Raw genomic sequence first — 461,373 nt, 5'->3', positions numbered from 1 at the left:
GTTTTGGCCGGCATGCTGGGCATTAACGTTCCCGAGCACTGGACAGAGTACCCCGAAATGGTACTCGTGGCATATGATAAATTACGGAATAACCCATCCATGCTTGGATGGTTCTTTTACCTGGTAATACATGAAGAAGACCAGTGCCTGATCGGTGCTGGTGGCTTTAAAGGCAAACCTGATGCAAATGGTATGGTAGAAATCGGCTACGAAATAGCCCCCGACTACCGCGACCAGGGCTATGGCAGCGAGCTTGCCCTGGGGCTGATCGGGTTCGCTTTCGGACACTCCTACATTCAGCGGGTAATTGCCCACACAGAAGAAGACTATAATGCTTCCGTGAAAATATTGCAAAAAGCAGGTATGCACTTCGTAGGAGCCGTAAAAGACCAGGAAGACGACCGCCTCTGGCAATGGGAAATCACCAGGGAACACTTCGAAACTATCAATAAAGAAAAATAACAGCACCACCGCTGTCAGATAACAAACTTACCGGTTGATTTTAACATCATCCGGCAGGTTCGTTTGTAACAATTCCCCCCGTTCATCCATCTTTTGGCTTTTTCAATACCTCCTTTCCCTTATTTTTGACGCCTTATAAATCTAAACCTCTTATAAAGCTTATCATGAAGAATTGGATCGTGTGTGCGGCCCTGCTTTGCAGTACGGCAGCACTGGCGCAAAATGCCACCAACAAAGAAGGTAGTCGTTATCAGTTTACTACTTTAAAAAACCTGGATGCTGCAGATGTACAAAACCAGGGACGTACCGGTACCTGCTGGTCTTTTTCCGGCCTCTCCTTTTTTGAATCTGAACTGCTCCGTAATGGCAAATACAAAGATTTGAACCTGAGCGAAATGTTTGTAGTACGCAAAATGTACCCTTTAAAAGCTACCAACTACGTTCGTATGCATGGCAAAGCCAACTTCGGTGAAGGTGGCGGATTCCCCGACGACCTGTTATGCCTCCGCGAATATGGACTCGTACCGCAAAGCGTATATGATGGCAATAAAGGTGCTTCCTACAACCACGCTGAAATGGTAAGCCTGCTGGAAGGGATCGTTAAAACCGTAGGTGCTAACGAAAAAACCATCAACCCTAACTGGACCAAAGCGGTAGACGGCGTATTGAATGCCTACATGGGTGATGCACCTGAAAAGTTTGAGTATAACGGTAAAACATACACGTCTCAGTCATTTGCCAAAGAACTTGGCCTTAATGCAGATGATTATGTAATCCTGACTTCTTTTACCCACCACCCATACTATAAACCATTTGTACTGGAAGTACCCGACAACTGGAACTGGGAAACTGCCTACAATGTACCGCTGGCCGACTTCAGCAATATCGCTGAAAATGCAGTCATGAATGGCTACACCATTGCATGGGCAGCCGATGTGAGTGAAAAAGGTTTCAATTTCAACAGCGGCCTGGCTATCGTTCCTGAAAAAGAAATGGAAGACATGACACCGGAAGAAAGGAAAAACCTGTTCATGGAGCCTATCAAAGAAAAAACTATCACGCCGGAATTACGCCAGCTGGCTTTCGACAATTTCGAAACACAGGACGACCACGGTATGCACATCGTAGGACTGGTTAAAGACCAGAACGGTAACAAATACTTCCGGGTGAAAAACTCCTGGGGGACCAACAACCCCGGTAATGGCTACTTCTATGCTTCTGCTCCCTACTTTGCTTATAAAACCACCAGCATCATGGTGAATAAAAAAGCAATCCCTTCAAATATTGCGAAGAAACTGGGGATAAAATAATCAGCTTTTAGCTGTTGGCTATTAGCTTTTAGCCTCCTGCTTTTTACTGAAGCCCTTGTCTTCAAAAGCAAAAGGTTAAAAGCTAATAGCTTATTAATAGTATTTCCCATTTACCGAAGTGCTTGTTTAAAAAAAGCTAAAGGCTAATAGCTCCTCCTCAGCGCATACTGCACCATCGTTACATTATCTACCGGCTCATGTCCTCCCGGAAGGTACAGGATATCTTCCAGTCCTATACGCGCCTGATACCCTTTACTACCCGCCAGCTCCAGCAATGGCCAGCAAGTATAGCCTGTTCCGTGCAACAGCAATGATTGCCGGCTGGTCAGGTGGGCTGATAATAAAGCCTCTATCGCTATCACCGTTTGTATGGCTTTCCCCAGCTCTTCTTCCTCCGGTTCCAGTAATATGCGAAAGCATTGGGGCAATAATCCCGACCTGATAAGATTATGGGCGGCAGACAAATGATTAACTCCTGCTTCAATGCCTATTTCTTTAGCCAATACTGCCTGGGCAATTTCCAGGTGATCCGGCTCCCCAAAGTTCACCGATACAAAATCCGGTATCACTTCCCAGCGCTCAATATGCTGTAACCGCTCTCCGGGGGTTATCCACTCACCGGTACTGATACCCAGCGGGATACCCGGCACTGCTTCCCGGATAGCCAACAACTGTGCGGCCACATCTGCTGCCCGTAATGACTCATTACCGGCTTTATCCCGTACATGGAAATGCACAGAGGTAACTCCTGCCTGTACACATAACTGAATGTCCTGCACAATGGCAGGGGTAGTGAGCGGTACAAACCGGCTCTCTGTCCTGCTCCTTCTTCCATTAAGTGCTACCTGTAACATAAAAAAAGAGGTTATGATCGTCCCTAAAATGGCATTGTTTAAATGTTGACAATGTCAAATATATTAGTTGCCTTTGTCAACATAATAACATAAAACACAATACTGTCAATACTTGCAATACAAACCGGCTATTCGTTATACCTACCTGATCATCTTTTAATGTTTGCCTTCCAGCTTTTGGGTGTAAGGGTAACTCCCCAGCCTTAGTTTAACGGGAAGTCCTGTACGTTTCTGCCAATTCCATTCCTGCTTGCAAAAAAATCCGAAGTGCTGGCTATAATAACCGGCCGGGTTAAGCGGTAAGGTATGCGCAAAAATTGGAGGGGGCGGCGGATTATCCGCAGCTGGTTTCCAGATATCTGCAGGTGGTGCACTTAATAAACCAGGGGCAGTCCCCGCATTCATATAAGTATGTGGCACAAGAGGAGTAGGGGTGAGGGTTATTGTTTGGGCAGCTGCACCTCCTGCGGTCATACAGGCTGCTATGATCCATGCAGTGTGCTTTTTCCATTTCATATCAGTGATATTAAGCGGTTAAAGTATTGCATCCCAGCTACCGGCACCTTCCCTGATCAACTCAGGTACTGGACCGGTACAATCTACTACGGTAGAAAAAGCCATCCCACCGGGACCACCATCTACCACTATATCTACGATCTTACCAAATTTCTCATAAATAATCTCCGGGTCGGTATATTCTTCCACATAATCCTCAATGGGCAGCGTGGTGCTCATCAGCGGATTACCCAGCTCGCTTACAATCGTGCGGCAAATCAGGTTGTCCGGCACACGGATACCTACCGTATCCTTTTTTGTTTTCAGCAATTTGGGTACCATTTTACTGGCCGGCAAAATAAAAGTATAAGGCCCCGGCAAGGCCTTCTTCAGCATACGAAAAACAGGCGTATCCACACTTTTAGCGTAGTCCGACAAATGGCTCAGATCATTGCAGATGAATGAAAAATTTGCCTTTTTAGGATCTATCTGCTTGATGCGTGCAATACGCTCTACTGCTTTATGCTGTGTGATATCACATCCCATACCATATACAGTATCGGTAGGATATATAATGACCCCGCCATCTTTTAAGCATTCAACAATTGTTTTAAGATGACGTGGATTTGGATTGAGTGGATGTACCTGCAGCAGCATAAACAAATTTACGGATTTTCAATCAGGAATGCTGATTACATCTCCCGGCAGCAATATACCACTGCATTGAAATATATATCCCATTTGTAAAAGAAAATAATAGTTATATCTTTAAAACCACGTTGTAAATGAGTGGTAATGCACATATACCACTGGAAAAATCAGGCTGGTAAGTCCTGGGCCAGCTTTCAGTATTTGCCGGATATGCTACCATACCTTTACCGGCACTGACACATCTGATAAACTTAAATAAACAGCAGCAATGGATATACGTAAAAGAAAGTCTTGTTTTTTAGCATGCCTGGTAATGGCAACCTCCCTTGTTTCGGCACGCCCTGCATCTGCAGCAGGCGACCCACCGGCAAAAAATTATGATATCTGTGTATATGGCGGCACCGCAGCGGGTGTAATAGCAGCCTATACCGCCAAAAAGATGGGCAAAACCGTACTGCTCGTAGAACCTGGCAAACACCTGGGCGGCATGACCTCCGGTGGCCTTGGAATGACCGATATCGGCAATAAATTTGCCGTAACCGGCCTGTCCAGAGACTTCTACCGCCGCGTTGGCCAGCACTATGGCAGGTTTGAACAATGGACATTTGAACCACACGTGGCAGAAAATATCCTCCGGGAATATATCGCCAAAGCAAATGTTCCCGTACTCTATGGATACCGTATCATTAAAGCCAATAACAAACAAGGTACCATCCGCTCCATCACCCTGGAAAAGTCAACGGATATCCCCTCCTCCGCTACCAATACCATCACTGCCAAAATGTTTATTGACTGCAGCTATGAGGGTGACCTCATGGCCAAAGCAGGCGTAAGCTATACCGTGGGCAGGGAGGCCAACAGCCAGTATAATGAAACGTACAACGGCGTACAACTGATGGACAAACACCAGTTTCCCGACGGGATCGACCCTTACAAAACTCCCGGCAATCCTGCTTCAGGTTTGCTCTGGGGTATCAGCGGGGAAAAACTGGATGCCAACGGTACCGGCGATAAAAAACTGCAGGCGTATAACTTCAGGATGTGCCTGACCAGCGATCCGGCAAACAGGATTACGATTGCCAAACCGGCAAACTATGATCCTGAAAAATATGAGCTGATTGCCCGTGTACAGGCTGTAAAACCATGGCAACAACTGGAAGAAGGGCTGAACTTTAATCACATGCCCAACCACAAAACAGATATCAACAACAACGGCTATTTCTCTTCCGATATGATAGGTATGAACTACGACTACCCGGAAGCCAGTTATAAAAAACGTAAGGAGATCATAAAAGCGCACGAAGACTATACGAAAGGATTACTGTATTACATCGGTAATGATCCTAAAGTACCTCAGCATATCCGTACAGAAATGCAGCGCTGGGGATATCCTAAGGATGAATACACAGATAATGGCAACTGGTCATTCCAGCTGTATATCCGGGAAGCCCGCAGAATGGTGGGTGCTTATGTGATGACACAAGCCAATTGCGAAGGGGGAGAAGTAGTAAAAGATGGTATCGGTATGGCTGCTTATACGATGGACTCTCATAACTGCCAGCGTGTGGTGGTAAACGGTATGGTGAAGAATGAAGGTGATGTACAGATAGGTGGTTTTGGCCCATATCCCATTGCTTACCGCAGCCTGATCCCTAAAGCCAGCGACTGTAAAAACCTGCTGGTACCCGTGTGCCTTTCTGCTACTCATATTGCCTATGGCTCTATCCGTATGGAACCCGTGTTTATGGTACTCGGACAATCTGCTGCGGTGGCGGCTGCAATGGCGATCACCGATAAAAAAGCCATCCAGGATATTAACGTTACCGCTTTACAGCAAAAGTTAAAGGAAGATCCTTTGATGAATGGTGCTACTGCAGAAGTACTGGTGGATGATGCAGATAAAACAGGGATCACCACTACCGGCCACTGGGAAACAGCAAAAAAACGGGGCTACGGTTCTTCTATTACTTACAGTGATGGCAGTGCAGGCAGTCACATACAATTAACACCACAGATCAAACATAATGGACGGTATACTGTTTACTATCATAATACCGGCTGGAAGGATAAAGCACAGGAAGTAGTATTCACCATTCCGTATGCTGGGGGACAAAAAACCCTGCCACAATCTTTAACGGAACATGAGGGTGAATGGATCTCATTGGGCACCTACGATTTTAAAAGTGGTGCTGCCTACCCATTAACGATCAGCCTACCCAATGGCGCAAGTGGCGTTATAGTGGCAGATGCGCTGTTATGGGTACCGGAAATATCCAACTGATGAAAACCAAATAATCTTCCTAACTTCCGGCCCGATTTTTCTAAACCTACGTGGATGAAGTTAAAAGGCATTGTTCCCAGAACGTGGCGAAGATTAAAACGTATTTTATTAGTTTTATTTGTTGCACAATTTGTATATATCATCATACTCAGGTGGGTAAATCCGCCGATTACACTCACCATGATATCCAGCTGGTTTAGTCTGATAGGTACAGATAAAACATTTCACAAAAGCTGGGTAAATTATGATGAGATTTCACAACATACCAAGCTGGCGGTAATCGCCAGCGAAGATCAGTTGTTCCTGGACCATGACGGATTTGATTTCAAGTCTATCGAAATGGCCATGAAACACAATCAGAAAAGCAAAAAGATCCGGGGAGCCAGCACGATCAGCCAGCAGGTAGCAAAAAATGTATTCCTCTGGCAGGGACGTAGCTGGCTCCGCAAAGGACTGGAAGTGTATTTTACTTTTATGATTGAAAAGCTATGGGGCAAACAACGTATCCTCGAAATGTATCTCAACGTAGCGCAAACAGGAGAGGGCGTTTTTGGGGTAGAAGCAGCCGCACAAACAAATTATAATAAAAACGCTGCCAGTCTTAACAGGGAAGAGTCTGCGATGATAGCTGCCTGCCTGCCCAACCCCGTAAAATATACGGTTAATCCTCCTGCCCGTATCACGGCCTGGCGCCAACGCAGAATCCTGGTACAAATGCGCAACCTGGCCAATGATCCCGAGATTAAAGCACTGGTAACTGCTCCATAAGACAACAGTGTATCACATTATCTTTCGCCCTGCTCAAGGGCATCTATAGCAGCAATACCCAGCTGTTCCCGTTCCTGGTAACTGCCACGGATATCTGCCCAGGGGGTACCCGACTGCATCACAATATCCCGGTAAATATGATAGAAATAATTACGCATGGTGGGGTCTGGATACTCGCGCTGTGGGTCGTCCTGCCAGGGTATATCTATATAGGTTAGCAGATAAAGATCACAGGGCTGTGCGGCAATCTGCTGTAATATCTGTGGGTCGCAATCGCCATATTTATGCTCACTCCATACTTTCAGCACATACAGGTCCGTATCACATATCAGCAGGCGATTGGCCTGCGCTTTCATCCTGTTTTCCAGCTGCTGTTGTCCCTGCGCAATATGTAGCAGGTCCTCCTTTTCATAAGGCCTGGGCAACTCTTCCAGGTACTGGCGGGCATACTCCGGTACCCACACCGTTTGGTAATGTGCTGCCAGCTTTTCGCTGAGTGTACTTTTTCCTGTTGACTCAGGCCCTATTACTACAATTCTTTTCATCTCCTGTTTTACGATACACTAAATGTTGTCCGAAGCATCACGCAGCGGCACCGTTGATCCGGCGCTGTTCCTGCGCCCGGAATACTTTTTTCCAGTTAAAATAGCCGAAGATAGCAATGATAAACAATACTATGGTAAGACATCCGGTAAGATACAGGTGCTTATAGAATAACAATGGTACCGCTACAAAGTTGGATATATTCAGTAAGATCCAGTTTTCAATTTTACGTTTAGCCAGTAGCCACATCCCGCTACAGGCAGTGGCAGATACAAATGCATCCAGCACAGGTACATTGGAATCGGAAAAATGCCGGAGCACCGTATAGATAATAGTCCAGCCGATGAGTGCAATCAACCCTGCAATAAGCAGTTCCTGCCGGTTGGTATGCGAAACGGGCGTTTCATGCTGCTGCTTGTCTTTCCGGGTCCAGTAATACCAGCCATACACACTCATGATAAAGTAATAGGCATTCAGCCCGGACTCTGCATAGAGTTTAAAGTTTTCCTGCGACAGCATATAAGTATAAATACCAGTACTGATAATGCCGGTAGGGTATAACCATACACTGTTCTGCTTGGAAAAGATAACGCTCAGCAAACCAAACAATACCGCAATAGCTTCCAGCCAGGTCATGTGGTGAATCCCCTGCTGAAGCCCCTGGTACAATTCTTCAAAATTCATGCTGCAAAAGTAAGTGCTTGTTCCGTGAAACCGTTAAAGTTTTGATGTCGTTTCTTTTATCCGGCTCATAGGCATTTCCTGGCCGTTCTGAAACAAGGTTATCTTTTGTACAATCCCGTCCTTGTCTTTGTCAAATTTCAGACGGGCGGCTACCACCGTATAAAAGAACGTATCTGCCGAGGAAGCATATACTTCATACTCACTCTGGCCGGTAAGTTGTGCAAATACACGGCTATCACGGGTGGTAATCGTCATCTTCACCGCAGGGGCCTGATCCATTGCATATACGCCGTCAAATCCCTGCACCTGGGCAGTAGTAACCGGCACACTCCTGGGCATCTTTTTTGCTGCCGGAATAGTATAGGGATGACCGAAAAGAATATCTTCTATAATACCGGTCAGCTCATTCACATTTTGCTTTTCATAGAAATTTGTCAGCAGGATAACCGTTTTATGCTTGTCTAAATACCGGGTGATGACAGACTGATAACCAGGATACCCTCCGGTATGGTATACGCTGGCCCCTATAGCACTATCGTTAAGAGGCAGCGCAATCCAGCCAAAGCCATAGCCCATAATTCCCTTCAATGCACTGCCATCATCCTTTTTTCCTGGCGTAAATGCTTCCTGTAAGGTAGCTGCACTCACCAGTTTATTGGTGTACAACACCTGATCCCATTTTAACAGGTCTTCAACATTACTGCTGATGCCATATGGTCCGGCTACCCCATCCAGGTAAAATGCACGGGCATTGGTAATACTGCTGTCTGGTGCTATGAATTTGTTAAGACGTGCATCCCAGATATAACTCAATGCATAATTATCCATTGGCTCCTTGTCTGCCCGCCGGGCATATACCTTTGTACGTAACATACCTGCCGGATTAAACACATACTGCGTCATATACCTGGCAAATGGCAGCCCGGATACTTTTTCTACAATCAGCGCCAGCAACAAATAGTTTGTATTACAATATGCGAAGCTTGTTCCTGGTTTAAATAGCGTTGTATCCCCTGCTTTAGACAGGACTGCTAAAATGTCTTTATTGTAATTGATACGATTAATATCTACTTCAGCTTTCCCAAATGCCAGGAATTCAGGAAGCCCCGAAGTATGTATTAACAAATGCCGCAACGTAATGCCTTTATAAGGTAATGCCGGAAAATATTTCTTCAGAGAATCATCATACGTCAGCTTCCCTTTTTCCTTAAGCTGCATAATAGCGAGGGCTGTAAACTGTTTTGAAACAGAAGCCAGTTCAAAGTCCGTCCGGATATTCAGTAACTGCTTTTTATCCTGGTTCGCATAACCTATTGCCCGCGAGAATATAGGTTTACCTTCCTCTGCTACCAGTACACAACCATTAAACCCTCCCCGGGCTTCCAGGGAATCAAATAAATGAGCGAGGTTTTTTGCCGTTTGCTGAGCGCTTGCCAGAGGTGCTGTTAAAAGGCATAACAAACAAAGTACATAGATCCGAATGGCCGGCATAGTCATAAATAGTGTTTATTTACCCAATATATAAAAAAGCGGTTAGCTTTTAGCGGTTAGCTATTAGCTGAATACAGCGAAGAGGAATTTTTAACTTAAATACAGCGAAGAAGCAGCGAAGAGCGATGGGCCGCTGGCAAAAACGCAGCGGATGACCTCGTTTTGCTTAAAATCCGGATAAAATGCTGAAATGCCCCTTACGCGCCTACCTTGACCTATGGTTGAAGCATAGTTAAAGCATAGTTAAAGCATAGTTAAAGCATAGATAGAGTATGAATAGAGCATAAAAGGCTATGAAATGGGTTTAACAAAAACATCCTGCGAGGCAAAATTACCACACAGGCAACAGATCATTAGCATATAACTATCATTGAACCTTCCGCTGCATTAAGCTAAAAGCTAAAGGCTAACAGCTAATAGCTCTCCTAATAGCTCTCCCCCACCAGACATCCGGATACATTCCAGGAGCTGAAGCTACCGCCTTCCGGTTTGCCCAGCGGAATAGCTACCTTAAAAGTGTGCTTCCCCGGAGCCAGATTAGGCAGCGGTATCGTAACCGGAGGGGTAAGCGTACCGGGACACCAGTTGGAGCGGCTCAGGTCTGAAGAGGAGAGCCCGTTGCCAAAGTTGCCGGACGAAGGGTTCAATAAGCGGTAGGTACCACAATCCGGGCGCCAGGGAATAAAATGATACACCCTTTGGCCATCAACAAATACTTCATTCAACTTGGGATTAAATTCATCACCACCGCCCCAGCCACCGTGGCCGGTAGTGGTGTAGCGCAGCTGCAGGTTTTTTATCCCTTCCGGAATATTTACGGTTACTGTAAGGGAATCCTTTTCGAAGACGGTCCCATATTCCTGTCCGGCCATTTCCATCAGGTTGAGTGTATTGAAAATAGGCTGTACCCAGTTGTCAGAGCCAGACGTTTCTTCGCCCTCATAACCGGGATAATATTTCAGGTTTAAGCTGGCTTTGTGTCCGCCCTTGTCATAATTACCGATAAATATCCCCAGCCATACTTCGCCCTGCAAACGGGGGAGTAGCTCAGAAATATCCTGACGGTATATAACAGAATCGGCCCAGTTATATCCCTTTATTTTCATCTGTTCATTAAAATACCTTACGCCAAAGGGGGTAAAGAAGCGCATCAGTTCGATAGCAGGCAGATAGGTATCTGTGGCAACGATACCCTGATATTTTTTACCATTACGGCCTTCATATACAGGTAGCACACCTACGCCTTGTCGCAGGGCATTCAGTAGGGAAGTGGCCTTGTCTGTTGGAATCATAAATACGGACCCTGTTCTGTCGTAAGCGTCCCCATTGGAGTACTGGGTAAGTTCGGCAAACAGTGTCTGGCCGGGTTTTACGACAGGCAGTTTTACCTTTTTCACAATAACAGTTCCGCCGGCATAATGATAGGTAGTGTTCAGCTGCTCACCCGTTGGGTTTTGCAGCTTATCGGTGAAGTTGATTTGTTCCCTGTCAAAAACCGGGACGTTCACATAGCGGCTCTCTATGATCTGTTGCATATAAGCCGCATCATCTGCCAGCTGGCCTGTGTTTTCCGGCCAGGCCAGTTCTTCCGCTGTTATGGTACGGTAGGTTATCTTTTTTGCGATCGTTTCATAGCTGCCATTACGTACTATCTTCAGCACCAGGCCAAGGCCGGGTGCAGTGGTAAGACTGGGAGTGCCTTTTAGTGCCAATGCATCCGTATACCACACCTCTATGGTATTGGAGCGGATGAAAAGCCGGGCTTTTTTACAAACAATGCCTAGTATGGTGGCCGTATCCGGAAGAAGCTCCGGGGTGGCATATTCAGAGAATGCCTTTTTCAGCGTGTATTTTTCGCCATTATCGAGGGTGAGCACCTGAAGGGTTTGTTTGTCTGCCAGTTGCAGGTATTGCTGCTCCTTTTGAGGTTTGTTACTATGCGGTAGCACATGTGCCTGGTTATTCCTGATAAACAGTTGCAAGCCGGGACCTGGCATTTCTTTGCCATTGTTGCGGAATCCATAAGTCACGACCGCCTCTGCACGGCTTACCTGCTTTTTCTTCTTTTGTGCGTTGGCTGGCTGCATCGTCATCATCCATCCTGCCAGTGCCAGTAAAAATACTCTCATTGTTCAGCTTGTTGGTTAGTTCATCAGGGTAATATATATAAAAAAAGCACAGCCACTAAGACTGTGCTCATTTTTAACACTATCATTCACTCAACTATGGCTTATTCTGCTTCTGCCACCACTTCATTCACTTCCGGAATCATACGCTTCATCATTCCTTCAATACCGGACTTCAGCGTGATCATAGAGGATGGGCAGCCGGAACAGGATCCCTGCAGCATTAAGGTAACCACACCTTCATGGTAATCCTTGAACTGGATAGCACCGCCATCCATTTCAACCGCAGGTTTCACATAATTTTCCAGTAATTCCTTAATACGTTTAACGACATCTGTATCGTCAGCACTTACCACATTGCTGGAAGGCTGTACCACTACTTCTTCTTCGTTAATCACAATACGGTTATCCTCCAGGTATTCTTTCAGGAAAGCTTTTACTGCAGGGATTATGTCGTTCCAGTCAGTTTCACTGGTTTTTGTAAGCGTAATGAAATTAGCCATAATGAAAACTCCCTTGATAAAAGGAAAGCTAAATAATTCCATGGCTAATGGGGACGGTTTCGCACTGGCTTCATCCGGAAAATCAATGCTTTTACCTGGATACAACAGCTTGTTTACCACAAACTTCATTGTTTCCGGGTTGGGCGTCATCTCAGTATAGATACTTATAATCGGATTTCCTGTTTTAATCATTTTATCCTAATTTACTAATGCAAAGGTAGCAACTTTCGGGCACAATCTGGCCGTGATATGCCGATATTCTGATCGAATTTTACAATGTCGTTATAGGTAAATACAATAAGTGACGTAAAGCCTGCTACACCACCGTAACATTAAAAATATTCCCCATGTTGTTAAAAAGTCTATCACCTAAAATTGAAAAAGCACTAAATGGCCAGGTAGAAATGGAAGCCGCCTCCTCACAATATTATCTGGCAATGGCATCCTGGTCTGAAGTACAGGGGTATAACGGAATTGCACAATTCCTTTACAGACATTCTGATGAAGAACGGATACACATGCTCAAACTGCTCAAATTCATCAACGAAAGGGGTGGGCATGGCATTGTACCGGCGCTGAAACAGCCCACCGTTAAGTTTAAAAACATCAATGCCATCTTCGAACACGTACTCAGCCATGAAATACTGGTATCCAGTGAAATCAACAAGCTGGTAGATATGTGCCTGAATGAAAAGGATTATACCACCCACAACTTTATCCAATGGTATGTTACAGAACAGATTGAAGAAGAACGACTGGCAAGACATATCCTGGATAAACTGAAGATGATCGGCGAGGATAAAGCAGGGCTTTATATTTTTGACCGTGACCTGTCTACCCTGCAATCTGAAGATGAGGGCAGCAGAAGAAGATAACCACCGCAACGCACCACAAATATCCCGCTCTCCGTATCTGAAGTAAACATAACTGCCAACAGATTTGTTTTTCAGGATATCACAGAAAGCGGGATATCTTTTTTAAAGTATACCTATTGAATCATAGCTATTTATTTATTAAATATTAACATATTACTTTTGCATCATTAAAATAATATATGCAAACAGTCAAAACCTTACACGCCCGCAAACGGATTGCATTGATCGCTCATGACCACAAAAAAGCAGAGTTGATTGAATGGGCTACCTATAACAAAAACGTCTTAAACCGCCATGAACTGTATGGTACCGGCACCACCGGCAAGCTCATTGAGGCTGCATTGGATGTATCCGTACGTAAGTTACTCAGTGGGCCATTGGGGGGCGACCAACAGATAGGGGCACTTATTGCGGAAGGAGCACTGGATGTGATCATCTTTTTCTGGGACCCTATGGAAGCACTCCCGCATGATCCCGATATCAAAGCACTCCTGAGATTGAGCGTAGTGTGGAATATTCCTGTTGCCTGTAACCGTGCTTCTGCCGATTTTTTAATGACCTCCCCCCTGATGCACCAGGAGTATGAGGTAATATTGCCAGACTATTCCCAATACCTGGGCAGGAAAGTATAAAACGCAGCCGCCGGCTGTCAGGCAGTATCCTAAAATAGCAATAGCATGAAACAATGGTGGATAATCCCTGTGCTGGTCTGGTCACTCACCTGTGCCGCCCAGTCATCAGACAGCCTGCAACAAAAAGCCCAACAGGCGGCCATAACAGATTCGCAACTGGTATATACCACCCGGCTGCTAAGGAGCAACGACTCGATTACTAAGGCAGACGCTGCGGAAAAACAACAACTGCTGGAACAGATTGAAACACTGAAAAACAACGACCAGCAAAAACAAACCCTGCTAAAAAGGCTTGCCGACGTGGAAAGCAAAGACTCTCTTCGTAAAGCCCGCCAACAGGGAAGAATAGCCCTTCTCCGCTCCAGACAGAAAGGGATCCCCGTTACGCCATTCCTGGATACCCTGTTTTATGTATACGGTAAAATAGGGCCCTTTGGTCCGAGCGACAGGGCACATAATACCAGCAATAAAATCCGTAAACTGGCTGATGATCCGCTCTTTGCTGCCGACTCCGTAAAAGTGTCGCCCAATGAGGACATCATTGATGTGACCTACAACGACCTGATCCTCCTTTCCATCACAGACGATGATGCCTTATGGCTTAACGAAGACAAAAACAGCGTTGCCGAAGGTTATGCTGCAATGATCCGCAAAAGTGTGCTGGACTATAAAGAAGCTAACAGCCTTAAAAGCATGCTGATCCGCGTTGCGTGGCTATTGCTGATTCTCCTTATTTTCAGCGGGATCATTTACCTGGTAAACCGCTTCTTTTCCCGGCTACGAAGGAAAATAGTGCAGGAAAAAGATAAATTCTTTAAAGGTATTAAAGTAAAGGATTACCCGCTGCTCAACCCACAAAAGCAACTGGGGATGGCATACAGCGTACTAAAGGTGGTGCGCATTATTATAATCCTGCTGATCGTATATATCACCCTGCCTTTTGTATTTAGCATATTCCCCTGGACCAAAGGCATTGCAGACTCCCTGATCTCCTGGACGCTTGCACCCATAAAAGCAATGATGGCAGCCATCCTGGGATACCTTCCCAAACTGCTGACCATCCTGGTAATATACCTGGTTACCCGCTACCTGGTAAAGTTTATCAATTACCTGGCTGCGGAAGTGGCAAAAGGAGCCCTCCATATCAAAGGCTTTTATCCAGACTGGGCATGGCCTACTGCCAGTGTAGTCAAATTTTTACTCTATGCCTTTATGTTTGTGATCATCTTTCCATACCTGCCAGGCTCCGATTCAAAAATATTTCAGGGGGTTTCTGTTTTCCTCGGCATCCTTTTTTCATTAGGTTCCTCTTCTGCTATTGCCAATATAATAGCAGGGTTTGTAATCACCTACATGCGACCTTTCAAAATAGGAGACCGTATAAAAATAGGAGAGCTGACCGGCGATGTGATTGAAAAGAATATGCTGGTAACGCGGTTAAGGACTATCAAAAACGAAGAGATCACCGTACCTAATGCCAGTATCCTCAGCGGACACACAATTAACTATACCACCTCTTCCAAAGAATTGGGCCTGATACTACATACCACAGCTACTATCGGTTATGATGTTCCCTGGCGGAAAGTGCATGAGCTGCTAATCTCCGCAGCACTGGCTACAGAAGGTATTGTAAAAGACCGTAAACCTTTTGTGCTGCAAACCGGCCTGGATGATTTTTATGTGTCTTATGAACTGAATGCCTATACGGATCATCCGGAGGAGATGGCAGTTATCTATTCCGGATTACGGCAAAACATACAGGATTTTATGAATGAAGCGGGTGTGGAAATTATGTCGCCTCATTATTACATCCGGCGGGAAGATAGTTCCACAACTACCATACCGGCGGAGTACCTGTCAAAGAAACTGGCTCCGCCAGGTGATGCTGCTCCTAAAGGATAATGCGGATGAGGGCAGCTTTAATATCCCCTAAGGTATTACTGCTGTTTACCTCTCCGGCTGTACATGCGCGGTTTCATAGTGCCTTTGCAGTACATCGTCTCCAAAATCGTTTTTAAGGTCACGCAAAACAGTATGTACATGGTTCGCATTGTTTTGTGTGTTATCATACTCAATTAAAACGGTAGGCCCCTGGATCCGGTAATAATGTCCCTTCCCCCAAGCAGTGGCACCAGCCCAGGCAAAGTGCAGCTTGTCCCAGCCTTCGGTGGTAATTTCCTTCAGCAAGATGTCTGCCATCAGCTTTGTATAGTTATCAATATACACGGCTACCAGCTGGCGCATCAATCGTTGCTGTGCCGGCGTCATTTCCTGATAGGAGAGCCCCGGAGGATCCAGCAGCATCGCTTTGCGCTTGTTGCCTGAAATAATATCCGCAGGCGCGGTAGTGGATATAATTACCTGTTGGCGTTGGGTTTCATTCATCATACGCAACAGCTCAAATCCCATGGCAGCTTCCTGCTTCAGTACTTCTTTTCCCTTGGATGGTCCTTCGCCCACAATTGCAGGATTAGATCCCAGGAAGGCCGGTGTACCTGATACCAGCTTATTATCTGCCGCCGAAAAGTTAAGGGAAATATGATGCCCTTCCAGCCGCCAACCCCAGTGCTGATCTTTAACCGGATCTCCAAACAGGCTGAAAGTATACTTTTCAGGATCCCGGTAATGATCATCATCCGGGCGGTTTTCCAATGCTTTTAACACTAATTCCAGACTGATAATTTCCGTGGCTTTCTGATACCCCTGCTTGCTCATACAGGCCTGCAACAGCTTAAATGCTGCCGCCCGCTGACGGGGATTCATGGCGTTTAATGGCAACCCTTTACGTTCCATAGGCACAAAATGCCAATTGGTACGCTCTGCGTCTGTAAACGCAAAACAGGCCCGCTGGCGGGTAGCATCATCCAAAACAGCTACAAACTGACGGGCAGCCTGTGCTACTGCATCTTTATGCTTTTGCGCCTGTACGGGAACTGACATACAGAAAATATACGCCAGTAGCAGGGTAATGCCTGGAATACTTTTCCTGACAGCCTGATCCTGTTTTTTGCCAGATTGCCATAAACCTGATACAACTGGCGGGATAATTGTCTTTATAACCGTTGCAAAGGCGGGAGTACCTTTCTTTATCATCGTGGAATATTTATATAGATAAATCGTTGTTAGATACAAAATACAAATTTGTCATTGGGTATCGCAGAATTTTTACATTATTGGTTAAAACATATGTCAGAAAGAGATATTTGTAAGGAGCAGGCTTTGTTTTTTATATTTTCGCAGTCTTAAAGGCTTAAAGCAAGGGTAGATGTTGAAGCAATTATTACTAGGCATTCTGTTGTGTGCAGGCATCACACAACAGGCAGGTGCACAAATGCCTCCCAAACGGGAGTTACGGGCAGTATGGATCGCTACAGTAGAAAATATCGACTGGCCATCACGGCGCGGACTTAGCACAGAACAGCAGAAGCAGGAGTTTATAGCGCTGCTCAACCGGCATCAGCGCAATGGCATGAATGCGGTAGTAGTACAGGTAAGGCCGGCTACAGATGCCTTTTACGCTTCTGCTTACGAACCCTGGTCCGAATACCTCACCGGTGTACAGGGGCAGGCTCCCAACCCTTATTATGACCCCTTACAGTTCATGATCGAGGAAACCCATAAGCGGGGAATGGAGTTTCATGCCTGGTTCAACCCCTATCGTGCTGTATTTAACGTAAAACGCTCTACACTGGCGGCCAACCATATTACCCGCCTACGCCCCCAATGGTTCGTTACCTACGGGGATCAGAAGTTTTTTGATCCGGGAATACCGGAAGCCCGGGAATACGTGACCATGGTGATCCGGGATGTGGTAAAACGTTATGACGTGGATGCCGTTCATTTCGACGATTACTTTTACCCATACCGCATACCAGGCAAAGAATTTCCGGACAACAACTCCTACCGGCAGTATGGCAGGAATATGATGAAAGATGACTGGCGCCGGTGGAATGTAGACGAAATTATCCAGCTGCTGAGCAAAGGTATTAAAGCAGAAAAGCCCTGGGTAAAATTCGGGATCAGCCCGTTTGGGGTATGGCGTAACCGGGATAAAGATCCGGAAGGTTCCTACACCCGGGGTGGCATGAGCAACTATGATGATCTTTATGCAGATGTACTGAAGTGGTTGAAAAATGGCTGGATTGATTATGTAGCGCCACAATTGTATTGGGAAAAAGGCCATCGCCTGGTAAGCTATGATATCCTGCTCAACTGGTGGAGCCAGCACGGATATGGCCGCCATGTGTATATTGGCCATGGTGTGTACCGCCTGGGCAGTAATGCGAGCTGGAAAAATCCGGCTGAGATTCCTACCCAGATCATGGATGCAAGAACACTCCATACCATTCAGGGCGATATCTTCTATAGCTCCAAATCATTTGATGGCAACCCATATGGTATAGAAGATTCCCTGCGCAACCACCTTTACCGCTATCCTGCCCTGCGCCCGGTGATGCCATGGCTGGGCACCAAAGCGCCGGAAGCGCCTTACTTCATAGATGCTTTTGAACGTCCGGCTGGCCTGGAATTGCACTGGGCTGATAATGATACCAGCCATCAAACTCAACAATATGTTTTGTACCGGTTTGATCAACACGAAGCTATTAACCTGGAAGATCCTACCAAAATACTGGCTATCCTGCCACAACATACAGACCCGCAGTATATTGATGCCGGTTATGTAAGAGGTAAGATGTATGTATATATCGTTACTGCGCTGAACCGCCTTCAAAATGAAAGCCAGCAGAGTGATCCGCTGCATATGAAACTGCACAACGGAAAGCCTGTTTTTATATTTGATCCGGAATAACATCGCTGGTACCTGCCGGTACCCGAATAAAAAGAGGGTGTATCAAACATTTGACACACCCTCTTTTTGTTTCGTTGCTGAATAGCAGATACCGCCAGACCAGCTCCTTCCAGCTGATCTGTATTATCCTTTTAATATCGCTGTGGCTGTGGCTACAGCACTTTTATTGGCAGCAGGTATAATCCGCCAGGGCTGCAAGGTCCATTGCTTTTCCCAGCTAAAATAATCCGGCGCTTCCACGGCTTCACCAGCCAGTTTTTTGTGGGCATACTCGAAGAACATTTTCCACCGGGGTATATAATAAGACTGCATCATGCCACTCCATTCCTTACACGCATATTCATGTAATTCGGTGGCAGGATCATCCGGCCCCCAGTAGGTAACCTGTATACGGGCGTTTTTGATCAGGTAGGCCTTGTCGGCCATGTTATTCCCCATGTTATAGGCTGCATTTAACCAGGTATTCAGCGTGAAATGAGGATTACAGGAGAGTAGTTTTTCCTGCTGCTCCATCATCTGCATAAATTGCCTGGCATACTGATCAAAGGCCGTTGCATTTTTTTCATTAAAGGCAATGGTCATCTGGTCATACACCTGCTCTCCACGGTTGGCCAATACCTGACGGGTAAAGTCTACCAGGTCTGCTTCATAGGTTTTGCTGCCTTTTAATGCAGCGGCTGCGCCTGCAAATACCTTTACTGCAGCTTCAAACTCCGCCATATCATAAGGGCGCTCACGCACGCCCCAGGTAGATACCGTTTTCAATCCCATGGCGGGGCGTGCACAGAATACAGATTCACTGGGTCCGAGATCCTTTGTAACGGCTACAGTAGTGTAGATAGTTTTAAAAAATACCTGCCAGGCAGCTTGAATCTCCGGTATATCCTTTCCATAACGATACCGGGTATATGATTTAATCCATTCACTTACATTGATCTTCTCCGGATGCCAGGAAAGCTCCAGCATCAGGTCGTATACCAGTGGGTTGTTATTAATCCCTTCCGGCAAAATACCGGTGCCCTTCAGGAACTTATGCTGCGGGCTGTTACGGGCACGGTCAAACTCCTCTGCAAAACGAGCTATCCGTCCAAAAACACCATTCTTTTCACCGGCATTATTTACCGTACACCATAACCAGGGAGTGCCATAATAAGCATCAGTCTTTTCCCACTCACTTGTTTTTTCTCCAAACAATTCCAGTACCAGCACCTGTGCCTTGTTCAGGCCATCCAGCAATGCTTTCTTAGGGTTGCTCTGCCAGCCCTGCAATACCCAGGTAGAACCCGGAAAATATTGCTGCATTTGTTGTTGTACCTGTTTGGCTACAGCAGTTACATCCACCCCTTCTGTAGTACCCCCTTCATGAAAAAGATCTCCTCCAAAATAATGGATGTCATCTCCATACAGTTTTTTCATTTCCCGGTAGTAGATGCCAGCCATTTGGGTAAACAGGCTATCTGTAGCCAGCAATACATCCGGACGCGTAAATCCACCTGCCCATTTACCTTGCACACTAATCGCTGCTCCAGGCATTTTGTGTTTAAGACTGGTAGGTACCATGCCGTAAAAACCCTGTAATACCGGTGATATGCCCAGGGTCTTCATACGTTGCAGGATATTTTGCTGCAAGGCTACCTGCTGGTCTATCAACGTTTGCGACATCGCCCCCGGCCATCCTTCCAGGTTGCCCATCAGCCACCAGGCTGTAAATGCCGGACCGGCAATAAATGCCCGGCTTTCTGCATCGCTATATCCCATTTGCTGTAAGGTACGCTGCCAGATCGCTTCCGTACCTGTTACTGCCAGCATCAGGTTTACACCGTTAAGTGCCATCCAGTCCAGCTCCCGTTCCCAGTCTTTCCAGGTATAGAAGCTCATGGAATAATTATGTGTACAGTAATTCAGTCCGTAGCGCAGAGGATAAGCGGTTTGTTGTGTCACCTTATTGGCCACTACCGGTATTGGCAAAACGCTGGACAGATTATCTCCCAGGTGAGACATAGAACGGTGACAGTAATATTTCAGATACCAGTTTAATCCGGTAGCAGCAGTGTTTACATCTGTGGCCCGGATCACAATTTTTCCTTTTACGGTTTCCAGCTCAAAGCCTGTTTGCCCTTCCGGCAACGCAAGCGTTTCATATTTTACATGTGGTAATAACCAGGGAACTACTCTTTGTGTAAGCGCATACACGCCTTTAAAATCCGGCTGGGATTTCCCCCATAAAACCGCAGGCAACAACAACAGGAGTAATACTCCCCAACAACCTTTTCCTTTATGCATAGTCTGATTTATTTATAAGCCATGGTAACCGTATCCGGTGTATACTACCGTTCCGTTTTTCTGATCTCTGCAAACAGTTTCTTAAAGGTATTCACCGTGTTTATCGTCAGTTTTGATCCCGCCTTGCCATAATACACTTCGATAAACTCTTTAGGCGCCATCCAGCTGGTTTCAAACACCCCTTTCATTCTTCCGGAAATAGTGCCGGAAAAATCCGTTCTGGCACCATTATTACGCACCATATATACCTGTTTCAACTGTGCCAGTGCAGCATCTGCGTTATAACAGGGAGATGCAAGCACATCAAATCCTTTTATCGCAAAATAAGCCGCAGTAGGTGCTGCATCTTCGTATTTCCAGTCACAGATCATGATATCTTTCGGTATCAGATCTATTGCCCGGTGTGTATTATTCATACTGGCCTGCCAGGCCAGCAACCCGGTTGTTTTTCCATCAATGAGCCGGTCGCTCCACATCCACATCTGGCAATTCTTTGCCTTCAGGTGATCATATAACTTGGTAACATATGCTGCGAATAATTCTGCCTTATCACGGCCTCCGCAGCGGGGACATTTTTCATATCCGATGATCCACACCTCATCCAGGCCCACATGCAATGCATCTGCTTCACACACTTCTACCAGCTCATCCATAATAGGGAACAGGATTTTCAACAAATCAGGATGCTGTGTACAAACACTCTTGTTGTAAAAATCAAACATTCCGCCGTCTTTCCACGGCTTAGGCGGATTATAATCCGGTGATTCATCCAGCTCAGGATAATGTTTTAACAACGGCAGCATTTCCGTTTGTTCTGATTGATGTGCCAGCAGATTAAGCGTAGGGATCAGTCTGATATTGGCGGCCTTACAGGCGGCTACAATCTGCTTCACCTCTTCTTTTGACAACGCATGTTCACCTGCCAGTTCCGGATGTGATTTATATTGATATTCGTATTCAAAACGTATAGCCAATGTATTTACACCTTCCTTAGGCAGAGCTTCCCGGATAAAGCGGCAAAGCAAAGGCACATCATTGCTGCGTGGTGCACTCAGCAATAATCCTTTTACCGGCAGCTTATTCCAGTTCTCCTGGGCTACACTACGTATACAAAAGCTAAGCAAAATTAGGCCGCACCATAAAATTTTCTGGCTCTTTTTTATCATATTCATCTGTTTTTTGAAACACTTATACAACTAACTGCCTCCGGCAATTACCCGAATAAAAAGAGGGTGTCTCCTGCTTTTGGGACACCCTCTCTTTTATAAGACCATCAGTAGCATGCCACTATTCAGCAGTTACCATTCTTACGCGGTTATTTTTTCTGTCTACTACATACACGATACCGTCTTTACTTACGGTTACGCCGGTAGGGGCGTTAAACAGTGCGGCAGAACCGGTACCATCTGCAAAACCGGCAGTACTGCCACCGGTATAGGTGCTTACCTGCCAGGTACCTGCTGTAATGAAGCGTATACATTGATTGCTATTGGTAGAAGCGCCATCCCAGGTACCATTACCAGCCACATACAGGTTATCCTTGCTGTCTGCTGCTATTCCCCAGGGAGTATCGAATTTTGCAGCTGCAGCTTCCCCATTCACAAGTCCGGCAATACCTGGCTGCCCGATAATAATGCCTGGTGCCCAGGTATTGTATTTGAATTCCTGTATCACAGAGCTGCCGTTCAGTACCACAAACAGGTTGCCTTTACTGTCTACTGTCACATCTGAAGGATAGCTGAGTCCGGTAATGATCTGTTCCGTGCTGCCATCTGGTTTTACCTTGAAAACACTGCCACTGCTTTTGGCATCTGTGTAATACAATGTGCCATCGCGCTTGTCTATACCCAGGCCCCAGGCTTCCATCCAGCCAATCAGGGAAGTAGTGCCATCAGGTGTGATCTTCCGGATAGTCCAGGCAGAAGGGTCGGAGGTAAAAACATTACCATCCTTATCTACTACCACATCCATGGGCAAAAAGAATGACGCGGCTGTACCTTTTCCTTCTGCATATTCATTTCTTCCGCTGCCAGCCAGTGTAGTAACAGTACCATCAGGCGCTATTTTACGGATGCGGCGGTTTTCAGCTTCTGCTACATACAGATTGCCTTCTTCATCTATATCCAGCCCACAGCGGTTACCAAAATTAAATGCTGCAGCGGAGCCTTTACCATCTGCATATCCCGGCGTACCATTCCCTGCCAGCGTGGTAACCACATAGGAGGGGGTGTACTGAAAGTCATCTTTACTGCTGGTACTTTGCCCATCGATAGTCACCGTTATTTTACCAACACCGGCTTTCCGTGGAATAGCAATCAGCAAACGGTCCTGTACCACGCCTTCAACAAATGCTTTTACACCATTAACGGTGACAGATACACGACTGGTGTCAGTCACAAAGTTGCTGCCATAGATCAGTACTTCCGTTCCCGCACCACCCGTAGCAGGCGTAAATTTTTCAATGATGATAGGAGCGGAGGCATCATGTTCAAATGCTTTGTCCTTTTTACAGCTGGAGGCTGCAGTAATAGTCAGCAACGCCAGCACGTAGTATAGTATGTTTTTCATTGTTTGCTGTTTAATGGATAAAAGGATTACCAACCGGGGTTTTGTTTAAAATCCGGATTCCTGCCACTCACCTTGTCTATTTCTGCCTGTGGTACGGGCAGCCAGTAGTTGCGTTTCGCATCGAAAACACGTTTCTCTATTACCGGGTAGGTATAAGTAACGTTACCATTACCTGTAACGGTTACACCATGTATCTCCCGGTTGTCTACGGTCTCTGCTATCTTCCAGCGGCGCACATCCCAGAAGCGGTGATCTTCCAGGGCCAGCTCAATCCTCCTTTCATGCCGTATCTTTTCCCGCAGGGTTTCTTTGGTACCTCCACTATAGGCCGGCATACTTACTCGTCCGCGCACGGCATTGAGTGCATTATATATTTCACCCGAAGGGCCGGTGGCTTCATTTTGCGCTTCTGCATAGTTCAGGTATAGCTCCGCTGTTCTGAACAGTACCCACTTACGGTCGCTGGCGCCGGTGCCGGAAAACAGGTTCACGCCTTCCAGCAGGTATTTCCGTGGCCAGTAATTGGTAACTACCTGGCCGGAGCGGGGGGCATCTTCTCCATTAGGGTTCAGCGGACGTCCTTTCCACATACAGCCAGGATACAGAATGGTAGCATAAAAGCGCGGATCCCGGCCTTCATACGGACGTTGCGGGTCAAAGCCTGAGTTGGGATCTGTAATAGGCAGGCCGGTGGCTTGCATCTCATAATCATTTACCAGCTCCTGTATCGGGTTCACATTGCCATAGCCATTTGCGCCACGGGGATTCATCTCACGGTCTATCCCGCCATCTCCAAAGGCACCAGGTGCCGGACGGCTCCAGATCACTTCTTTATTAAAATACTGGGTAAAAATTTCTCCGTAATTGCCATTCAGCCCATAACCATTTGTCAGTGCGGTATCCAGGGCCGCTTTGCAAGCCTCAGCAGCCCGCGCCCACCTGCCTGGGTCATTATCTTTATTGTATAAGGGGCTGGCATAATATAATAATACCCGCCCGCGCAATGCCAGCGCAATCATCCTGGAAGCACGCCCCCAGTTATTAGGCCGTTCTGCATAGGTTGCAGGAAGCAGATTCTTTGCTTCTTCCAGATCTTTTAATATGCTTTCTATTCCTTCGCTAATTGTATTACGCTTGTAATAAATACCGTCCGGATTATCAAACGGATTCTCTACCTGCGATATAATAGGAATTTCTCCCCAACGGCTTATCAGCTGAAAATTGTAGTAGGCACGCAATACCAGCGCTTCTCCTTTCAGTCTGTTACGACGATCCGGATAAGTAGGATCATTGGGTACTTTATCAAAATTGTTGAGGAACATATTGCAGGAGCGGATTTTCCCATAAAATTCATCCCACTGCCACTGCATGGGAAAATTTGAAGGGCTCATGGAACCGGTGTTAAAGTTCCCTGCATCTGCCGCAGAAGCCGAGTTGTCAATCGCCTGATTGGTTTCATCGGTAGCACTGCTCAATGGCCATGCCGAACCGGGTTTAAACAAATTAGGTAAGCTCTGGTAAATTGTATTTACAAACTTTTCTGCATTCTCAATATTCCTGAACACTTCTCCTTCTGTAATAAGGTCGCTCGGCTTTCTGTCCAGGTAATTCTTTTTGCAGGCGTAAGTCCCCAGTATCAGCACTGCAAGCATGCCCGTTTTTATATTCAATACTAGTTTCATGATTGTCTTCGTTTAAAGGTTGATGGTAATACCGGCGTTATACACACGCATGATAGGATAAGGTTGCCATCCCCAACGGTCTCTTGTATTGGCTTCTGGATCTACCCCCAGGTCCTTCACATTATCCCAGCTGATCAGGTTCATACCATTCACATAAATACGGGCACTCTTGATCTTTATCCTGCTCACCCATTCTCTCGGCAGGCGGTAACCTATTTCCACATTCTTCAGTTTCAGATAATCTGTTTTTCTGATCCAGTAGGTAGAATTCACAAAGTTGTTGGCCATATTACTTTCAGAGAGGTGCAATGCGGGGAAAGTTGCGGTAGCAGCTGTTTCCGGAGTCCAGCGTCCTTCATGGAAAGGGCGGTAGCTTTCGCGGTAGTTAAACATCAGCTGGGCAGAATACATCTGCCGTCCGCCGGTAGCTCCCTGGAACAATACACTTACATCAAGCCCTTTATAGTCCAAACCGAAAGTGGCGCCAAAGTAGCCGGTGGGTACATTCAGCATCGGTACCATTGTACGGTCTGCTTCATCTATCACACCATTACCATCAATATCTTTATACTTGATATCACCAGGTATCAGGGGTGCAAAAGTTTGTTTAGGGCTTTTATTGATTTCATCCTGGCTTTGGAAGAGGCCTTCTGCAATATATCCCAGTTCATAGCCTATGGGATTGCCCGCCTGGCTTTGGTATGGATAGGCCAGCTTGGGCTCATCCATGTCCAGTATCCTGTTTTTTACATACTGATAGTTTACTTTGGCAAATAACCCTACCTGGTTGATGGCAGTATTTATATTCAGTTCTGCTTCAATACCCTTGTTGAGGATCCGGCCCTTGTTCCTGTTTATGGCAGCTGTAATCCCCAGATAACCAGGGATAGTGCCTGCTGGTGTAAGGATATTGGTTCTCAGCTCTCTGAAAACATCTACATTGAACTTCACCTTATCTTTAAAAAATCCTGTTTCCATGCCCAGGTTTGTTTTGGCGGCCTTTTCCCAGGTAATGGCTGTATTCCCGATCCTGTTTTCCCTATAACCGCCTACGCCGGAGGCTACACTACCAAAAGTAAATCCATCTGTTCTGGCAAAATCCGAGATATACAACCAGCGCCCGTTGCTTACCTGGTCATTACCTACATAACCATGCGAGAACCGCAGCTTCAGGAAGCTGAGCGCAGTTTGTGTGGGCATAAAGTTTTCATTGCTGATCATCCAGGCAGCAGAGATGGCAGGAAAAAAGCCATAGCGCTTGCCAACCGGAAAGTTTTCAGAGCCGTTATACCCGGCGTTAAATTCCAGGTAGTATTTTTTATCATAGTTATACATGGCCCGGCCCACATAGCCTTCATATACACGGGGAAGATCGCCCGACTGGGAGCGGTAGTTACGGTTAAACAGCAGCATACCTCCCAGTGTATGTTTTCCGAAATCACGGTCGTACATCAGTTTCAGATCATAGTAGAGGTACCGTTCTCCGCTATTATAGCCAGAACGCTGTAAGCTGGTAGCAGCTCTATGTTGCGTATATGTTCCATCGTTAGTACCTGGAATGGATTTATACCGGTAGGAATCATATTCCTGGTCAAATGCCACATTGATAGATCCGTAGTTTTCAAAGGTGAAAAGCCCTTTTACTTTCAGCCCGGGAGTAATAAAGTCCAGTTTACGGGTAAGTGCCACACTACCATTGGTACTGTGCCAATAAGCGTCCAGGTAGCCGTTGCGGGTAAGCAGGGCATAAGGATTATGAAAGTCTTCGCGCATATTACCGGAAGCAATACTGCCATCAGGATTCTTTACCGGTGTCAGGTTATTTGTCATCTGCGAAAGCACCACCCACAGGAATTCATTGTCGGCCCTGTCGGAAGATGGGCCTGTACGGTTCTCCAGCCTGGAAGCCAGGTCTACTTGCAACTCGGTGTTTTTATCTAATGTGATGTCTACATTGGAGCGGAAGTTAAAACGGTCATATTTATACTTGATGTCATAGATATTCTGATCTCCGTTTTTGTACAATGGCTCCTGCCTCAGATAAGACCCTGAAACGAAGTAACGCACATACTTGGATCCTCCGCTGATATTTACGTTTACTGTTTTTTGCGGAGAAAGTTCGCGCACCATTTGCTGATACCAGTCAGTATTAGGATAATCATACGGCTTTAATCCGGTGCGATAGTATTCCAACTCCTGATCCGACCAGATAGGCTGCATGCCATCATTCTTTGCAGCTTCATTCTGCAACAGGCCGGCGCGATAAGAATCCAGAAAACGGGGAAATGCCGTTGGGGTCTGCATCGCAAACTGTGTGTTCAGCTGTATATTAGGGGGGCCATCTTTTCCACGTTTGGTAGTAATGAGTACAATACCGTTAGCACCTTGTATACCGTAAAGGGCAGTAGAGGAGGCGTCTTTCAGAATAGAAACGGATTCGATTTCATTGGCGTCCAGTTGTCCCAGATCTGCATTACCACGGGGCAAACCATCTATTACAATCAACGGGCTGCTGGCACCGGTAGTATTAATACCACGGATATACAACTGGGAATAATCAGAGCCGGGCCGGCCGGAGCGCTGGGCAGTAATAAGACCTGGCAATCTTCCCGCCAGCGCATTGGTCAGATTGGCCACCGGGCTTTGTTTCAGTTCTTTGGTCTGTATGCTGCTGACTGCACCGGTAATACTCTGCTTTACCTGCTTTTGTCCATAACCCAGTACCACTACTTCGTCCAATCCGGCATCAGACGTTTTCAGCGTAATGGCCGGCAGCTGTGTTCTGCCATTTACAGGTACTTCCTGCGAAGTATAGCCAATGTAAGAAATAATCAATACGCCATTTTCCGGAGCAGCGATAGAGAAATTACCATGCTCATCAGTGGCTGTACCACGACTGGTACCTTTCAGTTGAATACTCACACCTATCAGCTCATTACCATTATCTCCCAGGATCTTCCCCTTTACGGTAATATCCTGTCTTTTCTCAGAAGGAGATATTACCACCAGGTTATCTTCCATGATCTGGTAGGTGAATGCGGGATTCAGCACGCCATTCAGTATTACCTGCAGGGTGGCATTGTTAAAATTGGCATCCACCTTTTCGTTGGCCGGAAAGGTTTTATAGTTGTACAGAAAACGGTAGTTACTTTTAGCTTCTATCAATTCCAGTAACCGGTGCATTTCCATCTGTTTGCCACTGATGGTAAACCGGTTTTGCGAATATCCTGCTGCTCTCAACTGCAAAATAGAAGCAGTCATCAATATCAGGCAAAGCTTCATACACAGTAATGTTTTTCTCACTAAATGCTTGGGAATGGCTGGTTGTAGACACAGCTTTTTTTTCATACTTTTGGCTTGAGCGTTAGACTAATTGAAACAAATGACTTCCCGCACGGAAAAAATTGTTTCGTTCCATGTTTGACGACAAAGGGGGAGTGTGACCGCACTTCCCTTTTTTATTTTTCTGTAATAGGCTTTCTTAGCCCGGCATTAGCAAAGTCGTGGTACTTGCATAATTACTTCCTTCTGGTTGATCAGTTATGAATAAAAACAGTATCTCTCTTTATCTCGTATTTAAAATCTGCTGTTATCTGCAAGGCTTTCAGTGCCTGTGTAATATCTTCTCTGCGGAAGGTACCTTTAAAACGATTATTGTTCAGTGAGGTATCCTGCACTATAATAGTTTTGCCAAACCAACGCTCCATGATCCTGGCCAGTTCATTAAATGGCTTGTCCCTGAATTCCAGGCGGTTTTGCCGCCATGTTGTTTCCTCTACTGCCTGCTGCTGCATAGATGCCACCTCTGCTACAAAAGCGCCCCAGTCCTGCTGTCCGGCAGCAACTCCTGCTTCAGTGGTTTTACGGGTAAGCGTCAGTTTTTCTTCCGGTGCCAGGAGTACACGTTTTGCGGGACTGCTGTTAAGGCTTACTGCCACTTTCCCTTTCAGCAAGGTAGTTTCCAGTGTTTGATCATCAGCATAAGCTTTCAGATTAAAACTGGTACCCAATACCTCCACACTTATATCTGAAGTATGTATAATAAACGGATGCTGTTCATTCTTTACCACATCAAAGTAGCCTTCCCCCTGCAGGTACACCTCACGATGACCGGTTTTCATATCCGCAGGGTATTGCAGCCGGCTGCTTACATTCAGCCATACCTGTGTGCCATCCGGTAGCGTTACTTTAGTATGTGCTGCCACCGGCGTACGTACTTCCAGCAGCTTTGCCGGGCGCTGCAACAGAAACCCCAGCGTACCGGCTACTGCCAGTACCAGCACCGCTGCCGCGGCACGCCACCATATACGGCGTACTCCCCGCTGCTGTACAACCGGCGCTTCCTGCCATACCTGTTCTTCTTTTAGCTGTTGTACAATACCGCCATAAAGCCTTGCCATTTCCGGCAATACTGGCTGCTCCGCGCCCGGCAGGCACGATTCAAAGGAATTATACCATTGCTCCAGTGCATGCTGCTCCGCTTCCGTACATGCTCCCTGCAGGTATTTTTCCAGCAGTATTTGCAGTTGTTGATCGCTTAATTCAGGTTCCATGTCTATATAAGACACACAACTTCCAAACTACCCTACCCCCTTTTTTTGTGAAAATTGCCCTTATTTTTATACCCGCACTGTCAACATCAGCGTTATTTTTTTTACCTTTTACGCCGTAATGATTATTTATACTGCCTTATCTGATGATGAACTGGTAGGCCTGATGGCCAGAGATGATAACAAAGCGTTCGAAGCATTGTACGAACGTCATGCCCAGGTGCTTTATCTCACTGCTTTCAAAAAGCTGCCAGTGCCACATTTACTGGAAGATCTGCTCCAGGAGGTATTTATTAATCTATATAAAAAACGGGCTTCCATGGGAGAGGTGGGCAACCTGCGTGCTTACCTCCACAGTGCATTGCGCAACCGCATCCTCAACGAATTACGTAATTCCCTGCTGCATGAGCAGCACCACCAGCAAATGCAGCTCTCCCAAACAACGGAAGCTGTTAATAATTATGACCTGCAATTACTGGAGAAACGCTTTGGTGAGGCCCTGGAAAGACTGAGCACCCGAAGCAGGGAAATATTCCTGCTTAGCAGGAGGGAACACCTTTCTTACAAAGAGATTGCCGAACGCCTCGGTATTTCTGTAAAGGCTGTGGAAAAACACATGAGCCGGTCTTTACAGGTAATGCGGCATGAATTCAGGGATTACGGGCTGGCTGGCTTACTTTATTTTGCCATCATCTGTCATCATTTCTGATAATAAACCCGGCGCTTACTGGTTTACCGGGATGCATGGACTGCCATGCCTTTATCTGCTGCCATTGTATATAATACGAGCTTGTTTTTATAAACCCCCACCAGCTGATTATTATAGATGCCAAACTGCATTACCCTTCCGCCATCCACATTGGGTATGTAAAAACTCCCCTTATATGCTCCCGTTTTCAGTTCATACATGTCCACTACCGCATTGGCGGAAAAATCCGCAACCTGTTCATTATCAGCCTTCAATAATGAAAGATTATACAATATCCCTTTATCAACCGTATTATATAAGTTAATCAGCCTCGTTTTATCTGTTACCAGGTACAGGTTGTCTTTTTCCTGAGCAGACTGCACTGCACCACTGTTATTAGCGGTAGAATCTATGGTCCGGTAATGCCGCACACTGGAGAAAGTAGTATCAAACATAACAATCTCATTGCTGTAGAAACTAACATAACACAACAGGGCTTGGGCTTTATCATAGTGCAACATCCCATCATTACTGAAGCCGGCATCCCCATACTTTGGCAAAATGCTGTCTCCCATAAGACGGCTGCTATCAGCGATCCCTATTTTATAAAATACCTGGTCTACCTGTTTGGTAAGCTGGAACCCTCGCAGTAAAACTGATGCGGGAGATAAAACCACCGCCCTTGAAAAGTTCTTATCAAACCAGGTATGGGTCTGTACTTTATTATCATTAATATTACCTGCCGCTATTGCATGATCGTTCCCAAAGAACAGGTATACCCGCGGAGAATCAATACTGGTAATGCAATATTTATTTTTCGGCACAAAATCTAACTGCAGGTGCTGGCTCCTTTTGTTGCCCAACTTTTTATCCGTAATAATAATGTTACCAGCTTGGGGTCCTGAAAAATACCATCCCGTATTGGATGCACCACATACAGAAAAAATACTGTCCACATTATCAGTCATCACTTCCTTTTTCAGTAACTGCTCCTTCCACACCCTGTCAAATCCATTGTTTTCCTGGTTAATACCGGGTGCGCGTATATATAATAATATTACCAGGGATGCCGAAACGAGTATCGTCAGGGCTATTTGCCATCCTGCTTTATAAAGGGCTTTCATTTTAGTGTAGCATTTGTAGTACCTGCGCTTCCATTAGCGAAACCTGAGCTAGCTGAATAAGGCTGCCTCGGTTTTTAACAGCAGCCAGCCCCTTATCAGAGCCGGCTGCGCTACTTCTTTTTTGTTCTGAATATCAACTAACACAAGGCCTTTTCTTACTGAAAACCACCATACGCAAGTATTGGTCCGCCTCCCTGCGTAGTCATTGTCCGGTATCCACTACCGTGATCTGTAATTACTGCAGCACAAACTAAATGCGTAAGTACCGAACATACGCCTGCACTTTGAGGAGAATAATTATACCATGGTGATACGGTTGACAACGGCGTGGCATAAAAATTACTTTCAACTACTGAGGAAGGAGAGGTGTTGGGTCTTGCTTTGTACCAATAGGTGGTTTCGGTAAGCCTTTTTGCTTTCCAGGCCAATGATTTGGTGGAAAAAAGAACAGATACGACTCCCAGCAATAATGCCATCATTGTGATGCTAATCCTTTTCATAAGTGTGCATTAGTAAATAATGAATAATTGTACCTACTCTTTTCTACAGGTTTTCGGCGTCCCCTGGGTAAAGTGATGGCAGTCTTTAAACTGCTGACTTCTCAGTAACTGGCAGGGAACAAAGCAGAATACCCACCATACTGATCAGTACAAAAAAAAGGTTGACAAACAGGTGCTGTGACCAGCTCAATGCGGCTAATATTCCTCCGCAGCTACAGGGAATCACCCGGCTATAGCTCAGCAGTATTATTATATAAGTAGTAAACATGGTCATTAGCGCAAGGGCGGAAAAGAGCCCCAGCAGCCGTGTTTTCTTCATCAGTAAAAGGCTCACTACCACTATTTCTGTCAAAGGCAACCCCCAGCTAATCAGCCAGGCAAAGGCTTTTAATAGGGGAGATTGCATCAACTGCATCCTAAACACCTCATAATCAATCAATTTAGAGAGCGCAGTGTATACAAACAGTAAAATCAGCAAGGCTGCAATCACTTCTGTGATGAATGCTTTTGTCTTCATAGCGTGGCAATCAACCTGGCGGTTTATTAAGCTTTTATAATAGGATTTCTGTTTATATAAGACACGGTATTTACTACCGACCCTACCTCTTATGGGCGGGTATTTTTCCATGGAGGGTTTCTGTCGCCTACCTGCCGGGAGTCCCCGGAGGGCTCCAACCAGGCACTGCAATTTTTTATCTATCTAACGCAATAGGGCATAATTTTATAATTTTCTAAATTTTACGGGTTTAACCATACTTTATATAAAAAATACCGCATTCCTTTAGTATCTTTAAACCGTTCCCGTTTAACAAATTGTGTACATCGCCCTGCTGCAGGTCATCTGCAGAACGCGTTGTGACAGAGATAAAATCTAAACCAAATGGATGAAGTGAGACAATTGCAAGGTCTATATCGCCCGGAATTTGAACATGATGCCTGCGGAACAGGTTTCACCGCCCATATTAAAGGGCGGAAATCGCACCATATCATCCGGGATGCATTGACTATGCTCGAAAATATGGAGCACCGCGGAGCCTGTGGCTGCGAGCGTACTACCGGAGATGGTGCTGGTATTCTTTTTCAAATGCCCCATGAGTTTTTATACGATGAGTGCTTGAAAATAGGAATCCGCCTGCCAGAATTTGGTAAATACGGCGTAGGTATGGTGTTTTTTCCGAAAGAACCCCGCTGGCGCGAGGAGTGCAGGGAGGTTTTACAGCGTAGTGCTGAAAAACTGGGCCTGGAAATATTAGGTTACCGTAAGGTGCCGGTACGTCCCGATGGCATCGGTGAAACCGCCCTGTCTGTAGAACCGGAAATTGAGCAGGTATTTATTGCCTGCCCTCATCATATCAGCGATCCGGAAACCTTTGAAAGGAAACTGTTTATATTGCGTAACTATACCTCCAAAACCGTTCGCAATACCATTCCAAAAGAAAAAGCATTATTCTACATAGCATCCCTGTCGTATAAGACCATTGTTTACAAAGGTCAGCTTACCACTTATCAGGTAAGACATTATTATACGGATCTCAGTGATGAAAAAATGGTATCCGCCTTTGCGCTGATCCATTCCCGTTTTGCAACCAATACATTTCCAAGCTGGCGCCTGGCCCACCCGTATCGCTATATCGCGCATAATGGGGAAATCAATACGCTAAAAGGAAACCTGAACTGGCTCCGCGCCGGAGAAAGGGACTTTGTCAGCAAGTATTTCTCGCCGGAGGAAATGGAAATGCTCCTTCCCATCGTGGAAGAAGGGCAGTCTGACTCCGCCAGCCTGGACAATGTAATAGAACTGCTTACCCTCACCGGCCGCTCTTTACCACATGTAATGATGATGCTCATCCCCGAAGCATGGGATGGCAATGAAGATATGGACCCGGCCAAAAAAGCCTTCTATGAATTCCATGCCTCTATGATGGAACCATGGGATGGTCCTGCTTCTATTTCTTTTACGGATGGTAAGATCATCGGGGCTACCCTGGATCGTAACGGTCTGAGGCCCAGCCGCTTTGTTGTAACCAAAGACGATCGTGTAATCATGGCTTCCGAAGCGGGTGTATTACCCATCGATCCTAAAAACGTTAAAGAAAAAGGACGCCTGCAACCCGGCAAAATGTTTATCGTAGACATGGAGCAGGGACGCATCATTGCAGACGAAGAACTGAAACAAGGGATCTGCAACCAGCAACCTTATGGTGAATGGTTAAATAAATATAAGATCCGCCTGGAAGAACTGCCTGAACCAAGGGTTACTTTTACCCACCTGGAGCATGAGCAGATCTTTAAATACCAGCGGGCTTTTGGCTACAGCACGGAAGACCTGGATACCATCATCGCCCCAATGGCGCTGGATGGTAAAGAACCCATCGGTTCCATGGGTACAGATGTGCCCCTGGCAATACTGAGCGACCAGCCGCAACACCTGAGCAGCTACTTCAAACAGTTGTTTGCCCAGGTAACCAACCCTCCCATCGATCCTATCCGCGAAAGACTGGTGATGTCACTGGCCACTTTCGTTGGTAATAATGGTAACCTGCTGGAAGAATATCCCCTGCACTGCCATGGTTTGGCCCTGCGTCATCCCATCCTCAATAATTATGAGCTGGAAAAAATACGCAGTATAGATACCGGCATCTTCCAGGCCAAAACATTACACACCTATTTCAAGGCAGACGGTAAACCCGGCTCTCTCGAAAAAGGCCTCGCTCGCTTATGCCGCTATGCTATTGATGCCGTGGAAGACGGATTTGAAGTGATCATCCTCTCCGACAGGGCGATTGATTCTGAACACGCGGCTATTCCTTCTCTGCTGGCTGCTTCCGCTGTACACCACCACCTGATCCGTAAAGGATACCGTGGCCAGGTAGGACTGATCGTTGAAGCTGGCGACGTATGGGAAGTACATCACTTTGCCTGTCTCCTGGGATTTGGTGCTACTGCCATCAACCCTTATCTGGCACTGAGCACTATCCGCGACATGAAGCTGAATGGCAAACTGGATACGGATTATGATGTAGATAAATTAAAGAAGAACTACATCAAAGCTATCTGCGAAGGCTTGCTGAAAGTGTTCTCTAAAATGGGTATCTCCACCCTGCAATCTTATCAGGGTGCACAAATATTTGAAATACTGGGTATCAACAACCAGGTGGTAGACAAATACTTTGCCGGTGCGGTTTCCCGCCTGCAAGGTCTTGGCCTGGATGAAATTGCCCGCGAAACATTGGCTAAACACTGGATGGGGTACGGCCGCAAGGAAACGCCCGTTCAACGTTTAACTGAAGGTGGGGTGTACCAATGGAAAAGGAAAGGAGAGTTTCACCTCTTTAATCCGCAAACCATTCACCTGCTGCAATATGCTACCCGTATGGGCGATTACAGCACCTTCAAGAAATATTCTAAAGCTGTAAATGATCAAAGCGAAAGAGCTTGTACGCTCCGCAGCCTGTTTTCCTTCAAACGTAAGCATGCCGCTATTCCGCTGGATCAGGTAGAATCCGCTACCAGCATCTTCAAACGCTTTGCTACCGGTGCGATGAGCTTTGGCTCCATTTCACACGAGGCGCACTCCACTCTGGCTATTGCCATGAACCGCATAGGTGCTAAAAGTAATACCGGTGAGGGTGGGGAAGATGAACTGCGTTATGAGCAACTGCCCAACGGCGACTCTATGCGCTCTGCTATCAAGCAGGTAGCCAGTGCCCGCTTTGGGGTTACCAGCTACTATCTTACCAACGCGGATGAACTGCAGATCAAAATGGCGCAAGGTGCCAAGCCCGGTGAAGGTGGACAGCTGCCTGGTCATAAAGTGGACGACTGGATTGCTAAAGTAAGGCACTCTACTCCTGGGGTGGGGTTGATTTCTCCGCCACCTCACCACGATATTTACTCTATTGAAGATCTGGCTCAGTTAATATTTGACCTTAAAAACGCTAACCGCGCTGCCCGTATCAGTGTAAAACTGGTATCTAAAGCCGGGGTGGGTACCATCGCTGCGGGTGTGGCTAAAGCACATGCCGACGTGGTATTGATTTCTGGTCATGATGGTGGTACCGGTGCTTCTCCGGTAAGTTCTATCAAACATGCCGGCCTCCCCTGGGAGCTGGGCCTGGCAGAAACCCATCAGACACTGGTAAAGAACAAACTGCGCAGCAGGGTAGTGGTACAAACAGATGGCCAGCTGAAAACAGGCCGTGACATCGCTATTGCTACTTTGCTGGGGGCTGAGGAATGGGGCGTGGCTACCGCTGCGCTCATCGTGGAAGGCTGTATCATGATGCGGAAATGTCATGTGAATACCTGCCCTGTAGGGGTGGCTACACAAGATCCGGATCTGCGCAAACGCTTTACCGGCGATCCGCAACACGTAGTAAACCTGTTTACCTATCTGGTAGAAGAACTCCGTGAAATCATGGCAGAACTGGGCTTCCGTACTATCAACGAAATGGTAGGACAGGTAGACTGCCTGCAATTGCGCGAAGGGGTTACGCACTGGAAAACCAAACACCTGGATCTGTCCCCCATCCTTTTCCGCGAACCGGCTGCTGAAGATACCGGCTTGTACAAACAGGAAGAACAGGACCACGGTATCAGTGAAGTGCTCGACTGGCAACTGCTGAAAGCGGCACAGCCTGCACTGGAAAAGAAAGCAAGGGTATACAAACAATTCCCGGTAAGAAATATTGATCGTACTATCGGTACCATCCTCTCCAACGAAATATCCAAACGTTATAAGAGCGAAGGCTTACCGGAAGATACCATCCACTATAAATTCATCGGATCTGCCGGACAGAGCTTCGGGGCATTTAATACCAAAGGTATTACCCTGGAACTGGAAGGAGAAGCAAATGACTACTTCGGTAAAGGTTTGTCTGGTGCTAAGTTAATGCTGTATCCTTCACTGGAAGCAGGTTTTAAAGCAGAAGAAAACATCATTGCCGGCAACGTATGCTTCTACGGTGCTACTTCCGGGGAAGCATATATAAGAGGTAAAGCTGGCGAACGCTTCTGCGTACGTAACTCCGGTGCTACCGTAGTAGTAGAAGGAGTAGGCGATCACGGATGCGAATATATGACCGGCGGTAAAGTAGTGATCCTGGGTGAAACCGGTCGCAACTTCGGCGCAGGTATGAGCGGCGGTATTGCTTATGTATATGATGTAAATGGTGTATTTGCAGGCTTGTGCAATAAAGACATGATTGACCTGGATCCTTTGGCTCCGGAAGATATCACCGGCCTGCATGACCTGATTACCAAACACCACGCTTACACCAATAGTCCTGTAGCGAAATTCATATTGAAAGACTGGGAAAATCAGTTACGCCATTTTGTGAAAGTATTCCCTAAAGAATACAAGGCTGTACTGAAGAGAGCGCTTACGCCTACACTCTCTAAAGGGGAAGGTGCTTAATAAGCAAAGGCAAACGTGTACTGACCTGTGGGTCAGGTGTAAACAATTAAGTATTAAATTTTAAAGTTCCCCCTCTGTACGAGGGGCTAGGGGAGGCAAATATGGGCAAACCAACAGGATTCCTGGAATTTACAAGAGAACTACCCGGCAAGGCAGACCCCCGGGAGAGAACCAGGCATTATAACGAATTCGTAGCACGCTTTGAAGAACCAAAGCTGAACCAGCAGGCGGCCCGCTGCATGAACTGTGGTGTACCTTTCTGTCATAGCGGATGCCCGCTGGGCAATGTTATACCGGAGTTTAATGATGCCGTTTACCGCAAAGACTGGCAGGAAGCATATGATATCCTGACAGCTACCAATAACTTTCCGGAATTTACCGGCCGTATATGCCCTGCTCCCTGCGAAAGTGCCTGTGTACTTGGTATCAATCAACCGCCGGTAGCTATTGAAGAAATAGAACGTCATATCATAGAAATCGCCTTTGATAAAGGCCTGGTACAAGCCAAAGCACCACGCATGCGCACCGGTAAAAAGGTAGCCGTGATTGGTTCCGGCCCCGCCGGACTGGCAGCGGCTGCTCAGCTCAACTATGCTGGTCACCAGGTTACCGTGTTTGAAAGGGATGATGCGCCCGGTGGATTACTCCGCTATGGTATCCCCGACTTTAAACTGGAAAAATGGGTGATAGACCGCCGGATCAAATTGCTGGAAGAAGAAGGAATTGTATTCCAATGCAACGCCAATGTAGGGGTGAACATCCTGGTAAATGACCTCCTCCGCGAATACAATGCTATTGTATTGGCTGGTGGTGCTACCATTCCCCGCGATCTGACCATCCCCGGCAGGGAACTGAAAGGGGTACATTATGCTATGGATTTCCTGAAACAGCAAAACAAACGGGTGGCCAGCAGAAATGTAGACGGGGAAGATATTATGGCAACCGGTAAAAATGTAATTGTAATTGGTGGTGGTGATACCGGATCAGATTGTGTAGGTACTTCAAACAGGCATGGTGCGCAAAGCATTACGCAACTGGAGTTATTACCCAAACCTCCGGGAGAACGTACTCCTTATATGCCATGGCCTACTTACCCGATGGTATTGAAAACATCCTCTTCTCATGAAGAAGGTGCAGCCCGTCAGTGGGCTATTGCCACCAAAGAGTTTATCGGTGATGGCAAGGGCAACTTAAAAGCATTACGCCTGGTAGACCTGCAATGGTCTTTAGGTGCAGATGGCAAACCCGCCCGCTTTACTGAGGTGGCCGGATCAGAAAGAGACGTTCCTTGCGAACTGGTATTGCTTGCTATGGGTTTTGTACACCCGCAACATGCCGGTATGCTGGAAGAACTGGATGTGGAAAGAGATGAGCGTGGAAATGTAAAAGCCAGTGAAAAAGCCTATCAAACCTCTATTCCAAAGGTATTTGCTGCGGGCGATATGCGTCGTGGCCAATCCCTCGTGGTTTGGGCTATCAGCGAAGGCCGTGAATGTGCCCGCAAAGTGGATGAATTCCTGATGGGAACTTCCCAACTGGAAAGTAAAGACCACTCCCTGCAGGCAATGGCTCTGTAAAAAGAGCGGTTAGCTTTTAGCCATTAGCTGATAGCTGATCAAAGCGAAGATTAAAACATAATACGTTATTACTAATAGCTAAAAGCCAAACAGCTGATAGCTTTAGTTCATCTCTCTCATAAGCAGGTTTAGATTTTGTTGTAACCTTCAGCCGGGCCGGGTTTTTACCCGGCCTTTTGTTTTTATCAGATCTCCTTACAGATGCACCCATATATGTTATGCATATTCTCTTCTTATCATAAGCCGGCCGTTATTCCGCCCTTATAGGTTTGAGATGGGGATTGGTGCATCTCGTTTATCCATCCTCTGGTTTACATAGCATGCGTTGTCAGGCATTTTAATTATTAAGCGATACAAATGCTGTATCAGTAGAATTAAATACCCCATTCAGCTATTACCTCTGTACCGGTAAGCCCCGGCCCCTATTTTTGTCTGGTTATGCGGTTAAAACTACTCCTTCCGTTTCTTTATTTAATAACGCTGCTGCAAATGGCCAATGGGCAAGACACCATTGCCCTGCGGCCCACGCAGCAGCTTACACCCAATGTCCGGGAGTATAAAAAAGGCATTTACCGCTCCTTCCGGGAATTTCAAACCAACAGCCCGTCAGAGTACGGGGAACTGGTGACTAAAACCCGGAGCACCCTTGCACAGCTATCTCTGCAGGCTAAACGCTCCACCCTTAAAGTAATAAATGCTACCGGTCAGGAACAAAAGCCAAAATCGTACTGGGGGTTCTCTGACGGAAAGGATATTTATGTAAAAGACAATGGCCTTAACAAACTGCTGATCACCGGATATTACTGCCTGTATGAAATTCCGGTACTGGCACCGGCACGTAGTGCCATTGACCCTGCCACTATGACCATCAATAATACCACAACGGCCAGCAATCAAAAAAAAGTGATCAACATTGTTTCAGGAGAGGTATATGAACTCACCCCCTACAACCTGAAGAAATACATTCTGCCACAAGACCCCGAATTACTGGCGGAGTTTAATGCTGATAAAGCCAGGAAAGACCAATTAGAGTATTATATCCGCCGGTTTAATCTGCAAAACCAGGCCGGACGATAAAAGAGCTGCGAGCCACGAGCAGAATGCAGCGAAGGAGGGTTAAGTCTACCTTGAAGTATGGTTAAAGCATGGCTAAGCTATAGTAAAGGCATAGTTAAAGCGTTCCAAACCTATTTTAGGACGAGTCACCCTATGCTTGAAGCATGGTTAAAGCATGGTTAAAGCATAGTTAAAGCATAGATAGAGTATGAATAGTGCATAAAAGGCTATGAAATGGGTTTAACAAAAACATCCTGCGGGGCAAAATTACCACACAGGCAACAGATCATTAGCATATAACTATCATTGAACCTTCCGCTGCATTGAGCTAAAAGCTAACTGCTAATAGCTAACAGCTTTCTTCCGCTGCATTAAACTAAAAGCTAACTGCTCATTAGTTCAACATTTACTACTTTTGCTGCGTTTACCCATTTCAGGAAACAGTAGTAGGTGTTGTGCCGGAAATCAGTACGTGGATTATTTTTCACACCCTGACGCCTGTCTTCACGTACGTATAACCATGCAGGGATGCTTGTTACCCCCATTCCCCACGGGTATGGATTTTGTAACATGCTAAACATTAATACCCAGTCGTTTAAACTATAAACGTCGTAATACGTTTATTCAGTAAATTACTATTTGTAAATTATCATAGTGACAGAACCAGCAGAAACCGGAGAGAAACATGGCCGCCCCTGGTGGCGTTGGCTTTTATGGATTATTGTAGCGGTGCTGCTATTGCCCGTTATGGTAGTGCTTTTATTGCAATTAACCTCGGTACAGGACTATCTGCGCCGGCAGGGAGAATCATATTTGCAAAAGAAACTACATACTAAAGTCCGTATTGGCTATCTGCATGCCAGAGGCTGGCAATATTTAGAACTGCGTAACGTATTTGTTGCAGATACTACTAATCAGGCCCTGTTCTATACCGGTTCCCTGAAAGTGCGGTATAATCTGCTTTCCTTCTTAAATAATGAACTGAACATCAATAAACTGGAATGGGATACCCTGTTGGTTAATATATACCGCCATCAGGGGGATAGTGCCTTTAACTACCAGTTTATAGCAGATGCTTTTGGTAGTACAGAGGCTCCTCCTGATACACTTGTACCGGCTACCGGCACCACCTTACAGTTTAAAATAAAAGACATTTCTCTGCGCCAGGTAAAAGTGAGCTATATTGATGCCCCCGGAGGAATGACCGCCGTTTTAACCTGGCATCAGCTGCATGTAGACCCGGATGATCTGCTGATTAACGATGGGGTATATTCCTTCAGGGGAATAAAATTGGATGGGCTAAAGGGATTGTTTAAACAACAGTATATCCCTAAAACATTAACTGCAGCCGCTCCGCCTCCACCGCCAGCAGATACTTCCGGCAGTACACTTCACCTGCTCCTGAAAAAACTACAGATCACCAATAGCAGTTTTGTTTATGCGGATGAAGGCAGTGGACTCAGTACTGCCTGGAAAATAGGGGAATTGATGCTGCGCAACAGTAATCTCGACCAGGATTCTACCCGCATTCAGATAGGCGACCTCAGTATCAAAAACACCGGTGGGCTGCTCACCATGCTGCCGGCAAAGGATACGACCACACCTCCGCCAGATTCCACTCCTAATACCTGGCAGGTATTTGCTACCCAGGTAACTATGGACAGACTGGCAATGCGGTATGATAATGGCGCCCCGCCGCCTAAAGCTGCAGGGCCAGATCCGGATTATAACCACCTTTTCCTGACAGACTTTTCTACCCGTGTTGGCAATATACGCTACAAACCGGATAGCATTTCGGCGGTAATGCACAGCCTTAAAGTAAAAGACAAGTCAGGGTTTGCCATCCGGAAGGCCAACATGAAGTTCCTGTTCACGCCGCAAAGCCTGGCACTGCAAAACTTTCTGATACAAACCAATCAAAGCCTTTTACGCCGGCATATAGCCGTTAGCGTTCCTTCCTGGTCCACTTTATCTCAAAACATGGACCTGTTGCAGATAACTGCCAACCTGGATTCTTCCCATATTGCACTGGGAGAGTGGCTGCCTTTTGTACCGGATGCCCGTAAAAACAAATCATTTGCTCCCCTTTGGCATAAACAACTTACCCTCGCTGCTATCATAAAAGGTAGCCTGGGACAATTAAAAATAGAACAACTGCATGTAACGGATAATGATGGCAATATCCTGCAAACACAGGGAGAAATAGCCCACGCTACAGATGTAGACCGCCTGCAGGCTAATCTGCCTTCGATCTTGCTGCAATCCGGCAACAAGCCACTGCGCTCCTGGTTGCCGGCAGGTATCTTACCAGATACACCGCGCCTACCGGAACACCTGCTGCTCACCGGCTCATTTAAAGGGGGGATGCAGGATATGCAAACACAACTTCAGCTGAAAAGCGAATCCGCCAATGCAAACCTGTCTGCCCACCTCATCAACATTACAGATAGCCTGCGTAGCAGGTATGAGGTAAATCTGTCCGACTTCCGGGTACATCCAGGCGTATTACTGTATGATACTACCTTCGGATGGATCTCCGGACACATGGTAGCACAAGGCCAGGGATACAGTCTTCCGGACATGCTGGCTAAAGCCGCCATACAGTTGGACCATGCCACCTATAATGGCTACACGTATCAGGATGTAAACATCAAAGGTCATATTAACAAAGGTCTGTTTGAAGCTACTGGCGAAAGTGCGGATACCAGCATCACCGCAAACTTCAACGTTAGCGGACAGCTGGCAGACACTACTGTAAGAAATCTGAAAGCAGTAATGAACCTGGCCAAAGCAGACCTCTATGCCACCAACTGGTATGATAAACCCATGATCTTAAAAGGTAACCTCCTGGCCGACTTTTCCAGCCTGGAACCCCGTCGCCTGGAAGGGGGTGCCTGGCTTACCGACTGGCAAATAGCTGCAGAAGGACAGGTACTTCCGGTAGATTCTGTACTGCTGATAGCACACTGGCAGGATCAGCAATACCTTTCCCTCCTGGGACCATTTGGCTTTATCAAAGCACAGGGTAATGTGGATTATACCAAAGTAGGAGGGGCGATGGGCCAACTGATTAATAAACCACTACAACCTATCGATTCTTCCAGGATTGTACAACTTCCGCCAGACCAGCAACTACAGTGGACAGCTGCTTTATCATGGCCTACCAGCCTCCAGCCGCTTTTACCAGGCTTGCGCATGGAAAAGCCGCTGATCATTGATGGCCGGATGAACAGTGATAGCAGCCTCCTGGTCTTAAATGCTGCACTACCTAAACTGAATTACGATTCCCTTCAGCTGGATAGTATGCTGGTAAAGGCACACATCCAGGATACCACACTGAAAGCGGTCATTTCCCTGGCAGCTATTAAGCACAAAGTTGTACCCCTGTACCACACGCAATTACAGACTACTGCGCACGCCGGCCTGGTGGATTGGGACCTTGACCTGGAAGATGTAAAACATTTACCCAAATATAAAGTGGGCGGCTTACTCCGGTTCCTGCCAGCCAACGTAATGGAGCTGTCTTTAAAACCAGATCTGCTGCTCAATAAAGCAAAATGGACCGTAGCAGAAAATAACCTCATACGTATCAAAGATGGCGGACCAGATACCGCCAATCTGAAACTTTCCTACGGCCAGCAATCCATACAATTATCTACCCAGCAGGATTCCAGTGGTAGCAAACCTGCTTTCCTCGCCAGTATAAAAGACTTCCAGCTATCTACTATCACCGGTATGCTGGCGGCAGATACCCTGCTGGCTAATGGCGTGCTCAATGCAGATGCACAGGTGCGCAACTGGGACACTTCTCCGCTCATCAACAGTACGCTTAAAGTAGACAGTCTTATTGTACAGGGAGCTGCGATGGGCACGCTGAACGCACAAGTGGAAACACCGGTACCTGCTCAATATAAACTGGATGCCAGTCTTACCGGCAATGATAATGATGTAAAAGTGGCTGGTACCTATGACAGTACTATTAATGCAGCGGTGAATATCGCAAAACTCAATATGGCTTCTTTCGAACCATTTACATTTGGGAATATCTCCCGTATGCATGGTACCGCTGATGGCCAGTTTACCATAAAAGGTACTACTGACAAGCCTAATGTAAACGGTAACCTGCATTTTAATAACGCAGGAGGTACTATCACCTACCTGGGCAGTGATCTTACCCTGCCTGATGAAACCATTATTATCGATGACAAAGGTATCCAGCTGAATAAACTGGTTATTATAGATAGTCTGAAAAATGAACTGGTGGTGGATGGCCGCATTAATACCAAAGACTTTACAAACTATAGCTTCCGGCTGGATGTAAATGCAGATAATTTCATGGCACTGGGTAAGCAGCAAAGCCAGGACCAATGGATCTATGGACCGGCATTCATTGACAGTAAAGTAAAAATCCGGGGTAATCTTGATTTACCCCGTGTAGATGCTACCGTTAAACTGAGGGATAAGTCCAACATCACCGTAATGCTGCCGGATGATGCACCGGGGCTGTCCGACAGGGAAGGGGTCATCGAATTTGTAGACAAATCCAATCCGGTAGATTCCAGTATGCTGGCCAAAGTGGATAGTTCCAAATTTGAAAACCCACGCCTGAAAGGCATCATATTTTCCGGCATTGCGGAAATAACGCCGGCATCTACCATCAAAATAATCATTGACAAACAAAACGGTGATTATGTAGAAGCAAAAGGTACCGCCAATATTAATGCAACATTGGACCCCAGCAGTAAAATGAGCCTCACCGGCAGATATGAGATAGATGGGGGTAAATATGAAATGTCATTAAACCAGCTGATCAAACGGTCATTTACTATTCAGAAAGGTAGCTTCATCTCTTTCAATGGAGAAGCCACCAGTGCGGATCTTGATATTACTGCCAAATACACGGTAGAAACTTCTGCTGCAGATCTGGTAGCTGATCAGATCAGTGGTAAATCAGAGTCAGAAAGAACCCGCTTTAAACAGCGCTTACCTTTTGATGTGTACCTGATGATCAAAGGCAACCTCATGAAGCCTGATATCACCTTTATGCTGGATATGCCGGAGCGGGAACGTAATGCACTGGATGGTGCGGTTTATAATCGTATCAAACAAATCAACCAGGTAGAGTCTGAGCTGAATAAACAGGTGATGGGCCTGCTTGTTTTGAACAGCTTTATTCCTGAAGATCCTATGGCTACCCTGAATAGTGCCGGTGGCGGTGGTATTGGTAATGCGGCTAAACAAAGTGTAAGTAAAATATTATCACAGCAGCTCAATAATCTGGCCGGCAACCTTATTAAAGGAATAGATCTCAATTTTGACTTGCAAAACAAAGAAGACTACTCCAGCGGCGCTGCACAGGAAACGACTACGCTTAACGTGGGTGCTTCCAAAAAGCTCTTTAACGACCGCTTGACTGTTTCAGTTGGCTCCAATATAATGCTACAGGGGCAACAGCAGTCTAATGCCAGCTCCCTGGTAGGGGATATCTCTGTAGAATATCAGCTTACCCGTGATGGCCGCTATCTGGTACGGGTATACCAGCGCAATAAGAATGAAACTGTAGTAGAAGGACAGATAATAGAAACCGGTGTGGCTTTTGCGCTGGTAATGGACTACGATAACTTTAAAGAGATTTTGCAGCGGGCCAGAAAAACAGATAAAAAAGAAAAACTCCGCAACAAGGAGCAAAAAAAATAAACGCCTACATAACAGGAATGCGGAAAGGAAACAGCAATATCGTTCAATTAATAACACTCTGGCTCCTGGGCCTGGGTATCAGCTCCTGCAGTACCACACGTACTGTACCGGAAGGTGACCGCCTGTATACAGGTGCAACTATCAAATGGGAAGATAAAAACAAGCCTAAAGATTACGGCACCCTGAAAGAAGGTATGGAAAAAAGGGTACGCCCGGTGCCTAACAGCAAGTTCCTGGGAATGCCTATAAAACTCTGGCTCTACAACCTTGGTAATGAACCTAAGGGAAAAGGGCTGAATTATTTACTCCGTAAAAAATGGGGACAGGCACCTATCCTGCTAAGTCAGGCCAAACCAAACTATACCGCTGAGGTGCTGCAGGAATACCTGGTAGATCATGGTTATTTCCAGGCAGCTACAACATCAGAAATTAAAAATGAAGGGAAGAAAAAAGCGGATATCATTTACCGTTCTACCGCTAATCACCGCTATACCATCAAAAGTGTAACCTTTGAAACAGACAGCAGTGCACTGGGAAGGACAGTATATGCTACTGCCGGCAACAGCTCCCTTATTGTAGGAAAGCCATATAGCCTGGATAGCGTCAAGGCAGAACGGGAACGCATACATGCCATATTGAAAGAACAAGGGTATTATTACTTTACGCCTGATTACCTGCTGGTACAGGTGGATAGCACTAATGCGGGTACGGTAGATTTATTCCTGAAAGTAAAAGAAACCACCCCCAAGGTGGCTCGCCGCCCATATAAGATGCATGATATTACCCTATATCCTGATTACACACTGGAAGGTGATTCTGCAACTATAAGAGGAGAAGTGATCCATTATCAGCACCTGGATATTATTGATCCGCAGGAACGCTTTAAGCCCATCGTTTTTGAACGCTCCGTTTTCCTGCGGCCGGATAGTTTATACCGGCTCAGCTCACATAATATTACTTTACAAAGACTGGTAAACCTGGGTACGTTCAAATTTGTGAAAGGAACGTTCTCTCCTATACGGGATAACAGCGCTTCCAGGAATCACATGCTGCTGGACAGCGCCAGGGCAAGAAGGGGGCGGTTTCCGGAGGACAGTTTATCCAGAAGACAGCAACGGTTGTTGTGGGACAGCACCAAAATAAAAGAGGTACTTCCCGCAGATAGTGTACAACGTAAGGCCTTTGCAGTAAAAGACAGCACGCTGGCACAGGATAGCAGTAAGCCTAAAAGTGGCAGGCTATTAGGTGAAACCGCCATGTTACGGGATAGCCAGGTGGTAAGCGACAGTGGGCTTTTAAGTGCAAAATTCTATCTTACGCCTTATCCCCGCCGCTCTTTGCAGGCAGAATTAAGAGGCACCTCCAAATCAAATGGTTTTGTTGGTTCTGAGGTAAGAATCACAGCCCGCAACCGTAACTGGTTGCATGCTGCCAATCTGCTGGAATTATCCCTGGCAGGAGGGATGGAGTGGCAAACCGGAGGCAGGGGAAAGGCAGCGGGATCTAATTCTTATAGCCTGAAGGGAGAAGCGTCTGTAACAGTACCACGCTTCCTCACACCTATCAGAGGGATTAACATACGTACACCTTATGTGCCCAGAACACGCATCAGCCTGGCATATGAATTATATAGCCGGCGGGACCTGTATAATCTGAATGCTTATTCCGCGCAGCTGCAATACCTCTGGCGCAAATCAGCATATCTTGATCATGCCCTGGCACCGATTTCCATTTCATATGTATTGCCTACCAATACTACTGCGGCATATGATAGTATCCTGAAAGTGGATCCCAGTCAGCGTAACGCTATTTCCAAACAGTTCATCCTGGGAAGTAACTATACTATCACCTTTAATAATCAGTCTGATAACCGTATACATGGTTTCTATATCAGCGGGAACATTGATGTTTCAGGTAATCTGATGGGACTTCTCATTAAAAAAGGAGCAGACAGCACCCGTAAAATTTTTAATAATCCTTTTGCCCAATATGGCCGGGTAAGTTTAGATGCCCGTCATTACTGGAAGCTCAGCAAGGGTATGACCTGGATAAACCGGTTGTACGGAGGATACGGTCTGCCTTATGGTAATTCATCCACACTTCCTTTTGTAAAACAATACTTTACAGGAGGAAGCAGCAGTATCAGGGCATTCCGGGTAAGGACCCTGGGGCCCGGTTCCTACATCCGGCCAGACACTTTATCAAATCTGCTGGCCAATGAAGCAGGGGATATTAAACTGGAGTTTAATTCTGAACTGCGTATGCATTTGTTTAGCGTGGTAAATGCTGCCCTTTTTGTAGATGCAGGTAATATCTGGCTACAGAAGGATATCGCTGAAAAACCTGGCAGCCAGTTTAAATTCAATCGTTTCTATAAAGAAATAGCAGTAGGTTCCGGCGCAGGCTTACGTATAGATGCCTCTATTGTGGTAGTACGCTTTGATCTGGCCTTCCCGTTACGTAAACCCTGGCTCCCTGAAAAGGAACGCTGGGTAATTAATAAGGTACGTTTTGGAGATCCTGACTGGAGAAAAGAAAACCTGGTTCTGAATATCGCTATCGGATATCCGTTCTAATCATAATTACAGCACATCTTTCAGATGTTTATAATTGGACTTTATCGAATCAAATACTTCCTCATACCGCCCGCTTAAAATCAGTTTCCCCATCCAGAGTGCAAAGCCTTTCATTTGTCCAAATTCGACCTTTGGTGGCATCGCAAGTGAGTTGGGATTGGTAAAAATATTCACAAGCACGGGCCCTGATTCGTTGCAGGCTTGTTCGAGTACTGTGGCCGTTTCTTCCGGCGTTTTAATTGTAAAGGCTTTAAATCCCATTACTGCAGCTATCGCAGCAAAATCAGGATTCACCATATCTGTTTGCCAGTCCGGCAATCCGGCAACTTCCATTTCCAGCTTTACCATTCCCAGAGAACGGTTATTGAAAACGATCACTTTCACGGGAAGTTTATATTGAATGATCGTCATGAGATCACCCAGCAGCATAGTTAGGCCCCCGTCACCACATAACGCATATACCTGTCTTCCCGGTGTCGCCAGTGCAGCCCCAATGGCCTGTGGCATAGCATTAGCCATGGACCCGTGATTAAAAGATCCCAGGAGTACCCGTTTGCCTGTAGCTTCCAGATAGCGGGCCGTCCATACATTAGTCATACCTGTATCTACTGTAAATATTGCGTCCTGTGCCGCCAGTTTGCTGATAGTAGCTGCCACAAATTCCGGGCTGATGGCTTCCGCTTTACCCTGGTCGTCCACATATGTTTCCAGGCGCTTTTTTACCTGCTTATAAAATTCTACCATTTCATCCAGGAACTGGGTATCCTGTTTCTCCTTTAATAGTGGTTGTAATGCCTGCAGGGTGTCTTTGATATTACCGCATAACCCCATCTCCAATGGCGCACGTCTGCCCAGCCGTTCCGGCTTCAGGTCTATTTGTACTATTTTATTATCCGCCGGTATAAAAGGAGTATAGGGAAAATCTGTACCCAGCAGTAACAATACATCTGCTTCATGCATACTTTTATAAGCAGATGCCAGCCCCAGTAAACCAGTCATACCAACAGCATAGGGATTATCATATTCCAGGCCCATTTTCCCACGGAAGGTATACCCCACTGGTGCTTTTAATAATGCTGCCAGCTGCACTACTTCATCATGCGCATCTGCCGCCCCGATGCCACAGTAAATCGCTACTTTACCGGCATCCAGTAATAATTGCGCCAGTTGCCGGAGTGCTTCATCAGCAGGCCGGATAACTGATGCTGACCGGTATAGTTGTACAGAGGAGGTAATATCTGTGGCATCTGCAGCAGCCACATCTCCGGGGAGGCCCAGCACGGCTACGCCATTTTTGTGTACTGCATGCTGCAATGCAGCCTGCAGCATACGCGGTACCTGCGCAGGCGTTGTGGCAACCTGGTTATAATAGCTGCAATCATCAAATAGTTTGGTAGTATTTGTTTCCTGGAAATAATCGGTACCAAATTCATTGGTAGCAATTGTTGAAGCAATCGCTAATACCGGAGCACCGGACCGGTGTGCATCGTACAAACCATTGATCAGGTGTACATGGCCTGGGCCACTACTACCCGCACAGCAAGCCAGGCCTGTCAGCTGGGCTTCTGCGCCCGCAGCATATGCACCTACTTCCTCATGACGGACATGAATCCATTGTATTCTGCCATTTCTCCGGATAGCATCGTTTAAGTGGTTCAAACTGTCGCCAGTTACTGCATAAATACGTTTAACACCAGCTGTGGCCAGCATATCCACAATCTGTTCTGCTACTGATTTAGCCATATATCAGGTTTTACATTTTAATACAAACACAATAACTATACCTGTGCCCGTGGGTTTATAAAACATATTACCAGGCATATTGTTCTGCTTTCCCACCAACCCTCTCTATTGCAGCTTGTATAATAATCCCTAAAAAAAGTTAATGAAACTGTATATTCAGCGGTATAATTTCCCTACCTCATGAAACCTTTATTTGTACTAGCACTGGCAATACTTTGCCACACTGTCCTGCAAGCCCAGCACTTAGGGCGTACTGCCAGCAGGAATAATTTTACCATTACTGCAGATGTTGCCGATGCCCCGCAGGTAAAATGGCAATTCAACACACAAAGACCTATTGTGGCCTCTCCCGTAATTAATGGCAATTCCCTGTTTGCCGGAGGAGGAGATTCTACGCTGTATGCACTGGATAAAAGAACCGGCAAAGAATTATGGAAATACCGCACTGGTGGTGCTGTAAATGCGTCTGTGGTTTGTGATGGGAATGCTGTTTTTTTTCTTAGCGCTGATGGTATCTTTTATGCGCTCGATATACATCGGGGCCAATTATTGTGGCAGTTTAAAACAGAGGGGGAGGGCAGAACCGATACCTGGGATTATTTCCTTTCTTCCGCAGCCATATATGATGGGGTAATTTATTTTGGCAGCGGAGACTGCCATATTTATGCCTTAGACGCCCGTAATGGCCAGCTCCGGTGGAAATTTAAAACGGGAGGTCCGGTGCATGCCTCTCCCACAATTTCTGACAATGCAATATTAATTGGCAGCTATGATGGCTTTTTCTATGCCCTGGAAACCAATGGTCAATTACGGTGGAAATTTGACACCATCGGAGAGCGGTACTTCCCTGCAGGAGAAATTCAGTTTCATGCAGTAGCCGCTGATAGCAGTGTGTATTTCTGTTCCAGGGACTACAATGTATATGCTCTCCATGCCCGCACCGGTAAAGGATTATGGGTATACCGGGAACCTGGCAGCTGGACCAGCGTTCCAAGCCTGGCAGGCAACCGGCTACTGGTAACCACTTCGGATACCCGGCGGGTATTATCCTTCCATACAGGCTTTGGTGATTTACAATGGAAGGCTGATGCCACTATTAACATCTTTAGCAGTATCACTACTACTCCTAAATTTGGTTATGTGGGTGCTTTAAATGGTAAACTTTATAAGATAAATTTAAGTACAGGGCATATCAGGGATATCTTCCAGACGGTAGCCAGCAAAATAGCCTATAACAAGTTCTATGATCCTGCTACCCAACAGTTAAGAACCAACTTAATGGAAACGTATCAGCAGGATTACATAAAGATGTATGAAGCGTATTCAGAAATGGGAAGTATTCTTTCTACCCCCTGGATAGAAAATGGTGTATTATATTTTGGGAGTACAGATGGCACCATCTACGCACTTCAGTAACCGTTATTAGGGTTATTATGATCACCCGATACAATAATTGTTGTTAAGCGCTGTTTTTCAGATAGTGGTATCTTGCAGTATTAAAGCAAAACAGATGTTAAGCATGGCTATACGATATATTACAGGCATCATATTGCTGGTTGCATGTTTCTCCTCCTGCAGCCCCAAGGTAACGCAAAGTGGAAAGGCCTCTTTTTATGCGGACTATTTCAAAGGCAGGAAGACTGCCAATGGTGAAATCTTCAGACAGCGCAAACTCACGGCTGCCCATCGGACACTCCCTTTCGGCACTAAAGTAAAAGTAGTGAACCTGGCTAACGGACGTACAGTAAAAGTACGGATAAACGACCGTGGTCCTTTTGTAGATGGACGTATCATTGACCTTTCTAAGAAAGCCGCCCGCAAATTAGATATGATTAACGCTGGAGTAGCTTCTGTAGAAATAAAGTATAAAAAGATAAAGAAATAAGAATGGGGAAGGCTGACTAAAAGGATATTCTCTTTTTAGTCAGCCCCGGATATTACTTCATTTTCTGGCTTTGAAAAGCTTGTTCACGAGGCGCTTCCTCCTGATGTTTTCCTTCTGCAATTTCTTCCAGCATCTTCTTACAAAAGGCAGGTAAATCTCCAGGATTCCGACTGGTAACCAGGCCGTTATCTACAACCACCTCTTCATCTACCCAATTAGCCCCGGCATTGATAAGATCCGTTTTAAGAGATTTATAGGAAGTTACTTTTCTTCCTTTCAGCTCACCTGTTTCAATTAATGTCCAGGGGCCATGACATATTGCAGCAATGGGCTTACTATCATCAAAAAAGCCGGATACAAAATTAACAGCATCTTGGTTTACCCGTAGCAAGTCGGGATTAATCACACCTCCTGGCAGTACCAATGCATCATAATCCTGCGCGTTTACTGTATCCACAGTTTTATCTACGTCATACGCTTTCCCCCAATTTTTTTCTGCCCAGGCTTTTACTTTACCTGGCTGCAAGGAAATTACCTCTGCCTGGGCTCCGGCATCCTGCAGCGCTGCCAATGGTTGAGTAAATTCTGATTCCTCGAACCCATTTGCCACCAGTATAGCTACTTTCTTATCTTTTAATTGCTTTTCCATAATAATCAGTTTTATGTATGATAATGGTTAAATGTCATTACTATGTCCAGGTCCTTCTTTCTATTATCTATCGCCTTATATTATTGCCACAAAAACGATTCCTCCGCAAAGCATCTCCCACAAATCCACAATAGTGAAGGTTTAGGCTAAAATCACCCGGTTATTTCCTGTGCAGTTTTGTACTCATATCGGGGATAATACAGGTGATACACCTCCCATTTACTGTCTTTTATTACCGCAAATTGCCTGACCAGCTATTACCGCAATTAATTATTCTCATACCAGCGTCAATTTTATCGGCCAATAGTTGCATATGGCACCTGCATCTGCTTTATTTGTAGTACATCATCCCAAACTTCGCAATGATCCGATATCAACTGAAAGCACTGGCAGCAATTTGCTGTATGATTATTAGCCACACTACGCTGGCGCAATCCACGCAAATAACTATTCCCGGATTTACAGCCTATGCAGCGCCCCAGGAAGAAGGGGTAAATATTAATGAAAGGAGAGGAGTAGCGGGGTGGACAGATGCTGCAAACACGGTTAACTTCTATTTTTATGTAAGTAATCCCGGTAATCTAAAGGTTATATTACAGGCAAAGGCAGATGGTATCAGTAAGGTAAAAGCCACCCTTAATGGTGTAGATAAAACCATCTCAGTCCCTGCAGTAGCTGATTTCGTTACAATACCCGTATTGGAAACGAAAATAAAGAAGACCGGATTTTACTCCCTTTCACTAAAAGGGCTGGAAAGATCAGGTAAGGTGTATGCTGATATACAGGGCGTTTCATTAACAGGAACTGCTACAAAAGATATACAGTTCAATGCTAAATCCTGGCGCCGTTCTGCTTCGGTGCATCTGAACTACCCGGTGCCGGACAACAAAAATGTAGAATGGTTTTATGGTGAAATTAAGGTGCCGGAAGGTGAGGATAAACTGGGTACTTATTTTATGTCCTGTGGTTTTCATCGTGGATACTTTGGGATGCAGGTAAACGGGCCTTCGGAAAGAAGGATTATTTTCTCTGTGTGGGACGCCGGTGGAGAACCAGAATCCCGGGACAAAGTAAAATATGAAGATCAGGTTACCTTGCTGGCCAAAGGAGACAGTGTACATGCCAGCGGATTTGGCGGTGAAGGTACAGGTGGCCATAGCCATTGGGTGTATAATTGGAAAGCTGGTCAAACTTACCGGTTTCTGATGCACAGCGTTCCACAGGGCACTACCACTACTTACTCTGCCTATTTTTACGTTCCTGAACATAATGAGTGGAAGCTAATTGCCAGCTTCCGGGCACCCAAAGATGGGAAGTACATGGGGCATTTATATTCCTTCCTGGAAAACTTTTACTTTGAAAACGGGCAGCTTTACCGCAAGGGCTATTTTGGTAACCATTGGATAAAAACCAATGCAGGAGAGTGGATAGAACTGACTAAAGCGAAGTTCAGCAATGACGCAACTGCTAAAGCCAAAGACCGTCTTGACTTTGGCGGAGGATCAGAAAATGGGTGGTTCTATTTATGGAATGGCGGGTTTATCCCAGCCAATGCTAAGTATGGGGATGTTTTTGAAAGACCAGCTACGGGGAAGCATCCTGAAATTGATTTGCCAAAATTCTAGGCTCAGCTACAGACAGCAGCTACAAAGTTATCTATATAGCGTACCTCTAAAGAGGTACGTTATTTTTTTGGACTCACCGGATTCTTTACCATAATGGGGTACGTTTTCCGCCAGCTTGGCTTACCTGCCAGTATATGCATCAGATGGTTGGTCCCTGGGCTTTTTTCCTTTAAATTTACTTTGTGTATTACCCTACTGTCTAATATTACATATGCCCAGAAAAAAAATAATACCCATTCCTGATGTGCTGGATGTATTGAACCCTTTCAAGGTGAAAAAGCAGCGCATTATGAACTTCAATCCCGCAAACGGAGTAGCTACCAGGCCTCAGGCAGAGCATGTAAAGATTTCCGTTTTTGATTTTACGCCAGGGAATTGTGATGAAGTAATTATAGACGATAATAATATAGCAGCAGCTTTTAAATATCTGGATACACCAGCAGTCAGCTGGCTAAACATTGATGGTATCAATAAGGAACAGGTACATGCACTTTGTGAACATTACCAGATTCATTTTCTGGTAGAAGAAGATATTCTTAGTGTGGGGCAGCGGGCCAAAATGGATGAGATAGGAGATACGCTTTTTTGCCTGTTGCCTATGATCTATTTCAATACAGAAACCTCCACTGTAGAGCAGGAGCAGGTGAGCATCGTATTAGGTAAAAACTTTGTTATCTCTTTCCAGGATGATCCATTGAGAGATGTATTTGAGCCTATCCGGGACAGGCTCCGCATTCCGGGTACCCGTATTCGTACCGCCGGTGCCGACTATCTTTGTTATGCCCTTCTGGATATGATTATTGACAACTATTTTATTGTGCTGGATAAACTCGGCGAACGTATAGAACTGATGGAAGAAGCTGTACAGCATCAGCCCACTACCAGGGCTTTGGCACGTATAAATTTCCTTCGTAAAGAGTTATTATTATTCAGAAGAGCTATTGCTCCGGTCAGGGAATTGGTGAATGGCTTTTTAAAAAGTGAAAGTAATTTGCTGGAAGATCGTATTACCAAATACTATAAAGATGTATACGACCATATTCTTCAATGCAATGATCTCACGGAGAATTACAGAGATATGGTGCTCAATCTGCAGGAATTATATCATACCCAGCTAAATGTGAAAATGAATGAAGTGATGAAGGTGCTTGCAGTCGTAACTACTCTTATGGCACCTCTTACTGTTATTGCCGGTATCTACGGTATGAACTTTAAGCATATGCCGGAGTTGGAATCCCCCCATGGCTATTTTATTACCCTGGGAGCAATGGGACTTATCTTTGTGCTGATGATCATTATTTTCAAGAAGAGAGGCTGGTTTTAGTTTGGCTATTGCCAGCTTTCAAGTATATGATGAGGTACACTATATTTCCATAAAACAGGTACCAGCACATTATTTTCATCATACATGGCACCTCCAATCAAAACGGTCTGATTATCCACCCAGATTGCTTCTTTTATCAGGGTAGACGGCCCTGTAAAAAGGATTCTTTCCCTTTTTTTGGTTTGTACATTTATAATGGCCACTTCTGTGTCCGGTTCTCCGCTTTCCAGCACTATCTGACCTTTTTTGTTTTTGCGTAGGAAATTTCCATAACTCAGCAAGTCTATTACCTGGCTACTATCAGGGCTATATATGAAGTATGGATTAAAATCATTGAACTGTTTTGCCGGCATTATACTGCTGATCTCTGCAGGCAGGGTATCTGCGTCTGCTATTTCAAGACTATCGAATGTAAATTTCTGGTGCATGCTGCTGTCCAGCCAGCCCGTCCATTGGATCATCCGTTGTTCTGTCCATAGCTTTACGGTATCCCTGTATTTATTTGTATTTACAGCTACCGTATCTTCTTTATTATCCTGTTTATTAGTATTACATCCATTGCAGGCAGATAATCCATAAATACCAGCTAATGCAATAAGAAAAAGGAACGAAAACTGTTTTTTTAGTCCCATAGTACCTGCTTTTGTAATTCCTTTTGTGGAGTTTTAGCAAAATGCCTGCCGGGAAGCCAGACAACTATCTTTTTTTATAAATAGGTACAGTGGAACATGGTTCTCCGTACATAATGCTTTTCACTACAGGTACCAACAGCCTGGTAATTTCAGCATAGGCAAGTTCTCCTACACTTTTATCCCCGCATCCTTTTATAACCACCCGCTTGTCTGCATAGGCAGCAACATCTATCTGGGATAAACTTTTCAGGAACAATGTATTATGCATAAATGCAGCATCTCCAAAGGCGGCATATGCTGCCATAGGAGACAGGTAAGTCATTACCAGCATGTAAGCCCATAATGGGATCACGGCATCAGCAGTGCAGGTGATAGCCACATTCTTATCCCGGTACTGTTCCCAATCCAGGTTTTGCATAGCTGTGCGGAAGTCCTTTTCTTTTAGAATGAGCTCCATGAACAAATGCGCTTTCATGTCAAACACTACAATTTCTCCTTTGGGATAATAATCTTCCAGATCCAGAGTGATCAGGGAAGTATTCTGCGCCACTTTATTGATGATTTCATCCATGATTTGCTTTATTAGAATAATACAAATTTACGAAATCCCCGGCTCACATAAGATGATTAGCCTTAAGCTCACTGTTGACGGGCTTATGAAATAAAAATGCCGCGCAAATTGCGCGGCATTCCCCTTAAAATAGTTATAATATATTGATTAGAAGAACTTAAAGCGGTTATCTTCCACTTTACTCTTCTTTTTCAGTACTTCAAATAACTGATTATCCAGCATGGATTTGATGCCTTGTTCATAAGCAGCCTGCATAGTAGCCAGGTCTTGCGCAGGTTGAGCAGCTGGCTGGTAAGCATCCACTTTTATTACGAATACACCACCATTACCTTCAATAGGTGCAGAAACTTTAGCTGTACCCCATGCTTTATTAAATGCCGCACCAGCTACTCTTGGTTCAAAGCCCATAGAAGCAATAAATGGTGTTGCAAAAGTTACGCCTTCAGCATGCAATACTGGTTGACTGGTTGTTTTCGCAGCAGCATCCAGTGAAGCAGGTGTTTGCAGTTTGGCTATAATCTGTGCAGCTTTTTTATTTTTCTTTACTTCAGCAGTTACCTGTGGTTTAACATCTTCCAGCGGAGCCAGGCCTTCTTTACGAATGCTGGTTAAAACAGCTACTACATATTTATTTTCAAAGGAAAATACGGTACTAACATCCCCTTTCTTTGCTTCATAAGCCCAGCGTACCAGTTCACGAGCCTGGCCAATACCTGGAATTACAAAATCCATTGGGCGGATATTATCTGCAATCCTTTTATTCAAACCATCTTTTTGAATGGTTTTATCGAAAGCTACCTGAGAGTTATTCTTACCGGCAAATTCATTTGCTTCAGCATATGCTTTACCGTCTGTTTCTTTACTTGCATCTACTGTTTTTGCCAGGTAGGCAACTTTTACAGCAGGACCGAAGTTCTTCTGTTCCATTACCTGTACCAGGAAATAACCATAAGGTGTTTTCATTACTTTAGACTGTCCTTTACTACCATCAAAAGCAAAGTCCTTTACTTCTTTTACCGGGAAGTTAGTAGTAGGAGTCAGTTCATACTCACCCCCATTAGCCTTACTGCTTTCATCATCAGAGTACATGGCTACCATCGTAGCGAAATCAGCACCACCTTTAACAGCAGTTTCTACGCTATCAATACGTCTTTTAGCGATAGAATCAGCCAGGCCCTGTTGTGTGCTAACCAGTACAAAACGGATTTTAGCGGTATCCGGCATCGTTTTACGATCCAGCATTTTTGCAAATGCTACTGTATTACCATCATAATATGGTCCGAAAATAGCACCGATTGGTAAATCCACTACTGAATCCTTATGAGGTACCATGCTGCTGCTCTTTGGCACATATCCATCAAAAAACTTCATTTCAGAATTACGGTTAATAAAACCGGCGATATCTTTAGTGGTATCCATTTCTGCTTTCAGTTCTACCATTAATTTCATGGCAGCAGCGGTATCAGCAGCAGAAGGTAATGCGTCAAAAGACAGATATTCTACTTTACGGGACTCTTCTACTTTAAACAGTTCCTTGTGATCCTGGATAAATTTATTGAGTTCGGCATCTGTTACCTGTATGGTAGAATCTGCAATAGAAGCATAAGGTACATTTACATATGATACAGTAGCTGTCTGAGCATTATCCTTTTGTTGCTGGTCTGCTAACCACTTAGGATAATATACTCCCTGCTTGATCAGGTTCTGATATTTTTGTTGCTGTTGCGTTTTGGCCACTGCATCTTCCAGCTGACGAACCATTTCACGCATTCTGCCTGTTTTATCCTGACTTACATTACTATATGCCTGTTTTACGAGAGCAGGGTCAAACTGGCCGGTTTGCGGATTGGTAAAATATTGCACCACTATTGGATTAGGGTGTTTACCAAAAAACTGGTCTACCTTTTCTGCTTCTGTCACTTCCACTCCCAATTTTTCAAATTGTGCAGTCATGATCTGTTCATTCAAAAAACGGTTCCAGGCTAGCTCCTGGGCATACTGGCGGGTTTGGTCGTTCAAACCACCGGGACTTTGCTGACGAAGATTCTCTTCTTCATTCTTTATCCGTTGATCATACTCTGACCGATCCAATTCTTGTCCATTAACTTTTCCCACGGTATTGGAGCCCTGGGATAAAGAACCTCTACCAAAGAAGGCGTCTTGCAGAAGGAAACTCACAATAGCCAGACAGATCACTACAACGATCGTTATGGCATACTTGTCCCTGATTTTTTGAATAACTGACATATATTATATAGTCTACATTTTAAGGAAAGCAAAAATAGAATAAATAAACTGTAACTGCAAAACAGTATTTCACCTATTCAAAATCAATACAGCAGGGCTTTTTAGCCCATTACGACACCTTTATCCATTTTTTTGAATTAACACGTTATTCACATTACGACGCTTTTTAAGGCCTTTTACGGTGCATTGTGGAATACTATTTGAATGGCATATACAGCATATCTTCGAGGTGTTGATAACCCAATATTTGCCGGCGCCGAATATTCACATTTTGGAAAGCTCTTTTTAGGAATTAACAGAAAATTGTGAATAATAGAAGTTGGAGGAAGCAATGGCTCGAAATTTTTCAATTGATGCTTCAGGGAAGAATTTTTCCACATCAGCTGTTAGGAACCCATGCGTAAATCGCAAAAACTATGGGAAAACCACCCCTTAGGTACAGGTAAAACTAATTTTGTAAATCTCAGCAAAGTTGGTTTCCCGGATCTTAATTCAAATTTGGGGAAACTGAGAGGATGCTGTTAACACGTTTTTAATACGCTTTCTGAAAAAAAGATTTTCACTAAATGGGATATCCACGTATGTGGATGAAATTATAAAAAATGAGTAATGACGGGGATTTTCTATGTTAATTTCCTGTGGATAGCATTCAAAAAAATAATAACAACTACATTTGTATATGGTTGGAAAAAATTAGTTTCCACATATTCACGTCCCTAGTAGTAATGGGTTTTTCTTTTTAATTAAATAAAGAGATATATAGTTATGATTACGGAAATCGCTAACGCGAAAAAAAATTTGCAACGCAACGGATTTTTAGATATACCCGTGGATGTTCGTTTAGACTTATTTGCGGAAATCGAAAGATTAAAAAAGGAAAAAAATGCGATAGTGCTGGCACACTATTATCAGGAACCAGATATCCAGGATGTAGCAGATTACATTGGGGACAGTTTGGGACTTAGTCAGCAGGCCGCAAAAACGGATGCAGATATTATTGTTTTTGCTGGTGTTCATTTCATGGCAGAAACAGCGAAAATTCTGAGCCCTCAGAAAAAGGTGCTATTGCCGGATCTGAAAGCTGGTTGTTCCCTGGCAGACAGTGCACCTCCTGAGCTGTTTAAGAAGTTCAGAGATAAATATCCTGATCATCTGGTGATCTCCTACATAAATTGTTCAGCAGGTATCAAGGCGCTTAGCGATATCATTTGTACGTCTTCCAATGCCGAAAAAATCATCGAAAGCGTGCCCGCCGGTAAGGGGATTATCTTTGCACCTGACAGAAACCTTGGGGCTTATTTAAGCAAAAAAACGGGTAGAGATATGATTTTGTGGAACGGGGCATGTATGGTACATGAAATTTTCTCCCTGGAAAAGATTACCAAGTTGAAGGTTAGACACCCCAAGGCTAAGGTGATCGCACATCCGGAGTGCGAAGCTGCCGTTTTGGCGATTGCGGATTTTATCGGTAGTACAACTGGTTTGCTGAAATTTACACAACGGGATGATGCAAAAGAATATATCGTAGTAACTGAAACGGGGATTTTACACCAGATGCAAAAGGAAAATCCTGGTAAAACTTTTATTCCGGCTCCTCCGAATAATGCATGTGCTTGTAACGACTGCCCACACATGAAACTCAATACACTTGAAAAGCTCTACTTATGCATGGAGTATGAAGAACCGGAAATCACTATGGAGGAAAATCTCCGTATCGCGGCTAAAAAGCCCATTGAAAGAATGTTGGAGATTAGTGCAGTAGCCGGGTTATGATTATAAGTATTTGATATTCAGTTAGTTATAGTATATTTCTTCTTTAGTTAACAGCTGTAATTTTTAAGAGCTTTGATACGAAGGCCCTGAGAATGTGATACTTCGTACGTATATGGGGATTCATGCAATTCTCAGCCCATTACTATGGCTTTGAGAATGTGATATTTCAATTTTTTGTTTAGGAGTCTGTAGAAGCAGGAATTATAAAGTGATTTATCCCCTTTTGTAGAAAATGTTTGTTGGCCAGGATAAGCCTTATTATTTGATTTACGTATAAAAATAAAGACAATTCGATATTTGAAAGCCCTGAGAATCGCATATTTTTTTTGCTCCTGTGCCTACCCTTTGTACCTATAATTTTATACAATTGTCAACGCACATGTAATAAGCTGACAGTGCAGTATTTAATTCTTTTTGTGATCCTCCCCTCAATTTTTCAATAATGCCGCTTATCTCCGGGCCTGATGAAGGCGTTGAGAATCGCATATTTTTATGTGCATTGTAATAACGGTAAATCGCAGATTTTCGTGCGATTCTGGGGCTACTTATAGAGCGCTGAGAATCGTTTATTTTTTTTAGAAGCTAATAACTTACTGAAAATATGATTTGTATGAGATTCTCATGAGATAAAGAAGGCCGTGAGAACTGCATATTTTTTTCTTTTTAGAGATTCTGTCAGGGAGGAAATCAGAGTAGATTCTCAGGACATTATGAAAGCGCTGAGAATCGCATATCGGAGATAAGTATTTGGAGTGATCAATAATTTAAAATTCCAGCGGATCCTCGACAGGTTATGAAGGGCCTGAGAATGTGATAACAGTTTATTTTATCGGGATTAGCAAGGCTACACCTATTTATGCTACGGAGAACGTGACAGGAGGCTGTGGAGAATAGAAAATTTACAATTTTATCGGTATTACCCTTGATTTTGGTGCGAAAATGAATTGTGGGAGGCTTTATAGGTGCTTGAGAATCAAATTTTTTAATTTTTTTCTATACATGTCTTTTTAAAACTTTTAACGGATTATCAGCCCATTTATAATGCTTTATCAGTAGAAAATCTAATAATTTCCTTGAGTTCCCCTTGATTTACGGGCTCTGGTTAATTCTCAGCGCTCTCTAAGGCGCCTGAGCTGATGAAATTTTTCAGACTTTCCTTTTCAATGGCTTTAAAAACAATTTCATGCGATTCTCCTGCGATTTACAAGGCGTTGAGAATAAAATATTTGAATTTTATCGTTAAGGAATTGGTTTTGACTGATTTTATTCAATTTCTGGAGCTTTAGGAAGGCTGTTAGCGTTGAAAATTATCATTTTTCATGGGGGTACCCTTTATTTTTCTCTTTTTATGCTACTAAGCGCACTTTTTAGTTGCCGAGAGGCGTGTTTTCCTTATTTTCCCGGCAATCCCCTTGATCTGGGAAGCTGGTTTCATTCTCCGCATGCTTATAAGAATGGAATATTTACTACCTGTTAAAAATGATTAAATGAGGGGGACGCTTAGGAATAAATGGAGCGCCTGAGGATTCGAAAACAAATATTTTCATGTGGTTACGCTGCATTTTGAGAAAATATTTAAACGTCAGGGCACTTTCAGCGGTTATTAGCAGACAGTGATCATAAATTATCTGGGGGATCCCTTGAATTTTCGGTTTAATAAGAAGGAGGGCCTCCTGGAGCGAGCTGAGGTTAGCATAGATTATTTTTCCATGTTATAGACTGGGATTTTAGTTTTGATGAAATTATAGAGGACTGATAAATGAGAATGAATCAATTAGAATATCATTTGCTGGGGTAGTGGCGAAATATTCTATTTGGTGGAAATCTCGTGGAGTTCTTTAGCACCGTACAGAGAAAATTTTTTCCTTTTACGGGAATACCCCGTGTTTTTCATGTGGAGGTTAATCTCAGCTACTCAAAATCTTTTAAAGAGAGAAATTTTAGGTTTTTCTACCAGGAATGATAGGGTTTAGTTTTTTATCAGGCATCAGGCTGTTTTATCATGCGCCAGCGTTCATTTTTGAGTATAATTTATGGTAATAAACATTTAACCTAGGCCAAAAATGAAGAAAAAGGACTGTATGAGGAGTTTTTTTACAAAAAATTTTCTTTTTTTATTAGAACTGCACTCTTTTATGGTGGCATAGCTTTTTAAAGAAAAATAGGTTTAAAATTGAGGGAGGGGAGATATTCTGGAGTATTTATAAGAGATAATGACTGAGAAGATCGAGAGGAGAAAGGAAAGAAAATGGGTGGATTAAATTTCCTCCACCCAGATATGATCAGCTTCTGTTTTCCTTAAAGAAAGATTATATCCAGCTACCATAATTGATATAGGATCTCCCAGCGGTGCAATTTTTTCTATTTTAACTGTTTCACCCGGCACACAACCCATTTCCATGAGTTTTATATGAAGATCATCTTTTTCGAATTCTACTATTACTGCACTTCTCCCGGTAGCCAGAGAAGATAACTTAACCATTGCTTTTTTCATTTCTTAAGATTAATCGTTTTTAAAACTAAACCTGGCAATATTTGAAAAGTGCTTTTGAGTGCCATGCAAAGGTACCGCTGTAAGAGGAATATGCAAAAAAAGAGGGAACCTGAATCCGAAATTTCACCATACTTTTACATGCAGTTAATAAGTAAAGGAATATGGCCGTACATTTTGTAGTACATGAAGTAAAAGTGAAGCTGGAGCATAAGACCAGATTAAAAGCTTTCTTAAAAGAATTATTTGAAAGGGAGGGACAGGGCTTAAAGCATCTGCAATACGTTTTTTGCTCTGATGCTTATTTATTAGAGATTAATAAACAGTTTTTGCAACACGATACTTACACAGATATTGTCACCTTCGAATTATCTGAGGATCCGGATGAAACTGCAGGAGAGATTTATATAAGTATTGACAGGGTGGTGGATAATGCGAAGAAATTTGAAGTACCTGTTTCACAGGAATTACACCGGGTGGTTTTCCATGGAGCTTTACATTTATGTGGTTTTAGGGATAAGACCAGAAAGGAGGCAGCGGTAATGCGGGAGAAAGAAGATGAGTATCTGAATCTGTATTTTAAGGACTAATACAATGAGTTTTTTGTTGAAGGTTCCACGTGGAACATACTTTATTTTAGAAAGGAATTACGGCCCTATAATTCCTTTTTTATGCTATAAAGATGAGGAGCCTTATTAAAGTACTTGCTATATTGTGAGCAGACTAATGTTGAAGATGAGGAACATATTAATAATTAAGCGAAAATATTATTATACCAATAGGGCATCTCTTGTCTGATATCCGGCTGATTGACGGGACTGATATCAGTTACTGGAATAAGTTTAAACCAGTCTTGAAATAAATATTAGCAGCAGTAGAAGCGTATGATTAAATGTGGAATTGGATACCTTGGATATGGTCGAGGAATAATCTTATAGATGATAGGAATAGTTTTATATTAAGAGATGCTTATAAGATTACGGCGCGGTTTATAGAAATACTTTTACGATAAAGATATAGATCTGTTACAGGCAATGTAAATGTCATAATTGGTATTGATGGTTCAGAAGTAATATCCAGGATAAGATGGATGGCAACTAATTCTTGCCCGTACCTGGTATATTGAGATGTTAGGTTTCTCGTATAAGAAGAATTTATCAGTTTCAACTAGGGTGGTATTATCCTCCAGCAAAGAAGGATTTAAACAAAACGCTTCATGCCGAAACCTGGTTGTTAGAGATAGCTCCTTATAAGAATAATAAAATAGGAATAATAAAATCCAGGGGAGTAGCTTCAGACCACTTTTTAATTGTACCAAAGAGGAATATAAACTTCTAATAACTACAACTCTCCATTTCTTTTATTGGTTTTAATGAACCACCTAGCAACATCTTTCGGACATCGTCCTAATTATATTACTGCTGAACTCCTGTAACATCACCCAATCCTCATTAAAAAGAATACGTCACCTCGCATGGCTATATAAAATTTGAACAGGTACATTTACCAATTAGCATTACCCTGTTTGGCGCCTCACGATTTTGACATACTTAAAATGTTCCACGTGGAACATTCCACATATCTTTAGTACTTCTCCCTTCTTCTACGTAATTTTGCATTTTCTTAAATACATTATGTTTCCATCTTACGATATTATAGTAGTAGGCGCAGGGCACGCCGGTTGTGAAGCAGCAGCGGCTGCAGCTAACATGGGTTCCAAAGTACTCCTGGTTACCATGAACATGCAAACCATTGCTCAAATGAGTTGCAATCCTGCTATGGGAGGAATAGCCAAAGGGCAGATTGTTCGGGAAATAGATGCCTTGGGTGGATACTCCGGAATTGTAACCGACCAGTCTATGATCCAGTTTCGTATGCTGAACCGTTCCAAAGGACCAGCTATGTGGAGCCCCCGTACGCAAAACGACCGCATGCTGTTTGCTGCAAAATGGAGGGAAGCCCTGGAAAAAACACCCAACGTGGATTTCTACCAGGATATGGTAAAAGGACTATTAGTAAAAGATGGCAGATGCTATGGGGTAGTAACTGGCCTGGGACATGAAATAATTGCCAAATCAGTAGTACTTACAAACGGTACTTTTCTGAATGGCGTGATTCATATTGGCGATAAACAATTTGGCGGAGGACGTGTAGCAGAAAAAGCAGCTACCGGTATTACAGAACAATTGGTTTCCCTGGGCTTTGAAAGCGACCGTTTAAAAACCGGTACGCCACCACGCATTGATGGCCGCAGCCTCGATTATTCTAAAATGGAAGAGCAAAAAGGAGATGATGAAATTGTAGGATTCTCCTATTTAGATGTTCCCCGTATTACACCAGCTCAACAACGTAGTTGCTGGATTACCTATACCAGCGATGAGGTACATAATATGTTACGTACGGGCTTTGATCGTTCTCCTATGTTCCAGGGGAGAATACAGGGCACAGGACCCCGGTACTGCCCAAGTATTGAAGATAAGATCAACCGCTTTGCAGAAAGAGACCGGCACCAGTTGTTTGTAGAACCAGAAGGATGGGATACCGTAGAGATATATGTGAATGGATTCTCTACCTCCTTGCCCGAAGAGGTACAAATGAAAGCACTGCGCCTGGTGCCTGGCTTTGAAAACTGCAGGATGTTCCGTCCTGGTTATGCAATAGAATATGATTTCTTTCCACCTACCCAATTGCAGTTTTCATTAGAAACCAAACATGTTCAGAACCTGTTTTTTGCCGGACAGATTAATGGTACTACCGGTTATGAAGAGGCAGCTTGCCAGGGTATTATGGCTGGGATTAATGCTCACCTCAAAGCAAATGAGCTGGATCCTTTTGTATTAAAACGCAGTGAAGCATATATTGGTGTACTTATTGACGACCTGATCAATAAAGGTACCGAAGAACCTTACCGGATGTTTACCTCCCGGGCAGAGTTCAGGACCTTACTTCGCCAGGATAATGCAGACCTTAGGTTAACAGAAAGAAGTTATAAACTGGGATTAGCCTCTGAAGAAAGGATGCAAAAGGTACAGGCAAAGAAAGATGGTGTGGCAAAAATCAAGACTATTCTGAAAGAATTATCACTTGATCCGGAAGAAATGAATGAGTTTCTGGTCTCAAAATCGTCTTCTCCACTTACACAAAAACAACGGGCACACCAGGTATTATTGCGCCCCGGACTGGATATTTTTGCCATGAAAGACCAGATTCCTAAAATAAGTGCTGTCTTAAATGAGTTTGATAAGGATACTTTGGAACAGGCCGAAATACAAATCAAGTATGAAGTATACATTGAAAAGGAAAATGAACTGGTTACCAAAATGGGGCAACTGGAAAACCTGATCATTCCGGATGCTTTTGATTACACTAAATTGGTTTCCCTTTCGGCAGAAGCTAAACAGAAATTCAATAAAATCCGTCCCCGTACATTAGGACAAGCTAGCAGAATTAGTGGGGTAAACCCAAGTGATGTACAGATCCTGATGGTATATATGGGGAGGTAGTACTTCATAACAGAACCTGAAATTAAGTGGGATTGACCAGAAAAGTTGATCCCAAAAAACATAGAAGATGGTCCATCCAAGGGGCCATCTTTTTTATTTTATCTGTTAGCAATAGTATATTTCTGGTTTTAAAGGACTTTCATCTCGCCCTATAGAACGCTTTTACTATGCCTTTACTATACCTCAACCATGCTTTAACTATACTTCAAGGTCAGCGCATCTATATCTCTTGAACGCTTTTACTATACCTCAACCATACTTTAACTATACTTCAAGGTTAGCGCATCTATATCTCTTGAACGCTTTTACTATGCTTCAACTATACTTCAAGGTCGGAGCATCTATATAATGAAGTAAATGAATGACTATATTTTCCCTTCAGGAAAAACGCATGACCCGTTTCAACGATTTACTGACGTACATCCAAAAGTTGCTTTTTCTAAAAAAATGTAAAAAGTGGCTAAAAAACGGCTTCATTATCTCCTTGTAATTAGACGATCTTTGACTAGTTAAGGTTATTGTATCAAAAGTGGGCTTGTTTCGTAAATGAGGCTAAAAAGTGGCTTTTTGAAGAAGCAGACTTTTTTTGAGAGAAAAAGGACGGCAAGGCAACCAACTTCTATTTTAAAGCGTATTTATAGTACCATGTAATTATTGACCAAACCAGTAAGCGATGCAGTTCTTTTATTTTGAGGTATTCCGTAAAAAAATACTTTAGAGCAAAAGGGCGATCACAAATATTTGTGCAAAATCTGATTCATATTATTGAGGGCTGCCGCGAATGGAAGCGCGGTAGCCAGGAGGCATTGTACCGGGAATTTTTCGGATATGCAATGAGTATCTGTTTGCGTTATGCGCAAAACAGGGCAGAGGCAATAGAGATTTTAAATGATGGATTTCTTAAAGTATTTCAGCACATTGCTTCATTCGATACCAATCGTTCATTTAAAAGCTGGCTGGCAAAAATTATAGTAAACACCGCAATTGATTTTCTGAGGAGTAAATCTAAAATCGCTTTTACCGACAACATTGAACATATCTATGATCTGGGAATGGAAGATAAAACCCTCGACAAAATCTCTTATGAAGAATTACTGAAGCATATACAAACATTACCTCCTGCATACCGTACTGTCTTTAATTTATATGTGATGGAAGGATATCATCATCAGGAAATTGCTGCAATGCTGGCTATTTCTGAAGGAACTTCCAAATCGAATTTATTCAAAGCCAAAAAGATTTTAAGAGAGAAAATTCTAAAAATTACGGAAGGCATTCATCCGTTGGATGATACCTCCAAAAATTTGTCATTAACAAAAAATGAGTGATGCTTTTGAAAATAGGATCAGGGAAAAGCTGAATGAAGCTGATATTCCATTTGACCAGGATGCCTGGAACAAAATGGATCAGCAATTGGATGTATCTCTCCGTCAGCCCCGCAGAAAAGGTGGTGGATGGTGGTGGCCCTTGTTGCTATTGCTGTTAGGCGGTGGTGCAGTATGGTACTGGAATCAGTATATACCTTCCCGTGCCAATACAACTAGTGGCATAACGGAAACGGATACACTTAAACTTAATCAGGCTATTAATACTCCAGCAATATCCAATACAGTGGCCGATTCACCTGTTACTACTGCTGCAAAAAAAAGTACCGCACCGGTAGATAACGTTACCGTTCCTGCTATTCAGATTGTAAAAAATAACGACAATAATAATAAACGGAATAATAGTATAAAACCAGCAGCAGCAACCGGAAAAAAAGAATATATACCGGTATCTCCGGTATCAGCCCATAAGACTGATAACTATACAGAAAACAGTGGATACCCAGTTTCTTCTCAGGAAGGTATTGCAGCAATAAATACCAATAAAGCGCAGGACCCGCAGATTACTACAGCATTAACAGCTACTCCTGAAATACCTTTACTAGCTACCGCTGAGGTAGTATCACCAACAACCCCGCAGCAAGCTGCACACCGGGGAATTTCTTTTGGCTTAACCTTAGGGCCTGATTTTAATGTAGCTCCTTCTCTTAAATATGGTAGGATAGGTTTTAATGCAGGTGCCTTAGTCCACTATCAGGCAAACCGTCATTGGTCTTTTACTACGGGTGCGGTGTACAGTAAGAAAATATATGGTGCTACTCCCAATGATTATGCAGTACTAAAGAAATTGCCTCCACCATCTAATCCTGGTTATACAGTCACTAAAATAGATGCGGTGTGTAGTGTGCTGGATGTACCGGTGAACGTAAATTATACCTTCCTGCGCAAGCAACAAAATACGCTGAGTGCTACATTGGGCGCATCCAATTATTTTATGCTGAAAGAAAACTATGATTATTACTATGCCAATAATTATCCGGGTAAGGAGATGGAATTCAATAATCAAAATCAGCATTATATAGCCATTCTCAACGTAGCACTTACCTGGCAACATCCGGTGGGGAAACATATTTCCCTGGGAGTACAACCCTATGCAAAAATACCATTCAAAGGTGTGGGCTATGGAGAAGTAAAACTTTATTCTGCAGGGGTAGCCCTTCAAGTAAATTTCTCCGGTGTGAAATTTTAAGCATTATGTATTCAGTACTTTGTTGTGTAAATTGTAACTGCTTACAATGCCATCAACTTACTTAATTCATGCATTATGCGCACGCTCATTTTACTTTGCAATATGTTATTACTTCCATTCCTTTTGCCGGCCCAATCTGCTTTTTATATAATAGTAGGTACCTATACCCAAAAAGAAAGCAAGGGTATTTATGTATATAAATTTGATGCTACTACAGGAACATTAACATATGTAAGTACTGCAGAAGGAGTGGAAAATCCATCTTATCTGACAGTGGCACCGGGCAATAAACAGGTGTATGCGGTAAGTGAATGGGGTAAGGGTGGGGGACAGGTAGCCGCTTTTTCATTTGATGCAGCGAAAGGGCAATTACAACAGTTAAATAAACAGTCGTCCGGAGGTGATGGTCCCTGTTATATTAATACAGATGCTGCCGGAAAAAATGTGGTAGTAGGTAATTACAGTGGCGGTAGTCTGGCAGTATTAAAAATATTACCTGATGGAAATGTAAGTGCTCCTGTACAGACCATTCAGCATAGTGGTACCAGTGTAAACAAAAAGCGCCAGGAAAAAGCACATGTACATTGTGTGGAGTTCAGTCCGGACCAGCAATACCTCTATGTACCGGATCTGGGAATAGACCAGGTAAAAATATATAAATACAATGCGGATGCCGCTACACCATTAACACCCGCCAATCCTTCATTTGCACCGTTATTTCCTGGTGCAGGACCCCGGCATATTGTTTTTCATACCAATCGCAAATGGGCTTACGTGATCCGGGAGCTGGACGGAAAAGTAACGGCTTTCCGTTATTCCAAAGGAAAACTGACGGAGTTTCAAAGCATCACCATGCTGCCAGAGGATTTTAAAGGCGTAATTTCAGGAGCAGATATTCACCTCTCGCCAGATGGGAAATTTCTCTATGCTTCCAACAGGGGAGACCTCAACAATATTGTGATCTATACTGTGAATGCAAAAAGTGGCCAGCTGCAATATGTAGGACAACATACAGCAGCTGGAAAATCGCCCCGGAATTTTGTAATAGATCCCACCGGAAATTATTTGCTCGTAGCCAACCAGGACACCGATAATATTGTTGTTTTAAAGAGAGATGCTACCACCGGGTTATTAACTCCTACCGGACAGGAAGTTAAAGTATCGATGCCGGTATGTTTAAAAATGATACCGATGTAATACCTATCCTCCAGGTAAAACGGTGATCGAGCTAATTAACTGGCATAGCATTTTCTGTATAAAACATAAACATTACTGCTATGAAAGCGAAAAATCCAAAACAGCAAGGGCAGTCTTCTGCAGGGAAAGCAGCATCCAAACCGGTAAAAGGGGAAGCAGCAGATAAAACGAATGATGAATCATTTCCAGGATATCCTGCTTATCCGGCAGAAGAAGATATCATGAATGCGGATAATGAGCATAATAAAGTGGACCTTGATGTGGAGAATGTTGCCCGGTCGGCCCGGATCAACAATGAATTATCTCCCCAAAGAAAAGCGGAGCGAAAAAAGGAAGGAAAGGGAGATACCTGGGAGCCAGATGAAAGCGGAGATGACCTCGATGTGCCAGGAGCAGAGCTGGATGACGAATCGGAGGCAGCAGGCAATGAGGATGAAGAGAACAATTTCTACAGTCTTGGAGGTGACAGACATGAGGATCTGGAGGAGGATCAGTCCTGAATGACGATAAAAAAGCTACAATAAAGGGGTTAATAGCCGGCACACGGCATCTGCAAATCTTTTTATGACAGTTCGCTTGTTCCACCGGGTTTCCTGCACCGGAACGGCATGCTTCAGATCTTCTTCAAACGCTTTATTTAAAGCGGCAGCTACTGCTTTATCATATACAATAGCAGAGATTTCACAGTTGAGGAAAAAGCTGCGATTATCCAGGTTTACACTACCTACCCAGGCAAGATTATCATCTACCACCATTGTTTTGGCATGTACAAAACCACGTTGATAAAAGTATACTTTAACGCCTGCTTCCAGGAGTGGCTTGATATAAGAATAAGCAGCATGTTGCACAATATAGGAGTCTCCTTTACCGGGCAGGATTAATTCTACATTTTTACCTGCCAGTGCTGCCAGCTGGAGCGCGGTCAGAATTTCTTCCGTAGGAATAAAGTAAGGATTAGTGATACGGATCCGGTGTTTGGCCACATTAATAGCCATCAGGATACACTCCATCGACATAGGCCATTCTGAATCTGGTCCGCTGGCCACTATATCTACGTAGCAGGTATCCGGTATTGTTGTTCTACAGAAATAAGGCACTGCAAAAGGAAAGGATTTTTTACTGCAATACCGGAAGCTCATCAGAAACTGTAATTGCAGTATGTTGACGGCATCTCCTTCCAGTTTCAGGTGGGTATCCCGCCAGAATAATTTGTGTTTCCCATTATTCAGATAACGGTCGTCCAGATTGATGCCGCCTACAAAACCTATTTTACAATCTACTACGATGATTTTCCGGTGATTGCGATAATTCGCATTTACATAGAGGTTAAGGAGTACCGGCGCAAAAGTGTATACTTCCGCTCCATGCTCCCTTAATACGTCGGGAATAACGCCTATATGATTGCTGCCCAGGTCGTCATATACTACTCTCACTTCTACCCCCTCTTTTAATTTTTCCAGCAGGATACGTACTACTTCATTACCAATCTCATCGTCCGTAAAAATGTAATATTCAATATGAATATGATGTTTTGCTGTCTGCAACGCCTTTAATACTTCGGGAAATTTTTCTTCACCATTCAGTAAAAGCTGTACCCGGTTATGTCTGGTAAGAATGGATTGCCTGGTATTCATGAGCATGCCGGATAGTTCCTGTTTGGTACCCACCAGATGCCGCAGTGCCAGCTGCATATCCTGTATTTCCTTCTTTTGGGATTCCCGGTATCTTAAAAATAGTCCTTCATCCTTACTGCCTTTTAGTGTAAAGCGCTTTTTTTTCCGCAGATCCCTGCCCAGGTAATAGTAAACAATAAGACCGGCGATGGGTACAAAGATGAGTAACAAGATATAGGCAATTGCTTTTACTGGGTTACGGTTTTCCAGCAGAATAGTACCTGCCACACCTACAAATGTGAGCACTACCAGCACATAGCCTGATATTTTTACAAAGAGGTGCCAGTTGGTATCCGACAAAAAATTGATAAGCGAATGCAAGCCTGATGATGTATTAAGTAGTAATAAAGATAGTGCATTGTATTATGCAAAAAACAAGCCGTTCAGGGCTGTTTTATAACATTCCGTGTACTGTATGTAGCCGTAACTGTTAAAAGCAGTAATTTAGCACCACTTCGTTATAATATAATCAATACAAATGCAGGAATCAACCCTATCCAAACTGGAAGCTTCCCGTAAGGAATTACTTGATCTAGGCCTTCGAAACCCGTTATTGAATTATAAGCTGCCGGCAAGCCGGGGCTTGCAGATAGTGCAGGAAAGGTCCGCAGATATTTATGATATCCTTGTGAAGCAGGGTAAGGCGATGACTTTTCTGGGAAAGGCGGTAAAGCCGGGGCAGGAAGAAGTAACAGATTTACCTGAGCTTACACTGGCAGCGCAGGAAGAAGCCTTTACAGACACCAAACTGCAAACCAATGAAACGGAAGTAATGTTGCAAACCAGGTTGCTGAATACCTACTATGCAGCCAGAACGAGCCTGGAAGAACAGGGGATCAATATCCTGTATATTTCTCTGGGTATGCTGCATTGGTATGAAGCACCGGGCAGTGAAGAAACAAGACAGGCCCCCCTGATATTAATACCGGTATCACTGGAACGGTCCAGCGCCAGCGAACGTTTCCGGTTGCGTTATACAGGAGGCGAAGTAGAGATGAACCTGTCATTACAGGCCAAACTGAAAAACGAATTTGGCGTAGCGTTGCCTGATATACCGGAGCCGGATGATTTTGTAACGAATAATTATATCGGAGATATCGCCGCAGCCATCAAAGGACTCACCAATTGGAAAGTAGAGAAAGATACCATTGCCCTGGGCTTTTTCTCTTTTGGAAAATTCATGATCTATCATGATCTGGATAGCAATAAATGGCCGGCAGATAATAACCCTTGCGAACATCCTATTTTACATGCATTATTTAATGAGGGTTTCAGGGATCTGCCACCCACGTCGTCAGAAGATGCTTTTATAGATGAAGATACCAAAGCGGATGAACTGTATCAGGTAGTAGATGCAGACAGTTCACAACTGCTTGCTATGCTGGCAGTGCAGGAAGGCCGTAACCTGGTGATACAGGGCCCTCCCGGTACGGGTAAATCGCAAACGATTACTAACCTGATTGCCAATGCTATTGGAGAAGGAAAGAAGGTGTTGTTTGTGGCCGAAAAAATGGCAGCACTGGAAGTGGTAAAACGCCGGTTGGATAATATTAATCTGGGTGAAGCCTGCCTGGAATTGCACAGTCATAAGGCTAATAAAAAAGAGCTGCACCAGGAGCTAAGGAGAGTATTGGAACTGGGAAAACCAGCATTGGCACAGTTGCAGGAAGAAGTGAGCTTGTTTGATGGTTATCGCAAAGAATTAAATAGTTATTGCAAAGCAGTAAATGAGGAAATAGAAAAAAGCGGGCTGAGCACACAAAAAATAATTGGTTATCTGCTGCAATTAAAAACTACGTTGGGAGAAGTGGTTTTGCCCAGAATACCCTTGCCAGGTATTGAAAACTGGAACGCTTTAAAGATGAAGCGGGCAGAGGCATTGGCAGAAAGGATACAGTCGCGGCTGAAAGAAATAGGGGTACCTGCTGGGTTGCTTTTCTGGGGAAGCCAGTTAAAAGTAATGTTGCCAAACGAGCAGGACATAGTGCTACCCATTTTGCAGCAGGCGTTACATGCTATACAGGCGTTGCAGGAGGAATCGGCGGTAATTGCCGGTCATCTTGGATTACCGGTAGCTGCTACCCGCGGGGAAAGCAGCCGGCTCGCATTGGTGGCAGAACTGGCAGCACAGCAACCAGGATTAAAAGATAGCAACATTTATCACAATAGCTGGCTTGCGCAGCAGGAAGAGATTAAAAGCTTGCTGGCTACCGGAGAACGGTTATCGCAATTACGCAAAAGTTATGAAACGATCTTCCTGGATATTGCCTGGGAGCAGCCTGTACTGGAAATCCGGACGCATCTCTTAGCTTCCGGCGATAAGTGGTACAAGTTTTTGATCGGTACATATAACAGGAGCAAGCAACAATTAGCTGCACTTTGTAAAACACCACTTCCCGAAGGAAACAGTGAAAGGCTGCAATATATAGATGCAATCCTGGAAGCACAGCAGCTTGAAAAAGTAATCAGAGAACAGGAGCCGCTGGCTAAGGAATTGTTTGGCAGCCAATGGAAGAAAGGAAATACAGACTGGCCAGTCATAGCAGCCATCGCTACTTATCTGGCGATGGTGCATGAATATATTCAGACAGATAAATGCCCGAAAGAGCTATTGACTTATCTGCAAAAAAATGAGCCTGCTACGGTAGCAAAAGGATACCATACTACTTTGCAAAGTAAGTTGCTGGAACATGCCTCCGCAACAGGAACAGTTCTGACCAAACTTAATTTTGATGAGAGCGTTCGTTTCACGGATGGTATACAGCTACGGGAACGATTATATGAAGAACAGAAAACGCTGTTAAATGACTGGATACAGCGGTTCCCGGAAATACAACAGGTAACCGGCTGGAATAATTTAGCAGCAACAGCAGAAGCAGAGCAGTTGCTGGTATTGATTGATACCGTTATACATTGGCCCGAAGCAAAAGAACTGCTGAAACCGGCCTTACAAAAAACATGGTATGAATATCTCCTGGAACGGTCTGTAAACAAACAGGATGCACTTCGTCAGTTTGAAAGGAGTACACATGAGGAAGCTATTCAGCAGTTTAAGAAACTGGACATTGTAAATCTGCAATACAATCGTGCGCGTACTGCATTAAAACATTGGGATGGCGTACCTAAAATAGAAGCCGGCGGACAGGTAAATGTATTGCGGACAGAGTTCAATAAAAAGGCACGTCATATGCCTATCCGCAAATTAATGCAGGAAGCCGGACTGGCAATACAGGCTATTAAGCCGGTGTTTATGATGAGCCCGTTATCAATTGCTAATTTTTTACCGCCGGGTGCTATGGAGTTTGACCTGGTTATATTTGATGAAGCCAGCCAGGTAAGACCGGTAGATGCATTAGGTGCTTTGCTGAGAGGTAAACAATTGGTAGTAGTAGGAGACAGCAAACAATTGCCGCCTACCAGTTTCTTTGATTCACTGATTAAAGATGTGGATGATGAAGAGAATGTAACGGCCGATATCCAAAGCATATTGGGCATGTGTGACGCACAGGGTGCACCACAGCGCATGTTACGCTGGCATTACCGGAGTAAACATGAATCACTGATCAGTTTATCCAATCATGAATTTTATGAAAACAAGCTGGTTATCTTTCCAAGCCCCGGTTCACGAGAAAGGCTTGGATTAGTGTTCCACCACCTGGCTGGTACTGCATATGACAGAGGTAGAACGAGGACCAATCCAAAAGAAGCGATTGCAGTAGCCAATGCAGTAGTGGAGCATGCCCGGAAAAATCCAAAACTCAGTCTTGGCGTAGTAGCATTCAGTACGGCCCAGATGCAGGCCATACAGGATGTGCTGGAAAGAGAACGCAGAAAATCGCCCGAAATAGAAGCGTTCTTTAAGCAACATACACAGGAGCCGTTTTTTGTAAAGAACCTGGAAAATGTACAGGGAGATGAACGGGATGTTATTTTCATCAGTGTAGGGTATGGGCGCACTGAAGAAGGATATGTGAGCATGTCATTTGGTCCTATTAATAATGACGGTGGAGAACGGCGGTTAAACGTATTGATTACCCGCGCAAAATTGCGGTGCGAAATCTTTACCAATCTTACCGCTGATGATATAGATAGTAACCGCACCAAAAGCCATGGGGTAAAAGCGTTAAAGAGCTTCTTATACTTTGCACAACACGGGCGGCTTGGAGTGCCGCAAGAGAGCGGTAAACCCGCAGACAGCCCCTTTGAGGAAAATGTGGCAGCCCACTTAACCCGCTTGGGATATACAGTAAGAAAGCAGGTAGGTTCCTATGGATTTTACCTGGATCTGGCTATTGTGGACCCTGCTAATCCCGGCAGGTATATATTAGGCATTGAGTGCGATGGTGCGAGTTATCATGCTGCCCGTTCTACCCGCGACAGGGACCGGTTACGGCAACAGATGCTGGAAAACATTGGCTGGAAGATTTGCAGGATATGGAGTACAGATTGGTTCAGGAATCCGGAGCGGGAGTTATCACGTTTGGTAAGTGTTATTGAAAAGGCAATGGAAATTACAGCCCTCGATGATGCAGAACCCGCAGATGAATTACCTGCAGATACCGGCATTATCAGAGAAGAAAAAGAAGTAACAGCACCTGATATTCCTTTATATGAAGTGGCTACCTTGCCCGCAGACATTGCGCAGCAGGAATTCCATCTGCATTCTGTAGGAAGGTTGTCCTATTGGCTGGAATCCGTTGTAAAAGTGGAAAGCCCCGTGCATTTTGATGAAGCTGCCCGCAGAATGGTAGAAGCCGCTGGCGTGGCCAGGGTAGGTACCCGCATAAAGGAAAGTATTAAAATGGCGGTAGACTTTGCAGCAGCTAACGGAAATATTGCGGTGAAAGGAGATTTCCTGTGGGATGGCAACATGGTAACACCTGTATTACGCAACCGGTTACATCTTCCGGCACCTTCCAGAAAACTGTCTTATATAGCACCGGAAGAAGTGTTCCTGGCACTGGAGAAAATAGTGCGGGAATCTATTGCTATACAACCGGAAGCCGCCATTCCATTTGTAGTAAAGCTATTTGGATTTTCCCGCGTAACGGAAGAAATGCGTACCAGCATGATGGAATTAATAAAAGCGGGGATAGATCAAAAGATCATCTACCAGGATGGAGAATGGCTGAAGCACAGTATTAATTAATTTTTTTCAGCAGTCGTTTTTCATTGGTGTCTGCCGCACAAAAGAAATATTTACTTCCATGCATTAACAATTCAATAACAAACTTGAAAACCATCAGGTAATAATATACGGAAACGCTTATTGATAAAGGGATAGGGGAACGCACAAGACAGGATCGGGCATTACAGGAGATGTATGAAAAGAAAATGAATATGGTGTGAAGCTGATATTATTTTTCTACTACTATTATTTGTCCGTAATCCAATGCCGTTGAGGAAAAAAAGTTTATCCAATCAGGTTGTTCTATACGTTTAAGCTGATTGGTACGTATTAAAAATTGCGGAGTTCTCCAAATTGTAACAGCGCTTACATAAAAAAAGAAATAAAATTGTATTAAATTCGCCCTTTATGTACAGAAGCCAATACCATTGAAATATCTACTGTTAGCTAACTATGCAGCAACACAACGGGATATAAAAAAGTATCAGCGCACTTACAGGAACAAAATTTAGCCAATTGCTTATGCAGCTTTAGTGATGCAACCAGCCAGGTAAAAACCTGAATTTACGGAAACGGAACTATTAACGTCCTTCATCTGAATGGGGGAGATGTGAATGCTTATGCTTATGATACAGGGGTTACACGCAATATTCAACAACTGCTGTGCGCGCCATAAAACGGAAGTATGGAACGTATAACCGCGTGTTTCAAATAATTACCGCGGTACTGTACTAGTCCTGGAGGGACTACCAGCTTAATTAACAGCTACATTTTTTAGGAGAAAAGGAAAGGGAACCATGATGCGCACGTTTGGCGTTATAGTATTCTTGTTGGGTATAGGAAACGTATATGCACAAAAAGCAGACTTACGTATTGCCGACAAGTATTCAAATGAGAACTTGGGGAAGTATGTTCAAAATACACAGATCTCCCCCAACTGGATAGATAACAGTGGATTGTTTCACTATACAGTAACCACCAGAGAGGGAACCAATTATTATCTGGTAAACCCGACGAGGAAGGAGAAAGTAATAATGTTTAACAGCAGGGAGATGGCCGGTAAGCTGACCGCCCTCACCAGCCAGCTCTATGAAGCTAATAACCTGAAGATGTATAGCATTACATTTTCTGCTAAAGAGCCGGATCATTTTACTTTTGAAAGCAGCCGTAAACGGTTTTCCTATAACATACGTACCAAAGTACTGAAGGAAATACCTAAAGAAGAGCCTGTCAAGACGCAAACCAGGCCTTCTTTTCAGCCTTCCTGGAAAAAGTTTTCACCTGATAGCGCCTGGTTTGTATACGCATACAAGCATGACTTATACTTACAGAAAAGTGATGAAGACACCAGTACCCGCCTTACTTTTGATGGTGCACCTTACTATTCTTTCATCGGCGCCAACAGTGCAACAACAGATGAAAAAAAGTACAGCGCCAGCGTATATTGGTTAAAGAACTCCAGGCAACTGGTGGCAGTGCGGGAAGACAAACGTGCTGTAGGCGAGATGTCTATTATCAACAGTTTATCTTTACCCAGGCCTACTGTATCTACTTATAAATTTCCCATTCCAGGCGATGCTGATGTGGTGCAATATGAGTTATTTACATTTGATGTATCCCAAAGAAAAGCCAGGAAGATAAATATTGCCAAATACCCTGATCAGCGGATCATACTGCAATCCACGCTCAACAATGGTAAAACGGTGTTGTATGCCCCGCAAATTATAAACAGTGACCGGTATGTATACTTTTTAAGAAGGAACAGGACCAACGATCAGATGGACCTGTGCAGGCTGGATGCCAATACAGGTGAAGTATTTGAAGTAATTACAGAGACCTGTGCCCCGCATTTTAATGATCAACTGTTTACCTGCAACATATTGAATGATGGCAAAGATATTTTGTGGTGGTCAGAAAGGACAGGGTATGGACAATATTACCGGTACGACAATCAGGGCAACTTTAAAAATGCAATTACTACCGGATTGTTTGTAGCCGGGGATATCCATACCATTGATACAGCAGGGCATGCTTTGATCATAGAAGGATATGGCCGCGAAAAAGGAATAGATCCTTATTACAGGATGTATTACAAGGTAAAATTTGATGGCACCGGCTTTACGTTACTGACACCGGGAAATGGTTATCATGATATTTCCTTGTCGAAGGATAAGCGGTATTTGCTGGATACCTATTCCCGTATGGATATGGCGCCCGTGAATATTGTAAGGAATATGGCCGGCCGCCAGCTGCTGGAGCTGGAGCAGACTGATCTGACCGCATTATCCCAAACAGGATGGAAGAAACCGCAACTGCTGAAAATAAAGGCCGCAGATGGTGTTACGGATTTGTATGGTGTGATGTATCTGCCATTTAATCTGGACAGCACTAAAAAGTATCCTATTATTTCCAATGTATATCCTGGTCCTCAGGAAGATTTCATTCCGCGGAAATTTACTATTGACGATAATTATAATCAGTCACTGGCACAACTGGGCTTTGTAGTGATTAATGTAGCCTATAGAGGAAGCAGCCCTATCCGTGGGAAAGCATTCCATTGTTTTGGTTACGGCAATTTACGGGACTATGCTTTGGCAGATGATAAGTTTGTGATAGAACAACTAGCCGACCGGTATGCATTCATTGACCTTAACCGAGTAGGTATTTATGGACATTCGGGTGGAGGTATGATGAGTACGGCAGCCATGCTAACCTACCCTGATTTTTATAAAGTGGCTGTTTCTGCTTCAGGGAATCATGACAACAATATCTATACCCAGTGGTGGGGTGAAACCTACCATGGAATCACGATGAAAACGCAGCAGCGAGGAGATTCCAGTATCTATAAATTTGAAACTAAAATACCCACCAATACAGAACTGGCTGCCAACCTGAAAGGCAAGTTGTTTTTGATCACCGGGGATGTGGACAAAAATGTACATCCTGCCAGTACACTACGTTTGGTAGATGCCTTAATAAAAGCCAACAAACGTTTTGATATGATGATTCTACCAGGAAAAGATCATGGCCTGGGAGACAAGTACTATACCAATCTGATCCGGTATTACTTCGTTGAAAACTTATTGGGCCAGCCTCAGCAGGATAGAGATATTATAAAACACGAGTGATTGTAGTACATCAACATTAACATGGAAAAAAACGGAAGGATGATAAACCTATATCTAAAATCAACCACGATTACAAAACTGGCTTTTTGTGGTCTGTTAATGTGCGGGGCAGGTCACCAGGCCTTTGCATTTCAGCAGCCGGTGAGTAGCCAATCGCCTGCAACACAGCCGGTAAAAGTGACTGGCGTTGTAATGGATGAAAAGGGTAATAAGATTCCCGGCGTCACTATTTTTATTCAGGGTACTACCCGGGTAAGTGGTACAGATGATAATGGGAAGTTTTCCCTGGAAGTGCAACCGGGAGCAGTGCTGCAATTTTCCTATGTAGGCATGAAAGCCCAGCAGAAGAAAATTGAAGGGGCACAGATTTTAAATGTGATTCTTAAAACAGATGAGGCGCAACTGGGCGAAGTGGTAGTAACCGGCTATAACCAAACCACTACGAAAAGAACTACCGGTTCTGTAGCCGTATTGAAGGCAGATGACCTTAAAGGGAGCCCGCTTAAAAACATTGACCAGCTGTTACAGGGAAAAGTAGCAGGGGTGAATGTAATGGCTGTTTCGGGCAGACCAGGAGAATCTGCAAAAGTGCGTATCCGCGGTACCAATACCATTAGCGGAAATGCAGAACCATTGTGGGTGGTAGATGGGGTACCCTTACAAAAGGATATTCCTAAAATATCTTCCAGCCAGGTAAAAACAGGTGATTTTAATACCCTGTTTACAGACGGTATCTCTGGGATCAATCCCAACGATATTGAAAGCGTAACGATACTGAAGGATGCCTCTGCTGCTGCCATCTATGGCTCACGGGCAGCAGGCGGTGTGATCGTAGTTACTACCAAGCGAGGGGTAGCAGGTAAAATGAAAGTAAATTATTCTACTAACTTTTCCGTAGTAATGCGGCCTCAGCGGGATGGTAACCTCATGAATTCCAGAGAGAAGCTGGCCTGGGAACAGGAGTTGTGGGATGAGTTTTCTGCTAAAGGATTTGGTAGCGGAGGATATTATCCAACAGTAGGTGTAGTAGGGATGATCCGTTCCGGTAAAGAAGACTTTGCTAATATGAGCAAAGCAGAACAGGATGCCTATATAAACGAGTTGGGTAAAACATCTACAGACTGGTTTGGAGAACTGTTTCAAAATTCCTTATCACAAAACCACTACCTGTCACTCTCCGGTGGAAAAGAAAGCCATACGTACTATTTGTCTTTCGGTTACTCCAATAATAACGGATTAGTAAAGAACACGGACTTTAACCGGTATAATGTTAGTTCAAAATTTAACATCAAAGCAAACGAGCGTTTATCCATTGGGTTTATTTCGGACCTGTCTTTTCAGACCTCTAACGGGCCGTCTATGAATACGGATCCTTTCAAGTATGCTTACTTTGCTAATCCTTATGAAAAGCCATACAATACAGATGGCTCTTATACCAAGGATCAGACCTATTTTAATCTGAAAAAGATCAATGGCGGGTATGATGTGTCTTTGCCTCCGAGCGGATTCAATATCATGCGGGAAATGAATGAAACATCCAGCCAGGCGAAGAATTTTTCCGGTACTGCCACGATGGATTTAACCTATCGTATTTCCAACAATTTCCGGTTTAGCGGTTTGGCATCTTATTCCTACACACATAATCAAACGGATAATATTAATGGAAAGAGTTCATATGCTGCTTTCCAGGACCGGTTATTTTTTGACCAGTTCCCATCTACCCGTACTTATGGATCCATTACACAAACATCTGCCAATAACTCTAGCTATACCATGCGGGGGCAGTTGATGTATGACAAGGATATTAACAGCCTGCATCATATCAGTGCATTAGCCGGTAGTGAAATACGGGGACAATATGCGAAGAGCGTTTTTGCCAAACGGTATGGCTATGACCCGCTTTCCGGCAATTCGTCCATTCCTGTACCACCGCAGCCGGATGGAGATGGCAAGCTGAATTATGATCAGTTCATTGCTTTTGCCAATGCAGTAGACGGTATGGCCGGGCAGAGTATTGTAGAAGATGCCTTTGCTTCCTTTTACGGATCTGTGGATTATAGCTACAACCGTAAATACATTGCGAGTTTTACCACCCGTACTGATGGCTCCAACAACTTTGGTAATGACCAGCAATTTAATCCGGCATGGTCGGTAGGGTTGTCCTGGAATGTAGATCAGGAGCCATTTATGATGCCGTTGCAACGTGTATTGAGCAGTTTGATCGTAAGAGTGGCCACCGGTTATACCGGCAACATTAATAAAAGCGTATATCCACAGCTGGTCATGAATTATGAGCAGGGATTCCGTAAAACATACGAAGACTTTTATCGTATGGGCCGCATCCAGAATGCACCCAACCGGGATCTGCGCTGGGAGAAAACCAGGGACTTAAAAGCAGCCGTTGATTTCGGATTGTTTAAAGATCGCATAAAAGGATTGGTAGAGGTGTATACCCGTACCAGCAAAGACCTGGTAACCGGCGTAAGAGTTCCTTCTACCACCGGGTTTACAGAGCAGAAGTATAATACTTCTGAAGTAACAAATAATGGAATGGAAGTAACCCTTTCTTCCCTGAATATTAAAACGCGGGATTTTTCCTGGAGAACATCTGTAAACGCGGCTTATAACCAGAATAAACTCACCAAATATGTGTCGCCTACCGGAATGATCTATGGTAGTAATTATGTAAACTATCCTTTGAATGCGGTATTTAGCGGCAAACTAATTGGCATTGATCCTGAAACAGGGATATACCGCTATCAGTTACGTGCAGACTCTGATATAAAAGACGAGAAAGATTTACGTCAGGCGGATAACTACCTGTTCTACCTGGGTACCAATAATGCACCTGTTACCGGTGGATTTTCTACCGGGGTTACCTATAAAACATGGTCATTAAGCATAGGAGGTTCTTATTCACTGGGCGGTAAGATCGTCAATAAACTGTTATCTCCTGCAGGTTACGGTGTTCTTGAAAACAGTGGGGGAGAACCTATTCCTACTACCTATAACGACCTGTACACCAACCATCTGAATGTAAACCGGGACCGTGTGAACCGCTGGACCGCCAACAATCCGAGAACAGATGCTTATCCCAGGATTATTGATGCATATGGAGAGCGTTTGTATCTGGACAGGACCAATCCTACTACCAGCTCTATTACTGATGTAGCATTGCTGGAAAAGGTATCCTACTTAAGGATTAATTCTGTGGCATTGTCCTATTCCCTGGATCCACAGCTGGTAAAGAGAATGAAACTTGAATCTGTTGGTTTTTCGTGCTCAGTGAACAACCTGTTTACGTTTACTAACTACTCCGGTATTGATCCTGAAACACCAGGTGCAGTATATCCTATCAGCCGTTCTGTTTCTTTTGGATTGAGTGTTGGATTTTAAAACCTAAGTATATGAAAAGAAATCTCATCATAGCATTGGTATTGGTAACCACGGTGTTATCTGCCTGCAAAAAATACCTGGATATTAAGCCATATGGTAAAACGATTCCTAAAACGGCGGAAGAGTTTGTGGCCTTACTCCATAGCATGTTAAACAACATTGATTATGGCGGAGATAATCTGATACTTGGCAGCGCCAACTCATTGTTGAACCTGGAGTGTTATGCAGATAATCTGGATGCCAGTATTACCAACTATCCGGCCGGCAACTCACTGCCTATTTACGTGGGAGCAAATATCAACAATAAACAGAAGGACTACGAAGACTTATACCAGCGTATCCGGGACTGCAATATTGTGATCAATAACCTGAAAACGGATAATACGGAGCTGGATAAAAATGTATTAGGTACCGCTTATGCCATACGTGCCGTGTGTTATTTTCAATTGATGCGTCAGTTTTGCGAGCCTTACAATGCACAAAAAGGAGAGCAGTTAGGCCTACCTATTGTAACTGATTTTGATATGGAGGCCCGTCCATTACGCAGTACCCTTAAACAAACGATGAACTTCATCGAGCGTGACTTTAAAAAGGCAGTTGATTTTAAGGTAAAAGAGGAGGTCTATCGTTTTACAGAGGATGTAACACAGGCACATCTGGCCCGCTTTTATTTCTGGGCAAAAGAATGGGATAAAGCTACCCCTATCGCTGAAGCGTTATTAGGCAAATATCCTATGCAGGAAGGAACAGCCTATACAGAGATGCTGCAGGCGAGGAATGCTAAAAAAGGAAATGTGTTGATGCGGTCCTTTTTGTTCTCCGGCACTACGGATATTTCCTACAACTCTGCTATGTCCATCATTAAAGCCCGTCCTGTGAGCAAAGGATTCATTGACTTGTTTGTGGAAAAAGAAAGAGATGTAAGGTTTAACCTGATGATGGACAAAAAACGTCAGCATACCAAGAACCTGATGGCTAACATCCGTACAGATGAAATGTGTTTGATGCTGGCAGAATCCTATGCACATCAGGGCAATTCCGGTAAAGCACTGGATTATCTGAACCTGTTAAGAGCCAAAAGAATTACGGGATATACTCCACTCACCGCTACTACTTTACCTGCTGTAGATAACAGTGCCCTTGTACAAGAGGATGCTATGGGTAAACCTTTAACCCCTCTGATGCAGGCCATATTGAATGAGCGGAGGAAAGAGTTTTACGGAGAAGGAGACCGCTGGTTTGAATTAAAAAGAAATGGCAGCCCTACTTTTTGGGTAGCTAAGGACGGGTTGAAATACATTACCGAACCTTACCTGTACACTTTCCCTATTCCACGTACAGACGTAGAATTGATTGATGGTCTGGTACAGAATCCCGGTTACACTTTTTAAAACTATTAAGCTAAACGATCATGAAACCAATAATCAGCATATTACTCACCTCCTTTTTAGTTCTGGCAGCAGGCTGCCAGAAAGAAGAAGAACTGGTGCCTAAGACCAAGGGTTATGAAAAGGAATACGTTTTACCACAGGCCAGGTCACTCACTACCGAAGAGAGAGCGTTGGTAAAGGAAAGGAGAGATGAATACAATGAAAGCATTAAATAACAATTAATAAACAGTACGAAAATGAAAGGAGTGTTATCAAAATCAACTTTCCTGCATGTCAGGAATCTGGTAGTAGCTTTTTTACTGACGGCATTTGTATTGCCAGCTTGTAAAAAGGACAGCACCACACCAGCATCTATTTCTCTGGAGAAGAGTGTATTTGCGTTACCCGCATCCGGTTCTGTAACCGTTAAGTTAGTGGCTACCGTTAATGCCGGTTCAGAAGATCTGACTGTTCCGTTTACCCTGGCAGGAAATGCTGTAAAAGGTACAGAATATGAGGTGTCTGCAGAAGCATTTGTAATTAAAAAAGGTACTAACAGTGCAGAAATTGTAATTACTGCTAAAGACAATTACGTAGCTAGCAAATCCATCCAGATCACTTTAGGTAAGCTGCCAGAAGGCTATGCACCGGGTAAAGACCTGTCTGCTACCATTACAGTAGCAAATAAGGATGAAATCATTTACTCTTTTGAACAGGAGAAAAGCGAGCTGGGACTTGCAACAGAAGTTACCCTGGTACTTAAAACAGCCAAAGGTGCTTTTGTAGCTGAAAAGGAAATGAAGATTCCTATCCTGGTAGATGCCGCCTCTACTGCTGTAGAAGGAACGCATTATGCATTTGAAGGTACTAAAGAAGTGATCATCCCTGTTGGTAAATCCAAAGGAGTAGTAAGCTTAAAGTCCATCAAAAAAGAAACAGGAAAGGATGTCATTAAACTGAAAGTGGGGGAAGTAGTAGGTTTTGTTCCTGGTGAATATGAAGCTGCCAGCATTACCATCATCAGTCCGTTGGAGCAAATAGTTGGTAAATGGAAGTATGCTGCTTTCTCTAACCAGGAGTGGTTAGCTCTTAACACGATGGATGACGGTAATTTGTTGCCTTCAAAAAATACGGATAAGGATATCCTGGAAATTACCAAAGATGAGTTAAAAGTAACGATGACGGGTGATGTAAAGAACTATTTCCGTAATGGCGCTTTAACCTTTATTAAGGAAGAAAAAGAATATTTACAGGAAGATGGTGGATTGCCTCCTCCAAGAGTTACTTTACAAGTGATGAAAATGAGTAAGGCAAATGTAGCATTTTCTGCAACCACTAAGAATGAGCGTGAGACTGAAATTGGATTCAGAGCGTTCCGGGAAAATGGAAAAGATATCCTGGAAGTAACCGTACGGGATTATGAACCCGTTGACTTTTTACAGGAAACTTTTAAAACCTTTAAGGAATTCGGAGAAGTTCCTATTCTGAAATCAATGCCTATCCGCTATCATTTTGAAAGAATCAACTAAGATAACTTAGTAAGGATAAAGCTGTTAGCGGGTGTATCATTTTTGATACACCCGCTTTTTGTTTAACCCTCTGAGAGTGGGTGCCATGTATTGCTCATAGATTTAATGTACCGCTATTTTGATACGATAGAAAAAATATTAACTTACAAGGGACCAAATGCTGCATAAAGATGGATACAAGCACCTTGTTTGACTTTATTAATAAGCATGATTTAGCCGTTATATCTACGGTGTCATTGAAGCAGGTACCAGAATCGGCGGTAATAGGCGTTGCGGTGAATGAACAATTGGAAATCATTTTTGACACTACTACTACCAGCCGCAAGCACCGCAACCTTCAGTTTAACCCCAATGTGGCGCTGGTAATTGGATGGGATAATGAAATAACTGTTCAGTATGAAGGGCGGGCGCAACAATTAACAGGTGAGGAACTGGAGCAAGCAAAGGCTGTTTATTTCACAAAGTTTCCAGATGGTACTATCCGGGAGCAATGGCCGGATATAGCTTATTATATTATCAGGCCCTCCTGGGTAAGATATAGTGATTTTAATACAGATCCCCCATTGATAGAAGAGACCGTTTTTTAAATTGGTATCAGATCTTAGATTTAAGCCGGCTTAGGGTTTCCTGTGAAATGTTGAGATAAGACGCTACCATCTTATTGGGCAGGCGCTGTACTATGATAGGATTTTCCTGCAGCAGTAATTTATACCGTTCTGCTGCATTCATTGTAATAAAGGTCATCAAACGATCGGTGTTATTGATGTAGGCATATTCCAGGTAACTTCTGTAAAACTTTTCCCATCCCGGAATTGCCTCCAACAGGTAATAGAAGTCATTGTGTGAGATGTATAACAATGTTGTTGGCTCCACCGCTTGTATATATTCCTTAGAAGGAGTTTGCTTAATAAAGCTCATTAATGCAGTGGCCCAAGCATTTTCAAAGGCCAGGTGCCGGGTAGCTTCCAATCCATCTTCCTGGATAAAATAAACTCTAAGACATCCTTTTCCTACAAAGAACATCCGTTTGGAGATATCCCCTTCGGTTAAGAGGATTTCATTTTTTTGAGAGGTAAGTACTTTAAAGTAGGAAAGGATGGTTTCCAGCTGGCGATCGTTGACCGCCACTTTACTTAGAATATATTTTGCTAATTGTTCGTGCATACCGGATGTGCAATTAAAGTTACAAATTATTCTCTCCATTTGATTTTATCGGCCAGCTGTTTAGCTCTGGGGATAATCAGGAAAGCAGCCAGGTAAGCTACGGGGAGCATTACTGACCATGCATTGAGAAATTTGATGAACCAGTTATGGCCCAATCCGTAGTTACGCATCAGCCCTACAAAGGCCATGATTAATGTCATCGGAATTACAATGAAGAGGGTGTAGATGTACTTGTAGTTGTTCTTTTTCATGTTTATTTTTTTTGATGATGCAAAGGTGCAGCACTCAAAAAGTATAAACATTGATGTATGTCAATAAATGGAGGGTGGGTTTAAATTCCGGCTAAGGGGATTTGCTGCAGGTAAGTCTGAACATATTGCTGTTCCAGCTGCTGTTGTTCAATTCTGCCAGCCAGTGCGGGCAGCGGGCTTTGCGCTGTGAGCAACTGATAAGCAACAGTTTCAGTGGTGTTTAATTCATCCAGTACAGGTCTGTTATGGCTTTTTACGATATTGATTTTATGCTGATGGAATACAACCGTTGCTTCATCCATGAGTACACTTTGTGTATGAGGATATTGTTTTTTTAGCAGGTGTAGGATATAGAAACCTTCCGTATCCAGATCTCCCCAATAGAACAATCTTTTATGCCGGTATGCGGTAGGAATAAAGTCTGGTTCCAGCACCCCTCTGCCTTCCCCGAAAATGGCTAATGCATTTTTCCTATCCGGTAATAAATGCAGATTGTCTTTATTCTCTACCAGCCATAATTCTGATACCTCCCAGTCTATCGTACTTAAGGTTTCCCTGGTAAGGCCCAGGATCTTTATTTTCTCTGTATACTGGTCTGCCAAAGAGCTGTCCAGCCAGCGTACAGGGCGCAGATAAGGTGCTTTTTTTACGCCGAGTGCTTCTTCAATATCATTTATTTCTTTAGGAAACCGAAGTGGATCCAGGTGTTTTAGTAAGGATAATATAGGAGAACTGTAAGTTTTAATAAACTTGGTATGCACCGGCACATTTAGGGTAGTGAGATAATAGCTGCTCAGGTCCTTTTCAGCAAGTATATAGTCTATTACCGGGCGAATCTCTTTCCATACTGGTTTTAAACCTAGTACCCGTTCGGGTTTTGCGGCTAGCCAGGTAGCGATATCGTTTTTCCAGTTCAGCAGTTCCTGCAATTGTTGTTTAAAGCTGGTAACTTCCTTTTCTTTTTTTAGCAAATAGAGATAGTCAGCTTCAGTAGTAACAGTAAACTTAACCGGCCATTTCTGGCGGGGGAATATCTTAGGCTTATGAGGCTTTATTTTCCAATCTATTGTCCATCCAGGCTGCCTTTCCTTTTTTTCATGTTTTAAACAGGCGGGCATAAAGATATCCATGGCTGCTGCAGTAGTATCAGGCAATATAATTTTCCTGGCGTACACAATAGGCACAAAGGGTTCACCTGATATTACCCCCTTTAAATAGGAGGTATACCTTCTTTGTAACTGCTCCATGAATAATTGTTCAACCATGCCTGTGAACAGATTTATTATTTACTGTAATGGTACCAGCTGTTCCTCCTTTTTTTCCTGAAACTCTTTAACGGTCATATTATACAGCACGCTATGCCGGTTATTTACTCTTTGTACCAGGTGTACGTGTGCAATAAAGCCTTGTACGATCTGGATTTTATCACTTGGTGTTACCACCAGCAATTGCAGGTGCAGTTGGCGGCAAAGCTCCATGAGGTAGGTGGCTTTTTCTTCATCCTGGTTACTGAAGCTTTCATCCACTGCAATAAAGCGCAGGCTTTTGGAGTTTTGTCCTTCGCGGGTAATACCAAACTGGTAGGCGATAGCAGAGCAAAGGATGGTGTAGGTGAGTTGTGCTTTTTCTCCACCGGAGAGCTGTCCCATTTGCCGGTATGTTTTCTTTAATTCCTGGGTAGTACGGTATTTTTCATCTGCCCAGAATTCGAACCAGTTACGAACGTCCAGTACCCTGCTGCGATAGCTTTCGCTTTCGTCCAGGCTGTTGATCAGCGGCTGTACCTGTTGGAGGAAATGGAGGGCTTTATCTTCAAAACTGTTTTGCTGCCAGTCTGCCGCCTGTGGCAGTGCTTTTAGCAGGTTGGCCCGGAATTCTTTGATGGTAGTATCAGCCACCGCGCGTATACCCAGTTGGATAAAAGTATCCGGGAGCCGGTTAAAATTAATTCCACCCAGAGATTGGTTTAAGGTAACGACGCTGTGTTTTATTTTACGTTCCCAACTTTCCAGTTCTTCATTCAGCTCGCCCATTTTGTATACCATGGTTTCATGGAGGTAGCGTTCAAAATCTTTTCTGTATTTGGGAAGATTTTCTGTTTGCAGTTTTTCCAGCCATTCAATATACTCCTGTACAAATTCCCGGTCGGCAGGAAGGGCGTGTACATCTCCGGCCCAGTCGGTAAACCGTTGTAGGGTTTCGAGTGGAGGGTTTTTAACACGGTTAATACCGCGGTCCAGTTCGCGTCCTTCTTTATTGAGGGACTCTTCCAGTTGTTTTACCTGTTGAGCAATGGTGGATTTGATCTGCTGATAGATCCCATCGATATTATTGAGTGCGATATTCAGGAGTTCTGCATCATGGCGGCGCTGGAATTCGAGTAACAGGAGGGTATCATTTTCTGTGACCTGCTGTACCAGTGGCTGTAATTGTTGTTGTTGCTGCTCCACGTACATGAGGTTGTTTTCACTGATCCCGGTTTTACTTAAAAGGGAATCCCTTTCCGTTTCCTGTATCGCTATTTGTTCCTGTATACCGGTGAGCTGTTCGGTGAGTGCTTTTAACTGGTTGCTGCTTTGTTTGAGCGCATTGATCTGTTCCTCAATTTTATGGATCTCCCGTTGAATGGCCAGGGTATTCAGTGTTTTGAAGCCATTATGATCCAGGATATGCTGAACAGCCACCAGCTGTTTGCCTAAACGTTTTTTCTTATTTTCCGCCCTTTCCAGCGCCTCTTGTCCATTTTCTGCATCTGTTATCAGGCGCAACCGTTTTGCGGTCAGCGCGTCCTTCTTTTTCTCATTATTCCAGCCTAATACATAACGGCTGGGATCGTTACGATCCGGGCGATCATCTTTTTCGTGACGGTCTTTATTTTTGATCAGCCCATGAATGGTGATAGCATTGTCATAGCGTGCCAGTTCCCGTTCGCTTTCCACGCAACTATGATCAAACATGCGGATTACCTGATGGCTTACCCAGTTGCTCAGTTTATGTTCAGGATGAAACTCCAGTTTATGCCATACGGTATCCTCTTCGGCATATTGGTGCATGGCAATTTCACCTACGTGGTAGTATACCAGCCGTGCTCTCAGGTTGGTGGTGTTTACATACCGGGTTACTTTTTTATAGTGTTTTTCCGGCACCAGCAGGCGTAATGCGAAACCGTGCAACAGTTTTTCCATGGAAGGCTGCCAATCCAGTTCTTCTGTTTTCACTTGCATCAGTTCACCCGCAAAAGGAAGTTCGGAAGTATCCAGTTTCAGTACATTACAGAGCTCTTTTCTGAGGTGTACCAGGGGCCCGGGAATATTGTTTCTGCTTTGCAGGAGCATATTCAGTTCCAGTTCTACCAATGCCGTCTCGTCTTTGGTTTTGTTCAGCAGGGATTTCGCATCATACCAGTCTTCCTCGTTATTGCGGGTTTCCATGGCCAGTCTTTTATTGGCCTTATCAGCTTCTTTTTTGATGCGGTTGTAGGCGCTTTCATCCGTAGCCAGTGTTTCTTCCAGGTGTATAGTGGTGCACCATTCGGTAAACTGTGTGAGTGCAGCTTCAGCTGTGTGGAGCTGCTGCTGTGCATCTTCCAGGTCTTTCGTCAGTTGTTGTAAACGTTGCCCGGCCTTATTTTGTTCTATCTGGTTTTTTGTTTGCCTTTCTTCCTCCTGTAACTGGCTGAGTTTTTCGCGCACCTGTTGCAGGCGGGCCCGTAATTCTTCCAGCGCTTTGGTACCATTGGTCAGCGCTTCTCCCAGCATCTGGTATTTGGTATAGCTGTTCCAGATAGCAGCCACTTCCAGTTCCTGCTGTGCCACTTTCAGTTCAGTACCATGTTGCTGGTAAGTGATATAATGCTGCTCCAGTGGTTGGAGCAATGCAATCTGGGCTTCGGCTTTTTCGATATTGCGTTGTGCATCCAGGAGGGTAGCCAGGTGTTTTTTCAGTTCCTGGAATTGTTCCTCCATATTGCGGGGTTCGAGCATATGCATCCGGATAAATTCATCCAGATTGCCCAACACCTTGATACCTACTGTTTGGTTGAAAAGGCTGAGCGCCTGCATACTTTGCATACCCAGCACTTCTACCATACGCTGTGCATAGCGGGAGGCCCCGTCAAACCATTCTACCTGCCGGCGGCTGCCTTTGTTGTATTGCTGATCGATACGGCGTCTCCAGTTACCACTCAGGTCAAAAGGAGTAAAGTCGTTTTCAATATGCAGGGATTTATGCGCCACCGCATATACTCTTTTCATGTCACTGCCGCTGAAATAGCGTACCTGGAAGAGGGTAATTTCCTGTCCGGCTTCATTTGCAAAACAAGCCAGCAGGATGCTATAGGTTTCTTCCCGGTTTTCTCTGAGATAGAGGCTTTTGGTAGCATTACTGTTTTCGGTCTGGATGTTACCATAGCCACCCAGTACATAGCTTTCTTCGGTGCGGTCGCCTTTCTTTTCGCTACCGGATGACTGGTTATAGAACCGGTATTTTCTTTCCGGCACCATCAGGGTAAGGAGGGCATCCACGTAGGTCGTTTTTCCACTACCATTGGCACCTGTAAGTAAAGATGTTTCGCCTTCCGGTTTTATCTGCCATACATGATCGTCAAAGGTCCCCCAGTTGTACACTTCCATGTATTGTAAACGAAAGCCTGATTTATCACTATCCGTGCTGAATACGCTGAGCTGCATGTTCGGTAAGTTGCTGTTTAAAATCTTCCAATACTTCGTTATCTACTTTGGCTTTAAGGAGTTTTTTAATGCGGAATTTCTGTTCATCCAGCATTTCATGGTGTTCTACCTTATCAATAAAACCAAGTTCTTCCACTTTATCTATGAGACGGTCCAGTTCTTTTATGAATTTCACGCGACTGGCATTTTCGCGAAAGAAAAGTTCTGCATATTCTTTGATTTCGCGTCTTTTCTTTATCAGTTCCCTGCTGGTTACTTCTCCCACTTCAAATTCGGCCATCATATCCCGGAGTAGTACCAGTAGTACGCTTTCATCATATCCCAGTGCGGAGCGGCGTATCCATCCGGCTACACTTTCCTCTTCTTCTGTCTTTGCTGTTTCGAGATAGGCAAAACCGTCTTCTTTATCCAATACGAGGATAAGGCCCAGCTGCTGGAGAAAAACGGTAAGTTCTCCCTGGTATTGCAGTAATTGTTCCCAGGATGATTTTTCCAGGTATTCCACCGGGCCTTTCAGCAGTTTAATGAATACAGGTGTATAAGGCAGTATATTCACGATGGGTTATTTTGAAAAAGAGATTAATAAATAATATTTAAGCCTGTTTGCTGAACAGTAAATAAGGGACTTCAACAAAGCGGGTTTGTGTTTCGTTCAGGGGAATAAGTTCGGTAATTTTTTCGATTGCCTGTACCCGTCCTCCTTTTTCCTTCAGGAAGCTGAAATAGGCGACTACTTCTGCTAATCCGTTGTTTAAGCCTACTACTTCTATTACTTCGCGCAGGGTAGCGGTTTGTTTTTGTTGCAAAACATCTTCCACCTGCTGCCACAATTTCTTTTTATCAATATGGGCGGTATTCATCATCCGTCCGAAGCGTTCCATATCGGCAATCTGTTCCTGTGCGTTGGCCGGCTGCTTCAGGTTGGTTACCACTTTTTTGGGATGAAGGTTGAGTTTCCGCTCCATGCTCATACGGATAGGAGAGGGCTCGTGTACTGCTATTCCACAGGGTACGTTTTCTTCTTCCATCAGCTGAAACACCATTTCCTTAATGCTGCCTATTTGCTGGCGCATACGGCGGTGGCGGGCAATTTCCTTTTCGGTGATGATGCGGCTTAATTTTTCCGCCATTTTATCATTTGCATCGTATACGTTTCTGCCATGCTGGAGCAGGAGCGACTTAGTATTTTGCAGGAATCCTTTTTCCACCGGGATATTACGATCTTCCAGCAGCTGCAGGAGATTTTCCGTTAGTTGCCGCCAGTCTTCCTGTCCAGCCCTGGATACGAGAAAATCCCAGAATGCGTAGAAACTTTTACCCTGGTCGCTGTTGCGGAGGGAATTATATGCTTCAAATGCGTAGCCTACGATGGCCCCTTTATTCACTTCCGCTTTGGTATGTTGTTCTACTATGTCGCGGTGTATCTGTTTGAAATTGTCTTCTACTTCGCGGAAATCGCTCAGCAGCTCGTAGCACAAACGGGTAAACCATTCCAGGCGTTCCTGCACCTGTGCATTGGTGTATACTGTTACCTGGCCACCCAGTTCCAGTTTTTTGATTTCTTTATCAATTTCGGCTCTTTTGTTTTTTAGTTCTTCCAGCCGGCTTTTACGGTCATCCTGTGCATATTCCGTCATTTCCCGGAGGGTTTGAAACAAGAACCTGAAGCGGCTTTCTGTACCCACAAACTGTCGTTTTTCCAGGCTTTGGAGCCATTGCAATACTTTTTCGGTATGTGCACTTAGTTTGTATTGGGTAATAGCGTCATTATCAGGAAAGTCCTGTAATAACCGTTTCTGGACCCAGTTGAGGAGGTATTTTCTGGCCCGGCTTTCTTCGTCTTCTCCTGACTCGATCCGGGCTTCTTCCAGGTCTTCCGTACCCTCAGCATGCTGACGTAATTCTTCCGCCAGCCGGGAAATTAGTTCCGGTTCAGCAATATAAAAGATATTGTTCTCCGCTTTGAAGGCACTGTATAAAAACGGCAGTACCCAGTGGGCATTGCGCATACGGATGATCTGTACCGCTGGAGAGGATGCAAATAATTCAGTAATGGCTGCTTCCGGCATAAAATCGTTTACAGGTGCGATATTACGGATACAAATTTAAATATCCGTTAGAAAGATATCGGGTAAGGATGGAGGTACTATTCCGGGGTAAACCTTTATATTCAGGCCATCAGTGGTTTAAACAAGCGCATATAGAGCAGTACCAGGTAAATTACGAGGATAAGGGTATTCAATACAAAGAGCCAGTTATATTCCGGCCATTTGAATTTTTGTTTAAGGCAGGTGATCATTAAAATAAGAAATCCTACAAATAATAGTCCTGGAAAGACGAAGCTCCATTTATTAGGGATTACGAGGTGGGATTGTTCCATTTTGGTTTCCCATGCCTGGTTGCCGGAGATGAATGGCAGTACTCCAAATACCAGTACGATAATAAAAACCTTGATTGCTGTTTTGGCTGCCAGTCGGCTTATTTTTTGATTCCTGTTTTCCGGTTGCATATGGTCTGTACATTAAGCAGGAACAAAAATATCACTAAAATTCTTAACGGGGCCAGCGTATGTTCATCGCCTTTTATGCACTCTTCATACTCTATCTATGCTTTAACCATGCTTTAACCATGCTTCAAGCATAGGGCGACTCGTCTTCCTGTTAATGATATGCATAAAAAAAGAGACTACTATGCAGTAGTCTCTTTTCTGGTGGTGTGGGCCGGGATCGAACCGGCGACACAAGGATTTTCAGTCCTTTGCTCTACCGACTGAGCTACCGCACCATTTTCTTTTTTATTTCAGCGCTTCGGAAGGCGCGCCCTTTTGTGAAGGGATTGCAAAAGTAAGATAAAGTTTGAAATTACAAAATTTTATTGTCGCCTTTTTTAAAATTATACATTTTCTGAGGTCATACTGTTTGGGCGTCTTTAGCCAGGAAGGATCAATAAGTGCTTAGACACGTCCTTAAAAAGGGCTGATTAAAAAGTGTAAAAGGTAATGCTTATGGGTTACCTTTTCCTCCGGAAGGAGGCTTTTTAATCAGCCCTGTGAGCTGTTTTTTAGTTACCATACTCCACCAGGAACTTGATACGCATCAATTTCAACTGGTCGAGGGTATAGTCGCCATCCGCCAGTTCTTCCTTGGCAAGCGCCAGGCTGGAGGTTTCACAACCCTTAAAGTATTCTATAATTTCATCCTGTGCATAATCATCCAGTTCTTCATCAATACAATAGTCCAGATTTAATTTGGTACCACTGGCCACGATGGTTTCCATTTCATCCAGCAGCTTTTGGATGGTGAGTTCTTTGTTTTTAGCGATGGTTTCCAGCGGCATTTTTTTATCGATGTTCTGGATAATAAAGACTTTCAGGCCGCTTTTATTCACCACACTCTTCATGACAAAGTCGTCTGGCTTTACGATGTCGTTTTCTTCCACGTATTTGGCAATCACCGCCAGGAATTGTTTACCATAGCGGATGGCTTTGCCTTTGCTCACTCCCTGTATTTTTTCCAGTTCCTGTACCGTAGTAGGGTATTGGGTAGCCATATCCTCAATGGAGTTTTCGAGGAAGATGACAAATGGAGGGAGGTTCTTTTCCTTGGCCACCTTTTTGCGTAGTTCCATCAGCATTTCAAACAATGCCGGGTCGGCAGAAATCTGTGCTTCAGCAGCTATTTCTTCTTCATCATCTGCAGCACCGTCTTTTTCAAACTGGTGGTTGAGAGATACAAAGACAGCGTAAGGTTTTTTGAGGAATTTGGCACCTTTATCAGTGATTTTCAGCAAGCCATATTCTTCAATATCTTTTTCTATCAGTCCTTCCAGCATCATTTGCCGGATCAGGGAGTTCCAGAAATGGGCATCAAATTCTTTACCCTGGCCAAAAATGTCCAGTTGGTCGTGCCGGAAGGTAGCTATCTGAGGGTTTGTTTTCCCGGTGATAACGTTGATCAGGTATTCTGCACCAAACCGTTCTTCCAGGGCTTTAATGCCTTTTAGTACGATCGCTACCCGGTTCTTAACCTCTATTTTTTCTTTAGGATTGCGGCAGTTATCGCATTGTCCACAGTTTTCGGTTTCGAATTTTTCCCCGAAGTAGTGCAGGATAACTTTGCGGCGGCATACGGAGCTTTCGGCATACGCCACGGTTTCATTGATCAGCTGGGCCCCCATTTCGCGTTCACTGAGTGGTTTGTCGCGCATGAGGTGTTCCAGTTTTTGTACATCCTTATAGGAATAGAAGCAGATACAGTTGCCTTCCAGACCATCCCGGCCTGCGCGGCCAGTTTCCTGATAGTAGTTTTCCAGGCTTTTAGGGATGTTGTAATGGATAACAAAGCGTACATCCGGTTTGTCAATACCCATCCCGAAAGCGATGGTAGCCACAATTACTTCCACGTCTTCCAGGAGGAACATATCCTGGCGTTGGGCGCGGGTAGCGGGGTCCAGTCCGGCGTGGTAAGCCACTGCTTTAATATTGTTGGCCATCAGCATATCCGCCAGTTCTTCGGTGGTTTTACGGTTCAGCGTGTAAATAATACCGCTTTTCCCTTTATGCTGGTGGATGAACTTTACGATTTCCTTGATGATCTGGTCTTTTTTACGCTTGGGCCTTATTTCATAATACAGGTTGGGGCGGTTAAAAGACGAAATAAAGATCTCCGCATTCCTGAGGCCCAGGTTTTTGACGATATCGCTCTGTACTTTGGGCGTAGCAGTAGCCGTGAGGGCAATAATAGGCAGGTTATCGGCGATCTGCTCTATCATTTCCTTTAAACGGCGGTATTCCGGCCGGAAATCATGTCCCCATTCGGAAATACAGTGTGCTTCATCCACCGCGATGAATGAGATTTGCAGGTCCCGGAAAAAGTCCAGATTTTCCTGCTTGGTCAGTGTTTCCGGAGCTACGTAGAGTAGCTTGGTTTTACCGGCAAGCAGATCCGCACGCACTTTTTTAGTTTGCGCCTTTGTGAGGGTAGAATTCAAAAAGTGGGCTACATTATCCTTACTGCTGTAGGAACGGATCAGGTCTACCTGATTTTTCATTAAGGCAATAAGGGGTGAAACGATGAGCGCACAACCTGGGCTCATCAGCGCGGGTAACTGGTAGCAGAGGGATTTACCTCCACCAGTTGGCATTATAACAAAAGTATCTTTACCCGCGAGGATGCTTTTTATTATGATTTCCTGATTTCCTTTAAAGGAATCAAATCCAAAGTGTTCGTGTAATGCATCCAACAAACTTACCTTTACAACAGCCATTGCATCAAAATTTAAAACAAATAAACTCTAAAGAACTAACAGATGACAATTAACATTTATATGTTTTTTAGGGGAACACGAAGTTACTTAAAAAAGTGCTTGCTATCAACATAATTTACACGATCGCCGGGGCTCATTAAAAAATAATAAATTTGTGGCTGCTCATGAAGAAGAATACAACAATTCAAATATCAGAAGTAGCGAAGCGCACTATAGCGATGGAGGCCGCCGCAGTAGATAATTTGCAGCAGTACATCAACAGTGACTTTGAGGCAGTTGTGGAATTAATTGCACAATGTGCAGGCAGGGTGGTCATCACCGGGATTGGCAAAAGCGCCATTATCGGGCAGAAAATAGTAGCCACCCTCAATTCTACCGGTACTCCGGCGGTGTTTATGCATGCTGCGGACGCTATACATGGGGATCTGGGGATGATCCGGGAAGAAGATGTGGTGCTGTGCATCTCTAAGAGCGGCACTTCTGCAGAGATAAAGGTATTGGTACCTCTGGTTAAGAATTTTGGCAACAAACTGGTAGCTATGGTAGGGAATGCCGGTTCTTTTCTGGCGCAGGAAGCAGATTATGTGTTGGATACAACCGTAGCGCAGGAGGCTTGTCCCAATAACCTGGCACCTACTACCAGCACTACCGCCCAGCTGGCCATGGGAGATGCCCTGGCGGTGTGTTTGATAGAATGGCATGGGTTTACAGCCGGAGACTTCGCCAAATTTCATCCTGGCGGCGCATTAGGTAAAAGATTGTATCTGAAAGTGGGTGATTTAAGCCGGCAGCATCCGGTGCCCAGGGTACAGCCTGAAAGCTCTCTGCGGGAGGTAATTGTGGAGATTTCTTCCAAAATGCTGGGAGTAACCGCAGTGGTAGGAGAAGATGGGGCCCTGGAAGGGGTTATTACAGATGGGGATCTGCGCAGAATGCTGGAAAAGAACATTGCTACAGCTACTGTAGTAGCAAAAGATATTATGTCGCGTCATCCGAAAACGATTCAGCAGGATGAGTTAGCCATCAATGCGCTGGAGAAAATGCGCCAATATGATATAACTCAGTTAGTGGTTTTGGAGGATAAGCACTATCTTGGCATCATTCATTTACATGATTTAATCAGAGAGGGAATTATTTGAGCGATGACACAAATGAACAGGCATTTTTACGTGGCCATTATGGCCGGCGGTATTGGAAGCCGTTTCTGGCCAGCTAGCCGCACAGACTATCCTAAGCAGTTCCTGGATATTTTGAATACAGGGAAAACGCTGTTGCAATGGACTTACGAGCGGTTTGCACAGTTTATTCCTAAAGAAAACATATTTGTAGTTACGCATCAGCATTATGGCTCCAAAGTGGAAGAGCAGCTGCCGGAACTACCCCTGGATAATATAGTATGCGAGCCTTCCCGTAAAAATACGGCACCCTGTATCGCTTATATTTCCTTTAAAATACAGAAACAAGACCCTAAGGCGAACATTATCTGTGCGCCGGCAGATCATTTGATTATGGATGGTCCTGCCTTTACCAGCGCTTGTTTGAATGCACTGCTGTTTGTACAGAAGCATAGCGCCCTGGTAACCCTGGGAATAAAACCTACCCGGCCAGACACGGGGTATGGTTATATACAGTTTGAAACACAGCAGGCGGCTGATAATGTATATAAGGTGAAAACCTTTACAGAAAAGCCTAACCTGGAACTGGCCCGCACCTTCCTGAAAAGCGGAGACTTTTTATGGAATGCCGGCATTTTTGTGTGGAATGTAAAAACAATTGTGGCAGCTATTAAGCAATACCTGCCTGAAATTGATGAGGTTTTTGAACAGGGATATCCCGCTTTGAATACCCCCGGCGAAAAAGAGGCAATCGAAACCATCTACTCCCAGTGCACAAATATTTCCATCGACTATGGTATTATGGAAAAAGCGGATAATGTGTACGTTATTCCTTCCAATTTTGGGTGGAGCGACCTGGGCACCTGGGCTTCTGCCTATGAAAACCTGGAAAAGGATTACCTGGGTAATGCCGTGCAGGGAAAGAATGTGATGATTGTAGATGCCACCAAGTGTATGGTAAAAGTGCCGAATGATAAGCTGGTACTATTGCAGGGGCTGGATGAATTTATTGTGATCGATACACAGGATGTACTCCTGATCTGTAAAAAGGAGAATGAACAACAGATCAAGGAATATGTAGCGGAAGTGAAACGCAATAAAGGGGAGAAATACCTGTAACAGGATAATAAGTTATATGTCCAAACTACCCAATACAGGCACTACCATATTTACAGTCATGTCCGCCCTGGCAACAGCGCACAAGGCGATTAACCTATCACAGGGATTTCCCGATTTTGATTGCAGCGATGAGCTGAAAGCACTGGTGAACGACGCCATGCAGCAGGGGCATAATCAATATGCGCCTATGCCAGGTATTATGCCACTCAGAGAAGCCATCTCTGAAAAGATAGGGAAGCTTTACGGGCAGCATGTGGATCCGGATACTGAAATTACCATCACTCCGGGAGGTACATATGCGATCTTTACCGCTATTGCCACTTGCATACAGCCGGGAGATGAGGTTATTATTTTTGAGCCTGCGTATGACAGCTATATTCCAAATGTGCTGGTAAACGGAGGTACACCTGTACTCATTCCGCTTTCTTTTCCGGATTATCATATTAACTGGGCCCTGGTGCGGAGTAAGATTACTTCCCACACCAAAATGATTATGCTGAACACTCCGCATAATCCTACCGGCACTATTTTGCGGGCAGCAGATTTGCAGGAACTGGAAAAACTGGTCGCCGAATTTAACCTGCTGGTATTATCAGACGAGGTATATGAGCACCTGATATATGATGGGGAAACCCACCAGAGCATATTGCGTTATCCTGCATTGTTCAGGAATAGTTTTGTTACGTTTTCCTTTGGGAAGGTATTTCATAATACCGGCTGGAAAATGGGGTATTGCGTAGCACCTGCCCATTTAACACAGGAGTACCGTAAAGTACATCAATACCTGTGTTTCTCTGTGAACACGCCGATGCAATATGGGCTGGCAGCATTTTTAAAAAAACCGGAGCATTATTTGTCTTTACCCGCATTTTACCAGGAAAAAAGGGATTATTTTTTAAAGCTGATGGCGCAAACGCGTTTTACACCGCTGAAGGGGCAGGGCAGTTATTTTCAGCTGATGCAGTATGAACGTATTTCCCAGGAAGGGGATAAGGAATTTGCTACCCGGATGACACAGGAGTTTGGTGTAGCAGGGATTCCTATATCTGCGTTTTATCAAAACGGGAAAGATGATCATGTGATCCGCTTTTGTTTTGCTAAAAAGAAAGCTACGTTGGAGCAGGCAGTGGAACGGCTGATAAAAATGTAGGTAAAGACCCTCTCCCGGATTGGGAAAAGGTCTCTTACCATAACATTTGCAAAAACGCAGCCTGCGGGACTGCAAAGCACTACCTCTCTCTGGTAGTCCGTTTCTTTTTATACCGCTACCATTTCATAATGAGGAGTAGTATTGCCTGTAAGTAAAGTGTGGTCCAGGAAGTTGACCAGTCCGGTTTCCACATCATATACTGCTCCGATAATGCCTACTTCTCCTTTCTGGATCATTTCACGCAGGATATTACTTTGTTCCATGATAGCCTGTACAGAACGTTCTGTATGAATATGGGTAACAGCATCCAGGAATGCAGGGTTGTGGGAGGTTCTGTTTTCCTTTACTGTTTTTTCCCCATGTACTGATGGGGTGATTTTATTCAGCAGCGCGGTGAGATTGCCCATTTCAACCGCATCGCAGGCGCCTTTGATGGCACCGCATTTCGTATGACCGAGTACTACGATAAACTTAGAGTTGGCCACTTTACAGGCATACTCCAGGCTACCCAGTACATTGTCGGTAATAACAGCACCCGCCAGGCGGATGCTGAAAATATCTCCCAGGCCCTGATCAAAGATCAGTTCTGCTGAGGTGCGTGAATCCATACAGCTTACAATAGCAGCAAAGGGCCATTGACCATCAGAAGTGTCATTTACCTGTTGCAGCAGGTTACGGTTAATCCGCAGGTTGTCTACAAACCGGGCATTACCCTCTTTTAAAAATTTTAATGCGATCTCCGGGGTAATGTTATTCTGTGATATTTTATCGTGCGTTTTCATGATGTAATATTTTTAGTGAAATGAATAATTGGCTATGCTGCCGTATTAATTCAGCTGTAATTCTTTTAGTAATTGTTTGTGTGTACCTGTGGAAATAGTATGTACCTGTCCCATGGTAAAGGCAGACTGCTGAGACACTGACACATCGCCGGTATTGGGGATATTATATACATCCTTAAACCCGGTGAGGATTACTGCAATGTTCTTTTGTGCTGCTTTAATGTCTTTAAACTCACGGATTACTTCCAGTACATCATAATCTATGTAGGAAGTTTTACTGGCATCGATTACTACGGTGGTATTTTCCGGCATATGATCCAGGGTGAGCAAAATGCTGGCTTTATTCAGGAAAGATACTTCCTGAGCAAGTTCCAGGCGGATACTATCACCAGTATGGTATTTCTCTTTCCGGAAGAAATAAGTGCTTTTCATATTTCCCCTCAGGATGGCAATTACGCTCACCACCATACCCAGTGCGATACCCACCAGCAAGTCGGTAAATACTATCGCAACAACGGTAACCAGGAAGGGTACCCATTGGTATTTACCATTTTTAAACATGTCTTTGAAAATGGAAATCTTACATAATTTATAGCCGGTTACCAGCAGCACTGCTGCCAGGGTAGCCAATGGAATTTTATTCAGCAATACAGGAATCAGTGCCGCACATACCAACAGTAAAATACCATGTGTAATGGTAGCTACTTTAGTACGCCCACCGGAGTTGATATTGGCACTGGAGCGAACAATAACAGAGGTAATTGGTAAACCACCGATTAAACCACTCACCATATTACCAATCCCTTGCGCTTTCAGTTCGCGGTTAGGAGAAGTATAGCGTTTCAGCGGATCCAGCTTGTCTGTCGCTTCCACGTTCAACAGTGTTTCAACAGAAGCTACGATTGCAATAGTAGCTGCTGTAACCCACACTTCTTTATTACCAATAGCGCCCAGGTTGGGGAGGGTAAACTGGCCTACAAAGTCGTTAAAGCTATCCGGTACAGGTAAGCTCACCAGGTGATTAGCACCCAGTGCCAGCAATTCATTTCCGGAAAAGGCCATGTTCAGGAACACACCTGCTATTACCGCAACGAGTGGTGCGGGGATCATATTCAGCTTCGGAATTTTAGCCCAGAAGAGAATGATGAGAATAGAAAGAATTGTAATGATAGTGGCACCCAGGTTGATGTGATTGATGGCCGATAGCAGCGCCGTAAAAGTATTATCACCATCTGTTTGCACGAAAGCAAAATCGCCTTCTGCATTGGCATCGTAGCCAAAGGCATGTGGAATTTGCTTTAAGATGATAATAATACCAATAGCGGTAAGCATACCGGTAATCACATTAGACGGGAAATAATTGGCAATAGTACCAGCTTTTACCAGCCCGAATACCAGCTGCATAGCACCACCTATTACCACGGCTAGCAGGAAGATATCAAAAGCTCCCAGTTTGGTGATAGCAGTAAGCACTACCGCTGTAAGACCGGCAGCAGGTCCGCTCACGCTTAATTGCGAGCCACTAAAAAAACCTACAACGATACCACCGATAATACCGGCAATCATACCGGAAAAGAGGGGAGCTCCGGAAGCCAAGGCTATACCCAGACATAATGGAACTGCGATTAAGAATACGACCAGGCCCGCCGACAGGTCGCCTTTTATATTTGAGAAAAGAGAGGATTGCTTGTTCATAATTGCAAATGTTTGTTGCTTTTCCGCAAAGGGATCAGCATCTTTTCCCGTATAGATACACGTATCACACGTATCACACGAACACACGTATACAGACAGGTATCTACGGGTAATTAATTAAATTGATAATAAATGATAAGGAATCCGCCTGCAGATCAGCAGGAGGAAAAAGTTACGCCAGAACCCGGTTAGGAGGCGGGGTATGTATTTCCTTTGCGGGACCATTGGGAATATCCGCAAAACCATCATAGAGTAATGCCCCTAATAACAACTGAGGATCTAATCCATGTGTTACATTGAGCGGTTTGAAGAACTTAATTTCCTTGAACAGCTTTTTGGCGTGGTCATAGGAGCCTTCAACAGGGTGTTCTTCTACTATCTGGTTATTAAACAGCAGTTTTCCTACCTCCTTTATTGGAAGCAGCTGGGTCATCATAAGGCCCAACAGGAATATGCCGATAAACTTTTTCATATACTGAAAATATGCAGTAACTAAATAGTAAAATAAAATAGTAATAAGATATCCATCTGCGTCATGCAGCGGAAAGAACAGAATTATCCTTCGCAGGGGTTGGGAGGCGGTGTATGTATTTCCACAGCAGGGCTGCTGGGGATTTCCGCAAAGAGGTTATATTGTAAAATACTCAGGAATAACTGAGGATCAAACTTCAGCGCATCATTCATCTGTTTACAGAATTTTAATTCTTTAACAGATTTACTGAAATCACCGGCATCAACCGGATGTTCTTCTACGATCTGATTATTAAACAGCAGTTTCCCTACCTCCTTTATTGGAAGCAGTTGGATCATCATGAGTCCAAGCAGAAATATGCCGATTAGTTTCTTCATTGCGTAATTGAACTGACACAAAAATAGGACATGAAGCCGATATTTTTCACATACTACCTTTAAAAAAATGTTAAAGGCCTTGGTTAACAATACTTATGGGTCATTTTAGGGTTTATCCCGTCATTTTACCGTTCATCAAATTAAAAGGAAAGCCGGGAGGGGCTTAAAATATTAGCAGACCAGCCACCGTATTGGATCTATCTGTTTTTACCGGTAATGTTTAACGCAAGTTATTTTGCTTTGTATGGTATTATGTATTGCAAAGTACTGTATTTTTTCTATCTTTGTATTGTGAAGATGGAAAAGTAGGGTTGGATCAAGACCCGGCAACCACCATTAATAGTTATATTATTTAAAGCTCACTTGCCATGAACATAGATAACACACAGTCACAAATGCGGAAGGGGGTGCTTGAGTTTTGCATTCTTTCTGTCATTAAGCAAGGGGAAGCTTATCCTTCGGACATTATAGAGAAAATGAAAGAGGCGAAGCTGGACATCCTGGAAGGGACCTTATACCCTTTATTAACACGTCTGAAAAATGCGGAGCTACTTACTTACCGTTGGGTAGAGAGTAGTTCAGGGCCTCCACGTAAATATTTTTCCATGACCGATAAAGGCGAGATTTTTTACCGGGAACTGGAAAGTACCTGGAATGAGTTGGCCAATGCCGTTCACCAGCTAACACAAATTAACACCATCCAATAAAGATCCGCTAACCTAAAAAACACACTTGAAGATGAAAAAGATTATTAACATAAACCTGGCTAGCCGGCTTATACCTATCGAGGATAGTGCGTATGAGATATTAAGGCAGTATCTGGATAGCCTTAAACGCTATTTTGCGAAAGAAGAAGGAGGGGACGAGATCGTCAGTGACATAGAAAGCCGTATTGCAGAAGTTTTTCAGGATAAGCTGAAAAAGGGTGCTCATTGTATTACTGATGAAGATGTGGTAGCAATAAAAGCTTCCATGGGAACACCAGAGCAGTTTGATGATGAGCCTCAGGCAAAATCACAGGCCGGCAGTGAGCCAGGCAGTGCGGAACCTCTTTTACAGCCACGTAAAAGGTTGTACCGTGATGGCGATAATAAGGTATTAGGTGGTGTGTGTAGTGGTTTGGGGGCTTATTTCAATATAGACCCGGTGATCTTCCGGATTGTTTTTGCCTTGTTGGCTATTGGCGGTTTTGGTACGGGAATTCTGGTATATTTTATCCTTTGGGTAGCAACTCCGGAAGCCAATACGGTTGCTGAAAAGCTGGAAATGCGCGGAGAAAGAGTGGATCTCAATAATATCAAGGCTTCTATACAGGATGAGCTCAATCATATGAAAACTCACTTTAACAAAGTGGGGGAGGACGTAAGAAATTTTTCTCAGGGCCGCGGAAGGCAGGTTGGTAATGATATCGAGCGCTTTTTTCATGGTTTGATCAATGCGCTGGGTAAGATATTAGTATTTCTTACCAAAGGATTCTTTTACTTCCTGGCTGTAGTAATATTATTTAGCCTGATCGTGGCTGGTATTGCTATCGCAGCTTCTTCCGCGGCCCTGTTTCCGCTTAAAAGTGTAATGTTGTCTACTGGTTTACAGGAAGCCCTTTTCTGGCCAGCCCTTGTACTGGTACTGGGAATTCCGGTAGTGGCACTCGTGATCTTCTTTGTACGCAAGTTGACAGGTGTAAAACAAACCAGCCGTTATGTTGGATATACGCTTACATTCTTGTGGTTCATAGGGCTGATTTCCGGTATAATCCTGATCAGTTCAGTGGTAAAGGATTTCCGTACCAGCTTCCGGGAAAAGACTGCGTTTGCCATCACACAGCCCACTAATGGCAAACTGGTGGTGAAGAAAGCGGATAATATGGTAGATGTAGATGAAATGGATTTCTTTGAAGGAGGATTACGGGTAGCAGAAGATACTGTCATTATTGACAATGTGCGGGTGAAACTTGAAAAAAGCAATACAGACAGTTTTGAAGTAGAGTTGCTGAAAGGAGCCAGAGGCCGTACGGTAGCACAAGCTAAAAAATACACGCGTGCCATTCAGTTTCAAATGAACCAGCAGGATTCCATACTTTATCTGCCTGCCGGGATATCTATTCCCCGCGATTCCAAGTTCCGTAATCAGAAAGTAACTATCGTCATCAAAGTACCCGTAGGTAAAACGATTGCCGTAGATGAAGCGGTTAAGGACCATTATCATTTTATCCGTAATAATTGGGATGATGATTTCTGGGGAGATGACTGGGATCACAGAGGGCCGGTAGAATTAAAAATGACGATAGACGGATTAAATGATATCCGTATTGAGAAAAGAAGCCGGCGGGATCAGCAGGATGACAATGGGGCTTCTCAAGATGGCTACCGGTATAAAGGGCGTGAGCAACAGAGCGAGGAGCAGCAGCATAATACCCCTGCACCGGACAGTGGAAAGACCACTGGTGCAATCATTGGAAAAGATGCGGCCCTGGTATTACCGATCGCAGGTATTTTCTACAGCATGTATAACATGATCAAATCCTGAAGCAATTAGCGCTACATCACAATAAGTTCAATAATAATAGATTATCTGAAGAGCCATGGTATCCACTATGGCTTTTTTATTGGATTACCGCCCGCAACATTTTCCCGATCCGATCATTCCCCCACCTGATTAATTCATAGATTTGCATATTTATTACTTGAGTTTTTAACATTTCAGGAGGCTTAGAAAGGAATGCAGGCACCAATTAATATTGCGCTGGTAGGAAATCCGAATAGTGGCAAAAGTTCACTTTTTAATGCTTTAACGGGCTTAAATCAGAAGGTGAGTAATTTTCCGGGGGTTACGGTTGACAAAAAGACCGGTATTGCCCATATTTCCCCGTCACTAAAAGCGAACGTGATCGATTTGCCGGGCACTTACAGCCTGTATCCCAAAAGTGCAGATGAGTATGTAACCTATGAAGTGCTCATCAATCCTGCCAATGCCGATAAGCCGGATATTATATTAATCATTGCCGACGCTTCAAATCTGAAGCGGAATCTCCTCTTTTGCTCACAGATTATAGATTTGAAGGTGCCGGTCATTATTGCACTTACAATGATGGATCTGGCGCGTAAGAAAGGGGTAGAAATTGATCTTGCCGGACTGGAAAGAGAACTGGGAGTGCCGGTAGTGGCAATTAATCCCCGTCGGAATAAGGGCATGGCAGAACTGAAAAAGAACATAGAGCTGGTAGTAAAGGAAAAACATGCTCCTGCCCGTGATTTCATAGACAGCAATGTACTGGCTCCGGATGCCATCAGAGAGATTAAAACCTATTTTCCTTCCAGAAGTGATTATGCAGCCCTGCATGTGGCCGTGAATAGCGAAGAACTGCCTTTTTTAAATGATGGACAGAAGCAGGGTATCAAACAAGCTTTGCAGGAACACCATTTCAATAAAACCAAGGTACAGGCAGAAGAGATCATGCAACGATATGCCCGTATAAAGCATATCATGAAGGCTTCTGTAGTAGAAACGGATCCCCTGCAAAAACAATTGCGGTCGGAAAAGATTGACGACCTGTTATTGCACCGGTTCTGGGGGTATGCCATTTTACTGGTGGTTATGTTTCTGTTGTTCCAGAGTATCTTCTGGCTGGCCTCCTATCCGATGGATTGGATTGAAGGTGGTTTTGGCGCATTAAGCGGGTGGTTATCCCAGGTGCTGCCGGATAATAAAATCAGCGATCTGTTTATCAATGGTATTATAGCCGGTTTAGGCGGGATCGCTGTGTTTGTGCCCCAGATCATGATTTTGTTTGGATTGATTACTGTACTGGAAGATACCGGGTATATGTCGCGGATCAGTTTTTTAACAGACCGGTTGATGCGCCAGGTGGGACTGAATGGTAAATCGGTGATGCCGTTGATTAGTGGCGTAGCCTGTGCGGTCCCTGCAATTATGGCAACGCGTACTATAGAAAATAGGAAAGAACGGTTAATTACTATTATGGTTACCCCATTAATGAGCTGTTCTGCCCGTTTACCTATTTATACGGTGATGATAGCCCTGGTTATTCCGGATAACAGGGTGTTGGGAATATTGAGTTTACAAGGACTGGTGATGATGGGGTTGTACCTGTTGGGTTTCTTCATGGCTATCTTCATTGCAGCCATTATGAAGATGCTGGTGAAAATGAAGGAAAAGAGCTATTTTATTATGGAATTACCCGTATACCGTGCACCACGCTGGAAAAACGTAGGTACCACCATGGTAGAAAAAGCGAAGATATTTATTACTGATGCCGGGAAGGTGATTATGGTCATTTCTGTGATACTCTGGTTTCTGGCGTCCTATGGACCCAGCAGTAAAATGGACCCTGTACATGAGAAATATGAAAAACTGATTGTGGAGCATCCTGATCAGTCAGAAGAGTTAAATAAAGCGTTCCAATCAGAAAAGCTGGCCAATTCATATGCAGGTATTTTAGGTCATGCCATTGAACCCGCCATCCGCCCTTTAGGGTTTGACTGGAAAATAGGTATTGCACTGATCACTTCTTTCGCCGCCCGTGAAGTATTTGTGGGTACAATGGCTACTTTGTACAGTGTAGGAGAAACACCGGAAGATAATGATGCCACGCTGCGCCAGAAAATGTCGGCAGCCACCTGGCCTGATGGCCGGCCGGTGTATGACCTGGCTACGGGATTATCCCTCATGTTATTCTATGCTTTTGCCATGCAGTGTATGAGTACCCTGGCCATTGTAAAACGTGAAACAAAGTCGTGGAAGCTACCTGCTGTACAATTTGTGTATATGACTGCATTGGCTTATATCTGCAGTTTTATTGCCTATATCCTGTTTAAGTAAGTTACGGCTACGGAAGGTCAACTCCTTTAAAAATCCTGTAAATTGCACTATAACATCCTAAACAGGTTACAGTGCTATGAAAATATTATGTTACAGTGCTTTCCTGCTATTGAGTGTGCCTGTATTGGCGCAATCTGCCATTGACTCTTCCCTGTTGATGGAAACAATACGCACATTGTCTGATAATAAGTTTGAAGGCCGCAAAACCGGTACCCGGGGTAACCGAATGGCACAGTTCTATATCCGCGATGCTTTTAAAAAAGTGGGGGTAGTGCCTTATAATGGTACCTATGAATACCCATTTTATTTTGAAGCGGGGGGTAAGCGTATTATGGGGACTAACCTGTATGGTTATATTCAGGGCAAATCTGACCAGGCTATTGTTATCACTGCACACTATGATCATCTGGGAGTAGGCAAACCACCGGCCCCGGCAACAGATAGTATTTACAATGGCGCCGATGATAATGCATCAGGCGTAAGTGCAATGCTGGCCATTGCGCAATATTTTCATCAGCATCCCCCACAACATACCCTGATCTTTGCGGCACTGGACGCAGAAGAAATGGGGCTGGAAGGAGCTAAGGCATTTTTGCAGCACCCCCCTGTTCCGGTAGCGCAAATGAAGCTTAACATTAACATGGATATGGTGAGTCGTAATGATAACCAGGAATTATATGTTTGCGGTACGCATCAGTTTCCGGAGCTTAAAGAAGTGATTACAGCAGTAGCCCCGCAAAGCAAAATAAAACTTGTTACAGGCCATGATAAAAAAGAAGATGGCGCTAATGACTGGACCAGCCAGAGCGATCATTTTGAATTTTTTAAGCTGCATATTCCCTTCCTTTATTTTGGAGTAGAAGATCATCCTGATTATCATAAAGTGTCGGATGAATTCAGCCGTATTCATCCGGCGTTCTTCTACCAGGCAACCACTACTATCAGGATGGTCATATCTGCTGCTGATAAGGCCATGATGGCAGGCAAATTCCGGTCCCTGAAAGTGATGGAAGGCAATAAATAAGAAAAGCGTTACCGCAATCTTCTTCTGGTTTCCAACATTCCGTTAAAGCCGTTACCCGGTAAAGCATTGCTACGCATGGACCGGCGTTGTTCCAGTGCTGCATTCAGTGAGGTGCGGCCCAGTGCTCCGGAAGGTACTCCTAATAGTATCAGTGCATTGCGCAGGTATTTCTCACTTGTATTTCCCCAATCAATAGACATGTCTTCATAATCTTTTACATCAGGAGGAAAGCCATCAAAGTAATCACCTTCCCCGAGAGAGTTTTTGCTTTGGAAGCTGATCGCGTACATATCATATTGCCCTACCGGGATGCCTAAAAATCCCACTGGTTTGCCATAGGTAGTATCTCCCACCCACTTGGCGTTGATATGTGGTTTCAGGCTGTTATAAAGCAATTCACTGGCAGAAGCGGTAGAGCGGGTACCAATAAACACTACATTCTGGAGGTTAAGACTACCCGCTTTGGCGAAATAGCGGGTAGCATCGCTGGTGAGGTCATTAAAAACATCCGCCCAGGTAAACCGTTGATCCGGAGGAGGAAGGGGTCTATTGCGTACATACGGACTGAAGAGGCCATTAGTGAGGTTATTGTTAAAGGTTTCCTTGTACATCACTGTCTGCTTGTTGGTACCTACGGACAGCGGGGCAATAAGATTGGCCAGATATTCCTGCGTAACAACTACCCCGCCGCGGTTGTAGCGAAGATCTACTATCAGGTCGGTAATACCTGCGGATGTAAAACTGTTGAATGCATTATTGATCTGGGGGGCTATTTTACTGGTATCCACAAACTGGTTAAAAACGAAGTAGCCTATCTTATGGCCACTGAAATTGTACACTTTACTGAACAGTACCGGATTGATATTATAGTTGCTCCGGGAAACGGTGATGTTTTGGGTGCTGCCATCAGGCTTTTTGAAGGTAAAGGAAGTACTGTTACTCGAATACATTGCCTTGGATACCCTGGTGAGGTTTTTTCCGCTGCCATCCCCATGGGCACCTTCGTCGTAGCTGATGGCGGGGTCTCCATTGATGGCAGTAATCTGCCAGGTACGACGGATACCCTGCTGGTAAGCCTGAGAGCCATCATAGCAATATATTACCCTTAATTCATCGGGGGTATTATAGCCGATATCAAAACCGAAGTCGCCGGAGATACCTCCTTGTAACTGGCCAGCAACAGCGCCATTATCAAGAAAGCTGTACCGGTCAAGCGATTTATAAGATACCAGTGCGTTAAACAAATCCTGAAGGTTGTTAAAACGTCTGGGGTTAAAGGTCATGTAATCAGGAACGGCATCAGTCCAAAGGTATTCGTCTTTGAAGGTATAGTACATAGTATCCTTTGACAATTCAGCAGCATTGCCGGAAGGGTTGGCAGTATCCCGTTTTTTGCAGGCATTAAGTGCCAGTGCGATGGTCAGTGACCAGGCTGTCCATCTGCCTATTTGTTTTAGTAGCATATGTACCTGATTTAAATTTTGGTTATCTCCGTTTATTAGAACGTAAAAAGGGAGAAAGAGTTGTTTTAAAATGCCTGAAAATAGTCGTCATAACCTAGTTCTTCGGGAAATGTACCATGATTCTTCAAAGCTGCCCTGACCTTATCCTGCCATTGCAGCTGTGCCGCTTTATCCAGGCCGTGATTGGTTTCCTGGTCAAAAGCATATTGCAGGCGGTTCATTTCCCGGAAGGACTGCAAATACTGGTATTGGATAATACTATCATAATCGTCTCTGTTGAGTGCGGTTTGCCGTAGTTTTTGTTTAAAGCGTTCTGCAACCAGCAGGGTAATATCAAAATGGAGTTGTTCATGCGCCAGCGTATAGTCGTCTCTTGCATCTGTTCTTACCCAGGAAGCGCTTTTTACAAAAAACACCTGTAGTCTCAGGAAAATGAATAAAGTATCCTTTTTTATGAGGCTGGAGCCGTCATAGGCAAAGCTGGTATAAGCTACTGCAGCACTGGGTCCTCTAAAGGAGGGAGTACCCATAAAATCTTCCAGGCGTAATTTTCTTTCATTGGCATAGAATAATGTATCAGCGGAAGGGTCTTCCTGTTGTCTGGCATATTCAAATACGAGCTTAATTACGGGCTGTCCTACCGCCAGCGTATTAGCTATGCAGGGAAGCTGCCAGGAAAGCAAGAGCAAAGAAATCAGTATTCCTGCCGGTGTTAGAAACATGCCTGTAATGCGGTTAAGACTACTTTTAAAGGTACCGATAAAAATGGTTCCGGGGAGGGAATCATTTTCTGGCTGATACGGCCAAAATTCATTAATTTACAGATTGACCAAAACAATCACGCTATGTACGGCGGCGGATATATATTTGATGAACCCAACGGTAAACAGTTGCGGGAAGAGCAGCAGCACGATGATCCTGAAAAGCTGGCTGTATTTGAAGAACGTATTGCCAGAGGCGAGAAAATAGAGCCTGGCGACTGGATGCCGACAGAATACCGGCGACAGCTGATACGGCTTATTGAACAGCATGCCCATTCCGAAATTATAGGCGCATTACCAGAAGGCACCTGGATAACCCGGGCACCGGGTTTTAAGCGTAAACTGGCACTTATAGCCAAAGTTCAGGACGAAATCGGTCATGGGCAATTGCTGTATAATGCAGCTGAAACCCTGGGCAAATCCAGAGAAGCCATGATCAATGATCTGCTGAGCGGCAAGTCTAAATATTCCAATGTATTTAATTATCCGGCAGAAAGCTGGGCAGATGTAACCGTAATAGGCTTTTTGATAGATGCAGCGGCTATAGTAAACCAGGTAGCCAATGCAAAAGGATCATATGGGCCATATTGCCGGGCATTGGAAAGGATTTGCTATGAGGAGAGCTTTCATCTGAAACAAGGGCATGATGCTTTAATCACCTTAGCTACCGGTACTCCAGCACAAAGGGAGATGTTACAGGATGCATTGAACAGGTGGTGGCAGCCCATTATGCATTTCTTTGGCCCGCCGGACAAGTCCTCCCAGCATAGTGAAAAACTGATGCAGTGGAAAGTAAAAATGGCCAGCAATGATGATATGCGGAATCAGTTTCTGGACGCCTATGTACCTAAATTATGGGAATTGGGCCTTACCCTGCCTGATCCTAATCTAAAAAAGAATGCAGCTACCGGTCGTTGGGAATATACAGACCCTGACTGGAATGAGTTTTTTAAAGTAATTGGTGGAGATGGCCCTTGCAATAAAGAGCGGCTTAATGTAAGGAAATGGGCGGAAGAGCATGGCCGGTGGGTGCGTAAGGCGTTGATGAATCCAAAAGAAGAGCGGGCATTGCCTGTAGCTTAATATACTGTTAATTCATATCCAGTAACACAATGATAAATGCATCTTTAGATCCGCGTGTAAACAGATTAAAACTGGGTAATACCGGAGAGATTATAAAAGTAACGGAAGGTGAAAACTGGAATGTTTATGAAGTGTTTCACCAGGAAAAAAGGGGAGCGCACCATGAGCATGTAGGTTGTGTACACGCACCAGATCCTCAGTTGGCACTGGTTTTTGCCAAAGAACAGTTTGGCCGCCGTAAAAAGTGTGTAAACCTTTGGGTGGTACGGAGTGCCGATATTCTGGCATTTGATGTGGAAGACGAGGATATGTTTGCCAACAACCTGGAAAAAACATACCGGGATGCCAGCGGGTTTAAAGTGATGGACAAAATTAATAAATTCAAAAACGCCAATAAGCAGGTACCTGGCTCCCAGGAGGTATGATAAAATCTGTTTAGTACAAAGAAAACTGCAACGCTGCAACATGGAAACAACAATAAGGCAGGGAATAGCCCAACTGATTATAAAAATGGCGGATGATGCACTGATACTGGGGCATCGTAATTCTGAATGGACCGGATTGGGTCCTATTATGGAAGAAGATATTGCATTTTCTTCCATGGCGCAGGATAAAATAGGACATGCCTGGGCATTGTATCGTATACTACAGGAAGAATTGGGAGGAGAGGATCCGGACAAGTTTGCTTTTTTGCGTGATGAAAAGGCATTTAAATGCTGTCATCTGGTAGAGATGCCTAATAGTGAGTATGATTTTAGCCTGATGCGTCATTTCTTATTTGATCATGCCGAAACGGTCAGATATGAAAGCCTGTTACAAAGTAGCTTTGAACCATTTCAGCAGCTAAGTAAAAAGCTGAAAGGGGAATTAAAATATCATACCCTGCATGCCAATGCCTGGATCATACAGCTCAGTAATGCAAATGAAGAAAGCTATAACAGGATGCAGACGGCACTGAATACCTGCATTTCACTGGCGGCTGGTATTTTTGAGCCATCGCAGGAAGACGAAGAGGCATTAATAGCAGCGCATATTTATCCCGGTGAAAAGGTATTGTATGAGCGATGGCTGGAAAGAATATATCCGGTATTAGTAAGAGCTTCCCTTAATCTGCCGGACATGGATACTATTATGCCTGCCTATGGTGGCCGGTATGGGTTTCACACGGAGCATTTACACCCGCTGTTGCTGGAAATGGCAGAAGTATTTAAAATGGATGCGGAAGCCAGCTGGTAAAAATTGAATCATGTCAGCCACAATTACCATACTTGATATTTATAACTCCCTGGAACAGGTAATGGATCCGGAAATCCCGGTATTGAGTGTCATAGATCTGGGGATGATCACCAGTGTAGAATTGGATGAAACCGGAGCACTTATTAAAATGATCCCCACTTTTGCCGCTTGTCCTGCGGTCAGTTATATACAGCAGCAAATTAGTACGATTGTAGGCAATGACCTGGGAATAAAAGTAGTTGTAGAGATAGATAAGACTGTGCATTGGGAAAGCAACCGGATGTCTGACGCTGCTAAGGAGAAGCTGAAAAATTTTGGGATTGCCCCACCTCAGGTGCATAACGGGAATGTGTCTGCGGAAATTATGTTGCATACCGCATGCCCGCACTGCAACAGTGCAAACACCTATTTGCGTTCCCCCTTTGGCTCTACCCTTTGTCGTGCCATCCATTATTGTAAACAATGCGGCCATGTATTTGAACAGTTTAAGCCGGTGGAATAGCAGCTTGTAAAAGCCTGGCTGTTTATATATTCATCTGCCATATTGTTTGATTGCGGCAGATTACCCTCCATCCGGAGCCACTTAAAGCGATTAATGTGGAAGTTAACGGTGAATAAGCAAAAGCTGACAGCTAAAGTATTATTTCCTACTTTTACACCATTAATTGCTGAGGCCATTGGCTAACTATACAATGAAACATGAAGATAGGCTTATATTTCGGGTCATTTAATCCTATACATATCGGTCACCTGATTATTGCTAATTATGTAGCTTATCATACAGACCTTGATAAAGTTTGGTTGGTAGTATCACCACAAAATCCATTGAAACCGTCCTCTACTTTGTTGAACGAACATCACCGTTTTCATCTGGTGGAGCTGGCTGTAAAAGATGAGCCACGGTTACGTGCCAGTAATATAGAATTTTCATTGCCACGTCCTTCTTTTACGGTTGATACACTAGCCTATCTTTCTGAAAAATTTCCAACACAACAGTTTACAATAATTATGGGAAGTGACAGTTTCCAGAATATTTCGCGTTGGAAAAATTATCAGCATCTGGTAAAACACTATCCTTTTTATGTATACCGCAGGCCCGGACATGAAATAAAGGAAACATACGGCGCACGGGTAGAGGTGCTGGATGCCCCCTTACTGGATATTTCTTCTACCAGTATTCGGCAGTGGATCAAGGAAGATAAGTCTATACGCTTCCTTGTGCCTGATGAAGTAGTGGCATATATTGCAGCAAACAATTACTATAAATAGAGGAGTTTACCTGAATACTTTTACCTCCCGCTTTTTTACCAGGTATTCATTGGAATATATTTCCAGCAGGAGTATAAACATGGATATCAGTAATGGCCCGAAAATAAGGCCAATAAATCCAAATAAACTAACGCCGGCGAGTACACCAAAAATGGTAATCAGTGGATGTACATCTGCTATTTTCTTAGCCAGCATAAAACGAAAGATATTATCTGAAGTCCCTACTACCCCAAAGCCATATACCAGTACAGCTACCCCTTGCCAGGTATCCCCCGCAGCTATCATAAAAACGCCCATTGGGACATATACTGCAGCAGCCCCCACAACCGGTAGCATGGCCGTAAAGCAGGTAACAACAAACCAGAAAACCGGTTGCGGAACACCAAAAATGAAATAGCCGATCAGCGAAACAATTCCTTGTACAACAGCAATCAACGGAATTACAACTGCGTTGGCAAATACCAGGCTTTTGAATTCGGTGCCCAGTCTCATGACATTTTCGTCTTTCAGCGGAATATATTCGTATAGGGTAGCTTCCATCTTCCGGCCATTTACCAGCATGAAGTACAGGATAAAGTACATGATGGCAATTGCTGTAAGTGTGTTAAAGGTAGCTCCCAGGAACCCTGGTAATACACCGGTAATACCTTCCTGCAGCTTTCGCAAATGATTCTCAGAAAACAGGTTAATGCCGGTGCCTTCCTCTAATTTACCAGCTACTGTTTTGATACCTTTTATGAGTTCCGAAGAATGTTCTGCCGCATAGCTGGCCTTGGTCATCAGCATATTTACCAGCATGCCGATAGGCATTAAAATGATCAAGAAGGAAAGAATCATGAGCAGGGCAGCGGCCAGGTTACTTTTCCATTTCCGGTCTTCTACCAGGCGGAACATCCATTTCCGGCACAGAATATACAAAGTAATGGCTCCCAGGAAACCGGGGAAAAAAGTATACAGTTCAAGGAAAAGTAATATCCCCAGTAAAACAATGATCAGTAAAAAAGCAATCTGCTTTAGGCGGTCATTATCAATTAAGCTCATAAATAGGAAGCATCTAGGTGTATATCAAACCTACATGATTTTAAGTGAATGACAAAAACAGGGCCAATGGCAGTATGACAATATGTTGCTGAACAAACGGATAACTTACTTGTTCTATGAGCATATGGCAGAGAAAGGTTAAATTTGTGACAATTGGTAATTGTTGGAATAATGTTTGTGTCCCTATTGATACCGTTTAAGGAAACCCTTATTCTTCATCTTTAAAAAATAATATTATGAGCAACAGTTCAAAAGCAGTAGTTTCATTTATTGTAGGCGCCGCTGTAGGCGTAGCCGTTGGTTATTTCCTGAATTCTGACAAGAAGGATGAGCTGGTAGACCGCTTAAAATATCAGGCCGACAAATTAAAAGAGAAGTTCAATAAGAAAAAAGAACAATTTGAAGCTGAGCTGGACAATGAGCTGGCATAATCCCCCTATTGCACTAAATTCATTTGCATGGAAGATAATTTCGGCAATTATTTTAATCAAACCGGTAAAATAGCCCGGGAGTACCTGGAAACCCGTTTGGACCTTATCAAGCTTCAGGCAGCAGGAAAGCTATCAAAAGCCTTGGGGCTTTTCTTTTCATTAATGATGGCTTTCCTGTTGTTCTTCTTTGTCATTGTATTTTTAGGTATGGTGGTAGGATTCTGGATAGGGGAACAAACAGGAAGCTTTACGATAGGGTTTTCCTGTGCTGCTGGACTTTTTGTGCTGTTATTCCTGTCCATTCTTATTTTTCGTAAGGCACTTATACAAAGGCCATTGGCAAAGCTATTAATATCTGAGCTAGTAGAAGAAATAGAAGAGAACGACACCCATCAGCATACCGGACAATTTGAGCAGGAACCCATTTCTAAAGAAAATTAATAAATGATAAATCTATACTCATGCGAAAGGTGAAAGTCACCAATTTTGAAACACTGGAACTGGAAATTGCCAGGTTAAAAAATCGTACCCGTGAGTTAGAAAATGAACTGGGCGACCGGGTTGATTTTTTTAAGGACAATTATAAAAAGATGGCCCTGAATGCGGTTATACCTGGCAGTGCCAAACATAGCAGTGTACTGAATATAGCTGGGAGGGTAGCGAAGATGGCCTGGGAAAGTGGTAAACTGAAGAGCTTTGGTACCACCGCATTAATGACTGCCCTTGAATTTGTGGGAGTGCAATTGGGGATCAACCTGTTCAATAAATTTACGGGCCGGAAGAAAAAGAAAAAAGAACCACAGGCATCCTGAGGAGCGAATACCTGTGGTATTTTAAGTTATTAGTAAGTTAATTAGCCAATTACCTTTATAACTCCCCATTGCGTTTTTATACCCAGCTCCTGACATTAAAGCCTTGCCCAGCTAGCCCCAAACTTTGGTTCCCTCACTGCAATTAGCACAGATATCAATATTCTTACGCGTTTCCAGGATTTGGGAGCGGAAATGGATGTATTCCTTATTATGCCACAATTTTTTGAATGATTCCTTTTTGAGGTCGCCCAGCCGGTGTTGTGCATCCTTATCAAAACAGCAGGGAACCACGAGCCCGTCCCATGTAATAACAGGAGAGTGCCAGAGCCTCCAGCAATGATTGCCCAACTTGTTTTTAATGGCATAGGTACCATCATCATTACGATGATAGCGGGAGTATTTATCAATAGTAGGAATCAGCTTATTCCCTTCTTCATAATCATATACCTGGGCAGTTTTAAAACGTACCTGGTCTACTCCAATTTCCGCTGCCAGTTTCTTAATATCTTCAATCTGATGTTCATTGGGTTTTACCACCAGGAACTGGAAAAACACGAAAGGCTTGGTAGAATTCAATTCTTTTTTCCATTTCACAATATTTTTAGCGCCTTGTATTACTTTATCCAGATGCCCACCTACGCGATACTGGGTATACACATCCTGGGTAGTCCCGTCTATAGATATAATAAGCCTGTCCAGGCCACTTTCCACTGTTTTACGGGCATTGGCGTCGGTAAGATAGTGGGCATTGGTAGACGTTGCGGTATAAATGCCCTTATCAGCAGCATACTTTACCATATCAAGAAACCCGGTATTGAGATAAGGTTCTCCCTGAAAGTAAAAGATGAGGTATAAAAGTTCTTTGGAAATTTCATCAATTGTTTTGCGGAAAAAATCCTGCTCCAGCATGCCTGTAGGCCGTGTAAAAGCCCTTAATCCACTGGGGCATTCCGGGCAACGAAGATTACAGGAAGTAGTTGGCTCAAATGAAATGGAGATAGGGTATCCCCATTGAACTGGTTTTCCGGTTAATTTACTGGCATAATAGCTGGCCAGCACTTTTCCGGCATTCCATCCCCGGCGGAAAGTGAATTTAGAAAAGAAATTCAGTGAGTCATTTAAGTTAAAATCCGGCATATTAAAAATCACTAGTCATTGTAAAAGTAATATAACTATGTATGTTATGCGCATCCGATTTGAGAAATCAGGATTTCCGCTGCTTATTATGGGAAGAGTATCGTTTTCAGGAAGTAGTATCCTTACAGTGCCTCAAATTGACAATATTGCCCTATAATTGCCAATAAAATGATCTGATAATCTGATGTTTATATCTTTGTGGCAGTGAGTCGCCTGCTTGTGAAAGGAGCTGGGGCTGTTAAATGGTCAGTTGTTAACTGAAAACTACGTATAGTGATAATAAGAATTAAAAAAGCCTGGCGTAATTCACTGATTTTAGTTTTATTGATGGGATGTACCATTGGGGCATATATATGGTGGAGTCACCGGCAGGAAGAGCTTAGGTTTATGCGGTATGAAGAGTTTGGTATTGATATGCCGGTTAATTACCAGGTGCATGGTATTGATGTTTCAAAATTTCAGAAGGATATCAACTGGCATGCAGTAAAACAGATGCAGGTGGAGAATATCAGGATTTCTTTTGCCTTTATTAAGGCTACAGAAGGGATTACCCGCCAGGACGATGCTTTTAAGCGAAATTGGGAAAAAGCAAAGCAAGCGGGGGTAACCAGAGGGGCCTACCATTTTTTTTATTCTACCCGTGATCCTATCAAACAGGCTATCAACTTTAGAAATGTAGTGCAGTTAGAGACTGGCGACCTTCCTCCTGTACTGGATATCGAAGTGCATAATAACCAGCCAGCCGCAGTGATCCGGAGTACCGCTAAAATATGGCTGGAAGAGATGGAAAAAGTCTATGGGGTTAAGCCTATCATTTATACTAACCTAAAGTTTTACCTGACTTACCTGGGAGATGAATTTGATGATTATCCATTATGGATTGCGCATTATTATCAGAAAGAGCGGCCTAGGTTGGACCGGAAGTGGGTTTTCTGGCAACATAGTGATATTGGGCGGGTGAATGGCATTAAAACAACAGTAGATTTTAATGTATTTAAAGGAGATAGTACGGATCTGTTGAGGCTTTGTTTACCTTAGTAGTGGTATTTACCGGCAGGAATTTAATAGAGATTAAACGGAGCGGAATAATTGAAACAATATATACCTAAACTTTAGTGTATGGCAGAGGAAGAGAAAAAAATAGGGCAAGAACAGGAAGAGCAGCCATCTGAGGAATATAAACTCAATATGCAGCTGGTATCTTTTTTTGTAAAGATTATGCGTACGATTTTCCTCGGCTTCTTTTTAATGATGGCAGATGTATTCATTGGCTTGTTTCTGGGATTTGCGGTACCAGAAGAATCTACTACAGGCCGGATGATCTTTTTTTATAGCTGGTTTATCATTACTTTGACAGCATACATCTATTTTATATGGCGGATGTGGCGGAAAAAGATGCCTGTACCTTAAAGCTAAAAAGAGTATCGGGTGCTATTTGTCAGCAACCCTGCTTCCGAGATCCATTGTCCAGTATACCCCTTCCTGTCCGATACCTATCTCATAGTAATCAGCCTTCATCATATTTTTACAATGTTCAGGGCTGGATAGCCATCCCAATATCACCGCCTGTTCGTCCATATTACCTTTAGCAATATTTTCCCCATAGGTATACCAGTTATAGCCTACAGCAGTAATACGTGTGCCGGGAGTAGTACCATTCTGGGAATTATGTTGAAAGAAGTTATTGACTTTCATATCCTTACTATGCAGCCATGCTGCCTTTTCCAGGGAGCCGCTCCACTTCAGCGCATGCACTGGCGGCATTTTAGTACTACCACAGTCGCATCCCCGGCTGCGTAGCCCATTTACCAGTGTTAACAGCTCATTCCGGTCTACTTTGTTTTCTGTAACAGTAACAGAATCCCCCGGAACGATAACATCAGGCTTAACAGGGATGAGCGGGTCTTTTTTAGTGCAACCCGTGAGTGCATAACAGATAAGTATACCAACAGTAAAAAGCAATTTAACTTTCCCGGTCATAACAGTTAATAGTTATAAATGAATAGATACCGGGTTTTAAACAGGACTGGGTAAAAATTAAATAGCGTTTATCACAGGGAAGGGTTAAAAGAATTGAGGATACAAATATAGGCGGTGTGCGGGAAAATCAAAGCGTGTTTTTGTGAATCGGATGTTAATGCCTACTGCGGTAATAGTGCATTGAAATTAATATGTTCATTACCAGTCATTTCCAGGAAATCAAAACCAGATAGCCGGCAGGTCATGACAGGATTTATGGTGTAGCATCTGATGCACAGGAATGGGAGTGAGACAACCGGCATGGGGAATTAATACCTCATAATCATCCTTCCTGGCCGCTGTGGGAGGGGATATTGGTGTTGGAATAGACTTTGATGACTTTACACAGGGAGTAGCGATTCATTATTATTTAAAATGATTATCATGAAAAATAATAAGCAACAACCAGCTAAAGCTGATATTGGGAAGCAGGGAGAGAAAACAGACAAGCACAGTACCGCATATAAGCAAGTAAAGCAGCATCCCGTAGAGATATTATCAACAGACAAAGCTGCAAATGGACGTAACCCTATGCATGGTGATTTATCTGAAAAGCCGGAAAAGGAAAATAAAACCGTGCGGGATGCAGCAAAAAATAAATAAAAGGCATTTAACTGTATCCTGTTGACGAAACATAAGTAATTCAAAAGAAGCAAAAGTCATAGTTTCTTCTTTAATGTTGTGGTGTATAACAAGCCGTCTCATTCCTGGGACGGTTTTTTTATGCTCCTTTAACTGCTGTGATCAGCCACAATTTTCCATTCTCCATTTATTTTCCTGATAAGCAGGCTAAAATGCCCTTGCAGGTCGCCGGCGGTACGTTGCAGGTGCCATTTACCCACCACAAAATATAATACTGGAGTTAAGGGTTTGAATTCCAGTAAGTTAAAATTAAGCTTCCCCATTGCCGCTGTATCCGGGTAAGACTTTTTATAATTATCCAGGGTGGCTTGCCAGCTATAGGTGACACCACTTTTGCCAATGAACATAAGAGAGTCTGATTGCCAATAGGTTTGCATAAAACCATTAAGATCACCCTCGTTCCAGGCAGCAGTTTGTTGTTGCATCAGGGCCCGGATTTGTTGTTCTTCAGGATGCTGAGCGTAGGTATTTATGGAGAGTACCCCTGAGAATATACTTAGTATGAACAAAAACAATATAAAACGCATGGCAAATTTTTAGCAAAAGATAAACAGTTTTTAGGATGTATGGGAACATTGATTATAGTACCTTTGCCCCACCATAAAATAGAACCTTTATTATATTTTAAAATCAACTGTTTATGCCCGGATATGAACTATTTGGAGCCGAAGAGCGGAAAGAAGTAAATGATGTACTGGAAACCGGCATTATGATGCGCTACGGATTTGATGGTCCGCGCAAAGGCATCTGGAAAGCAAAAGAGCTGGAACAGGCTATTTGCGATAAGCTGGACGTGAAGTATACACAGCTCACTTCCAGTGGTACTACTGCACTTAGCACCGCCATGGCTGCGTTGGGTATTGGTGCAGGTGATGAGATCATTATGCCCACTTTTACATTTGTGGCCAGTTTTGAATCTGTGTTTTCCGTAGGCGCCACCCCGGTGCTGGTAGATGTGGATGATACCCTGACACTGGATCCTAAAGCGGTAGAGGCGGCAATTACCCCTCAGACCAAAGCGGTAATGCCGGTGCATATGTGTGGTTCAATGGCCGACCTGGATGCATTAAAGGCTATTTGTGATAAGCACCAGCTGATTTTACTGGAAGATGCCTGCCAGTCTTTTGGAGGTAGTTATAAAGGTAAAGCCCTGGGTACTATCGGACATGCGGGTACTTTTTCTTTTGATTTTGTAAAAACAATTACCTGCGCAGAAGGTGGTGCTATTGTTACCAATGATCAGGATGTATATGTTAAAAGCGATGCGTACGCAGACCATGGACATGATCATCTGGGAGTAGACCGTGGTGCAGATCAGCATCCATTTATGGGCTATAACTACCGTATATCTGAGCTGCATGCAGCGGTAGGGTTGGCTCAAATACGCAAGCTGGACAACATTTTATCTATCCTGCGTAACAACAAAAAGATCATGAAGGATGCCCTAGCTACTGTGTCGGAGGTAACTTTCCGCCGTTTGCCGGATGAGGCGGGCGACAGTGCGACGCACCTGTCATTTTTCCTGCCGGATGAAAACACTGCCCGTGCTGCTGCTGCCGCTATGAAGGCAGCCGGATTAGCAGCCTTCTTCTGGTTTGATAATAACTGGCATTATATCCGCCAATGGGATCATTTCAAACAAAATGCTTCCCTGCATGCTTTCCCTCCAGGTCTTAAACAAGCCATGGAGCAATATAAAACCAAACAATTCCCCGCTTCAGACGCTATTATAGGCCGTTGCATTTCCACACCTGTTAATCTCGGCTGGAACCAGGATGAGGTGAAAGAGAAAGCAGAAAAGCTGGTAAAAGCTGTCAAAAGTGTATTATAAATAAATAGCACCGGACCGGAAGCGGTTTCCTGGTAAGTAAGATTGTCAATGAAAAAGCTGCTTCCGGTATTAAATATATGCGCATGAAAAAAATAGCTTTGATTCCTGCCCGGTATGGCGCCACGAGGTTCCCCGGTAAGCTCATGGCAAAACTGGGAGGAAAAACAGTTATTCTCCGTACCTACGAATCAGCAGTGAACACAGGTGTTTTTGATGAGGTGATGGTAGTATGCGACAGTGAAGTGATCTATGATGAAATTGTGCAGCATGGAGGAAAAGCTGTAATGAGCAAAAAGGAGCACGAGTGTGGAACAGACCGTATTGCGGAAGCTGTGGTGGATATGGACGTGGATATTGTGGTAAACGTGCAGGGCGATGAACCTTTTACGCAAAAAGAACCACTGGAAAAGTTGCTAAGTGTATTTGAAGGAGAAGCAGGCAAACAGGTAAGAGTAGCTTCCCTGATGCAGGAACTGAAAGACTGGAAGCTGATAGAAGACCCTAATTATGTAAAGGTGGCGGTTGATAAGCAGTTCAATGCATTGTTCTTTTCCCGGTCTGTTATTCCATATCCCCGTAATAAAGATTTTCCATCTGTTTACTATGAACATATCGGTATCTATGCATTCCGGAAGCAAACCTTGCTGGACTTTACACAAATGCCGGTGACTCCGTTGGAGGCTGCGGAAAAAATAGAATGCCTGCGTTATCTGGAAAATGGCATCCCCATGAAAATGGTGGTTACAGAATATATGGGTGTGGAAATAGATACCCCGGAAGATCTGGATAAAGCAGCAAAATTATTGTAGTAAGGATCCCCTTACGGAGGATGACAGGAACGATTATTTTAAACAAACGAAATTGTATATATGAAATTCCGGAATTTTAAAATGGTAGGCTATGTAATATATGGCCTTGGATCATTTGATCAACTGGATGAAATACTGGCACCTCAACGTAAGGGAGATGCACCGATGATCTTCTTTGTTGATGAATATTTCAAGGATAAACCTGCCTTTTTATCACGTATTCCTTTACAGGGAAAAGATAAGATTGTAATCATTGACGTTACGCACGAGCCTAAAACCACCCAGGTAGATAAGCTGCGGGATGACCTGAAAGCTGCGTTCGGGGAAGTGTCGGGGATTATTGGTATAGGCGGAGGATCTGTGATGGATCTGGCCAAAGCGGTTGGGTTGATGATGACTAACCCCGGCTCTTCAGCAGATTATCAGGGATGGGACCTGGTAAAGGTGCGTGGCGTTTATAAGATGGGTATTCCTACTATTTCAGGTACAGGAGCAGAAGTGAGCCGTACCTGTGTACTTACCGGGCCTACCCGTAAACTGGGTATGAATTCAGACTTTACCACTTTTGATCAGATTATGCTGGACCCTTCTTTAACCAGCAGCGTACCTGCTAATCAGCGTTTTTATACTGCGATGGATTGCTTTATCCATTGTGTGGAATCGCTTCAGGGTACTTATCTGAATGCATTCAGTAAATCTTACGGTGAGAAGGCACAGGAGCTGTGTGAGGAAATATTCCTGGAAAAGAAACAATGGGATGATGATGCAGATGAAAAACTGATGATGGCATCTTATGCCGGAGGGATGAGTATTGCTTATTCCCAGGTAGGGGTGGCACATGCGGTAAGTTACGGATTAGCTTATCTGCTGGGTACCAAACATGGTATTGGAAACTGTATCGTGTTTGACAAACTGGAAGAATTCTATCCGGATGGGGTAAAGAAATTTAAGGCCATGGTGAAGAAACACAACATTGAAATTCCCCAGCATATTACAAAAGGCCTTACGGATGAGCAGTTTGATACGATGATCAATGTATCTCTGGGAATGGCACCACTGTGGGAAAATGCGCTGGGCAAAGACTGGCAGCAGATCATGACCAGAGAGCGGCTGCGCAAACTGTACGAACAACTATAATTTACTTTTCTGAAGCGATAAAATAACGTAGAAGAGGTGTCTCAGCTTTTGAGGCACCTTTTTTTATCCGGATACCTGATGGGGTTGAGGTGATGTTTAAGTAATGCTCAGGGGTACTTTCATTTATTTATGGCACCTCCACTTCCTGTGTTACCTGTACAGCTGTGCAAATATATTGCGCAGTAAAACGTTACTATTGCAGGTGCAAAAACTAACTGAAAGGCATGCCCGGATCTTAACAAGCATAAATGTTAAAGGAAAAGCTACCATATTAAGGCTGGCGCTATAACTCAATGAAAGGCCCTCCTCATTTCTAAACAACTAATTATGAACTACACTGTATTGCTTACTATCACTGGTGCCCTCGCAGTTGTACTGGGGTGGTTGTATTTTTCTGTCAGGCAGAAATGGGAACAACAACAACAGGAGCAGGTACTTTTAAAAGAACGGAATAACCACCTGGAAGCGCAATATACCTATACACAGCACATGCTGGAAGATAAACGGATAGAATTGCAGGAAAAGCAACAGCGGCTGGATCACGTGTATACAGAGTTTCAGCAGCTGATGGGAGATAGCAGCAGGATAGAAGAGCAGAACCGGTTCCTGCACCAGCAGCTCAATGAAGAAAAGCAGCGTTTGCAGGAAATACAGCAGGAGTTTAAAGTACAGTTTGAGAATACCGCGCAGCAATTGTTGCAGCGTATATCCGGGACTTTTATGGAACAGAACCAGCATAAAATGGATGATATCCTGAAACCGCTGGCGGAGAAGATTGAGAGTTTCCGGAGTAGTGTACAGCAGTCGCTGGTAGCAGAGACCACCCAGCGTACAGAATTAAAAACGGAACTGCAAAAACTCCTCCTCCTCAATCAAACACTTACCCAGGAGGCTAACAACCTGACCAATGCCTTAAAGGCGGATACCAAAAAGCAGGGAAACTGGGGAGAGATGATACTGGAGCGCGTACTGGAAGCATCAGGGCTGGAAAAGGGCATTCATTACTTTACACAGGATGCGCAACGGGATAGTGAGGGCATGCTTAAAAGGCCCGACCTGTTGTTATTATTGCCGGAGAACCGGCAATTGGTTATTGACTCTAAGGTATCGCTGAAAGCCTATGAACAGTATTGCAGCGCTACAGATGAAGTGGAAAAACAACAGGCACTAAAGCTGCATCTGCAGTCAGTGAAGAACCATGTGGATGAGCTGAGCCGTAAAAGTTATCATTCCCTGTATAAAAATACAACGGACTTTGTATTGCTGTTTGTACCTGTTGAGCCGGCATATGCACTTGCTATTTTGCAGCAGGATGATCTCTATGACTATGCTTTCCGGAAAAAGATCATTGTAGTGAGTGTACCTTCTCTGCTGGCTACCTTGCGGATTATTGATGCAATGTGGCGGCTGGAAAACCAGAACAGGAATGCTGAAGAAATCGTGAAACAGGGAAGTGCGCTTTATGAAAAGTTTGTAGGTTTTGCAGAAGATATGCGGACGGTGGGAATACATCTGGGCCGTAGCCAGGAGGTATACGACAGTGCCATGAATAAATTAAGTACGGGCCGGGGTAACCTGGTGACTAGGGCAGAAGGTATGCGTCGGCTGGGGCTGGAAACTAAAAAAGAGCTTCCCCGTGAGCTGGTGGATAAAAGCGAGCCTGTGGCCGGTGATGAGCTGCTGCTGGAATAATATTATCGCCATTTCTTAATATGAACAAACCGCCACATTACTTTAAGGCGTTGGTTATCATAAACAAACAGCAGGTAAAAGGTAGCCAGGAGGGTAATGACGGTGGTTACGTAAAAGGTAAGTGGGAAGAAACCGGCGTTGTTATTATAGATAAAAGCAGAAAAGTAGGCGCCCAATCCAATGCCAGCCTCCAGTGCAATATACATGCTGGCCAGTGCCCGGCCGCGATGTTCCGGAAGCCCCAGATCGATGGTCCAGGCGGTGACTGCCGGAGAATTAATCCCCAGTGCTACTCCATAAAGCACCGCTGCCGCCAGTAATAGCTGAGGGGTATGAGCAATGGCCATCAGGAAGGTGGCTGCAGCCAGCATGGTAGCAGAGATCTTCAGTACAGGCACCCGTCCATAACGGTCAGATGCTTTGCCTGCGAGCAAACGGATACCTATAGAACTGATTGTAAAGAACGTAAAGAAAAGCCCTTTATTATGGATCCCCAGGTGGGTACTGAAATCCGGTATGATAGTGAGTAAAACCCCATAGCTGAAGTAAGTAAGAAACGTAACTACCATGGGGGCCAATACCAGCGGCTCAAAAATTTCATTGGCAGATACCTTCAGGAGGGTGGGTTTGAAGCGCTGCTTGTTTTGGAGGGTTTCTTTCATCCCTACCAGTATCACCACAGACAGCAGTGCCATCACTGCTGAAAGCTGGAACATGATCTGGATATTAAAGTGCAGGGCCACGTAACCCCCAATGGCAGGCCCCATGGCCATACCTATCGTACTGAAAAGTCCTACCATTCCCATCGCTTCGGCCCGCCGGGTGTGAGGTACCAGGTCCGACACATAGGCGGCAGTACCGGTAGGTTTAAAACCGGTAGAAAAACCATGAAAGAACCGGAGTAATAAAAATGCCCCTACTGAACTAACCAGGGGATAGAGCAGGCTGCACACCACACAGATAACAGAACCAAATATCATGACCGGTATACGGCCAATGGTATCCGTCAGCTTTCCGCTGAAGGGGCGGGAAAGTGCTGCTGTTACAGTGAAAAGACCAATAATATATCCTTTATATCCTTCGCCGCCCATACTACTGAGGTAGGCAGGCAATTCAGGGATCAACATGTTGAAACTGGCAGAAAAAAGGGCATTACTGAGGCAGAGTAATATAAATTGAAGGGTGTAAATTCTCCCCGGCACCTGGTTCATACCGCAAAATTAGGAAGTATACTGCAATTATGAATAAAGAATTGGCACGGAACATGTTGGGATATTGGTCCACAACCCCTCCCACATGAACAAAATCAGGGTGCAGGCTGTTTAATTAAACAATCGTTAATTAATGATATCCATCATATTATAAACATGGGTATTCCCGTAAATTTATATATCGGTAAACTAAAAAAATAACAGATATGAAAGCAAACATTGGCGTTTCTGATGGAAATTTAAAACAGATAGCTTTAGAGCTTAATAAAGTACTGGCCGACGAAGTAGTGTTATACACTAAAACAAGAAACTATCATTGGAATATAGAGAGTCCCAGTTTCATGGAAATGCATAAGTTTTTTGAAGCACAATATGAAGAGCTTGCAGACTTTGGGGATGATGTGGCAGAAAAGATACGTACCCTGGGCCACTATGCAGAAGGCCGTATGGCCGACTTTCTCAAGTTGACGAATCTTCTGGAAGGAGATTATACCAATGATCAGAAAAAACAACTGAAAAACCTGCTGGACGATCATGAAACCGTGATCCGTAACCTGCGCCGGCTGATTGATGAATTTGATGAAAAGTATAAAGACAAAGGCTCCAGTGATTTTGTAACCGGTCTTATGCAAAAGCATGAAAAAATGGCCTGGATGATCCGTGCTTACCTGGTTAAATAATATTGCTATGATTATATAAGGGTAAGCGTGTACCTTTTCAGGAGCACTGAAGGCATTACCCTGGTACTGCGGTACCTGCATAAAACGGCGGTTGTCTCAATTGTTTGAGCCAGCCGCTGTTTTGCTTATACGCTTGAATACCCATAAAATATGAATGAGATGGACAGTAATACAAAAGATCTCCGGCTTGCCGTATTGATTGATGCAGATAATATTCCTTATTCTAATATAAAAGCCATGCTGGAAGAGGTAGCCAAGTATGGTATTCCTACATTTAAGAGAATCTATGGCGACTGGACCAAACCTACTGTGTCTGGCTGGAAAGGGGTATTACTGGATAATGCTATTACACCTATTCAGCAGTACAGTTATACTACCGGCAAAAACGCGACAGACTCGGCGATGATCATTGATGCGATGGACATTTTATATACCGGCCGGGTAGATGGGTTTTGCCTGGTATCCAGCGACAGTGATTTTACGCGGCTGGCTACCCGGCTCCGGGAGGCGGGCATGAAGGTGTTTGGCATGGGAGAGAAGAAAACACCCAGTGCCTTCCGCGCGGCATGTGATAAGTTTATTTATATTGAAATACTTGCCATAAAAGAAAAGAAAAGCGACACGAGCAAATCCCGTAGTGCCAAAGAAAAACAGAAAGCCATCAGTAAGGCGGATATGGATATGGTGGACTTGCTGGCCTCCAGCATCAATGATATTGCAGATGAGGATGGCTGGGCCTATCTTGGAGAACTGGGCAACCTGCTGATAAAAAAGCAGCCTGATTTTGATTCCCGGAATTATGGATTTAATAAACTGGTGCAGCTGATCAAGAGTGTACCCGATTTTGAAATAGATGTAAGAGATAGTGGTAAGCGGTCGGGGAAATTGGTATATGTGAGGGTAAAATAACAGGAAACAGGTACTTTCATAAAATTAGGGCTGACCAATAATATTTTTTGGTCAGCCCTTTATATTAAGAAGTTGAAAGCTAAATAAGATTAACGTTTTGCGTATTTGATGGTAGCATACAGAAACATCGCAGCAAACAGCAAAATGAAAAAGGTAGCCAGGAAGAAGCCCGCTTTAGTTCCTGCATTATAGAGCGCAGAGTGATTCACAGCATTTAATATTGTCATCAACATAGTATATACTTTTAAAATCCAGCTGCAAGTTAGGGCATTCGGTGCAAATAGACAATGTCTGCATGGGATCAGTAGGCAGCTAATTCCCGTATGCACTGATCCAGCCGGGATTTGGCCAGGAAATTTTTTTCCAGTTCCATTGCAAATGGGATGGGAGTATCCAAACTACCACAGCGCATTACGGGGGCGTCCAGCAAATGGAAACAATGTTCGGCAATCCAGGCACTGATTTCTCCCCCAAACCCTCCGGTAAGCGTGGCTTCATGTAAAACCAATACCTTCCCTGTTTGGGCCACTACCGCTTTAATAGCCTCATAATCAAGAGGTAGTAACGTCCGGAGGTCTAGTATGGAGAGTGACAGCTGCGGATGTTGCTGTGCATATTCCAGTGCCCAGTGTACGCCTGCCCCATACGTGATGATGCTTAGGTCGCTGCCTTCCTGTACCAGTTTGGCTTTTCCGATGGGGGTGAGGTAATAATCGTCGGGAACCAGTCCGCTGATACTCCTGTAAAGGGCTTTATGCTCAAAGTATAATACGGGGTTGGGGTCGGTAATAGCCGCCGCCAGCAGCCCTTTGGCATCATCCGGAGAGGAGGGGTATACTACTTTTAGCCCTGGTGTATGGGTAAACCAGGCTTCATTGGTTTGAGAATGAAAGGGGCCTGCACCTACGCCGCCACCAGCAGGCATCCGTATCACCACGTCGGCCGCCTGCCCCCAGCGGTAGTGTATTTTAGCCAGGTTATTAATGATCTGGTTAAAGCCGCAGGAAACAAAGTCGGCGAACTGCATTTCCACCATACTTTTGAAGCCGGATAAACTCAGCCCCAGGGCCGTACCTATAATGGCGCTTTCGCAGAGTGGGGTATTCCGCACCCGCTGTTTCCCAAACTGCGCTACAAAACCGTCCGTAATTTTAAATGCACCACCGTATTCAGCGATATCCTGTCCCATAAGGATAAGATTAGGATGTATCTCCATTGATTGACGTAAGCCGTCTGCGATGGCGTCAATCAGGCGTTTTTCAGTAGCTGGGCCACCTGGGTTATTATCCGGCGTACAGGCGCTGTTAGTTCTGGCTATGTTTGCAATGGCATTGTCTGCATTCGCTATGCTGCTATTGGGGGAATTGGTGCCTTTGTTTAGAGTGGAGCTATCTTCCGCATAAACATCTGCCAGTTCTGCTGCGGTGTTGCCTAGTATTGGGCCGTCTGACAATCCCGCAGCGATATTAGTTTCTATCTGTGATTTGATTTCCTGTTTGATATGGGTAAGATCCTCTCCGGAAAGTAATCCCAGGTGCATCAGAAAATCTTCATAGTTGGAAACCGGATCTTTCTTTGCCCATTCTTCCAGAAGCGCCGGAGGCACATATTTTGTACCACTGGCTTCCTCATGGCCCCGCATCCGGAAGGTCATCGCTTCAATCAGCACGGGTTTGTTTTCCTGTCGCGCGTAGGTAGCTGCTTCTTTTACGGCATGGTATACTTCCAGTAAGTTATTGCCATCTATGTGCATGCCTTTCATACCATAGCCGATTGCACGGTCTACCAACCGATTGCAACGGTATTGTTCACTCACGGGTGTACTGAGTCCGTAGCCATTATTTTCTATGAGGAAGATAACCGGGAGATCCCATACAGCAGCTACATTCAGGGCTTCGTGAAACTCCCCTTCGCTGGTACCTCCTTCGCCGGTAAAAGCGAGGGTTACTTTCTTTTCCTGTTTAAGCTGATGGGCCAGTGCGATCCCGTCCGCTATTGCCAGTTGGGGGCCTAGATGGGAAATCATACCGCAAATGTGGTGTGCCCGGCTACCGAAATGAAAAGAACGTTCCCTGCCTTTGCTAAACCCTTGCTGGCTACCCTGCCATTGCCGGAACAGTTGTGTAAGCGGCATCTGCCGGGCTGTAAAAACCCCGAGATTACGATGCAGGGGAAGGATCCATTCATCTGCTTCCAGTGCCAGCGTAGCCCCTATGGCAATAGCTTCCTGGCCAATACCGGAAAACCATTTGCTTACCTTGCCCTGCCGCAGCAGCAACAACATTTTTTCCTCTACCAGTCTTGGGTATACGAGCACTTTGTAAAAAGCAATCAGTTGTTCATCACTGATTTGATCGCGGTTAAAATACATGCATACACATTTTAAGGAAAGGGAGTATTCTGCAAAGGGCGATTATTATATTAATTATCGTTTCCACCACCTGCCAGACTGTGCATCAGTCCTGCAATGACAGACATGACAATACTAAAAAGCAGCGCCCACCAAAAATTATCTACTGTAAATCCAGATACCAGTTTGGTGGCCAGCAGGATAATAATAGCATTGATCACCAGCAGGAATAACCCCAGGGTGAAGATAGTAACCGGTAAGGTGAGTATGATCAGAATAGGTTTTACCAGGATATTTAGAATAGCCAATACCAATGCCAGTATCAGGGCGGTTACAAAACTTTTCAGGTGTACCCCCGGCAGCAGGTAAGCGGTGAGCATGGCCGCCAAGGCACTTACTAATAAACGAATAAGAAAACCCATAATAAGCAATTTATATAGTTAAGTTAGGAAAATAGCGGCATAAAACAGCCGGATAAAAAAACAAAACGGGGCCGACCATTACTTTTGGTCCGCCCCGTTTTATTCGGGTATTTAATGAAGCGCTGTTGTGAGCTAAGCAATGCTGCAACTCTTCATTTGACTTTTTAGTCTGCCCTTCTGTTATCAGTTAATTGATTACAGGAAATTATCGCTATCGCGATAAGCCTTAATCAATGCCATTTCGCCTTCTTTACCTGGTTTGGCATTTCCATGTTCCATACCAAGTACACCTTTAAATCCTTTTTTGTGTAAATGTTTAAAGATGTTTTTATAATTGATTTCTCCGGTAGTTGGTTCGTTACGACCCGGATTATCACCTATCTGGATATACGCAATTTCATCCCAGCACATGTCCATTACAGGAATAAGGTTACCGGTATTACGTTGCATGTGGTAGATATCATATAATATTTTGCAGGCAGGGCTGTTGACTGCTTTACAGATTTCATAACTCTGTTCAGAAGTACGCAGGAAAAGGTCTGGTGTATCACTTAAAGGTTCCAGTACCATTACCAGTTTATGTGGTTCAAATATTTCAGCACCTCTGCGGAGGCCATCAATCACATGCGCGGTTTGAATACCAATGGGCAGGCTGCGGTCAAAGAAACCAGGTACTACAGTGGCCCAGGTGGCATTGCAACGTTTGGCTACTTCAACAGATTTTTTGCAGGTATCCACAAAGTTATCCTTAAACTCCTGTTTGCCGGAAGCGAGGGATGTTTTCCAGTTGTTACCGGTATCCACCACAAATACGCCCATTTGCATACCGAGTTTACTTAAAAGGTTGCCTATCTTTTCCTGCTGGGCAACATCGCGGCCCAGCATGCCATTATCTTCAATAGCGCGGAATCCCTGGTCATGCATGAATTTGATCTGGTCCAGGAAGTCGTTTCCCCCGTTGTTTCTGAACATGCCATCGTGCGGAGCATAGTTCAGGTTAAATGTTTTCTGACCAGCAGCAGGAGCGGGAGCAGCGGAAGCATTGCTTCCGGTAAGGCCACCCAGCGCAAGTGCGGATATACCGGCAAAGGTACCTTGTTGCAGGAATTTTCTTCTTTCCATAATGGTTATTAATTATTGTACGTAAGACATGAAGCTAAATTTAATAGGTTTTCCATCGAAATGCTAATAAAACGCATAAATTTTCATTTCATCATTAAAATATTACAATTCGTAAAAAAAATATTGCATTCCATCAGCGGATTTAATAAATTCACCCACTTATCTTTCTTTAAAATGGTGATGAACAAAACGTATGTGACTTTATTGCTTGGAGGAATGCTCACCGGCAATGTGTATGCCCAGCAGGATAAATCCTTTAGCGCGTATGAACAAAAGATTCCCGGATCGGCGGTAACGTTTAAAATGGTGCCTATTCCAGGCGGCAGTTTTCTGTTTGGCAGCCCTGCCAGCGAGAAGGGCCGGAATGCGAATGAAGGTCCTCAGAAAAAGGTGGAGATGGCTCCTTTCTGGATGGGTGCTTGTGAGGTAACTTATGATGAATATGATGTATATGCGGATGAGGAAAAGGATAAAACACCTTTGCCGGATGGTATGACCAGGCCCAGCCCGCCTTATATTGACCTGACCCTGGGGATGGGTAAAACAGGCGGCTTCCCGGCCAACAGTATGAGTCAGTATGGTGCATTGATGTATTGCCGCTGGCTGTATAATAAGACCGGCGATTTTTACCGCTTGCCTACAGAAGCAGAATGGGAGTATGCCAACAGGGCGGGTGCCACGACAGCTTATCCATTTGGTAATGACGCATCACAATTAAAGGAATATGCCTGGTATGCTGATGGCGGCGAAGGAAAATATCATAAAGTAGGGTTATTGAAACCGAATGCATGGGGACTGTATGACATGCAGGGAAATGTGGCAGAATGGACATTGGATCAATATGATGACAACTTTTTAAAAGCAGCCGACGCAAAAGATCCCTGGAATAAACCTACCGCCAAGAACCCCCGTACCATTAAAGGAGGTAACTACCAGGATGCAGCTCCGGCACTGCGCAGTGCAGCCCGTTTGAAATCTGATCTGAACTGGAACAGGCGTGATCCGCAGATACCAAAAAGTAAATGGTGGAATGCAGACGCACCGTTTATCGGATTCAGAATTGTAAAGCCCGTAAAACAACCTACCAAAGAAGAAGCAGAAAAGTTTTTTGCAGAGGTATTGGATAAATACGTGGGTGCACGGTAAACCACCGCATTTTATCAACTGAAATAACAGCACGTTAAGAAAACGATATTTTTCCTACAATTAAAAATGACCAAATGGAAAACGAACAATCAAAAACATCTCATAATCAAAGTCGCAGAGACTTTATGAAACAGTCATCCTTGCTGGCAGGTGGGTTGCTGGCCATGCCGGTATTATCTCACGCCAATTTCTTTTCCGGATCCAAAGGGGTGATCAAAATAGCACTTATTGGTTGTGGTGGCCGTGGTACCGGTGCTGCAACACAAGCGCTGAGCACTAAAGAAAATGTACAGCTGGTAGCTATGGCAGATGCATTTGGAGACAAGATCGGAGAAAGCTACAATAACATTAAAGATGCACTGGGCGATAAAGCAGCCAGCCGTCTGAATGTAAAGGAATCTAATAAGTTCGTAGGTTTTGATGCCTATCAGAAAGCCATTGCGCAGGCAGATGTGGTAATACTGGCAACTCCTCCGGGTTTCCGCCCTATCCATTTTGCTGAAGCGATTAAGCAGGGTAAACACGTGTTTATGGAAAAACCAGTAGCTACTGATCCTGCAGGGATTAAGAAAGTACTGGAAGCTGCTGAAATAGCGAAAGCCAAGAAACTGAACGTAGTAGTAGGATTACAGCGCCGTTATCAGAACTCTTACAGAGAACTGTACAAACGTGCGCAGGATGGTATGATCGGTGAAATGCTGAATGCACAGGTATGGTGGAATCAGGGCGCTTTGTGGATCAGACCACGCAAACCTGAATATACTGAAATGGAATACCAGATGCACAACTGGTACTACTTTAACTGGCTTTGCGGCGACCATATCGTAGAACAGCACATTCACAATATTGATGTAGGCAACTGGTTTATGGGCGAAACACCTGTAACTGCTTTAGGTATGGGTGGCCGTGCGGTACGTACCGGTAAAGATACCGGGGAGATCTTCGATCACCACTCCGTAGAATACCGTTATAAAAACGGCGTAGCAATGAACAGCCAGTGCCGTCACTGGAAATCAGCGCCTAGTAAAGTAGATGAGGAAATTATCGGAACAAAAGGTCGTATCTATTGCGATAAGGCACTGATCACGGATCATAAGGGTAATGTATTGTATCAGTTCGATAAAAAGAACGAAAACAACCCTTACCAGACAGAACATGATGAACTGTTTGCAGCTATTGCAAAAGGTGAATATAAATTTGAAGATGCAAAGAGAGGAGCAGAAGCTACCTTGTCTGCCATCATCGGCCGTTTGTCTACTTACTCCGGCCAGGTGATTGAGTGGGATAAAGCGCTTAACTCCGGATTGGATCTGCAGCCTAAGAAATATGCATTTGATGCGCCGCCACCGGTAATGCCGGATGGTGATGGTAACTATGCATATGCCAAACCAGGTATCACACAATATTTTACCTGATTGTAAATCATATAGTTATTGGAGAGGGTGTTTCATACTTTGAGACACCCTCTTTTATTAACGGCTACCGGGAGCCATTAAGTGATACCAGGTGGTTCATTTACTACGCTTTTATACAAAACACTTTATATTGGCAGGATGAAAGGCCGTCTTTTTTTTACGCTACTACTTTTTACCGGCATCAGCCAACAGGGTTGGAGTCAATCTGCTGCACTCCGTAAATGGGTTACTGCAGAGCTATTACAAAAAGCACCCTTACAGCAGGCGCATACGGGGATTTGTATTTTTGAACCGGCTACAGGGAAATATATATTTCAGTACCAGGACGATAAGTTTTTTACTCCTGCTTCCAACACCAAGATATTTTCATTGTATGCAGGGCTGCAACTGCTGGGCGATTCATTACCGGCATTGCGTTATTATGAAACAGATACTGCCCTGTTTGTAAAAGGTATGGGGGACCCTGCTTTTTTACATCCGGACTTTATAGATCAAAGAGCATTCCGCATGCTAACGGAAACGTGCAAACGGATTTACCTGATACCTGCTGTGAATCTTAATCAGCGGTATGGACCTGGATGGGCCTGGAGTGATTATGCTGATTATTATCAGCCGGAACTGAATGAATGGCCCATGTATGGGAATGTAGTGCGTATATATCATCAGGGAGATAGTAACCATATTACACCTGCTTTTTTTAAGCGCCTCGGTGTCTTTAATGTGGGAGTGAATGATGCTTTGTCCAGTCCGTTAACAACGCGGGAAGAGCGGCAGAATATTTTCAGTTTGCAATACGCTACCAAAGACAAAAGCAGTACTTCAAGAGAGGTGCCTTTTATTACCGGTACACTGGAAAACGTAAGGCAGTTGCTGGAAGATACCCTGCATAAACAGGTGTTTATTGCAGCTGCTAATACAGCCATTCCGGATCAGCCGTTTAATACTCTGCACAGTATCCCGGCAGATTCTTTGTTTATACCGATGATGCACCGCAGTGATAACTTTTTTGCGGAGCAGATCCTGATGATGTGTGCGGCCCGTAAATGGGATACTATCAGCACCAACAAAACGATTGAGTATGTATTGCAGGATTTGTTACCAGACCTGCCCCATCCGCCGCAATGGGCAGATGGTTCGGGCTTATCGCGGTATAACCTGTTTACCCCCCGTGATTTTGTAAAAGTACTTACCAACATGCAGGCAGCATTTCCTCAGGAACGGTTGTGGGCCATCTTTCCTACGGGTGGTAAAGGTACTTTGCAGGGATATTATCCGGAACAATTTATACATGCTAAAACAGGCACTCTTAATGGTTGTGTAGCCCTGAGCGGTTATCTGACCACAAAAAAAGGAAAGTCGCTTGTATTTAGTGTATTGGTGAACCAGCATTATGACACTTCCTCCAGTGTGAGGCGGGCGATAGAAAAGTTACTGACCAGGGTATGGGAAACCAATTAGCTGTTGCCGTTATAACTAATGAAAACATGGATGAACATAGGAAGATGAAATTCCGTTGCCGGTATTCGTATAAACAATTCCGTAATGCAGTAGGTTTGTCTGTGACTACCTGATGGTATAGCTTTTAAGGCGGGTGGTATCTGTTTCGCGATCTACCTGTATCAGGCCGGCCCCTTTAGCATAATAATTAGTACTGATAGTACCCACCGGAACAGGTGTGCCCGCCAGGAGCACCAGGGCATCCAGTTTTACGCCAATAACGGGTTTGAATTCCTGTCCGTAAACATTTTTGACAGCATCTTTTTCTGTAATGGTGTATCGTAATACAGCTGATTGGGTAACGGAGCTGATGGTAATGGAAATAGTGTCTGCCCGGGAAGTACCTACTGCCACATTATCTTTCAGAAAAGTAGTTTTGATATCACCAGCGTTATAGCCTTCAAAGGAGATATTGCTGGCCAACAGGTAGCTGTATCGCATAACTTTTTTTATAGCAATTGATAGGCAGGGCAGGCCTTGTAAAAATACATAAAGCAACTGTAAAAAAGCAAAGCGAAAGCCGGATGAAGAGATACCGGCGCTACCGGTAATGCTCTTGCTGATCCTGCTCACTTAACCTTAAAAACCTGGCAGCATTATTATAGAGGATATCTCTTTTTTGTGCGGCAGACAGGAAGCTAGCCTGCTGGATAGTAGCAATTCCGGCAGCGATAGTTTGTGGCCAGATCATCTGGTCGGTACCAAAGCAGATCCGTTTTCCAAAGCCTGCATCCACCAGCCTTTGTAAATATCCGTAGAATTCCTTTTTGGGAAACCCGTAGCAGATAATGCCCAGGTCAACATACACCTGGGGATGTGTATACAGGACTGCCAGCATATCATCTATCATGGGCCATCCGGCATGCGCTACAATTACCCGGAGTTTGGGATGTCGTATCAGCGCCTCCTCGATGACCAGGGCACTATGAAGTCTGGCCCTGTATCCCGGGCTATTGGCATAGGCTATCCCGGGCGGACCGGGACCCACATGCACACTCACAGGTATATCCAGTTCTTCGGCCATAGCAAGATAAGGTTCCATAATGCTATCTGAAAGTGTGATGCCTTCATATTGTGTACTAATTTCTCCGAATACTTTTATTTTTCCGGAAGAGAACCATTTGCGCAAAGTATCTACGGGCAATTTCATACCGGTAGCAAATGCCATTCCGGGAATAATGCGGGAACTGTCGTAGTTGTACCACTTTTGAACGATATCATAAGTAAACCCGCTGGTAACCCCGTAAACATTGTATTGCCGCATCACTTTAAGTGTTTCGGTCATTACCGAATCATCTGTAGAGGGAGACATAAAACCGGTGCCGTTGCAATACAGGTTTTTAGTAAGGGTATTGATAACGTAGTTCATCCCGCTTTCCCTGGGATCGTGTACGCTCCAATGTTCAAAAGGAGCGCACATCCCCACCGGCGGCGGGCCTTCCCAGTTAGCAGGAAGGGCATGTAAATGCATATCAATAACAGGTAATGCCTTTTTGGATTGGCCCCATAATGACAGGGACACGAGCAGGAGCAGCCCGGTGAATAATCTCATAGTATTTTTTTGGAGGTTATGGATGAGTACTTCAACTACTATGTCTAATATACGGTTTTTAGCAGACAAACTGCCGGTTGAGCAGCGTTTCTTTAGCGCTAAAAGCCCAAACAATAAGGGCCGGCCATACTAGATGGCCAGCCCTGTTTTATTGACAAGCTGTTATTAAATTTATACGCCTAATTTCCAGCCCTGGCGGTATTCGCGTTTTACGAACTGGTTAGCATCATCAAAGTTGGTGACCCTCATGTTAGGACCATCCCACAGCAGTTTAATGTAACGGCCAGGGTAGTCGAAACCTTTGTTATCCGCTTTTGGTTTACGGATATCAAAGCTGCGGATAGACAGGTTAGCCATCAGCAGGCTTTCTGTAAGCGGGCCGGCAATTTCGAACGGAGAACTGAGGTTCTTCGCCTTGTCGCTGCCATAACCTGCAATCGCGGCATTTACCCATTGTACATAGTGTCCTTCCGGTACACGTGCAATGGTTTCTTTCACCTTGATCTGTTGTGTACGGGAGGTAGGCAATAAGGTGGGGTTCATACCATAGGTACCACACATCATTTTACCTTTAGTACCGATAAACAGGGCACCATTACCACCATCACCAAAAGTTTCGGTGGGCCCGAGTTCTTCCGGACGTTGTGGCTGAATACCGCCATCCATCCAGTGTACGGTTACATTTTTACCATTTTTACCGGGGAAGGTCAGGATTACGTGGGAAGACGGAGGGCAGCTGTCCGGGAAATACCCGCGCTTGAACTCATCTACATATACGCTACCCACGCTGCATTCTACAGAAGAGGGGTATTTAAGACCCAGTACACGGAAAGGAGGCTCAATGATATGGCAACCCATATCACCTAAAGCACCGGTACCGTAGTCCCACCAGCCGCGCCAGTTGAAGGGCACCAGTTTATCTACATAATCCTTGTAAGGAGCGGTACCTAACCAGAGATCCCAATCCAGTTCCTTTGGTATTTCTGCTTTATTGGCAGACCAGGGAATACCTTGTGGCCATACGGGACGGTCTGTCCAGCAATATACGGTGTGTACATCACCGATCAGGCCGGCATTATACCATTCCATCAGCTTACGCACCCCATCACCGGAAGAGCCCTGGTTACCCATTTGGCCTACTACTTTATAGCGTTTAGACGCTTCAGTGAGCATACGGGCCTCATAGATATCATGCGTTAAGGGTTTTTGCACGTATACGTGTTTGCCCAGTTGCATGGCAGCCATCGCCTGGATAGCGTGGTTATGATCTGGTGTAGATACGGTTACCGCATCCAGATTTTTATGTTCTTTTTCCAGCATTTCCCGGAAATCCTTATAGAATTTGGCGTTAGGGAAACGTTTTCTGGAAGCAACCGCGCGACGTTCATCTACGTCGCACAGGAAAGGTACGTCTACCGGACCTTTTGCAATTTCACTAAGATCGCTTTCACCTTTACCGCCTACACCGATACCGGCTACTCTGAGGCGATCGCTGGGGGCAGTAAAACCTTTACCACCTAATACGTGACGGGGAACGATCATAAAGCCGGCAGCAGTGACTGCCCCGCTTTTAATAAATGACCGTCTTGAAACGTGGTTGTCATTATTGTTTTTTTCCTGGACCATGAGTAACAAAAATTTGAGATCAATATAAAAGAAAAATATTTTAAAATAGCAATTAGATGTATGAATGGCCTGAAAGCAGCCCCTGGAGCTAATTGTTTAGCAAAAGCAAGATAAGAGGTAAGCCGGTGGCTTGTTTTCAATAAACTTTCCTATTTTTAGCGTTTTACCAAAACAATCGTCATGCCTGCTATGCGCAAACATCCAACGGCTTTGCCGTTTCTTTTTTTCTCTGAAATGTGGGAGAGATTTGGCTTTTATCTCATCCTGGGCATCTTCCAGTTATACCTTACAGATACAGCCAAAGGCGGATGGGGCATGGATCGGCGAACAGCAGCTGACATTTTTGGTACTTTCATTGCTTTCGTTTATCTGACTCCTTTTTTGGGAGGACTGATCGCCGACCGTAAACTGGGGTATACCCGTTCTGTTATTATCGGAGGGATATTAATGGGCATAGGATACCTGGGACTGGCTGTGCACAACCTTACCGTTTTTTATATTTCCCTGGGGTTGATCTGCATCGGAAACGGCTTTTTTAAGCCCAATATTTCCACCTTACTGGGTAATGTATATAACGATGAGCCTTACAGGAAAAACAAAGATACCGGGTATAATATCTTTTATATGGGTATTAACGTGGGAGCATTGATCTGCAATTTCTTTGCGGCCTTTTTGAGAAATACCATTGGCTGGGGAGCTGCCTTTACAGCGGCTGGCGTGGGGATGTTCCTGGGCGTGATCATTTTTATTATCGGGATGAAACATTATAAACATGCCGATGTGCGCAAGCCACAGGAAGCCGGAGATATGCCGCTGAACCGTATTTTCTCTGTGGTATTTATGCCTGCGCTGGCAGTAGGTATTGCCGCCTGGTTTATTCCGGGCAATATCTTCGGATCAGATTCTACAGATGCCTTCATCTTTGCCTGCATCCCCATCCTGATTTTCTTCGGTTCTCTGTTTGTCAAAGCTTCTGCCAATGATAAGAAGCCGGTAGCCGCCTTGTTGGCTATTTTTGCGGTATCTATTGTATTCTGGGCCGTGTTTAAACAAAATGGTACCGCCCTGACTACCTGGGCGCATTATTATACTGACCGGGAAGTGCCTGTAGCGATAGAAAAGCCGGCCGAGCAACTTTATCTCGTAGAAAAGGTGCATAATCAGCCCGACTCTGTAGTAGCTTATGATCATGAGTTTAAGATCATCAAAGATGAAGCCGGTAAGCCGGTGAAAACATGGGGGCTGGATCCTTATTTCAAGAATGTGGCACCGGAAAAAATGCCTCCTGCCGGAGAAAGTATCAACCTGGCCAATACAGAATTGTTCCAGTCGGTCAACCCGTTTTTTGTCATTACCTTGACGCCTTTGGTCGTTCTCTTTTTTGGGTGGCTGCGGAAACGGAACCAGGAGCCTACTACTCCCGGAAAGATTGCCTGGGGCCTGGCCATTTCAGCCTTGTCTACCCTCATGATGGTGGGGGCGGTATATTATTGCAGTAACGGGCAGATCAAAGCATCCCCCTGGTGGCTGATTGGTTGTTACGGCCTGGTGACCCTGGGTGAGCTATGCCTGAGCCCAATGGGTTTGTCCCTGGTGTCTAAGCTCAGCCCGCCCCGCATTACCTCCCTCATGATGGGAGGGTGGTTCCTGGCTACTTCCATTGGTAATAAATTATCGGGTATACTGGCCACCATGTGGGATAACTATGAAGATAAAGCCAACTACTTCCTGATCAACTTTGTATTGCTGGGCGCAGCTGCGGTAGTAATATTCCTGATGCTGCGCTGGCTGAATGGTATTTTCCGGGCATATGTTAAGTAAGCATTTAGCTCAATGTAGCGGAGGAGAGCTACGGGCTTCGGGCTATGAACTACGAGCAAAAATGCAGCGGGTATTTTTGAAGGGTGAGTGTGCAAATGGCATTATCTCACCCCTTGAGTAGCAGTTTTGCCATAATAAGGGGTTTCGGGCAGATTCTCTCTTATGCACTCTTCATACTCTATCTATGCTCTATCTATGCTCTATCTATGCTTTAACTATGCTTCAACCATGCTTCAACCATAGCTCAACCATATCTATAGAACGCTTTAACTATGCTTTAACTATGCTTCAACTATAGCTCAACTATGCTTTAAGGTAGAGGTTTATCCGGATTTTTAGCGCTTTCGGCAAATACCTGATGACGGAGAGAAATTGGTTACCGCTGTAAGTACATGGGCCTTCCCCATATTCAGTTAATAGTTTAAAAACATCCGCTGCATTTTTGCTCGTAGTTCATAGCCCGAAGCTCGTAGCTTTTTTCAGCTACATCGAGCTAACAGCTTCTAAACAACAAGGGCTGCCTGAAATACTTCAGCCAGCCCTTGTTGCATTTTGGTGATCCCTGAACGGTTTAATCCCAGGTCATGATTTTATTACGGTCCTCAATTTTGAGGCATTGCGCCAGTGTTTTTTCATCATATGCCAGGTTGTACTGTTTCAGTACATCAGCAGGCACCCCATCCCATTCATTAGGGGTGTTGCCTACATAACCGAGGTCTTTGATTCCTATTTTGCTGGTAAAGAATCCGGTAGCGGTGAGGTTGCGCATCATATTGAAAAAGGTGACGCCCTGGCTCATGTCAGGCGCCGCTTTTTCCGGATAGGCGATCATGTCTACCAGTTCCAGCTGTTGAGGTTTAGCGCAATCGGTAAACACCTTGTTGTGGCGTTTCAGGCATTGCATATCCAGCCAGCGGAGGCCACCCCGCATCGGGTGTTGATACTGCGGCTGATCTTTTACGGTAAATTCGATGAAGTCGGCCACTTTAGCATCAGAAGCACTGCCGGAGTGATCATCTGCCGGAATGATAATATCTGCCAATACGGTAATGGTCTTCATTTCCTGGTCGGTGAAGAATTTTTCCGCATTGAGTTTAGCATCTCTTTCTTTTTCTTCCGGTGTGCGGCCATATACACCACCACCTGCGGTGGCAGCACCTTTTTTATCACCGGTAGCTGTTTTATCATCACAGCCGGCAGCACCGAGGAGGGTGCCTACAGATAAAGTTCCCAGTGCAAGTGCTTTCAGGGATTCTCTTCTATCCATATTATTAGTGTTTGAATGTTATGGTAAATACGGTCCTTTGCAGGAGCCTGCATTAAATATTTTGTTTCTTCAATTCGTCCACGATGTATTCCGATGTACGGAGTGACAGTGCCAGGATGGTCCAGGTAGGGTTTTTATCTGCCTGGGACACAAAAGAACCGCCATCTACCACAAAAAGGTTTTTTACATCATGTGCCTGGCCGTATTTATTGAGCACAGAGCGCTGGCGGTCATCGCCCATACGGGTAGTACCTACCTCGTGGATGATTCTGCCCGGATTTTCAAGACCATATTTGGATTCAGGACCAGGCTTGCTACCGTTAGGTACTGCGCCTACCTGGTGAAGCAGTTCTTCAAAAGTATCCTGCATGTGTTTGGCCTGCTTGATTTCATGATCGCTCCAGGTGTAGTTAAAGCGAAGCACGGGAATACCGAACTTGTCTACTACGTTAGGATCTATTTCGCAATAGTTGTCCTCGCGGGCAATACATTCACCACGACCGGCAAAACCGATACCAGCACCGTAAAAGCGGCGGTAATCATCTTTCAGGGAAGCACCGTATCCACCAGCTGGTTTGGTACTGCCATCGCGGGTAGGGTATTTACCGTTCTGGTTTTCCATCCCAAAGCCAAAGCCATAGGAAGGCATACCCATACCCCCCCAGAATTCGATATGATAACCACGGGCAAAGTCCAGTTTTTTGTTATCGCCCCACCACGGAATATAGAGGTGCATACCACCGGTACCATCTTCATTATACCGTTTGCGGTCCATCAGCTGTGGCATAAAACCACCCCGGGAAGCACCGGTAGAATCGTGCAGGTATTTACCTACCACCCCGGAAGAGTTGGCCAGTCCGTTAGGATGGTTGGGAGATTTAGAGTTGAGCAGCAGGCGGGCCGATTCGCAGGCGCTGGCGGCCAGTACGATTACTTTGGCATTTACCACATATTCCTGCATATCGGACTTATCTACATAAGATACGCCCGTAGCCTTGCCGGTGTTGTCTGTCAGCACCTCGCGTGCCATTGCATTCACGTACAGGTCTACATGGCCTGTTTTCATCGCGGGTTTCACCAGTACAGAAGACGAGGAGAAGTCGCCATACACGGTACAGCCCCGATTACATTGGCTGCAATAGAAACATGGGCTGCGGTCTTTATTTACCGGGCGGGTAAGGATAGACAACCGGGCGGGCACCACGGGAATACCTATTTTGCCAGCGGCTTTTTTGATCATCAGCTCATGGAGGCGTGGTTTGGGAGGAGGGAGGAAATAACCATCCGGTTCATTGGGCATCCCTTCTACTGTACCATATACCCCGATCATTTTATCCACCCTGTCGTAGAATGGTTTTACATCATCATAGCTGATAGGCCAGTCATCGCCCAGGCCATCATAGCTTTTGTGTTTGAAGTCGCGCGGACCAAAGCGGAGTGAAATACGTCCCCAGTGGTTGGTACGTCCACCCAGCATACGGGAGCGGAACCAGTCGAACTGTGTACCGTTTTTGCGGGTGTAGGGCTCCCCATCGATCTGCCAACCGCCGTAGGCAGCGTCAAAGTCGCCGAAAGCGCGTACCGTACCTGCACCTCTGCGGGGCGATTCATAGGGCCATTTTAATTGGGTAGCTTGTTCAGGATCGGCAGGATCATATTTAGGACCCGCCTCCAGCAGCGCTACTTTTAAGCCTGCTTCCGAAAGTGTTTTGGCTGCCATACCGCCTCCAGCGCCGGAGCCTACGATACAGACATCGTAAAATTTACCTTGTTTCTTAATTTCAAATGCCATTGCGTGGATATTATTATTATAAGGACCTTATAGCAGTTTTAAATCTATGAATTATTATACGGAAAATGAAAGGTGTTTTTTATTTTGGAGGACATTCCGGGATATGAACGAACGCAGCAGGTATATTATTGGAGTAGATATTGGAACAGGCAGTACTAAAACCATTGCAGCAGATGCAGCAGGGAAGGTATATGCCAGCTATCAGCAAGGATATGATACCTTCCAGCCCCGGCAATTATACAGTGAGCAGGACCCGGAAAAATTGTTACAAGCGGTAAAGGCAGGTATTGCCAGCGTGGTACAGCAGCTGGGGTATCCACCCGCCGCCATCACTTTCAGTGCTGCTATGCATGGACTGATAGCCATGGATGCCGGAGGAACAGCACTCACCCCTTTGATCACCTGGGCAGACAACCGCAGTTACGAGGTGGCTGCCGCCCTGAAGGATACAGACACCGGCCATGCATTGTATCATCAGACAGGTACACCGGTGCACGCCATGTCCCCCCTTTGCAAGATCATGTGGCTGCGGGAGCAGCAACCAGCTATATTTGCGCGTACGGCCATGTTTGCCGGTATCAAATCCTATCTTTTCCATCATTTATTACAGCGGTATGTAACGGATCACGCGATGGCATCTGCCACCGGTATGCTGGACATACATACCCTGGAGTGGAGCAAGCTGGCATTGGATACTGCCGGTATCAGCAAGGCACAGTTGCCGGAGCTGGTACGCACACGGCAGGTACTTACCGGACTGGCACCCGCCATAGCAGCGGAGTTAGGGATCCCTGCCTCCACCCCGCTGATAGCAGGCGGGAGTGACGGGTGTCTGGCACAATTGGGCAGTGCGGCGATGGATGCCGGGCATGCCACCCTTACCATCGGTACCAGCGGAGCGGTGAGAATGGCGGTAGGACAGCCGGTAACCGATATCCACCGGCGATTGTTTACCTACGTGCTTACAGAAAATCAGTTTATTACCGGTGGGGCTACCAACAATGGCGGTGCCGTGGTACAGTGGTTTGTGGTACATTTTTTACAGCAACCGGCTACTGCAGTAGGTGCTTGTGTGGAGCAGGCATTGGCATTACCACCCGGCGGAAACGGGTTGTTATGTTTACCTTACCTATTTGGAGAGCGGGCACCCGTGTGGGATAGCAGTGCACAGGGAATGTTCACCGGTGTTCAGTCTACCCATACCGCGATGCATTTTCTGCGGGCCATCCTGGAAGGGATTTGTTTTAACCTGTTGAGTATAGCGGCAGCATTGGAAGAAACGGTGCAACCCATACAACAGGTAGCCGTAAGCGGAGGGTTTACCGCATCACGGGGATGGATGCAGTTGCTTGCAGATGTGTTCCGGAAACCGGTATCCCTGCAGCAGCAAAGTGATGCATCGGCCATGGGAGCAATAATACTGGCCTTACAGGCATTGGGCCTGCCTGATCAGGATTTTGAACAAACGGCGCCTGAAGAAGTGTTTGCACCAGATGAGGCCGCCGCCGCTATTTACCAGAAAAACTATGTGCAGTTTAAAACACTTTATGCCCCGCAGGTTAAAAAGGAGGAAACCAGGGGGTGAGGAACAGCAGATGTATTGCTGGCCAAATAAAACATTAACTTTCCACGTATATGAAAAATGTATGGATCACCGCTGTTATGATCATAGCAGCATTTAGCTCAGGATGTATGAAAAAAGCACCTACACAGTATCAGCACATGGTATGCTTTAAGTTTAAAGCTACCGCCACTGCAGCAGACAAGGAAAAGCACATGGCTTATTTTGCTTCGTTAAAGGATTCTGTACCCGGCATTACCGGTTATAGCGCAGGCACTACCTTTCCGGTACAGTATGAGAAAACGGCCGACTACGACTGTTTCCATATTGTAACCTTTGCCAATGAAGCGGATATAGAAACGTATTTCCATCATCCTGCCCATCAGCGTTTTATTGAAGCCAATAAGGACAGCTGGGAAGGCGCCTTTGTGGTAAACGGAAAGGAAGACTAGGAACTGGGTTGGCTATTGTACAAGCCCGTGATCCAGGAGTTTTTTACTGGCCTCTTTCAAACATGCGGGCCAGGTCTGTCAGTTTAAAAGAAATAAAGGTGAATTTACCGCCTGGCGACACATTGGGCATGCTGCAGGCAAAGAGTTCGTCGATGATGTTCTGCATTTCGCGGGGGGCCAGTACTTTGCCCGCAGCAATGGCATTATTGCGTGCCATGGAGCGTACCAGTTGTTCCCGTTTATTTATTTTCAGTTCATTGCTGAAGTGCTTGAACTGTTCCAGTAATCCTTCAATACTAGCCTGTTCATTATTATGCTGCAGGTCGGCAGGCGTACCCCTTACGATGAAAGTATGGTTGCCAAAAGGTTCCAGGTCGTAGCCCAGCAGCTGGAGGTCGGGCAGCATTTCGCTGATCACGGCAGCATCCACGGGTTGCAGGTGCAGGGTTTGTGGAAACAGGCTTTGCTGGGTAGGCATGGGGCTTTCCTGTAAAGCGCGTTGGTAGCGTTCATAAAGAATCCTTTCATGCGCCGCCTGCTGATCGATCAGGATAAAGCCTGATTTGATCTGGGACAGGATATATTGTTGATGCACCTGTACCGGCACTTTCTGATCTACCGCGGTATCCTGCCAGCGTTCGTCTATTACAGAAGCAGTAGACTGTGGTTGGCTGTCGTATGCCGGTGCGGGTTTGCTCACGGTATCCGGATGTTCCAGGTGTGGCTGTTCCTGCGTATAGCGGTCGCTGTTGCCTCCTTCATACAGGTCTTTCCAATGGCGGAGATTGCTGCTGTTGGTGCTTTTGTCGATCATGTGGGCCTGGTTGGCCTGGGAAAAGGTTTTATATAACGAGGTGTGGGTAGACAGGTTTTGCTGTGCTTCCGTAAAAGGTTTGTTTACCGCATCCAGTTGCTGGATACCGGGGTCCAGGTCAAAATCCAGTGTAGGCGTTACATTGAATTGTGCCAGGGCATGCTTAACTGCAGACTGTACGAACGCGTACATCACCTTTTCGTCGTCAAACTTGATTTCCTGTTTGGTAGGATGTACGTTAATATCCACGTGTGCAGGGTCCAGGTCTATGAACAATACATATAACGGGAAGCTATCAACAGGGATGAGGTCCTTAAAAGCGTTCATGACAGCATGATGCAGGTAAGGGCTTTTGATAAAGCGGTTATTTACGAAAAAGAACTGATCGCCGCGGGTTTTTTTAGCTGTTTCAGGTTTGCCTACAAACCCATATACATCCATGTAGTCGGTAGTTTCCTTTACGGTAACCAGGCGGGCATTATAGTGGGGGCCCAGGATAGCAATGATACGTTGCTTCAGGGAGCCTTTTTCAAAGTGAAACAGTTGCTGGTTGTTGCTGGTAAGTACAAACTGCAATTGTGGATATGCGAGGGCAATGCGGATAAATTCGTCAACGATATGGCGCATTTCTGCGGCATTGCTTTTGAGGAAGTTCCGGCGGGCGGGCACATTAAAGAACAGGTTCTTCATGGCAATACTGGTACCTTCGGCTGTTTGGCAAGGTTCCTGTATTTTTACCGCACTGTTATCTATTTCGATGTAAGTGCCCAGTTCGGTACCTGTTTTCCGGGTTTTCATTTCCACCTGGGCAACCGCCGCAATAGAAGCGAGGGCTTCGCCGCGGAAACCCATGGTCCGGATTTGGAAAAGGTCTTCGATGGACTGTATTTTGGAGGTAGCATGCCTTTCAAAGCACATGCGGGCATCTGTTTCGCTCATACCGCCGCCGTTGTCAATTACCTGCACCAGCTCTTTGCCCGCGTCTTTTATAATCAGTTGAATTTCAGTTGCACCAGCATCAATAGCATTTTCCAGGAGCTCTTTCACCGCCGAAGATGGCCGCTGTATCACTTCCCCTGCTGCTATCTGGTTTGCTATATTGTCTGGTAATAAATTGATGATATCCGCCACTTATTAGCCTTTTGGCGTAAAGTTAGCAATTTAAATGCAGTTGCTAATAGCGTGATAAACAGCTTGTTTGAAAGAAAAACGGAAGAAGATGTGCGAAATGGGCCTACTTATCATGCCAGATAACAATCCATTCAGGCGCGGGATTCGTATTTTTATAGTGGGGAATATAAGGTTATGGAATGACAATATTGTTAATGAGAGGTTAACGACAAATATTTTTTGATATGAGGGTGCGGAATCTGATAATTTTGAGTTTTATCGTTTTGAGCAGTAATTGTTCATATTCTCAGAACGGCGTTAAAAATAAGCCAATGGAAGAAGAAAAAAAGCAGCGTGAAGGTTACTCCCGAACGGACACGGGGAAGGTAAACTTATCGGAGGAAGAGTGGAAGCGTATTTTACCTAAGGAGGTATACAACATAGCCCGTGAAAAAGGAACGGAATGGGCTTTTACCGGGAAATACTGGAATAGTAAAGAGAAAGGCACTTATTATTGTGCGGCTTGCGGTAATCCTTTGTTTGTTTCGGATGCCAAGTTTGAAAGCAGCTGTGGCTGGCCCAGTTTTTTTCAGCCTATTACCAAAACCAGTGTGATCTATGCACCGGACAATGCACATGGCATGCACCGTACAGAAGTGATGTGTGGCCGTTGCAAAGCACACCTGGGACATGTATTTGATGACGGACCCCCACCTACAGGGTTACGTTACTGCATTAATTCTGTGATCCTGGATTTTGACAAGGCACAGGATGCTGAAAAAAACTATAAAGACAAGGAGAAACAATAGGTCGGTTTACGGCTTTCAATGGTAACCCGGATAACCTGCGCCGAAGCAGGTTGTGAAATCGTACTGTATAGCATCAACCAATTTCTGAGTCATTATGCCAATGTACCTGCACGGATTTTAGGAATAAGCACAATGTCATAAGGGGGAAATACTGGAAATAGTTTAAATTTAGTATGAACAAACCCCAAGAATGGTATGAAAATGCTGAAAATACTGGCCTGGATCATAGGTATACTTCTGGTATTATTTGTGGTCCTGATATTGGTAGCACCAGTAACGATGCATGTAGAGCGTACTGTAGCCATTAAAGCTCCGGCCCCCGTTGTATGGGAGCATATTGTAAAATTCGAGAAATTTAATGAGTGGAATACCTGGCGAAAGGCTGATCCTGCTGCGCAATATACGACCAGCGGGGAGGATGGCACTGTTGGGGCGGTTAATTCCTGGAAGGGAGAGAAGATAGGAGAAGGAAAGCTCGAACACCTGGCATTGGAGCCGTATACCAGTATACGGCAACGGCTTACCTTTGTAAAGCCCTGGCAATCAGAAGCCGCTGTGTTTTTTAAACTGGAAGAAGCAGGTGGCAATACGCATGTTACCTGGGGGTTTGACGCTGCCTATTCCCGCCCGATGAATGTGATGGGGTTATTTATGGAAGGTGCCCTGGAGAAAGATTTTGATGAAGGACTGCGTAATCTTAAAAGGATCGCGGAGGCGGATACTACCCAACCGGAGTAATAAGCAGGATATATAAATCATATAACCTTGTCAGTTACCACTGCAGGTAAGATATGCGAATAAGGAAGACTGATAGAAAAGAACACCGGCAGGATCAGGAAAAGTAGTGTTCCAGCTCATGTACATAGGAGGTAGGCTCAAATTCAATGATCTCAAAGAGGGTGAGATGGTATTTATCCAGCGGATCTTCTGCCATGATTTCCTCAACTTCTTTTCTGCTGGAAGCCTTACAAAGGATGAGTGAACCGGATTTGGGTTTTCTGCGTCCGGAAAAGATGAACTTACCACATTTATAATATTTTTCGAGGAAAGCACGGTGCTCCTCCATATAGTGCTCTATAGCCGCAACAGGGCGAATGTATTGTAAGAGAATCAGGAACATAATGGTTTTTCAGTAGTTAAAAATGTGTTGCTCATAGGTAGTGTTGACAGAAATAGTATAATACAAAGGTATAAAACTATATCAGCATAAGATTTATTGTATACCGCAGTAATTAAAAGGTATAGGTACAGTTTGATAACATGCTTATATAGCTTACAAAAGTATAAGTAATTTCTTTTATAAAGAATACCACGATGGTAGTAAAGTGCTGGTAAATAACAATATATAATATCATTGGTTTTGCGGTATGATATAAAGGAAGGATGCTGCGGTATGGTTGCAGCTGGTTCCGGTTATAAGACCGTATATGTTAAATAACTGCCGGTGAGCCATTAGTTTAATGTATTACAAAAAAAGATGGTATTTTCGCAACTGATTTCAAATTCTAATTTTTGATCGATTTATGAAAAGAACAATTTCCAAAGTTTTGTTAACCGCTGTAACGGCAGCGGTGATGCTGACTGCCTGTTCGAAACAACCCGAACAAACAAAGCATATTCCTAAAACCGCAGGAGTAGTGGTTGGCCTGAATGCCAAACAACTAAGCCAGAAGCTGATTACCAATGGTATTACCATGGATAAGCTGTTTACTACTTTGCAATCTCCGGCTGATACTGCCAATGCAGCGATGAAAGCCTGGAAGGATGCGGAGAATTCTGGTGTGGACCTGACCAATAACTTCTTTGCTGCTTTTGTATTTAACAGCAACAGCGCAAAAGAAACTGCTGGTAATGGTGCCAAATCTTATGTAAGTATTACCGGTAGTTTAAAAGATGAGTCTAAATTTGAGGCTTATCTGAAACAGAACGTACCTAATTTTTCCCTGAAAACACAGGGCGATTTTAAGTATATCTGGGAAGCTAAAGAAGGAGCTATCGTTGGTTGGAATAAAGGAACTGTGATTTACCTGCGTCCTTTTGATGCCAACAACGTGAGCAGGCATAATCCTCTGGGCGTACCGGATTCAGATGATTATAATGAGGAGGAAGCCCCCCCCGCAGAAGAAGAACCTGCAGTGGATAGTGCTGTTGCAGCACCTGCTGCCGTAGTAGCTGTAGCAGATGATGCTACTGAAAAAACCTGGGCAGCTGAACTGGATTATCTGTTTCACCTGAAAAAAGAAGAAAGTGCAGGGTCACTGGATGCTTTTACAGATGTGATGAAAAAGGGTACAGACATGACCATGTTTGTTAATCCGGAAGCTATCTACAGTGGCCAGCTGACCGCTATGGTGCCTGCCAATGTAAAGAAACTGATGGAAGGTTGTTATTATGCCGGTACCCTGAACTTCGAAAACGGTAAAGTACAGATGAACGGCTTGTCTTATGTAGGCAAACAAATGGCTGATATCTATAAAAAGTACGATAAGGCAGAACTGGACCTCAGCATGCTGACCAAATACCCTTCAGAAAACGTGACCGGCTTTCTGGCTTATGGTTTTGATTTCCGTATGATCGGGGATATTGTGAAAGCTACCGGTATGGATGGCCTGGCTAATATGGCGATGGCTAAATCCGGTCTGACCCTGGATGACGTACTGAACGCATTTAAAGGAGAACTGGTATATGTAGCTTCTGATTTTGCCATCAGCAAGGTACCGAATGAATATTTCCCGGAAGATTCTGTTACCAAACCTACTTCTAAATGGGTATTCAGCCTGAAAGTAGGCGACAAGGCAGCATTTGAAAAAGTGATCACTTCTCCTATGCTGAAAGAGATGTTTGTAAAAGAAGGTAACGAATACAAAATGGCCCAGCAGTTTCCTGGTATGCCGGCACTGTCTATCACCGACAAGTTTGTAACAGCAGCTTCTGACACTGCTTTACTGGTGCAATATATGGCAGGTACCGGCAAAATCAAGCTGGAAAACGGCATAGAAAGCAAGATCAAAGGCAATGCACTGGGTGCATATGTGAACTTTGAAAAACTGGCTACCAGCATTCCTGAAAATGAAGTGCCTGAAGATGGTAAACCATTAATGCTGAAAGCTAAAAGCCTGTTGAAAGACCTGACAGCTGTAGCCCATACCTTTAATGGTAAAACACAGGAATCAGAGGTGGTGATCAACTTTAAGAACCAAACTGAAAACAGTCTGGTACAGTTGATCAACCTGGGTACTGAAGCGGCTAAATACTTTAAGGAAAAAGAAGCGAAGGAAGCAGGGGAAGCTACAGTAGTTGATTCTGCTGCAGCTACTACAGTAGATGCGCACTAAGCTAATTGCATAATAACGTTAAGGAAGCTGTTCCGGTACCTGCCGGAACAGCTTTTTTATTTATATTTAACCCTTTCATGAAAATGCCAGTATATGCAAATTGAGCTACAACAACTGGTACCTGTTCCTTTACGCGATAAGCTATTGCAACGGGATTCCGGCATTTGGAATAAGCATGTAACATTTACGCCGGGCAGTTTTATAAAGATCAAGGCACCTTCCGGTACCGGCAAAACCACGCTGGTGCATTACCTCTATCATATACGCTATGATTATACAGGATCTGTACTGATAGACGGTAAGCCATGGACGGATTATAATAAGAACAGCATTGCACAGATCCGCCAGCAGCAGGTAAGTGTGATTTTCCAGGACCTGCGCCTGTTTGAACAGCTCACCGCACTGGAAAATATTGAACTGAAAAGGGTCATGAACAGCACTCCTTTTTGCAGTGCTGAAAAGGTGCAGAAGATGGCTGCTCAGCTGAATGTAACCCATATCCTGCAGCAAAGCGGTAAAACCCTTTCGTATGGAGAACGGCAGCGTATTGCTATCATCCGTGCACTGGTACAGCCTTTTGAATGGTTGTTCATGGATGAGCCTTTCAGCCATCTGGATGAGGATAATACGCAACGGGCAGCAGCACTCATAGCAGCTGAATGCAAGGCGAGGAATGCCGGCTTTATTTTAACAGACCTGGATAATGACCATCATTTTGATTATGATGCGCATTATCAACTTTAACGTGTTACCCATGAAACCTTTTTTTCAGCTACTTAAAAAGATTATACAAACAGGTGTGGGCAAAAGCCGGTTCCTGATGGCATCCGTAGGCCTGGGCATTGCGATGCTCCTCATCCTGATTGCGATACAAACCCATACCAATTTTGACCAGCTGTTACATAGCCAGCAAAATCAGAATGAAAGTGCGGACTTCCTGGTGCTCAATAAAAAGATTACCAATGCGATGATGGGGCAAACGGATAAAAGCATGTTTACTCCGGAAGAGATCGCGGCCATTAAACAGCAGGACTTTGTACAGGCATTTGGATTTATTACCTCCAACCAGTTTAAAGTAACCGCTGCTGCTCCCGGTGATCTGCATTTCTATACCGATATGTTTTTTGAGTCTGTATCCAATGAGTTCATTGATATAAAAAATGACGACTGGAAGTGGAGTGTTGGAGATGGTATTATTCCTATTATCCTGCCTAACGACTTCTTAAACCTGTATAATTTTGGTTTTGCATTGAGTCAGGACTTACCACAGCTATCGCAGGAAACGGTAAAGGCATTGCCGATGAAGATCACTATCTCAAAGGGGTTGATGACACAGGAATTTACCGGCAGGATCGTAGGTTTTTCGGATCGTATTTCCTCCTTCCTTGTTCCGGAAACGTTTATGCAATGGGCCAATGAAAAGTTTGGCAGTGGCGTAGCGGCCTCTCCTTCCCGGGTGATCATTAAAACCAAGGACCCCGCCAACCCCGCCCTGGTAAAGTTCCTGGATGATCATGGATATACCACCAATCAGGATAAGATCAAATACAGCAAAACAAAACTGATTGTACAAACGATCGTTTCTGTAGTAGGATTTTTCGGGTTGATACTGTTGTTGTTTGCCCTGTTGGTATTCAGTATGTTTATACAGTTGGTGATAGCTTCCTGCAAGCGGGAAATACAGCTACTCGTTACCTTAGGCACCGCGCCGGACCAGCTAAAGCGGTATTTATTAAGACAATTTATTCCCTTATATATTGTAATAGGGATTATCTCCCTGGTGTTGGTAACGGTATTGCAATGGTGGGCTGCCACTGCGTTAGCTGCACACCAGATGCAGGTATCCTTCCTGCCGGGAATAGGTACATTTGCCGGTGCCCTGCTTATTTTATTACTGGTATATGTGGTCAATGTTTATAACGTCCGGAAGTATGTGATGCAACAGGGCTAAATTTCACTTTTCACGGCTAAACTATTAACTTACCATTCGCAAAATAAAAGTATATGTACCAGGCCACTGACAAAAAATTTGTACACGTCGTTAATTTTTACCTGAAGCCCGGCTTGTCTGCCGAAGATATCAAACTATTTGAGGATGGTGTAAACTCACTGGGCACTATAGAGAGCCTGATTGTATTTAATCTGGGCAAACCGGCAGATACAGATCGTCCGGTAATTGACAGAAGCTACAGTTATTGTGAGCTCACTGTATTTAAAGACAAAGCAGGACATGATATTTACCAGGAACATCCTGTGCATAAAGCATTTGTTAAGAACTGCCAGCATCTGTGGGAGAAGGTAGTTATATTCGATTCTGAAACTATTTGATCTGCTTTGGGGCTGACTAAAAAGGGTACCTCCTCTCGGGTAGGTGATGGAGACAAAAGCGCGTTTATGCAATTCTCAGCGCCTTCGCGAACCTTTTTGGTCAGCCCCTACCTTACCTTTTATCAACCTGACTCATTCCTTTGTTATGTATAATTACGCCCGATTAACCCTTGCGTTGCTGTTGCCCGCTATGATAGCCGGGGCGCAGGAAAAGCAAACTGCAGCAACGATTATTATCAACCCACAACATCCTTTACGGGTTACGGAAAAAGCCCAACGTGCCAGTATCCTGAAATGGAGTGAGCGCTGGCAGCAAGCAGGTGACTGTAAAATGATCACCGCGCATCCTTCGGCCGACTTTTTTCCGGGCAATGTAAAACCGGACGCCAGGTATATCCGCAAAGCAGTGCATATCCAGCATCAGCAGATCCGGGAAGCCCTGGTGCCAATAGTATCCCGGCTAGGGTATTCCGGTTCCTGGTCAGATAATGTTTATAGTACCGGTTTGTATGCTCCCCCGGGCAAATGCATTGAGATCACTATTCCGGCAGCATTAGCCGACAAGAAAATTAATGTACAGATAGGGGCTCATTCGGATAATCTGGGTGTGTGGATGGCAGCCCAAGAAGATTGGCGGCGTATGCCACTGATCGTAAAGGAGAGCAGGTTAAGGCAAACAACCACTAAGGTAGCTTCTCCATTTGGCGGATTGATTTACATTACTGCTTCGCCTAAATCTGCTTCCTGGGATGGTGAAATTATAATAGATGGCGGAGTGCCGTCTTTATACTATGAAGCAGGGAAAACCACAGATGAGGAATGGGCTGCGCAATTGAAAGATAATAAGGCCCCCTGGGGAGAGCTGGTAACAGACAACGTTATACTCACCCTGCCCGATAGCATATTACAGCAGCTTAAACAACCAGCCAGGGTAATGAAGATGTGGCATACGATCATTGGAGGAGAGATGGAGCTGGCGCAAATACCACAACCCTTTTACCGTCCGCAGCGGATGGTGATTGATGAGCATATCGGCGGCGGATTTATGCACAGTGGTTATCCGGTGATGATCCACCATTCTCCTTCTGTTGGGATGGTTTCGGCTGATGTGATTGCTAATCCGGAAAAGCTGCTTGTGCCGAGTAAAGGTGGTGCCAATTGGGGTTTCTTCCATGAAATAGGTCACAACATGCAGAACCTGGATTGGGTTTTTGGAGGCACCACAGAAGTAAGCTGTAATTTCTTTTCCCTGTATATGTTTGACAGGTTGCTGGGTGGACGAGATAATGCGCATACCGGAATCTCCAATGAAGTTACGCAGCAGAAAATGCAAAACTATTTTTCTGCCGGCGCCAATTATGATACTTGGAAAGAAGATCCCTTTTTGGGATTGATTATGTTCCGCCAGTTGCAGGAAGCATTTGGATGGGAATCCTTTAAAACATTTTTCCGGGAATACCAGCAGCTGGCAGCACAGTTTCCTGATGGACGTTATGCCAGCACAGACGAGAAAAAACGTGATCTGTGGGCGCAGCAGTTTTCCAGGATTACCGGCAGAAACCTGGTACCTTTCTTTGAGAAATGGGGCATCCCCATCAGTAAAGAAGCTGCCTCCGCAGTAGCTACTCTGCCAGGATGGATGCCATATAATTTTCCACCCGTAAATAATTAATATAGCTGTTTATGCTCCTCTTCCTGCTGAGAGTGATGCGGAATCGTGAACGTAGACTTAGCCCGGTCTGATTTTAACAGATAAGGTACCCACACCAGCATATATACCAGCTGTCGTATAATAAAGTAGGGCAGGTTTGGACTAAGTGGCGTTTTGAACAGATGAGCTGTGAGGTGTACATCTGCTACGTTGATCACCAGCACAGCAAAACAAAAAGTTGCCAGACTAAAGGGGAAGATATCCCTCCGGTTGTAAAAGAGCACGACCAGTAGTATGGAATATACGATCAAAAAGGTGTTGGCTATTATTTCCGCAACAAGAAAAAGCTGGAGCACAGAGATGTTGCCCAGGTCTTTGCGGTTAGCCAGCTGTTCCCAGAGGCTGTTGGAAAACGTTTCCGTGTCCAGCAAGTCTTTCATCATCGTAAAAGGGGTAAAGGTTACCCCGATAGCAAGGAGGATGAGCCAACCACCAATTGGGATACTATTTACCGGATATTTTACCGGGAGCACGGAACGTTGGTAATATTTCCAAGCCAGGTAAGTAAAGAAGGCCGTAAATAGCAAAGCCATGGCTACCACGAGCCAGTTAATACCTTTATTGCTCGCTACAGGAGTACTTGTGCCTTCCTGTGTCCAGCTAAATTGCTGGGCAGTTAGCTGGTCAATAGCCGTTACATCTTTTACATATTGCGGGATAAAATCTACCGGTATATGATCGTTGAATGTTTTGTACTGATAGTGCATGAATAAACTACGTCCTGCCACCCGTTGGGTATAGTCAAACTGGTAGTATTCATTTTTAATGTGGAGTGCATCTGATGAGTTGGCCCAGTCGGATGGCAGTATAACCTCAATGGTATAATCCAGGTCTTCCGGGTATTTGAGCAATATGGGTGATTTTCGCTTAGTATCTGTGATAAAAGCAATTTCACTTACCAGTGCCTGGGCAACAGCTTTAGCTGTAAAGGTGCCTTTGTTGATACTATCTCTTTTCCAGGGATTACTGATCTCGTAGTTTTCCAGCACCACTATTTTATTGCTATTGGTAGAATCCTGTAAGGTAATAGCATCGGTAGTGGTTACTTCTCCATAAATACTTTTATAGTACTTCTGAAAAGCCGCTTCTTTGTCTTTTCCGCTGGAAGTAGCAAAGTCATAACGGGTATTGTCTGCAAATTTCCCGGTATAGGTGCTAGTTACAGCCAGGGTAGCGGGATAATCGAACCTGCGTGGAAAGTCTAATCTTTCCAGTATTTTGATACTGCCGGTGGATACAGGATTGGCCGGGGTAAGGGTAGTAGTGGTATCGGTAATGACGAGTGCCAGCTGGTAGGCCGGCTGGCTGAAATTTTTCAGGCCTCCCCGTTGATACGACACCGTAGGATCTATCCAGTAATGCTTACCATTTAAGGTAACATATACGATAGCATGGTTAAAAGCATAAGGACTGGGCAGTTTTTCGGCCACCTTTCTTTTGCTGTAAGTATTGACGTAAGCCATGCTGGCATTGATGCTATCGGCCTGGAGCAGGGTACATAACAGGAGTGATTTATCCTTACAGTCACCAAAGCGCTGGCTTAGTATTTTCTCCGGACTATTAGGACGATGGGAATTTTCTCCCATTTCGATACCCATATAGCGGATATCATCCTGCACAAACCGCACCGCATTTTGCAGGTATATTTCCTTATCGTTGCCCGCTTCTTTTTTCAGTGCTGCTACTTTCGTTTTAATACCATTGCCGGGAGGTGTATGTTTGTTTATTTGCCTTGCCCAGTCGGCGATCTCTTTCCATCCGGTATATTCACTGGCCTGTACATAGGGATAGTTATTGTACCAGGAAGGGGTTTGCGAGTCTTCCTCTTCCATTTCTTCCAGGTCTTTAATATTCCATTCATATAGGTTTAATCCGTTCAGGGCTTTTTGTTCGGGCATCCGGGCACCATTAAATGTTTTGAAATGAATGTTACGGTGCGGGCCGGCAATCAGGTTTTTATAATAATTAACAATAGGCTGGTAAGTAACGAAATAGAAATTATTGAAGTATTTATCTTCAAAGATGGGATTGCGGCCGGTAAGTGAAAATGCATATTCGATCTGATCGTCTTTTCTCACATCTTCCAGGATCAGATAGGCAGTAAAGGTACCACTATAGATAAACCGGGAAAGGTCTTGCTCCTGTTGTAAAAACTCAAACCTTGCAGGATTTAGTTTATTAATGATTTTACCATTTCGGCGAACGATTACCTGGTGGAAAACGAGTTGCTGGTAGGAAGGATCATAGTCCACAGAGATCTCTGAGCCATTTTGGATTCCCGCTTCTGATACTATTTGCCGGATGGTATGGTGATAGCTGCTTTTCAGTTCAGCCTGCTGTTGTTCTTCATATAGCAGTAGGAAATAACCATCACTGATATCTTTATCATTTGGTTTTTTATTGAGGTCGGGAGTATATGGAGCCAGCCAGGCAGGAGCAGGTCCGGTTTTAAAGTTCTTTCCCTGCGCATTGCCTCGTAATGGCAGCAGGGCGAGCAGCAATAATAGCTGGCAGCATATATAGGTAAGGGAGTATGGGCGCATGTAGCGGTCAAAATTATAGGTTCAAACAAATTTAGGTATAAGCGTATGCTATTGCAATCTCTTTTTAGGATCGGTAGCTATTTCATTTCTGTGGTCAGTGCATATACTGCAAAAGAGGCCAGCCAGTGTTCACCCGCATAGTCACCACTAGCCACATGGGGCAGCGCCGCTTCCAGGTGTTGGTTAGCCAGTTGGCGTATAGCTACCTGGTTTTTGCCGGCGTGCCGGGCTATACCATAGAGGCACCAGGCACGGCTTAGGTTAAGTCCATCCAGATGTACCAGCTTGCCATCTGTGCGGTCTTTTACCTGCGCAATCGAAAAGCCGGTAATATGAGCAGTAAACAATCCGGGTAAAAACTGTTGGATCCAGGACTGGTATTGGGCTGGAGGCATTACCCGCCACATCAGGTCGGCTTCTTCCAGGCAAGGAGAGAGAAAATCGTAGCCACCAGGTTCCCAGGCAACAGGACAATTTTTGTCTCCCGCATAAAAACGCATGGCAGCCTCCCGGATGGCGTTTTGCAGAGGGATATCTCTGGCTGTAATGGCGTAGTCCCATGCCAGCGATAATCCAAATGCCAGGTTGGTATGTTCGCCTACCCGGATCGGATATACGAGCTTGCCCAGAAAACTAATATAGGCAGCAGAGAACCTGCTGGCCAGTGGTTGAACGTGCTCGCTCAGCGTAGTGCCAAGCGGGTCTTTCCAGGTAAGTAGCTCCCGTTGTAATTGCAGCAACCAGCTCCAGCCATAAATACGCTCAAAGCCTTTATTCTCTTTATTAAGATAAATCCTTTCCTCCACCCGGATATTGTCGGCCGTGAGGTTTTCGCTGAGTTTGGTGCGAATGAGTGCCGCTTGTGGTATACCGGGGAATGACTTAAGCAGGCGAACCAGCATCCAGTGCCCATGTACGCTGCTATGCCAGTCATAACAACCATAAAATGCAGGGTGGTATTCCCTTGGATTTTTGACGAGGGAGCTATCCGAAAAAGTAATCCCTGTTTTATAGGGAAACTCTTGCTGCATACATTTGAGTGGTAGCTCTGCCAAATGGGCTGCGCCCGGAAGGGTAAGTTCCAATTGCCCGGCAGTATTGTTTTTATAGTGTGCTTCTTGTGCCTTACCAGTCATAGTGATGACGATCAGTACGCATGAAAAGAAAATAGCAGTATACCGTTTCAATGGCTGTTAGTTTTTGATGTATGTATCGTGCTATGGGTGCTATAGAAAGCAAGCGTAAATTAATACTATCTGTTAAATAATAGTTTGAGATAAAACGTAGGCTGTCCTAGTTTTTTACGGAGATCTACTTCATGAAACATGCATGACATGAGGTCCTGCAGCTGCTTATTGCGGCTACCCATTTTCATAAGCATGTTAAACAACCAGGGGTATTTAATCAGCTTCTGTAGCTTGGTACTTACCTGGAGCTCTGGCCCAAGTACCCGGTATATATTCACGTCATACGCAGCTAATGCAGTTTCAGAAAAGTCGTTGGCAGCAATAGATAATGCTGCTTGTTGTGCAGCCATACGGCCGGAGTACAGCGCATTACCAATACCTTCACCCGTAAAAGGATCAATCAGGTAGGCAGCATCGCCCACTAGCATATACCGGGGGCCGTGGAGCTTTCTTTTCTTGCTACCCAGGGGAAGACCATATCCGTCTATTGTGCCATTGAGGGTGGCGTCTTTAAACCTTTCTTTCATGATAGGATCACTTTGCAGTGTTTCCAGCATCATTTTTTTAAGGTTTACCTTTTTATCGCGGGCGGATTCGCTGAGCATGCCCACTCCTACATTGGCTTCTCCACCAGGCAGGGGGAAGATCCAAATGTAGCCCGGCAACATATTTTTCAGAAAATGCAGCTCTATAAAATTATCCGGATGCAGGTCTTTTACATTTTTGTAGTAGGCTCTGATACCCGCCACAAAATGCTCCGGTTCCATATGTATTTTGGCCACCTCTTTGGTAAAACCGGAATGTGCCCCATTGGCCGCAATGACCAGCTGAGTTTTTATTTTAAATTCTCCGGTGTTATCTGAAAGGAGGTAGCCGTCTTCCTGTAGCTCATAATTGTTGATGCCTACCCCTTCAAATAGTTGAATCTGCGGGCAGCGCTTCAGTTCTTCTACGAGGAAGTTATCAAAATCAATACGTTTGCATACAAACCCACGGGGATCGTCTTTGTTTTTCTCATAATCGGGTTTATACGGAACATTTAGTCCCATCCGGTTGGGAGCTATAAAAGAAACTCCCCAGCTATCCGCTTTAAAAGTAGCTTTTTGTAATCTCTCTGCAATCCCTTTATCAATACGTTCAAGTACGGTAAGGACTTTGCCGCTCAGGCCATCTCCGCATACTTTATCCCGCGGAAAAACAGCTTTATCTACGATTACACAGGGAATGCCCATATAGGCCAGTTGGAGTGCAGCAGTGGCACCACCTGGGCCGGCACCGATTATACAAACTTTAGTTTCAATCATCCCGTCATATAAATTATAGGCAGTCAAGATACGGAATTGTTAGGTTTGTCTGTCAGGTATTGTAGGGGATAGGGGTAGGATAACAGACAGTTTAGCATAAACCTATATCTTTGCCGCCTAAAAAACACACTATTATGTTTGGGAATATATTTGGCAAGTTGCAGGAAGCGCAACAGAAAATGAAGGAAGGTAAAGTCCGGTTGTCACAAATTACTATCGACGGAGAAGCGGGAGAAGGTCGCGTAAAAGTGACGGTTACCGGCAACCGGGAGGTGAAAAGTGTGGACATTGCACCTGAATTGTGTACTCCGGAACATAAAGAAGAAATGGAAGATCTGTTGATTACGGCATTGAACCGCGCTTTGAAAGGAGCTGAAAGCGCCTGGGAAGCAGAGATGAAAAATGCAGCCGGTGGTATGCTGGGAGGGTTAATGTAGTATTTAATATACCACAAAGAGGATTGGTTGATTCTGTTTTTAAGTATTTATATAACTATCAGGGAAAAGTTTTTCCGCTTTGCGTAAGAACTTTTCCCTTTTTCGTAAATGAAATGGGAGAAAAAAGAGGTCCTTTGCGTTCCGCAAAAGGGAGCGATAAACAGTACTTATGAAAGTTTTTTTTAGGCGTATTCACCTGTATTTGAGTTTAGTATCAGGGTTAGTGTTAATGATTACCTGTTTTACAGGTGCCGTATTGGTATTTGAAAAGGAGATGCAGGAGATGTTTAACCACGACCGGTACTATGTTACACCGGTGGGTACAGCCATGCCGCTGGATAAAGTAGTGGCTTCCTTAAAGGAGCAGGTACCAGGGGCAAAGGTTTCCCGTATTCAGGTATTTGCAGATCCTTCCCGTTCCCTGTTGGTAACGATGGAAGAAGGGAAGAAAGGTGGTAAAGGCGCTTCCGGAGAGGCAAAAGGCAAAGATAACGCCCCTGCAACCGAAGCGAAGAAAGATAACAAGGCAATACAGGGAGAAACAGTAGATAAGGACAAGGCGAAAGCAGGCGGAGCACAGGCAGCTGCTCCGGAAAAAGGGGGAGAAAAGGGTGGCGCAGGAAAGAAGGAGAGCCGCGGAGGCGGAAAACAGGCCTATGTAAATCCTTATACGGGTAAAATCATTGAATTTTACAGCTATCAGAAAACATGGTACTTTACCATGTTCTCACTGCATCGCTGGTTATTGGGCGGAGATATAGGCAAGATGGTAGTTGGGGTTTGCACCTTGATATTCCTGTTTATTATTCTTACCGGCATTATCCTGTGGTGGCCCAAAACCCGTAATATATTAATGCAGCGGTTGAAACTGAAATGGGATGGAGGCTGGAAACGGCTGAACCATGACCTGCATATTGTACTTGGATTTTACGCCGCTATTTTCCTCTTTATATTTTCGTTTACAGGATTGGCCTGGTCATTTGAGTGGTTCAACAAGGGGATTTACACTGTTACCAACTCACCTATGCAGGCGCCTAAGCCACCGGAGTCTGTAGTGGAAGCAGGAAAGCAGGCCATTACTTATGATGCAGCCCTGCAGCAGGTACAAAGTAAGGCACCAGGTGCCGTTTATTATGCGCTGATGGCCCCAAAAGATACCGCGGCCGCATTCATGGTAACCTTGCTCCCCGCCGATGCAGGTCATGAAGCCGCTACAACCAGTTATTACCTGGATCAGTATAGCGGAGCAGTACTCAGGTCCCAGACTTTTGGGGAAAGGAACCTGGGGCAACGGGTAAGATCTTCTTTCAAGCCTATACATACCGGTTCGGTTTTTGGGATGCCTTCCAAAATAATTGCTTTCATTACGTGTTTGTTAGGCGTTACTTTTCCGGTAACGGGGGTTATTATGTGGCTTAACAGGATCCGCAAGAAGAAAAAGGGAGGTAGTGTAAATACAAAACATACCGCTGAAGCAGCTGCAGCTTAAGGGCTTATCAACTTCTGAAATGTTTCTGCATTTAACCATAATAGTATAGACCGGGGCATAAAAGCCCGGCTCATCCATTGGCTTCTTTACCCCTGGATCGTATCGTCTTTTTAGCTCCATCCGGATGTGCCTGTATATAATGCTCCTGGTTTTTCCGGCATAACACTTTTAATAACAGGTATTTAATATTGTCACCATTTTATCTTGCGTACAGGTGGAATGCCTTATTTTCAAAACCTTATCCATTGAAATTCCGTACGTATTAATTGATTATATTTATCATTATCTTCAGCTTAGACGATTCATTCCCCAGGCTTACCTATTGAATATTTAACATATGATGATCCCTGGGAATAATTATCTCTGTTGATAATAATGTATAATTTGTGTGCCAACGATGATAGCATTTAAACGAGTTGTGATGAACCCCGTTTACTGGATAAATGCAGTAATAAAATTGGGAACTGAAGGGCTGGCAGAAGATGACCGGAGACGTGTAAATATATTGAATGCCTTAAGCCTTGCTACAGCTGTACTTTCAACTACTGTGGGTTGTTTGTTTTTCCTTTTCTCCGGCGCTATATCAGTATTGATACCTGCTGTGCTGGAGGGGCTTTATTTTTCCGGCATTATCTATTTAAACTATCGTAAAAAGCATCTGTTAGCTGCTATAGGATTTTTATTGGCACACCATGTTGCGGTGGTTTACTTCGGAATTACCCTGGGAATGATGGGAGAACAGGAGTTAGTGATTTTGTTTCTGGTGAGTGCTTCCATGCTGATTTTTAAATCCTGGTTATTACGGATGATCAGTATCATCATTAGCTCTGTTTCGCTTATTGTGCTGGAGGCGAATGCATATTACGGTATTGTGAAGCCTATTGCAGTGAATCCGGACTCCCAGTTTTTATTCCATTGCCTTGCTATTGGAGGGGTTCTATGCCTGAATATTATGGTCATTACCTATTATGTAAAATATAGTGACAGGTATCGCAAAAGGCTACAAAACGCTAATTTATCCAAAAGCATTTTTATCCGGGAAAGCAGCCATGAAATACGCAATCCGCTGAACAGCATCTTTGGAATCAGCCAGTTATTAATGGAAGCCCGGCCAGAGGATCCAATTGTTAATTACAAACGCATCATTGAGCATCAGTTTGCGGCATGTGATCAGGTAGTGCAGGTGATTAACAATATTATGGAGTTGTCGAAGATAGAGGCCGGAAAGCTGGACGAGGTGGAAATGTCTACCTTACAGATACGGAACTGGATCAGCAATATTGTAGGGATTCACCAATACCTGGCCAATGTAAAGGACGCAAAAATTGTGCTGCAGATTGATAATAGCATGTTGCCAGAGGTGATAACGGACAAAACAAAGCTGACGCAGATTGTCAATAACCTGGTGATGAATGCCATTAAATTTACAGCCCCTCATACCAGCATTATTTTACAGCTATCTGCAGATGATACTTCCTGGAAATTGCAGGTGAGCGATCAGGGAGAAGGTATTCCGGCTGAAAAGAGGCCCCTGATTTTTGAACCCTTTGTATCAGAAAATAACCCACTTTTCAGAGGTACAGGGTTGGGGCTGCCTATTACCAAGCGGTTGACGTATTTATTAGGGGGAAATATTGCCCTTATCAGTGAGGAAGGTAAGGGGAGCACTTTTGAGGTAGTATTTCCATTAGTAAAAAGAGATGCTGAAGGGCCATCAGGACATAAAGAGCAGGCCGTATTAAATGATTGCAGTCATCTTAAAGTGCTGATTGTAGAAGATGATAAGCAAAATCAGCTTATGTTGACGACCTTTTTGGCAGGCATTGGCATTAAGCAACCATTGTTGGCAGAAAACGGGGAAGACGGGTTGAAGCTGGTTCATGCAGCCATGCCGGATGCAGTAATACTGGACAATGGTTTACCTGGTAATATGAGTGGTAAAGCATTATTAGAAGAGATAAAAAAGGATCCCCGTCTCAAGCATATACCAGTGATTATAGCTTCCGGAGATCCTTTTAATGAAGCACGGGATGAAATGTTGACAGCCGGTGCACATACCTATCTTGTAAAGCCGGTCCGTTTAAAACTGTTGCACGAAGCTTTGAGCCGCAGTATAGACGAACAGCGGGCTTTATAAACAAAAATTATCTGAACCGGTCTGCCTCCGGATGTCCTCCCTTACCATACCTGCGGGTATCTATCTCATACCAGCTTTTATGCCCCTGGATCATTAGTCCATTATAGTAAATGAATTGTTGTACCTGTTCATTATAATTGCCAAAATCGGGTAAAGCAGCTGTAAGCTGAAGATAAGCTTCCAGATCCTGTTCATGAATATGTACGGCAGCCGCATAGGCCTCTTCCAGGCTCAGGTTGTATTCATGCTGTGCTACCAGAATAATATTCATAATGTCTCTGCCTTGTTCCTTTTGGACAGAAAAGTAATCATTACACCAGGCAATCATTCTGCAGGTAAGCGCAGCTATTTTTTGCATGATGGGGTGATGTACGACCTCATCCGGCAATGCATGCGTAGTAACCAGTTCTACAAAGTCTATCAGCGGGTATACATCTACTGATTTTTCACGGATAGCCATATATTCCTGCAGCGAAGGAAATTGCAATGTTGCCTTATAAGGTGCTTCGAGCTCCATTCCTTCGATGTATTTATCCATGCTGATAGTAAACCTGGCCATCCAGTTGGGAGGCATCAGTTTGCTGAGTTCATCCCGCATGGTAGCCAGCTGGGGGAACAGGTCGTTTTCTGACGGCAGAGGGGCAGCTCCCTGCAGAATAGCCATGACCCGTTTGCGCAGTAGCCGTATCTGCTGGCTGTTCTGGTGTTCATAATAATCGTCAAATGTAAGGCCCCATAAAGAAAACCTTGCAAGAGGAATTAGTTGCTCAAAGGTAGCCAGGGGATAAAACCGCGCCATGAGGTAGCCTGCATTGGTGTGGTCATACTTTTGTTTGATCTCCTCCGGCAGAAAGGCATAGTCATTGTAAATCCATTTTTTAGTTTCAGCTTCCAGCTGTGCTGCATAGGGACTGATAAGATCCTCGAACGGATAGTACAACCTCGGTAAGGTTTGTGTGTTTAATGACATGATACATAGGTTTTAATAGTGCTGATAAAACTTAACACTTATGAAAGATAACAGGGAGGTTTTTGAAACTCGAAACAATCACGCTGCTATTCAATGACAATGAGGTACCTGGTTTTATTTTAAAGCCTTTTGCTAGTTGAAAAAGTGTTTCGAATGCAATTCTTGTTTCCATTTTACTTAAGCCTGCTCCGAGGCAATAATGGATGCCATATCCGAATGACAGGATTTGCGTAAGGTTGTTGCGCCGGAAATCAAAGACGTCCGGATCCTGAAAAACGGCAGGGTCTCTGTTGGCAGATGCAATCCAGGCATTTACAAGATCTCCTTTTTTTATTTGCTGTCCACCCAGCTCTATATCACAGGTAGCTATACGGTACATACTCAGCAGGCTGGGACGATAGCGTAGCACCTCATTAATCACCAGAGGAATATCTGCTGTATGCTTTGCCAAATGTATTTGTAACTGAGGTTGTTCCGCTGCCAAGATGTACATCGTATTGGTCAGCAGGGCCACCGTGGTTTCGTATCCTGCCAGAAGGATAGTTTTACAGGTAGCTATCACATCTTTGGTGCTCAGTCTTTCTCCATCTACTTCTGCATGTAGCAGGTGGGTCATTAAATCCTGTTGGGGCTGTTTTTTTCTCTCTTCCAGCATGGCACCAAAGAAGGTGACCATTTCCTGTTGCACCCGACGGTAATCTGCCATTCCACCGGTTTCTGCCGGATTGCTAACGATTATTTTGGCCCATTCATCTACCAATGTATGATCCGGTTCAGGCACCCCTAATAGCCTGGCAATGACACGAACAGATAAGGGCATGGCAAAATGATGAACAAAATCTATCCCGCCGTTATTGAGCCAGGGCTCCAGCAGTGTTTTACACTGATGATGCATCCAGGTTTCCAGACCGGAAAGAATACTGGGAGCAAATGCTTTGGAAACGAGTGCTCTTAGTTGCCGGTGGAGTGGTGGATCTATACGGTTCAGGCTACTGCCTACGTTGCTGTTAGGGTCTTCAGGTTTGTAGTTGTTTGAGAAACAGGTAAAATCCTGCAATACTCTTTGGACATCCGCATAGCGGAATACCTGCCAGGCTCCTGCTGCGCCAAAAATAAGCTGATAGCGATCATCAAAATATACGGGCTTTTCCGCTTGCATCTGATGATACCAGGCTGAAGGCTGAAGCAGCGAAGTAGATATCATAAAAGGATTTTAGTGACAAGTGGAAGTATGAATTTAATACATTTTACTGCAAATGCAGAGCAGTTTTTTATATGTGGTTTTTGTCCCTGCTCCATTTCTGTAATCACCATGCAAAAACGGAAGGGTACAGGAAGTGGGGCAAACAGTAGCGCATATATGTCTTTATTACTTAAAGGCTTTGTGGTATTGTGTTGCATGGATTTGAAGGCTTTGGAATCCGGAGATGGAACAGGATTTGGCATACCAGGTGAAACCAGATGACTATGCAAAAAGAGCAAAACACAAATGCCTCCCGAAGTAAGGGAATGTATTATGCATTAGTGACGGTAGTTAGTATCGCCTTAGTTATACAACTGCTGATAAAATATCTGCAACATAATTAAATAGCATGAACATGATCAATCAATATGAAGTACCTGCATTTATAGAAGATACGATACCTGAACTCAGGAGAGCTTTACATCAATTTCCGGCAGTGTTTCATATTTATGAAACAGTGACCTGTTTTACAGATTATACAAGCTGCCAGTTGCGCGATAATAATTATAGTGCGGTTGGTAAATGCCTGGAGCTGGCAGGTAAATTATACGAAAGAGGGAATAGCATTGTAAAAGGGGCCATTACCCGTATTTTCCTTCCAGCACTTTCAGCATTCCCTATTAAAAACCGGGTAACCCGCATTACAATATATTCGCTGATACCTGCATCTCTTTACAATCTGTATATACAGCATCAACTGAATGTTGGTGGCCCGTTAAATGAATATGAATGGAATCGCCAGATATAGTCGTCCGCATCGCCACTGCGGAGGATGCCGAGTTTGCATTACCTATTGTAGCAGAAATGGAGGCTTCCGCCAAAGCAAGGGGCACGGGGATTTCAAAGCGGAGCCCAGGCGCAATCCGTGAAAAAATATTGCAGGGTAAAGCCGTCATTGCATTTACCCAACAAGGGATATGGGCAGGATTTTCTTACATAGAAGCCTGGGGGCAGGGCAAGTTTGTATCAAATAGTGGATTGATAGTAGCACCCTCCTTCCGGGGATTGGGCATAGCTGCTATTATCAAACAAAAAATATTTGAGCTGAGCCGCTTGTTGTATCCTGCAGCAAAAATATTTGGCATTACTACCGGCCTGGCCGTTATGAAGTTAAATTCCCGGTTGGGTTTTGAACCGGTTACTTATGGGGAGATTACACAGGATGCCCGTTTCTGGGAGGGCTGTAAAAGCTGCATAAACTATCCTATACTAACGGCAAAAGGGCATAAAAACTGTTTATGTACTGCCATGCTTTTTGATCCGGGGAAGGATGCTTAATTGCGCAAATTTCCCTGTATCCCGCGATCTGCATAAATTTTCTTAATTTGATAAGGTTATTAAGTACGCTATAGGGTGCTTAAACCGGTATTCAATAAACAGGAAGATAAAAGCAGCAGGTTATCGGGGTATTGATCACAATCAGCAGCTTAAATAATACGTTACATGAAAAGGAAACTGCTTTCGCTTATACTGGGGATATTTATTTTGTCGGGCTGCAAGTTTAATACAGGCGTAAAAAAAGATCCGCGCACCAATTTAAGTATTGCCAACACCGGGTTAAGTTATAATACCTATGTATTATCTGTGAATAATGAACCCCTGCAAAAAGCCATTATAAAACAGGGTGAGAAAATAAGTCTGCAGTTTTTTGATGTTAAAGGATTTAAAGAAGAAAGCGGGAGGGTATATCCTGGCATAAGCCTGGTAGTAACCAATGAGCAAGGGGAAGAAGTATCTGCAAATACAGACCTGTTAGCCCATACTTCTAAAGAGGGGGTATCTCCAATAGATGCGCAAACCTTGAGTGCTTCTTTTGTTCCGGGCACACCGCAGATTGTAGCAGGAGGGAAGTATAGCATACATATACGTATCTGGGATAAGAAACAGGATGGGGAGATCACGGCTGACATGCCATTTGAAGTAGCAAAAAATGTAACACCGGGTATGAAGATTATTGCTGCCGGACTTACAGCAGATGCTGCCTTTATTACTTCTGCGGCAGGCCGTGTGCAAAACAATGAGGTGAAATTGGGCGGGCAGATAGGAATTGATTTCGTAGGCTTAAAAGGATTTACCGTGAAGGATGGAAAAGTATTCCCCGGGGCACGTATCAGTATCTACGGAAAAGATGGTAAGTTAAAACACAAAACAAAAAATCTTTTTGCCAGGATGAAAGAGGGCATTACTCCAGCAGATGCACAGAGCAGATTAAGCATGTCAATAAACCTGGAGAACGAACGATTGAAAGGAGATGAAAGTGAATGGCATTTTAAGGTATGGGATACAAAAACCGATGCTGAAATTGAAGCGGTAGTAGTATTGAAATTGAAGTAGCTGAGTAGTGGGAAGTGATGGGATGATTCCTTCTCGGCATAATGCTCAAAGTTTGACACCGGTTATTATTTTAGAAAACTATCATTCATCAGTTCAACGAGTACCAGCAAATGAAAGGCCGTTCTTTTCGCCTCCTGCTTTTTCTGTATTTATTTTTATTGCCTGGTATTACAATGAGTCAGGGAAAGCGTCTGACAGCATCCACTAAGCTGGCCTCTCTCTGCCAGGTATGGGGCTTTTTGAAATACTATCATCCAGCTATTTCAACTTCCCGCCTTGACTGGGACAGCGTATTAATTCACAAGTTAATTACTATAAACAGGATAAACAATCTCCTGGAGTTACATGAGTTTTATGAAAACTGGTTAAAGGAATTAAGCCCGGTGGAAAAATGTGATACCTGTATTTCAGCAACTGCGTTGCCAGACAGTGCCCGGCTTAACCTGGATTTTAAGTGGATGCAGGCGCCCTGTTTTACGAAGCAACTTATTACCAGACTTAATTTTATAAAGGCCAACCGGAACCAGCACCGGAATCCTTATGTTTATTATAACGATGCTACTGCATTGCTCTATACCATCCATGAAGCGCCATATGGCGATACTTTACCGGATACCAATCACCGCTTGCTGGCATTATTCCGCTATTGGAATATTTATAATTATTTCAGCCCTTATAAGCATTTGCAGGATAAAGATTGGAATGACGCATTGATTACAGCTATTCCGATGTTTTTGGCAGCGAAGCATCCATTGGAATATGAAATGGCATTCATGCAATGTAATGCACGTGTTCAGGATACGCATGCCCAGGTAATGTTAAATACACCTGTGTTTATCAGTAAATTTCTTGGTACCTACCGGCTTCCCATTGTGGTAGGAAGTGTAGGAGAGGAATTTGTAATAAAGAAGGTATTTGCAGACAGCAGCCACCCTCCAATAAAATTATATCCGGGAGATGTAATACTGAAAATTGGCCAGGAGCCGGTTGTACAAAAAAAGCAATTGTTTGCCAGGTACTATGCTTATTCTAACGAGGCATCGCTGAATAGAATGGTGGCTGAAAGACTCTCCTGTTATACAGATAGTGTTGTAACAGTAACAATCAGACGTGGTATCCATGTCTTGACGGAACAGATGAAATGTATAAGCGACGAGCAGTGGTGGACATTTTATCCGGACTATTGGATGAGTAATGTGACGAAGGCAACACAACAGGTACAACGTGCAGATACTAATATTGGTTATATCAATGTTGGTACATTGGAACAAGGACAGGTGGATAGCGTCATGCAACAGCAATGGCATAAAGCAGCCATTATATTTGATTGCCGTGCTTATCCTCAACAAACTGCAGGACTGCTGGCTAATAAGCTATTCTCCGGAGCAGTTACAGCCTATCTGGCTGCTATCCCTGACCTGACATTTCCAGGAACGTTTAAGTATCTGCCAATTCAGATAGGAGATACAGAAAACCGTGATCATTACAAGGGGAAAATAGTGATATTATGTAATGAAGAAACCCAAAGCCAGGCAGAATCGATGTGTTTAATGTTTCAGCAGTATCCAGGAGTAGTAACTATCGGCAGCCAGACTGCAGGTGCAAATGGAAATGCTATTTCATTTGAAATGCCTGGTGGAATAAGCGGGGTATTAATTTCCAGTATTGGTATATTGGAGGCAAGCGGCCGCCAGCACCAGCGAAAAGGCGTAGGAGTGGATATGTATGTCAAACCAACCCTGGAAGGCATAAAGCAGGAAAGGGATGAGGTGCTGGAAAAGGCGATAACATATCTATTGAACAGTAAGTAGCCGCCGTATTGAATTATTACTTCTGGGTGGTAGCCAGACTATCCTGTATAGTAGTGTCTATTTCAGTAGGATGAACTGCTATTATACTATCTTCTGATGCTGAAAATTGCATAGTATCCACCTGCATAATTGCTTTTTGTTTATGCGTGGGTTGTTCCCGACATGCAAACAGCATCAGCAACAGCGCTGTGCAGCAAAACATTACTTTCATAGTTTGAGGGTTGTATTAGGGATAAAAAATTCAGCGATCAGTGTTACAATAAAGCTATTGCAATAACTATTCTGCTGTGCTTATTACTCTATTGTTGTTGTTGTTTAGTGCTTCCCAAAGCATGTCTTTTAATTCTACCAGCCCCTGCTGTATCACAGATGAAATGAATACAACCGGTACATTGTCAGGCAGTTCCTTTGCAATAGCCGTTTTCAGTTCATCATCCAGCATATCACTCTTACTGATGGCCAGCAGGAATTGTTTGTCTAATAGTTCAGGATTATACTGCTCCAGTTCATTTATCAGGATCTCGAATTCTTTTCGGTGATCAGGGCTATCAGCAGGAATTAAGAATAATAATACGGCATTTCTTTCAATGTGCCGCAAAAACCGGTGGCCAAGACCTTTCCCTTCATGAGCCCCTTCGATAATACCTGGTAAGTCGGCAATACAAAAAGATTTATCTCCCCTGTACTCTACGATACCCAGGTTGGGGGTAAGTGTGGTAAAGGCATAGTCCGCTATTTTGGGTTTGGCAGCCGTGAGGGTAGAAAGTAGCGTCGATTTTCCGGCGTTGGGGAATCCTACGAGGCCTACATCAGCCAATACTTTAAGTTCCAGTATTCGCCAGCCTTCTATACCTGGCATGCCTGGCTGGGCATATTCCGGGGTTTGGTTGGTAGGGGATCTGAAATAGCTGTTTCCGCGGCCTCCCTGTCCACCGGGCAGCCAGATGAGTTCCTGCCCATCATGTAATATTTCTGCTTCTACTTCCCCGGTTTCTTCATTTCTGGCAATGGTGCCCAGTGGCACTTCAATGATCACATCCTCACCAAAAGCACCGGTGCAATGGCTTCCGCTACCATTTTGTCCGTCTTTGGCATGTACATTTTTGTACCAGCGCAGGTGCAGCAGGGTCCATAACTGAGCGTTGCCCCTCAGAATGATATGTCCTCCACGGCCACCGTCTCCACCGTCAGGCCCGGCCTGTGCGTTGAATTTGGTACGCATAAAGTGCATACTACCAGCTCCGCCTTTACCGGATCTGCAAAAAATTCGGATATAATCAACAAAATTGCCTCTTTCCACCAGGTTTAAATTTATGCTTTAGAATAAAGCCACACGTTTTGCCCGTTGCCGGGATTTAAAACAAAACGCAAAGATCGTGAAGTTTGGCGAATTAGTACAAAGCAGTGGTACTAATCTCCTACTTACAATCTTTGCGTTATATGTAATGTTGTTAAATGAAGTATTATACGCGCTCGCTCACCAGCTCATCAATCTCTTTACTCAGCAATTCAAACGTACTTTCTACAGTACCATCACCTTTGATCTTCTTGAATTTGCCAAACTTGGCGTAATGATCTGCTACAGGAGCTGTTTTATTATGGTACTCCACAATACGTGCTTTTACCAGTTCTTCACTGGCATCGTCACTACGGCCGGAGGTAAGACCACGGTTTAACAGACGTTTGATCAATTCATCTTCCGGTACTTCCAGTGATAAAACCTGTGAAATAGAAGTTTTCTTTAAAGCCAGCAATTTATCCAGCGCTTCTGCCTGCGCAGTAGTACGGGGGAATCCATCAAAAATAAATCCTCTCGCATCCTGATTTTCATCCAGCTTTGAGCTGATCATTCCTATCACAACTTCATCCGGCACTAACTGTCCCTGGTCCATGAATTTTTTAGCTTCCAGACCCAGTGGTTTCCGGGCTTCAATTTCGTTACGCAGCAAATCGCCGGTAGACAAATGAAGCAACCCGTACTTTTCAATAATGTTAGCGCTTTGTGTACCCTTGCCACTACCGGGAGGGCCAAATAAAATGAGATTGACCATGTTTAATTAAAATCTACTTTACTCGCAAGTTTGCAAATATAACAAACAATTGAATGTATTGGTAAGTGAAATTACTATTGATTAAATAATCTAAAAGATTTCGCCAAAATAGTAAATATATTTTAAGTATTTCGCCAAAAATATCAAATTTTATTAAAACGGCCCATGAATTTTGCCAGGAAGTTTTGAGGATATCAAAATTATATTATTAATATTAGTAATTAGTTGATTGTCAAAGGTGCTTATGTGTGCCAGACTGGTGCTTTAATGCGCAAAACTTTGTAAGTTTATGGAATGATGAAGCAACTACTGGCATTAGGGCTAACGGGTTTGTTAATCACAGGCACTGCCTTCCGGCTCCCGCCTACCGTTAACAACAAGAAAAAAGGGCAAAAGGTTAAAACACTGATAGCAACTCCCCAGCAAGGAGCTGCCGACCGGTGGGCCGACAGTGTTTTTCAATCACTTACGCCAGATGAACGTATTGCGCAACTGATCATGATACGGGCGCATTCCAACCTGGGCAGAGACCATATTAATGCTGTAATAAAAGATATTAATGATAATAAGGTAGGAGGGGTGATCTTCTTCCAGGGAGGACCGGTACGTCAGGCTAATCTTACCAATTATTACCAGTCCATCTCAAAGGTGCCACTATTGGTGGGAATTGATGGCGAATGGGGGCTGGGCATGCGATTGGATAGTGTGATCAGCTTGCCACGCAACCTGTTAATAGGAGCTATCCAGGATAGTACACTGGCTTATGAAGCAGGCCGGGTGATGGCAGAACAATGCAAACGTATCGGGATACAGATTGATTTTGCACCGGATATGGACGTGAATAATAATCCGGATAATCCGGTGATTAATGACCGTTCCTTTGGAGAAAACAAGTACCAGGTGGCTCGAATGGGGGTGGCTACTATTAAAGGTATGCAGGAAGCCGGCGTGATGGCCTGTGCCAAACACTTTCCCGGACATGGGGATACCGATGTGGATTCGCATTTTGACCTGCCCTCTATCCGTAAAACCCGTGCCCAGCTGGAGGCGCTGGAGTTATATCCTTTCCGCCAGGCTATTGAAGCCGGCGTAGGCTCCATAATGGTGGCTCATTTATTCATCCCTGCTATTGATAATAAACCTAATACACCTACTTCTATTTCCCGTAAAGCAGTAACCAAATTGCTCAAGGAAGAAATGGGCTTTAAGGGCCTGGTGATTACAGATGCGTTGGAAATGAAAGGGATTGCCAAATATTATACAAAAGGGGAGGAATCCCTGCAATCCCTGCTGGCAGGTAATGACCTGATGATCCTGCCATCTACTTCTGCTGGTAGTGTTGCTGCTATCAAAAGGGGTATTAAAAAAGGATTGATCAGCCAGGAAGAGGTAGATGAAAGAGTGAAAAAAGTATTGCGGGCAAAGTACAATCTGGGCCTTGGGCAATTACAGCCTATAGACACCCGTAATCTGGAAAAGGACCTGAATGCGCAGACAGACTCCCTGCGCAGGAAACTGGCAGAAGCTGCAATAACCCTGGTAAAGAATGATAATAAGATCGTGCCTTTCTCGCCAGCTATGGTGCAGCAAAAGGTGGCTGTTATAGCAGTAGGGGCAGATGCAGGTAATGCTTTTCTGAGTGAAGTGAAAAAGATAAAACCCGGTACAGATACCTACGTTTTTTCTTCCGGTCAGCCAGTGAGCCAGGTAGCTCCGATGGTATCCCGCTTACATCGGGATTATAAAGCCGTGATCATCAGTCTTCATAATTACAGCCGCCGCCCAGCCAATGGGTTTGGTATTTCAATGGCACAAAAGCTGCTGATCCGTCAACTACAACAGGAAATACCTTCGGCTACTGTTGTTTTTGGAAATCCTTACGCAATTAAATACTTCTGTGAAGGGCCTGCTATCATCGCTGCATATGAAGATGATAGTACTACCCAGAAAGTAGCGGCGGAGATCCTGTTTGGTAAAATAGCACCCCAGGGGAAATTGCCGGTTACGGTATGTGAAGGGTTGCCTTCCGGAACAGGGATCACCTATGAGCTGCCGGAAAGTGCCACCTTGCCACAGGTAGTACCGGAAGATGCGGGTGTAAATAGCGCGATGCTGGATAAGATTGACCCCATTGCGGAAATCATGATATCCAAAGGCGCCGCTCCGGGTTGTGAAGTGCTGGCCATGAAAGATGGGAAAGTGATTTACAACAAATGTTTTGGGTATTATGATTATGATAAAAAGGTGCCGGTAACACCGCAAACGGTGTATGATCTCGCTTCAGTAACCAAGATATGTGCTACTACTTTATCCATCATGCGCTTGTATGATGAAGGAAGAATTAAGCTGGATGCTACCCTGGGTGATTATTTACCTTTTGTAAAAGGGTCTAACAAAGCGGGGTTAACTATCCGTAATGTTTTATTACACCAGGCCGGATTAGTAGCCTGGATACCTTTTTATAAGGAAACCATCAATGCCGCAGGTTATCCGGACTCTGCCTGGTATCGTCCGGAAATGGATGAACAGCATGAATTACGGGTAGCAGATCATTTATATATCAGTAACGGATATCCGGACACGATATGGAAAAGGGTGCTGGATAGTAAGCTGAATACCCGTCAGGGATATGTATACAGTGACCTGGATTTTATGTTTCTGGGAAAAATAGTGGAAGCGCTTTCTGGCAAAAAGCTGGAAGAATATGTAAGAGATACCTTTTATGAACCATTAGGGCTTACTACCACCATGTTTCGGCCAAGGGAACATATCCCGTTACAACTGCTGGCCCCCACGGAGTATGAACGTATTTTCCGTATGCAATGGATCCATGGCGATGTACATGACCCCGGTGCGGCCATGTTTGGTGGTGTAGCCGGCCATGCCGGACTTTTTTCCAATGCACATGACCTGGCTATCATTATGCAAATGTTATTGAACAAGGGCAGCTATGATGGCGTACAATATATCAAGCCGGAAACGGTTAAGCTGTTTACCGCCTACAATAGCAAAATCAGCCGCCGAGGGTTAGGATTTGATAAACCTGAAAAGGGCGTTCAGAACCGGCTCGATGCATATCCCTGCAAGAGTGCCTCTGCTGATACATTTGGGCATACCGGATTTACAGGTACCTGTGTATGGGCAGACCCTCAGTCTAATCTGGTGTTTATATTTCTGAGCAACCGGGTAAGCCCTAACGGAGGAGCTAACACGAAACTGTCTACCCTGAATATACGTGGCAGGATGATGGAAGCAGTCTATGATGCGATTGTAAAAAAATAAAGTCAGAAGAGAGAGCTCCCCTGACTTAACAGTTAACTTGAATATTAAAAAACGAAAGACGTTAATCTAAAGAAACGCTGCGGTTTACCTGGGTTTCTGTTTTGATATCCACCGCTTTTTCTGCTACTTTATTTTTCCCGTTTCTGATCTCAAAAGTGTAAGCACCATCTTCCAGTGACTGGAGATTGTAGCGTGCTTCATATCTTGAAGTAGTGGGCAGCGTTTCACGCAGCAGTACATTGCTGTTGTTATCTTTTATATACAGCATCAGCTTTTCGCCGGCTGGATTTTCTATCAGTAATCTGAAAAGCAGGGAATCCTTTTCCAAATGCATTAACTGCATTTTTAATGTTGCCGCAGCGGTCTTAGGGTCTTCTTTTGATATCCTGGGTGTGCTGGAGGCAAATACGTTTTCCTGAGCATGTACTTGAAAAGTATTTATCAGGATAGTAACTATTAAAACCATTACTGCTTTGGGTGCTAAAACAATACGCATGTGTTTCATGACATTATTTTTAATGTTGATCTTTTAAACTTGTAGGGCAGTATTAGCTAATACAATGGTGCCGTTTAATTTTCAAGGCAAAGGTCCATCCTCAGGGTTAAGAGAATATTACCTCCGTGTTAATTGCGAATTATCAATTTTTCTGTCCTAAGTTTGCAACGTTTATGGAAGCAGTTACAGTAAAAAATAACCGCGCCGTAGCCATCTGGTTATATATTGGCGTGGGCATGATAGTGATACAGGTATTATTAGGTGGTCTTACCCGCTTAACTGGCAGTGGATTATCTATTACTGAATGGAAACCAATATTGGGCGCTTTCCCACCCATGAATGAGCAGGCCTGGCAGGCCGCTTTCGACAAATACAAGGAAATAGCCCAGTTCCAGTATGTTAACAGTCATTTTACGCTATCGGATTTCAAATTCATCTATTTCTGGGAGTGGTTGCATCGTGATTGGGCCCGTTTGATGGGGATTGTTTTCATTGTACCGTTCATTTACTTTATCATTAAGAAGAAAATAGACCGTACCATGGTAAACCCTATGGTGATTCTATTTGTGTTGGGTGGATTACAGGGAGCAATAGGCTGGATCATGGTAAAAAGCGGGCTGAATGAAGAGAATTTGTATGTAAGTCATATCCGGCTGGCCATTCATTTTATCGCCGCTCTGGCATTATTATGTTATGTGCTGTGGTTTGCTTTAAAGTTATCAGTGCCTGTCAAGGAGATTCTGCCGGTGGAAACGCTGAAAAAATTAAATACCTGGCTGTTAGCCCTGCTGACCATACAGCTGGTCTACGGTGCTTTTATGGCAGGATTGCATGCAGCACTGGCTGCTAGCACCTGGCCGGATATTAATGGTATGTGGTGGCCCACAGGGATGTTTGCCCAGGGCGGCTTGCTGGCCGATATAACACATAATCAGATCACTATTCAGTTTCTCCATCGCGGACTTGCCTACCTGATCACTATACTTGTAGCTATCTGGTGGTGGAAAGCCGGACAAACGCCTTCCTATAGCTTATTACACAAAATGCGTTATTTACCCTTACTGCTGGTATTACTTCAGGTGCTTTTAGGGGTATTGACTATTTTAGGCAGCCAGGTAAAAATCCCAATCAGCTATGCCATCCTGCACCAGTTTGTAGGAATGCTTTTATTATTGGCTTTGGTATGGACACAATTCCTGAGCAGAGGTACTTCTATTAAAGCAGTTTAATACAATATATAAAGTTTGCAGTAAGGAAGTTCCCGGTGAAGTTGAGGCTTCATCGCAAAATTTTGCGTAAGTTTATCGGAATTAGCTTACGAAAAAGGTGAAATTACTACTAGTAAAAATTTACTATTCTTTCCCTATACAACTCCTGCTGTTGCATTTTCGCAAATACCAGGTTTTGTTGATCTTCTGGGCAATATTGTTCGGGACGATCAACGGGGGATTTGCAAAAGTATTTGGGGGGGATGCCTTGTTTCTTGCACCGGAATATCTGGGACAGGTTAATTTCTATAGTACTACTATATTAGGCCTGGCTACTGGTGTTTTTATCATGAGCTGGCATATTACCACTTTCATTCTGCATACCGGCAGGTTTAAGTTTCTGGCTACTACTTCCCAGCCCTTTTTCAAGTATTGTTTAAATAATTCAATTATTCCGCTGGCCTTTATCATCTGTTTGATCTTTCGCGGATGGGAGTACCAACGGTATGAACAATTGAGTACTCTGCCGGAAATACTGCTGCTGGCAGAAGGGTATATTTGCGGGGTTTTATTCATCATTTTCTTCTCCTTCTTTTACTTTTTTAATGCAGATAAAAATATTGGCCGCCGGCTGGAGAAAAAGTTTGGCAATCCCCGTAATTTTTTAAAACTGGTACTGAAGCCCAGCCAGGAACCCGACGAAAATGCACTCCCGGTACATAACTATTTTAACACGCCCTGGAAGATCCGCCGGGCCAGAAACGTAGACCATTATAACAAACACTACCTGGACAGCATCTTAAAACAACATCACTTCGCAGCAATCATTACAATCGGATGTGCACTTGTTTTTCTGGTAATACTGGCCTATCTCATGGACTATAATGTGTTCAGGATACCGGCAGGTGCGAGTGTGCTGGTGTTTTTTGCCTTTCTGATAGGTGTAGCAGGTGCTTATGCTTATGTATTGCAAACCTGGGCCATACCCACCTTATTGGTGATGCTGTTTGGGCTAAACTGGATGGTAGAGCATGATTGGGTGGACAACCGGAATAAAGCTTACGGGCTTAATTACCGGGATAAGAAAGAACGCCCGGAATATAGTGCGGATGCCTTACAGCGTTTTTTTACAGATGAAAAGTATGAGGCAGATAAGCAACATACTTTGAAGGTGCTGGAAAAATGGAGAGCCAAATTTCCTGCAGGTGAAAAACCCTATTTTGTTGTGATGAATTTCAGTGGCGGTGGCAGCCGGTCGGCTACCTGGAGCGTAAATGTGCTGCAAAGGCTGAACAGTATGCTGAAAGATACCTTGATGCGACAAACAGTACTGATGACCGGGGCCTCCGGAGGAATGATGGGGGCCAGTTATTTTCGGGAGTTGTATTATGAACAGTTGCAGGGAAAGGCGGTTCAGCTGACAGACAGTATTTATGCAGAAAGGATTTCCAGGGATCTGTTGAATTCTGTTTTTTCTGCTATGGCAGTTAATGATTTTATTACTCCTTTCCGCAGTTTTCATATTGGGGATAATCACTATGCCAAAGACAGGGGATATGCCTTTGAAATGCAGCTGAACAACAATACAGCTTTTGTGCTGGATAAAACCCTCAAAGATTATAAGGAGCCGGAAGAAACAGCAGCTATACCGATGCTGATATGGAATGCCACTATCAATGCCGACGGGCGAATGTTGGTGATGTCTCCCCAACCCGTAAGTTATTTGTGTAGTCCGCAGTACCAGTATCCCACCCGTCAGGGCAGAGATATTGACGGGGTGGACTTTGCCCAGTATTTTGCAGCCCAGGGGGCCATGGACCTGAGGATTACCAGCGCTATCCGCATGTGCGCTACCTTTCCTTATGTATTACCCAATGCATTTTTGCCCAGTAACCCTATCATAGACGTAATGGATGCGGGCATCCGGGATAATTTTGGACAACAAACGACGCTCCGGTTTTTGTACACGTTCCGGGATTGGATCAATGAAAATACCAAAGGAGTGCTGTACCTGCAGGTACGGGATACCCGGAAAAATGAAATGCAGCCGATTAAAAAAACAAAAAACCTCAGTGACCTGATTTTTGAGCCGCTGTTCACCATGCAGCAGCACTGGAGCGCCATGCAGGATTTTGACCAGGATGGGCTGGTGAATTACATGGAAGGGCATTTCCCCAATAAATTCCACCGGGTTATTTTTCAATATGTACCCCAACAGCAGGATAAAGCCGCTGCTTTAAGCTGGCATCTTACCTCCCGCGAAAAGCTGGATATTGCCAATGCGCTGAATAACCCTGCCAACCAAAGTGCTTTTAATTACATTCTGCAACTGATGAAGCAGAAATAGCAGTTATTGCCAGCTTTTAGCCTAATGCAGCGAATGCTTTAAAATAGGCTTATTGATACTCTTAGAACGCTTTTACTATGCCTTTACTATAGCTCAACCATGCTTCGGCCATAGTGTAATTATGCCTTTGGAACGCTTTTACTATGCCTTTACTATAGCTCAACCATGCTTCGGCCATAGCGTAACCATATCAATAGCATACTATCTGATCCGGCGCTTTCCTTTTTAAATCGAATCCTAATGCATTCAGAATGAGTAGCTTTTGCGAAAGTAGGATTACCTTTGTTTTAGCTGGATAAAGGATTAAAGCTGTGAAAAGTACCACCGTTTTCAGGGATTATTACCAGAAGGGAATGCCTTAATAACTGATTGATGATCATTTGAAAAAAGAAATATAAGCCGGAATTATTATTCAACATATTGATTTTCAGCACGTCATACACCAATTTTATCATCTGACCAAATGATTACATTTATTTAAAGTCAGGGCCCTTCAGTCTCGTCTGTTTTTCGTACCTTTGCGCCTCGTTTTTGTAGCTGCTTTTCACTTAAACATAACCATCTGGCAGCTAAATAATAAAATATATGAATATTCGTAATATCGCAATTATTGCACACGTAGACCATGGTAAGACTACTTTGGTGGATAAGATTTTGCATCAAGGCAACATTTTCCGGGCTAACCAGGAGACTCAGGACCTGATCATGGATAGTAATGATCTGGAAAGAGAACGTGGGATCACTATATTTAGTAAAAACGCGTCTGTTGAATATAAAGGTACCAAGATCAATGTGATTGATACCCCAGGTCACGCCGACTTTGGTGGTGAAGTGGAAAGAGTATTGAAAATGGCTGATGGGGTTATTTTGCTGGTAGATGCTTTTGAAGGGCCTATGCCACAAACCCGTTTTGTACTGCAAAAAGCATTGCAACTGAACCTGAAACCAATTGTGGTTATCAATAAGGTGGATAAGCCTAACTGCCGTCCGGACGAAGTACATGATGCAGTATTTGAACTGTTCTTTAACTTGGATGCCACCGAAGAACAATTAAACTTCCCTACTTTTTACGGTTCTGGTAAAAATGGCTGGTTTAATAGTTCATTGACCCAAACAGAAGATATCAGCCCATTAATGGATGGTATTCTGGAATATGTACCTGAGCCTAAAATTGCGGAAGGTACTTTGCAAATGCAAATCACTTCTCTGGATTATTCTTCTTTCCTGGGTCGTATCGCAGTAGGTAAAATCACCCGTGGTAGTATTAAAGAAAACCAGCCCATTGCATTGATGCAGGCAGACGGGGTTGTTAAAAGACAACGTGTTAAGGAATTATACATATTTGAAGCCTTAGGGAAAAGAAGAGTAACTGAAGTATTAGCTGGTGATATTTGTGCAGTAGTAGGTCTGGAAGATTTTAACATTGGTGATACTATTTCTGATGCAGAAAATCCGGAAGCATTACCAGTGATCAGCGTGGATGAGCCTACTATGAACATGCAGTTCAGTATTAATAACTCTCCATTTTATGGTAAGGATGGTAAGTTTGTAACTTCCCGTCACCTGCGTGATCGTTTAATGAAGGAAACTGAGAAGAACCTGGCACTGCGTGTACTGGATTCTGATAACGCAGATAGCTTCATGGTATATGGCCGTGGTATCCTGCACTTAGGTGTATTGATTGAAACCATGCGTCGTGAAGGATACGAATTAACCGTAGGGCAACCACAGGTAATTACCAAGCTGGTAGATGGTAAAAAATGCGAACCATATGAAACACTGGTAGTAGATGTTCCACAGGAATTTGCCAGTAAAGTAATTGATCTGGTTACCCGCCGTAAAGGTGAGATGCTGATCATGGAAACGAAAGGTGAAATGCAGCACCTGGAATTCGAAATACCTTCCCGTGGTTTGATCGGTTTGCGTACACAAATGCTGACGGCTACTGCTGGTGAAGCGGTAATGGCCCACCGGTTTAACGATTACAAAGCCTGGAAAGGAGCGATCCCTGGGCGTAACAATGGTGTATTGATTGCTAAAGAAGCAGGTAGTACTACCGGTTATTCTCTGGATAAATTACAAGACAGAGGCTCTTTCTTTGTTGATCCGGGAGAAGATGTATACAGAGGTATGATCATTGGTGAAAATAATAAACCGGGAGATCTGGTGGTAAATGCCAATGAAGGTAAGAAGCTGACTAACATGCGTGCCAGCGGAAGTGATGCTGCTACCAGCATTGCTCCTAAAATACTGATGACACTGGAAGAATGTATGGAATACATCCAACATGATGAGTGTATTGAAGTAACGCCAAATCACATACGTATGCGTAAAACCATATTGGATGAGGATGAGCGTAGAAAAATGTCTAAGTCAATGAAAGTAGAAGCATAGTAGTAAGATAACAGCACTATATAAAGCGCCGTTTCACATGAGTGAAACGGCGCTTTTGTTAAGTATACTTTTAGCTGGGTAGCCGGGCATTATTTAGCTACGGCGATTCTATATTTTTTACCCTTCATTTTTTGTTCTCTTACGTTCGCCAGTAATTCCCGTACTTTCTTTTTCTTTACTGCTGCAAAAGAAACAAAGTCTTTTACTTCTATCATGCCGAGATCTCCTTTCTCCAGTTTGCCTATTTTGGAGAAGAACCCTACGATATCTACTTTATTGATCTTATCTTTTTTGCCTCCGCTGATGTAAAGTGTTGTCCATACAGTAGCAGGTGGCAGGGAGCTTTTAGCAGGTAATTCCAGTAAAGCCGGTGTCTCACTTAGATACTCAGGCAAAGGCTCCTCCTTATGCAGAATGAGGTAAGCAGTACCAGTAGCAAGCATACGGGCAGTACGACCATTCCTGTGGGTAAACTCTTCCAGGGAAGGCGACATATGATAGTGTATTACGTGCTTCATTTCAGGAATATCCAATCCGCGTGCTGCCAGGTCAGTCGCAACCAGGAAAGTGACGCTACCGTTTCTGAAGCGTGTAAGTGTGAGCTCGCGGTCCATTTGCTCCATTCCCCCATGAAAAAAAGCACTGTCTATTCCCTTTTCCTGTAGCAACTGGCTGGTACGTTCCACAGCTTCGCGATGATTGCAGAATATAATTGCAGCTTCTCCACCCAGGGAGCAAAGCAGTTGAAACAGCGTGTCTATTTTATCCTTTTCCTCGGAGATGACCAGTTTTAACTGTAGGGCATTAGTTGTCTGCTGTTCGCTGATGAAATCAAGCACCTTAGGGGCTGTTATACCGGTAAATGCCGGGATTTCAATGGCAGCTGTAGCAGAAACCAGTATCCGTTTGCTGACCTGCTTTAAAGCATCTGTAATGTAAGACATCTCTTCTTCAAAGCCCAGCGCCAGTGATTTGTCAAACTCATCCAGTACCAGGGTATGTATGTCTGCTGTGGAGAAAGTATTGCGGCTGATGTGATCTGCGATTCTGCCGGGAGTTCCAATAAGCAGGGCAGGAGGGGTACTCAGGCTTTGAATTTCTGTAGGCATGGAATGACCCCCATAAAAGCTGCTTACCTTAAAGCCGGTGCTCATTTTTTTCCAGACCTGTTCTATCTGAAGGGCCAGTTCTCTTGAGGGTACCAGTATCAGGCATTGTACCTGGGAGTTATTGGGTTGCAGGTTGTTGAGTACCGGGACCAGGAATCCCAGTGTTTTACCCGAGCCTGTTGGGGCTAAAAGCACAACATCCTTATGGGAGGGGATAGTGGCATGTGCTAATTCCTGCATGTTATTCCATGCGGAGATTCCTAAATTGGATAAAAGTTTCTTGTTACGTTCTACCGTTTGCATGGGCAAAGGTACTCAAAAAAAATCCCCGCCCAGAAATGAGCAGGGATGTAACTAACTAACCCAATGCTTACTAAAACTAAAACTAACTTATAGTAAGAATATTATTGATTTGCCTCTTGTTGTTCGGCAATTTTTGCTTTTATCTTTCCTTCTATTTCGGCAGCTAATTCCGGGTTATCGTTGAGCAGTTGTTTTACTGCATCCCGGCCCTGGCCCAGCTTGTTGGTATCATAGCTGAACCAGCTACCGCTTTTCTGAACAATTCCATATTCTACACCCATATCGATGATTTCCCCTGTTTTGGAAACCCCTTGGCCGTAAACGATATCAAATTCAGCCTGGCGGAAGGGAGGCGCTACTTTATTTTTAACTACTTTTATTTTTACGCGGTTACCAATTGCTTCGTCACCATCCTTGATCTGTGCCATACGGCGTATATCCAGACGTACAGAAGCGTAGAATTTCAGGGCATTACCACCGGTAGTAGTTTCGGGATTGCCGAACATTACACCTATCTTTTCACGCAGCTGGTTAATAAATATGCAGCAGCAGTTGGTTTTGGAAATAGTGGCAGTCAGCTTACGGAGTGCCTGGGACATCAGGCGGGCCTGTAATCCCATTTTACTTTCTCCCATTTCACCTTCCAGCTCTGCTTTAGGTACCAGGGCAGCTACGGAATCCACCACTACTACGTCTACAGCGCCGGAAAGGATCAGGCGGTCGGCAATTTCCAATGCCTGCTCGCCATGGTCTGGCTGTGAAATCAGCAGAGAGTCAACATCCACGCCTAATCTTTTAGCGTAACTGCTGTCAAAAGCGTGCTCCGCATCTATAATGGCGCAGATACCGCCTTTTTTCTGTGCTTCTGCGATTGTATGAATAGCAATAGTAGTTTTACCGGAAGATTCAGGCCCATATATTTCTATTACCCTGCCTTTAGGCAGACCACCTATGCCCAGTGCAATATCCAGGCCCAGGGAACCGGTAGAAATGACCTCCATTGGGGCCTCTGCTTTTTCACCCATCATCATTACAGAACCTTTTCCAAAGTCCTTATCAATCTTATCTATGGTAAGGCGCAGGGCCTTCAGTTTTTCTGCATTGGCTGTAGACATATAGTAAGTGTTTTTTACAAATTTAATGGTGTGCTAAGTTAATATCTAATTTTGTATTTTCCTAAAAAAATTAGCATTTTATTATTTTTACTAAAATTTCTAGTAAAAAACCATCTCCCGTCTGTTTTTCCTTTTAGTAAGTAATTATCTGTATCTGCGATGGTTTTACAAAGATGGGGTACTGTTACGCAGTAGATATGCGTAACGAGCTCCTCTTTTAAAAAAGGGGCAATTTTTTATAAAAAAAAGATAAAAGGGCCATGGTAGCCTCTTGAGAATGTCGGGATACAAGAGGGAGGGCTTTCAGAAAGGGGGGCGTATTAATACTCCATTTTGAAAAAGCGTATAAATACGCTTGAGTATCACCTGGAAATATAACATTTTTGCATTGTCAAATTTTGTTGTTGTAGTTGTTAACCCGCTTCATTGATTTGTTATCCCGGTTGTTTGTTAGTCATTGTTTGTTAGCCTGCCCTACGGCCTTGCATCCTGTTGTTACCTGAAGAAAATGAGTGGTGTGGTTGGCGGAACAGGTTTAAACCCCAAATTTTACAAGCAGCCATGGCTGGATGACAATTAATCATAAATGAGGAAGCCGGACAAGAGGGTTCCTCATTTTGTTTTAGGTAATCGCCGGTATTAACCAATCATCGCATAAGCGGCCAGCTGGGCAAGAATGCCCACTATAAAACCCAGGTAAACCTCTGCAGGGGTATGAGCAGCTAATACGAGCCGGGCAACAGCTACCAGGCCTGCGGCAAAAAAGGTGATAACTAAAGGAAAGGTAACATTGATGTCCATACCCCACATGAGCGCCAGTAAAAGTCCGATAACACCTCCCCAACCTACGGTATGCATGCTGATCTTCACAAAATTATTACTTACAAATGCAATAATAATGGCGATGAATATCCCCAGGAAGAAGGCATTAAAGAAAGGAGGCGCTACACCTTCCCGCAGAAAAGTGTAAAAGGCCCAGAAATAAAATATAATGATGGCCACATATGGAATGATGCGGTCCCGTTGGGTTTTAAGATAAATGGAGGATACGAATCCAAGTGCCTTGGATAATAATACAGTTAACAGTGGAAAGAAGATACTGATGCTGATTACCCGGAAGTAAAGCATATCGTAGGGAAACTTTTTACTAAACTGTTTAAATGTTACAAAGTATTCCGGTAATGCATATACCAGGAGTATTGTAATAACAGTAGGGATGAACAAAGGATGCATCACATAGGAGATCACCTGTGCTATCGCACGCATACCTGGTGAAAACCGGGGTTCCATTTCCAGCGCACCATCTTTATTTAAAACAGCTTGTTCTTGCATAATAGTAATCCCGTATTGTATGGGGCTTATAATTCTTTACGTAAACGGGCCACAGGTATATTCAGCTGCTCCCGGTATTTGGCAACGGTACGGCGTGCAATATTATACCCTTTATCCTGCAACATTTTAGTCAGGTTCTCATCACTCAGTGGTTTTCGTTTATTTTCCCCTTCGATCAGATCGGATAATATTTTCTTCACTTCCCTGGTAGACACTTCTTCCCCGCTATCTGTAGATAAGGATTCTGAGAAGAAAAACTTCAGTTTAAATGTACCAAACTCCGTTTGCACATATTTACTGTTGGCTACACGGCTTACCGTAGAAATATCCAGTTGGGTGATATCAGCAATATCTTTCAGGATCATGGGCTTCATGGTAGTTTCATCGCCCGTCAGGAAAAACTCTTTCTGATAATTCATGATAGATTCCATGGTAGACAGCAGGGTATGCTGGCGCTGTTTAATAGCATCAATAAACCATTTGGCGGCATCTATCTTTTGTTTGATAAACAGCACGGCTTCTTTCTGGCGTTTATCTTTTTTATCCCCTCTGTCATATTCCCGCAGCATGTCCTTATATCCTCCGGAAATACGGAGATCAGGTGCATTTTTGGAGTTGAGTGTTAATTCCAGTTTACCATTATTATTAAAAACAAAGAAATCCGGTAGTACATAGCTCTCGGCTTTGTTTAGCGTAGCGTAATTACCACCTGGCTTGGGATTTAATTTAATGATCTGGTTAATGCACTCCTTCAGGCCTTCGTCTGAGAGATTGAGGGCCTTTTGAATTTTCTCGTAATGTTTCTTGGTAAACTCCTCAAAGTAGTTTTCAAGGATATTGTATGCATTTTGCACGCTTACATCATCCTGTGTTTTACGCTTTAATTGCAGCAGCAGGCATTCTTTGAGATCTGCGCAACAAACGCCGGGCGGGTCAAATTCCTGAATCTTTTTGATCAGCCCTTTTATTTCCTCTTCACTGGTATTGATATTTTGTGAAAAAGAGAGGTCATCTACGATAGCGCTGATTTCCCTGCGCAGGTATCCATCGTCATCAATACTCCCGATAATCTGTTCCGCCACACTTTGCTGATGATCATCCAGTGCCAGCATGCCCAGCTGACTGAGCAGGTGTTCATGAAAGGAGGTTTCTACCCGGATTGGAATGGTTTTATTGCTCTCATCCGGATCAGGATAGTTATCATCCCGTAGCTTATAATCGGCTATGTCATCATCCCCTTCACTTACATATTCAGATATATCGATATTATCATATTCGTTTTCACTCCCGTCTGGTTCAAACTCGTCTTCTCCAGAATTTTCAAATTCCTCTGTAGTATCTTTGGTCAGGTCTTCCTCATGTGCCTCTTCTCCATATTCCAGGGCAGGGTTTTCCTCCAGCTCTTCTTTGATTCTTTCTTCCAGATTAGCTGTAGGTACCTGCAGCAGTTTCATCAGTTGAATCTGCTGAGGTGACAGTTTTTGTAATAGCTTTTGCTGTTGTGTCTGCTTTAACATAGTCTACTCCCTATCTTGGGCAAAAATAATAACAATAGTTATAAGTATTACTTTAATCCGTAACATAGCCACTATGGCTGTTTACAGTAAAGAATTGTGGTAATTTGCGGTGCTGGGGTGCTGTGGGTACTACAGTTCCAGTTCCAATTGGTCATCCGGTAATAACCGGAAGGATTTCCTGTGGTAGGGGGTATCACCAAACTCCCGTATGGCATCCCGATGTTGCTGAGTTGGGTAACCTTTATTCACACTCCAGCCAAAATGGGGGTATTGTGCATGCAATTGCTGCATATACTCATCCCGGTATGTTTTAGCAAGAATGGATGCCGCTGCAATAGATGCATACTTACCATCCCCTTTAACGATACAGGCATGCGGAATATTACCATAGGCATAAAAACGATTACCGTCTACCAGTATAAATTCCGGTTGCTGCTGCAATTTTTCCAGGGCAAGGTGCATGGCTTTGAACGAAGCCTTTAAAATATTTATCTTGTCAATTTCGTCATTATCAACGCTGGCCACTGCAAAATACAAGGCTTCTTTTTCCACAATATAACGCAATTCGTCCCTTTGGGAGGCTTTGAGCTGTTTGGAATCATTCAGCAAAGGATGATGAAAATCCCGGGGTAATATCACTGCAGCCGCAAACACCGGACCGGCCAGACACCCCCTTCCGGCTTCATCGCAGCCAGCTTCTATGAATGTATGTTGATAGTAAGAAAGTAACAAAAACAATATTTTAAACGCGGTAAAATTACAAAAATCAGTATAGGAAAGTATCAGATATTAAAAACCTGCCGGCATATGATGGCTAAATGTAAACATTTGCCTCCGCCGGCAGGGTAACAAAATGATTTTTTATTTTACTCAAACAGCTTCTTAAAGTTTTGTTTGAGCTCAGTCCATTCCTTATCAGACTTGTCCAGCAGCGTATCCACACCCTTTTTGGTATCATTCCATGCAGATTCACTACTGTTCTTCACGTCGTCCAGCTTTTTGTTCATTTCGACCTTTAGCTCTTCCAGTTTTTTACGGGCCTTTTTCCCTTTTTCAGAGCCATCCTTTTTCAGGTCCTCTATTTTCTGGTCAATTTTCGTGATACGGTCAGACAGATCCTCTTCCGCTTTTTTCTTTTGTTCTGCAAGGTAGTCACCGGCGCTATTGGCAGTTTCTTTTACATTTTCGCCAATTTTTTCTACCCCTTCCTTCACTTCTTCTTTCTTCTCTTTCTGCGCCGTGTTTTCGTTGCAGGCAAATAAAAGGGAAGCAGCAGCCATCAGTAAGAACATTTTTTTCATGGTGTTTTTTTTAATAGTCAGTAATAGGTGTTTTTCCCGCGTAGTTGTCTTCTGTTAAGCAAATCACATTCCATTTTTTGCTGGGAATAATAATTGACTTAGATAATTGACCTTATGTATTTTATATTTAATTAATACGGGGAGGCCGCTCAAGTATTTTCCCCGTATTTACGTAAGTGGTTATCAAAAAAAAAGGTAGGTTTGGGCCCAATACGCAAAATCTGAACATTATGAAGAAAAATGTATTCATTTTGCTCTTACTGCTTACCGTAAAAATGGCCAAAGCAGATGAGGGCATGTGGCTGCCTTATTTATTAGGACAGCAAGTGTACAATGACATGGTGAAGAAAGGTCTCAAACTTTCCAAAGAACAATTGTACAGTATTAACAAAGCTTCCCTGAAAGATGCGATCATTATTTTCGGTGGTGGATGTACCGGTGAGATAGTGAGCAATGAAGGGTTGATATTTACCAACCATCACTGTGGTTATGGTGCTATTGCTTCTGCCAGTACGGTAGAACACAACTATCTTAAGAACGGTTTTTATGCTTTAAATAAGCAACAGGAGATACCAGCACCGGAACTTTCTGTACAATTCCTGGTAAAGGTGGAAGATGTGACCAAACAGGTGGAAGAAGTATTGAAGGGTACATCAGGTATGGACCGGCTGCAGAAACAGCAGCAAATAACCGGCGAAATTGCTGCGAAAGCGATGGAAGGTACAGGCTATGAGGCGAAAGTAATGCCGATGTTCAAAGGCAACCAATACCTGCTGTTTGTTTACGAACGCTATAAAGATATCCGTTTGGTAGGTACGCCTCCTGAAAGCATCGGAAAATTTGGAGGAGATACCGATAACTGGGAATGGCCCCGTCATACCGGTGATTTTTCCATTTTCAGGGTGTATACGGATAAAAATGGCAAACCAGCTGCTTATGCTGCCGATAATGTGCCCTTAAAACCTAAGCACTTCCTGCCTATTTCCATAAAAGGTGTAAAGGAGAACGATTATGCCATGATCTATGGTTATCCCGGTGGAACCAACCGTTATGAGAGCTCTTTCGGTGTTAAGTTGAAAACTGAAGTGGAAAACCCTTCTATTGTAAACCTGCGTGATGTGAGGTTGAAAGCCATGTTTGAGCAAATGAAAAAAGATCCGGCTGTGAAATTGAGCCTGGCTTCTTCCTATGCAGGGATTGCCAACTATTGGAAATTCTTTGACGGAGAAACCAAGCAATTACTGAAACATCATGTGCTGGAGCAGAAAAAACAGGAAGAAGCTGCTTTCGAAAAATGGGCACAAGGTAAACCGGAATATGAAAATATCTTTAAAGACTACGAGCAGATTTATAAAGAATGGAGCCCTTATGCCAAACATCGCCAGTACATCAATGAAGGCATCTTCGGCTCTCCGTTAGCTGCTTTTGCTGCCAGTCTTCAAGGGGTAGAAAAAGCGCTGGTACAGCCGGGTGGCTCTAAAGATGCCATAACCCAGGCGGTAATGGCGGCTGATAAGGCACGTACCAGCTTCATGGAAGGGGAGAACAAGCCCAGTGATCAGAAAATACTGGCGGCGACCTGCAGAATGTTTTATACCGATATTCCCAAGGACCAGCAGCCTATTGGTTTTTATGATGCATTTAAAAACAAGTTTGGCAGCCTGGATGAAGAAAATACTTATCGCCTGTGGGCCGCTGGTGTAATGGCAAATACCATTATCCTGAATGACGCTAAGTGGAAGGCTTTTGTGGAAAATCCGGATGCGGTAACCCTGCAGAATGACCCTGCCTTTGCTTATGCCAGCGCTTTCGTGAAAAATTATGTAAGTAAATACATGCCGCTCTACAACCAGTTTACTATCAAAAATGGTGACCTGGGAAGAATCTATCAGAAAGGATTATTGGAAATGGAACCCAACAAAAAATGGTATCCTGATGCCAACTTCAGCATGCGCCTCTCTTATGGACAGGTAAAACCATATTCACCACGTGATGGTATATACGCTGATTACGTATGTACGATGAAAGGGGTAATGGAAAAATATGTGCCTGGCGACTATGAGTTTGACCTGCCTGAAAATTATGCAGCCCTGTATGAGAAAAAGGACTTTGGGCCGTATAAAGATGCCAGGAAGAATGATGTGGTAGTATGTTTTATCACTACCAATGATATTACCGGCGGAAATTCAGGTTCACCTGTACTGAATGCAAATGGTGAGCTGATAGGTCTTGCGTTTGATGGCAACTATGAAGCCTTAAGCCACAAGATCCAGTTTGATAAAGACTATAACCGTACTATCTGTGTGGATGTACGCTATGTACTATGGTGCATAGATAAATTGGGGGGTGCTAAAAACATCATTAATGAATTGAAAATTGTAAAATAATCTCGTTTATATTATGATTTTAAAGCCCTGGCAGTATTTCTGCCAGGGCTTTTTGTTATTACTCCGGTTTTCCGCAACCTTTTTAAGGGCCTGTTTGTTAAAACACAAATGCCTTCCTGCTTACAGCAGTTACTTCGCAGAAAGCGCAGTCGGTAAAACCAAAAAATAACCTTGCATGCATATCTATACGCTGTTACTATCCGGAGTGATTGGGATTTCGTGCAGCCTGCAGGCAATAGCCCAGGAAAAAAATATTCAGGAACTATTTACGAAGGATACCACCAAACCCTCTTTCTTTAAAAAAGTAACGCTTACCGGTGTGTTCCAGGCACGATATACCATTTCTTTTACACAAGATGTAGATGTAACGGGTACTTATCATCCCAATGCTGCAGATGAGGTAGTACGTAATAGCTTTAGTATCAGACGGGCCCGTTTGCAGGTAAAAGCGCAGATCAGCGACCGGTTTTCGGCATCTACACTTATTAACCTGGCCGAATTTAATGGTGACCCTAAAGGCAAAGTGCTGGAGAACGCATTTATTTCTTACCGGTGGAATGATAAACTGAACTTTACAATTGGCCAGTTTCGCCCTTCTTTTGGGCTGGAGGATCTTTATCCTGTAGACATTATTAAATCCCTGGATTTTTCCAACCAATATTATTCTTTTGGCAGCAATGGCTGGCAAAGCTTTCAGATCGGAGCTTCCATGTTTGGAACATTTAAAAATGGTAAGCTGCCGGTTAGCTATGCTATTTCAGTAGTGAATGGAAACAACCGCAATCAGGTAACGGATGATGATAATGGTAAACTGGCTACAGCAAGGCTGGAACTGGGACCTAAAGAAACTTTTGCCGTGGGACTGAACGGCGGCTTTGGAAGTGTGAAAAAAAGAGGGGTGTATGCAGCGGGGCTAGATGTAGCTGGTACAATTAAATTGTTTGATAAGTGGGATATACAAATACAAACAGAATATAAAAGAGGGACTAACCACCGCTTTTTTTATGGCCTTCCGGATAGTTTGCGGACAGATCCTATCCGTAGATACCAAATGGGAGGCATCTATTTTTTGCCTAATATCCGCTACAATATCAATTATCATAAGCTTACGTCTATTGAGTTTTCTGTACGGTACGAATATTTTAATGAAGATTTAGATCATAACGGTAATGTGCGTCAAACCTGGATGCCCATGATCAGTCTGGCTTTTCTGAAGGACTATGGCGGACGTATACAATTAGGTATGCAACTGGATAATTATGACCGCAGTGTAGCCGGCACTAAAACCAAGAGCAGCAATCTTTTTGTGGCACAGGTACAATGCCGGCTGTAGCATAAATAACCGAACAACAAACGTTCCTGCACCCTAAATGATACGATAATATGAAGGAAATCAAGTACGCCCCATTACTCATTACGCTGGCAATAGGCCTGATCATCTGGTTTATTCCAGAGCCGGAAGGGGTAAAGCCGGAAGCCTGGCATTTACTCGCCATCTTTTTAGCTACTATCGTAGGGATTATCCTGAAGGCAGCACCTATGGGTACCATGTCTATGATAGCTATTGCGCTGGTAGCCCTTACCGGTGTACTGGCACCCGGAAATCCAGGTAAGTCGATTACACTGGCCCTGAGCAGTTTTGGAGATAAAGTAATATGGCTGATAGGGATTTCCTTTTTTATTGCCCGTGGCTTTATTAAAACCGGGCTGGGCAAAAGAATTGCTTATTTGTTTATCAGAATTTTCGGGCGTAGTTCTCTGGGGCTCGCATATGGATTAGGATTGGCCGACCTGGTACTGGCACCGGCAGTGCCCAGCAATACGGCCCGTGGTGGTGGGATCATTTATCCTATTATGAAATCCATGGCGATAAATTTCGGATCAGAGCCCGAAAAACCGGCAACACACCGTAAGCTGGGGGCCTATCTTTCGCTGAGCAGTTATAATATGAACCTGGTCACCTCTTCGATGTTCCTGACAGGGACAGCCAGTAATCCGATGTGCCAGAAGTTTGCCAAAAACCTGGGTATTGACATTACGTGGACTTCCTGGTTAATGGCGGCACTCGTGCCTGCTGTTATCTCACTGTTGGCGGTGCCTTATATACTTTATAAAATTTATCCGCCTGAGTTAAAGTCTACCGGCGATGCTCCGCAGATAGCTGCTGAAAAGCTGAAGGAAATGGGCCCGGTACACCGGGATGAATGGTTGATGTTGATTGCTTTTGTAGTGTTGCTGGTACTATGGATCACGGGCGACATTTTTAAGATTGATGCTACTACTACAGCTTTTATTGGATTGGTATTTCTGCTCCTGTCGCAGGTGCTTACCTGGGATGATGTAAAAGGAGAGAAAGGCGCCTGGGATACGATTGTATGGTTTTCTGCATTGGTGATGATGGCCAGTTTTTTAAATGAGCTGGGATTTATTCCCTGGTTCAGTGAACTGATGAAAGGGTATGTTGGACACATGAAATGGACGCTGGCCTTCCCGGTAATTGTGCTGGTATATTTCTACAGCCACTACATCTTTGCCAGCGCTACGGCACATGTGGCTGCCATGTATGCTGCTTTTCTCAGTGTAGGAATCTCCGTAGGTATCCCTGGTACATTACTGGCCTTGTCGCTGGGATTCTGTGGCGGCATCTTTGGTACACTTACGCATTATGGCCACGGACCCGCTCCTGTTTTCTTTGGTAGTACCTATGTAGATCTGAAAGACTGGTGGACACGGGGATTTGTGCTCAGTGTTGCCTTTCTGATCATATGGATGGGATTAGGAGGTGTATGGTGGAAGGTATTAGGTATCTGGTAGATAGCACTTTTAAATAACTACTCATGAACTGGATGGAGAGAACGTTATCAAGAAAGAATTTAATGGCATTAACAGGACTTTTCCTGTGCTTTTTCCTGGTAATACACCTGTTGGGTAATCTGCAGCTGCTGTTGCCCGCCGGTGAGGCACAATTGCAGTTTAATGCCTATTCGAAGTTATTATCCGGCAATATTTTTATTAAGATTATTTCTTTTGTATTGTATGCCAGTATTATTGCACATGCAGTATATGCATTGGTAATAACTTTAAAGAATAAACGTGCCGGCGGCACCCCTTATCACTATGATCAAAGAGGGGCAGCGAGCAAATGGTACAGCCGTAATATGGGCATATTGGGTACCATTATTCTTATTTTCCTGATCATCCATTTTAAAGACTTCTGGTACCAGTACAAATTTGGGCAAATGCCGGTAGACGCGCATGGCCAAAAAGATCTGTATACACTGGTAGTAACAGTATACCAGGAAGGGTGGTATGTAGCCGTATATGTATTGTGTATGGTGGCACTCTGCTACCATTTATTGCATGGCTTTTTCAGTGCTGCGCGCACGTTAGGCGTATATCATCCCAGGTATGCCAGGGGGATCAGGATTTTTGGCTGGATTTTCAGTATTGCTATCTGTGCCGGATTTGCTTTGATACCTGTATATGTTCATTTCTTAAAATAGTTGGTTATGCTGGAATCTAAAATACCTGAAGGGCCACTGGAACAAAAGTGGAGTCATTATAAGTCCACTGCTAAGCTGGTAAATCCGGCCAACCGTAAGCATCTGGACATTATAGTGGTAGGCACCGGCCTGGCAGGAAGTGCTGTAGCGGCATCCTTGGGAGAAATGGGCTACCGGGTAAAGAGTTTCTGCTTTCAGGATTCTCCCCGGCGTGCACATTCTGTGGCAGCACAGGGTGGTGTGAATGCCTGTAAAAACTATAAGAACGATGGCGACAGTGTATACCGGATGTTTTATGATACACTGAAAGGCGGTGACTTCCGTTCACGGGAAGGAAATGTATACCGGCTGGCAGAGTGCAGTGCCGCGTTGATAGATCAGGCAGTAGCGCAGGGGGTACCATTTGGCAGAGAATATGGAGGTTATCTGAACAACCGCTCATTTGGGGGCGTACAGGTGTCTCGTACGTTTTATGCCAGGGGGCAAACGGGTCAGCAATTATTGTTGGGGGCATACCAGGCATTGATGCGACAGGTAGCCGCAGGGACGGTAAAATTATTTTCCCGGCATGAAATGCAGGAGCTGGTTGTAATAGATGGGAAAGCAAGGGGTATTATTGTACGTAATATGGATACCGGAGCATTGGAACGGCATGGTGCACATGCCGTAGTATTGGCTACCGGAGGCTTTGGTAAAATCTATTACCTCTCCACACTGGCGATGGGCTGTAACGGATCTGCTATCTGGCGTGCGCATAAAAAAGGGGCATTAATGGCCAGCCCCAGCTGGACACAGATTCATCCTACCAGCCTGCCGCAATCAGGGGAATATCAGTCGAAACTAACCCTGATGTCGGAATCCTTACGTAACGACGGCCGTATATGGGTACCTAAAAATAGGGATGATCAGCGGGAGCCTAATCAGATCCCGGAAGAGGAGCGGGATTATTATCTTGAACGCCGGTACCCCGCATTTGGTAACCTTTCTCCCCGCGATATTTCTTCCCGTGCAGCAAAAGAGCGTATTGATGCAGGCTATGGTATTGGGCCGCTAAAAAATGCAGTTTACCTGGATTTTTCCAAAGCAATCCGGGAACAGGGGGAAGGTAAGATCCGGGAGAAGTATGGCAACTTGTTCCGCATGTACGAAAAAATTACTGCTGTAAATGCCTATAAGGAACCTATGCGGATATCCCCTGCTGCCCACTTTTCAATGGGCGGACTATGGGTAGATTATGAATTGATGACTACCATACCCGGCCTGTACGCTTTAGGGGAAGCCAATTTTGCAGACCATGGAGCCAATCGCCTGGGGGCAAACTCTTTATTACAGGCTTGTGTGGATGGGTATTTTATAGCGCCCTACACCATGGCTAATTACCTGGCCAATGAAATTAAAAGCGGTCCGATAGATGTGCAGCATCCCGCATTTGCTGAGGCAGAGCAAGCCGTTCAGGAGCAGTTAAAATTATTGTTAGCGATTCAGGGTACTTTATCTGCAGATCATTTTCATAAAACACTCGGAAAAATACTTTATGACCGATGTGGACTATCCCGTTCCAGGCAAGGGTTAGAGTCTGCTATTACAGATATCAGGTCACTGAGAGAACAGTTTCATCAGGAGTTGCGTGTGCCAGGAGGAAACGGGTTAAATAGTGAGCTGGAAAAAGCGGGCCGTGTAGCAGATTATCTTGAATTGGGAGAGCTGATGTGTTATGATGCACTTACCAGGGAAGAGTCCTGCGGCGCGCATTTCCGGGAGGAATACCAGACGGCGGAAGGGGAAGCAGTGCGGAATGATGCGGACTTTTCATTTATATCGGCCTGGGAGTGGGGCGGTGCAGAGGGGCAGCCTATATTACATAAGGAACCACTACATTTTGAGTTTGTAACACCTACGGTAAGAAGCTATAAATAATGCTTAAAACTACTGTATATGAATATACGATTAAATATATGGAGGCAGGAAAACCGGGAGGCAGCCGGGAGCATGGTGGCATATACACTAAAAGATATTAATCCGGATATGTCCTTTCTGGAAATGATGGATACGCTGAATGAACAGTTATTGCGGGAGGGACAGCGTCCGGTAGAGTTTGATCATGATTGCCGGGAAGGCATTTGTGGCCAGTGTGGTATTATGATTAATGGACGGGCGCATGGACCTGTTTCCCATATTACTACCTGTCAGCTGCATATGCGCTCGTTTAAGGATGGGGATACTATTTACATAGAACCATTCCGTGCTGCTGCTTTTCCGGTAAAGTGCGATTTAAAGGTAGACAGGAGTGCGTTTGACCGTATCATTCAGGCGGGTGGGTATATTGCTGCTAATACCGGGCAGGCCCCCGAGGCTAATGCTATACCTATAGGACATGATACTACTGAAGCTGCTTTTGACGCAGCGGCTTGTATAGGATGCGGTGCCTGTGTGGCTACCTGTAAAAACTCCAGTGCAGCACTGTTTACCGGAGCGAAAATCACCCACCTGGCGCTATTGCCGCAAGGAAGGGTAGAGGCTGCAAAAAGGGTGCTGCGTATGGTACAACAGATGGATAAGGAGGCATTTGGGCATTGTAGTAATACAGAAGCTTGTGAGGTAGAATGTCCTCAGCAAATCTCTGTATTGCATATCGCGAGGATGAACTGGGAGTATAATAAAGCGGAGGTCTTAAAAAAGTGAGCAACCCCTTCAGCAGGTGAGGAGGCACGTATCAGCGGTCAGTTCTCATCGATGCGTATAAATACGCATTTTAAAACTTGCGTACCAATACGCGTGTCTGTCTCAAAAGAAGGCACTAGCTTTGCACCTTCTTAAAAGGAAAATATTCAGTTGCTGAAAAGAGTTGCATCCCGCAATGCGTATGATCCCCAATATTTGTTAATCAGGATGTTGTTCCCCAAAAAAAGTGAAATGACGTATTTAAAAATGTTTGTAATGCCCGTAGCCTTGTTTGTAATCGGTGCTACCGGTTGTACCTCAAAAAGTAATGTACAGGTTGGCTTGAATGAAACTATTGTAAATGAAACAATAGCCGCCGGCATCAGTGGAAAAGCAGGTAATATCATTGCCATTAAAGGTGAAGGATTTGGTAATAACCTGGCTGATATTAAAGTGAGTTTTGGTGGTGTGGAAGCACAGGTGTTAAGTGTTGGGAAAAATAGCCTGATGGTAAAGGTTCCCCCGCATAAACCTGGAAAAGTAGCCGTAGTGGTAGCTGTAAATGACAGCGTATCCAATATGATGCATTTTGAATATAAAGTAGTTGGCGTATTAGCCGACAGGGGCCAGCAAACAACCAGGCCTGCTTATGAATAATATTTAAAAGGTATATGGTTTAGTAACCATTGCGTTTTCCCCGTCCGTAGGGGTGTCTCATACTTTTGAGACACCCTTTTTTATGCTGGCATGGTATGGAATTATTAATGTGGTGTTCAGGGGTATCACCGGCGCGCTAGTTTTTGAATGATGCTAAGATAGTAAGCTGTTTTGTCTTTTGCTTTGATGCTTACCACTTCTACATTATTGGCAGTCAACATATCCAATTTGAATTTAGCCATTGACGTTAGCTCTTCGGGAATATAATAATAGATATGGTTTTGTACGGGCACCGTATTGCGCTGGAACTTCTGTCTGGCGCGGTAGGTGAGTAACCACCACAAGTCAGTTTCTACAAAATCCAGGGAGAGGCCAAAGATGTGGATGTCTTTCGTAAAAAACAGGTCGAGCCAGGAATGGTGATGTACCTGGTTGGCTTTAATCCTTCTTAGCAAAGAGGCTTTAGGCACTTTGGAATTGCTATAAAAAGTACCGCTTACCACATAGTTCCGCATTTGCTGTAATTGCCCGCCATAGTGTTCAAACCCCAGGTTGATACTCATGGGATTTAAACAATCACCGTGTACATGCCAATAGTTGGTACCATTGACCTGATACTTGCGAAAAATGCTGTAAAACCGTTCATTAATAAGACTGCTGTTTACTGCAGGGATATCACCTTCCAGTGTGAATTCATAGTTGGTAGTGAGGATATCTGAAGCCTGCAATGCACGAATCGCTGTATGCACCGGATTGGGGGCAATAGCCAGCGTTTTTTCCGCAATAAATGCCTTCAGCGTACTTTCCTTGATATGTGTTTTTTGAATGGCTGTCAGAAAGATCTCTTCATACAATAAAGGAAAAGGCTTTTTGTTATCCAGTGCTACTGCATCACATACCTGGCAGAAATCTATTATTTCCTGCAACAGATCCTGCCAGCTTTGTCCCTTGGAAATGTTGTTGATATCGTTACCGATCATTAAAACCAGGTCGTTCATAGTAATTGGATTTTCAGGTGTTAATGTATAGTAAAAATGGCGGATAGTGGTACCTGTTTTTACAATACAAAGAACGGCAATACCTACGCATTGTAAGTGCATAGCCCGACAAGGCTTTCCGTGTGATGTTCAAGGCAGTTACCAGTGTAAAATAGATAGCACTGCAGCTTTATCCCGTACGGTTTCGGGTAAGCCTGTTAAAAAGGATGACTGGGTGATGAATAGCTATGCGGTTGTGTGCAAACAACCTGCAATGCCAAAGATACTGCCCACGCAGGAAAGTAGTTGAATATCAGGATTAATAGCTGAATGGCTGCGCGTAAATGACCTGCAACAGGGTTTGTCCTACTGCATGCAGGGTTTTTTTATCAATGACGCTCATGTTATCGTTTTGTGTATGCCAGTGAGGAACAAAATTACCATTGGCCTGTAATGCAATCACATCAAACGTAGGGATATTGGCGATTGTATTGATGTATACATGATCATCTGTAATACCCGCCCCATTATTTTCATACCGGAAATAATCAGAAAAGCCCAGTTTGTTGCCTGCATCCCAAAACATTTTCATAGGACCATAAGCATATTGTTTGGAGATGCTTTCCATATAAAACTGGGAGCCCCGGCCACCCACCATATCCAGCAGAATACCGTAATTGGCTTTGTAACCTTTTATGTGTGGGTTTTTAGCCCAGTATTGTGTGCCCAGGCAGAAGCTGTTTTCTTCTTCAGTGATTCCATAGTCTTCTACATCAGTGAGCAAAATATCTATACCTGTACCGGGTTTTTGCAAATGAAATTGCCGGGCAGCTTCCAGCAATACCCCCACGCCGCTGGCGCCGTCATCAGCACCATCCAGCTTTCCTTTTTTATCAAAAGCATCCTGGTCAGCATGAGGGCGGGTGTCCCAATGTGCCAGCAGTAAAATGCGTTGTTTGGCAGCAGGGTTAAAGCTGGCGATGATATTGATGCAGGGTAAAGCCTGTTTATGCGGTCCCTGAACTGTAACCCGCTGTACAAATACAGTATCTGCAAAACCCCGGAGTGTTTGGATCAGCCAGTTACTGCATTGCTGCTGGGCTGGTGTATTGGCAATACGGGGGCCAAAAGCCACCTGCTTTTCTGTATAGGCAAATGCAGAATCAGCCTGAAAAACAGGCACACTTACCTGACTCACCTGTTGATCTTTTGTAGCATCTTCTGATTGTTCCGTTGATTTTCCTTTTTCCTGGCAGGCACTGAACAGAAAAGCAACACCCGCAATAATTCCCCAAACTTTATGCATGCTCTTTTTGATGATTTATACTTCACCGTAAAGGTAAATGTTATGAATACAGCTCCCTGGCCTGGTGATTGACTACCCTGTTATAAACGGCCGTTATTGAACGCTGTAAGTAACAGAGCCATCCTTTTCGTCCTTCAGCTGAATACCTATGCTGAGCAGCTGATTACGGATCTTGTCGGAAGTGGCATAATCTTTCCGGCCTTTGGCTTCCTTACGCATGTCTATCAACAATTGCAGCACCCCATCCAGTTTGTTGTCATCGCCCGCCAGTAATTCCTGCTGTATGCCTAAGATATCTACCAGGTAGGTTTTCCAGGTTTGCTGTAACAGTTGGAACGTAGCCTCACTGATTTCATGCATTTTTACCTGACCACCTTTCAAAGAATTGATTACAGGCGCCAATTCAAATAGGTTAGCCATTACTTTGGCGGTATTGAAGTCATCGCTGATAAACTCGTCACACTCGTTGCACCATTGGCGTACCTGGGTATCCAGTTCTTCATTAACAGTTTGTCCATTGGCAGCGGTATAAGTGAGTTTCTGCAATACTTCATACGCTGCCCAGAGGCGTTGCAATCCTTTTTCCGCTGCCTGTAAGGCTTCATTAGAAAAATCCAATGTACCCCTGTACTGCGTTTGCAGCACAAAAAACCGGATGGTCATAGGACTGTATGGCTTTTCCAGTAAAGGATGTGAGCCGGTAAACAGCTCGGTAAGCTTAATCGTGTTATTGTAAGCTTTACCCATTTTACGGCCGTTAATGGTGATCATGTTATTATGCATCCAGTAGCGGGCCATCATTTCACCGTGGGCAACTTCACTTTGTGCTATTTCGCATTCGTGATGGGGGAACTGAAGGTCCATGCCACCGCCGTGAATATCAAACTGGTGTCCCAGATATTTGCTGCTCATGGCAGAACATTCGATATGCCATCCGGGAAACCCTTCCCCCCAGGGGCTGGGCCACCGCATCAGGTGTTCCGGCGGGGCTTTTTTCCATAGAGCAAAGTCTACTTTGTTACGCTTCTCTCCCTGATTTTCCAGTTCCCGGGTAGTTTCCAGCATATCTTCCAGAATACGGCCGCTTAAAATGCCGTATTCATAATTCTCTGCATACTTTTTCACATCAAAATATACGCTGCCGTTTACTTCGTAAGCATACCCCTTATCGATGATCTTTTTGATCATTTCTATCTGCTCTACAATGTGGCCGGTAGCAGTAGGTTCTATACTTGGTTCCAGGCAGTTGAACTGCAACATCGCCCAATGGTACAGGTTGGTATATTTTTGTACGAGTTCCATGGGTTCCAGCTTTTCCAGCAGGGCGCCTTTGGCAATTTTATCTTCTGCTGCACGGCCTTCTTCTTCAAAGTGGCCGGCATCGGTGATATTACGGACATAGCGCACTTTGTAGCCGAGATGCAGCAGATAGCGATACACCACATCAAAAGTGATATATGGACGGGCATGGCCCAGATGTGACTCACCAGATACAGTAGGTCCGCACACATACATGCCTACATGGCCCGGGAACAGGGGCGTAAATACTTCTTTTTGCCGGTGTAGAGAGTTGTATATCTTTAATTCTGACATATGCTATGATTTCGAAAATCCGTATCGGCAGGGCCGCTGCCGAAATTCGATTTTTTTAGTTGGATTGCAAAGATAATTATAAAATGTGCGCCAGCATATCAGTTGTCATTTGCTTACCTCTACCTGTGCTTTAGCACTTCCACTGGTACTTAGATTAACCATTACAGGGTAATGGTCCGACAGATCAGAGTTGATCTTACGGAAACTGTTGACCCGGAAGCCCGGATCTACAAAAATGTAGTCAATCCGCAGGGTAGGGGCCAGCCCGCCAAAAGTACGGCCTATGCCACTGCCTTTCTTCAAAAAAGCATCCTGCAGCTGCCCCTTGATCGTAAAGTAGGTATAAGAGGCAGGGGTATCATTAAAATCGCCGCAAACGATCACAGGATAGGGGCTTTGTTTAATAAAATCACCTACAATGTCTGCCTGCTGACTACGCCGGATATAAGCATCCCGCATTTTTTGTACGATGCCTTTTGTGGCTACCAGGCCGGTATCTTCCTGCTTTTTGATCTTTTCGATGGAATAATAGTCTTTTTGATTAAAGCGGTAAGATTCCAGGTGCATGTTAATGATACGGATGGTATCCCCATTCCTTACAATGTCTGCATAAATCAGGCTTTCACTTTTAGGGCCAGCCGACATTTTGACCTTGTCGGCGGCAATAATAGGATACCGGGAGAAAATAATGGATCCCCAGTGTTGCATACCATCCCGGTTAAAATCGCTGGAGAAGTACCGGTAGGGCAGCTGCATTTCCCGGGAGATGTCTTCCCGGTTATTAAAATCATTCTTTTTCTCAGAAGTATAGAAGTCCTGGAAGCAGGCGATATCCAGTTGTTGTTTTTTTATCAGTGCAAACATGGCCTGCCGGGTATATTTGCTGTCTTTTTCCCGGTAAAGCCCGAACTGGCTTACATTGTAGCTCATCACATTCAGGTTGTCCGGGTTGTTGACTACCTGCTTGTCGGTAGCAGGCATGTTGAAGGCAATAAAGGAACTGATGGATTTCCAGCCCAGCAGCAAGGCGATGAGCGGCAGCAGGGCATACCGGTAATCAAAAACGAGCCAGCAGATGAAAAACAATACCAGCAGCAGCAGCAGAAAGGGAAAACCCAGTGTGATGAAGCTGATAGGCCAGAAGTAAGATGGTGATAAATAGGGAGCCAGGCAGGCTACCAGGAAAAGTAGAACTACCCCAAAGTTTACAGTCAAGAAAAACCCTTTTGTAAATAGCCGCAAAAATTTCACTGGTACGCCCTTTTTGAATAGCTAAAGTTAATGGTTAAGAATGAAAGATGCGAGTGGGTATCACCTGGTCGTTATTTAAGTGACAAGTTGGCCATAATCGGGAAATGCTCAAAGAAGGGTTGTTTATAAATCTGAAAGCCGTTGATGTTAAAATTATCCTGTGTTAAAATGTAGTCAATCCGCAGGGTAGGAGAAAGAAATGACAAGGTTCGGCCCAGTCCCCAGCTGGTTTCCAGGAAGGTATCTTTTAAATTACGGCTCAGGGTATTGTAGGTATAAGAAACCGGAGTATCATTAAAGTCGCCGCAGATAACAGTAGCATAGGGGCTTTCGCTTGCCAGGCGGGAAAGTGCTTCTGCCTGGGTGGCCCTGCTGCTGAAGGTGCGCCGCATTTTCTTTATTACCTGACCCAACCCCGAAAGGCTGAAGCTGGCCTTGTTTTTTAAATTACCCAGATGATTATAATCATTTCCATTAAACATATAAGATTGTAGCTGCGCCGTAATAATGCGTACGGTATCTTTCCCGATCAACACGTCTGCCTGCAGAAAACTGCTGCCGCTTCCTGCCGGGCTGTAGCCGCAGGGGATCTTATGGGCATCCACTACCGGGTACCTGGAAAACAGGGCAATACCAAAATGCCAGGTATTCCATTGTGTTTTATCACAGGTGAAATAGAAGTGGGGGTAGTTGAGATTTTGGCGGATGTGGTTCAGGTTATCTACCAGTTTGGGATTGTCATTCGTATAAAACTCCTGCAGACACAGGATATCCGGACTGGCTACTTTGAGTACGCTGTCTATTTCCTTACTAAGGGTTTGATCTGCGCTGTAAGACTTTAACCCCATACTGCTGGTATTAAAGCTCATGAGGGTAAAATGGGAAGCCGCTTTTTTACTGGCAGCAGGTGAACGGAAGTTAGTGCCAAAGGAATGCCTGATGGCGTTGATGCATAATAATATACCTGCTATAGAAAACCAGTAATAAGGCTTTTTATAAAAGAGCCATATAGGAATGTAAATCAGGCAAAGACTGCAGAAGATGGGAAAAAACAGGCCTGCAAAACCGCTGAGCCAAAGACTTTGGGGAGAGAGTTTTGGAAGCCAGGTGGATAATAAAAGGGCAATGACCAGGATGATATTGCTCCACAATAACAAACGTCGGATGATTACTTTTAATACTGTCATGGAATCAGGGGTAAATAGGTAAAAAAGGCCCCTAATATAGCATAAAAGTGCATTATCCTCAACGGATTTATATAAATGGAAGGTACAATTACTGTACTTCTTTACTGGCTTTCAGCAGGATATCTCTTTCTTCAGGCGTAAGTGATTTGATGCCTTTTTCATTGATCTTGTCCAGGATCTCATTGATCACCTGTTCAGGGATGTCTGCGATCTTCTTATGTTCAGTAGCCGTGAGTACAGGTTGGAAGATCGTTTGTAGCTGGTCCGGATCCATTTGCTGATCGGCGGGGTGAAAAAGATGGGTAGCTTTAAAAGTGAGTTTGTTTAATCCTTTGCCCCAGTCGCGGCCCCGTTTCCATTGCTGTATAAACAACAGGCCAAACAAGCCTCCACCCAGCAGCAGGGGATAAAAGGTATTATTGTGCAGGGAAAATATATGTGAATAAATATGCAGTCCTGTAAAGATCACAGTAATCACCCAGAGCGGTATCCCCCCACTCAGTAATGGAAAGAGCCGGTATTTGGGAGCCAGGGCGGTAGCCGCAATAGCCAGTGCCATTACACTGGCAGAAGCTCCCATAGCAGCAGCATTAGGTATTAATTGATGGAAGGATGGAATGGCCTGCATGCCCAGTACATAAAAAACAGCACCGCTGATACCTCCAAAAAGATATACCGGTAATATGCGCTGATGGCCAGCCAGGTTTTGAAGAATACTGCCAAAGCACCACAGCCAGACCATATTGCTGAATATCTGCCAGAAATAAAAGTGAGTGAACATAGACGTAATCAATGTCCACGGACGGGTAAGCAGTTTGGCGGGACCGGCTGGCAGCATAATCCAGCTCATAATGTCTTTTTCAAACTGGGGTGTTTTAAGACCCTCCATATTGTAAAGCACCCAGGTAAACAATAGCAGCACATAAATCGTCAGATTTACCACAAGAATCTGGGTAACCATGTTTCTTTCTTCCCCCAGCGATAAACGGGGTATGCGCTCTCTTTCAACTGCATGCATAAAACCTGACTTTTACTACTACAAAGATAAGCCAATAATGACTCATGATAAATGCTCCAACCGGCATTTTAATAAAAATGCGACCTGTTTCGTTTGTTCCATACTTTCAGCAGCAGGTAGCTGAACAACACACCGCCCAGGTGCGCAAAATGCGCTACATTATCGCCTGCTGAATTTTGAAAACCAGAGACTAACTCCATAACGATCAGGAAGCCCACCACATATTTTGCCTTGATGGGAAACAGAAAATAGATGTACAGGAGCGTATTGGGGAACAAATAACCAAACCCAAATAATATGCCATATACCGCTCCGGATGCGCCTAAGGTGGCGGTATCACGGTACTTGCCCAGGAATTCCTGTAAAAATATTTTAGCGGTCTGTACTACCTGTTCATTGTCCGGATATTGACGGAGGGCATTGAGCAACCCATCTACATTATATACGCCTGAGTTAAGGTCATACTTGCGGTCAATCAGTGCAAAATTGCCATAAGTTGGATCGGCCAGGAAGGTATGGATGTCTTTGGCGATATTGATATTCTCGTATGTAAGTACAGACATATGGCAGAGTGCTGCCCCTAATCCGCAGATCATATAAAAGATGAGGAACCTTTTGGGGCCCCACACATTTTCGAGGGTAGCACCAAACATCCAGAGCGTAAACATGTTCATGAACAGGTGGCCAAAAGAGCCATGCATAAACAGGTGCGTAATAAACTGATGCGGCCTGAACAGATCTGATCCCCAGTAATGGAGCGCAAAGAGGTCTGTTATCTTATTACCCATGGTAGCTTCCAGCGTGTTTTGCGCCAGAAATACCAAGCCATTGATGATAAGCAGGTTCTTGATCACCAGGGGGAGTATCTCAAATCTTCCGGGCCTGAATTCGTTCATTTTATAGTAGTTTAAATAAGCTGTTAGCTTTTAGCTCTTAGCCTTTAGCTTCCTGTATTATATTGTAGACCATGATTTACAAAAGCTAACAGCTAATGGCTAACAGCTAAAAGCTTTTTTTTAAGCAACACCACATTTTCAATATGATGCGTATGCGGAAACATATCTACCGGCTGTACTTTTTCCACTGTATAAAGTGCATCCAGCAAGGCCAGGTCCCTGGCTTGTGTAGCAGGGTTACAGCTAACATACACAATTTTTGGTGCCGCAATCTGTAAAAGTTTGCTGACCAGCTTTTCGTGCATACCTGCCCGTGGAGGATCAGTAATCACCACATCCGGTTGTCCATGCTGTTCAAAAAATGCATCATCACAAATATCGATTACATCACCTGCAAAAAAATGTGCATTCTGTACATTATTGCGGGCAGCATTTTCCTTAGCATCATCAATGGCTTCCCGGATCAGTTCAATACCCACTATTTTCTTCGCCTGAGGCGATACAAAGATGCCAATGCTTCCGGTACCACAGTACAGGTCATATACAATTTCCGTTCCTGTTAGTCCGGCAAACTCCCGGGTTACCTGGTATAGTACCTCTCCCTGGTAAGTATTGGTTTGGAAGAAGGATTTGGGGCCTATCTTAAAAACAAAATCCTCCAGTTTCTCTTCCACATAGCCTTTGCCATAGTACACTTTAGGTTCCAGGTCAAAGATAGTATCATTCTTCTTAGGATTGATCGTATATACAAGGGTGGTAATAGCAGGTACTGTTTTCAGCAGATGCTGCAGGAGCGCTTCCCGGTTCTTTTTGTTTTCATGATGGATGACCAGGTTTACCATGATCTCTCCGGTAGTACAGATCCTGACCACCATATTCCGCAGCCAGCCTTCCTGTGCGCGGATATCGTAAAACGATAGCCCATGTGCCAACGCATACTCCCGTACGGTGTTTTTGATCAGGTTAACCGGTTCTTCCTGCAGGTAGCAGGTATTAATATCAAGCACCTTATCAAATAGTTTGGGTACATGAAAGCCCAGGGCATTCCTTTCCAGTACTACTCCTTCATTGTCTTTGATTTCTTCTGCAGTAAGGTAGGCCCTGTTGCTGAAAGTGAATTCCAGCTTATTCCGGTAATGTATCGTATGCCGGGAGCCTTTTATAGGGTCCATAGCAGGCAAAGCCAGTTTGCCTATTCTTTGCAGGTGATCGGCCACCTGTTGCTGTTTGTATTCCAGTTGCAGGGAGTAGGGTAGCATCTGCCATTTACAACCGCCACAGGTGCCAAAATGTTCACAAAATGGTTCCGCACGCTTATCCGAATAAGTGTGAATATGGATAGCCCTGCCTTCAGCCCAGTCTTTCTTATTTTTACTCAGGCGAATGTCTACCACATCACCGGGCACTACACCCCCTTCAATAAATATTACTTTACCGTCGTGCCGCGCCAGGGCTTTACCTTCAGCTGCATAGCCACTCACGGGTATTTTTTCTAAAACAACGTTTTTTTTCCTCACGGCTGCAAAGGTAATGATTAGCTTTGAGGTGTTACCTTATACATAAGATTTTACATTTTACGTTTTGTATTATACTTTTACATACTATTTAAAAGCCTATGCAGAAACTATTATTGCTTATTGCAGGTATTTGTTGTCAGTTGCACCTGCAGGCACAGGGTTATCAGATCACCGTTCATTTGAAAGATTATACTGCCGGTAAGTTATTCCTGGCGCATTATATGGGGAAAGGCACCTACCTGGCCGATTCTGCAGAACTGAACAATGCAGGCGTGGCAGTGATGAAAGGGAAGGAACCTTTACCGGGAGGTATTTATATGATTGTACTGCCCGGAAAACAAAAATACTTTGAGCTGTTAATGGATAAACAACAGGTATTTACCGTAAAGGCAGATAGCAGTGACCTGATGGGCAAAACGGTATATACCAATTCTCCGGATAACGACCTTTTTCTCACTTACAATCGTTTCCTGGCACAACAGGACCCGCTGAGCCGTAAAATTCATGCACAGCTGGCAATAGCCAAAACAGCAGAAGATAGCGCCAAGGTGAGGCCGCTGCAGCAGGAGATCAGTAAAAAGATACAGGACTTCCGGACAGACTTTATTGCCAAACATCCCAGGAATATTTTAACCAGCATATTTCAGGCAATGAAAGAACCGGTAGTGCCTGCCCGGCCGGCGGGGGCACCGGACGATTTTGCTTATCGTTACTTCAAATCCCACTATTGGGATGAGGTAAATCTTTCGGATGGCAGACTGGTACGTACGCCTATTCTGGAAGCCAAACTGCAGAAGTATTTCACCCAGCTGGTACCCATGCATCCGGATTCCATTAAAATAGAATGTGACCAGCTGATTGCTAAAACCCGCCAGGATAAGGAAATGTTCAAGTTTGTGCTCTGGTGGCTTACCTATAACTATGAAAGTTCCCAGTATATGGGGATGGATGCCGTCTTTGTTCACCTGGTAGAAAAATACTACGTTCCGGGTGAGGCTTTCTGGCTGAATGACGACCAGTTAAATAAAATCGTTACCAGGGCTTATGCCATTGCTCCCAATCTGATAGGGCAGCAGGCCGCTCCGCTGGAACTGGTAGATACTTTGTCCAAACCTGTTTCGCTGTATAAAATAAAAGGGAAATATACCGTATTGGTATTCTGGGATCCCAGTTGCGGGCATTGTAAGGAAGAAATTCCACGGTTAGACTCTGCCTATAATGCCAGTTGGAAAAATAAAGGGGTGGTGATGCTGGGTATTAAAACAGAAGGTACACAGGAAGAGTGGTTAAGATTTATCAGAGAACATAAAATAACCGGATGGGTGCACGCTTCAGACCCGGAGTCGCGTAGTAATTACCGTCGCCTGTATGATGTCTACAGCACGCCGGTAGTATATCTGCTGGATGAACAAAAGAAGATTGTTGCGAAGCGTTTGGGGGTGTTGCAATTGCAGGAATTTTTGGATAGAATGACCACAACGGGAAACACTGCACATAATAAATAATGCAGGGTTTAGTGCTTTGTAACTTATTTGTAATCAATAAGATGAATGGAATGAACAGGCTTTTGGCATAGTCTTTGAAATTGTAGGGTCGTAACAAAACTATAGGTTATGACTAAAACACTCATCCTTTCATTTGCCGCATTAAGCATTTCATTTGCTGCAATGTCGCAGGCCAGGGTAGGTATTAAAGGCGGGTTAAACCTTTCTAATATTTCTACCGATAATTCTGGCGGCACAATGAACAAGAAAACCCTGCCCGGATATCATATTGGTGTGATCGCAGACTTTCCTTTGTTACCTCAGATCCTGTCTTTCCAACCTGGTGTGTATTATAGCACCAAGGGTACGAAAGATCTGGAAATAGGAGATAAAAACAATCCAACGCTCACCGATCCATACTCTAAAATCACCACTAACCCATCATATATAGATATTCCCCTGAACTTCGTATTTGGAATACCCATTGGAACAGATTCCCGGCTTTTTGCAGGTGTAGGTCCTTATTTTGCTTTTGGGGTAGCTGGTAAGAATAAAACAGAATTTAAAACCAGCCCAAATACGACCATCACTACTTCTACCAGCCTGAAATGGGATGATGATACCCCTTTCAATAATGGGGATGCTAACCAGGGCCGTGATAAGTACAAACGTTTCGACTGGGGTGGTAACCTGATGGTAGGTGCGGAAATACACAATTTCCTGATATCAGCACAATATGGATTGGGTATGGCCAAAGTTTACTCCGGACAAACCAACAGTACCGATGAAAAAGGTAAAAACCGTGTATTCAGCGTATCTGTAGGTTACTTGTTTGGCGGAAAATAGCAGGCTATAGATAAAACAATTACACTTCCATTTTGTAGTATATAAGATTTATCTGTGCACAAATTCAACAGGCAACATTTATAAGGCAAGCAAAAAGTTTCAATATGGCGTCATCGCCTGTATGACGCCATATTATTTAAAAACAAATCCACATACAAACATTAAAAGATGAAAAAGGTATTATTATCTGCTGCTGCGCTGCTTATAGCCAGCCTTTCCTTCGGTCAGGCAAAATGGGGTATAGTAGCCGGCCCGAATTTTTCAAGTATTACCGCCAAGAATTTTACGACGAACGGAAAAGAAACCAGTAAACTGATCACCGGAGTAAGAGCCGGGGTGACAGTAGACATCCCCCTGGCAGAAGAATTTTTTATCGGTACCGGACTACTGTATGCTGGTAAGGGGGGAAAAGATAAAGATAACACCGACTTCAAAACCACTTTGTCTTACTTACAATTGCCGGTAAACTTCATGTTTAAACCTGAAGTAGGTTCTGGTAATATGGTACTGGCAGTAGGGCCTTATTTCGCCTATGGTGTAGGGGGTAAATACAAAGGCAAAATTGGTAGTGTAAACTTCGATACCAACGTTTTTGATGACGGGGTGATGAAGCTGAAACGCTTTGATGCCGGTGCAGGAATCCAGATCGGTTATGAAATGCTGACCGGCCTGTATTTTGGCCTGAACGCAGACCTCGGACTGGTCAATAACCTGGATGATACCAAGAGCAATAATGGTGACCGCAGCTTTAAAAACACTTCTTTTGGTGTTTCCCTGGGTTACAAATTTGGTGGTAAATAAACTAAAGTGTAAAATTTAACCGAATAATAACCGGAAAAAGGTTGTCCGATCAATGGACAACCTTTTTTTATTTTTCAAAACCTTTTATCTTGCTCATACGTTAATACACCTTGCCAGGCAGGCAAATCAATGCCCCTTTATATATAGACCATACCTTTAATCTTGCCACACATATGAGCAATTTTACACGATTGTTTTTTATTTTAATGTTATGTTATGCTACCGCCAATGCCCAGGTAAGTATGGGTATAAGAGGTGGATACACTATTGCCAATCTTCTTTTTGAAGAAAAAAGCCAGCCACTTACAACCAGTACGCCCGGTCAGCTGAACTCCGCTCATGCCGATCTGTTATTAAACATTCCACTGAGAGGCGGATTTTATTTGCAGCCGGTAATCCGGTATGTTACCAAAGGGGCTAATTTTCAGAATAATAATAGTGTTAAGCCAGTGAATGTTTACCTGTCGGCCACCGACAGGATAAAAGTGCATTACCTGGAACTACCGCTTAACCTGGTTTATAAAATCCCTGTAGGCTTTGGAAAGATAACAGTAGGGGCCGGGCCGTATGTAGCTTATGGCATGACAGGCAGATATAATACCGCTATTGAATACAATGGACAAACCATTCAAAAGTCATATCAGAATATTGAATTCAGAGATGGAGATCAGGCGGCAGCTACCAATATGCGGTTACGCAGATGGGAGGGTGGTGCCAATTTTATGATGGGACTGGAGTTCAATAACATGCTGATGCTGGGGGTTAATTACAGTTATGGAATGTCAGATCTGGACAGGACACACGCTACTACTGTCAAAAATCGCTACCTGGGTATTAGCATGGGCTTTTTGCTGAACCGGGAAGATTGGTAACAGCAATTATCTAGCATACAGGGTTCCCTGAAATAATAAACTGCTTCTTCAACAGAGCAGTTTTTTTATGCCCGTTTGATAACGGCACTTGCGAAATATAAATAAATAAAAGTTGATTTTACATATTTTAATTTATGTTTAAGTATATACCTTTGGTAAAATTTTAAAATTCATTACCACATGAAAAAGAATGTATTGTTGGTTATTGCCCTCTTGGGCACCCTATCTACCTATGCCCAAGTGTCTTTTGGTGTTAAAGCTGGTTTCAGCAGTGCTAAAGTAAAATTTGATGTAGATAATGCACCTGCCGGTTTTGACCCAAATGAAGGAATGTCACGTTTACCAGCCTGGCATGCAGGCTTAATTGCGGATATACAGCTGGCGGACAATTTTTACCTGCAACCTGGATTGATGGCAAGTGCTAAGGGGGTAAAATCTAAGTTTGAAGAAACAATAGAAGGTACCAAGGTGTCAATGGAGTCTAAAATTTCTCTGATGTACCTGGAAGTACCGGTTAACTTTTTATACAAACATGAACTGGGAAGCGGCAAAATTTTTGGCGGTTTTGGCCCCTACGTGGCTTATGGTATAGGTGGAAAAGTAAAAACCAAAGCAACTGGTGGTGGAAATAGTGCCAGTGAAGATTACAAAGTGAAATTTGATGGCAAGAAAGATGCTGATCTGCCAGCCAATGACGAAGACCTGCACCTGAAAGGTCTGGATGCCGGTGGTAACTTCATCGTAGGTTACGAACTGAAAAGCGGTCTGTTGCTGAGCGTAAATTATAGCCTGGGTCTGGTAAACACCGATCCTAATGACAATTCCAGCAGCAAGAACAACTACTTCGGTATTAGCTTGGGCTACTTATTAAAAAAGAAATAAAACCAAACCATAACTGAAATATAGTACTGCTCCCGGGCTGGCTCAAAAGGCCGGCCCGTTTTTTTTTAGCTGTTAGTTTTTAGCAGTTAGCTGTTAGCTTAAATGCAGCGGAGAGGAAGTTATACATGTAAAGCCCTAACTGTAGATCAAGCTTAACATGTAAAGCTTTTTCAGGAGAAGACCTCGCTACCTTTCCCTATGCTTGAAGCATGGTTAAAGCATAGTTAAAGCATAGTTAAAGCATAGATAGAGTATGAATAGAGCATAAAAGGCTATGAAATGGGTTTAACAAAACCATCCTGTGGGGCAAAATTACCACACAGGCAACAGATCATTAGCATATAACTATCATTGAACCTTCCGCTGCATTTAAGCTAACAGCTAACTGCTAATAGCTAACAGCTTTCTTCCGCTGCATTGAGCTAAAGGCTAATTGCTAATAGCTAAAAGCTATTTTTTTTCCGCGCGTAGGGGTAAGTTAAATGGCGCCCGTCTTATTAGCATAGTTACAGTTACCTGGCATAGGGAAGGTGCTGTACTACATAGGAAAAGTAATTAAAATGTGTGACAGTTATAGGGATAATGCCACTACGTATCTACGCAATGGCATTTTTTTTTGCCCGTACCTCATCCGAAGATAACTGCTATAAAAAAACGGTGACCCTCATTTAAAGGACCACCGTTTGATATAACCTGATGCGGTGCATTTACACCAGCGATTCTACTACTGTTCTGATCACCTTGGGTTTGCCCAGGGTATAATAGTGCAGCACAGGCACTCCAAATTGTTTAAGTTCTTTAGACTGCTGTATCAGCCATTGTGTACCTACTTCCTCTACTTCTTTATCTGTTTTGCATTTCAGTATTTCATTAGAAAACTCCGTAGGAATATCCACATGGAAAGTACGCGGCAATACAGAAAGCTGTTTTTTGCTGGTAATGGGCTTCAATCCTGGTATGATAGGTACAGTAATACCCATTTCCCGGCATTTGGCTACAAAGTCATAGAATTTCTGGTTGTCAAAAAACATTTGGGTCACGATATAATCTGCTCCGTTTTCCACTTTATGTTTCAGGTGTTCCAGGTCATTTTGCATGTTAGGTGCTTCAAAATGTTTTTCCGGGTATCCGGCCACGCCGATACAAAACCGGGTTTTTAAACCACCTACCAGGTCTTCTTCCAGGTAGATACCATTATTCATATGAGATACCTGTCCTAACAGGTCAATGGCATAGCGGTGACCATTAGGCTCCGGTTCAAAGGAAGACTCGTTTTTAGGAGCGTCCCCCCGCAATACCAGTACATTATCTACTCCCAGAAAGTTCAGGTCAATCAGTGCATTCTCGGTTTCTTCCCGGCTAAAACCACCACAAATGAGGTGAGGAACGGCATCTACATTATAATGGTTCATGATAGCTGCACAAATACCCACCGTGCCGGGGCGTTTGCGAATTTCTACCTTTTCAAAGGCGCCATCTGCCTTTTTCTTGAACATATGCTCACTGCGGTGATAAGTAACGTTGATAAAAGCAGGCTTGAATTCCATCAGCGGATCCAGGTGATCATAGATCGACTCAATACTTTTGCCTTTTAATGGGGGTAATATCTCAAAGGAGATCAGGGTGTCTTTTGCCTGGGCAATATGTTCCGTTACTTTCATGTTAAATAAGTATAAAAGCGGGGCTTGCCTAAAGCCCCTTTTTTGGTTAATGCTGGGCAAAAATAACATATCTGAACATCAATTAATAAATACCTTTAAAATCTTCAGAGAACTATTAACTAGGCTAACTGAATGAATTGCTTATTTTTGCTAAGTTTCAATATATGCAATTAAGAATACATACAGATCAGCTGGTAAAGCGTTATGGCAACAGGACCGTGGTGAACCATGTGTCTGTAGAAGTATCGCAGGGAGAAATTGTAGGGTTGCTGGGGCCTAATGGTGCCGGAAAAACCACTACCTTTTATATGGTGGTAGGCCTCATTAAACCCGATGAGGGTCAGGTATACCTGGGTGATGTGAATATTTCCAAGCTGCCTATGTATAAGCGGGCACAGATGGGTATTGGCTACCTGCCCCAGGAAGCTTCTGTATTCCGGAAGCTGAGCGTGGAAGACAATATTGCGGCTGTGCTGGAGATGACCAAACTGAAAAAAGCAGCCCAAAAGGAGAAACTGGAGTCTTTACTCCATGAGTTCCGGCTGGTGCATGTACGTAAAAGTCCGGGGGATGTACTCAGCGGGGGAGAACGCCGCCGTACAGAGATCGCCCGCGCACTGGCAGTAGACCCCAAGTTTATTTTGCTGGATGAGCCTTTTGCGGGTATTGACCCCATCGCAGTGGAGGATATTCAGGCCATCGTGGCCAAACTCAAGTACAAGAACATCGGTATCCTGATTACGGACCATAACGTACAGGAAACATTATCTATCACGGACAGAGCTTATTTATTGTTTGAAGGTAAGATCCTGAAGTCAGGTTCTGCAGAAGAGCTGGCGGAAGATGAACAAGTGAGAAAAGTGTATCTTGGCCAGAATTTCATTTTGCGCCGTAAAGAGTTTGTGGACGAATCCGCTACTAAACAATAATATTCTACAGCATCCTATATGAGAATTTTAAGTCCTGCAATATCACAATTGGCCAGATTACGGATGGGGCGCATAGCTTATTTTATGCAGTATCCCGTTCAGGTGCAGCAGCAGGTATTTCAAAACCTTATCAGCGGCGGACAGTATACAGAATTTGGTAAACAGCATGGCTTTTCCAAAATTTATAAGATAGACGAATATAAACAGCGGGTACCGGTACACACTTACGAAACCATCCGTCCTTATATCCAAAGGATCATGGAAGGACAACAGAATGTTTTGTGGAATACTCCCATAAAATGGTTTGCTAAATCCAGTGGTACCACCGCCGATAAAAGCAAGTTCATCCCCGTGTCTGTAGAAAGTCTGGATGAATGTCATTACCGCTCCGGCAGGGATGTGCTTTCGCTGTACTACAATAATTTCCCCGATTCTGACCTGCTTACCGGCAAATCGCTGGTAATCGGTGGCAGCCACCAGGTAAATAAGTTGTCGGAAGACAGTGATTCCTACTATGGCGACCTCAGCGCTATCATGCTGCAGAATATGCCCTTCTATGGCAATATGATCCGTACGCCCGACCTTTCTATTGCCCTGATGGACGAATGGGAAGAGAAGATTGAACGGATGGCCAATGCCGTGATCCATGAAAATGTAACTTCTATTGCAGGGGTACCTACCTGGACCATCGTGCTGATCAAACGCATCTTTGAACTTACCGGCACAGATAACCTGGCAGACGTATGGCCCGACCTGGAACTGTATATGCACGGAGGGGTGAGTTTTACACCCTACCGGGAGCAGTTTAAAAAACTGATCCGCAAGCCTATCATGTTTTACCAGGAAACCTACAACGCTTCCGAAGGCTTTTTTGCAGCACAGGATGTGATAGGTGAAGAAGGATTGTTGTTATTCCTCAACCATGGCATCTTCTATGAATTTATGCCTATGGAAGAGCTGGGGAAAGAAAATCCACATACCCTGCAGCTGCAGGAAGTGGAACTGGGTAAGAACTATGCATTGGTGATCAGCACTAATGGTGGATTATGGCGTTATATGGTAGGGGATACCATACAATTTGTATCCCTCTCCCCCTTCCGTATCAAAGTAAGCGGCCGTACCAAATCATTTATCAATGCTTTTGGAGAAGAGGTGATTGTAGAAAATTCTGATCAGGCTATTGCAAAGGCATGTGAAGCTACCGGAGCTGTGGTGAATGATTATACCGCCGCACCGGTATATTTCAGTGATGCCGGTAATGGCAGTCATGAATGGTTGGTAGAATTTGAAGTAGCACCGGATGATCTTAATAAATTCATTACCGTACTTGACCAGACCTTGAAAGTAATCAACTCGGATTACGAGGCCAAGCGGCATAAAGATATAGCCCTGCGTATGCCAACAGTACATGTACTGGCCAGCGGTACTTTTTGTGAATGGCTGAAAAGCAAAGGCAAGCTGGGGGGGCAGCATAAAGTGCCGCGCCTGAATAATGACCGGCAATATGTGGAGGAGATCCTTAAATTTATTGCGTCAACGAAATAATCTATCTATTACCTACAAATAACTATTGATCAAAACATGAAATTACTGGATAACAAAGTAGCGATTGTAACAGGGGCCAGCCGTGGAATTGGAGAGGCCATTGCTTTAAAGTTTGCTGAACAGGGTGCACATGTAGCTTTTACGTATGTTAGTTCTGATGAAAAGGCAAAAGTGCTGGAAGAAAAATTAAAAGCACTGGGCGTTAAGGCCAAAGCCTATAAATCCAATGCAGGCATCTATGAAGATTGCGAAACTTTGGTAGCCGAGGTTTTAAAAGAGTTTGGTGCAGTAGATATTTGTGTAAACAATGCCGGTATCTCTAAAGATAACCTGCTGTTACGCATGAGCCCGGACCAGTGGGATGATGTAATGGACATTAACCTGAAGAGTGTGTACAACATGACCAAACAGGTGATCCGTCCTATGATGAAAGCCAAGAATGGTACCATCATTAATATGAGTTCTATTATCGGAATGAAAGGCAATGCCGGCCAGAGCAGCTACGCTGCTTCTAAAGCAGGGATTATCGGATTTACAAAATCCATTGCCCAGGAGCTGGGTAGCCGTAATATCCGTTGCAATGCAGTAGCTCCCGGATTTGTGGAAACAGATATGACGCATTACCTGAAAGACGGAGAAGGCGCCAAGGCCTATATCGATAAAATTCCTTTGGCCCGTTTTGGCTCACCGGAAGATATCGCAAATGTATGTTTGTTCCTGGCGTCTGATATGAGCGCATATGTAACCGGTCAGGTAATCAGCGCCTGCGGTGGATTAAACACATAAGCAGCAAAAATATTCCTGATACAAAAGGTTGTCTCTTTCACGGGGCAACCTTTTTTTTGCGGGTACCCGGAGTAAGATGACGCCTCCTGCTGCGGATGATACCAGGCGAGAAGACAATGTGCCAGCCGATGGATTCACAGCAAGATATCTATGGCGTTATTTTTTACTATTAATGAAAAGGAAGAAGTGTATAAATATTTGTTCATTGCATTGACGCCAAATGTAATATATTGGGCGACTAACTTTTTAGGGTATATCGTACTTGGAGCAGTTTGTTAATATTAAGGAGCAGAAATTACAGGCTTTTGAAGTGTTGTTCAAAAAGCACTATGCCGCCCTCTGCACTCATGCCCACAGCTTTTTAAACAGGCATGAACTGGCGGAAGAGGTGGTGCAGGATACCTTTTTGAAGATATGGGAAAAGTTTGATGAGCTGCATATTATGGTATCTGAAAAAGCATACCTGTACCGGGCGGTGCAAAATAATTGCCTGAATTATTTAAAACAGGCCAAAGTAAAACTGCAGTACGGAGAAGAGCTGCTGCAACAGCTGGAATCCCGCATTACTTTGATGGAACTTCCGTCTGCACATTCACCGGTAGATAAATTATTGCACCACGAATTGGAACAGCTTACGGAACAAGCGATTGGCAAACTGCCGGCACAATGCCAGGCCGTGTTCCGGTTAAGCCGCTTTGAAGAAATGAGTTACCCCCAAATTGCCAGCCAGCTGGACATTTCCATCAATACAGTAAAGACCCAGATGGCCCGTGCGCTCCATAAACTCCGGGAGGAATTACTGCCTTTGTTAAAATAATTTTAATTTTTTTTTACGGTTTGTCACCCTGTTGCCTTTAGTCTGTTGTCTTAGTAAAAGAGCTTATCTTTTTTATGGAACATAGTCATTCCCAGGAGTACATAGATGATCTGATCATCCGTTTTTTATCCGGCCAGGTAAGCCGGAAGGAACAGGATGAACTGGAGGCGTGGGTAGCTGCCGATGTAGCTAATCACCAGTACTTTGTGGGATTGAGAGATGCCTGGCAGGTAGCGGTAGCGCCGGCCGATGCAGCTGCACAATACCCGGCAGGGGATGCATGGAATAAATTATCTGCCGGTCTGCAAAGTGATGTGGAAGAGGATGCACTGGTAATAGCACACCAGTCCAGTCGCTGGAAAACTTTTCTGCGGATGGCCGCCATGTTTATATTGCCTTTGGTAATAGGCGGCGGAATTGTGTATGCCTGGATGTTCGCCAAAAAAGGAGGCAGTAATCAGCAAATGGTTACGATCACCAGCCCCAAAGGAGCTACTACACAAATAGAACTGTCTGATGGTACGCAGGTATGGCTCAATGCCGGCAGTAAGCTGCAATACAGCCAGGCCTACAATACCACCACACGGGAAGTGAAACTGGAAGGAGAGGCCTTTTTTGATGTAAAAACCAATGCTGCCAAACCCTTTACCGTTAATGCCGCCGACCTGGAAATCCAGGCGCTGGGCACTTCCTTTAATGTAAAAGCATATCCTGAAGATAAAACCGTTGTAACCACACTGGTAGAAGGGGTGGTGAAAATTAATGGCTCGCAGGAGGCTAAGGCGTTTAGCCTGCTGCTCAAGCCCAACCAAAATGTGACCTACCACAAAACGATTCCGGTAAAAGCGAAAGTCCAGCCGCTGGCTGGAGAAGAAGAAGCTCCGGTAGAAAGCAGGGAAGTGAAGAACACCGCCGTTTATACTGCCTGGAAAGATGGTAACTGGATCGTCAATGCCCAGTCCATGGAAGAGCTGGCGATAACAATGGAACGCCGGTTTAATGTAAGCGTGGTGTTTAAAGATGAGCTGCTGAAACGCTACAAGTTCAGTGGCACCTTTACCCAGGAAACACTGGAACAGGTGTTAAATATATTGAAACTGACAGCGCCGTTGCGCTATACTATAGATCATGGTACCGTAACGCTGGAACTGGATAAAGAACTAAAAGAAAAGTATGCAAATGCTTTACCCTCCGGTAACCAATAATCACTTGTTATTTTAACTTTTTTGAATCACTTGTAAGGAGAGGGAAATCGCTTGTTACTTAACTTTTTAGCAGCACTTGTTAAAACAGGAATCACTTGTAATGACCAGACTAATCGCTATGTAATGAATTACTAATCAGCAAAACCAAATCTATGCACGTTGTTAAATGATAAAAAAATTGGGGCAATGCGACTCGCCCCAATTAACGAACACTCATGTATGTGGTAACCTGCGACCAGTTGCCACAATAAATATCCGTTTCACTAAAATCTTTACAAGTTTATGAAAATCACTTCAAACTTGGTGGTATTTCTTTGCCTCAAGCGAAAACTTTTGCTTACCATGAAATTAACCAGTGTATTAATCCTGATAGGCGTTATGCAGGTATCGGCCGGTGCCTTTGCCCAGCATAATATCAGTGAGCTGCGTGCGGAGAATAAGAGCGTAAGAGAAATCTTTAAGTTGATAGAAACTAAAAGCAATTTCCGCTTTTTTTATAATGAAGACTTTGCCGACCTGAATAAGGTGCTGAGTATCAATGTGAAAAATAAACAGCTCGAAGAAATTTTAGGGATGGTGTTCTCTAAATCCAATGTTACTTATCGGGTACTGGAAAATAACCTGGTAGTGATTACGCCGGATGGTACCCTGCGTAACAAAATAAGCGGCAGGATCATTGACGCTGCTACCGGCGACCCCTTACCCGGTGTGAGCGTTACCGTTGAAGGTACCAGCAAGGGTACTGTTACAGACGCACAGGGCAGATATACCATTGATGCTGCGGATGACAATGTCCTGGTATTCTCCTTTATGGGCTACCTCGCCCAAAAAGTAACACCTGGTGGCAGAGCCGTAATAGATATAAAACTGGAACAGGACACCAAAAAACTGGACGAGATCATTGTAGTGGGATATGGTACCACTAAAAAGAGTGATCTCACCGGATCTGTTGTATCGCTGAAAGCAGAAGACCTGGAAAAAACCGTGGTAACAAACCCAACGCAAATGCTGGCAGGCCGTGCTTCCGGTGTGCAGGTGATGCAAACCAGTGCAGCACCCGGTGGCCGTGTTTCTATCCAGGTAAGGGGTGGCAACTCTATTTCCAGTTCCAACGAACCTTTGTATGTGGTAGACGGTTTCCCCATGGCTTCCCTGGATGCTAACCAGCTGAACCCCGGAGATATCGCGTCTATGGAAGTGCTGAAAGATGCCTCCGCTACTGCTATCTATGGTGCCCGCGGTGCTAATGGAGTAGTGATCATTTCTACTAAAAAAGGCAGCCAGGGTACACGTATTACCTATGATGCCTACTATGGTATCAATAAGCTGAGTAAGAAAATACCCTTAATAGGTGCACAGGACTTTATGGGGCTGATGAATGCCAAAGCCGCTGCCAACGGACAACCGGCAGTATTCTCTCCCGACCAGATGAAAAAGGTGCTGGAAGAAGTAGGTCCACAAGGTACCGACTGGCAGCAGGAAATTTTACGTACCGGCCAAACCCAGAGCCATCAGATCTCCATCGCTACCGGTAGTGAAAATACCAAGGTATACCTGTCGGGTAACTACTTTAATCAAAAGGGGATTATCTCCAACACCGATTTTAAAAGATATACCGGTAATCTGAGCGTAGAACAGAAAGTAGGCGAGCGTTTCAAGTCAGGCGTGAATGTAAGGGGATACCGTACAGACGCTAAAAAAAGAGGCTTTGATGGCAGCATTGTAGAGTCAAACATTATGTACAATATCCTGCGGTATGATCCTACCGTGCCTATCCGTAATGCGGATGGCAGCTATGGCAGGTCCAGATTGCCCAAGTACGGCAATAACCCGCTGGTATATGTGAATGAGCCAACAGATGATGAATCTAACATCGGTTTTCATGCGGACGCTAATGCTTCATATGAAATTATCAAAGGCCTGAGCGCTAAAATAAACGCAGGATATGATTATAACTCCTACACAGAAGGTAAGTACACCCCTAAAACAGTACCGGGCAGTATAGGTAGTGCAGATAAAAGAAACAATGGTAATACCCGCGGACTGGTAGAAGCATTTTTAAACTACGACCGCTCTTTTGGTCAGCAGCATCGCCTGGGTGTACTGGCAGGGTATTCTTACCAGAAAGATCAGTTTGATGAATTGTATGGTGCCAGCTCTGATTTTGCAACAGATTATTATCTCTACAATAACCTGAATGCAGGTAACACCAAAACAGACCTGCAGTCATTAAGAACCGAGTCTGTACTGAACTCTTACTTCGGCAGGGTCAACTATGCCTATAAAGACCGCTATCTGTTTACAAGTACCCTCCGTGCGGATGGCTCTTCCCGTTTTGGTAAGAATAATAAGTTCGGTTATTTTCCCTCTGCTTCATTGGCCTGGAGAATGTCTGAAGAAGACTTTATCAAGAGCCTGGGCGTATTCTCTAACCTGAAAGTACGTACCAGCTATGGTTTAACCGGCAACGACCGTATTAACAATTACAGCTCTCTGGCTCGTATGGATATTTACCCGGTATCTACAGACGGCATAACAGCTTCTAAAGGATTGGCACCTGCCAACCTGCTGAACCCCGATCTGAAATGGGAAAGTACTTCCCAGTTTGATGTGGGATTGGATATGGGCTTCTTTGATAACCGCCTGAATGTTACCGCAGATTATTATTACAAGAAAACAAATGACCTGTTACAGAATGTACCTACTTCCAGGGTAACAGGTTTTAACTCCGTATTGCTGAATTCCGGTACACTGGAAAACAAAGGAGTAGAGTTAAGCATTGAAAGTGTAAATACTACCGGTGCGCTGAAATGGAATACCGCCTTTAATATCTCTTACAATAAAAACAAAGTAATATCCTTAGGCGACAGGGATAAGATTATCCAGGGTGGTAACAAACCTGATGGCTCCGCAGCCTACATGGATTTTAGTATCCTGCGTCCGGGACTGGCACTGAGCTCTATCTATGGTTATATCTGGGAGGGCATTATCCAGGCGGGTGAAAAATATGCACCACAGCCTAATTCAGTACCCGGTGATCCTAAGTTCAGAGATGTGGATGGTAATGGCATCATTGATGCGAATGACCGTACTGTAATTGGTAATGGTAATCCTGATTTCTTCTTTGGATTAACCAATGATTTCAAATATAAAAACTGGGACCTGACGGTATTTTTCCAGGGTTCTGTAGGTAATGATCTTTATAATGTAAACCGCCTGGTGCTGGAAGAAAACCGTTCTTATGATGCATTGAACTTCTGGCGTGCAGATAAGCCAAGTACTGAAGTGCCCCGCAACGGTTATTACAGTCTTACTTATGGTGGTTATGTAAACTCACATTTTGTTGAAAATGCTTCTTACTTAAGATGTAAGAACATTGTACTGGGGTATACTTTCCCGGTAAAGAACTGGGGTAAATCCATTCACAGTTTACGGGTATATGTAAATGCGCAGAACCTGTTTACCGTTACTAATTATACCGGTTTTGATCCGGAAGTAGGAACAGATACTACACCTACTGTAACGAATGGCGCTACCAGTTATCAGACAGGCAATCTGGGGCGTGGTAAAGACTTTAATGCTTACCCTGCAAGCCGCATATTTATGGCAGGCGTGCGCCTTGGGTTTTGATAGTATAACTATCAGGTGCAAACGAAATGTATCATTAACAGATCAAACTTTTTTACTGATATGAAGTATTTAAAATTTGTATTGATAGCAGGGTTGGCTTTAGCAACCATTTCCTGTGAAAAGTCGCTGGATGAAAAGCCATATAGTGTTATTTCCGGCGAGAATGCTTACAAAACAGCCTCCGATGCGGAAGCAGCCGTAATTGGTATGTATGCCGGATTATATCCCAACTACTGGATGTATTATGGCGGATACCACATGGTGGTAACGGATATGACTACCCCAATGGGATATGCTACTCCGGGAGGTGACTTAAACCAGATGGTGGATTTTAAATGGGCCGCTGCCAACCAGTATCTCCAGTATGAATGGCGTCATATGTTTTCCATGATTTTCCGCGCCAACCTGGTAATGGAAAAAATACCGCAGATGAAGAGTGTGCTGGATGAAACTACCGTTAAAGAATATGTGGCCAGCGCCCGTTTTTTACGCGCCCTCGGATATTATGACCTTTCCAGCCTCTGGGGAGCTGTACCTGTAGTATTGCGCAGTAACCTGGGCTTGAATGCCAAACCATTCCGTACCAAACAGGCCTTGGTAGAACAGCAGATTATTACTGACCTGGAAGCTGCATCCGTTGATCTGCCACTTAAACAACCAGCTGAAAGAGAAGCATGGGCTACCAAAGGTGCTGCTTATGGCCTGCTTTGTAAAATCTACCTGCGTCAGAAAAACTATGCGAAAGTAGAAGAGTACGCCCGCAAAATAATTGCGTTGGGACAGTATGATCTGTACCAGCCTCAAACAGAAGGCCCCAACAAACAGTATGGGGATCTGTTTCTGGAAAGCAACAAGCATGATAATGAATTTATCTTCAAGATCATGTATACCAGCAGCCCGGATGCATTGAATGGTATGGGCGTACACAACCGGCCTACTGACCTGGACAATTATGAAGGATATGCTTACTATGGCGTTTCCCTGGAATACTGGTGGACATTTGATGAAACAGACCCACGTGGAAAATGTTTCCTGTATGAATACACCAACAATACCGGTACTAAATACCAGGCGCCTAAAAAGGGACAAACCCTGCCTCCTGGTACTGAAGCGATGCCGCACGTTTATTCTAAAAAGTTCTTTGTTGAAAAAGGTAAGAACCCCGAATTTGATGGCCACAATATGCCGGTAATCCGTTATGCAGATATCCTGCTTTGCCTGGCAGAAGCCGTGAATGAGCAGAAAGGCCCCGTAGCAGAAGCGATCAATCTGGTGAATGATGTGAAAGGAAGAGCGGGAGCCAAGTTGCTCAATACCACCGGCTATTCGAAAGAAACCCTGCGGGAGAAAATTTTTGAAGAAAGAGGATGGGAGCTGGTATTTGAAATGAAACACCGGGAAGACCTGATGCGTAAAGGCACCTATGTAGAAGAATGCAATAAATATATTGATGAGAGAATTGCACGTACCGGGGTAAGCTTAAAGCACGTTGATGCCAAAAGTCTTTATTTCCCAGTTCCGCAAGAAGAACAGGATGCCAATAAAAATATCCTGGCTGAGCCAATTGATAAAATAGAGTTTCCTGCGCAGTAATATTTTGATGGGGCTGACTATGATGTCAGCCCCTTTTTATATACGTTGAAGTATATACAGTGAACACAAAACAATAAAGTTACCCGCTTATGAGTAATTACAGACCTACCATGCTGTCATTTACCAAAGGATTGGTGATGGCAGCATGGTTATTGGGGATACCGGTATTCAGTGCAGCCCAGGAAGTGAAGTATACGGTAGGCAAACCCACCTGGATGGCAGATTCATTAGGCAATCACCGTGCAGCAGTTGCTTTTAATGGCAACGGCAATATAGCCCGTGTATTGATCCCCTGGCGCCGGCGTGATGAAAGCCCTGAAAAGAAAAGGATCATTGTACAGGATGCCAAAACCGGGCAGAAGATCACTAATGTTGCTGTGATAAGTATCAACCGGGAACAGGGAGATATTTGTTTTGAACCGGTATCCGGCAAAGGCCATTATTATATTTATTACCTGCCTTATAAAAATGAAGGCAGCTCTAACTACCCGAAAGGAATTTATCAGGCACCAGAAAATACCGCAGACCAAAAGTGGCTGTCCGCTATTCCTACAGGCAGGCCTAAGTATAATGTTACCGTTAAAGAACTGCAAGCCATAGATACCTTTAACAGTTTTTATCCAATGGAGGTGATTGCTACTGCAGCAGAAACCAAACAATTGCAGCAACAGCATAAGGACGTGGCTTACCTGGTATTCCCGGAAGATAGGTTATTACCCATTAAAATGACGGACGATCTGCCGGCAAAGTGGATCCGGAAAGGGCCACAGCAAAGCTTTTCCGGAAAAGCGGATAAGGGAGAATACTATGCTTTTCAACTGGGTATTTATGCCCTCAAAGCAGTACCGGAAATAACCCTTTCGTTCAGTGATCTTAAAAGCGCTGATGGTAAGGTAATCCCGGCAAAGGCCCTGGATTGCATTAACACTTCGGGTGTAAAATATGATGCTACCCCATTTGCAAATAAAGTAACCGTACCCGCTGGGAAAATACAGGCTTTATGGTGTGGCGTAAATGTACCTGATAATGCAGCTGCCGGTATATATAAAGGTACTGTGATGATTAAACCGACAGGGATGCCTGCGGTGCCTGTAGAGTTAAGTATAACTGTAACGGATAAACAGGCGGTAAATGGTGGGGTAAATGAACCCTGGAAACAAACCAGACTTAAGTGGCTGAACTCTACGCTTGCACAGCAAAACGAGGTAATAGCCCCTTATCTGCCATTGGAGCTAAAAGATCATGTGATCAGCCTGCTGGGACGTAAAGTGTTTTTAAACCCGGATGGTTTTCCTGCGCAGATACAGACTTTCTTTACGCCAGAAATGACTTCCCTCTCCACACAGGCCAAAGACCTGTTGGCCGCACCGATGCATTTTCACTTTGTATCTGCCACCGGAAAGGACGTTACCTGGCGCAATACTGGTCTTAACATAACAACGCAGGATTCCGGTAAGATCAGCTGGCAGTCTGCCAGTACTTCCCCCGAACTGCAAATGGAGGTCCGCGCTTCCCTGGAATTTGATGGCTTTATGGATTATACCGTAAAGGTGACGGCGCTTCAGGAGGTGCACCTAAAGGATATCAGCATGCATATTCCTTTACAACAGGCAGCATCAAAATATATGATGGGGCTGAACCAAAAGGGAGGGTACCGCCCGGAACAGCTTAGCTGGAAATGGGATGTGGCCAACAAGAACCAGGATGGCGCCTGGATAGGAGATGTAAACGGAGGACTACAGTTTTCTCTGCGGGATGAGCAATATGTACGCCCGCTGAATACCAACTTTTATTTACAAAAGCCTTTATTACTCCCTGCTTCATGGGGCAATAATAACAAAGGAGGAATCACAATAGGAGCAGGAGAATCGGCAATACTGGTCAATAGCTATAGTGGAGAAAAGACATTGCAGCAGGGGGATACACTTTATTTTAATTTTCACCTCATCATCACTCCTTTTCATCCGGTAAATACAGATTTTCAATGGGCTAACCGTTTTTATCACCGGTACAACTCCCTGGATAGTATTAAAGCTACCGGTGCTACCGTGGTAAATATCCACCATGCCAATGCCATTAATCCCTGGATCAATTATCCTTTCATTGAGCACGCCCGGATGAAAAGTTATATTGATGAAGCACATCAGAAAGGGCTAAAGGTGAAGATCTACAATACCGTGCGCGAGGTGTCCAATCATGCCTATGAAACATTTGCACTGCGCAGCCTGGGGAGTGAGATATATACACCAGGTAAAGGAGGTGGTTATTCCTGGTTGCAGGAGCACATTGGTAAAAATTATCTGGCGGCCTGGTTTGTGCCGGATATAAAAGATGCAGCCATCATTAACAGTGGTATGAGCCGGTGGCATAACTATTACGTAGAAGGCATGAACTGGCTGGTGCAAAATGTAGGCATAGATGGTATTTACCTGGATGACGTAGCATTTGACCGGGTTACGATGAAGCGGATCAAAAGGGTATTGACAAAAGACGGGCATCCCGGCATTATTGATCTGCACTCTGCCAACCAGTATAATAACAGGGATGGATATATCAATAGTGCCATGCTGTATATGGAGCATTTTCCTTACCTGAACCGCTTGTGGTTTGGGGAATATTTTGATTATGAAAAGAATGATCCGGCCTTTTACTTAACGGAAGTAAGTGGTATTCCTTTTGGGTTGATGGGTGAAATGCTGCAGGATGGTGGTAACCCCTGGAGAGGGATGGTATATGGGATGACCAACCGTTTGCCCTGGAGTGATGATGCTGATCCCCGTCCAATCTGGAAGGTGTGGGATGAGTTTGGCATGCAGGGTACCCAGATGGTGGGGTATTGGGTAGCAGATAATCCCGTTAAAACAGATCATCCGCAGGTACTGGCCACTATTTACAAAAAGCCGGGCGCTGTGCTGGTATCCATTGCGAGCTGGGCCGCAACAGATACCCATGTAAAACTGCAAATAGACTGGAAAGCTTTAGGCATTAATCCGGCTACCGCCACTATCACTGCCCCGGAAGTAGATCGTTTTCAAACAGGAGCGGTTTATGAAAAGGGAGGTGCTATCCCGGTAGAGAAAAACAAAGGAAAACTACTCCTCATTAAATAGCCAGCTAAGAGCCGGAATAAAAAACAAGGCTGCCCCATCAATTTGGCGGCAGCCTTTTTCGTTCACTGTTACAGTTGAGGTACTTGTTTGTTGACCAGATAAATTTTACGGGTATATGGGATTCATAGGATAGTATCCTATTTAACGTAAAACTATATACGTCAACGGGTAAAACAAATACCTGATTGTAGGTATTTTTTTAATATCTCTTTCCTGGTATTTCTACCCTAAAGGTTTCTACACATTTTCTGTCCTGCAGGGTTACATACACGGTTTTACCATCTTTGCCACCAAAGGTAAGATTGCTGCACTGTTTGCCTTTAAGTGGTATTTCCCTGATCAGTTTGCCTGCAGGGGATAGTACTACCACTGTCCCTTTTCCCCAGCGCGTAACATAAAGGTTGCCTGCCTTGTCGCATTTCATGCCATCAAAACCATGATCGGGGAATTCTCCGAACAGTTGTTTGTTGGAGATGTTGCCGGCTTTATCCACATCATACTTCCATATTTTACGTTGCACACTTTCATTAACGTACAGCGTTTTTTCATCCGGGCTGAGTTCGATGCCATTGGCCGTACCCATATTGGCTTCAAGCAGTACGGGTTTTCCACCTTTGTCAATACGCCAGATCTGTCCTGTTTGTGCTTTCCAGTTGGGATCAGAAGCAAATAGCTGGTCTTTACGGTTTATACAGAGGTCATTAGGTTGATTGAATTTATCGGAGTGAGCATATACGCTTACTTTTTTGGTACGCATATCTACCATCAGCACGTTATGGCCGATAAAATCCGGCATGAGCATATTGCCTTTGCTGTTGAACTGGATGCTGTTAACAATACTGCTATCCGGCATGGTTACAAATATTTCGCCGCTGCCGTCGCGGGTATTGATCTTACCAATGGTACCATCCCGCTGGAAGTTGACCACATAAAGGTTGCCGGCTTTGTCAAAGTTGGGGCCTTCAATATTCTGGGAAAACATATTTTCCGCAGTAAGATCCCGGGCCTGGTATAATGGAGGTTGGGAAGGTTTACTGAATTGTGCGGTGGCGGTAAAGCTGCCAGCCATGATTATTGCCAGCAGGGATATATGTTGTTTCCTGATCATGTTAATGGTGTTTGGAGGTTCATTTAAAGGGTTAAAGTACTAAAGAAAGTTTGTAAGTCCATACGTAATACAAGGGTGGTGGTGCTTTGTGTAAGCGGCACGCAATACATGGATATTCCGGTTTAACAGACTATGAAGTAATTTATTATTTTTGCGCCCATGATCCATGTATCGGAGTTCAAAGATCTAGCGCAGCTGACTATACATAAGGTAGGTAATATGTCGCAGGAAGAGCCATTGATTTGCTCTCAGGCGCCTTTGCAACTGGAAGACGAAATGATTGGTCAGTTGTTGCTGACTTATTTTATACAACCGTTTACCAATAGTGCAGAATATTTCCGTTTTTTTCATGAAGCGGACATACAGTTAAATGAGGTATTTCAGTACTGCCGGCGGATCTTCGAGGACAAGGAAAACTTCCAGGAGCAATCTGTAAATATTGCCAAACATCTATATAAACACTCCACCCATCCTAAAATAAAAGGCGGAGAGCTTTACATTGCTTATTTTAGCAGGTGTCAGGTAGATGGAGAAGACGTAGAAGCGATTGGGATATTTAAATCTGAGAATCGGGATACTTATCTGAAAGTATTTTTATCAGATGATAATTACCAGGTGAATTATGAAGATGGAATTAATATCAGTAAATTAGACAAGGGGTGTCTGGTTTTTAATGTAGAGGAGGAAAATGGATATCAGGTTAGTATTGTAGATAGTATTAGCAAGCAAAACGAGGCCATATACTGGAAAGATGCCTTTTTACAGGTACAACGCCGGGAAGACAGTTACCATCAAACAGAAACGGCCGTAAATATGTGCAAGCAGTTTATTAATACAAAACTGCCCACTGAGTATGAAATGAATCGCGTTGATCAGGTAGATCTGCTGAATAAATCCGCCGCCTATTTTAAGGAAAAGGAGCAATTTCAATTAGATGATTTTGCGAATGAAGTACTGGGTAACCCGGATGCTATTGCTTCTTTTAAGGAGTATAAGGAAAGCTATCAGCAGGAATTTCAGCAACAATTACCGGATACATTTGATATTTCAGCATCTGCGGTTAAAAAGCAGCAGAAGGTATTTAAGAGTGTATTAAAGCTAGACCGGAACTTTCATGTTTATATTCATGGTGACAGGGAACTGGTAGAGCGGGGTTATGATGAGGCCACCAATATGAATTACTATAAGTTACTGTTTGAGAATGAGAGTTAAAGCAGGAGCATATTAAAACAATTATCAAGAATTTCTCATAAGCAAAAACCAACCAACAAAGGCTGCCTATTTGGGCGGCCTTTTCTTATAGAGGGCATAAAAAAGGACAGCCTGTTGAAGCTGCCCTTTTAGCGAATTATGCTGGTGGATTGCTGTTATTGTTGTTATTATTGTTGTTCCGGGGTTTATTCCTGGGAGGACGTCTTTGCTGGTCCTGCCGGGGTTTATTACCTGGAGCCTGCCCGTGTTGCTGGCCTTGTTGTTTTTGAGGTAGCCTGTTTTCCTGGCGGGGCTTTTGTTCGGGTCTGGGTCCTTTTTGCTCCGGCCTTGGGCCCTTTTGTTCGGGTCTGGCACCTTTTTGCTCCGGACGGCCACCTTTTTGAGGTGCTTTGTCGGGTCTGCCTTCCCCTTTATTTGCGGACCGTTGTTCTTGCTTAGATGCAGACTTTTGTTCTCCACCTTGTTTTTGACGGTCGCGGTCCTTTTGTTTTCTTTTCTGCGAAGTTTTCTCCAGTGATTTTAAGCTGATTTGTCCTACTACATCCGCAAAGCCGAGGTCTGTTTCCTTCACTTTGCTCGAAGTAGTAACTATTTCAACTGCTTTCAGGTCGTCTGGTTTGATGCCTTGTTTATTCAGCTGGCTGATTTCTTTGGCACGGCTGATGGTTAGTGGGTATTGTTTATTACTACCGGAGTAGGAATACCACATGAGGCATTTGAAGATATCTCTTTTCTGGAGAGTAGCAACACCGTTGGCAGTTTCAATGCTATCTGCATCATCAGGAAAGCCTTTGAGAGCATCCAGGTAGGTATCCAGTTCGTAGTTAAGGCAGCATTTCAGGCGGCCGCATTGGCCGGAAAGTTTAGCCTGGTTGATGGAGAGGTTCTGGTAACGGGCAGCGGTGGTATTAACACTTTTGAAGTCAGATAGCCAGGTAGAGCAACAAAGCTCTCTGCCGCAGCTACCTATACCGCCTACTTTACCCGCTTCCTGGCGGGCGCCTATCTGGCGCATTTCTACCTTTGCACGGAATTCACCAGCATATACTTTAATGAGTTCACGGAAGTCTACCCGGTCATCGGCAGTATAAAAGAAAGTGGCTTTACGGCCATCTGCCTGGATTTCTACCTCGGCCAGTTTCATTTCCAGGCCCAGATTACGTGCAATAGCCCTTGATCTGATCAGGGCGTCCTTTTCACGGGATTTATTGTCGTTCATCCGTTGCAAATCGTCGGTAGTGGCCCTGCGTAGTACTTTTTTTACTTCGGGAGTATCCTCTACCCGCCGTTTTTTCATTTGTAGTTTTACCAATTCTCCGGTAAGACTAACCGTACCTACGTCAAAACCGCTAACGCCTTCCACAGCAATCATTTCTCCTTTTTCAAAGAGTTGCCTGGTTACATTGCGGAAAAAATCTTTACGACTACCATTATTAAAGGTTACTTCTATAATGTCAAATGGTGCTAAACTATCACTCAGGGGAATATTGGCCAGCCAGTCAAATACATTTAATCTATTACATCCACCACTGCTGCAACCTCCATTGTCTTTACATCCCGCCGGCTTCCCTTCTGCACCCGTACCACATCCGGCACAAGCCATATATTTATCAGTTTAAAGTTTTATTAAATAACAATTCCAGTCATAACCCGGTCCTTTAAAGTACATATTTCCTTTTAGAAAACAAAAAGGCCGGAAGAAGCAAAGGTAACGGAAAATGTGTTGAAGTGTTGATTTCTGATGACAGATGTGCAAATGAGCTAATTGTGGCACAAGAAATGTGCGACTTACACATGCGATAAAATAATGTTGAGTGTGAAAATCATCAACAGTTTGCTGCCGGATACAGGTCAGACTACTGGCAATTCTTTTTTCCTGAAAATATATTGCAGCTTGATGGACAAGGCGTGAAACAGTAATTTGGCATTGGCGTTACGCTCTATATAATAACAGGCATTATCCAGTGTTTTGATGATCTGGTCCAGTTGGTCCATATTGGCGAGCTTATGGATTTTAGCCGCGAAATCCATTTCTTCGTCCGAAAAGGCCAGTTGACTTTTATCCATGTATTGCAGGCGAACGGTGTGTTCAAGCAGGTTGATAAAGTACCGGAGAAACTGCTTTTGATTTTCGCGGCCTGTTTTGGCACTTGAAATCCGCTCTATCCATTCCTGCAAAGCCTGACGGTTGCCCGTGAAAATACCGTTCAGCCAGTTCCGCAGTAGTTCATGGTAATCATCCTCCGAATGTTGGAGGAGGTATAAGGCTTCCCGGTAATTACCAGCAGAGATGGTAGCTACCTGTTGGGCTTTGGCAGGAGAGGCCTGGGCCCGGCTGGTGAGCGCCTGTACCATCGCGTCTTTAGAGATAGGGTTAATTTTTATCAGATGAGTCCGTGAAAGGATAGTGGCCAGTATCTGCTCCTGATTTTCTGCTACCAGGATGAAAATGGTGTTAGCAGGCGGTTCTTCAATCAGTTTAAGCAGGCGGTTACCTTCATTGCCCAGGTATTCAGGCATCCAGATCAATAATATTTTATAGCCACTTTCAAAGCTTTTGAGGTTGAGCTTATGGATAATATCTGCGCACTCATTAGCAGTAATATTGCCCTGCTTATTTTCGGCACCAATAAATTGCAGCCAGTCGTATGCATTGCCATATGGATGGGCTGTAATAAATTCCCGCCATTCATTTACATAATCGGTACTGATCGGTTTATCGCCGGCCTTCCGTGGTATTACGGGGTAGGTAAAATGTATATCAGGGTGGATATACTGCGCTGCCTTAATACAGGCAGTGCATTTACCACACGCGTCATTTTCCTGTTTGTTATCACAAACAAGATATTGGGTAAAGGCTAAGCCAAGCGGTAAGCCTCCGGCTCCTTCCGGTGCCAGCAAAATCATAGCATGGCTAAGCCGGTTATGTTGCACGGCTTGAATAAGCTGTTGTTGTACAGACTCCTGTCCTATAATGGCTGAAAAAAGCATGGCTGCAAGATACTTAAAATGTTGTGAGCATCCGATGAAGTGTTGTAGCCGGAAAGGAGCCGCTAAAAATTAGTACATCCTGTTTATTTCAGTGAAAGGTAGCAGGCATCATTAAATGTGCCCGTACTTGTAATCGCATCTTTTGTCCTAAAATAAAAGGTACCGGATACTACCTGCCGTTTTATATTGATCCTGGAAAGAATAATGCTGGCAGTGTCAATATTTAAAAACTGATATCCGTTCTGGCTTTTTATCCCCACTGCGATAGAGCCGGTATTCGTAGGTCTGTTGGTACTATAGCTGTAATCGCCCAGGGGGATGCTGTCACTGGCAAGTTGTTCGGAGGTGTAGGGGCCATGGTGTATATTCAGCACTATTTTGAAGGAGTCTGAAATGCTTTCCATGCCTAAATATTTGTAGTTGCCGGAATCTGTTTCCAGGCGAAAGAGATTGCTGTAAACAAGTTTAAGCGGAATGGTTTTTTCGTTGAAGATAAAATGCTCGGATACGCTTTCGCAGTTAAAAGGGGGCATTTCGTAATCATTCTGACAAGCTGAAAATGCAATGCAACACATGCATGCCAGCAAGAAAGTAGATATGGCTTTGCTCATAAGTATATAGTCATTGAATAATGCAAAAGGATCATTCACTTGGATAGGGGTATGCATTGTTTGCTTGTTTAACAGCAACACTTGACAATCCTCATCCAGGGATTCACAGGATAATAACTATAGTTGGCAAAGAGATTATGAATGCTGGTGTTATCAGAAAAGGTATGCCGGAATCGGCCGGCACATCTTATTATTTATGATTTGGTGTTATTTTTCAATAGCAGCAATAATTTCAGCTGACATTGGCTGAGTTTTGGGCGAAAATACTGCTTCCAGGTTACCCTTTTCATCTATCAGGTATTTCTGAAAGTTCCAGGTTACCTCCGTTGGTTGCATATTCTTAGCCTTGCTTTCTTCCAGCAACCATTTATACAGTGGGTGCATATCTGCGCCTTTTACAGAGATTTTAGCAGCCATGGGGAAAGTTACCGCATACTGCTTGGTACAGAATGCTTTGATTTCTTCATTGGAGCCGGGTTCCTGAGCGCCAAAGTTGTTGGCAGGGAAACCTACGATCACCAGTTTATTATGGTATTTTTTATAAAGTTTTTCCAACCCTTCGTACTGAGGCGTATTACCACACATGGAGGCTGTGTTTACAATCAGGATCTTTTTCCCTTTATACTTAGCGAAATCAATCTTTCCGCCATCCAGGGATTCTACTTTGAAGTCGTACACATTGCCTGCAGCAGCAATAAACATAAACATTGATATTATAGCGAGTTTAAGCATAAAGCAATTTTTAGTACAATGAATACATAGCTTGCAAAAAACAGACCATGTATTGTAAAGTTAATTATCTTGATTTAAAAATTTGCATAATTAATGCAGGATTGACAAAAGGGTAACAGGGCTACAATACGTGAGTATTTTTTCAATATATTAATAACTTAATTATAAGCAAATGCGAGACAGCCAATACTAACGGTGGCATTTGCAGTAAGCAGGATATTACTACATGCCTCGGTAGTGGCCCCTGTGGTTATAACATCATCTATAAGCAGCACATGTTGCCCGCTAACGGATTGGATGTTTGCCGGTGCAAATACAGCGGCTACATTTTGCCACCTGTCGGCCCGGTTTTTATGTGTTTGGGTACTGGTATGTTTATGTCTGTAAAGTGCGTTGGTGATCACTGGTTTTTGTACAACGGTAGCTATCCCATGAGCCAGTAAGGCAGACTGATTATAACCTCTTTGTTTTTCTTTGGCGCTGTTCAGTGGTACCGGAACGATACAGCTGATTTCGTGTAACCATTTACTTTTGTTAAGCATAAAGCCCATTTGTCTGCCCAGGTAAAGTGCAACATCTTTACGTCCCTGGTATTTAAACAGGTGGATGAGTTGCCGGAGATGGGAAGACTGTGTGTAATAATAACCTGCCATGGCATGTTGTACAGCGGTTCGGCCCCGGTAGATTTTTTCCACAGGGTTATCATCATATTGTTGAAAGTTAGTAACCGGCAGCTTGTGCTGGCATTGGAAACAAAGTACTTCCTCCTTTCCGCTAAGGTCTGTGCCGCAAACATCACAATTATGCGGATAAAATAAATGAAGCAGGGAGGCATATAGCCGGGTAAACATGTAGCTGGGGTTTTAAAACAATCGCTGATATACTTCTTCTACTCTTCCTACTGCTATTACTTCAATATTAAATTTACTGAAATCGGTACCTTTTTTATTATATCTGGAGATGAATATTTTATCGAAGCCCAGCTTTTCTGCTTCCGCAATTCGTTGTTCGATACGGTTTACTGCACGAATTTCACCACTCAGGCCTACTTCCCCCGCAAAACAAACTTTGTTGGGGATAGCCGTATCTTCATAGGAAGAGAGGAGCGCACATAATACCGCCAGATCAATGGAGGGGTCTTCTATTTTGATGCCGCCAACGATATTTAAGAATACATCTTTCACACCAAAGTGGAAGCCGCCACGTTTTTCCAGTACGGCCAGCAACAGCTGGAGCCTGCGCGAGTCAAAACCGGTAGCGGTACGTTGCGGGGTACCATAGACCGACTGTGTTACCAGTGCCTGTACTTCAATAAGCATAGGCCGCATACCTTCCATGGTAGCAGCAATAGTAATGCCGCTCAATGCATCTTCCCTTTGTGAGATCAGTATTTCTGAAGGATTGGTCACCTGCCGTAATCCCTGGCCGGTCATTTCGTAGATGCCCAGTTCGGCGGTAGAACCAAACCTGTTTTTAATGGTGCGTAAAATGCGGTAAGCATAATGTTGATCCCCTTCAAACTGGAGTACGGTATCTACCATATGTTCCAGTATTTTTGGGCCGGCAATGGTACCATCTTTGGTGATATGGCCTATAAGGAACACAGGAGTATTACTTTCCTTTGCAAATCGTTGCATTTCTGCAGTTGTTTCCCGGATCTGTGATACACTGCCGGGAGCAGATTCAATAAAAGGAGATTGTAACGTTTGAATAGAGTCAACAATGACCAGTTGTGGTTGTAATTTCTTTATTTCCTGGAAAATAGTTTGTGTAGAAGTTTCGGTAAGCAGGTAGAACTGATCGTTCTTTATCCCGATACGGTCTGCCCTCATTTTAATCTGCTGTTCACTTTCTTCCCCACTGATATAAAGTGTTTTAATCTGCTTTAGTTGTAATGCATTCTGTAGGAACAGGGTAGATTTACCAATACCAGGTTCTCCACCTACCAGTACCAGGGATCCTGGTACGATACCACCACCTAAAACCCTGTTCAGTTCTGCATCCGGCGTCAGCCATCTTTCTTCTTCCGTGCTGGTTACTTCCGCAAGATTTACAATTTTATGTACACGTGCATGATCTGATTTCCATTCCTGCTGGCGCAGTGGAATATCTTTCTGTATTTTTTCTTCTACAAAGGTATTCCATTGATCACAACTGGGGCATTTACCACTCCATTTCGCAGACTCATATCCACAATTCTGACAGAAGAAAGCTGTTTTAATTTTAGCCATATCTTAATTAACGAATGCACACAAATTACATGAATTATTAGCGGGCAGAAAAATGATTATTTGAAAAAAATGATTGTGTATAAGAGATGAAAGACATCATTTTATTCCGGAAGGCAAGTGTTAAAATGAGAAAAGAGCCAACAGAAGATTCTGCTGACTCTTTCTACTTACTAACCCATTAAATTCAGGTCTAAATTACAAAATGGCTTCAGAATAAAAAAGTTTATTTAATAGATGTTAATAACTTTAAAGGTGTTGGGCTAATGTGACAGAACGGCCGCCATCGCTTGTTTCAGGGGGTGATTTAGGTCAATATTACTTTCATTGTCCACTCATAAAATGTTGATAAATAGCATTGATGTTGATCTGTTTTGCATATAAAAAAGGACTAATAAGACGAGTGCGTCTGGCTGACACATAGTCTTGTTTTAGTAGCTAAAAAACTTATTTAAAAGACATTGTGGCAGTGTTAAATTTTATTAACCTGGCAAAACAGACAGGATATCATTACCTGTTTACCCCCAGGTAGGAAAAACTTGAATTGGAAGGAAATTTGATCAGAGGGTTGTAGTAACTTTATATATCACTTTAAATATAATAATAACATGACACCAGGAATGATGATATTGTCTTTGATATTTGTGGGGATCAGCATGCTGGTTAGCTTCCGTTTAAAAAACAAATTTAAGGAATACAGCCAGGTACCGCTGGCTTCTGGGCTTACAGGGCGTCAGATCGCGGAGAAAATGCTGCTGGACAATAATATACGTGATGTGCAGGTGATTTCAGTAGAAGGCTTTCTGTCGGATCACTACAACCCGGCTAATAAGACGGTGAATTTAAGCCCGGATGTATATAATGGAGCCACAGTGGCTGCTGCTGCGGTAGCCGCCCATGAGTGCGGCCATGCTGTACAGCATGCTACTTCCTATCAATGGCTGCAATTACGCTCTAAACTGGTACCAGTGGTGCAGATTAGTTCCAGCCTGGTACAATGGGTACTACTGGGAGGGATCCTGCTGATAAGTGTTTTCCCGCAGCTGCTACTGGCAGGTATTATCCTGTTTGCCATTACCACGCTTTTTGCCGTGATTACCCTGCCGGTGGAATTTGATGCCTCCAAAAGGGCACTGGCCTGGCTGGACCGCAGCCGGATTACAGGAGGACAGGAACATGATAAAGCTAAAGACGCCTTATGGTGGGCAGCTATGACTTATGTAGTAGCGGCAGTAGCTTCTATTGCTACCCTCTTTTACTATATTATGATCTATATGGGAGGAAGTCGTCGTAATTAATTGATTATTATAGGATTGTAAATAAAAACCCGGTGCATGCCGGGCTTTTTTATGTCCATAAACGTGTGATATACTATGATAACCAGTTTATTAGCCTTAAATTCACGCAACCCTGCCTGTGAAGTGTGTTTTCAATGATATGTTGGCAGACCAGGATCTTTTTTTATAAATTTGTTCGCACATTTAGTTAATTAATATTCAGTGACATATGCGACTATGCTACTCGTTGCTTATGAGCATATTCCTGCTCCTATGCCATTTTACCTATGCCCAGGAATTGACACTTGCCGGACGCGTAACAGATGAAGACGGTTCTACACCGTTGCCGGATGTGATTGTAAAAGTAAAAGGAGCCAGCGGAGGGGCGCTTACTGCCGGAGATGGCAGTTTTAAATTGGTGATCCCATCCGGTGCACAAATCCTGACCTTTTCCCACCAACGTTTTGTTTACAAGGAGGTTAACATAGCCGGTCAGCAACATATACTAGTTAAATTAAGCGCTAATAAAGATTTATCTGAAGTAGTAGTGGTAGGGTATGGTACCCAGGCCAGGCGTTATTTTACCGGGGCGGCTTCCAGGATTGATGGCCGGGATATAGAAAATATACCGGTAGCCAGCTTTGAATCTGCCCTGCAGGGTAAAGCGGCGGGTGTAGTAGTGGAATCAGGTAGTGGCAAGGTGGGACAGGCCATCCGGATGCGTATCCGTGGTACAGCTTCTGTTACTGCCGGTAGCCAGCCTTTATATGTGATAGATGGGCTACCTATGATCACGGATAATATGACCGACCGTTTTAATGACCCTACCAGTGCATTATCAGACATTAATCCGAATGATATTGCTGCGGTAGAGATATTGAAAGATGCTGCTGCGGCGGCTATTTATGGGGCCAGGGCTGCAAATGGTGTAGTGCTGATCACTACCCGAAAAGGTAAAGCAAGCGAAAAGACACAGGTATCCCTGAACATTAGTCATAGTTTCAGTAAGCCTACCAAAAAAAGAGGCTTCCTAACCGGAAAGGAATATGCCGATCTGTTGATGGAAAGGGCTACCAATGACGGAAAATGGGCTTATAAGTACAAAAATCCTGACCTATATCCGGACTTTGCTACTGAACAGGAAGGTATTGACTTCATGAAAGGGAGTGCAAAGGGAGTGCTGGATTACTTTACCCTGGGAGCCGACTGGCAGCAAACCCCACCGAATACTAATTGGGAAGATCTGATGTACCGGGACGTGGCGCATTCCAGTCAGGTAGATCTGGCCGTTTCCGGAGGCTCTGAAAAGACAAAATTTTATATTTCCGGATTCTATAACGACCAGGAAGCTACTATAAAAACAAACCGTTTCAGAAGATATGGGGCAAGGATCAACCTGGATCATAAAGCCAGTGAAAAGTTGTCGTTGGGGATTAACCTGGCAGTAAACAGAGCGCAACTAGACCGGGTAGCAGCAGATAATTCCTATTCTTCAGGAGGGCAGCTGGTAGCCCAAATGCCTGTTTCTCCGTTGTATGATCCGGTTACCAAATGGTATAATACCACTACCCTCTACGCTAACGGGATGATTGATGCTGCACTGAATTCCAATACACAGATTACCTTCCGCACCCTTGGAAATGTATATGGAAGCTATCAGCTCCTGCCTTCACTGAGTTTTCGCTCTGAATTGGGCGCAGATATCTATTCTATTACAGAGGATTTGTATAAAGGCCAGCGTGCTGCTGATGGGGCTGGTATTGGCCGAGGATACTCCGGCTACCTCCAGCATGCTACGATTAATACCAATAACTATTTTACCTATAACCCCATTTTGGGCGGAGCACATAGTTTGCAGGCCACACTGGGGATGAGCTATCTTCAGAATGATCTGAGAAGTAATGCTATTTCAGGAGAGCGATTCCCTTCTGATGCCATCAAAACATTATCTGCTGCTGCAGTCATTACACGAGGCACTTCAGACAAGCAGCAATATAGTTTCCTGTCTTACTTTCTGCGTGCTAACTATGCGTATCAGGGTAAATACCTGGCCACTTTCAGTGTTCGTGCAGATGGCTCTTCCCGTTTCGGGCCGGATAACCGGTATGGCGTATTTCCTGCAGGATCCTTGGGGTGGCTGATTTCTGAAGAAGATTTTCTGAAAGACCAGGATGTATTAAGCTTCCTGAAACTGAAGGGTAGTTACGGTTTGACAGGTAATGCAGAAATTGGAAATGACAGGTATCTTACGCTGATGGAGATCACCGGATACCCTAATATGTCAGGATACCGGCCTATCCAGTTGGGAAATCCAGACCTACACTGGGAAAAAACAGCGCAATCTGACATAGGTCTGGAGTTCGGATTTTTAAATAACCGTATCACTGGGGAGGTGGATTTTTATAATAAGCAAACTTCAGGGTTGTTGTTGATGACCAATGTTCCTGCTGTCAGTGGGTACAGTTATATGTACAGCAATGTTGGTAATCTTGAAAACAGGGGTGTGGAGATATTGCTCAATTCCCGTAATATAGAAAGAAACGGTTTCAGCTGGACCACCAGCCTGAACCTGGCATACAATAAGAACAAGATAAAAAATCTGGGGGGCCAGGTAATAGAAAGTGAGTACAAAGAACAACGGGCAGTAGAAGGCCAACCTTTAGGCGTGTTTTTTATGCCGGAGTTTGCCGGTGTGGACAAACAAACCGGTGATGCACTTTATTATGATAAAGATGGAAAAACGACAGCCAATTATTTCCAGGCTGAAAACAGGGTAGTGGGCAAATCCAATCCTGACTGGACGGGAGGATTGACGAATACGCTTTCTTATAAAGGATTTGACCTGAATGTGCTGTTTACTTTTGTACAGGGAAATAAGATCTATAACCGTGCGGGCAAGTATCAGACTAACTTCACTGGTTTTGATAACCAGACCCGGGATATATTGCGGAGGTGGCAAGGGCCTGACGATGAAACAGATATTCCCAGACTGACCAGTATATTTAATAATGGGGATGCATTATCCTCCCGCTGGCTATATGATGGTTCCTATGTCCGCTTAAAATCACTTTCTCTTGGATATACTCTTCCTGCCCGTGCACTGGCTGCACTGCATATTGCAAATGCCCGCGTATATGCGTCAGGGTATAACTTATGGACTGGCAGCAAATACATCAGTGATCCTGAAGTAAATACAGGCGTGGGGGTTACCAATAACATCGGCGGGGGAATAGATCTTTATTCCATTCCACAGGCCCGCACGATTACGCTGGGATTAAATGTCACGTTTTAAAAGACTTGTTGTAAAACAGTATCAGTTATCAAAAATGAAAGCAATGAAGTTATGTGTAAGATATATAGGAGGTGTGCTGATAGGGATGTTGTTGATAGCAGGGTTACCGGCCTGTAACAATAGACTGGATGTAAAGCCCGGAACAGGGATTGGACCAGGGCAGATCCTTACGGCAGGAGATGTGGAAGCCACATTAATCGGGGCTTATACCAATCTGCAGCAGTTTGAAGCCTTTGGAGAACAGTATTTTCTGATCTCTGACCTGCTGGCCAATGATAAGGAGATCTTGCTGGTGGGAAATGCAGTGCCTTACCTGGAAGTAGCCAGCCGGCAACAGCAGAAAAACTCTGTTATTGCGGAACAGATATGGGCTGGCGGATTCAGGACCATTAATGCCGTAAACCTGGTATTAAGTAAGCAACATTTGTTGGCGGCCGCCAATAAGGACCAGATTGTAGCAGAAGCTAAATTTATCAGGGGGATTACCTATTATATGTTAAGCGGATTATATGGGAAACCTTATTCCGCTGGTAATCAGACCGTAAATCTGACAGTGCCCTTAATACTGGAGCCGGTAATATCGGTACAGGACATAGAAAAGGTGAAGCTGCCCAGGGCTACAGTAGCGGTTATGTATGCCCAGATTGAAGAAGATCTGAAAGCAGGCGCAACATATATGCAGCCGGATAATGGCACGAGAGCCAATAGATTTGCTGCCTTTGCTTTTCTGTCGAGGTTATACCTGGCAGAGGGGAAATACAAGGAAGCCGCTGCTATGGCAGATTCGGTAATCACGAAAGGAGGGTTTGTATTGAGTCCGACCTTTGAAAAGGCATTTAATAATACCGCCAACAGCACGGAGGATATTTTTGCGATACAGCAAACAGCACAGAGTAGCGGTGGCTCCAGTAATAATGGCCTGATCACTTTTTACACCTCTGCGCGTGCCGGCAGGGGGGATGCGCAGGTAGATGTGCGTCAGTTGAGCCTGTATGAGGATGGCGACAGCCGTAAGGACTTTATTTATGATGGCTATAGCAGCTCCGGGTCTACGGGCAAGTATACCGGCAAGTGGAAGCAGCAGTATACCAATATACCGGTAATCCGTTTGGCAGAGATGTACCTGACCCGTGCGGAGGCTAATTTACGGGCAGGCACTGTGGTAGGGGATACCCCATTGAATGATGTAAATGCGGTGAGGGGGCGGTCTAACGCTGGCCAATTGGGCAGTGTTACGGCAGATGAGGTGGTCGCAGAGCGTTTCCGGGAGCTGGTATATGAGGGAGATAAGCTGTGGACGGTAAAACGGTTGAAGCTGGATGTGGGCAGCAGGGCCTATGATCATCCCAAGCTGATATTGCCGGTACCACAGCGGGAGATTGCTTCCAATCCGAAGTTGGAGCAGAACAAGGATTATTAGTAAGCTATATAGTATTACCATTTTAAAAGGCTGTTCCGGAATCCTCCGGAGCAGCCTTTGTGCTTAAAATGCCGGGAAAGTTGGTGGTATGAAGCGCATATTCAGGGCATTTGAGTAGCTGTTAATAACTTTTAATCAAAAATTTTATTGAAAATCAATTCGTTGCAAAGGGGCGATGTAAAAAAGTGTTCAAAATGTATGGTTATTATAATATTGGTACTTAACTTTGCACTCCCGATTTTAGGGAATTTTTTACAAGAGTAAAATTTTATCGCATACAATAATGAATACTTTAAGTTTCAAAACCAAATCCGCCAATGACGCTTACGTAAAGCGCGACTGGCACATTGTGGATGCTACCAACATGACACTTGGCAGAATGTGTGCTAAGATGGCGGCCATTTTAAGAGGCAAAAACAAGCCTTACTACACACCTCATACAGACTGTGGTGATTATATTATTGTAATCAATGCAGAGAAGGTGATTTTGACCGGCAATAAACTAAACGATAAGGAATACATCCACTACACCGGTTTTCCTGGTGGTCAGAGAGTAGAACTGGCAAAGGACCTGATCCGTCGCCGTCCTGAGGTAATGATCGAAAAGGCAATCAAGGGTATGTTACCTAAGAACCGCCTGGGTCGTGCCATGTACAAAAAACTGTTTGTATATGCCGGCGCTGAGCATCCGCATACTGCGCAGAAACCTCAACCTTTAACATTCTAATTTTTTTCTGATACATGGAAAAGCAAAAAAATACAATAGGTCGTCGTAAGGAAGCTGTTGCCCGCGTATATCTCAGCAAGGGTACCGGTAACGTTATCATCAACGACAAAGATTATAAAAATTATTTTTCCCTGATCTACCTGCAAAACCAGGTGGAGCTGCCTTTTAAAACCATTGACGCGCTGGATAAGTTTGACGTGAAGGTGAATGCGCAAGGTGGTGGAATCAAGGGTCAGGCAGAAGCGATAAAATTAGGAATTGCCCGTGCATTGTGCGAAGTGAATCCTGAGTTCCGTCCTGCACTGAAAGCTGCCGGTTTGCTGAAACGCGATCCGAGAGCAGTTGAACGTAAGAAACCAGGTAAAGCTAAAGCTAGAAGAAGCTTCCAGTTCTCTAAACGTTAATATTCGGCGCTTTTGGTTATTAGCGTGGTGCTAAAGCCGACAGCTAAACATTATTTGATCCTTTTAATTGAGCAATACAAACATGGAAAATAATACCTCATTGCAGCAGCAATTACTGGAGGCAGGTGTTCACTTCGGTCACCTGAAGAAAAAATGGAACCCCAAAATGCTGCCTTATATTTTCGCAGAAAAGAAAGGTATTCATATCATTGATCTGAACAAAACCGTGGAAGGTTTACAGGATGCAGCAGCAGCCCTGAAATCTATCGCAAAAAGCGGTAAGAAGATCATGTTCGTTGCTACCAAGAAGCAAGCGAAAGAAATCGTAGCAGAAGCTGCTAAACGCGTAAACATGCCTTACGTTACTGAAAGGTGGTTAGGTGGTATGTTGACCAACTTCTCTACTATCCGTAAGAGTGTAAAGAAAATGCAGAGCATTGAAAAGATGCTGACTGACGGTACTTTCGATAATATTACCAAGAAAGAGCGTCTTACTTTAAGCCGTGATAAAGAGAAAATGGAGAAAGTGCTGGGTGGTATTGCCCAACTGGCACGTGTACCAGCAGCATTGTTTATGGTAGATATCAGCCATGAGCACATTGCATTGGCAGAAGCTAAACGCCTGGGTATTTCTACCTTCGGTATGGTGGATACCAACTCTGATCCTACTAAAGTAGACTTTGCTATTCCTTCCAATGATGATGCAACTAAATCAATCGCGATCATTACCAACTACATAGCAGCAGCTATCGCAGAAGGTTTATCTGAAAGAGCGAACGAAAAAACTGAAGAAGCAGAGGAAGAAGAAGATACAGACGCAAACCTGCGCAGATTTGAAATGGAAGGTGAAAACGACCGTGAAAGAGGCAGAAGATCTGCAGGTGGACCCGGTGGTGCAGCCAGAGGTGCAGGTGGCCCTGGAAGAGGCCCTGGTGGTGGAGCTAACAGAGGTGGCGGAGCCAACAGAGGCGGTGGTGCTAACCGTGGTGGTGGTGCCGGCGGCGGACAACGCCGTTCTCCTAACAGCGGCGGCGGTGCCGGCGGTGGAAGAAGACCAGGTGGCCCAAGATAAGTAATTAGGTGCTAATGGTTAACTGTTAAGTTACGTACCGTTACTAAAGAACGGTCTGTAATTTAGTAGTTAACCATTAGCTAATATAACCCCACTATATTCGCAAATATTATTTCAACTTTTAAACTAATTATAGACCATGGCAACAATTACAGCAGCTGATGTAAATAAACTGCGTCAGCAAACTGGTGCTGGTATGATGGACTGCAGAAAGGCACTGGTGGAAAGTGATGGTGATTTTGAAAAAGCAGTAGACTATCTGCGTAAGAAAGGACAAAAAGTAGCCGCTTTGCGTTCTGACCGCGAAACTAAAGAAGGTGTAATCATTGCTAAAACCGGCGCTGACAACAAAACCGGCGTTATTGTAGCTTTAGGTTGCGAAACTGACTTCGTAGCAAAGAATGAAGATTTTGTAAAGTTTGCACAATCTATTGTAGACCTGGCATTGGCAAATGGTGTTAAAACCGTTGAAGAACTGGGCGCTGCAAAACTGGATGATGCTACTGTTGCTGATAAAGTAAACGACCAGGTAGCGAAGATTGGTGAAAAAATCAACCTGAGCAAATTCGAAATGATCGAAGCTGCTGCAGTAACTGCTTACATTCATGGTAACTACCGTATGGGTGTATTGGTTGGTTTCTCTAAACCTGTTTCTGACGAAGTAGGTAAAGACATTGCTATGCAGATTGCTGCAATGAACCCAATCGCTGTAGATGCTGACGGTGTTCCTGCTGACCTGATTGCCCGTGAAAGAGAAATCGCGGTAGATCAGATTAAGGCAGAAGGTAAACCTGCTGAAATGGCGGAGAAAATTGCTCAGGGCAAAATCGCTAAGTTCTTTAAAGAAAGCACCCTGCTGCAACAGGCGTTTGTAAAGGATGGTAACAAATCCGTAGCAGACTATCTGAAATCTATAGATGCTGATCTGAAAGTAACTTCCTTCAAACGAATTGCTTTAGGTTAATCAAAACATATTAAAAAAAAGGAGAGAACGAAAATTCTCTCCTTTTTTTTGCGCAACATAATAAAAGCTGGGAACGGGGGTATCAGAGATACTTCCAGCGAACCGGCTCCGGACTGAAAGGGGAATAGCGCAAATAAAGCAGGAAAGAGGCGTTGTAAGGGGTATCAGGAGAGAAGCCCGTACTTTTTACTTCCAGGAATTTTTCCGCTTTAAATTGTATATTAGAAGACCGTAACTACATTAGCAAATCACAACTTACAATATTTTATAAAGTCATGTTGCCAAAGTATAAACGTATTTTGCTCAAATTGAGCGGTGAGGCCCTGATGGGGGATGCAAATTATGGAATTGATCCTAAGGTAATTGCCCAGTATGCTCACGACATAAAAGCCGTTACAGACCTGGGGGTACAGGTGGCTATTGTAATTGGTGGCGGGAATATTTACCGGGGAATGAATGAAGCGGAAACTGGTATTGAAAGAGCCCAGGGTGACTATATGGGCATGCTGGCCACCGTTATAAACGGAATGGCTATGCAAAGCGGACTGGAAAGAGCCGGCCTCTATACCCGTTTGCAATCTGCTATTAAAATGGAACAGATTGCAGAGCCGTATATTCGCCGTCGTGCTATTCGTCACCTTGAAAAAGGCCGTATTGTAATCTTTGGTGCCGGTACCGGTAATCCTTATTTTACAACTGATACGGCTGCTTCCCTGAGAGCCATTGAAATTAAAGCGGATGTTATCCTGAAAGGGACCCGCGTAGATGGTATTTATACAGCAGATCCTGAGAAAGACAGTACTGCTACCCGCTTTGAAACCATCACTTTTGCGGAAGTATATCAGAAATCACTGAATGTGATGGATATGACCGCATTTACTTTATGCCAGGAAAACAAACTCCCGATTATCGTTTTTGATATGAACAAAACCGGTAACCTGCTACAGGTAATCATGGGTAAAAATATAGGCACCCTCGTAAAAGGGTAATGTAAACAGCGCATGATCAATGAAAGATATGACAGGCAGTAATAAGTGCCTGCCCGTTATCTGCCATTGATCATGCGTTTTTATTTATAAGGCGCCTTTAACAGCTGCTTAACCCGTTTGAAAGGCAAAAACAACGTTACCTGCCCCAATGCATAAGGCCCAATTTCATAGGGAGTATAACTGAAAGCTACCCCGGTATTAGTGATAAAAAAATTGTTATTAGGTGGGATACTGCTTACCAGCAACTGCCCGTCGAGCGATTCATGTTTGGTGATCCCGAATTTTTCCCGGAAAGCATCATCCAGTAATGGGCTCAGGGCTGTTTGATAACCAGGCTTGAACACATCATCCGGTGTAAGCACTTTTTGCCGTGCCAGATCCAGTACCTTAAAAAAGGAGCCCCCATTGCCATGTGCTCCCCCTGTAAAATCATAGCTGCTTTTTTCAAGTACCAGCAGCGGGTATTCATTCCATACAATTTTCATATCGCCGTCGGCACTCCAGTTGTAGGAGGCTGTTTGGTCATTGTCGAGATCTTCTTTGGCAATTTCCCTTGCTGTAGTGCGGTATATTGCCATAAAGGAATCGATGCTGACCCTTACATATTGCGCCGGTTCATGTATGGCCTGGCTACCGGTAATGGCATTTTTAATAAAAGCAGCTGTTTTAGGAGCAATACCCGTCACAGGCCATATAATGCTGTTGGTGGCATTGCCTATCGGTGATTTAGGATGTTCCGGGAATAGTACCATAGAATCCGTAGCATAGTATACATCAAAACGGATGGCATTGGTGAGATCGGTGGAAAGGGTAAAAGGATATGCCGTTGTATTGCCATGCCATACGCCTTTAAAGGTACCATCATCTGCCAGCAGCCCATTGAAGAAATTTTCCCCGCCTTGCTGGCTGCGGATATCCTCATATAAGGAAACCCGTGAGCCATCCAGGCTGCCCCAGATACCAATTGGAACGCCGGTTTCATCATAACAGTAATAGCCCCTGTAGATTTCAGGCCCTGTTTTTAATAATTGCATGGTAATAGGTTCATCGTTCAATGTACCTTTGAGCTGGGTGTAAAAGAACGGGGAGGAAGCCATAGGAACCGCAATGGTATCGCGTTTTCCATTAGCAGCAGCAACCTTATTTTTAGGGCCGCTTTTTTGCTGGCATGATAGCAGGGAAGCCGTGGCTATCACAAACAGCAAGGACAATCTTTTCATAAAATGATTTATATCAGGAATCAAAATTACTACTATCCCGCAACATTTAATTTGCCAGGTGCTTAATACCTTTGTAAATAGAAAATAAGTGATTACCCAGAAAAACAGGAGTGTATGTTAAATCAAAAGATAGCAGCCCTGCGTAAGGATTACCAGCTGGCATCCCTGGACGAACAGGAGGTAGCATCAGATCCTTTCCGGCAATTTGAGAAGTGGTGGCAGGAGGCCAATAATGGTGAACTGGATGAACCTAATGCCATGACGCTGGCTACAAGTACAGCCGGGGGGCATCCATCTGCACGTATCGTATTGCTGAAAAGCTTTGATGAGGAAGGCTTTGTTTTTTTTACCAATTATGAGAGCCGCAAGGCCCAGGAAATGGCGGAGAATCCGCATGTATCATTGTTGTTTTTCTGGCGGGAATTGCAAAGGCAGGTGCGTATAGATGGCACCGTTAGCAAGGCATCGCCGGAAATAAGTACGGAGTATTATAACAGCCGGCCATTGGGAAGCAGGATAGGAGCCATTGCATCCCCTCAGAGTAAGGTGATTGCAGACCGTTCCTTTCTGGAAGAACAGGTAAAAATAGTAACGGAAAAGTATGTACTGGAGGCGCCACCACGTCCAGAGTATTGGGGAGGGTATGTAGTAAAGCCCAGTGCGGTAGAGTTCTGGCAGGGCCGTAGCAGCCGCTTGCATGACAGGATACTGTATTCACTTACGGCAGCAGGAGATTGGAGTACTGCGCGATTGGCACCGTAACCGGATTATGATTACTCATTGTCAATTACGAATTACTTATGGCGGATAAACCAACAAGTGTAGCTTCCATTCGTAATTCGTAATTGCCGATTTCGTAATTACTATGCTTTCTTTTCTGCAGTTTTAGCGGCAGTAGCTTTCTTAGTTTTTGCAGGTCTAACTTTACCGAATGATTTGTTAGAAATCTTGCCTCTTTTGGTTTTGACATCACCTCTACCCATAAAATAATTTTTTGTTTTTTTATTGATTATTGTTTGTTGTTAGGCTGGCTGAGCGGTTGCTCTTACCTGCTTAACAGGTGCAAATTAGTGTAATTCGCGTAATTCGTATAATAGCAGACAAAAAAAAGCAAGAAACAAAAATGTTCCTTGCTTGAATAAGTTGTGCTAACTGATTAAAGCTTGTCAGATAAAGCTTTACCAGCTTTGAACTTAGCAACTTTCTTAGCTTTGATCTTGATGATCTGGCCAGTCTGTGGGTTTCTACCGTTACGTGCAGCACGTTTAGAAACAGAGAAAGTACCGAAACCAACCAAAGTTACTTTTCCACCTTTTTTCAAGGTATCAGCAACAGCTTTGGTGAAAGAATCCAAAGCTTCGTTAGCCTGGGTTTTAGTGATGCCAGAGTCTTTGGCTAATTTGTCGATTAATTCGGCTTTGTTCATAGTTAGTAAGATTTAACTAGTGAAAAAATGTTTGATGTGAGCAAATATAGCGCGTTTTATCAGACTACCAAATTTTTTACATCTTTTTTCTGCAAAATTTTATCGGCTGAAAAAGGCTACAGGTAACGCTTACAGCAGATTAGTGTATAGCCTGGCTACACAGGGGATCCGGTGTGGTTATAGCCAAATCCTTTGCAGTAGCCCATTTACATGGTTTTTTACTATAAACGCTGATCTTTTCCAACTATTGTACCAAACTCCCAATGCCTTGAAAATAGTGGATTTCCTGTGGATAAATATAAGGTCTAGACTACTTGCATTACTGTCCGAAATGCCACAAAACGGTCACCAAACTGCCCAAAAGCCTTTTGATTAAAGCTTGCAGCATGTTCCTGGATGTAGGTTTGATAGTTTTCCAGCGTGTCTGAAAAGTACTGAATGGTGTAGGTGGGGCCATCCTGGTCATCCTGCTCCAGGAGCCGGCAGATGCGGTAATCATGGAAAAGCCCGGTAGCCATTATCTCCGGGATATGTACTTCTTTCATCCATTCCAGCCAGTATTGCTGTATTTCGGGAGATATTTTGATGGTAATGTTAAAGATAATCATATGTAAAAGCGCCAGGGGACTGCTTCTCAAAGCTTTCTTTACCTGCAGGAAGAAGGGTTTGATGAGCTGCCCCATTTATTTAAAGCGTATTGAAAAAGCAGGTCATTTATAATGCCAGTTCCAGGTATACGGGGCAGTGATCCGAATGTTTCACTTCCGGTAATATCCGGGCGCCTTTCAGCTTGTTTTGCAGGGGGGTACTTACATTGATATAGTCAATACGCCAGCCCTTGTTATTGGCCCTTGCATTGGCCCGGAATGTCCACCAGCTGTAATGATGCGGATCCTTGTTGAAATGCCTGAAAGTATCCACAAAACCACTTTCAAAGAATTTGTCCATCCAGGCACGTTCTTCCGGCAAAAAGCCGGTAGATTTTTTATTGCCGACCGGGTCATGGATATCGATCGCCTTATGGCATATATTATAGTCACCGCAAACGATGAGGTTGGGCCGGGTTTTCCTTAGTTCTTCCAGATAGCCGAAAAATTCGTCCAGCCATTGGTATTTATAGGCCTGTCTTTCCTCTCCACTGGTACCGGAAGGGAAATATGTATTGATCAGTGTAATATCGCCAAAATCAAGCCTTATAAAGCGTCCTTCGGTATCACTTTGCATGAACCCATTGCCATATTGTACAAAATCAGGCTTTATGCTGGTTAATACTGCTACACCACTGTATCCTTTTTTTTGTGCCGGGTACCAGTAATGCTCAAAGCCTAATTTTTCAAACTGTTCAAAATCCACGTTTTCCTGATGGGCTTTTATTTCCTGTAGGCATACAATATCCGCGGGATTGCTTTTCAACCAGTCAGTGAACCCTTTGGTCATAGCAGAGCGCAGACCATTTACGTTATAAGATATGATTCTCATTAAATTAGCTTTTAGCTATTAGCCTTTAGCAATTAGCTTATTATGTTTTGTTGTATTAACTAGTTTCGGGTTATTGGCGTTAGTTGATGAACCTGAATTGACAGGTTAAAAGCTAATAGCTAAGGGCTAACAGCTTCTTACATATCATACTCCAGATTGGGCCTCAGCCATTTTTCGGCTTCTTCCACGGTCCAGTTTTTACGTTTAGCGTAATCTTCTACCTGGTCTTTTTCGATCTTACCTACACCGAAATACTTCGCCTCAGGGTTAGCAAAATACCATCCACTTACGCTGGCAGCAGGGTACATGGCCAGGGATTCGGTGAGGGTGATACCCGTATTTTCAGTAGCATTTAGCAGGTCAAACAGTTTGTATTTTTCGGTATGTTCCGGGCAGGCAGGATAACCTGGTGCCGGGCGGATACCTGCATATTCTTCTTTGATCAGGTCGTCATTGGTGAGTGTTTCATTGCTGGCATACCCCCAGAATTCCTTACGTACCCGAAGGTGCAGGAGTTCTGTAAAGGCCTCTGCCAGCCTGTCAGCAAGGGCTTTCAGCATAATGCTGCTATAATCGTCATGGTCAGCTTTGAATTTATCCAGCCATTTTTCGATTCCTATTCCGGCAGTTACTGCAAAGCCGCCGATATAGTCCTGTTTGCCGGTACTTTCGGGTGCAATAAAATCAGCCAGTGACATATTGGGTTGTCCAGCCGCTTTTTTGATCTGCTGACGGATAAACTCCAGTTTAACCGGTGCAATTTCCGGTTGTTCCGGGGTTACCTGTAAGGTATCCGCACCAACAGCATTGGCAGGATAGATCCCAATTACAGCTTTGGCTCCCAGCCATTTTTCGTCAATGATTTTCTTCAGCAGGGCACGTGCGTCGTTATAGAGTTTGGTAGCTTCCACGCCTACCACCTCATCTGTGAGGATCTGGGGGAATTTGCCATGCAGTTCCCAGGCAATAAAAAAGGGCTGCCAGTCGATAAATTCTGCTATTTCTGCCAGGTCATAGTCTTCAAAAACCTTAACACCTGTCATTTTCGGTTTTACCGGTTGGAAGGTATCCCAGTTGATCGGAGCTTTATTGGCCTGTGCTTCTTCGATTTTCAGGTATTGTTTTACTGTTTTTTTACTGCGGAAAGCCTCATTCAGCTTGTCATATTCTGTCCTCACATTTTCCAGGAAATTACTTTTCAGCGCCTTGTTCAGGAGGCTGCCGGTAACTGTTACGCTGCGGCTGGCATCCAGCACGTGTACTACCCCATGCACATATTCGGTAGCAATTTTCACGGCAGTGTGCGTACGGGAAGTAGTAGCACCACCAATCATCAGCGGAATATCAAAGTTCTGGCGTTTTAATTCACGGGCCACATGCACCATTTCATCCAGGCTGGGGGTAATCAGGCCACTCAGCCCGATAATATCTACTTTTTCCTCCCTGGCGGTTTGTAATATTTTTTCTGTAGGCACCATTACCCCAAGGTCGATGATCTCATAGCCATTACAGCCAAGCACTACACCTACAATGTTTTTACCGATATCATGCACATCCCCCTTTACGGTAGCCAGCAGGATTTTACCTACCGCTTTCACCACACCGCCATTCAATTCTACCAGGCGTTTCTTTTCCTCTTCAATGAAGGGAGTTAATACGGCCACGGATTTCTTCATGACACGGGCACTTTTTACCACCTGTGGTAAAAACATTTTACCAGTACCAAAGAGGTTACCTACGATGTCCATACCAGCCATCAAGGGGCCTTCAATTACATCCAACGGTTTAGGGTATTTTAACCGGGCCTCTTCCGTATCTTCATCAATATAATCTGTAATACCATTTACCAGTGCATGGCTGAGGCGCTCTTCCACGGTGCCTTTCCGCCAGGATTCATCTTTTACGATCACCTTGCCTTTGGACTTGATCGTGTCTGCAAAATTGATCAGGCGCTCCGTAGCATCATCGCGGCGGTTGAGGATGGCATCTTCGCAGAGTTCTCTTAGCTGAGGTTCTATTTCGTCATAGATCTGGATCATCCCCGCGTTCACAATACCCATGTCCATGCCGGCATTAATAGCATAATACAGGAATACGGCGTGCATGGCCTCGCGCACTACATCATTGCCCCGGAAGGAGAAGGATACGTTACTAACACCTCCGCTTACCTTGGTGAGCGGCATCAGGGCCTTGATCTGGCGGGTAGCTTCAATGAATTCTACTGCGTAGTTATTATGTTCTTCAATACCGGTAGCGATAGCAAAGATGTTAGGATCAAAAATGATATCCTGTGGATCATAGCCTACTACTTCGGTCAATATTTTATAAGCCCGATAGCTGAAACTTACTTTTTTCTCCAGGGTATCTGCCTGGCCCTGTTCATCAAAGGCCATTACCACTACGGCAGCGCCAAAGCTTTTACAGATAAATGCCTGTTCGATAAACTTTTCTTCCCCTTCTTTCAGGCTGATGGAGTTTACAATACATTTACCCTGAATACATTTCAGCCCTGCTTCAATTACACTGAACTTACTGGAATCGATCATGATGGGAATCTTACAGATATCCGGTTCAGCAGCGATCAGGTTCAGGAAGGTGGCCATTGCTTTTTCCCCATCCAGCAGGGCGTCATCCATATTAACATCCAGTATCTGTGCACCGTTTTCTACCTGTTGACGGGCCACGGAGAGAGCTTCTTCGAATAACCCTTCCCTAACCAGGCGGGCAAACTTTTTAGAGCCGGTTACGTTGGTACGTTCACCCACGTTCAGGAAGTTGGTGCCAGGTCTTACCACTAAAGGTTCCAGTCCACTTAAGCGCATATAAGGCTTAATGACCAGTCTTCCTTCATTTTCATTGTTGATAGCGTCGGTAGCGGGATCAGAGATACTGTTTAATATAGTGTCGCTCATTTTGCGTAGTTGGATTTTAGTAAGTTATTAAGGTTGTTTTAGTATGGTTTTTATACCAGTTCCTTTACAACGATGGGTAACTTACGGGGTTTTATATTTTTCACATGTTCGGCAATATGCTTGATGTGGTCCGGAGTGGTACCGCAGCATCCGCCTACTATATTTACAAAGCCTTCTTTGGCAAAATCTTCGATAATATGTGCCGTTTGATGCGGCTGCTCGTCATACTCGCCAAAGGCGTTGGGCAGGCCGGCATTAGGGTAGCAGCTCACATAGCAGTTGGCAATCTGTGACAGTTCTGCGATATGCGGGCGCATTTCTTCGCCGCCCAATGCACAGTTAAGGCCTACGGAAAAAGGGCGTGCATGCATGATGGAGATATAGAAAGCTTCCAGTGTTTGCCCGGTAAGGGTTCTGCCGGATGCATCTGTAATCGTTCCTGAGATCATGATAGGAAGCTCCGGGATATTGTTTTGCCGGAAGTAATTTTTGATAGCATAGATGGCTGCTTTTGAGTTGAGCGTATCAAAAATAGTTTCTATCAGCAGAATATCCACACCACCATCTACCAGTCCTCTTACCTGTTCTGTATAGGTAGCAGCTACTTCATCAAAGTATACAGAGCGGAATCCGGGGTTATTTACATCCGGAGAGATAGATAATGTTTTGTTCAGCGGGCCGATAGCACCAGCCACAAACCTGGGTTTATCAGGATTTTTGGCCGTATACTCTGCAGCTACTTTTTTGGCGATCCGTGCTGATGTTACATTCAGTTCATAGGCCAGGTCCTGCATATCGTAATCAGCCATCGCAATAGCAGTACTGCTGAAAGTATTGGTTTCAATAATGTCAGCACCTGCTTCGAGGTATTCCCGGTGTACGGCCTCTACTATTTGCGGTTGCGTAATACTCAGCAGGTCATTATTGCCCTGAACATCCGTGTGGTAGTCTTTGAAACGGGTTCCCCTGTAGTCTGCTTCCTGGAGTTTGTAACGTTGAATCATGGTGCCCATTGCACCGTCAATGATTAAAATGCGCTCATTGGCGCAGTCAGCTAAAGATTTCATGTTGGTTGCGTGTTTATTAGTTACGGTTAAAGAAAGATGAATGATGCCGGAGGTCGAACAATAAACAAATCCACCCTACGGGTATTTGCAAAGATAAGTAAACTCTAAATGATTATATAATATGATCGGGCGTGCCTTTTTATAATAGGGATATAAATTTTGTCTATATATCGAAAAAAGTTTTTGGTTAGTCTATAAAGTCTACTATATTTGTGGAGTAATAAGGAGCAATTCTTATTCGATTTATACAGAAGAGGAGAGAGAACAGGCTCTATGACCCTCTGGCAACCATCTTATCCGGGATAGGAAAGGTGCCAATTCCTGATCCATTACGGAATATATAAATCGTTCATTATCATGCTAATTAAGATGTATTACTCAAATTGCCAGCACCTCCGGGATTATCTGCCTGAAACAGTTGAACAACCCGCCATCCGCACCAAGATGGAAGCAGGGATATGTTGTTGTTGATAACGTACCGTTTCAATACCATCTATTCATTACCTGCTAAGTTTACCAACCATGACCATTTCAAAGCATATACACCTATTACGGCAACACCTTGCCCAATTAGGCCTGGAAGCTGTACCTGCTGTGCATTCTGGGGATCAGTCTGAGATATTTAAAGTTTGCTTTTTAAATAAATATGAAATGCAGCAATGGAAAAAGCTGCGTAAACAACCGGCTTCGGAACAATCAAAAACCAACCAACCTGATTTAAAGCATACCCGTAGCGGGCGCTAACTCTTTTTCATAACGTGGAATTACAGGTTAAACGAAGACGGGTGCTGTTAAGCACCCGTATTTTTTTTATGCGCTTTTAAACGCAGGGGATCAAAATAGCGGTTAGCTATTGGCTGTTAGCTTTTAGTTGTATGCGGCGGATGCGCTGTGTGGTAATATTGCCTCACATGCTGTTTTTATAACATGCTGTTCATAGCCTTTTATGCACTATTCATACTCTATCTATGCTTTAACTATGCTTTAACTATGCTTTAACCATGCTTCAAGGTAGGCTTATTCATACCTTTAGAACGCTTTTACTATGCTTTTGCTATGCTTCAACTATAGCTCAACCATACCTTTAGAACGCTTTTATTATGCCTTTGCCATGCTTTAACCATGCTATAAGGCAGGACTTACACTATTTAGCTATATTTTGCCGGCAGCTCTTCCCTGCTGGATTTCAGCTAACAGTTGTTTTTTATCGTTGAACGTAGCTTTCCAGCGGCAAGCGGTTGGAGATGGAGCGTGCCAGGGTCATTTCATCCGCGTATTCCAGTTCACCGCCAAACGCAATGCCCCTGGCAATGGTGGTAATCTTAACGGGGTAGTCCTTGAGTTTTTTGGAAAGGTAGTAGATGGTCGTATCCCCTTCGATAGTAGGACTTAATGCCATAATTATTTCTTCTATGGCTTGTTGTTGTACCCTTTCTACCAGGGAATGGATGTTTAACTGGTCCGGGCCAATACCATCAATGGGGGAGATGATCCCCCCGAGTACATGGTATACCCCGTTAAACTGCTGGGTATTTTCTATAGCCATTACATCACGGATGCTTTCCACCACACAGACGATGTTTTTATGACGTGTAACACTGCCGCAAATGCTGCAGATATCTTCATCAGACACGTTATGGCAAAGCTTGCAGAACTTGATATGCTGGCGCATACGGGCCATCACTTCGCTAAACTGCTGTACCTGGTTCACATCTTGCTTTAGCAGGTGTAAAACGAGGCGCAGCGCGGTTTTTTTGCCTATGCCGGGCAATTTTGCAAATTCATTTACCGCGTTTTCAATCAATGCAGAGGAAAAAACCATAGTGTAAAGGTACTTACGAAAGATCAATTTCAGATAATGGCAGGCACAGGTTTGCCATTGGGCTGAGGTGGCAGCTATAATTCAAGATTAATGGGCACCAGCCAGTTGGCCTTTACATTTTCCTTTTTAGGGAAGCTGACCACCCTTTCCGGCTGCCTTTTAGGAGAACCATAATATACCCCACGATCCCATACGCCATTTCCGTTCTGGTCCAGCAGCACCCTGATCTCGTATTCACTGGGCTGCATCAGCTCCTGGTACCAGCTGCCGTTTACTATCCTGCCGCTGTATTTGATGGTTTTATCCTTTACCAGCTGGACAATGAAATGGATGCTGGTATCCTCCTGCAAGGCCGCTTTGGTGCTGTCGCTGAGTGTCAGTTTTACCCGCACTTTACCATAATCATTAACACTTTTGGATTTAAAGCTCACCGTATCCGCTTTTGTTAATTGCTGGCCCAGCGTATCCGTGGTGGCAGTTTTAGCCATGATTAGCTGATAGGGCATTCCTTCTTTCCAGTCGTAATGCAGTAATATCCTGGAATGGGTAGAGTCCAGGCTGGTGGTAAAGGTTATTGGTGTACGCAGGGTATCTTCTGTAAGGGATATCTGGGTAGAGTCAAATGCTTTAAGCGGGATATTAAACGACAGCGATAAGGGTTGTTTAAGTTCCTGCAAGCCTTGTTCCAGGATCGCCGTCATATGCAGCTTAGGTTGTTTCTTCTTCTTTTCTTCCTTTTCCTCCGGTGCAGCTTCTTCTTCCTCTGCTATCAGGCTGGAATCTACAGGTGCTTTGATCGTACTGTCTTTTTCCATGAAAAGCAGGAGGGTGATATCTTTCACATTGGTTTCATGCAGGTGCAGTAAACTATCCGCAAAAGCAATCTGTTCTGTGGGCTGATTGTATTGCAGGTCGCGGTCTTCCTCCTTCAGGGCAAATAACTTGTATTGGCCCGGTGCCAGGTTTTTAAAACGGAAGCTGCCATCCCCCTTGGTTTTGGCATAATACACCGGTTTTTCTTTGGCTACTACAGAATCGTCGATATTCCGGTAAAGCATTACAGCCACGTTACTATCTACCAGGCCTGTTTCTGCTGCGATCAGCCTGCCTGTTACCTGTAAGGAATCGAGATAGTCCCCTGTGGATACAACATACTGAAAGTCTTCGATAAAGTTCCGTTCATTTACATCCCTTACCGCATCTGCAAAGTTGAAGGTGTAGGTAGTATTAGGCTGAAGGGTATCTTTTATTTCCATCGTTAGTGTCCGTAGTTTGGGCGTAACGGTGGGGGTACGTTTCAATGTAGGTGATACGATCAGTTTCTCAATCACATTATCCAGTTCAATATATTCATCAAAGTAAAAAGTAACCTTTTTGCTTTTGAAGTGAAGGGAAGAATCCGGAGGGTTTACGCCCAGTAACGAAGGCGGAATAGTGTCCCTGGGGCCACCACCGGGCGGCACAATATTGGCACAGCCGGAAGAGAAAATGAATGCTATTAATATCAGCCAGACAGCCCAGCCCCTGAAGTATTGATTCATGTTACCTGGATCCTATTGAATTATACAATTATTACAAATTGACTGCAAACTTACGTAAAAGAGTTTGCAGTGTATGGAATTGCCGGAGGGGCAGTTCCAGCAGGTTATATTTCCTCTTCTTCCTCCATGTGTTCGTGTAATGCAACGTATAACTTATTGTCTTTCACAAAATTACACCATATGCAATCCTCCTTGCCGCAGCCGGTATAAAATTCCTTGTTTTGTATTTTAGTCCAGGTATCGGTGATCTGCTGGCTCACAGTAGTCATATCTTCTTTGGTAATGAACACCTTCTCTTTATGATACTGTTTTTGTTTGTTAGGCTCAATGAAGTCAAATTCGGTGCTCACCACTGTCCAGTTCTTTACCCGGTAGTTGTCCAGCAGTAGTTTATAAAATACAGCCTGCCGCCAGTAATCGCCCCCGTTGGGGTTGCGTTCATTGGGTTTTTCAAATTTCTTATAGTCTTTGATGGCCTTTTCGTAGTCGCCGGTTTTGTAATCCACCACATTAATATCGCTGCCATCAAATTCCAGTTTATCCACCTTACCTTTAATCGGCACTCCATTAATGACTACGTTTCGGATATTGCGTTCTACGCTCACAATTGTATTCCATTTACCGATATAGGTATCGTAATAAGCCGTCAGGATATCTTTTCCATATTCCATCCGGCGGTCAAAAGCCTCTTTGGTAAAACATTCCCGGTTGCGCATCATGCTCCAGCGGAAGTCGCGCAGGAACTCTTCCTTGGTGGGGAATGCATTATTGTTTTCCTGCATTTTCTGGAACAGCTTTTCCAGTGCAAAGTGTACCGCAGAACCAAACTCTGTGTTTTCGGAGCGGCCGGTAGGTACCCTGACCAGGTTTTTATAAAAGAACCCTAACGGGCAATCCAGGTAGTTGTTCAGGGCGGTTACATTCATAACAAAGTTACTCAGCATCGCATCCACAAAAAGCTGGTCTACCCGTGCAATTTCAGGGGCCTGGTCTTTAGCATAGTGTAACGATTCAAAATCGAACATCACTTCATCAGCGAGTTCTATCCGCTCATTGGGCAGCTGGTGGTATTCCAGTATCTCTGCAATAAACATACTGGGTTCCAGCGGTTTCCCGTCCTGCCGGAATTCGGGGTAACTGATATACAGGTGTTTTTCTGCCCGGGTAAGCGCTACATAAAACAGGCGCCGGAGTTCCTGTTCGTCTGTAGAAGTAGCTTCTGTAGTAAATACTGTGTCGGGGAAAGAAAAACCGGTACTGTTTTTCCTTTTCTTTTCCCACAAGTGGGAGTTGGTGCCCGCCATGAATACATATTCAAATTCCAGTCCTTTGGAGCCGTGCCCGGTAATCAGGTTAATCCCTTTTTCATTACCGGAAACCTGTACCTGTTCAATGGGAATATTATTGCTTTCCATGAGCTTCACTATCTGCATGAGGGAGATGATATTGAGGTCCGGATTGCGGCGTGTTTCTTCTTTGATAAAGTCAAACAGTGATTGCAATACCTTCATCAGCCATATCTTTTCCGGCGATTGCATAATATGGCTGAGTATCCCTCCTTCATTCACCATATTGGCAAAAAGTTGTTGCAGGGTAACGTTATGTGCTTCTTTGATCCATTTTTCCAGTGTACGGCTCAGGCGTATCAGTTCATCGTCCGGCGCTTCTGTAAATAATGACAGGTTACGGGTTTTTTGCCAGTCATGCAGGAACTGCCGGATGGATGTTTTTTCCTGGAACCCTTTTTCAGCTACTTTGATGCTTATTTTGGCCGCGTCTACCGGATGGATTTTATAGAAGTCATAGTGCATGATTTCAAACAGGAGGTCATCGCCGCTATTGGGCGTTTCCAGTTCACTGGCTAAATAACGCAAGAGGTTAAGTATTTTCCTGGCAAACGGGACATTAAAAAGGTTGATGTTCCGTTTGGAATAAAAGGGTAATCCTTTCAGCCGGAAATATTCTGCCAGCTCTTCCCCGTATTTGTTTTCCCGGTAAATAACGGCGATTTTCCCCGGAGCTACCCCATCCTGGATAAGTCCGGTAATAGCCAGGGTGATGCCTGCCATTTCATCTTTGGGAGTATTATACCGTCTGATAACGGGAGGGATATTTAAGGGTACCAGTTTATCATTGCTGGCCAGCAGTTGTTTGCTGAGTCCGGGTAATTGATTCACCAGCCTGGAGTTGCCATTGTTGTCTATCAAAGACATGGAAGCATCCAGGATGTTTTGTACCGAACGGTAGTTTTGTGTAAGCACGATGGTATGCAGTGTTTGCACAAAACTGGTCGCAAACTGGGCCATGTTTTCTACGTTGGCTCCCTGAAAACGGTAAATAGACTGGTCATCATCACCCACTACAAACACATTGGGGGTTTCATCCCCGCTGATCAGTAATTCGATAAGTTTGTTCTGGGTACCGCTGGTATCCTGGTATTCGTCTACCAGTATATATTGATAACGTTCTTTATAATCTGCCAGGAGGTGGGGATTTTCTTCAAAGGCCCGGATCACCCAGTTGATCATATCATCAAAATCATAACGGTTGGCCGCATGCATTAAGCCCTGAAATACGGTAAACTGCTCTACTGCCGCCTGTAGCCGAGCCATTTTTTCCGCTTCTATTTCAATTTTATCGGTACGTATATCACCTTTCTTAAAGTTTTTGGTAGCCCGTTTGCAGATAAATTCTTCCCGTTCAGGCAGGCTATCCAGGTAGGCTTTTATACGATCTTTGATGAAGGCCACGGTCCATCCTTCCCGTTTCATATTTGAAAAGAGGGAAGCCAGGTTTTTCATATCAAAATAGACATCTCCCCGGTAGCGTTTCAGAGGATTTTTCTTATCAAATCCGTCAATCAGTTTTTTCAGCAGCTGGATCTTTTCCAGATCAGAAACGGGGTCCAGGGAAGTTTTATCAAACATGCCGAGGTTGTCCTGGATCACTTCATTGCAAAAGGAGTGAAAGGTATGTATGTTTACCCGGTAGGCATCAGGTCCTATAAAGTCTACCAGGCGTTTACGCATAGCTACAGTACCTGCATCCGTATAGGTAAGGCAGAGAATATTTTGTGGCAGAAAGTCGGTATCCCTCAGGATTTTGCCGATACGGGAAGCCAGGATTTGTGTTTTCCCGGTACCTGGTCCGGCAATAACCATGACGGGTCCTTCAGTATTATCTACTGCTTCCCGCTGCCGTTCATTCAGCCGCTGATATACATCCTGGAAGCGCTGGTGGTATTGTTGTGTTTCGCGGGAAATCATAGTTGAATATATAGTATTAAGTGCATTCTGCTGCTGTAAAATGGCAAATTTACATCAACAGCGTGGAACTGATATAGGTATAGGGAGATTAGCACAGTGCATATTTGCGATGAGCACCGGAATGTATACAATAAAGCAGGGGCAGGAAATGACTGTCAGCATGGGACAGCAGCAGCAGATAAACAGGTTGCCGGAGCCTGCAATAACTGCCTGTCTGGGAGTTGGCAGCAGATGTGTGGGTTATTGGAACAGATAGCCCCTGGCTATTAAAAACTGCCAGGGGCTATCTGCTTTGAATATAAGCTATTGCGGAGGAGTAACGGCTTTAGACAGCTGGTCGCCGGTATAGAGTTTCACTGTTTTTAGTCCTGTTTTAGGCAAAAGCCCCAGCCATACAGGGGTGATGGTAGAAGATTGTTTTTCTGCCCCTACCGCCACGAAATGCATTTCTGCATTGTTGTCATTATCATTGGTGGCCGACAGTAATTGTATCTGCGTATTATAGGCAGTAGCAGGCATGGTAGCCGCAATGACCACGTGTGTACCAAAATCAGGGGTCACTATTTCATTGGTCATTGTTTTGGCCACTCCAAAAAGGCTGTCAAAAGAAGTCTGGTTATCGATTACCCAAAAAGTGAGACTATCGCTTATTTTAATATTGTTTTTAACAAAGTAATTGGACAGGGGTTGTACGTCCAGGGCTGAATTGGCAGCTGGCTGCGCCGCCAGGGAAGTATCTGCGGTAGTATCCGTTGCATTGTTATTATTGTTGGAAGTGGTGGTGTTATTACAGGCCACGGCTATCAGGGTGCTGAATGCAAGGAGTATGTATTTAGTCATGAACAAAGGGTTTTTAGTAATTAAATATAACACTTAATAGGAATGCAATGTTCAGGCCATTTTGGTAGCATGCGTATTAATAGCCTCCGCCGGAATACCTGTTCCTGGGTTTGCTGGCTGGCTGGTATTGGCTGTTATTAGATGAGTGAAAATATTCATATGGAGGAGGTAGTAGGTACTATATTATAAAATAAATATTAAAGTGCTTCTTTATTAGAAAAAAATATTCTTATTTAGGCCTCAATAATTTAATTTATATAGTAAGTGTGGAGATGCATATAGGTACTTTATAGTAGATGATCCCGTTATGGACGAGTATCGACGCGTTGTCACAACCAAATACCCGCACCAAAATCAGCCTACAGCAGTTAAAGGACTATCATCCCGGTAAAGTAATATGCCTGGAAACCATAGCCAGCTAATCAGCAGGTAGTGGGAGCTGTTGTTTTTATAAAACAGGCATATCAACGAACTGGCAATAGTTAAAGCAGTAAAATGATCACTAAAACGAATATATGAAAAATGAGTTGAAGCAGGTGTTGCAACTTCCGGTAATTGTAGCTGCACTTGGATATTTTGTAGATATCTATGATTTGCTGTTATTCAGTATTGTGCGGGTACAGAGCTTGCAGGATCTGGGGGTATCACCGGATCACCTGTTGGAGAAGGGGGTATTTCTGATTAACATGCAGATGATAGGGATGCTGATAGGGGGTGTTTTATGGGGTATTATGGGAGATAAGAAAGGGCGGTTGTCTGTATTATTTGGTTCTATCCTGATGTATTCCCTGGCCAATATTGCCAATGGTTTTGTACAAACAGAGCTGCAGTATGCGATCCTGCGGTTAATAGCTGGTATTGGTTTAGCAGGGGAGCTGGGAGCTGGTATTACCCTGGTAGCAGAAATACTGCCCAAGGAAGTGCGTGGGTATGGTACTTCGCTGGTAGCCGGTGTAGGGCTTTTGGGAGCGGTACTGGCAAACATTGTTTCGGAAATGTTTGATTGGCGGATGGCCTATATGATAGGAGGCGGACTGGGGTTATTGTTGTTGATCATGCGGGTAAGCATTAGTGAATCCGGCATTTATAGTGCGGTAAAAAAGCAAAAGGAGGTAAACAAGGGGAATTTCTTTGCACTGTTTGCCAATAAGCAGCGGTTGATGCGTTATGTACGTTGTATATTGATCGGGTTACCTATCTGGTTTGTGATTGGCGTATTGATGACATTCAGTCCGGAGTTTGGCGTAGCCTTTGGCATTACCACAGCAGTATCTGCTGGAAAAGCGGTGATGTATGGTTATATAGGACTTTCCATGGGAGATCTGATAAGTGGCGTGCTGAGTCAGCAGTTGAAAAGCAGGAAAAAGGTGGTAGGGCTGTTTATCGCCTTTACTACGATGGCCATGCTGGTGTATCTGTATTATCCATGGAGTACTGATGGGGGATTGTATTTCTGTTGCTGGCTGGCCGGAATGTCTATTGGTTATTGGGCGTTGTTTGTAACAATTGCTGCCGAGCAGTTTGGTACCAATCTGCGTGCCACGGTAGCTACCACCGTACCTAATTTTATCAGGGGAGCGGTAGTGCCTATTACCTTCCTGTTTATGCAGGCAAGAACGGTTTGGGGAATTATCACTGCTGCCCTGGTAGTAGGGTTATTTACTGTAGCCATTGCAGTATGGGCATTGTACAAGCTGGAGGAAACCTACCACCGGCAGTTGGATTTTACGGAAGCAGATGATGATCAGCTGGTACCGGTAAGAGATTAGCAGCAACCAAGGTATAATAAAGCCCGCACGGTAAACAAAATTGTTTAAGCCGTGCGGGCTGCTTATTTATAACCATATATTTTCAGGTAGCCGCTTAAGTTAGTAGGCCTTGAAAATATGGTAAGCATCTTTTTCCAGTTGTTCGCGGTGATCCGGATGAGCAATCGCAATAAGTGCCCTGGCTCTTTCCTTGAGATTCTTTCCCTGCAGGTAGGCCACCCCGTATTCCGTTACCACATAATGTACATGAGCCCTGGTAGTTACTACGCTGGCCCCTGGCTTTAGCTGGGATACAATACGGGAGATACCTTTATGTGTAGCAGACGGAATGGCGATAATAGGCTTTCCTCCGGTGGATAAAGCTGCCCCCCGCATGAAGTCCATTTGCCCGCCTACACCACTGTACTGTTTAAGCCCTATTGAGTCGGCACAAACCTGTCCGAAGATATCTATTTCAATAGCGCTGTTAATAGCAGTTACTTTAGGGTTTTTACGTATAGTGGTAGGATTGTTGACGTATTCCACATCCAGCATACGTACAATCAGGTTATTATCCATAAAGTCGTACAGGCGTCTGGATCCGATAGCAAAGCTGGAAACGAGGATACCTGGATGTATGGTTTTATGTTTGCCGGTGATCACCCCTTTTTCTACCAGGGAAATAATACCATCGGAGAACATTTCGGTATGAATACCCAGGTCTTTATGTGTAGTAAGGCATTGCAGTACCGCATTGGGGATACCTCCAATACCCATCTGAAGGGTAGCACCATCATCAATCAGGGAGGCTACATGATGTCCTATCTGCAGTTCTGTATCAGAAGGCGGTGTTATCTGTTGTTCGTAAATGGGGTAGTTAACAGTTACCAGGGCATCTATATCATTAATATGGATCACACCATCACCCAATACGCGGGGCATATTGGGATTTACTTCCGCGATAATGATCCGGGCCATGTCAATGGCTGATTTAGATACATCACAGGATACGCCCAGTGTGCAGTATCCGTTTTTGTCCGGGGGCGAAACACTGATCATGGCTACATCTATCGGCTGTAATCCGCTGCGGAAATACTTGGGTATTTCGCTCAAAAACATAGGTACATAGTTGGCCCTGCCCTCATTTACCGCCTGGCGTATGTTGCTGCCCACGAAAAAAGCATTTACATCAAAAGCCTGCACATGTTCCGGGCGGGTGTAGGCAGCTTCCCATTCGGTATGGATACTCAGTATCTTTACATTGCGGAGCTCATGGCTACGGTTTGTCATAGCCTGTACCAGTTCTTTGGGAGTGGCGGCGGCAGAATGGATGAAAACGGCATGGCCGGATTGAATCAGTTGTACTGCGTTTGCTGCAGTGGTATATTGTGTTCCCATATTGTTTTGCAAAGCTATCTGGTAATTGTAAAATTAAATATGAGTTAAATCATGTGAAAAGGAAAATAACTTATAATTTTAACCTGCAATTTTATGCTATATGTAATCAACAATAATGTACAGGAATTGTTAATGAGAATGTAGGGATGGTGCTAACTGTGGTGTATGTACTTTTTTGTTTTACCGGCATAATGACCTAATACCTGGAAATATGATCCCTTTAAATGACCGGTCGGGTACACCGAGAGGTACTGTAGTTATTCCACCACCATATTTAAGGCATATCAGGAGGTAAGGCCAGCAGCAAGCTGTCAGGAAAACCGGGTTTATACCTGTTGGTCAGGGATGGCTACTACCCGTTGGAAGCAGGGGGCATGCGTGTGATGGGTAGTGCAAGTCGTTGAAAACGCATCAATTCCGGTAAAAAACGATGCTGGCAGGGTGTGGTCGTGAAATAATGCAGGGTATACAGCGTTTAAATAGTACACCAGGATGGGTGTTTAGCCCCGAACCTGCCCTATAGGAGGGTAAAATATGGGTTATATCAGCGGGTATTGCAGGCTGGATGCTGAAAATGCAGGAATTAATTATTATTTAATATACATTATAATTCGTTATAATTTCATACTTTTAAAGTATCAACCAAAGGCACCTACTATTGCAGCAAACGGTGGTACACATAAAAGAACAAATTTTACTGGAACAACTGATGGCGGGAGAGCCGGTGGCCAGAGAATTGTTCTATGACAAGTATGCTGGTGTCCTGTACGGAGTGATATTACAGATTATTCCGGTAAAAGAAGTGGCAGATGAGGTGCTGGTGAAAACCTTTATGCACGTTTATCAGTATATACATGAGTATAGGGATAACGCAAATACAAATCTGTTTGCCTGGTTAATGCGTAAAACAAGAGAAATTGCTATCCGGGAGATCCTGCCATTAGGCCATGGTTCAACAGGTAACGATCTCATGATAAGAAATAACAGTCATTTACAACAGTTTGTTGCCGGGCTACCCGATGACCAGCGACAGGTGTTCCGGCTCTGTTATTTCAAAGGATTATCCCAAATGGTGGTAGCCACCATCCTGGGAGTGGAGGAAGAAACGGTAAAAATGATCCTGCGGGCAACAATGATTGAACTTAGAAAATTTTTAAAAGATACTTGGAGCTAAACAGTTACATAGAAAGTGGAGCTATTGAAGCGTATGCTTTAGGGCTGGCATCTGAAGAAGAGGTGGCAGAGCTGGAGCATATGAGGAAATTGTATCCGGAACTTAACCAGGAAGTGAAGCTCATACAGAGCAAGCTGGAGAAAATAGCTATGGAAGAGGCTGTCACCCCTCCAGGAGCAGTAAGGCAACGTATTCTGCAAAGGATTGATTGGGAAAATGAGAACAAGTCAACGGAAAAAACCAACTATACTTACATCAATATCCAGCCGAAAGAGGGAGACCATATTACTGTACATAAATGGTGGAAATTCTTTTTTATAGTGGTATTCCTGCTTTCTAAGATATTCCTGTTTTTTGCGATATTCTTTTATTTAAAATACCGGCAAATGCAGGAACAACAGGAACTTAAACAACAGCAGCATATTGTACAACCTGTAAAGGCACCGTAATGTTATTTACCTGGCTGGCAAAAATATCCTTTGCAAAACATTTAAATCCCCTTCAGCCTTGAACTATTGAGTATTCTTTTTTGTAATATGCGTTGTCTCAAATCTTTTTTACTTTACCTGCATTGACGGTAGTATTTGTACAGGTGTACAAAAGCTGCTGATTGCAGGGGTGATTAATACCAGATTTTGGCATTAAAGGAATACATAGAAAGCGGCATCATCGAAAGTTATGTGCTTGGCCTGGCCAGTCCGGAAGAGGCTGCCGAACTATTGCACCTGAGAAAACTTTACCCTGAGCTTGATAAGGAGATCATGATGGTGGAAGGCAGGGTGGAGCAAGCGTTGTTTGCCGATGCTGTATTGCCACCAGCCGGATTAAAGACCCGTATATTAAGACCTGCCGGATGGGACCATTATAATGTGCCGCCTAAAGGTCCCGATAGTACCGCTTCTCACACCTATATTAATATTCAGCCCCAGCCCAATAATTTTATGCAGGTAAGTATCTGGTGGCGGTGTGCCTTCATTGCCCTGTGTATGCTGGTAATGGGGCTCGTAGCCAGTAACCTCTATTTCTACGCTAAGTACAAGCAGATGGAAGAACTGGTATTGCATCCCAAAAACACTCGTTCGGAACAAGCCGGGGAATTACCCGGTAAATAACCCCCGGGAATGCTTCATTACGTGCTGTATGTCCCTTCCCGGCTATAAAATTTGTATTTGGTACGTTTATTGCTTTTTCTGAAATTGCCGCCAGATTCTTTCCGTCTAATAATCATGGGAAGTGTAAACCATCCGGCATTACGGGTTGTTACTTATAAACGGCAATTAAACACACAAATATTTATTCGCATGAAAAATTTCTCACTTGCAGCATTGTTCCTGGTAGCAACCTCTCTGTTTATGGTATCATGTGCTACCCAACAGGGTACGACCACCGATATTACCAAAAGCTCAGTGCAGGGTAACTGGATCGTTACTGATGTGCAATTTGAAGGTATCCCCGCAGGCTCCAAAGTAACTGTATTTGATGAGGCTTCTTATAAGTGTTTTAAAGGTAGCCAATGGGTATTGCCTTCCAATGCTTACGGGTCTTATACCTTATCTTCTACAGAGGATGGCTGTAGCACTGCTACCCAGCCTATTGTTTGGTCTTTATTTAAACAAGGCGGTGTAACCATGTTCCAGTTCAAAAAAACAGCTACTGGTATTAAAGCTAAAACCATCACTGATGGGTACCGTGTAGAAGTAACTTCTGCAGGTAGCTTTATGACCTGGAGAGCAGCAGTGAACTTTGAAGGTCAAAACGGTGCTATCATTTACTCTTTGCAGCGCAGATAGTTTCCCGTTTTTAATATAATATATCACAAGCAGCGTACTTCTTCCGGAGGTACGCTGCTTTTTTATTGGCGGGGTTTTTCCGTGGCAGACTGAACTTAGATAATGAAGAAGTACGTATATTTAAATAACAGCCATTATGGTGAATTTGTATGTGACATCAATGAATGCCCGGCAGCTACGCCGAAAGGGCAGGCATGTACCCGACAGTCAGGCATACACGTTTTAACAATGATGTACTAAAGCATTGTGCTATGAGTAATAAAACAAAGATCCAGTTCCTGGCACATGCCAGCTTTCAGATCACTACTCCGGAAAACAACATTGTGCTGGTAGATCCCTGGATAACCAACAACTCCTTTTTGCCAGCAGGCACGGGCTGGCCTGAACGGATAGATCTTATCCTGTTTACCCATGGGCATGAAGATCATATGGACAGTAAAATAGTGGATATTATCCGGCAGAAAACGCCTAAGGTAATCGCCAATCCTATGGTACGCTGGTATCTGATCGAACAGGGAATACCTGCTCATGTATTTGAAGGGATGAACATAGGTGGTACCCTACCTATTATGGATATGCGGGTTACTATGACCAATGCCTTTCACATTGCCCATATTATGGACCCTGGAGGAAAAGCCGTATTCCCGCATGCTACCGTGGGGTTTGTGCTTCAGCTGAGTGATGGATTGTCTGTCTATTTTTCCGGAGATACTGGCGTATTCGGAGATATGCAGCTGATAGGGAAAATTTATAAACCAGATATAGCAGTGCTGCCGATTGGCAACCGGTTTACGATGGGGCCTATAGAAGCCGCCTATGCTATCCGGTTATTACAGGTAAAACATGTAATACCTTTCCATTATGGTACGATGGCGATGCTTACCGGTACACCCGAAAGATTGAAAGCCCTGACCGGAGACCTGGAAAGTTTGAAGATACATGCACTAAAAGCAGGCGAAACGCTGGATACCGGTACACTGGGATAGCCGGCTTTTAATTAATCAAACCATTAGGATATGTTATCCCTGAAGACAGCCCGACTCCTTGTACGGCCATGCAGGCTGCCCGTGCTTACTGAAATTTATCTGCGTGGCGCACAGGTGGGAAAAATGTTAAACGCTGTTGTTCCGTTAAGTTGGCCACAGCCTGATCTGCAAGAGGTTTTACCTTATTATATTGAGACGTTGCAGGCTGATCCCGAAGCATATCTTTGGTTTTTTTGGGTGATCATTGACCGGAAACAAAAAATACTGCTGGGCGATACCGGATTTAAAGGCATGCCTGACAAGGCAGGTGTGGTAGAAATAGGATATCGTATTTTGCCGGAATACCGCAATCAGGATATAGCAACGGAAGCGGTAAAGGCATTGATTGAATGGGCATTTCAACAGGCAGGTGTGAACAGGGTGGTAGCAGAATGTGAAGCAACTAACAATGCTTCTATCCGTGTGCTGGAGAAAAGTGGCATGCAGCAGGCCATGCCGGATAATGAAATGCTGAAATGGTATGTAGACCGCAAGGTATAATTGTTGTGATAAATCTATAACAAAAAAGCTATGCTAACTACCAGTGAAATTATTATCAGACTTGCTACTGCTGCCGTACTAGGTAGCGCTATCGGATTGGAACGCCAGCGCCTGGAATGGGCAGCGGGATTACGTACCCATATGCTGGTGTGTGTAGGCGCTACCCTGGTTATGCTGGTATCTGCGTTTGGATTTAATGATGCGTTGGGCCGGCCATCAGTGGTATTAGACCCTTCAAGGGTGGCGGCTCAGGTAGTGAGCGGAATAGGTTTCATCGGGGCAGGAACGATACTGTTTCTCCGTTCGAGGGTAATACGCGGACTTACCACAGCGGCTGGACTATGGACAGTAGCCGCAATAGGACTGGCAGTAGGCGGAGGGCTTTACATTGCTGCCATTGCTGCTACAGCTATTACACTCATTATCCTGGCAGGCATTAAACCATTGGAACGAAAATTCTTCGGTGGTAAAAATATGCGCAGTATCAGGATTGTATTTGCACATCATGAAGTAACCTTAACAGCTGTGGCTGGGCTACTCCGGCAATCAAATGCCACGTTTGAAGAGATTACCTTATATCCGCTGGAAGATGAAGAAACAGACCAGTTGAAAGTAATATTGAATAAAGCTACCACCAATGACAATATACTGGCAGCGATGGAACAGATCCGGCGATTGCCTGGTATCCGCGAAATTGAACTGATCAGTACCAAGCAATAGTACTGATATCCATTCCCGTTATCTTATGTAAGAGAAGGTGCTGCATTTTGTTTGGCAAAGCGCATAAATAACTGCGCCAGTTTGTCCTGCTGGCCTTGCAGGTAGATGAAATGCAGTTTGCGTACCAGGCGGAAATTCTTTACCGGCAGGATGATAAACTCCCCAGCTTCGAGTTCACGCTGTACTGCTTGTAATGAAATGAATGCTGCGCAGGGAGCATGGTGCAGATAGGATTTTATACTTTCGGTACTGCCCATATACATGGCAATATTCAGGTCTGTCAGTTTTAACTTTAAGCGTTTCAGCTCATCAATAAGTACTTCCAGGGTTCCGGAGCCATGTTCCCGCATCAGCAGGGGGATGGTTTTTAGGTCGGCAGGTGTAAGGGCACCGTCCTTGGCCAGTTGACTACCAGCATTTCCTACCAGCACTATTTCATCCTTGGCAAACTCTACATATTTCAGGACCGGATTTTTGGATTTCCCTTCTATAATACCCAGTTGGATATTTTTTTCTATCAGTGATTGTTCTATCTGTTCTGTATTTCCATTGCTGAGAGAGGTTCTTACATCAGGATACCGTAGGTTGAACTTTGCCAGCAACGGGGGGATTAAATACTGGGCTATCGTACTGCTGGCACCTATCGGCAATAAGCCTCCCTGTATGTGTTTGAGCTGGTTAATGTCATATTCCAGGTTGCGATAGTCAGTGAAAATAGTTTCTGCATGCTGCACTACCAGCTGGCCTGCGCGGGTGAGTTTTATTTTATTGCCAATCCGCTCGAAAAGGGCCATGCCTAATTGCTGTTCCAGTTCGTGAATATGTTTGGTAACGGCAGGTTGGGAAATATATAATTCTTCCGCCGCCTTGGTAAAACTCAGCCTTTTGGCAACTGTATAAAAAACTTTTAGCCTGAAATCGAACATGCCTTAAAATTACAAATTATCAATGATCAATTGCGAAAATACCGGATGTATTCCTGAGGGAATAGTTTTACGGATCATCCGCAATTGATCATTCATGTAGCTTTATTAGCCGTTGTTGGGAGGAAGGAATCCAAAATGCCGGTAAATGGATTGTCCTTGTGGGCCTGTCAGGAATTCCATAAATGCTTTGGCAGCTTCCGGATGAGGGGCATTTCTCAGCACACCAGCCATATAAGTAGCATGGATATTTTCTTTTTCAGGAATGGCAACGGTAGCAACAGGATGTCCTTTTAACTGTTGGTAATAGGCCTCTGTGTACCATACCGGACCTGCATCAGACGCTTTATACAAGATACGCATAGGCGTTTGCCGGTGATGGATCTGGGTTAAAAAGGTAGTACCCTTTTTTACCTTTCCTTCCATAATGGTTTGTTTTAAGGCTGCGCCACCGGCTTTTATATAGGCTTCTTCAATGCGTTTGCCAATGCCTTCCCAGGCAGGGTTCGGCATACTTACCGTTATATCATTCCGGCCGAGGTCACGCAATCCTTTTACCTTTTTAGGATTACCAGCCTGTACCATAATAGCCAGTGTATTACCGGCATAAGCCTTTACTTCGGAAAAGCGGTCACGCATCAGGTCTATACGGCTTTTGCCGGCAGTATAGATATCTGGTTGGATGTCTATACGCATATTTCCCAGCACGAGGGAGCCTGTCTCTATCTGCTGCGCCAGGATACCTGGTGGTAAGGTTTCTGCAAATATGCGCTGGTATTGCGGGTAGGCTTTTTTGAAGTCAGCGATAAGGGAATCGATCACCATAAACTGATTACCCGCAAAGAAAATAACCAGTTGTGGGTTATTGATATCGCCGTACAGATCAGGTACGTTATCTACCCGTGGTACAGTAAAATGAACACCCCCTTCAACTGGCGTATTCCATGGTGGATCAAAACGGTAGTCTTGAGCAAACAGCTTACCAGCTGCCATGAACAGGCAGGTGGCCAATAACAAATGTTTCATAATTTATAATTGCTGATGAGCAAATAAAGTGAAGTACAGATGGGTGTGTAAATGTCTGCAGGTGTGCATGATGACGGGCATACCCATATATGCACGCCTGCAGCATTTAGTAACTTAAGGATGTATATAGGACCAGCCTTCCTGTTGTTTGATGATCAACTCCCCATTGCCACTTGGCGTGTAGGAAATGAAGGGAAAGAGTTCTTCTTTTTTGATATTTTTTTCCCGCAGGGTGTTTTCACACTCTACCAGTATAACCCCTTTTTCCTGTAGGGCTTTCAGTAGTTCTTCGTAAGGCTGATCTTTTCTATAAACAGTTACACCACCACTGTGCGCCACCAGTTCAATAACGATCTTGTTTTGCAGACGTGGGTCTTCCAGTGCATTCTTAATATTGCGTAAGGTGCCACGTATTACTTTGTCATCATCGCTGTTTAACTGGTAAATAGCTTTGAACTTTTTCTTTTGCTGCCCTATGGCTGCATGGCCACCCAGCAGGCATAAGAAGCATAAATAAACCACAAGCTTTTTCATGTATTGATTTTAATTGGTTATGATTCGGATTGCTAAAGTAGGATATCGCACGTTAATTTCTGGCATCTTTAATAGGTTGATACGGACCATATTTATGTTCGCTTTCTGTAAAGGCGTCGGCAAACGGGCCATAAGGAAAGTCGATAGGCTTTTGTTTCATATCGTGCCAGTCGGCAGTCTGATCTTTATGTGGGCGGGGCTGTGAGTTTATAAATGCCGCCACATCCCAGCATTCTTCATCTGTGAGCTGCTGATTATCATGTGTAGCACCAAAAGGCATATTATCTTTCACATAGCCGGCAAAGTTAGACAGCCGGAATAGCCCTGCCGCATCATTATAACTGTGTGGGCCCCACAAAGGCGGATAAACATAGGTGAGAGCATCTGTATTCAAAACACCTTCTCCTCCGGCTCCATGACAAACCTGGCATTTTTGAGTGTATACCGCTTTACCTTTTTCCGGTGCCGCTGCACGATCCAGGTAAGCCAGCTTGGTAAGACCGCTGCCTGGAGGTTTGGTTCCTTTGTTTACATTACTTCCCAGCCATTCCATATAGGCTTTCATGGCCAGCATTTCTTTGGTGGTAGTATCCGGTGCTTTTCCATTCAGGCTACGTTCAAAACAATCGCTGATCCGTTTGTAAATAGATTCATTACTGTTGGAGCGTGCCCGGAATCTGGGATAGGTAGCAGCTACGGCGCTGTAGTTATTGCCAAATGGTTTGGTACCTGCTTCGAGGTGACAGTTCTGGCAATTCATTCCATTACTGATTTGCATAACAGTGCCCTTGGGCCCCAGGTATTTTGCAGTATGTGCAATAAGTTCCCTGCCATATTTGATGGTTTCACCGGCCGCTCCGGCAGGAATGGTACTTTCGTCAGGTGCTTTCCATAGCTTGGGTTGGTCCGCTGCAGGTGCGGCAGGCCTGGTGGTAGCAACTACTTCATCACCGGCACTGGCAGTATGGTAAAAGGTACGGTAACAGAGAAAGCATGTTTCAAATAGTATTATCAGTATCAAGATCAATACACAGGCCAGTAGCCCAAAAATAGTACGTTTGTAACGTTTGGTCTTAACGTCTTCGTTGGTATCCATGTGGAATTACAGGTTGGTTTCTGCCCAAAAGTAACGGTCCTGCTTACTTCAGACAAATAGTTAATCATTATAGTCCATAACTAAATGTTATGGGCTGGGTATTATTTAATAATGGGGTTAAAAGTACATTTTTTAAACTAAAAGAGGTTGCCCCTTATTAAGGAGACAACCTCTTTTGCCTATTTTGCTTGCCTAGGATTTTTTCTTTGCCGCAGCTTTTTTATTGGCTTTGTAGCGCATATCTGCAGTACCATCTTTCTTTTTAGGTCCGGCAGTAGCTTTGTTTTCTTTGAAGCGTTTATCGGGTGTACCGTCCTTTTTTAATGGACCAGCTGCTGGCGCTGGTTTAGCTGCCTGCGGTGTTGTTTTTGCAGTAACTGCTTTAGTTTCTTTTTTAGCAGTAGCAGTTGCAGGAGCCTGTGCCATGCACAGGGAAGCGCTTAAAAATAAGGCAAGTACCCCGCTCAGGAATTTCTTCATAAAAAATCGGTTTTATGAAAAATTACTGCTTTTTTTTACTGTTTACCCCCGGAGCAAAAAAATTAAGCAGATTTTAAGGTGTGGTATTCCCTGCTGTCAGCTGTTTTGGAGGCATCAGGCTTCTTTCTCTACCCACATGCCATTTTCCTTAATCAGGTTAATGAGTTCATCCACAGCCCCTTCGCTGTTTAAAGCGCGTTTTACCACTTCTTTACCCTTATAGAGTGTAATTTTTCCTACACCACTGCCTACATATCCGAAGTCGGCATCTGCCATTTCCCCGGGACCATTTACAATACATCCCATGATGGCGATTTTTACACCTTTCAGGTGATGGGTAACTGCCCGTATTTTGGCAGTTGTTTCCTGCAGGTCAAATAAGGTGCGGCCACAGGAAGGGCAGGAAATATATTCTGTTTTGGAGATGCGGGTACGGGTAGCCTGCAAAATGCCGAAAGCGATGTTGTTGACTACGGTATTATTGACCACAGTAGCTGCACTTTCCAATGGGCCTTTGCCATCTGGTGTAGCTGTGAGCCATATGCCATCACCCAGGCCGTCCAGCAGGAGGGCGCCGGTTTCAATGGCGTGGTGGATAAGCTGATCATCTGCATTGGCCTCACTGGCATTACAATAGAGGATACACGGATTTTGCACCTTGCTTTCCATTAATGTAATGCATGCACGTCTTATCTCCGGCATAGCCGCTGTATTGTGTCCGTATAATGCTAATACTGCTGTTTTATCTGCCGCTATCCGGGTGGTTATTTCACCGGCTTGTACTGCCGCAGCCGGTAGTGCGATGATATTCATCACGGCTGACTTTTGTGTAGCGGAGGTATAAGATTCCCAGGAGAACAGGGGCACATATTTTTCCTTGTCAGCAGCCTGTTGCCATACCGCTGCGGGTACAATTACCTTCAGGGTACCTGGTAAGGCAAAGGATAAAACGTGGTGGGTGAAAATATAATCGGCAGCAGCGTCTGCGATATTCCATTTGTCGGTATCGGCATCGTAGGTGTAGCCAATGGCTTTTAAATCCGCAGGAGTAATGTTTTCCTGGGTAAGGGAGGCCACTACAACAGGCACCTGTTTGTCGCCGGTATTATTGACAGCGATGGTTTCCCGGCGTTTGTACTCAAAAGGAGAGTAGGGGATATTTTCTACCGGTGCCATTGACGTGGTATCATTACGGTTAGTATATCTTTTTACGATATCGCGGCATACCGGCAATTCAAATTCAGGATCTTCCGTCAATGATACCCGGATGGTATCACCTACCCCATCTTCCAGCAGCGTACCAATACCGATAGCTGATTTGATACGACCGTCTTCTCCATCGCCCGCCTCTGTTACGCCCAGGTGGAGGGGGTAGCAATGGCCCAGTTCCTGTTGCATGGTTTGTACCAGCAGGCGGTAAGCCTGTACCATTACCTGGGGGTTACTGCTTTTCATGCTCAGCACAATATTGCGGTATTGCAATGCTTCCGCGATACGCAGAAACTCCATAGCGCTTTCCACCATACCCATGGGGGTATCCCCGTAGCGGCTCATGATACGGTCGCTCAGGGAGCCGTGATTGGTACCGATACGCATGGCGGTGCCATATTCCTTGCAGATATTTACCAGTGGGGTAAACCGTTCGCGGATACGGTCTATTTCTTCCAGGTATTCTGCATCGGTATATTCGAGGGTTTCGAATTTCTTTTTATCAACGTAATTACCGGGGTTTACCCTCACTTTTTCTACGATGCGGGCAGCGATTTCAGCTGCATTAGGCGTAAAGTGGATATCAGCCACCAGCGGGGTGGTATATCCTCTTTTCCGGAGCTCATTTTTGATGGGCAGCAGGTTTTCTGCTTCTTTTTTGCTGGGGGCAGTGATGCGCACCAGTTCGGCGCCGGCTTCAATACAGCGGATGGCCTGTGCTACGGTACCCATGGTGTCCATGGTATCCGTAGTGGTCATTGTTTGAATGCGGATAGGGTTAAAATTGCCTATTAGCAGATCGCCTACTTTTACTTCCAGTGTTGCCAGGCGTTTATATTCAGTTAATGAGTTACAATATAGTTGCATATAATCGTTTCTAATTGGCGGGCAGCTGGCGGAATACGTAGCCCTTGCCGCCGGAATACTCCGCAAAGGTAACAAACCTGGGGAGCAAAATATGCACCTTTACAGAATGTCATATTTACATAATTTAAAGCCTGATTTCATACATTTTTTACATAAACGGTACATTTTCAACGCTGTAATTCGATAGTTTTGTAGCTACTGGCGTAGCCATAAACCCGGCAATACATGTTTTACAATAAAGGCATCGACATTCCGTATCAAGAGCTGCCTTTAACCGGGCAGTTCAACGTTTTGCCGCTGGATGGCTTCCAGAGCGAGCTGGCGCGCCTTCCTCACCGCCACAATCATTACCAGATCATCTGGTTTATGAAAGCGGCAGGAAAGCATATCGTAGACTTTGTGTCTTACGAGCTGGAAGATAATGTGATATTCCTGTTGCAGCCTGGTCAGGTACATCAGTTGCTGGATTGCAATAAACAAGGCCATTTCATCACCTTTACAGAGAAATTTTACTTTTCCAATAAGCACGACAAGGAAACCCTGTATGACTTTACCTGCTTGTTTGACAGCTGGCAGGGGTATAGTCCTATCCGTATCAGCGATCATGCCGTTAAATCATTCCAGTCGCTCATAGAGTTGATGAGCCGGGAAATGTCTTGCAGTGGTTGTAGCAGGGGAGTAGTAAAACATTACCTCAACGCTTTTCTGTTATTGCTGGAGCGGGAAAAGAAGCGTAACGCCACCCAGATCATGATGCCGTTAAGCAGGGATAGCCGTGTGGTACAGTTGCGCCGGTTGCTGGAAGTAAACTATAACAAGGAGCACCAGGTAGCTTTTTATGCCAATGCTTTTGCGCTTACCCCAAAGCGCCTCAATGAAATCACCAAAGAAAAAACCGGCAGAACTGTCACAGAATTGTTGCACGACCGGTTGGTGCTGGAGGCTAAAAGAAACCTCGCTTTTAGTCATAAAAGTGTCAAAGAGATCTGCTATGAGCTTGGGTTTGAGGACCCTGCCTACTTTAGCCGTTTTTTTAAAAACCACACGGGTATTTCTCCCCAGGATTACCGCGAAATGATGTTCAAATAGTACAAGTCAATAGCCGGTTTTGTCCAACAAGGTGATGCCGTGCCAGATTACCTTTGCTTAGATTTTTAACCGCACTAAAGCAATTAAGGATCTGTAACTACAGATTTTACAGGAATGCCAGCATCAGTTAAGAAAGACAAATAGTGTAGCAGAGAAAAACAGAAAAATTCAGTTCCCCCTGTAAATCATTGTTGCAGACCCATCATTGATAAACTTGTATGAACATTCGTAAATCGCTTGGCCTGTTAGTGATACTGACAGGAGGTGGCATAGCTGTTGCGGTGGCTCAAACGTCACCACTTACTTTACAAAATGCCCTGCAAACAGGACTCAATAATTATCAGTCAGTAAAGGCAAAGGAAAATTATGCCAAGGCGGCAGCAGCCAATGTAACAGCTACCCGGCAGGAGTTTTTACCAGATCTGAACCTGGCTGCACAGAACAGTTATGGTACTGTAAACGGGCAAAACGGTCCGTTGTTTGGTTACAAAGGATGGAGCACGGCTTCTTCCGGAGCAGCGTTGTCTTCACAAAACTGGAATGCTGCTTTTGGCGGAATTTACCTGGCTAATGTTACCTGGGATCTCGTCACTTTTGGACGGCTCCATGCCAAGGTAGATATGGCAAAGCAACAACTCAATACCAGCAATGCAGACCTAGAGCAGGAGAAATTTGAACAGCAGGTAAAAATTGCCGGTGCTTATCTTAATCTGCTGGCCGCACAGCGCTTGCGCAAGTCTATGGAAGCCAATCTGCACCGTGCACAGGATCTGCAGCAGATCATTGTAAACCGCGCCCTCAACGGATTGAACGCAGGTGTAGACAGTTCCATTGCCAACGCCGAAGTATCCAAAGCTAAACTATCCCTGATAGATGCACAGAACTACGAAGATGCACAGGGTAATAAGCTGGCTGAAATGATGGATGTACCGCCACAAAACTTTGTGCTGGACACTTCCTTCGTTATAAAAGTACCTGCCCCATTGCTGGAACAGCAGCCGGCAGTTACGGATATCAAACAGCAACCACTATTGCGGTTATACGATAGCCGTATTCAGTTAAGTGATGCCAATAAACATTTCCTGGCAAAAAATGTAATGCCCAGGCTTACGTTGGTAGGAGTGTTTCAATCGCGTGCATCCGGATTTGAATATGATTATGGCGCTGCTCACCCCGATCATTTTAACCAGGGATATTGGAATGGCGTACATCCTACGGTATCCAACTATTTGCTGGGCCTGAATTTATCATGGACAGTGACCGATCTGGTACGCACGCATACGCAGGTGGCGAGGCAGCAGTATAATACCGAAGGGCTGAAGCATGAATACAATCTGGTATACAGCAGGTTGCAGCATCAGCTGGAATTGTCTGAACAGCAGCTGGCGAATGCAGTACGCAAGTACCGGGAAGTACCCGCAGGACTTAAAGCGGCTAGTGATGCTTATCTGCAAAAGAGTACGCTGTATGAAAACGGGTTATCAAATATAGCAGATCTGTCGCAGGCACTGTATAATATCAACAGGGCAGAAACAGACCGTGATATTGCTTACAATGGTATCTGGCAGGCATTGTTGTATAAAGCCGCTACTGCGGGAGATATGCAGCTTTTTTTAAATCAATTGTGAGCTGGTAGATCAGCGGCAACGCTTTTTTACACTTTCACTTTTAGCAAGTAGAATATATGAATCTGATTAAAACCGCTTTACAAAAACCTATAGCCGTAATAGTGGTAGTGGTGGGCCTGTTGTTTTTTGGCATATCCTCCCTGCGGGATATCAAGATCGATATTTTTCCCGACCTGAACCTGCCGGCCATATATGTGTCGCAGCCATATGGTGGGATGTCGCCTCAGCAAATGGAAGGTTTTATTGCTACCAACTATCAGAACCTGTTCTTATATGTGGGTGGTATTAAGGATATAGAAACGAAGAATATACAAGGGTTAACCATGCTTAAACTTACCTTCTATGAAGGTACAAACATGGCTCAGGCAGCGGCAGAAGTAACAGCAATGGGAAACAGGGCATTTGCGTCCATGCCCAATGGAACGCAACCGCCTTTTATTATCCGTTTTGATGCTTCTACCCTGCCTATCGGCCAGTTGGCATTAAGCAGTGCTACCCGTACCAATAATGAATTGCAGGATCTGGCAATGACGATTGTACGGCCTTCCTTTTCCCGTATTGCAGGATTGTCGTCACCGGCACCTTTTGGTGGTAACTCCCGTACCGTGGTGATCAATGTAGATCCTGCGCTGATGCGGAGCCATCACCTTTCACCTGATCAGATAGTAGCAGCTGTAAAAGACAACAACCAGATATCTCCTGCCGGTAACGTGCGGATAGGGGATCTTACTTATCTCACTCCCAGCAATACCGTGATGCGGAGTATTAAAGATTTTGAGAACATTCCACTGATCATGGGAGATGGTCCTACCGTATTCCTGCGCGATGTGGCCCGTGTAGAAGATGCTGCGGACGTAACTACCAGCTATGCTATCATCAATGGCAAACGCTCTGTATATCTGCCGGCGATTAAAACAGCAGATGCTTCTACCTGGACGGTGGTAAAGAACCTGAAAGCAGCATTGCCCAATATTCAGAAGCTGCTGCCTGAAGATGTGAAAGTGACTTTTGAATTTGACCAGAGTACTTATGTAATCAATGCGGTAAAAAGCCTGGTGAGTGAAGGAGCGATTGGTGCGGTACTGACCGGATTGATGGTACTGCTTTTCCTGGGCGACCGGCGCAGTGCTTTTATTGTGATCCTGACTATTCCGGTGTCTATTCTGATAGGGGTGATGTGTTTGAAAATGGCAGGACAAACCATCAATATTATGACGCTGAGCGGACTGGCGCTGGCCATTGGTATCCTGGTAGATATGGCTACAGTAACGATAGAAAACATCCACCAGCACCTGGAGATGGGAAAGCCGAAGGCCAAAGCAATATTGGATGCCTGCCGCGAGATCGCTTTCCCGGAACTGCTCATCCTCTTTTGTATCCTGGCGGTATTTGCGCCATCCTTTACCATGAAAGGGGTGCCAAAGGCGATGTTCCTGCCTTTATCACTGGCTATTGGTTTTTCCATGATTGCAGCTTACCTGCTGGCACAAACGTTGGTGCCTATACTGGCCAACTGGATACTGAAGGCAGATCACTTTACCGGACATAGTATACATCATCCTACATTGGCGCTTAACACTGCGGAGAGCAGACAGGTAGAAAAAGACTTAAAGAAAGAAACCCGGCATCCGGAAAAACTGACCCGCTTTGAAAAATTCAAACTGCGGTTTATGGGATGGCTGCAAAGCCTGATGGCCGTGCGTAAGATAGTTATAGGCAGTTACCTGGTGGGGATAGTAGTAGTGATAGGTATCTGTATCAGTATGATAGGGCGTGATATTTTGCCCAAGCTGAACAATGGGCAGTTCCAGCTGCGGCTGAAAGCGCCCGAAGGTACCCGTATTGAACGTTCGGAAGTAATGCTCCTGCAGGCAGTAGACATCCTGAAAAAGATGGTAGGAGAAAAGAATATTGATATCACCTCATCCTTTGTTGGTACGCACCCGTCTTCTTACTCAACAAACCCTATTTACCTGTTCATGGCCGGACCCAATGAGGCGGTCATGCAGGTAAATCTGAAAGAAGACTATAAAGTAAACATGGATGATTTTAAGGAAAGGTACCGGAAGCTTATCCATCAGCAATTGCCGGAGGTGAAGATGTCATTTGAACCTATTGACCTTACCGATAAAGTGATGAGTCAGGGAGCTGCTACTCCGGTAGAAGTGGCCATTATGGGTAAGAACCTGGCAGAAAGCAGGCCTTATGCCCAAAAGGTATTAGCAGAAATGAAGAAGATTCCTTACCTGCGGGATATACAGATTAATCAGCCGCTCAATTCTCCGGCTATCCGCGTGAATATAGACCGGGAGCGGGCCGGGCAGTTGGGCGTAAGTATAACGGATGTGGCTAAGTCGCTTACTGCAGCCACTTCCTCCAGCCGTTTTACGGAGAAGAATGTATGGCTGGATGAAAAAAATGCCACATCTTATTTTGTGCAGGTGGCTATTCCGGAAAATGAAATGGGTAGTGTGAATGACATGGCCGCTATTCCGCTTTCCAAGAACCAGTCCAGGCCATTACTGGGTGATGTGGCTACATTACAGCCGGATACTGTGATCGGGGAGTATGATCGTGTGGGAGCGGTGCGTATTATTTCTATTGGAGCCAATGTGCACCGGAAAGACCTGGGGCGTGCTGCTGCTGAAGTGGAGAAGGCCATTAAACGTGCAGGAGAACCACCCCGCGGTATCAGTGTAGAGAAGCGCGGATTGATGAATCTGCTGGAAGAAACACTGGATAGTTTACAATCCGGATTGATGGTAGCAGTGGTCGTGATCCTCTTATTGCTGGCAGCTAATTTCCAATCGTTCAAAGTAGCTTTTGTAATAGTTTCAACCATTCCGGCAGTACTGGCAGGTTCCCTGATCATGTTGCTGCTTACCGGCTCTACATTAAACCTGCAATCTTACATGGGTATCATTATGTCTGTAGGCGTATCAGTGGCAAATGCCATCCTGTTGGTTACCAATGCAGAAAAACTGCGGCTCGAAAATCACGATGCCCGCAAGTCTGCCCTGGAAAGTGCTGCTGTTCGCTTACGGCCTATTTTGATGACCAGTATTGCGATGGTTATGGGGATGGTGCCTATGGCTTCCGGTTTGGGAGAAGCAGGAGATCAGACGGCACCTTTAGGACGCGCGGTAATAGGCGGATTGATAGCTTCCACCTTTGCCTCCCTGCTGATATTGCCATTGATATTTTCATGGGTACAACAAAAAGCAGGCGTGAAGTCAGCGTCGCTGGATCCGGAAGACGAGCATAGTGAATATTACATACCTACAACGGTACCTAAACATTAATTGATTTTTAAAGATGCCTTATATGACCAGAAAATATATCATTGCCAGTGCTGCTATGCTGTTGTTGGGTTTGGGGTTTACCTCGTGCCACAATTCCAATGCGGAAAGTGAAACACCGATGGAGAGCCAGGGGGTGCAGGTAAAAACGTTTGCACTGAAGAAAAGCACATTGGATGGCATGCTGAAACTGCCGGGAGAAATAAAACCTTATCAGTTTGCCGACCTGTATGCCAAAGTAACCAGCTATGTACAGCGGGTAAATGTAGATATGGGCAGCCAGGTAAGCGAGGGGCAGGTATTGGCTACGCTGGAAGCGCCGGAAATGAACGCGCAGCTGCTGGAAGCACAATCCCGTCTGCATACCAAGGAAGCAGTGTTCCGCTCCAGCAGGGCTACTTATAACCGCCTGCTCAAAACCAGCAAAGTACCCGGTACGATCTCTCCGAATGATCTTGATCTGGCTTTTGAAAAAATGAGTGGTGATAGTGCTGAACTGTTATCCGCTAAATCCGCTTATCATGAAGTACAGCAAATGCTGGGATACCTGACGATACGGGCACCTTTTAGTGGTGTTATCAGCCAGCGTAACGTACATCCCGGTACGTATGTAGGACCATCAGGCAAAGGATCTGATAAGCCACTATTCCGTTTGGAACAGCAACAAAAACTACGTTTGTCCGTAGCCGTTCCTGAAGTAAATACAGGCGGACTAAAGGAGAACGGGCAGGTGCATTTTACGGTGAAGTCATTGCCCGGAGATACTTTCACTGCCCGGATTACCCGTGTAGCTGGAAGTCTGGATACCCGACTACGTACAGAACAACTGGAAATGGATATTGCTAACCCTGATAAAAAACTATTGCCTGGCATGTATGCAGAAGTAAAATTGCCGTTGCCCGGCAAAACAGAAGTATACATTGTGCCCAAGAACGCTATTGTCAGTAATTCTGAACAGGTATTTGTGATTAAGGTAGTCGGAAACAAAGCAGTATGGGTACCGGTGAAAAGAGGTAATGAGGCCAATGGGCAGGTAGAAATATTCGGAGATCTTGCGGATAATGATGTGCTGGTACAAAATGCCAGTGATGAAATAAAAGCCGGTACACCGCTGGTGACCGTGCAAAAATAGTGTGTTTACAGTTTGGGGGGGTGTTTGCGGAAAATGATCCGGAGTGATGAATGGACATCAATAGCCTGGTAAATTGTACGATCAATAGTAGACCAACAGCTATGCAAACACCTGCCTCAAGCTCTAAACAAGCGTATTAAAAGAATTATAAAGAGAATTGTTACACCATGTAACAGTTGTAGGTTTAGGTAACGGCCGGAATATTCTTATTCCGGTTTTTTTATTACCTCACCTGCTCCGCTGGATTACCATCGGATACCGGGCGGTTGTCTTTCCTTTTGAGATGGCCTGTAGTTTATTTTTAAGTAATGCTTTACGTAGCGGAGAAAGATAGTCGAGGTACAGTTTTCCCTGTACGTGGTCATATTCATGTTGTATCATACGGGCTGTACTGCCTGTAAATGTCCGGGTGTGCGTTACAAAAGATGCATCCTGGTATTGCAGGGTAATCCACTCCGCGCGGGATACCTCTTCCCATATCCCGGGAATGCTCAGGCAGCCTTCTGTATCTGTACATTGTTCTATGCTGTATTCCAATACAGTAGCATTGATAAACACCTGCCTGATACCTGATAGGTCATCCGGTGTAGTGGTTTTAAGGCTATCTACGATAAATAGCTGGTAGGAGTGATTTACCTGTGGGGCTGCGAGCCCAACACCATTGGCATTGTCCAGTGTGTGCCACATATTAGTGATGAGTTGTTGTAATCCCGGTGTGTCTGGCGTTACCGGCAGGCAGGGGGTACGTAATATGACTGCGCCATAGGCTACAACAGGGAGTATCATGTGATATGTTTTTTGCAAAGAAAATACCTGTTGTTGCTTTGGAATAGTAGATTTTGGACATTTCTTCCCGGTGTGTTTGCTGGTAATTCTTCGTAATTTTATCGCGTTATGCCAGTAGCTATTTTAGCACACCTGTTTCGTAAAAGTGCACCATGCACAATTGAGGCTGCTTTGCCATCCGCCTTGCTGGCAAGTGTGGTGGAGCGGTATATCTGGTATACACATGAAGGAGATGCAGCAAAGATATGGGCAACTGCCGATGGACAGCCGGCATTATTATTTGTATTGGATGCACCATATCATATCAGCTTTACAGGAAGGTATCAGCTGAATTTTAGTTATGCCTTTTGCTGCACGGGTACCCTGCAAAATACCTATATCAGTAACCTGCCAGCAGGTACCCGATTGCTGGTAGTAAAATTTACTACTGATGGTTTGGCGCTATTGCTCCGGCAACGATTGGCAGCGATCGCTCCAACTCCGTTAATTCCGATTACCGGCATTTGGAAACACGAGGGATTGCCATTGGCGATGGCTATTTGTAAGGCGGGTACACCTGCTATACAGGTAAGGCTACTGGAAGATTTTTTGCAGCAATTGTTGCCGGTGCACAGCAGTGCCAACTATTTGCTGGAACGTGCTATTACGCTGATTAAAACCTGCAAAGGGCAAACCAATGTGCAGGCGCTTTGTGCGACTTTGAAAGTGAACTATAAATGGCTGGAACGGCATTTTAAGCATGCGTTGGGTATCCCTCCTAAAACTTACATCAGCAACCTCCGTTTTTTACATGCCTATTTTGACGTGCAGGAGAATACAGCCGCACTTACCCATATCGCCCTGGAAAACGGGTATTATGATCAGAACCATTTTATTAAAGCATTCAGGCAACATACCGGGCAGGTACCATCGGATAAAATAAATAAGTATGCATAGCGATCTTCTGGCAGTCAGGGAATTAGTTTACGATAAGCATGGCTATGATTGTACGGCCCCTGAAATGGAAGCTGAAGGAGCAGAATATGGAGCTTATACCTTTAAGTTAAACAGGTGGCTGATCAGGTTCCGGGTGGCTAAAATTACGCCTACAAAGGTGGGACAGTTTGTTACTTTATGGAAGAGAAGTGAGCGGGGACCGATAGCGCCATATGACCTGTCTGATCCAACGGATTTATATGTTATCAGCACACGTAAAGGACATCATTTTGGTCAGTTTGTTTTTCCCAAAGCTGTTTTATGTGAGCGTGGTATTCTTTCTAATAATAATAAGGGAGGTAAAAGAGCCATACGGGTATATCCCCCCTGGGATGAGCCAACGAGCGGGCAGGCAGAGAAAACACAACGATGGCAGCTGGATTATTTTTTAGAAATATCTAGCGATGGTGTAATGGATACTGTATGGTTGAAAAAGTTGTATGATGCAGCAGGAGTACCCTCTATGGGCATTACTTCAGGTGCTGGAACCATAAAAAAAGTATAGGCAAATCTACTAACAGATTTGCCTATACTTTTTATTTCAGGAAGTAAAGTAAGTCTACCAATCTTTCTCTACTGGTACAGGATTGCCTTTAGTTTTCTTTACTTTATCCTGTAGTTTCTTTTCTTCCTGTGATAATGCCTGTAACAACCGTTCTGCTTCCTGCTTGTTTAGCTTGCTGGGCATGGGTTTAGGCTTTTGATCTTCCTGATCTTTCTGGTCCTGGTCCTTATCTTTATCCTGATCCTGTTTGTCTTTATTATCCTGGTCTTTTTTGTCCTGATCCTGCTTGTCCTTATCCTTGTTTTTATCTTTGTCTTTGTCCTGGTCTTTTTTATCCTGATCCTTGTTCTTGTCTTTGTTTTTGTCTTTATTCTTATCCTTGTTGTCCTTATTGTCTTTGTTATCCTGGTTTTGCTTTTTGAGCATTTCCTGTGCATAGGCCAGGTTATAGCGGGCATCTTCGTCGGCAGGATTTATTTTCAGTGCCTGTTTATATGATTTAATGCTCTCTTCCCATTTCTTTCCTTCCATGAAGGTGTTGCCAATATTGTAGTCGGCATCACTTTTGGTTTCGTTCTTTTTAGCCAGTTTCAGGCTGTTGGCATACTGGGTACGGGCATCGTCGTACCGCTTTTGCTGATAGAGGGAGTTGCCCAGGTTGTAGCTACCTTCTGCAGAGGTGCTGTTTTGCTCCAGTGCTTTTTTATAGAAGGCTTCCGCATCGGTGAACTGTTGTTTTTTATACAGGTCATTTCCTTTACGGATGTACTTATTACTACCATTTTGCGCAAAAGCACCTGTACCAAGCAGGATACCTGCCACCACCAAACAATATTTTATACGAAATACTTTCATGCGTAACTAAGATTTATGCCTCTGGCGCCACCACGTGACGTGGCCGGCGCACTTCCGGAATAAAAAACTCTATTAAAACCAAGGCCAGGCATATTGCCAGGAAATACTGGAAATAGCTGTTATAGTCAGTAAATACGTTTTCTCCAAACTCCTTTTGCTCCATGCTGTCTATTTTGGTCACCAGTGTATTGACCACGTCGTCTGTATTGTTATCCAGGTGTTCATACAGCCCTTTACCGGCAGATGCAATGGATTTTAATTCCTGTTCATTGAGTTTGGAAATCACGGTATTGCCGCTGCGGTCCTTTTTATAGCCGCCGGTTTCAGGATCAGGAAGGGGAGAACCGGTAGGAGAACCGATACCGATTGTATTTACCACCACCCCATTATCAAAAGCAGCTTTGGTTCTTTGCAAAGCGGTTTCGTCATGATCTTCCCCATCGGAAATGATGATCAGCGATTTATGTTTGCGTTCCTTTTTGTTAAACGCATCATCACTGGTTTGAATAGCCTGTCCTATAGCGGTACCCTGTGTAGGGATCATATCCGGAGAAACGGTGCTGAGATACATCTTTGCTGCTGAATAGTCTACCGTCAGCGGCATCTGGAGGTAGGCGTTGCCTGCAAATACCACGAGGCCTACCCGGTCATTATCCAGCTTATCTATCAGCTTGCTGATCAATTGTTTAGCGCGCGTAAGACGATCCGGTTGCACATCCGAAGCCAGCATACTTTTACTTACGTCCAACGCAATCATTACATCTACCCCTTTGCGGGTAATCTTTTCCATGCGGCTGCCCTTTTGCAGATTGGCAAGACCTATCACCCCAAAAAAGAAAGCGATGAAAATGAGCAGGAACTTTAATACAAATAAGCGACGGGAGTAGCCGGAAAACAATTTTTCTACCAGTGCAGGATCCCCCAGTTTACGAATAGAACGGCGTTTCCACCAGGAAACCCCTATAAATGCCAGCTGTAATACCAGCAGTAGGGTTAGGGCCCATAAATATTCACTATGCTGAAATCTTAACATGCTAAATTCCTAAAATCCTGAATCAAAGCGCACAATATACTAATCAATGACGTATAGGTGCCAATATCAAAAATAATTTTTTTGTCAGGCATTACAAGCCCGGCAGCAGGATTTTAACAAAGCTGTAAAAATAGCAGTTAGCTATTAGCCATTAGCTTTTAGCTTAATGCAGTGGATGATTGGCTTTTGAATAATGATTGTCCATGTGAGGTAATTTTGCCTCACAGGCACTTTTGCCTTACCCTGTTTATAGCCTTTTATGCTCTATTCATACTCTATCTATGCTTTAACTATGCTTTAACCATGCTTTAAGGTAGGGAGGAAAGTGCCTTGAAAGTATGTTTTGAGGTATAGTACTTGTTTGATTGTTTGTAATGTGGTGTATATTTTGTACTGTATAACGCAATGAAAAAGCCTGGAAGATGATTCCAGGCTTTTATTATAAAGTAGTTATAATATATTGTTTGTGCTTTTACTTTCTGCCTTCAAAGTATCCGGCCTCTTTCAGAATGTCTTTCAGCATATCTATACGGGCTTTCGTCATATCGAGGGTTTTATCTTCCGTTTCTATATTCAGCACAAAGAAAGTAGGGTGTCTGTTTTCTTCAATCCAACCCACTATCCAGCCAATCCGTTTGGCACCGGCAATACCCAGTCCTGTTTTATAGTGCAGTTCGTATTGGGGTGTTTTTTCCATCAGCATCACATCACGCACTCTTTTCATAGTAGATTTATGAAAAGGGAGCTGGTCGAAATACAGTTTTTTAACGAATCCCAGTTCTTCATCAGGGGATATTTGCAGGGTATTATCGAGCCAGAAGGTATCTATTTTGCTGATTTTAGCATTGCCATATTTTACGGAATCCAACCAGATTTGCATGGTAGGTTTGCCAATACGGCGGGCCACTTCCTGGTAATAGGGTACGGATGATACTTTGAAAGCCTGTTGCATGCTCAGGTCCTGGTTCCAGGCTGGGATTTCGCGGGTTACGCCATCCCAGGGAATAACCATGCCTGTATCTTTAATGATACCTGTTTCCAGTCCTACCAGGGAATTGAATATTTTAAAGGTAGAAGCAGGTAAAAAACGTTCTTTGGCCCGGTCAATATTATACACTTTGAATTCGCCTTGTCCGTTATTATACAGCATAAAGCATCCTTCCACCTTGTATTGGGTAAAGTATTTTTCCCAGGATTTTTCCACCTTTACGTTATTGGGCGCACAGGCTACCAGGAATAAGCCTATTGCCAAAGACATCCAGCCAAGTCGTTTCATCGCATTTCATTTTGTGGATGCAAAAGTAATACAATTACGATGGAACCGCTACTTTATCACGCCCAGTTCCTTACCTACTTTGGTAAAAGCGGTAATGGCCTTGTCCAGGTGTGCTTGTTCATGAGCAGCACTGAGCTGTACCCTGATACGTGCTTGTCCTTTCGGTACTACCGGGAAAAAGAACCCGATCACATAGATACCTTCCAGCAGCAGTTTGTCGGCAAATTGCTGGCTGAGGGCGGCATCATACAGCATTACCGGAACGATGGGATGATCTCCGGGTTTAATATCAAAGCCTGCTTCCGTCATTTTAGTACGGAAGTACCTGGTATTGTACTCCAGTTTGTCGCGCAGCTGGGTAGTTTCGCTCAGCATATCCAGTACGGCAATAGAAGCACCTACAATGCTGGGGGCTACGGAGTTGGAGAACAGGTAAGGCCGGCTGCGCTGGCGTAAGATATCGATTACGGCTTTAGGCCCGCTGGTAAAACCACCGGAGGCGCCACCCAGCGCTTTGCCCAGGGTGCCGGTAATGATATCCACGCGGCCCATCACGTTTCTGTATTCATGGGTACCCCGGCCTGTTTTGCCCAAAAAGCCGGAAGAGTGGCTTTCATCAGACATTACGATCGCATTGTATTTATCTGCCAGATCACAGATTTTGTCCAGCTGTGCAATGGTACCATCCATGCTAAAAGAGCCGTCTGTAACGATAATCCGGCTACGGGCGCCCTGTGATTCCTGCAGTTTGGCTTCCAGGTCGGCCATATTATTATGTTCATAGCGGTAGCGTTGCGCCTTGCACAGGCGTACCCCATCTATGATAGAAGCATGATTCAGGGCATCAGATATAATCGCGTCCTGCTCGCCGAATAGTGGTTCAAATACTCCTCCATTGGCGTCAAAGGCAGCTACATATAAAATCGTGTCCTCCATCCCCAGGAATTGGGCGATTTTTTGTTCCAGTTCCCGGTGAATATCCTGGGTGCCACAAATGAAACGCACACTGCTCATTCCGTATCCATGCGTATCTATGGCCTCTTTGGCCGCTGCTACCACTGCGGAATGGGAGGAGAGTCCGAGATAGTTATTTGCACAGAAATTAATCACGGTTTGCCCGCCCACCTGTATTTCAGCCCCTTGTTCGGAGGTGATAATACGCTCTCTTTTGTATAAACCAGCGTTGCTGATTTCGTCCAGTTCCTGCTGCAGGCGGGTAATAAATTGTTGGTTCATATGATTAAGCAAGATTTAGTAAAAACAATGATCCCAAAGTTATAAGGAATAAATGTAACGGCTTTAACACACCCGCCGTGCAGGGAATGCCGGATCATGAAAAAGTTTTACCAGGATGTAACATTTAGGAGCCGCTCTGCGTCATAATACTATCATACAAATTAAATTCCATGTAGTGGGAAACTGAAGGTCTACCTTTATAGGACGATGAAGCAGGGAGGAAATGTACAAAAGGTTGACTATCAATTAAAAGTGAATTATTGCATTGGCCAGAATATATATAAGGTGTTGTGGAGTGCCATATCAGATGCTAACTTTTAATAATGCCGGATAGAAGGAGTGGTCGGTTCATGGAAGTCTGGATTTAATTATTTGTCGGAACTTAGCACTAAAATCCCGCAGCACCGGATGACGGATAAGGAGTATAATAAATGCGTGGATCTGTACTCAGACAATCTCTTCCGTTTTATAGTGAAGAACCTGGAACACACAGAAGACGCCAGGGATGTTGTACAGAATGCGTTCGAAATATTGTGGAAGCACTGTCAGGATGTGCCTTTTGAAAAGGCCAAGTCATACCTGTTTACGGTTGCGTACAACAATATGATCGACCATGTGCGTAAGGTAAAGCGGATTACCCTGGTGGAGAATTTCAAAGAGGAAGTGAAAGTGTCTGAACACCGGGTACACAATGCCAGGGAAGTGATAGAAAAGGCACTGAGCCGGTTAAGTGAGGTACAGCGTTCCCTGATTATGCTGAAAGATTATGAAGGATATAGTTATGAGGAAATTGGAGAGATTATGGAATTAAACCCCTCGCAGGTAAAAGTTTATCTGCACCGTGCGAGGATCCATCTTAAAAATTACCTGATTAAAATGGAAAATGTAATCTAATCTATTGACAGTTAAAGAATTATTCATTTTATTTATATATAGTTGTCTGCTAACATCAACATATCAAATTACGAATCCTACCTGCTAAGCTTTGTAGATGGAGAGCTAAATGCCGAAGAAATAGCGGCATTGGAGCTGTTTATGCAAAAAAATCCAGGTATCAGGGAAGAGCTGGCGTTGTTGAATGCCGCGAAGATAACCCCTGATACGGCATTGGTGTTTGATAATAAAGCCAACCTGTACCGTGGTGCTTCGGCTTTAAGCCTGGATAATTATGAGGAGTACCTGCTTAGCTATGTAGATCATGAGCTGACTGCTACAGAAGCAGCAGCGGTGGAGCGTTTCCTGGAGCAGCATCCACAAAAGCGGCAGGAGCTGGCCTGGTTGCAGGCTACCCGTCAGCAGCCGGATTTATCACTGCAATTTGAGAATAAGGCAGTGCTTTATCGGCATACCGCCAAAACCCGTAAAATACAACCGGGTATCTGGTGGGGAGCAGCTGCTGCAGTAGTGGCGGGACTGGTCATATGGCTGGTACCGTTTAATCAAAAAGCCACCACGCCTCCTCCTGCAATAGCTACCACTACACCCACTACGCCGTCGATGGTACAAACAGTACCTGCCCCGGCAATTGTGGTAAGCCCCGAAGACAGCAAAGCACTGGACGTAACGGAAACTCCGGCGATTGCACAAACAACCCCGGCACCCATAAAAACGGAGGAAACCCCTTATAGAGCGGCGGCGAAAAAAGCAGGAGTAAAACCCGCAACTGCACCTGTGGTAACGGCACCTGATGTGGCAGCCAATAACACGAATATTCCGGCGGCTGTTCCTGTACCGGAAAAGCAGGAGGCGGCACCTGTGCTGGCAAAACTAGCTCCTCCCCGGAATACTTCCAGGGAAGTGATAGAGGGCAGACTGGAGGAAAATAAGGCAGGTAATGTGACAGTTGCCAATACGGTAAAAGACCCTGTGCTGGCTACTTCAACACCTATTGAGCGGACAGAAAAGGTAGAACAGCCCCCAGCAGCGGCTCCGGCTCAGGTGCAGGGTGAGCTGATTGCATCTGTAAGCGGTAGTGATAGCAAGTTACTGGATAAGGTAACCAATGTGGCCAAGTTATTTTCAAAGCGAAAAAGATAATTCAGGCAGGCACAGGCCTGCGATTTATAAATAATTGAGGAAATCATTATGAAGCGTAAATTTCTACTCTTAATGTTACTGATGTTAGGAGGATGGTGGGCAAATGCGCAGGTGCCTCCTGATACTATTCAGATCAAAGGGCTGATCATCATAAAAGGCAAGAACGAAAAAGGCAGAAACAGTTATAAATTTTATAACGATACGGCCTATACCAGCCATAAGCTGAAGAAGAACCTGCAAACCAAGTGGCTGGTATTTGATGTGGGCTTTAATAATTATATCGACCGCAGCGACTATAGCGGAGCTAGTTATGTAGCGTATTATCCTACCCAGAGTAATGGCTACCTGGGCGGTTCCAGTCCTACTGTCATGGAAAAGGGAGCCTATGATTACACCGCTATCGGGTTAAATACCCTGGCGCCCCGTCAGGGCAGCGAACCATTAACTCCTTCGGAATTTAAACTCATTACCGGAAAATCTGTTAATATAAATATATGGTTGTTTATGCAGCGGTTAAACATAGCTAAGCATAAGTTTAACTTGTTATATGCGCTGGGTCTGGAAATGAATAACTACAGGTATGCACGTAATATTACGTATCAGCCGGGTTATCCTACCAAGATTGTCAGGGATTCCATTGAGTTTTCCAAGAATAAGTTATTTGCATCTTACCTCACCGTACCAGTGATGCTGAACTTTAACTCTAATCCTTACCACCCTGGCCGTTCATTTGAGTTGAGCCTGGGCGTGACGGGAGGTTATCTGATGAAATCCCGTACGAAACAAATCAGTGCAGAGCGGGGAAAGGTGAGACGGGCGGATGATTTTAATCTGAATAAATGGCGCTTTGGCCTTGCTACGGAAGTAGGCTACGGACCAGTTAAACTATATGGAAATTTTGCATTGACCCCGCTTCATGACTACGGATTAGAGCAATACCCCTTTTCAATAGGGTTCCGGTTTAACGGCTTTTAATTATTATTACCAAATCTAAATAGTGTTTATGCGATCATTCTTCGCCTTCCTGGCATGTGCCGGTTTTATTACCTGGGCACACTCTTGCGATAAGAAGATGTTTGGTGTGCAGGCAGGGCTTACGGATCAGCAGCCAGCTCCTGAGCGCTATACACCACCAGCAGGCACTGTGCTGGCAGCAGCGTTTACACCTATCAGGATGCACGGGCATACCATCGTTCCAATAGACCCTGTACAGGTACAGGAGCTGGTACCCACCGTGAACCTGACCATGTCGCCGGTGGCAACTAAACAAATGATCTTAAGACGGAAACTGGCTACCGCTGTTCCCTTAAAAGTAAATATGAAGAAAAGGGCCCGCCGGATGACCAATGACAGCTTGCTGATTTTACCTTATTTACATGCGTCGCTTTCCTCTACGCATTTGCTGCAGTACTGATTATCAGTACGTTTGGAAAGGAATACCTATCAACCCCATTATTTTGCCGCTATCACTTTAAACTGCGGAACAGGGTGCTTTTTTCCCATTTTATAATTGCCGTTCATCCCGATTCCTCTGATTTCTCTCCTCTTTTTAACACGTAATTTTTGCGGTATCCTATATATTTGGTGTATGTTTTATTCTCAAAAACCAACATATGAACATCATTAAAAGCACTGTTTTACTATTATTGGGCGTCGGCTCGCTGCAAATAGCAGCGGCCCAGCGCAAGTATGAGTGGAAAGAAGCCAGCTCCGGAGGGTATACCTACCGATACGTTACCAATGACCCCATGAAATCACGTATCTATAAACTGAAGAATGGGCTGACCGTGATGCTGAGCGTAAATAAAAAAGATCCACGTATCCAGACATTAATAGGTACCCGCGCAGGGAGTAACAACGATCCTAAAGATCATACCGGTCTGGCGCATTACCTGGAACACCTGCTGTTTAAAGGCACGCAAAAGTTTGGCTCATTAGACTGGGCAAAAGAAAAGCCTTATATCGACCAGATAGAAGGGCTGTATGACACCTACAACAAAACTACTGATCCGGCTGCCCGCAAAGCGGTATATCGCCAGATTGACAGCGTTTCGGGCATTGCCGCCAAATACGCTATCGCCAACGAATATGATAAAATGATGTCGGGCATGGGAGCGCAGAATACCAATGCGCACACCTGGACAGAAGAAACCATTTACCAGGAAGATATTCCTTCCAATGCCATTGATAAATACCTGGCCGTACAGGCAGAACGTTTCCGTGATCCGGTATTCCGCCTGTTCCATACAGAGCTGGAAGCCGTTTATGAAGAAAAGAACAGAGGGTTGGATAATGATGGCCGCAGGGTGTATGAAACCTTGCTGGCCCTGATGTTCCCCACACATAACTACGGACAGCAATCTACCATCGGTACCGTAGAACACCTGAAAAACCCTAATCTGAGGGTGATCCGTGATTTCTACAACGAATATTATGTACCTAATAACATGGCTATTACTATGGCCGGTGATTTTGATCCTGACTATGTTATCAAAGCTATTGATAACAGCTTCTCTTACATGAAAGCGCGGCCTGTAAAGGAATACAAGCCAGCTCCGGAAGCACCTATCAAAGCGCCTATCGTAAAAGATGTGTTAGGCCCTGATGCAGAGAGCGTAGACCTGGCTTTCAGAATGCCAGGTGCACTGGATACCAGATCATCTGTATTGCTGAGTGTGGTTTCACAGATATTGACCAATGGAAAAGCAGGATTGCTGGACCTGAATATCAATAAACAGCAGAAAGTACTGGGCGCTGGTGCCAGCCTGCTGAGCTGGAAAGACTATGCGATCCTGTCATTAAGTGGTAAAGCTAAACAAGGCCAGAGCCTGGAAGAAGTAAAAGACCTGCTGCTGGGCCAGCTGGAGATCCTGAAAAAAGGAGAGTTTGATGCTACCCTGGTAAAAGCGATTGTGAACAATGCCAAACTGGGTGAACTGCAGGGTTTGGAAAGCAATGAAAACCGAGCGAATGCCCTGATGGACGCATTTATCAAAAGTAAAGGCGACAACTGGCTGAATGATGTGGGATATGTAGATGAAATGGGTAAGGTTACCAAACAGCAAATCATTGATTTTGCTAAAAAGTACCTGGACAATAATTATGTGTTGATCTACAAGCGTAAAGGAGAAGATAAAAACATCGAAAAAGTAGAGAAGCCAGCGATCACTGCTGTAGAAGTTAACCGTGAAGCACAGTCGCCCTTCCTGGCAGCCATCGCTGCTATGCCTGCTACACCCGTACAACCACAATGGCTGGATTATAACAAGGACATCCAGAAAGTCAATGTAGGCAATACAGAGATGCTGTATGCGCAGAATAAAGACAATGGCTTGTTCCGTTTGTACTATTATTTTGACATGGGTAGCTGGAACAACCAGAAATTGCCTTTAGCAGCACAATACCTGCAATACCTGGGCACAGATAAATACACTTCTGAACAGATCAGTAAAGAGTTTTACAATATTGCCTGCAATTTCAGTGTATCTTCTTCTTCTGAAAACTCCGTGATCAGCATTTCCGGCTTACAGGAAAATTTTGATCAGGCAGTAAAACTGTTTGAACACCTGCTTGCTAACTGCAAACCTAATGAAGAAGCGCTGGCTGCTTTAAAAGGACGTATCCAGAAATCACGTACTGATAGCAAGCTCAACAAAGGTGCTATTATGAAAGGGCTGGTAAACTATGCGATGTATGGCAGCAAAAATCCTTACAACAATCAGATGAGCCAGGCTGAGCTGGAAGCATTGTCTGCACAGGAGCTGACAGATATTTTGCACTCCCTGCCTTCCTATAAGCACCGTATCATTTACTACGGGCCTAAATCAATGGAAGTAGCAGCCGCTGAGGTGAAAAAATTGCATGCTATACCTGCCAGCTTCAAAGAAGCACCTGCTGCTATCAAATTTGAGAAAAACAGCCAATCCCAGAATCAGGTATTATTTGCAGACTACGACATGGTACAGTCTGAAGTAAACTGGGTAAGGAATAATGGTGTATACAATCCGGACAATACCGCTACCATAGGTTTGTTCAACGCTTACTTTGGCGGAGGTATGGGATCTATTGTATTCCAGACTATCCGTGAATCCAAAGCACTCGCTTACTCTACCTATGCACAATATGCTTCCCCTGCCAAAAAAGGAGAACGTTATTCTACAGTAGCTTACGTAGGCTGCCAGGCAGATAAGATGAACGAAGCTATTGCCGGTATGAATGAACTGCTGAATACCATTCCGGAAGCAGACCAGTTGCTGGAAACAGCTAAACAAGGCATGCGCCAGGATATTGAAACAGAACGTATTACACAGGATGGTGTTATTTTCAGTTACCTGGCAGCGCAAAAGCTGGGGCTGAATAATGATATCCGCAAACAAGTGTATGATAACATCAACAAACTATCATTTGCTGATGTGAAAAAATTCCATGATGAAAATCTGGCCAACAAACCATACACTTATTGTATCCTTGCTTCTGAAAAGAAGATCAGCAATGATGACCTGAAGAAGATCGGTAGTGTGAAAAAGCTGTCGCTCGAAGAGCTGTTTGGATACTAATAATCCGCACCATATGATTAAAAAAGCGCCGCAAAATTTTGCGGCGCTTTTTTTTTGTAACAGGAAGTTGACAGCATTAAAACAATAATTGTTTCATTTTGGGCGTTATGGATTAGCTTAAATGCCCTATGAAGATGTATCGTAATTGTTATTGGCTAGTGTTATTTGCGCTGATTCCGTTATCTGGTTTTAATACTAAAAGCGACCTGTATAACGTAAAGCTACGTGCTGCATCTATTGATGTTGACAAAGTTTTTTTGCTGATAGATAAAAGTGATTACCGGCTGTATTTATATGAAGATGTGACGCTCCGTAAAATTTATAAAGTAGTATTCGGCAGCCGGGATCAATCGGATAAGCTGGTGCAGGGAGATCGTCGTACTCCGGAGGGTACTTTCCGCATTTTGAGTAAACGGGTGGATAACCGCTGGAGCAGGTTTTTGTTGCTAGATTACCCCAATGAAAATTCCCGTGCAAAATTTCAACACTACCTGGCTGCTGGTAAAGTGACTGCTAATGCAGATATGGGTGGAGGTATCGGTATTCATGGTGTAGAGTATGGTTCCGGTATCCGAGATAATTATGTAGATAGCCGGATCAACTGGACGCTGGGTTGTATCAGTATGAAAAATGCAGATGTAAATGAGTTGTATGATATACTGAAGGTGGGCACGCCTGTAGTGATACGCCGGTGATGATCATGCTACACCGCTAACCATTTACTGTGGCTGATTTCAGGGTGCTACAGCAACCATGATACACTGGTGACAGGTATGCCACAGGTGGAGGTGAGACCATATGAAAATAACTATCTGTCTGCGCTTGTATTTTGATCATGGAGATTTTTGGTAGAGTTTTTGTTAACTGTTGTGTTACCGCAAATATATTTCTCCATATCAAAGTAAAACCTACGAGCATGACACGGATCGGGAACGCAGCGAAGTTCATGGGGCTCATGATGGCAATAGCTATTTTATTAGGAGCCTGTGCCAAAGAAAAAATAGAAAACGTACTTGATTTACGTGAAGATTATACACTGACTACTATTGGAAGTGCAGGTGTAAGTGGCACGATCGCATTTAAGAAGGAAACCAATGGCACCAGGATTGCGATCAACCTGGTAGGTGCAGATCCTGCCAGCACTTATACGGCGGCATTATTCCAGCGTACCGTTGTAGCACCTGGCCCGCTGGCCATTTCGCTGGGCAGCATTCCGGGCAATACCGGCAAGCTGGATACATTAATTCAAAAGCTGGACAATGGGGTAGCGATTTCCTTTACGGAGCTGGTCAATTTTGACGGGCATATCAATATCCGGGAATCAGGAGAAGCAGGGAAAAATGTAGCACAGGCAGATATCGGCAGTAATGTATTTACCGGAAAATCGCGCACGTATGCGCTGGATACGGTGCATAGTTCAGGCATTAAGGGCACACTTACCCTGCAGGAAAGAAAGAATAACAATACATTGGCTACGCTTACTTTGAACGGTATCAATACTACCACGGGCGTTTTAAGCACCTATCCCGCGGGCATTTATACTGGTAAAGCTGCAGATACTATCGGTACCATCGCAATTACCCTGGGCGATGTAGATCCGGCAACAGGTAAGCTGGTAAAAAATATTACAGTAAAAGATGATAGTACCGCGTTGAAGTTCTCCGACCTGGTAACCTTCGACGGGCATGTAAGCGTACAGGAGAAAAGTACTTTAGGGAGCATCGTAGTGGCGCAGGGCAATATCGGCCAGCATGCACCATGATTTATATAATAACAGGGGATAGCACCTTGTAAGAAGCGTGCGCTGCTTGTGTGGTGCACGCTTTTTTAATACGCTAAGCATTGGAAAAGATCCTCATGATACCTTAGGGTTGGCTGGTGGCCACACCCAGAAAATGACGGATGGCCGTTTGCCATTTTTGTGGATCATGTTGACAAAAAGATTCATGTCCGGCATCCGGGAAGATGAGCAGTGTTTTGTCTGGGCTGCCAAGGTGCTGGTAGATCGCCTGCGTTTCCGCTTCTATAACCCGGGTATCCTGCTTGCCCCAGCAGAGGAGCACCGGTGCTTTTATCTTTTGGGCATATGCTTCCGGAGCATAATCAAATCCGGAAAATCCCAGTTCCATACCTCCCCAGAAAGTGAGGAGCTGTGCAAGCGGAGTACCAGGTAAATGTACTGCCCGCATTCTACCTTTTACGGCATCTGTAAGCGTAGCAAACGGGCTTTCCAGGATTATTTTCTCCGGTTGCAGCTGATATTCCGGTACTGCTTTTAAAATAGCTGCAGCACCCATACTCATACCCCACAGGATAATGTGTTGTTGCGCCTTTTGCCGGTGCACGAAATCATACGCCAGCCATACATCTTCCGCTTCCTTAAAGCCTATACTGGTAGTGAAGCCATCACTATTGCCATGTGCCCGGAAATCCAGTAAAAAGGTATTGTAGCCTAAAGCCCGGAAATATGCAGCCTCGGACAATTGCGCTCCTTTATTACCCATATAGCCATGAAACAGGATGACGGTACCCCTGGGTTGTGTTGCGGGGATCCACCAGCCTTCCAGCTTAAGGTGACCGGAGGTGTGCAGTGCAATCGTTTCATAAGGCACATCCGGAAAGTTTTTTACCACAGGTTTTGAAATCCGGATACCAAAGAGGATCATCCTTGTTTTTTCCCAGGTGCTCATTTGTTCCGGGCGCTTGTTGGCGTGTGTGTTGTCGGGGTAAAAGTGGGTAAACTTATAGGCGTGAAAGGCACCGATAATATTGAGTAGTACAAAGAGGGACAAACAAATCCAACCTATCCGTTTTAACACTTTCATACAGCAAATGTAATACGTGAAAGATAAACGACAGCAGGAAACGGGTGTAAATAAAAATGCCGGTAGGTGAGTACCGGCATTTTATGAAGCAATTATATTTTTCCTCGTTTGATTTCTTCTACCACAGCAGGATCCAGCAGGGTAGAGGTGTCGCCCAGGTTGTCCAGGTCACCTTCTGCGATCTTGCGCAGGATCCGGCGCATGATTTTACCGGAACGTGTTTTAGGCAAGCCGCTTACAAACTGGATCTTGTCTGGTTTGGCAATCGGGCCTATAATGCGGGCTACGGTTTGCGCGATATCTTTTTTGGTGAGCTCAGGTTCATGCGTCAGTTTTTCACTGATCACATAGGCATAAATACCCTGGCCTTTGATGTCGTGCGGAAATCCTACTACGGCACTTTCCACTACACCGGCATGCATGTTGATCGCGTTTTCCACTTCAGCAGTACCAATGCGGTGACCACTCACATTCAATACATCGTCTACACGGCCGGTGATTCTGTAGTAACCATCCTCATCTCTTAAGCAACCATCTCCGGTGAAGTAGAGGTTGTCATAAGTAGAGAAGTAAGTTTTGCGGCAGCGTTCATGGTCACCATAGGTGGTGCGTAGCATACCAGGCCATGGGAATTTAATACACAGATTGCCATTCACGCCATTGCCTTCTACTTCTTTCCCATTTTCATCTACCAGGATAGGCTGTATGCCAGGCAGAGGTAAAGTAGCATAACCAGGTTTTTCCTTGGTAATACCAGCCAGCGGGGTAATCATGATACCACCGGTTTCTGTTTGCCACCAGGTATCTACAATCGGGCATTTGCCTTTACCGATATTATCTTTAAACCAGTGCCAGGCCTCTTCATTAATAGGTTCGCCCACGCTGCCCAGTTTTTTCAGAGAGCTGAGGTCTTTATGATTTACGGGGCCCAGGCCAAAGCTCATCAGGCTGCGTATAGCCGTTGGAGCAGTATATAAGGTATCTACCCGGTATTTATCTACTATTTCCCAGAGGCGGCCGGCATCAGGCCAGGTTGGTACCCCTTCAAACATAAGGGTGGTGCCACCAGCACTTAACGGACCATATACGATATAACTATGACCAGTGATCCAGCCGATATCGGCAGTACAGAAGAATACTTCACCAGCCTGATATTGGAAGGTGTTTACAAAAGTATAGTTGGCGTATACCATATAACCCGCACAGGTATGTACTACCCCTTTAGGTTTGCCGGTAGAGCCGGATGTGTACAGGATGAATAGTTCATCTTCCGCGTCCATTTCTTCAGCCGGGCAGGGAGGGTTACCCATTGTTTCCACCTGCTTGATTTCATCTTCCCACCAGGAATCTCTGCCTTTAAGCATACTTACCGGGGTGCGGGTGCGGGTACACACGATTACTTTTTTAACAGAAGGGCAAGCCATCAGGGCATCATCAATCACAGATTTTAATGGAATGTCCTTGTTGCCACGGAAAGCACCGTCGCAGGTAATTACGAGGTTGCATTGTGCATCCTGAATCCTGTCGGCAATAGATTGCGCACTGAAACCGCCAAATACTACGGAATGGATAGCACCAATACGTGCGCAGGCCAGCACTGCAATGGCCAGTTCAGGGATCATGCCCATATATATACAAACACGGTCACCTTTTTTAACACCATTGTTTTTTAATACGTTGGCAAACTGACACACCTTATTATACAGATCACGGTAAGTAATAATACGGTGATGCTCTTCCGGATCATTGGGTTCCCATATAATGGCAGGTGTATTACCTAATGTACCTAAATGCCGGTCAAGACAATTTTCTGTGATGTTCATTTTGCCACCAATGAACCATTTCACCTCAGGATCTTTAAAATTCCACTCCAGCACCTTATCCCATTTACGCCGCCAATAGAAATGATCGGCTACGTTGGCCCAGAATCCTTCCGGGTCTATCACACTCTGTTTGTAAGCTTCCTGGTACTCTTCAAAGCTTTTGATCTTGTACGGATACGACATAACGCGCGCAAAATTTATAGATTACTACGATTGATAACGGGCACTAAATTTAATAAAGATGCCCGAGCTTTGGTAGCATTTACATAAAAATAAGATCAGTACCCGCGCGGAAAGCGCAGGACGGTTGTTCGGAAGTGCTTGTTGGTATTGGGTTACGGCGTTTTGAGCCTGCATGCCTTAACAGCATCATAAATGGCTGTTTCTGCCTGCTTTGGTGGTTTAGTGGCCTTTAAATGCCGCTTGCAGTAAGATTTAGCAGCAGGTGAATTGTCAGGAAATACTGTTTAATACACGCTGTTGTATGGTGTATATAGCTATTTTATACAGGTGTTTGCTACAGTGGACGATTTTGGGTATTTATTTTTTACTTCTAAGCTGTTTACGCAAGATGGCCACATCTTTTTTCACCATTTCGAGAGCGTCTTTCAGGGCCGCATGATTCTTTAACAATTGATTATGCTCTTCCAGGAGTTTATAATATTTTTCACGCGCAGCAAGGAGCTCATCATGGTCTACCCGTTTAGGTTCGTCGAATAACCCCGGGTTTAAGAAGTTTTCCTGGGTCATTTCCAGGGCATTCACCACAAGGAGCAGTTCTTCCGGAGCAAATACTTCTTTTTCAAAGAGGTTATACATAGTGCGCCGGCTCATGTCCAGTCTTTTAGCCAGTCTGCTTTTGTTAAGGCCTTTTTCAGCAATTATGGAAGACAGCCGTTGCCCATGATGGATAGTTACTGTATCGCCCTTGTTTACCAGCACGGTACTGTTCCAGTCATAAAACTCTTCTGTGGTAATGCCTATCAGGTTGCAGAACTTTTCCAGGGTGCTTCGCTTCATGTCGCTTTTACGAAGGTGATAATGGGCGATTTGATTGGTAAAACCAGCCATGTAAGCAAAATCCACAATTTTGATCTTCTTCTGTTTTAGTATCTGCTTTAGCCGCTGACCCATATGTATTAGTCTGCTCTGCATTGTCATCTATTTTGTTTATAATTTCTGATTTGTCAATTTTTAAATTGACATTGTATGTATAATATAATAATTTCTATTTCATTTCGTGAATATAATTTTCAATTAAGCAGCAAAATTATTATCAGCAGAAGGGAGTAGCAGGATAAGAAGTGTCCTGAAACGAAGGATGCTGCTGTAGGAGGGGAAGATTACTTCATAATGAATCGCTCATTATTATTTGTACAAATGCTAAGTGATTATAATGATACCAAAATGATCATTTTATAGAATAAGCAGTAGAGATGACACTGATTTATTACAATCCATTGCAGAGAGGTTGTCATATAAATGTGAAACAATTAATTTATCCACATTTAGGAAAATTTGAATGAAATACTTACTGGTAGCAGGTTATGTAAGTATGGGGTGATAATAAAAAAGTAATATTATATTATGACAATAGAAATATTGTAAATATATTTGCTGATATGATAGTGGAGTATTTTAAAATCACCACAATTAACCAAAATTGTTTTTTGTTAATCCATTTATCTAATAATCAAATCACTTGCTATGAAAAAAATACCTCCCACTCCGGAGTTCGTAAACATGTTACAGGATATCCACTCGCAGCTCGCTGAGTTTCCCGTTGTTTTCCGCGAGCATATTTGTGAAGAATGTGCCTGGAGCATTCCTACTTTTTACCGGAAAATGAGAGCAGTGGACAAACAGAGCGAGAGTGGCAAAAACAAGATCATTCCAGCACTAAGCAATGCAGAGAGAGAAAAGATTATTGCTGTAGTAGATGAAGTATTTCAGTCACTCTGGACCTATTGTGATAAATACAGGAAAAAGCCCGGAAAGGATCCTGATCCTAAATAGTATTATCAATCGTTAACCCTTTACCTTATTATAGCCGCCTGGCAATTAGTCAATAAACCCTGGTAGTGTGTGCTGCCGGGGCTTATTGTTTTGATGATAATTGTAATATCAGAATGACTTTCATATTATAAAAATTAAAATGGATGTACATATTTGTAAATGCTAGTTTTAAATTGGTTTTATAAATTGCATAGTGAGGGTGAATTCTTGAAATGCTTTATAGGTACAGTATTTGTTGTGATAATTGCCTTCTAGAAATGTGTTTAAAAAACACTGTTTCGTAAATATTTAATTTTTGTATGAACAGATTATGTTTATATTTGTGAAGATCGCCTGCCTGGCCATGACATCGTGGTATATGAGAAAGAAGGGTAGCAGCAGGTGCTTATTGTTAACAGCTTAAAAAAAACTCCAATGCTACTCCTTAACAGTTTCCATTTTTTTACTAAACTAAACTTAAGAAAATGAAGAAAAATGCACTGCGACAGCAAGAAACATGGTTAGTGGAATTGACGATGATTGGTTACCCGGATATGCTGACCCGCCCTAAATACGCTAATGTGCTCGGGTATTACCTGAATGCCTATCAGGAGAAGAAGCAAGTGGATGTAGACGATTATGTGATCATGCCCAGCAGGCTGATATTGCTGGTCACCAAAAGGGATGTACCACTGGAGCAATGGTTGCAGGAGTATGCCCAGGTAACAGCACTACACATTCGTAAAAGATTGGACAAAGACGCGGTACCTGTCCTTAAAACCTATATGGGAGCTGCTATCAAGCTTTTCTCTTCCAGGGAAGAAGCCCTGGAGAATGAGGCTTGCTGGCATGATGTATCTTACCGGATCATTGCTACTGAGGCTGATTTCGATGGTGCGCTGCAGTATATCTACTCTGCACCGGTAAAGGCGGGTCTCGTAAGTGATATTGCATATTATGCAGGCAGCAGTGTCAACAACAGGGCAGGTATCATTCTGACGGAAATTAACGGTGATGGAGAGGAAGAAGATGGCTGGCTTGATATGGAAGATGGTGAAGACGACGACTAGGCCGCTATCTGTACGGAAATTTATAGCCGGATCGGCCATACTACTGCTTTTCCTTATGGATGTTCCATATATGTTCCACTATTGTCCCACTGATATCCCACATATGTTCCACTCTAAAGAGGAGTGGGATATCTATAGGATATCCGTGGCCCAGGTTTGAGATGTTGGGGGTTAAATGATAAGGAATAGTGTTATAACAGCAGGGGTAGCTATCTTAAAGAGATAGCTACCCCTGCTGTTATAATTTATAGTGGATGGATGATTGATTAAACAGCCGGAGAGGTGGTCGCAGGTACCAGGCTAAAGTATTTTGCTACCTCTTCCCAGGTATTTACGCGGGTATAATCTTCCAGGAGCATATTGTGTGGTGCGGTAAACAGCAGCTTTTCTCCTTTAAAATAGCGGAGGTTCTTATCGTAGTCATCGATCATATAATCAGCGTCTACAATTGTTTTGAGTCCGCAGAAAACAATATTGCGCCAGGTGATAAAAGGGAAGTGTTCTCCCAGCCATTCCTGCTTTTCTGAAAGGGATTGTGGGAATTCAGTGGCGGCAGATACGATAAACACTTCGTGCTGTTCGCTGAGCGCTTTGATCACCTCCTGGCTTCCGGGCATAACAGGAGCTGTCCTGAAAAATCCGGGGGTATATAAAAACTGCTTTACCACGCCTTCCTGTGGGAAGCCGGTAGTTTCCGGTATGCCATGCAGGGATTCCCTGGCTACGGTTACGCCGTATCGTTCAGCATACCAGTTAATATAATGTTGGGTAAGATCAGCCATTACCCCGTCCATATCTATTGCTATTCTTGCCATATCTTGCTATTTGTTGCAAAGTTATGCTATTTAATAGAATTGTCCACATTGTTTATTGCATAAAATAACATAATATTGCAAAAAATGGCATAGTTATGTTAAAAGAAGAGCGGCTGGATTATATTCTGAAGAAGTTGCAAACAGATCAAAAAGTGCTACAGGCGGAACTGAGCACAGATTTGCGGGTATCTGAGGATACCGTACGCCGGGATCTGGAAGAGCTGGCACAAAGTGGCTTTTTAATAAAAGTGAGGGGAGGAGCTATTCCGCATTCCCCCAACCCCTATTCTTTCAAAGAGCGTATTGGATATCATGAAGACGATAAGCGGAATATGGCATTGAAGGCGCTGACGTTGCTGCATGATGGCCAAACCATCATACTGGACGGAGGTACTTCTACCTATACCCTGGTAAAGTTGTTTCCGGTCAACCTGCGGTTAACAGTTATTACCAACAGTGTGCCTATAGCGGTGCAGCTGCTGGACCATCCCAATATAGAAGTCATCCTGACCGGCGGCCGGGTGTTTAAGAATTCCCAGGTAACCGGTGGGATGGATACGATCCGTATGTTCCAGAAAGTAAGAGCCGACATATGTTTTCTGGGCGTATGCAGTTTGCACACCACTGCCGGTGTAACCGGGCTGGATCTGGAAGAAGCAGAGGTAAAAAGCTGCATGGTTCAGGCTGCCAATAAGGTGGTTGCACTGGCTACCAATGATAAAATGGGTACTGCAGAGCCTTTTAAGGTATGTGACATTACCTTGCTCGATACTATTATTACTGACAACCCAGGGCATGTATCCTTACAGCCTTATGCCAAACTGGGGATAAACATTATTTAAGCCACAAGCATTCCATTATTTTTAATCAAGATGACAACGGATTTATCGATAGGGGTATTGAATAAAAGGCATGCGCGGATTGCCGTGAGCGCTTTATTTTTTCTATCTGGATTGTGTTTTGCCAGCTGGGCTTCCCGCATTCCGGATCTTCAGCAGGCCCTGCATTTAAGTGAGGCCGGATTGGGTGGGGTACTGCTGGCATTGCCGTTAGGTTCTATCATCTCCCTGCCCGTTGCGGGGGTGTTGGTAGCCCGTTTTGGGAGCCGGCAGGTGGTGATTATTGCCGCTTCTCTGTATGCTGCCATATTGCCAACACTGGGGCTGGCGCAAACGCCATGGCAATTGATTATGTGCCTGGTGTTGTTTGGCTTTACAGGTAATCTGACCAATATATCCATGAATACACAGGCTGTTGCGGTGGAATCAATGTATGGGCGTTCAATTATGGCCTCTTTTCATGGGCTGTGGAGTGTGGCCGGGTTTACGGGTGCCGCTGTGGGTGCCGCCATGGCTGCCTTGAAAATGGCTCCGTACCAACATTTCCTGTTGATTACAGTGGTAGCCTGGGTAATTGTAGGAGCAACCATGCGCCATATTGTAACGCAGGATGTAAATGTGCAGGAGCAGCAGCCCCTGTTTTCAAAGCCAGACAGGTTTCTTCTTACCCTGGGAATTATAGCTATGTGTGCCATGATTTGCGAGGGAACCATGTTTGACTGGAGCGGGGTATACTTCAAAAAGATTGTAAAGGTGGGAGAAGGGTTAGAGGGGGCTGGGTATGCTGCCTTTATGAGTACAATGGCCTTTGGACGCTTTGTAGCCGATTGGCTTACCACCCGTATGGGAGTAAAGCGTATGCTGCAGGTAAGTGGTTTGCTCACTGCTGTGGGCTTGTTAATTGCGGTAGTATTTCCTTATTTCACCACTGCTATTATCGGTTTCCTGCTCGTAGGCGCGGGAATATCAGCCGTAGTGCCATTGATATACAGTGCAGCCGGACGTTCTAAAGTACTATCTCCCGGAATGGCACTGGCCACCGTATCCACTATTGGTTATCTCGGATTCTTATGCGGACCGCCATTGATAGGTTTTGTAGCACAGGCCTCCAGTCTGGCGGTATCATTTTCCCTCATTGCGGTAATGGGAGTAGCTGTTGCAGCAATGGCTTCCCGTTTAAAAGTCTAGTTAGGGACTGTGCCTGCTTGCTTAAACGCGGGAAGCACGCAAAAGATTTCCTGAAGGAGCGCTCATCTATCCAGGGAGTAATTTATCCTGGAAGGAACAGCGGGTTACAGCATTTTAAAGGCAGATGTTTGCTGGGCCTCATTTCCGGACTTTCCTGTAGGGGATATCCGATAATAAGTAGCTGCATTACCATCAGCTAATCAATCCAGGGCCCGTGATTCATGGTCCATGGGCCATAGTCAGGCATTCCGGCAGGAAGGTTTGTTCTGCCCGGAGGTGTATTGGGCGCAGCAGTCCTGATACGGATTTTCCTTAGCCGGGTAACAATAGATGCGGATGCATTTGCCGTGAATGTATTGTTTGTTTTCTTTGGGTGTACTTCGGGTGTTCGTAATGCCATTTTACGCATAAACCTTTATTTAGGGTCATAAAAACGATAAGAAATAACCAGGAATCTGACTTCCGGTGGGCTGAATAACCTTCTAATAAACCAGTCTGTTACTTCTTCGGGGGTACAATTCGGTTATGTTGCTGTTTACAATGTCAGTTGCTGCATAAAGTTAAGGATTCTGTATGGAATTGCAGTACGTGTTTATACCTGTTTTTGAAGAACGGTAATTCTTCTGGGTAGTGGCCGGTGAGCTACAGTATTTTATGTGTTTTTGTCACCGGATTTTTGTTGTAATCCGGGGGGTACTAAATTTATTTTACCCTAAAACGAAAATTAATTCCTCAAAAACTTTTGAATTCCATAATTTTGCACGATTTTTTTGTCCCCTTCAACGGCAATAGGATCAATTTGGTTTTTCATTTTCAATAGATTACACAAATGCCAAAAGACTCATCTATCAAATCTGTGCTCATTATTGGTTCTGGTCCTATTATTATTGGTCAGGCTTGCGAATTCGATTATTCCGGATCTCAGGCAGCGCGTTCGCTGCGGGAAGAGGGAATAAAAGTGATATTGATTAATTCCAACCCGGCCACCATTATGACGGACCCCATGATGGCCGATAAGGTGTACCTGTTACCACTTACAGTGGAAAGTATTGAGCAGATTCTGGAAGAAAACCAGATAGATGCCGTTCTGCCAACCATGGGTGGACAAACAGCGCTCAACCTGTGCAAGGATGTAGACGAGCTGGGAATATGGGAGAAAAATAATGTACGCCTGATCGGGGTAGACATTAAAGCCATAGATAAAGCGGAAGACCGGGAGCAATTCCGTCAGTGGATGATTGAACTGGGGGTACCTGTGGCACCTGCCAGATCTGCCAACTCCTTCCTGGAAGGAAAAGAGTTTGCCCAGCAGATTGGCTTCCCATTGGTAATCCGCCCTTCTTTTACCCTGGGAGGTACCGGTGGGGGATTTGTGCACAGTAAAGAAGAGCTGGACGAGGCATTGGACAGAGGACTGAAAGCATCCCCTATACATGAAGTACTGGTAGAAAAAGCTGTACTGGGATGGAAAGAGTATGAACTGGAGTTGCTGCGCGATAAAAACGATAACGTAGTGATTATCTGTACCGTAGAAAACCTGGACCCCATGGGAGTACATACCGGTGATTCCATCACGGTGGCACCTGCCATGACCCTGAGCGATACTGCTTTTCAGGATATGCGTAACAAAGCCATTATGATGATGCGTGATCTGGGCAACTTTGCCGGTGGTTGTAATGTACAGTTTGCACTCAACCCCGAAAATGAAGAGCTGATCGCTATCGAAATCAATCCCCGCGTAAGCCGTTCCTCTGCACTGGCTTCTAAAGCTACCGGATATCCTATCGCAAAAATTGCAGCGAAGCTGGCAATCGGATACAGCCTGGATGAGCTGGAAAACCAGATCACCCAAACCACTTCCGCCTGTTTTGAGCCGGCATTGGACTATGTGATCGTTAAAATGCCACGCTGGAACTTTGATAAATTTAAAGGTGCGGATGAAACCCTGGGCCTGCAGATGAAATCAGTGGGTGAGGTAATGGCTATTGGCCGTACTTTCCCAGAAGCTCTGCAAAAGGCTTGTCAGAGCCTGGAAAATGATGCAGTGGGATTAGGGTATTATGGCAAGTCGCTGATGAAAAGCGATCAATTGCTGGAAAGATTAAAAACACCTACCTGGGATCGTATTTTCCGCATCAAGGATGCACTGATGGAAGGCGTTTCCGTAAAACATATTCACCAGCTTACTTTCATTGACCGCTGGTTCCTGCACCAGATCAATGATATCGTAAACCTGGAAAAGCAATTGCTGGAGCATGACCTGGCAACGGTACCCACAGAGATGCTGGCAGAAGCAAAGAAAATGGGCTTCTCGGATGCACAGCTTTCCATGATCCTGGGCAACTGTGAAGAGGATGAAGTATACGAAAAACGTAAAACACTGGGTATTAAACGTACCTACAAAATGGTGGATACCTGCAGCGCAGAGTTTGAAGCTGTTACGCCTTACTTCTATTCTGCTTTTGATACTGAAAACGAAAGCAAGGTTACTGAAAAGAAAAAGATCATCGTACTGGGTTCCGGTCCGAACAGGATAGGCCAGGGGATCGAATTTGATTACTGCTGTACGCACGGTCTGCAAGCTATACAGGAATGCGGTTATGAAGCCATCATGGTGAACTGTAACCCAGAAACAGTATCTACCGATTTTGACATGGCAGATAAGCTGTACTTTGAACCGGTGTTCTGGGAAAACCTGTGGGAAATCATTGAACTGGAAAAACCGGAAGGGGTAATTGTACAGCTGGGTGGACAAACAGCGCTCAAGCTGGCCAAACGCCTGGAAGAGAAGGGTATCCGCATTATAGGTACTTCCTTCGACAATATGGATATCGCGGAAGATCGTGGCCGATTCTCTGATATGCTGAAAGAACTGGGTATTCCTTATCCTAAATATGGTACTGCCTATAATACAGATGATGCGATTGAAGTGGCTAAAGAAGTTGGATACCCTGTATTGGTGCGTCCTTCTTATGTATTGGGCGGACAGCGTATGCGGATCGTGATCAACGAAGAAGAACTGGAATCATCAGTGCTGAGCCTGCTGAAACACCTGCCAGGTAATAAAATACTGATTGACCACTTCCTGGACCGTTGTCAGGAAGCAGAGATAGATGGCATCTTTGATGGTACCGATTTCCATGTAATGGGAGTAATGGAACATATTGAACCTGCCGGTATTCACAGTGGAGACAGTAATGCGGTATTGCCTGCGTTTAACCTGAGCCCGATGGAAGTTACTACCATGGAGTTCTATGCAGAAAAAATTGCACGGGCACTCAATATCCGCGGACTGATCAATATCCAGTTTGCGATCAAGAACGGACAGGTATATGTGATTGAAGCCAACCCACGCGCTTCCCGTACTACACCATTTATTGCAAAAGCATACCAGGTACCTTACCTGAATATTGCTACCAAAATAATGATAGGTGCCAATAAGCTGAAAGACTTTAAAATTGAGAAAAAGCTGAAAGGGTTTGCGATAAAAGAACCTGTGTTTTCTTTCAACAAGTTCCCTGGCGTGAATAAGGAGCTGGGGCCTGAAATGAAATCTACCGGTGAGGCTATACGCTTTATCAAAGACCTGCGCGATCCTTATTTCAGAACATTGTATAAGGAAAAGAGCATGTACCTGAGTAAATAAACTCATCTCAGATATTAAAAGGGCTGATGAAATATCTTGCAAAAGATGATCATCAGCCTTTTTTCTTTTATGGTATGTTCTAAAAAAATCAGCGCCTGATGAAAATCAGGCGCTTTCTTTTCCCTCAAAATAACCATTAAAGACACAAGTATTGATTCAAATAAATGAAACAATATTGTGACCGGTAATGCATTTTACAATAAATCTCATATCTAAAGAAGATGTTAACTAATCAATAACAGATGATGAAATTCATTATTTAAATAAAACTAACTAACAATATTTTAATAATTAAAATTAATATAAATATATAAATATACCATCATTTTTCCCAACTATTTTTCTGCCGTAGAAAAAGTTGTTAACCTATAATTAAGAAAAAACAGCCTGGCAGGGTTTAAATTCGTTATTGAGTTAATTAACCCAGGGGATTGCGGCTGTTACCCATTCATGGGATCCCGTTTTAACCCTTTATTCAGCTAAGCAATCTCACTCAATACGGATATATGTTTGTTGTACCCGGCTTAAAACGCGCCCCGTTTCTCCGTTTGATTGTGCCACTTATTGGTGGCATCCTGTTACAGTTACAGTATTCCTGGCGCTTGAACACCCTGTTGCTTGTTGTAGTGTTGCTTCTTACGGGCTTGTGTATAGCCGGCTGTATGCCTTTGTCGGCGAGGTTTAGGTATGGCTGGGTACAGGGAATATGTCTGTACCTGTTAGTTGGTTGCAGTGGTGCGTTATTGTTATATCAGTCAGATATCCGTCATCAAAAGCGCTATTTTGGAAAAGTTTTAGTAGATACTTCCCGTCTGATCTTGAGTATAGATGCCCCTTTGGAGGAAAGGTCACGCTCCTGGAAGACTACAGCAACCGTCACAGGTGTTTTAACAGCAGGCAAATGGCAATCTGCCCGGGGCAGGATACTATTATACTTCTCAAAAGATAGTACGGCACCTGCTTTAACATACGGGCAACAGTTATTGGTGGTCAATAAGCTACAACCTGTGGGCAACAGTGGCAATCCGGGTGTATTTGACTACCGGCAGTATTGTGCTTACCAGCAGATCTTTCATCAGGCCTATCTGCAGCCGCGTGATTGGTACATATTGCCGGCGGATGGTGGCCAACCGTTTACCAGATTGATACTACGCTGCCGGCAGTATTGTTTATATACGCTGCGGCAATATCTGGGAGAGGGGCTGGAAAGCGGGCTGGCCCAGGCATTGCTAATAGGCGACCGGCAGGCACTGGATAAGGATATTGTACAGGCATACACTAATACCGGTATTGTCCATATTATTGCTATTTCGGGGATGCATGTAGGATTGATTTACATTACCCTGTTATGGTTGCTGCAATGGTGGACAGGTAATGCGTTTGCACGTTTTACCAAAACCCTGGTATTGCTAATGGCGCTTTGGGGTTTTGCTTTTCTTACCGGTGCAGCGGCAGCTGTATTGCGCGCAGTTGTTACCTTTTCGGCTATGGCAATAGGAAAGCTCTTGCTTGGGCGACATAGCAACAGTTATAATACACTGGCAGCTTCTGCATTTCTGTTATTATGTTACCGGCCCCATTTCATTGCGGACACCGGGTTCATTTTATCTTATTTAGCTGTATTGAGCATCCTGTTGTTTTATAAACCCTTGTATAAGGCCTGGTACATCAGGTATAAATGGCTGGATAAATTATGGGAAATAGCCGCATTATCATTAGCTGCCCAAATATTAACCCTGCCGGTATGTTTGTTTTACTTCCATCAGTTTCCGGTTTATTTTCTTTTAGCCAATATGGTAGCAGTCCCCTTGTCGGGCATCGTGATCTATGGAGAGATACTTTTGTTATTGTTGGCCCCTATACATGAAGTAGCCATGTATGTGGGTATAGGGGTGAGATACCTGATCAGCAGCATGAATGGATGGGTAGAATGGCTCAACGGGCTGCCTTATGGATTGATCACTCACCTGCATATCAATGTATATCAAACCATTTGTATGTACCTGTTACTGGCAGCGCTGGGATCCTGGTGGCTATTGAAATGGAGGAGGGGGCTGCATGCAGCGCTGGGTATGTGCCTGTTATGTTCGTTGCTGCATGCGGCTAACATTATCAGGAGCCAGCAACAGCAAAAGGTGATCATCTATCATGTCCCTGCATATACAGCGATTGATTTTATTGCTGGTAATCAGGTGCAGTTTGCAGGAGATACCGGGTTGTGGCAAACATCTATTGCCCGGCAAATACAGGCAGTACGATCAGGTTTAAGGGTGAGTGCCGACAAGATACCTCACCTGGTACAGCTGGGAAGGTATTTTCGTTTTGGCAGCAAGCAGCTGGTGATCATTAATGCGCGGTTGCCGGTAACAGTGCCCAGGAAAAAATTCAGAACAGATTATATTTTGCTGTCACATAATCCAGACGTGGATATCAAACAGTTGAAGCGATTTTTCGAATTTGACCATCTTATTTTTGATGGATCTAACTCCTACCGGAAGATTCAACAATGGAAAAATGATTGTTACGCGCTAACTTTGCGCTGCTTTTCGGTTCCAGACCAGGGAGCCTATGTTATTAATTTCTAATGTTTTCCATTCATGCAAAAGCAAATTAAATCGGCACTGATCTCCGTTTTCTATAAAGATAACCTGGAGAATATTGTCAAAAAGTTGGGTGAGCAAGGTGTAACCATCTATTCTACCGGCGGTACGCAGCAATTTATTGAAGAACAAGGTGTAAAATGTGTAGCTGTAGAAGATCTTACTGCTTATCCTTCTATTTTAGGTGGCCGTGTAAAAACACTGCATCCCAAAGTATTTGGAGGTATCCTTGCCCGTCGTGAGAATGCACAGGACCTGCAGCAGCTGAAAGAGTATGAAATTCCTGAAATAGACCTGGTCATTGTAGACCTGTATCCTTTTGAGGAAACGGTGAAATCTACTAAGGAAGAGCAGGCTATTATTGAGAAGATAGATATTGGAGGAGTATCCCTGATCCGTGCCGCAGGAAAGAATTTTAAAGATGTAGTGATTGTTGCTTCTAAGGATCAGTATGCTGATCTGGAGAAGGTATTGGTGGAAAACAATGGGGCTACTTCTTTGGAAGACCGCCGGGGTTTTGCAGCTAAGGCATTTGAAGTATGTGCACATTATGACGTAGCGATTTCCCAGTATTTCCTGAATAATGAGCCGGGTGCTTGTTTCCAGGTATCTGTACCGGAAGGCCAGGTAATGCGTTATGGAGAAAACCCGCATCAGCGTGGTGTTTTCTACGGTGATCTGTCTGAAACATTTAATAAACTGCATGGCAAAGAGCTTTCCTATAACAACCTGGTGGATGTAGACGCTGCCTGTCAGTTGATCGCAGAGTTTAAGGAAACTACTTTTGCGGTGATCAAACATACCAATGTATGTGGTATTGCTTCCCGTCCTACGCTGAAAGCAGCCTGGGATGCTGCATTGGCGGGTGATAAGGAAAGTGCTTTTGGTGGTGTACTGATCTGTAATGCAGTAGTAGACGCTGTAACGGCCGCTGCTATCAGCGAAATATTCTTCGAAATACTGATTGCGCCGGGTTTTGATGCAGATGCGCTGACTGTACTGCAGGCAAAGAAAAACCGGATCTTGCTGGAACAAAAAGCACCTTTAAAATCAGGACATATGTTTAAAAATGTACTGAATGGGGTGTTGTTGCAGGATACAGACAATGGTAACTATAAGGAGTGGAATGATGTAGGCGCCCGTCCTGCGGATGCCGGAGAAAAAGCAGACCTGGAATTTGCTAACCTGGTATGTAAGCACTTGAAATCCAATGCCATTGCACTGGTGAAAGACCGTCAGCTGGTAGGAAAAGGTTGCGGCCAGACTTCCCGCATTGATGCGCTGCGTCATGCGATAGAAAAAGCCAAACAATTTGATTTTGACCTGAAAGATGCTGTACTGGCTTCAGACGCGTTTTTCCCGTTTGATGATTGTGCCCGTATTGCCCATGAAGCTGGTATCAAAGCATTGATACAACCAGGAGGTTCCCTGCGCGATAATGATTCCATCACTTATTGCAAAGAAAACGGTCTGGTAATGGTGATGACAGGAATGAGGCACTTTAGGCATTAGCTTTTAGCTGTTAGCTTGAAGTTCATTTGTTGAGAGCAGTTGGCTTTAAGCCCATTTATCAAAATATGTTGTGAGCACCGGTATTTGCCGGTGCTTACTTATTTGTGGCAATTGCTTTTGTTTCTCTTGTTATCCGCCTATGGCTCATTCCGGGTGGTTATCTTTCAATTATTTACCCTACATTGCCGAAAATTTTATAGCTTGTTTAGCATAGTTCATGGCTAGTTAAAATATTCATATAAAATTCAATGCTCAAAACGCAATCAGCTAATAGCTAACTGCTAAAAGCTAACTGCTAGCTCACAGTTCAAAACGCAATCAGCTAAAAGCTAATAGCCAACAGCTAACAGCTCAAAAACATGGCCTTCTTACAGCAAAATATAATGCAGGATACAGATGATGCGGAGTTGATCCGGGAGTATAAAGCTTCCGGCAAGCTCGACTTTCTGGCTGCCTTATATCAGCGGTATATGGGGCTGGTATATGGGGTATGTCTGAAGTATTTTGATGAAGAAGCCAGTAAAGATGCAGTGATGCAGATTTTTGAGGAGTTAATTGTCAAATTAAAGCAATATGAAGTGCAGAACTTCAAAAGCTGGTTGCATGTTTTAGCACGGAATCATTGTCTGATGAAGCTAAGGGCGATGAAAAACAAGGAGGGCAGGCAGGTGTCTATTGAAGACCGCCCGCTTATGGAAAGTGAGGAAATACTGCATCATGAAAATGGATTTAGCCTGGAAAACAACCTGCAGGTAATGGAAAAGTGTCTGGAAACCCTGCCGGAAGAACAGAAAAGGAGTGTAAATCTCTTTTACCTGGAAGAGAAGAGCTACCGGGAGGTATGCCTGATCACCGGGTATGAGATGAATAAGGTAAAAAGCTATATCCAGAATGGTAAGCGTAACCTGAAAATTTGTATAGAACAACAGCATGCCAGATAAGTCATCACATAAAAGGCCGGAAGTGAGTGCCGAACTCATTCGCCAGTACCTTGCCGGGGAGCTGGACGATAAGGCTATGCACGCCCTGGAACGCCAGGCGTTGGATGATCCTTTTCTGGCAGAAGCGCTGGAAGGCTTTGATCAGCATCCGCCTGATCAGCAAGTGCACCTGGATGACTTACAGGCCCGCCTGGCTGCAAGAGTGGCGGCATCCCGGCAAAGAAAGGTAGTGCCGATGTATTCCCGCTGGGCAGCAGCGGCCGCCATCCTGCTGCTGGTTACCTCCGGCGCATGGTGGATCTGGCATCAGCAGCTGCCTAAAGAACGGCCTATTGTAAGAGTAGAAGAGCAACATGCCGACAGTGCCGCAGCTGCTACACCATATGCTAATACGATGGATAGCAGTCATGCTCCTGCTGATGCAGCCGCAGATCAAGCGCCCGCAACAGCAAGTGTGCTGCAGGATAAGACGCCGGAACCTGCTATTGCTGCTGCACCCGCTACCCGGAATGCCTTGCCAGCTACAGCTCCTGCGCAACCTGCATTAGACCAGCAGAAAGCTGCTGCCAAAAGGCAGGCACCCGCTCCTCAGATTGCCAGCACAGAAGCAATTGCGGCCAACAATGCTGCGAGCAGTGCTCCGTCAGCATCAGCCGCTAAAGAACTGCCCGGACCGGATAATACGATCATGTATGCCAAACCAGCACCTCCTTTAAACCAGCTGCGTATTGCCAAAGGAGAGGAAAAAGCGCTGCACACAGAAAAAGAGGGTGTTAGCCTGGCCATGCCGGATACCAGTAAGGTGAGCGGAGACATTACTAAGCAATTGCAGGGTAAAGCAAGCGGCGTGGTGGTTACCAATGAGCAGCCAAAGGGAAAGATCATGATCCGGGGGATGGCTAGCCCATCCGCAACAAATGTCCGTATGCTGAGAGGTAAGGTAACCGATCAGGCAAATGGCAGTACTTTGCCAGGTGTGGTGGTATCTGTACCCGGAAAGCCGCAACAGGGCGCTGTTACAAATAGCCAGGGAGAATTTGTGCTCCAGGTAGACACCGGCAGGATGGTAGACCTTTCGGTGAGCTATATCGGGTTTGACAGTAAACAATTACGGATATCCCCTAACGATAATAACCTGAATATTGCACTGGCTGAAAATAATAAGGGCCTGGACGACATTGTAGTGGTAGGCAAAGGTGTTTTGGCCGGGAGCGAAAATAACAGCGAACCACGGGCTTATCGCAGACCGGAACCCGATAATGGATGGAAAGCATACCAGCAGTATCTTAAAAATAATACCGTATATCCGGACGCAGAGCGTGAAAAGAAGTTATCCGGTAATGTCCGTGTATCCTTTAAGGTAATGGGCAATGGTACGCTCCAGGATTTTAAGATTATTAAAAGCATGGGAGCTGCATTTGATGAAGAAGCTATCCGTGTCATTAAAGCAGGACCATCATGGATACCTGCATCCGACTTTGAGCCGGTGCGCATTAGAATAAAAGTGCCTTTTACTCCCGCCAAATAAGCAATTCCATCATTATAAAGTAGTAACACTATGCAAAAATTAAGTATCCTGTTCCTGTTATTTATTATTTCGCTGCAGTTTGCGTGTGTACAAAAACAGGCGAAACAGCACCACATCGTAGTATTGGGTTCTTCTACAGCGGAAGGTGCAGGCCCTAAATCAAAAGACAGCGCCTGGGTAAACCTTTTCCGGAAATATGTACAGGAGCAGAATAGTGAAAATGAAGTGACCAATCTGGCAGTAGGAGGATATACCACCTACCATATTTTACCGGATACGGCTACCCCCGTGGCTGGCAGAGCGGCGGTTGACAAAGAACACAATATTACCAAAGCCTTATCCCTGAAACCAGATATCATTATCATTAATATGCCTTCCAATGATATTATTGCCGGGGTGTCGATAGAAGAGTATCGTCATAACCTTGCTTTACTGAATGATATTGCCAAAGCGCACGATATAAAATGCTTTATCACTACTACACAGTCGCGCAATTCAGATACGGCTAAGCAAAATGCGCTGATCCGTATGAAGGATGTTATTAAAGCAGATTATCCCCTTACTTATATTGATTTCTGGAGTGGTATGTCTAATGATGATGGTACAATAAAAGAAGCGTATAATAGCGGAGATGGAATACATCTTAATGGACAAGCACACCAGATCATGCTGGAAAGGGTGGAAGCACAATTGAAAGCAGCTTTATAGTAATATTGGGGTTTATTTTCTTTCTTTCCAGAGCTGGTTAAAGGATTTGGGGGCAAAAACGGGTAATTCCCGTTGCTCTCCCCATGCTTTGGTGAAGAATTTGCGCATCATAAAGTTTTTCATTTTTCCACTGGCAAGATTCATCATTCTGCGGCTCAGGCAGGCTTGTTTCCAACCAAACCAGGCCAGCTTTTCGCCGCCGGTGGTGAGGTTTTCTTCTACAGCCTTGTGCCGGTTATGCAGGAGGAGTTCATGCAGGTTGATGCGTACCGGGCATACCTCTGTACAGTTGCCACATAAAGAGGATGCATAACTGAGATGCATATAGGATTCCATTCCTTTCAGGTGTGGGGTGATTACTGCCCCGATTGGGCCGCTATAGGTGCTGCCATAAGTATGACCGCCAATGTTTTTATAGACAGGGCAGGCATTCAGGCAGGAGCCGCAGCGGATGCAGTATAATGCTTCCCTTGCCTGCACATCCTGGAGCAGGTTGGTACGGCCGTTGTCCATCAGGATCACATACATTTCTTCCGGGCCATCTGCTTCATGCTCCTGTCGCGGACCACTGAAAACAGAATTATACGAAGTTACCTTCTGGCCGGTGCCATAGGTCGCCAGTAATGGCCAGAACAGGGCCAGGTCGTTAATAGAGGGTAGTACTTTTTCAATACCTACCAGTACAATATGTGTTTTGGGAAATGCAGTGGTTAAGCGGGCATTGCCTTCATTTTCCGATACGGCGATAGAGCCGGTATCTGCTATGATGAAGTTGGCGCCGGTGATGCCAATTTCAGCTTCCAGGTATTTTTGCCGCAGTTTTTCCCTGGCAACCAGTGTCAGCTGTTGAGGGGTAAGCGATGGATCTGTACCGAGTTTTTCGGCAAAGAGGCGGGCTACATCTTCCTTGCTTTTATGCATGGCCGGTGTAACGATATGATAGGGAGGTTCTCCGTCCAGTTGCTGGATATATTCCCCCAGGTCTGTTTCTACGCATTCAATACCATTGTTTGCCAGGAAGCTGTTCAGGTGCACTTCTTCCGTAGCCATGGATTTACTTTTTACGATGCTTTTGCATTGTTTGGCCTGGCAGATGGCCAGTATTTCCTGTTGTACCTGTTCTGCTGTTTCGGCCCAAATCACTTTTCCACCGCGTTTCTGGAAGTTGGATTCAAACTCTTCCAGGTGCTTGTCAAGATGTTCTATGGCTCTCCACTTAATATTTTTAGCTCTTTCGCGCGCGGTGAGGAGGTCGGCAAACTGCTCTTTCCCATTTTTTACAGCAGCGTTATATTTACCGATATTAAAATTTATCGTTTGGCGATGGCCCAGATCGGCCGCTTTTTGTTCACTCTTCTCTAAAAAAATGGATGCCGTTTCTTGCATATGCAGCGCAGTATAAATATCGATTATAAAGATAGCGAACAAATACGCAATGTACAATGCTGATATGCAGTACAAATGATGAGTGGTACGCTATTGATGTACCATTATATGGCAATACCCGTACCAATTCACATGATTTCACATGACGTATTTATAATTTACCCTTCTTTCGGGGTATTTTTCTTGGCTATTTTATCCAGTACCGTATAAAATTCTTCCCCATACTTACGGATAATGGCATCTTTTAAAAAGCGGTATACCGGTACCTGCAGCTGTTTACCGTTTTTGCAGGCCGGGCTGCAAATATCCCACCGGTCATAATTTACCGCTTCAAAAGTTTCGTATTTTTTTACCCGTATCGGATACAGATGGCAGGAGATGGGCTTTTTGAAGTCCACGATCCCATCATTATATGCTTTCTCGATCCCACAGCCTACCACGCCCAGTTCATTAATGGTGGCATAGGCGCAGATGCCATTATTGACGATCGGGGTCACATAACCATACTCGTCATCTACGGTGTTGGTACCTGTTTTTTCTATTTCCCGGATACCTTCTTCCCGCAGGTAGGGTTTTACCAGCGGGTACACTTTTTTGAGCGTTTTCACCTCTGCTTTATCGAGGGGAGCGCCGCAGTCGCCTGCTACGCAGCAGGCACCTTTGCAGGCCGACAGATTGCACACAAATTGCTCCTCAATTACTTCGTCACTTATATATTTGTCGTCAATGATGATCATAGCTATTCCGGTGGTATCGGCTATGGTAAATTAACTACCTGCCGTTATAAATGCAAAGGTAATATAATTGCTGAATGCACAATAGGTCATCGTTGCCGGTCAATATCACGGAAGGGGAGCCGGTAAACGGCTTGTTATGGGTGGCTTTGATCAGGGATTATCTCCAGCGAAGGGTTTCTACCAGGTGCCACATGTCCTGTTCCAGGAATTGCTGTACAGGTGCCAGGGAGTCGGCATTGGGGGAGGCATTGAAATAAAGGGCGCCCCGCAGAAAATGTTTAACAGAGTCTGTCGCAAAAAATTGTTTGGCTGAGGCAGCATTACCTCCTACCTCGTAAAAGGTACCACTTACCTGGTTGGGCGTGTGAATGGTTCTTTCATCTATATATTCTGCCTTGCTGCTGTGCTTAAAAGTCATTTTAAAAGCATCGTTTATCAGCTTCTGGAAGTCGTTATTATGTGCACCGATGATTTTATAGCTCATATAGATCTTACCATTGAGCGAGGGGAAATCAACATTGATCCAATAGGGGTTTTCGGGAGCTTCGCCAAAGAACAGGGAGTCTTTGATTACATTGGCGTATACCGGGTATTCAAAAGTGTAAGGGTAGCCTGGCTGGTCAAAGACGCGGTATTTCTTTTCCGGGAACTGGATCTTGAAGTATCCCCTTGGCTTAGGCGTAAAAGTAGTTTCACAGGCTGCCAGGAGAAATAACAACAGGACCAGGGCTGCACCTTTTATATTTCGCATCTTTACATCAGTCATTTATATAGATTCAGGCTCACTTATTCAGCTGGTTCACCGTCGGGCCGGATACTCACCTGTACCTTCTGGATTCGCATTTTGCTTACTTCCAGGATGGTGAAGTCGTAATTAGCATAGTTAATAACGCTGTTTTCTTCCGGAAACTTACCTGCCAGTTCGAGGATCAGTCCGCCCAGGGAGTCGCTTTCTCCTTTTACCTGTTCAAAAGTATCCTGGGTGATATTCATGATACGGCATACATCATTCAGCAGGGTTTTTCCTTCAAACACGTAGGTGAAGTTGTCTACTTTGCTGAAATTAAATTCTTCTTCATCAAATTCGTCCTTGATATCGCCGATCACTTCTTCCATGATATCTTCCAGGGTTACGATGCCGGAAGTACCACCAAACTCATCCACTACCACTGCAAAGTGCATACGCCGGGCCTGGAATTCTGCCAGGAGGTCTTCGATGAGTTTGTGTCCGTGTACAAAAAAGGGCTGGCGCATTACTTCGTGCCAGTCGAAAGAAGCGTCTTTATCCAGATGGGAGAGGAGGTCTTTGGTATGGATCACCCCTACAATATGGTCCAGATCGCCTTTAAACACGGGTAAGCGGGAGTAGTGCAATTCTGCCACCCGTTTCACCACTTCAGGAAAAGGGCTGTCGTATTCAATGCCGTTTACATCGAGGCGGCCCCGCATGATTTGTTTTACGGTGATATTGCCAAATTTGAGAATGCCTTTGAGGATGTTTTTTTCTTCCTGGGAAGCAGCAGGATCCACGCTCATTTCGATAGCCTCATCAATTTCCTGGTAGTTTACCGGGCCGTTATTACGGTGAAAGAATTTGCTTTCGATGCTGCTGCTCAGCGACACGAAGAAGTCGCTTACAGGTTCGAGGATCGCATGAATAATACTGACAAACCAGGCGAAATAGGTAGCAAAGCGGATATTATTCTGTGCAGCCCATACGCGGGGGAGTACTTGTCCGAAAAACAGGAGGATCACGGTAATGATCCCTATTCTGACTACAAAAGAAACCACAGGCAATGTTTGCAGGGCTTCCATTTGGGTAATCAGGTAGTTGGTAATCATAATGAAGGCGATGGCCAGCAATATGAAGGCGATTTGGAGGGAAGCCAGCAGGGATTTGGGCTTTTCCAGCAGTTTGGTAATGAGCTTTCCGGAGGCATTTTGCCTCGTTTTCAGCACATTCAGGTCTTTATAATTCAGGGAAAAAAAAGCCACTTCTGCTCCTGAAACGATGAATGTCAGTAAAAGCAATACAAAAATCACTAACAAAAAGACCACCATATTAGGAGTAGCGATGTCTGCAGTGGCTTGTAAAAGAAACGACTCCACGGATATGTTACTTACCGAAAAGATATCCAAGATGTTCAACTTTGATGAAATTAATCAAAAATATGGGGAAAGTAATTCTGCATTTGGTAGAATCGCTTTCCCTCATGCAAATATAAGTAATGTCCCATTACGGGATTACCAATTTAAAAAAAGTTAATATTTTTAGTAATGCAACTTAAAAGGGCAGATCATCTGCAGGTTCGTTAAGCGGAGGCGGGGGCATTTCCAGGTTTGGAAAACTTTCACCGGGGCCGCTGCCTGAGCTGCTGTGATGGGGTAAAGAGTGGTCTGAACTATTGAGGTCCATGCGTTTGTCCAGCATGACAAGGTTGTCGCCTACAACTTCTGTAGCAAATTTCTTGTTGCCTTCCTTGTCTTCCCAGCTACGGGTACGCAAGCGTCCTTCAATGTACACCAGGCTGCCTTTGTGCAGGTATTTTTGCGCCAGTTCTGCCAGTCCTCTCCATAGCACTACAGTATGCCATTCTGTTTGTGAAATGAGTTTACCCGCCCTGTCTTTAAAGGTTTCGGTGGTAGCCAGTGAAAATTTAGCTACTGCGATGTTACCTTCCAGAAACTGTACATCTGGATCTCTGCCTAAGTTGCCAATCAGGATTACTTTATTAACACCTCTCATAGTTGTAGGTTTTTTAGTCTATTGATAATAAGTTCCTCTTTTGATAAAAAACAACCTTCTTAAAGTTAATATTTTTTTCTAATCGATATGGAAAAATTTCTAGCTCTTAGCTTTTAGCTGTTAGCTTTTAGCCTTTAGCTTTTAGCTCAATGCAGCGGATGGTTCAATGATAGTTATATGCTAATGATCTGTTGCCTGTGTGGTAATTTTGCCCCACAGGATGTTTTTGTTAAACCCATTTCATAGCCTTTTATGCTCTATTCATACTCTATCCATGCTTTAACTATGCTTCAAGCATGCTTCAAGGTAGGGTGATTATCCTGGCTTCCCTTTAGGTGTCCCTGCGGTGGGGTATTAAAGCTAACAGCTAAAGGCTAATAGCTAAAAGCTGTTATTTAAAATAAGCTTAAATTTTTACTTTGAAGAAAAGTGGTAATGGTTTTTGGAAAAGCGTAGTTATCTAACGCCTCACGGGGTACGGAAAAGTGTTCCGGTAAGGTAACCGGTTGTTGTACATGTATGGTAATAAACTGGCTGTAAATGGTTTGATGGGTAAGTTGCTGACGGAATGATTGTGATATCCCTGTTACGGTATAGGTGTCAGGAGGGAGGATACTGGTAAAGGGGCTACTTTCCTGAAGATCAGCCATATTTACGGGCGCGGTGGTTTCAATCAGGACAAACTCATGCAGGTTTTGCCAGATGTCCTGGGCTGTACGTTTGCGGATGTATAATTGTTGATTGTATTCCAGCACGATGTAATAGAAATACCTTTTTTTGATCTGCAGTTTTTTAGATTTCACCGGCAGTAATGGGATCAGATTTTGATGCAGTGCGGTGCACCTGGCAGCTACCGGGCAGGAGGAGCAGGCAGGTAGTTGTGGTTTACAAACAACCGCACCAAAGTCCATAATGCTTTGATTATAAACGGCTGATTGTTCCGGAGGCAAGAGTTTTTGCGCCAGCTCATCAAATTGTTTTTTACCGGTGGTGCTGTCTATTGGCGTGTCGATCCCGAAGAAGCGAGACAGTACGCGGAATACGTTGCCGTCCAGTACAGCATAAGGCAGATTAAAAGCAAAAGAAGCGATGGCAGCTGCAGTATAGGGGCCAATACCCTTTAATGATCTGATAGCGTTATAATCGTTGGGGAAGCGGCCTTTATAGGTGGAACTGATTTCCCTGGCAGCCGCCAGCATATTCTTGCAGCGGGCATAATAGCCGAGGCCCTGCCACAGGCGGAACACTTCTTCATCCGGTGCAGCCGCGAGTTTTTTTACGGTAGGGTAAGCAGCGATGAAGCGTTCATAGTAGGGCCAGCCTTGTTCTACGCGGGTTTGTTGTAGAATTATTTCAGACAACCATATTTTATACGGATCACTTTCACCTTTCCAAGGCATTGTCCTGGAGTTATGTTCCTGGTTCCACTCCAGTAATTTTTTCGAAAAATAATGCCCATTATCAGCCATTTATGCAAAATTATTATAAATAAATTGTATTTTAATATGCCCAAACCACGTTGAAGAGAAAAAGCGCCCCGGAAAATAGCTACAATTTGGGATTGTATAAATCTATTATTACATTTGATCAAGGTATAATAAAAAATAATAAATTTTATATGCCTTAAATTCAACAATTAGAATTTTTTGATTAACTTTACGAACAAGTAATCCTCTCGCTTCAATTATGAGAAAAGCTGATTTGATTAACAACATTGCAGAAAAAACAGGCATTCCCAAAGTGGACGTGCTGGTCACACTCGAGGCCATGTTCAAGGAAGTAAAAGAAGCATTAGCTAATGGCGAGCACATTTACATCCGTGGATTTGGCAGCTTTATTACTAAAAAAAGAGCAGCTAAGATTGGCCGTAACATCAAGAAGAACGTGGCTGTGGAGATTCCAGAGCACTTTATTCCTGCGTTTAAGCCGTCTAAAGAATTTGTTGCTGAAGTAAAGAAGCTGAAAAGTTCTTAGTTTTGCTGCCTAAATCATTTTAGGCGTGCAAAAATCTCAAGTTCTACTCGTCGGTGCTGCTATCGTGTTAGTGGTAGTATTATTTTCCTTTGGCCGCACCGAACCTCGGTCTGATAAGAAAGCTATGCCAGCTGCCGCTCCTATGGGGGGTGGGCAGAGCGCACCACCTATTGCCTTTGAGGAGCTGTTGAGCACCGCTAAAAAGAAGATACCCGCCGAAAAGCTTTTGCTGGTAAATGAGTTGGAAAATAAAGTAGTGCGGGGAGATGTAAAATCCCAGCAAATAGCTGTTTATAAGCAATTATACACTACCTGGGATAGTTTAAACCAGCTACCAGTGGCCGCTTACTACCTCGGAAAAGCAGCCAAGTTGGAAAATTCCGAAAAAAGCCTCACCTTTGCAGCCAATTTATTTTTTACCCACATGCAACATGCCCATGAAGAAGGCATTGCAAAATGGGAAGCCCTTCAGGCTATTGAATTGTACGACCAGGCTATCGCTTTAAACCCGGCAAATGACACGCTGAAGATTTCACAGGCAATGGTGTACATGAACACCGGCGAACCTATGACAGGCGTGCAAAAACTCCGGGATGTTGTAGCAGCAAATCCGGATAACGTAGATGCTCAGGTAACCTTAGCGAACCTCGCTATCACCTCTGGCCAGTTTGATAAAGCAATTGAACGTCTGGAAGGCATTTTGCCCAAACATCCGGATAATGCCAAGGTATTATTCGTGCTGGCAGAAGCTTATAAGAGCAAAGGAGATAAACAAAAGGCCATCTCCCTTTTTCAGAAAAGTAAAGAACTGATGAAAGATCCGGTGCTGAAAAAGGAAATTGATAGCTACATTGAAAGCATTAAATAATATTTATTTTTTCATACATTTAAAAACTTATTAGCGTATGCCTTGCGGTAAGAAAAGAAAAAGACATAAAATTGCCACTCATAAGCGTAAAAAAAGGCTGAGAAAGAACCGGCATAAAAAAGGTAAGAAATAAATACTCCCGTTTCCCGCCATTTATACTAACCAGGTATCAACCCGGCACGGTGATCGGATAAAAATTTTCATATATCCTGCATGATTTTGGTGATTATTACTAAATTGCTGAAGTCATGCAGGTTGTTTCCATAAGATCCCGCTAAAGAATTTCCGGATATTGCCTGCAGACATATCGCTGAACCCTTAAGCAATCCATCATCACAAACGTGAAGAATATGCTAACTTTATAAGTAAGCAAATGTTTGGTATGCAGTAAGCTGTATTAAATAGCCGTGCATAGCATAAAGGTGAAGTTTTAATGGTTAAAATTTTGGACGCTTGAATAAGGAACTTATTATAAATGCGGCTCCCACTGGTGTGGAAATAGCGTTACTGGAAGATAAAAAGCTGGTGGAATTGCATCACGAAAGTGGCAACCCCAATTTTGCAGTAGGCGATTTATACCTGGGGAAGGTGAAGAAGCTCATACCGGGGTTGAATGCCGCATTTGTTGACGTAGGCTTTGAGAAAGATGCCTTTTTACATTATACGGATTTAAGCCCCTACATCCGTTCCATTCTTAAATTTACCCAGCTGGCCCTCAATGATAAAACACCCGGCGGGTTCGATTTCACAAAATTTAAGAATGAGGCAGAAATTATAAAAACAGGTAAAATTACAGATGTATTGGGCGGAAAACCCAATATCCTCGTGCAGATTCTGAAAGAACCCATTTCCTCCAAAGGCCCCCGCCTCAGCTGTGAAATCTCTCTTCCCGGAAGATTTATTGTGTTAACACCCTTTAATGACATTGTTGCGGTATCCAAAAAGATACACTCTTCCGAAGAAAGAAAAAGGCTGCAGAAAATTGTAGAAGCCATCAAAACGCCCAACTTTGGCGTGATTGTACGTACAGCTGCTGAAGGAAAGAAAACCGCAGAACTGCATGAAGACCTGACCGCCCTGGTGGAAACCTGGAAAAATATCCAGTCCAACCTCCTCAACGCACAGGCTCCGCAAAAAATCCTGAGTGAACAAACCAAAACTACCAGTATCCTCCGGGATCTGCTGAATGAAAGCTTTAACCGCATCGTTATTAACGACAAAAATATCTATGCGGATACCAAAGCCTATATCCAGAAAATAGCACCGGAAAAACAGGATATTGTTACCTATTACCATAATGGGGCGCCAATCTTCGATCATTTCGGGGTAACCCGCCAGGTAAAAGGCTCCTTTGGTAAAACTGTCAACCTGGATAGCGGGGTATACCTCATCATCGAGGCTACAGAAGCACTGCATGTAGTAGACGTAAACAGCGGTTATAAAAGCTCCAGTAATAACCAGGAGCAGAATGCCATGGCATCCAACCTGGAGGCGGCAGCTGAAATTGCCCGCCAGCTCAGACTGCGTGACCTGGGTGGTATTATCATCATCGATTTCATCGATATGAAACTACCAGAAAATAAAAAGGCCATCTTTGAGGCCATGGAAAAGTTCATGGCACAGGATCGTGCCAAACATACCATTCTGCCCATCTCCAAGTTTGGCCTTATGCAGATTACCCGCCAGCGGGTAAAACCGGAAGTAACCATCTCCGTAGCCGAAGATTGCCCTTCCTGTAAAGGTACCGGCAAAATAGGGGCCTCCGTACTCATAGTAGACGATATAGAAAAGAACCTCCAATATCTCGTTAATCACCAGCATAAATCACTTACGATACGGGTACACCCCATATTGTATGCATTCCTGACCAAAGGGTTCCTGACCTCCCGGCAATGGAAATGGTATTTTAACATGAAGAAATGGATAAAACTGAAAGCAGACTCTAACTACCATCTTACAGAATACCGCTTCTTTGATGGCAGCGACGAAGAAATAAAGCTCTAGGAAGAGCTGCGAGCTATGAGCTATGAGCTTCCCGGAGCGAATGGATTAATATAGCCGAAAGCTAAAAGATATTGCAAAAAGCTGATTACGATTATTAGTAATCAGCTTTTTGCTTTACAGGAATTGTGGAGCCGATTTGCTCACGGCTTTATTTACCCGCTCCAGGTGGCTAGTAGCTCGAAGCTCATGGCTCGAAGCTTTATCCAAGCAGCTTGCAGCTCCAATAATTGCAGGTTTTTAAGAAAATAATTGAAATATTACTTGCTTTAATCGTTTAAAGTTTATAATATTGGATCAGCATACAGATTTTCCTCAGTGTCGTTTCAACCAAAAGAATGAAAAAGGTAGGTCTTAAAGAGATAGCCGAATATGTAGGCGTATCAACTGCACTTGTATCGTACGTATTGAATGGGCAGGCCGTAGAAAAGCAGGTGAATAAAGAAACAGCAGAAAAAATACTGCGTGCTGCAGAAAGGTTGCATTACCGTCCCAACCAGATTGCAAAGAGCCTGAAATTGCGGAAAACGCATACGATCGGATTGGTGGTAGCAGAAATAAATTACCGGTTCAGCACTGGTATTACCAGGGCCATAGAAGGAGAAGCCAAAAAGAATAATTATACAGTTATATACGGAAGTTCGAACGAAAGCAAAGACAAGTTTGAAGAACTGATTAATGTCTTTATTAATCGTCAGGTGGATGGATTGATATTAGTTCCGGTAGAAAACTCAGAAGAACAGATACGTTTTCTTCAAAAGGCAGAGATCCCTTTTGTATTGGTCGACAGGAATTTCCCGGATATCAAAACCAATTATATCGCGCTGGACAATTATAAAGCGGCCTATGAGGCTACAGCATACCTTATTGCTACAGGGCACAGGAAGATATGCATGGTAAATTATAAAACCACCTTATTCCATTTGCTGGAACGTAAAAGGGGGTATATGGATGCTTTAAAGGATCATAAAATCCGGTTTAATTCAAAATGGCTACTGGAGATAAATGTAGAGCACCTTCCGCATGCACTGGACAATGTGTTAACGGCGGCAGAACCTTGTGATGCGTTATTTTTCGCAACGGATACACTTGCATTAAACGGTCTGAAATACCTGAACAAGAAAAAGCTGAAGGTACCCAGAGATGTATCAGTACTAAGCTTTGATGAGTCCGATGCATTTGAACTATTTTATACGCCCATCACGCACTCCATGCAACCATTGGAAGAAATGGGCAAATTGGCAGTAAACACTTTATTGGAGCTGATAAATCATAATAAAATAAACAAACAAATAAATCTGGAAGCCGATCTGATCATCGGAAAATCTTGTAAAGAGAAATAGATTTTTTTTACAACTATACTTTAAACGTTTAAAGTTTAGAGAGGGATTGGTGTTGCTATTTGCTTTAAACGTTTAAAGTATCAATGGAACGTCCACAAAAGCAATAATTTATAAATCCAACGTTATGAAACTGATCGTAGTCATCTTCCCTGTATTTCTCTGTTTGGCAGCTTTTGCCCAACAGCAGACTGTGACTGGTATTGTTACCAGTAAAGAACTTCAAAGCCCGCTTCCCGGCGTAACGGTAAAGTCAAAACAACAAGTGGTTACTACGGGTAAAAATGGAGAATTTACCATTACTGCTCATGTAAATGAGTCGATTACATTTACTTACATTGGCATGAAAACAGCTTCGGTGCTCATCACCACCTCGCAGGAGCCGGTTTCTCTTGCAATGGAATATGAAACAGGTAACCTGAATGAAATTGTGGTAACTGGTTATCAGGCCCAGAAAAAAGCAGACCTGACCGGTGCGGTATCGGTAGTAAAAACAGCTGAAATAAAGGACATTCCATTGGGAAACCCGGTAAAAGCCCTGCAAGGACGGATTCCAGGTGTTTATATCACTACTGATGGCTCTCCGGCAAGTGGTGCTACCGTCAGGATAAGGGGGATTGGTACTTTGGGAAACAATAATCCCCTGTATGTAATAGATGGTATTCCAACGGAAAGAGGGTTGCATGAAATTAACCAGGCAGACATTGAATCCATGCAGGTATTGAAAGATGCATCTTCGGCTACTATCTACGGTTCACGCGCGGCAAATGGTGTTATCATTATCACTACAAAAAAAGGAAAGAAAGGCAGCACCAAAATAGATTTTAATTCCTCCATATCTACACAAAATTACCGCTCAAAGATCCAGGTACTCAACACAGATCAAAGAGGACGTGCTGTTTGGCAGGCTGCTATCAACGATGGTACAGATCCCAATGATGCCAGTCAGATTTATAAATTTGAGACCACCAATCAAAACGGGGTACCTGTGCTGAGTAAAATAATCCTGCCTGAGTACCTCGATGCTGCAAAAACTATGAAGCCTGCCAATACACATTGGTTTGACGAAATCTCGCAGGTATCCCTGATAAAAAATAATGACCTCACCATTTCAAGTGGTAGTGAAAAAGGTAATTCACTATTTTCTGTAGGTTATTATGACAATGCAGGCATTATCAGAGGCTCCTCCCTCAAACGTCTTACTACCAGGATAAATACGGAATACCATCTGTTTGATGACAGATTGGTTATCGGCGAAAATCTCTCTTTTACGCATAGCGTGGGCACAGCAGTTCCTGCAGAAGATATCGTTGGCCTGTCGTTACAGGCGCAACCTATTGTTCCGGTACATACAATAGATGGTGGCTGGGGGGGGCCTGCACCGGGTATGACTGACCGCCATAACCCTGTCAGGCTGATAGAAGATAACCGGCAAAACAAATCCTATTTTTACCGCCTTTTCGGAAATGCATACGCAAGCCTGAAAGTTACGCCTGACCTGACGCTGAGAAGTAGCATAGGAGTAGACTACAGTGGTAGCTATTCCCGCACGCTGCGGAAATCATACGTGTCTGGTTTTCTTTCCGACCCTTCCAATCAGGTAAATACCCAGCAGGGTTATAGTGGTAACTGGGTTTGGCAAAATACATTGAATTACAATAAAAAAATTGATGCCAGTGCAGTTGAAATTTTACTCGGTAGTGAGCTGATCCAGTTTATGTCACAGAGTTTCTTTGGATCACGTGAAGGGTATGCGCTTGAAAATATTGATTACGCATACCTCAATGCAGGGTCTGCCAAAAAAGATAATGGCGGTACTGGAAGTAATAGCGCCCTGCTGTCTTTTTTCGGTAAAGTCAATTACGCTTACAATGACCGTTACCTGGCCTCTGCTACTATCAGAAGGGATGGTTCTTCCAGGTTTGGAGCAGAAAACAGGTACGCCTATTTTCCTGCCTTCTCACTGGGTTGGAGATTGAGTGAAGAAAATTTTATTAAGGACAATATTACTTTTATATCCGATCTGAAATTAAGATACGGATGGGGAAAGACCGGCAACCAGGCAATTGCTGATAATGCTATTTATGATCTGTATTCTGCCAATTATGGTACAGATCCTACCTGGAGCAGAGATATCGGTAGTGCATATGATATCAATGGCGGTAATAGTGGTCAGTTGCCCTCCGGTTTTACTAAAACACAAAGGGGGAATAACACACTGAAATGGGAATCTACGATGCAATCCAACTTTGGTATCGACTTTGGTTTCCTGCAACAAAAGCTCTCAGGTTCTATAGATTATTTTATCAAAAATACCTCCGACATATTGCTTACACCTCCCAGCCTGGCAGTTATCGGAGAAGGAGGAGATCCTACTGTCAATGGAGCCTCCATGAGTAATAAAGGCTTTGAAGGTATCATTAACTATGATGGTAAAATAGGAAAGGAGCTTACTTTTTCCATCTCCGCAAATATTGCTACTTACCGCAATAAAATAACAAAGTTGCCTGAAAACTCCCTGACAGCTTTTGCCGGCAATGGTAATGATAAAATTATTATTGGCAGGTCAGTAGGGAGCTATTTTGGTTATGTAACCGACGGGATCTTTCAGAACCAGGCAGAAGTAGATAAACATGCTGAACAAAATGGTAAAGGCGTGGGGCGGATACGTTATAAAGATCTTAATGATGACGGGATTATCAATGGTGCGGATAGAGATTACATTGGTATCAGCGATCCGGATTTTACTTACGGACTCAATATCGCTGCGTCCTATAAAAACTTTGATTTAAGCCTCTTTTTCCAGGGAGTACAAGGCGTGATAGTGAACAACAGCAGTAAGATCTACACTGATTTCTCTTCACTCTGGCCAGGCACCAACTGGGGTACAAGAACCCTCCAGGCATGGACACCACAAAATACCGGTTCAGCTATTCCGGCGCTTACACTGATAAACAGAAATGACGAAGGACGGTTTTCTACCTACTACCTTGAACCAGGATCTTACCTGCGGTTAAGAAATATCCAGATAGGTTATGACCTTACGAGCCAGGCCAACAAGATCAGTATTAAAAGAGCCAGGATCTTTTTGCAAAGCAGCAACCTGTTGACATTTAAAAGCAAAAAATATACCGGCCCCGATCCTGAAGCGCCCAACAGCACCTTTCCTATCCCTGTAATTTATACTGCAGGATTAAACATCACATTATAATAATGACCTTAAAAAGCAGGAAAATGAAATACGTCAAATATATCCTCCTCCTCGTTGTAACAGCGTTTTGCATGTCATGCTCCAGGGTACTGGATAAAACCCCGCAGGGGGTAATTTCAGGCGATGATCTTAATACACCTGAGAATGTAGATAAAATGGTGATTGCGGCCTACTCCGGATTGGGTAACGATAATATCCACACATCCTTTTCACTTTGGCCCTGGGGCAGTATGCGTAGTGGCGATGCTTATAAAGGTGGTGATAGTCCCGGTGATAATACCGACTGGAATAATTACGAAATATTTTCAGGAAACCGGCCGGAAATTGGTAACACAGATGAGATGTGGTATTATCTCTATATCGGTGTTTCAAGGGCCAACGATGCATTGAGGAGAATTAATCAAATGAATGAAAGTAATTACCCACATAAAAAAGTCCGGCAGGCAGAAGCACGTTTCATCCGCGGACATTTTTACTTTCTGTTAAAAATCCTTTTTAAGTATGTTCCTTTCATTGATGAAACCATCCCGGAGATAAAATATGGAGAAGTATCCAATAAGGCGTTATCTAATGATGCATTATGGGATAAGATTGCAGACGATTTCCGGTTTGGAGTAGAAAATTTGCCGGTTAAACAACCGGAAAAAGGACGGGTAAACAAGGCAGGCGCTGCTGCCTATCTGGCAAAGACCTTGTTGTATCAGGCCTATACACAGGATGAGAATAATAATGTGGTGGCTGTAAACCAGCAAAAGTTACAGGACGTAATTGCATTGTGTGATCAGGTTACCGCATCAGGGTTATACCAGTTAAGCCCGGATTTTGCCAACAATTTCCTGGGGCAATTTGATAATGGTGTTGAATCGGTATTTGCAGTACAGTATTCGAAAGATGACGGTACGCCTAAAGGCAGGCTGAATATGGGGGTAGCGCTTAATTACCCTATGAACAAGGATTTTGGCTGTTGTGGATTTCATCTCCCCAGTCAAAACCTGGTAAATGCTTTTAAAACAGATAATGCCGGGTTGCCCATGTTTGATACGTTCAATAAAGTTGATGTAAAAGAAGGAGCCGACTTTACTAATAATACTTTTGATCCGCGGCTGGATCATACTGTGGCAATACCAGGGCACCCCTATAAGTACAGCGAAGCATTTGTATATGAAAAGACCTGGGCCAGGGCACCGCAAATATATGGCTACTTCTCATCTCTGAAAGAAACAGTAGCGCCGGATGATCCTTTCTTCCAAAAAGTTCCTCCGTTTATGTCCAGCGCTAAAAATTACGAAGTGATCCGTTATGCAGATGTATTGCTTTGGAAAGCAGAGGCACTGATTCAACTCAACCGCATCAACGAAGCATTACCACTTATTAATGATATCCGCAGCAGGGCAATGGTAAGTACGGCAAAGCTTAAGTACACAGATGGCACTTTCTTCTCAAACTATAAAATGGATATTTATAAACCAGGCATAAACTGTAACTGGACTAAAGACTTTGCCTGGAAGGCATTGGTATGGGAGAGGCGGCTGGAATTTGCGATGGAAGGTAATCGTTTCTTCGATTTGGTGAGATGGGGTATAGCAGCAGAATATTTAAATAAGTATTTTCAGGAAGAATCATCCAAACGGGTTTATTTGAAAGATGCACATTTTCAGAAAAACAGGGATGAATATCTGCCAATTCCTTTACCTCAGATGAACTATAGCCGCGGTGTATATACACAGAATATCGGATGGCAATAAATCAAATCCTTAAAACACATTACATGAAAGGAACAAAGATTAAACCGAATGTATTAATGATCTCTATCGTTGCTGCCACCGGGGGATTATTATTTGGTTTTGATACCGGTGTAATTTCCGGGGCATTACCATTCCTGAAACAGTATTGGCAATTAAATGATGCCAGCCTGGAATGGATTACCACTACTGTGTTATTAGGTGCAGTTGTGGGAGCTATTGGGAGCGGCCGCTTGTCAGACATTATCGGCAGAAAGCAAATGATCATTGTCAACGCTGTTATTTTTGCTGTAGGAGCTATAGGTTGCGCTTTTGCACCTAATCCTATGGTGTTGATCCTGATGAGGATCCTGATTGGTGTTGCTATCGGTATTACTTCCTATGTGGTACCAATGTACATTGCCGAAATTTCTCCCACCCGCATCAGGGGGGCAATGGTTACTTTAAACCAGTTGATGATTACTATTGGTATCCTCGTGTCTTATATCACGGATTATGTATTGTCTGACGATAGTAATAACGAGTCCTGGAGGTGGATGTTCCTGGTAGGGTTGTTGCCTGCGCTGGTGTTGCTGATCGGTATGTTCTTTCTTCCGGAAACGCCCCGCTGGCTTATCAGCAAGCAGCGTTTAGACGAAGGCCTTAACGTATTACGGAAAGTGGAAGATCCGGACATGATAGACCAGACATTGGCTAATATTCAGGATGAAGTAAAGCAGGAAACGGATAACAAAACCAAGGTAACAGCAATATTCAAGCCCTGGCTTCGGACACCATTGATCATTACTATTGGTATCTTTTTCTTCCAGCAATTTTCGGGGGTGAACACTATTATCTATTATTCTCCCATCATTTTTAAAATGGCGGGTATTGTAAGTAATACGCAGTCTATTATCCCAGCCATTATCATCGGTGTAATGAATGTGCTGGCCTGCTTGTTGTCGGTCTTTCTGCTGGATAAAACGGGTAGAAGGAAGTTATACATGATTGGTATCTGGGGGATGATCCCTTCACTTATTTTGCTTGGTGTGTGTTTCCATTTTAAGGATGCACTGGGCGCTTCCTTACCTGTATTTGCCGTGTTGAGTATTGTTTGTTATATCGTCTTTATTGCGATCAGTCTTGCGCCGCTGGGTTGGTTACTGATCTCAGAAATATTTCCGCTCAATGTACGGGGAGTAGGTATGAGTATTGGTTCTTTAGCCCACTGGGCCTTCAATGCCGTAATAGCTTTTACTTTTCTGAAGCTGGTTAATTCATTGGGTATTGATGTTACATTCTGGTGTTATGCAGCTATATGTTTAATTGGTGCTGTATGGGGTTACTACTATATACCGGAAACCAAAGGAAAATCGCTGGAAGAAATAGAAGGCTTCTGGCGAAAAGGAAATAATCCAAGACAACTTTAATCTTTAGCAAAAAAAATAGTTCATGAAGAAAATAATAATCGTAAGTCTGTTGCTGGTGGGGTATGTCGTTGCCTATGGTCAGTTAGGGGTACAATATGATCCGTCTGTTCAAACCACTAAAAACCTGCAATACTTCAAGCCCAAAGGTGACCTGTTTGTGGGAGATTGTATGCCGTTTTCTCATAATGGCACCTATTATTATTACTGGCTGTTGGATTCTGCTCATCATAGAAGCCTTAATGGCCTTGGCGGACATCAGTGGGTACTGAGCACTACTACAGATCTTATCAACTGGAAGCAATATCCTGTTGTGCTTGGCATTGATGAGGATTGGGAAAAGTCTATCTGTACAGGTTCTGTTGTTTTTCATAAGAATAAGTACTATGCATTTTATGCCACCCGTTTAATTAACAGCGAAGGCAAAGTGAATGAGCAACTGAGCTATGCGGTGAGCGATGATGGCATTCATTTCAATAAGCAAAAACCCAATCCTTTTTATACTTCAGCGCCCGGATACAGTAAAAGAGATTTCCGTGATCCGAAAGTTTTTGTAGATGAAAAAACGGGAGAGTTTCACTTATTTGTTTCCAGCTGGCAGGAGAATCCGGTGCTGAGCAATGCCGGGGGATGCCTGGTACATCTTACATCAACGGATTTACAAAACTGGAAAGTACTTGACCCCATCTTAACAGGACAGCCTTCTGTGCCGGAATGTCCGGATTATTTCTTCTGGAAAGGTTGGTATTATCTGGTATATAGTGATAACAGCGACACCTATTATGTGAAGTCTAAAAAGCCTTATGGCCCCTGGGAAGAACCGCGGTATCAGGCATTGAACGAATCCTGGGCCAATGTAGTAAAAACAGCCGGGTTTAAGAACGACCGGCGTATTGCTGCTGCATGGGTACCTTCCAGAAACGGGAACAAAGACAATAATGGTGAAATATTCGGAGGTAATTCAATTTTCCGGGAAGTAACGCAACAAGCAGACGGTACGCTGGCCACCAGTTTTCCCGCCGAAATGATCCCGGCCACCGCAGCGCCACTTCCGCTAAAGATCTCTGCAGACATAAACAGTACAGTTAATGGAAATGCCGTACAGGTGAATTCCCCGGGCGGTGTTGGAGCAGCACATCTGAAAAACATCCCTTTAGAATGCCGTGTAGTACTCGAAATAGAACCACAGGGTACAACAGAAGAATATGGGTTGTACCTGCGCTCGGATGAAAAGGCCGGGAGTGGTTACCGCCTCAATTTTTCTGCAAATAACCGTATCGTAAGTCTGGGAAATACCGATATCAAAGCGGTAGAGGGGCTTGATAGAACGATCAAAGTGGATATCATCTTAACCAACGACATCATAGATGTTTGTATTGACAACCGGCGATGCATTGTGAACCGTACTCCTGAACAAAAAGGAGACTTCTTATGGTTTTACGCCAAGCACGGCAACGTTAAGTTTAAATCTATAAAGATCAGTCCGCTTGTAACGAATAATTAAAATCAATAGCTATGTTATTAGGATTAGACATTGGAGGTACTAAATGTGCCGTTGTTATTGGCAGACTGGATGAGAACGGAAGGCCGGAAATTATGGAGAAGAAAGTTTTGCCAACAGATAAACCTGTTTATGAAATGATTGGACTGTTATTTTCGACGGCAGCAACCTTGCTTTCCCAATATGACGGGGCCGGGAGTTTGAAGGGCATTGGCATCTGTTGTGGGGGGCCGCTGAGCAGTAAAGACGGAAAGATCCTGTCGCCACCCAATTTGCCGGGATGGGATAATATACCGATAGTAGAACTGGCAGAGCAGCAGTTTGGCGTCAAAGCATTTTTACAGAATGATGCCAATGCCTGTGCCGTGGCTGAATGGAAATATGGCGCAGGCAATGGAGTAAACAATATGATCTTTTTAACTTTTGGCACGGGTATGGGAGCAGGCTTGATCCTGGATGGCAGGCTTTACACGGGTATCTCCGATCTGGCTGGCGAAGTAGGTCATTTAAGATTATCAGAAACAGGGCCGGTGGGCTTCGGGAAAGCCGGATCATTTGAAGGTTATTGCAGTGGTGGTGGTATTGCCCAACTGGCACAAATAAAAGCAAGAGAAAAATTGCAGATGGGTACACCAGTTAGTTTTTGTCCGACTTTGAAAGATTTACCGGACATTACAGCGAAATCTGTTGCAGAAGCTGCTTTGGAGGGAGATAAAACGGCATTAGACGTTTATAATACCTGTGCCACATACCTGGGCAGGGGATTATCGGTATTAATAGATATATTGAATCCGGAGCTGATTGTCCTTGGCAGCATTTACGGACGTGCGAAGTCTTTATTGGAGCCAGGCATGATGGAGGTAATCAGGAAAGAGGCAATTAGTACCTCCTCCCTTGCATGTAGCATTGTGCCGGCAGCATTGGAGGAAAATATTGGTGATATTGCTGCGCTTTCCCTTGCATTGATCAGTAGTGAATGTTGATTGGTAATGCTTAAAATGGATTATGTATAGGGAGGCAAAAGGGTGAGTTCTTAAAAAAGAGGCCCTCTTTTACTTTTGAGGGGCCTCTTTTTTAAGGGTTGTTTAATAGCTACTTTTTAGTCCCCCTTTTGTTTTCATTCGTTTTTCTCAAGGTTCATAGCTTGTGGCGCTATATTCGCTTTGCTTACAGCTTGTAGCTAATATTCCAGGTTTTTTACTGGATTAGCAAGTGCTGCTTTTATAGTAGCATGTCCTACGCTCAGCCATGCTATTAAGATAGAAGATAAGAAGGTACTCAGAAAGAATCCGCTACCCACTTCAATCCGGAAGCTGTATTGCTGTAACCACTCCTGTGCAAAGTACCAGGCAACAGGGGATGCAATTAAAAAAGCAATTATAATCAGGAACATAAACTCACGGGATAACAGGAAAAGGATACTACGTATCGGTGCGCCCAGCACTTTACGTATGCCAATTTCCTTTTTGCGACGGTGGGCCACAAATGAAACCAACCCATATAAACCCAGACAGGAGATAAATATGGAGATGCCTGCAAATATTTTATAGAGCCGGGAAAGTACCTTTTCCTGTTTATAGTAGGAGGAAATGGTTTGGTCGATAAAGTTAAATTCAAATGCATAATCGGGATAGACTTCACTCCAGGTATTTTCAATAGCTGCCAGGGATGCTTTTACTTTGCCCGGTGCTATTTTAATATTAGCCATGCGGTAAGTGTTGTTTAAAGTGGTCATCACTACCGGACCTATAGGGTCACGCAAAGAGTTAGTATGATAATCTTTTACTACTCCTACAATAGGACCTGGTTTTCCCATTACCTTAACTGGTTTTCCAATTGCCTCCTCCGGGCTGCCCAGTGCAAGTTTCTTTAAAAGCGTTTCATTTACCACAAATTCGCGCATCGTGTCTGACGGGGTATATATTCTTCCAGCGGCTAAATGAAGTTGATAAATACTGAAGTAAGCAGTGTCGGCGGGTTTCATATTAACGATCAGATCAGTACGGAGGCTGTTATTATTACCTAACTGCAGATCAGTAGCCCAGCTACTGTATCCCGCTGTTGCAAATGCACTGAAGCTTACATTTACAATACCTGGTTGCTGCAGTAATTGTTGGCGTACAAACGCCAGTCTGGACTGGCTGATACTGTCCTGCGGAAATCCAACTGTAACAATAGCTTCTTTGCTGAAGCCCATGTTGGCATTGGTAAAATAATTCAGCTGTGCTATTACTACCAGTGTTACAATAATGAGTACCTGGGCGATACCGAATTGCAAGACCACTAATACCCTTCTTAGGGTAACACCTTTAATTGGTGTGGCTCCTATCTTATTTTTTAACACATTTACCGGGCTAAATCCTGATAATACAATCGCCGGATAAAATCCAGCCAGCAGGGTTACCATAACTAAAGCGGCCAGCAGAAATCCGGCAACGGCCAACTTATTAAGTATACTAAATGACATTTTAACATCGAGGAGTGCATTTAAAAAGGGAAGACATGCAAAGGCAACTATCACAGCGCCTATCATTGCCATCAGACAAAGTAACCCGGTTTCCCCGAAGAATTGAAGCAGCAATTGCCGCCGGTTGCTGCCCAGTACCTTTCTGATACCTACCTCCCTGGCACGGCTAATGGCACTAGCCGTAGAAAGATTAATAAAATTAACACAGGCGATTCCGAGCAGGAAGATCGCAATGAGGCGCAGCACAGTAATCAATGCTTTGCTGAAAGTACGGTGGTGGAAATTACGTGTTTGCTGATCGAAATGAAGCTCATTCAGCGGTTGAAGCCCTAAATTGTAATCAGCATTTTCTGAAGGGATATGTTTTGATATCAAAACTGGAAATTGTGCATTCAGTTGCTGTGGAGCGTAACCAGGAGGTAAGAGTGTAAAGCAGTAATGATCATTCCAGAACTCTACCCAGTCATTCATATCTACTCCCAGGGTAAGAATAGTAGGATAAGATATCACTACTCCTAGGGGGAAATCAGTATTGGGGGGTGGATTGTAAAGCACACCGGTGATCCTGATGGGCTGATCATATACCTTAATGATTTTACCGGTGGCATTTTTCCAATCACCGAAATACTTTGTAGCAAATTCTTTTGTTATTAGAGCAGTATTAGGTTCTGTAATAGCATTGGCAGGATTACCTCCTATCATAGGGAAATCAAAGAGGTCAAAGAACCTGGATTCAGCCAAGAAAATACCTTCAGGTTCTTTAAATTTTTTCAATATTTCACCAGACGGCCCCGGAATAACTACCTGCACGTCCCTGTCGCCATAAATAGCAGCGGTATGCTCTAACTGAGGATAATCATTTCTTAATGTGCCAGCAAGTGGAAAGGAGGCACCTCCGGCATTTGTTTTTTCACCAGTTTGCTTATTTATTCGTATTACACGGTATATACGATCCTTGTTTTTATGAAAGCCGTCAAAGCTCTGTTCATAAGTAATCACCAGAAATATCAGCATAAAAGCACTGAAGCCTGCCATTAGCCCGGCAATGTTTATGAAGAAATGCCCCCTGTTGCGCAACAGGTTTCTGAATGCTGTCTTAAAATAGTTGCTGAGCATAGCAAAGTTTTAGAGGATGCAACATTTACGAAACAACCGACTTGTTGTATCTAAGAAAGTGCCAGTTAAAGATGTAAGCCCAATCAGTCAGATATGAATAATGTAAAATGATAATTTGTCCGCTTATGATACATAGATGTTCGCTTCTGTGTAATAGCTACGCCGGAGGCTTTCAGTGTTATTCTTTTCTGTTTTCAGCTTATTCCCCTATTTTTATGCCAGGTACCGTAGCGCCCGATTTAGTTTTGTCATGTTTGTTTATGCATTAAAAAACCTCGATTACGTATATGTTCACACGAAATTATGCGGTATTGTTTTGTTTCCTGGCAGTAGCCACGATAGCTTGCCAGCAAAAAAGTAAACCTCCTAAACAAGGACAGGTGAGGGATACCACCCACTACACCAGGGAGGAGTATATAGACCTCGCTATTGACAGCAACTATGTAAATCGATTCCTGGAAGCAGATACGGCTTATCAGCCCTATGAGGAAAATATCCGGAACTTTTACCAGAAGCGGAATTACCATTATGCCTGGATCAATAAGGATGGGCTTACAGAGCAGGCTGCGAATTTTATTAACCTCCTGAAAAGCGGAGCACCTGGTATGCAGGATAGCAGCCTGATCAATGTGCCGCTGCAGCAATTGTATGATACCCTGGTGGTAGAAGGTAAAGGTCTGAAGCCAGGAGATACAATTATCCCCAGGATAGAAATGATGCTTACCTCCCAGTTTTTTAACTATGCCAATAAGGTATGGGGTGGGATGACAACAGATTCTGCAAAAGACCTGGAATGGTTTATCCCCCGTAAAAAGCTGGACCTTTCCAGCCTGCTGGATTCCATGGTAAATAAAAAAGGGAATGCCTTTGAGGAAGATGCCCCGGTAAACCGGCAATATAACCTGCTCAAAGGAGAGCTGAAGAAACTGGCCGACCTGGCTGATAAGGGACCATGGGACAGTATCAAGATCACCCAGAAAGTGCTGAAGAAAGGAGATTCTGCCACCGCTATTGCGGCGGTGAAAATGCGTCTGGAAGCATTGGGCGATCTGAAAGCAGCAGATAGCAGCCGGGTATTCACCGCAGTACTGGATACAGCTATCCGTAATTTTCAGCAACGGATGGGACTGAAAGAAGATGGCACTATCCAGAAGCCTTTACTGGATGCCATGAATACACCTTTACAATCGCGTATCAAGCAGATCCTTGTAAATATGGAACGTTTACGCTGGGTACCAGTAGAGCCAGGCAGTGATTACATCCTTGTAAATATTCCCCAATTTCAGATGCATGTATATGAAAACGGAAAACTTTCCTGGAACTGCAATGTAGTAGTTGGAAAGCCTGGCGCCAGTACTGTGATCTTTAACAATGATATCCGGTATGTGGTATTTAGTCCTTACTGGAATGTACCTCCGGGAATCCTGGGGTCTGAAGTATTACCGGGTTTGAAGCGTAGCGGGGCAGCGTATTTAAATCGCCTGAATATGGAAATAGTTGGCGCCAGCGGAAAAGTGATCCCGCCATCATCTATTAATTTCAGCAAGTATTCTGGTAAAAACTTCCCTTATATCGTACGGCAAAAGCCGGGTAAATCTAATTCCCTGGGTAAAGTGAAGTTCCTGTTCCCAAATGAATATAACATTTACCTGCACGATACCCCTTCCCGTTATCTGTTTGGAGAAACCAAACGTTCTTTCAGCCATGGCTGTATCCGGGTAGCTGAGCCTAAGAAACTGGCAATGTGGTTGCTGCGCGGAGATTCCAGCTGGACGGAGAAAAAGATCGATGAAGCACTGAATGGTACCAAGGAAAAGTATGTTACACTAAAAAATAAGGTACCGGTATTTATCGGCTACTTTACTGCATTTGTAAACTATAAAGGGCAGCTTAATTTCAGGGATGACGTGTATGGACATGATGCGAAACTGGCCAAGCTGTTGTTTGGAGAAAAATAAAATGCGCTTTTAGCCCTCACGCTAAGGGAGTAATGTAAAAAAGCCTGATCGGAAGGTATCTACCAGCGATCAGGCTTTTGTATTAAGCAATTATTGGTGTTATTGACAGGCAATGACAGAAATCTCGACATTTACGCCTTTAGGCAGTGCAGCCACCTGTACCGTTTCTCTCGCGGGGAAGTTGCCGGTAAAATATTTACCATATACTTCATTGATATCTGAAAAAGTATTCATGTCTGTAATAAAAATGGTAGCCTTCACCACATCAGCGAAACTCATACCCGCCTCTGCCAGAATGTTCTTCAGGTTTTGCATTACCTGGTGGGTTTCTGCCATGATATCAGTTTTCACCAGTTCATTTGTTTCCGGGTGCAATGCTATCTGACCAGAGACAAACAACATGCTGCCAGCTTTTATTGCCTGGTTGTATGGCCCGATAGGAGCGGGTGCCTTAGTGGTATTAATGATCTGTTTTTCCATAGGCTAAAAGTAGGTAAAATTGAATAATTCACAGCGAGGTACCCTGGTCTTGACTTGTAGCTGGTAGTGCATGGCTCGTGGTTCACAGCTAAAAAAACATGGTTTTTAATCATTTATTAAATAGGTTTGCCGGAAATTCTGAATATGGATATCCTGGTAATAGCAGATGCCGCACGTTACGAAGACTTGCAGCAAAAAGGATGGGGGGCACATCAGGTGCATTGGAAAAAGCAGCTGGATGAGTTAGTATCGCTACAGGATTACCAGTTGGTGATTGATCTGGTATTTGATGATCAGCCCAGGCATGCCGCCATATATGCCAAACATCCGGAGATACCGGTATTGGCGGGCATGGTAAAGACATCACTGGCGGATATTATGGTACACAATGCCTTTACACAGGGCTTTAATATTATGGGATGTAACTGGCTACCCGGATTTATTCACCTGCCGGTAACGGAAGTATCTATCATGGATGAGGGGCAGCAGCCGGTACTGGATCATTTGATGAAGGAACTGGGCTGGCAGTATGAACTGGTGGCAGATAGAGTAGGTATGGTAACACCACGTGTAATATGTATGATCATCAATGAAGCTTATCTCACCGCTCAGGAAGGCACCGCTACCCGTGAGGATATAGATACTTCCATGCGTTTGGGCACTAACTATCCCTACGGGCCTTTTGAGTGGAGCCGGAAGATAGGTGTAAAAAATGTATATGAAGTACTAAAGGCTATCTATACGGCCACTAACGACGAAAGGTATACGATCGCTTCCAGTATGGAAGCGGAATATAATAAACTGAAATAACGGGTCATATGGCACTAATATTGAATATTGATACTGCAACAACCATTGGCTCTGTTTGTCTGGCACGGGATAGCCAGCCATTGCAAACCATGGTAAATGAAAAGCAGCAAGATCACGCGGCCGCCATCACCTTGTTTGTAAAAGAAATATTAGCCAGGCAACAAATAACCCCCGGCCAGCTGGATGCGATTGCAGTGAGTGCAGGCCCTGGGTCCTATACGGGCCTGCGGGTGGGCGTAGCTACAGCCAAAGGGTTGTGTTATGCATGGGGAAAACCGTTGCTGGCCATTTCTACCCTGCAAATGATGGCACAGGGCAAACGTAGCGAACTACAGGATGATACGGCTTATTATTGTCCTATGCTGGATGCGCGCCGTCAGGAAGTATATACTGCTATCTACGACTATGCCGGACATGATGTAAAACCGCCGGAAGCACTTATCCTCACACCGGATGCTTATCATACCTGGCTGGAAGAAAAGAAGGTTTATTTTTTCGGTGACGGTAGTATGAAATGGGAGCAGTTGTCAGCACCACATCCACATGCCCTATTTGTACCTTACCATATCAGTGCAGAACACATGATATCCTTATCAGAAGCAGCCTTTGCACAACAGCATTTTGCGGATGTAGCTTACTTTAGTCCTTTTTATTTAAAACCATTTTACTTTCCTGCCAAGTAAAACGTATTACGCTTGATTATTTATCATCATTATTATACAAAGGGGGAGAATATGCCGCTACTTTAATCTAGCAGGTATCATTTGAACCGGTTTTTTATTAGGAAAATACCTTTTTGAGGTGTATTTTCAACTATGTCAGGTAAGGCTGATCCCACACTAACCATTTCCCGGGCGAAATCTGCCCCGAAATCATGAAAATATCCTAGCACATGCGTTTGATTTGTCATATGAAGGTCAAATTACACCTTATTTGCAAGTAACGACGGTTATATATTAAAAATTAAGGTATAGAAATTTTTTTTATTGTGACAGATATTATAATTTTGTGTAAATCGATACCCGGTATTGTTGTCTAACAAAAATGGGTTTACTGTCCGTTGATCCCTTTCATTTCATCATTTTTTTAAAACTATTATGCGATGGAAAAAACATTATTAACAACCTCTTCTAATACTCTTATTATTTCTAGAGGTAACAATGAAAAAGACCAGATCAAATTGGATTACATTGCCGTCAAAAAGGCTGCTATGGTTTTGCGTGCTATTAACCATAAGCTGCGCCAGCAGATGATCAAGCTGCTGGAGGACCATAAAAAAATGACAGTGACCGAGATCTACGTGAAATTGCGTCTTGAGCAGTCAGTAGCATCGCAGCATCTTGCCATATTACGGCGGGCAGGCATTGTAATCACAGAAAGAGATGGAAAATTCATTCACTACACCATCAACAAGCAGCGTATTGCTGAAGTGGCTAAGTTCGTAGAAGAACTGGTAGGATAATGTTAGTAAACTATTGGTGGGGAAACCAATGAAAAAGTATATAAAAAAGTAGCCATACGGCTACTTTTTTATTTTGGTATAGATTTTATCCATAAGTGCAGGCAGGAGATTATTCGTAAATTCGCGGAAATCAAAAACCATGTTTGTAAAGCAATTGTATACAAACTGCCTGTCGGAAGCCGCCTATTTTATTGAATCGGAAGGTGTGGCAGCTGTAATAGATCCTGTAAGGGATATAGATGTATACCTGGATCTCGCCAGGGAACGTAATGCTACCATTAAATATATTTTCGAAACGCATTTTCATGCAGATTTTGTGTCAGGCCATCTGGATCTGGCAAAAGCTACCGGCGCTCCTATTATTTACGGGCCGGATGCGGTGACTAACTTTCCGGTAACGGTAGCCAAGGATGGTCAGCAATTCAGCATCGGACATCTGACACTGAAAGTGCTGCATACGCCAGGGCATACACTGGAATCTACCTGTTATTTGTTGTTCGATGAAAACGGGGAGCCATATTGCATATTTACCGGTGATACCTTGTTTGTAGGAGATGTAGGCCGTCCTGATCTGTTCAGTGGCAACCTGAGCAAGGAAGAGCTGGCAGGGATGCTGTTTGATTCACTGAACAGCAAGATCAAGGGATTGCCTGATGAGGTGATTGTGTATCCTGCACATGGTCCGGGATCTTCCTGTGGCAAAAATCTGGGTCCTGAAACTTACAGCACCATCGGTGATCAGAAAAGTACCAACTACGCCTTACTGGCCAGCGATAAAGCACAGTTTATTCAGGAGCTGACTTCCGGTCTTACTACGCCACCTTCTTATTTTCCTATCAATGCGAAAATAAACAAGGAAGGATATGATGCCTTGCAGGCAGTATTGGAAAAAGGGTTGCAGCCTCTTACGGTAGCAGCCTTTAAGGAAAAGATACAGGCCGGCGCATTGGTACTGGATACCCGCCATGCCAATACATTTGCTGATGGATTTGTACCATCTGCTATCAGCATCGGGCTGGAAGGCCGCTTTGCAGAATGGGCCGGCAGCCTGTTGCCTTTCGACCGGGAAATAATACTGGTTACAGAGGCTGGTAAGGAAGAAGAAACTATTGTGCGTATGGCCAGAGTAGGATTTGATAACGTATCCGGTTATCTGAACGGTGGTTATAATGCCTGGGTGGAAGCGGGTGAAAAAACAGATATGATCATATCTGTAGAAGCAGACGAGCTGGCCATGGATATGCCACACGATGAAAACCTGGTAGTAGTGGATGTCCGTAAGCCGGCAGAGTTTGCCGACGGGCATGTTAAAGATGCGGTAAACGTAGCCCTGGGAGATATGATGGATCCCGGCAGTCTGGCGCATTTTGATGAGCACCTTAACCTGTATGTACATTGTCAGGGTGGATACCGCAGCATTATTGCCTGCTCTATCCTGAAAAAAGAAGGTATTCACAATCTCCGGAATATAGAAGGTGGCTATAACAAACTGAAGGAAGAAACAAGATTGAAGTTTGAAAAAGAAAAGAATGTGCTGAACTGATGATGTTGCACCACATTTTGAATCCTATATGGCGGCGGACTGATCAGTCCGCCGTTTTTATTTAGCCTTTCCCGGTTATTTTTTCTGGTATGCTGATAAGTTAAAATATATTAAAATTATAGCAAGGATACTTTTGAAAAGGATAGGATGTAAGTCCACAGGGTGGCCCTATTAACGGTTATCTTTCCCTGGCATATGAATTGCCTGTTATCAAACCCAGTCATTTGAAGTGCTGATTAACAATTAGTTAAAGGCAGAAATAGTTGCCGGTTAGCACAGTATTTGTTAACTTCTTAGAAAATTATTAGCCATGAAAATTAAATCTTTATTAGCCGCCTGTTTGCTGTCGATGGGCGTACTGCTATTTGCCTGTAAACCTTCCGACAGCAAAATACAACAGGCAGTAAATGAAAAACTAAGTGCAAGTCCTGGTATTACCGCTGAAGTAAAAGGTGGTGTAGTTACCCTGAGCGGAGAGGTATCAGATGAAGCAGCCCGTGCAGCAGCAGAAAGTGCGCTTGCAGGTGTAAGTGGCGTAAAATCTGTTAGCAACAACATTACGGTAAAAGCACCGGAACCACCGATGCCCCCGGTAACGATTAATCCTGACGACATCCTGAAAAAGACACTGGACTCTGCTTTCAGCGCTGCGGGATTTTCCGGTATTACCGTTACCGCAATGGATGGAGAAGTAACCCTGAGTGGCTCTGCCAAGAAAAGCGATCTGCGCAAGATTATGCAAACAGCACAGGAATCCAAACCTAAGAAAGTAGTGAATAAACTTACATTGAAATAACCCTTAAAAACATACTACCATGGGCTTACAAGATAAATATCAGGAACTGATCGGCCAGGCTAACAGTGCCGGCGTTACAGGCTTGCAGGTAAGAGAACAGGACGGTGTGCTGTACCTTGATGGCACAGCGCCTTCAGCTACCGTAAAAGATAATTTATGGAGTACGTATGAAAAAATTGACCCTGAAATGCGGGCTGCCGACCTGGTAATGAACATTGCTGTAGCAGCAGGTGGTGGTGATCAGACCTACGAAGTGAAATCCGGCGACAGCCTCAGCAAGATCGCTAAAAACTACCCCGGCATATCCTGGCAGGATATTTATAATGCCAATAAAGATCAGATCAAGGATCCTAATTTGATACACCCCGGTCAGAAATTAAAAATACCCTCCTAACGTACAGCTGAAATAATGTTGTACCGGGTTAAATAAAAAAGCATCGTCCGTTTGAGACGATGCTTTTTTAATGCATTCACCGCAGGGCTAGTGGTGCACCACATGCTCTTCATATATATGTTTCCACCTCCGGTGGCTCCATACCCATACCTCCGGCTGCTCATGAATATTTTTCTCCAGAAATCGCACAAATGCTTCTGTAATCTTTCCTTCCGGCTCATGTACGGGTTCTTCAAACATCAGCTTAAGTTCCGCTTTATAATAACCACGTTTTACTTTCCGGATATCTGCAAATACGACCGGGATATTATGGCGCTTTGCCGACATTTCCGGGCCTTTATAGAAAGGTGTCATTTTATTGAGGAAAGGGTACCAGTAACATCTGCGTGGGTTTCCGGGGTTCTGATCGGCTACCAGCGCAATAAGATATTGCTTTTGCAGCCAGGGGGCCATACTGTTTCGCATATCGTCTGCGCGGATCAGGGTACTCCCGAATTTTTCCCTGAAATGGCGGAACATACGGTCTACGGCTTTGTTGGTAATAGGCATATACACTACCAGGAAAGGAAATTGTACCCCCTGCATACAAAAGAGGTTCGCCCATTCCCAGTTGAAATTATGTCCCAGGTGTAGCTGACAGCTTTTCCCCTTTTTATACAACTCATGCAAAACGGTAAGGTCGCAGTCGAACCTGCGTTGCAGATCAGCCTTGCGCATGGTGAGCAGCTTGATGGTTTCTACCATCATATCTGTGAGGTTATGATAATATTTTTTAGCCAGCAGGGTGATTTCTTCCGCTGTTTTTTCCGGGAAAGCCTGGCGCATATTAGCCTTTACCACACTTTTACGATAGCCAATCACATAATACATCAGCACGTAAAGCCCGTCACTTAGTATGTACAATAAGCGGAGGGGGATGATGGAAATGGCGTAACAACATATTAGAAGGAGGTAATACATTTCAGCAGTAAATTACAAACGCAATGTGCAAAGATACTAAAGAGATGAAAGTGATGAGCTTTAGGAAAAGAATAAGTAAGAAGATAGGGCAGGAGAAGAAAAGCTGATTACGTTTTGTTATAAACGTAATCAGCTTTGGACTTTTATTACAGCACAATATTTTGTACCAGTTCGCACTTGTATGGATAATCGGTATTGTAATGCAGGCCTCTGCTTTCTTTACGGAAGGCGGCACCTTTTACAATCAGATAGCCCACTGTGATCAGGTTACGCAGTTCGCACAGCTGGGGAGATACTTCTGTTTTTTCGTACAGATCTTCCGTTTCTTCATGCAGGATATCCAGCCGGCGTAAGGCACGTTGTAAACGCACATTGGTACGCACAATCCCTACATAGTCGCTCATGATCTGTTTTAGTTCTTTCAGGCTCTGGGTGATCAGAATCATTTCACGTGGCACGGTAGTACCTCTTGCATCCCAGTCGGGTACTGATTCCTCAAAGGTGATACTGTCAATTTTCCGGGTAGCATCCAGGAAACAGCGATGCGCAAATACCATTGCTTCCAGCAGGGAATTGGAGGCCAGCCGGTTAGCCCCATGCAGTCCGGTACTGGCACATTCGCCGCAGGCATACAGATTGCTGATAGAGGTAAGCCCCCATTCATTGGTTTTAATACCACCGCAGCTGTAGTGTGCGGCCGGTGATACCGGGATCATATCTTTTTGTACATCTATGCCTATGGATTTACATTTTTCATAGATGTTAGGGAAATGGTGAATGAACTTGTCTATATCCATATGCCGGCAATCGAGGTATACGTGCTCGGTACCGGTGATCTTCATCTCACTGTCTATTGCGCGGGCCACAATATCGCGGGGAGCCAGTGACAGGCGGGCGTCATATTTATGCATAAAATCCTCGCCGTGGATATTACGTAAGATACCGCCATCACCCCGTACCGCTTCCGTGATCAGGAAGGAAGGGCTTTCTCCCGGCTGGTATAAAGCGGTGGGATGAAACTGGATAAATTCCATATTTTCTATCCTGCCTTTAGCACGATATACCATGGCCACCCCATCGCCGGTAGCAATGATAGGATTGGTAGTACTCCGGTATACCTGTCCGTTGCCACCTGTAGCCAGCAGGGTAATTTTAGAAAGTATTTTTTCTATTTGTTTTGTTTCCAGGTTCAGCACATACACGCCATAGCAGGCAATGTCCGGAGTGGATTTGGTCACCAGGTAACCGAGGTGGTGTTGGGTAATCAGGTCTACAACAAAGCAGTGGGTTACCAGTCTGATATTGGGTCTGCGATGGATAGCAGCCAGGAGCGCCCGTTCTATCTCTTTGCCGGTAACGTCTTTATGGTGTATGACCCGGAATTCGGAATGACCGCCTTCCCGTCCTAAGGAGAATTCGCCATCGGGGTTCTTATCAAAATTAGTACCCCATTCGATGATCTCATTAACCCTATCAGGCCCTTCCCGCACCACTATTTCTACCGTATGAGGGTTACAAAGCCCATCGCCGGAAATAAGCGTGTCCTCTATATGCTTTTCAAAACTGTCATTTTCCAGGTCATTTACCACGGCTACACCACCCTGTGCATATTTGGTGTTGGTTTCATCCTCCCGGGTTTTAGTAATAATGGTAATCGTCTTATCCGGATATTGTTGTGATACTTTGAGCGCATAGGTAAGTCCCGCAATACCCGAACCAATCACTAAAAAGTCAACTTGTTGCATAACAATTTATAAACACCAGTGATAACAAATGGTATGTATGTAATTACCGGCTGGTAATTACAAGCACAGATCAAAATTACACTTAAACACGGGAATTCAAATACCTTGTACTGCCATATACCAGACCAGCCTGTGCTAATCCATAGGTAAGCATTACCAGTACTCCTCCCAGGGGGATGGGTTGATAGAATTTACCGACGGCAATCAGGGAGTCGGAGATGATGAATAGTATAGCACCTAGTATACAGTACCAGCCTGCTGTTTGCTGCTGTAACCGGAAAGCATGGAGTGCGCATAACAGGGTAAAGGAAATGCCAATCGCGTATATGATTACCGGAATGGTCATATCACCCAGGTACGGCAACATAAAAAATATAAAAGCAATCACGATGGCCTCGGTGATAAAGGCCGCAAAATAATGGCAATCGGGGCGGGGATCGTTGGTATACCTGATTTTGAGGAAAAAAAGGATATACATCATATGTGCCAGCAGGAAACTGCCTAGCCCGGCTATAAAAAATGTCATGCCCCTCCCATCAAACATCAGCAATACATCACCCCCAAAAGAAAAGGCAAGCGCTGCCAGGAGAAGGTAACGGTATATTGCGCGGACATGGCCGGTATTGCTCATAAAGTATAATGCCAGCAGGACCATCAATAAAGGCTTGGAAGTAAAACGGATGGCTCCCATGTCAAAACCAACGAAAATAAGATCTGCCAGCAGTGTGATAAAGTAAAGGACTAACCAGATGGATTTCAGCATGGGAATATGATGGCTTTATACTACAAGATAACCAATCTGGCCCGAAATGCGAAGCGGAGCGTTTAGGATGATAAAACTCAGGAAGATTCCTTTAGTTGTTAAACAGGATATAAAACGTAGTCCCTTTATCGTTAAGGCTACTCACTTTCAGCTGGCCTCCATGCAGTTGGATAATTTGCTGGGATAAACTGAGGCCTATGCCGGAGCCTTTTTTCTTGGTGGTAAAAAAAGGAATGAAGATCTTATTCATGGCATCTGCATCAATGCCGGGGCCATTATCTGTTACTTCTATGCATATCTGCTGGAGGGTATTGATATATGCTTTCAGGAGGATGGTAGGCTCCTGATAGTGTTCCAGGGCATCCATGGCATTTTTGACCAGGTTGATTAATACCATCTGGAGTTGTGCAATGTCGGCATGCAGTTCCATGTTTTCCGCCTGTACATCTGTCTGGAAAGTAATACCTGCCTGTTTTAATTCCGGGAGCAGCAGATTACTCACCGAGGTGATCAGCGTTTTTACATTTACGGTTGTAAACTGTGGTTTGGGCAGGGTGGTATAATCCCGGTAAGCATTTACGAAGTTCATAATGCCCTTGCTGCGGCTTTCCACGGTTTCCAGCGCTTCCCGTAAATCGGCAATAGCTTCAGGATGCTGCATGTCGGGGGCAATGTCGAGGTCTACGATTTCGCGCATGGTGCCAATCAGGGATACAATAGGTGTTACGGAATTCATGATCTCATGGCGGAGTATCTTGGTCAGGTTTTGCCAGGCTTCCAGCTCTTTCTGCTGCAGCTCCGAATGGATATTCTGCAGGGAGATCAGCTTTACTAACCGGCCCTGCAATCTTACTGTAGCGGCATTGATGGATAGCTGTTGTTCCTGTTGGGTGCGGTATAGTATTTTGTTGCCGGAATGTAACTCCATTAGTAACTCGGCCAGGCCAGGGTGAAGTGTTTTCAGCTCAGCAATATTACGCAGGCGGTAGATGCCCAGTAGCCGGAAAGCAGCAGGGTTGATCAGTTCTATTTTTCCCTCCATGTCAAACGACAATACCCCTATACTGATATGTTGTACGATGGTATCAATATATTTGAGATTCGCTTCTTTCTCCGCCCGGGTTTGCCGGAAAGCCTCGAGCACTTCATTGAATTGGTAATTCAGGGCCTGAAAGCTTTTTCCCAGTTTATTATCCGCACTGAACCGGATAGAGAAATCCTCATAACGGATAGATTCCAGGAATAGGGTGAGCTTTCTGTTCACTCTGTTGAGGTAGTGGTATATGCCACCGATCTGTATAATAATGACCGGTATGAGTACGAGTGCCATCGCTGGGATGGCATTGTACCACAACCACATACTGCCGCCTATTGTAAGGGTAAGCAGCAGTAAGCGTAATAAGATATTTATGCTGAAGCGATTCAATTTTTTGAGCGGTTCAATTTTTTGAGCGGTTAGCTTTTAGCAGTTGGCTGTTAGCTTAATGCAGCGAGTGATTAAAGCTGTTAGCCGTTAGCTTATTGGAGCGAATAAATAAAATGTTTCAAAGATAAATTATTAGCCATACACCTGTTATAACATTATCAACCGCTGCATTAAGCTAATAGCTAATAGCTAATAGCCAACAGCTAACAGCTTATAAGTTATATTTTTCCAGCCTTCTATAAAGTGCTGCTCTGCTGAGGCCCAGTTCCCGGGCAGCTTCCGTAATGTTGCCATTACATTTTTTCATAGCCTGGGTGATAATGTTGCGTTCCATCTCTTCCAGGTTATAGCCGGTATTGAGGGTTTCATCTGCCGAAGCAGGATTTTTAACGAACACATCCTTGGGCTGTAATACTTTGCCCTGGGAGAGTATTACAGCACGTTCCATAGCATGTTGCAATTCTCTGATATTCCCCGGCCAGTTATATTGAATTAATTGCTGAGCCAGTGATTCGTGCAGGCTATTTACCGGGCGTTTGTATTTATCGCGGTACATCTGCAGGAAGTGTTCTGCCAGGGCAATAATATCTTCCTGCCGTTCGCGAAGGGGAGGAAGGTGTATTTCAATGGTATTGATACGGTACAGTAAATCCTGCCGGAAGAGATGTTGGGCCGCCATATGCTGGATATTGCGATTGGTTGCACAGATCAATCTTACATCTATAGGTACCAGTTTGTTGGAGCCTACCCTGGTGATAGACCTGTTTTGCAGTACGGTGAGCAGTTTGGCCTGGAATGGGATGGAGATATTACCAATTTCATCCAGGAAAATGGTGCCGCCGTTGGCTTCTTCAAAGCGGCCAACACGGTCTTCCCGGGCATCTGTAAAAGCTCCTTTAACATGACCAAACAATTCACTTTCGAAGAGGGTTTCGCTGATAGCACCCAGGTCTACACTCACAAAAGGTTTATCATGCCGCAGGGATTCCCGGTGGATATGACGGGCCAGCATATCCTTGCCGGTACCGTTTTCACCCAGTATCAGGATATTGGCATCGGTACCGGCCACTTTGGAAACGGTGTCAAATACCTGTTGCATGGCAGGGCTTTTACCCACCAGGAGATTATCCGGAGCAGGCGCCGTTTTCTCTTTTTTAGCAGCACGTTTATTGAAGGCCGACTGTATAGTGGCCAGCAGTTTTTCGTTTTCCCAGGGTTTGAGGACAAAGTCTACCGCCCCGGCTTTTATGGCACGCACCGCCATTTCCACATCCCCATAGGCGGTGAACATAACTACCGCTATTTCCGGGTTGATATCGAGGATTCTGTCCAGCCATTCAAAACCTTCCTTGCCGCTGCTGAGGTCGCGGGTAAAGTTCATGTCCAGCAAAATCACGTCATACTCGAAGTTGGAAACCAGGTATGGGATCTTTTGGGGATTCTTTTCAAAATCAACCTGTTCGAAGTGCCTTTTTAATAACAAGCGTGCCGCACGGAGCACATCTACATCGTCGTCTACGATCAGTATTTTTCCGGGTTGTGTAACTGTCATAATATTTTTAATTAAAAGCACTCCTGCAAACAACGTTCCCAACAGGCCATTTTTAGAATGCGAAGCCGGGAAATGTGGCTATAGCAATATTAAACAAAGATTTTTTCCTGTAAGCGCCTAAATTCAGGGGATTACAAAATTGTTCATTATCGGACACAGCTTGTCCGGCAAAGGACGTTTTTTTAAGGGCTTTTTCCCCGAAATGCTTACTGGTAAGCGATTTAGGGTTTTGGCATATTGATTGGCTAACCCTCACAGCAAATGTTCTGAAATATCATGGATAGAAAAATAGAAAAGAAGTTTTGGTCTAAAAAGCGCCTGTTAATGATTAGTGGGGGAGGCGTATTAGTGTTGCTTTTGTTGTATAACCTCATTTTTGCCGATCACCGGGCTACCCTCAATGTAGAAAAAGATAAGATCACTATATCCACTGTCAGCAAAGGTACCTTTGAAGTATATATCGCAGTAACCGCAGTAGTACAACCATTAAAGACTATCCACCTGGACGCTATTGAAGGTGGATATGTGAGCCAGAAATACCTGGAAGGAGGAAGCATGGTAAAAAAGGGAGATTCCATCTTAAGGCTGGAAAACCAGCATATGATCATGGACTTTGTAAAGAGTGAAACGGAAATGTACCGGTTGATCAATGAACTGCAGAATACAAAGCTGCGTTTAAAACAAGATCGTTTTGCCATGCAGCAGAAGCTGGCCACCTTCGATGCACAGATCAGCCAGGCAAAAGACCTGTACGACCGTAATAAACAACTGGTAGATGAAAAGATCATTGCACAACAGGACTTCAATAAAAATAAGTTTGAATATGAAGGATTGTTAAGACAACGGGAGATAGAAATGGAGTCTCAGAGTTACCAGAATGAAAACTCCAGAATGCAGATCATCCAGCTTGAAGGTACTATTAACCGTACCCAGCTAAACCTGCAACTCATGAAAAATAATCTGAATAACCTGCTGGTACGTGCCCCGGTAGATGGACAACTGTCTTCCATCAATGTAGAAGTGGGTTCGAGTATTACTGCCGGACAGAATATCGGGCAGATTGATGATCTGAATGGCTTTAAAATGCGGGCAGAAATTGATGAACACTATATTTCCCGGGTATTTCCAGGCTTAAAAGCCACCTTTGAGTTCAGCGGGAAAAATTATGATATGGTTACGACTAAAGTATATCCCGAAGTGAAAAACGGCCGGTTTGAAGTAGATATGAATTTTGAAAAAGAAACACCGGACGGTATTCGCCGTGGACAATCCTCTCCTATCCGCCTCGAATTAGGTAAGGCTACAACCGCTATATTACTGCCGGTAGGCGGATTTTTCTCCGATACCGGTGGTAATTGGGTTTATGTGGTGGATAAGGGAGGCAAACGAGCCGTAAAGCGGAACATTGTACTGGGTAGCAAAAACCCTATGTTCTACGAAGTACTGGAAGGGTTACAACCGGGAGAACAGGTTATTACATCTTCCTATGAGAATTTTGGTAACAAGGATGTATTGGCTTTTTAATTAAATTGATTTATGCTGAAACGGCATTTTCAAAGTCTTATCAATAAAAAATATAAATACTAAAATCACATGATACGCACGGTTAACTTACAAAAATTATTTACTACAGAGGAAGTAGAAACTACAGCGCTGAATGGTATTAATATGGAAGTGCAGGATGGCGAGTTTGTGGCTATCATGGGTCCTTCCGGTTGCGGTAAATCCACGTTGTTAAATATCCTGGGGTTACTGGATAATCCCAGTGACGGGGAGTATCATTTCTGGGACAAGGAAGTAGCCAGGATGAGTGAGCGTCAGCGTGCACAATTGCGTAAAGGGTCTATTGGTTTTGTATTCCAGAGTTTTAATCTGATTGATGAGCTGACAGTATTTGAAAATGTAGAACTGCCTTTATTATATCTGAAGGTGCCTGCCAGTGAAAGGAAAGAGAAGGTAGAGAAGGTACTGGAACGTATGAATATTATGCACCGCCGGAATCACTTCCCGCAACAGCTATCAGGAGGGCAGCAACAAAGAGTAGCTATTGCCCGCGCGGTAGTAGCTAACCCTAAAATGATCCTGGCGGATGAGCCTACCGGTAACCTTGATTCTACCAATGGAGAAGAGGTGATGAAGTTACTGCAGGAACTGAATGAAGCAGGTACTACCCTGATCATGGTAACACACTCGCCTTATGATGCAGGATTTGCCCATCGTATTATTAACCTGTTTGATGGCAGGGTAGTAACAGAAAATATCAAGGAACAGTTTCACGTATAATTGTTTAGCCTGTGCTCCTATTTAAAAGATATGTCATTATCGCATTCCGGAATCTGAGGAAGCAAAAGTTATTTGCTTTCATTAATATTTTTGGACTTGCCCTCAGCATGGCGGTATGTCTTCTTGCCTTGATGAGTACCAGGGAACAGTTCAGTTACGATACTTTTCATCCTTACCCTAACCGTACTTACCGGATCACTTCTCCGGTTAAAACGCCGGATGGCAGGGTGTTTCCGCTGGCAGGAGCTCCATTACCCCTGGCAGGCAGCCTGTTGACAGATTATGGTATTGCCTCCCAAACGGTACGTTTATATACCGTATTGAATGAGAATGCCGGCATAAGCACCGGCAAAAAAGACCTTTATGTAAGAGGAGCTTTCTCTGAGCCTTCTTTTTTTAAAGTATTTGGTTTCCGGCTGGCAGCTGGTAATGAACAAACAGCCCTTGCCGCCCCCAATAGTATTATACTAAGTAAGGCGACTGCAGCGCGTTTTTTTGGAACGCAAAATGCAGTTGGGCAGGTGCTTCATTTTGAACAGAAGGGTACTTATACGGTAACGGGGGTATTACAGGACCCACCCACTAAATCACATATTGACCTGGATGCCATTGCATCCATTTCTTCAGTACCCCTGCTGGAAAAAAGCGGTCTGCTTCCCGACCGGCTGGATAACTGGAACAATGCAAATGACTCGTATGTATATGTACTGTTAAAACCCGGTGTAGCAGCATCCAAGCTGGAAAGCGCTTTAAGTAGTATTGTTAAACGTTATGATAAAGTAGAAGGCCAGCAATCGGGTAGCATTGCATTTGTGCCCCAGCAGCTTAACCATATTACCCCTTCAGGGGATTTATATAACGATATAAACAAAGGAACTACCTGGGGAAAGCTGCTGGCAGTAATTGGAGTAGCCTTTATCATCTTATTATCAGCCTGCTTTAATTATACCAATTTATCCATTGTTCGTTCCCTTTACCGGGCCAAAGAGGTAGGGGTACGTAAAGTAATCGGGGCGCAGCGATACCAGATTTTTATCCAGTTTATTACTGAATCGGTACTTATGGCGTTATTGGCCCTGGTATTTGCGTTGGGGTTGTTATGGGGCGTTATGCAAAATGATTTTAGCCGGGAAATAGTACCTGATGTGCCCCTGGATATAGTGATGATAGGCTGGTTTGTATTATTTAGTGTATTCACCGGATTGCTTGCAGGCGTATTACCAGCGTGGGCACTATCTTCTTTCCAGCCTGTAAGGGTTTTGAAAAGTATGTCGGAGATGAAGGTTTTAGGTGCTTTGAGCCTTCGGAAGAGCTTAATAGTAGCCCAGTTTGCATTATCCATGGTAGTAACGATCCTGGTCACCACCGTTTACCGGCAGTTCGATCTTAAAGCCACTATGGATTATGGATTCCGGCAAAAGGATATTCTCAATATTCCATTAGAGGAGGGGAGCTATACTTTGTTGAAAAACCGGCTACAGCAGGTACCTGGTGTAGAGATTGTGTCTGGCACCTCCAGTTTTCTGGGGAATAAGTATGGCGCTTCCTTTGAAGTAAAAACAGATGCGGCGGCCACCGCTGTGAGTATGAATTATTTCATGACTGATGGAGACTTTATCCGGAATATGGGCCTGAAATTGCTGGCAGGAAGTACTTTTCCTGATAATGCTAACGGAGAACAGGAGCAGTATGTTATTGTGAATGAAAGTGCCCTGCATGCCCTGCATATCAAAACGGCTGCTGCGGCTATTGGTCAGCCATTGTGGCTAAATGATTCTACCCGGGTTAATATTTTAGGGGTCTTGAAGGACTTCAATTTTCAGCCCATAGAACGTCCGATTTCGCCAATGGCACTACGTTACCATCCGGCTGATATCCGGCTGATCCAGGTAGGGGTAAACCCTGCGGCCAACAGGGAGCAGCTGCTGGCGGCCATTGCTCCCTTATGGAAGGAGCAGCATCCCATGAAAACATTTACCTATGGCTGGTTTGACCAGGAATTACTGAAACAGATAGAGGTAAAAGGAATGCTTTATACCATTTCCTTCCTGGCCTTTATGACCATCGTGATTGCTGCCCTTGGGTTATTGGGCATCGTGGGGTATACCACACAAACCCGCCGTAAGGAAATCAGTATCCGCAAAGTGATGGGGGCGGGTACCCGTAATCTTATCATGTTATTATCCCGTAATTATTTAAAGCTGATAGTAATTGCAGGCCTGATAGCCCTACCATTGGGCTTTTTGGGTGGAAATATGTTCTTGCAACTATTTGCATATCGTGTGTCTTTAGGTATAGGTACACTTTTAGGCAGCTTTTTATTATTGATGGGTATTGCATTACTGGCAATTATTTCGCAAACTTGCACCGCCGTTACGACCAACCCGGTGAATAGTTTGCGGAATGATTAAACACAGGATTATATAGCTGTAAAAAGCTTCAAGAATAGAATAACAAGTGAATTGGAAACGGAGCATGTATCTACACGCACCGCTTGTTTTTTTACCTGGTTTAATTAAAGTGTTACCGATGTTAAAGAACTATTTTAAAGTAGCCTGGCGCAACTTATGGAAGCATAAGTTATTCACTTCAGTAAATGTATTAGGTCTTAGCGTAGGCCTTATCTGTGTTATTTTATTGTTACTGGCTGTTCAGCAGATTGTAAGCAGAGACAGTTTGCAGCAGAAAATGGACCGGCTTTATCTCCTGGAAACAGGAGATAAGAATGGGGGAACAGGTGATGGGAATGTTTTCCCGCTACTGGATGTATTGCTTCAGCAATATCCTGAGGTGGAGAGTGGTACCCGTATCAACACCTGGGACAGCCGCTGGCTGATATATAAGGATAAAGAAGCGAATGAGAGTATTACCTATGTGGATGCCGGTTTCTTTGACGTATTTACTTTCCCGCTTAAGTATGGCCACGCCGTACATGCATTGGACAATAAACAATCTATTGTCTTGTCTGAAGAAGTCGCAACCAAACTCTTTGGTAATTCTGACCCCACCGGGCAAACGATTTCCTTTGACAATAAACACCAGTTTACCGTAACGGCGGTAATGAAAAGTATCCCCACCAATTCGACTATAAGACCTACCGTTTTACTTTCCAATCAGCATCTGACTGATGACCCTGAATTTAAGGGCATAGCTGATTGGTACAATTGTTTCACCAGAGAATATGTAGTGCTGAAGCCTGGTACCACGGCTACCCAGCTGGAAAAGAAGCTGCCTCAACTGATAGCGCAGCATTTTGTGAAGGCAGCACAGGATCGTTATATATATCTGCTGCCATTTAAATCATATCCGCAGAAGTATGGCGGTTTTAACTTTGAGTTGTACAGGTACGCACTGAGCTGTATCGCTTTATTTATCCTGTTGTTGGTAATGATTAATCTGATTAACCTCAATATGGCTGCTGCGTTTGCGCGCGCCCGTGAGGTTGGTGTCCGGAAGGTATTAGGTTCAGGTAAAGGGCAGGTATTATTACAGTTTTTTATTGAAACAGGTCTTGTGGTGTTTACAGCTATTGTATTGGGAATATTGGGTGCCTGGATGCTGATGCCGGTATTCAATGATCTGTTTAGTAGTTTGGCGTTATCGGAAACCATGCTTTATAATGGCTATTTTATTATTGTACTGTTATGCGCAGGCGTGCTGCTCACATTGATAGCAGGAGGATATCCGGCTATTTATCTCAGCAGTATTCAACTGGCTAATAGTATAAAAGGAAAACTAAAGGCTGCCCCGCAAAAATTACATGCCCGGCAGTCGCTTATTATTGTGCAGTTTGTTATTACGGTAATATTCATTGCAGGGAGCCTGATCGTAAAAAAACAGGTATACTTTATGAAGAACGCGGATGTGCACTTTAATAAAGATAATGTACTAATCGTAGATCTTGGGCTTGATTTCAAGGACCTGCCATCTGCCAAAGGGCATGTCAATTATATTCTTTCGGAGTTAAAGAATAATGATGAGGTAAAAGCAGTATCTATCGGAAGAAATGTGCCAGGGCGCTATGATGAAAACTATAATGCCTATTTGCCAGGGGATGCTGCTGCTGATGCCAATACCGTTGGATTAAGGCAGTTGTCTATCGACAATGGTTACCTGGATGTATATCAGTTAAAACTATTGGAGGGCAGGAATTTTTCTGCATCAATGGCTACAGATGAGTCGGCTGTTATAATCAATAAAGCCGCTATGAAAGCGTTGGGGTGGGCAAGTATTGAAGGGAAATCACTGCGAGCCAAAGGAGGAGATAAAGCAATGCCGGTAATTGGTGTAGTAGATGATTATCATTATCAGTCGCTGGCAGGCAAGGTGGAGCCACTCATACATTTTTATGCCGGCAAAACAGAAATGCGCATTGAAGAAGGCTTTTTGAGTATCAGTATTAAACCTAAAGATGCACCTCCTGTAATTGCTATGCTGGAAAAAGAATTTAAGGGTATCCCTTCCAGAAAGGCATTTACTTACAATTTTGCGGATGAAATATTTAACCGCCAATACCAGCAAATAGAGGGCATATTATCGCTAATAAGCTGGTTTGCCATTATTAGTGTATTAATAGCTTGCGCAGGCATATTTGCATTGATATCACTGGTAGCCAGACAACGTACCAAGGAAATTGGTATCAGAAAAGTATTGGGATCCAGTGTAAGCGGAATTGTGTTACTGCTATCCAGGGATTTTCTGAAGCTGGTAATCGTTGCTGTATTTATTGCTACGCCTATCGCCTGGTGGGCCATGCATAAATGGTTACAGGGATTTGCCTATCAGGTGTCATTATCCGTATGGATTTTCATACTAACCGGCGTATTGGCTATACTTATTGCATTGCTTACGGTATCTATACAATCTATAAAAGCAGCCGTGGTGAATCCTGTAAAATCGTTGCGTACGGAATAAGCAAGTATCTCCCTTAACACTACTATATCATGATCAAGAATTATCTGTTAATAGCATGGAGAAACCTGCTTAAACAAAAGCTGTTTGCAGCCATTAATATTGTGGGAATGGCAGTAGCATTTTGTGCTGCCCTGTTGTTGTTATTAACAGCTTACCGGGAATGGTCATTCGATAAAATGTTGCCAAACAGGAAGCAGGTACATCAATTATACTTTGAAGAGCACTGGCCTGGCCGTACTGAAGAAAATGTAAGTATGCCCGCACCCATTGCACCGGCATTGCAGCAGGAATGCCCCGGTGTACAATATGTAACAAGGTATGTAGGTGGGAATAATCTGGTGCAATACAAAGACCAGGAGTATCAGTATCTGATGAAGTATGTAGACGCTGACTTTCTGCGTGTTTTTCCTTATCCATTGCTTAAAGGAAGCGGAGCGGATGCCTTGCGTCAAACAGATCAGGTGGTGATCACGGAAAAAATAGCTAACAATATTTTTAAAGGAGAGGATCCGATAGGCAAAACCATTAAGATTAAGCAGGGAGATAATTGGATGCCTGTTGCGGTTGCTGCAATAGCAAAGGATATACCTGATAATTCGAGTATTGAATTTGATTTGCTGCTCCGCTTTGAAACCCAGCGGGACTATGCAGCCACAAAAGATAGTTGGGGGCAGTCTTCCTATAATGTGTTTGTCCAGCTGAACCCACACACTACTGCCACTGCTTTTGAGCAGCAAAGTAAAACACTGGTTAATAAATATTACGCAGATAAAATAAGAGATCTCAAAAGAGATGGTGCTGTGCCGGACGCTTCAGGAGGATTGGTGCTGTTAAAAACAATCCCATTGGAAGATATCCGGTTTAATAGGATTACGCCATTGAGTGATGGTGCCAGCAAATTTTATCCATGGTTAATGGTGGGGTTGGGATTGATGATTACCCTGGTTTCCAGCATTAATTTTATAAACCTTTCGATTGCCCGCTCATTTACACGATCTGCCGAAATAGGGCTCCGTAAAGCACTGGGAGCAATGCGGAATCAGCTGATTATCCAGTTCTGGAGTGAGGCATTTATTGTATGTGGAATTGCTTTGATCTTCGGAGTTATATTGGCTTATTTTCTGATACCCTCCTTTAATACCCTGTTTAGTAATAATGTATCCTTAGGCATTCTTAAGAATGTAAGATTGATAGTGGTGCTATTCCTGGGGTTTCTGGGAATTACTTTGGTAGCAGGTGGATATCCGGCATGGCTGGTAGCCAGATTTAATATTGTACAGGTTTTAAAGGGTAAGATCAATATGGGCAGCCAGAGCAATATTCGCAATGGATTGATCATTGTGCAATTTGCCGTGGCTATTTTATTGATCAGCTGTACTGCCATTGCCTGGCAGCAGCTCAATTATATGCATACCCGCTCACTTGGGTTTGACAAACAGCAGGTGATCAGTATCCCCGTGGATTCCAAAACGGATGGATGGAAATCGCTCAATTTATTACGGAACCGGTTGGCCTCAACGCCGGATGTATTAAGTATAACTGCCAGTGAATTAAATCTGGGCAGTGGCAGGGATGGCCATTTGGGCACTTCCAGGGTGGGTTTTGATTATAAAGGCCGTGCCGTTAAAACACACTGGTTGAGCGTGGATTATGATTATACAAAAACATTGGGACTTACCTTATTGGGGGGCCGTGATTTTTCACGTACCTATGGAAATGATTCTAATGCAGTTGTGATTAATGAGAAGATGGTAGCCCAACTGGGAGAAAAGGAACCCATTGGCATTTACCTTGATCTGGGTGATGGAGAAAAAGTGCAGATCATAGGCGTAATAAAGGATTATAATTTTGAATCACTACATAAGAATATTGAACCCCTTACTATAAATATGCAGTCAAAGGAGAATGGTGGATACCCTCATTACATTTTCGTGAGAGTATTACCTAAAAACCTGGCAGGTGCCATGCATACGGTAGAAAAAATCTGGCAGGAAATTAATCCGCAGTCGGCCTTCGAAGGATCTTTCCTGGATGAAAATGCTGATCGGCAATACAGGCGGGAAGCAAGATTTTCAAAGATATTTGTGAGTGGCGCTATTCTGGCAATTATCATATCCTGTATGGGATTATTTGCTGTTACGCTGCTTGTGCTTACTCAAAAAAGAAAGGAGATTGGTATCCGGAAGGTTTTAGGGGCCTCGGTAAATGGCATTGTAATGCTGATAGCAAAGGATTTTATCAAACTGGTAGCCATTGCCATTTTCATTGCAGCACCATTGGCCTGGTTTGCCATGCATCAATGGTTAAAAGGATTTGCTTACCGTATTGACATTCAATGGTGGCTATTTGCGATAACGGGTTTGTTGGCGATGCTTATTGCATTTGTTACGATCAGCTTCCAGTCTGTTAAAGCAGCATTAGCCAATCCTGTTAAATCATTGCATGCAGAGTAAGAATAAAATATCATTACAAAACGATATAAAGGATGTTCAGAAATTATTTTAAAACAGCGTTTAGAAATCTCTGGAGGAGGAAAACATATACTGCCTTAAATATTGCCGGACTGGCATTGGGAATAACCTGTTTTTCCCTGCTTGCGATGTATTTGCATAATGAGCTTACTTATGATCGTTTTCATAAAAATGCCAGTAATCTTTACAGGATTAAAATGACCTACAGTTTTGGAGGTGCTACGCCCTCAGATGTGGCATTAACACCAAAGGCGCTAGTTCCGGTATTTAAAAGAGAGTTTCCGGAAGTAGTGAATATTGTAAGGATGGGTAAACCAGATTTGATTACCCTGCAATATGGAGATAAAGTATTTAACGAAAGAAATTTTCTCTATGCGGAAGCTCCATTTTTTGAGATGTTTACTTTTCCCTTACTTCAGGGTGATCCGGCTGCTGTGTTAAAGGAACCCAATACACTTGTCATTACTGCCACCGCAGCAAGGAAGTATTTTGGTAATGAGGATCCGGTAGGGAAGATCATTAAGCAGGGAAATACAGATTTGCGTATTACCGGTGTAGTAGCTGATGTGCCTGAAAACTCTCAGCTGAAGTTTGATTTTGTTGGATCAGCCCCGGTTAGTACAGCGGAGGAGTGGTCGCCTGCAAATTACTATACTTATGTGCAATTGCGTGCAGGTGCATCTATGGAAGTGGTACAGCAGAAAACAGATCGTTATGTCGCTGCTATGGTGGCAAAGTACGGACAGCTGAACAAGGGTGATTTTATACGTTATGTGCTGGAACCACTGACCAGTGTACATTTATACTCTACCGCAACGGTAAGTATGGAACCGGGTAATGATGTTCGTTACATATATATCCTGGAAGGGGTAGCTATCTTATTGTTGTTGGTGGCCTGTATTAATTTTATGAACCTGGCCACAGCACGCTCTGCTGAACGTGCGCGTGAAATAGGTGTTCGTAAAACGATGGGGGCTTTAAGGGGCCAGCTATTCTGGCAGTTTATTGCGGAGTCTGCCCTGATTACAGCATCCGCACTATTAACAGGCATCTTATTGGCAAAGCTGGCTTTACCCTACTTTAATGACCTTACTAACCGCAGTCTGCAAATGGGATTAGCCGGCAGCTCCTGGTTATATGCTTTGCTAATGGTAGTATTTGTGGTAGTTACTTTTATAGCTGGTACTTATCCTGCCCTTTTTCTGTCGGCTTTCAGGCCGGTAACCGTATTAAAAGGAAAAATGGTGCAAATGAAAGGGGGTGGGTTACGTAAGGCATTGGTGGTGACACAGTTTGCGGCTTCTGTATTTTTCATCATTTGTACCCTGGTTATAGCTGCCCAGTTGAATTACATACGACACAAGAAAATTGGTATGGAGCGGGATCATGTAATTGTGCTGGATGGTTCCGTGGTTGGAGATAAGCTGGGGCCTTTAAAGCAGGCACTGTTGCAGGTGCCTGGTATAAAAGCAGTGAGTGCGTCGTATGACTCACCTGTAAAAATAGGAGGTGGGTACAGCCTTGGGAAGGTAGAAGGTAAACCTGCTGATTTTGGGATGGACATTACTGCTATGTCTGTTGCCAAAGATTTTATTACTACTATGAATATGGAAGTGATATCGGGAGAAGATTTCACAGATGCCGATATTAAAGATATCCTGTTGCCGGAAATTGGGAAACGACATTATCATTTTTTACTAAATGAAACAGCGGCAAAAAGACTGGGCTGGTCAGCAGCAGCTGCATTAAATAAGCGGATAAGCATGAATGGCCGAAACGGGACGATTAAGGGTGTATTGAAGGATTTTCACTTTGAGTCTATGAGGAGGGCCATTGAACCTATTGTGATTTTCCCGGAATATGATTATATGCTCAGTAAGCTGCTGATAAAAACAGATATGGTGAACATGAAAAACACGGCGGCCGGGATGAAAAATGCATGGGCCTCTTTTTTTCCTCAGGTACCTTTTGAATATCATTTTCTGAATGAAGAATTTAATAGCTTGTATAGTTCGGAACAGCGGACGGGCAACATATTAACTTTGTTTGCAGTGATTACCATCTTTATTTCGTGCCTGGGATTGTTTGGGCTGGCTGCTTTTACTGCCACACAGCGTACCCGGGAGATAGGGATGCGCAAAGTAATGGGTGCTTCGGTCTTAAATATTGTAACCTTGCTGTCCCGCGATTTTTTAAAACTGGTGGGTATTGCCGTGATTGTAGCATCTCCGCTGGCATGGTATATTATGAACAACTGGCTGGCTGATTTTGCTTACCGTACCAATATAGCAGCATGGGTATTTGTGGTAGCAGCAGGTGCGGCAGTAGCTATTGCCTTGTTTACTATTAGTTTTCAATCTGTCAAAGCGGCGTTGATGAATCCTGTGAAATCATTGCGTGCGGAATCATAAATTCAAAAACGTATGACTTTAGTATATTAGTTATACAGTATTTATAAAAGTTAATAAATTTTCAATGATACAGTTACGACATATCTCTAAGCACTACCCGGTAGGATTCGGTAAAAATGAAATATTGAAGGATGTAGATCTGACTATTCATGAAGGAGAGTTTGTTTCTATTATGGGGCCATCCGGTTCGGGTAAATCCACCCTATTGCATATTATGGGTTTGCTGGAAGAGCCGTCTGATGGTCAATATCTGTTTGAGGGCGAAAGGGTAGATCAGATGAATGAGAAAAAGCGCACGCAGTTGCACCGTGGAGCTATAGGGTTTGTTTTCCAGGCGTATCACCTGATAGATGAGCTGACTGTTTATGAAAACATAGAAACCCCATTGTTATATAAGAATGTAGGGGCCGGTGAACGTAAAAGCCGGGTAGCGGATGTACTGGACCGCTTTAATATGGTGGCGAAGAAGGACCTGTTTCCCAGCCAGCTTTCCGGAGGTCAGCAGCAACTGGTGGGGATTGCCCGGGCCATTGTAGCTGAGCCAAGGGTTATTTTTGCGGATGAGCCTACCGGTAACCTGCATTCTGACCAGGCTAAAATTATCATGCAGTTATTCAAGCATTTGAACGAAAAGGATAAAATTACCATTGTACAGGTAACCCATTCTGATGTGAATGCCACTTACGGGAATCGTATCATTGAAATCAGAGATGGGAAAATTGTCTAGTACCGGTAGGTACTATGCTTAAGGCATAATAGTGACAATGGGCCGGTTTAAATTTGGCCTTTCGGCCGCTTTTAACAAATTCAGTAAATAAAATATTATGTTTTACACTAAATTAGTGTGGCATAGTGCCATACCTACTAAATTTTTGCCATCTATCAAGAAGGGCAGGAAAGTATCATCACAATTACTATATTTTTGTCAGGCTATGAGTTTACAAAAGTTTACGGGAGCGATCCTGGTTTTATTCATGTTTGCTGCCCCAGCAGTTGCGCAGGACACCTGGAGCCTGCAGCGGTGCGTAGATTATGCGTTGGCCAATAATATCAGTGTAAAGCAACAGGATGTACAAAAACGCCTGGCAGACCTTACACTGAAGCAAAGCCAGATGTCCCAGTTACCTAATTTGAATGGGGCTGCTGGTGGTGGGTTGAACTTTGGGCGTAATGCGGATCCAGCTACCTATGCTTTTGTAACCAAATCCTACTTTGCTTCGGATCTGAACTTAACAATGGATCTCACCATTTTTAACTGGTTTACCAAGAGAAATACCATCGCAGCTAACAAGCTGGAAGCGCAGGCCAACGGCTTTCTGATGGAAAAAGCAAGAAACGATCTGGGATTTAATGTGGCAAATGCCTTTTTACAAATACTATTGTATAAGGAACAGGTAAAAGTGAATGAGGTGCAGGTAAAACTTACCCTCAATTCCCTGGAGAACACCAAAAAGCTGGTACAGGCCGGTTCAGTGCCGGAAAGCAATCAGGCAGATCTGGAAGCGTCATTGGCACAGGACAGTACCAACCTGGTTACCGCACAGAATAACGAGATCCTTTCGGTATTGCAAATGAAGGCATTGCTTAACCTGGGATTTGATATACCGTTCCAACCCGAAGTACCTGCCAATATCGCTTCTTTGCCGCTACCCCGTATGGATGAAGTGGCGCCGGAAATGGTATACAGCGCTGCATTGGCTACTTATCCGCTTATTAAAACGGATGAGCTGCGGATACAATCAGCTAAAAAAGCACTGGCGGCTGCCAAAGGTGCCCTTTATCCTTCCTTGTCATTCTCGGCAGGTATGGGTACCCAATATTCTGAGAACTATTCTGAACGCGACTTTAGTAACATCAAAGGCCCGTTTATAGATACCCTGGGTACGGTGAAAGTGGGGGGAGGAGATTATGATGTATTAGGACGTCCGAGATATGATGTTGGTTCCCGTACCATTCCCTTCAACACGCAGTTAAGTAATAACTTTTACCAGAATGTAGGATTGCGGTTGAGAATACCAATACTTAATGGATGGCAGCAACGTACTGCTGTAAACCGTGCCAAGCTGGATGTTTATAATAAGGAACTGACCCGCGACCTGGATAACCAGAAACTGCGGCAGGATATTTATACAGCACATGCCAACGCTATCGCTGCGATACAAAAGTATTCAGCTTCTTCTGTGGGAGTAACTTCAGCGCAGAAATCATTCGATTTCGCTACTAAACGTTATAACCTGGGCTTGTTAAACACAATCGATTATATTACCATTCAGACTAAATTATTTAAAGCACAAATAGATAAGGTCTCGGCGCAATACGATTATATATTTAAAATGAAATTGCTGGAGTTTTACCGGGATCAAAAAATTGCCCTGTAGCACTCTGTGCTAAGAAATAACCGCTATATGATGAAGGAAAAGAAAAAAAGCAAAAAACTTTATTGGTTTGGAGGTGGCGTGCTGGGAATAATAGTACTCTTTATGGTACTAAAAGCGGCAGGCGTAATAGGAAAAGAGGAAGGACTAAAAGTAGCCACTGATAAGGCTACCCGCAAAGACATTGTAGAAGTGGTTGCTGCAAGTGGCAAAATTTATCCTGAAGTAGAAGTAAAGGTAAGCTCGGATGTATCCGGGGAAATAACCGACCTGCTGGTGATGGAAGGAGATTCTGTAAAGAAGGGACAGGTACTGGCCCGCATTTATGCAGATATCTATGGATCTATGGTAGATAAAGCTGCAGCATCAGTAAGCCAGCAAAGAGCACAGCTAGCTAATACGGCTGCTGCCCTGCATTCCTATAAAGCACGCCTGGACCAGAATAAAGCGGCCTATGATCGTAACAAGGAATTGTTTAAACAAAAGGTGATTTCCAAAGTAGAGTTTGAAACATCAGAAGCTACTTATCTGTCATCACAGGCAGATTATAATGCTGCGGTACAGCAGGTGAACAGTAATAAATATGCTGTACAAAGCGCACAGGCAAATCTTACTGAAGCAAACAAAAACCTGGGACGTACCACTATTGCAGCTCCTATGAGTGGCATTGTGAGTTTGCTACCTGTGAAGAAAGGAGAACGTGTAGTGGGTACCGCACAAATGGCCGGAACAGAAATGCTCCGTATTGCTGATATGAATGTAATGGAAGTACAGGTAGATGTGGGAGAGAATGACATTCCCAAAGTTAAATATGGTGATACGGCTATTATTGAAGTAGATGCCTATAATGCCCGCAAATTCAAGGGAATTGTTACGCAGATCGCGAGCTCCAGTAAAGGTGCAGCCAGTGTGACAGGTACCAGCGGCTCTTCTGCTGAGCAGGTAACCAGTTATATTGTTCACATCCGTGTTTTATTGGACAGCTATAAAGATCTGATAGATCCGAGCCATCCCAAAAACTTTCCGTTTCGTCCGGGAATGAGTGCAAGTGTGGATATTCAAACCCGTCGTCAGCACAATGTAATAGCTATTCCTATTAATGCGGTGACTACCCGTGACCCAAGTGATACGGCTCACGTTGATAATGGAAAGGGCAAATCCCAGCGTGGTGCACAGGAAGATGATAATACTACTCCTACTTCGGGCGATAACTCTAAAAATGACCTGAAGGAAGTAGTCTTTGTACTGCAAAATGATAATACGGTGAAAATGGTGGAGGTTAAAACCGGCCTTCAGGATGATACTAACATTGAAATTATTTCTGGTGTTAAAGAAGGGGATGTAGTGGTAAGTGCACCTTATAATATTGTTTCTAAAACACTTGCCAACGGCAAAAAAGTAGCAGTAGTACCAAAAGGACAATTATACGAAGGGCAGGCTAAGAAGTAGTATGCCGACTTTTGATTACATTGCGGAAAAATAGCGTAGTGAGCAAGGGAATAAAAACTGGTATTATTGGGAGTGGTAGCTGGGCAACTGCATTGGCTAAAATTTTAACGGATAATGGTAAACGTATCCATTGGTGGATACGTAACGAGGATACTATCCGGCATATGCAGTTGCGCCATCATAACAAACATTATCTTACCTCTGTATATTTTGATACTACCCTGCTGGAAATGCACAGCAACCTTTCATCGATGGTGGCTGCCTGCGACCAGGTTGTGCTGGCTGTGCCATCCGCTTTTCTGGAAGAAGTACTCGCAGGTTTATCACCGGATGCGCTTCGGGGCAAAAAGGTGATTTCAGCTATTAAAGGCCTGGTTCCTGGCCCTAATATCCTTATCAACGAATATCTATTTAATCAATTCGGATTACCACCAGAGCAATACTTTACGATTTCAGGCCCCTGCCATGCAGAAGAAGTAGCCAATGAGAAATTGTCCTACCTGACCTTTTCAGGTATTGAACAAGCTGCGACACAGGAGGTAGCCGATGAATTCGGTGGCAGTTATCTGCAAACCATTGTGAATAATGATGTGGTGGGTGTACAGCTGGCTGCGGTGCTGAAAAATATTTATGCTTTAGGTGCCGGTATTGCACATGGATTAGAATATGGAGATAATTTCCTGAGTGTATATATCGCTAATTGTTTCCGGGAAATGCAGTCATTTCTGGAAAAATATGAACAGCAGCCTACTGGTACGGGGGCCGTATCTGCCCATAATTATAATGCCAGCGCCTACCTGGGCGATTTACTGGTAACCTGCTATTCCCTACATAGCCGTAACCGTACATTCGGAAATATGATTGGTAAAGGATATAGCGTAAAAGCAGCTATGTTGGAATTAAATATGGTTGCGGAAGGTTATTATGCCAGTAAGTGTATTTATGAAATGAATCGACAGATAGGTGCTTATATGCCGGTTGCTCAGGCCGTACATGCTATTTTATGGCAGCAGTTAAACGCTGCAGAAGGTTTTCTGTCTCTCGAAAAAGGATTTATATAAGTCTTTTGGACATCTTCCTCGGCGTAGTGCTGACAGGCTTGGTGTTTGAAAAATAATGCATAATCATCCACTGAATGCGCACGCCTAGTGTTGTTTCAGGTACAGGACCATGCATGTACTTTACATCGTTCTTTTCTGTAATGATGTATTCCGTTTCATTTCCATCATATTGTACCAGGAATTTCCGCTCTTTAGGAACTTTTCTTAATGTTACTTTCTTAGTAATACCATTAATGTCGAATGTGCAGGATAAGTTTCTCATGAGCTCTAGTTTTCATTGATCGTGATTAAAAACCCATTGCTTGCCGCTGCCGCAATTGCGTTGGGAGATTGCTAATGGTGGAATGGATATGGTTGTAACCGCTGAAAATTTAATAATAACATAACTTAAAATGACAATAAAAGTTCTGCTAATAGCTAAAATAGACAAATTTTGCTAAAGAAAAAACAGTATACAGGCAGCATGATAAAGATTGACAAAATGATACTGTAAATATTATGTAATACATACGTGTGATATATCTGATAGTGTTGTTTTTACAGTATCTATGCTTGTTTTACCCTTTATTATTAGCAGAAGTAACAATATAGGGTTGATCCGCCGTTGCAGCCATCCAATAGCTGCCACTTTAAATAAAGGTGAAAAAATATCAACAATAAATGATACTCCTTTATGTGAATTAAAAGTTAATGGCTATTTTTTGCACCTTTACCCCGGTGCCATCAAATCCATGTAATTGGACAAGCGCTAAAAATTTCGTATCTTCAGTGATTCAGAAATTTTCAGGTATTACTCCGTTTTTGATAGAGAGCAACCCATCATCCTCGACCCCCCATAGTGCGTTTTATTTTTTACTGCTAATTCCACCATATGTGATTGGACAGAATTGTCCTGGCATTGTTGTGGAGTATTGGGCATAAATGGGAAGATATTTCCACACTTGGAAAATGCAATACCTCCGAAACCTTTACTGGTACGTTTGGAGTGATATTTGAAGAATTTGTTCCCGGTATACCGTGTTTGTTATATCGGGATTGTAAGGACTAAAACTATATAATCAATGAATAAAACCTTGCTTTTTGTTACATCCTTCCCACCTCGTGAGTGTGGCATTGCTACTTTTGCCCAGGATTTAGTGAACTCCCTGCATAAAACGTTTGCAGGAAAATTGAATATAGAAATCTGCGCCTTGTCGGAATCGGGCAAGCCTGCAGCTAAAATAATACACCCGGTCACGCATACGGTTAATCCTTTTGACATAGATGACTGTATCGCGCTGGCGCATAAAATCAATGCAAACCCACAGATAGATTTGTTATGCTTTGAACATGAATTTGGTTTGTATGGAGGAGACTATGGACATAATTTACTGGCGATGCTGTCATTGCTGGACAAGCCATTTATTGTAAGGTTTCATACTGTATTACCCTTTCCAGATAATAAGTGCCTGAAGGTGGTGAGTCTTATCGGAGCACTGGCCAGTAAGGTGGTTGTAATGACAAAATCTTCGGCCCATCTGTTGAAAGATGTGTATCAGTTGTCTGCAGAAAAAATTGTACATATTCCACATGGTACGCATGCCCACATTGTAGAAGATGTTCAGGTGCTTAAAAAACAATATGGTTTAGCGGATAAACTGGTATTAAGCACTTTTGGTTTATTGAGTGAAAACAAGGGGCTGGAAACAGGTATAAAGGCTATGAGAAAGGTGGTACAGCGGTTTCCGGATGCGGTGTATCTTATTCTTGGGAAAACGCATCCCACCATATTAAGCCGGGAAGGGGAAAAATACCGGGAGCATCTGATGGGATTAGTAGCGGAATACGGGCTGGAGAATAATATAAGATTTGTAAACTCCTATTTGTCTCTTGAAACTTTACTGGATTATTTAGCGATCACGGATATTTATCTGTTTACTTCCATAGACCCACACCAGGCGGTAAGTGGCACATTTGTATATGCTATGAGTGCTGGCTGTCCGGTTATTTCAACTGCTTTTGTACAGGCTAAGGAAATGCTGGATGAGGGATGTGGTTGTTTGATTGATTTTAAGAATGATGAGCAACTGGCAGCATGTGCTATGCGTTTGCTCGGTGATCCGGACCTGCGCCATAGTATGAGCCTGAATGCAATTGATAAAACACGTAATTCCATCTGGGATAATGTGGCGATTGCCCATATGGCCGTTTTTGCAGATATTCTTGCAGAAGAAAACATGCTTCAGCCGAACCTGCCACCTGTTTACCTCGATCATATTGACCGGATGACAGATGAGTTTGGTATGATACAGTTTTCAAAACATGACGTACCTGATCTCTCTTCAGGTTATACACTGGATGATAATGCCCGCGCCTTGATTGTGATGTGCATGTATGCAAAAGAGGTAAAACCCAGTGCTTATATCAGCTCATTGGCCCGCAAGTATGTTGCCTTTATCGGGCATTGCAAAACGGCTGCAGGGAGGTTTCTGAATTACGTTGATATCGGAGGCTCTTTTTCAGCTTCAAACGCTGAGGTAAACCTGGAGGACTCAAATGGACGTACAGTATGGGCATTGGGATATACACTGTCTAACCATGCTAATTTGCCCCAGGACGTAGTGCAGGAGGCCTATTCCTTATTCAGGGATAGTTTAAGATGGATGGGAGGCCTTACTTCTCCACGTGCTATGGCCTTTGCAATTAAAGGGTTGTATTATTTCCTGCAGTATAAAAAAGGCGGTATTGCCGCAGATATTTTGCAAAACCTTGCTACCCGTTTGCACAATGCTTATCTGGCTGAGGCAGACAGTAACTGGAAATGGTTTGAATGTGCGATAACCTATGGCAATGCTGTATTACCCGAAGCTATGATCATGGCTTACCAGATAACAGGTATCACAGCATTCCGTACCACAGCGGAAGAAAGCTTTGCATTTCTTTGCAGTAAGACATTTACCAGTAACCATATGAAAATGATCAGCAATAAAACCTGGTTTCATAAAGATGATATGGCAACCCAGGATGGTGGAGAACAATCTATAGAAGTAGCTTACACTATGCTGGCTCAGCACGCCTTTTACCAGGCTACCGGAAATCCGGAATACCTGGAAAAGATGCGTGTGGCATTCAGCTGGTATCTTGGGAATAATCACCTGAAACAATTAATTTACAACCCCTTGACCTATGGTTGTTATGATGGTTTGGAGAAGACCAATGTAAACCAGAATCAGGGAGCGGAATCAACAGTTTGTTATTTAATTGCGAGGTTATTGATGGAACAATGGAATAAACATAAACATGTTACAGCTAAAGAAGTCGGCGTGGGACCAGCCAGGCTTAGTTTCAACTAATTATGGAATGAAAGGACCCTCTATACTGATAATAGATGATGAACCGGATATATGCAGGTTATTGCAGTTAAGTTTGGTGAGGCATGGATATAATGTAAAATATGTTCATGCACTGGGAGAAGGAATGAAATCTATTCAGCGTCAGCAACCTGATATCCTTTTCCTGGATATTCACTTGCCGGATGGGTCCGGACTGGATGCGCTGCCCGCAATAAAGCAAAAGTGTCCCACATTGCCTGTGATTACTATCAGCGCTTATGATAATGGGATGGAAAAGCAAAAGGCTTTGGGTGCAGGGGCGGCCTTTTTCCTGGCTAAACCATTTAGTGTGAAGAATTTAGATGAGTTAATAAACAGTATTAAAAGTTAGTCAGCCTGCTTTTTTATTAGTAAATTTAGTAAGCTGTTGCCAAACACCATATATATTTTATGAAAAATATATTGATAATAGATGATGAGATCAATATCTGTACGTTACTAAGTAAGTTTTTAGGTAAGCATGGCTTTCAGGTAGAGAGTACTATGTCTGGTAATGCTGCCCTGAAAATGATGAAAGAAAAGACCTTTGATCTTGTATTGTGCGATTATCGCCTGAAAGATACGGATGGAGCGCAGTTGTTGCAGGATATCCGTCAATTGAATCCGCATACTATCGTAATTATTATTACGGGGTATACGGATGTAAGGATTGCAGTGGAAATGGTGAAGAATGGCGCATATGACTATCTTTCAAAACCGCTTTATCCTGATGAAATCCTGAGCCTGGTACATAAAGCATTTGCCCATAAGCAGGCAGAGCTGGAACGTTCTGCTGTGCAGCCTGTAGATGCCGGTAGCGCGCCGGAAGCCAGGGAGTCGCTGCTGGCCAGAGATAGTACGGGCAAAACAGATAAGTACGTATACGGTGAGAGTGCCGGTGCAAAGGAACTTATCAGACAAATAAAGCTGGTAGCTCCTACCGATTATTGTGTGATCATTTTTGGTGAAACAGGAACTGGTAAAGAATCGGTAGCCCACCTTATTCATCATCATAGTAAAAGACATAACCAGCCTTTTGTAGCACTGGACTGTGGCAGCCTTTCCAAAGAACTGGCCGCCAGCGAGCTTTTCGGACACGAAAAAGGATCATTTACCGGAGCTATTAATACCAAAGTAGGTGCTTTCGAGCAGGCACAAGGCGGAACTTTGTTCCTGGATGAAGTATCAAATCTTTCTTATGATATACAAGTTGCCCTACTTCGGGTAATACAGGAAAAAGTAATACGCCGTGTAGGTAGTATGAAAGAAATTCCTATTGATGTGCGTATCATTGTTGCCTCCAATGAAAAATTATCCGAGTCTGTACAACGTGGTAAATTCAGGGAAGATCTGTTTCATCGCTTTAATGAATTTACAATTTACATTCCACCATTGAGAGAACGGAATGAAGACCTTCAGTTGTTTATCACTTCTTTTGTTCATCAGGTAGAAAAGGAGCTGCAAAAGAAATGTGGTAAAATTTCAGCAGAAGTATGGGAATGTTTTCAACAGTATAATTGGCCTGGTAATATCCGGGAACTTAAAAATGTAATTCGTCGCGCCTGTCTGCTTACGCCGGAGCATGAAGATATTACAATGTCTGCGCTGCCATTGGAAATGAAAGAATCTTTCAGCCAGAGTTTTGATAATGACCGGCAGGCAACAGGAGAACTTGTTATGCAGGCGAATGATAACGATCTGAAAACAGTTGCATTGCAGGCAGAATACAATAAGATTATTAACGTACTGAAAGAGGTGAAATATAATAAGACCAAGGCAGCACAATTGTTAAACATTGATCGTAAAACTTTATATAACAAATTGAGGTTACTGAATATAAATTATTAATTCACATTTTATATGTGCCGTTAAGTACCCCATACCTGAAAAGGTATGGGGTACTTTTATTTAATAGCGCTATGGTACATGATTTGCTCTTGTAATAAATAATGCGATGCGATTTGATTACATGTAAAAACATCAGGCTATGAAAAAGTATCCGGATGCTGTACCCAAAGGAAATTTCTTTGAAAATTTTTCCGGAAAAGTAATTACAGCTACTGGCAGCCCTTGGGCTTTTTTTACTGCATTACTTACTATTCTGGTATGGGGAATTACAGGACCGTTGTTTCATTATTCGGATACCTGGCAGCTTGTTATTAATACAGGAACTACTATTGTAACTTTTTTAATGGTATTTGTAATTCAGAAGTCCCAGAATAAAGATTCAAAATCATTACACCTTAAATTGAATGAATTGATTGCAGCATCCAAACCTGCAAGTAACCGGTTAATTGTTGTAGAGGATCTGACAGAGGAGGAGCTGGATGTATTGCATAAGTACTATTGTTTGCTGGCAGAAGAAACAAAAGTAAAAATGAATGTAAAAGAATCTCATTCTGTGGAAGAAGCCATTAACAACGCTGCCGCAAAAGCAGCGGAAGCTACCAGAAAACCACAATAGGCGTATTTATTTACCCGGAAGTGGAAAGGTAATGCTGAACGTGGTGCCCTGCCCCGGCTCACTATCTACATGAATAGTACTCTTATGATTTTGCAGGATATTTTGTGTGCTGGTAAGCCCAAGGCCGGTTCCTTTGGGTTTGCTGGTAAAGAAAGGATCAAATAATTTGGCTTTGGTAGTTTCAGGAATACCAGGGCCATTATCTCCTATTTGCAATAACATTTTATCTTTTTTATGAGTAAGGTTAATGGTCAATATACCTTTACCTGGTGTCATTGCTTCAATAGCGTTGATGATAATATTTAGCAACGCAATCACTACTTTTTCGGCATCCACTGTGATGAGTATATCCTGATCAAGCAGTTGTTTATATACTTTTATTTCATTGAGTTGTAGCCTGTCCTGCGCAAGTTCCAGTGTTTTTTCAATCAGATTATTCACTCCTACGGATTGGGTATGTAGTTCTATCATACGGGTAGAGTGCAGTAGTTCTGTAATCAACTGGTTTATGCGGGTACAGTTTCTTTCAATGATCTCCACATACGTGTCCGTGTCATTGGGGACGGAGGACTCCTGTTTAAACTGGCTTACAGCCAGTAATATATTCGTCAGCGGGTTTCTTACTTCATGTGCTATTACCCGGGCAATTCGTCCGGTAATGACGAACTTTTCATAATGTTGTTTTTCTTGCTCTTCTCTTTTTTTATCAGTAACATCCTGTACTACGCATAAAAATATCTGAGCAGCTTCATCCAGCATGACGGCATTCACCAGTACATCCAGCTTTTTTCCATGCTTGGTTTTGAAATCATATTCCAGTTGTCCGGAAGCGCTTTCATCGCATATGTGTTCCAGGAAATCTTCGCTTTGCTGCTCTTGCCAGAAAAGGTCTTTCAAATGCAGGCCAATCAATTCTTTTTTCGGGTAGTTTAATATACGTAGTGCAGCTGGGTTGGCATCAATAATGTTTTTATCACAATCTGCCAGTATAATCAGGTCATGTGCTTTTTCAAAGATACCGAAGTATTTCCGTTCACTTTCTTCTATAATGCGTAAATGATTCGCTTCGTCTAAAGCGTAGCGGATAGCCCTTTCCAGCTGGTCAGCATTTATTTCCCCTTTCACCAGGTAATCATATGCACCTGCCATCATAGCTTCCCGGTCAATGGCATAATCGCCTTTACCTGTAAGCATGATAATGGGTGCTTTAAGTTGTAATTCCTGAAAGCGGTGAAGAATATCGATACCTGTATAGGGGCCCAGTCTATAATCTACCAGGTATATATCGTGTTGATGTTGTTCTATTTCTTCTAATCCTTTGGCATAGGTGGGGGCCCAGTTAATGATATATTGATCCGGGGAAATGTCCCTCAACAATTCACTAACGAGGAAGAAGTCATCCTCGTCATCATCTATCATTAAAATATGAACAGGCTTTTCCATTAACAAATATTGGGTAACTCTGCTGTTTTAAACCAGTAATTATCTAACATGTGGGTAATTTCTACCAATCCTTTAAAGGTAACGGGTTTAATGATAAAGCTATTCACCCCTAGTGCATAGCAGTTTAGAACATCCATTTCCGCTTTGGAGGTAGAAAGAATGATCACCGGTATGCATTTCAGCTGTTCGTCCATTTTTATTTTCCTGAGCGCTTCCCAGCCATCCATTCTGGGCATGTTCAGATCAAGTATGATGATCCCTGGTAATGGCCAGCTGACCGGATCAGTATAGGCACCTTTGCGATTCAGGTAATGCATTAATTCTTCTCCATCCTCTACAAAGCAAATATTATGCAAAGACTTGTTTTCCTCAAATGCCGCTTTCAACATTTCCCGGTCGTCAGCATCATCATCCGCAATCAGGATGTTACGCGGTAAGGTGCTTCTCTTCATGATCATGTTTTTTAGATTGATTTACGGGCAGGATTATTACAAAAGTAGCGCCTTTATCCGGATAGCCATATGCCATGATATACCCATTATGGCTATCAACAATCTTTTTACAGATGGCCAGTCCTATACCGGTACCTGAATATTCGCTGATACCATGTAACCGCTGAAAGATCAGAAAAATCCGCTCAGCATATGCTTGGTCAAAACCAATCCCATTATCTTCTATGCAGATGCGGCAAAAAATCTCTTCTGCCCGATTTTCCTTTATTACGCTGATAGCTTTTCCTGGCAGGAGTTGGTAGCTGATGTTAATGGCCAGCTGCCGGTCCGGATGTGCAAATTTGATGGCATTGGTCAGGATATTCTGAAACAACTGGTGGAAAGACGTGGCACTGCCTTCGATCACTGGCAGGTGATCATAATTAACCCGTACGTTCTTTTCTTCCAGCACTACCTCCAGATCACTTAACACCTCCTGTATCAGCGAATACATGTCTACCGGGGTAATACTTTCTGAGGTGATTCTTCCTGCCCTGGAAAAAATAAGCAGGTCGTTAATAAGCACCCGCATTCGTGCAACTGCTCCCACCATCCTATCTATCAGTTGGGAGGCATCCGGAGGCAATTGCTCCTTGTATTTAAGCTGTAACCGGTCACTGAAGGTGGATATTTTCCTTAAAGGCTCCTGCAGGTCGTGAGAAGCTACATAGGCAAATTGCTCCAGCTCCTGGTTGGTTTTATTGAGCAGGCTGATGTTTTGCTGCAGGTCACGCTGATAGGATTTTAATCTTGATTCAATATGCAATTGCAATTTAAACTCCCTGGTGAGGGTAATATAGGAATAAGCCCCTATCAGAATAGCTACCAGTGAGGAAATAAAAATGACAGGTACCCAGATAGCTGAAAAGAAACGGAATAGTTCGGACTTCTCATGCCATAAGGCCTCCTCGATATGGATCATTTCCTGCACTTTTCTGTCGATGCGATCCATCAGCCTTTCGCCTTCATTAACGGATATTTTTTCCCCCTTTTGTGTGTCTTTTTGCTCGCCCATCCTTAATTGCTGATACTTTATATCCAACAACCGTTTCAAGGTATCCAGGTGATGTTGCTGCAGGGGATTATCTGCCGTGATCCGCCTTAGTAACAGGTACTCCTTTTCAATTTTACGACTGCGGCTTTCCATGCTGGGATGGAGAAAAACGCTGTCCTGCGTAAGATTGTAGCCACGTATCGCTGCTTCTGCGTCTTTTAACTGCTTGATGATCACTTCCAGTCTTTTGGATACTTCTATTGCATGATTAAGCCGGCTGGCGTTATCAAGCAGGTTTTTGGTGACGAGGTAAGAGAAGATAGAAGCTACCACTATTACAGTAAATGCAATAAAGAAACCTACTCTTATCTTTTTATGTACTGAAATGTGCATGTTGTTAAAATAGCAGAATATTCGCGAAGCTATCTAATTTACTACATCTGCATTAATTAATCTCATTAAAATTTCGCTAATAGCAGAAAATGAACATTCCCCGAATGAGGTGCTGCGCAACAATTTCTACAATGTGAAAATAAATATCACCGGTGGAGTGGTAATAAATAAAGCGTTTTAAGTAATAGTGGTTTATTTATGCAATTCGCTACTGTTAAGGGTTTGTGCAACTATGTAATGTATGATGTGCTATCTTTTAGCAATTCAGAATGCTGATAGGAAGTGGCTATGCAATATTGGAACAAACTTTGTTTTTCTCTCTTATGTTATTATCGGAATTAAACGATATCAAAACTGTAGTGTTGTAAACACGCTTTGTCACGTAGTTATAGCGATAGATAAAAATACGACATGCTCCTATAAAACCCGGATATAGCATCACTAAACTTTTTTTTCACCCTAAAACATCGGCATATGTCAGCTCATCATAAATACTTTTCTCAACAGCCTGGACCTAATCCAATGACACCAGGTAAAGAGCAGCCGGAACCGGAAATAAAACCTGTTCCTGCTAAACCGGAACAGCCTGAGATTCCGGAGCAGCCCGGTACGCCGGAGCAGCCAAAGATTCCGGATGAGGTACCTGAACGGGATATAAAGCGCACACCTCCTAATCCACAGGCTGAACCGGGAGCAGGAAGGCAGTAGTGAAAAATATTTGTTAATCAACTAAAAACACAATCAAAATGGCTGGTACAAACAAAACCATCAAAAAATCTGCCGCACCGCAATCAAGGAAGGCCGGTGCAACGAAGGAAAAGCGTACAGGAAAAAATAGCAACATGGCACATTCAAAATTTCACAAACTGTTCCTGGATGAATTGAAAGATATATACTGGGCCGAGAAAAGCCTGGTAAAAGCATTACCTAAAATGAAGAAAGGAGCTACTAGTGTGGAATTGGCTAGCGCTATAGATGATCACCTGGAGGCTACTAAAGGGCATGTGGCCCGCCTGGAACAAGCTTTTGAACTATTGGGAGCTAAAGCCGCCGCCAAAAAGTGTGAAGCGATGGCAGGTCTTATTACGGAAGGAGAAGAAGTGCTTGCTGATACGGAAGAAGACAGTATGGTAAGGGATGCCGGGATCATTATCTGTTCCCAAAAGATAGAGCACTATGAAATAGCGGCTTATGGTAGTTTAAGAACTTTTGCCAGTAAGATGGGGCATGATGAAGTAGCAGCACTACTGGAGCAAACACTGAAAGAGGAGAAAGAAGCGGATAGTCTGCTGACAGAAATAGCCGAATCGTCTGTAAATGAAGAGGCGGTGGCAGAATAAGTTGCTGTATTTTGTTAAAGATGAAAACTGAAAAGGCCTCTGCGTTTAAATGCCGGAGGCCTTTATTGTTAACAGGAATAGTTATGCAGGATGGAGGGGAAATTGTAAATGGATAATCAGTCAATTACTACAGATCCTGCTGAAATAGCACGGGCGGTGAAATTACGTTACATAAAGGCCAGTATGCCCGGGTATACCCGTATTAAAAAAGGAAAGGCCTTTCAATATGCCGACCAGCACGGAAAGAAAATAGCAGATAAAGGTACGTTGGAACGGATCCGTAAACTAGTGTTACCTCCTGCCTGGAAAAAAGTATGGATATGTCCTGTTGAAAACGGTCATCTGCAGGCTACCGGAATAGATGCGATGGGGCGTAAACAATATAGGTATCATACACTTTGGAACCAGATCCGTAATGAAACCAAGTATAGCCGGTTGCTACATTTCGGGGAAAAACTGCCGCGTATCCGTAAAGCTATAAAGGCAGGATTAAGCAGGAAAACACTGGATAAGGAGAAAGTAATGGCTATTGCCTTGAGTGTAATGGAAGAAACGCTGATAAGAGTAGGCAATGCGGTATATGAGAAATTGTACGGTTCACATGGGCTTACTACGCTGCGTAACAAGCATGTGAAGATCAATGGAAGTAAGGCATTTTTTCAATTTAAGGGTAAAAAGGGGGTGCCGCATAAAATATGGGTAGATCATCCGGCTTTAACCAGGTTAATTCAAAAGGTAAAAGATATTCCGGGGCAGGAACTGTTTCAGTATTATGATGAAAGTGGAGAACACAAACCACTGGATTCTGGGGATATAAATGAATATGTGAAAATGTGTGCACAGGACGATTATACCTGTAAGGATTTCAGAACGTGGGCAGGTACTGTAAATGCACTGAACCTGCTGGCAGATCTGACACCTTTTGAATCAGTAACAGAATGTCGGAAGAATATTGTGGATATCATTGATGGGGTAGCCGGAAAACTGGGCAATACCCGTGCTGTTTGTAAAAAGTACTATATACATCCCGGATTGCTGCTGTCTTATGAAACAGGTCACCTGGAGCCTTTTCTGGAACAGGTAAAAGTACAACGTAATAAGTCTCCAAAAGGAGGCTTGAATGGGGATGAACAAGTACTGATGTCTTTTTTGAGAAGCCTGGATACATAAATGGCCGGATACCTCGTATAGCGATATCCGGCCATCCTTTTTAGCAGAAAATCAACTGCTCGTCATGATCTTCCATGGGGATTTTCTGAATAAATGCATCAAACCCGCTTTCTTCATGCGTGCTGTACATCCCATAGGCGTCCAGCACATAACCTTTATATCCTTCTTTATCTTCCATGATATACAGAATGGAGGAATCAGAAGGATCGGATTCGCCTTCAAACCGGTATGTTTTAATGATTTTTAAGTCTTCCGGGTTATAGATTTTATGATAATCAGCCGATTGCATGCGGCCATGATCACTCATTTTCAATTCATGATCAAACCCTTTATTCCGCAATTTTTCTAAAATGCTGGTAAGGGTAGTCATTTCGCCTGGCTTGTCCATAAAATGAGGTTTTGTGTACAGCTTATCGGCCAAAAGTTATGCCACTAAAGTAGAGGCTATTGTTAAATTATGGTATCATTTGTGTGTTACTGGGAGTATTACACAAATGATATTATTTAACCTCATAAATACTTTATTATGCGTGCACTATGGTCAGGATCAATAGGTTTTGGGCTGGTAAATATTCCGGTGAAACTATATAGTGCTACCCAGGACAGCCGGTTGGACCTGGACATGCTGGATAGTAGGAATCATGCACATATTAAGTACCAGCGCATCAATGAGCAAACAGGCCGGGAGGTACCCTGGGAAAAGATTGTAAAAGGGTTTTTATATAACGATGAATATGTGGTGTTGGAAGCGGAAGACTTTGAGGCGGCCAGTCCCAGAAAAAGTAAGGTGATTGAAATCGTCTCTTTTGTAAAGGAAGACGAGATTGATGATATCTATTTTGAAACACCTTATTACATAGAGCCTGACAAGAGCGGTGGGAAGGCGTATGAATTGCTGTTAAAAGCATTAGAGAAAACAGGAAAGGCTGGTCTTGCGCAATTTGTGCTCAGAACACAGGAACATCTGGTAGTAATCAGACCCCGTGAAAATTATTTGTTATTACAGCAGCTAAGGTTTGAAGAAGAAATCAGAAAGCCGGATTTAACCCTCCCCTCAAATGTACGTATTGCTAAAAATGAGCTGGATATGGCTACGAAACTGGTACAGCAGTACAGTGCTCCTTTTGACATTAGTAGTTACAAAGATGAATACCGGCTGGAGCTGATGAAAATTATTAAGGCGAAGGCAGGTGGTAAGAAAACAGTCGTGAAAAAAATGAAAGTGGTGCACACGAAAAGTGATGAGTTGTTTGATCAGCTGAAAGCCAGTTTGAATAAACCCAAAACAAAGGCATCATGAGTTTAGGGAAATATCATCAGAAACGGAATTTCAATGAAACCACTGAGCCTAAGGCCGGGACGGCAAAAGGGGACAGGCATATTTTTGTAGTCCAGCGTCATCATGCTTCCAGACTACATTATGATTTCCGGTTGGAAGTAGCGGGAGTATTAAAAAGCTGGGCGGTGCCTAAGGGGCCTTCTATGAATCCTGCTGATAAAAGGCTGGCTATGGAAGTAGAAGATCATCCGTATGATTATAAGGATTTTGAAGGCGTAATTCCAGCAGGCAATTATGGCGCAGGTACCGTGTATGTATGGGATAAAGGAACCTATGAACTGTTGAATCATACCGGCAGTTTTGATAAAACAGCCTTAAAGGAAATCAAGGAAGGTGATTTGAAAATAAGAATAAAGGGCAAAAAGCTGAAAGGAGAATTCGCATTGGTTAAAATGAAAGGTGCGGAAAAGAATGCGTGGCTCTTGATTAAACATAAAGATCAATACGCTGCAAAGGAAAAATACGATAGTGAAGATTATACGCCGAAAACAATTAAGGAGAAAGGGATGAAAGAAAAGGAACGGCAAAAACTTAAAACACCGGTTAAAAAAGTAGTAAAGGAAACCGCAAAAAAAAAAGCGTAGCCTCATCTGAAATAACCTTATCTCCCCCAAAGAAGGCGGTTAAGAAAGTATATAAACCAATGCTGGCTACATTGGTGAATGAAGTGTTTGACAGAGAAGGCTGGCTGTTTGAAACGAAATGGGATGGCTATAGGGCCATTGCCAGTGTGCAGGACCATCAGGTGGCTTTATACTCACGTAACCAACTTAGTTTTAATAAAGACTATCCGACCATCGTATCGGCTGTAGAGAAAATTTCGCACAATGTGGTACTGGATGGAGAGATCGTGATCCTGGACAAACACAAAACATCTTCCTTTCAGGCACTCCAGAATTTTAAGAACACAGGAAAAGGAAACCTGGTTTATGTAGTATTCGATTTACTGCATCTGGATGGTCATGAATTGCAGGAAATGCCTTTGATAGAGCGGAAAAGTTTATTGGAAGATCTGGTGAAAAACACAAATGATAAACGGATTCAGTACTCTTCACATATACTTACAAAAGGGAGTACCCTGTTTAAAAAGGCAACGCAATACGCCTGGGAAGGTATTCTGGCTAAGAAAGCGGATAGTACTTATGAAGAGGGGGTACGGACCTTATCCTGGCTGAAAATGAAAATTGTTAACCAGCAGGAGGCAGTGATATGCGGTTATACTGCTCCCAGGGGAAGCAGAAAGAAGATAGGGGCATTGGTACTGGGGATTTATGAACAAGGGAAATTCAGGTATATCGGGCATTGTGGCGGTGGGTTAAATGAAAATACCATAGACACGCTTTTTACTAAGATGCAGCCTTTAAAGCAACGCAGTTCCCCATTTCAGGAAAAGATAAAGACGAACATGCCTGTTACCTGGGTAAAGCCTGTATTGGTTTGTGAAGTTAAATTTTCGTCCTGGACGGAAGGTGGAAATCTCCGGCAGCCAATATTTTTAGGATTGCGGGAAGATAAGCCTACAAAAGATGTGCACCACGAAACTGCTAAAAAGCTAGTCATGACAAAAGAAAAAGTATCAGCGAAAGCTACGGAAACAGATCGCACTTTAAAGCTGAATGGCAAGCAGGTAGTACTTACTAACCAGCAAAAAATATACTGGCCTGCAGAAAAAATAACGAAAGGCCAATTGATAGATTACTACTTATCTATTGCACAATACCTGCTGCCTCACCTCAAAGACAGGCCTTTGTCACTGCACCGCTTTCCTAATGGCATACAAGGGCTCAGCTTTTATCAGAAAGATATGGATGTGGAACATTTACCGGACTGGATCAAAAGTATGCCGCTTTACTCAGAATCTACGAACAAAAATGTAGACTATCTTATTTGTAATAATGAGGCAACATTGGCCTATATGATCAACCTGGGTTGTATAGAAGTGAATCCCTGGCTGGCCAGAACAAAACAACTGGACAACCCAGATTATATTGTCCTTGATCTGGATCCTGAGGATATCTCCTTTAAAGCAGTAGTAGAAACAGCTTTATGTATCCGGGAGGTATTGGATGGGTTTAAAATAAGTAACTATTGTAAAACATCAGGGGCTACAGGATTGCATATCTACATTCCCACGGGAGCAAAGTATGATTTCGATGCCTGCCGCTTATTTGCAGAATATGTGGCAAGAGAAACGCAACGGCAATTAAAAACTACCACGAGTATCATACGAACCAAAGCAAAGCGAAAGAAGAAAGTATATATCGATTTCCTGCAGAACCGTCGCGGACAAACCGTGGCGGCACCTTATGCAGTAAGGCCAAAGCCTGGTGCTACTGTATCTACCCCTTTATTATGGGAGGAGGTAAATAGCCAGTTGAATATAAAGGATTACCATATCTGGAATACCTTGGACCGCATTAAAGAGAAAGGGGAATTGTGGGAGTCTGTACAGGGAGAAAAAAATGACCTGCGCAAAGTAATCCGGCAGATAGAAAAGGATAACAGGAAGGATATGGAATAAGCTTCCCTGATAAGGGCAATGGGTTTAAAACCAATCAAAAAACAACAAGTGTCAAATAAACGGAACAGCTTAACTTTGCTTCGTTTATCGACTACTTGCTATGTCTAAAGGCCATATTTTAATTATAGACGACGAGGAACAACTGCGTAAGTTGCTCAGCCGCCTGCTTTCCCTGGAGGGATATACCTTACACGAAGCTGCTAATATACGGGCAGCCTGGAAAATACTGGAAAAGGAAGAGATACAGGTGATCCTGTCTGATGTTAAATTGCCGGATGGTAACGGGGTCGCTTTGGTGCAGGATATAAAAGCCAAACACCCCGAAACGGAAACGATCGTACTAACGGCTTATGGAAATATTGCGGATGGGGTGCAGGCAATAAAAAACGGTGCTTTTGACTATATCACCAAAGGGGATGATAATAACCGGATACTGCCATTGGTAAGTAAGGCTATGGACAAGGCGATGTTGCAGCGGAGGATACGGGAGCTGGAAAAGAAAATAGGGGGTAAATACAGTTTTGATAATATTCTGGGTGCATCTCCTGAAATTAAAACAGCAGTGGCTTTGGCCGAAAAAGTAGCTCCATCGGATGTAACAGTGCTGCTGCTGGGCGAAACAGGATCAGGAAAGGAAGTATTTGCCCAGGCCATTCACCAGGGGAGCAACAGACGGCAGCAGCCATTTGTGGCAGTAAATTGCAGTGCGTTTGGAAAAGAACTGCTGGAAAGTGAGTTGTTTGGCCATGTGGCGGGAGCTTTCACTGGGGCCATAAAAGAAAAGAGCGGTTTTCTGGAAGAGGCACAGGGGGGAACCATTTTCCTGGATGAAATAGGGGAGATGCCGGTGGAATTACAAGCCAAACTACTACGGGTACTGGAAACACAGGAATTTTATAAAGTAGGGGAATCCAAATCCACTAAGGCAAACGTGAGGGTCATCGCAGCTACCAACAGAAACCTTGAGCAGGAGATTGCAGCAGGGCATTTCCGGGCCGATCTGTACTACCGGCTGTCGGCCTTTCAGATCCAGCTGCCTTCCCTGAATGAACGTAAAAAAGATATTCCATTACTGGCTAACCTGTTTATACAGCAGTTTGCGCCTAAGATGAATAAAAAGCTGGAAGGAATGAGTCCTGCTTTCTCACAGGCATTACAACAACATAGCTGGAAGGGAAATATAAGGGAGCTCAGAAACGTAATAGAGCGGGCGGTGATATTAACGGATACCAATCTGCTGGATATCTCGGTGCTGCCCTTTCACTTTCAGCAGGGTGAAGAAGATAATCACACCTCCATGAGCCTGGGAGATATGGAAAAGCGGCATATTATAAAAGTGTTGGGGTATACCAAGGGCAACAAAACCAAAACAGCGGAGCTGCTGGGTATAGGATTAACGACCCTCTATAATAAAATCAAAGAATACGGTATTTAAAGCAGCCAGCCCAATAACAGGCAGGCTAATACGATAAACGGAGAAGGTACCCTGGTGAGATAGAGTAATCCCAGCGTCCATAGTGCAATCAGTAAATTATACCATGTAAAGGGAATGGCCAGGAATAAGATGAAAGTGGCTGCCCACATAATGCCTACTACTACAGCGTTGATACCTTCCAATGCTCTGTAAATGATCACATGCTTTTTCAGGTTATGCCATATCGGAAAGAAGAATAGCACCAGCAGCAGACTAGGAAGAAAAATAGCTACCGGGGCTAATATACATCCAAGGAATTGATAGCCCGGTCCCAGGTTGCGCATAACCATTCCTCCCACAAATGCGGATACGGAAAAGGTAGGGCCTGGTAAAGCTCTCATAATACCAGCACCGGTAAGCAGCTCTTCTGCCGACATGAACTGGGTTTTTGCACGGGATACGTATTGCTCCAGCATCATCGCTATCAGGATGTCGCCTCCGCCAAATACAAGACTGCCAAAACGGTAAAAGTTTTCAAACAGGTTAAACGGACGCCGCGTAATCCAGTCATTAGCACGTGCTACCTCCGATAAAAATCCCGCCAGTACAAATATGGCTACAAACAGCCATATATTAGTCCATTGGATCTTTTTGGGTTTCTCCGGCAGATCAGGAATACGCTTGTTACTGAAATTGGAAACAATACCTCCTAATATAATGAGTGCCGGAAATGTCCAGGGCGACTTTAAATAAAATGCTGCCAGCATGGAAACAAGCATGATAGCCAGGGTGGCCATATTGCGTATGCTGATGCGATAGGCGCGGATTCCACCATAAGCCAGGAACCCTACCGCCATGGGTTGTACGTATTTGAAAATGTCTGTCTGCAGTGTCTTTTTGTCAAAATATTGGAGCAGAAAACTCAATGACCCCATTAGCAGGCATGCCGGTGTAATCCATATCAATAAGGTAAGTATGGCCAGTGGCACACCACCACGTTTGTATCCTATTAAAGTTAAAGTTTGTGAAGAAGATGCGCCTGGTAATAGCTGGCAAAAGGCATTGTACTCCATCAACTCCTGCTCGGTAACGTCTTTTCGTTGATGTACAAAGGTTTTCAACATCATTGCCAGGTGCCCCTGAGGGCCTCCATAGGCAGTGAGGCTGTGTAAAATAACAGCTTTCAGAAATGAAATGTGACGTAGAAACACTTTATGATTATGGTCCGAATTTTTATAAATTACTCAAAATCCCGCAAATTACAACATAACCCGCAATTTTCATTCGCATACAGCAGGCAAAGCGGGCACAATACTTGCAATATTTCTGCCGGGAAAGAGAACAACAGTGGCTGTTTGGACGTTGTATTTTAAATGTTCTAATGTATATGCCAGATAATGATACCGGCCTGGCGATAAAACATAAAGGGATCATCAAGACAAAAAAAGGTACATGAAGCATTTCCTGATATTATTCTTGTTATCTATAGCCACTATTTCCCAGGCGCAATTATCCCATTATAACAGTGATGCCTATTGGTCCAATTTTGATTTCCAGAGCAGCCAGCTACAGCCGGCTCATTCAGATACCTGCCTGGTATTTGTGACTAACCGGCATGTGCAACCGGATAGCCTCCGTTTTGTAGATGAGTTTGTAGATACCTGCGCCCTGAAGTATTTACTGCTCGAAAAGCAGGAAGGCAAATGGAAAGTATATCAGGGGGCGAGTTTAGAGGAAGTAATGGCGCTGCTGCCTGCAAAAAAAGACCTGGTGGTATATGCGGAAGGGATGGGTAAGATTTTTACATCGAATGTGGAACGGGCATTACTGATGAGCACACAATACCAGGTAAATGTAATTATGTTTGACTATGCCAGTATTAATACTACCTACCGGCCTTCCCGTAATTTCAGATTTGCCAGGGAAAATGCTGCATTATCTGCTGCACAGTATTTTGCCCTCCTGAAACAATTACAACAGGCCCGCCAGCAACATGCGCCGTGGCTAACGGGAAACAAGCTATCTGCTTTTTTTCATAGTATGGGCAACATTATTTTAGAACAAATGATGCTGCATGAACCGGTCAGTGAATTGAATAGCTTCCCTTTCATAGATAATGTAGTGATCAATGCGGCCTGTGTTCCACAAAAACATCATGCCAGATGGGTAGAACAAATTAATTTCGCCAACAAGGTATACATCCACTATAACCGGAAAGATTTTCAGCTCAAGGGTGCCCATTTCTTAACCATGAAAAAGCAACTAGGCGAAAAGATCCGGAAGCCAAGAGCAACGAATGCGATGTATGTCAATTTTCATGACCTCGTAAAATGGAAGCATACTTATTTCCTCAATATGCCAGACAGTAGCTTTATCATGCCGGCACAGGTAGCTGGCTATTTCAGTAGTTTACTGAAGGGTAATGATGCTGTACTGGGCAAACCCAACAACAGCATGCTGTCGCAGCAAAGCAGCCATAATAAAAGATTGTAGAAGGGACAATATACCCTGTCCCTATTTCTTCAGCCCGATTTCTCTTAAACGTTCATCAAGATATGCTCCGGCGGTAATAGGCTCATATTGTAAGGGGTGTGTTGCTGTAACACAGCTCTCCAGGCAATCCAGCTTCATATTGGATTTGGGATGTAAAAAGAAGGGAATGGAATACCTGGAAGTATGCCACTTTTCACGGGGAGGATTTACTACCCGGTGAGTAGTGGATTTGAGCCGGTTATTGGTAAGGCGCTGCAACATATCGCCTACATTCACCACAATTTGCTCTGGTAAAGAAGTGACAGGTACCCAGTTGTTTTGTTTGTCCAAAATTTGAAGACCATCAGCAGAAGCGCCTACCAGCAAGGTGATGAGATTGATGTCTTCATGTTGTTCTGCACGGATAGCAGACTTGGGTTCCTGCGTAATAGGCGGATAATGTATCGCGCGTAATATAGAATTGCCATTATGTATTTTCTCATCAAAATAATGCTCATCAAGTCCGAGATACAAGGCAATGGCCTGCAATAAATATTTGCCTGATTTTTCAAACCCTCTGTAAGCTTCAAAAAAGGTAGGCGTAAAAGCAGGCACTTCTTTTACCTGCACATTGGGAGGATATTCTTCGGCAATAGCATCTTTATCTTCCACGGTTTGCCCAAACTGGAAAAACTCTTTTAAGTCTGGTGCATCATATCCCTTGGCATGCTCCTTACCAAAAGAGGTATAGCCACGCTGCCCTGCTAATTCAGGTATTTCGTAAGCGTATTTGGTAGCCGATGGCAATGCAAAAAACTGTTGTACGTATTTGTACAGGTCGGCAATAAGGGCATCGGGGATGCCGTGATTTTTAACGGCAACAAAACCTACTTCTTCATATGCCTTACCTAATTGCTGTACAAACGCTGCTTTAAGGCTGGCATTGCCAGAGGTGAAGTCTGCCAGGTCCACAAAAGGAATGGATTGTTGGGTAGCCATAATAAATTGTTTTGGAGTATTAAAGGTAGGGAAAAGCAATGAGGAATATACTGGTCGTGAGTATCTTCCTCATCACTGTTATCCGCATCATAAATAGCGGCAGGTATAGGATGTTATTTCAGATAATCCTGCTCTGCTGGGGTGATATCTACAATGGCATACCGGTCAATATGGTTGATGAGCATTTCATCCATGATGTCTACCACATTTTTATAATTGGCAGCTGCGGTAGCTTTGATGAGTACCATCAACTCGTTTTTACCATATTGCAGGAGTACCTGCTGTTTTTTGGTGTTTATGATATCCCGGATACCCTGGGCATTGGAGAAGCTGGCATACTTTACCTGGGGTGGTTGTGTCTGATCATCACCCAGTCCCTCATAGTAAGCAATACGGTTGTTGGATCCCAATAAAACAGTAAGTGCCTTGCTGGCAGGTAAGGGAGAAGGGGGACCATCACTCCGTGGCATCAGCAGGTTCATGGTTTTAGGTTGGGAAAGCGCGGTGGTGAGCATAAAAAAGGTAATCAACAGGAAACCCAGATCCACCATGGGTGTCATGTCTACACGGGTAGACTTTTTATTATTCCGGATGCTGCCCTTTCTCCCCCTTTGTTGTATGTTCATTTCAGCCATAACTAACAGTTTATAGTATACGAAAAATGATAGTGGAAAGCGCTTTCATTCATAGAGATGCAGCAGGAAAGAAATTCCATAAAGATGGTTTGTCAACTCATCAGAAATGATGAGCGGGGCGCAAAGAAATAGTAACAGGCAAACATAAAAAAAGCAGCCTCCGGGAAGGAGACTGCTTTCAGTATTATATGCACCCTGCCTGGGCCATTATGGGGCCGGACAGGGAGAAGTCCTAAAATTCTGCACTTTTGGGCGTGCGTGGGAAAGGTATTACATCGCGGATATTACCCATACCGGTAACAAATAATACCAGTCTTTCAAAGCCAAGACCAAATCCGGAATGCGGGCAGGAGCCGTAACGGCGGGTATCCAGGTACCAGCTCATTTCTTCAACGGGCAGGTGTAATTCCTCCATACGGGCCACCAGTTTGTCGTAGTTTTCTTCCCTTTGGGAACCACCTACTATTTCGCCGATACCGGGGAAGAGGATGTCCATGGCTTTTACCGTTTTACCATCTTCATTCTGCTTCATGTAGAATGATTTAATCGCCTTAGGGTAATCGGTCAGGATCACAGGCTTCTTAAAGTGTTTTTCTACCAGATAGCGTTCGTGCTCACTTTGGAGATCAGCACCCCATTCTTCGATCAGGTATTGGAACTTCTTGTTCTTGTTAGGTTTGCTGTCTTTCAGAATATGGATGGCATCTGTATAGGTAAGCCGCATGAATTCGTTATTCAGCACAAACTCCAGTTTTTCTACCAGGCCCATTTCACTGCGTTCCTGCTGTGGCTTCTGCTTTTCTTCTTCTATAAGCCGCTGTGCCAGGAATTCCAGGTCTTCCCGGTTGTGTTCCAGTGCGTAGCCGATAACATACTTGATAAAGGCCTCTGCCAGGTCCATGTTATCTTTCAGTTCATAAAAGGCCATTTCCGGCTCTATCATCCAGAATTCTGCCAGGTGACGGGCAGTATTAGAGTTTTCGGCCCGGAAAGTAGGCCCAAAGGTGTAGATATCGCCAAAGGCCATTGCTCCCAGTTCTCCCTCCAGCTGGCCGGATACGGTCAGGTTGGTGGAACGGCCAAAGAAATCTTCTTTAAAATCGATATCGCCTGCCGGTGTTAACGGCGGGTTCTTCAGATCCAGCGAGGTGACCCGGAACATTTCGCCGGCACCTTCGGCATCTGAAGCGGTGATAATAGGGGTGTGGAGATATACAAACCCCCTGTCGTTAAAGAATTTATGTACCGCAAAGGCCAGTGTATGGCGTACACGGAATATAGCACCAAAGGTATTGGTACGGAAGCGCAGGTGCGCTATTTCCCGCAGGTATTCTAGGCTGGGCTTATTTTTCAGCTGTAAAGGATACTTTTCAGGATCACAATCGCCCAGTATTTCCAGTGTGCTGGCTTTGAGCTCTACTTTCTGCCCTTTACCCAGGGAAGGAATGATTTCCCCGGTGGCGCTGATAGCCGCGCCGGTAGTGATTCTTTTCAGCAGGGCAGGGTCGGTATTTTCCGCAGCAATAACTATTTGCAGATTATTATTAGTAGAGCCATCGTTTAACGCTATAAACTGATTGTTGCGAAAAGAACGCACCCAACCTTTTACCGTTACTTCGTAATGCGTTTTGTCGGCCGACAAAATCTGCTTGACTTTCACTCTTTGGCTCATAAAAAGATGATTTATTTATTTAAAGGTTTGCAAAAATAACAAATGTACCGATAGGTTGCAGCAGGTAATTGCCGGTTTCCCAACCCGTTTTTTATAGCCGGATACCGGGGTTATTTACGGGTAACCGGGCATTAGGGAAACTTTAACACATGGCTTGCTGGTGGTTTCTCCCCAAAGAATAAGGCCCTGAAAAGCAGGACGCGGGCGCATTTGTGGGTACCCGGCAGCCGCTTGGGCGCAACAGGGGCCGAGATGTGAAAAGAATTTTTTTGGAGAATAATAAAACTTGTTTTAATCTTGCGTTACAATCTGTCTGATTAAGTTTAAGTTTCCATCTTCTTCAGCAGTCCTAAACTCAATCAAGTTCCCTATCAGATTTATAACCTAAGTAAATTTATTGAACTCAAAACAATTATTTGTAATTGGTGTATGTTGGTATGCAGTGGTACCCGCCTCACAACACTTCTAAAATTTGACAACACAGATGATGTACGACATCTTACAATTGAACGACATGCTCGTTCCGGAGCTGCTTGATATTGCAGAGAAGCTGGATGTTCCCAACGCTAAAAAACTGAACAAACAGGACCTTATCTACAAAATCCTTGATAAACAAGCAGTAATGGCCTCAGAAGATAATAACCCGGCCAACGGCGAAGAAAAAAGAGGACGCAAACGCAAACCTGTAAAGAAAGACGAAACGCCCGTTGCTGAAGAACCAGCACCAGCAGAAGAAAAACCCGCCGCAAAACGTGGCAAAAAAACCACCGGTGGCAAAACCAAAGAAGCAGAACCGGAAGTGAACGTTGCTCCTAAACCCAAAGCAAAAGACTTTGATATAGACCTGGATAGTATCCCTTCCCTTACTTTCGATGATGATGATGATATTGTATTACCATCATTTACAGAAGATGAAGAGCCGGAAGCGGCAGTAGTAGCAGAGGAAGAGGAAGAAGACGATGATGATGATGATTTTGTATTGCCTGAAGAACCGGTAATCCCAACACAAAAACCCCGCTTCCCTAAAAAAGAACCCGCTTTTAATATAGAATTTGATGGTATAATTGTCAGCGAAGGTGTATTGGAAATGATGCCTGATGGATATGGTTTCCTCCGCTCTTCTGACTATAACTATCTCAGTTCCCCGGACGATATTTACGTTTCTCCCTCTCAGATCAAATTGTTTGGTCTTAAAACTGGAGATACGGTAAAAGGGGCAGTACGCCCACCTAAAGAAGGTGAAAAGTATTTCGCTTTACTGAAAGTGGAAACGATTAATAACAAACAGCCGGATGAAGTGCGCGACCGTGTTCCGTTCGATTATCTGACACCGCTGTTCCCTTTCGAAAAATTAAGATTAACTACCGCTTCCAATAACTACTCTACCCGTATCATGGACCTTTTTACCCCTATCGGTAAAGGCCAGCGTGGTCTGATCGTAGCGCAGCCTAAAGTGGGTAAAACCATGTTGCTGAAAGAAGTGGCCAACGCAATTGCTACCAACCACCCGGAAATATACCTGATGGTAGTACTGATTGATGAACGCCCGGAAGAGGTAACTGATATGGAACGTAGCGTAAAAGCGGAAGTAATTGCTTCTACGTTTGATGAACCAGCTGAAAAACACGTAAAGGTTTCTGCTATCGCGCTGCAAAAAGCAAAACGTTTGGTAGAATGCGGCCATGATGTAGTTATCCTGCTCGACTCTATCACCCGTTTGGCAAGAGCACATAATACCGTGGCACCTGCCTCCGGTAAAGTGTTGAGTGGTGGTGTGGAAGCTAATGCCATGCAAAAACCAAAACAGTTCTTTGGGGCTGCCCGTAAGATAGAACATGGTGGTTCCTTAACCATCCTGGCTACTGCTTTGATAGATACCGGTTCCAAAATGGATGAGGTGATCTTTGAAGAGTTTAAAGGTACCGGTAACATGGAGCTCCTGCTGGATCGCAAGCTGGCTAACAGACGTATATTCCCGGCTATTGATGTATCTGCATCCTCTACCCGTCGTGATGATCTGCTGGTAGACAGAGATACCCTGAAAAGGCTGCATATCCTCCGGAATCACCTGGGTGATATGAATACGGAAGAGTCTATGAACTTTATGCTGCAGCATATGCGTGGTACAAAGAGCAATGAAGAATTCCTGATTTCCATGAATCACTAAGTAAGTGATGTGCAATATTTAATAAAAAAAGCCAGACACTGTCTGGCTTTTTTTATTAGTCATTATAATCGTTGTAATTTTTTACTTTCTTCTGTTGACCTGGTGCAAATGGTTTGGCTGATTTAGTGCCATATACTTTTTTTGCCTGCCCGGGCGGCATACCATGAGGGTTTCCTCCTTGATGCGTACTTACACATCCACTCAGAAATATCCCGGTTATTAAAGCTGTCAGGATGATACAGTTGTCTCGTGTTCGCATATACATGATATTTAATTCATTTAATTAGTTAATGCCAAAATACTGCCAACTTTGTGAAATAACTGTAATAAGCTGATTATGAGGAGAATAGTGGTCGTGTCAGGGCGCACAAACCTTATGTGAACTGCTGGAGGGATACCTGATCTGGTTGGGGTGGAAATAAAAAAAGCACTGCTGTACGCAGTGCTTTTTTAAACTATTAGTTGTGTAAAAATTTCCTGATTAGAAGATAAAGTTTACACCCACTTTGAATTCTTTAGGGAAATCAAAGTTGAAATTGCTGCCTTTAACTTTAGCGCCACCGTCAGCAGCCTTAGTTACATCATAAGCATAGCTGATACCGCCAAACATACCTTCTACCATGAATTTCTTGGTAATGAAGTAGCTGATACCAGGTGCAACGGCTACTTTGAAACCATTTACATCATTGATCTTCTTGTCGGCTTTTTTGTTCTGCTCGTAGTTATAAGCTGCATTTGCTTCACCAAAGAAAGCAAAATTACTGTTGCCTATCATGTGGTAGTTACGAACAAATACACCTGGTGTAATAGCAGTAGTCTTGGTTTTTACATCCAGTACATCTTTGGAAGAACCAAATCTGGTTTCAGCAAAAACACCGATCATCCAGGTTTCATTCAATGCTACACCCACTTTAGGGCTGATGCCAAAACTGGTAGCAGTTGCTTTTTTATCTGCGCCATCTACTTTATTGGAAGAAGTAGATACATTCAGATTACCACCTAATAATACATCACCTTTTGAAAACTGAGCTTTTGCAAACTGTGCACCAAACAGTGCCAGTGCGGTCATAACAATCAACTTTTTCATCTTTCGTCAAATTTAATATTCATTAAAACTGTTCGCTTGTTCTTTGGTTCTACATACTACTTAAAGCCATTCAGATGTTAAAAAGTTGGTTGATATCGTAAGCCATTAAAAAATATAATCAGTACCTGTTTTTCTCTTTCCATAAACAGTTTAAGCTGTTTACTATCATAAGGATCAAAACCGGATGCCTGCCATTTGCACCATACTACCCACAGCCCGAACAGTACATGTACCAGCAGGGGAGCCGTAGTGTCAGGATCATACTTGTCTGATAATTCTCCGGTAGCGATGCCCTTGCGGATCCAGGCCGACAGAAAGGATATTTCCACATCCTGTAATAGCTCAATCACCTGCCGCATAAAAGTGGAAGGCGTTTCTTTTATCCATTCATTAATGCCAAAAAGAAAATGGTACTCCAGCAGCATTTTTTCCTTCAATGCCAGGTATTTATCCATAATCTGCAGAATGGTCACGTCTTGCTCCAGGTATTGCGACATATCCTGAAAACAGGTTGCAATGATGTTTTCCACCACGGCCACATAAATGGATTCCTTATCCGTAAAATAGTAATACAAAGAGCCTTTTGAAATATCCAGGTCCCTGGCTATTTCTTCCATGGTAGTTTTAGACAGCCCAAAGCGCTTAAAACGCTTTAATGCTGCTTCCAGTATCATTATTTTCTTATGATCCGGTTCTGCCATAGATGTTGGATTTTAATACTTACCTGACGATCTGACTAATTCGTTAGGAGAGTCAAAAGTACATACAAAATGATATGCGAGCCAACTTTTTTTATACAAGATGATTTTATACTTCCATATAAATGAAGAACTTATGAAAAAGAAGGCTTGTTCCGGAACAACCTGCCGGGAAAGTAGCAGGAAATTGAATGATTTTAAAAATGGGGCTGGAAAAATTAGTAATATTTTAAAAGGGTGGGGTATTTCATTATAATTTACTCAGCAAATCCTTCTTGCGCCGTTCTGTAGTTTCCAGTGCAGTACCGCTTTTGAGCACAATTTTACCCGTATCATTGGCAATATGACTGATATGGGATAATTGTATCATCTGCATATTATTAACCTGGTAAAAGCGAAGTGGGGTAAACAGGTCGGCATAATACCGGAAGGGGCGTTCGGCATGGATCACGGCGCCGCTATCCAGGTTAAACGTGCATTTCTCCAGGTTGGCTTCCAGGTACTCAATAGCGGGCAGCGGTACCGTTACCTCCTGCCCGTTATCGGCTGGGATCAGTAACTGCCAGGAAGCATTTTTCCCCTTGTTGAAATTGTCCAGCAATACCTGATAACGATGTTTGCTGGTATTATTATGAATACGTGCAGAGATCGTGTTCACAGCCTGCAGCAGGCTTTCCTTATCAATAGGTTTGAGGATAAGCTCTACTTCGCTGAACCGGATGGTATGCAGGAACCGTTTTTCAAAAGCAGTTACAAACACTGCTTCAAAAGGTATTTCTTTCTGGGTGCCAATTAATACATCGAAGCCTGTACCATCAGGCATTTCCAGGTCAAGAAAAACCAGTTGGGGCTGGTGTTCCCGGATCTTTTCAATACCATCCACACAGTCAGACGCAGTAGCCGTGATCTCTACTTCGGGGCAATATTTTTCTAGCATCAGGGCTATTATATCGCGGCTGTTTCTTTCGTCATCTATAATAATTGCTTTTATCATAAACGTATATAAGGAAAAGGGGTGCTGGCTATAGCTGTGGAATTAAAATCTTTACAATAGTACCACTTTCTGTGAAGTTATGGCCCGATTTGTCTATAATTTCTATATGGATACCTGTATTGTACATTTTGTTCAGTAATTCTGCCCGGTTAAAGCTGATTTCCATACCGGACGACTGATGATGTTTAGGTAGTGTACGTAAGGCTTTGGATTGTGCAATGCCTATCCCATTGTCTTCAATGATACATTCCAGCATATCAGAGGCTACCTGGTTGAATTTGATGTGTAACTGGCCGATAGGCTGACTGGGGTTGGTCATCCCATGTTTTACGGCATTTTCTACATATGGCTGCAGCAGCATCGCAGGAATTTCCAGCTCTGCCGTAGCAATGGCTGGATCTACAATAATTTCATATTCCATCTTGTTTTCAAAACGCATCTTTTCCAGCCCCAGATAAGTATTCAGATACATGATCTCATCTGCAAGGGAAATAAAATTGCGCCGGGAAAAATCCAGTGTTTTGCGGATGAGATAGGAAAAGTCAGAAAGATATTTCTGTGCATACTCATAATCCCGCTGCATCACAAACAGCTGAATAGAATTCAGGCAGTTGAAAATGAAGTGCGGGTTAATCTGTGCCCGGATCGCCTTTAGCTCAATTTCCGTCAGTTTTTTATCATACTCAATCTCCAGTTGTATTTTGCGTTGCTCTTCCAGCTCCTGTTTCTTACGTAATATTTCAGTGGTTTGTTCTTTCACCAGCTCTTCCAGTTGTTCATTGAGCTTATGTTGCAGCTCTTTGTTTTTGTTCAGCTGTTTGATGAGTAATTCCTGTGTCCTGGTTCTTTCATGGTGTACCAGTTTATTACGATAACTAAGACCAGCTAAAAAGAACATGGCCTGCAGTAGTACACCTAATATCAGTAACATAGTGGGAGAGGCCAGCTCGCCCAGCGCACTTTCCAAACCCAGTGGCCCTAAATGCAATAAGAAAGAGCCGAAGCAGGCCAGGTACAGACAAAGGGAACCGAAGAGGAAAAAGCGTACCAGCGGGTGATGGCGGGAACGTCGCGCCAGTGCCACAAATACTGCGAGCAATGGCAGCAGGGTGCCAAAGTATACATAGCTGTAAATAATGACGGGTATCTGGTACTGTCCCTGGTGTATACTGAAAATACATACTGCAATAAGCCCCGCTACGGTAATGGCTACCCAGGTAAATGCCCTTTCCATGAAAGGGTATCGCTCTTTCAGGTTTAAAAAGGCATTACCAAAAAGAAGATAGGTGAGGTAAAAACAAAATAACAGTGCCGGAATATCCCAATAGTATTTAAATAACGGCCATCGGTAAAAAAAAGAAATCTGGTAAGGCTTGTTTTCCAGCCGTAATGCAAAAAAGATGATCAGGCCCAGTATGTATGCTGCAAAATACAGATAAGACCGGTCCGGCAGCTGGATATAGTTGATAATGGAAATGCTCATAAATACCAGGAGCATCCCCAGCAATACAAAGATGACAATCGCTTCCTTACGGTAATGATTCAGCTGCTCGTTACGGAATTTTATATATTCAGGCGTATTGAGCAGCACTGGCATCAATGCATTTTCGTTGTAGGATTTATTAATGATATGTAAGAGAAAGGTGCGGGTTTGTCCGGCCGGCACTGTTAAAGGCAAACCAAAACGTTCCCATCTTTCCACACCACCATTATCGAGGATCAGCCCCGTTTGCGTTAATAGTTGCCAATCCTTCCCTGATTGTACATACCAGTAAAGGTAATCATGCCAGCCGGTGAAGAAGATCAGGCTGGTGTCTTTATTCCCTGTGTTTTTTACGTGCAGCTTTAACCAGCAGTTATGGGTACTGCTGTTACTCTTTTTCTGCTGATGAAACAACTGGCTGTTTTTTGTAAAAGCAAGTTGGGATAATTGTGCTACCGTTAACTGTTTGCCGTTATCTTCCAGGCTATATATATAGGGCCTTACATCAAGCTTATCAGGTGCAGCTCCCAGGTCAATCGCCAGGGTGTCTTCCGCCTGTATCTGAGCAAATGTTCCTATGAAATAACAGCACAATAGCAGCATTAAGCAAATGCGCTTCACTGTGTAGTGCATAAATTTTTATAACAAATCATCTATTGCTTTGGCCAATGCGTGATCTTTTGCAGTAACTATATTGCCGGCATCGTGTGTGTTCAGATAAATATCTACCTTATTGTATACATTGGTCCAGTACGGATGATGATCCATTTTTTCAGCGGTTAATGCTACACGGGTCATAAACGCAAATGCTTCCCTGAAATCTTTAAACTGAAAAGAGCGGTGAAGCTGATTGTTTTCGTTTGTCCACATATTATTATTTTGCATATGAACCGGGGGCTCATCGGGTGATTTTGGTAATTATCAATTGTATTCCTGTCTGTTGAATCGTTGGCCTATCCTAAAAAATAAGATTCATCTTATTCTTGATTTCTCTAATATCCAATAAAGATACTAATTGTACAACCCCCACACCCCGTAATTGCTCGATTAATTTTCTCACATCCTGTAATTGGTAATAATCACCCTTGACCATCCACAAATAATCAATGTTCTTTAGCTCTGGCAATAAAAACTCGGCCTGGCAGTGATTGTTATACAGATAATGAGAAACGGAGTTGGTAGGCTCCAGAAATTCAAATACGGTAAAATGAAAGGAGCGGTTACTTTTAGTAAGTCTGATTTCCAATGAATTATTAACGCGGAAGTCGCAGAACAAATGCCTGTTTATTTGCCAGCATACCTGGTAATCCCTGGCAGTAGACACAATACCTATCAAATGGGTGGAATCAAAAAAGTCTTCCACCAACTGGTCCTGGTCTAGCTTTAATTTAAGAATAGACATGCTGCAAATTTAGGGGTGAAAAGGTGAAAACAGGAAAACAATACGCAGTATCACTTTTTACTTTTGGTTTTGGGGCTTCCTGGTTCCCAATATACCGCTTTAAAATTTTCTATTTTATCATTCTTTACAATAATGCCTTCCTGGGCCAGCAGTTCCTCCATCAGGGTGGGGGTAGCAAAATGCTGTTTACCACTCAGCATGCCATTACGGTTTACCACCCGGTGTGCAGGTACCGCGGGGCGTACCCTGCCTGCACCATTCATGGCCCATCCTACCATACGGGCACTCAGACGTATGCCGGCAGCTTCTGCTATGGCGCCATAAGTGGTGACCCTCCCTTTGGGTACTTTTCTTACCAGCTTGTATACTACCTCAAAAAAAGAAGCGGGCTTTGCTGCCTCACTGCTGTTCTTCTCTTCGCCTGGCAAGGAGTTTTTCTCTTTTTTCTGCGGGTACTTTTTCATATTCAAAAGGACAATGTTTACAGCCATTGCCACAGCAATGCCCCCTGTCAAGATGATATTTTTCGGTAAATACCATATAGCCATCACCGTTGTAATAAAAATCAATCCCCTCTATCAGCGGTGACTTCATCAGAAGGCAGTTTTATGCTGCGCCAGTCAAGTGGCACGGATGGCAGTGAAAATTTGATAAAACGAATGGTACGTCTGTCGGCCAGGTGCATCCCTTCATAAAAGGTCTGGATCTGCAACAATGGAGGCACTTCCGGCAACGCATACACATCTGGAACGTTTTCTATTAACGTACATCCGCTGGCAGCTATTGCTTCCAGGGTAAATGCATACAATTCCGGAGAATCCGTTTTCAGATTGATCGTAGCTCCCTTGGCCAGCAGTGGCTGATACAACTGCAGGAATTTGGGATGCGTTAATCTTTTCTTAGCTTTTGAATTACGCAAAAACGGGTCCGGAAAAGTAATCCATATTTCCTCAATCTCTCCGGCCGCAAAATAATTGTCCAGCTTATCTATCTGGGTCCGTAAAAATGCCACGTTGGGAAGCGGTGTTTCCAGGGCTGTCTTCGCTCCTTTCCAGATACGGTTGCCCTTCAGATCTACCCCTATAAAGTTCCTGTCAGGAAAAATGCGCGCCAGCCCCAGGGTATAATCTCCTTTTCCACAAGCAAGTTCCAGCGTAACAGGATGTGTGTTTTTAAAATGATGGTGCCACTTGCCTTGCATCCCCTCCGGATATATAAGCACATTGGGGAAAGTGGCAATCTCTGCAAAACGTTGTAATTTATTCTGTCCCATGAGGTGCAAAAGTAAGCTTTTATATAGCTTTTAACTAGGAGCCTTTGTGGTATAAAAGAGCTGTTAGCTATTAGCCTTTAGCTTAAATGCAGCGTGGAAAGAGCGATTAGCAGTTAGCAGTTAGCTATTAGCTTAAATGCAGCGAATGGAGGGCTGGGGGCCTGTAAGTAAAAATGGGAGGGAAGTATGGTAAAGGTGCTAAAGGGTATAAGTAGGGTTACGCTATAGTAGAGTATGGTAGAAGTGTTTAAAAAGTATAGGCACTCCTACTTTAAATACTCCCTGTATTCAGCTAAAAGCTGTTTTGAGGCATGGTCAGAGCATGGTTAAAGCATAGTTAGAGCATAGTTAAAGCATAGATAGAGCATAAAAGGCTATAAAACAGGGGATGATAAAAATAGTAACCTGATACAATTTTAACCTATTCTAATCGCTCGCTGCATTCAGCTAATGGCTAATCGCTTTTTACCCGCTACATTGAGCTAACAGCTAATAGCTAAAAAGAAAAAGGCGCCTGAATCCGAAGATCTAAGCGCCTTTTTTAGCTGTAGGAGAAGGATTCGAACCTTCACGGGGCAGTTAGCCTTAGCACAAATAAGATTAGTGGTCAACCCATTATGCTATGTTTATCCTGGACTCCCCACCCCCGAGACAAGAGGGCATGTCTGCCAATTCCATCATCCCACAGTATCAAATTTTGATCAGTTGAATCCAAAAACACAAGAAGTAAAGCTTAATTTGCTGCCTGATTAATCGTTTTCAATACTGATTATGATGCAAATCTAAAGATACGGGGTATTTCTTGCAAATTTTTTAAGAAAAATTTTTGAAATTTCGATTTTTTTTAAATATTTGCATATAACTTTAAAACCATCAAAAACAAATTGTAAAAATGAGTCACAATTTGAATATTGACAAACTGGATTTACAGATAATCAGCGAAATGATGCATAATGCTGAAATCTCATATGCCGATCTTGGTAAGAAGCTCTTTGTTTCCGGTGGTACTATCCATGTAAGGATGAAGAAACTCCAGGAATTGGGTATAGTTAAAGGTACAAAATTACATGTGGATTTAAAAATGATTGGCTATGATGTAATTGCCTTTATTGGGATTTATCTCGAAAAAAGCTCCATGTATGACACCGTAGCTAAAGAATTAAGGAAAATACCGGAAATGGTACGCCTTAATTATACTACCGGCAGCTACAGCATGTTTGCTGAGATTATCTGTAAAGATATTACCCAGCTCAGACGTATCCTGCATGATGAATTGCAGAAAATCAAGGGTATTGAAAGAACCGAAACCCTGATTTCTCTGGAAGAGAGTTTCTATCGTACCATTAACGTGGTAGAATAACTTCCGGCTGCTGCTATCCGTCTTCCAGCCTTTTATTTATACCAGGATGCCTGCATCTGCGGAATGAATAAAGAAATGACGTAATCTTGTTTATGGTTACACCTGAAATTGCCGAAAAGATAAAACGGCTGGAAGAAAAATATTCGGCGATGGGACAGGACCTGTCCTCATACCTGGATGGCCTGCTGTATGCAGATTATCTTACTTACTGGGATTATATCCAACTGGATGTTTTGCTTAACCTGCAGCACCCCCGTACGCCATTTCCTGATGAAAACATTTTCATCATTTATCATCAGATCACAGAACTGTATTTCAAACTGTCCCTGCAGGCTATTGAACAAATCTGCCATGCACCGGTATTAACGGCCGACATCTTCAAAACCCAGATCCGGCGCATTAATAACTACTTCCGCAACCTGGTACATTCTTTTGAAATCATGGTAGACGGTATGGATAAACAGCAATTCCTGCAATTCAGAATGGCATTGCTGCCCGCCAGCGGATTTCAGAGCGGACAATTCCGTATGGTGGAAATTTGCTCTACCAGCCTGGTCAACCTGGTATATGAACAACAACGCCAGACGATCAATACGGCCGACCTGAAAATATTACTGGAAAATATCTACTGGAGAAGTGGGGCCACGGAACTGGCTACCGGTAAGAAAACCCTTACCCTGCGCCAGTTTGAAATGAAATATATGCCCGCTTTCCTGGAACTGGCCTCCCGGTATAAAGACTGCAATATGCAGCAACGTTATCAGCAGTTGCCGCCAGCCGAACAACAGGAAGTACTGCCACTGCTGAAAGAATATGATCTTAACATCAACGTAAGGTGGCCACTGATGCATTACAAATCTGCTGTGCGCTACCTGCACAAAAAACCGGAAGATATCGCTGCTACCGGAGGTACCAACTGGCAACAGTACCTGCCTCCTAAAAACAAGCGCATCATCTTCTTCCCCGAATTATGGACAGCGGCAGAACTCGACAACTGGGGCAGGCTGGCAATGGGGGAATAGACGCAAATATTAATTGACTATTTTTTATTAAGTTTGCATATAGCTTTTACCGCTCCATTGAGGTAACCGCTTACACCAAGTTCAAGGCAAGAAGAATGTTCTCCATAAACTGCCGGCTTTGTTTCTTCGCGTAAAATAAACCAGACAACAAAAAGTATATAGCTTTAAATTAAAATAATGGAATACAATACCACTCGTAATTACTTGATAATGAAAGAGTATGGGAGGAATATCCAGAAGATGGTAGAATATCTGCTGACGATAGAAGATCCTGAAGAACGTCAACGTAATGCCATGGCTGTCATTGAGCTGATGGGTACGTTGAACCCTCACCTGAGGAATGTGGAAGATTTCAGGCATAAACTGTGGGACCACCTGTTTTTGATTTCCGGATTCACCCTGAACGTGGAATCTCCTTACCCCATTCCAACAGAGGAAACCCTCCGTACCAAACCTGATAAACTGCCTTACCCTAAAAAATACCCTAAAAACAGGCACTTTGGAAAAAACCTGGAAATGGTGATCAATAAAGCATTGGAAGAAGAAAGCCCTGAAAAAAAAGAAGGCTTTACCCAATGTATAGGCAACTATATGAAACTGGCTTATGGCAACTGGCATAAAGAAAGTGTTCATGATGATGCCATCAAAGGTGAATTGTTAGCCATCAGCAATGGTGCATTGGAATATCATCCCGGTGGAGGCGGTACTGCTGCACATGCTACGCATACGCCTACTCCCGGCTTCGGTGCCAGCGGAGAACATTTCCGCCCCAAACGCAAAACTTTCCAGCAGAACAAATTCAAGCGCGATAATAACGGCGGTGGAAAAAGGGATAATAACAGCAATAAGCATAGTAACAAATACAACAACAAAAACAGGAATAAGTGAGCAGCGCTTTTGAAGTAAGAGGGGGCAACCGCCTGAAGGGGGAAATTACGCCCCAAGGTGCCAAAAACGAAGCTTTACAGATTATCAGTGCCGTATTGCTGACCCCCGAAAAAGTGGTCATCAGCAATATCCCGGATATTGTAGACGTAAATCTGCTGATCGAATTACTGGGCGACACCGGTGTGAAGGTGAACCGGATAAGCAGAGATGTCTGCGAATTCCAGGCAGATAATATTGATCTGAAATATTTGCAAAGCCCCGAATTTAAAAAGAAATCCGGCAGGCTGAGAGGTTCTGTAATGATTGCAGGCCCGTTACTGGCCAGGTTTGGAGAAGCCTATATTCCCAAACCCGGAGGCGATAAAATCGGCCGCCGCCGCCTCGATACCCACATCATTGGTTTTGAAAAGCTGGGTGCAAAATTCGTCTATGATGCGGATGATAATTTCTTCCGGCTGGAAACAACCGGGCTGAAAGGCACTTACATGCTCCTGGACGAACCCTCCGTAACTGGTACTGCCAACATCATCATGGCAGCTGTATTAGCTACCGGTACCACTACCATCTATAATGCTGCCTGTGAACCATATACCCAGCAACTGTGTAAAATGCTGAACAGCATGGGGGCACGGATCAGCGGGGTAGGCTCCAACCTGCTCACCATTGAAGGGGTGACTTCCCTCAAAGGTTGCCAGCATAGCATGCTGCCCGATATGATAGAAATCGGTTCTTTCATCGGATTGGCCGCCATGACGCAAAGCGAAATCACTATCAAAAATGCCGGTGTGGAACACCTGGGTATCATCCCGGAGAAGTTCAGCCAGCTGGGCATCCAAATGGAATTCCGGGGTAATGATATCTATATTCCTTCCCAGGACTCCTACGAAATACAAACCTTCCTGGACGGCTCCATCCTGACCATCTCAGATCATCCCTGGCCAGGGTTTACCCCCGACCTGCTCAGTATTGTACTGGTAGTGGCTACACAGGCCAAAGGCAGCGTGATGATCCACCAGAAAATGTTTGAAAGCCGTTTGTTCTTCGTGGATAAACTGATTGATATGGGTGCACAGATCGTACTCTGCGACCCCCACCGGGCTGTAGTGATCGGATTGGCCCGCCAGCACCAGCTGCGTGGTATTACCATGTCATCGCCCGATATACGCGCCGGTGTTTCCTTACTGATCGCTGCCTTGAGCGCTGAAGGAAAAAGCACTATTCAGAATATTGACCAGATAGATCGTGGTTATCAATATATTGACGACCGCCTGAGAAAACTGGGAGCGGATATTAAGAGAGTATAGTAGCGAGCTGTTAGCTTTTAGCAATTAGCTTTTAGCATTTGCTGTTCAGGCATTTCTGTTAAAAGCTCACCGCTCACTAACAAATGGCGAACTACCTGGCTAACGGCTAATAGCTAAAAGCTAACTGCTGTATACCGCTCATTAACAAATAAAGAACTACCTGGCTAACGGCTAATAGCTAAAAGCTAACCGCTAATGAACAAGCTCATCATTATTACTGCGCCTTCCGGGGCGGGTAAAACCACTATAGTAAAAAGATTGTTGTCTGAATTGCCCCGGCTGGCATTTTCAATTTCAGCCAGTACCCGTACTCCCCGTGCTAATGAAGTAGATGGAAAGGATTATTATTTCCTTACAGCAGAAGATTTTCATCAGAAAATTGAAGCACATGCTTTTGCGGAATATGAGATGGTGTACGCCGGGAAGTATTACGGTACCCTTAAAAGCGAGCTGAAACGTATCTGGGATAACCAACAGGTACCCATGATAGATATCGATGTAAAGGGGGCCCTGTCTATTAAAGAAAAGTACCACGAAAGTGCCTTGACCATCTTTATTAAACCCCCTTCTATTGAAGCCCTGCGCGAGCGTTTGAGTGATCGTGGTACCGAAACCCAGGCATCCCTGGAAGAAAGACTGGGGAAAGCCCGTTATGAACTTAATTTTGCGGATGAATTTGATCAGACTGTGGTAAATGATGAGCTGGAAGTGGCTTATGCTGCCGTAAAAAAGTTGGTAACAGATTTCTTAAATAGCTGATATACAGCTATATGCATGTACTGCGACAAGGGCGCAATAATTTTTCATACAAGCAGTTCAAGTTTTAAACTGATAGCGTATCTTCAATACGGTAATGCGGAAGATAGTCCCCGGCTGCTAACCCCGGCAGGTGACAGTGAGTAGGGAGGGCCGTGGATCAATTTTATATATCTTTGTTTCAATGGACGGTTATTCTATTATTATTCTTGCTTTCCTGTTGCTGCTGGCTGGTTTTTTTGCCGGTATAGAAACAGCATTCGCTAATGTGAACAAGCTGAGTATTGAGCTTAAAAAGAAGCAGGGGAGGGCTACTGGTAAAATTTTAGCCAGCTTCAATGAAAACCCCGCCCGTTTTCTTACCACCAGCCTGATTGGACTTTCCATCGTGATTGTGATATACAGTATTATGATTGCGGGCATTTTTCAGCCACTCTGGGAACGGCTATTGCCCAAAACGGAAAGTGCTTCGGCCATGCCCTTACTGATGTTTCTGGAAGTAATGCTGGCCAGTATGCTGCTGTTATTCCTGGGCTTTTTTATCCCGAGAGCCATCTTCCGCTCCAGGCCGGAAAGCCTGCTGAGCTTTTTTGCGCTGCCCATTTCTGTAATAGCAAAACCACTGTACGTAATCGGTAACCTGTTTGCTTCCATTTCCGAATGGATACTTAAATACCTTTTCAACGTACGTATTTCAGAGTCCCGTGAAGCATTTACCCGCGTAGATGTGGAACATTTTATCAAACAATCCCAGCAGCATTTTTCTGAAGGGCAGGACCTGAATACGGAGCTTTTTGAAAACGCATTGTCACTGGCACATGTTAAAATCAGAGGATGCCTGATTCCCCGCAAGGAAATTGAAGCCCTGGAGATGAAAAGCCCGATTGCAGATGCCAGACAGAAGTTTATGGACACCAAGCTGTCTAAGATCATTATCTACGAACAGAGCATAGATAACATTCTGGGCTATATCCACCAGCTGGATATGTTTAAGGCCCCGAAAGATATCAACGCTATTATTCACCCTATTCTGGCCGTACCGGAAACCATGAGCGCTATTGACCTGCTGAGCAAGTTCAATAAAGAGCGTAAAAGTATTGCCTGGGTAGTAGATGAATTTGGTGGAACAGCAGGCATTGTAACCATAGAAGATGTGCTGGAAGAAATCTTTGGAGATATTAAGGATGAACATGATGAAGAAGAATTTGTTGAAAAACAGATAGCCGAGAAGGAATATATTTTTGCCGGCCGCCTGGAACTGGATTATCTGAATGAAAGATATGGTTTTGACTTCCCCGAAGACGAAAGCGAAACACTTTCCGGGTATATTATCAATCATCATGAAACAATTCCTAAGCTGAAAGAGCGCATCATTATTGATGATTATGAGTTTGATATACTAAATGTGACCGATACGCGCATAGAAATGGTAAAAATGAAGATTTTGGTATAGATAAAAACCTTACTTTTGACATTACGGTATATCAACTAAAGGTCTGATAGGAATCTTTAGTCAGCTTTTTGTAATATTATGTAGAGGTTGATGAAATTTTCAGCTATTCCCACCTTTTAAAAAAAAGTAGTAGGAAATTAGTACAGATTTAATACATTTGCTTCTGATGATGTAACACAATGATTTGATTTTTGTTAAAAGCATGTAAAAAAATTTGTTACAACATTGATTATACCATAATTCTTGTTATTTTTGTATTATAAAATAAAAGCGACCAGAAACGCAACTTATCCTGAAAGCTTGCCATCAATTAGGTAAGTCACTGATCTGGAAGCCAAAGACATTCTCGAATTCAACTTTTTTGGGGTTAACAAACAATGGATGAAAGGCCGGCTCTTGATTCTTCTCGGGCTGGCTCTTTTTTTGGCCCTACTTCATCTTCTCTTTTTCACCCATAGTTGCTGTTTTCATTCTCTTTTTTGGGTACCTGCTTCAAGCGCTCTTCATGTACCACCAGTTATTGCTTACACAGTCACTTTTTGGGGACCTGCTTCAAGCGCTCTTCATATACCACCAGTTATTGCTTACACGGTCACTTTTTGGGGCCCTGCTTCAAGCCCCCCTGCATTTACCGATCGTTTCTTCTTCCAGCCGTCACTTTTTTGCAATAAAGCTTTTTATGACGCTAAACAGCCGTAATAGCGCTTTTCTCCGTACATAACCATATAAAAAAACACCCCCTTGTCTCCGCTAATCTTAAAAGAGTATTAAAACCCTTTATTTACACTGTTATTTGTTGTACTCATCTGCTATATTTGTGCTCCTGAAAAGGGTAATTGTATTCAACACAGCTGGACCTTAGAAACATGTTTAAGAAAATTTTCAAGAATAATAACGATAAGGCTGAGATGTCTTTCTTTGACCACCTGGAAGACCTCAGGTGGCATATTATCAGATCTGCGTTAGCCATTGTAGCGTTCAGCGTGTTTGGGTTTGTGTACACGAATGAAATCCTTGATGCTGTGATATTCGGACCTACCAACCCGGATTTCCCTTCCTACAGGATTTTGTGTAACCTGAGTCACTGGGTAGGAATGGGCGATTCCCTTTGTATTACACCGGTAAAAGTGCAGTTCCTGAATGCAAAGATGGTAGGGCAGATTATGCTGCAATTTAAGCTCGCTTTTATCATTGGATTGGTATGCGCCTTCCCGTATATCATCTATGAGCTGTGGCGCTTTATTAAGCCTGCATTAAAGGAAAAAGAACTGGTAAATGCCCGGGGAATTATCTTTTGGGTGTCTTTTCAGTTTTTCCTCGGTATAGGATTCGCCTACTTTCTGATGGCGCCTTTTACCATCAACTTCCTGGCTGGGTATACCGTAACAGAAAAAGCAGTAAACCAGTTTTTTATAGACGATTACCTCGGGTTAATGACCCAGATCATATTGGGGATGGGGATTTTGTTTGAATTACCTATCCTGGTACTGTTTCTTACCAAAATCGGCATTTTAACGCCCGCTTTTATGCGGGCGTACAGAAGGCATGCTATTGTGGTGATCCTGATACTCGCAGCGGTAATTACCCCTCCGGATATCGTAGATCAGCTGCTCGTGTTTACACCGCTGTATTTGCTGTATGAAATCAGTATCTTTATATCCAAAAGAACACTCAAAAAGAAACTGGCAGCAGAGGGCGCAACACAGGAAGTACAGGAGTGGTCTTAATAGCTGAATTACACTGGTAAACGGGGCTGGTGAAATACCTGCCCCCGGCAACTATAAACCTTTTTATCATGGAAGCAATTTTTAATCCCGCATTGCCGGTAGCAATCGGATCAGATCACGCAGGGTTTGAGTATAAGGAAGAAATCATTTCTTACCTCGAAAGCAAAGGCCTTCAGGTAAAAGACATGGGTACACATTCCAAAGATTCGGTAGATTATCCTGATTATGCACACCCGGTAGCTACAGCGGTGGAAAGGGAAGCGGCTTCTTTTGGCATACTCATTTGCGGTAGTGCGAATGGGGTGGCGATTACGGCCAATAAACACCAGGGTATCCGCGCAGCTATTTGCTGGGGCGAAGAACTGGCCAGGCTGGCACGCTCTCATAATGAAGCCAATGTGCTTTGTATCCCTGCCAGATTTGTGGATGTGGCAGTAGCCCAGCAAATGGTAGATGTATTCATGAATACGCCTTTTGAAGGCGGCCGCCATGAAGACAGGGTACGTAAAATGGCCTGCTTGTAATATTGCAGCCCTGTTTTATAAGTACTGCAAAGCTACAGGTACGTACCTGTTAGCCAACAAAAGACAATAAAATCTAAATAATATAAACCGGGAATATGTTATCCCCGGTTTTTTTATTACTGCGGCCAGAAGAAGGTAACTCCGGTTATTTTCACCTTACTGTGGGTAACAACAACAGGATTCATCTTTAATCAATCATTATGAAGGTATTTTCACTCATTAGCTTAGGCCTGTTAGCCGCTATTACGGTCAATGGGCAGACAGTCAAAAAGAAAAAAGCAGCGCCTGTAGTCAACAGGACTGGCGCAGAACGCCAATTCGGAGAAGGCATCAATGCGGAAGGAGTAAAGAAACAACTGTACGTTATTGCCGGAGAAGAAATGCAGGGACGGGAAACAGCTACGGAAGGGCAATATAAAGCTGCGGCATATATAGCAGACCAGTTTAAGCAAATGGGCCTGAAACCAGGTGCTAAAGGCAGCTGGGAACAATTCTATTCACTCTACCAGGATACCCTCACCAGCAGTACCATTACAGTGGCAGAGGAGGTATTCGAGTTTGGGAAAGACTACTATGCCAGCGTAAAGGATAACCGCTCAGAAGAGCTCAGCAATGCCCAGGTAATATATGCAGGATACGGGATTAGTACAGGGAACTACGATGATTACAAGGGACTGGATGTAAAGGGTAAAGTAGTGCTCCTGCAACAAGGAGAACCGCGCAAGGGGGATACTGCTTTCCTGCTGTCCGGCACCAGACAGGGATCCGAATGGGCCTCTGTGGAAAAAAAGGCCGCACAGGCAGTCAGCCAAGGGGCCAAAGCAGTGCTGGTGATCAGTGAAAGCCTGGCCAGGATGGGAGCGGTAAGCGAACGCATCAAAAGGTCCGGTATCTACACAGCTTCAGATGACCCCACCGAATCTAAACTGAATATCTATTTTGTTTCCTCCCGGCTGGCAGCTGCGATCATGGGCAAGGAAGTAAACAAGCAGTTACAGCCGGATCATCAGGCGGCAGCCAATAAGGTGACGATCCGGTTTGCCAAAGGGGTAAATGATATGAAAACCAGCAACGTGCTGGGATACCTGGAAGGGGCCGACAAAAAAGAAGAAGTGCTTTTCATTACTGCGCACTATGATCACCTGGGCGTGCATGATGGTAAAGTATACTATGGTGCGGATGATGATGGTTCCGGTACCTCTGCGGTGATTGAAATTGCAGCGGCTTTTATGAAAGCTAAAAAAGCAGGTTATGGCCCTCGCCGCAGCATTGTATTTATGACCGTATCCGGAGAAGAAAAAGGCTTGCTGGGCTCCAGGTATTATACCGATAATCCAATATATCCCCTGGAGAAAACCGTAACAGACCTGAATATTGACATGATAGGACGGATAGACCCCGACCACGAAAAGGATTCCAACTATGTATATATAATAGGCGATGATAAGCTGAGCTCTGAATTACGGACCATCAGTGAAATGGCCAATAATATGCATACTCACCTGGACCTCGACTACAAATACAATGATCCGGAAGATCATAACCGTTTTTACTATCGTTCAGATCATTACATGTTTGCACAGCATAACATACCCATTATATTCTATTTTAACGGTGTACACGCCGACTATCACAAGCCTACGGATACCGTAGAAAAAATTAATTACGAATTGCTTGCTAAAAGGGCCCGGCTGGTATTTTATACTGCCTGGGATATTGCTAACCGTAACGAAAGGTTAGTGGTAGACAGAAACGAAAAATAAAATAAGACATACCAGGTACCGGCCACTGTTATTATCGTTTAAGCCTGAGGGTGGATAAGCGATTACAGACAGTGGCCGGATTTTTTTTGCCCCGCTGTGAGGTGCATGCCATGCCTGTTCTTATAGCTGGAAGGGGTGGCATGGCTACTTTCGTAGGTACCTGGCCTTTATATGCTCAGATACGCTTTTACTACTGGAAAACCGGTAAATAAAAGAATCAAAAAAAGGTTTTGTAATCTTGAACAAAAAATATTAAATTGTGTATAGAGTCTGAATGTTAATAATAAAGCAGCTGTATAAGTGCTTGCGGATGGGTTTACCGTCATGTGTTCAGTAATCATGTTTTGGGTGTAGGTGTTTGTTTGACTTTCCAGGAGTTCCCGAAATTATATAGCTTGCTTTAATAGTTTGTTTTAAGTACAGCAATTTCAACCCCAGTATTTGGTAACCATATAAAATTACCAGTAATGAAAATACCTGCTATCTGTAAAATGCCCGATTGTTTACCTGGTACCTGGACTCCTTATGCAAGGCAGCCTATTTTTTTATACGGATAATTTGCCGTTCTGTAATTATCTCACATCATAATGATTCCTGAGCACGTTGTACCGAGTAACTGAAATGAATATATCTGTATAATTCGTTTGTGCTAAAGGGTTAGAGCTTGTTATTATGAACCTTTAAAGCTGGTCTAAATGCGGAACTTCTTCAGCGCTTATTGGTGGGTATTTTTCCTTCGTGGCATATTTGCATTGATATTGGGTATTTTATGCATCATCTTGCCAGGCATTACTTTTACTACACTTGTTATTTTCCTCGGCGCCTATTTGTTAATGAGTGGTCTTTTTGCTGTAATAGGTGCACTGGGAGCACGGCAAACCAATGAAAACTGGGGCCTGTTACTGCTGGCTGGTATAGCCGGCCTGGTTGCCGGAGGTATTACATTTTATAATCCTTTTGCTACCGGGGCTGTTATCATCTATATCATTGCCTGCTGGGCTATGCTGGCTGGTATACTGGAAATCGTACTGGCTATCAGGTTAAGAAACGTGATTATAGGTGAAGGATGGTATATCATAGGAGGACTACTCACTGTCATTTTTGGAATTTTATTGGCTGCCAACCCTCTGGCAGCAGCACTCACTCTCACGTGGATGTTTGGCGTATATGCAATTTTTTCAGGGATCATGCTGATATCACTGGCCTTCAGAATAAGGAAACGGCGCAGGCACATAGGCAGGTATTCAGCTTGAACAGAATATTAAGTAAACAGGATTTTTGAAGAGCAACGCAATTGAGCAATTTAAATCTGTCCGGTAAAAAGCGCTTTTACCTTCTTTTTATTGTAAAAACTTAAAGTTAACCATTATGTCATCCACAGAATTTGACAACTTACTATTAGGCAACGCTGATTTTCTGCGGCCTTACGCGGTTACACTCACCAAAGATTCTGAATCAGCGAAAGACCTTTACCAGGAAACCCTCTTCCGGGCTATCTCCAATAGGGAGAAATACCTGGCCGGTACCAACATCCGCGCATGGCTGTATACCATTATGCGCAATATCTTCATTAACAACTACCGCAGAGGCAACAGACAATTCCGCTTGCTGGACAATGCGATGGGGGATTATCTCCTGAGCCACCAGCCTTCGGCAGTAGGCAACTTTGCAGAATCCGACCTGCGGGTAAAGGATGTGCAAATGGCGGTATATAACCTGCCGGTTATATTCAAACAACCATTTCTGCTGTATTTTGAAGGATATAAGTACTATGAAATTGCAGCCATCCTCAATGAACCACTGGGTACCGTAAAGAGCCGTATCCATTTTGCACGTAAAATGTTGAAAATGCGTATTGTCCGGCATTGAAAATGAGAACCACCTATCAGGAATCATTTCCTGAACTGTAACCATTTCCGGCAAACCCTGTTTTATTATCTCTATCTGACCATCCTCTTGCTCCACAATAATTGCCTATCGGTTGATTATCAGCCGTAAGCGTGCCTTTTTGGATACCTTTGGCCCCGTATACTGGTGTGCCCAAAGCAGTTCCTACTGCATTCCCACAACATAATTATTTGTTAAATAACCTGGATTTCAGGCAAAAAAGTATAATTTTCGCCAATAATCCGTTAGTATACTTAATAGTAAGGCGAACTAACTAACATCTTACAACTGTAAAACTGAACCAGCCTGTTTTATAACAGGCTCAACAACCTATTATGCCAAAAGTAACGTTCAACAACAAAAATGCACTGTTCTTCTCATCTTTAAAATCATCTGTAGATCAATACTTTAAGGAGAATAATCTGAAAAAAACCGGCAACTGGCAATTATATCTTAAAACGGTCATCCTGATTCCCGTGGCATGTATCCTTTACGTTGCTGCCCTGGTAGTGCCCGAACCGGCCATACTGGGCATCCTGCTTAGTGCCGTATTGGGATTTGTATTGGCCAGCATAGGATTTAATGTAATGCATGATGCCTGCCATGGCAGCTACTCTACCAATGCCAGAATCAATAACCTGTTGGGACTTACCCTCAATGCATTGGGGGGAAATGCTTTTATCTGGAAACAGAAACATAACGTTATTCATCATACTTATACAAATGTAGACGGACTGGATGACGATATCGCCAAAAGCCCGATTATGAGGCAATGTGGTTCACAACGCTGGGTACCCCTCCACCGGATCCAGCACTTGTACGTACCCCTGGTATATGCTATCTCTTCCTTTGCCTGGGTATTTATCATGGACTTTGTAAAATACCTGAACAAAAAAGTATACCAGACGCCATTACAGCCCATGAAAAGAAGTGATCATGTTGTATTCTGGTCCAGCAAAGCATTATATATAGTGTTTTATATCGTTATCCCGATTATCTGCGTAGGCTGGCAAGCCTGGCTTATCGGATTTACGGTGATGCACCTGGTAATGGGCTTTACCCTGGCCATCGTTTTTCAACTGGCACATGTGGTAGAGGAAACGGAATTTGATGCCGTAGGCCTGACAGAAGCTAAAGTAATCGAAAATGAGTGGGCCATTCATCAGATCAAAACCACCGCTAACTTTGCTCCGGAAGATAAAGTGATCTCCTGGTTTGTGGGAGGACTGAACTACCAGGTAGAACATCATTTATTTCCCCGAATCAGTCATGTGCATTATCCTGCTATCAGCAAGATCGTGGCGGCGAAGTGTGCTGAACATAACCTGCCCTACCATTGTCTGCCTACCATGTCGGCGGCGGTAGTGTCACACTTCCGGTTTATGAAAACGCTGGGCATGAAGCCGGTAGAAGCAGTTGCTATTTAACCGCACAACACATTTGCCCATCCGGCTGCCAAATCGTACTTTTACACCCTTCCGTATCAATTACGATTAACAAATAACATTAACCTTATCAATAAACAGTAAATAGTGATGAAGGGAAACTATTTAGATGAGCTGAACGAGCGGCAGCGCGAGGCAGTATTGCAAATCAATGGCCCATTAATGATCATCGCCGGTGCAGGTTCCGGTAAAACAAAGGTGCTGACCACCCGTATTGCACATTTGATGCGGAATGGAGTAGATGCTTTTAACATATTGTCGCTGACATTTACGAATAAGGCTGCCCGCGAAATGAAAGAACGTGTGGAGAAGATCCTGGGGGGCAGCGAAGCGCGTAACCTGTACATCGGTACTTTCCACTCTGTATTTGCCCGCCTGTTACGGGCAGAAGCACATCGCCTCGGTTATCCCAATGACTTCACCATTTATGATTCGGATGATGTAAAGAGCGTGCTCAAAACAATTATCAATGAGCAGAACCTGGATGATAAGCACTATAAACCCAACTTTGTTTACAGCCGCATTTCTGCTGCCAAGAACAACCTGATGGGGCCAGAACAATATCAGCAGGACTATTACGTACAGCAGGAAGATATGCGCGCCAATCGCCCGTTGATTGGTAAAATATATGATATATATGCCAAACGTACCTTCAAGAATGGTGCTATGGACTTTGATGACCTGCTGTTCAAGATGTATACCTTGCTGAAAGGCTTCCCGGAAGTACTGCACAAATACCAGCACAAGTTCAAATATATTATGATCGATGAGTACCAGGATACCAATCCGGTGCAATACGAGATCATTAAACTGCTGGGAGCCGTACATGAGAATATTTGCGTGGTAGGGGATGATGCACAGAGTATTTATTCCTTCCGTGGGGCTACTATCCAGAATATCCTGCAGTTTGAAAAGGATTATGACGATGCCAAAGTGGTGAAACTGGAACAGAACTACCGCAGTACCAAGTCTATCCTGGGAGTGGCAAATGAAGTGATCGGACATAACGTAGGCCAGATAGAAAAGGCACTGTGGACAGACAATGGCGAGGGGGATACCATCAAGCTGGTACGCACCATGACAGATAACGAAGAAGGGAAATTTGTAGCAGATACCATCGCAGAGCAGAAATTGCGTAATCATTATGAAAACCGTGACTTTGCTATCCTGTACCGGACTAATGCACAAAGCCGCGCTTTTGAAGAATGTCTGCGCCGTAAAGCCATTCCTTATCGCATTTTTGGAGGCGTATCCTTCTATCAGCGTAAGGAAATCAAAGACTTTGTAGCTTATCTGCGTGTCATTATCAATACCCGCGATGAAGAAAGTCTGAAGCGTATTATCAACTACCCGGTAAGGGGTATTGGTAAAACTACGATAGAGAAAATTATCATCTTCAGTAATGAACACAATATTACCATGTGGGAAGTACTGGAGCGTGCGCAGGAGTTTGGTTTTAAAGGCGGTACCCTGGAAGCGATAGACAACTTTGTGACGATGATCAAGAGTTTCCAGGCAGTACTTACCAAACAGAATGCTTACGATGTGGCGCTGCAGGTAGGCAAATCAACGAATATTGTAAAAGAGCTGTTTAATGATAAAACTACAGAGGGGCTAGCCCGGTACGAGAACGTACAGGAGTTACTGAACTCTGTAAAGGAATTTACGGAAACACCTACCGAAGACGGAGAATTGCTGGACAACAAAAGCCTGGGGATCTATCTCCAGCAAATCACATTGCTTACTGATGCGGATCAGGGTAATGATGAGAACAGTGATGTGGTAAAGCTGATGACGATTCACGCTGCCAAAGGGCTGGAATTTCAGGTGGTATTTACAGTAGGGTTGGAAGAAACCCTGTTTCCCAGCGGGATGTCTATCAACACGCGGGAAGAACTGGAGGAAGAACGCCGCTTATTCTATGTAGCGATCACGCGGGCCAAAGCCCGGTTGTGGCTTACTTATGCCAATAGCCGTTACCGGTTTGGCAACCTGGTACAGAATGAGCCCAGCCGTTTCCTGGAAGAGATGCCCGAAAAGTTCATAGACCGCAGCTATGCTGGCGGAGGAAGTGTGCGCAACGCATTTGGCAGTGGTAGCGGACGTGTAATGGGTACCAGCGGTAGCCCGTTCGATACCATGAAGAAAAAAACACCTGCTCCAACATCGCCGGGCACTGCCAGACCAATGCCGAATACACCTTCCAAGGTAAGTCCCCATACCCCTACAGAAGGGTTTACCCCCGACGATCCGGCAACGATGGAGGTAGGCATGAGGATAGAACATCAGAAATTTGGTTTTGGTACCATCCAGAGCCTGGAAGGTGCACCGAATAATCGCATTGCTACTGTTATCTTTCCAACAGGCGGCGGCGAGAAAAAGATAATGCTGAATTACGCAAAACTGCGTATCGTTCAACCGAGCGCTTAATTAACTGGTAAATAGCTTTTAGCCGTGAGCTGCGAGCTTTGGGGATGCCTCTCGCAGCTCAAAGTGCACCGCTCACGGCTTTTTTATATGGAGAATACTACTGCAATACAAAAACTACGTCAATATTGTGCTTACCAGGAGAGATGCCACAGTGAGGTGAAATACAAATGCCTGGAGCTGGGATTGCGTGGCCCCGAAGTAGATGAGGCAATTGCCTTGCTGATCATGGACAACTACCTGAATGAAGAGCGTTTTGCCAAAGCTTTTGCCGGCGGGAAATTCAGGATTAAACAGTGGGGACGGAAGAAAATACAGACTGAGCTTAAACAGAAGCAGGTATCTGACTACTGTATTAAAAAGGGTATGCAGGAAATAGATGAAGACGATTATTATGAGGTATTGACCCGGCTGGCAGAGAAAAAGTATACCTCCCTCAAAGGGGATACTGCACTCAAGCGGAAGTATAAAACCATGCAATACCTGCTGCAAAAAGGGTTTGAAGCACCGCTTATTCAGGATGTACTTGAACAAATTGCAAATACCGGTACATAAATCGCCTATAATTTAAAAAGTTTCTAAGCAGGTACTACGTAATTTTACTGTTCATATTTTACAACAAGCAAATAGTAATGTCTGATTTAAAGGTAACGCTCATTCAATCCCAGTTGCATTGGGAAAATATTGCTGCCAATATTGGGATGTTTGATGAAAAGATTAATGGTATCAGCGAACATACAGAAGTCGTTTTTTTACCGGAGATGTTCAGCACAGGGTTCAGCATGCGCCCTGAAAAGCTGGCAGAAACAATGGAAGGCAGTGCCGTACAGTGGATGAAGCAAAAAGCTGCTGAGAAGAAGATCATTATTACAGGTAGTCTGATCATTAAGGAAAACGGGCAATACCTGAACCGCCTGGTTTGGATGCTGCCTAATGGCACCATGGGTACTTATGATAAACGCCACCTGTTTGGATATGCCGGGGAGCATGAACAATACCAGGCCGGGGATAAACGGCTGATTGCCCAGGTAAAGGGATGGAAAATATGCCTGAATATCTGTTATGACCTGCGTTTCCCGGTTTGGGCGCGTAATAGTATAGCAGCCGATACCAATGCTCCTGCGTATGATGTACTGGTATATGTGGCCAACTGGCCGGAGCGCCGCAATACTGCCTGGAAAGCATTATTGCAGGCACGTGCTATTGAAAACCAGTGCTATGTAATAGGCGTAAACCGTGTGGGTAATGATGGAAACGATATTTATCATAGCGGTGAAACCAGTCTCATCGACCCTATGGGCGAAATCATTTACCAGCAATCACATAATGAAGACATCTTTACGTATACACTGGACCGTAATAGACTGGAGGAAGTAAGAAAGAATATTCCCTTCCTCAAAGATGCTGATAAGTTCCAGATCCTTTAAAAAAAAGTTGCTCATGCCAGTAGTATATCTGAATGCCCGCATTTTCACGGGAGAACAATTTATCACCGGTCATGCTGTTATTACGGATAACGGTCATATTACCGGTGTGGTACCTGTAGCCGAAATAAAGGCAGATGATAATGTGGTGGATTTACAGGGTGCTATGCTGGCTCCGGCATTGATTGATCTGCAGATTTACGGTGGCAACGGATTGCTTTATTCTGCCCACCCCAGCGTGGAAGCCTTATCGGCTACCAATGATTATTGCCGGGCAGGAGGAGCAGCACACTTCATGATCACGATACCTACTATTTCCCGCGAAATAATGGAAGCCGCGATAGTAATGGTGCGTACCTACTGGCAGCAGGGAGGAAAAGGACTTTTAGGGCTTCACCTCGAAGGCCCATTTCTTAATGAAGAAAAGAAAGGAGCGCATGCTTCAAAATATATTAAGGTGCCCACACAGCAAGACATTGACTGGATCATCCAAAACAATGATGTTGTAAAAATAATTACCATGGCACCGGAAAACTGTACACCTGCGCAGATTAAAGCACTGCGCACCGCTGGTGTGGTGGTTTCCGGCGGGCATAGTAATGCCACTTATGAACAGGCTACAGCAGGTTTTAATGCCGGAATAGATGCGGCTACCCATTTATTCAATGCCATGTCTCCGCTGCAAAGCCGGGCACCTGGTATTGTAGGGGCTATTTATGATCATGACCGTGTATGCTCCAGTGTGGTAGTGGATGGTATTCATGTTGATTTTGCAGCAGTACGGATCAGCAAAAAGATCATGGGCCAACGCCTTTTCCTGATTACGGATGCTGTTACCTCCAGTACTACAGGTGATTACCAGCATACACTGAAAAATGGTCATTATGCTACGACTGCAGGTATACTGAGTGGTTCCAGCCTCACCATGCTGAAGGCGGTACATAACTGTGTAGAAAAAGTGGGTATCCCGCTGGAAGAAGCATTGCGTATGGGCGCACTTTACCCAGCCCGTGTTATTGGCAGGGAGGATGTAATGGGCCGTATAGCTCCCGGATACCAGGCAGACATGGTAGTGTTTGACGACCAGTATCAGGTACTGCATTGTATATAATGCATTGCTGATAAGGAGAGCACCCGTCGCCCTACTCGTAATTCCCCGCTCCCCAAATTGAACATTCATAGCGCCTAATTCCTATCTTCGCAGCATGGGGGCAATTACACGTTTTTTTACAAAAGATCAATACAAGTACTTATTCCTGTTCTCCTGGCTTGTGCTGGGACTGTTGCAGGCAGGGTTTACTGAGTTGATGGATGATGAAGCGTATTACTGGGTATACTCGCAACACCTGGATTGGGGCTACTTTGATCACCCACCGATGGTGGCGCTGCTGATAAAGCTGGGCTACGGGCTGTTTCATAATGAGCTGGGCGTAAGGGTACTGATGGTGATCCTGAATGTGCTATCCCTTTGGTTAACCTGCAAGCTGATCCCCCGTAAACACAATAAGCTTTTTTACCTGATCATGGGTACTATGGGCGCTATGCAGATAGGTGGTATGCTGGCTGTGCCGGATGTGCCATTAATTTTCTTCGCTACCCTTTATTTCTATTTCTATAAGGCTTTCTTAGAAAACCAGAGCTGGAAAAATACATTACTGCTGAGCCTGGGCATGGCATTGATGTTTTATAGTAAATATCATGGCATCCTGCTGGTGTTCTTTACGGTGATATCCAATATAAACCTGCTACGCGTATTTAAGTTTTACGTAGCCTGTATTTTAACAGCGGTATTGTTCTTTCCGCATTTATACTGGCAGTATGCACATGATTTTCCTTCCCTCCAGTATCATCTGGTAGAGCGTAATGCCTCTGCTTACGATATTACGTTTACACTGGATTATGTTTTTGGACAAATCTTATTATTTGGGCCGCTGGTGGGCTGGTTGTTGTTATACTTTGCGTTCCGGTGCCCCATTCAAAATACTTTTGAGCGTGCTCTGAAGGCTTGCCTGATAGGCGTTATGTCTTTCTTCCTGCTGAGTACTTTTAAAGGCAGGGTAGAGGCTAACTGGACCGTGATGCTGTTTACGCCTGTAGTGATACTGGCACATCAGTCATTTATCAGGAAAGGATGGTCTGTTAAATGGCTGCTTTATTCAGTGCCGGTTACCCTTTTTGTCGTGCTGATAGCACGCGTGTATATGGTATGGGATTTCATGCCCAATGTAGAGATCAGGCCGGAAATACATCATAACCGGGAGTGGGCCGCTGCATTGGAGAAAAAGGCAGGCAACCAACCGGTGGTATTCCTGAATAGTTATCAGTTGCCATCTAAATACATGTTCTATGCAGGACATGAATCCTATAGTATTAATAGCCGCTATGCGCGCCGCAGCCAGTATAATTACTGGCATATGGAAGAAAAGCTTTGGGGAAAGCAGGTACTGGTAGCTTATGGCTCCAGGAATGAATTACCGGCAACAGACAGTGTATCCACTGTCAAGGGTACCTGGTATTTCCATCTTGAAAACCCTTACTATTCTTACTCACTGATACAGCTGATCCCTGCGTTAAAAGAGGTGAAAGCCAAACCAGGTGAAACAATCACGGTGATTGCCCAGCTTAGAAATGGCTATGGACAACAGGTGCCGTTAGATACCAGCCGGTCTGCGCTGCTGGGCTATGGTATTACCAGTAAAACAGAAAATTTACCGGAAGTGAAGTCAGCCCTCACGTTGGAAAGAGCTATTCAACGCAGGATTGTCCGGATGGAAGTAGCGGTACCTGAAAAGCCCGGTACTTATCAGCTTAAGTTCTGTGTATTTGCAGGCGATCTGCCGCCTACACATAACAGCCCGGCGATCAAAATAACAGTAAACGAATAATACTAATCGTAATAAAAAGGGAATAGGTAACACACCGTATAACCGGCAATGTTACCTGTTTCCTTTTATAGTAATTGCTTATTGCTGGAATGCATTCCAGCCCTGGGCTACCAGTTTGAATTTATTGCCTCCTTTGGTAAGGATGTGTGCACCCTCGCTGATGTCTGTCATGTAGCCAATTACGCTGATTTGTTCGTTCAATACAATCTTATCATAATCGGCCTGTTTCATCGTAAAAAGCAGCTCATAATCTTCTCCGCCACTGAGTGCACATGCAGTAGGATCCAGCCCGAATTTGAGAGCCATTTCCTTGCTTTCACCTTCAATAGGAATCTTCTCTTCATACAGTACACAGCCCAGATTGCTTTGCTTGCAGATATGCAGTATTTCTGAGCTGAGGCCATCGCTTACATCCATCATGGAAGTAGGGGTGATACCTGCTTCTTCCAGGAATTCAATAATATCCTTGCGGGCTTCCGGTTTCAGTTGCCGGCCTATGATGTAGGTTTGGTTTTCCAGGTCGGGTTGTAGCTGTGGATTGTCCAGGTAAATCTGTTTTTCGCGCTCCAGGAGCGTAAGTCCCAGATAAGCCGCACCCAGGTCACCGGAAACGCATAAGAGATCCCCTTGCTGGGCGGTAGATCTTTTCACAAACTTATCCGTAGTTACTTCACCTATGGCAGTTACGCTGATCACAAAACCTTTTTTGGAGGAAGTAGTATCTCCTCCGATCAGGTCTACACCATATTTCTCACAGGCAGCGTATACGCCTTCATAAAACTCATTGAGTGCTTCGAGGGAAAACCTGTTGGAAAAAGCGATGCTCATCGTAATATGCGTAGGAGTGGCATTCATGGCATATATATCAGAGAGGTTAACCACTACCGATTTATATCCCAGGTGCTTCAGTGGGGTATACATCAGATCAAAATGAATACCTTCTACCAGCATGTCGGTGCTTATCACGGTTTGTTTGCCAAAATGATCGATCACCGCAGCATCATCGCCCACGCCTAAAACAGTACCGGCATTTTGTATTTCTATATTCCTGGTCAGGTATTCAATCAGGCCAAATTCACCCAGGTCATTAATTTCTGTTCTTTCTTGATCCATTTTGTAAATTATTGTTATATGTGGTAGTTGGTCACTATCCAGACAGCAAAATTAATGCAATTGCAGGGATGTGCCTTTACTGGTTGATCACTTCCAGCATTTGTTCATGAATATGGCCATTGGTAGCCAGGATTTTTTTCTGATAAGGAGAATATACCTGTCCGCTATAGTCGGTCACTTTACCCCCTGCTTCCTGTACAATCAGGTAACCCGCAGCGGAGTCCCAGGCCTGGAGGTGAGGTTCCCAGAAGCCATCAAAACGACCACAGGCCACCCAGCAGAGATCAATGGCAGCAGATCCCAGGCGGCGCACCGGTATTCCTTTTCTCATAAAGCGTTCAAACACCAGTAGCGGGCTATTGGGGATTTCATCATAATGATAAGGGAAACCGGTAACGAGGAAGGCATTATCCAGGTCTGTTTTTTTAGATACGTGTATAGGTTGATCGTTTAAGGTGGCTCCCTGGCCTTTTTCTGCCAGGAAAAACTCGTTCATAAAAGGATTGTATACTGCACCGAGTATCATTTCGCCATCTTTTTCCACCCCTATGGATACACAACAGATGGGAATGCCATTAGCATAATTGACGGTACCATCTATAGGGTCAATGATCCATTTGTATGGAGATGCCATCTTCATTTCACCTACTTCTTCACTCAAGATAAAATGGTCGGCATATTCTGCCCGGATAATGTCTATGATAGCTGTTTCAGAACGCTTGTCCACCTCTGTTACCAGGTCGTTCAGGGTAGTTTTACTGCTTACCTCGAAAGGTCCGTTGAAATATTGTTGTAATATTTTCCCGCTGGCTTGTGTAGCTTTGAGTAAAGTTGCTTTTAACATGGGGCAAAGGTAAGTGATCGCTGCTGGAAATGTTACAGCGGCTCCTGTTTTACATTGTTTGGTAACACGAAACCTACTGCCATACAACGATACGGTCATTTACCCCCGGAATTGGGCTTATATACAATATTCGGCTTATTTTTGCAGTTCAAAAACGAGAGGGAAAATTAATGGCCATTATAGGTAATCTTATATCCAGGTCCCTGCGCATCAGGAAACAGTTCACATTTAAACTAGGAACACCACGACAATATCAGTTGCAGGTACTGCGCCGCTTGTTAGAAAAGGCCAAAGACACAGATTTTGGCCGGCACTACAAATTTGAGGAAATTCTGGACAGCGCCAGTTACATTGCGAAGTACAAGGAGCGGGTACCGGTGCATAATTATAATAAAATGCACGGGGAGTGGTGGTACCGCTGCCTGGAGGGGGAAGCTAACGTAAGCTGGCCCGAAAAGATCAAATATTTTGCACTCAGCTCCGGTACTTCTGAATCAGCCAGCAAACATATTCCGGTTACCCGCGATATGCTCCGCACCGTAAAAAAGGTGGGGGTGAAGCAACTCTATTCCATGGCCAACTTTAATATTCCCCCCCGGTCCTTTGAAAAAGGGATCCTGATGTTGGGAGGTACTACCTCGCTGTATGAAAAGGGGGATTATTATGAGGGCGACATGAGCGGTATACAGGCCAAGAACATCCCCAAGTGGTTCAGGCGTTTTTACAAGCCTGGTGGAAAGATATCAAAGAAACCTAACTGGGAACAGCGGATCAAGCTGATCGTACGTAAAGCCCCTCAATGGGATGTGGGCACTGTTTGCGGCGTGCCTGCCTGGGTACAGATTGTATTGGAAGAGATCATCAAATACCATGGGGTAAAACATATTCACGAAATATGGCCTAACCTGGCCATTTATATCCATGGCGGCGTTTCTTTTGAGCCTTACCGCGATAGTTTCCAGAAAGTGTTGGGCAAGCCCATCACCTTCATTGAAACCTATATGGCTTCGGAAGGTTCCTTCGGATTCCAGGCGAGGCCGGGGGTAAGGGGGATTAAGCTGGTCCTGAATGCAGGCATCTTCTTTGAATTCATTCCTTTTAATGAAGATAATTTTGATGCAGAGGGAGAGGTAAAGCCGAATCCTAAATCCTACATGATACATGAGGTAGTAGAGGATGTGGAGTATGCGGTGATGTTGTCTACCTGTGCAGGAGCATGGCGGTATCTGATCGGGGATGTGGTGAAGTTTACTTCTGTGAAAGAACATGAAATTGTGATCACCGGGCGTACCAAGCAGTTCCTGAGCCTTTGCGGAGAGCACATGAGCGTGGATAATATGAACAAGGCGATCGATAATGTGCAGAAGAAGCTGGGGATTACTGTAAAAGAGTTTACCGTAGCCGGCTTCCCGTATGAGAATCTTTTTGCGCATCGCTGGTATATTGGTATGGATAATACCAATGTAGATGCAGAGCGTATCCGTACTATTATTGATCAGACCTTATGTGAGATCAATGACGACTATGCAGTAGAAAGAACAGCTGCACTGAAAAATGTGTTTGTGGAAGTGTTGCCGAACGATGTATTTATTGACTACCTGCGTTGTAAAGGCAAGGAAGGGGCAATGAATAAATTCCCGCGGGTAATGAAAGGAGATAAGCTGAAGGACTGGGAGAAATTCCTGGAAGGCAAGGTAGTAGCAACAGGTAAGTAGTTTTTTGCATTAATTTTTATAAAAGATGGGTAACTTTAGCAATTAAGTTATCCATTTTTTGTTTGATATAGTTAACGGGCTACCGGTAACAGGAATATTATTTTAAGCATGATAGCAGCAATTGTAGCAGGATTAGGACTGGGATTATTTCTGTCAATATCCGTGGGGCCGGTCATTTTCGCCATTATAAAATATAGTATTAATAACGGTTTTAAAGCCGGTATCAGCTTTGCTTTGGGCGTATCTTTCAGTGATATTATGTTTGTGATGATAGGCAACCTGGCTACTTCTTTTATTTCTGACCTGGGGGAATATAGTCGTGCTATTGGTATTGGGGGTGGTTTTTTGCTGATAGGGATGGGGCTGTACGGATTGCTGATGAAGAAGGTAAAGATCAGTACCGGAGATGAAAAACCGGAGATGTTCCGTACGCATGACTATCTCAAGATCTGGCTGGCTGGCTTTCTGATGAACACCCTGAACCCGGGGGTGATCATTTTCTGGTTAGGCGTTTGCGTGGCATATAGTGCTACTTCTGTGAGCCACCGCCTGGTAATGTATGCTATTTGCCTGACGATGGTATTATCTGCCGATATCTTAAAAGTGTTTGTATCCGATAAGATCCGTCATAAACTAACCCTCAATAATGTAGAATGGCTCAACCGTATAGCCGGTGTAAGTATGATTATATTTGGACTGGTGCTGCTGTATAAGGTGTTGTTTGATGTAGGATCGTTGGGGCATTAAATAAGCTGTTAGCTTTTAGGTGTTAGCTGATTGCGTTTTATTGCAATCGGCTTTTGTTTTTTTATAATGCCTGTATTACCCCCACTATCTCCATTACCGTGTTTTTATGCTTCTGTACACCAGCGGACAAAGCACGTACTAAAAGCGGACAGATTTTAACAAAGCACGTAGCGTAAGCAAGTGATTAATAATAATATAAGATTCCGGCATATTATTAGGAGGGGCAGGTTAACCTCAAGTATCGTTATGTTAAAGAACTACTTCAAAATCGCTTATAGAAATCTTATCAAGAATAAGGTCTATTCCTTTATCAATATTGCAGGGCTATCTGTGGGGATGGCTATCGCTATGTTGATAGGGTTGTGGGTAGTAGATGAGCTATTGTTTGATAAGCAATTCAAAAATTATGAGCGTATTGCGCAGGTCTGGCAGCACTCCTCCGATAATGGGACTATCAACACACGCGGCAATGAACCTTTTCCTTTGGCTGAAGAGCTCCGGAGGAAGTATGGCAGTGATTTTAAGCATGTGGCATTGTCTACCTGGAATGATATGCATTTGCTTGGGATTGGAGATAAGAACATCGGTCAGCAGGGTATTTATTGTGAGCCTGACCTGACCAAAATACTTTCGCTCGATATGGTAGCGGGTACTGCTGATGGGTTGAAAGATGTGCATGCTATTCTGCTTTCTGCTTCACTGGCGAAGGCGTGCTTTGGAGATGCCAACCCTATCAATAAGACTTTAAAGATGGACAATGCACAGGATGTGATGGTGGTAGGGGTATATAAAGACCTGCCATACAATTCCTCCTTTGCAGAAGTTTCTTTTATGGCTCCCTGGGCGTTGTATTATCAAATGGCGGGGTTGGCACAAGTACAAAATCCCTGGCGTTCCAATTCGTTTCAATTATTTGCACAGATAGGGGAGCATAGTACGATGGCTGGTGTATCGCAAAAGATCAAAGATGCCAAGCTGGACAATATCAGTATTGCCCATGAGGTAGCGCTTCATCCGCAGCTATTCCTGCATCCTATGCGCGACTGGCATCTGTATTCCGCATTTGAGAATGGCGTGAATGCAGGGGGGAGGATACAGTATGTCTGGTTGTTTGCCATCAGTGGGATATTTGTGTTGTTGCTGGCATGTATCAATTTTATGAACCTCAGTACGGCCAGGTCGGAGAAGCGGGCAAAAGAGGTAGGTATCCGTAAGGCGATAGGTTCGCAATGTGCACAGCTGATTCAGCAGTTTTTTAGTGAGTCATTGCTGATGGCCGGGATTGCGCTTATGATGGCCTTGTTGTTAGCCCAGCTCTTACTGCCTTTGTTTAACCAGCTTGCTGATAAGAAAGTAACCATTTTATGGGAGAATCCTTTATTCTGGTTAGTATGTTTCGGGTTCACGCTGATTACCGGGTTTATAGCAGGCAGTTATCCTGCCTTTTATTTATCGTCATTTCGTCCGGTAAAGGTATTAAAAGGCACTTTCCGGGTAGGGCGTTCCGCAGCTATACCGCGCAGGGTGCTGGTGGTGTTACAATTTGCTGTTTCGGTGATACTCATTGTTAGTACGCTGGTGGTATACCAGCAGATAAAGTATGCGCAGGGGCGTCCTCTGGGGTATGATAGTAATGGGCTGGTAATGGTGGAGATGTACACCAATGATATTCACCGGCATTTTGACGTAGTGCGGGATGAATTGTTAAAAACGGGTGCTGTGGTAGAAATGGCGGAATCCGGAAGCCCTGTTACAGCGGTGTGGTCTACCAATTCGGGTTTTAACTGGGAGGGGAAAGATCCTGGGATGGGGCTTGATTTTCCAAATACAGGCGTGTCGCCGGAATATGGTAAAACAGTGGGCTGGCAGTTTGTGGCCGGCAGGGATTTTTCAAAGGCATTTAAAACCGATTCGGCCGCTTTTGTGATCAATGAAACGGCTGCCCGGTTTATGGGGTTAAAGGACCCGGTAGGTAAAACCATTACCTGGGATGATGCGCCTTATACTATTATTGGTGTAATAAAGGATATGGTAGTAGAATCTCCTTATGATGCTATCCGGCCGTCTTTGTATTATATGGATGGTGGCTCAGGGAGCCGGATGATTGTAAAGGTTAATCCTGCGGTAAGTACCAGTGTGGCCTTGCCGAAAATTGAAGCCATATTCAAAAAGTACAGTCCAAGGCAGCCTTTCGAGTATCAATTTGCTGATCAGGAATATGCCAGGAAGTTTGGCGATGAGCAACGGATAGCCAGGCTTGCAGGAGTGTTTGCAATACTGGCTGTATTTATCAGTTGTCTGGGATTATTTGGGATGGCTTCTTTTATGGCGGAGCAGCGTACTAAAGAAATTGGTGTAAGGAAGGTGATGGGAGCTTCCATCTTTGATCTGTGGCGGTTATTATCTACAGAGTTTGTGATCATGGTGGCCATTTCTCTGATCATTGCTTTTCCATTGGCGTATTATGCAATGGATACCTGGCTCCAGCATTATCAATACCGTTCCGGTATAGCCTTATGGATCTTTGCAGTTGCTGCATTCGGGGCACTTTTCATTACATTGCTGACCGTTAGTTTTCAGGCAATTAAAGCGGCTATGGCTAATCCGATAAGGAGCCTGAGAACGGAGTAGTCAGATAGCAAAAGCAGGAAGTAAAAAGTGTATAAATGTAGAGAATAAGGAGCAACAGGAATGGCAATAGCCTGATGTGACAGCAGGGGGCTAAGCGTTGCTTAACGAGGCCTCACCTGCAACAATGGCCTTTACCGCTAATAGCTGCTGTTTTAAACTGTATTTACTTCTTTCTTTCATAAAAAATGCCCCCAAAAGTGTCTAACTTTTTGGGGGCACTTCAAGTAATGATCAGCCCTGATTTGTTATTTTAAAGCTAGTCGCTTATTTAATCGTCCAGGTTTCATTACCTGCCAGTAGTTTATCCAGGTCTCCAGGGCCTTTTTTGGCCAGGGTATCTGCCAGCTGGGCAGACATGATATCTTCGTAAGTAGGTCTGTCGGTTTCATAAAACACGCCAAACGGACGGGGAAGATGACCTTCTATTCTGGCATCATCAAACATGCGGGTCAGCAATTGTGCTTTGTAGAAATCATTTTCATCATGAATCCACATATCGCTGGCACTGTAGGCATCTCCCAGTTCTACTGCTACTGGTTTCAGGCCATCCAGGCGGATACCTTTATTCTTTTGCGCCCCGAATAACAGGGGTTGCCCCTGTTCCAGGAAAATGGTTTCATCTGCTTTGCTGGACTTTTCGGTAAATATTTCAAAAGCGCCATCATTAAAGATGTTGCAGTTCTGGTATATTTCCAGGAAAGAAGCGCCTTTATGTGCATGGCTGCGTTTAAGCAGTTCCTGCAAGTGTTTGGGATCGCGGTCCATACTGCGGGCAATAAAAGTAGCATCCGCACCCAGGGCCAGGGCCAGTGGATTAAAAGGATGGTCGATACTGCCGTAAGGGGTGGACTTGGTTACTTTGTTTTCTTCCGAAGTAGGAGAATACTGTCCTTTCGTTAACCCATAAATTTGGTTATTGAACAGCATTACATTTACATCGAAATTGCGGCGCAGTAAATGGATGGTATGGTTACCACCAATAGAGAGCCCATCACCATCGCCGGTTACGATCCACACGCTCAGTTCCGGGCGGGTAGCCTTTAATCCGGAAGCAATGGCGGTAGCCCTGCCATGGATCGAGTGCATGCCATACGTGTTCATATAGTAAGGAAACCTCGATGAGCAGCCAATACCGGATACGATCACAATATTTTCACGGGGAATGCCCAGTCCGGGCATGATAGTTTGTACTTGTTTAAGTATAGAGTAGTCTCCGCAGCCCGGGCACCAGCGTACTTCCTGGTCCGTTGCAAAATCCTTGGCAGTTAAAACCTGCGGAGCGATAGTTGCTGTTGACATTTTTATGATTTATATAGTATACAAAGTTACGAAAATCAATCACGAATGTATTAAATACAAAGGAAATGACGGTTGGGAAACAGTCGTTCCGGTTGTGTTGTATACAGGATGGATCATTCGCAAATGGTTAGTTGTTAATTACTTATTGTTGCTGTAGCGCCTCCCAGTATTCGGCTGCCCGACGGGTATGCGGGATAACGATCGTGCCGCCAACAATATTGGCCACGGAAAATATCTCATAGATCTCTTCAGTAGTTATTCCTTGCTCATGGCATTTACCCAGGTGGTATTTTATACAGTCATCACAGCGCAGCACCATCGACGATACCAGCCCTAACATCTCTTTTACTTTAGTAGTCAGCGCTCCTTCGGCGTAAGTATTGGTATCCAGGTTAAACAGGCGGTTGATCACCTTGTTTTGTTTACCCAGTATTACCTCATTCATTTTAGCCCGGTAGTCATTAAATTCCTGTATCACATCTGCCATGCTTTGCTATTTATGTATTTAAAAAGGTGATGCCACTTCACCGGCTTAAGGCATGTTAAAGCTATGAAAGGATAAGCAAATATAGCATAATCTACTTCTTTAGTAGACTATGTTGTTGTTGGTCAGCTTTAATAGCGCTATTTGGGAATATGGCAAATGTTTGATTATTAAGTGATTAGGAGGTATTTTAGATAACCTCCTGTTATATGCCATAACTTTTAGTTATTGACTAATTACTTTCAGCCCTGCTTTTTTGCGACGGGAGGCAGTACTAACGGGGGCATTTACCTTCGGATTGTTGCTTGGGGGCTTAGGCGCTCTTAATTTGCCAGGCCGGTGGGAAGCCCCCCACCCTGGTAGGGTATCATTCCCAAAACAACTTACGCCTCGTATTTCCGGGCCTGTTCGCCAGCTACGGTGGTATCATTCCCGAAACAGCCTTACTCCTCCCTAATCAACCTTTCTTCCCGGGCCTGTTCCAGGAAGTCTTTCATACCCTGTACAATCTTTTGCACCATCTGCTGCCGGAAGTTGCTGTCCAGGATTCTCATTTCATCTTCCGGATTGCTGAGGAAGAGTGTTTCTATCAGGGTACCTGGAAATTCTGTTGGATTGTTGAGGATGAAGTTAAACCCGGGGATGTTGCCAAAGTCGCGCAGCCCGGTTTCTACCAGCCGTTTATGGATAGCGGCCGATAATGGGTCACAAAACGGCTGCTTATAGTACGTAGCGGTACCGCTGATATCTACCGGATTTACCGATGAGTTCAGGTGAACGCTCAGCAACAGGTCGGGATTGATCCGGCGGAAATTAGAGAGCCGGTCTTCATTGGCTACAAATTTATCAGTAGTACGGGTAGTGATAACCCGGGCACCTTCTCTTTCCAATGCAGCCTTTAATTCCATAGACAACAGTAAGGTGAGCTGTTTTTCGCTGGCACCGGTAAGGCCTTGGGCGCCTACATTACTGCCACCATGACCCGCATCCAATCCGATCACCATTTTATTCAATGCCAGTACGGGTAACTGCCGTTTGATCTTTATCACCAGCCGGTTGCCTTCATAATATAGCTGATAGCCCCAGGGCATGGCATGCTTGAGTGATACCGTCATCCGGAATACATCCGGCTCTATCTGCAACCAGCTGACCTGGCTGATTTCCTGCACACCCTGCAATACCGGATTGATGCCCGGCTCAGAGTAGGCACCATAGACATCTACTATAATTTTGCCCGGCTGTACTTCCTGGGTAGAGGTATAGGGCAATCTGTCCGACAGTTCCACAGACAAGTAATCATATTTTTCATCTCCCCACACCCTGGCATTGGAAATAATACTTACCGGGGGATGTTCAAATAAGGTAGCGGTATCTACCAGTGGCTCAGGGATATATGCCGTATGGTGGGCCGATAATTTTATCTTGTAATAATCGCCTTCTTTTCCGCTGATGGGCAGTATCACGTCCTTATCGAGATAACCAATTTTATCCGGTCCCAGGCGGTCGCCTTCAGGACTTGCAGTGAGGTAGGTCATATTATCAATCGTGCGGCCGATAAACGGGTAGGTATTCTTCATGAAGCTGTACCGGTTAGGACTTTCCATGACTGCCACTCCACCATCCCTGTTCCGGAGGGTCACTTTAATACGTCCGTTTAGCATAGAGTCGGCAGCTGTAATCACGTAAGACCCTGCATATATGCCGGCTATGCCCCCATCTTTGGCAGCAGGTACCTCTATCAGCGGCACATCATTGAGCCAGTAACCTTTGCAGCCGGGGTAGGCTTTTACTTTGATATGAAGCGTATCCCCTTCGGACAGTTGCAGATTGCCTTTAGGTGTGATATTCATATAGTCGATCCGGAAAACAGGTGTAGGTACTGGCTTGGGTGGCGGCGAAAAATAATAATAAATCGTTTTCGTGTATGTTTTGCCGTTTGGGTCTTCTGCCCGGAGGGTGTAGATGGTTTTACCGGGTTTCAGGTCGCGTTTGATGGCGAAGGTACCGGTAGCGTATACCTGAATACTATCTTCATCGATCCATAGTTTGCAGCCGGTGCAGGTACGTCCGGCAATAAACTGCCGGGCGCTGCTCACATTATTTTGCTCACGGGAGGGTTGGTTGAGGCGTAAAGATACCTGTGCGCTGGCAGCAATCGTTATACACAGCAGCAAAGCTGTGCAGTATAAAAAGTGTATGAATTGTTTCATGGCCACATCTTCGGAGTCTACATAAAAAAAATGTCCGGCTCAACAGGCCGGACAAGGTAAAATTAAAGTTTAATTGTTGAAACAGAAACAGTTGTATACACTGTATAACGTTTTCTGCACTTTATTATTTTAGAAAGGATATTTGTTTTCCGCGATGAGTTTGTCTGCAATCCTTCTGCGGGCATCCTTGGTATTATAAGGATCTGTTTTGGTAAAGCGTTTCAGGCCAAGCAGCATCATGCGTTGTTCATCCCCTTCTGCAAAGGCATTGATCGCATTTTTGCCGGATTTGTTGATCCGGTCTGCAGCATCAGCTATATACGTTTGTACCATATCTGTCTGGAGGGCCGCCGCCGCTTCTCCACCTTTTTCGGTGAGTTTGATCAGCCGCAGCAGGGCACTTTCCACCACAAATGTTTCAATAGCCATATCTGCGATGTCCATCAGGATTTCCTGTTCATGTTCCAGTTTGGTCATCAGCTTTTGTGCTGCACCACCTGCTACCATCAGGATCGCTTTTTTGAAATTGGTTACCAGTTTCTTTTCCTTGCTGAAAGCGGTGTCATCATCATTGCCAAAATCGGGAATGCTCATGAGTTCCTTCATCACATTCATGGCAGGCCCCATGAGGTCCAGTTTGCCTTTCATGGCGCGCTTCAGTGTCATGTCCAGCGTGAGCAGGCGGTTGATCTCGTTGGTACCTTCAAAGATGCGGTTAATGCGGGAATCGCGGTAGGCCTTGGAAATGATGTATTCATCACTGAAGCCGTTACCACCGTGTATCTGTACCCCTTCATCCACTACAAAGTCCAGCACTTCCGAACCATTTACTTTCAGCATGGCACATTCTACTGCGTATTCTTCCGCAGCACCCAGCAATGCTTCATTAAAAGGTTTGCCGGCAGCCAGCAGTTCTTTTTCCTTATCATCGATCAGTTGTGCGGTACGGAATAGGGCTGATTCGCATACCCAGGTACGGAGCGCCATTTCGCCCAGTTTGTGTTTGATGGCGCCAAAGTTGGCGATGGGCTGTTTGAACTGTTCGCGGGTAACTGCATATTGTACGGAGGTGGTAACACATTTTTTAGCAGCACCCAGTGCAGCAGCACAGAGTTTTAAGCGGCCTATGTTGAGGATGTTAAAAGCGATCAGGTGGCCTTTGCCGATTTCGCCGAGCACATTTTCTGCGGGTACTTTCGCATCCTGGAAATAGATCTGGCGGGTAGAAGACCCTTTGATCCCCATTTTATGTTCTTCTGCACCCAGGGTAAATCCGGGCGTATCTTTTTCTACGATAAATCCGGTGAACTTATCCCCATCGATTTTGGCAAATACGGTAAACACATCTGCGAAGCCGGAGTTGGTGATCCAGCATTTCTGCCCATTGAGCAGGTAGTATTTACCATCCTCGGTCAGTTTGGCGGTGGTTTTGGCACTGAGCGCATCCGAGCCGGAATCCGGTTCGGTGAGCGCATAGGCGCCTTTCATTTCGCCGGTTCCCAGTTTGGGAATATATTTTTCTTTTTGGGCCTGGGTACCGAAGTAGAGGATAGGTAGCGAGCCTATACCCGTATGAGCAGCCATCGCTACAGAAAAGGAGTGGCCAGCACCCAGGGCTTCGTTAATAATAGTAGCTGTTACAAAATCTTTACCCAACCCGCCATATTCTTCCGGGAATGCAGCACCCAGCAGTCCCTGTTCGCCTGCTTTTTCCAGCAGGGAGGGCATCAGTCCATCTTCCAGCTTGTCCAGGCGCTCTACCACCGGTGTTACTTCTTTAGCAATGAACTGCTCCGCCATATCCTTGATCATGAGCTGTTCTTCGGTAAAATCTTCCGGAGTAAAAACCTCCTGTGCGCTGCTTTCTTTTACCAGGAATTCTGCGCCTTTAAGGCTGTTCTTCTTTTCAACTGTTGTATCCATCACGAAAAAGTTTTGTCTCTTCGTAATTTACTTAGTTTGGGGCAAATGGCAAAAGTTGTTTAAAATTGTTGTCTTTTACGCTCCATGCCTGCTTTTTATCTTACATATGGCCAAAGCCGTTTTCACGGAATCTGCGAAGGCAGCGGGGAAAAATTGCTGATCTGCCTGCATGGTTTTGGGGAGAGTGCATTGCATTTCAAGTGTTTAGCACCTGCCCTGGGAGATACCTACACCATTATAGCCCTGGATATGCCCTTACATGGTAAAACGGAATGGCAGGAGGGGCGGGATTTTACCAAGGATGATCTGCCGGCACTGATTGCCCAATTGCTGGAACAGCATGGCCGGCAAAGGTTTTCTCTCATGGGATATAGCATGGGAGGCCGGCTGGCATTATGTGTGATTGAAAAGATGGCCGCACAGGTAGACGAACTGATTTTGCTGGCACCTGATGGATTAAAGAACAATCCCTGGCATCTTTTTGTTACTCAAACAAGCTGGGGCAATAAAATTTTCAAATACAACACATATCATCCCCACTTATTCTTTCGCTTGCTTATATTGTGGCGCAAATTAGGATTGCTGAACCTGAGCGTATACAAGTTTGCGTTTCACAGTATGGATACCCTGGAGAAACGGCTACGGGTATATGAAGTGTGGACCTGTATGCGGCAGATGATGCCTGATAAACAACTTTGCAGGCAGCTGCTGGAAGCGCATCGCATTAATACCCTGCTGATCTTTGGAAGGTATGACCGCGTGATCCCACCTGTGCTGGCTTCCCGTTTTGTAAACGGAAAGTTTATGAGTAAGGTAATCGTGCTGGAAAAAGGGCATCAGCTGTTGTCAGAACAGCTGGGCTATATTATCAAATCGAATCTTTAACCCGGAGTATGTATATTTTTTTGATGGTGGTGGTGGCGTTGGCATTAGGCTATGGATTATTAATGCTGGGTTACGGTTATGGTTGGAAACAACTTAAAAAGTTTGTTCCGGCAAAACCGGTGAGTGGAAATACCCTGGTGTCTGTTATCATACCCGCACGTAACGAAGCTGCTAACTTACCGATCTTATTACAGGCTTTACAGCAGCAAACATATCCTGCCCATCTGCTGGAAATCATTATTATAGATGATTTTTCGACAGATGACACGGCGGCTATTATTGCTGATTTTCCCGCACCCAATGTGAAATTATTGCGGATGAGTGATCATCTGAATGCCACACAACGCCTGAATTCCTATAAGAAGAAAGCGATAGAAATGGCCATTGCGCAATGCACCGGCACCTTAATCGTTACTACGGATGCAGATTGTGTGATGGGCCCGCGCTGGATCACTACGATGGTACAGTTTTACGAAACGTACCAGCCTAAATTTATAGCCGCGCCGGTATCTTTTTACAAAGAGCATAATTTCTTTAAAACGCTCCAGTCGCTGGATTTTATGACTATGCAGGGCATTACCGGTGCAGCTGTGCAGTTAAAAGCAGGCACGATGTGTAATGGTGCCAACCTGGCTTATGAAAAGCAGGCCTTTTATGATGTGGGTGGATTTACTGGGATTGATAATATTGCTTCCGGAGATGATATGCTGCTGATGTGTAAGATTTATAATGCTTATCCGGATGGGGTGATGTACCTGAAAAATGAAGATGCCATTGTGAAAACTTTGCCGATGGATACGCTGCGTGATTTTATGAACCAGCGGATCCGCTGGTCGTCAAAAGCAGATAAGTATGAGGACAAACGTATTTTCTGGGTATTGCTGTTGGTATACCTGTTTAATTTTTGTTTGCTGGCCATCGGGGTGCTCACGCCTTTTGTACCTGGTACGTGGCCCTGGCTGCTGATCCTGTTGTTATTCAAGCTTACGCTGGAATTATTCTTCCTCCTGCCCGTAGCGGCTTTCTTCCATAAAGCCAAATTGCTGGTATGGTTTATTCCGGGGCAGTTATTTCATATTCCTTATATTGTTGCAGCCGGCTGGCTGGGCAAATTTGGCAGCTACGAATGGAAAGGGCGCCAGGTGAGCTAAACAATTCAATTACAAAATAATATTCCTTTGCAAGCTCTCCGCACTTCTTCACGGTCTTCATTCCGGTATCAGGCCTGGAAGCGATTGCGCCGTAATAAAGGTGCGATGGCCGGGCTGATATTGATACTGGGAGCTATCCTCCTGAGTATAGTGGCTTACTGGGTAGCCCCGGATCATAGCCCCAATGCCAACCGGATGGTGCTGGAAATCAGCGGACAAAAACCTGGTTTCAGGATCCCTATGCTGGCCATCAAAAAGGAGCAGCCCGTACCCCAGGCAGGCTTTTTTCAACGGCTGCTCAATGGGCAGGAGTCGCCCGTAACGCTGGTGCCCATGCGCTCCTGGCGTTTTGAAGGCAATGATATCGTCATTGAAAAATATGTAGATGAAGAAAATACGGTACCTGAACGGTATAACCTAGGCCTGGTATGGTATGGCAGGCAACCTGAACAGGCATTTGAGCCGGCAGTTTTACAGCAACAGATCAGCCGGGAGCGGATCGTTACCAAAACATTCTGGCTGGGCACTGACCGGTTTGGAAGGGATATCCTCAGCCGCCTGATCGTAGGGATACGGGTAAGCCTCGGGGTGGGATGTATTGCGGTAGTCATTTCCCTGACGATAGGTATTTTCCTGGGCGCCATCGCGGGATATTTCCGGGGGCGTACCGATGAGGTGATCATGTGGTTTATCAACGTGGTATGGTCTGTACCTACTTTACTGCTGGTATTTGCGATCACCCTGGCGCTGGGAAAAGGTTTCTGGCAGGTATTTATCGCCGTGGGCCTCACCATGTGGGTAGGCGTGGCCCGTATTATCCGCGGACAGATCATGAGTCTGCGGGAGATGGAATTTATAGAAGCTACCCGCGCACTGGGGTATGGTCATCTGAGAACGATTGTAAGGCATATGTTGCCCAATATTATGGGCCCGGTAATGGTAGTCGCTGCCGGCAACTTTGCCACCGCCATTGTGGTAGAGGCAGGCCTTAGTTTCCTGGGAGTAGGGGTACAGCCACCGCAATCGTCCTGGGGACTGATGATCAAGGAAAACTACAACTTCATCATTACCCATAACCCGCTGCTGGCACTGGCACCGGGTATCGCCATTATGTTTATGGTACTGGCATTCAACCTGTTAGGCAATGGTTTGCGGGATGCGATGGATGTGAGGGGGTAGCTTTTAGCTTTTAGCTATTAGCTTAAATGCAGCGAAGAGGAGCTGTTAGTCGTTAGCTGTTAACTTAACGGAGGGGTAGAGAGCTGTTAGTTATGAACTACGAGCTGCGAGTCAAATGCAACGGATGGGGGGATGGGGTGGCTATACCTTTAGAACGCTTTTACTATGTCTTTACCATGCTTTAAGTATAGCTTAAGGCGGAGGGACGCTGTCGCTTTCTGCACTTTTCCCCATTCATTATGATGTATCAGAATAATTAAAAAGTTTAAGAACGGGTAGAAACCCATCCTCGTTTATTCATGTATCTTATTAAGTCAACCATCGACGTCATTCAAATGCATTTAATTCACCAAAACCGGCAGCATAGTTTGAATATTTTAAAACCGTGAACTTAAAATATCTGGCCTTTATGGGCTGATAGCATTTAATAAACCGGGTATCGGGCTTATCCGCTGTTCCGGTAAGTGCTGTTCCATTATAATCGCCCTGGGCAAACCAGTTAACACCATCCGTACTGCTGTACAATGCTATGCTGGTAGCATCAGAAATATAAGCAGATCCAAAAAACGACCAGTACAAGGGGGTAAAAGAGAAACCTTTTATGGTATGTACATTACCCATATCTATCACAAAGTCTGGTGGCTGGTTGGGAAATAATGCAGATTGCCACCCGGTGGCGTAATTATTATCAAATACATCAGCAGGCACCCCGTTACTATAATTGTTATCCGTAGAATTTGCTGTTCCCTTCCAGCCTGCCCGGTTAATAGTAGTGCCTGTAACCGTGCCGTTGGCCGGATCAATATTCTGTGATTTAACGGTTAGTGTGATGTACATCACCTTGTTCTTTTCACTGGGAGCTACCGGTCCTTCATCCTTTATCTGGAAGGGTAATAAATAAGTTTTACCTGGTTCAAAGGCCTGTGGCTTACTTACCTGTATTTTAAAACTGTCTTTAGAAGCGAGTGCATTGGCAGGGATACTTACTTTTTGCTGCAATATGGTATAAGCATTTGCCGGGAATGGAATGCAGGCAGTACCATTGGCAGCATTGTATCCTTCGATCAAAGTATTATCCTGCACTATATTAACATCCAGGTTGTCCGGGAATACGGTATTTATTGTTGCCTGAAAGGCAGCAATATCGGGCGATACCGCATCGCCATCCGGCGTGCGGTTGATGATAACAGGGATATTGTTACCACCTGTAAAACCGGATAGGGAGGTATTGATTTTTGTAAAGGAAATATTTACAAACATGGTTTGCCTGTTATTACTTACAGGCACCTCATTTCCTGGCGAGCTAAGCACCACCGGGATTATATATGATTTATCGAAATCTACTTTGGAGTTGTCTGTTATCCTGATAGTAATGGAATCGGCAGACACCGTTTTACCGGCTTTTATAGTTACGGTTCCAGTTCCGGCAAATCCAAAAATGTCTGTATTGAACCTGGGTGATACTGTTTTATTGATACTATCATATGATGCTATCAGGGAGGTATCTATTCTGGCAATTACCTGTACATCATTGGAAAAAGGACGGGTAAGTAAAACAGGAAATCCGGCACTGCTTTGAGATTGAACCCCATTGCGTGTTACGAGATAGGTGTCTTTCCAGGTATCATAAGTGATTTTTCCTGCTGGAGCATATACAAATAATCCGTCTTTGTTTATTACATCTTTCTTACAGGAGAAAGTTGACATAATAACCAACAGGAGCAGCAAGGAGACTATATTTATTAATTCAATTCTTTTCATAAAGTACAGTTGACTGGTTTAAGTTTGACCGGGATCATCAGCATAATGGGTACCGGTGTCATTGATCGCATCTTACTCCGGGGATCCATTGGACAGTACCGGCAGCGATGGCATTACGACCATGCCCGCTTATATCATGTATAATATTTCCTTCTCCTTCATTCATTTTCCAATAGGCTTCCAGTCCTTTGCTGGCGGGATCCACCCCGCAAAGCCCGTTTACAATCTCTGTTTTGGATAAGGCGCGGGACCATACCCGGCATTCTGATACCGCACCGTCCAGGAGCCGTCCTCCGGCTGACCTGCCGATAAAAAAATCCCCACTGGTAAGATCTACTGTTCTTGCTGCTGTTTTGGTGGCCATCAGTGTACCATTTACGTATATATTTTCCACGTTTCCATCATAGGTTACAGCAACATGGTACCATACGCCGGTAGAAAATCCTGTTGGCACTGTTAAGGCAGTAGTTCCCCCGGCCATCTGTAGTTGATTTTTGTCGATGGTAACATCTCCGAAACGCATCAGGAAGTTTTCTTCGATGCCCATTACAGAACTGATAAATGGACTTCCCCCCTGGAAATTATTTACCATCACGCGGGTTTCATAGGATATTGCTGTCATGTTTTTCAGGGTAGCATTATTCTGGGAAAAATCTACTTTGAAATAGTTACCGGTGAGGCTGGCTACGGTCATTCTGACTACCTTCCTGACAATGATATACAATACCCTGGAAGACTCCAGTACTCTTGGCCCGCCGCTTACGCTATTTATTTTAACAGGTACCAGGTAGCCAGCGCCATCTGAGATTTGCGCCGGTGATTGGATATTGAAAGTAATAGCATCAGAAATACTGGATCCTGCTTTAATGGTGACTTTATCAGCAGAGAGTTTGTAAGTGCCGGCAGGGAGTGCCTTAAAACTTTTTCCACCGTTTGCTTGGCTATATTTTGGGATCAGGCTGGTGTCTATTGCCAACTGCACGGTGATATCACTGGTGGCCAGTCCTGAAGAGGTGACACTGATAGCAGTACTAACAGGGCTGTTATCCACAGTTAAGGAAGTGCTGGTGTTTTCTTCTGTGCCGGTGATGTACAAGGCATCCGTGTAATGCTCTTTTTTACAGGAGATAGAGATAATACATGTTATTAAAGCCATGGCGAGCAATTTTATATAAGCGTATTTCATATTAAAGTAGAATCGGTTAGAAAATAGTTATCTATCGAACGGCAGGGTTCATGATCTGAATAGCCTGTCGCATATACTGATACGGTATAGGACTGGCATATTCATATTCCGGATGATAGGCTCCCGCACCACCTTTTCTGCCAGCTGCGGGTTGCCAGTAAGCCATTCCCAGCAATGAAGGGATGGTACCTTTTAAAGGGTCATTGTAATTAATACCACCTGTTTTCCAGAAGTCTTCAAAGTTCTCGGTTACAATGTATCTTTCCGGTGGCAGCCAGCCGGAGACTGCGTTATAACGACTGTTCAGGCTGGAGGGACCGCTGGTGTTATATGCCTGTGAAATGGCATAGCTTAAGCAATCGCCTACTTCTGCCTTGATCTGATCTATTTCGCCATCTATGATCAGCAATTTTCCGGTACCTGATTTTGGGCCAAAGTATTTGGACATCGCTTTTATAAATAGTGCGAACCTGTCGGGGGTATAAACTACTGTCCAGTTGCTACAGCCGCATACATGTGGTTCATGATCCATATCAATACCATCGAGTTGATTTTTTTCAATGTATTCAGCCATTTTTTTTGCAACTAATTCAAAGCCAGCGGTGAGCTGGGCATCCTCACCAGGCTCTACATATTTGCTGATAAAATCTTCTCCACCGTAATGCGTGAAAAAAGGATCGTTTGAAAAAGAGACGGCGACTATTTTGGTTCCTTTTTTCTCCTGGGCAAACCTCATCGCAGCCATTTGCGGACTGCTATCTTTGGGTAAACCACCCCAGAGGCTTACGATATCCATACTGTCGGGAATGCTTTCCCAACGCACACTCATCGAAGCGGACATGCCATCTCCACCGGTATTACCAAACCAGCCAAATGCCAGCTGGTGATCGGAATTTTTATAGGCCCTCAGGGATGCCAGGTATTCTTCTGTCAGCACTTTCGGATGTTGTATTTCAAGTGGAGTTGCCTCATTTTGTTTTTTGCATGACAGGCAGGTCAATACCAACAACGACATCATCATTACAGGTATCAGTATATTTTTCATCAGTTTTTATTTAGCATTAAGAGATTGGGCATAAAGCGGATATTATTTTTTATCCCACCAGAGTGGGGTACCACCGTTATCAGGACCACCAAGCAGGCCTACTCCTTTCATCACATTGGCGCTATTGTTCAGGTACTCATTCTGCGGGAAAGGGCTGCGTCTGATCTGTTTTTCCGTACTGATAAGCCCATTACTTTTGTTATTGGATGCGGGAATAGGAAACACTTTGGGATACCCCGTTCTACGGAATTCAGTCCAGGCTTCCTGTCCATCGGGATAGATAGCCAGCCATTTTTGTGTAAGGATCCTTTCCTGTTTTTTTTCAAATGGGTCGCCCTCCACCCATTTAATGGTGATGGTACTTAAACCATCATTTTGGGTTTGTACATTGTTGGCGCCGTTCATAGGGTCAATAAAAGGAGCCGGTGTGCTGGTACCGTCTTCAAGGTAGGCGGAAGCATCCCCGGCAGCCTTTTGTGTACCACCTATCGGTTGAGAGAATGCTGTTCGGACACCTGTTTCGTATAGTTCTTTTGCTGTTCCAGCCATATTCCATCCCCAGATGCTTCCTTCTGCTCTCAGGAAATAACTTTCTGCCGCCACCATCCATTGAACGGGAGTAGCTGCAGTGATGTTGAGGGTAGAAAACGGATCGTAACTATGTCCGGAAAAAAGGCTGCCGTTACGGATCCCGTGATAATCGCCTGAAAGCGGGCCTGTTCCTTTATTGAACAAAAGGCTGATCCGCGGGTCTTTGTATCCTTTAAGCAAAGATTCCATGGTGGCCCCCATGCGGGTATCATTATAGGAGTAGCAGATCATATTCAGTGGGTTGATGGTACTGACACCATCTACATTCAGTATTGCATTGTCATCATTCGTCGTCATTACGCCGGACGCTACTGCCTCTTCTGCCGCTTTCCTGGCAAGCGCAGGATCAGCATATACCACCCGAAGGGCCAGCCGGAGCTTAAGCGAGTTAGCCAGTTTTAGCCACTTGCTGAAGTCACCTTTATAAACAAGATCATACTTTGCCAATGGCCTTGCTTCCGGAGAAGCACTAACGAATGTTTTGAGTACGGTAATAGCGCTATCCAGTTCTGCAAAAAATGAATGGTAGATTTCCTGTTGTGAATTATAGGGGATGGATGAATTGCCGGGGGTAAAATTGAGATAAGGCAGTGGCCCGTATGTATCACTGATCCGATGCATGGCCATTACTTTTATGACCTGTGCTACAGCATAGGTCGTTGCTGCTTTTGCATCTTTGGCACGCTCCCGAACCTGGTGCCATGGGCCCATCTCGTTCTGATAAGCATAGGGAAATGCTGCACCATACCAGGCTGGTATCATGGCATAGGTGGAGTTGTTTACCCCGTTGTTGCCAAATGCATTGGAGGTACCCAGATAACCTGAGTAAATATCTCCCATCAGGTTGTAGATCACCTGGTAGGCATTTACATCATCGTTATTGGCATAGGTTTGTGACGGGATCACTTTTGCCTGCATTTGCAGAATAAAAGATCCGAGGCCGAGGTTGTCGTGTGTCAGGTCTTCGTCTGTGGCATTATTCGGGTCTTTATTAAATTCTTTATAATTTTTTGTACAGGATGTTCCTGCCAGGGATACCAGGAAAGAGAGCAGTAAGTATAATGCTGTTTGCTTCATAATAATCTGTTTATTACTGTTCATAATACGGGGTCTATAAATTTACTTTCACACTAAAACCAAAACTCCGGAGACTGGGCATCATGAAATAATCTATCCCCTGAAAATACGTTCCGGTAGAAGCCGTACTTTCCGGGTCAAAGGGCGCTTTATTATAGAACATGAAGAGGTTGTTTCCGATGAGTGATAAAGTAACATCCTGTAGTTTGTTGGCAAATACCTTTGAAGGAATGGTATAGCTCAGGGAGGCTTCTCTCAACCTTACATTGGTAGCGCTGTATATGTATTGCGACATAACGCCTGTTCCCAGTCCTACTGCTTTGTAATATGTTTCAGCATCTGTAGGATATCCGTTTATGATTACCCCGCCATTGTCCCGGGCATCGCCACTGCTTTTTGAGGTGCCAAAACCATCCATGAGGGCCTGGGTGGCAGATACCACAATACCACCTATACGGGCATCTACCAGGAAGTTGGCATTGAATTGTTTATAGGTAAACCCGTTTCTGAAACCAATATTATACCGGGGGTTAGGATTACCGGCGTAAATAAGATTATTATTATCTATGCTGTAAGCATGTGTGCTGGGGTGAATGTAGATGTAACCTCCCTGATCTCTTACCAGGCTGTTTACATAAATATCGCCGATTGTACCATTCTTTACTGCTGCGGAGGAGGCTGATCCGATACCAGCCATGTAGAAAGTATCCCGTTTCAGTTTTTGATTATCAAAAGGATTGATGGCATTTTCTGCCAGCTCAAGTATTTTATTACGGTTAAGTGTAAACGTAGTGTTGGCATTCCATTTTACCGGACCTATATTACCATTATAACCGAGTGCAGCTTCAATACCCTTGTTTCTTACTTTGCCGGCATTTACCTTGAAATTGGCGAAGCCACTTCCATCAGGTGCCTGGAATACAAATATCTGGTTATAGGTATTGGCGTTGTATGCTGTAACTGCGAGGTTGATTTTGTCTTTCCAAAAACTGGCATTGATACCAACTTCTGTTGATTTGGTTCTTTCCGGTACCAGGTTAAAAGGCAGGTCGCGGTTTAGCCTGGGGCCTGCTACGGTGGTGGTATAACCAGGCCGTGCATCAAACGCCGCAGGAGGATTGCCGACCTCGCTGTAAGAACCTCTTATTTTGAGAAAAGAAAGAACATCAGGTGATACATGTACGATATCACTGATTACTGCTGACAACCCTACCGAGGGATAAAACAGGGAGCTAGTGTTACTGTAGGCAAGTTGTGAAGGCCATTCATTCCGGCCGGTCAGATCCAGGAATACCTTCTTTTTATAATTAAACTGTGCAGTAGCATAAATGGATTGTACCTGTGTAATAATTGATTGACTTCCTGAGAGTGGTTGGGGAATAACATTACTGGATGTAAACAGGTTGGGCACTTTGGATAATGGTGCACCATTACTGAGCACATCAGCATTGCCGGTAGTAGCTACGCGGTTATCCAATATGCTGGCGCCTGCATTTGCGAGCAGCCCCCAGGAATGAAAACTTTTGTTAACAGATACCAATACATCGGCATAGGTTTGTTTTGACCTGGTAGTAAGATCTAGGTAAGAGCCATTGTCTGAATTGGATGCGAGCAATGGTAGTGTAGACGCGTAGTTTCTGATTTCGTTTACAGCAGCATTGTTATCCATCCTTGCCCTGCCAAGTATATCCAGCCAGTCCAATACTTTGTACTTCAGGGTAGCGCCCAGGATATAACGTTCCTTGTCTACCTGGTTAATATTCCTGTTCACTATCCAGTATGGATTCTGAATAGATAATCCCAACGGACCATATGGCCACCATTGTGTTTTGAATCCACGTTCTACATTATATCTTTCATACAGTTTGTATTTCTCCATGTCTTCTCCCCTGGGGAAAAGATAGAGCGGTACCAGTGGATTAAAATACTGACCTTGTGAGATCATGTTCTGATTCTTTGTTCGTATATACATTCCTGTAATATCCAGGCTCAGTTTGTTGTTAAGATACAGGGAGGTATTACGGAAGGTGAGGTTATATCTGTTGAAGTTGTTATTGGGTATGATGCCATTGGCATTGGAAGCCGCTGCTGAAAAATAGGTAGTGTTTTTTTCAGTGCCGGTGGAAACGCTGATGCTGTTGGTTACATTATAGCCTGTTTGAAGAAAGTCGCGGGGACTGAATGTGGACGGTTGTTGAAGTTTGGCTCCCCAACTGTTGAAAGCCCCCGGATCAGATGCCCCATATGTTTGCTGGAACTCCGGTAATACAAACGGCTGATAAAAGGTGGTGCTGTTGGAATAGCTAAGGCGGGTCTTTTCAGGTGTACCATTTTTGGTAGTGATCAGAATGGCACCATTGGCAGCCATACCTCCATATAAGGCAGCTGAAGAAGCACCGGTAAGCACTGAAATGCTGGCGATATCTTCCGGGTTAATGCTGGAGATACCATCGCCAGCATCTTTTCCGCCGTAGATACCATTAGAGGTGGTACTGTTGACAGAGAACAAGTTGGGGAGTGGAATACCGTCCAGCACATATAATGCATTGTTATTACCATCCGCACGGAGGGATTTATCGCCACGCATCACTACCCTGGTGGAGCCACCGATTCCGGAAGCGCTGCTGTTAATGGTAATACCGGCTACTTTACCTGCAAGGCTATTTACAAAACTGGCATTGGGCACCCTTGTGAGTTCTTCGCTTTTTACCTCCTGTACATTATAGCTAAGTGCGCGGTTGACTTGCTTTATGCCCAAAGCAGTTACCACTACCATGTCGAGTAATTTTTTGGAAGGCTGCAAAACGATGGTGAGTGTTGTTGCATCTGCTATTGTTATTTCTTTTGTTTCACAACCAATGAAAGAGATGATCAATACATCGCCTGGAGCAGCTTTAATGTTAAACTCTCCATTTGTATTTGCCACCACCCCTTTTCCCGGACCGGACTGAGATTTTATAGCTACAGTAGCCCCAATTGCCGGCTGGTTATCTTCTGTCAGGATCCTGCCTTTGATGTTAACAGATGGCTGGCTGCTGCTGAGCTGATCCTCCTTTTTTGCAGGGGAGGCTCCTTCGCGATCTTTTATCACAATAACTTTGTCAACAATCGTATAGGATAGCGGAAGCTCTTTAAAACAAAGGTCCAGCACGGTTTCTAGCGGAGTGTTTTTTACTGATAGGGTAACAGGTCTGGCTGTTTTCAGCATATTCTCATTATAAAAAAAGCGAAACCCGGTTTGTTTACTGATAGCTGTAAATACGGCAGACAGTGGTTGTTCCTTTATCTGAAGTGTTATGTTTTGTGCATTGCTATAGGCACTTACACTCAGGTAAACAAAAAGCAATAAAATGGTAAAGGGCGTCTTTTTTAGAAGAGGGCCTTTATGGCCGGATGGATCAAACAATCCTGGGATCGAGCTAAAACACATAACATTTAAATTGTCGTTAAGAATAGAAGATAGATTGGGCTTTATGCATGACAATATCCTCAGCAGTAATTGATACTTCTGTAACTGTAAATATTATCCTCAGATTAGTTGATAACTGTGTTCAATGTCTGTTTTTCTGCTACTTTAAAGTAGCCACACAGTGAGCGGGGGCCGATGTTTACAAAACGGCGAACACAAATTTCAAACGTGAAAAAATTCTTTTCCTACATGCTGGTTGTTAATCTTTAAAACTGCCGGAACTTCCTGAAAACAAGCGTTGTTTTTAGTTGATTTAATTATCCTGATCTGTTGTTACCGGGAGGATGATAATATAATTACTTTGTTATCCTCCAGCACATAATTCACTCTGGCATATTCCAGTATTTTAAGTGCCTGTGGTAAGGAAGACGAAAGTGGTATACTCCCGGTAAACAGATCGGTTGGTTTAGTGCCTCTATATATTACTTCAATATTATACCAGCGTTGAAATTGATTCATGATACTTTCCACCGGCGCTCTTTCAAAAGTAAAGTAACCGTTTTTCCATCCCATTACCTGGTCCTGATTCACCTGATCAATCAGTTCAATTTTGTTATCATTATTATTAATGCGGGCCTGCTGCCCTGGAGTTAATCTTTTGCTATGATCGTGGGTATTCATCAAAACGGCCCCCTGTAGCAATGTTGTTTTAATACTACCTTCTTCTTTATAGGCATTCACATTAAAGCTAGTACCCAGTACATCTATCCAGGTTGAATTATTGACGGACACTTTAAAAGGTTGGGAGGCATTTTGTGCTACTTCAAAATAAACTTCTCCGGTCATCTCCACTTTACGTTCTTTGCCGGTAAATGAAGCCGGGAAAGTTAATGATGATCCTGCATTCAGCCAGGCTTTTGTGCCATCGGATAAAACGATGCTGTATTGTCCGCCTACGGGCGTTTCTATTTTATTTATGGTGGTATTACCTGCGCCGTTATTCTGATAAACCAGCTGGCTGTTGGTGTTGTTGATAACCGTGTTGCCCTGTTTTGAAATAACACCGGTAGCGGTACTGTCGAGTATTATTTTCTTTCCATTCGCTATTGTCAGTATTGCTTTTTTGCCTATCCCTCTTAATGAGTCAGTGCTGTTGTAGTGATTAACAGTAGCAAGATCTTTTTTATGGTCTCCTTTTATGAAGAGCAGGTAAGCGGCTGTGCCGGATAGTATGAATACCAGTATAGCTGCCACACTTCGCCATTGCCTCAACGGATAGATCCGGGAAGGCGTTGGTGCTGGTTCACGGGAAGTATCGTCGAGCTGCTGCCAGAGTTTTTGTCCGGTATCAGCGGCGGCCAGCCCGTCTACCCATCTTACTTTCAAGTCAGTTTCTAAAGTATTACCCAGGAGCTGTTCAAAAGCAGGTTGCTGCGAAGCATCCAGGAACTCATTTAGCTCCTGTGCCGAAAGTGTTTGTTTTTTAAACCCGTCCAGTAACTTTAAAAAGTCAGCTTCTGTCATCCTGCTCATACCATTAATAAAAAATTGTTATCATTTGCCTGCCCTGTTATTATGAAGACGCCTGACCAGGTAAAAAGGGGGACAGCCCTCAAAAAAAATCCGGAGATTGTCTGTTTGCCTTTCTGCCGGCTTATTACAGGAAGATAAAAAAGAACAGTATTAAAATGAAGAGTTTAATACTTTCAATATTTTCCAGCAGATAGCTTTTAATGGCCTTTAAAGCCCGGCTAATATGTTCTTTTACAGTTTCTTTAGACACATTCATGGTAGCGGCTACCTTTTCATAGGTAAAGCCGTTGTGCCTGTTCAGCAGAAAGGCTTCTTTCTGTCTGTCGGGCAAAGCAGCAATTGCTTTTTGTACCAATTCTTCTTTCTGCCGGGTAATAAGAAGTTCTTCCGGCGACTGGCTTTCTTCAGAGAATACCTGAAGGAGGTAACGACGGTAGCTATCTTCCGATCTTCTTTTCCGGAATTTGTTGAGAAATTCATTCCGGGCAATGATAAAAATCCAGTCCTCGGGGGCTTCTACACGTATTAGTTCCTGTCTTTTCTCCCAAAGCCGGAGAAATGTTAGCTGGAGTATATCTTCTGCATCCTCTGCATTTTTAGTGTATTGCAACATGACAGAGTAGACCGGATTGTAGAAGCGCTGGTATAGCTGGTTGAATGCCTGCCTGTCGCCCTGGGACACTAAAACAGCTAATTCCCTGGTGCTAATCATAGTGTATTGAGAATTATTAATTAAGTGCCACTGATTTTGTGTCTAAAAGTAAAGAATAAATTGTTAGCTGTTAGCTTTTGGCCGTTAGCTTTTAGCTTAATGCAGGGGAGAAGAGCTGTGAGCTATGAGCTGCGAGCTGCGAGCAAAATGCAGCGGATGATTGCGTTTTAATGCCTATGGGTTAAAATTGTACCATCTCAGGGCCTTTACCATACCCTGCTTTATAGCCTTTTATACTCTATCTATGCTCTATCTATGCTTTAACTATGCTCTAACTATGCCTTAACTATGCTGTAAGGTAGGCTTATCTTACTTTTATCTTCTCCTGAATGAACTTTACATGTTAATCTTTTGATACTATTATGACTTTAAACATCCAGGTTAATAGCTAAAGGCTAACCGCTCTTCAATCGCTGCATTTAAGCTAACGGTTAATAGCTAAAAGCTAATAGCTCTTCAATCGCTGCATTTAAGCTAAAGGCTAAAAGCTAATAGCTAACAGCTATTATTTGCATAATATACTATATTTTCCTAATTTCAGCCTCTCTTATACTTATGTTTATGCCTGTTAAATCATATTTTTTCGCATTTGCATCCCTGTTGATGATGACTATTTTTTCCTGTAAGGGTAAAGGAGGAGGAAGTGGTGGTGGTGGACCGGTTACGCCGCAGGAAGAAGGGATCAAGTTTGAGTTGAAAAGCCTGGAAGAGGGTGGTTATAACAAAGCATCCGGAGAAACCTTCACATTTACGGTGAATATGCTTTCAGCGATGCCTAAGGAAGGTGTAAAGATTACGATGACGGTTATTTCTGATCCTGGAGGAGTGGTATTGGAGCAGTCGCCCATAGCCCCCACATCCAATAAGAGTTTTGATATTACGCTGACCAAGTTGCCCGTGCTGAAAACTTACCGGGTGAAAGTTACTATTACCTCGGCCACGACCCCCAGTAATAAGCTGGAAAAGGAGTTCCTGATCACCAATAAAGCGGTGTAGCAAGGAGGGGATACCAGTCATTAAAATCAGCGGGCCTTATAAAAAACAAAATGCCGTAGGTTTGCAGCCTAGCTGATTATAAATTCATTATGCGTATTGCAGTAAATGCCGCTTGTTTATGCCACGATGCGCCTGCGGATACCGGTCATGTAGCAACAACGCTATTGCTCCGGCTTTGCAGGCAACACCCGGATCATCATTTTATTTTATATACGGATCGCGCCTTTCCGGCGCATCTTACCTTTCCTGCCAATGTAACCACTATACTGTTGCCTGGTAAGGGTACTGCTACCTGGCGCCGGTATTGGTGGATGGAGTGGAAGTTGCCACGGGCGATGAAAGCAGAGGGAGCGGATATCTTTCTGGGCATGGATGGGATCCTGCCTTTGCGCAGCAAAATACCAGCGGTGTTGTTTATAAAGGACAGTGCTTTCCTGCATCATGTAGCAGGAGCAGATGCCGGCATGCAGCGTTTTTTAAAGAAGAATATGGCCCGGTATATGGCCGCAGCAAAACAGATTGCGGTATTATCCGCCACGGTGCAGGAAGAACTGAGGCAATATGCCCCTGATATGGCGCCCCGGCTGCACTTGTTGCCGGCAGGCATACACGAAAGCTACCGGGCTTTGGAATGGGAGGAGCGGGAAGCCGTAAAACAAAAGTATACCGGTGGCGTAGAATATTTTATAGTACCAGGTAGTTTACATCCCCGGAATAATATAGTACCGTTGTTGAAAGCCTTTTCGGCATTAAAGCGCCGGCAGCGATCCAATATCAAGCTGGTACTGGCAGGTAGCGCTACCGTAGCCGGTCAGGAGATAGCGATCGCCCTGCAAACCTATAAGTTCCGGAATGATGTGGTATGGCTGAAGGACGTGGATCAACCTACGCTGGCCTTACTCACCGGCGCAGCCTATGCACTGGTATATACTGCCCGCTTTGAAGGGCTGGCACTGCCGGTATATGCCGCCCTGCGTTGCCAGGTGCCGGTGATAGCCCTCGAAAGTGCGATTGCCCGGGAAGCAGGAGGAGATGCGATCTTGTATGCTGATCCGGCCAGCCTGGACGACCTGGCAGAAAAAATGAGCTTGTTATATAAAGATGAACAGTTGAGGAGCCGCCTCCTGGCAAAAGCCCCTCCAGCTGAGCATTTCCAGAGCTGGGATATTGCCGCGGCACAATTATGGGCAGCTATACCGCTGCCGCAGTAGTCCATTTGAAGGCTAAATGCTATTTTTGCGCAACAACAAGAGAAAGGGATATTAAATTATGACACAGAAACATACCATACAGATCCATGTAGGATTGGACGAGAGCAAGGTACCGGAAAACATTGAGTGGAATGCCACTGATGGTGCCGGAGACAAGATGAACCAGGCTAAAGCGATGATGCTGGCTTTCTGGGATGGGGCTGATAAAACTGCTATGCGGATCGACCTGTGGACAAAAAACATGATGGTAGATGAAATGGCAGATTTCTTTTATCAAACCCTGATGACGATGTCTGATACCTATCAGCGCGCTACCCCCTACAAAGAGCAGGCGGAAGAAATGCGTGCTTTTGCCCGTGACTTCTACAAAAAGTTCAACGAACAACAGCAGCGGGAAGAGCAGCAGAAATAGCAGGTACCTATCAATCACGCTTAAAAACTACATCATGTCATTAGAACTGGATATCAATGCCCAGATAAAAGCCGCCATGTTAGGCAAAAAAGAAGCCGACCTGCGTGCGCTGAGAGCTATTAAAGCAGCTATCCTGCTGGCAAAAACTGCTGAAGGAAGTACCGGAGAGCTGACCGAAGCCGATGAAACCAAGCTGTTGCAAAAGCTGGCAAAACAACGGAAAGATTCCCTGGAAATTTTCCGTCAGCAAAACCGGGAAGACCTGGCTGTAAAGGAAGAAGAAGAACTGGAAGTGATCGCGCGATTCCTGCCGCAACAAATGGATGAAGCAGCACTGCGTACTGCACTCACGGCTATCATTACCTCCGTAGGGGCTACCTCAGCAGCAGATATGGGTAAAGTAATGGGCGCCGCCACCAAACAACTGGCAGGCAAGGCAGACGGGAAAGCGATCTCTGCCATGGTGAAGGAAATACTTGGGAGCTTTTAGCTATTGGCTTTTAGCTTTTAGCCTTTTTATGGAAGCCTCCATGGTAAATGCTAACGGCTAAAAACATAACACAATAGCTAACAGCTAATAGCTAACAGCTAAAAGCTAAAGATTTGTCCATCGACATTGTTTTTGCCATCATAATGGTTTTTGCGATATACAAAGGCTATTCCCGGGGACTCATTGTGGCCATATTTTCCCTGGTGGCAGTGATGCTGGGGATGGCCGCTGCTTTGAAACTTACCTCTGTAGCTGTATTGTATACCCAGGAACATTGGGGGATGCACTCCCGCTGGCTGCCGGTATTATGTTTTATCTGCCTTTTTTTAGGGGTAATATTGCTGGTAAGGCTGGGAGCCGGAGCTTTGCAGAAGCTGGTAGAGCTGGCTTTGCTGGGCTGGGTAAACAGACTGGGCGGTATTTTGTTATATAGTGTAATATTTATCGTTATTTACAGTGTTTTATTATGGATTGCCAACCAGTTATACTGGCTTAGTCCGGAAACCAAATTGCAATCTGTAGTGTATCCGTACATTGATGAAATAGGTCCCTGGGTAGTTGATAATATGGGGAAAATAATGCCCGTATTTAAAGATGTGTTCGGGCAGTTACAATCATTCTTTGATAGTGCTGCAAAACAGTTACAGCCGGTTTAACTCGTTTCAAAGATTACTTGAATTAAGAAAAAGAATTATTTTAGCGCAAAATTGACTTTCAAGATTTGGCAATGGATTACGAAATCAAAACACAGGGCAAGTTTAAGTTTGTAGAGGAAGGAGAAGGTGAACCATTAGTGTTATTACATGGACTATTCGGCGCATTGAGTAATTTCTCCGGCGTAGTAGAGTATTTCAGGCAATATAATAAGGTGGTGATCCCAATGTTACCCTTGTATGATCTGAACATTTTGGATACCTCGGTAGGTGGATTAGCCAAATATGTACATAAATTTATAGAGGCAAGAGGATATAAAAATTTTCATTTACTGGGTAATTCACTGGGAGGCCATGTAGCATTGGTATACCTGTTGAAGCACCCCGAAGCAGTTATTAAGTCGCTGATCCTTACGGGCAGTTCCGGCCTGTTTGAAAACGGGATGGGCGAAACTTACCCTAAGCGCGGCGATTATGAATATATCCGCAAAAAAGCCGAGCTTACCTTTTATGATCCTAAAATCGCTACCAAAGAGTTGGTAGATGAAATGTTTGAGATCGTAAATAACCGTCTGAAAGTAATCAAGATCATTACCCTGGCCAAATCGGCGATACGCCATAACCTGGGGGAAGAGCTGAAAGAGATAAAAGTACCTACCTTGCTCATTTGGGGTAATAATGATACCGTTACCCCGCCTATGGTAGGAGAGGAATTTCAGAAACTGATACCGAATTCCGAACTTAAATTTATTGATAAATGCGGCCACGCCCCCATGATGGAGGTGCCGGATGAGTTCAATGTAATCTTGCATGCCTTTCTTGAAAAGTTGAAGAACAATAACTGACCTTTTACTTACATCGCCTGCAACACTATTTGATTTCTTGCCCTGCAATCTGGAAGCCGCAGTTAAACGTATCTTTATACCGGGAGTCTAACGGTAAAGTATAATTTAATTAGTTTTTAATGGCAAAGCTGCTCCGATTGGAATACTCTTTGTTATTATTGTAAAAGAACAGAACCGTAATGCTGGCACGTGAACTCATATCAACAGTACCGATTTTGCATCCGTTGGATGCAGGTTCCAAGGCGTTGCGCCTCATGAATGAATATCATTTAACGCAACTGCCTATGGTGGTGGAAAATAAGTACCTGGCGCTGGTAGAGGAAGATGAGATCCTGGACCTGGAAGACCCGGATATTTTATTGGAATCAATA

At 44.1% G+C, this 461,373-nt stretch carries 369 protein-coding genes, 1 tRNA gene and 1 riboswitch (2 of these 371 cut by a window edge); of the genes, 210 read left to right on the top strand and 160 right to left on the bottom strand.

Annotated features, from left to right (window positions below; all coding sequences use genetic code 11):
- Positions 1 to 462: the 3' portion of a GNAT family N-acetyltransferase gene (locus tag ABR189_RS17800; protein WP_354661815.1), read on the top strand. It extends 75 nt beyond the left edge of the window; the window shows 462 of its 537 coding nt (coding positions 76–537); its start codon lies beyond the left edge, outside the window; it ends in the stop codon at positions 460 to 462.
- A 164-nt stretch (positions 463 to 626) separates the two neighbouring features.
- Complete coding sequence (locus ABR189_RS17795) at positions 627 to 1,772, top strand: C1 family peptidase (RefSeq protein ID WP_354661814.1); 1,146 nt, start codon at positions 627 to 629, stop codon at positions 1,770 to 1,772.
- A 143-nt stretch (positions 1,773 to 1,915) separates the two neighbouring features.
- On the opposite strand, the gene ABR189_RS17790 is transcribed toward ABR189_RS17795, so the two are convergent.
- The 3 genes from ABR189_RS17790 to ABR189_RS17780 form a co-directional block, all read right to left on the bottom strand.
- Positions 1,916 to 2,626, bottom strand: coding sequence for a 3-keto-5-aminohexanoate cleavage protein (locus ABR189_RS17790; protein ID WP_354661813.1), 711 nt, complete (start codon positions 2,624 to 2,626; stop codon positions 1,916 to 1,918).
- 156 nt (positions 2,627 to 2,782) lie between these two features.
- The gene (locus ABR189_RS17785) at positions 2,783 to 3,142 is read right to left on the bottom strand and encodes a hypothetical protein (RefSeq protein WP_354661812.1); all 360 of its coding nucleotides are present in this window, start codon (positions 3,140 to 3,142) and stop codon (positions 2,783 to 2,785) included.
- 18 nt (positions 3,143 to 3,160) lie between these two features.
- A complete protein-coding gene (locus tag ABR189_RS17780; RefSeq protein WP_354661811.1) occupies positions 3,161 to 3,778 on the bottom strand; it encodes an L-threonylcarbamoyladenylate synthase in 618 nt (205 codons plus the stop codon).
- A 262-nt stretch (positions 3,779 to 4,040) separates the two neighbouring features.
- On the opposite strand from ABR189_RS17780, the gene ABR189_RS17775 reads away from it, so the two are divergent.
- Both ABR189_RS17775 and mtgA read left to right on the top strand, forming a co-directional pair.
- Entirely contained in the window at positions 4,041 to 6,053 is a 2,013-nt protein-coding gene (locus ABR189_RS17775) for an FAD-dependent oxidoreductase (protein WP_354661810.1), read from the top strand.
- Positions 6,054 to 6,107: 54 nt separating this feature from the next.
- Entirely contained in the window at positions 6,108 to 6,821 is a 714-nt protein-coding gene (gene mtgA, locus ABR189_RS17770) for a monofunctional biosynthetic peptidoglycan transglycosylase (protein ID WP_354661809.1), read from the top strand.
- A 17-nt stretch (positions 6,822 to 6,838) separates the two neighbouring features.
- Here mtgA and ABR189_RS17765 read toward each other — a convergent pair whose 3' ends face one another.
- The 5 genes from ABR189_RS17765 to ABR189_RS17745 form a co-directional block, all read right to left on the bottom strand.
- On the bottom strand, positions 6,839 to 7,366 hold the full coding sequence (locus ABR189_RS17765; RefSeq protein WP_354661808.1) for an AAA family ATPase: 528 nt from the start codon (positions 7,364 to 7,366) through the stop codon (positions 6,839 to 6,841).
- Between the two features lie 37 nt (positions 7,367 to 7,403).
- Positions 7,404 to 8,048 carry a nicotinamide riboside transporter PnuC gene (gene pnuC, locus ABR189_RS17760; RefSeq protein ID WP_354661807.1) on the bottom strand — a complete coding sequence of 215 codons (645 nt, stop codon included), beginning with the start codon at positions 8,046 to 8,048 and terminating at the stop codon, positions 7,404 to 7,406.
- 33 nt (positions 8,049 to 8,081) lie between these two features.
- On the bottom strand, positions 8,082 to 9,545 hold the full coding sequence (locus ABR189_RS17755) for a serine hydrolase domain-containing protein (RefSeq protein WP_354661806.1): 1,464 nt from the start codon (positions 9,543 to 9,545) through the stop codon (positions 8,082 to 8,084).
- Positions 9,546 to 9,964: 419 nt separating this feature from the next.
- Positions 9,965 to 11,668, bottom strand: coding sequence for a PNGase F N-terminal domain-containing protein (locus tag ABR189_RS17750; RefSeq protein ID WP_354661805.1), 1,704 nt, complete (start codon positions 11,666 to 11,668; stop codon positions 9,965 to 9,967).
- A 101-nt stretch (positions 11,669 to 11,769) separates the two neighbouring features.
- Positions 11,770 to 12,360, bottom strand: coding sequence for a NifU family protein (locus tag ABR189_RS17745; RefSeq protein WP_354661804.1), 591 nt, complete (start codon positions 12,358 to 12,360; stop codon positions 11,770 to 11,772).
- A gap of 155 nt (positions 12,361 to 12,515) precedes the next feature.
- On the opposite strand from ABR189_RS17745, the gene ABR189_RS17740 reads away from it, so the two are divergent.
- The 3 genes from ABR189_RS17740 (at position 12,516) to ABR189_RS17730 (ending at position 15,577) form a co-directional block, all read left to right on the top strand.
- Entirely contained in the window at positions 12,516 to 13,043 is a 528-nt protein-coding gene (locus ABR189_RS17740) for a ferritin (protein WP_354661803.1), read from the top strand.
- A 179-nt stretch (positions 13,044 to 13,222) separates the two neighbouring features.
- The gene (locus ABR189_RS17735) at positions 13,223 to 13,675 is read left to right on the top strand and encodes a methylglyoxal synthase (RefSeq protein ID WP_354661802.1); all 453 of its coding nucleotides are present in this window, start codon (positions 13,223 to 13,225) and stop codon (positions 13,673 to 13,675) included.
- Positions 13,676 to 13,720: 45 nt separating this feature from the next.
- The gene (locus tag ABR189_RS17730; RefSeq protein WP_354661801.1) at positions 13,721 to 15,577 is read left to right on the top strand and encodes a mechanosensitive ion channel family protein; all 1,857 of its coding nucleotides are present in this window, start codon (positions 13,721 to 13,723) and stop codon (positions 15,575 to 15,577) included.
- 45 nt (positions 15,578 to 15,622) lie between these two features.
- On the opposite strand, the gene ABR189_RS17725 is transcribed toward ABR189_RS17730, so the two are convergent.
- Positions 15,623 to 16,768 (bottom strand): DUF3500 domain-containing protein, encoded by a 1,146-nt coding sequence (locus tag ABR189_RS17725; RefSeq protein ID WP_354661800.1) that lies wholly within the window; start codon positions 16,766 to 16,768, stop codon positions 15,623 to 15,625.
- A gap of 172 nt (positions 16,769 to 16,940) precedes the next feature.
- Between ABR189_RS17725 and ABR189_RS17720 the strand changes: the two genes are divergently transcribed.
- Positions 16,941 to 18,485 (top strand): glycoside hydrolase family 10-like protein, encoded by a 1,545-nt coding sequence (locus tag ABR189_RS17720; protein ID WP_354661799.1) that lies wholly within the window; start codon positions 16,941 to 16,943, stop codon positions 18,483 to 18,485.
- 123 nt (positions 18,486 to 18,608) lie between these two features.
- On the opposite strand, the gene ABR189_RS17715 is transcribed toward ABR189_RS17720, so the two are convergent.
- The 6 genes from ABR189_RS17715 to ABR189_RS17690 all read right to left on the bottom strand — a co-directional run bounded on the left by ABR189_RS17715 (position 18,609) and on the right by ABR189_RS17690 (position 29,571).
- Positions 18,609 to 20,768, bottom strand: a complete 2,160-nt coding sequence (locus ABR189_RS17715) for an alpha-N-acetylglucosaminidase (RefSeq protein WP_354661798.1) — start codon at positions 20,766 to 20,768, stop codon at positions 18,609 to 18,611.
- Positions 20,769 to 20,812: 44 nt separating this feature from the next.
- On the bottom strand, positions 20,813 to 21,934 hold the full coding sequence (locus tag ABR189_RS17710) for a family 20 glycosylhydrolase (RefSeq protein ID WP_354661797.1): 1,122 nt from the start codon (positions 21,932 to 21,934) through the stop codon (positions 20,813 to 20,815).
- 121 nt (positions 21,935 to 22,055) lie between these two features.
- Positions 22,056 to 23,336 (bottom strand): IPT/TIG domain-containing protein, encoded by a 1,281-nt coding sequence (locus tag ABR189_RS17705; protein ID WP_354661796.1) that lies wholly within the window; start codon positions 23,334 to 23,336, stop codon positions 22,056 to 22,058.
- Positions 23,337 to 23,362: 26 nt separating this feature from the next.
- Positions 23,363 to 25,018 carry a RagB/SusD family nutrient uptake outer membrane protein gene (locus ABR189_RS17700; protein WP_354661795.1) on the bottom strand — a complete coding sequence of 552 codons (1,656 nt, stop codon included), beginning with the start codon at positions 25,016 to 25,018 and terminating at the stop codon, positions 23,363 to 23,365.
- 12 nt (positions 25,019 to 25,030) lie between these two features.
- Positions 25,031 to 28,300 carry a SusC/RagA family TonB-linked outer membrane protein gene (locus ABR189_RS17695; protein ID WP_354661794.1) on the bottom strand — a complete coding sequence of 1,090 codons (3,270 nt, stop codon included), beginning with the start codon at positions 28,298 to 28,300 and terminating at the stop codon, positions 25,031 to 25,033.
- 254 nt (positions 28,301 to 28,554) lie between these two features.
- A complete protein-coding gene (locus ABR189_RS17690) occupies positions 28,555 to 29,571 on the bottom strand; it encodes a FecR family protein (protein WP_354661793.1) in 1,017 nt (338 codons plus the stop codon).
- A 118-nt stretch (positions 29,572 to 29,689) separates the two neighbouring features.
- Here ABR189_RS17690 and ABR189_RS17685 point away from each other — a divergent pair, with 118 nt between their 5' ends.
- On the top strand, positions 29,690 to 30,277 hold the full coding sequence (locus tag ABR189_RS17685; protein ID WP_354661792.1) for a sigma-70 family RNA polymerase sigma factor: 588 nt from the start codon (positions 29,690 to 29,692) through the stop codon (positions 30,275 to 30,277).
- 23 nt (positions 30,278 to 30,300) lie between these two features.
- Here ABR189_RS17685 and ABR189_RS17680 read toward each other — a convergent pair whose 3' ends face one another.
- From ABR189_RS17680 to ABR189_RS17670, 3 genes are all read right to left on the bottom strand, one after another.
- Positions 30,301 to 31,380: a hypothetical protein gene (locus ABR189_RS17680; RefSeq protein ID WP_354661791.1), complete on the bottom strand. Its 1,080-nt coding sequence runs from the start codon at positions 31,378 to 31,380 to the stop codon at positions 30,301 to 30,303.
- Between the two features lie 155 nt (positions 31,381 to 31,535).
- Positions 31,536 to 31,880, bottom strand: a complete 345-nt coding sequence (locus ABR189_RS17675; RefSeq protein ID WP_354661790.1) for a hypothetical protein — start codon at positions 31,878 to 31,880, stop codon at positions 31,536 to 31,538.
- 85 nt (positions 31,881 to 31,965) lie between these two features.
- A complete protein-coding gene (locus ABR189_RS17670) occupies positions 31,966 to 32,397 on the bottom strand; it encodes a MauE/DoxX family redox-associated membrane protein (protein WP_354661789.1) in 432 nt (143 codons plus the stop codon).
- A 363-nt stretch (positions 32,398 to 32,760) separates the two neighbouring features.
- Here ABR189_RS17670 and gltB point away from each other — a divergent pair, with 363 nt between their 5' ends.
- From gltB to tamL, 5 genes are all read left to right on the top strand, one after another.
- Positions 32,761 to 37,296, top strand: coding sequence for a glutamate synthase large subunit (gltB, locus tag ABR189_RS17665; RefSeq protein ID WP_354661788.1), 4,536 nt, complete (start codon positions 32,761 to 32,763; stop codon positions 37,294 to 37,296).
- 101 nt (positions 37,297 to 37,397) lie between these two features.
- Positions 37,398 to 38,873, top strand: coding sequence for a glutamate synthase subunit beta (locus tag ABR189_RS17660; RefSeq protein ID WP_354661787.1), 1,476 nt, complete (start codon positions 37,398 to 37,400; stop codon positions 38,871 to 38,873).
- 489 nt (positions 38,874 to 39,362) lie between these two features.
- Positions 39,363 to 39,950, top strand: a complete 588-nt coding sequence (locus ABR189_RS17655; RefSeq protein ID WP_354661786.1) for a hypothetical protein — start codon at positions 39,363 to 39,365, stop codon at positions 39,948 to 39,950.
- Positions 39,951 to 40,583: 633 nt separating this feature from the next.
- Positions 40,584 to 45,626 carry a translocation/assembly module TamB domain-containing protein gene (locus tag ABR189_RS17650; protein ID WP_354661785.1) on the top strand — a complete coding sequence of 1,681 codons (5,043 nt, stop codon included), beginning with the start codon at positions 40,584 to 40,586 and terminating at the stop codon, positions 45,624 to 45,626.
- Between the two features lie 17 nt (positions 45,627 to 45,643).
- Positions 45,644 to 48,202, top strand: coding sequence for a translocation and assembly module lipoprotein TamL (gene tamL / locus ABR189_RS17645; RefSeq protein WP_354661784.1), 2,559 nt, complete (start codon positions 45,644 to 45,646; stop codon positions 48,200 to 48,202).
- 6 nt (positions 48,203 to 48,208) lie between these two features.
- On the opposite strand, the gene ABR189_RS17640 is transcribed toward tamL, so the two are convergent.
- The gene (locus ABR189_RS17640; protein ID WP_354661783.1) at positions 48,209 to 49,945 is read right to left on the bottom strand and encodes a thiamine pyrophosphate-dependent enzyme; all 1,737 of its coding nucleotides are present in this window, start codon (positions 49,943 to 49,945) and stop codon (positions 48,209 to 48,211) included.
- A 180-nt stretch (positions 49,946 to 50,125) separates the two neighbouring features.
- On the opposite strand from ABR189_RS17640, the gene ABR189_RS17635 reads away from it, so the two are divergent.
- Positions 50,126 to 51,361: an outer membrane protein assembly factor BamB family protein gene (locus ABR189_RS17635; RefSeq protein ID WP_354661782.1), complete on the top strand. Its 1,236-nt coding sequence runs from the start codon at positions 50,126 to 50,128 to the stop codon at positions 51,359 to 51,361.
- 103 nt (positions 51,362 to 51,464) lie between these two features.
- Entirely contained in the window at positions 51,465 to 51,830 is a 366-nt protein-coding gene (locus tag ABR189_RS17630; RefSeq protein ID WP_354661781.1) for a septal ring lytic transglycosylase RlpA family protein, read from the top strand.
- A 52-nt stretch (positions 51,831 to 51,882) separates the two neighbouring features.
- Here ABR189_RS17630 and ABR189_RS17625 read toward each other — a convergent pair whose 3' ends face one another.
- On the bottom strand, positions 51,883 to 52,479 hold the full coding sequence (locus ABR189_RS17625) for a type 1 glutamine amidotransferase domain-containing protein (RefSeq protein ID WP_354661780.1): 597 nt from the start codon (positions 52,477 to 52,479) through the stop codon (positions 51,883 to 51,885).
- A gap of 362 nt (positions 52,480 to 52,841) precedes the next feature.
- On the opposite strand from ABR189_RS17625, the gene ABR189_RS17620 reads away from it, so the two are divergent.
- Both ABR189_RS17620 and corA read left to right on the top strand, forming a co-directional pair.
- Positions 52,842 to 54,104, top strand: coding sequence for a DUF3472 domain-containing protein (locus ABR189_RS17620; RefSeq protein WP_354661779.1), 1,263 nt, complete (start codon positions 52,842 to 52,844; stop codon positions 54,102 to 54,104).
- A gap of 211 nt (positions 54,105 to 54,315) precedes the next feature.
- Complete coding sequence (corA, locus tag ABR189_RS17615; RefSeq protein ID WP_354661778.1) at positions 54,316 to 55,428, top strand: magnesium/cobalt transporter CorA; 1,113 nt, start codon at positions 54,316 to 54,318, stop codon at positions 55,426 to 55,428.
- A gap of 5 nt (positions 55,429 to 55,433) precedes the next feature.
- Here corA and ABR189_RS17610 read toward each other — a convergent pair whose 3' ends face one another.
- The 3 genes from ABR189_RS17610 to ABR189_RS17600 form a co-directional block, all read right to left on the bottom strand.
- Positions 55,434 to 56,060, bottom strand: coding sequence for a hypothetical protein (locus ABR189_RS17610; protein WP_354661777.1), 627 nt, complete (start codon positions 56,058 to 56,060; stop codon positions 55,434 to 55,436).
- A gap of 64 nt (positions 56,061 to 56,124) precedes the next feature.
- Complete coding sequence (locus tag ABR189_RS17605; protein ID WP_354661776.1) at positions 56,125 to 56,631, bottom strand: DUF2480 family protein; 507 nt, start codon at positions 56,629 to 56,631, stop codon at positions 56,125 to 56,127.
- 147 nt (positions 56,632 to 56,778) lie between these two features.
- Entirely contained in the window at positions 56,779 to 58,878 is a 2,100-nt protein-coding gene (locus tag ABR189_RS17600) for a peptidylprolyl isomerase (RefSeq protein ID WP_354661775.1), read from the bottom strand.
- Positions 58,879 to 59,643: 765 nt separating this feature from the next.
- On the opposite strand from ABR189_RS17600, the gene nadA reads away from it, so the two are divergent.
- Positions 59,644 to 60,651 carry a quinolinate synthase NadA gene (gene nadA / locus ABR189_RS17595; protein ID WP_354661774.1) on the top strand — a complete coding sequence of 336 codons (1,008 nt, stop codon included), beginning with the start codon at positions 59,644 to 59,646 and terminating at the stop codon, positions 60,649 to 60,651.
- Positions 60,652 to 62,908: 2,257 nt separating this feature from the next.
- Here nadA and ABR189_RS17590 read toward each other — a convergent pair.
- Positions 62,909 to 63,145 carry a FeoA family protein gene (locus ABR189_RS17590; RefSeq protein ID WP_354661773.1) on the bottom strand — a complete coding sequence of 79 codons (237 nt, stop codon included), beginning with the start codon at positions 63,143 to 63,145 and terminating at the stop codon, positions 62,909 to 62,911.
- 161 nt (positions 63,146 to 63,306) lie between these two features.
- Between ABR189_RS17590 and ybeY the strand changes: the two genes are divergently transcribed.
- The 6 genes from ybeY to ABR189_RS17560 all read left to right on the top strand — a co-directional run bounded on the left by ybeY (position 63,307) and on the right by ABR189_RS17560 (position 70,916).
- Positions 63,307 to 63,732, top strand: coding sequence for an rRNA maturation RNase YbeY (ybeY, locus tag ABR189_RS17585; RefSeq protein WP_354661772.1), 426 nt, complete (start codon positions 63,307 to 63,309; stop codon positions 63,730 to 63,732).
- A 1,044-nt stretch (positions 63,733 to 64,776) separates the two neighbouring features.
- Entirely contained in the window at positions 64,777 to 66,645 is a 1,869-nt protein-coding gene (gene mnmG / locus ABR189_RS17580; RefSeq protein WP_354661771.1) for a tRNA uridine-5-carboxymethylaminomethyl(34) synthesis enzyme MnmG, read from the top strand.
- Positions 66,646 to 67,388: 743 nt separating this feature from the next.
- On the top strand, positions 67,389 to 67,973 hold the full coding sequence (locus ABR189_RS17575; protein WP_354661770.1) for an RNA polymerase sigma factor: 585 nt from the start codon (positions 67,389 to 67,391) through the stop codon (positions 67,971 to 67,973).
- Positions 67,966 to 69,219 (top strand): porin family protein, encoded by a 1,254-nt coding sequence (locus ABR189_RS17570; protein ID WP_354661769.1) that lies wholly within the window; start codon positions 67,966 to 67,968, stop codon positions 69,217 to 69,219. The genes ABR189_RS17575 and ABR189_RS17570 overlap by 8 nt, the downstream gene beginning before the upstream one ends.
- A 75-nt stretch (positions 69,220 to 69,294) precedes the next feature.
- Positions 69,295 to 70,416, top strand: coding sequence for a lactonase family protein (locus ABR189_RS17565; protein WP_354661768.1), 1,122 nt, complete (start codon positions 69,295 to 69,297; stop codon positions 70,414 to 70,416).
- 80 nt (positions 70,417 to 70,496) lie between these two features.
- The gene (locus ABR189_RS17560) at positions 70,497 to 70,916 is read left to right on the top strand and encodes a hypothetical protein (RefSeq protein WP_354661767.1); all 420 of its coding nucleotides are present in this window, start codon (positions 70,497 to 70,499) and stop codon (positions 70,914 to 70,916) included.
- Positions 70,917 to 70,931: 15 nt separating this feature from the next.
- On the opposite strand, the gene cls is transcribed toward ABR189_RS17560, so the two are convergent.
- Positions 70,932 to 72,410, bottom strand: a complete 1,479-nt coding sequence (gene cls / locus ABR189_RS17555) for a cardiolipin synthase (RefSeq protein ID WP_354661766.1) — start codon at positions 72,408 to 72,410, stop codon at positions 70,932 to 70,934.
- 157 nt (positions 72,411 to 72,567) lie between these two features.
- Between cls and proA the strand changes: the two genes are divergently transcribed.
- The 7 genes from proA to ABR189_RS17520 all read left to right on the top strand — a co-directional run bounded on the left by proA (position 72,568) and on the right by ABR189_RS17520 (position 87,227).
- Positions 72,568 to 77,238 (top strand): anti-phage protein ProA, encoded by a 4,671-nt coding sequence (gene proA, locus ABR189_RS17550; protein WP_354661765.1) that lies wholly within the window; start codon positions 72,568 to 72,570, stop codon positions 77,236 to 77,238.
- A gap of 776 nt (positions 77,239 to 78,014) precedes the next feature.
- Positions 78,015 to 80,345: a S9 family peptidase gene (locus tag ABR189_RS17545; protein ID WP_354661764.1), complete on the top strand. Its 2,331-nt coding sequence runs from the start codon at positions 78,015 to 78,017 to the stop codon at positions 80,343 to 80,345.
- Positions 80,346 to 80,384: 39 nt separating this feature from the next.
- Positions 80,385 to 83,741: a SusC/RagA family TonB-linked outer membrane protein gene (locus tag ABR189_RS17540; RefSeq protein ID WP_354661763.1), complete on the top strand. Its 3,357-nt coding sequence runs from the start codon at positions 80,385 to 80,387 to the stop codon at positions 83,739 to 83,741.
- Between the two features lie 11 nt (positions 83,742 to 83,752).
- Positions 83,753 to 85,132, top strand: a complete 1,380-nt coding sequence (locus ABR189_RS17535; protein ID WP_354661762.1) for a RagB/SusD family nutrient uptake outer membrane protein — start codon at positions 83,753 to 83,755, stop codon at positions 85,130 to 85,132.
- 20 nt (positions 85,133 to 85,152) lie between these two features.
- The gene (locus ABR189_RS17530; protein WP_354661761.1) at positions 85,153 to 85,347 is read left to right on the top strand and encodes a hypothetical protein; all 195 of its coding nucleotides are present in this window, start codon (positions 85,153 to 85,155) and stop codon (positions 85,345 to 85,347) included.
- A 21-nt stretch (positions 85,348 to 85,368) separates the two neighbouring features.
- Positions 85,369 to 86,640 (top strand): hypothetical protein, encoded by a 1,272-nt coding sequence (locus tag ABR189_RS17525; RefSeq protein WP_354661760.1) that lies wholly within the window; start codon positions 85,369 to 85,371, stop codon positions 86,638 to 86,640.
- A 170-nt stretch (positions 86,641 to 86,810) separates the two neighbouring features.
- The gene (locus ABR189_RS17520; RefSeq protein WP_354661759.1) at positions 86,811 to 87,227 is read left to right on the top strand and encodes a pyridoxamine 5'-phosphate oxidase family protein; all 417 of its coding nucleotides are present in this window, start codon (positions 86,811 to 86,813) and stop codon (positions 87,225 to 87,227) included.
- Between the two features lie 7 nt (positions 87,228 to 87,234).
- Here the strand turns inward: ABR189_RS17520 and ABR189_RS17515 are convergent, their stop codons facing one another.
- From ABR189_RS17515 to recQ, 9 genes are all read right to left on the bottom strand, one after another.
- Positions 87,235 to 87,804, bottom strand: a complete 570-nt coding sequence (locus ABR189_RS17515; RefSeq protein ID WP_354661758.1) for a Crp/Fnr family transcriptional regulator — start codon at positions 87,802 to 87,804, stop codon at positions 87,235 to 87,237.
- Positions 87,805 to 87,830: 26 nt separating this feature from the next.
- Positions 87,831 to 88,055 (bottom strand): DUF2798 domain-containing protein, encoded by a 225-nt coding sequence (locus ABR189_RS17510; protein ID WP_354661757.1) that lies wholly within the window; start codon positions 88,053 to 88,055, stop codon positions 87,831 to 87,833.
- An 80-nt stretch (positions 88,056 to 88,135) separates the two neighbouring features.
- Positions 88,136 to 89,320, bottom strand: coding sequence for a Wadjet anti-phage system protein JetD domain-containing protein (locus tag ABR189_RS17505; protein WP_354661756.1), 1,185 nt, complete (start codon positions 89,318 to 89,320; stop codon positions 88,136 to 88,138).
- Positions 89,321 to 89,341: 21 nt separating this feature from the next.
- Positions 89,342 to 92,743, bottom strand: coding sequence for an ATP-binding protein (locus ABR189_RS17500; RefSeq protein ID WP_354661755.1), 3,402 nt, complete (start codon positions 92,741 to 92,743; stop codon positions 89,342 to 89,344).
- Positions 92,715 to 93,299, bottom strand: coding sequence for a DUF4194 domain-containing protein (locus tag ABR189_RS17495; RefSeq protein WP_354661754.1), 585 nt, complete (start codon positions 93,297 to 93,299; stop codon positions 92,715 to 92,717). The genes ABR189_RS17500 and ABR189_RS17495 overlap by 29 nt, the downstream gene beginning before the upstream one ends.
- A gap of 37 nt (positions 93,300 to 93,336) precedes the next feature.
- A complete protein-coding gene (locus tag ABR189_RS17490; RefSeq protein WP_354661753.1) occupies positions 93,337 to 94,812 on the bottom strand; it encodes a DUF3375 domain-containing protein in 1,476 nt (491 codons plus the stop codon).
- A 101-nt stretch (positions 94,813 to 94,913) separates the two neighbouring features.
- Complete coding sequence (locus ABR189_RS17485) at positions 94,914 to 95,252, bottom strand: hypothetical protein (protein WP_354661752.1); 339 nt, start codon at positions 95,250 to 95,252, stop codon at positions 94,914 to 94,916.
- Between the two features lie 199 nt (positions 95,253 to 95,451).
- A tRNA-Phe gene (locus tag ABR189_RS17480) sits at positions 95,452 to 95,527 on the bottom strand.
- A gap of 276 nt (positions 95,528 to 95,803) precedes the next feature.
- Entirely contained in the window at positions 95,804 to 98,008 is a 2,205-nt protein-coding gene (gene recQ / locus ABR189_RS17475) for a DNA helicase RecQ (protein WP_354661751.1), read from the bottom strand.
- A gap of 164 nt (positions 98,009 to 98,172) precedes the next feature.
- Between recQ and ABR189_RS17470 the strand changes: the two genes are divergently transcribed.
- From ABR189_RS17470 to ABR189_RS17460, 3 genes are read left to right on the top strand one after another with little or no spacing between them, the layout of a single operon-like run.
- A complete protein-coding gene (locus ABR189_RS17470) occupies positions 98,173 to 99,147 on the top strand; it encodes a KpsF/GutQ family sugar-phosphate isomerase (protein ID WP_354661750.1) in 975 nt (324 codons plus the stop codon).
- Between the two features lie 3 nt (positions 99,148 to 99,150).
- The gene (locus ABR189_RS17465; protein WP_354661749.1) at positions 99,151 to 100,242 is read left to right on the top strand and encodes a mannose-1-phosphate guanylyltransferase; all 1,092 of its coding nucleotides are present in this window, start codon (positions 99,151 to 99,153) and stop codon (positions 100,240 to 100,242) included.
- Positions 100,243 to 100,258: 16 nt separating this feature from the next.
- Positions 100,259 to 101,392 carry a methionine aminotransferase gene (locus ABR189_RS17460; protein WP_354661748.1) on the top strand — a complete coding sequence of 378 codons (1,134 nt, stop codon included), beginning with the start codon at positions 100,259 to 100,261 and terminating at the stop codon, positions 101,390 to 101,392.
- 107 nt (positions 101,393 to 101,499) lie between these two features.
- On the opposite strand, the gene ABR189_RS17455 is transcribed toward ABR189_RS17460, so the two are convergent.
- The 4 genes from ABR189_RS17455 to ABR189_RS17440 form a co-directional block, all read right to left on the bottom strand.
- Positions 101,500 to 102,174, bottom strand: coding sequence for a carbonic anhydrase family protein (locus ABR189_RS17455; RefSeq protein WP_354661747.1), 675 nt, complete (start codon positions 102,172 to 102,174; stop codon positions 101,500 to 101,502).
- A 45-nt stretch (positions 102,175 to 102,219) separates the two neighbouring features.
- Entirely contained in the window at positions 102,220 to 103,869 is a 1,650-nt protein-coding gene (locus ABR189_RS17450) for a SulP family inorganic anion transporter (protein WP_354661746.1), read from the bottom strand.
- A 172-nt stretch (positions 103,870 to 104,041) separates the two neighbouring features.
- Positions 104,042 to 104,341: a hypothetical protein gene (locus ABR189_RS17445; protein WP_354661745.1), complete on the bottom strand. Its 300-nt coding sequence runs from the start codon at positions 104,339 to 104,341 to the stop codon at positions 104,042 to 104,044.
- 83 nt (positions 104,342 to 104,424) lie between these two features.
- The gene (locus ABR189_RS17440; protein WP_354661744.1) at positions 104,425 to 104,718 is read right to left on the bottom strand and encodes a hypothetical protein; all 294 of its coding nucleotides are present in this window, start codon (positions 104,716 to 104,718) and stop codon (positions 104,425 to 104,427) included.
- Between the two features lie 368 nt (positions 104,719 to 105,086).
- Between ABR189_RS17440 and ABR189_RS17435 the strand changes: the two genes are divergently transcribed.
- The 4 genes from ABR189_RS17435 (at position 105,087) to ABR189_RS17420 (ending at position 110,581) form a co-directional block, all read left to right on the top strand.
- Positions 105,087 to 105,425 carry a PadR family transcriptional regulator gene (locus ABR189_RS17435; protein WP_354661743.1) on the top strand — a complete coding sequence of 113 codons (339 nt, stop codon included), beginning with the start codon at positions 105,087 to 105,089 and terminating at the stop codon, positions 105,423 to 105,425.
- Positions 105,426 to 105,456: 31 nt separating this feature from the next.
- The gene (locus ABR189_RS17430; RefSeq protein ID WP_354661742.1) at positions 105,457 to 107,244 is read left to right on the top strand and encodes a PspC domain-containing protein; all 1,788 of its coding nucleotides are present in this window, start codon (positions 105,457 to 105,459) and stop codon (positions 107,242 to 107,244) included.
- Between the two features lie 192 nt (positions 107,245 to 107,436).
- On the top strand, positions 107,437 to 109,557 hold the full coding sequence (feoB, locus tag ABR189_RS17425) for a ferrous iron transport protein B (RefSeq protein WP_354661741.1): 2,121 nt from the start codon (positions 107,437 to 107,439) through the stop codon (positions 109,555 to 109,557).
- Between the two features lie 76 nt (positions 109,558 to 109,633).
- On the top strand, positions 109,634 to 110,581 hold the full coding sequence (locus tag ABR189_RS17420; RefSeq protein WP_354661740.1) for a M28 family peptidase: 948 nt from the start codon (positions 109,634 to 109,636) through the stop codon (positions 110,579 to 110,581).
- An 8-nt stretch (positions 110,582 to 110,589) separates the two neighbouring features.
- Here the strand turns inward: ABR189_RS17420 and ABR189_RS17415 are convergent, their stop codons facing one another.
- On the bottom strand, positions 110,590 to 112,044 hold the full coding sequence (locus ABR189_RS17415) for a S41 family peptidase (protein WP_354661739.1): 1,455 nt from the start codon (positions 112,042 to 112,044) through the stop codon (positions 110,590 to 110,592).
- Positions 112,045 to 112,109: 65 nt separating this feature from the next.
- The gene (locus ABR189_RS17410; RefSeq protein WP_354661738.1) at positions 112,110 to 112,766 is read right to left on the bottom strand and encodes a carbohydrate kinase family protein; all 657 of its coding nucleotides are present in this window, start codon (positions 112,764 to 112,766) and stop codon (positions 112,110 to 112,112) included.
- 123 nt (positions 112,767 to 112,889) lie between these two features.
- On the opposite strand from ABR189_RS17410, the gene paaA reads away from it, so the two are divergent.
- From paaA to nadD, 5 genes are all read left to right on the top strand, one after another.
- Complete coding sequence (paaA, locus tag ABR189_RS17405; RefSeq protein ID WP_354661737.1) at positions 112,890 to 113,888, top strand: 1,2-phenylacetyl-CoA epoxidase subunit PaaA; 999 nt, start codon at positions 112,890 to 112,892, stop codon at positions 113,886 to 113,888.
- 29 nt (positions 113,889 to 113,917) lie between these two features.
- Positions 113,918 to 114,313, top strand: a complete 396-nt coding sequence (locus tag ABR189_RS17400) for a hypothetical protein (protein WP_354661736.1) — start codon at positions 113,918 to 113,920, stop codon at positions 114,311 to 114,313.
- A gap of 40 nt (positions 114,314 to 114,353) precedes the next feature.
- On the top strand, positions 114,354 to 115,124 hold the full coding sequence (gene paaC, locus ABR189_RS17395) for a 1,2-phenylacetyl-CoA epoxidase subunit PaaC (protein WP_354661735.1): 771 nt from the start codon (positions 114,354 to 114,356) through the stop codon (positions 115,122 to 115,124).
- Between the two features lie 10 nt (positions 115,125 to 115,134).
- Entirely contained in the window at positions 115,135 to 115,626 is a 492-nt protein-coding gene (gene paaD / locus ABR189_RS17390) for a 1,2-phenylacetyl-CoA epoxidase subunit PaaD (protein WP_354661734.1), read from the top strand.
- 197 nt (positions 115,627 to 115,823) lie between these two features.
- Positions 115,824 to 116,393, top strand: a complete 570-nt coding sequence (gene nadD / locus ABR189_RS17385; RefSeq protein WP_354661733.1) for a nicotinate (nicotinamide) nucleotide adenylyltransferase — start codon at positions 115,824 to 115,826, stop codon at positions 116,391 to 116,393.
- Between the two features lie 6 nt (positions 116,394 to 116,399).
- Here nadD and ABR189_RS17380 read toward each other — a convergent pair whose 3' ends face one another.
- Positions 116,400 to 117,434: an AI-2E family transporter gene (locus tag ABR189_RS17380; protein ID WP_354661732.1), complete on the bottom strand. Its 1,035-nt coding sequence runs from the start codon at positions 117,432 to 117,434 to the stop codon at positions 116,400 to 116,402.
- 236 nt (positions 117,435 to 117,670) lie between these two features.
- On the opposite strand from ABR189_RS17380, the gene ABR189_RS17375 reads away from it, so the two are divergent.
- The 3 genes from ABR189_RS17375 to ABR189_RS17365 are packed head-to-tail and all read left to right on the top strand — an operon-like array spanning position 117,671 to position 118,677.
- Positions 117,671 to 117,865, top strand: a complete 195-nt coding sequence (locus ABR189_RS17375; protein ID WP_354661731.1) for a YtxH domain-containing protein — start codon at positions 117,671 to 117,673, stop codon at positions 117,863 to 117,865.
- Positions 117,866 to 117,892: 27 nt separating this feature from the next.
- Complete coding sequence (locus tag ABR189_RS17370) at positions 117,893 to 118,306, top strand: hypothetical protein (RefSeq protein ID WP_354661730.1); 414 nt, start codon at positions 117,893 to 117,895, stop codon at positions 118,304 to 118,306.
- Positions 118,307 to 118,326: 20 nt separating this feature from the next.
- On the top strand, positions 118,327 to 118,677 hold the full coding sequence (locus ABR189_RS17365; protein ID WP_354661729.1) for a hypothetical protein: 351 nt from the start codon (positions 118,327 to 118,329) through the stop codon (positions 118,675 to 118,677).
- A gap of 111 nt (positions 118,678 to 118,788) precedes the next feature.
- Here ABR189_RS17365 and ABR189_RS17360 read toward each other — a convergent pair whose 3' ends face one another.
- The gene (locus ABR189_RS17360) at positions 118,789 to 119,814 is read right to left on the bottom strand and encodes an SPASM domain-containing protein (RefSeq protein ID WP_354661728.1); all 1,026 of its coding nucleotides are present in this window, start codon (positions 119,812 to 119,814) and stop codon (positions 118,789 to 118,791) included.
- 273 nt (positions 119,815 to 120,087) lie between these two features.
- Between ABR189_RS17360 and ABR189_RS17355 the strand changes: the two genes are divergently transcribed.
- A complete protein-coding gene (locus tag ABR189_RS17355; RefSeq protein WP_354661727.1) occupies positions 120,088 to 120,852 on the top strand; it encodes a glycoside hydrolase family 25 protein in 765 nt (254 codons plus the stop codon).
- 81 nt (positions 120,853 to 120,933) lie between these two features.
- The gene (locus ABR189_RS17350) at positions 120,934 to 121,224 is read left to right on the top strand and encodes a hypothetical protein (protein ID WP_354661726.1); all 291 of its coding nucleotides are present in this window, start codon (positions 120,934 to 120,936) and stop codon (positions 121,222 to 121,224) included.
- Positions 121,225 to 121,245: 21 nt separating this feature from the next.
- Here ABR189_RS17350 and ABR189_RS17345 read toward each other — a convergent pair whose 3' ends face one another.
- On the bottom strand, positions 121,246 to 121,794 hold the full coding sequence (locus ABR189_RS17345) for a CAP domain-containing protein (protein WP_354661725.1): 549 nt from the start codon (positions 121,792 to 121,794) through the stop codon (positions 121,246 to 121,248).
- A gap of 423 nt (positions 121,795 to 122,217) precedes the next feature.
- On the opposite strand from ABR189_RS17345, the gene ABR189_RS17340 reads away from it, so the two are divergent.
- On the top strand, positions 122,218 to 122,436 hold the full coding sequence (locus tag ABR189_RS17340; protein WP_354661724.1) for a hypothetical protein: 219 nt from the start codon (positions 122,218 to 122,220) through the stop codon (positions 122,434 to 122,436).
- Positions 122,437 to 122,564: 128 nt separating this feature from the next.
- Here the strand turns inward: ABR189_RS17340 and ABR189_RS17335 are convergent, their stop codons facing one another.
- Positions 122,565 to 123,002 carry a YybH family protein gene (locus ABR189_RS17335; protein WP_354661723.1) on the bottom strand — a complete coding sequence of 146 codons (438 nt, stop codon included), beginning with the start codon at positions 123,000 to 123,002 and terminating at the stop codon, positions 122,565 to 122,567.
- A gap of 113 nt (positions 123,003 to 123,115) precedes the next feature.
- Between ABR189_RS17335 and ABR189_RS17330 the strand changes: the two genes are divergently transcribed.
- The 4 genes from ABR189_RS17330 (at position 123,116) to ABR189_RS17315 (ending at position 127,944) form a co-directional block, all read left to right on the top strand.
- Entirely contained in the window at positions 123,116 to 124,306 is a 1,191-nt protein-coding gene (locus ABR189_RS17330; protein ID WP_354661722.1) for a DegT/DnrJ/EryC1/StrS family aminotransferase, read from the top strand.
- A gap of 83 nt (positions 124,307 to 124,389) precedes the next feature.
- Positions 124,390 to 125,115: a 3-deoxy-manno-octulosonate cytidylyltransferase gene (gene kdsB, locus ABR189_RS17325; protein WP_354661721.1), complete on the top strand. Its 726-nt coding sequence runs from the start codon at positions 124,390 to 124,392 to the stop codon at positions 125,113 to 125,115.
- Positions 125,116 to 125,175: 60 nt separating this feature from the next.
- Positions 125,176 to 126,252, top strand: a complete 1,077-nt coding sequence (locus ABR189_RS17320) for an iron-containing alcohol dehydrogenase family protein (protein WP_354661720.1) — start codon at positions 125,176 to 125,178, stop codon at positions 126,250 to 126,252.
- A 327-nt stretch (positions 126,253 to 126,579) separates the two neighbouring features.
- Positions 126,580 to 127,944, top strand: a complete 1,365-nt coding sequence (locus ABR189_RS17315; protein WP_354661719.1) for a DNA recombination protein RmuC — start codon at positions 126,580 to 126,582, stop codon at positions 127,942 to 127,944.
- 2 nt (positions 127,945 to 127,946) lie between these two features.
- Here the strand turns inward: ABR189_RS17315 and ABR189_RS17310 are convergent, their stop codons facing one another.
- Positions 127,947 to 129,155 carry an MFS transporter gene (locus ABR189_RS17310; RefSeq protein ID WP_354661718.1) on the bottom strand — a complete coding sequence of 403 codons (1,209 nt, stop codon included), beginning with the start codon at positions 129,153 to 129,155 and terminating at the stop codon, positions 127,947 to 127,949.
- 206 nt (positions 129,156 to 129,361) lie between these two features.
- Between ABR189_RS17310 and ABR189_RS17305 the strand changes: the two genes are divergently transcribed.
- Positions 129,362 to 129,835: a Dps family protein gene (locus tag ABR189_RS17305; RefSeq protein WP_354661717.1), complete on the top strand. Its 474-nt coding sequence runs from the start codon at positions 129,362 to 129,364 to the stop codon at positions 129,833 to 129,835.
- A gap of 159 nt (positions 129,836 to 129,994) precedes the next feature.
- The gene (locus ABR189_RS17300) at positions 129,995 to 130,744 is read left to right on the top strand and encodes an NYN domain-containing protein (protein WP_354661716.1); all 750 of its coding nucleotides are present in this window, start codon (positions 129,995 to 129,997) and stop codon (positions 130,742 to 130,744) included.
- Between the two features lie 89 nt (positions 130,745 to 130,833).
- Here ABR189_RS17300 and ABR189_RS17295 read toward each other — a convergent pair whose 3' ends face one another.
- The 4 genes from ABR189_RS17295 to ABR189_RS17280 form a co-directional block, all read right to left on the bottom strand.
- Positions 130,834 to 130,977, bottom strand: a complete 144-nt coding sequence (locus ABR189_RS17295; RefSeq protein ID WP_354661715.1) for a hypothetical protein — start codon at positions 130,975 to 130,977, stop codon at positions 130,834 to 130,836.
- Between the two features lie 68 nt (positions 130,978 to 131,045).
- The gene (locus ABR189_RS17290) at positions 131,046 to 133,115 is read right to left on the bottom strand and encodes an alpha-ketoacid dehydrogenase subunit alpha/beta (RefSeq protein ID WP_354661714.1); all 2,070 of its coding nucleotides are present in this window, start codon (positions 133,113 to 133,115) and stop codon (positions 131,046 to 131,048) included.
- A gap of 50 nt (positions 133,116 to 133,165) precedes the next feature.
- A complete protein-coding gene (locus ABR189_RS17285; protein ID WP_354661713.1) occupies positions 133,166 to 133,516 on the bottom strand; it encodes a phage holin family protein in 351 nt (116 codons plus the stop codon).
- A gap of 195 nt (positions 133,517 to 133,711) precedes the next feature.
- On the bottom strand, positions 133,712 to 134,638 hold the full coding sequence (locus ABR189_RS17280; RefSeq protein ID WP_354661712.1) for a hydroxypyruvate isomerase family protein: 927 nt from the start codon (positions 134,636 to 134,638) through the stop codon (positions 133,712 to 133,714).
- Positions 134,639 to 134,818: 180 nt separating this feature from the next.
- On the opposite strand from ABR189_RS17280, the gene ABR189_RS17275 reads away from it, so the two are divergent.
- The 3 genes from ABR189_RS17275 to ABR189_RS17265 all read left to right on the top strand — a co-directional run bounded on the left by ABR189_RS17275 (position 134,819) and on the right by ABR189_RS17265 (position 138,657).
- Positions 134,819 to 135,784 carry a formylglycine-generating enzyme family protein gene (locus ABR189_RS17275; RefSeq protein WP_354661711.1) on the top strand — a complete coding sequence of 322 codons (966 nt, stop codon included), beginning with the start codon at positions 134,819 to 134,821 and terminating at the stop codon, positions 135,782 to 135,784.
- Positions 135,785 to 135,909: 125 nt separating this feature from the next.
- Positions 135,910 to 137,199: a Gfo/Idh/MocA family protein gene (locus ABR189_RS17270; RefSeq protein ID WP_354661710.1), complete on the top strand. Its 1,290-nt coding sequence runs from the start codon at positions 135,910 to 135,912 to the stop codon at positions 137,197 to 137,199.
- A gap of 138 nt (positions 137,200 to 137,337) precedes the next feature.
- Positions 137,338 to 138,657 (top strand): D-alanyl-D-alanine carboxypeptidase/D-alanyl-D-alanine-endopeptidase, encoded by a 1,320-nt coding sequence (locus ABR189_RS17265; RefSeq protein ID WP_354661709.1) that lies wholly within the window; start codon positions 137,338 to 137,340, stop codon positions 138,655 to 138,657.
- Between the two features lie 105 nt (positions 138,658 to 138,762).
- Here the strand turns inward: ABR189_RS17265 and ABR189_RS17260 are convergent, their stop codons facing one another.
- The 3 genes from ABR189_RS17260 to ABR189_RS17250 form a co-directional block, all read right to left on the bottom strand.
- The gene (locus ABR189_RS17260) at positions 138,763 to 139,137 is read right to left on the bottom strand and encodes a hypothetical protein (protein WP_354661708.1); all 375 of its coding nucleotides are present in this window, start codon (positions 139,135 to 139,137) and stop codon (positions 138,763 to 138,765) included.
- Positions 139,138 to 139,237: 100 nt separating this feature from the next.
- On the bottom strand, positions 139,238 to 140,248 hold the full coding sequence (locus tag ABR189_RS17255) for an amidohydrolase family protein (protein WP_354661707.1): 1,011 nt from the start codon (positions 140,246 to 140,248) through the stop codon (positions 139,238 to 139,240).
- 171 nt (positions 140,249 to 140,419) lie between these two features.
- The gene (locus tag ABR189_RS17250) at positions 140,420 to 141,874 is read right to left on the bottom strand and encodes a Gfo/Idh/MocA family protein (RefSeq protein ID WP_354661706.1); all 1,455 of its coding nucleotides are present in this window, start codon (positions 141,872 to 141,874) and stop codon (positions 140,420 to 140,422) included.
- A gap of 180 nt (positions 141,875 to 142,054) precedes the next feature.
- On the opposite strand from ABR189_RS17250, the gene ABR189_RS17245 reads away from it, so the two are divergent.
- Entirely contained in the window at positions 142,055 to 143,695 is a 1,641-nt protein-coding gene (locus ABR189_RS17245) for a peptide MFS transporter (protein ID WP_354661705.1), read from the top strand.
- A gap of 571 nt (positions 143,696 to 144,266) precedes the next feature.
- On the opposite strand, the gene ABR189_RS17240 is transcribed toward ABR189_RS17245, so the two are convergent.
- Together ABR189_RS17240 and ABR189_RS17235 are read right to left on the bottom strand one after the other, a co-directional pair.
- Positions 144,267 to 144,962 carry a gluconate 2-dehydrogenase subunit 3 family protein gene (locus ABR189_RS17240; protein ID WP_354661704.1) on the bottom strand — a complete coding sequence of 232 codons (696 nt, stop codon included), beginning with the start codon at positions 144,960 to 144,962 and terminating at the stop codon, positions 144,267 to 144,269.
- Between the two features lie 52 nt (positions 144,963 to 145,014).
- Positions 145,015 to 146,754 carry a GMC family oxidoreductase gene (locus ABR189_RS17235; RefSeq protein WP_354661703.1) on the bottom strand — a complete coding sequence of 580 codons (1,740 nt, stop codon included), beginning with the start codon at positions 146,752 to 146,754 and terminating at the stop codon, positions 145,015 to 145,017.
- Between the two features lie 103 nt (positions 146,755 to 146,857).
- Here ABR189_RS17235 and ABR189_RS17230 point away from each other — a divergent pair, with 103 nt between their 5' ends.
- Positions 146,858 to 148,339 (top strand): gluconokinase, encoded by a 1,482-nt coding sequence (locus ABR189_RS17230; RefSeq protein ID WP_354661702.1) that lies wholly within the window; start codon positions 146,858 to 146,860, stop codon positions 148,337 to 148,339.
- Between the two features lie 50 nt (positions 148,340 to 148,389).
- The gene (locus ABR189_RS17225) at positions 148,390 to 148,767 is read left to right on the top strand and encodes a Dabb family protein (protein ID WP_354661701.1); all 378 of its coding nucleotides are present in this window, start codon (positions 148,390 to 148,392) and stop codon (positions 148,765 to 148,767) included.
- 43 nt (positions 148,768 to 148,810) lie between these two features.
- On the opposite strand, the gene mutL is transcribed toward ABR189_RS17225, so the two are convergent.
- Positions 148,811 to 150,712: a DNA mismatch repair endonuclease MutL gene (gene mutL, locus ABR189_RS17220; RefSeq protein ID WP_354661700.1), complete on the bottom strand. Its 1,902-nt coding sequence runs from the start codon at positions 150,710 to 150,712 to the stop codon at positions 148,811 to 148,813.
- Positions 150,713 to 151,023: 311 nt separating this feature from the next.
- Here mutL and msrB point away from each other — a divergent pair, with 311 nt between their 5' ends.
- Positions 151,024 to 151,500, top strand: coding sequence for a peptide-methionine (R)-S-oxide reductase MsrB (gene msrB, locus ABR189_RS17215; RefSeq protein ID WP_354661699.1), 477 nt, complete (start codon positions 151,024 to 151,026; stop codon positions 151,498 to 151,500).
- 195 nt (positions 151,501 to 151,695) lie between these two features.
- Entirely contained in the window at positions 151,696 to 152,238 is a 543-nt protein-coding gene (locus ABR189_RS17210) for an SRPBCC family protein (RefSeq protein ID WP_354661698.1), read from the top strand.
- A gap of 94 nt (positions 152,239 to 152,332) precedes the next feature.
- Here ABR189_RS17210 and ABR189_RS17205 read toward each other — a convergent pair whose 3' ends face one another.
- Positions 152,333 to 152,620: a YciI family protein gene (locus ABR189_RS17205; RefSeq protein ID WP_354661697.1), complete on the bottom strand. Its 288-nt coding sequence runs from the start codon at positions 152,618 to 152,620 to the stop codon at positions 152,333 to 152,335.
- A gap of 403 nt (positions 152,621 to 153,023) precedes the next feature.
- On the opposite strand from ABR189_RS17205, the gene ABR189_RS17200 reads away from it, so the two are divergent.
- The 5 genes from ABR189_RS17200 (at position 153,024) to ABR189_RS17180 (ending at position 158,835) form a co-directional block, all read left to right on the top strand.
- Entirely contained in the window at positions 153,024 to 154,835 is a 1,812-nt protein-coding gene (locus tag ABR189_RS17200; RefSeq protein ID WP_354661696.1) for a DUF4836 family protein, read from the top strand.
- A gap of 93 nt (positions 154,836 to 154,928) precedes the next feature.
- Complete coding sequence (locus ABR189_RS17195) at positions 154,929 to 155,579, top strand: ATP-binding cassette domain-containing protein (RefSeq protein ID WP_354661695.1); 651 nt, start codon at positions 154,929 to 154,931, stop codon at positions 155,577 to 155,579.
- Positions 155,580 to 155,589: 10 nt separating this feature from the next.
- Positions 155,590 to 156,786: an FtsX-like permease family protein gene (locus ABR189_RS17190; protein ID WP_354661694.1), complete on the top strand. Its 1,197-nt coding sequence runs from the start codon at positions 155,590 to 155,592 to the stop codon at positions 156,784 to 156,786.
- 53 nt (positions 156,787 to 156,839) lie between these two features.
- On the top strand, positions 156,840 to 157,163 hold the full coding sequence (locus ABR189_RS17185) for a Dabb family protein (protein ID WP_354661693.1): 324 nt from the start codon (positions 156,840 to 156,842) through the stop codon (positions 157,161 to 157,163).
- A 145-nt stretch (positions 157,164 to 157,308) separates the two neighbouring features.
- On the top strand, positions 157,309 to 158,835 hold the full coding sequence (locus tag ABR189_RS17180; RefSeq protein WP_354661692.1) for a M60 family metallopeptidase: 1,527 nt from the start codon (positions 157,309 to 157,311) through the stop codon (positions 158,833 to 158,835).
- Here the strand turns inward: ABR189_RS17180 and ABR189_RS17175 are convergent.
- From ABR189_RS17175 to ABR189_RS17165, 3 genes are all read right to left on the bottom strand, one after another.
- A complete protein-coding gene (locus tag ABR189_RS17175) occupies positions 158,832 to 161,417 on the bottom strand; it encodes a DUF3857 domain-containing protein (protein ID WP_354661691.1) in 2,586 nt (861 codons plus the stop codon). The two genes, ABR189_RS17180 and ABR189_RS17175, sit on opposite strands and share 4 nt — an antisense overlap.
- Before the next feature lie 77 nt (positions 161,418 to 161,494).
- Positions 161,495 to 162,604: a DUF2891 domain-containing protein gene (locus ABR189_RS17170; RefSeq protein WP_354661690.1), complete on the bottom strand. Its 1,110-nt coding sequence runs from the start codon at positions 162,602 to 162,604 to the stop codon at positions 161,495 to 161,497.
- A 65-nt stretch (positions 162,605 to 162,669) separates the two neighbouring features.
- On the bottom strand, positions 162,670 to 163,908 hold the full coding sequence (locus ABR189_RS17165) for an NAD(P)/FAD-dependent oxidoreductase (RefSeq protein ID WP_354661689.1): 1,239 nt from the start codon (positions 163,906 to 163,908) through the stop codon (positions 162,670 to 162,672).
- 134 nt (positions 163,909 to 164,042) lie between these two features.
- Between ABR189_RS17165 and ABR189_RS17160 the strand changes: the two genes are divergently transcribed.
- From ABR189_RS17160 to ABR189_RS17150, 3 genes are all read left to right on the top strand, one after another.
- Positions 164,043 to 164,345 carry a YbaB/EbfC family nucleoid-associated protein gene (locus ABR189_RS17160; protein WP_354661688.1) on the top strand — a complete coding sequence of 101 codons (303 nt, stop codon included), beginning with the start codon at positions 164,043 to 164,045 and terminating at the stop codon, positions 164,343 to 164,345.
- Between the two features lie 169 nt (positions 164,346 to 164,514).
- Positions 164,515 to 165,834: a PepSY-associated TM helix domain-containing protein gene (locus ABR189_RS17155; protein ID WP_354661687.1), complete on the top strand. Its 1,320-nt coding sequence runs from the start codon at positions 164,515 to 164,517 to the stop codon at positions 165,832 to 165,834.
- Between the two features lie 421 nt (positions 165,835 to 166,255).
- On the top strand, positions 166,256 to 167,971 hold the full coding sequence (locus ABR189_RS17150; RefSeq protein WP_354661686.1) for an ATP-binding response regulator: 1,716 nt from the start codon (positions 166,256 to 166,258) through the stop codon (positions 167,969 to 167,971).
- A 7-nt stretch (positions 167,972 to 167,978) separates the two neighbouring features.
- Here the strand turns inward: ABR189_RS17150 and ABR189_RS17145 are convergent, their stop codons facing one another.
- Entirely contained in the window at positions 167,979 to 168,941 is a 963-nt protein-coding gene (locus tag ABR189_RS17145; protein ID WP_354661685.1) for a terpene synthase family protein, read from the bottom strand.
- A 31-nt stretch (positions 168,942 to 168,972) separates the two neighbouring features.
- The gene (locus tag ABR189_RS17140; RefSeq protein ID WP_354661683.1) at positions 168,973 to 170,145 is read right to left on the bottom strand and encodes a cytochrome P450; all 1,173 of its coding nucleotides are present in this window, start codon (positions 170,143 to 170,145) and stop codon (positions 168,973 to 168,975) included.
- 394 nt (positions 170,146 to 170,539) lie between these two features.
- Between ABR189_RS17140 and ABR189_RS17135 the strand changes: the two genes are divergently transcribed.
- From ABR189_RS17135 to ABR189_RS17120, 4 genes are all read left to right on the top strand, one after another.
- Entirely contained in the window at positions 170,540 to 170,932 is a 393-nt protein-coding gene (locus ABR189_RS17135; RefSeq protein WP_354661682.1) for a DUF7674 family protein, read from the top strand.
- Complete coding sequence (locus tag ABR189_RS17130) at positions 170,914 to 171,462, top strand: N-acetyltransferase (RefSeq protein WP_354661681.1); 549 nt, start codon at positions 170,914 to 170,916, stop codon at positions 171,460 to 171,462. The genes ABR189_RS17135 and ABR189_RS17130 overlap by 19 nt, the downstream gene beginning before the upstream one ends.
- Before the next feature lie 165 nt (positions 171,463 to 171,627).
- Positions 171,628 to 172,518, top strand: coding sequence for a hypothetical protein (locus ABR189_RS17125; RefSeq protein ID WP_354661680.1), 891 nt, complete (start codon positions 171,628 to 171,630; stop codon positions 172,516 to 172,518).
- Positions 172,519 to 172,691: 173 nt separating this feature from the next.
- Positions 172,692 to 174,329 (top strand): S41 family peptidase, encoded by a 1,638-nt coding sequence (locus ABR189_RS17120; protein WP_354661679.1) that lies wholly within the window; start codon positions 172,692 to 172,694, stop codon positions 174,327 to 174,329.
- Positions 174,330 to 174,345: 16 nt separating this feature from the next.
- Here the strand turns inward: ABR189_RS17120 and ABR189_RS17115 are convergent, their stop codons facing one another.
- The 3 genes from ABR189_RS17115 to ABR189_RS17105 form a co-directional block, all read right to left on the bottom strand.
- Positions 174,346 to 174,540 (bottom strand): hypothetical protein, encoded by a 195-nt coding sequence (locus ABR189_RS17115; protein WP_354661678.1) that lies wholly within the window; start codon positions 174,538 to 174,540, stop codon positions 174,346 to 174,348.
- A 66-nt stretch (positions 174,541 to 174,606) separates the two neighbouring features.
- The gene (obgE, locus tag ABR189_RS17110; protein ID WP_354661677.1) at positions 174,607 to 175,629 is read right to left on the bottom strand and encodes a GTPase ObgE; all 1,023 of its coding nucleotides are present in this window, start codon (positions 175,627 to 175,629) and stop codon (positions 174,607 to 174,609) included.
- Positions 175,630 to 175,792: 163 nt separating this feature from the next.
- Complete coding sequence (locus ABR189_RS17105; RefSeq protein WP_354661676.1) at positions 175,793 to 176,380, bottom strand: adenylate kinase; 588 nt, start codon at positions 176,378 to 176,380, stop codon at positions 175,793 to 175,795.
- A 294-nt stretch (positions 176,381 to 176,674) separates the two neighbouring features.
- Here ABR189_RS17105 and ABR189_RS17100 point away from each other — a divergent pair, with 294 nt between their 5' ends.
- The gene (locus ABR189_RS17100; protein ID WP_354661675.1) at positions 176,675 to 179,662 is read left to right on the top strand and encodes a serine hydrolase domain-containing protein; all 2,988 of its coding nucleotides are present in this window, start codon (positions 176,675 to 176,677) and stop codon (positions 179,660 to 179,662) included.
- Between the two features lie 61 nt (positions 179,663 to 179,723).
- Here ABR189_RS17100 and ABR189_RS17095 read toward each other — a convergent pair whose 3' ends face one another.
- Complete coding sequence (locus tag ABR189_RS17095; protein ID WP_354661674.1) at positions 179,724 to 180,167, bottom strand: hypothetical protein; 444 nt, start codon at positions 180,165 to 180,167, stop codon at positions 179,724 to 179,726.
- 164 nt (positions 180,168 to 180,331) lie between these two features.
- Between ABR189_RS17095 and ABR189_RS17090 the strand changes: the two genes are divergently transcribed.
- The 3 genes from ABR189_RS17090 to typA all read left to right on the top strand — a co-directional run bounded on the left by ABR189_RS17090 (position 180,332) and on the right by typA (position 186,107).
- A complete protein-coding gene (locus ABR189_RS17090; RefSeq protein WP_354661673.1) occupies positions 180,332 to 181,387 on the top strand; it encodes a COX15/CtaA family protein in 1,056 nt (351 codons plus the stop codon).
- A gap of 97 nt (positions 181,388 to 181,484) precedes the next feature.
- Positions 181,485 to 183,713 carry a patatin-like phospholipase family protein gene (locus ABR189_RS17085; protein ID WP_354661672.1) on the top strand — a complete coding sequence of 743 codons (2,229 nt, stop codon included), beginning with the start codon at positions 181,485 to 181,487 and terminating at the stop codon, positions 183,711 to 183,713.
- A gap of 585 nt (positions 183,714 to 184,298) precedes the next feature.
- Complete coding sequence (typA, locus tag ABR189_RS17080) at positions 184,299 to 186,107, top strand: translational GTPase TypA (RefSeq protein WP_354661671.1); 1,809 nt, start codon at positions 184,299 to 184,301, stop codon at positions 186,105 to 186,107.
- Between the two features lie 89 nt (positions 186,108 to 186,196).
- Here the strand turns inward: typA and ABR189_RS17075 are convergent, their stop codons facing one another.
- The 6 genes from ABR189_RS17075 to ABR189_RS17050 all read right to left on the bottom strand — a co-directional run bounded on the left by ABR189_RS17075 (position 186,197) and on the right by ABR189_RS17050 (position 192,784).
- Positions 186,197 to 187,456 (bottom strand): DEAD/DEAH box helicase, encoded by a 1,260-nt coding sequence (locus tag ABR189_RS17075; protein WP_354661670.1) that lies wholly within the window; start codon positions 187,454 to 187,456, stop codon positions 186,197 to 186,199.
- Positions 187,457 to 187,620: 164 nt separating this feature from the next.
- A complete protein-coding gene (gene recA / locus ABR189_RS17070; protein ID WP_354661669.1) occupies positions 187,621 to 188,634 on the bottom strand; it encodes a recombinase RecA in 1,014 nt (337 codons plus the stop codon).
- 639 nt (positions 188,635 to 189,273) lie between these two features.
- Positions 189,274 to 189,966 carry a hypothetical protein gene (locus ABR189_RS17065; protein WP_354661668.1) on the bottom strand — a complete coding sequence of 231 codons (693 nt, stop codon included), beginning with the start codon at positions 189,964 to 189,966 and terminating at the stop codon, positions 189,274 to 189,276.
- 26 nt (positions 189,967 to 189,992) lie between these two features.
- Entirely contained in the window at positions 189,993 to 191,483 is a 1,491-nt protein-coding gene (rpoN, locus tag ABR189_RS17060; protein WP_354661667.1) for an RNA polymerase factor sigma-54, read from the bottom strand.
- 129 nt (positions 191,484 to 191,612) lie between these two features.
- Positions 191,613 to 192,215, bottom strand: coding sequence for a ribonuclease HII (gene rnhB, locus ABR189_RS17055; protein ID WP_354661665.1), 603 nt, complete (start codon positions 192,213 to 192,215; stop codon positions 191,613 to 191,615).
- Between the two features lie 134 nt (positions 192,216 to 192,349).
- On the bottom strand, positions 192,350 to 192,784 hold the full coding sequence (locus tag ABR189_RS17050) for a hypothetical protein (protein ID WP_354661664.1): 435 nt from the start codon (positions 192,782 to 192,784) through the stop codon (positions 192,350 to 192,352).
- Positions 192,785 to 193,014: 230 nt separating this feature from the next.
- Here ABR189_RS17050 and ABR189_RS17045 point away from each other — a divergent pair, with 230 nt between their 5' ends.
- The 7 genes from ABR189_RS17045 (at position 193,015) to ABR189_RS17015 (ending at position 201,992) form a co-directional block, all read left to right on the top strand.
- Positions 193,015 to 195,171, top strand: a complete 2,157-nt coding sequence (locus ABR189_RS17045) for a S46 family peptidase (protein ID WP_354661663.1) — start codon at positions 193,015 to 193,017, stop codon at positions 195,169 to 195,171.
- Positions 195,172 to 195,346: 175 nt separating this feature from the next.
- A complete protein-coding gene (locus tag ABR189_RS17040) occupies positions 195,347 to 196,504 on the top strand; it encodes a porin (RefSeq protein ID WP_354661662.1) in 1,158 nt (385 codons plus the stop codon).
- Positions 196,505 to 196,554: 50 nt separating this feature from the next.
- Entirely contained in the window at positions 196,555 to 197,985 is a 1,431-nt protein-coding gene (locus ABR189_RS17035; RefSeq protein WP_354661661.1) for an anion permease, read from the top strand.
- Between the two features lie 23 nt (positions 197,986 to 198,008).
- A complete protein-coding gene (locus ABR189_RS17030) occupies positions 198,009 to 198,674 on the top strand; it encodes a succinate dehydrogenase cytochrome b subunit (RefSeq protein WP_354661660.1) in 666 nt (221 codons plus the stop codon).
- A gap of 6 nt (positions 198,675 to 198,680) precedes the next feature.
- Positions 198,681 to 200,591, top strand: a complete 1,911-nt coding sequence (locus ABR189_RS17025) for a fumarate reductase/succinate dehydrogenase flavoprotein subunit (protein WP_354661659.1) — start codon at positions 198,681 to 198,683, stop codon at positions 200,589 to 200,591.
- An 18-nt stretch (positions 200,592 to 200,609) separates the two neighbouring features.
- Positions 200,610 to 201,356: a succinate dehydrogenase/fumarate reductase iron-sulfur subunit gene (locus ABR189_RS17020; protein ID WP_354661658.1), complete on the top strand. Its 747-nt coding sequence runs from the start codon at positions 200,610 to 200,612 to the stop codon at positions 201,354 to 201,356.
- Between the two features lie 231 nt (positions 201,357 to 201,587).
- Entirely contained in the window at positions 201,588 to 201,992 is a 405-nt protein-coding gene (locus tag ABR189_RS17015) for an IPT/TIG domain-containing protein (RefSeq protein ID WP_354661657.1), read from the top strand.
- 125 nt (positions 201,993 to 202,117) lie between these two features.
- Here the strand turns inward: ABR189_RS17015 and ABR189_RS17010 are convergent, their stop codons facing one another.
- The 8 genes from ABR189_RS17010 to rlmD all read right to left on the bottom strand — a co-directional run bounded on the left by ABR189_RS17010 (position 202,118) and on the right by rlmD (position 211,737).
- Positions 202,118 to 203,092, bottom strand: coding sequence for a hypothetical protein (locus ABR189_RS17010; protein WP_354661656.1), 975 nt, complete (start codon positions 203,090 to 203,092; stop codon positions 202,118 to 202,120).
- A gap of 196 nt (positions 203,093 to 203,288) precedes the next feature.
- A complete protein-coding gene (locus tag ABR189_RS17005) occupies positions 203,289 to 204,275 on the bottom strand; it encodes a M28 family peptidase (RefSeq protein WP_354661655.1) in 987 nt (328 codons plus the stop codon).
- Between the two features lie 93 nt (positions 204,276 to 204,368).
- A complete protein-coding gene (gene cysS, locus ABR189_RS17000; RefSeq protein ID WP_354661654.1) occupies positions 204,369 to 205,868 on the bottom strand; it encodes a cysteine--tRNA ligase in 1,500 nt (499 codons plus the stop codon).
- 105 nt (positions 205,869 to 205,973) lie between these two features.
- Positions 205,974 to 207,083, bottom strand: coding sequence for an endonuclease/exonuclease/phosphatase family protein (locus ABR189_RS16995; RefSeq protein ID WP_354661653.1), 1,110 nt, complete (start codon positions 207,081 to 207,083; stop codon positions 205,974 to 205,976).
- Positions 207,084 to 207,190: 107 nt separating this feature from the next.
- Positions 207,191 to 208,306, bottom strand: coding sequence for an endonuclease/exonuclease/phosphatase family protein (locus tag ABR189_RS16990; protein ID WP_354661652.1), 1,116 nt, complete (start codon positions 208,304 to 208,306; stop codon positions 207,191 to 207,193).
- A gap of 88 nt (positions 208,307 to 208,394) precedes the next feature.
- Positions 208,395 to 209,324, bottom strand: a complete 930-nt coding sequence (locus tag ABR189_RS16985; protein ID WP_354661651.1) for a rhomboid family intramembrane serine protease — start codon at positions 209,322 to 209,324, stop codon at positions 208,395 to 208,397.
- A gap of 68 nt (positions 209,325 to 209,392) precedes the next feature.
- On the bottom strand, positions 209,393 to 210,220 hold the full coding sequence (locus ABR189_RS16980; RefSeq protein WP_354661650.1) for a rhomboid family intramembrane serine protease: 828 nt from the start codon (positions 210,218 to 210,220) through the stop codon (positions 209,393 to 209,395).
- A gap of 92 nt (positions 210,221 to 210,312) precedes the next feature.
- Positions 210,313 to 211,737: a 23S rRNA (uracil(1939)-C(5))-methyltransferase RlmD gene (gene rlmD, locus ABR189_RS16975; RefSeq protein WP_354661649.1), complete on the bottom strand. Its 1,425-nt coding sequence runs from the start codon at positions 211,735 to 211,737 to the stop codon at positions 210,313 to 210,315.
- Between the two features lie 98 nt (positions 211,738 to 211,835).
- Here rlmD and ABR189_RS16970 point away from each other — a divergent pair, with 98 nt between their 5' ends.
- The 5 genes from ABR189_RS16970 (at position 211,836) to ABR189_RS16950 (ending at position 216,622) form a co-directional block, all read left to right on the top strand.
- Positions 211,836 to 213,242 (top strand): redoxin domain-containing protein, encoded by a 1,407-nt coding sequence (locus ABR189_RS16970; protein WP_354661648.1) that lies wholly within the window; start codon positions 211,836 to 211,838, stop codon positions 213,240 to 213,242.
- A 108-nt stretch (positions 213,243 to 213,350) separates the two neighbouring features.
- Positions 213,351 to 214,067 (top strand): porin family protein, encoded by a 717-nt coding sequence (locus ABR189_RS16965; protein WP_354661647.1) that lies wholly within the window; start codon positions 213,351 to 213,353, stop codon positions 214,065 to 214,067.
- Between the two features lie 168 nt (positions 214,068 to 214,235).
- Positions 214,236 to 214,868 carry a porin family protein gene (locus ABR189_RS16960; protein WP_354661646.1) on the top strand — a complete coding sequence of 211 codons (633 nt, stop codon included), beginning with the start codon at positions 214,236 to 214,238 and terminating at the stop codon, positions 214,866 to 214,868.
- A 173-nt stretch (positions 214,869 to 215,041) separates the two neighbouring features.
- On the top strand, positions 215,042 to 215,740 hold the full coding sequence (locus ABR189_RS16955; protein ID WP_354661645.1) for a porin family protein: 699 nt from the start codon (positions 215,042 to 215,044) through the stop codon (positions 215,738 to 215,740).
- A 180-nt stretch (positions 215,741 to 215,920) separates the two neighbouring features.
- Complete coding sequence (locus ABR189_RS16950; RefSeq protein ID WP_354661644.1) at positions 215,921 to 216,622, top strand: porin family protein; 702 nt, start codon at positions 215,921 to 215,923, stop codon at positions 216,620 to 216,622.
- Between the two features lie 707 nt (positions 216,623 to 217,329).
- Here the strand turns inward: ABR189_RS16950 and metF are convergent.
- On the bottom strand, positions 217,330 to 218,283 hold the full coding sequence (metF, locus tag ABR189_RS16945; protein ID WP_354661643.1) for a methylenetetrahydrofolate reductase [NAD(P)H]: 954 nt from the start codon (positions 218,281 to 218,283) through the stop codon (positions 217,330 to 217,332).
- 164 nt (positions 218,284 to 218,447) lie between these two features.
- On the opposite strand from metF, the gene lptB reads away from it, so the two are divergent.
- The 8 genes from lptB to ABR189_RS16905 all read left to right on the top strand — a co-directional run bounded on the left by lptB (position 218,448) and on the right by ABR189_RS16905 (position 231,898).
- Positions 218,448 to 219,212, top strand: coding sequence for an LPS export ABC transporter ATP-binding protein (gene lptB, locus ABR189_RS16940; protein WP_354661642.1), 765 nt, complete (start codon positions 218,448 to 218,450; stop codon positions 219,210 to 219,212).
- Positions 219,213 to 219,230: 18 nt separating this feature from the next.
- Positions 219,231 to 220,757: a GH3 auxin-responsive promoter family protein gene (locus tag ABR189_RS16935; protein WP_354661641.1), complete on the top strand. Its 1,527-nt coding sequence runs from the start codon at positions 219,231 to 219,233 to the stop codon at positions 220,755 to 220,757.
- 36 nt (positions 220,758 to 220,793) lie between these two features.
- Positions 220,794 to 221,543, top strand: a complete 750-nt coding sequence (fabG, locus tag ABR189_RS16930; protein WP_354661640.1) for a 3-oxoacyl-[acyl-carrier-protein] reductase — start codon at positions 220,794 to 220,796, stop codon at positions 221,541 to 221,543.
- Between the two features lie 262 nt (positions 221,544 to 221,805).
- A complete protein-coding gene (locus ABR189_RS16925; RefSeq protein ID WP_354661639.1) occupies positions 221,806 to 222,360 on the top strand; it encodes an RNA polymerase sigma-70 factor in 555 nt (184 codons plus the stop codon).
- 74 nt (positions 222,361 to 222,434) lie between these two features.
- Positions 222,435 to 223,565 (top strand): FecR family protein, encoded by a 1,131-nt coding sequence (locus tag ABR189_RS16920; RefSeq protein WP_354661638.1) that lies wholly within the window; start codon positions 222,435 to 222,437, stop codon positions 223,563 to 223,565.
- Between the two features lie 342 nt (positions 223,566 to 223,907).
- Positions 223,908 to 227,195 carry a TonB-dependent receptor gene (locus ABR189_RS16915; protein WP_354661637.1) on the top strand — a complete coding sequence of 1,096 codons (3,288 nt, stop codon included), beginning with the start codon at positions 223,908 to 223,910 and terminating at the stop codon, positions 227,193 to 227,195.
- 60 nt (positions 227,196 to 227,255) lie between these two features.
- Positions 227,256 to 228,788, top strand: coding sequence for a RagB/SusD family nutrient uptake outer membrane protein (locus tag ABR189_RS16910; RefSeq protein ID WP_354661636.1), 1,533 nt, complete (start codon positions 227,256 to 227,258; stop codon positions 228,786 to 228,788).
- 89 nt (positions 228,789 to 228,877) lie between these two features.
- Positions 228,878 to 231,898 (top strand): glycoside hydrolase domain-containing protein, encoded by a 3,021-nt coding sequence (locus tag ABR189_RS16905; protein WP_354661635.1) that lies wholly within the window; start codon positions 228,878 to 228,880, stop codon positions 231,896 to 231,898.
- A gap of 199 nt (positions 231,899 to 232,097) precedes the next feature.
- On the opposite strand, the gene ABR189_RS16900 is transcribed toward ABR189_RS16905, so the two are convergent.
- The gene (locus ABR189_RS16900; protein WP_354661634.1) at positions 232,098 to 233,006 is read right to left on the bottom strand and encodes an SMP-30/gluconolactonase/LRE family protein; all 909 of its coding nucleotides are present in this window, start codon (positions 233,004 to 233,006) and stop codon (positions 232,098 to 232,100) included.
- 159 nt (positions 233,007 to 233,165) lie between these two features.
- On the opposite strand from ABR189_RS16900, the gene ABR189_RS16895 reads away from it, so the two are divergent.
- Entirely contained in the window at positions 233,166 to 234,218 is a 1,053-nt protein-coding gene (locus ABR189_RS16895; protein WP_354661633.1) for a nucleoid-associated protein, read from the top strand.
- 136 nt (positions 234,219 to 234,354) lie between these two features.
- On the opposite strand, the gene ricT is transcribed toward ABR189_RS16895, so the two are convergent.
- The 6 genes from ricT to radA form a co-directional block, all read right to left on the bottom strand.
- Positions 234,355 to 235,821, bottom strand: a complete 1,467-nt coding sequence (ricT, locus tag ABR189_RS16890; RefSeq protein WP_354661632.1) for a regulatory iron-sulfur-containing complex subunit RicT — start codon at positions 235,819 to 235,821, stop codon at positions 234,355 to 234,357.
- Positions 235,822 to 236,069: 248 nt separating this feature from the next.
- On the bottom strand, positions 236,070 to 237,209 hold the full coding sequence (locus ABR189_RS16885; protein WP_354661631.1) for a DNA polymerase III subunit: 1,140 nt from the start codon (positions 237,207 to 237,209) through the stop codon (positions 236,070 to 236,072).
- 83 nt (positions 237,210 to 237,292) lie between these two features.
- Complete coding sequence (locus ABR189_RS16880) at positions 237,293 to 237,877, bottom strand: hypothetical protein (RefSeq protein WP_354661630.1); 585 nt, start codon at positions 237,875 to 237,877, stop codon at positions 237,293 to 237,295.
- A 150-nt stretch (positions 237,878 to 238,027) separates the two neighbouring features.
- Positions 238,028 to 238,528, bottom strand: a complete 501-nt coding sequence (locus ABR189_RS16875) for a glutathione peroxidase (protein WP_354661629.1) — start codon at positions 238,526 to 238,528, stop codon at positions 238,028 to 238,030.
- A gap of 182 nt (positions 238,529 to 238,710) precedes the next feature.
- Positions 238,711 to 239,403, bottom strand: coding sequence for a ComF family protein (locus ABR189_RS16870; RefSeq protein WP_354661628.1), 693 nt, complete (start codon positions 239,401 to 239,403; stop codon positions 238,711 to 238,713).
- Positions 239,404 to 239,415: 12 nt separating this feature from the next.
- Positions 239,416 to 240,783, bottom strand: coding sequence for a DNA repair protein RadA (gene radA / locus ABR189_RS16865; RefSeq protein ID WP_354661627.1), 1,368 nt, complete (start codon positions 240,781 to 240,783; stop codon positions 239,416 to 239,418).
- Positions 240,784 to 241,388: 605 nt separating this feature from the next.
- Here radA and ABR189_RS16860 point away from each other — a divergent pair.
- From ABR189_RS16860 to pyrH, 8 genes are all read left to right on the top strand, one after another.
- A complete protein-coding gene (locus tag ABR189_RS16860) occupies positions 241,389 to 242,078 on the top strand; it encodes a zinc metallopeptidase (protein WP_354661626.1) in 690 nt (229 codons plus the stop codon).
- Positions 242,079 to 242,310: 232 nt separating this feature from the next.
- Positions 242,311 to 245,349, top strand: coding sequence for a SusC/RagA family TonB-linked outer membrane protein (locus ABR189_RS16855; RefSeq protein ID WP_354661625.1), 3,039 nt, complete (start codon positions 242,311 to 242,313; stop codon positions 245,347 to 245,349).
- 43 nt (positions 245,350 to 245,392) lie between these two features.
- On the top strand, positions 245,393 to 246,769 hold the full coding sequence (locus tag ABR189_RS16850) for a RagB/SusD family nutrient uptake outer membrane protein (RefSeq protein ID WP_354661624.1): 1,377 nt from the start codon (positions 245,393 to 245,395) through the stop codon (positions 246,767 to 246,769).
- A gap of 283 nt (positions 246,770 to 247,052) precedes the next feature.
- Positions 247,053 to 247,496 (top strand): 50S ribosomal protein L13, encoded by a 444-nt coding sequence (rplM, locus tag ABR189_RS16845; RefSeq protein WP_354661623.1) that lies wholly within the window; start codon positions 247,053 to 247,055, stop codon positions 247,494 to 247,496.
- A gap of 14 nt (positions 247,497 to 247,510) precedes the next feature.
- On the top strand, positions 247,511 to 247,900 hold the full coding sequence (gene rpsI / locus ABR189_RS16840; RefSeq protein WP_354661622.1) for a 30S ribosomal protein S9: 390 nt from the start codon (positions 247,511 to 247,513) through the stop codon (positions 247,898 to 247,900).
- 82 nt (positions 247,901 to 247,982) lie between these two features.
- Positions 247,983 to 248,972 carry a 30S ribosomal protein S2 gene (gene rpsB, locus ABR189_RS16835; protein ID WP_354661621.1) on the top strand — a complete coding sequence of 330 codons (990 nt, stop codon included), beginning with the start codon at positions 247,983 to 247,985 and terminating at the stop codon, positions 248,970 to 248,972.
- Between the two features lie 139 nt (positions 248,973 to 249,111).
- Positions 249,112 to 249,936 (top strand): translation elongation factor Ts, encoded by an 825-nt coding sequence (gene tsf, locus ABR189_RS16830; protein ID WP_354661620.1) that lies wholly within the window; start codon positions 249,112 to 249,114, stop codon positions 249,934 to 249,936.
- Between the two features lie 275 nt (positions 249,937 to 250,211).
- Positions 250,212 to 250,925, top strand: a complete 714-nt coding sequence (gene pyrH, locus ABR189_RS16825; RefSeq protein ID WP_354661619.1) for a UMP kinase — start codon at positions 250,212 to 250,214, stop codon at positions 250,923 to 250,925.
- Positions 250,926 to 251,005: 80 nt separating this feature from the next.
- Here pyrH and ABR189_RS16820 read toward each other — a convergent pair whose 3' ends face one another.
- Positions 251,006 to 252,145: a DUF3298 and DUF4163 domain-containing protein gene (locus ABR189_RS16820; RefSeq protein WP_354661618.1), complete on the bottom strand. Its 1,140-nt coding sequence runs from the start codon at positions 252,143 to 252,145 to the stop codon at positions 251,006 to 251,008.
- 114 nt (positions 252,146 to 252,259) lie between these two features.
- On the opposite strand from ABR189_RS16820, the gene pdxH reads away from it, so the two are divergent.
- A complete protein-coding gene (gene pdxH, locus ABR189_RS16815) occupies positions 252,260 to 252,907 on the top strand; it encodes a pyridoxamine 5'-phosphate oxidase (RefSeq protein ID WP_354661617.1) in 648 nt (215 codons plus the stop codon).
- 101 nt (positions 252,908 to 253,008) lie between these two features.
- On the opposite strand, the gene ABR189_RS16810 is transcribed toward pdxH, so the two are convergent.
- From ABR189_RS16810 to ABR189_RS16765, 10 genes are all read right to left on the bottom strand, one after another.
- Positions 253,009 to 253,128: a 30S ribosomal protein THX gene (locus ABR189_RS16810; RefSeq protein WP_354661616.1), complete on the bottom strand. Its 120-nt coding sequence runs from the start codon at positions 253,126 to 253,128 to the stop codon at positions 253,009 to 253,011.
- A gap of 173 nt (positions 253,129 to 253,301) precedes the next feature.
- Positions 253,302 to 253,571, bottom strand: a complete 270-nt coding sequence (locus ABR189_RS16805) for an HU family DNA-binding protein (RefSeq protein WP_354661615.1) — start codon at positions 253,569 to 253,571, stop codon at positions 253,302 to 253,304.
- A gap of 305 nt (positions 253,572 to 253,876) precedes the next feature.
- On the bottom strand, positions 253,877 to 254,254 hold the full coding sequence (locus tag ABR189_RS16800) for a DUF4286 family protein (RefSeq protein ID WP_354661614.1): 378 nt from the start codon (positions 254,252 to 254,254) through the stop codon (positions 253,877 to 253,879).
- A 31-nt stretch (positions 254,255 to 254,285) separates the two neighbouring features.
- The gene (locus tag ABR189_RS16795; RefSeq protein WP_354661613.1) at positions 254,286 to 255,050 is read right to left on the bottom strand and encodes an exodeoxyribonuclease III; all 765 of its coding nucleotides are present in this window, start codon (positions 255,048 to 255,050) and stop codon (positions 254,286 to 254,288) included.
- Between the two features lie 137 nt (positions 255,051 to 255,187).
- Complete coding sequence (gene metH / locus ABR189_RS16790; protein ID WP_354661612.1) at positions 255,188 to 257,962, bottom strand: methionine synthase; 2,775 nt, start codon at positions 257,960 to 257,962, stop codon at positions 255,188 to 255,190.
- Positions 257,963 to 258,012: 50 nt separating this feature from the next.
- Positions 258,013 to 259,029, bottom strand: a complete 1,017-nt coding sequence (locus ABR189_RS16785; RefSeq protein WP_354661611.1) for a homocysteine S-methyltransferase family protein — start codon at positions 259,027 to 259,029, stop codon at positions 258,013 to 258,015.
- 240 nt (positions 259,030 to 259,269) lie between these two features.
- A riboswitch (SAM riboswitch) is annotated at positions 259,270 to 259,376 on the top strand.
- A gap of 857 nt (positions 259,377 to 260,233) precedes the next feature.
- Positions 260,234 to 260,851 carry a recombination mediator RecR gene (gene recR, locus ABR189_RS16780; protein ID WP_354661610.1) on the bottom strand — a complete coding sequence of 206 codons (618 nt, stop codon included), beginning with the start codon at positions 260,849 to 260,851 and terminating at the stop codon, positions 260,234 to 260,236.
- Positions 260,852 to 260,925: 74 nt separating this feature from the next.
- On the bottom strand, positions 260,926 to 262,392 hold the full coding sequence (locus ABR189_RS16775) for an Ig-like domain-containing protein (RefSeq protein ID WP_354661609.1): 1,467 nt from the start codon (positions 262,390 to 262,392) through the stop codon (positions 260,926 to 260,928).
- Positions 262,393 to 262,496: 104 nt separating this feature from the next.
- Positions 262,497 to 265,658 (bottom strand): ATP-dependent helicase, encoded by a 3,162-nt coding sequence (locus tag ABR189_RS16770; protein ID WP_354661608.1) that lies wholly within the window; start codon positions 265,656 to 265,658, stop codon positions 262,497 to 262,499.
- A 303-nt stretch (positions 265,659 to 265,961) separates the two neighbouring features.
- The gene (locus tag ABR189_RS16765) at positions 265,962 to 266,498 is read right to left on the bottom strand and encodes a hypothetical protein (RefSeq protein WP_354661607.1); all 537 of its coding nucleotides are present in this window, start codon (positions 266,496 to 266,498) and stop codon (positions 265,962 to 265,964) included.
- A gap of 515 nt (positions 266,499 to 267,013) precedes the next feature.
- On the opposite strand from ABR189_RS16765, the gene ABR189_RS16760 reads away from it, so the two are divergent.
- Positions 267,014 to 268,267 (top strand): MFS transporter, encoded by a 1,254-nt coding sequence (locus tag ABR189_RS16760; protein WP_354661606.1) that lies wholly within the window; start codon positions 267,014 to 267,016, stop codon positions 268,265 to 268,267.
- A 99-nt stretch (positions 268,268 to 268,366) separates the two neighbouring features.
- Here ABR189_RS16760 and ABR189_RS16755 read toward each other — a convergent pair whose 3' ends face one another.
- Entirely contained in the window at positions 268,367 to 269,644 is a 1,278-nt protein-coding gene (locus ABR189_RS16755; RefSeq protein ID WP_354661605.1) for an acetyl-CoA hydrolase/transferase family protein, read from the bottom strand.
- 670 nt (positions 269,645 to 270,314) lie between these two features.
- Between ABR189_RS16755 and ABR189_RS16750 the strand changes: the two genes are divergently transcribed.
- The 7 genes from ABR189_RS16750 (at position 270,315) to ABR189_RS16720 (ending at position 274,854) form a co-directional block, all read left to right on the top strand.
- The gene (locus ABR189_RS16750; RefSeq protein ID WP_354661604.1) at positions 270,315 to 270,818 is read left to right on the top strand and encodes an RNA polymerase sigma factor; all 504 of its coding nucleotides are present in this window, start codon (positions 270,315 to 270,317) and stop codon (positions 270,816 to 270,818) included.
- The gene (locus ABR189_RS16745) at positions 270,809 to 271,267 is read left to right on the top strand and encodes a hypothetical protein (RefSeq protein WP_354661603.1); all 459 of its coding nucleotides are present in this window, start codon (positions 270,809 to 270,811) and stop codon (positions 271,265 to 271,267) included. The genes ABR189_RS16750 and ABR189_RS16745 overlap by 10 nt, the downstream gene beginning before the upstream one ends.
- A gap of 186 nt (positions 271,268 to 271,453) precedes the next feature.
- The gene (locus ABR189_RS16740) at positions 271,454 to 271,930 is read left to right on the top strand and encodes a hypothetical protein (protein WP_354661602.1); all 477 of its coding nucleotides are present in this window, start codon (positions 271,454 to 271,456) and stop codon (positions 271,928 to 271,930) included.
- 189 nt (positions 271,931 to 272,119) lie between these two features.
- Entirely contained in the window at positions 272,120 to 272,608 is a 489-nt protein-coding gene (locus ABR189_RS16735) for a hypothetical protein (protein ID WP_354661601.1), read from the top strand.
- Between the two features lie 251 nt (positions 272,609 to 272,859).
- The gene (locus ABR189_RS16730; protein ID WP_354661600.1) at positions 272,860 to 273,594 is read left to right on the top strand and encodes a metal-dependent hydrolase; all 735 of its coding nucleotides are present in this window, start codon (positions 272,860 to 272,862) and stop codon (positions 273,592 to 273,594) included.
- A 30-nt stretch (positions 273,595 to 273,624) separates the two neighbouring features.
- Complete coding sequence (locus ABR189_RS16725; RefSeq protein ID WP_354661599.1) at positions 273,625 to 274,134, top strand: GNAT family N-acetyltransferase; 510 nt, start codon at positions 273,625 to 273,627, stop codon at positions 274,132 to 274,134.
- A 30-nt stretch (positions 274,135 to 274,164) separates the two neighbouring features.
- Positions 274,165 to 274,854 carry an MgtC/SapB family protein gene (locus tag ABR189_RS16720; RefSeq protein WP_354661598.1) on the top strand — a complete coding sequence of 230 codons (690 nt, stop codon included), beginning with the start codon at positions 274,165 to 274,167 and terminating at the stop codon, positions 274,852 to 274,854.
- A gap of 23 nt (positions 274,855 to 274,877) precedes the next feature.
- Here the strand turns inward: ABR189_RS16720 and ABR189_RS16715 are convergent, their stop codons facing one another.
- The 6 genes from ABR189_RS16715 to ispG form a co-directional block, all read right to left on the bottom strand.
- Positions 274,878 to 275,780, bottom strand: a complete 903-nt coding sequence (locus ABR189_RS16715; protein ID WP_354661597.1) for a LysR family transcriptional regulator — start codon at positions 275,778 to 275,780, stop codon at positions 274,878 to 274,880.
- Positions 275,781 to 275,885: 105 nt separating this feature from the next.
- Positions 275,886 to 276,803 carry a molybdate ABC transporter substrate-binding protein gene (locus ABR189_RS16710; RefSeq protein ID WP_354661596.1) on the bottom strand — a complete coding sequence of 306 codons (918 nt, stop codon included), beginning with the start codon at positions 276,801 to 276,803 and terminating at the stop codon, positions 275,886 to 275,888.
- 114 nt (positions 276,804 to 276,917) lie between these two features.
- The gene (locus ABR189_RS16705; protein WP_354661595.1) at positions 276,918 to 277,337 is read right to left on the bottom strand and encodes a DsrE family protein; all 420 of its coding nucleotides are present in this window, start codon (positions 277,335 to 277,337) and stop codon (positions 276,918 to 276,920) included.
- Between the two features lie 52 nt (positions 277,338 to 277,389).
- Positions 277,390 to 278,433: a c-type cytochrome gene (locus ABR189_RS16700; RefSeq protein WP_354661594.1), complete on the bottom strand. Its 1,044-nt coding sequence runs from the start codon at positions 278,431 to 278,433 to the stop codon at positions 277,390 to 277,392.
- Between the two features lie 192 nt (positions 278,434 to 278,625).
- Positions 278,626 to 278,913, bottom strand: coding sequence for a hypothetical protein (locus tag ABR189_RS16695; RefSeq protein ID WP_354661592.1), 288 nt, complete (start codon positions 278,911 to 278,913; stop codon positions 278,626 to 278,628).
- A gap of 114 nt (positions 278,914 to 279,027) precedes the next feature.
- Positions 279,028 to 280,989, bottom strand: coding sequence for a (E)-4-hydroxy-3-methylbut-2-enyl-diphosphate synthase (gene ispG / locus ABR189_RS16690; protein WP_354661591.1), 1,962 nt, complete (start codon positions 280,987 to 280,989; stop codon positions 279,028 to 279,030).
- Positions 280,990 to 281,214: 225 nt separating this feature from the next.
- Here ispG and ABR189_RS16685 point away from each other — a divergent pair, with 225 nt between their 5' ends.
- The 4 genes from ABR189_RS16685 (at position 281,215) to ABR189_RS16670 (ending at position 288,137) form a co-directional block, all read left to right on the top strand.
- Positions 281,215 to 282,078 (top strand): helix-turn-helix domain-containing protein, encoded by an 864-nt coding sequence (locus ABR189_RS16685; RefSeq protein WP_354661590.1) that lies wholly within the window; start codon positions 281,215 to 281,217, stop codon positions 282,076 to 282,078.
- 218 nt (positions 282,079 to 282,296) lie between these two features.
- Positions 282,297 to 283,706, top strand: a complete 1,410-nt coding sequence (locus ABR189_RS16680; protein ID WP_354661589.1) for a TolC family protein — start codon at positions 282,297 to 282,299, stop codon at positions 283,704 to 283,706.
- A gap of 56 nt (positions 283,707 to 283,762) precedes the next feature.
- A complete protein-coding gene (locus ABR189_RS16675; protein ID WP_354661588.1) occupies positions 283,763 to 287,008 on the top strand; it encodes an efflux RND transporter permease subunit in 3,246 nt (1,081 codons plus the stop codon).
- Between the two features lie 22 nt (positions 287,009 to 287,030).
- Positions 287,031 to 288,137, top strand: a complete 1,107-nt coding sequence (locus ABR189_RS16670) for an efflux RND transporter periplasmic adaptor subunit (protein ID WP_354661587.1) — start codon at positions 287,031 to 287,033, stop codon at positions 288,135 to 288,137.
- 228 nt (positions 288,138 to 288,365) lie between these two features.
- On the opposite strand, the gene def is transcribed toward ABR189_RS16670, so the two are convergent.
- Complete coding sequence (def, locus tag ABR189_RS16665) at positions 288,366 to 288,923, bottom strand: peptide deformylase (RefSeq protein WP_354661586.1); 558 nt, start codon at positions 288,921 to 288,923, stop codon at positions 288,366 to 288,368.
- A 108-nt stretch (positions 288,924 to 289,031) separates the two neighbouring features.
- Between def and ABR189_RS16660 the strand changes: the two genes are divergently transcribed.
- Together ABR189_RS16660 and ABR189_RS16655 are read left to right on the top strand one after the other, a co-directional pair.
- The gene (locus ABR189_RS16660; protein ID WP_354661585.1) at positions 289,032 to 289,859 is read left to right on the top strand and encodes a helix-turn-helix domain-containing protein; all 828 of its coding nucleotides are present in this window, start codon (positions 289,032 to 289,034) and stop codon (positions 289,857 to 289,859) included.
- On the top strand, positions 289,852 to 290,403 hold the full coding sequence (locus ABR189_RS16655; RefSeq protein ID WP_354661584.1) for a MepB family protein: 552 nt from the start codon (positions 289,852 to 289,854) through the stop codon (positions 290,401 to 290,403). The genes ABR189_RS16660 and ABR189_RS16655 overlap by 8 nt, the downstream gene beginning before the upstream one ends.
- 54 nt (positions 290,404 to 290,457) lie before the next feature.
- On the opposite strand, the gene ABR189_RS16650 is transcribed toward ABR189_RS16655, so the two are convergent.
- From ABR189_RS16650 to kbl, 4 genes are all read right to left on the bottom strand, one after another.
- Complete coding sequence (locus ABR189_RS16650) at positions 290,458 to 291,258, bottom strand: tetratricopeptide repeat protein (protein WP_354661583.1); 801 nt, start codon at positions 291,256 to 291,258, stop codon at positions 290,458 to 290,460.
- A gap of 13 nt (positions 291,259 to 291,271) precedes the next feature.
- Positions 291,272 to 292,291, bottom strand: a complete 1,020-nt coding sequence (locus ABR189_RS16645) for a VWA domain-containing protein (RefSeq protein WP_354661582.1) — start codon at positions 292,289 to 292,291, stop codon at positions 291,272 to 291,274.
- 472 nt (positions 292,292 to 292,763) lie between these two features.
- Complete coding sequence (gene blaOXA, locus ABR189_RS16640) at positions 292,764 to 293,567, bottom strand: class D beta-lactamase (protein ID WP_354661581.1); 804 nt, start codon at positions 293,565 to 293,567, stop codon at positions 292,764 to 292,766.
- 48 nt (positions 293,568 to 293,615) lie between these two features.
- Complete coding sequence (kbl, locus tag ABR189_RS16635) at positions 293,616 to 294,803, bottom strand: glycine C-acetyltransferase (protein WP_354661580.1); 1,188 nt, start codon at positions 294,801 to 294,803, stop codon at positions 293,616 to 293,618.
- A 408-nt stretch (positions 294,804 to 295,211) separates the two neighbouring features.
- On the opposite strand from kbl, the gene ABR189_RS16630 reads away from it, so the two are divergent.
- From ABR189_RS16630 to ABR189_RS16600, 7 genes are all read left to right on the top strand, one after another.
- Positions 295,212 to 295,697: an RNA polymerase sigma factor gene (locus ABR189_RS16630; protein ID WP_354661579.1), complete on the top strand. Its 486-nt coding sequence runs from the start codon at positions 295,212 to 295,214 to the stop codon at positions 295,695 to 295,697.
- A gap of 42 nt (positions 295,698 to 295,739) precedes the next feature.
- Positions 295,740 to 296,840: an anti-sigma factor family protein gene (locus ABR189_RS16625; RefSeq protein ID WP_354661578.1), complete on the top strand. Its 1,101-nt coding sequence runs from the start codon at positions 295,740 to 295,742 to the stop codon at positions 296,838 to 296,840.
- A gap of 72 nt (positions 296,841 to 296,912) precedes the next feature.
- Positions 296,913 to 297,815 carry an outer membrane beta-barrel protein gene (locus ABR189_RS16620; protein WP_354661577.1) on the top strand — a complete coding sequence of 301 codons (903 nt, stop codon included), beginning with the start codon at positions 296,913 to 296,915 and terminating at the stop codon, positions 297,813 to 297,815.
- Between the two features lie 28 nt (positions 297,816 to 297,843).
- Positions 297,844 to 298,254 (top strand): hypothetical protein, encoded by a 411-nt coding sequence (locus ABR189_RS16615; protein WP_354661576.1) that lies wholly within the window; start codon positions 297,844 to 297,846, stop codon positions 298,252 to 298,254.
- A gap of 199 nt (positions 298,255 to 298,453) precedes the next feature.
- The gene (locus tag ABR189_RS16610) at positions 298,454 to 301,396 is read left to right on the top strand and encodes a M16 family metallopeptidase (protein ID WP_354661575.1); all 2,943 of its coding nucleotides are present in this window, start codon (positions 298,454 to 298,456) and stop codon (positions 301,394 to 301,396) included.
- Between the two features lie 134 nt (positions 301,397 to 301,530).
- Positions 301,531 to 302,091: a L,D-transpeptidase family protein gene (locus tag ABR189_RS16605; protein WP_354661574.1), complete on the top strand. Its 561-nt coding sequence runs from the start codon at positions 301,531 to 301,533 to the stop codon at positions 302,089 to 302,091.
- 221 nt (positions 302,092 to 302,312) lie between these two features.
- Positions 302,313 to 303,158, top strand: coding sequence for a hypothetical protein (locus ABR189_RS16600; protein ID WP_354661573.1), 846 nt, complete (start codon positions 302,313 to 302,315; stop codon positions 303,156 to 303,158).
- A 103-nt stretch (positions 303,159 to 303,261) separates the two neighbouring features.
- On the opposite strand, the gene ABR189_RS16595 is transcribed toward ABR189_RS16600, so the two are convergent.
- From ABR189_RS16595 to ABR189_RS16585, 3 genes are all read right to left on the bottom strand, one after another.
- On the bottom strand, positions 303,262 to 304,221 hold the full coding sequence (locus tag ABR189_RS16595) for an alpha/beta hydrolase (protein ID WP_354661572.1): 960 nt from the start codon (positions 304,219 to 304,221) through the stop codon (positions 303,262 to 303,264).
- 92 nt (positions 304,222 to 304,313) lie between these two features.
- The gene (acs, locus tag ABR189_RS16590; RefSeq protein WP_354661571.1) at positions 304,314 to 306,227 is read right to left on the bottom strand and encodes an acetate--CoA ligase; all 1,914 of its coding nucleotides are present in this window, start codon (positions 306,225 to 306,227) and stop codon (positions 304,314 to 304,316) included.
- A 357-nt stretch (positions 306,228 to 306,584) separates the two neighbouring features.
- Positions 306,585 to 307,199, bottom strand: a complete 615-nt coding sequence (locus ABR189_RS16585; protein WP_354661570.1) for a helix-turn-helix domain-containing protein — start codon at positions 307,197 to 307,199, stop codon at positions 306,585 to 306,587.
- Positions 307,200 to 307,751: 552 nt separating this feature from the next.
- On the opposite strand from ABR189_RS16585, the gene ABR189_RS16580 reads away from it, so the two are divergent.
- Both ABR189_RS16580 and ABR189_RS16575 read left to right on the top strand, forming a co-directional pair.
- Positions 307,752 to 308,060, top strand: coding sequence for a hypothetical protein (locus ABR189_RS16580; RefSeq protein WP_354661569.1), 309 nt, complete (start codon positions 307,752 to 307,754; stop codon positions 308,058 to 308,060).
- Between the two features lie 464 nt (positions 308,061 to 308,524).
- Positions 308,525 to 309,109 (top strand): hypothetical protein, encoded by a 585-nt coding sequence (locus ABR189_RS16575; protein ID WP_354661568.1) that lies wholly within the window; start codon positions 308,525 to 308,527, stop codon positions 309,107 to 309,109.
- A 266-nt stretch (positions 309,110 to 309,375) separates the two neighbouring features.
- Here the strand turns inward: ABR189_RS16575 and ABR189_RS16570 are convergent, their stop codons facing one another.
- Entirely contained in the window at positions 309,376 to 309,924 is a 549-nt protein-coding gene (locus tag ABR189_RS16570) for a 5' nucleotidase, NT5C type (protein ID WP_354661567.1), read from the bottom strand.
- Between the two features lie 95 nt (positions 309,925 to 310,019).
- Between ABR189_RS16570 and ABR189_RS16565 the strand changes: the two genes are divergently transcribed.
- On the top strand, positions 310,020 to 310,766 hold the full coding sequence (locus ABR189_RS16565) for a DeoR/GlpR family DNA-binding transcription regulator (protein ID WP_354661566.1): 747 nt from the start codon (positions 310,020 to 310,022) through the stop codon (positions 310,764 to 310,766).
- A gap of 30 nt (positions 310,767 to 310,796) precedes the next feature.
- Positions 310,797 to 311,951 carry an MFS transporter gene (locus ABR189_RS16560; protein WP_354661565.1) on the top strand — a complete coding sequence of 385 codons (1,155 nt, stop codon included), beginning with the start codon at positions 310,797 to 310,799 and terminating at the stop codon, positions 311,949 to 311,951.
- A 196-nt stretch (positions 311,952 to 312,147) separates the two neighbouring features.
- Here the strand turns inward: ABR189_RS16560 and ABR189_RS16555 are convergent, their stop codons facing one another.
- Positions 312,148 to 312,360: a hypothetical protein gene (locus tag ABR189_RS16555; RefSeq protein ID WP_354661564.1), complete on the bottom strand. Its 213-nt coding sequence runs from the start codon at positions 312,358 to 312,360 to the stop codon at positions 312,148 to 312,150.
- 420 nt (positions 312,361 to 312,780) lie between these two features.
- Here ABR189_RS16555 and carB point away from each other — a divergent pair, with 420 nt between their 5' ends.
- The 6 genes from carB to ABR189_RS16525 all read left to right on the top strand — a co-directional run bounded on the left by carB (position 312,781) and on the right by ABR189_RS16525 (position 322,886).
- Complete coding sequence (gene carB / locus ABR189_RS16550) at positions 312,781 to 315,597, top strand: carbamoyl-phosphate synthase large subunit (protein ID WP_354661563.1); 2,817 nt, start codon at positions 312,781 to 312,783, stop codon at positions 315,595 to 315,597.
- A gap of 506 nt (positions 315,598 to 316,103) precedes the next feature.
- Positions 316,104 to 318,182: a ComEC/Rec2 family competence protein gene (locus tag ABR189_RS16545; RefSeq protein ID WP_354661562.1), complete on the top strand. Its 2,079-nt coding sequence runs from the start codon at positions 316,104 to 316,106 to the stop codon at positions 318,180 to 318,182.
- 12 nt (positions 318,183 to 318,194) lie between these two features.
- Positions 318,195 to 319,709 carry a bifunctional phosphoribosylaminoimidazolecarboxamide formyltransferase/IMP cyclohydrolase gene (purH, locus tag ABR189_RS16540; protein WP_354661561.1) on the top strand — a complete coding sequence of 505 codons (1,515 nt, stop codon included), beginning with the start codon at positions 318,195 to 318,197 and terminating at the stop codon, positions 319,707 to 319,709.
- Between the two features lie 359 nt (positions 319,710 to 320,068).
- A complete protein-coding gene (locus ABR189_RS16535) occupies positions 320,069 to 320,650 on the top strand; it encodes an RNA polymerase sigma factor (RefSeq protein ID WP_354661560.1) in 582 nt (193 codons plus the stop codon).
- Positions 320,640 to 322,178, top strand: a complete 1,539-nt coding sequence (locus ABR189_RS16530; protein ID WP_354661559.1) for a TonB family protein — start codon at positions 320,640 to 320,642, stop codon at positions 322,176 to 322,178. The genes ABR189_RS16535 and ABR189_RS16530 overlap by 11 nt, the downstream gene beginning before the upstream one ends.
- Before the next feature lie 30 nt (positions 322,179 to 322,208).
- Complete coding sequence (locus tag ABR189_RS16525; protein ID WP_354661558.1) at positions 322,209 to 322,886, top strand: SGNH/GDSL hydrolase family protein; 678 nt, start codon at positions 322,209 to 322,211, stop codon at positions 322,884 to 322,886.
- Positions 322,887 to 322,898: 12 nt separating this feature from the next.
- Here ABR189_RS16525 and ABR189_RS16520 read toward each other — a convergent pair whose 3' ends face one another.
- From ABR189_RS16520 to mutY, 6 genes are all read right to left on the bottom strand, one after another.
- Positions 322,899 to 324,272, bottom strand: coding sequence for a LutB/LldF family L-lactate oxidation iron-sulfur protein (locus ABR189_RS16520; RefSeq protein ID WP_354661557.1), 1,374 nt, complete (start codon positions 324,270 to 324,272; stop codon positions 322,899 to 322,901).
- A gap of 158 nt (positions 324,273 to 324,430) precedes the next feature.
- A complete protein-coding gene (locus ABR189_RS16515; RefSeq protein ID WP_354661556.1) occupies positions 324,431 to 325,009 on the bottom strand; it encodes a DUF3109 family protein in 579 nt (192 codons plus the stop codon).
- 157 nt (positions 325,010 to 325,166) lie between these two features.
- The gene (gldD, locus tag ABR189_RS16510; RefSeq protein ID WP_354661555.1) at positions 325,167 to 325,760 is read right to left on the bottom strand and encodes a gliding motility lipoprotein GldD; all 594 of its coding nucleotides are present in this window, start codon (positions 325,758 to 325,760) and stop codon (positions 325,167 to 325,169) included.
- 35 nt (positions 325,761 to 325,795) lie between these two features.
- Positions 325,796 to 327,157, bottom strand: a complete 1,362-nt coding sequence (gene gldE, locus ABR189_RS16505) for a gliding motility-associated protein GldE (protein ID WP_354661554.1) — start codon at positions 327,155 to 327,157, stop codon at positions 325,796 to 325,798.
- Between the two features lie 136 nt (positions 327,158 to 327,293).
- Entirely contained in the window at positions 327,294 to 327,755 is a 462-nt protein-coding gene (locus ABR189_RS16500; RefSeq protein ID WP_354661553.1) for a single-stranded DNA-binding protein, read from the bottom strand.
- A 395-nt stretch (positions 327,756 to 328,150) separates the two neighbouring features.
- A complete protein-coding gene (gene mutY / locus ABR189_RS16495) occupies positions 328,151 to 329,224 on the bottom strand; it encodes an A/G-specific adenine glycosylase (protein ID WP_354661552.1) in 1,074 nt (357 codons plus the stop codon).
- A 217-nt stretch (positions 329,225 to 329,441) separates the two neighbouring features.
- Between mutY and ABR189_RS16490 the strand changes: the two genes are divergently transcribed.
- The 9 genes from ABR189_RS16490 (at position 329,442) to ABR189_RS16445 (ending at position 342,781) form a co-directional block, all read left to right on the top strand.
- Positions 329,442 to 329,729: an HU family DNA-binding protein gene (locus ABR189_RS16490; protein WP_073084475.1), complete on the top strand. Its 288-nt coding sequence runs from the start codon at positions 329,442 to 329,444 to the stop codon at positions 329,727 to 329,729.
- Positions 329,730 to 329,754: 25 nt separating this feature from the next.
- The gene (locus ABR189_RS16485; protein WP_354661551.1) at positions 329,755 to 330,597 is read left to right on the top strand and encodes a tetratricopeptide repeat protein; all 843 of its coding nucleotides are present in this window, start codon (positions 329,755 to 329,757) and stop codon (positions 330,595 to 330,597) included.
- A 453-nt stretch (positions 330,598 to 331,050) separates the two neighbouring features.
- Entirely contained in the window at positions 331,051 to 332,601 is a 1,551-nt protein-coding gene (locus ABR189_RS16475; RefSeq protein ID WP_354661550.1) for an Rne/Rng family ribonuclease, read from the top strand.
- Between the two features lie 335 nt (positions 332,602 to 332,936).
- Entirely contained in the window at positions 332,937 to 333,941 is a 1,005-nt protein-coding gene (locus ABR189_RS16470) for a LacI family DNA-binding transcriptional regulator (RefSeq protein ID WP_354661549.1), read from the top strand.
- Positions 333,942 to 334,065: 124 nt separating this feature from the next.
- On the top strand, positions 334,066 to 337,149 hold the full coding sequence (locus tag ABR189_RS16465; RefSeq protein WP_354661548.1) for a SusC/RagA family TonB-linked outer membrane protein: 3,084 nt from the start codon (positions 334,066 to 334,068) through the stop codon (positions 337,147 to 337,149).
- 23 nt (positions 337,150 to 337,172) lie between these two features.
- Complete coding sequence (locus ABR189_RS16460; RefSeq protein WP_354661547.1) at positions 337,173 to 338,894, top strand: RagB/SusD family nutrient uptake outer membrane protein; 1,722 nt, start codon at positions 337,173 to 337,175, stop codon at positions 338,892 to 338,894.
- Between the two features lie 23 nt (positions 338,895 to 338,917).
- Complete coding sequence (locus ABR189_RS16455; protein WP_354661546.1) at positions 338,918 to 340,300, top strand: sugar porter family MFS transporter; 1,383 nt, start codon at positions 338,918 to 338,920, stop codon at positions 340,298 to 340,300.
- 22 nt (positions 340,301 to 340,322) lie between these two features.
- Positions 340,323 to 341,801 carry a glycoside hydrolase family protein gene (locus tag ABR189_RS16450; protein WP_354661545.1) on the top strand — a complete coding sequence of 493 codons (1,479 nt, stop codon included), beginning with the start codon at positions 340,323 to 340,325 and terminating at the stop codon, positions 341,799 to 341,801.
- A gap of 11 nt (positions 341,802 to 341,812) precedes the next feature.
- Complete coding sequence (locus ABR189_RS16445; RefSeq protein WP_354661544.1) at positions 341,813 to 342,781, top strand: ROK family protein; 969 nt, start codon at positions 341,813 to 341,815, stop codon at positions 342,779 to 342,781.
- A 197-nt stretch (positions 342,782 to 342,978) separates the two neighbouring features.
- Here ABR189_RS16445 and ABR189_RS16440 read toward each other — a convergent pair whose 3' ends face one another.
- Positions 342,979 to 345,381, bottom strand: a complete 2,403-nt coding sequence (locus ABR189_RS16440) for an ABC transporter permease (protein WP_354661543.1) — start codon at positions 345,379 to 345,381, stop codon at positions 342,979 to 342,981.
- 287 nt (positions 345,382 to 345,668) lie between these two features.
- On the opposite strand from ABR189_RS16440, the gene ABR189_RS16435 reads away from it, so the two are divergent.
- The gene (locus ABR189_RS16435) at positions 345,669 to 347,339 is read left to right on the top strand and encodes a L,D-transpeptidase family protein (RefSeq protein ID WP_354661542.1); all 1,671 of its coding nucleotides are present in this window, start codon (positions 345,669 to 345,671) and stop codon (positions 347,337 to 347,339) included.
- Positions 347,340 to 347,438: 99 nt separating this feature from the next.
- Here ABR189_RS16435 and ABR189_RS16430 read toward each other — a convergent pair whose 3' ends face one another.
- Positions 347,439 to 347,819 carry a RidA family protein gene (locus ABR189_RS16430; RefSeq protein ID WP_354661541.1) on the bottom strand — a complete coding sequence of 127 codons (381 nt, stop codon included), beginning with the start codon at positions 347,817 to 347,819 and terminating at the stop codon, positions 347,439 to 347,441.
- Positions 347,820 to 347,945: 126 nt separating this feature from the next.
- On the opposite strand from ABR189_RS16430, the gene ABR189_RS16425 reads away from it, so the two are divergent.
- The 6 genes from ABR189_RS16425 to ABR189_RS16400 all read left to right on the top strand — a co-directional run bounded on the left by ABR189_RS16425 (position 347,946) and on the right by ABR189_RS16400 (position 352,824).
- A complete protein-coding gene (locus ABR189_RS16425) occupies positions 347,946 to 348,629 on the top strand; it encodes a 3-hydroxyacyl-CoA dehydrogenase family protein (protein WP_354661540.1) in 684 nt (227 codons plus the stop codon).
- 8 nt (positions 348,630 to 348,637) lie between these two features.
- Positions 348,638 to 349,312, top strand: a complete 675-nt coding sequence (tsaB, locus tag ABR189_RS16420) for a tRNA (adenosine(37)-N6)-threonylcarbamoyltransferase complex dimerization subunit type 1 TsaB (protein WP_354661539.1) — start codon at positions 348,638 to 348,640, stop codon at positions 349,310 to 349,312.
- 419 nt (positions 349,313 to 349,731) lie between these two features.
- On the top strand, positions 349,732 to 350,091 hold the full coding sequence (locus tag ABR189_RS16415; RefSeq protein WP_073084462.1) for an ArsR/SmtB family transcription factor: 360 nt from the start codon (positions 349,732 to 349,734) through the stop codon (positions 350,089 to 350,091).
- Positions 350,092 to 350,230: 139 nt separating this feature from the next.
- Positions 350,231 to 351,634 (top strand): MBL fold metallo-hydrolase, encoded by a 1,404-nt coding sequence (locus tag ABR189_RS16410; protein WP_354661538.1) that lies wholly within the window; start codon positions 350,231 to 350,233, stop codon positions 351,632 to 351,634.
- A 310-nt stretch (positions 351,635 to 351,944) separates the two neighbouring features.
- The gene (locus ABR189_RS16405; RefSeq protein WP_354661536.1) at positions 351,945 to 352,430 is read left to right on the top strand and encodes a BON domain-containing protein; all 486 of its coding nucleotides are present in this window, start codon (positions 351,945 to 351,947) and stop codon (positions 352,428 to 352,430) included.
- A gap of 19 nt (positions 352,431 to 352,449) precedes the next feature.
- Positions 352,450 to 352,824 carry a LysM peptidoglycan-binding domain-containing protein gene (locus tag ABR189_RS16400; protein WP_354661535.1) on the top strand — a complete coding sequence of 125 codons (375 nt, stop codon included), beginning with the start codon at positions 352,450 to 352,452 and terminating at the stop codon, positions 352,822 to 352,824.
- 87 nt (positions 352,825 to 352,911) lie between these two features.
- Here ABR189_RS16400 and ABR189_RS16395 read toward each other — a convergent pair whose 3' ends face one another.
- The 5 genes from ABR189_RS16395 to ABR189_RS16375 form a co-directional block, all read right to left on the bottom strand.
- Entirely contained in the window at positions 352,912 to 353,784 is an 873-nt protein-coding gene (locus ABR189_RS16395) for a lysophospholipid acyltransferase family protein (RefSeq protein WP_354661534.1), read from the bottom strand.
- A gap of 146 nt (positions 353,785 to 353,930) precedes the next feature.
- Positions 353,931 to 355,529 carry an L-aspartate oxidase gene (gene nadB, locus ABR189_RS16390; protein WP_354661533.1) on the bottom strand — a complete coding sequence of 533 codons (1,599 nt, stop codon included), beginning with the start codon at positions 355,527 to 355,529 and terminating at the stop codon, positions 353,931 to 353,933.
- An 82-nt stretch (positions 355,530 to 355,611) separates the two neighbouring features.
- Positions 355,612 to 356,292 (bottom strand): lysoplasmalogenase, encoded by a 681-nt coding sequence (locus ABR189_RS16385; RefSeq protein ID WP_354661532.1) that lies wholly within the window; start codon positions 356,290 to 356,292, stop codon positions 355,612 to 355,614.
- A 91-nt stretch (positions 356,293 to 356,383) separates the two neighbouring features.
- Positions 356,384 to 357,718 (bottom strand): sensor histidine kinase, encoded by a 1,335-nt coding sequence (locus ABR189_RS16380; RefSeq protein WP_354661531.1) that lies wholly within the window; start codon positions 357,716 to 357,718, stop codon positions 356,384 to 356,386.
- A gap of 211 nt (positions 357,719 to 357,929) precedes the next feature.
- The gene (locus ABR189_RS16375) at positions 357,930 to 359,270 is read right to left on the bottom strand and encodes a sigma-54-dependent transcriptional regulator (protein ID WP_354661530.1); all 1,341 of its coding nucleotides are present in this window, start codon (positions 359,268 to 359,270) and stop codon (positions 357,930 to 357,932) included.
- A 276-nt stretch (positions 359,271 to 359,546) separates the two neighbouring features.
- On the opposite strand from ABR189_RS16375, the gene ABR189_RS16370 reads away from it, so the two are divergent.
- From ABR189_RS16370 to ABR189_RS16325, 10 genes are all read left to right on the top strand, one after another.
- Positions 359,547 to 360,794, top strand: a complete 1,248-nt coding sequence (locus ABR189_RS16370; RefSeq protein ID WP_354661529.1) for an efflux RND transporter periplasmic adaptor subunit — start codon at positions 359,547 to 359,549, stop codon at positions 360,792 to 360,794.
- Positions 360,795 to 360,863: 69 nt separating this feature from the next.
- Positions 360,864 to 361,553, top strand: a complete 690-nt coding sequence (locus tag ABR189_RS16365; RefSeq protein WP_354661528.1) for an ABC transporter ATP-binding protein — start codon at positions 360,864 to 360,866, stop codon at positions 361,551 to 361,553.
- Between the two features lie 11 nt (positions 361,554 to 361,564).
- Positions 361,565 to 363,964, top strand: a complete 2,400-nt coding sequence (locus ABR189_RS16360) for an ABC transporter permease (protein ID WP_354661527.1) — start codon at positions 361,565 to 361,567, stop codon at positions 363,962 to 363,964.
- A 118-nt stretch (positions 363,965 to 364,082) separates the two neighbouring features.
- Positions 364,083 to 366,467 (top strand): ABC transporter permease, encoded by a 2,385-nt coding sequence (locus ABR189_RS16355; protein ID WP_354661526.1) that lies wholly within the window; start codon positions 364,083 to 364,085, stop codon positions 366,465 to 366,467.
- A gap of 29 nt (positions 366,468 to 366,496) precedes the next feature.
- Positions 366,497 to 368,920, top strand: coding sequence for an ABC transporter permease (locus ABR189_RS16350; RefSeq protein WP_354661525.1), 2,424 nt, complete (start codon positions 366,497 to 366,499; stop codon positions 368,918 to 368,920).
- Between the two features lie 32 nt (positions 368,921 to 368,952).
- Positions 368,953 to 371,349, top strand: coding sequence for an ABC transporter permease (locus ABR189_RS16345; protein ID WP_354661524.1), 2,397 nt, complete (start codon positions 368,953 to 368,955; stop codon positions 371,347 to 371,349).
- Between the two features lie 64 nt (positions 371,350 to 371,413).
- On the top strand, positions 371,414 to 372,076 hold the full coding sequence (locus ABR189_RS16340; RefSeq protein ID WP_354661523.1) for an ABC transporter ATP-binding protein: 663 nt from the start codon (positions 371,414 to 371,416) through the stop codon (positions 372,074 to 372,076).
- 205 nt (positions 372,077 to 372,281) lie between these two features.
- Positions 372,282 to 373,727: a TolC family protein gene (locus ABR189_RS16335; RefSeq protein WP_354661522.1), complete on the top strand. Its 1,446-nt coding sequence runs from the start codon at positions 372,282 to 372,284 to the stop codon at positions 373,725 to 373,727.
- Between the two features lie 27 nt (positions 373,728 to 373,754).
- Positions 373,755 to 375,173: an efflux RND transporter periplasmic adaptor subunit gene (locus tag ABR189_RS16330; protein WP_354661521.1), complete on the top strand. Its 1,419-nt coding sequence runs from the start codon at positions 373,755 to 373,757 to the stop codon at positions 375,171 to 375,173.
- 38 nt (positions 375,174 to 375,211) lie between these two features.
- Positions 375,212 to 376,234: an NAD(P)H-dependent glycerol-3-phosphate dehydrogenase gene (locus ABR189_RS16325; RefSeq protein WP_354661520.1), complete on the top strand. Its 1,023-nt coding sequence runs from the start codon at positions 375,212 to 375,214 to the stop codon at positions 376,232 to 376,234.
- On the opposite strand, the gene ABR189_RS16320 is transcribed toward ABR189_RS16325, so the two are convergent.
- Positions 376,227 to 376,496 carry a hypothetical protein gene (locus ABR189_RS16320; protein WP_354661519.1) on the bottom strand — a complete coding sequence of 90 codons (270 nt, stop codon included), beginning with the start codon at positions 376,494 to 376,496 and terminating at the stop codon, positions 376,227 to 376,229. The genes ABR189_RS16325 and ABR189_RS16320 overlap by 8 nt on opposite strands.
- A 799-nt stretch (positions 376,497 to 377,295) precedes the next feature.
- On the opposite strand from ABR189_RS16320, the gene ABR189_RS16315 reads away from it, so the two are divergent.
- The 4 genes from ABR189_RS16315 to ABR189_RS16300 all read left to right on the top strand — a co-directional run bounded on the left by ABR189_RS16315 (position 377,296) and on the right by ABR189_RS16300 (position 382,048).
- Complete coding sequence (locus ABR189_RS16315) at positions 377,296 to 379,566, top strand: glycosyltransferase (protein WP_354661518.1); 2,271 nt, start codon at positions 377,296 to 377,298, stop codon at positions 379,564 to 379,566.
- Between the two features lie 7 nt (positions 379,567 to 379,573).
- Positions 379,574 to 379,936, top strand: coding sequence for a response regulator (locus ABR189_RS16310; RefSeq protein WP_354661517.1), 363 nt, complete (start codon positions 379,574 to 379,576; stop codon positions 379,934 to 379,936).
- Positions 379,937 to 379,995: 59 nt separating this feature from the next.
- Complete coding sequence (locus tag ABR189_RS16305; RefSeq protein ID WP_354661516.1) at positions 379,996 to 381,432, top strand: sigma-54-dependent transcriptional regulator; 1,437 nt, start codon at positions 379,996 to 379,998, stop codon at positions 381,430 to 381,432.
- Positions 381,433 to 381,571: 139 nt separating this feature from the next.
- Positions 381,572 to 382,048, top strand: a complete 477-nt coding sequence (locus ABR189_RS16300) for a low affinity iron permease family protein (RefSeq protein WP_354661515.1) — start codon at positions 381,572 to 381,574, stop codon at positions 382,046 to 382,048.
- A gap of 6 nt (positions 382,049 to 382,054) precedes the next feature.
- Here the strand turns inward: ABR189_RS16300 and ABR189_RS16295 are convergent, their stop codons facing one another.
- The 3 genes from ABR189_RS16295 to ABR189_RS16285 are packed head-to-tail and all read right to left on the bottom strand — an operon-like array spanning position 382,055 to position 385,369.
- Entirely contained in the window at positions 382,055 to 383,491 is a 1,437-nt protein-coding gene (locus ABR189_RS16295; protein WP_354661514.1) for a hybrid sensor histidine kinase/response regulator, read from the bottom strand.
- The gene (locus ABR189_RS16290; RefSeq protein ID WP_354661513.1) at positions 383,491 to 383,943 is read right to left on the bottom strand and encodes a response regulator; all 453 of its coding nucleotides are present in this window, start codon (positions 383,941 to 383,943) and stop codon (positions 383,491 to 383,493) included. Before ABR189_RS16290 ends, ABR189_RS16295 begins: the two co-directional genes overlap by 1 nt.
- The gene (locus ABR189_RS16285) at positions 383,918 to 385,369 is read right to left on the bottom strand and encodes a sensor histidine kinase (protein ID WP_354661512.1); all 1,452 of its coding nucleotides are present in this window, start codon (positions 385,367 to 385,369) and stop codon (positions 383,918 to 383,920) included. Before ABR189_RS16285 ends, ABR189_RS16290 begins: the two co-directional genes overlap by 26 nt.
- A gap of 474 nt (positions 385,370 to 385,843) precedes the next feature.
- On the opposite strand from ABR189_RS16285, the gene ABR189_RS16280 reads away from it, so the two are divergent.
- The 3 genes from ABR189_RS16280 to ABR189_RS16270 all read left to right on the top strand — a co-directional run bounded on the left by ABR189_RS16280 (position 385,844) and on the right by ABR189_RS16270 (position 387,879).
- Complete coding sequence (locus ABR189_RS16280; RefSeq protein WP_354661511.1) at positions 385,844 to 386,077, top strand: hypothetical protein; 234 nt, start codon at positions 385,844 to 385,846, stop codon at positions 386,075 to 386,077.
- Positions 386,078 to 386,211: 134 nt separating this feature from the next.
- Positions 386,212 to 386,709, top strand: coding sequence for a YciE/YciF ferroxidase family protein (locus ABR189_RS16275; protein WP_354661510.1), 498 nt, complete (start codon positions 386,212 to 386,214; stop codon positions 386,707 to 386,709).
- Positions 386,710 to 386,817: 108 nt separating this feature from the next.
- Positions 386,818 to 387,879: a DNA topoisomerase IB gene (locus ABR189_RS16270; protein ID WP_354661509.1), complete on the top strand. Its 1,062-nt coding sequence runs from the start codon at positions 386,818 to 386,820 to the stop codon at positions 387,877 to 387,879.
- Between the two features lie 40 nt (positions 387,880 to 387,919).
- Here the strand turns inward: ABR189_RS16270 and ABR189_RS16265 are convergent, their stop codons facing one another.
- On the bottom strand, positions 387,920 to 388,267 hold the full coding sequence (locus ABR189_RS16265; RefSeq protein ID WP_354661508.1) for a hypothetical protein: 348 nt from the start codon (positions 388,265 to 388,267) through the stop codon (positions 387,920 to 387,922).
- Between the two features lie 138 nt (positions 388,268 to 388,405).
- Here ABR189_RS16265 and ku point away from each other — a divergent pair, with 138 nt between their 5' ends.
- The 4 genes from ku to ABR189_RS16245 all read left to right on the top strand — a co-directional run bounded on the left by ku (position 388,406) and on the right by ABR189_RS16245 (position 393,174).
- Positions 388,406 to 389,179, top strand: coding sequence for a non-homologous end joining protein Ku (gene ku / locus ABR189_RS16260; protein ID WP_354661507.1), 774 nt, complete (start codon positions 388,406 to 388,408; stop codon positions 389,177 to 389,179).
- Positions 389,176 to 389,802: a DNA polymerase ligase N-terminal domain-containing protein gene (locus ABR189_RS16255; RefSeq protein ID WP_354661506.1), complete on the top strand. Its 627-nt coding sequence runs from the start codon at positions 389,176 to 389,178 to the stop codon at positions 389,800 to 389,802. The genes ku and ABR189_RS16255 overlap by 4 nt, the downstream gene beginning before the upstream one ends.
- Before the next feature lie 59 nt (positions 389,803 to 389,861).
- Positions 389,862 to 391,739, top strand: a complete 1,878-nt coding sequence (gene ligD / locus ABR189_RS16250) for a DNA ligase D (protein WP_354661505.1) — start codon at positions 389,862 to 389,864, stop codon at positions 391,737 to 391,739.
- 100 nt (positions 391,740 to 391,839) lie between these two features.
- A complete protein-coding gene (locus ABR189_RS16245) occupies positions 391,840 to 393,174 on the top strand; it encodes a sigma-54-dependent transcriptional regulator (protein ID WP_354661504.1) in 1,335 nt (444 codons plus the stop codon).
- Here ABR189_RS16245 and chrA read toward each other — a convergent pair.
- Positions 393,171 to 394,364 carry a chromate efflux transporter gene (gene chrA, locus ABR189_RS16240; RefSeq protein ID WP_354661503.1) on the bottom strand — a complete coding sequence of 398 codons (1,194 nt, stop codon included), beginning with the start codon at positions 394,362 to 394,364 and terminating at the stop codon, positions 393,171 to 393,173. The genes ABR189_RS16245 and chrA overlap by 4 nt on opposite strands.
- A 241-nt stretch (positions 394,365 to 394,605) precedes the next feature.
- Between chrA and ABR189_RS16235 the strand changes: the two genes are divergently transcribed.
- Positions 394,606 to 395,646: a hypothetical protein gene (locus tag ABR189_RS16235; protein WP_354661502.1), complete on the top strand. Its 1,041-nt coding sequence runs from the start codon at positions 394,606 to 394,608 to the stop codon at positions 395,644 to 395,646.
- Positions 395,647 to 395,667: 21 nt separating this feature from the next.
- On the opposite strand, the gene ABR189_RS16230 is transcribed toward ABR189_RS16235, so the two are convergent.
- From ABR189_RS16230 to asnS, 3 genes are all read right to left on the bottom strand, one after another.
- Positions 395,668 to 396,624: an isopenicillin N synthase family dioxygenase gene (locus ABR189_RS16230; RefSeq protein WP_354661501.1), complete on the bottom strand. Its 957-nt coding sequence runs from the start codon at positions 396,622 to 396,624 to the stop codon at positions 395,668 to 395,670.
- Between the two features lie 113 nt (positions 396,625 to 396,737).
- Positions 396,738 to 397,259 carry an ExbD/TolR family protein gene (locus ABR189_RS16225; RefSeq protein WP_354661500.1) on the bottom strand — a complete coding sequence of 174 codons (522 nt, stop codon included), beginning with the start codon at positions 397,257 to 397,259 and terminating at the stop codon, positions 396,738 to 396,740.
- Positions 397,260 to 397,491: 232 nt separating this feature from the next.
- The gene (asnS, locus tag ABR189_RS16220; protein WP_354661499.1) at positions 397,492 to 398,931 is read right to left on the bottom strand and encodes an asparagine--tRNA ligase; all 1,440 of its coding nucleotides are present in this window, start codon (positions 398,929 to 398,931) and stop codon (positions 397,492 to 397,494) included.
- Positions 398,932 to 399,418: 487 nt separating this feature from the next.
- Between asnS and rho the strand changes: the two genes are divergently transcribed.
- Positions 399,419 to 401,098, top strand: a complete 1,680-nt coding sequence (rho, locus tag ABR189_RS16215; RefSeq protein WP_435575341.1) for a transcription termination factor Rho — start codon at positions 399,419 to 399,421, stop codon at positions 401,096 to 401,098.
- A 55-nt stretch (positions 401,099 to 401,153) separates the two neighbouring features.
- Here the strand turns inward: rho and ABR189_RS16210 are convergent, their stop codons facing one another.
- From ABR189_RS16210 to trmB, 10 genes are all read right to left on the bottom strand, one after another.
- Entirely contained in the window at positions 401,154 to 401,357 is a 204-nt protein-coding gene (locus tag ABR189_RS16210; protein ID WP_354661497.1) for a hypothetical protein, read from the bottom strand.
- 222 nt (positions 401,358 to 401,579) lie between these two features.
- Positions 401,580 to 402,185 (bottom strand): outer membrane beta-barrel protein, encoded by a 606-nt coding sequence (locus ABR189_RS16205; protein ID WP_354661496.1) that lies wholly within the window; start codon positions 402,183 to 402,185, stop codon positions 401,580 to 401,582.
- Positions 402,186 to 402,262: 77 nt separating this feature from the next.
- Positions 402,263 to 402,886, bottom strand: a complete 624-nt coding sequence (locus tag ABR189_RS16200) for a TetR/AcrR family transcriptional regulator (protein WP_354661495.1) — start codon at positions 402,884 to 402,886, stop codon at positions 402,263 to 402,265.
- Positions 402,887 to 403,133: 247 nt separating this feature from the next.
- Positions 403,134 to 403,877, bottom strand: a complete 744-nt coding sequence (locus tag ABR189_RS16195; RefSeq protein WP_354661494.1) for a LytR/AlgR family response regulator transcription factor — start codon at positions 403,875 to 403,877, stop codon at positions 403,134 to 403,136.
- 28 nt (positions 403,878 to 403,905) lie between these two features.
- Positions 403,906 to 405,981: a histidine kinase gene (locus ABR189_RS16190; RefSeq protein ID WP_354661493.1), complete on the bottom strand. Its 2,076-nt coding sequence runs from the start codon at positions 405,979 to 405,981 to the stop codon at positions 403,906 to 403,908.
- An 18-nt stretch (positions 405,982 to 405,999) separates the two neighbouring features.
- Positions 406,000 to 406,245, bottom strand: a complete 246-nt coding sequence (locus ABR189_RS16185; RefSeq protein WP_354661492.1) for a 4a-hydroxytetrahydrobiopterin dehydratase — start codon at positions 406,243 to 406,245, stop codon at positions 406,000 to 406,002.
- Positions 406,246 to 406,318: 73 nt separating this feature from the next.
- On the bottom strand, positions 406,319 to 406,762 hold the full coding sequence (locus ABR189_RS16180; protein ID WP_354661491.1) for an IPExxxVDY family protein: 444 nt from the start codon (positions 406,760 to 406,762) through the stop codon (positions 406,319 to 406,321).
- A gap of 50 nt (positions 406,763 to 406,812) precedes the next feature.
- Positions 406,813 to 407,226 (bottom strand): MGMT family protein, encoded by a 414-nt coding sequence (locus ABR189_RS16175; RefSeq protein WP_354661490.1) that lies wholly within the window; start codon positions 407,224 to 407,226, stop codon positions 406,813 to 406,815.
- Positions 407,162 to 407,356, bottom strand: a complete 195-nt coding sequence (locus tag ABR189_RS16170; RefSeq protein WP_354661489.1) for a C1orf53 family protein — start codon at positions 407,354 to 407,356, stop codon at positions 407,162 to 407,164. Before ABR189_RS16170 ends, ABR189_RS16175 begins: the two co-directional genes overlap by 65 nt.
- Positions 407,328 to 408,035, bottom strand: a complete 708-nt coding sequence (trmB, locus tag ABR189_RS16165; RefSeq protein WP_354661488.1) for a tRNA (guanosine(46)-N7)-methyltransferase TrmB — start codon at positions 408,033 to 408,035, stop codon at positions 407,328 to 407,330. The genes ABR189_RS16170 and trmB overlap by 29 nt, the downstream gene beginning before the upstream one ends.
- 892 nt (positions 408,036 to 408,927) lie before the next feature.
- On the opposite strand from trmB, the gene ABR189_RS16160 reads away from it, so the two are divergent.
- The 17 genes from ABR189_RS16160 to ABR189_RS16080 all read left to right on the top strand — a co-directional run bounded on the left by ABR189_RS16160 (position 408,928) and on the right by ABR189_RS16080 (position 428,900).
- A complete protein-coding gene (locus ABR189_RS16160) occupies positions 408,928 to 409,395 on the top strand; it encodes an Lrp/AsnC ligand binding domain-containing protein (RefSeq protein ID WP_012788686.1) in 468 nt (155 codons plus the stop codon).
- Positions 409,396 to 409,487: 92 nt separating this feature from the next.
- Positions 409,488 to 410,417: a tryptophan 2,3-dioxygenase family protein gene (locus tag ABR189_RS16155; protein WP_354661487.1), complete on the top strand. Its 930-nt coding sequence runs from the start codon at positions 409,488 to 409,490 to the stop codon at positions 410,415 to 410,417.
- Between the two features lie 210 nt (positions 410,418 to 410,627).
- Positions 410,628 to 411,305 carry a DUF4290 domain-containing protein gene (locus ABR189_RS16150; protein WP_435575328.1) on the top strand — a complete coding sequence of 226 codons (678 nt, stop codon included), beginning with the start codon at positions 410,628 to 410,630 and terminating at the stop codon, positions 411,303 to 411,305.
- The gene (gene murA, locus ABR189_RS16145; RefSeq protein WP_354661485.1) at positions 411,302 to 412,609 is read left to right on the top strand and encodes a UDP-N-acetylglucosamine 1-carboxyvinyltransferase; all 1,308 of its coding nucleotides are present in this window, start codon (positions 411,302 to 411,304) and stop codon (positions 412,607 to 412,609) included. Before ABR189_RS16150 ends, murA begins: the two co-directional genes overlap by 4 nt.
- A gap of 195 nt (positions 412,610 to 412,804) precedes the next feature.
- Positions 412,805 to 413,368 (top strand): guanylate kinase, encoded by a 564-nt coding sequence (gmk, locus tag ABR189_RS16140; RefSeq protein ID WP_354661484.1) that lies wholly within the window; start codon positions 412,805 to 412,807, stop codon positions 413,366 to 413,368.
- Positions 413,369 to 413,549: 181 nt separating this feature from the next.
- Entirely contained in the window at positions 413,550 to 414,818 is a 1,269-nt protein-coding gene (locus ABR189_RS16135) for a hemolysin family protein (protein WP_354661483.1), read from the top strand.
- An 866-nt stretch (positions 414,819 to 415,684) separates the two neighbouring features.
- A complete protein-coding gene (tatC, locus tag ABR189_RS16130) occupies positions 415,685 to 416,545 on the top strand; it encodes a twin-arginine translocase subunit TatC (protein WP_354661482.1) in 861 nt (286 codons plus the stop codon).
- Between the two features lie 68 nt (positions 416,546 to 416,613).
- On the top strand, positions 416,614 to 417,069 hold the full coding sequence (gene rpiB / locus ABR189_RS16125) for a ribose 5-phosphate isomerase B (RefSeq protein WP_354661481.1): 456 nt from the start codon (positions 416,614 to 416,616) through the stop codon (positions 417,067 to 417,069).
- Positions 417,070 to 417,269: 200 nt separating this feature from the next.
- Entirely contained in the window at positions 417,270 to 418,832 is a 1,563-nt protein-coding gene (locus tag ABR189_RS16120; RefSeq protein ID WP_354661480.1) for a M28 family peptidase, read from the top strand.
- Positions 418,833 to 419,527: 695 nt separating this feature from the next.
- Complete coding sequence (locus tag ABR189_RS16115) at positions 419,528 to 420,085, top strand: HdeD family acid-resistance protein (protein WP_354661479.1); 558 nt, start codon at positions 419,528 to 419,530, stop codon at positions 420,083 to 420,085.
- 115 nt (positions 420,086 to 420,200) lie between these two features.
- Positions 420,201 to 420,701: an RNA polymerase sigma factor gene (locus tag ABR189_RS16110; protein WP_354661478.1), complete on the top strand. Its 501-nt coding sequence runs from the start codon at positions 420,201 to 420,203 to the stop codon at positions 420,699 to 420,701.
- 353 nt (positions 420,702 to 421,054) lie between these two features.
- Positions 421,055 to 422,146, top strand: coding sequence for a fatty acid desaturase family protein (locus tag ABR189_RS16105; RefSeq protein WP_354661477.1), 1,092 nt, complete (start codon positions 421,055 to 421,057; stop codon positions 422,144 to 422,146).
- 108 nt (positions 422,147 to 422,254) lie between these two features.
- Positions 422,255 to 424,594: an ATP-dependent helicase gene (locus ABR189_RS16100; protein WP_354661476.1), complete on the top strand. Its 2,340-nt coding sequence runs from the start codon at positions 422,255 to 422,257 to the stop codon at positions 424,592 to 424,594.
- Positions 424,595 to 424,681: 87 nt separating this feature from the next.
- Positions 424,682 to 425,146 carry a regulatory protein RecX gene (locus ABR189_RS16095; RefSeq protein WP_354661475.1) on the top strand — a complete coding sequence of 155 codons (465 nt, stop codon included), beginning with the start codon at positions 424,682 to 424,684 and terminating at the stop codon, positions 425,144 to 425,146.
- Positions 425,147 to 425,223: 77 nt separating this feature from the next.
- Complete coding sequence (locus ABR189_RS16090; protein ID WP_354661474.1) at positions 425,224 to 426,018, top strand: amidohydrolase; 795 nt, start codon at positions 425,224 to 425,226, stop codon at positions 426,016 to 426,018.
- 13 nt (positions 426,019 to 426,031) lie between these two features.
- Entirely contained in the window at positions 426,032 to 427,126 is a 1,095-nt protein-coding gene (nagA, locus tag ABR189_RS16085; protein ID WP_354661473.1) for an N-acetylglucosamine-6-phosphate deacetylase, read from the top strand.
- Between the two features lie 94 nt (positions 427,127 to 427,220).
- Positions 427,221 to 428,900: an ArnT family glycosyltransferase gene (locus ABR189_RS16080; RefSeq protein ID WP_354661472.1), complete on the top strand. Its 1,680-nt coding sequence runs from the start codon at positions 427,221 to 427,223 to the stop codon at positions 428,898 to 428,900.
- Positions 428,901 to 428,978: 78 nt separating this feature from the next.
- On the opposite strand, the gene thiL is transcribed toward ABR189_RS16080, so the two are convergent.
- Positions 428,979 to 430,013, bottom strand: a complete 1,035-nt coding sequence (gene thiL, locus ABR189_RS16075; RefSeq protein WP_354661471.1) for a thiamine-phosphate kinase — start codon at positions 430,011 to 430,013, stop codon at positions 428,979 to 428,981.
- A 76-nt stretch (positions 430,014 to 430,089) separates the two neighbouring features.
- The gene (locus ABR189_RS16070; RefSeq protein ID WP_354661470.1) at positions 430,090 to 430,857 is read right to left on the bottom strand and encodes an inositol monophosphatase family protein; all 768 of its coding nucleotides are present in this window, start codon (positions 430,855 to 430,857) and stop codon (positions 430,090 to 430,092) included.
- A 170-nt stretch (positions 430,858 to 431,027) separates the two neighbouring features.
- Between ABR189_RS16070 and ABR189_RS16065 the strand changes: the two genes are divergently transcribed.
- From ABR189_RS16065 to ABR189_RS16055, 3 genes are all read left to right on the top strand, one after another.
- Entirely contained in the window at positions 431,028 to 432,572 is a 1,545-nt protein-coding gene (locus ABR189_RS16065; protein ID WP_354661469.1) for a GH3 family acyl-acid amido synthetase, read from the top strand.
- Positions 432,573 to 432,680: 108 nt separating this feature from the next.
- A complete protein-coding gene (locus ABR189_RS16060) occupies positions 432,681 to 433,319 on the top strand; it encodes a LysE family translocator (protein ID WP_354661468.1) in 639 nt (212 codons plus the stop codon).
- A 246-nt stretch (positions 433,320 to 433,565) separates the two neighbouring features.
- Positions 433,566 to 435,950, top strand: coding sequence for an ABC transporter permease (locus ABR189_RS16055; RefSeq protein ID WP_354661467.1), 2,385 nt, complete (start codon positions 433,566 to 433,568; stop codon positions 435,948 to 435,950).
- Between the two features lie 264 nt (positions 435,951 to 436,214).
- Here ABR189_RS16055 and ABR189_RS16050 read toward each other — a convergent pair whose 3' ends face one another.
- The 4 genes from ABR189_RS16050 to ABR189_RS16035 all read right to left on the bottom strand — a co-directional run bounded on the left by ABR189_RS16050 (position 436,215) and on the right by ABR189_RS16035 (position 441,866).
- Complete coding sequence (locus ABR189_RS16050; protein ID WP_354661466.1) at positions 436,215 to 437,249, bottom strand: 2-oxoacid:ferredoxin oxidoreductase subunit beta; 1,035 nt, start codon at positions 437,247 to 437,249, stop codon at positions 436,215 to 436,217.
- Positions 437,250 to 437,391: 142 nt separating this feature from the next.
- On the bottom strand, positions 437,392 to 437,736 hold the full coding sequence (locus tag ABR189_RS16045; RefSeq protein ID WP_354661465.1) for a carboxymuconolactone decarboxylase family protein: 345 nt from the start codon (positions 437,734 to 437,736) through the stop codon (positions 437,392 to 437,394).
- A 440-nt stretch (positions 437,737 to 438,176) separates the two neighbouring features.
- Positions 438,177 to 439,943 carry an N-acetylmuramoyl-L-alanine amidase gene (locus tag ABR189_RS16040; RefSeq protein WP_354661464.1) on the bottom strand — a complete coding sequence of 589 codons (1,767 nt, stop codon included), beginning with the start codon at positions 439,941 to 439,943 and terminating at the stop codon, positions 438,177 to 438,179.
- A 129-nt stretch (positions 439,944 to 440,072) separates the two neighbouring features.
- The gene (locus tag ABR189_RS16035) at positions 440,073 to 441,866 is read right to left on the bottom strand and encodes an acyl-CoA dehydrogenase FadE (protein WP_354661463.1); all 1,794 of its coding nucleotides are present in this window, start codon (positions 441,864 to 441,866) and stop codon (positions 440,073 to 440,075) included.
- 84 nt (positions 441,867 to 441,950) lie between these two features.
- On the opposite strand from ABR189_RS16035, the gene ABR189_RS16030 reads away from it, so the two are divergent.
- The 3 genes from ABR189_RS16030 to ABR189_RS16020 are packed head-to-tail and all read left to right on the top strand — an operon-like array spanning position 441,951 to position 445,081.
- Positions 441,951 to 442,751 carry an alpha/beta hydrolase gene (locus tag ABR189_RS16030; protein WP_354661462.1) on the top strand — a complete coding sequence of 267 codons (801 nt, stop codon included), beginning with the start codon at positions 441,951 to 441,953 and terminating at the stop codon, positions 442,749 to 442,751.
- Between the two features lie 8 nt (positions 442,752 to 442,759).
- Complete coding sequence (locus tag ABR189_RS16025) at positions 442,760 to 443,902, top strand: glycosyltransferase (RefSeq protein ID WP_354661461.1); 1,143 nt, start codon at positions 442,760 to 442,762, stop codon at positions 443,900 to 443,902.
- Positions 443,903 to 443,929: 27 nt separating this feature from the next.
- Entirely contained in the window at positions 443,930 to 445,081 is a 1,152-nt protein-coding gene (locus tag ABR189_RS16020) for an ABC transporter permease (RefSeq protein ID WP_354661460.1), read from the top strand.
- Between the two features lie 327 nt (positions 445,082 to 445,408).
- Here the strand turns inward: ABR189_RS16020 and ABR189_RS16015 are convergent, their stop codons facing one another.
- The 7 genes from ABR189_RS16015 to ABR189_RS15985 all read right to left on the bottom strand — a co-directional run bounded on the left by ABR189_RS16015 (position 445,409) and on the right by ABR189_RS15985 (position 456,395).
- The gene (locus ABR189_RS16015; RefSeq protein ID WP_354661459.1) at positions 445,409 to 446,842 is read right to left on the bottom strand and encodes a BT_3987 domain-containing protein; all 1,434 of its coding nucleotides are present in this window, start codon (positions 446,840 to 446,842) and stop codon (positions 445,409 to 445,411) included.
- A 58-nt stretch (positions 446,843 to 446,900) separates the two neighbouring features.
- Complete coding sequence (locus ABR189_RS16010; protein WP_354661458.1) at positions 446,901 to 447,998, bottom strand: DUF1735 and LamG domain-containing protein; 1,098 nt, start codon at positions 447,996 to 447,998, stop codon at positions 446,901 to 446,903.
- A 61-nt stretch (positions 447,999 to 448,059) separates the two neighbouring features.
- The gene (locus ABR189_RS16005; RefSeq protein WP_354661457.1) at positions 448,060 to 449,073 is read right to left on the bottom strand and encodes a glycoside hydrolase family 18; all 1,014 of its coding nucleotides are present in this window, start codon (positions 449,071 to 449,073) and stop codon (positions 448,060 to 448,062) included.
- 42 nt (positions 449,074 to 449,115) lie between these two features.
- On the bottom strand, positions 449,116 to 450,741 hold the full coding sequence (locus ABR189_RS16000; protein ID WP_354661456.1) for a RagB/SusD family nutrient uptake outer membrane protein: 1,626 nt from the start codon (positions 450,739 to 450,741) through the stop codon (positions 449,116 to 449,118).
- Positions 450,742 to 450,775: 34 nt separating this feature from the next.
- Positions 450,776 to 454,171: a SusC/RagA family TonB-linked outer membrane protein gene (locus ABR189_RS15995; RefSeq protein ID WP_354661455.1), complete on the bottom strand. Its 3,396-nt coding sequence runs from the start codon at positions 454,169 to 454,171 to the stop codon at positions 450,776 to 450,778.
- Between the two features lie 312 nt (positions 454,172 to 454,483).
- Entirely contained in the window at positions 454,484 to 455,683 is a 1,200-nt protein-coding gene (locus tag ABR189_RS15990; RefSeq protein WP_354661454.1) for a FecR family protein, read from the bottom strand.
- A 124-nt stretch (positions 455,684 to 455,807) separates the two neighbouring features.
- Positions 455,808 to 456,395: an RNA polymerase sigma factor gene (locus tag ABR189_RS15985; RefSeq protein WP_354661453.1), complete on the bottom strand. Its 588-nt coding sequence runs from the start codon at positions 456,393 to 456,395 to the stop codon at positions 455,808 to 455,810.
- A gap of 561 nt (positions 456,396 to 456,956) precedes the next feature.
- Here ABR189_RS15985 and ABR189_RS15980 point away from each other — a divergent pair.
- The 7 genes from ABR189_RS15980 to ABR189_RS15950 all read left to right on the top strand — a co-directional run.
- Positions 456,957 to 457,391 (top strand): hypothetical protein, encoded by a 435-nt coding sequence (locus ABR189_RS15980; RefSeq protein ID WP_354661452.1) that lies wholly within the window; start codon positions 456,957 to 456,959, stop codon positions 457,389 to 457,391.
- Positions 457,392 to 457,480: 89 nt separating this feature from the next.
- Positions 457,481 to 458,602 (top strand): glycosyltransferase, encoded by a 1,122-nt coding sequence (locus ABR189_RS15975; RefSeq protein WP_354661451.1) that lies wholly within the window; start codon positions 457,481 to 457,483, stop codon positions 458,600 to 458,602.
- Positions 458,603 to 458,660: 58 nt separating this feature from the next.
- Positions 458,661 to 459,014, top strand: coding sequence for a gliding motility protein GldC (gene gldC / locus ABR189_RS15970; RefSeq protein ID WP_354661450.1), 354 nt, complete (start codon positions 458,661 to 458,663; stop codon positions 459,012 to 459,014).
- Positions 459,015 to 459,048: 34 nt separating this feature from the next.
- Entirely contained in the window at positions 459,049 to 459,504 is a 456-nt protein-coding gene (locus ABR189_RS15965) for a GatB/YqeY domain-containing protein (protein ID WP_354661449.1), read from the top strand.
- Between the two features lie 113 nt (positions 459,505 to 459,617).
- The gene (locus ABR189_RS15960; RefSeq protein ID WP_354661448.1) at positions 459,618 to 460,160 is read left to right on the top strand and encodes a CvpA family protein; all 543 of its coding nucleotides are present in this window, start codon (positions 459,618 to 459,620) and stop codon (positions 460,158 to 460,160) included.
- A gap of 71 nt (positions 460,161 to 460,231) precedes the next feature.
- On the top strand, positions 460,232 to 461,002 hold the full coding sequence (locus ABR189_RS15955) for an alpha/beta fold hydrolase (RefSeq protein WP_354661447.1): 771 nt from the start codon (positions 460,232 to 460,234) through the stop codon (positions 461,000 to 461,002).
- Positions 461,003 to 461,181: 179 nt separating this feature from the next.
- On the top strand, positions 461,182 to 461,373 hold the 5' end (the start) of the coding sequence (locus ABR189_RS15950) for a CBS domain-containing protein (RefSeq protein WP_354661446.1). 468 nt of this gene lie beyond the right edge of the window; only the first 192 of its 660 coding nucleotides appear in the window; it begins with the start codon at positions 461,182 to 461,184; its stop codon lies beyond the right edge, outside the window.

It is taken from the genome of Chitinophaga sp. H8 (assembly GCF_040567655.1).
Classification (GTDB): domain Bacteria; phylum Bacteroidota; class Bacteroidia; order Chitinophagales; family Chitinophagaceae; genus Chitinophaga; species Chitinophaga defluvii.
This window is presented reverse-complemented; position numbering and strand designations above follow the sequence as displayed.

Coding starts and splice junctions, on each gene's coding strand:
- ABR189_RS17545 (WP_354661764.1), top strand. CDS start 78,015: ATGATGCGCACGTTTGGCGTTATAGTATTCTTGTTGGGTATAGGAAAC.
- ABR189_RS16175 (WP_354661490.1), bottom strand. CDS start 407,226: ATGAAAAAGTACCCGCAGAAAAAAGAGAAAAACTCCTTGCCAGGCGAA.
- ABR189_RS17290 (WP_354661714.1), bottom strand. CDS start 133,115: ATGTATTTTAACCGCGATCAAATCAGTGATGAACAACTGATTGCTTTT.
- ABR189_RS16765 (WP_354661607.1), bottom strand. CDS start 266,498: ATGACTAAATACATACTCCTTGCATTCAGCACCCTGATAGCCGTGGCC.
- ABR189_RS17375 (WP_354661731.1), top strand. CDS start 117,671: ATGAGCAACAGTTCAAAAGCAGTAGTTTCATTTATTGTAGGCGCCGCT.
- ABR189_RS16355 (WP_354661526.1), top strand. CDS start 364,083: ATGTTAAAGAACTATTTTAAAGTAGCCTGGCGCAACTTATGGAAGCAT.
- ABR189_RS17200 (WP_354661696.1), top strand. CDS start 153,024: ATGAAAAGAACAATTTCCAAAGTTTTGTTAACCGCTGTAACGGCAGCG.
- ABR189_RS17730 (WP_354661801.1), top strand. CDS start 13,721: ATGAAACAATGGTGGATAATCCCTGTGCTGGTCTGGTCACTCACCTGT.
- ABR189_RS16595 (WP_354661572.1), bottom strand. CDS start 304,221: ATGAAAGTGTTAAAACGGATAGGTTGGATTTGTTTGTCCCTCTTTGTA.
- ABR189_RS17150 (WP_354661686.1), top strand. CDS start 166,256: ATGAACCCCGTTTACTGGATAAATGCAGTAATAAAATTGGGAACTGAA.
- ABR189_RS16245 (WP_354661504.1), top strand. CDS start 391,840: ATGTCTAAAGGCCATATTTTAATTATAGACGACGAGGAACAACTGCGT.
- ABR189_RS16045 (WP_354661465.1), bottom strand. CDS start 437,736: ATGGCAGATGTGATACAGGAATTTAATGACTACCGGGCTAAAATGAAT.
- ABR189_RS16430 (WP_354661541.1), bottom strand. CDS start 347,819: ATGGAAAAACAGATCATTAATACCACTAAGGCACCCGCTCCTATCGGG.
- ABR189_RS16660 (WP_354661585.1), top strand. CDS start 289,032: ATGCCAGTAGCTATTTTAGCACACCTGTTTCGTAAAAGTGCACCATGC.
- ABR189_RS17275 (WP_354661711.1), top strand. CDS start 134,819: ATGAACAAAACGTATGTGACTTTATTGCTTGGAGGAATGCTCACCGGC.
- ABR189_RS16695 (WP_354661592.1), bottom strand. CDS start 278,913: ATGAAGAAATTCCTGAGCGGGGTACTTGCCTTATTTTTAAGCGCTTCC.
- pyrH (WP_354661619.1), top strand. CDS start 250,212: ATGTTGCCAAAGTATAAACGTATTTTGCTCAAATTGAGCGGTGAGGCC.
- ABR189_RS17145 (WP_354661685.1), bottom strand. CDS start 168,941: ATGTCATTAAACACACAAACCTTACCGAGGTTGTACTATCCGTTCGAG.
- ABR189_RS16935 (WP_354661641.1), top strand. CDS start 219,231: ATGAGAATTTTAAGTCCTGCAATATCACAATTGGCCAGATTACGGATG.
- ABR189_RS16675 (WP_354661588.1), top strand. CDS start 283,763: ATGAATCTGATTAAAACCGCTTTACAAAAACCTATAGCCGTAATAGTG.
- ABR189_RS17440 (WP_354661744.1), bottom strand. CDS start 104,718: ATGAAGAAACTAATCGGCATATTTCTGCTTGGACTCATGATGATCCAA.
- ABR189_RS17780 (WP_354661811.1), bottom strand. CDS start 3,778: ATGCTGCTGCAGGTACATCCACTCAATCCAAATCCACGTCATCTTAAA.
- ABR189_RS17700 (WP_354661795.1), bottom strand. CDS start 25,018: ATGAAACTAGTATTGAATATAAAAACGGGCATGCTTGCAGTGCTGATA.
- ABR189_RS16050 (WP_354661466.1), bottom strand. CDS start 437,249: ATGTCAACAGCAACTATCGCTCCGCAGGTTTTAACTGCCAAGGATTTT.
- rpsI (WP_354661622.1), top strand. CDS start 247,511: ATGGAAAAGCAAAAAAATACAATAGGTCGTCGTAAGGAAGCTGTTGCC.
- ABR189_RS17015 (WP_354661657.1), top strand. CDS start 201,588: ATGACGTATTTAAAAATGTTTGTAATGCCCGTAGCCTTGTTTGTAATC.
- lptB (WP_354661642.1), top strand. CDS start 218,448: ATGCAATTAAGAATACATACAGATCAGCTGGTAAAGCGTTATGGCAAC.
- ABR189_RS17610 (WP_354661777.1), bottom strand. CDS start 56,060: ATGGGACTAAAAAAACAGTTTTCGTTCCTTTTTCTTATTGCATTAGCT.
- ABR189_RS16465 (WP_354661548.1), top strand. CDS start 334,066: ATGAAACTGATCGTAGTCATCTTCCCTGTATTTCTCTGTTTGGCAGCT.
- rpoN (WP_354661667.1), bottom strand. CDS start 191,483: ATGTTAAAGCAGACACAACAGCAAAAGCTATTACAAAAACTGTCACCT.
- ABR189_RS17765 (WP_354661808.1), bottom strand. CDS start 7,366: ATGAAAAGAATTGTAGTAATAGGGCCTGAGTCAACAGGAAAAAGTACA.
- ABR189_RS16760 (WP_354661606.1), top strand. CDS start 267,014: ATGAAAAATGAGTTGAAGCAGGTGTTGCAACTTCCGGTAATTGTAGCT.
- ABR189_RS15990 (WP_354661454.1), bottom strand. CDS start 455,683: ATGAGCAGGATGACAGAAGCTGACTTTTTAAAGTTACTGGACGGGTTT.
- ABR189_RS16950 (WP_354661644.1), top strand. CDS start 215,921: ATGAAAAAGAATGTATTGTTGGTTATTGCCCTCTTGGGCACCCTATCT.
- ABR189_RS17430 (WP_354661742.1), top strand. CDS start 105,457: ATGAAAAAGATTATTAACATAAACCTGGCTAGCCGGCTTATACCTATC.
- ABR189_RS17020 (WP_354661658.1), top strand. CDS start 200,610: ATGAATATACGATTAAATATATGGAGGCAGGAAAACCGGGAGGCAGCC.
- ABR189_RS17190 (WP_354661694.1), top strand. CDS start 155,590: ATGAAACCTTTTTTTCAGCTACTTAAAAAGATTATACAAACAGGTGTG.
- ABR189_RS16500 (WP_354661553.1), bottom strand. CDS start 327,755: ATGAGAGGTGTTAATAAAGTAATCCTGATTGGCAACTTAGGCAGAGAT.
- ABR189_RS17035 (WP_354661661.1), top strand. CDS start 196,555: ATGAAGGAAATCAAGTACGCCCCATTACTCATTACGCTGGCAATAGGC.
- ABR189_RS16980 (WP_354661650.1), bottom strand. CDS start 210,220: ATGAACGAATTCAGGCCCGGAAGATTTGAGATACTCCCCCTGGTGATC.
- ABR189_RS17450 (WP_354661746.1), bottom strand. CDS start 103,869: ATGAACAAGCAATCCTCTCTTTTCTCAAATATAAAAGGCGACCTGTCG.
- ABR189_RS17330 (WP_354661722.1), top strand. CDS start 123,116: ATGCCCGGATATGAACTATTTGGAGCCGAAGAGCGGAAAGAAGTAAAT.
- ABR189_RS16335 (WP_354661522.1), top strand. CDS start 372,282: ATGAGTTTACAAAAGTTTACGGGAGCGATCCTGGTTTTATTCATGTTT.
- ABR189_RS17460 (WP_354661748.1), top strand. CDS start 100,259: ATGTCCAAACTACCCAATACAGGCACTACCATATTTACAGTCATGTCC.
- ABR189_RS17265 (WP_354661709.1), top strand. CDS start 137,338: ATGAAAGGCCGTCTTTTTTTTACGCTACTACTTTTTACCGGCATCAGC.
- ABR189_RS17710 (WP_354661797.1), bottom strand. CDS start 21,934: ATGATAAAAAAGAGCCAGAAAATTTTATGGTGCGGCCTAATTTTGCTT.
- ABR189_RS17735 (WP_354661802.1), top strand. CDS start 13,223: ATGCAAACAGTCAAAACCTTACACGCCCGCAAACGGATTGCATTGATC.
- ABR189_RS17010 (WP_354661656.1), bottom strand. CDS start 203,092: ATGCACTTACAATGCGTAGGTATTGCCGTTCTTTGTATTGTAAAAACA.
- ABR189_RS17135 (WP_354661682.1), top strand. CDS start 170,540: ATGATCAATCAATATGAAGTACCTGCATTTATAGAAGATACGATACCT.
- ABR189_RS16685 (WP_354661590.1), top strand. CDS start 281,215: ATGTTTTACAATAAAGGCATCGACATTCCGTATCAAGAGCTGCCTTTA.
- ABR189_RS15995 (WP_354661455.1), bottom strand. CDS start 454,171: ATGTGTTTTAGCTCGATCCCAGGATTGTTTGATCCATCCGGCCATAAA.
- ABR189_RS17500 (WP_354661755.1), bottom strand. CDS start 92,743: ATGCAGCTCAGCGTATTCAGCACGGATAGTGATAAATCAGGCTTTCGT.
- ABR189_RS16345 (WP_354661524.1), top strand. CDS start 368,953: ATGTTCAGAAATTATTTTAAAACAGCGTTTAGAAATCTCTGGAGGAGG.
- ABR189_RS16725 (WP_354661599.1), top strand. CDS start 273,625: ATGTTATCCCTGAAGACAGCCCGACTCCTTGTACGGCCATGCAGGCTG.
- ABR189_RS17315 (WP_354661719.1), top strand. CDS start 126,580: ATGAACTACACTGTATTGCTTACTATCACTGGTGCCCTCGCAGTTGTA.
- feoB (WP_354661741.1), top strand. CDS start 107,437: ATGCAGGCACCAATTAATATTGCGCTGGTAGGAAATCCGAATAGTGGC.
- tsf (WP_354661620.1), top strand. CDS start 249,112: ATGGCAACAATTACAGCAGCTGATGTAAATAAACTGCGTCAGCAAACT.
- ABR189_RS17795 (WP_354661814.1), top strand. CDS start 627: ATGAAGAATTGGATCGTGTGTGCGGCCCTGCTTTGCAGTACGGCAGCA.
- ABR189_RS16520 (WP_354661557.1), bottom strand. CDS start 324,272: ATGCAAGAAACGGCATCCATTTTTTTAGAGAAGAGTGAACAAAAAGCG.
- ABR189_RS17295 (WP_354661715.1), bottom strand. CDS start 130,977: ATGTTGATGACAATATTAAATGCTGTGAATCACTCTGCGCTCTATAAT.
- ABR189_RS17445 (WP_354661745.1), bottom strand. CDS start 104,341: ATGAAAAAGTTTATCGGCATATTCCTGTTGGGCCTTATGATGACCCAG.
- cysS (WP_354661654.1), bottom strand. CDS start 205,868: ATGTCAGAATTAAAGATATACAACTCTCTACACCGGCAAAAAGAAGTA.
- ABR189_RS17065 (WP_354661668.1), bottom strand. CDS start 189,966: ATGCAAGAACAAGCTGTTTTAAATAAAGATGGTGCGCTGGAAATGGAA.
- ABR189_RS16095 (WP_354661475.1), top strand. CDS start 424,682: ATGGAGAATACTACTGCAATACAAAAACTACGTCAATATTGTGCTTAC.
- ABR189_RS16670 (WP_354661587.1), top strand. CDS start 287,031: ATGACCAGAAAATATATCATTGCCAGTGCTGCTATGCTGTTGTTGGGT.
- ABR189_RS16805 (WP_354661615.1), bottom strand. CDS start 253,571: ATGAACAAAGCCGAATTAATCGACAAATTAGCCAAAGACTCTGGCATC.
- ABR189_RS16610 (WP_354661575.1), top strand. CDS start 298,454: ATGAACATCATTAAAAGCACTGTTTTACTATTATTGGGCGTCGGCTCG.
- ABR189_RS16735 (WP_354661601.1), top strand. CDS start 272,120: ATGAAAAATTTCTCACTTGCAGCATTGTTCCTGGTAGCAACCTCTCTG.
- ABR189_RS17050 (WP_354661664.1), bottom strand. CDS start 192,784: ATGAAAAAAATGTTCTTACTGATGGCTGCTGCTTCCCTTTTATTTGCC.
- ABR189_RS17685 (WP_354661792.1), top strand. CDS start 29,690: ATGATTATTTATACTGCCTTATCTGATGATGAACTGGTAGGCCTGATG.
- ABR189_RS16170 (WP_354661489.1), bottom strand. CDS start 407,356: ATGAAGTCACCGCTGATAGAGGGGATTGATTTTTATTACAACGGTGAT.
- ABR189_RS15980 (WP_354661452.1), top strand. CDS start 456,957: ATGCCTGTTAAATCATATTTTTTCGCATTTGCATCCCTGTTGATGATG.
- rplM (WP_354661623.1), top strand. CDS start 247,053: ATGAATACTTTAAGTTTCAAAACCAAATCCGCCAATGACGCTTACGTA.
- ABR189_RS17600 (WP_354661775.1), bottom strand. CDS start 58,878: ATGTCAGTTATTCAAAAAATCAGGGACAAGTATGCCATAACGATCGTT.
- ABR189_RS17400 (WP_354661736.1), top strand. CDS start 113,918: ATGATAAATGCATCTTTAGATCCGCGTGTAAACAGATTAAAACTGGGT.
- proA (WP_354661765.1), top strand. CDS start 72,568: ATGCAGGAATCAACCCTATCCAAACTGGAAGCTTCCCGTAAGGAATTA.
- ABR189_RS17625 (WP_354661780.1), bottom strand. CDS start 52,479: ATGGAAAAGCAATTAAAAGATAAGAAAGTAGCTATACTGGTGGCAAAT.
- ABR189_RS17520 (WP_354661759.1), top strand. CDS start 86,811: ATGGATACAAGCACCTTGTTTGACTTTATTAATAAGCATGATTTAGCC.
- ABR189_RS16810 (WP_354661616.1), bottom strand. CDS start 253,128: ATGGGTAGAGGTGATGTCAAAACCAAAAGAGGCAAGATTTCTAACAAA.
- ABR189_RS16880 (WP_354661630.1), bottom strand. CDS start 237,877: ATGCATACCCCTATCCAAGTGAATGATCCTTTTGCATTATTCAATGAC.
- ABR189_RS17680 (WP_354661791.1), bottom strand. CDS start 31,380: ATGAAAGCCCTTTATAAAGCAGGATGGCAAATAGCCCTGACGATACTC.
- ABR189_RS16860 (WP_354661626.1), top strand. CDS start 241,389: ATGACACCAGGAATGATGATATTGTCTTTGATATTTGTGGGGATCAGC.
- ABR189_RS16585 (WP_354661570.1), bottom strand. CDS start 307,199: ATGCAGAGCAGACTAATACATATGGGTCAGCGGCTAAAGCAGATACTA.
- ABR189_RS17180 (WP_354661692.1), top strand. CDS start 157,309: ATGTATAATTACGCCCGATTAACCCTTGCGTTGCTGTTGCCCGCTATG.
- ABR189_RS17185 (WP_354661693.1), top strand. CDS start 156,840: ATGTACCAGGCCACTGACAAAAAATTTGTACACGTCGTTAATTTTTAC.
- ABR189_RS16800 (WP_354661614.1), bottom strand. CDS start 254,254: ATGGGGCAGCTCATCAAACCCTTCTTCCTGCAGGTAAAGAAAGCTTTG.
- ABR189_RS17045 (WP_354661663.1), top strand. CDS start 193,015: ATGAAGAAAAATGTATTCATTTTGCTCTTACTGCTTACCGTAAAAATG.
- ABR189_RS17335 (WP_354661723.1), bottom strand. CDS start 123,002: ATGCGTTTTATATTGTTTTTGTTCATACTAAGTATATTCTCAGGGGTA.
- ABR189_RS17120 (WP_354661679.1), top strand. CDS start 172,692: ATGAGTCAGGGAAAGCGTCTGACAGCATCCACTAAGCTGGCCTCTCTC.
- ABR189_RS16955 (WP_354661645.1), top strand. CDS start 215,042: ATGAGCAATTTTACACGATTGTTTTTTATTTTAATGTTATGTTATGCT.
- ABR189_RS15985 (WP_354661453.1), bottom strand. CDS start 456,395: ATGATTAGCACCAGGGAATTAGCTGTTTTAGTGTCCCAGGGCGACAGG.
- ABR189_RS16185 (WP_354661492.1), bottom strand. CDS start 406,245: ATGCAAAATAATAATATGTGGACAAACGAAAACAATCAGCTTCACCGC.
- ABR189_RS16320 (WP_354661519.1), bottom strand. CDS start 376,496: ATGAGAAACTTATCCTGCACATTCGACATTAATGGTATTACTAAGAAA.
- ABR189_RS16455 (WP_354661546.1), top strand. CDS start 338,918: ATGAAAGGAACAAAGATTAAACCGAATGTATTAATGATCTCTATCGTT.
- ABR189_RS16340 (WP_354661523.1), top strand. CDS start 371,414: ATGATACAGTTACGACATATCTCTAAGCACTACCCGGTAGGATTCGGT.
- ABR189_RS17505 (WP_354661756.1), bottom strand. CDS start 89,320: ATGGTTGAACAATTATTCATGGAGCAGTTACAAAGAAGGTATACCTCC.
- ABR189_RS17415 (WP_354661739.1), bottom strand. CDS start 112,044: ATGCTACTAAAACAAATAGGCAGATGGACAGCCTGGTCACTGACCATC.
- ABR189_RS16100 (WP_354661476.1), top strand. CDS start 422,255: ATGAAGGGAAACTATTTAGATGAGCTGAACGAGCGGCAGCGCGAGGCA.
- ABR189_RS16005 (WP_354661457.1), bottom strand. CDS start 449,073: ATGAAAAATATACTGATACCTGTAATGATGATGTCGTTGTTGGTATTG.
- ABR189_RS17740 (WP_354661803.1), top strand. CDS start 12,516: ATGTTGTTAAAAAGTCTATCACCTAAAATTGAAAAAGCACTAAATGGC.
- ABR189_RS16310 (WP_354661517.1), top strand. CDS start 379,574: ATGAAAGGACCCTCTATACTGATAATAGATGATGAACCGGATATATGC.
- ABR189_RS16370 (WP_354661529.1), top strand. CDS start 359,547: ATGGATAGAAAAATAGAAAAGAAGTTTTGGTCTAAAAAGCGCCTGTTA.
- nadD (WP_354661733.1), top strand. CDS start 115,824: ATGAAGATAGGCTTATATTTCGGGTCATTTAATCCTATACATATCGGT.
- ABR189_RS16680 (WP_354661589.1), top strand. CDS start 282,297: ATGAACATTCGTAAATCGCTTGGCCTGTTAGTGATACTGACAGGAGGT.
- ABR189_RS17530 (WP_354661761.1), top strand. CDS start 85,153: ATGAAACCAATAATCAGCATATTACTCACCTCCTTTTTAGTTCTGGCA.
- tatC (WP_354661482.1), top strand. CDS start 415,685: ATGTTTAAGAAAATTTTCAAGAATAATAACGATAAGGCTGAGATGTCT.
- ABR189_RS16120 (WP_354661480.1), top strand. CDS start 417,270: ATGAAGGTATTTTCACTCATTAGCTTAGGCCTGTTAGCCGCTATTACG.
- ABR189_RS16530 (WP_354661559.1), top strand. CDS start 320,640: ATGCCAGATAAGTCATCACATAAAAGGCCGGAAGTGAGTGCCGAACTC.
- ABR189_RS16490 (WP_073084475.1), top strand. CDS start 329,442: ATGAGAAAAGCTGATTTGATTAACAACATTGCAGAAAAAACAGGCATT.
- paaD (WP_354661734.1), top strand. CDS start 115,135: ATGTCAGCCACAATTACCATACTTGATATTTATAACTCCCTGGAACAG.
- ABR189_RS17490 (WP_354661753.1), bottom strand. CDS start 94,812: ATGCCGGAAGCAGCCATTACTGAATTATTTGCATCCTCTCCAGCGGTA.
- ABR189_RS16115 (WP_354661479.1), top strand. CDS start 419,528: ATGCGGAACTTCTTCAGCGCTTATTGGTGGGTATTTTTCCTTCGTGGC.
- kdsB (WP_354661721.1), top strand. CDS start 124,390: ATGAAAAAAATAGCTTTGATTCCTGCCCGGTATGGCGCCACGAGGTTC.
- ABR189_RS17510 (WP_354661757.1), bottom strand. CDS start 88,055: ATGAAAAAGAACAACTACAAGTACATCTACACCCTCTTCATTGTAATT.
- ABR189_RS16630 (WP_354661579.1), top strand. CDS start 295,212: ATGACGGATAAGGAGTATAATAAATGCGTGGATCTGTACTCAGACAAT.
- ABR189_RS16645 (WP_354661582.1), bottom strand. CDS start 292,291: ATGTTAAGATTTCAGCATAGTGAATATTTATGGGCCCTAACCCTACTG.
- ABR189_RS17350 (WP_354661726.1), top strand. CDS start 120,934: ATGGCAGAGGAAGAGAAAAAAATAGGGCAAGAACAGGAAGAGCAGCCA.
- ABR189_RS17005 (WP_354661655.1), bottom strand. CDS start 204,275: ATGCATAAAGTTTGGGGAATTATTGCGGGTGTTGCTTTTCTGTTCAGT.
- ABR189_RS16135 (WP_354661483.1), top strand. CDS start 413,550: ATGGACGGTTATTCTATTATTATTCTTGCTTTCCTGTTGCTGCTGGCT.
- ABR189_RS17225 (WP_354661701.1), top strand. CDS start 148,390: ATGAAAAATGTATGGATCACCGCTGTTATGATCATAGCAGCATTTAGC.
- corA (WP_354661778.1), top strand. CDS start 54,316: ATGCCCAGAAAAAAAATAATACCCATTCCTGATGTGCTGGATGTATTG.
- ABR189_RS16895 (WP_354661633.1), top strand. CDS start 233,166: ATGATCCATGTATCGGAGTTCAAAGATCTAGCGCAGCTGACTATACAT.
- ABR189_RS16775 (WP_354661609.1), bottom strand. CDS start 262,392: ATGAATCAATACTTCAGGGGCTGGGCTGTCTGGCTGATATTAATAGCA.
- ABR189_RS17305 (WP_354661717.1), top strand. CDS start 129,362: ATGAAAGCAAACATTGGCGTTTCTGATGGAAATTTAAAACAGATAGCT.
- ABR189_RS16160 (WP_012788686.1), top strand. CDS start 408,928: ATGAGTCACAATTTGAATATTGACAAACTGGATTTACAGATAATCAGC.
- ABR189_RS17750 (WP_354661805.1), bottom strand. CDS start 11,668: ATGAGAGTATTTTTACTGGCACTGGCAGGATGGATGATGACGATGCAG.
- ABR189_RS16620 (WP_354661577.1), top strand. CDS start 296,913: ATGTTACTGATGTTAGGAGGATGGTGGGCAAATGCGCAGGTGCCTCCT.
- ABR189_RS17270 (WP_354661710.1), top strand. CDS start 135,910: ATGAAACAGTCATCCTTGCTGGCAGGTGGGTTGCTGGCCATGCCGGTA.
- ABR189_RS17715 (WP_354661798.1), bottom strand. CDS start 20,768: ATGCATAAAGGAAAAGGTTGTTGGGGAGTATTACTCCTGTTGTTGTTG.
- ABR189_RS16785 (WP_354661611.1), bottom strand. CDS start 259,029: ATGAAATCTTTAGCTGACTGCGCCAATGAGCGCATTTTAATCATTGAC.
- ABR189_RS16270 (WP_354661509.1), top strand. CDS start 386,818: ATGGATAATCAGTCAATTACTACAGATCCTGCTGAAATAGCACGGGCG.
- trmB (WP_354661488.1), bottom strand. CDS start 408,035: ATGGGACAGAATAAATTACAACGTTTTGCAGAGATTGCCACTTTCCCC.
- ABR189_RS17705 (WP_354661796.1), bottom strand. CDS start 23,336: ATGAAAAACATACTATACTACGTGCTGGCGTTGCTGACTATTACTGCA.
- ABR189_RS17250 (WP_354661706.1), bottom strand. CDS start 141,874: ATGGTCCAGGAAAAAAACAATAATGACAACCACGTTTCAAGACGGTCA.
- ABR189_RS17360 (WP_354661728.1), bottom strand. CDS start 119,814: ATGCCGGATTTTAACTTAAATGACTCACTGAATTTCTTTTCTAAATTC.
- ABR189_RS17725 (WP_354661800.1), bottom strand. CDS start 16,768: ATGATAAAGAAAGGTACTCCCGCCTTTGCAACGGTTATAAAGACAATT.
- ABR189_RS16575 (WP_354661568.1), top strand. CDS start 308,525: ATGAAGAAAAATGCACTGCGACAGCAAGAAACATGGTTAGTGGAATTG.
- ispG (WP_354661591.1), bottom strand. CDS start 280,989: ATGCAACTATATTGTAACTCATTAACTGAATATAAACGCCTGGCAACA.
- ABR189_RS17380 (WP_354661732.1), bottom strand. CDS start 117,434: ATGAGCTTAATTGATAATGACCGCCTAAAGCAGATTGCTTTTTTACTG.
- paaC (WP_354661735.1), top strand. CDS start 114,354: ATGGAAACAACAATAAGGCAGGGAATAGCCCAACTGATTATAAAAATG.
- ABR189_RS17285 (WP_354661713.1), bottom strand. CDS start 133,516: ATGGGTTTTCTTATTCGTTTATTAGTAAGTGCCTTGGCGGCCATGCTC.
- ABR189_RS16875 (WP_354661629.1), bottom strand. CDS start 238,528: ATGTTTATGTTTATTGCTGCTGCAGGCAATGTGTACGACTTCAAAGTA.
- ABR189_RS17630 (WP_354661781.1), top strand. CDS start 51,465: ATGGCTATACGATATATTACAGGCATCATATTGCTGGTTGCATGTTTC.
- ABR189_RS16155 (WP_354661487.1), top strand. CDS start 409,488: ATGGTTACACCTGAAATTGCCGAAAAGATAAAACGGCTGGAAGAAAAA.
- ABR189_RS17410 (WP_354661738.1), bottom strand. CDS start 112,766: ATGTTTCTAACACCGGCAGGAATACTGATTTCTTTGCTCTTGCTTTCC.
- ABR189_RS17720 (WP_354661799.1), top strand. CDS start 16,941: ATGTTGAAGCAATTATTACTAGGCATTCTGTTGTGTGCAGGCATCACA.
- ABR189_RS16290 (WP_354661513.1), bottom strand. CDS start 383,943: ATGAAGAGAAGCACCTTACCGCGTAACATCCTGATTGCGGATGATGAT.
- ABR189_RS17345 (WP_354661725.1), bottom strand. CDS start 121,794: ATGACCGGGAAAGTTAAATTGCTTTTTACTGTTGGTATACTTATCTGT.
- ABR189_RS16010 (WP_354661458.1), bottom strand. CDS start 447,998: ATGGCTTTAATAACATGTATTATCTCTATCTCCTGTAAAAAAGAGCAT.
- ABR189_RS16350 (WP_354661525.1), top strand. CDS start 366,497: ATGATCAAGAATTATCTGTTAATAGCATGGAGAAACCTGCTTAAACAA.
- fabG (WP_354661640.1), top strand. CDS start 220,794: ATGAAATTACTGGATAACAAAGTAGCGATTGTAACAGGGGCCAGCCGT.
- ABR189_RS16030 (WP_354661462.1), top strand. CDS start 441,951: ATGCCTGCTTTTTATCTTACATATGGCCAAAGCCGTTTTCACGGAATC.
- ABR189_RS16605 (WP_354661574.1), top strand. CDS start 301,531: ATGTATCGTAATTGTTATTGGCTAGTGTTATTTGCGCTGATTCCGTTA.
- ABR189_RS17030 (WP_354661660.1), top strand. CDS start 198,009: ATGAACTGGATGGAGAGAACGTTATCAAGAAAGAATTTAATGGCATTA.
- ABR189_RS16965 (WP_354661647.1), top strand. CDS start 213,351: ATGACTAAAACACTCATCCTTTCATTTGCCGCATTAAGCATTTCATTT.
- nadA (WP_354661774.1), top strand. CDS start 59,644: ATGATTACGGAAATCGCTAACGCGAAAAAAAATTTGCAACGCAACGGA.
- ABR189_RS16820 (WP_354661618.1), bottom strand. CDS start 252,145: ATGAAAAGATTGTCCTTGCTGTTTGTGATAGCCACGGCTTCCCTGCTA.
- ABR189_RS17125 (WP_354661680.1), top strand. CDS start 171,628: ATGAAAAGGAAACTGCTTTCGCTTATACTGGGGATATTTATTTTGTCG.
- ABR189_RS17175 (WP_354661691.1), bottom strand. CDS start 161,417: ATGCGCCCATACTCCCTTACCTATATATGCTGCCAGCTATTATTGCTG.
- recQ (WP_354661751.1), bottom strand. CDS start 98,008: ATGGCTGTTGTAAAGGTAAGTTTGTTGGATGCATTACACGAACACTTT.
- ABR189_RS16090 (WP_354661474.1), top strand. CDS start 425,224: ATGTCTGATTTAAAGGTAACGCTCATTCAATCCCAGTTGCATTGGGAA.
- ABR189_RS17420 (WP_354661740.1), top strand. CDS start 109,634: ATGAAAATATTATGTTACAGTGCTTTCCTGCTATTGAGTGTGCCTGTA.
- ABR189_RS17635 (WP_354661782.1), top strand. CDS start 50,126: ATGAAACCTTTATTTGTACTAGCACTGGCAATACTTTGCCACACTGTC.
- ABR189_RS17075 (WP_354661670.1), bottom strand. CDS start 187,456: ATGCAGGAATTAGCACATGCCACTATCCCCTCCCATAAGGATGTTGTG.
- ABR189_RS17660 (WP_354661787.1), top strand. CDS start 37,398: ATGGGCAAACCAACAGGATTCCTGGAATTTACAAGAGAACTACCCGGC.
- ABR189_RS17525 (WP_354661760.1), top strand. CDS start 85,369: ATGAAAGGAGTGTTATCAAAATCAACTTTCCTGCATGTCAGGAATCTG.
- ABR189_RS17195 (WP_354661695.1), top strand. CDS start 154,929: ATGCAAATTGAGCTACAACAACTGGTACCTGTTCCTTTACGCGATAAG.
- ABR189_RS17655 (WP_354661786.1), top strand. CDS start 39,363: ATGGCCAATGGGCAAGACACCATTGCCCTGCGGCCCACGCAGCAGCTT.
- metF (WP_354661643.1), bottom strand. CDS start 218,283: ATGAAAGTAACGGAACATATTGCCCAGGCAAAAGACACCCTGATCTCC.
- ABR189_RS16580 (WP_354661569.1), top strand. CDS start 307,752: ATGAAAAAAATACCTCCCACTCCGGAGTTCGTAAACATGTTACAGGAT.
- gldC (WP_354661450.1), top strand. CDS start 458,661: ATGACACAGAAACATACCATACAGATCCATGTAGGATTGGACGAGAGC.
- ABR189_RS17515 (WP_354661758.1), bottom strand. CDS start 87,804: ATGCACGAACAATTAGCAAAATATATTCTAAGTAAAGTGGCGGTCAAC.
- ABR189_RS17565 (WP_354661768.1), top strand. CDS start 69,295: ATGCGCACGCTCATTTTACTTTGCAATATGTTATTACTTCCATTCCTT.
- pnuC (WP_354661807.1), bottom strand. CDS start 8,048: ATGAATTTTGAAGAATTGTACCAGGGGCTTCAGCAGGGGATTCACCAC.
- paaA (WP_354661737.1), top strand. CDS start 112,890: ATGTACGGCGGCGGATATATATTTGATGAACCCAACGGTAAACAGTTG.
- ABR189_RS17690 (WP_354661793.1), bottom strand. CDS start 29,571: ATGGAACCTGAATTAAGCGATCAACAACTGCAAATACTGCTGGAAAAA.
- ABR189_RS16900 (WP_354661634.1), bottom strand. CDS start 233,006: ATGATCAGGAAACAACATATATCCCTGCTGGCAATAATCATGGCTGGC.
- ABR189_RS16015 (WP_354661459.1), bottom strand. CDS start 446,842: ATGAAAAGAATTGAATTAATAAATATAGTCTCCTTGCTGCTCCTGTTG.
- ABR189_RS17570 (WP_354661769.1), top strand. CDS start 67,966: ATGAGTGATGCTTTTGAAAATAGGATCAGGGAAAAGCTGAATGAAGCT.
- ABR189_RS16970 (WP_354661648.1), top strand. CDS start 211,836: ATGCAGAAACTATTATTGCTTATTGCAGGTATTTGTTGTCAGTTGCAC.
- recA (WP_354661669.1), bottom strand. CDS start 188,634: ATGTCTACAGCCAATGCAGAAAAACTGAAGGCCCTGCGCCTTACCATA.
- ABR189_RS17560 (WP_354661767.1), top strand. CDS start 70,497: ATGAAAGCGAAAAATCCAAAACAGCAAGGGCAGTCTTCTGCAGGGAAA.
- ABR189_RS16450 (WP_354661545.1), top strand. CDS start 340,323: ATGAAGAAAATAATAATCGTAAGTCTGTTGCTGGTGGGGTATGTCGTT.
- ABR189_RS16555 (WP_354661564.1), bottom strand. CDS start 312,360: ATGCGTAAAATGGCATTACGAACACCCGAAGTACACCCAAAGAAAACA.
- ABR189_RS17100 (WP_354661675.1), top strand. CDS start 176,675: ATGATGAAGCAACTACTGGCATTAGGGCTAACGGGTTTGTTAATCACA.
- ABR189_RS17535 (WP_354661762.1), top strand. CDS start 83,753: ATGAAAAGAAATCTCATCATAGCATTGGTATTGGTAACCACGGTGTTA.
- ABR189_RS17310 (WP_354661718.1), bottom strand. CDS start 129,155: ATGAACCAGGTGCCGGGGAGAATTTACACCCTTCAATTTATATTACTC.
- ABR189_RS16225 (WP_354661500.1), bottom strand. CDS start 397,259: ATGGCTGAAATGAACATACAACAAAGGGGGAGAAAGGGCAGCATCCGG.
- ABR189_RS16365 (WP_354661528.1), top strand. CDS start 360,864: ATGATACGCACGGTTAACTTACAAAAATTATTTACTACAGAGGAAGTA.
- ABR189_RS17140 (WP_354661683.1), bottom strand. CDS start 170,145: ATGATATCTACTTCGCTGCTTCAGCCTTCAGCCTGGTATCATCAGATG.
- ABR189_RS16870 (WP_354661628.1), bottom strand. CDS start 239,403: ATGTTTACCCGGCTATATGCCTCCCTGCTTCATTTATTTTATCCGCAT.
- ABR189_RS16025 (WP_354661461.1), top strand. CDS start 442,760: ATGTATATTTTTTTGATGGTGGTGGTGGCGTTGGCATTAGGCTATGGA.
- thiL (WP_354661471.1), bottom strand. CDS start 430,013: ATGGATCAAGAAAGAACAGAAATTAATGACCTGGGTGAATTTGGCCTG.
- ABR189_RS16920 (WP_354661638.1), top strand. CDS start 222,435: ATGGAACATAGTCATTCCCAGGAGTACATAGATGATCTGATCATCCGT.
- ABR189_RS16275 (WP_354661510.1), top strand. CDS start 386,212: ATGGCACATTCAAAATTTCACAAACTGTTCCTGGATGAATTGAAAGAT.
- ABR189_RS17620 (WP_354661779.1), top strand. CDS start 52,842: ATGATCCGATATCAACTGAAAGCACTGGCAGCAATTTGCTGTATGATT.
- kbl (WP_354661580.1), bottom strand. CDS start 294,803: ATGAACCAACAATTTATTACCCGCCTGCAGCAGGAACTGGACGAAATC.
- ABR189_RS16565 (WP_354661566.1), top strand. CDS start 310,020: ATGTTAAAAGAAGAGCGGCTGGATTATATTCTGAAGAAGTTGCAAACA.
- ABR189_RS17365 (WP_354661729.1), top strand. CDS start 118,327: ATGCGAAAGGTGAAAGTCACCAATTTTGAAACACTGGAACTGGAAATT.
- ABR189_RS16570 (WP_354661567.1), bottom strand. CDS start 309,924: ATGGCAAGAATAGCAATAGATATGGACGGGGTAATGGCTGATCTTACC.
- carB (WP_354661563.1), top strand. CDS start 312,781: ATGCCAAAAGACTCATCTATCAAATCTGTGCTCATTATTGGTTCTGGT.
- gmk (WP_354661484.1), top strand. CDS start 412,805: ATGAACAAGCTCATCATTATTACTGCGCCTTCCGGGGCGGGTAAAACC.
- ABR189_RS16910 (WP_354661636.1), top strand. CDS start 227,256: ATGAAGTATTTAAAATTTGTATTGATAGCAGGGTTGGCTTTAGCAACC.
- ABR189_RS17230 (WP_354661702.1), top strand. CDS start 146,858: ATGAACGAACGCAGCAGGTATATTATTGGAGTAGATATTGGAACAGGC.
- ABR189_RS17300 (WP_354661716.1), top strand. CDS start 129,995: ATGGACAGTAATACAAAAGATCTCCGGCTTGCCGTATTGATTGATGCA.
- nadB (WP_354661533.1), bottom strand. CDS start 355,529: ATGCAACAAGTTGACTTTTTAGTGATTGGTTCGGGTATTGCGGGACTT.
- ABR189_RS16405 (WP_354661536.1), top strand. CDS start 351,945: ATGAAAATTAAATCTTTATTAGCCGCCTGTTTGCTGTCGATGGGCGTA.
- ABR189_RS16985 (WP_354661651.1), bottom strand. CDS start 209,324: ATGCATGCAGTTGAAAGAGAGCGCATACCCCGTTTATCGCTGGGGGAA.
- ABR189_RS16905 (WP_354661635.1), top strand. CDS start 228,878: ATGAGTAATTACAGACCTACCATGCTGTCATTTACCAAAGGATTGGTG.
- ABR189_RS17105 (WP_354661676.1), bottom strand. CDS start 176,380: ATGGTCAATCTCATTTTATTTGGCCCTCCCGGTAGTGGCAAGGGTACA.
- ABR189_RS16470 (WP_354661549.1), top strand. CDS start 332,937: ATGAAAAAGGTAGGTCTTAAAGAGATAGCCGAATATGTAGGCGTATCA.
- ABR189_RS17040 (WP_354661662.1), top strand. CDS start 195,347: ATGCATATCTATACGCTGTTACTATCCGGAGTGATTGGGATTTCGTGC.
- mtgA (WP_354661809.1), top strand. CDS start 6,108: ATGAAGTTAAAAGGCATTGTTCCCAGAACGTGGCGAAGATTAAAACGT.
- ABR189_RS16915 (WP_354661637.1), top strand. CDS start 223,908: ATGAAATTAACCAGTGTATTAATCCTGATAGGCGTTATGCAGGTATCG.
- rpsB (WP_354661621.1), top strand. CDS start 247,983: ATGGAAAATAATACCTCATTGCAGCAGCAATTACTGGAGGCAGGTGTT.
- ABR189_RS16070 (WP_354661470.1), bottom strand. CDS start 430,857: ATGTTAAAAGCAACTTTACTCAAAGCTACACAAGCCAGCGGGAAAATA.
- ABR189_RS17235 (WP_354661703.1), bottom strand. CDS start 146,754: ATGGCATTTGAAATTAAGAAACAAGGTAAATTTTACGATGTCTGTATC.
- ABR189_RS16305 (WP_354661516.1), top strand. CDS start 379,996: ATGAAAAATATATTGATAATAGATGATGAGATCAATATCTGTACGTTA.
- ABR189_RS16715 (WP_354661597.1), bottom strand. CDS start 275,780: ATGTTCGATTTCAGGCTAAAAGTTTTTTATACAGTTGCCAAAAGGCTG.
- ABR189_RS17165 (WP_354661689.1), bottom strand. CDS start 163,908: ATGATTGAAACTAAAGTTTGTATAATCGGTGCCGGCCCAGGTGGTGCC.
- ABR189_RS16065 (WP_354661469.1), top strand. CDS start 431,028: ATGGCCATTATAGGTAATCTTATATCCAGGTCCCTGCGCATCAGGAAA.
- ABR189_RS16395 (WP_354661534.1), bottom strand. CDS start 353,784: ATGTATTACCTCCTTCTAATATGTTGTTACGCCATTTCCATCATCCCC.
- ABR189_RS16655 (WP_354661584.1), top strand. CDS start 289,852: ATGCATAGCGATCTTCTGGCAGTCAGGGAATTAGTTTACGATAAGCAT.
- ABR189_RS16205 (WP_354661496.1), bottom strand. CDS start 402,185: ATGAAAAAGTTGATTGTTATGACCGCACTGGCACTGTTTGGTGCACAG.
- ABR189_RS16650 (WP_354661583.1), bottom strand. CDS start 291,258: ATGAAAGTATTTCGTATAAAATATTGTTTGGTGGTGGCAGGTATCCTG.
- ABR189_RS16885 (WP_354661631.1), bottom strand. CDS start 237,209: ATGCTTTTTTCAGCCATTATAGGACAGGAGTCTGTACAACAACAGCTT.
- radA (WP_354661627.1), bottom strand. CDS start 240,783: ATGGCTAAAATTAAAACAGCTTTCTTCTGTCAGAATTGTGGATATGAG.
- ABR189_RS16705 (WP_354661595.1), bottom strand. CDS start 277,337: ATGAAAAAGCTTGTGGTTTATTTATGCTTCTTATGCCTGCTGGGTGGC.
- ABR189_RS16415 (WP_073084462.1), top strand. CDS start 349,732: ATGGAAAAAACATTATTAACAACCTCTTCTAATACTCTTATTATTTCT.
- typA (WP_354661671.1), top strand. CDS start 184,299: ATGAATATTCGTAATATCGCAATTATTGCACACGTAGACCATGGTAAG.
- ligD (WP_354661505.1), top strand. CDS start 389,862: ATGCTGGCTACATTGGTGAATGAAGTGTTTGACAGAGAAGGCTGGCTG.
- ABR189_RS16560 (WP_354661565.1), top strand. CDS start 310,797: ATGACAACGGATTTATCGATAGGGGTATTGAATAAAAGGCATGCGCGG.
- ABR189_RS16200 (WP_354661495.1), bottom strand. CDS start 402,886: ATGGCAGAACCGGATCATAAGAAAATAATGATACTGGAAGCAGCATTA.
- ABR189_RS17675 (WP_354661790.1), bottom strand. CDS start 31,880: ATGAAAAGGATTAGCATCACAATGATGGCATTATTGCTGGGAGTCGTA.
- ABR189_RS17540 (WP_354661763.1), top strand. CDS start 80,385: ATGATAAACCTATATCTAAAATCAACCACGATTACAAAACTGGCTTTT.
- rpiB (WP_354661481.1), top strand. CDS start 416,614: ATGGAAGCAATTTTTAATCCCGCATTGCCGGTAGCAATCGGATCAGAT.
- blaOXA (WP_354661581.1), bottom strand. CDS start 293,567: ATGAAACGACTTGGCTGGATGTCTTTGGCAATAGGCTTATTCCTGGTA.
- ABR189_RS17755 (WP_354661806.1), bottom strand. CDS start 9,545: ATGACTATGCCGGCCATTCGGATCTATGTACTTTGTTTGTTATGCCTT.
- ku (WP_354661507.1), top strand. CDS start 388,406: ATGCGTGCACTATGGTCAGGATCAATAGGTTTTGGGCTGGTAAATATT.
- ricT (WP_354661632.1), bottom strand. CDS start 235,821: ATGGCTTGTGCCGGATGTGGTACGGGTGCAGAAGGGAAGCCGGCGGGA.
- ABR189_RS17095 (WP_354661674.1), bottom strand. CDS start 180,167: ATGAAACACATGCGTATTGTTTTAGCACCCAAAGCAGTAATGGTTTTA.
- ABR189_RS16755 (WP_354661605.1), bottom strand. CDS start 269,644: ATGGGAACACAATATACCACTGCAGCAAACGCAGTACAACTGATTCAA.
- ABR189_RS17775 (WP_354661810.1), top strand. CDS start 4,041: ATGGATATACGTAAAAGAAAGTCTTGTTTTTTAGCATGCCTGGTAATG.
- ABR189_RS16855 (WP_354661625.1), top strand. CDS start 242,311: ATGAGCATATTCCTGCTCCTATGCCATTTTACCTATGCCCAGGAATTG.
- ABR189_RS17670 (WP_354661789.1), bottom strand. CDS start 32,397: ATGAAGACAAAAGCATTCATCACAGAAGTGATTGCAGCCTTGCTGATT.
- ABR189_RS16060 (WP_354661468.1), top strand. CDS start 432,681: ATGATAGCAGCAATTGTAGCAGGATTAGGACTGGGATTATTTCTGTCA.
- ABR189_RS16055 (WP_354661467.1), top strand. CDS start 433,566: ATGTTAAAGAACTACTTCAAAATCGCTTATAGAAATCTTATCAAGAAT.
- rho (WP_435575341.1), top strand. CDS start 399,419: ATGTACGACATCTTACAATTGAACGACATGCTCGTTCCGGAGCTGCTT.
- ABR189_RS16000 (WP_354661456.1), bottom strand. CDS start 450,741: ATGAAGCAAACAGCATTATACTTACTGCTCTCTTTCCTGGTATCCCTG.
- ABR189_RS16375 (WP_354661530.1), bottom strand. CDS start 359,270: ATGACAGTTACACAACCCGGAAAAATACTGATCGTAGACGACGATGTA.
- ABR189_RS16035 (WP_354661463.1), bottom strand. CDS start 441,866: ATGGATACAACAGTTGAAAAGAAGAACAGCCTTAAAGGCGCAGAATTC.
- ABR189_RS16410 (WP_354661538.1), top strand. CDS start 350,231: ATGTTTGTAAAGCAATTGTATACAAACTGCCTGTCGGAAGCCGCCTAT.
- ABR189_RS17605 (WP_354661776.1), bottom strand. CDS start 56,631: ATGGATGAAATCATCAATAAAGTGGCGCAGAATACTTCCCTGATCACT.
- msrB (WP_354661699.1), top strand. CDS start 151,024: ATGGAAGAAGAAAAAAAGCAGCGTGAAGGTTACTCCCGAACGGACACG.
- ABR189_RS16180 (WP_354661491.1), bottom strand. CDS start 406,762: ATGTCTATTCTTAAATTAAAGCTAGACCAGGACCAGTTGGTGGAAGAC.
- ABR189_RS17790 (WP_354661813.1), bottom strand. CDS start 2,626: ATGTTACAGGTAGCACTTAATGGAAGAAGGAGCAGGACAGAGAGCCGG.
- ABR189_RS15975 (WP_354661451.1), top strand. CDS start 457,481: ATGCGTATTGCAGTAAATGCCGCTTGTTTATGCCACGATGCGCCTGCG.
- mnmG (WP_354661771.1), top strand. CDS start 64,777: ATGTTTCCATCTTACGATATTATAGTAGTAGGCGCAGGGCACGCCGGT.
- ABR189_RS17255 (WP_354661707.1), bottom strand. CDS start 140,248: ATGAGATTATTCACCGGGCTGCTCCTGCTCGTGTCCCTGTCATTATGG.
- ABR189_RS17025 (WP_354661659.1), top strand. CDS start 198,681: ATGCTGGAATCTAAAATACCTGAAGGGCCACTGGAACAAAAGTGGAGT.
- def (WP_354661586.1), bottom strand. CDS start 288,923: ATGATACTCCCTGTTGTAGCCTATGGCGCAGTCATATTACGTACCCCC.
- ABR189_RS16280 (WP_354661511.1), top strand. CDS start 385,844: ATGTCAGCTCATCATAAATACTTTTCTCAACAGCCTGGACCTAATCCA.
- ABR189_RS17785 (WP_354661812.1), bottom strand. CDS start 3,142: ATGAAATGGAAAAAGCACACTGCATGGATCATAGCAGCCTGTATGACC.
- ABR189_RS16265 (WP_354661508.1), bottom strand. CDS start 388,267: ATGGACAAGCCAGGCGAAATGACTACCCTTACCAGCATTTTAGAAAAA.
- ABR189_RS16960 (WP_354661646.1), top strand. CDS start 214,236: ATGAAAAAGGTATTATTATCTGCTGCTGCGCTGCTTATAGCCAGCCTT.
- ABR189_RS17245 (WP_354661705.1), top strand. CDS start 142,055: ATGCCTGCTATGCGCAAACATCCAACGGCTTTGCCGTTTCTTTTTTTC.
- ABR189_RS17470 (WP_354661750.1), top strand. CDS start 98,173: ATGAAGAAGAATACAACAATTCAAATATCAGAAGTAGCGAAGCGCACT.
- ABR189_RS16770 (WP_354661608.1), bottom strand. CDS start 265,658: ATGATTTCCCGCGAAACACAACAATACCACCAGCGCTTCCAGGATGTA.
- ABR189_RS16435 (WP_354661542.1), top strand. CDS start 345,669: ATGTTCACACGAAATTATGCGGTATTGTTTTGTTTCCTGGCAGTAGCC.
- ABR189_RS16150 (WP_435575328.1), top strand. CDS start 410,628: ATGAAAGAGTATGGGAGGAATATCCAGAAGATGGTAGAATATCTGCTG.
- ABR189_RS17155 (WP_354661687.1), top strand. CDS start 164,515: ATGAAAGTTTTTTTTAGGCGTATTCACCTGTATTTGAGTTTAGTATCA.
- ABR189_RS16400 (WP_354661535.1), top strand. CDS start 352,450: ATGGGCTTACAAGATAAATATCAGGAACTGATCGGCCAGGCTAACAGT.
- ABR189_RS17260 (WP_354661708.1), bottom strand. CDS start 139,137: ATGCGATACAGCTACCTGTTGGCCAGCAATATCTCCTTTGAAGGCTAT.
- ABR189_RS17465 (WP_354661749.1), top strand. CDS start 99,151: ATGACACAAATGAACAGGCATTTTTACGTGGCCATTATGGCCGGCGGT.
- ABR189_RS16720 (WP_354661598.1), top strand. CDS start 274,165: ATGCTAACTACCAGTGAAATTATTATCAGACTTGCTACTGCTGCCGTA.
- ABR189_RS16700 (WP_354661594.1), bottom strand. CDS start 278,433: ATGGATACCAACGAAGACGTTAAGACCAAACGTTACAAACGTACTATT.
- ABR189_RS17280 (WP_354661712.1), bottom strand. CDS start 134,638: ATGGAAAGAAGAAAATTCCTGCAACAAGGTACCTTTGCCGGTATATCC.
- pdxH (WP_354661617.1), top strand. CDS start 252,260: ATGTTAAATCAAAAGATAGCAGCCCTGCGTAAGGATTACCAGCTGGCA.
- ABR189_RS16730 (WP_354661600.1), top strand. CDS start 272,860: ATGAGTAATAAAACAAAGATCCAGTTCCTGGCACATGCCAGCTTTCAG.
- ABR189_RS17320 (WP_354661720.1), top strand. CDS start 125,176: ATGAAATTCCGGAATTTTAAAATGGTAGGCTATGTAATATATGGCCTT.
- ABR189_RS16080 (WP_354661472.1), top strand. CDS start 427,221: ATGGGGGCAATTACACGTTTTTTTACAAAAGATCAATACAAGTACTTA.
- ABR189_RS16195 (WP_354661494.1), bottom strand. CDS start 403,877: ATGATAAAAGCAATTATTATAGATGACGAAAGAAACAGCCGCGATATA.
- ABR189_RS17115 (WP_354661678.1), bottom strand. CDS start 174,540: ATGAAAGTAATGTTTTGCTGCACAGCGCTGTTGCTGATGCTGTTTGCA.
- tamL (WP_354661784.1), top strand. CDS start 45,644: ATGCGGAAAGGAAACAGCAATATCGTTCAATTAATAACACTCTGGCTC.
- ABR189_RS16105 (WP_354661477.1), top strand. CDS start 421,055: ATGCCAAAAGTAACGTTCAACAACAAAAATGCACTGTTCTTCTCATCT.
- ABR189_RS16515 (WP_354661556.1), bottom strand. CDS start 325,009: ATGATCATCATTGACGACAAATATATAAGTGACGAAGTAATTGAGGAG.
- ABR189_RS16230 (WP_354661501.1), bottom strand. CDS start 396,624: ATGGCTACCCAACAATCCATTCCTTTTGTGGACCTGGCAGACTTCACC.
- ybeY (WP_354661772.1), top strand. CDS start 63,307: ATGGCCGTACATTTTGTAGTACATGAAGTAAAAGTGAAGCTGGAGCAT.
- ABR189_RS16255 (WP_354661506.1), top strand. CDS start 389,176: ATGAGTTTAGGGAAATATCATCAGAAACGGAATTTCAATGAAACCACT.
- ABR189_RS16300 (WP_354661515.1), top strand. CDS start 381,572: ATGAAAAAGTATCCGGATGCTGTACCCAAAGGAAATTTCTTTGAAAAT.
- gldD (WP_354661555.1), bottom strand. CDS start 325,760: ATGCGAAATATAAAAGGTGCAGCCCTGGTCCTGTTGTTATTTCTCCTG.
- ABR189_RS16285 (WP_354661512.1), bottom strand. CDS start 385,369: ATGCACATTTCAGTACATAAAAAGATAAGAGTAGGTTTCTTTATTGCA.
- ABR189_RS16440 (WP_354661543.1), bottom strand. CDS start 345,381: ATGCTCAGCAACTATTTTAAGACAGCATTCAGAAACCTGTTGCGCAAC.
- ABR189_RS16315 (WP_354661518.1), top strand. CDS start 377,296: ATGAATAAAACCTTGCTTTTTGTTACATCCTTCCCACCTCGTGAGTGT.
- ABR189_RS16850 (WP_354661624.1), top strand. CDS start 245,393: ATGAAGTTATGTGTAAGATATATAGGAGGTGTGCTGATAGGGATGTTG.
- ABR189_RS16600 (WP_354661573.1), top strand. CDS start 302,313: ATGACACGGATCGGGAACGCAGCGAAGTTCATGGGGCTCATGATGGCA.
- nagA (WP_354661473.1), top strand. CDS start 426,032: ATGCCAGTAGTATATCTGAATGCCCGCATTTTCACGGGAGAACAATTT.
- ABR189_RS17205 (WP_354661697.1), bottom strand. CDS start 152,620: ATGTTCCTGATTCTCTTACAATACATTCGCCCTGTTGCGGCTATAGAG.
- ABR189_RS16040 (WP_354661464.1), bottom strand. CDS start 439,943: ATGAAACAATTCATACACTTTTTATACTGCACAGCTTTGCTGCTGTGT.
- ABR189_RS17640 (WP_354661783.1), bottom strand. CDS start 49,945: ATGGCTAAATCAGTAGCAGAACAGATTGTGGATATGCTGGCCACAGCT.
- ABR189_RS16615 (WP_354661576.1), top strand. CDS start 297,844: ATGCGATCATTCTTCGCCTTCCTGGCATGTGCCGGTTTTATTACCTGG.
- gltB (WP_354661788.1), top strand. CDS start 32,761: ATGGATGAAGTGAGACAATTGCAAGGTCTATATCGCCCGGAATTTGAA.
- asnS (WP_354661499.1), bottom strand. CDS start 398,931: ATGAGCCAAAGAGTGAAAGTCAAGCAGATTTTGTCGGCCGACAAAACG.
- ABR189_RS17455 (WP_354661747.1), bottom strand. CDS start 102,174: ATGAAAACGCACGATAAAATATCACAGAATAACATTACCCCGGAGATC.
- acs (WP_354661571.1), bottom strand. CDS start 306,227: ATGTCGTATCCGTACAAGATCAAAAGCTTTGAAGAGTACCAGGAAGCT.
- ABR189_RS15955 (WP_354661447.1), top strand. CDS start 460,232: ATGGATTACGAAATCAAAACACAGGGCAAGTTTAAGTTTGTAGAGGAA.
- ABR189_RS16545 (WP_354661562.1), top strand. CDS start 316,104: ATGTTTGTTGTACCCGGCTTAAAACGCGCCCCGTTTCTCCGTTTGATT.
- ABR189_RS17130 (WP_354661681.1), top strand. CDS start 170,914: ATGGAATCGCCAGATATAGTCGTCCGCATCGCCACTGCGGAGGATGCC.
- purH (WP_354661561.1), top strand. CDS start 318,195: ATGCAAAAGCAAATTAAATCGGCACTGATCTCCGTTTTCTATAAAGAT.
- ABR189_RS16990 (WP_354661652.1), bottom strand. CDS start 208,306: ATGACAGTATTAAAAGTAATCATCCGACGTTTGTTATTGTGGAGCAAT.
- ABR189_RS16460 (WP_354661547.1), top strand. CDS start 337,173: ATGAAATACGTCAAATATATCCTCCTCCTCGTTGTAACAGCGTTTTGC.
- ABR189_RS16525 (WP_354661558.1), top strand. CDS start 322,209: ATGCAAAAATTAAGTATCCTGTTCCTGTTATTTATTATTTCGCTGCAG.
- ABR189_RS16385 (WP_354661532.1), bottom strand. CDS start 356,292: ATGCTGAAATCCATCTGGTTAGTCCTTTACTTTATCACACTGCTGGCA.
- ABR189_RS17695 (WP_354661794.1), bottom strand. CDS start 28,300: ATGAAGCTTTGCCTGATATTGATGACTGCTTCTATTTTGCAGTTGAGA.
- ABR189_RS17435 (WP_354661743.1), top strand. CDS start 105,087: ATGAACATAGATAACACACAGTCACAAATGCGGAAGGGGGTGCTTGAG.
- ABR189_RS17370 (WP_354661730.1), top strand. CDS start 117,893: ATGGAAGATAATTTCGGCAATTATTTTAATCAAACCGGTAAAATAGCC.
- ABR189_RS16330 (WP_354661521.1), top strand. CDS start 373,755: ATGATGAAGGAAAAGAAAAAAAGCAAAAAACTTTATTGGTTTGGAGGT.
- ABR189_RS17340 (WP_354661724.1), top strand. CDS start 122,218: ATGAAAAATAATAAGCAACAACCAGCTAAAGCTGATATTGGGAAGCAG.
- ABR189_RS17590 (WP_354661773.1), bottom strand. CDS start 63,145: ATGAAAAAAGCAATGGTTAAGTTATCTTCTCTGGCTACCGGGAGAAGT.
- ABR189_RS16795 (WP_354661613.1), bottom strand. CDS start 255,050: ATGAGAATCATATCTTATAACGTAAATGGTCTGCGCTCTGCTATGACC.
- ABR189_RS16710 (WP_354661596.1), bottom strand. CDS start 276,803: ATGAAACATTTGTTATTGGCCACCTGCCTGTTCATGGCAGCTGGTAAG.
- recR (WP_354661610.1), bottom strand. CDS start 260,851: ATGGTTTTTTCCTCTGCATTGATTGAAAACGCGGTAAATGAATTTGCA.
- ABR189_RS16235 (WP_354661502.1), top strand. CDS start 394,606: ATGAAGCATTTCCTGATATTATTCTTGTTATCTATAGCCACTATTTCC.
- ABR189_RS16210 (WP_354661497.1), bottom strand. CDS start 401,357: ATGCGAACACGAGACAACTGTATCATCCTGACAGCTTTAATAACCGGG.
- ABR189_RS16110 (WP_354661478.1), top strand. CDS start 420,201: ATGTCATCCACAGAATTTGACAACTTACTATTAGGCAACGCTGATTTT.
- ABR189_RS17745 (WP_354661804.1), bottom strand. CDS start 12,360: ATGATTAAAACAGGAAATCCGATTATAAGTATCTATACTGAGATGACG.
- ABR189_RS17090 (WP_354661673.1), top strand. CDS start 180,332: ATGGAAGCAGTTACAGTAAAAAATAACCGCGCCGTAGCCATCTGGTTA.
- ABR189_RS15965 (WP_354661449.1), top strand. CDS start 459,049: ATGTCATTAGAACTGGATATCAATGCCCAGATAAAAGCCGCCATGTTA.
- metH (WP_354661612.1), bottom strand. CDS start 257,962: ATGAGCGACACTATATTAAACAGTATCTCTGATCCCGCTACCGACGCT.
- ABR189_RS16295 (WP_354661514.1), bottom strand. CDS start 383,491: ATGGAAAAGCCTGTTCATATTTTAATGATAGATGATGACGAGGATGAC.
- ABR189_RS16535 (WP_354661560.1), top strand. CDS start 320,069: ATGGCCTTCTTACAGCAAAATATAATGCAGGATACAGATGATGCGGAG.
- ABR189_RS17160 (WP_354661688.1), top strand. CDS start 164,043: ATGTTTGGGAATATATTTGGCAAGTTGCAGGAAGCGCAACAGAAAATG.
- ABR189_RS16445 (WP_354661544.1), top strand. CDS start 341,813: ATGTTATTAGGATTAGACATTGGAGGTACTAAATGTGCCGTTGTTATT.
- ABR189_RS17485 (WP_354661752.1), bottom strand. CDS start 95,252: ATGCAACCGGAAAACAGGAATCAAAAAATAAGCCGACTGGCAGCCAAA.
- ABR189_RS17240 (WP_354661704.1), bottom strand. CDS start 144,962: ATGGATAGAAGAGAATCCCTGAAAGCACTTGCACTGGGAACTTTATCT.
- ABR189_RS17210 (WP_354661698.1), top strand. CDS start 151,696: ATGAAAATGCTGAAAATACTGGCCTGGATCATAGGTATACTTCTGGTA.
- tsaB (WP_354661539.1), top strand. CDS start 348,638: ATGGCACTAATATTGAATATTGATACTGCAACAACCATTGGCTCTGTT.
- mutY (WP_354661552.1), bottom strand. CDS start 329,224: ATGGCTGATAATGGGCATTATTTTTCGAAAAAATTACTGGAGTGGAAC.